A 461,373-nucleotide genomic window follows, 5' to 3' on the forward strand; every position below is an offset into this window, starting at 1 on the left:
TTTCGGTGCTTTCGGTGCTTTCGGTGCTTTCGGTGCTTTCGGTGCTTTCGGTGCTTTCGGTGCTTTCGGTGCTTTCGGTGCTTTCGGTACGGTCAACGCACTCACGCGCTCAGCGCAAACGGCACGTTCAGTACATTGCGCGCGGCCCGTACGTTCCTCGCTGTCGGCACGCTGAGAGCAGCCAGCAGCCGGCCCGTTCAACGCACCTCGGTCACGCCCTTCCCTTTATTCACAATCGTCAGCGCCGACGCGATCATCGAACTCATGTCCGCGAGATTGCCCGGCACGATCAGCGTGGTGCCCTGCTTCGCCAGATTGCCGAACGCGTTCACGTATTGTTCGGCCACCTTGAGGTTCACCGCTTCCATCCCGCCGTTCGATTGAATCGCCGCGGCGATCTTCTGAATCGCCTGCGAGTTGGCCTCGGCCACGGCCAGAATCGCCGACGCCTGACCTTGCGCCTGATTGATCGCCGCCTGCCGCTCGCCTTCGGACTTCTGGATCGCCGCCTCACGGCCGCCGGACGCGATGTTGATCTGCTCCTGCTTGCGCCCTTCCGAAGCGGCGATCAGCGCGCGCTTTTCGCGCTCGGCGGTGATCTGCGCCTGCATCGCGTGGAGAATTTCCTTGGGCGGCGTCAGGTCCTTGATCTCATAGCGCAGCACCTTCACACCCCAGTTCGTCGCGGCTTGATCGAGCGACGACACGATGCTGTGGTTGATGAAGTCGCGCTCCTCAAAGGTCTTGTCGAGTTCGAGCTTGCCGATCACCGAGCGCAGCGTGGTCTGCGACAACTGCGTGATCGCGAACACGAAGTTGCTCGACCCGTATGACGCCTTCATGGGATCAGTGACCTGAAAGTACAGCACGCCGTCCACCTGCAACTGCGTGTTGTCGCGCGTGATACAGACCTGGCTCGGCACTTCGAGCGGAATTTCCTTGAGGATGTGCTTATAAGCGATCCGGTCGACGAACGGAAACGCGAAGCTCAAACCCGGTGTGAGCGTACGGTGATAGCGACCGAGCCGCTCCAGCACCCACGCATGCTGCTGCGGCACGATCTTGATGATCTGCGCCGCCAGTACGATCACGATGATCAGAAGCACCGCCCCGACGATGGTCGAATCCATTACTGCCCTCCGGTCCGTAGTTCGAATAGTTGTGTGTGATGCGCGTGTGACGCGATGGTGCTCAGGCCGTGGTGGCCCGAGTGTTTGAATGACGCGCCGCCACCACGACGAGGCAGCTGCCGCGCAACTCCGTGATTTCGTAGAGCGGCGCGTCTTCCGGCTCGCCCGCGGCCAGTTCCACGTCCCATGCCGCGCCGCGATAATCGGCGCGCGCCCGCCGCTCGTGCCACGCCGGCACGGCGAGCGTTTGACCGATGTCCAGATTGACGTCCGGGTTGCGCGACGCCTCCTTGCGCGTTCTGCGGCCGAACCGCGAACGCCTGAGCAGCAGCACCGCGGCCAGCGCCACCACGGCCGCGACGGCGAACTGCACGTCGGCTGCGGCGCCCGCGAGATGCGCGAGCGCGGCCGCGACACAGCCCAATGCGATCATCAGCAGATAGAAAGTGCCGCTGAGCAACTCCAGCACGACCAGCACACCCGCCCCGATCCACCAGAACAATCCACCTGGCGCCACGTCGACCTCCACAAAGCAAAACACCCCGGATCTACCGGGGTGTTTATAGCACGAAGCAAGCGCGTTTAACGGGCGATACAGCACGGTTTCACGTGCATTCGACGCGCGCTTGACCTACCGCATCGCACGTTATGCATGCCGCTTAGGAAGCGGCATGCCATTCGCCTTATTGCTTCGCCGATTTCGCCAGTTGCTGCCACGTCTCGACGATCGTGTCAGGGTTCAGCGAGATCGACTTGATGCCTTCATCGGTCAGCCATTGCGCGAAGTCCGGATGATCCGACGGGCCCTGGCCGCAAATGCCGACGTACTTATCCAGTCGCAGACACGTGTCGATCGCGCGTTTCAACAGGAACTTGACCGCCGGATCGCGTTCGTCGAAATCCACCGCCAGCAGTTCCATGCCGGAGTCGCGGTCGAGGCCGAGCGTGAGCTGCGTCAGGTCGTTCGAGCCGATCGAAAAACCGTCGAAGAATTGCAGGAATTCTTCAGCGAGAATCGCGTTCGACGGCACTTCGCACATCATGATCAGGCGCAGACCGTTCTCGCCGCGCTTCAGGCCGTACTTGGCCAGCAGCCCGACCACGCGTTCCGCCTGCTTCAGCGTACGCACGAACGGCACCATGATCTCGACGTTGTCGAGGCCCATCTCTTCGCGCACCTTCTTCAGCGCGATGCATTCCATCTGGAACGCTTCGGCGAAATCGTCGGCGATGTAGCGCGACGCGCCACGGAAGCCCAGCATCGGGTTTTCTTCGTCCGGCTCGTAACGCGAACCGCCGATCAGCTTCTTGTACTCGTTCGACTTGAAGTCCGATAGACGCACGATCACGGGCTTCGGATAGAACGCCGCCGCGATCGTGGCGATACCTTCGGTCAGCTTGTCGACGTAGAACGCGCGCGGCGAGGCGTGCCCGCGAGCGACGCTTTCCACGGCCTTCTTCAGGTCCTGATCGATGTTCGGGTACTCGAGAATCGCCTTCGGGTGAACGCCGATGTTGTTGTTGATGATGAACTCGAGCCGCGCCAGACCCACGCCTGCGTTCGGCAGTTGCGAGAAGTCGAAGGCCAGTTGCGGATTGCCCACGTTCATCATGATCTTCACCGGAATCGGCGGCAGTTCGCCGCGCTGCACTTCGGTGATTTCGGTTTCGAGCAGGCCGTCGTAGATCCTGCCTTCGTCGCCTTCCGCGCACGATACCGTGACCAGCGCGCCTTCCTTCAACACGTCGGTCGCGTCGCCGCAGCCGACCACCGCCGGCACGCCCAGCTCACGCGCGATAATCGCCGCGTGGCAGGTACGCCCGCCGCGATTCGTGACGATTGCCGACGCGCGCTTCATGACCGGTTCCCAGTTCGGGTCGGTCATGTCGGCGACCAGCACGTCGCCCGGCTGCACACGGTCCATTTCCGACGGATCGTGAATCACGCGCACCGGACCCGCGCCGATCTTCTGACCGATTGCGCGGCCGGTAGCCAGCACGTTCGATTGACCCTTCAGCTTGAAGCGTTGCTCGGCCTTGCCTGCCGCCTGGCTCTTCACCGTTTCCGGGCGCGCCTGCAGAATGAAGATCTTGCCGTCGCGGCCGTCTTTGCCCCACTCGATGTCCATCGGACGCTCGTAGTGCTTTTCGATGATGACGGCGTATTTGGCCAGTTCGATCACGTCTTCGTCCGTGATCGAGAAGCGGTTGCGCTGCTCGTGCGCCACGTCGACGGTCTTCACGCGGCCTTCTTCGCCCGCCTTGGTGAATTCCATCTTGATCAGCTTCGAGCCGATCGAACGGCGGATGATCGGGTACTTGCCTTGCGCGAGCGTGGTCTTGTAGACGTAGAACTCGTCCGGATTCACCGCGCCTTGCACCACGGTTTCGCCGAGACCGTAGCTCGACGTGATGAAGACAGCGTCCTTGAAGCCCGATTCGGTGTCCAGCGTGAACATCACGCCGGCCGCGCCGACGTCCGAGCGCACCATGCGCTGCACACCCGCCGACAACGCGACTTCAGCGTGAGTGAAGCCCTTGTGGACGCGATAGGAAATAGCGCGGTCGTTGTACAGCGACGCGAACACGTGCTTCATACGATCGAGCACGTCTTCGACGCCGACCACGTTGAGGTAGCTTTCCTGCTGACCCGCGAACGATGCGTCAGGCAAGTCTTCTGCCGTGGCCGACGACCGCACGGCGAACGACAGCTCTTCAGGCGAGCTGTTTTGCAGGGTGTCGAAGCCCGCGCGGATATCCGCCTCAAGTTGCGGCTGGAACGGCGCGTCGACGATCCATTGACGGATCTCCTTGCCCGCTTCGGCGAGCGACTTCACGTCGTCGACGTCGAGCGTTTCGAGACGTTTGGCAATGCGTTCGGTCAGGTTGTTGTGATGCAGGAAGTCGCGGAAAGCCAGCGCCGTGGTGGCGAAACCGGTCGGCACGCGCACGCCGGCTTCGGCGAGTTGACTGATCATCTCGCCAAGCGACGCGTTCTTGCCACCGACGATTTCCACGTCGGTCATCCGCAACTGCTCAAACGGAACTACATACGCCTTATCCTTTGCGACGGTAACTGCGTTAGTCATACAAGCCCCTAAGTGTGAAAGAAATTCACGGCTGTGCAAGTGGGCTCGAACGCGAGACGCCCATTGGGAGCGTGACCTCGCGTCTTGCACAACCTGTTGGAGAAGCAATCGCTGCAAATTGCCCGATGCGCGACGAAGAAGGCGAATGGACGAATTTACCGATCGATCCACCACGTTCCCGGCAACTTAACGACTAAAATACCGGCCAAAAGCGAGGCGTTGAACGACCGTTCGCGGTAAGTTAGACGCCAATCGCCTGCAATTGCTTATCCAACAGGTTGCCGCTATTCTACCGTGCCGACTCTCGAAATGTGACAGTCGGACGAGAATTGCGCCTCGAATCGCGCCCCGGACCGGCCAACGGGCTTTTGCGAGGCCCCTCCGCCATCCGGGTGCGGTTGCGGTGCCCACGGCGCGCTGCATGAACGCCGCTGCGGTTTCCGGTTAGCCACCGGGCAGCGCCGTCCAAACAGCGATGTTTCATTCGAGCGCTTTTTTTCGCTCACGTTCCCCAGCCCCACTGATGCCGCCCACCGTATTCATCGTCTCCGACGGTACCGGGATCACTGCCGAAACCTTCGCGCATTCGATCCTCTCCCAGTTCGACCAGAAATTCCGCCTGGTTCGCGTGCCTTTCGTCGACTCGACGGAAAAGGCCTACGCCACGCTTGAAAAGATCAACGAAGCGATCGTGCAGGACGGCCGCCGTCCGATCGTTTTCACGACGCTGGTGGACAGCGCGTCGAATCAGATCGTCAAAGGCTCGAATGCGCTCGTGCTGGACATGTTTCAGACCTTCGTCGAGCCGCTCGAGCAGGAACTGGAACTGAAGTCGAGCCACGCGATGGGCCGCGGCCACCAGAACGCGGACACCGAGGAGTACAAGAACCGGATCGAGGCGATCAATTTTTCGCTCGCTCACGACGACGGCCAATCGAACCGCAATCTGGCCGACGCCGACGTGATTCTGGTCGGCGTGTCGCGCAGCGGCAAGACGCCGACGAGCCTCTATCTGGCCATGCAGTACGGGGTGAAAGCGGCCAACTATCCGCTGATTCCGGAAGATTTCGAACGCGGCAAATTGCCCACGCCGTTGCTGGCGCATCGGCAGAAGATGTTCGGTTTGTCGATCGATCCGCAGCGGCTTTCGGAGATTCGCAACGAACGCCGGCCCGGCAGCAAGTACGCCGCGCCGGAAAATTGCCGTTATGAGATCAACGAAGCCGAAGCGATGATGCGGCGTGAAGGGATCAAGTGGTTGTCGTCGACGCACAAGTCGATCGAAGAGATCGCGACGACGATTCTGCAGGAAATCAAGCTGGACAGGCCTTCGTATTGAGCCTGTGCGCATGGGTCGCGCGGGCCCGGCGGTCTTGAACACGGGCACGCGCGAGAACATGCGTGGTGTCGAGGCGCGGCGTAAGCGCGATCCAAGCCCGGCAACCTGAAACAACAGACTCGCGCGCAAACGAACGCCTGAGCGCGCACGCCTCCTGCGTCAACTACGGCCGCGCTGCTGCCGGCACTGCTCGAATACGCACACGGCCGCCGCGGCCGCCACATTCAGCGATTCCATGCCGCCCGGTTGGGGAATCGTCACCCGCAACGAGACTGCGTCGCGCCAGATCTGCGAGACGCCCGCCCCTTCGTTGCCGAACACCCACGCAAGCGGGCCGCTCAGGTCGCAATCGTAGATCGCCTCGGCGCCGTGCGAATCCGTGATCACAATCGGCACCGCGAGGCGCTCGATCAGCGCCTGTGCTTCCACGTCCTCGTGAATCTGCAGCAGGAAGTGCGCGCCCATGCCCGAACGCAGGACTTTCGACGACCACGCGTACGCCGTACCCGGCGCGCAGAACACCTGCTGAATGCCGGCAGCCGCCGCGCTGCGCAGAATCGAACCGACATTGCCCGCGTCCTGTACGCCGTCGAGCACGAGGCAGGTTTGCGCGACCGTGTCGGGCAGCGGCGTATCGAGCTTTTCAACCAGCAGCAGAATGCCGACGCCGTGCACGACATTCGACAACTGCCCGAACAACGCATCCGGCAGCGTCACGACACGATGATCTTCGATGCGCGAAACGATCGCCTGCGCTTCGTCGTGGCGCAGCGCGCCGTCGGTGACGATGCACATTTCCGGTTGCCCGGCGACGTCGAGATAGGCGCTCGCGAGGTGAAACCCTTCGAGCAGCGCGTGGCCGCTCTTGCGCTGTTGGTGCGTCGAGCCGGCCAATGCCTTCAGGCGCTTGTAGAGCGGATTGTCCCGCGAGGTGATGGCTTTCACAGGCAGCGAAGAAGGCAGTGAGAATGAGGAAAGGGTTGGTCACACGCGGCGCTCATGAGGCGCCCGTGTGAAGCTCAGGCGGCGCTGCCGCGTTCGCCGAAGGCGTCGTCGTCGAACATTACTTCGGACACGACGATCACTTCACCGGCCGGCAGCGGCACGCCCGTGCCCAGGCGCAGATGCGCCTCACGCACCGGCGCGAACGAACGCCGATGATGCTCGCAAGGTCCATGCTCGCGCAACGCCTTGAGATGCTGCGGCGTGCCGTAACCGGCATGCGCGTTGAACCCGTAGACGGGATGCGTCTGATGCAATTCGAGCAGCATCCGGTCGCGCGTGACCTTGGCGAGAATCGACGCCGCCGAAATGCTTTTGACGAGCGCGTCGCCGCCGATCACTGCTTCGCTGCGCACGCTCAGCGTCGGACAGCGATTGCCGTCGATCTTGACGAGCGTCGGCACGACGGACAGGCCTTCGACGGCACGCTTCATAGCCAGCATGGTGGCGTGCAGGATATTCAGAGAATCGATTTCTTCGACGGTTGCCGAAGCGATGCAGTAAGCGAGCGCCCGGTCGACGATCTTGTCGTACAGTTCGTCGCGCTTTTTCGCGGTCAACACTTTGGAATCGTCGAGGCCGCGAATCATCGGCCTGGACGGGTCGAAAATCACCGCCGCGGCCACGACCGGGCCGGCCAACGGGCCGCGCCCTGCTTCGTCGACGCCGCAGACGATGTCATCCGGCGTCTCGAAGTTCAGGCCGACCTGTTGCGCCGACGCTCCTGCGACGGTTTTACGGCGCGGCGCGCGTGACACGGTCACGGCCGCCCCTTCCGCTTTTCGATGACGCTCGCCACGACTTCCGCCGCACGCTGCGCGGTGTTCTGCTTCAGCACGTGATGCATCTCCGTGAAGATTTCCGTCAGCGTGCGCCGGTTGGTCTCGTCGCGCAACTGTTTCAGCGTGGCTTCGGCCAGCGCCTGCGGCGTGGCGAAGTGTTGCAGGATCTCCGGCACCACGAAGCGCCCCGCCAGGATGTTCGGCAGCCCGACATACGGCAGATAGCCCTGGCGGCGCATGATCTGGCCAGTCAGCCAGGGCACCTTGTACGAGATCACCATCGGTTTTTTCAGCAGCGCGGCTTCGAGCGTCACGGTGCCGCTCTTCACGAGGATCGCGTCGGCCGCGGTCATGGCGAGTTGCGCCTGGCCCTCGGTAATCGTCAGCGCGAGGCCGGGGTGCGAATCGACCAGCGGCCGCAGCATCTCGCGCAACGCCGGCGTGGCCGCCGGCATCACGAAGCGCAGATTCGGCTCCTGGTGCTGCATCATTTCCATCGCGGCGAAGAACGTCGGGCCGATCAGATCGATCTCCGAGCGCCGGCTGCCCGGCAGCACCGCGATGATCGGACCGTCTTCCGCGAGACCCAGTGTTCGGCGTGCGCCCAGCGTGTCCGGCACGAGCGGAATTTCGTCAGCGAGCGGATGGCCCACGTACGCCGCCGCGACGCCCGCTTTTTCCAGCAGCGCCGTTTCGAACGGGAACACGCACAGCATGTGGTCGACCGCCTTGGCGATCTTCTTGATGCGGCCGCCGCGCCACGCCCAGATGGACGGACACACGAAGTGAACGGTTGGAATCCCGGCCTCGCGCAACGGATGCTCGAGCCCGAAATTGAAATCGGGCGCATCCACGCCGACGAACACCGACGGCGGTTCAGCCAGCAACTGCCGCTTCAGTTCGTTGCGAATGCCGAGAATGCCGGGAATATGCTTCAGCGCCTCGACGTAGCCGCGCACCGAAAGCTTTTCCATCGGAAAGTGGGCGTCGAAGCCCGTGGCGATCATGCGTGGGCCGCCGATCCCGTAGTACTGGGTGCCGGCGGGCAGGCGGCTCGTGAGGCCGTCGAGCAGCGAGGCCGCCAGCAGGTCGCCGGACGGCTCGCCGGCCACCATCGCGACACGCAATGGACTGGGTTGCAATGCCATCGCTTAGCGGATGATGCCGCGTTGCGACGCTTCGACAAACGCGAGCAGCGTCTGCACCGGCGCATCGCCGTCGCCGCCCGCGGTCGCGAGTTCGCGCAACTGCACCTTCGCTTCTTCAAGCGACAGGCCGTTCTTGTACAGCACGCGATACGCCGCGCGCAACGCCGAGATCGCGTCCGGCGAGAAACCGCGGCGGCGCAGGCCTTCGACGTTGATGCCGTGCGGCTCGGCCTTGTTACCGGCGGCGATCACGAACGGCGGAATATCCTGCACCAGCGCCGAAGCGCCGCCCAGCATGGAATGCGCGCCGATGCGCACGAACTGATGCACGCCCGACATGCCGCCGACGATCGCATGGTCGCCGATCGTGACGTGACCGGCCATCTGCGCGTTGCTCGACAGAATGACGTTGCTGCCGACGTGGCAATCGTGCCCGATGTGCACATACGCCATGATCCAGTTGTCGTCGCCGAGCGTGGTGACGCCCGCGTCCTGCATCGTGCCGGTGTGGATCGTGGTGAATTCGCGGATCGTGTTGCGGTTGCCGATCACGAGCCGGGTCGGCTCGTCCTTGTACTTCATGTCCTGCGGACGGCCGCCGACCGATGCGTAGTGGCCGATCCGGTTGTCTTCGCCGAGCGTGGTGTGACCTTCGATCACGCTGTGCGAACCGACCGTGGTCCGTGCGCCGATCGTCACATGCGCGCCGATCACGGCATATGGACCGACTTCGACGGATTCGTCGAGTTGTGCGCCCGGTTCGACGATCGCAGTGGGATGAATCCTGCTCATGCGTCCTCGCTTCTGATTCTGTTGCGTTGTCTGGATGGGCATCTGGCGGGAGGTCAGCGCGCGCGTAATGTCGCCGACCGCCCGGACGCTGGCTTAAGCGCCTCGCGCTCAAGTGCGTTTAAGCGTCCTTGTCCGTGTGCCGCACCGCGCACATCAGGTCGGCTTCCGCCGCGACCACGCCATCCACTTCGGCGCGCGCCTTGAACTTCCAGATGCCGCGCATGTGACGCTCGAACGTGCAGTTCAGGATCAACTGATCGCCCGGTTCCACCACGCGCTTGAAGCGCGCGTTGTCGATGCCGACGAACAGGTACAGCGTGTTCGACGGGTCGCTCGGCTCTTCCGAAAACGTCAGCAGGGCCGCCGTTTGCGCGAGTGCTTCGAGAATCAGCACGCCCGGCATCACCGGACGCGTCGGGAAGTGACCCTGGAAATACGGTTCGTTGATCGACACGTTCTTCAACGCTTTGATGCACTTGTGCGGCTCGAGTTCGAGCACCCGGTCGACTAGCAGGATCGGGTAACGATGTGGCAGCAGCGTGAGAATCTTATGAATGTCGAGATTGATTTTTTCGGTGCTCATGGTGTTTCTGCTCACGCATTGACTGCGCGGTGATGACTGCGGATGCTGGTGCAGGTGGATTGGTAAAGCATGCTGCCGGCGCTCGCCGTGACCCGGCGGCCGCGCCACCCGGTCACGGCAACCGACTTTGCTTCCTGATGCTTGCCCGCCATTTTACGCGGTGCCGGCGGGTTGCCCGGCGAAATGCTGAGTCTGCTGAGTCAATTGCCCTGCGAGCTACTCTGATGTTCAGCTTTTGCTGCCCGCGGGATTGCTTGCCGCGCCGTCCTGCTTCTCAGCCGCGGCGTTTTCAAGCGCCTTGATACGATCGCGGAGTTTGTCGATATTGCGCAGCAACGCCGCGCTCTTGTTCCAGTCTGCATGGTTCACGGCCGGGAAGGCACTGGTGTACATACCAGGCTTGAGCAGCGACTTCGAGACGCCCGACTTCGCGGTGACGATCACATAGTCGGCCAGCGTGACGTGCCCGGCGATCCCGACCGCGCCGCCGATCATGCAATGGCGGCCAATGGTCGTGCTGCCGGCGATGCCCGCGCAGCCAGCAATCACCGTATAAGCGCCGACCTTGCAGTTGTGGCCGATCTGCACCAGGTTGTCGATCTTCACGCACTCTTCGATGATCGTGTCCGCCATGGCGCCACGGTCGATGGTGGTGTTCGCGCCGATTTCGACGTCTGCCGCGATCGACACACCGCCGACCTGCGGAATCTTCACCCAGCTGCCGGTACGCGCCTCACCTTCGCCGACAAAATCCGGCGCGAAGCCGAAACCGTCCGAGCCGATCACCGCGCCCGCGTGCACGATCACGCGCTCGGCGAGCTTGCAACCGTGGTACACCGCGACATTGGGATAAAGATGCGAGCCCGCGCCAATGCGCGTGCCACGGCCGATCACGACATTGGCGTCGAGCCGCACGTTCTCGCCGATCACCGCGCCCGCTTCCACCGTGACGTGCGGGCCGATCACCGCGCTCGCGGCGATCTGCGCGGACGGGTCGATGGTCGCGCTCGGATGCACGCCGGGCGCCGCCTTGGGCGTAGCGAGATCGATGAAGGTTTGCGCGACGCGTGCGAAGAAAGCGTACGGATTCGGCGTGACGATGAAGTTACGATTCTCGCGGGAAGCGAGCTTGGCGAGGTCGTCGGCGTTGATCAACACCGCGCCCGCACGGGTCGTTTCGACCTGCGACAGGTACTTCGGATTGGCGAGGAACGCCAGCTGGTCCGGGCCTGCCTGGTCGAGCGGCGCGAGACTGCCGACGCGCTGCGAACCGTCTCCGACTACTTCACCGCCGAACCGCTGGACGATGTCCTCGAGCGTAAATGCCATGCCTATCCTGTCTCCTGTGTCGATGGTGACTGCGCTCAGTCCACCGCGCCTGATTGACTATCGGGCCCTTCGGCCCGGCACCCGCATTCAGTTACCCGATGCCGCCAAAGCCTTGAGCACCTGATCGGTAATATCGATGCGCGGGCTCACGTACACCGCTTCCTGGACGATCAGGTCGTAGTGCTGCGCCTCGGCGATCTGCTTGATCACCTTGTTGGCGCGATCGAGCACCGCCGCCAGTTCTTCATTGCGGCGCTGATTCAGATCCTCGCGAAACTCGCGTTGCTTGCGCTGGAAGTCCGTGTCCAGTTGTGACAGATCGCGCTGCTTCTGCGCGCGGTCGGCGGGCGACATGGACGCGCCGTTTTTGTCGAGCGAATCGGACATCGACTTCAGCTTCTGCGCCATGTCGGCAAGGTCCTTGTCACGCTTGGCGAACTCGGCCTCGAGCTTGACCTGCGCGGCCTTCGCGGCAGCGGATTCGCGCAGGATGCGGTCGGAGTTCACCGCCGCGATCCTCGCCTCCTGCCCATGCGCGACCCCGACACCCAAGGTCATTGCCAGCGCCAGTGCGCACGCCACACGTTTCGAAAACATACCGGTTAGCAAAGTCATCCTCTCGATACTGTAGTTTGGCCGGGCCGGCCGCCGGGCGCCTTCCGCCGCCCGATCAGAATGCCGTCCCAATCTGGAACTGGAATTTCTGATACTGGTCGCCAGTGTGCTTCGTGAGCGGGAAGCCCAGGCTGAGCTTGAGCGGGCCGATCGGCGAGATCCACGCCAGACCGACACCATAGCCGTAACGCAGGCCGTTGGCGCCGATACTGTTGCCTTCCGTGCCCCACACGTTACCGGCGTCGAGGAACGTGAAGACACGCAACGTGCGGTCGTAGCCCGTGCCCGGCAGCGGGAACGTCAATTCGACGTTACCCACCAGCAGCTTCGAGCCGCCGATCGGGTCGTTCGTCTTGGCGTCGCGCGGACCCAGCGAGCTCGGCTCGTAGCCCCGCACCGAACCGATACCGCCCGCATAGTAGTTCTTGAAAATCGGATAAGGCTTGCCGCCGAGACCGTTACCGTAACCGCCCTGGAAGTTGAAGCCCAGCACGAACCCACGCGCAAACGAGTAATAGTACTGCGCGTTGATGTCGGCCTTGTAGTACTGCGTACCGCCGATCGGCGTACCGTATTCGGCGTTCGCCTGGGTGAAGTAGCCACGGCTCGGCACCAGCGCGCTGTCACGCGCGTCGCGCGACCAGCCCACCGTGATCGGCACGTTGTTCGACACGCGGCCGAATTCATTCACGTAGTCGATGTAGCTCTGCGGCGTGTTCGCGTCGACATCCAGCTGGTTCTGCTCGAGGCCGGCACCGAAGTACACCGTATCGACTTCCGAGAACGGAATACCGAATTTCAGATCGCCCCCGATCGTGACGATCTTGAAGCTCGAATCCGTCGAGTAGTACAGCGGCTGGTACGTGCGGTAGTAGACGTCGGTAATACGCTTGATACCGTCGACCGTGAAGTACGGGTCGACCTGCGTGACCGTCAACGTACGGTACGTCTTGGCGGTATTCACGTTCACCGAGAGACTCGTGCCCGAACCGAACACGTTGTCTTGCGACACGCCGGCCGAGAGCACCACCTTGTCGGTCGACGAGAAGCCCGCACCCAGCGTGATCGCGCCGGTCGGTTTTTCGGCCACCTTGACGTCCACATCGACCTGGTCCGGCGTGCCTTCCACGGGCACCGTGGTCACGTCGACATCAGTGAAGTAGCCGAGACGGTTGATCCGGTCTTTCGACAGCGCGAGGCGGTTCGAATCGAACCACGAGCTTTCGAGCTGGCGCATTTCGCGGCGCACCACTTCGTCACGCGTACGCGTATTGCCGACCACGTTGATACGGCGCACGTAGACGCGGCGGCTCGGGTCCACCTGCAGCGTCAGGTCGACCTTATGGTTGGCCTGATCGATCTGCGGCTGCGCGTTGACCGTGGCGAACGCATAGCCGTATTCGCCCAGCTTGTCGACGATAGCCTTGGTGGTGGCCTGCAGCTTTTCAGCCGAGAAGCGGTCGCCCGGTTTGATCTTGATGAGCTTGGCCAGCTCCGGCTCGCGGTCGAGCAGATTGCCCGCCAGCTTGATATTCGAAATCGTGTACGGCTCGCCTTCGTGCAGCGTGACCGTCAGATACATGTCCTTCTTGTCCGGCGTGATCGACACCTGGGTCGACTCGATATTGAACTCGAGGTAGCCGCGATTCAGGTAATACGAGCGAACGTTTTCGAGGTCGCCGGTGAGCTTGTCTTTCGCGTACAGGTCGTTCTTCGTGTACCACGAGAACCAGTTCGGCGTGGACAGCTGCATTTCGTCGCGCAGCGTGCCCGTGCTGAACGCCTTGTTGCCGATGAAGTTGATCTGGCGGATCTTCGCGCTCGGACCTTCGGCCACCGAGAACAGCACCGAGACGCGATTGCGGTCGATCGGCGTGATCGTGGTGGTGACTTCAGCGGCGTAGTAGCCGCGCGTAAGGTACTGACGCTTCAGTTCCTGCTCGGCCTTGTCGACCAGCGCCTTGTCGTAATAACGGCCTTGCGACAAACCCACGGCGCGCAGCGCCTTGGTCAGGTTTTCCTTGTCGAACTCATGAATGCCGGCAAAGTCGATCGTGCCGATGGCCGGACGTTCCAGCACCTGCACGATGACGACGTTGCCTTCGGTCGCGATCTTGACGTCGTTGAAGAAGCCCGTGGCATACAGGGCGCGAATGGCCTCCGATGCCTTGTCGTCGCTGAAGGTGTCGCCTTGCTTGATGGGCAGATAGGCGAACACGGTACCAGGTTCGACGCGTTGCAATCCCTCGATCCGGATGTCTTGCACCACGAAGGGCGTCGTTGCGTGAGCAACCAGCCCATGCGCGGCGAATGCCGCGGCTATAACCGTCTTTGGAACAAAGCGATGAGGTTTAAACAACGTGCTTCCCCAGTGTGTATAGCTGCATCAGGTCGGGCGGTCGCCATCGTGAACGCCGCCGAACACTTTAAAAATGGATTAAACGAGCCAGATCGTTGAACAGCGCGATCGCCGACAATGCGACGATGCAGGCGAGACCCGCCCTCTGAAAAACGAGTTGCCAGCGATCGGAGACAACTTTACCGGTCACAGCTTCAACCAAATAATATAACAGATGACCCCCGTCCAATACCGGAATTGGTAACAGGTTCAGTACACCAAGGCTAATACTGACAAGGGCCAGGAACGACAGGAATGCAGAAGGACCTAGACGTGCGCTCTTTCCTGCGTAATCCGCGATCGTCACCGGACCAGAAAGATTTTTCAGCGACGCCTCGCCTACGATCATCCTGCCGAACATGCGCACCGAGTAAACCGCAAGATCCCACGTGCGGCGCGCACCCAACTGGAGGCTTTCAATCGGTCCGTAATGCACGTCGATCGACGGCACCTGCGTGGCCAGTTCCGCGCCGATGCGGCCGATCTGCTGCCCGGTCGTGTCATCGCGCTGGGCCTGCGGCACGATGTTCACGTCTTCGAGCTTGCCCGCCGCCTTACCGCCGCGCTCGACCTGCAGCGTCACCGCTTTGCCGGCGTGCGATTTTACATAAGCGATGAAGGCCGTGGCGTTATCGGTAGGAATACCGTCGACGGCACGCAGACGATCGCCCGCGGCGAGACCCGCTTTTTGCGCCGCGCTACCCGGCTGCACACCCGCGACCGTCAGCTTGCCACCACCCGGTTCGAAACCGAGATGCGACATGAAGTCGTCGTCGACATCTTTTTCGGTAAGGCCGCGCAGATCGAGCTGAAAATCCGAAGTGCCGTGCGCGTCTTTCGCGCTCAGCACGACGCGCTTGTGATCGAATGCCGCACCCAGCAATTTCCAGCGCAGGTCCGACCACGAGCGCACCGGTTCGGATTCGCCGGCGTTCTCGGCACGCACGGCAACGATCGTTTCACCGCCGTCGAAACCGGCAACAGCCGCGGGCGTATTCGGAGCCGGCGCCGCGATCACCGCCGCCGGCTCCGTCACGCCGGTGGCGAAGACGAGTGCGAACAGCACGATGGCCAGCAGGAAGTTCGCGACCGGACCGGCCGCGACAATCGCAAAACGGCGCCACACGGACTGCCGGTTGAACGCATGCGGCAATGCTTCGGCGGGAATCGGCTCAGCGCCCGTTTCGCGCTCGTCGAGCATCTTCACGTAACCGCCGAGCGGCAGCGCGGCAATGGTCCATTCGGTGCCCGTCTTCGGACTTACCCACTGGAACAGCGGCTTGCCGAAGCCGATCGAAAAGCGCAGCACCTTGACGCCGCACAGGCGTGCCACGCTGTAATGCCCATATTCGTGGACGACCACGAGTACGCCAATCGCGACCGCGAAGGCGAGCAGTTCGATCAGCAGGTTCATGAGCGCCTCACTGGACGGCGCGTTCCGTGCGACGGGCGCCGTCGGGCAGACGCGCGATGAATTCGGCAGCGGCGCGGCGCGCGGCGGTATCGGCTTCGATCACGTCTTCGAGCGCGTGTGCGCTGCGGTTCGGCAATGCGTTGAGCACCGAGTCGACCACCTGGGCGATCGCCATGAAACCGATCTGGCGCGCGAGGAACGCTTCAACCGCGATTTCGTTCGCGGCGTTCAGTGCCGCGCTTGCCAGGCCGCCTTCGGCCAGCGCCTTCACTGCCAGTGCAAGACACGGAAAGCGAGTGTAATCCGGCTTTTCGAACGAGAGCGAGGCGACCTGCAGCAGATCGAGTTGCGCCACGCCCGAATCGATGCGATCCGGAAACGCCAGCGCATGCGCGATCGGCGTGCGCATGTCGGGATTGCCGAGCTGGGCGAGCACCGAGCCGTCGGCGTAGGACACCATCGAGTGAATCACGCTTTGCGGGTGAATCAGCACCTCGATGCGCTCGCCCGGCAGACCGAACAGCCAGTGCGCCTCGATCACTTCGAGGCCCTTGTTCATCATGGTGGCCGAGTCGACCGAAATCTTGCGGCCCATGACCCAGTTCGGATGCTTACAGGCTTCGTCCGGCGTGACGTCGACGAGCGTGGCCGGTTCGCGCGTGCGGAACGGGCCGCCCGACGCGGTCAGAATGATCTTGGAGACGCCGCCGTGCAGCGCGGCTTCGCGCGGCAGGCATTGGAAAATTGCGTTGTGTTCGCTGTCGACCGGCAGCAGCACGGCGCCGTTGTCGCGCACCGCATCCATGAAGATCGCGCCGGACATGACCAGCGCTTCCTTGTTGGCAAGCAGGATGCGCTTGCCGGCGCGCGCGGCGGCAAGACTCGGCGCAAGGCCGGCCGCGCCGACGATCGCCGCTACCACCGTATCGCAGCCGTCGCTCTTCGACACATCGACAAGCGCCTGCGGTCCGTACGTGACCTCGGTCTTGCAACCCGCCTCGCGCAGTTTCGCCGCGACGCTCGCGGCCGTATCGGCGTCGCCGACCACCGCGACTTCAGGCCGAAAGCGCAGGCATTGCTCGACGAGCTTGTCGCCGTTGCGATGCGCGGTGAGCGCATAAACCGAAAAACGCTCGGGATGACGCGCGACGACGTCGAGCGTGCTGTCTCCAATCGAGCCCGTGGAACCGAGCAATGTCAGACGTTTTTGCATATCTCTTTCTCTAGCCGAGCAGCAGCATGGCAAGCGGCAGCACCGGCAACAAGGCATCGATGCGGTCGAGCACGCCGCCGTGCCCCGGCAACAGGCCGCTTGAATCTTTCACACCGGCCTGGCGTTTCATCATCGATTCGAACAGGTCGCCCACCACGCTGAATGCCACCAGCAAGGTCAGCGCGAGCAGCGTGCGCACGGCGCCCCAATGCGCCAGCAGCGCAGAATACAGGGTCGGCTCGAACGCATGCAAATAGACCGCCGCCGCCGCGACGATCATCACCACCAGCCAGCCGCCGATCGCGCCCTCCCAAGTCTTACCCGGACTGATGGCAGGCGCCAGCTTGTGTTTTCCGAACGCTTTTCCGGAGAAGTATGCGCCGATATCGGCCAGCCATACCAATAGCAGCAGCGACAGCACGAACGGCACGCCCTGCATGCGCGCGGCGACGAGAGCATGCCAGCACGCGACGAATACCACAATGCCGGCAAGAAACAGGAAGGGACGCCAGGCGCCCTGCGCGAGCGTGGGTTTGCGCAGCAGCACGAACGGGCCGGCGATCACCCAGAAAATGGCAGCCGCTTCAAAGAGCGGTCTGGCTGGTTCGATGCCGGTACCGAGACGCGTGCTGGCCACCAGCGCCACCGCGGCGATCAGCGCGTAAATCACGGGGCCCGCGCCGCCCAGCTTGAGCAGGCGCGCCCACTCCCACGCGGCGAACACGACGACAAAAGCGATCAGCGCGCCGAACGCGCCCACCGGCGCGAACAACGTGACCGGCAGGAACACTGCCAGCAGGATGATCGCCGTGATGACACGGGTTTTTAGCATGGAAGCGAATCGACGTTTTGCGATTGCGGCTCGAGTTGAGCACTGGTGCGGCCGAAGCGGCGTTCGCGCTCCGCGTACGAAGCGATGGCGTGGCCGAGCGCGTCGGCGTCGAAATCCGGCCAGAACGTGTCGGTGAAGTAGAACTCGGTGTAGGCGAGCTGCCACAGCAGGAAGTTGCTGACGCGGCGCTCGCCGCCGGTGCGGATGAAGAGGTCCGGCTCCGGCGCATAAGCCATGGAGAGGTGTTCGGCGAACGAGTCTTCGGTCACCTCGACCGCCTTGCCCGCCAGCGCCGACTGCTCGGCGAGCTTGCGGGTGGCCTGCATGATGTCCCAGCGGCCGCCGTAGTTCGCGGCGATGGTGAGCGTGAGACGGGTGTTGCGCGCGGTCTTGGTCTCCGCGCGCTTGATCAGATCACGGATGCGCGTATCGAAGCGGGCCAGGTCGCCCACCACGCGCAAGCGGATGCCGTTCGCATGCAGCTTGCCGATCTCGCGCTCCAGCGCGGTCACGAACAGGCGCATCAGGAACGAGACTTCCTCGTTCGGACGGCGCCAGTTTTCCGAGCTGAAGGCGAACAGCGTCAGATATTCGACACCCTGACGGGCGCACGCCTCGACGGCCGCACGCACCGCGTCGACGCCGCGCGTATGGCCCGCCACGCGCGGCAAGCGCCGCTGGGTGGCCCAACGGCCGTTGCCGTCCATGATGATCGCGATATGTCGCGGCACCGCGGCGACATCAGGCACGCGCACGGTTGAGCTGGTATAGGTCATGGCCGTCGGGACAGTGACTGCAAATAAAAGAAGTGGGGAACGTGAGCAGCTGAGCCGGCCGGCCTCAGACCGTCATGATCTCGGCTTCTTTCGTCACGACGAGCTTGTCGATTTCGGCGACGAACTTGTCCGTCAGCTTCTGAACGTCGTCACCCGCGCGACGCTCGTCGTCTTCCGAAATTTCCTTGTCTTTCACGAGCTTCTTCAGCTGCTCGTTGGCGTCGCGGCGCAGGTTACGCACTGCCACCTTGGCCGTTTCCGCTTCGCTCTTGACCACTTTGGTCAGTTCGCGGCGGCGTTCTTCGGTCAGCGCGGGCATCGGCACGCGGATCACGTCGCCTTGCGTGGCCGGGTTCAAACCCAGGTCCGATTCGCGGATCGCCTTTTCGACGACCTGCACCATCTTCTTTTCCCACGGCTGCACGCCGATCGTGCGTGCGTCGATCAGCGTCAGATTCGCGACTTGCGAAATCGGCACCGGCGAACCGTAGTAATCGCACTGGATGTGATCGAGCAGGCCCGTGTGCGCACGGCCCGTGCGGATCTTCGACAGGTCGTTCTTGAACGCGTCGATGGAGCGCTGCATCTTTTGTTCAGCGCCCTTCCTGATATCAGCCACAGACATTTTTAAACCTCCGAACCTTCAAAACGGTGCGAGCCGGCCAGCGCGCGCAAGATGCGGCGGCCCGGGCTCGCGCTAAAGCCCACGTTATGTGAACGAGAGTTTACACGTGGACGAGGGTACCCTCGTCGTCGCCTTGTACGATGCGCTTGAGCGCGCCCGGTTTGACGATCGAAAACACCCGGATCGGCAGCTTCTGGTCGCGGCACAGCGCGAATGCCGTGGCGTCCATCACCTGCAGATTGCGGCCGATCGCCTCGTCGAAGCTGATCGTGGTGTAACGCGTCGCGCTCGGGTCTTTCTTCGGGTCGGCGGAATAAACGCCGTCTACCTTGGTTGCTTTCAGCACGACTTCCGCGCCGATTTCCGAGCCGCGCAAGGCGGCGGCCGTGTCGGTCGTGAAGAACGGGTTGCCGGTGCCGGCCGCGAAAATCACGACTTTGCCTTCTTCAAGCTGGCGAATCGCGCGGGGCCGGATGTACGGTTCGACCACCTGGTCCATGCGCAGCGCCGATTGCACGCGCGCCTCGATGCCGGCGTGGCGCATGGCATCCTGCAGCGCCAGCGCGTTCATCATGGTGGCCAGCATGCCCATGTAGTCGGCCGTGGCGCGATCCATACCCGCTGCGCCGCCCGCCACGCCGCGGAAAATATTGCCGCCGCCGATCACTACGGCCAACTGCGTTCCGAGACGGACCACTTCGGCCACGTCCGCCACCATTCGTTCGATGGTCGCGCGATTGATGCCAAAGGCATCGTCGCCCATCAGAGCTTCACCGGAGAGTTTGAGCAGGACGCGTTTATAGGCAGTGGGCATAGGGGTATCCAGATCGCGCAGAACAGGGCAACAACAAGGGACTAATGTAGGGGTGAAATGCTGATTCGGGCAAGCGTCGCCAAATTGACGAACCCTGGGGTCCGCCAGCGGCGGCTGCGCCACGAGGGTCAACCCGCGTGCAGCCTTGCGGCGCTGCCGACCGCGGCAAAGTGTTGCTCCGCCGCGGGTCCAACGATACAACAGTGATGCTTAGGTAAAACTTATTGTTGCTTTGCAGCAGCGACTTGAGCGGCCACTTCAGCTGCGAAGTCGTCCTGCTTCTTCTCGATGCCTTCGCCGACCACGAACAGCGCGAACTTCTGCACGCTCGAGTTGCCGGCCTTCAGCATCTGTTCGATCGTCTGCTTGTCGTTCTTAACAAACGTCTGGTTCAACAGCGACACTTCCTTCAGGTACTTCTGCACGCTGCCGTCGACCATCTTGGCGACGATTTCAGCCGGCTTGCCCGATTCGGCGGCCTTCTGTTCAGCAATGCTGCGTTCCTTGGCGATCAGATCCGCCGGCACGTCGTCCGACGACAGCGACACCGGCTTCATCGCGGCGATGTGCATTGCCACGTCCTTGCCGACCTGCTCGTCCGCGCCGGTGTACTCGACCAGCACGCCGATGCGCGTGCCGTGCAGGTACGCTGCCAGCTTGTTCGAGGTTTCAAAACGCACGAAACGGCGGATCGACAGGTTTTCACCGATTTTGCCGACCAGCGCCAGACGCACTGCGTCGACCGTCGAGCCGTCCAGCGGCAGGGCCGCCAGAGCGGTGACGTCAGCCGGGTTTTGCGTGGCGACCAGTTCAGCGACCTTCTTCGAGAAACCCAGGAAGTCGTCGTTCTTCGAAACGAAGTCGGTTTCGCAGTTCAGTTCGACCAGCGAACCCGCATTGCCGCCAATGAACGAGGCGACCACGCCTTCAGCCGTCACGCGCGACGCTGCCTTGCTGGCCTTGTTGCCCAGCTTCACGCGCAGCAGCTCTTCAGCGCGCGCCATGTCGCCGTCGGCTTCCGTCAGCGCCTTCTTGCATTCCATCATCGGCGCGTCGGTCTTTGCGCGCAGTTCTGCAACCATGCTTGCGGTAATTGCCGCCATCATTTGCTCCTTGAGTTCCGTCTGTCACACGCCGCCCGGACTTCGATGCCGGCGGCAAGAATTCGTTTCAGCATTCCGCGTATTTTTTACGGAGAACGCCTTGAGCGCTGGTTCGGACACTGCCGGCAGCGCTCCACTACAATGTCGCGGCTTAAAAAAAGGGGGCCTGTAGAAAGCCCCCTTTTTTGCCGGACACGGGGCAGCTTTACGCTTCCGAGTTGACCTCGACGAACTCGTCGCCGTCGCCACCACGTGCAGCTTGCACCACTTCGTTGACCGCGTTCGCACGGCCTTCGACGATCGCGTCAGCCACGCCAGCCGTGTACAGAGCGACAGCCTTCGAGGCGTCGTCGTTACCCGGGATCACGTAGTCGATGCCTTCCGGCGAGTGGTTCGTATCGACCACGGCGATGACCGGAATGCCGAGCTTGTTCGCTTCGGTCACGGCAATCTTGTGGTAGCCGACGTCGACCACGAAAATCGCGTCCGGAATGCCGCCCATGTCTTTCACGCCGCCGATCGACTTGACCAGCTTGGCCATTTCACGTTCGAACAGGAGCGCTTCTTTCTTGCTCATGCGTTCGGTTTCGCCTGCTTCCAGCGCTGCTTCCATGTCCTTCAGGCGCTTGATCGAGACCTTCAGCGTCTTGAAGTTGGTCAGCATGCCGCCGAGCCAGCGCGCGTTGACGAACGGCATGCCAGCGCGTTGTGCCTCTTCAGCGATCGTGTCGCGCGATTGACGCTTCGTGCCGACGAACAGGATGGTGCCGCGATTGGCTGCCAGTTGACGCGCGTACTTCAGCGCGTCGTTGTACATCGGCAGCGTCTTTTCGAGGTTGATAATGTGAATCTTGTTGCGATGACCGAAAATGAAGGGGGCCATCTTCGGGTTCCAGAAGCGCGTTTGGTGACCGAAGTGGACACCGGCTTCCAGCATTTGACGCATGGTAACTGCCATGAAAATCTCCGCGAGGGTTGGGTCTTAAGCCGGCTGCCGTATCGGCCGCGCTGCCATCTCTCTGGCTGAACGCGGCGGACACCCTGGGTGCGCCGGCTTGCGAGTCTGCTGCGTGGTGCTGCCTTTTATTGCCTTTTTATGCTTCTGCTTCCGCTTCTGCATAACCTCTTAGCGCAAGCAACCGGCGCTATGAGAAGCCATTCCTGCCGCTTTTTTGCCCGCATGGACAAATAATGCAAGACAGAGATCGACTTAGCCAAAGATTATAGCACGCGACTATTGCACGACTCAACCTGCCCGGTAGCCCTGTTTGTGGCCGGCGGGTTGCACCCGCGAGAACGCCGGCCGCCTTGCACAAGCCCGCATCGGACTCTGTGAAAGCCGCCGGCCCGGTCGCAAAAGCCTGCGGCGGCGGAAATATGGTGCGATAATCTCGCAATAAATCGCATTTCAGGCCCGACTCATGGCTATTACGCTCAAAAACGAACACGATATCGCGCAGATGCGCGTCGCCTGCAAACTGGCAAGCGAAGTGCTCGACTACATTACTCCGTTCGTCACCGCCGGCATCACGACCGGCGAACTCGATCGTCTGTGTCACGAATATATGCTGAAGGAACAGGGCACGGTTCCGGCGCCGCTGAACTATCAGCCGCCCGGTTACCCGCCCTACCCGAAGGCCACCTGCATTTCCGTCAACGACGTGATCTGCCACGGCATCCCTGGCGACAAGACGCTGAAGAACGGCGACGCGCTCAATATCGACGTCACCGTCATCAAGGAAGGCTATTTCGGCGACACCAGCCGCATGTTCATCGTCGGCGAAGGCTCGATCATGGCCAAACGCCTCGTGCAGACCACCTTCGAATGCATGTGGCTGGGCATCGACCAGGTGCGCCCGGGCGCCCATCTCGGCGATATCGGCTACGCGATCCAGAAACACGCGGAAGGCCAGGGCTACAGCGTGGTGCGCGAATACTGCGGCCACGGCATCGGCACGGTATTCCACGAAGACCCGCAGATCCTGCACTACGGCCGTCCCGGCACCGGGCTCGAACTGCAAACCGGCATGATCTTCACGATCGAACCGATGATCAACGCCGGCCGCCGCGACATTCGCACCATGCCGGACCAGTGGACCGTCAAGACCAAAGACCGCAGCCTGTCGGCGCAGTGGGAACATACCGTCCTCGTCACCGAAACCGGCTACGACGTGCTGACCGTATCCGCCGGCACGCCCGCGCGCCCGCCGATCGTCGCGGCGACAGCCTGACCGACTTCCCACCTCTGCGCCTCCCTGCCAATGAGTAGTGTTCCAGCCGTCGCCCAATCCCCTGCCACGTCGCTCAAGGCGGAGTACAAAGTGGCCAAAGCCCAACTGCTGGAACGCTTCAGGACGGCCACCAACGTCGACGCGTTGATGGCCTCGTTGGCGCGCGCCACCGACGACTCCCTGCGCGCGGCCTGGAACACCTGCGAACTGCCGGCCGAGCTGGCGCTAGTGGCCGTGGGCGGTTACGGGCGCGGCGAACTGGCGCCGCATTCCGACATCGACATTCTGGTCCTGCTGCCCGACGCGCCGATCGAGCATCTCGAAGCGCGCATCGAACGCTTTATCAGCCTCGCCTGGGATTTGGGGCTGGAGCTCGGCAGCAGCGTGCGCAGCGTGTCGCAATGTCTCGAAGAAGCCGCCAACGACGTCACGGTGCGCACCTCGCTGCTCGAGGCACGGCGCATTACCGGCAGCGCCGGGCTGTTCGACGACTTTGCGAAGCGTTACCGCGAAGCGCTCGACCCGAAAGCCTTCTTCCAGGCCAAAGTCCTGGAAATGCGCCAGCGCCACGCGAAGTTCCAGGACACGCCCTACTCGCTCGAACCCAATATCAAGGAAAGCCCCGGCGGCCTGCGCGATCTGCAGTTGATCCTGTGGATCACCCAGGCGGCCGGTTTCGGCAGCAGCTGGCGTGAACTCGAAGCACGCGGCCTGATCACCGAGCGCGAGGCGCGCGAGCTGCGCCGCAACGAGAGTTTCCTGAAAGCGTTGCGAGCCCGGCTGCATGTGATCGCCGGGCGTCGTCAGGACATCATGGTGTTCGACCTGCAAACGGCGGTGGCCGAGAGCTTCGGCTACAAGCCGACCGCGACCAAGCGCGCGAGCGAACAGCTCATGCGCCGCTATTACTGGTCCGCCAAGGCGGTCACGCAGCTCGCCACCATCCTGATCCAGAACATCGAAGCGCAACTCTTCCCCAGCACGAGCGGCATCACGCGCGTGCTGTCGGACCGCTTCGTCGAAAAACAGGGCATGCTGGAAATCGCCAGCGACGACGTGTTCCAGCGCGAGCCGAACGCGATCCTCGAGGCCTTCCTGCTGTACGAACAGACGCCGGGCGTGAAGGGCCTGTCGGCGCGCACGCTGCGCGCGATCTACAACGCCCGCGACGTGATGGACCAGCACTGGCGGCGCGATCCGGAAAACGGGCGTCTCTTCATGGCCATCCTGAAGCAGCCGGCCGGCATCACCCACGCGCTGCGTCTGATGAACCAGACCAGCGTGCTGGGGCGTTACCTGCTGAACTTCCGGCGCATCGTCGGACAGATGCAGCACGATCTGTATCACGTCTACACCGTCGACCAGCACATTCTGATGGTGCTGCGCAATCTGCGCCGCTTCGCGGTGGCCGAACACGCGCACGAATATCCGTTCTGCAGCCAGTTGATCGCCAACTTCGACCGGCCGTGGGTGCTGTACGTCGCGGCGCTGTTTCACGACATCGCCAAAGGCCGCGGCGGCGACCATTCCACGCTCGGCATGGCCGACGCACGGCGCTTCTGCCGCAATCACGGCATCGAGGGCGAGGACGGCGAACTGGTCGTGTGGCTGGTTCAGCAACATCTGACCATGAGCCAGGTCGCGCAAAAGCAGGACACGAGCGACCCGGAAGTCATCAAACGTTTCGCCGAACTGGTCGGCACCGAGCGGCGCCTCACTGCGCTCTATCTGCTGACAGTGGCCGACATTCGCGGCACCAGCCCGAAAGTCTGGAACACGTGGAAAGGCAAGCTGCTGGAAGACCTGTACCGCGCCACGCTCGCCGTGCTCGGCGGCGCGCGGCCGGATGCGCATTCGGAGCTGAAGTCGCGTCAGGAAGAAGCGCTCGCGCTGCTGCGTCTCGAAACCGTGCCGGAAGGCGCGCAGAAGGCGTTGTGGGACAAGCTCGACATCGGCTATTTCCTGCGTCACGACGCGGCGGATATCGCGTGGCAAACACGTGTGCTGTACCGCCACGTAGAAACGCCGACGCCGATCGTGCGGGCCCGTCCGTCGCCGATCGGCGAGGCGCTTCAGGTGCTGGTGTACGTCAAGGACCAGCCCGATCTGTTCGCCGGCATTTGCGCGTATTTCGACCGCAATGGCCTGTCGGTGCTCGATGCGCGGGTCAGCACGACCCGTCACGGGTACGCGCTCGATAATTTCCTCGTCGCGCATACCGAAGAAGACGTGCATTATCGCGATATTGCGAATCTGGTCGAACAGGAACTGACCGCCCGCCTCACCGGTGACGGCACCCTGCTTCCGGGACCGTCGAAAGGCCGTTTGTCGCGGCTGTCGCGGACCTTCCCTGTCACGCCGCGCGTTGATCTTCGGGCCGACGAGCGCGGCCAATATTACATCCTGTCCGTGTCGGCGAACGACCGGCCAGGCCTTCTTTATTCGATCGCGCGCGTGCTGGCCGAGCATCGGGTCGGCGTCGCTTCGGCGCGGATCAATACGCTCGGCGAACGCGTCGAAGACGTTTTTCTGCTTGATGGACGCGGCCTCTCTGACAGCCGCCTGCAAATTCAGGTCGAGACCGAACTGCTGCGCGCGATCGCAGTGTGAGATTTCATGCGAGTCAAATTAACAGCCAAGCACCCGCGGCCGGCTTCGTCCGAACGCGCCCCTGTCCGTACCGGCAGCACGTCGGCGCGTAAGCCGACACGCCCGGCCGGACCCAGGCCGGCGACGCCGGCTCCTGGCGGGGCGCGGGGTGAACGCGCCGGCGCGGCCGGCGGCGGTAAGCGGCCGGCGGGTGCTGGCAAGCCGGCCGGTGCCGGCGCGCGTCCTGCGCGTCCGGCCAGGGCTGAAGGGTCGTTTTCGCGCGAGCGGGACGCTGGTGGCGCGGCGTCGGATCGACCGCCGCGTCGCGAGGGCACGGGTGGCGCGCCGCGCCGGTTTGAAGGCGGCGGCGATCGTGCTCCGCGTCGGGATGATGGTGAGCGTGCGCCGCGCCGGTTTGAGGGCGGCGGCGATCGTAGCGAACGCGCGCCGCGCAGGGCTGACGGTGAACGGGCTCCACGCCGGTTTGAAGGCGGCGGCGACCGCGCACCGCGTCGGGACGATGCGGAACGCGCGCCGCGCCGATTTGAAGGTGGCGCGGACCGTAGCGAACGTGCGCCGCGCCGGGCCGATGGCGAGCGCGGCCAAGGCGCTCCGCGCCGGTTTGAAGGTGGTGGCGAGCGGACTGGTAGCGCACCGCGTCGGTTTGAAGGTGCTGGCGACCGTGCCGGTAGCGCTCCGCGCCGTTTTGAAGGTGCAGGCGATCGCGGTGAGCGGGCTCCACGCCGTTTTGAAGGCGCAAGCGATCGGGCCGAACGCGCTCCGCGTCGCTTTGAAGGCAATTCAGATCGCGGCGAGCGCGCGCCGCGCCGTTTCGAAGGCGCTGCCGACCGCAATGACCGGGCGCCGCGTCGTGAAACCGGCGACCGAACCGAACGCTCGCCGCGTCGCTTCGAAGGCAGCACGGATCGCAGCGATCGCGCGCCGCGCAGCTTCGACGATCGCGCCCCGCGCCGCGACGACGGCGAACGCCGTCCGTTCAGTGGAGCGCGTCCGGGCGCAGGCCGTCCGTCGGAAGGCGCTCCGCGTGGCGAGCGTCCGGAACGCCGTGAACGCGACGCGTCCGACCGTCCGCGTTTCAGCAGCGACCGTGGCGCGCCGCAAGACCGCCGCGGCGGCGAGCGTGGGCCGCGCAACGATAGCGCGCCGCGCCGTTTCGAAGGCGAGCGCGGTTCATCCGAACGTGGCGAACGCAGCTTCGCCAAGCCCGTCAAAGCCGGCTTCAGCGACCGCGCAGACCGCCCGGCACGCGCTCCACGCGACGAGCGTGGCGAACGCGCCCCGGCCAAACGCGAATTCGGCGACCGTCCGGCGCGCAGTGCTGAGCGCAATGAACGCACCGAGCGTGGCGAGCGCCCGGCCCGCAGCTTTGACAAGACGCTGCCGGCCGCCGGCCGCCGTTTCGGCGACGACCGTCCCGCGCGCGCCGACAAGCCGCGTGGCGCGGCCCGAGCCGGGCGCGACAGCGAAATCGACGCCGCTCCGCGCACCCCGCGTCGCGATTACGAAGACGCGCCAGGCATGCTGCGCCTGTCCAAACTGATGTCCGAACTCGGTATGTGCTCACGCCGCGAAGCCGACGAGTGGATCGAAAAAGGCTGGGTGCTAGTGGACGGCGAGCGCATCGACACCCTCGGCACCAAGGTCCGTCCGGACCAGCGTATCGAAATCGACCCCGCCGCCGAGGCCGCGCAATCGAGCCAGGTGACGGTGCTGATCCATAAGCCGGTGGGACTGGTCTCAGGTCAGGCGGAAGACGGCTATCAGCCGGCCATCACGCTGGTCACGCCGGAGAATCGCTGGGAAGGCGATCACTCGGACATCCGCTTCTCCGTCGCGCATTTGCGCCAGCTTGCGCCGGCCGGCCGCCTGGACATCGATTCGACGGGCCTGCTGGTGCTGACGCAAGACGGCCGGATCGCCAAGCAACTGATCGGCGGTCATTCCGAGATCGACAAGGAGTATCTGGTGCGCGTGGCATTCGGCGAGCACACCACCGACGTCGAAAGCCACTTCCCGCCGGAAAGTCTCGAGCTGCTGTGCCACGGACTGTCGCTCGACGACGTACCGCTGAAGCCCGCGCAAGTGAACTGGCAGAACGGCGAGCAATTGCGTTTCGTGCTGCGCGAAGGCAAGAAGCGCCAGATTCGCCGCATGTGCGAACTGGTCGGCCTCGAAGTGATCGGCCTGAAGCGCGTGCGCATGGGCCGTGTGATGCTCGGCGCGCTGCCGCCAGGCCAATGGCGTTATCTGTCGCCGGACGAGTCGTTCTGAAGCCGCAGGACTGACTGACGCATCAACAAAAAACCCACGCAATCAATCGCGTGGGTTTTTTTATCCCTGCGCTGCGCCAGGCCTAAGACGCCAGCGCCGCAGTGCCCCAGGCAGCACAAGCCACTTCAATCGTCGCTATTCGGATCCATATCCGGAAACAGCACTTCCGTGAAGCCGAACTTCGCGAAGTCGTTGATCCGCATCGGATACAGCTTGCCGATCAGGTGATCGCACTCGTGCTGGACGACACGCGCGTGAAAGCCCTCGGCGACACGGTCGATCGGCTTGCCGTACTGATCGAAGCCGTGATACTTGATCATCGAAAAGCGGCTCACCGCGCCGCGCAGGCCCGGCACCGACAGGCAGCCCTCCCAGCCCTCCTCCATATCCAGCGAGACCGGCGTGATGGTCGGGTTGATCAGTACCGTTTCCGGCACCGGCGGCGCGTCCGGATAGCGCTCGTTGTGCCCGAAGCCGAAGATCACCACCTGCAGATTCACGCCGATCTGCGGCGCGGCAAGGCCCGCGCCATTGGCGTCGTGCATGGTCTCGAACATGTCTTTGACGAGCTCATGCAGCTCGGGCGTGTCGAAGTGATCGACCGGATCGGCAATGCGCAAAAGGCGCGGATCGCCCATCTTGAGAATTTCGCGGATCATAACTGCCCCTCCAGGAGCTTACGCATACCATCTTCGTCGAGTACGGGAACGCCGAGTTCCTCAGCCTTCGCCAACTTGCTGCCCGCGTCGGCGCCCGCCACCACATAGTCCGTTTTCTTCGATACGGAGCCGGCCACTTTCGCGCCGGCCGCTTCCAGCATTTCCTTCGCCTCTTCGCGGGCAAGGCTCGGCAAGGTGCCGGTCAGTACGACCGTCTTGCCGGCCAGCACGCCTTGCGGCGCCTTCGGCGCGGGCGGGCCTTCGGGCCACGTGACCTTGCCCGGCGCGCGCAACTGCTCGATCACCGTGCGGTTGTGTTCCTCGGCGAAGAACTGATGGATTGATTCCGCAACCACCGGCCCTACGTCGTTGACCTCCAGCAAGGCTTCGACCGAGGCGTCCATGATCGGGTCGAGCGAGCCGAAGTGCCTGGCGAGATCTTTCGCCGTGGATTCGCCCACATGCCGGATGCCGAGCGCGTAGATGAAGCGCGCCAACGTGGTGTGCTTGGCCTTTTCGAGCGAGTCGAGCAGATTTTGCGCGGACTTTTCGGCAAAGCGGTCGAGTTCGGCGAGCGTCGCAAACCCGACGTTGAACAGATCGGCTGGCGTGCGCACGAGGTTCTGCTCGACCAGTTGGTCGATGATCTTTTCGCCGAGCCCGTCGATATCCAGCGCGCGCCGCTGCGCGAAATGCCAGAGCGCCTGCTTGCGCTGCGCGGGACAGAACAGGCCGCCGGTACAGCGCGCGATCGCCTCGTCCGGCAGGCGCTCGATATTCGAGCCACACACCGGGCACTGCGTGGGCATCACGAATTCGCGAGCGTCGGCAGGACGACGGTCGAGCAGCGCGCTCACCACTTCGGGAATCACGTCGCCGGCGCGCCGCACGATCACGGTGTCGCCGATGCGGATATCCTTGCGGCGCACTTCGTCTTCGTTGTGCAGCGTGGCATTCGTAACCGTCGCGCCGCCGACGAACACCGGCTCCAGCCGCGCTACCGGCGTGATCGCGCCAGTCCGGCCGACCTGCACGTCGATTGCGACGAGTTTCGTCAGCGCTTCCTGCGCGGGGAATTTGTGCGCCAGCGCAAAGCGCGGCGCGCGCGACACGAAGCCGAGCGCATTCTGCTCATCGCGCCGGTTGACCTTGTAGACCACACCGTCGATGTCGTACGGCAGCTTCTCGCGTTTCTCGCCGACGCCGTGGAAAAAGCCCAGCAAGCCCTCGGCGCCCTGCACCACTGCCCGCTCGCTATTCACCGGCAAGCCGAGTTCCTTGTACCAGTCGAGCAGTTCGCTATGCGTGGCTGGCATCTCCATGCCTTCGAGCACGCCAATGCCATACGCAAAAAACGACAGCGGCCGCTGCGCGGTGATCTTCGAATCGAGCTGCCGCAAACTGCCCGCCGCGGCGTTGCGCGGGTTGGCGAATTCCTTCTGTTCCGCGGCCCGCTGGCGCTCGTTCAGGCGCTCGAAATCGCGCTTGAACATCAGCACTTCGCCGCGCACGTCGAGCACGTGCGGCACGCGTTTTCCCTTGAGCTTGAGCGGAATGGAGCGAATCGTGCGGACGTTTTCGGTGACGTTCTCGCCGGTCGTGCCGTCGCCGCGCGTGGAGGCTTGCACGAACGCGCCGTCGACGTAACGCAGCGAGATGGCGAGGCCGTCGAATTTCAGCTCGGCCGCGTAGTCGACCGGCACCGGCGGCTCGCTCGCGTTCTTGCCGAGCGCGTCGCCGACGCGCTTGTCGAACGCGACGATGTCTTCGTCGGCGAAACCGTTGTTCAGCGACAGCATGGGCTGGTCGTGCACGACCGGCTCGAAGCCGCTCGCCGCCTCGCCGCCCACGCGCTGGGTGGGCGAATCCGGCACGATCAGGTCCGGATGCTCCGTCTCGATGCGCTCCAGCTCCTTGAACAGCTTGTCGTATTCCGCGTCGGGCAGGTCCGGCTGGTCGAGCACGTAGTACGCGTAGTTGGCGCGTTCGAGTTCCGCGCGCAGCCACGCGGCACGCTCAGCCGGGGCGTTGGTTGCGGGATGTGAGGCGGAGGTTCGGGCCATGCTGTCGGAAGGTTCTTCAATGAAGTTCAGACATTGGATTATCGCAGGAAGCGTGCCCCTTTACATCGGCCGAATGGCCAGTTTTGGCGCGTTGCGCGCCGGCTCGAAATACGCACGTGAAGCCGCGGCCTGAAACGACGACGGCCGCACATCGTGCGGCCGTCGGAGACAACGATAAAACGTAAAAAATTTACTGACTGAACAACCGCCGCGTGGCCGGCGAGCCTGCCGGAATGCCCGCCTGTTCGAGCTTCGCGTAGAGCGTCATCAACTGTTTCTCGATGGCGAGCAGCGCGGTTTCCGGCAGCGGACGGCGGCCGTCGTCGACCACCCGCCCGCCGATGCGCTCGGCCAACGATTTCGCGTAGTCGCACATCAAACGGAACGGCAGAATGTCTTCATCGGCCACCGGCACGTCGAGCACCAGCGTGATCATCTGGCCGCCCTTGTAGGTGAGATCGTCGCGCAAAAAATTGGTGTCGCCGAATTGCAGCATGAACACCGGGCTTTGCTTCGAGTCGAGCTTGACGAAACGCGTGCCGTCGCGCGAGAGCAGCAGGCCGTCTTGCGACGCGACCGCCTGCACGTAGTTGGCCGACCACGGCGCGCCGTCGGAGAGCACGTTGATCGACAACTGCGCGTCGCACTGCGCGGCAAAGCCGTCGAGCTCGCGCGCCATCGCGACCGTTTCGAGCATGTCGGGAAATTCCGGCGCGGCATCCAGCGCGTCGGCGAACTGCTGCACGCCGGTCACAAACTCGGAAAACTCCAGTTCGTTAAGAGCGCCACTGCGATTGGCCAGTTGCGCGGCCGCGCGCAGTTCTTCGTAACGCGCGCCGTTTTGCAGCAGCTCCCACGCGCCGCCTTCGAGCTTGCCCTCGATATGCACCGGCTTGCTGCCCGCGCGGCGCAAACGCTGCGCGAGCGGAATCACCTTGTCGCCCGCGACCGGACCGTTCAAACGGACCAGCACGATACAGTCGATGCGGCGATCGACGATAGCCGGCGGCGCCGACGAGATCGTCGTAGCAGCGGGCAGAATCGGCTCGACCGGCTCGCCGGACTGGCGGGCTTGCGCGGTCTCGGCGCTCGCGTCGCGTTCGGCTTCGGCCACGCCCTCGGCTTCCGGATAGCCGTTCGGCGTAGTCGTCTCGGCCTGAATATCGGCCGCCGTGTCGAGCGGCGCCGTGCCGGCCGCCTGGCCGCCGAACGTCGGCTCGACGCGCGCCGCCGTGGTTTGCTCCGCGGCTTCGGCGCCCACCACCGGCTCGCGCCGCGTGGTCGGCCGGGCCGGTTCGATGAACGGGCTCTGTTCCTCCTGATCGTCCCGCGCGAGATTTTCGGCGGTGTCGGCCGGCATCGGCCGCGGCATCTTGCGGCGCACCTTCGCGCTCTGCCACGCGTTGTACACGACCACGCCCCCGACCACCACGGCACCCGCGCCGATCAAACCGAGTGTCAACTCGTCCATGCATGCTCCATCAGCAATTCTTTTATCTGCGCGGCTCTGCGCCCGCTCCACGTGTCGCGCGACCACCGGCCGCTGCGCTGAACGCGGACACCCGCGAGGCTCAATTCAAATCAAACTCAAACGATATTCTGGGCGAAACCAGCGGCCGATTCCATGTCGACGGCAACGATCCGCGACACGCCCTGCTCCTGCATGGTCACGCCGATCAACTGCTGCGCCATTTCCATCGCGATCTTGTTGTGCGAAATGAACAGGAACTGGGTTTTGTCCGACATTGCCCGCACGAGGTTCGCGAAACGTTCCGTGTTGGCGTCGTCGAGCGGCGCGTCCACTTCGTCCAGCAGACAGAACGGCGCGGGATTCAACTGGAACATCGCGAACACCAGCGCGGTCGCCGTCAGCGCTTTTTCGCCGCCCGAGAGCAGGTGAATCGTCGAATTCTTCTTGCCCGGCGGCTGCGCCATCACCTGCACGCCGGCGTCGAGAATTTCGTCGCCGGTCATGATCAGCTTCGCCTGGCCGCCGCCGAACAGACGCGGGAACAGTTCGCCGAAATGATGGTTCACCTGGTCGAAGGTGCCTTGCAGGAGCGTGCGCGTTTCGGCGTCGATCTTGCGGATGGCGTCTTCGAGCGTTTCGATCGCGCTGTTCAGGTCGGTGGATTGCGCGTCGAGGAACGACTTGCGCTCGGTCGCCGCCTTCAGTTCGTCGAGCGCGGCCATGTTGACCGGACCGAGCGCGGTGATGGCGTTGTTGATGCGCGTGACTTCGCCTTGCAGGTACGACGGCTTCATGTCCGGCGTGAGCTTGGCCTGCAATTGCGCCTCGTCCACACCGGCCGCGGCGAGTTGCTCGATGAACTGCTCGCCGTTCAGGCGCGCCGCCTGTTCCTTCAATTGCAATTCGTTGATGCGGTCGCGCAGCGGCTGCAGCGCGCGCTCGGCGGTCAGACGTGTTTCGTCGGCGGCACGCAGCTTGGCGGTGAGATCGTCCAGTTCGAGGCGCGCGGCGTGCAGCGCTTCTTCTTTGACCGCGCGAATGTCGAGCGCGTCCTGCAAGCCGGTGTGCGCGGTCTGCTCGTTGATGGCTTCCAGCTCGGCGCGCGCATCTTCCAGCGACGCCGCGACACGCTCGCTCTGCTCGTGCGCGACCTGGATGCTGCGCTTCAGTTCGTCGATGCGGTTCGCCATGTTGCGCGCGGCGAAGCGCGCGTCGGTGGCGGCGCGGTCGAGATCGCGCGCCTGGCCGCGAGCGGCGGTGAGTTGTTCGTCGAGCGCCTCGAAGGCCAGTTGATGATCTTCGAAACGCGCCTGCAATTCGGCGAGTTCGCCATCGTGACGCTCGAAGTTTGCTTCCGACTCCGCGCGCATGGCGCGCTGCTCTTCGATCTGCGCGGTGATCTCGCCGAGTTCCTCGCGAATCTGCGTGCTGCGCTGGGTGTAACGCTCGTGCGCCTGGGTGAGCTTGAGCACGTCCATTTGCAGGGCGTGCACGCGCTGCGTGGCGCGCTCGGCCTGTTGACGCACATCGGTCAACACCTGGGCGGCTTGCGTGTGCGCGGCTTCGGCGCGGATCGCGGCGGCCTTCGCTTCGTCGGCGAGCAAGGCTTGCGCGCGAACCTGGCGCGCCAGATTTTCGATTTCCTGCTGACGGGCCAGCATGCCGGCCTGCTCGGAATCGGCGGCATACAGTTGCACGCCGACGCGCGTCACCACGTGCCCCGCCTTGACGACGAACGAGCCGCCTTCCGGCAACTGCGAGCGCATGGCGAGCGCCTGCTGCAGATCGTCGGCGACGAATGCGAGGCCGAGCCAGTCGTTCAGCACCGCGCGGATGCCCGCGTCGTCGATTCGTACCAGCGACAGCAGCGGCCGCAATGCGGGCGGCGTGGCGGCAGGCTGACCGGCGACAGGCGGCGCATAGAAGGCGAGCTTGGCGGGCGGCGCGTCGGTGGCGAAGGCCCTGACCCAGTCGAGGTTCGACACTTCCAGCGCGGCGAGCCGCTCGCGCAGCACGGCCTCGAGCGCGGCTTCCCAACCGGCTTCGACGTGCAGTTTCTTCCACAAACGCGGCAGGCTGCCCAACTCGTGCTTTTCGAGCCACGGCTGGATCTTGCCTTCGGTCTGGACGTTTTCCTGCAACTGCTTGAGCGCGGCCAGGCGCGCGTCGAGCTGATGAATCTGGGCGCTTTCCGCCTGCACGCGTTCTTGCGCGGTGCGGCGTTCGCCGTCCAGACGCGGCAGGGTTTCCTGCGCGTCCGACAGACGCGTTTGCGCGTCGTGCAGGATTTCCTCGTGCTCGGCGAGCTGCATGCGCAGGTCTTCGAGCTGCGCTTCGTCGGGGGCGTCCAGACCGCCCGCTTCCGACTTCAGGCGCTCATGACGCGCCTGCAGTTGCTGCAATTGCTGGTCGGCATTGCGCTGATGCGCGGCTTCGAGCTTGAGCGCCTGCTCGGTCTGCGCGATACCACCGCGCTCCGCGTTCAACTCCGTTTGCGCATCGCGCCAGCGCGCTTCGAGCGCGGGCATCGCGTCGTGCTTGGCGGCGGCTTCCTCTTCGGCGATTGCGGCTTTTTCTTCAGCGACGGCCAGTTGTTCTTCAGCGTCTTCGAGATCGTCCTGCGCTTTTTGCGCTTGCGACTGCCACTGCTCACGCTGCGCGTTCAGCGCGGCGATCTGCGCCTGCACGCGATTGCGCGATTCGACGATGAACTTGATCTCGGCCTCGAGCCGGCTGACTTCTGAATTCGCCTCGTAGAGCGCGCCTTGCGCGCCTTGCATTGCGTCGCTGGCGGAGTAATGCGCGACGCGCAGCGTTTCGAGTTGCGCTTCGACTTCGCGCAGCTTGGCGGTGTGCGCTTCGAGATCGATCTGGGCCTGTTCGATCGCGCGCTGCTGACGTTCCTGCTCGCTGCCGGCTTCGTTCTTGCGCAACAGCCACAGCAGGCGCTGCTTCTCTTCGCCGTCGGTCTGCAGTTCCTTGTAACGCGTGGCGACCACGGCCTGCGCTTCCAGTTTCTCCAGATTCGAACTGAGTTCCCGAACGATATCTTCGACCCGCGTCAGATTTTCCCGCGTGTCGTGCAGACGGTTCTCGGTTTCGCGGCGGCGTTCCTTGTACTTCGACACGCCCGCGGCTTCTTCGAGAAACACGCGCAGCTCTTCCGGCTTCGCCTCGATCAGGCGCGCGATCATGCCCTGCCCGATGATCGCGTACGCACGCGGCCCGAGGCCGGTGCCGAGGAAGATGTCCTGAATGTCGCGGCGGCGCGCCGGCAGATTGTTGATGTAGTAGCTCGAGGTGCCGTCGCGCGTGAGCACGCGCTTCACGGCGATTTCGGCATACTGCCCCCACTGGCCGGCGGCACGGCCGTCTGCGTTGTCGAACACCAGTTCGACGCTGGCGCGGCTGCCGGGCTTGCGCGCGGTCGAGCCATTGAAGATCACGTCCTGCATCGACTCGCCGCGCAGCTCGGAGGCGCGCGATTCGCCGAGCACCCAGCGCACGGCGTCGATGATGTTGGACTTGCCGCACCCGTTCGGTCCCACCACGCCGACTAACTGGCCAGGAACCTGGAAATGCGTGGGATCGACGAATGACTTGAAGCCAGCGAGTTTGATCGAGGTCAGACGCACGGCGATTTCGCTGTTTGAAAAGGGAGAAAAATAGGTGGCTCGTGAAGGCCGCGCCAGCCGTTCGCCGACAGAGCGACACGGCCCGCGAACCCTCGCGCCTCGGGCGCCGGCTTCATGCGTTGAAGCATGCGCCGGCTAATGAGGGGCAATCATACCATCGCGCGTGGGTGGTTTTTGCCGTCCTTACGGTCGTCGAGTCCGGCATCGCGCCCGTCAGCCAGACCGGCCTCCTGAATGGCCGGATCGGGCGGCATGGCCTTGGTCCGATGCACCCAGCTGGACAGCGCCGAAGCCAGCACGATGCACACGCCGCCCGCCCATTCGCGCGGACCTGGCGTCTCGCCGGCGAACAGCCACGCGGACAGCGCCGTGACCACGATCTCGAACAGCATGATGATCGACGCGCGATTGGCCGGCACGCGCGACAGCCCGTACTGCACCAGCATATTGTTCGACGCCAGCAGAAAGCCGAGACCGAGCACCAGCCAGACGGCCGTGCCGAGATGCGCGCCGGTGGGCGGCGCGGGCATCGCCTCGAACAACGAGGCACAGGCACCGAACAGCGCCGCGCCGCCGAAGATCGTCGCGGTGCGCATTTCCGGCTTCATGTCCGGCAGCACGCGGCTCGTCTTGAGAATCAACACGTTGCTCATGGCGAAGCCCATGCCGCCCGCGAGGCCCGCCCATTCGGCGAGATTGCCGGGCACCGGAATGCCCAGTTGCGGCGACCACAGCATGGTCATCGCGCCGGCCAGTGAGAGCGCGGCGAGTCCCGCGCCCGCCCAGGTCAGCCGCTCATGCAGGATGAAATGCGCGAAAAGCGCGGTCCATGCGGGGGTGAGATAGAACAGCAGCAGTACGCGCATCACCTGGCCGTGAATCGAGCCCCACACGAAGCCGAGATTGGTGATGCCCGCCGCCAACGCAAGAGCGGGCAGCAGCCAGTGCCAGCGCACGGTCTTGAGCGCGCGATAGCGCACCAGCAGCACGAACAGGCAGCCGGCGCCGCTCGTCAGCGCGCTCGCCGCCGTGCCGGTCACACCGAGCGCGTTCAGCATGCGCAAGGGATACCAGATCATCCCCCACACCGACGCGCCGAGCATGATCGCGAGCGTCGGCCAACCATTGCGAAGCCAGTTGGTCATGGTGCGGGGCTCCTTGCGGAGGTGTTCGGGCTGTAACTATCGCGGACCGCGATGCTTGTTGCGCGGGCGCTGATGAAGCTTGGGCCGAGAACTGCGGTGTTTTCGATAAAGGCGCAGGTGGCGTTCCTTCCCGGGACCGCGGCGCTCCTGCGCCTGTTGTGTCCGGATGTCTCCAAGACTGCTGCGTACATTGCTGCTCCTGCTTCTTCTTGCGCGAACCGTCGGCGGCTCGCGCCGTTCCCGCTGCAGCGCATTGCCTGCGCCGCCTGGCGGGTTGCGCCGTTGCTCGACGGCGCGATGTCCTTCATCTGCTCAACTCTTCACTTGCTCTTCACCGCGCAGCCGTGGATCGCCTGCGCGACGCCGCCGTGCCATACGTGCTCGCAAACCGCCACTCCACCGTATGCCCGCCATGCCAGGCTCGCCACGCTATAATCATCCGCTCGCCGTTGCTGCCGGCCGTTCAGCGTGTTTTGTGCGTTTTACCGCCGCCGGCGCGTGCCCCGCTTTTCGCTGCATCCTTGTCCGCATCCGTCTCTCGCCCATCTTCGATCAGGCTCGATCCGCCCCAGTGAATCCGCTCCTCGACTCCCTTCAGCCCTACCCGTTCGAAAAGCTGCGCGCACTTTTCGCGGACGTCACGCCGAACGCCGGCCTCGCGCATATCAGCTTCGGCATTGGCGAGCCGAAACATCCCACGCCTGCCTTGATCCGCGACGCCGTGGTGGCCTCGCTCGGCGGGTTGTCGTCGTATCCGGCCACGATCGGATCGCCGGCGCTGCGCGAGTCGATCGCGAAGTGGGTCACGCGGCGCTACAACCTGCCGCCGGTCGACCCGGCCACCCAGGTGCTGCCGGTGTCGGGTTCGCGCGAGGCGTTGTTCGCCCTCGCCCAGACCGTGCTCGATCCGAAAAAGAATGCTGACGGCGAGCCTGCGATCGTACTCTGTCCGAACCCGTTCTACCAAATCTACGAAGGCGCCGCGATCCTGGCCGGCGCGCAGCCGTACTTCGTGAATAGCGACCCGGCGCGCAACTTCGCCTGTGACTACTCGGCGGTGCCGGCCGACATCTGGGCGCGCACGCAACTGCTCTATGTCTGCTCGCCCGGCAATCCGACCGGCGCGGTGCTCACGCTCGACGACTGGCGCGAACTGTTCGCGCTGTCGGACCGCTACGGCTTCGTGATCGCCTCGGACGAGTGCTACTCCGAAATCTATTTCGACGAAGCCAACCCGCCGCTCGGCGGCCTGGAAGCGGCGCACCAGCTCGGTCGCGGTTTCGAGCGGCTCGTCATGCTGTCGAGCCTGTCCAAGCGTTCGAACGTGCCGGGCATGCGCTCGGGCTTCGTCGCGGGCGACGCGGCGATCCTCAAGGACTTCCTGCTATACCGGACATACCACGGCGCGGCCTTGTCGACGGTGTTCCAGGCTGCCAGCATCGTGGCCTGGAACGACGAGACGCACGTGCGCGAGAACCGCGCGAAGTACGTGCAGAAGTTTTCCACCGTCACGCCGATGCTCGCCGAGGTGCTCGACGTGCGCCTGCCTGACGCCGCGTTCTACCTGTGGGCGGACGTCTCGCGCACGGGCCTCACGGACACCGAGTTCGCCCAGCGCCTCTACGCCGACTATAATGTGACGGTTCTGCCGGGCTCGTTCCTCGCGCGCACTGCGCACGGCGTGAACCCCGGCCGCAATTTCGTGCGCATGGCGCTCGTCGCCGACGTCGACGAATGCACGCAGGGCGCGCAGCGAATCGTCGATTTTTGCCGCGCGCTGGCGGGTTGAGTTTTCGTTGAGCGTAACCCCGCGCACCGCATCCCTTCTTCAGACTTCAACTCTTCGATAAAGCACGCATATGTCGCAACAACTTCAGCAGATCATTGACACCGCCTGGGAAAACCGCACCGAACTGTCGCCGAAGGCCGCTCCGGCCGACGTGCGCGAAGCCGTCGCCCACGCCATCGAGCAACTGGACAAGGGCCTGCTCCGCGTCGCCGAAAAGAAAGACGGCGACTGGGTCGTCAATCAGTGGCTGAAGAAAGCCGTGCTGCTGTCGTTCCGCCTGGAAGACAACGCACCGATGCCGGCCGGCGGTTACTCGCAGTTCTACGACAAGGTGCCGTCGAAGTTCGCCAACTACACCGCTGAAGACTTCGCCGCCGGCGGCTTCCGCGTGGTGCCGCCCGCCATCGCGCGCCGCGGCTCGTTCATCGCGAAGAACGTCGTGCTGATGCCGTCGTACACCAACATCGGTGCGTATGTCGACGAAGGCTCGATGGTCGATACGTGGGCCACCGTCGGTTCGTGCGCACAGATCGGCAAGAACGTGCACCTGTCGGGTGGCGTCGGTATCGGCGGCGTGCTGGAGCCGCTGCAGGCGAACCCGGTCATCATCGAAGACAACTGCTTCATCGGCGCGCGTTCGGAAGTGGTGGAAGGCGTGATCGTCGAAGAAAACTCGGTGATCTCGATGGGCGTGTACCTCGGCCAGAGCACCAAGATTTACGACCGCGAAACTGGTGAAGTGACGTACGGCCGCATTCCGGCGGGCTCGGTGGTGGTGGCGGGCAACCTGCCGTCGAAAGACGGCTCGCATAGCCTCTACTGCGCCGTGATCGTCAAGAAGGTCGACGCCAAGACGCGCGCGAAGGTCGGCCTGAACGAGCTGCTGCGAGGCGACTGATGGCGCGCGGCACCAAAACCGTCGTCTACGGCATCCCGAATTGCGACACCGTGAAGAAGGCCCGCGTGTGGCTGGAAGAGCACGGCGTCGAGTTCGAGTTCCACGACTTCAAGAAACACGGCGTGACCGAACCGCTCGTGCAGGACTGGCTCAAAGACGTGAAGCTCGACGCCTTGCTGAACCGGCGCGGCACCACGTGGCGCGCGCTGTCCGACGACATGAAAGCGGCCGCGGACACGCAGTCGGGCGCGATCGCGTTGATGATTCACAAGCCGTCGGTGATCAAGCGGCCGGTGCTGGTGGTCAACGGGCGTGTCAAGTCGCTCGGTTTTTCCGCGGACGAGTACACGGCGCTGTTCGCCTGAGAGCGGTATTGCTTTTCTGAGCGCAGGGCCGTTTGCCTGGTTCAGAGCGCGACTCGCCCGGTTTGGCGTGCAGCGCTGGATACCTGGGCTGGCGGCGAGTTCGGCGCGAGTCTCAGCGCATGCGCCGAACGCCTCGCGCCATGTAGTAAAAACGCGGCCCGGCCGCGTGACTCAAAAAGCTGTTGCCGGCTGCGGTGTCCAACCGCCAGCCGGCATTTTTTCATTTCAAAGTGGCTGTATCGAATCCATGTCCGGCACCCTCGCCCTTACCGAACAACTGATCGCGCGCGCGTCCGTCACGCCCGACGACCAGCATTGCCAGCGCCTCCTGATCGAGCGCCTGTCCGCGCTCGGCTTCGAGCACGAGACCATCGAATCGAACGGCGTGACCAACCTGTGGGCCGTCAAACGCGGCGTCGACGGCACCGCGGGCAAGCTGCTCGCATTCGCCGGCCACACTGACGTAGTGCCGACCGGCCCGCTCGAACAGTGGCAATCGGCGCCGTTCGAGCCGACCCATCGCGACGGCAAGCTGTACGGCCGCGGCGCGGCGGACATGAAAGCGTCGATCGCGGGTTTCGTGGTGGCGAGCGAGGAGTTCGTCGCCGCGCACCCGGCGCACCGCGGCACGCTCGCCTTCCTGATCACGAGCGATGAGGAAGGCCCCGCCACCGACGGCACCGTCAAGGTCGTCGAAGCCTTGCAGGCGCGCGGCGAGCGCATGGACTACTGCATCGTCGGCGAGCCGACTTCGAGCGCGCAGTTCGGCGACATGGTGAAGAACGGCCGGCGCGGTTCGATGTCGGGCAAGCTGATCGTCAAGGGCGTGCAAGGCCATATCGCCTATCCGCATCTGGCGAAGAATCCGGTGCACCTGCTCGCGCCCGCGCTGGCCGAACTGGTGGCCGAACGCTGGGACGACGGCAACGAATATTTCCCGCCCACCACGTGGCAGGTGTCGAACATTCACAGCGGCACCGGCGCGACCAACGTGATTCCGGGCCATGCTGACGTGATGTTCAACTTCCGCTTCTCGACGGCGAGCACGGTGGAAGGTCTGCAAGCCCGCGTGCATGCGATCCTCGACAAGCACGATCTCGACTACGATCTGCAATGGACCGTGAGCGGCCTGCCGTTCCTCACGCCGCGCGGCGATCTGTCCAACGCGCTTGCCAAGGCGATCAAGGACGAAACCGGCGTCGCCACGGAACTGTCGACCACCGGCGGCACCTCGGACGGCCGCTTCATCGCGCGCATCTGCAAGCAGGTGATCGAGTTCGGCCCGCTGAACGCCAGCATCCACAAGATCGACGAACATATCGAAGTCGCACACATTGAGCCGCTGAAGAACGTGTATCGCCGCGTGCTCGAACAACTGATCGCCTGAACCAAGGACTATTGCGATGACGCTCCCGTTTTCCACCGTTCGCGACCTGCTGCGTTTTGCTGTGTCGCGCTTCAACCAGGCCGAACTGTCGTTCGGCCACGGCTCGGCCAATGCCTACGACGAAGCCGTCTATCTGGTCCTGCACACGCTGCATCTGCCGCTGGATCTGCTGGACCCGTTTCTCGACGCGCGGCTGACCGCGGCTGAAATCGACGCCGTGCTGAACGTGATCGAGCGCCGCGCCACCGAACGCGTGCCGGCCGCCTACATCACGCAGGAAGCCTGGATGCATGGCTTCCGCTTCCACGTGGACGAGCGCGTGATCGTGCCGCGTTCGTTCATCGGCGAACTGCTGCAGGACGGTTTGCAGCCCTACGTGGAAGATCCCGAGCAGGTGAGCGCCGTGCTGGAGTTGTGCACGGGTTCCGGCTGCCTGGCGATTCTCGCCGCGCACGCGTTCCCGAACGCGGATATCGACGCCGTGGATCTGTCGGCGCCGGCGCTGGAAGTCGCCGCGCGCAACGTCACGGACTACAAGCTCGACGACCGCGTCGCCCTGTTCGAAGGCGATCTGTACGCGCCGCTCGCGGAGCGCCGCTACGACGTGATCATCAGCAACCCGCCGTACGTGAACGCGGCGTCGATGCAGGATCTGCCGGCCGAATACAAGCATGAGCCGGACATGGCGCTGGCGGGCGGCGTCGACGGCATGGACATCGTGCGCCGGATCATCGCCGACGCGCGCAACTGGCTGACCGACGAAGGCGTGCTGGTCGTCGAAATCGGCAACGAGCGGCAACACGTGGAAGCGGCATTCGGCGGGCTCGATCTCGTCTGGCTCTCGACCAGTGCCGGCGACGACAACGTGTTCCTGATCCAGGCGGCTGATTTGCCGGTTTGAGGTTATAGCGCTTCTCCGGGATGCGGTGCGCGCAGCAGGATTGTTATGCCGTGTACACCGCGCCTGAGCGAGGCCGCTTTGCCAGGCGTTCTTAATCGCGCCCATCGCGCAATGTCGCGCTTCCGAGCGAAGCATCTCCGACGAGCGCTCCCTTCGAGCCGAAATCTCGACCAGGCTCCCCAGGGCCCAACTCACGCGCTTGCGGCGAGGCAAACGCAAAAATGTTTTGCGCACATCGCCCACACCGCATTCAGGCACTCGCCCTCAAAGCCTGACCGCAGCTCGACCATTCCACCCCCAACGCACACACGTTCGGTAAGATGAGCGCGGTCAGCTGCCCGGCGCTCATCGAGCCGGCCCAAGCAGCGCTTCGCCAACCCAACGCCTGCCTATGCAATTCGACCTGCTTCACATCGGCACGCTGGTCGCCCTCTGCCATATTCTCGGCGTGGCCGCGGCATGTCACGCGATTCTCAACACGCGCACTTCGCAAGGCGCGATTGCGTGGGCCGTGTCGCTGGTCGCGATGCCTTATCTGACGCTGGTGCCGTATCTGTTCCTCGGCCGCAGCAAGTTTGCCGGCTACGCGGACGCACGACGCGTCGAAAACGAACTGCTGCGCACGCGCGCGCATCCGCCGGAATGGGACACGCGTGCTTCGTCGGCGGGACTGCCGACGCTGGAACTCGGCGGCCGGCTCGTGCATTCGCTCACGCGCCTCGGCGGCATGCCGTTTCTGCCCGGCAACTCGGTGCGCACGCTGGTGAACGGCGCGGCGACCTTCGAGGCCATTTTCGACGCGATCGAACACGCGCGCCGCTACGTCATCGTGCAGTTCTTCATCGTGCGCGACGATGCGCTCGGCGAGATGCTCAAAGACGCGCTGATCGCGAAAGCGCAACAAGGCGTGCGCGTCTACTTTCTGTACGACAGCATCGGCAGCTTCGATCTGCCGCATCGCTACGTGGCCGCTCTGCGCGCGGGCGGCGTGGAGACGCATCCGTTCGCCACCAATCGCCGCTTCGTCAACCGTCTGCAACTGAACTTCCGCAATCACCGCAAGATCGTCTCGGTGGATGGCGAACGCGCCTTTGTCGGCGGGCACAACGTGGGCGTGGAATATCTCGGCGGCAAGCCGCCGCTCTCGCCGTGGCGCGATACCCATATCGAGGTCCGCGGGCCGGCGGTCGCCAGCATCCAGTTCGTGTTCACGGAAGACTGGCACTGGGCCACGCAGCAGTTGCCCGAGTTCGACATGCCGCCCGCGCCGGCCGCCGAGTCCACGGCGGGACACAACATGCACTGTCTGGTCGTGCCGAGCGGTCCGGCGGACAAGCAGGAGACCTGCTCGCTCTTTTTCGTCGAAGCGATCAATGCGGCGCGCGAACGCGTCTGGATCACCTCGCCCTACCTGATCCCCGACGAGGCGGTGTTCTCGGCCCTGCGGCTCGCGGCGCTGCGCGGCGTGGACGTGCGCATTCTGATTCCGAGCCGGCGCGATCACCTCGTGGTGTTCGCCGCCTCGAAACTGTATGCGTACGACTCGCTACGCGCGGGAATCCGGATCTTCCGCTACCAGCCGGGCTTTCTGCACCAGAAAGTCGTGCTGATCGACAGCGCGGCCGCGGCGATCGGCAGCGCGAATCTCGACAACCGCTCGTTCCGGCTGAACTTCGAGATCATGGTGCTGACCGTGGACCGCGGCTTCGCCAAAGAGGTCGAAACGATGCTGCTGGCCGACTTCGCCGAATCGCGCGAAATCGACCGCAATGAATACCGCAAGGCCACCGCCTTGAAACGCGTGCTCATGCATGTGGCGCGTCTCTTCTCGCCGATCCTGTAGCGGCCGCCGCCTTACAGCAGTTTTTCGATGTCCTCGGTGATCGCCTCGGGCTTCGTGAGCGGCGCATAGCGCTTCACCACGTTGCCATCGCGGCCGATCAGGAACTTGGTGAAGTTCCACTTGATCGCTTCCAGCCCCAACAGACCGGGCGCCTCTTCCGTCAGATAGCGGAACAGCGGATGCGCGTTCGCACCGTTCACGTCGACCTTGTCGAACATCGGGAACGTCACGCCGTAGTTCTTTTCGCAGAAGCTGCCGATCTGCGCGGCGTCGCCCGGCTCCTGCTTGCCGAACTGGTTGCACGGAAACCCGAGCACCGCGAGCCCGCGTGCCGCATAGGTGTCGAACAGCTTCTGCAAGCCCGCGTATTGCGGCGTGAACCCGCATTCGCTCGCCGTGTTGACGATCAGCAGAACCTTGCCCTCGTACTGCGCGAGGCTGACTTCCTCGCCGCCCAACGTGCGTGCCGAAAACGAATAAATCGATGTCATGTGCTCCCCCCGTGAAAGCCGTCAGTCTATGCCAAAAGCCTCGGCGGTACAGTCGGCCGAATGGCCGATCCCGGTTGAGCGCCCGGTGTCGGGCCCGGCAGTCTAAAATAGCGGTTTTCTCCAGCCGGCCTCTTCGTGATCCGCTTTAACCAGTTCAGCCTCGCGCGCGGCACCAAGCCGCTCTTCGACAACACCACGTTCACCCTCAACCCCGGCGAGAAAGCCGGTCTGGTGGGGGCGAACGGCGCGGGCAAGTCGACGCTGTTCGCCGTGCTGCTCGGCGAGTTGCACGCGGACGGCGGCGATTTTTCGATCCCGCCGAACTGGCAGATCGCCCACGTCGCGCAGGAAACGCCCGCCGCGGACAAGACCGCCCTCGCCTACACGCTGGACGGCGACGCCGCCTTGCGCGCGATCGAAGCGGCGATTGCCGCCGCCTCCGCCGCGCATGACGGCGCGGCCGAAGGCGAAGCGCACGCCGCGTTCGCCGACGCCGACGGCTACACCGCGCCCGCGCGCGCCGAAGCTCTGCTGCTCGGCCTCGGCTTCACGCTCGACCAGACCCGCGAGCCGGTCAGCAGTTTCTCCGGCGGCTGGCGCATGCGGCTGAATCTGGCGCAGGCGCTGATGTGCCGCTCCGATCTGCTGCTGCTCGACGAACCGACCAACCACCTGGATCTCGACGCGATCGTCTGGCTGGAAGACTGGCTGGCTCGTTATCCCGGCACGCTGATCGTGATCTCGCACGACCGCGAATTTCTCGATTCGGTCTGCAATGTCACGCTGCATCTGGAGCAGCAGCAGATCAAGCGCTATGGCGGCAACTACTCGCAATTCGAAGTGCTGCGCGCGCAGCAGATCGCGCTGCAACAAAGCGCGTACGAGAAACAGCAGCGCACGGTCGAGCATTTGCAGAGCTACATCAACCGCTTCAAGGCGCAGGCCACCAAGGCGCGCCAGGCGCAGAGCCGCGTCAAGGCGTTGGAAAAGATGGAACTGATCGCGCCGGCGCATGCGTCCTCGCCTTTCACGTTCGAATTCCGCACGCCCGATTCCGCGCCGAATCCGATGATGGTGATGGAAGACGTGCGCTGCGGTTATCGCAGCGAGGGCGAACCCGGCGTCGAAATTCCGATCGTCGATCACGTCATGCTGTCGATCCAGAACGGTCAGCGCATCGGGCTGCTCGGTGCGAACGGCCAGGGCAAGTCCACGCTGATCAAGACGCTGGCCGGCACGCTCGAGGCGCTCGGCGGCCATGTGCGCGAAGGCAAGGGGCTGCGTATCGGCTACTTCGCGCAGCATCAGCTCGAAACGCTGCGTCCGGACGACACCCCGTTGCAGCACCTCGCGCGTCTCGCACCGGACACGCGCGAGCAGGAATTACGCGACTTCCTCGGCAGCTTCAATTTTTCCGGCGAGATGGCGACCTCGAAGATCGCGCCTTTCTCCGGCGGCGAAAAGGCCCGCCTCGCACTCGCGCTGATCATCTGGCAAAAGCCGAACCTGCTGCTGCTCGACGAACCGACCAACCACCTGGATCTCGAAACGCGTCACGCGCTGACCATGGCGCTCGCGCAGTTCGAAGGCACGCTGATTCTGGTGTCGCACGACCGGCATCTGCTGCGCGCCACCACCGATCAATTCATGCTGGTCGCGAAACATCGGCTGCAGGAATTCGATGGCGACCTCGACGACTACCGCGACTGGCTGCTCCAGCACGCGGCTGAGCAACGCGCGGCGCTCAAGGCGGGCGCGGCGTCGAGCAGCCCGAATGGCGGTGACAGCGCGGACAACGGCGTGAACCGCAAGGAACAGCGGCGCCTCGAGGCGGAGACGCGTCAGAAGCTCGCGCATCTGAAAAAACCGCTGCAAAGCCGGATAACGAAGATCGAAAAGGAAATGGACGCGCTCAACGCGGAGAAGGCGACGCTCGATGCGTTCGTCGTCGATCCGGCGAGTTACGAGCCCGAGCAGAAAAGCAAACTGACGGAAGCGATCCGCCGTCAGGCAGATGTGAACGCGCGCCTCGAAGCGCTCGAAGCCGAATGGCTCGAGACTCACGAGGAACTCGAACAAATCGGCTAGCGGCACGCTGTTGCAGGTCCGCGCCGGCATCGACGGGAGCTTGGCTTTGTCATCCGCGACATCATCCGTCTCAACGCCTGGGGCGTCGGCGACGGCTTCGGGCAAGTCGTCTGCTACCTCATCGGCGACGGCTTCGGCCGGGTCTCCGGCTGCGTCTTCGGCTGCCGCTTCCGCCGTATCTTCGGCTGCCGCTCCGGCCGCATCTCCGGCTGCCGCTTCGGCTGCATCTTCGGGTACCCACTCGGCCGCATCTTCAGCTACTTCACGGGCAGCATCCTCGGCTACTTCACGTGCAGCGAGTTCGGCCGCTTCGCCGGCCGCCTCCGCGCCTCCCGCGCTCCAGGGCTTGCGCGTGCTCGACCTCACGCGCCTGCTGCCGGGCCCGGTCGCCGCCTTGCGGCTCGCCGAACTAGGCGCCGACGTGCTGAAGATCGAAGCGCCCGGCGCGGGCGACCCCACCCGCACGATGATGCAATCGTCGAGCGATCGCGTGGCCGGACGGCCCGGCGCGTTTTACCGGCTAGTGAATCGCGGCAAGCGCGAAACGCGCCTCGACCTCAAGTCCAAGGCGGGACGCAACGTGCTGTGCGCGCTCGCCGCCGAAGCGGACGTGCTGATCGAGAGTTTCCGGCCCGGTGTGATGGAGCGGCTGGGCCTCGGCTACGAAACGCTGCGCGCGCTCAATCCCCGGCTGGTTTACTGCGCAATCAGCGGATACGGCGCGAGCGGGCCGTTTGTCGACCACGCCGGACACGATCTGAACTACATCGGCTACGCGGGCGTGCTCGATCAACTGGCGGGCCGTGACGGCGCGCCGATCCTGCCCAATTTCCAGATTGCCGACCTGCTCGGCGGCGCCCTGAGCGCAGTCACGCAGATTCTCGCGGCGCTATGGCATGTGTCGCGCGGCGGCGAAGGCCGTTTCGTCGATGTCTCCATGACGCATGTCACCTACGCGCACAACGTGGTGGCTCAGGTCTCGCTCGCCAATGATGGCGCGGCGCCTGGCGTGGGCGCCGGTCTGCTGAATGGCGGCGTGCCCTGCTACAACCTGTACCGCACGCTCGATAACCGCTGGCTCGCGGTCGGCGCGCTCGAACTGAAGTTCTGGGAGACGCTCTGCATGGCGCTCGACCGGCCCGAGTGGGCCACCCGCCACTGGAGTCTCGGCCAGGCGATCGGCGGCCCGGACGCCGCCGCGCTCACGCAAGAACTCGCCGATGTGATCGGCAAGCGTCCGCTGGAAGAATGGGTTTTGCTGCTGGAGTCGCTCGACTGCTGTGTCTCGCCGGTGCTGACGGCGGCGGAAGCCGCCCGGCATCCGCTGTTCGATCCGCAGGCTTGCGAGACGGCGAGCGCCGACGGTGCAGACGAGGAAGACTGATTGATCAGGTAGCGTGCGGGTGAATTAGCTCGGAGGGCCACAGCCCAAGCTGGTCGGCAAACGGCGCTTGAGACAAAGCGCGTTGCTCCCGTTAGCTTGATCAGCCGCACTAGCCGAATTGGCGGCGTCGCCTCGTCCACGGTTTGCGGCATTCGCCTCGAGCGGCATGACCGGCAGTTGGGCACAAAAACCGATCACCAACCGCCGCTCCCACAAATTCGCGCCACGTAAGCCCTCAGCGCCGCGCCACCGTCTGCCGCGGCAACGTCTGACGCGGCGTCTTTTCGTCGTCGTACAGCACATGCTTGCGGCCTTCCACATGACGGTTGATCGTCGCGCGGACTTCGGCGGCCGTGGCGTCTTCCGCCACCACCCGCCGGGAAATCTGCCCTGCCGTGTCGATCCATTCGACAATGCGGCAAGCGCCGCCCCATGGCTGGCGAATAGGCGCGGAGACGCGGCAACCGCGCACCTGTATCGGCCGCTCGGCTACGGTTTCATATGGCTGTTTCAAGGCGCGATCCTTTTTCGGGCATCAGAAGGGATGCATACCCTTGCAGCTTAGGAAAAAGGAATGTCGGGTAGGTTACAGCCAATATGGAGATATTTACCGGCCATTACGGAACGTCGGGCGCCTTAGGACGCCCGAACCCCGCCTATTCAAGCGTGCGGACCCGGTCGATGGCCTGTTCGATCCGTTCGACCGCAACGACCTGTAAGCCTTCGATCGGCTGTTTCGGCGCATTGGCCTTGGGAATCACCGCAACCGAAAAGCCCAGCTTGGCGGCTTCCTTCAGGCGCTCCTGACCGCGCGGCGACGGCCGGATCTCGCCGGCGAGGCCCACTTCCCCGAACACCACCAGCCCCTTGGGCAGCGGCTTGTTGCGCATGGACGAATGAATCGCCAGCAGCACGGCCAGGTCGGCGGCGGGCTCGGTGATCTTCACCCCGCCCACGGCGTTCAGGAACACGTCCTGATCGAAACACGCGATGCCGGCATGCCGGTGCAGCACCGCCAGCAGCATCGCGAGCCGGTTCTGCTCCAGACCAACGGCCAGGCGCCGCGGATTCGGCGCGTTGGCTGAGTCCACGAGGGCCTGCACTTCGACCAGCAGCGGCCGCGTGCCCTCCTGCGTCACCAGCACGCACGAGCCCGGCACCGACTGCTCGTGCTGCGACAGAAACAGCGCCGACGGATTGGCCACGCCGCGCAAGCCGCGCTCGGTCATGGCGAACACGCCGAGCTCGTTGACCGCGCCGAAGCGGTTCTTGATCGCGCGCACCAGACGATACGAGGAATGCGTGTCGCCCTCGAAGTACAACACCGTGTCGACGATGTGTTCGAGCACGCGCGGCCCGGCCAGCGCGCCCTCTTTGGTCACGTGGCCGACCATGATGATGGTGGTGCCCGACTGCTTGGCAATGCGCGTGAGCTGCGCCGCGCACTCGCGCACCTGGGCTACCGAGCCCGGCGCGGAAGTCAGCGCGTCGGAATAGACCGTCTGGATCGAGTCGATGACCGCGACATCGGGCCGCTGCTCGGCAATCGTCGCCTGGATTTTTTCGAGCTGGATTTCGGCGAGCAATTGCAGTTCGCTTGCCTTCGAGTCCGGCTCCAGCAACGAAAGCCGTTGCGCGCGCAACGCAATTTGCGCGGCCGATTCTTCGCCGCTGATATAGAGCGCGCGTTTGTCGGCGGCGATTTCCGCGAGCGATTGCAGCAACAGCGTCGATTTGCCGATGCCCGGATCGCCGCCGATCAGCACCACGCCGCCCGGCACCAGACCGCCGCCGAGCACGCGATCGAACTCGCTCACGCCGGTGGAAAAGCGCGGCACGTCGGAGGCTTCGATATCGGCGAGACGGCGCACCGGCGCGCTCTTCGCGAGCGACTGGAAGCGGTGCGTGGACGGCGCTTCCGCCACCGACTCGACCAGCGTGTTCCACGCATTGCACGAGGGGCACTGCCCGGCCCATTTCGGCGATTGCCCGCCGCATTCACTGCAGATGTACAACGTTTTGGGTTTTGCCACGCGTTATTGCCTGTGTTGCTGTTCTTTGGATTGATACGCTTGCTGCGAGGCGAGGCGCGCGCCCGGGTCGCGTTACCTTATTCCGCCCGCACCGGCACGCGCGGCGCCACCGCGCACATCAGCTCATAGCCGATGGTGCCGCACGCCTGCGCGACGTCGTCGATCGGTAGCGAGGTGCCCCACAGTTCGACGCGCGAGCCGACATTGGCGGTCGGCACCGGCGTCAGGTCGACGGTGAGCATGTCCATCGAGACGCGCCCGACGACCCGCGTGCGCACACCGTCGACGATCACCGGCGTGCCTTCCGGCGCGACGCGCGGATAGCCGTCCGCATAGCCGCACGCCACCACGCCGATGCGCATCGAGCCGCGAGCCTTGAACGACGACCCATAGCCGACCGTATGGCCTTCGCTGAGCGTCTGCACGGCGATCAGTTCCGAGGCGAGCGTCATGGCGGGCTGCAGGCCGGTGCCTTCGATCGCCGCCGTGACGCCGGACGGCGACGCGCCGTACATGATGATGCCCGGGCGCACCCAGTCGAAGTGCGTGGCCGGATGCCACAACGTAGCCGCCGAATTGGCGAGGCTGCGCGCGCCGGCAATGGCTTGCGCGCCGCGCTCGAACGCCTGCACCTGGTAGTCCACGCCGCGATCGCCGTCCGCGTCCGAGAAATGGGTCATCAACGTGATCTGGCCGACGCCTTGGGCAGCGCGCGCCCGTTCCCACGCGGCGCGGAACTTCTCCGGCGTGTAACCGAGGCGATTCATGCCGGTGTTCATCTTCAACTGGATATTGACCGGTTTGGACAGGCGCGCCATTTCGAGCATGCGCAATTGTTCGTCCGAATGCAGCGCGGTGGTCAGGCTGTAGCGGTCGATCACGTCGATATCGGTCGGCCGGAAGAAGCCTTCAAGCAAAAGAATCGGGCCGGCCCAGCCCAATTCACGCAACTTCACGGCTTCTTCGAGGTCCAGCAACCCAAAGCCGTCGGTTGCGCGCAGGCCCGGAAAAACGCGCGCAAGGCCGTGCCCGTAGGCGTTGGCCTTGACGACGGCCCAGATTTTGGATTTCGGCGCGTAGCGCCGGGCAACGGCGAGATTATTGGCGAGAGCGGAGGTATGAATCGTGGCTGAGAGCGGGCGCGGCATGGGATATTTTCGTAAAGACGCTTGCGAATCAGCGGCTTACAGGGCGTTTTCAGCGCTCCGTAGCCCGCTGGGCGGTGCGATCAAGGATTCTGCTAGTCCGAATCCATCTATTTTCATGATATAAAGCCGTGCGCACAACCCATTTCGACGAACGGCATAAGCCCGGACGCTCAACCAGCGGCCGGGGCGGACAGACCGCAGCGAGGACAGCATCGCATCAGATGAAAAAAGGTTTTTACACCATCATGGCCGCGCAGTTTTTTTCGTCGCTGGCCGACAATGCGCTTCTGATCGCTGCTATCGCACTGCTGAAAGATCTTCACGCCCCGAACTGGATGACGCCGCTGCTCAAGTTGTTCTTTGTGCTGTCGTACGTCGTTCTCGCCGCCTTCGTGGGCGCCTTCGCCGACTCCCGTCCGAAAGGACGCGTGATGTTCATCACCAACACCATCAAGGTGCTCGGTTGCATCACGATGCTGGTGGGCGCGCATCCGCTGCTCGCGTATGGGATCGTCGGCTTCGGCGCGGCGGCCTACTCGCCCGCCAAATACGGCATTCTCACCGAGCTGCTGCCGCCTGACCGGCTGGTCGCGGCGAACGGCTGGATCGAAGGCACAACCGTGGGCTCGATCATTCTCGGCACCGTGCTCGGCGGGGCGCTCATCAGCCCGCACATTGCCGCGCCGATCTTGCGGCACCACATTCCCTCGGTCAACACGCCCGCCGAAGCCGCGATGCTGGTCATCATGGCCATCTACGTGATCGCCGCGCTGTTCAATCTGCGCATTCCCGACACGGGCGCTCGCTATCCGAAACAGGAACGCGGCCCGATCAAACTCGTCACCGATTTCGCCGACTGTTTCCTCGTGCTGTGGCGCGACAAGCTCGGCCAGATTTCGCTTGCCGTCACCACGCTGTTCTGGGGCGCCGGCGCGACGCTGCAGTTCATCGTGCTGAAGTGGGCCGAGGTGTCGCTGAACATGTCGCTCTCGGAAGCGGCCATTCTGCAGGCGGTGGTGGCCGTGGGCGTGGCGGCCGGCGCGATTTTCGCGGCCTCGCGGGTGCCGTTGAAGAAGTCGCTGTCGGTGTTGCCGGTCGGCATCATGATGGGCATCGCCGTGATGCTGATGGCGTTCTACACGCGCGATCTGTTCCCTGCCCATTGGGGTCTCTATTTCGGCCGCGTGCATGTGCCGGGCTATCTGATCGTCGCGTACATTTTCCTGATGATCGTCGGCGGGCTGTCGGGCTTTTTCGTCGTGCCGATGAACGCGCTGCTGCAGCATCGCGGGCACGTGCTGCTGTCGGCCGGTCACTCGATCGCCGTGCAGAACTTCAACGAAAACCTCTCCGTGCTCGTCATGCTGTGCCTCTACGCCGTGCTGGTGTGGCTCGACGTGCCGGTCACGGCGGTGATCGTGCTGTTCGGCACCTTCGTCTGCGTGATGATGTGGTTCGTGATGCGGCGCCACCAGGCCAACCAGCGCGCGTTCGACTCGGTCGCGCTGATCGGCGAAGTCAAGCACTGATCCGGCGGGCCGCCCGCTCGCGTCGCGGCCCGCGCCTTCCTCCTTCCTCGCTTTGCCATGACTCAACCGATTCCCAATGTGCTGACGATCGCCGGTTCCGATTCCGGCGGCGGCGCCGGCATTCAGGCCGACCTCAAGGCTTTCTCGGCGCTCGGCGCGTACGGCGCGAGCGTGATCACCGCGCTCACCGCGCAGAACACGCGCGGCGTCACCGCGATTCACGCGCCAGACCCCGGCTTCATTACCGCGCAACTCGACGCGGTGTTCGACGACATCCGCATCGACGCCGTGAAGATCGGCATGCTGGCGAACGCGCCGATCGCGCGCGCGGTCGCCGACGCGTTGCGCCGGCACAAGCCGAAGCACATCGTGCTCGACACGGTGATGATTTCGAAGAGCAACCACGCGCTGCTGCTGCCGGACGCAGTCGCGGCGGTGCGCGACGAATTGCTGCCGCTCGCCGATCTGCTGACGCCCAATCTGCCGGAGGCGGCCGCGCTGCTCGGCGTGGAGGCCGCGACCGACGAAGCCGGCATGGTCGAGCAAGGCGAAGCGCTGCGCGCGCTCGGCGCACGCGCGGTGCTGATGAAGGGCGGCCATTTGAGCGCGACGGATAGTCCGGACTGGCTGGTGCAGGACAGCGGCACGCTGCGTTTAGGCGGCCCGCGGGTACCGGTGAAGAATACGCATGGGACGGGCTGCACGCTGTCGTCGGCGATTGCGGCGCTGATTCCGCAGCGTGGCGACCTGGCGAGCGCCGTCGCCGATGCGAAGCTGTATTTGACCGGCGCGCTGCAGGCGAGCGATCGGCTCGACGTCGGCGGCGGCGTGGGGCCGGTGCATCATTTCTATCGGTGGTGGTGAGGGCGGCTGGGCGTCGCAGTGGTCGGGCTGCGTTCGCTAGGTCGAAGGGGCTTGGCCGATGGATGCGCGGCGCTTGTGCGTTGTTGGAGACCCGCAGCGTTGCCCGGCCCTACTGCGTGCTTTTATCGATGTTGGAGACGGATCTTGTGCGTCGCGGCCGACAGGCTGCTTTCGTAGAGCCTGCACCCGATCTTTCGCCGGCTTTTCGCTAGTCCTTCCGGCTTCTTTGCTGATCGCCCGCCGCTACTGCCGCGCGTAGCTTTGCGCCAACTCCGGCCATTCGTCCGGCACGATAAAGCCGCGCGAGCGTTCTATCAGATTGCCTGCACTGTCCTCGCTGAACGCGGCGACCATCGACGGTCCGTGCTGATGCGACGTTTGCCCGGCGAGCGTTTCTGCATCGACGAACGCCAGACCCGCGGCCTGCACTTCAAGAGACGTATGGCGTCGCGGCGCTAACCACTCCAGTCGCGGCAAGGTGCGCCATTTCTCCGCATGCGCCGCCGCGAACGCCGGCCAATCACTGCGCGTCACCCACCAGCCGCGACCATGCGCCGGGTCGAGCTCGACCGGATCGGGCGGCGTTTCGCCATGCCGGTAAAACAGCCAGCCTTTGATGAACATCTGCGGCGTCCACGGACCCGCGTAGCCGACGGACGCAAACTCCTCACGCGCGCTCAACGGCAACTGATGATTCAGCACATGCGCGAGCTTGAGGTCGAAGCGGTCTTTCAGATTCGGGCCGACGTAATCGGATAATCGAGCGGATAACTGCGCACGCCCTTCGCCGGCATGCAGATAGCACTTCACGGCCAGCTCCCAATGCAGCCGCGCGCCCTGCCGCGTCCGCACCAGAAAATCGCATTCGCCGAGCGTGACGCCCGCACGCCGTAACGGCACGCCCGCCGCCACCAGCCGCGCCGCCGGGCCATGTTGCAGGAACCAGCCGAGCAGCCGTTCGGCATAGCGGCCGAGGCGTGTGATGCGCGTCGCCGCGAGTTCCTGATGCAAGGGTTCGGGCGCTGCGTCCAGCGCGCGCAGCCAGTCGAGGGTCGCCTGCGCTTCCTGCAGCGTGTCAAAGGGATTCGCCAGCGCGCCGACCGGTGGTTGCGGGCGCAACAGATCGGCGCTCAGCAGCAGCCACGCCAGATCGCGCACGGCAGCGTCGTGCAAGGTGTCGAGCAGCGCAGCGCGGCTCGCGGCGGCATGGAGTATGCCGGGCGCCGCGGCGGAACCGGCCGCTGGATCCTCGCCGGCCGTCACTTCGACGCGTTCGACGGCGCACCGCCCGCCGCCCGCCACGTGTCGCGGGCGAGGCACAGGTCGGCCCAGGCCTTCGCCTTATCGGGCAGGCTGCGCAACAGATACGCCGGGTGATAGGTGACGATCACGGGCACGCCTTCGTATTCGTGCACGCGGCCGCGCAGCGACGAAATGCTCGCCTCGGTCTTCAGCAGACTCTGCGCCGCGAAGCGGCCGAGCGCAACGATCAGCTTCGGCTTGACCAGCGCGACCTGACGTTGCAGATACGGCTCGCAACGCGCGACTTCATCCGGTTCGGGATTGCGGTTGCCGGGCGGCCGGCACTTGATCACGTTGGCGATATAGACGTTGGTGTCGCGCGCGAGCGTCAGCGAACGCAGCATGTTGTCGAGCAGCTTGCCGGCCTGGCCGACGAACGGCTCGCCCAGACGATCCTCGTTCTCACCCGGCGCTTCGCCGATCAGCATCCAGTCGGCGCCGCGATCGCCGACGCCGAATACCGTGTTCGTGCGCTTCTCGCACAGACGGCAAAGCTGGCAGGCGGCGACGCGCTCGCTCAGCGCGTCCCAGTCGAGCGTATGGATTGCCGGCGCCGCGGGGGCTTCTTGGCGTGCGTCCGCGGGGGCTTGGGTCGGCAGATCGTCGAACCAGGCGAAATCGTCGTCGGGTGGCGCGTCGAATGTCGGCGGCTCGGGGCTGCGGGGTTGCTGGGGTCGCGTTGACTGCGGTGTCTGCGGCTGGCTTGCCTCGACCGAGGCTTGCGTCTGGCCTCGCGTTGGGCCTTGCGTCGGTGGTTGCGCTGGGCCTTGCGCCGGAACATGCGTTGGGCCTTGTGAAGACTGCCTTTGACCTTCAGCTTGTTCGCCGCTCTGCATGGAACGCGGCGACTCGCCTGAGCGCGTTTCAGCCGCCGGCTGGCGATCAGCGAACCGATCGCGAGCGCCGGCTGCGGGCGATGCCTGATCCAGACGTCCAGACGAGCCGCGTTCTCCCTGCGCCGGCGCGGCGTTGGCTTGTTGAACGCTGGCCGCGCGCATCTCGGGCTGCGAGGTTTCCTGCACGCGAGCAACCGGCGGCATCCCTGATGCCACGCCACGCGCCTCATCACGAAGCGCACCCGCACCCTGCCTGATCACGGCTGCGGCTTGCGCTTGCGGTTGTTCGGCAACCGGCTCCGGCGCCGCCGCCATCCCGCGACGTACCCACAGCGGTGTGAGTCCGAACTCTTCCAGAACCGATTCATGCAGCGCCATCTGCGCCCTCCGTGGCAAACGAGAAACGCATCACGATGGCGTCCTCCCGGCTGCGATGCCGCGCCGGATAATAGTTTTTGCGCCGGCCGATCGAAGCAAAGCCGAAGCGCTCATAAAGCCGGATCGCCCGATGATTCGACGGCCGCACTTCCAGCAACAGCCCCTCGAGTTTTTCAGCGCGGGTAATGCGGACGGCTTCGCGCAGCAGCGCGAGCCCGGCGCCGGCGCCTTGCGCCGCGGGCGTCACGCACAGATTGAGCAGATGCATTTCGTCGACGACCGGCATCAGCACGCAATAGCCGATCAGCGTGCCCGTGACATGGCGCAGACAGACGCCGAAGTAGCCGTTGCGCAGCGAATCGCCGAAATTGCCCCGGCTCCATGGAAACTCATACGCGATTTTTTCGATGGCGGCGACTTCGTCCAGATCGCCTTCAGTCATCGGCGACATGTAGCGGTCCGCGAGCAACACGCCACTCATTGCCGGCCCTCGCCTTGCGCTGCGTCGTTAGCGAGTCGGGCAGCCTGCTCGGCCCTGGCGGCTTTCTCGGCTTTTTCGGCGACCCGCTCGGCGGTGGTCTGGGCGACCTTGTCGCGCACATATTCCGGCGCGGCCTGGTCGGCCGGCACCGTGCGGCCCGCGCGTAGCGCGCGCAATGCGGCGTGGGCAAGCGGCACGGCGTGCGGCAGCGCTTCGCTGTCGACGCTGCGCGCTGCGGCAACCGCGGGCAGCCGCGCGCCGAACGCCGCGGCGGCATTGCCTGCCAGCGTGAACGGGACGTCGGGCAGAACGAGCCGATCCGGCGTATCGAGCGAAGCCGCCTGCAGCGTGCGCCATTCACCTTGCGCGTCGCCCCAGGCGTAGTCGGCCCAATAGATTTCGTCCATGCGGGCGTCGAGCGCGGCGAGCACGCGCGTCGCCGACGGATCACGCAGACGGGCGCTCTCGGCACAGGCAAGCAGCGTGCTGACCGGCACGACCGGCAGATTGAGGCCGAACGCGAGGCCTTGGGCAACACCGGTCGCGGTACGCAACCCGGTGAACGAGCCCGGGCCGGAACCGAAGGCGATGGCGTCGCAGTCCGCCAGTGTCAGGCCGGCTTCGTCGAAAAGTTCGCGGATGGCGGGGAGCAGGCGCGTGCTCGAAACCGCGCCGGTTTGCTCGTGGCGCGCCCACAGACGCGGTTCGGCGCGTGCCTCTTCAGGTGTCGCGCCGGCCGCATTGCCGGCGGCGGACAGAAGCGCTACCGAGCAGAATTCGGTCGAGGTATCGAGGGCGAGGAGCACAGTTTGAGTCATGGACCGTATTGTAATCGGCACGGCGCGCGCAAATGTGGTTTGCGCATGCGCCAGGGTGGTTTGGCATGCGCCAGGGTGGTTTGCCTCGCGCCGGGGTGCGTTTGGTCGCGTGGAGTGGATTGCCCCGCCAAGCTGGGTTTTGGTCGCGCGAAAGTGGTTCGCCTCCCGCCAGGATGGTTTCGAGTCGCGCGTGGCCGTGCGGCTCGCAGCCGAGACCACCCGTCTTGCGCCGGATCGCCGTCCGGCGTTTGGAATAAGCCCTCGGCCCCCGCGGCGGCATCCAGTTGTTATGATCGTCAGCCGAGTTCAATCCCGATCCCGCCTGGCGGGCAAAACGACAATGACCGACATCGACACCCAGTTCACCCAAGCCCATGAAGACGTCCAGCAACTGCCGGAGCGTCCGGGCAATCTCACGCTGCTGCGCCTCTACGCGCTCTACAAGCAGGCCACTCGCGGCGACGTTCAGGGCGACAAACCCGGCTTCACCGACATCGTCGGCAAATACAAGTACGACGCCTGGGCCGCCCTCAAAGGCACCGCGCAAGACGCCGCGAAGCAGCAATACGTTGAACTGGTCGAATCGCTCAAGAGCGGCGCGTCGGCCTGACTCGTTCCCGATCGGCCGCGCGACTGAAGGCGGCCACTCCCGCCTCGCACCAGGCTACGGCGAATCGGCCTGAACCACGCCGGCAGGGCGATTGCGAGCCTGTGCAGCCGTCCATCGAGCCGCCAAAACAGCACCCGGCACAATCTTTTCCGCCAGGAAAACTCCTAATAGTGGCGCAGTGCAACAAAAGGCTATACAATGCTGCCTGCGCTTCACTGCTTTGCCCGGCTTTCCTCTAGCGGCCTTTGCGGCGCAGCGCCTCGTAGCGTTTAGCTCCAATCCAGTTTAGAACCTGTCCCCTCCTGCCTAGCCCCCTACGGGCGATCATGTCCCAGGCTGGCGGCACGCCGTGTTGGCATGTCGCATCCGATACAGCTTCTAACGAAAAGCTCGCCTTCATTGTCGCGAGCTGCCCCCGTTTTTCGATTTGCTCGCTGCTTCTTTGCTCGCTGAATCCGACGACTTGGGTATGCCGATTGGCGCCGACGTTTTAATTCCCTGTGTACCAAGGATTCTCATGACTTCGAGCAATACCCCCAGCAGCCCGTTGAACGCCATCGCCGATCAAGCCCTCGGTCTCGCCGACGCACCCGCACAAGCCGCAGCCGTTGCTGCCGCTCCGGAAGCCGTCGCCGCAGAAGCCGCAGCGCCGACCGGCCCGTCGTTCGCGTCGCTCGGTCTCTCCGCGGATGTCGTCTCCGCGCTGACCGCCGCTGGTTATCAAAACCCGACTCCGGTTCAGCAACGCGCAATTCCGGCTGGCATCGCCGGCCGCGATCTGATGGTTTCGAGCCCGACCGGTTCGGGCAAGACTGCCGCCTTCATGCTGCCCGCCATCGAGCGTTTCTCGCAACTGCAAAAAGCACAAGCCAGCCAGCCGCGCGAACCGCGTCCGGCTGACGGCGCCCGCACGCGTCGTCCGCAACCGGTTGCCCGTCCGACCATGCTGGTTCTGACGCCGACCCGCGAACTCGCCATGCAGGTCACCACCGCCGCTGCCACGTACGGCAAGCACCTCAAGCGTCTGCGCACCGTCAGCATTCTGGGCGGCGTCGCCTACGGTCAACAACTGATGCTGCTGGCCAAGAACCCGGAAATCCTGGTTGCCACGCCGGGCCGTTTGATCGACCACCTGGAACGCGGCCGTATCGATCTGTCGCAACTGCAGATCCTCGTGCTCGACGAAGCCGACCGCATGCTCGACATGGGCTTCATCGAAGACATCGAAACGATCGTCGCCGCTACGCCGGCTTCGCGTCAAACCATGCTGTTCTCGGCCACGCTCGACGGCAAGATCACCTCGCTGACGGGCCGCCTGCTGAAGGATCCGGAACGCATTGAGATCGTTCAGCGTCTGGAACAGCGCACCAACATCGCGCAAACCGTCCATTACGTGGATGACCGCGATCACAAGGACCGTCTGCTCGACCATCTGCTGCGCGACGAAGGCCTCGACCAGGCGATCGTCTTCACCGCAACCAAGATGGACGCAGACCAACTGGCAGGCCGTCTGGCCGACGCCGGTTTCGAATCGGCCGCCCTGCACGGCGATCTGCCGCAAGGCGCGCGTAACCGCACGATCAAGGCCCTGCGCGAGCGCCGTGTGCGCGTGCTGGTGGCCACGGACGTCGCCGCTCGCGGCATCGACATTCCTGGCATCACGCACGTGTTCAACTACGACCTGCCGAAGTTCGCCGAAGACTACGTGCACCGCATCGGCCGTACCGGCCGTGCTGGCCGCTCGGGTATCGCGGTGAGCCTCGTGCATCACGCCGAACAAGGCGCGCTGAAGCGCATCGAGCGTTTTGTGCGCACCCCGCTGCCGGTCAATGTCGTCGAAGGCTTCGAGCCGCGCAAATCGGCTCCGTCGGGTAACGGCCGTCCTGGCTTTGGCGGCCGCGGCCGTCCGGGCGGTGGCAACGGCGGTGGCCGTCGCTTCGGTAGCGGTGCGGGCAAGCCGGCCGGTAACGGCGGCGGTGCGCGCAGCGGTAGCGGCAATGGCAGCAGCTGGGCCGGCAAGTCGGCTGGCGGCGGTTCGCGTGAAGGCGGCTTCGGCGGCGGTTCGCGTGAAGGCTACGGCGGCTCGCGCGACGGCGGCTACGGCGCACGCCGCAGCGACGGCCCGCGTACGGCGCGTCGCGGCAGCTAAGTACGAAGACGGGCGCACTCTGCTTCAGGACCTTCGGTCCGTTGCGGCGCCGGTGCAGTACTGTCAGCAGTCAGCTTGAAAAGACCTGGGCGGCCTCGCGCCGTTCGTCAGTCGAAAAAACCGGTGCTCAGGCGCCGGTTTTTTTTCGTCCTTCGCTCGGCGCGCCCCAAATTTCACGATGTGGAAAATTTTTTTGCGTCGTAAAAAATCGTGCTGCACGGCACAAGACGGTCCATTGCAACATGGAAAAAGTCGTTTCTTAATGTGAAACAACCAATGTAATCGATTGATTTTAAAAGTAAATAAATATCCAAAAAGGCCGTTCCGGCCGCTGTTGCGCGACCATTGATTTGCCTAGACTCTTATACAAGACTTCACGAAACGAAACGCCTCAACCGGCTGACCGCTTCGACGAAGAAAAGAGTCACCCATCCATACAGGCAACCAAGGAGCACACCATGTCCCGTCAAGAACAAGTCAAGCAACTCCAACAGCAATGGGAAACCGATCCGCGCTGGAAAGGCGTGAAGCGCACTTACACGGCGGAAGACGTGATCCGTCTGCGCGGTTCGGTGCAAGTCGAGCACACGCTCGCCAAGCGCGGTGCGGAAAAGCTCTGGGAAAGCGTGAACAACGAGCCGTTCGTCAACTCGCTCGGCGCGCTGACCGGCAATCAGGCCATGCAGCAGGTCAAGGCCGGCCTCAAGGCGATCTATCTGTCGGGCTGGCAGGTGGCGGGCGACGCGAACGTCGCCGGTGAAATGTACCCGGACCAGTCGCTGTATCCGGCGAACTCGGTGCCGCTCGTCGTTAAGCGCATCAACAACACGCTGACGCGCGCCGACCAGATCCAGTGGTCGGAAGGCAAGAACCCGGGCGACGAAGGCTACGTGGACTACTTCCAGCCGATCGTGGCGGATGCGGAAGCCGGCTTCGGCGGCGTGCTGAACGCGTTCGAACTGATGAAGGCGATGATCGAAGCGGGCGCCGCGGGCGTGCACTTCGAAGATCAACTGGCTTCGGTGAAGAAGTGCGGTCACATGGGCGGCAAGGTGCTCGTGCCGACGCGTGAAAACATCGCCAAACTGACGGCCGCGCGTCTGGCCGCCGACGTCTCCGGCACGCCGACCGTACTGCTGGCGCGCACCGACGCGGAAGCCGCCGACCTGATCACGTCGGACATCGACGAAAACGATAAGCCGTTCCTGACGGGCGAGCGCACGGTGGAAGGTTTCTACCGCACCAAGCCGGGTCTCGAACAGGCGATCTCGCGTGGCCTCGCCTACGCGCCGTACGCCGACATGATCTGGTGCGAAACCGGCAAGCCGGACCTCGAGTTCGCGAAGAGATTCGCCGACGCGATCCACAAGGAGTACCCGGATCAGCTGCTGTCGTACAACTGTTCGCCGTCGTTCAACTGGAAGAAGAACCTGGACGACGCGACGATCGCCAAGTTCCAGCGCGAACTCGGCGCGATGGGCTACAAGTTCCAGTTCATCACGCTGGCCGGCTTCCACGCGCTGAACTACTCGATGTTCAACCTCGCGCACGGCTATGCCCGCAATCAGATGACGGCCTTCGTCGAAATGCAGCAGGCCGAATTCGCTGCCGCCGAAAAGGGTTTCACCGCGGTCAAGCATCAACGCGAAGTCGGCACCGGCTACTTCGACGCCGTGACGCAAACGGTCGAACGCGATGCATCGACGACCGCGCTGCACGGCTCGACGGAAGACGAACAGTTCTTCGACAAGAAGGTCGCGTAAGCAACCGCGCGGTCTGATCGCTGGAACAAGGCAGATAGACGAAAAGCGGCTCCGTCAGAGAGCCGCCGTCACAGGGAGGAGCAAGGCTGTCGGGGCGCGAATCGAACCGCACCCGACTGCCGAAGTCTCGCAGCGGAACTTGGGAGAGCTCGCAGCAGCAGTGGAGAGAAAGCCAGCACAACGGATTGTGCGGCGAACACAGCGCGCGCCGGCCTCACCGCCGGCGCGTTTTTTTCGCCCGCGATTTCAGCGATACACGATCACCGGAATCTTCGTATGCGTGAGCACCCGCTGCGTTTCGCTGCCGATCAGCAGGCTGCCCAGACCGCGGCGGCCATGCGACGCCATGAAGATCACGTCACAGCCGCCCTGCTCCGCCGCTTCGATGATGCCGAGATACGGCGCCGGGTGCACGCTGGTCCGGCTGTCGACCGTGACGCCGACGCGGCGCGCCGCCATCTCTACCTCGCGCAGATGCATGCGCGCTTCGCGCTCGCTGCGCTGCAGGAATTCCGAGGGCGGTTCGACCACGACGTCGGAGAACGGCGAGTACGGGTATTGCGGCAGACACGCGTAGGCGGTGACGTGAGCGTTGACGGCTTGCGCGAGGTCGATGGCGCCGTCGATCGCCTTGCGTGACAGGTCGGAACCGTCGGTCGGAACCAGGATGTGCCTGAACATGATGCCCTCCGTCACCGGCTGCACGCAGCGCGGCCTCAGCGTCCAACGAGGCCCGGCTGACAAGCCGCTTCAATCGATTGTAGGTCGCGGAATTGAGCGTATGAATCTGTTGAGGGTCTGTCCGCATATCGGAAACCCCTTGTTCGCGGCGCTGCCATTGGCTGCGCGCCCAGGCTCCGCATTCAACCCCAGTAGTCAGGGTGCCCATACGTATGCTTGAGAAAATCCAGAAACAATCGCACGCGAAGCGGCAAATGACGGCGTTGCGGAAATACCGCGTGAATGCCGATGGGCGGCGCAGCGAATTCGTCGAGCACGCTGACGAGCCGCCCGGCCGCGATGTCCGTGCCGACTTCCCACCACGAGCGCCACGCGAGTCCGTAGCCTTCGAGACACCATTCGTGCAGCACCGCGCCGTCCGAGCATTCCATCGTGCCGGACACCTTGATCGACACAACCTTGTCGCCCTGCTGGAACATCCAGCCGCGCTGCTGGTTGGCGCTCGCGCCGAGCGCGAGACAGTTGTGATGCGCGAGATCGGCGAGGCTGTGCGGCGCGCCGCGCCGGCTCAGATACGACGGCGACGCCACGCAGACACGGCGGTTCTCGCCGAGCTTGAGCGACACCAGCGACGAATCCGGCAACTCGCCGAGACGCACCGCGCAGTCGAAACCCTCGTTGACCAGATCGACGAGGCGGTCGGACAGGTCGAGCGTGATCGACACGTCCGGATGCGCGACCGTGAAGGCCGGCACCAGTGGCGCGACGTGCCGCCGCCCGAAACCTGCGGGCGCGGACAGCCGCAAATGGCCGCTCGCCTTGACGCCGCCCGCCGACACGCTGGCTTCGGCGTTCTGCATCTCGTGAATGATGCGCTGGCAGTCTTCGAGAAAAGCCGAGCCCTCGAAAGTCAGCGTGATCTTGCGCGTGGTGCGCACCAGCAATTTGACGCCGAGGCGCTCTTCGAGCGCGTCGATGCGGCGGCCGATGATGGCGGGCGCGACGCCTTCGGCCGAAGCCGCGGCAGACAGGCTGCCTTTGGCCGCGACGGTCACGAAAGTCTCGATCTGCTTGAAACGGTCCATGAGCGATGGAAGCCGCGCATAGGCGGGAAAGTGGTCGGTGCGCGTCAGATTAGGTGGATGAAAGTAAAAGATCAAGTGATGTTTAGCCTCTTTTTTAGCGCCTGACATCACTAATACAATCCGTCCTGACCTCTGACAGGAGTGCACGGCAATGTCGGCCACAACGACACTCTCCCCTAAAGCAGTGATTTTCGACGCCTACGGCACGCTTTTCGACGTGCATTCGGTGATCGCTGCCGCGGAGCAGATGTTCCTCGGCCACGGCGACGCGCTCTCGCAGCTGTGGCGGCAAAAACAGATCGAATATACGCAGCTGCGCACGCTCGCCGATTCCGCTCATGCACCCGGCGTGCATTACCGGCCGTTCTGGGACATCACGCTCGACGCGTTGCGCTTCGCCGCAAAAAAACTTCAGCTCACGCTGGGCCGCACGGCCGAGAAGCGTCTGATGGACGAATACGCGTGCCTGTCCGCTTTCCCCGATGCCGTGCCCGCGCTGCGCCAGTTGCGCGAAGCTTTCCCTGACTCAGCAGCGCGCGCGGGTGGCGAATCCGCCCCGCGTCCACGCCTCGCGATTCTCTCGAACGGCAATCCGCAAATGCTCGACATCGCCGTGAAGAGCGCCGGCATGACGCGCCTGTTCGACCGCGTTCTTTCCGTCGACGCCGTGCGTGCCTACAAACCCTCGCCCGCCGCTTACGCGCTCGGCACACAAGCCTTCGACGCGCTGCCGCGCGAGATCGTCTTCGTGTCGTCGAACGGTTGGGACGTGGCGGGCGCGACGTGGTTCGGCTTCACCACTTTCTGGCTCAACCGGCAAAACGCCCCAGCCGAAGAACTGGGTGTCATGCCGCATGGCGCAGGCGGAGGCATGACCGATCTGCTCGCTTTTCTGAAGAACCCCGCGTCGTCCGGCCGCAACAGCGGCGCCGGCGGCAGCCGCACGCGCCACAGCCCTGGCGCATGACGGTTACTACTGGCTAACGCGACGCACATCAACCGCACTTCAACATTTGCATCTTTGCAATCTGACCGACCAAGGAGAAAACATGGCAAGCCCGCAGTCCTCGCATTCATCGTTGCAGTTGCCGCAGGGCATGGAAATCACGGCTGAAATCAAGCCGGGCTATGACGCGATTCTCACGCGCGAAGCGCTCGAACTCGTCGCCGCGCTGCATCGCACGTTCGAGCCGCGTCGCCAGCAGTTGTTGCAGGCGCGTGCGGAACGCACGAAGCGCCTCGACGCAGGCGAGCGCCCCGACTTCCTCGCCGAGACGAAGAGCGTGCGTGAAGGCGACTGGAAAATCGCGCCGCTGCCGCAGGATCTGCAATGCCGCCGCGTGGAAATCACCGGTCCGGTCGAGCGCAAGATGATCATCAACGCGCTGAATTCGGGCGCGGACTCGTACATGACCGACTTCGAGGATTCGAATGCGCCGAGCTGGGATAACCAGATCACCGGCCATATCAATCTGAAGGACGCGGTGCGCCGCACGATTTCGCTGGAACAGAACGGCAAGTCGTACACGCTGAACGACAAGGTCGCCACGCTGATCGTGCGTCCGCGCGGCTGGCATCTGGACGAGAAGCACGTGAAGGTGGACGGCAAGCGCGTGTCGGGCGGCATCTTCGACTTCGCGCTCTTCATGGTGCACAACGCGAAGGAACTGGTCGCGCGCGGCTCGGGCCCGTACTTCTATCTGCCGAAGATGGAAAGCCATCTCGAAGCGCGTCTGTGGAACGACATCTTCGTCGCCGCGCAGGAAGCCGTCGGTGTGCCGCGCGGCACGATTCGCGCAACGGTGCTGATCGAAACGATCCTCGCCGCCTTCGAAATGGACGAGATCCTGTACGAGCTGCGCGAACATAGCTCAGGCCTGAACGCCGGCCGCTGGGACTACATCTTCTCGGCGATCAAGAAGTTCAAGGCCGACCGTGACTTCTGCCTCGCCGATCGCTCGCAGATCACGATGACGGCGCCGTTCATGCGCGCCTACGCGCTGCTGTTGCTGAAGACTTGCCATCGCCGCAATGCGCCGGCGATCGGCGGCATGAGCGCGCTGATTCCGATCAAGAACGATCCGGCGGCGAACGAAAAGGCGATGGGCGGCGTGCGCTCGGACAAGGCGCGCGATGCCGGCGACGGGTACGACGGCGGCTGGGTCGCGCATCCCGGCCTCGTGCCGATCGCGATGGAAGAGTTCGTCAGGGTGCTCGGCGACAAGCCGAACCAGATCGGCAAGCAACGCGACGACGTGCTCGTCACCGCCACCGACCTGACGGACTTCCGTCCGGAAGCGCCGATCACCGAAGGCGGTCTGCGCAACAACATCAACGTCGGCATTCACTACCTGGGTGCGTGGCTCGCGGGCAATGGCTGTGTGCCGATTCACAATCTGATGGAAGACGCGGCCACCGCGGAAATCTCGCGCTCGCAGGTGTGGCAGTGGATTCGCTCGCCGAAGGGCAAGCTCGACGACGGCCGCAAGGTGACGGCGGAACTGGTGCGCGAGTTGTCGGCGCAGGAACTCGAGAAGGTGAAGCAGGCCGTGGGCGGCGACATCAAGCCGTATGAGCGCGCCGCGCAGATCTTCGAAGAGATGTCGACGTCGGAGCAGTTCACCGACTTCCTCACGCTGCCGCTGTACGAAGAAATTTGAGGCTGGCGTCAGGCCTCGTGGATGCATCGGATGCACTCCGCTGCATTGATATGGACGACGCAGTAACAAGCCCGCTTAGCGCGTGTTTAGCCCGCGGCGTGAAGCGGCTTGAGTCGCAAGGCTGACCGACCGGACGGCCCGACAGGTGTATGCCTGCCGGGCCGTTTTTTATGGGCCGGTCACGCGGTTTGGTCAACGCGTGCTGCGGTACTCGATCCAGTCGCCCGATTTGATTTCGGGCAAGCCCTTCACCACATTCGGCGCAACCGGATAAAAGCGGCAGTTCACGACGTTGCCGTCGACTTTCACCATCACTTCGCGCGCGAGGAAACGGTCCTCGACGCCCGGATAAACCGCCTCGATTTCGTCGAGCACGGCGACCAGTTCGTCGTCGATCTCGTACACGTCGCCGATCACGTCGACGCCGGCTTCGTCGACCACGAGGCCCGGATACGAGCCGAAGTCGAACAGGTGGCCACGGACCGTAGCCGTGCCGAGCAGATTGGGGGCGGCGATCTCGTTGCGCGCCGCGGCGTGGCGGATGTCGTTCACTTCACCGGCGCGCAATGTGCCGTATACAAAGACGGTCTGCATCGTCGTTTGCTCTCCTTGAATCAGGGTTGGGTGGGGTCTGTTTCTGGGTCTGTTCGAGTTCGAGTCGCGGCTGCGATTCAGTTCAATTGAGTTCCGCGCTTGCCACGAGCACGCCGTCGATATCCGCGTAGATCCATTCGCCGGGACGCACCAGCGCGCCGGGCAATTGCACCGCCACGTCGCGCTCGCCGGTGCCGAGCTTCTGGCCGCGCCGCGGTGAGGTGGTCAAAGCCGCAATGCCGACGTTCACCTCGTTGAGTTCCAGCGCATCGCGCACGCAGCCGTTCAGGACGATGCCCGCCCAGCCGCTCTGTTCTGCGATCTGCGCGAGATTGCCGCCGACCAGCGCGCAACGCAGGCTGCCGCCGCCATCGATCACCAGCACACGGCCCGCGCCCTTCTCCTCGAGCGTGGCCCGCACGAGCGCGTTGTCTTCGAACACCTTTAGCGTCACCGCTTCACCGCTGAAACACTCGGCGCGGCTGAACAGGTGGAAGACCGGCTCGAGCACGCGCAACGTGCCGAGCGCCAGTTGATCCTCGTGCGCGTCGCACAAGTCGGCTGTGGCAAAGCTCATGGGGTTCTCCTCGGGTCCGGTAGTCGGGACATTATGCAACGCCCTGTGCCTTGCAACACCTACAATGAGAAGCCCGCGGCGGTTTGCCCGCCCGCGCGTGTTTTTGCCTTGCGGCGCTTTCGGCGTACTTATGGAAGCCCGCGTTCCGTTATCGTGATCGTTTTCAGCATGACTTCGTCCGCCGACTCAAACCTGTCGAGCCTCGTGCGCTTCGCCGATATTCCGCCCGAGTTCCAGCCGAACGAAACGCATCCGATCCGTGTGCGTTCGCGGCAGATGCCCTCGGGCTGGCACATCGCGCGTCACACGCATGCGTGGGCGCAGGTGGCTTATGCGTCGCGTGGCGTCCTGCGGGTCGCGACCACCGGTACCACGTGGATGGTGCCGCCCTCGCGGGCGATCTGGGTGCCGCCCCACGTGACGCACGAAGTGGTCGCCGTCGAAGACGCGTTCCTGCGCACGCTTTACATCACCGAAAGCACCGTGCCGGCCGGCCTCGATACGCCACGCGTGGTCGAAGTCTCGGATCTGCTGCGCGAAGTGATTGCCGCGCTCGACACGCCCGGCATCTCGGCTACGCGCGAACAGTTGCTGGGCGCCCTCGCACTCGATGAACTGACTCGCTCGGAGCCGCTGCCGCTCTCGGTGCCGATGCCTAACGAAAAGCGTCTGCGCGCGCTGTGCGAAGCAGTGATCGCGGACCCGACGCATGGCGAGTCGCTCGAACAATGGGCGTCCAGCGTGGGCGCTAGCACGCGCACCATTGCGCGGCTGTTTCGTCAGGAGCTGGGGGTGAGTTTTTCGCAGTGGCGCCAGCAGGCGATTCTGGCGCGCGCGATTCCGCTATTGAGCCAGGGGCGGCCGCTTTCGCACGTCGCGCTGGAACTGGGCTATCAGAGTCAAAGTGCGTTTTCCGCGATGTTCCGCCGTGCCTTCGGCGAAAGTCCGCGCGCGTTTATCGAGCGTGGCTCGGAACATCGGGCGGCGCAAAGCGAGCACGGCGATACGGAACTGGACGACGAGACTGCGCGGGATCGCGCGGATGCGCAGAGCGATGCTGGGCGTTGAGTGAGCGTGTCAAACCGCGGCGTCGAACGCGCGCTTCAGACGCGGCGCGCCCAGTTCGGCGCCGCAAACATTGTGGGGAATCACTAACGTCTTAGGGTCCCGCAGGTCATACTCGACACTTCAAACCAGCGTTCGGACAATTGAGCCACAGACCTCGCGTATCAAACGCCACCTCAAACCCGTCGCGCCAAATGGCGAATCGCACCAAGTTGCGCGAGACGCGGCCCGGCCAGCTTGTAGCCTTTGCGCTGATAGAGGCGAGCCGCAGGGTTGTCGACGAACACCCGCAATTGCAACTCGCGCAGGCCGCGCTCGCGCGCCCATTGATGCGAGACATCGAGCAGATACGTGCCGGCACCGAGCCGACGATGGCCTTCGGCAATCTGCACGTCGCGGATGTGCAGTGAATCGCCCTCTTGCGTGATGCGCAACACGCCGATCGGCGTGCCGTCCATTTCGAGAATGAAATTTTCCGACTCGCGCCAGCTGCCGAGAAACAGATCGCCACGCCAGACGAGATGATGGCGGCGGTAATAACCGCCCATGTTGTTGCGAGTCAGCGCCTCGGCGAACTCGAAATCGTCCATGCTTGCTTTGCGCAGATGAAACGGTAACGGAGCTTCGGTGGGATCGAACATGGCGGGGCGACAAGGGAGAGTCGGGTCAACGGTAAAACAGGCCGCGCGCGCTGGCAATGGCTGTTTGTCCCGAGCATACCCAGGCGCGCTGGACAGTGGAATAAAAAAAGCCCACTTCTTTCGAAGTGGGCTTTTTCAAATCTGGCGGAGCGGACGGGACTCGAACCCGCGACCCCCGGCGTGACAGGCCGGTATTCTAACCAACTGAACTACCGCTCCAGATTTCTTGCGCCGCGGCGAATGAGACTGGCTCATTCACCACTGCGTTACCGCTGCACCGTTCAAACTTCCAACCGAACGACGCCGATGTGCTGGCGTCCCCTAGGGGATTCGAACCCCTGTACTCACCGTGAAAGGGTGATGTCCTAGGCCTCTAGACGAAGGGGACAACGTACTGCTTACACCTTTAATGAAAAAGCCCGTTCAAGTTCGTATGAACGGGCTTTGTCTGGCGGAGCGGACGGGACTCGAACCCGCGACCCCCGGCGTGACAGGCCGGTATTCTAACCAACTGAACTACCGCTCCAGTTTGCCTATCAATGACTTGCGAGCGTTGGTTTTCTCTCTGCAAGCTGCGCTGCTTACTACTCGAATTAATCGAACACTAAAGCGACGCTGATGTTTGGCGTCCCCTAGGGGATTCGAACCCCTGTACTCACCGTGAAAGGGTGATGTCCTAGGCCTCTAGACGAAGGGGACATAATCTTTTCAGATTTGTCTTTATCTTGCTGCTAACTCACGCTAACTTCTGTTTCGCCAGCAGCAAAGACCAATATTCTAACTACGTTACCGCTGTTTGTGAAGTCTTTTTTGCTACAAGCTCCAGACTTCGAAACAACTTCACTCTGCTCTGATGGTGGAGGTAAGCGGGATCGAACCGCTGACCTCTTGCATGCCATGCAAGCGCTCTCCCAGCTGAGCTATACCCCCCTTGCAGAACAGAAACGAGATTCTAGAGGCCAATTTGCGCTTTGTAAATACCCTTTGAGCAATTGCATGCGACTTTTTTCAGAAGCCGCATGCAATCCCGCTCAAGGCAGGCGCGAACGCGCTCAGACCAGCGCTTTTTCGATACGGCCCACGACGACATCACGCCCGAACAGCATCAGCACGCTGTCGATCGACGGCGTATGGGTGGTGCCCGCCACCAGCAGACGCACCGGCATGGCCAGTTGCGGCATCTTGAGCTTGTGCGCGCCGAGCGTCGCCTTCAAAGCGGCGGCGATCGCTTCCTTGGTCCACTCCACGGTCTTGAGCGCGGCGGCCAGATCGGCGAGCGCCGGACGCACCACGTCGGTCACGTGTTGCGCGAGGGACTCTGCATCCGGCGCGGGTGTGCGGTAGAACATCGCGGCGTTCTCGGCGATTTCCTTCACCGTCGACGCGCGGTCCTTCAGCAAGCCCACCACCGCCACCAGATCGGCGCCTTGGGCGAGTGCGGCTTCGTCGATGCCCAGTTCGGTGAAGAACGGCTTGGCCAACTCCGCGAGACGTGCGTTATCCGCTTCTTTGATGTAGTGCGCGTTCAGCCAAGCCAGCTTGTCGTGGTCGTACTGGGCCGGGGACTTGCCCAGATGCTCCAGATCGAACCATTCCACAAACTGCTCGCGCGAGAAGATTTCCGCATCGCCATGCGACCAGCCGAGGCGCGCCAGATAGTTGACCACCGCCTCAGGCAAAAAACCGGCGTCGCGATAACCCACCACGCTCATCGCGCCGTGGCGCTTGCTCATCTTCTCGCCCTGCTCGTTCAGCACGGTCGGCAAGTGCGCGTAGACCGGCGGCTCGCCGCCGAGCGCGCGCAGAATGTTGATCTGCCGCGGCGTGTTGTTGACATGGTCGTCGCCGCGAATCACGTGCGTGATGCGCATGTCCAGATCGTCCACCACCACGCAGAAGTTGTAGGTCGGCGTGCCGTCCGGACGCGCGATCACGAGGTCGTCGAGCTCTTCGTTCGAGATCTCGATGCGGCCCTTCACGGCGTCGTCCCACGCCACCACACCGGTCAGCGGGTTACGGAAGCGCAGCACCGGTTGCACGCCCGCCGGCGGCTCAGGCAGCACCTTGCCCGGCTCCGGACGCCACGTACCGTCATAGCGCGGCTTTTCGCCCGCCTCACGTTGACGCTCGCGCAGCGCGTCGAGTTCTTCCGTCGACATGTAGCACGGGTACACCAGCCCCGCGTCCTGCATCTGTTTGAGCACTTCGCCGTAACGGTCCATGCGCTGCATCTGGTAGAACGGGCCTTCGTCGAAATCGAGGCCGAGCCACGCCATGCCTTCGAGAATGGCGTCGACGGATTCGCTGGTGGAGCGCTCCACGTCGGTGTCCTCGATCCGCAGCACGAAGGTCCCTTTCATCTTGCGCGCGAACGCCCACGGATAAAGCGCGGAGCGAATGTTGCCGAGGTGGATGAAGCCGGTGGGACTCGGTGCGAAACGGGTACGAACGGAGGTGGTCATTAGCGGTTACTCGGAAGACAGGCGCCGGCGCTCGAGGGAGACATCGCCCGCAAAGCGCGGCAGCGGAGCGCGCCCATTCGGCAAAACAGCGCCGTGCATGGGCACGAAGGAAATAAATGCGAGAGGCGAATTATACCTTCGAGAAGCGTCTTACCTGCCCTCGTCCGAACGGCCAGGTGCGGCGTGCATCCAGTGCCGGACAGCGTCCGAGGGCTTCCTCTGCAACGTTTCATTACCGCGCCGCCGCGCGCGCGGAGCTTTGCTTTATGATGTGCGCGCGCTGCGGCCGGAGATGGATCCACAGCGCATGGAATCGCCGCCGGCGATGCCGTCCGTCTGACTATCCGCCTGATCGCGGCCACCGGCGACGCCGACTGCGTTGCTCGCGCCGTTGCTGGAGAACTCGTTGAAGCCCTCATCGCCTCGCCTCGCCCGCCGTAACTTTTCACTGGCCGCCGCCTCGGCGGTGCTGGCCGCCTGCACCACGACCGGCGGCAAAACCGACACTACGCCCGTCGCCGCCACGCCCGTTACGCCCACGACGACGCCGCCGCTCGACAAGCCGCAGCGGCCGTTGCGCGTCGCGCTGGCGCTCGGCGGCGGCGCCGCGCGAGGCTTCGCGCACATCGGCGTAATCAAGGGACTCGAGGCGCGCAATATCCAGATCGATCTGGTGGCCGGCACCAGTGCCGGCTCGGTGGTGGGCGCGCTGTACGCGTCGGGCATGAACGGCTTTGCGCTGAACAAGCTCGCCCTGACCATGGACGAAGCGTCGATCAGCGACTGGGCCATGCCTTTTCGCACGCGCGGATTTCTGCAAGGCGTCGCGCTGCAGAACTACCTGAACACGACGCTCAACAACCGCCCGATCGAGAAGATGGCCAAGCCGCTGGGCGTTGTCGCCACCGACCTGAAGTCCGGCCAGCCGATCCTGTTCCAGCGCGGCAACACCGGTATCGCGGTGCGCGCGTCGTGCAGCGTGCCGTCGATTTTCGAGCCGGTGAAGATCGGCGGCCACGAGTATGTGGACGGCGGGCTGGTGAGCCCGGTGCCGGCGTCGTTCGCGCGCAAGATGGGCGCGGATTTCGTGATCGCCGTGGATATCTCGCAGCGCCCGGAAAGCGGCCTGACGGCCAGTTCGTTCGACGTGCTGATGCAGACCTTCACGATCATGGGCCAAACGATCAAGGCCTATGAACTCGACAAATACGCGGACGTCGTGATCCGCCCGAATCTGGCCGCCATGAGCGGCAGTGATTTCTCGCAACGCAACGCGGCGATTCTGGCCGGCGAGGAAGCCGTGGCGAAGATGATGCCGGAATTGCAACGCAAGCTGGCGGCGGCGAGCCGGGCCACAGCCTGAACCAATCTGCGCGGCCTCTGAGGCGGCCTCGTCCGCCGCTCAAGCGCAAAAAAGCCTGCTTCGCTCGAAGCAGGCTTTTTTATGCCGGGAACCGCCGACGCAATCGCTTACTGATTGCCGCCGATTGCCGCGTTCACGCGCTTGCGCAGATCCTGGCCGTCCTGATACGACGCCTCGATCCGACGCGCGCCTGTGAAGCGCTTTTCCCAGTAACCGTCGTCCATGTCGTCGACACGGATCGTGCTGCCCGTGGAGGGCGAGTGCACGAACTTGTTGTCGCCGATATAGATGCCGACGTGCGAGAACGTGCGGCGCATGGTGTTGAAGAACACCAGATCGCCCGGCTTCAGGTCGCTCACGCGCACCTTTTCGCCGACGCGGCTCATTTCTTCGGCGCGGCGCGGCAGCGCCATACCGAGCGTGTCCTGGAACACGTAGCGTACAAAGCCGCTACAGTCGAGCCCCGAATCCGGAGTGTTGCCACCCCAGCGGTAGCGCACGCCGATCATGTTCAGCGCGCCGACGACCACGTCGCCTGCCTTGCCGGCCATGCCGGAGAGGAACGATTTGGCGCCGCTGTCGCTAGCTGGAGCGGTTGCTTGCGTAGTGGGAGCGGACAAAGAATTCGACCCGTTGAGGGTCGAATATGAGGCATTCTGATTGAAACTGCTTACTTCGTCGGCGAACGCGCCGGGAGCTGCTGCCATCAAGACGCCAATGAACATCCCGGCGACGACGCGCGTGCAAGCCTGGGTTAGGTTTCTGTGCTGCATTGGTCGGTATTTTTTGCCTAAAAATCAGGGGTCTACGGAAAAAGTTTGGTCGATACTAGCCAGTAAGTATTCACATGTCAAAAGAAATAGAAAAATACAATCGAGACACGCACCCAATTGGTGAAAAAGCGGTAAATCAATGGTCTAGCGCTGCTTTCAGCAGCTTTCGAGTGTAGGGGTGGGCGGGTGTCGCAAAAATCTTCTCAACCTCGCCGCTTTCGACGATCGAACCGTTTTGCATGACCGCGACACGATGCGCCATTGCCCCGATTACCGCCAGGTCGTGGCTAATAAAAACGAAGCCAAGGTTGTACTTCTGTTGCAACCCGGCGAGTAGTTTCAGCACCTGCTGTTGAATGGAAACATCGAGCGCGCTGGTCGGTTCGTCGAGGATCAGGATGCGTGGTTCGAGCACCAGCGCGCGCGCAATCGCGATCCGCTGGCGCTGCCCGCCGGAGAACTCGTGCGGATAGCGTTGCAGCACCGTGCGGTCGAGGCCGACTTCGCGCAACACCGAGATCACCTTGTCGCGGCGCGCTTGCGGCGTCATGGCCGGCCGGTGCAGCGCAAGCCCTTCGCCGACGATCCGCTCGATCGTCTGGCGCGGCGAAAGCGAACTGAACGGATCCTGGAAGACCACCTGCATGTTCGAGCGTAAGGCGGTCTGTTCGGCGCCGCGATAACTGCCGAGCGCCCTGCCCTGAAACTCGATCTCACCGTGCACGGTGCGTTGCAGGCCGAGCAAGGCCATCGCCAGCGTCGACTTGCCCGAACCCGATTCGCCGACGATCCCGAGCGTCTCGCCTTGGCGCACGGACACGTTCGCGTCCGCGACGGCGCGAAACCGCCCCGAGCGGAACCAGCCGCTGAAGCCCGGCAGCTTCGTTTTGAAATCGACCGAGATTTCGCGCGCTTCGAGCAGCACCGGCGAAATCGGCAGCACCGGCACCACCGTGCGTTCAGGCCGGCTCGCCAGCAGACGTTGCGTGTACGGATGCTGCGGCGACTCGAACACCTGCTCGACTGGCCCGCTCTCCACCAGAACGCCCTTCTCCATCACCGCGATGCGGTGCGCGAAGTGGCGCACCAGGTTCAGGTCGTGGGTGATCAGCAGCACGGCCATGCCGCGTTTTTCCGCTTCGTCGCGTTGCAGTTCCAGCAGCAGCTCGACGATCTGCGCGCGGATCGTCACGTCGAGCGCCGTGGTCGGCTCGTCGGCGAGCAGGAGACGCGGACGGCACGCCAGCGCCATGGCGATCATCGCGCGCTGGCGCTGGCCGCCTGAGAGCTGATGCGGATAACTGTTCACGCGCTTGCCCGGCTCGGCGATACCCGTGCGTCCCAGCAGCGCCACGGCGCGCTTGCGTGCCTCGTTTGCGCTCACGCCGTCGTGCACGACGATGGTTTCCGCGATCTGGTCACCGACCGTGTAGAGCGGATTGAGCGCGGTCATCGGCTCCTGAAAGATCATCGCGATGTCCGAGCCACGCATACCGCGCATCTCGCGCTCGGTTTTGCCGAGCAGGTCCTCACCGTCGAAACGGATCGAGCCGCTCACCTGCGCGTCGCTCAACAGCCGCAGGATCGACAGCGCGGTCACGCTCTTGCCCGAACCCGATTCGCCGACCAGCGCCACGCGTTCACCGCGCTGGATCGCGAGCGTGACGTCGCTCACCGCGACGGTGTCGCCGAAACGCACGTGCAGATGGTCCAGTTCGAGCAGCGGCGGTGGCGTGGTCCGTGACGCCGTGTTTCGCAAGTTCGCGCTCATTGATTGCCTCCGGCGCGCATCGCATCGGAGATGCGGGTATCGAGCGCATTGCGCAGCGCGTCGCCCATGAACGTCAGCAGCAACAGCATCGCCACCAGCACGCCGAAGGTGGACAGCGAAATCCACCAGGCGTCGAGATTCGCCTTGCCTTGCGCGAGCAGTTCGCCGAGGCTCGGCGTAGGCGACGGCACGCCCAGGCCGAGAAAGTCGAGGCTCGTCAGCGCGAGAATGGCGCCGCTCATGCGAAACGGCAGAAACGTGATCACCGGCGTCAGGCTATTCGGCAGCACATGCCGCCACATGATCTGCCAGTTCGACAGGCCCATCGCGCGCGCCGCGCGCACATAGTCCTGGTGGCGATTGCGCAGGAATTCGGCGCGCACGTAGTCGGACAGACCGATCCAGCCGAACAGCGAAAGCAACACGATCAGCAGAATGAAGCCCGGCTCGAAGATCGACGAAAAGATGATCAGCAGGTAAAGCTCCGGCATGGCGCTCCAGATTTCAATCAGACGCTGCCCGATGATATCGGTACGCCCTCCGAAATAACCTTGCACGGCGCCGGCCGCGATGCCCAGTATCGTGCCGATCAGCGTCAGCACCAGTCCGAATTCCACCGACACCCGGAAGCCGTAGAGCAGACGCGCGAACAGGTCGCGGCCGCGGTCGTCGGTGCCGAGCCAGTTGTCGCGCGACGGCGGCGCCGGGTTCGGCGCCTTCGAAAAGTAATTCAGCGTGTCGTAGTAGTAGCGATTCGGCGGATACAGCGCGAAGTTACCCGGCGCGTCGAAACGATGCTTGATATACGGATCGAGATAATCGGCCGGTGTCGGAAAGTCACCGCCGAAAGTGGTCTCGGCGTAGGTCTTGAACATCGGAAAATACAGGTTGCCTTCGTAGCGAACCACCAACGGTTTGTCGTTCGACCACAGCGGACCAGCCAGACTCGCCGCGAACGCCACGACGAACACGATCAGGCTCCAGTAGCCCAACCGCTGCTGCCGAAAACGCTGCCACACACGACGCGCCGGCGAGGGCGAGACGAACGCGCGCGCCGGTTCGGTGCGCGGCGACGCATCGGCGGAAAGACGGGCTCGATTCATCAGCGCTCCAGTTGTTCGAATTGGATGCGGGGATCGACCCACACATAGCAAAGATCGGAGATCAGCTTGGTCGCGAGTCCGATCAGCGTGAACAGATACAGCGTGCCGAGCACGACCGGATAGTCGCGCCGCACCACCGATTCGTACGACAACAGCCCGAGGCCGTCGAGCGAAAACAGCGTTTCGATCAGCAGACTGCCGGTAAAGAACGCGCCGATAAACGCGGCCGGAAAACCGACGATCAGCGGCAACAGCGCATTGCGGAACACGTGCTTCCACAGCACGCGCTTTTCAGACAACCCTTTGGCGCGCGCGGTGAGCACGTATTGTTTGCGGATCTCGTCGAGGAAAGCGTTTTTCGTCAGCATGGTGACGACCGCGAAACTGCCTACCACCGAAGCCGTGATCGGCAACGCGATATGCCACAGATAGTCGAGAATCTTGCCGGCCACACTCAATTGCGCCCAGTTGTCCGAAGTGAGATTGCGCAGCGGAAACAGTTGCAGAAACGTGCCGCCGCCGAACAGCACGAGCAGCAACACGCCCAGCACGAAGCCCGGAATCGCGTAGCCGACCAGCACGACGAGGCTCGTCGCGACATCGAAGCGCGAGCCGTTGCGCACCGCCTTCGCAATGCCGAGGGGCACCGATATCAGATACGTCAGAAAGAACGTCCATAAGCCGATGCTGATCGACACCGGCAGCTTGGAGACGATCAGCGACCACACGCTTTGATGGCGGAAATAACTCTGGCCGAGATCGAACGTCGAGAAGCGCTTGAGCATCAGCACGTAGCGTTCGAGCGGCGGTTTGTCGAATCCGTAGAGCGCTTTGAGTTGCGCGATCTGCTGCGCGTCGACGCCGCTATGCGCGCGCAGACCGAACGGCGCGCCGTTTTCCGCGCCTTTGCGCAACTCGTGCTGCATCTGCTCGACCGGGCCGCCGGGAACGAACTGGATCACGACGAAGGTCAGCGTCAGCACGCCGAGCAAGGTCGGGATCATCAGCAGCAGGCGTTTGAGGATGTAGCTCCACATGGCGGCGTTTCCGGTGCGAAGGCGGTGAATGAATGACGCGTTAGCGCGCTTATGGTTGCGCTGACGGCTGCGGTGGCGATGGTGGCTGCGCGAACCACCACATCGACGTAATCCAGCCTTCCGCTGAATAGTACAGGGGCAGCGTTTTGGGCCACGCAAGACCGCGCTTGAACGCCACCCGATGCGTTGCGCTGTACCAATGCGGCACGACATAGTAGCCATGCATCAGCACACGGTCGAGCGCATGCGTGGCGTCGACGAGCTGCTCGCGTGTTTGCGCATGCACGAGCGCATTCAGGATCGCATCCACGACAGGCGACTTCAGCCCGATCATGTTATCGGAACCCTGCGTAGCGGCCGCCTTGCTGCCGAATCGTTCGATCTGCTCGGAGCCGGGCACCTGCACGTCCGGCATGCGGATCGTGGTGGTGTCGAAATCGAAGGCATCCAGACGCTTCTGATAGACCGCGAAATCCGACACGCGAAATGTGGCCTCGATGCCCAGCTTCTGCAGATTGCGGATGAAGGTCGCGACGATCGGCTCCATCTGCGCGGATGAGCCGGAATCGTCGAGAATCTCGAAGCGGAACGGCTCGCCCTTGGCGTTGCGCAATGTGCCGTCGCGATAGGTCCAGCCGGCCTGCTGCAACAGCGCGCGCGCCTCCAGCAGATTGACGCGCAGCGAACCGGGCGGATCAGTGTCCGGCTGCTTCGGCGGCGGACCGAACACGGCCGGGTCGAGCTTCGCGCGCCACGGTTCGAGCAACGCCAATTCGCCCGGAGAAGGCAGACCCTTCGCCTGCAGATCGGTGTTGGCGAAAAAACTGTCGATACGCGTGTACTGATTGAAGAACAACTGGCGATTGAGCCATTGAAAGTCGAGCGCGAGATCGAGTGCCTTGCGCACGCGCACGTCCTGAAACAAGGGCCGCCGCGTATTCAGCATGAAGCCCTGCATACCGGTGCCGTTATGTTGCGGAAACACCTGCTTGATCAGCTCGCCGCTGTCGAATTTCTTGCCGACGTCACGCCGCACCCAATTGCGCGCGACGTACTCGACTAGCGCGTCGTACTCGCCCGCCTTGAACGCTTCCAGCCGCGCCGTGCTATCCGAATACAGCTTGTAGACGACGCGATCGAAGTTATTCATGCCGACGCGCACCGGCAGCGCCGCGCCCCAGTAATTCGGGTCGCGCCGATAGGTGATGGTGCGGCCGTTGTCGTATTGCTCGATCAGATAAGGCCCGCTGCCGATCGGTTTTTCGAACGCGAGCTGGTCGAATGGAATGCGGCTGCCGTCCGGCTTCATCCCCCACTTGCGCGAGAACACCGGTATGCCGCCCGCGAGAAGAGGCAACTCGCGATTGCGCTGGTGAAACTCGAAGCGGATCGTATGCGGATCGACCACGACCGCACGCGTGATTTCGCCGAAGATCGATGCGAATTGCGGCGCGGCCTGCGGGCTTTTAAGCGTGTCGAGCGAGAACTTGACGTCGTCGGCGGTGACCGGGTCGCCGTTCGAAAACCGCGCGCGCGGATTGATGTGGAACGTCACCGAGAGGCCATCCGTCGCGATGTTGATGTCGTCGGCGAGCAGCCCGTAGGCGGACGCCACTTCGTCGCTGCTGCCGACGGTGAGGCTTTCGAACATCAGGTCGACACCTGGCGCTGTATTGCCGCGCAGCGTGAACGGATTGAATTTGTCGAAGCTGGTCAGGCGGCTCGGATTGGCGAGCACCAGCGTGCCGCCCTTCGGCGCATCGGGGTTGACGTAGTCGAAGTGCTTGAAATCCGCTGGATATTTCGGCTCGCCGTATTGCGCGATCGCATAGACCGCGTGCGCCCGCGGCGCCACGAGAAGACCTGCCACGGCCAGCACACCGCAAATCACCGCGAAGCAAGCGGAGCGCCATGCACGCGGCGCAATCGCGAGGCCGGCACGCGAGGGTCTATGAATCACGCTGCACCAGAGTGCACGAGGCGTTGGAACCCGTCGCGAGCCAGTTGTCATAGGGGCCTTGTTGGTCAGTGGGCAAGTGCAGTATGAGAGAATTCTACCCAATAAACCCGCGCGATCCGCACGTACGTTGCGCACAACGTCGACGGGCGCGGCGCGCCGATCCGATCAGGAGATTCCATGGGCTTCCTCGCTGGCAAACGCATCCTGCTGACCGGCTTGCTGTCGAACCGTTCGATTGCCTATGGCATCGCGCAAGCGTGCAAGCGCGAAGGCGCCGAACTGGCGTTCACCTATGTCGGCGAGCGCTTCAAGGACCGCATCACCGAGTTCGCCGGCGAGTTCGGCAGCGACCTGGTGTTCCCCTGCGACGTCGCCGACGACGCACAGATCGAGGCCCTCTTCGTCTCGCTCAGGCAACGCTGGGACGGACTCGACGGCCTCGTCCATTCGATCGGCTTTGCGCCGCGCGAAGCGATTGCCGGCGACTTCCTCGACGGCATGACGCGCGAAAATTTCCGCATCGCGCATGACATCTCCGCGTACAGCTTTCCGGCGCTCGCCAAGGCCGCGCAGTCCATGTTCACGCCGGACGCGTCGTTGCTCACGCTCAGCTATCTCGGTGCCGAGCGCGCGGTCCCGAATTACAACACCATGGGTCTTGCCAAGGCTTCGCTCGAAGCCAGCGTGCGTTATCTGGCGGTCTCGCTCGGCGCGAAAGGCGTGCGCGTCAACGGTATTTCGGCGGGTCCGATCAAGACGCTGGCCGCGAGCGGTATCAAGGGCTTCGGCAAGATTCTCGAGTTCGTCGAACAGAATGCGCCGCTCAAGCGCAACGTGACGATCGAACAGGTTGGCAATACGGCGGCGTTTCTGCTGTCGGATCTGGCGGCCGGTGTGACGGCGGAAATCGTGCACGTCGATAGTGGCCTCAACGCGGTGGTGGGCGGCATGGCTGCCGTGGCGGAGTGACCGACGAATCTCGTGCGTGAACGGTGGCGCTTTTGTGCGCGCCGCTGTGTTTTGCGGGCTCGTTGTAGAAGCCCAACGAAAAACCGCCCTCTCGGGCGGTTTTCTTTGACCTCGCGATTCGATCAACCGCGGCCTGGGCGCTTAGTGCCAGCCGCGATGATTGTCGTAATGGTCGCGGCCGTAGTTGTAATGGCCCGGGGGATGATGACGGTACCAGTCATCGCGCGCCCAATAGCGGCGGCCATCCCAGTAGCGGTCGCCGTGCCAGCCGATCACGATCGCCGGGCCACCGTAGTACACGGGCGCCGGTTGATAGACGACCGGCGGCGGAGGCGGCGGAGGCGGTGCGTAGACCGGTGCCGGCGCTACATAAACCGGCGCCGGGATGCCGATGTTGACACCCACGTTAAGGCCGCCGGCCATTGCAGCACCCGACGCGCCCAGCGCGAAAACCCCGATCAAAAGTGGAACAAGACGAGCGGACTTCATCGATCACCCTTTGGAAGAATGTGTTGTTGGCGGAAATATAGCGCAAGGCGTCGCACCGCGTATTTCAACTTTGTAATAACTGATGCATAACATCGCGCGCAGGGCCGTCGGGTTACGTCTCGTTACATTGGACACGGATTTGGTGAAAAGGCAGTGGGGTTGTAATCAGAGCACGGTGCGAGGCGAGACGGCTCTTACTTGCAGCGCGTTCATGTAGCGAAGTTCGGCATGCGGCGCATATGCGCGGCCAGGCGCCTCGGTATTTGCGCACATTAACGTTGTACGGTGTCGTCGACAACGTGTTCACCTTTGTCAGCAATCAACGCGGTCACGCCATCTTCCACATGAGCCACGGTAACCTGCAGGCGAGCAAGTTCGGCCTGCTCGATTCGGAAGACATCGGCGGCGGTTACGATGGCGATTTTCCGGCTCGAGAGCAGCTTGAAATCGCTGACGGGCGCACAGAGCAATGCGGGCTTTCTATGCACCCGGCAGGCATACATCGGGTTCAGTAACGACCGGTACGGGACGTTCACGCTCCGGTGGCAATACACGCCCTACTTCCAGTTGGTCGGCGCGCTCGGGGCGACCGACGTGCACCCACGCGATGTCGACTCGCCCGACACCACATTGCGCTTTAATAATTCGGTAACCTATCTATCGCCAAACGTCGCCGGCGTGCGATTTAGCGCAGTGACGGTGGTCGGGGATTTGCAGGATACGACGCCGTCTTGGGGGCCTTCCCAGTTGGTCGGGATGATGGGGTTAAGGCACGCGTTTTAAGAGTGATCTGGAGGGGGCATTAATCAATGACGGACCCGCGCACGGAATGGCCTGCGTGAGCACGCCGAAGCACTTCGAGGGATGCAGAAGCGAGTCGTGCTAACCTCGCTGGACAAGCACTGTGCTTCAGTGCTGGCTCTCGTACGGAGACCTGGACGATGGACTGCGCCGCCCTGCCGATCCTTGACTGTCACCAACACTTCTACGACACCCGACGCTTCCATTACCCCGTGTTCGCGACGCGCAGCGAAGGCTTCGAAGCGCTTGTCGGCGACTACGGCGCGCTTCCCCGCATCTATTTGCCCGACGACTACGCGCGCGACACGAGCGCGTTGAATGTCGTGGGCACAGTCTGGGCGGAATTCATTTCGACCGACCCGGTGGACGAAGCATGCTGGGCGCAGGAGCTTGCAAACGCAACAGGACGCCCGGACGGCATTATCGCTCTGGTCGATTTTTCGAGTCCTGATCTGCCGGCCACGCTAGAAGCGTATGCGTCAGCGCAACGGATCCGTTGCGTTCGCCAACACCTGGGCTGGCATCCGGCGAACCCGCTGCTTCGCTATGCGCCAAGGCCGGACCTCATGTCCGGCCTGGCATGGCGACATGGACTCGCGTCGCTGCGGGGGCGTGGCCTGATTTGCGAACTGGAAATGTTCGCACCGCAACTGCCCGAACTTGCATCGCTGGCGACTGCGTTTCCGGACATTCAGTTCGTGCTGCCCGTCATGGGTTGGCCACTCGATCTGACCAGCGAAGGCCAGGCAGCATGGAAACGCGAAATGACCGCGGTGGGCGCGTGTCCCAATGTGGCGGTGAAAATATTCGGGCTGGAGTGCATCTTCGGCATTCATTGGACGGTCGCTCAGGTCCGGTCCTGGATACTGGAAACCATTGAAATTTTTGGCCCCGATCGATGCATGTTTGCCAGTCATATGCCGATCAGCAAGCTAGCCTGCAGCTTCGAGAAACTGTATTACGCGTACTTCGAGGTGATCGCGAAGTTCAGTGTTTCGGAGCAGCGAAGACTCCTGCATGACACGGCTGCGGCGATTTACAAGCTGAGCTAAATGTCGGCGGCGGGGGACCGGACCGCGCATGCCGTCGCGAACGAGGTTAAAGCGACTCGTCGTCGTATCGGCCCACTCAAACTGCAACGCCCCAAAAACAAAACCCCGCAGAGCCTAGACTCTGCGGGGTTCTCTCTACCACTTCTGGCGGAGACGGAGGGATTCGAACCCTCGATCCAGGTTTTGGCCCAGATGCTCCCTTAGCAGGGGAGTGCCTTCGACCTCTCGGCCACGTCTCCCAAACTTTCGGTCGCGCAGGGAGTCAGCGCGACGAAGCCAAGATAATAGCGGGCCGAACCGCGAAGGTCAATGTCTGGCGGACAGTTTTTGTGCCAGTTTCGTCATTGGCGACGCAATTTATTCACCTCGGCCACCTTGGCCGCACAAAACAAACGGGGCGCTCTTGTACGCCCCGTTTATTCAAAACCACTTATGCCTGATCCAGTTCGAACGCTTTATGCAGCGCGCGCACGGCGAGCTCCATGTACTTCTCGTCGATCAGCACCGAGATCTTGATTTCGGAGGTCGAGATCATCTGAATGTTGATGCCCTCTTCCGACAGCGTGCGGAACATCGTGCTCGCGATACCCACGTGCGAACGCATGCCGACGCCCACCACCGAGACCTTCGACACCTTCGGATCGCCCAGCACCTGCTCGGCCTGCACGTGGCCCTTCACCTGGGTCGTGAGGATGTCCATGGCGCGCTGATAGTCGCCGCGGCCGACCGTGAACGTGAAGGCCGTCTTACCTTCCACGCTCTGGTTCTGGATGATCATGTCGACGTCGATATTCGCGTCCGCCACCGGGCCGAGAATCTGATACGCGATGCCCGGCTTGTCGGGCACACCCATCACGGCAATGCGAGCTTCGTCGCGCTGAAACGCGATGCCCGAGATGACTGCTTTTTCCATGGTCTCGTCTTCTTCAAAAGTAATCAGGGTGCCCGACTTCATTTCAGCGTCGAGCGGCATCAGCGGATCGGTCAGGCTCGACAACACGCGTGTCTTCACCTGATATTTGCCGGCGAATTCCACCGAGCGGATCTGCAGCACCTTCGAACCCAGGCTTGCCATTTCCAGCATTTCTTCGAACGTCACGCGGTCGAGCCGGCGCGCTTCTTCCACCACGCGCGGGTCAGTCGTGTAGACCCCGTCGACGTCCGTGTAAATCAGGCACTCATCGGCTTTCAACGCGGCCGCGACCGCAACCGCCGACGTATCCGAACCGCCGCGGCCGAGCGTGGTGATGTGGCCGTCAGGGTCGATGCCCTGGAAGCCGGTGATCACCACCACCTTGCCCGCTTCGAGATCGCGCAGCACGCGCTCGCCGTCGATTTCGCTGATGCGTGCTTTCGTGAACGCGCTATCCGTTTTGACCGGCACTTGCCAGCCGGCGTAGCTGACCGCGTCGACGCCGGCTTCCTGCAGCGCGATGGCGAGCAGCCCCGAGCTGACCTGCTCGCCCGTGGCGGCGATCATGTCGAGTTCGCGCGGGCTCGGCTGACCCGTAATTTCTTTCGCGAGACCGAGCAAGCGGTTGGTTTCGCCGGACATCGCCGACGGCACGACGACCATCTTGTGGCCAGCCTTGTGCCATTTCGCGACGCGCTTGGCGACGTTCTTGATGCGCTCGACTGAGCCCATCGAGGTGCCGCCGTATTTGTGTACGATGAGTGCCATTGTCGTTCTGAACTGGAGGAGAAACCGCGCTGGCGCGCTGGAGACGACCGCACAAAAGCACAGGGAGCGCAACGTCTTGTGAACGACGGCAGAGTGTGTGGCGGCGTAAATGCAGCACGCGTGCAGCACGCGCGGATTTGCCCGGGAATGATCGCTGATGGCTTACCGGAAACGACGGATCACGATCGAAAACCGACTAATTCAACAAAAGCGAAGGCGAAATCGGGTCGGGCAAACAAGTTAACGTACCCGATCGAGCGCAAAAAGACAAGCTGGAAAGGCCATCGGATTGCGCTGAATACGCGCTGCAAAGGACTGTTTCATGTGGGATTTGCGCCCTATTTCCGATTTTATGGCCCGGACAACCGAGGTGTCCGACCGGCCGGTCAGGCGATCAGCAGATCCTCACGCCAGACGATCCTGACGCGCGGTTCGGCCTCGTCGATCTTCTCCGGCAGCACGGCGCGATTGACCCCTAGCCCGGGTACGAATAGCAGATCGCCGCCGATATAAAGCAGCGGCACGTCGCGCTTCCACGCGGGAATGGCGCGCTCCTGGAAGAGGTTTTTCAACGTGCGGCTCGGTGCGCGAGGCGCGTCGCTCGTGCGCATGCGTTCGCCGCCGCTGCGCGAACGCGCGCTCAACACGGCACGTTGCAGAACGCTCACCGGAATCGTTGCGTCGGCCTCGCCAACCGCGGCGTCGGCGTGGGCAAATACGAACGTGCCGCGCCATTGTGGCAAGCGCCAGATCGACTCGCCTTGCCACGCAAGTTCGCTGACTGCGCGCGCGGCGAGCGCGGTTTCATCGGCGGGATCGCTGCTGTCTCCCGCTTCCCAATAGACCAGGCCGCGATAGCTTCGCAACGCCTGGCCTGCGTGATCGATACGCAGACCATGGCCCTCTCCCGCCGCGCCAATCTCACGCAACTGACGCAGTGCATCGCCGAGACGCGCGCTCGATGCGGCGACGAGGCCCAACGTACGCATCCAGTAACGCAGGAGATTGAGCGCGCGGTCGTCGTCGAATGCTAGCAATGCGTCGTGCGATAGAGCGCGTCCTTCGTCGCGTGACGCTTCTTCCATATCCATGCGAGCCAGCGCGTCGAGCAAACGCTGCGCCGACGCCGCGTGCGCCGCCGTGCGCGCGAGCGCGTCGCGAAAACCGGGAAAGTGGACGGTCAGCGCCGGCGTCACTTCGTGGCGTAACGCATTGCGAGCGTAACGTGTATCGGCGTTCGACTCATCGTCGATCCAGCGTAACGCACGCTCGCTAGCATATTGCTCGAGCTGCGCGCGCAGCAGATGAAGCAAAGGCCTCACGCGTGTTGCCGACGCCCCCGCCGGCAAATACTCCGGCGCCATCGCGGCAAGACCGGCGAGACCGGCGCCGCGCAGCAATTGCAACAACACAGTCTCAGCCTGATCGTCCGCATGTTGCGCGAGCCACAGCGTGGCGACACCGCGCGATGCGCACATCTCGTCCAGCGCGCGATAACGCGCATCGCGCGCAGCTGCTTCGACGCTCACGCCCGCGTCGCGCGACACCTCGACGCGCTCTGCCGCGAACTCGACGCGACGCTCCTGTGCAAACGCTTCGCAGTGCGCGAGCCACGTATCGGCATGAGCACTCAACCCATGATGCACATGCAGCGCGACACAACGCGACGCGCCCGCAACATGCACCGCGGCATCGAGCAGCACACTCGAATCCACGCCGCCACTGAACGCAATCGCAATACGCGCGTTAGCTGGAATCGCAGACAAAGAAAAGCCGACCGCCTCGAGTACGAGGCGGTCGGCTGGCGTTTCGGCGGTGGAAGTCACGTCGTTAGCGCGTCGAGCGCTGAAGGACGAAAGAGAACGCGCGCGGGCTTACGCACCCGGCGTCGTTTCCTTGAACTTGCCGTACGACATGAGCCGTTCGAAACGGCGTTGGCGCAGATCGTTGATGCTCATGCCCTGGAACTGGCGCAGCGAATCGGCAAGCGCCCGGCGCAGCATGGCGGCCATGCCCTTCGGATCGCGATGCGCGCCGCCGAGCGGCTCGTTGACGATCTTGTCGATCAAACCCAGCGCCTTCAGACGATGCGCGGTCAAGCCGAGCGCTTCCGCGGCTTCCGGCGCTTTCGCGGCGCTCTTCCAGAGAATCGACGCGCAGCCTTCCGGCGAGATCACCGAATAGGTCGAGAATTGCAGCATCAGCACGCTGTCGCCGACCGCAATCGCCAACGCGCCGCCCGATCCGCCCTCGCCGATGATCGTCGCGATCAGCGGCGTCTTCAGTTCGGCCATCACGTAAAGATTGCGGCCGATCGCTTCCGACTGGCCGCGCTCTTCCGCGCCGATGCCCGGATACGCGCCCGGCGTGTCGATGAACGTGAAAATCGGCAAGCCGAATTTTTCAGCGAGACGCATCAGACGTTCGGCCTTGCGATAGCCTTCCGGACGCGGCATGCCAAAGTTGCGCAGCGCGCGTTCCTTGGTATCGCGGCCCTTCTGATGGCCGATCACCATGCACGCCTGACCGTTGAAACGCGCGAGGCCGCCGACGATCGACAGGTCGTCCGCATAGTTGCGGTCGCCATGCAGTTCGTGGAAATCGGTGAACAGCTCGTTCACGTAGTCGAACGTGTACGGGCGCTGCGGATGACGGGCGATTTGCGAAACCTGCCACGGCGTGAGGTTCGCGTACAGATCTTTGGTGAGCTGTTGACTCTTCTTGGACAGCCGCTCGATCTCTTCCGAAATATCGACGGCCGAATCGTCCTGCACGAAGCGCAATTCTTCGATCTTCGCTTCGAGTTCAGCGATCGGCTGTTCGAAATCCAGAAACGTGGTCTTCATTGTTTGTAATCCTTGGACTTACCGGCAGCGCGTATTCTAACCGCGCGCGCCGATGTCAAAACCATCTCGCAACTATCAATTCTTAACATTGATAGCTTTTGAAACGATCCCGTTTCTTTTTTTCAGTAGTCGACCGGCAACGGGTCAAGACTACGCCACATATACCAGGTGGCGACGGTGCGCCACGGCTCCCAGTTGGCGGCGACTTCACGCGCTTCGCTGCGCGTGACCGGTTCGCCACTGAAATAGTTGACGCTGATTGCACGAATCAGGCCCAGGTCGTCGAGCGGCAGGACGTCGGGGCGCGACAGGTTGAAGATCAGGAACATCTCCGCCGTCCAGCGGCCGATGCCGCGAATCTGCGTGAGTTCGGCGATCACCGCCTCATCTTCCATCGACGTCCATTTGCCGACGTGCAGCGCGCCCGACACGAAATGCTGCGCGAGATCGAGCACGTATTCGGCTTTGCGCTTGGACAGTCCGCACGTGGTCAGCTTTTCCAGACCGAGCTTGATGAATTGCTGCGGCACGAGCTTGGGACAAGCGGCTTCGACTTTCGCCCACGCAGCCTGCGCGGACGCGACCGAAATCTGCTGCCCGACCACCGAACGCGCAAGCGTGACGAACGGATCGCCGCGACTCAGCAGATGCACCGGGCCGAACTTCGGAATCAGTTTCTTCAGAATGCGATCGCGCTTGACGAGGTCGGCACACGCCTTGTCCCAATAGGCCGGACGTGTGACTTCAGGCGTGAGGCCGGCGATCTGCACCGGCACCGCGACCTCACTCGCGCTCGCCGCTTCGCCGCCCGCGCTCGCGGACGCGCGCGTCTTGCGCACGACTTCGCCTTCGCGTCCGTCGACGGTGATGCGGGCGAGTTCCTGGACGTCGCCGGCCAATTCTGCCGGCAAGGCGCCATTGCTCTTCGCACGCGGCGCCTTCGCGCGCTTCGCGACAGGCGCATGCGCCGACGCGCCGTTGAGCGCGCGCTTCACGGCCGTTTTTTTCGATGTGCCCGCTGCGGTCTTGGCCGCCACCCCGGCGACTTTCGACGATGCTTTACTTACCACGCCGCTGCCTGTGCGAGCCGACGTGCGTGTCGACTTTGCCGCGGCTGCCGCGTTTGTTTGAGACGCGGCCCGTTTAGCCGGCGTCTTCGTGGCCGTTGCCATCCTGCCTCCTGCCTGGCGAGTCGATCAAAGGGTAAGTCGAGGTGCGCTCACACGCGCCGCCACTCGGTCAACCCGCCGGGTTTGTCTTCAAGTGCAACGCCGGCCTCGAGCAATTCGGCTCGGATCCGGTCTGCTGCCGCATAGTCCTTCGCCTGCTTGGCGGCCACGCGCGCCGCGATCTTCGCTTCAATCGCGGCGGGCTCGAGCGCGCCCTCGGCTGCAGCCCCCGCTGCCTGCTGCAGGTATGCACGCGGCTCGCGGCCGAGCAGTCCGATCACCGCGCCCAACGAGCGCAATTGACGGGCCAGCGCGGGGTCGCGCGTGCGGTTCACTTCTGTTGCCAACTCGAACAACACCGACACTGCAACCGGCGTGTTGAAGTCGTCGTTCATTGCTGCCTGGAAACGCTGCGCATGCGCTTCGTTCCAGTCGAGTTCGGCGGCGTCCGGCGTGACGTCTTTCAGCGCGGTGTACAAACGCGCGAGGGCGTTGCGGGCGTCGTCGATATGCACGTCGCTATAGTTCAACGGCGAGCGGTAATGCGCGCGTGCGATAAAGAAACGCACGACCTCGGCATCGTACTGCGCCAATACTTCGCGGATCGTAAAGAAGTTGTTCAACGACTTCGACATCTTCTCATTGTCGATCTGTACGTAGCCGTTGTGCATCCAGAAATTGACGAAGGTTTGACCGGTAGCGGCTTCACTTTGCGCTATTTCGTTTTCGTGGTGCGGAAACTGCAGGTCCTGTCCGCCGCCGTGAATGTCGAAATGTTCGCCGAGCAATGTGCAGCCCATTGCCGAGCATTCGATATGCCAGCCAGGACGGCCGCGCCCATACTTCGAATCCCAGCCTGTATCCGCCGGCTCTTCCGGCTTGGCCTGCTTCCACAACACGAAGTCGAGCGGATCCTGCTTCGCGTCGTTCGCCGCGACGCGTTCGCCCGCGCGCAGATCTTCGAGCGACTTGCCCGACAGCTTGCCGTAGTTCGCGAACTTGCGCACCGCATAGTTCACGTCGCCGTCGCTCGCCTGATAGGCGTAGCCGTTCGCTTCGAGCTGCTCGATCATGCCGAGCATCTGCGGAATGAAATCCGTGGCGCGCGGTTCGATGTCGGGCCGCTGGATGCCGAGCGCGTCCGCGTCTTCGTGCAACGCGTTGATGAAGCGATCGGTCAGCGCCTTGATGGTCTCGCCGTTCTCCACTGCGCGCCGGATGATCTTGTCGTCGATATCCGTGATATTGCGCACGTAGGTCACGTCGTAGCCGAGCGTGCGCAACCAGCGCTGCACGATGTCGAATACGACCATGACCCGCGCATGACCGACGTGACAATAGTCGTACACGGTCATCCCGCAGACGTACATCCGCACAACGCCTTCTTGCAGCGGCACGAAAGTTTGCTTGTCACGCGCGAGCGTGTTGTAGATGCGCAGTGATTCCATAGAGAACGGTGCGTGGGCCGAAAGAAATCCGCAATGTGTTTCATGCGCGCCGCGCCCCGCCAGTCAAGAACCGGACGGCGGACGCGTCGCATACAGCAAAACCGGTGCACCTGGTGCGGCGGTCAGGCTGCGATCAAGGCGGAGACGACCACGAGTGGCGAAAAGACAGTTTGCGGTTCGACGGAACGCGCAGACCTTTTGTTAGAATGGGTCGGAGTATAACATCCAGACCTGAGCCTATGAAACCTTCAAGCGGCCGCGCGCACAGCGCTGCGACCCTCGCCGCGACGGCCTTCGGTAGCGCCACGCGCGCCCTCACCTTGCGCGTCACCGTGGCGCTCGCACTTGCTGCCGTGCCGGCCGCGGCCGCCTTTGCGCAGAAAACCGCCACGCTGCCGCAGGGCCCCGCCGTGCGCGACAACACGCCGGAAATCGACGCGTCGATCGCGCAGAAAAACTGGGCGGCCTCGCTGACCCAGCTCGACGCGCGCATCGCCTCGAATCCGCGCGACGCGCAAGCGAAGTTCAAGCGCGGCACGGTGCTCGCCCACCTGAATCGCGACGACGAAGCCATCGCCGCGTTCACCGAGCTCACGCAGACGTACCCCGAGTTGCCCGAGCCCTATAACAACCTCGCCGCGCTTTATGCGAAGCATGGTCAATATGCCGAAGCGCGCGCCGCGCTCGAAACGGCGACCAAGGTCAACCCGGGCTACGGCCTCGCATACGAGAATCTCGGCGACCTGTATCTGCGTATGGCGAACGAGGCCTATCGCCGCGCGCAGAGCCTCGGCAAGGTGAGCCCCACCACCACGCAGCGTCTCGCGGACATTCAGAAAGTCATCTCGCCGGTCAGGACCGCGGCGCAGGCTAAACAGGCCGCCAGCCCGGAAGACGACTACACCGCCCGCGCCACCTCGAACATGACGCAAACGCCGAGCTTCCAGTACGGCGGCGCGAATGGCTCGCTTGCCATGCCGCCCTACATGGCGCCGTCGAAGTAAAGCCATTACGTTTCGCGCAATACGTTTTTTCCAACCCTGAGGATCTTCATGAAATGGTTGATGTTGGCGCTCGGCAGCGCCGCCCTGATCGCAAACGCGCCCGCATTTGCCCAGTCCGGTTCGCAAGCCGCGCATCCGTCCGTCCTGTTCAAGACATCGGAAGGCGACATCCGCGTCGAGTTGTATCCTGAGAAGGCGCCCAAGACGGTCGCCAACTTCCTCGACTATGTGAAGTCCGGCCAGTACAGCGGCACGATTTTCCATCGCGTGATTCGCGGCTTCATGATTCAGGGCGGCGGCTACACGCAAAGCTTCGCGGAGAAGCCGACGCGCGCGCCGATTCCGCTCGAAAGCCATAACGGTCTGAAGAACATGACGGGCACGCTCGCCATGGCGCGCACCAGCGACCCGAATTCGGCCACCGCGCAATTCTTCATCAACACGGTGGACAATGCCGGCCTCGACTATCCGAATCCGGACGGCAACGGCTATGCGGTGTTCGGCAAGGTCACGGGCGGCATGGACGTCGTGAAGAAGATCGAAGGCACGCCCACCACCTCGCGCGGCCCGATGAGCGACGTGCCGCAAAAGCCGGTCGTGATCGAGTCGGCCACGCTCGTCGGCAAGTAATAGCAGCAACAGGACGCGCGCCATTGTCAGGCGCGCGCACGAGAAAAGCGTCAGCGCTCAATCCACGCCCCGGCGCGGCTGAAAGTCAAATCATGACGACTCGCCGCGCCTTTTACCCACCCTGTTCATCAAAGGATTCCATCATGGTTGAACTGCATACGAACCACGGCGTCATCAAACTCGAACTGGACGCTGAAAAGGCGCCGAAGTCGGTTGAGAACTTCCTCAACTACGTGAAGGCCGGCCACTACGACAACACGGTGTTCCACCGCGTGATCGACGGCTTCATGATCCAGGGCGGCGGCTTCGAACCCGGCATGAAGCAGAAGCCGACGGCCGAGCCGATCACGAATGAAGCGAACAACGGTCTGAAGAACGTCAACGGTTCGGTCGCCATGGCGCGCACGAACGACCCGCATTCGGCTACGGCCCAGTTCTTCATCAACGTGAACGACAACGACTTCCTGAACCACTCGTCGCCGACGCCGCAAGGCTGGGGCTACGCCGTGTTCGGCAAGGTGGTCGAAGGCCTCGACATCGTCGAGAAGATCAAGAAGGTCAAGACGGGTTCGAAGGGCTTCCATCAGGACGTGCCGGCGGACGACGTGGTGATCGAAAAGGCTGTGATCGTCGACTAAGTGTCGTAGCGAGCATCGATTCGTTCGAACTGATATCAGGCACCTTCAATGCTGCAAGAAACGCCGCTGCGAAGCGTCGCCGCGGGCGTGCCTGGCGAGGGCAAACGCCCGCACGCCGCACGCCCGTTTTTTTTCCTCTCCGATATTCATCTGAGCGAGGCGATCCCGCATACGGTCGCCGCGTTCGAGCATTTCATCCGCTTCACGGCTGAGCAGGCCGATTCGGTGTTCATACTCGGCGATCTGTTCGAGTACTGGATCGGCGACGATATGCTCGTCGAGCCGTTCGTCGCGCGCATGGCGGCGCTGCTGCATACGTTGTCGGAGCGCGGCATCGCGCTCTATATCATGCACGGCAACCGCGATTTTCTGCTGGGCAAGCGCTTCATGAAAGCGGCCGGCGCGATCTGGCTGCCCGATCCGTTCGTGATCACCGCATTCGGCACGCGGCTCGTGCTCGCGCACGGCGATGCGTTGTGCACCGCCGATCGTGGCTATCAAACGTTCCGACGTTTTGCGCGCAACCGTTTTGCGCAGATGCTGTTTCTCGCGTGGCCGTTTCGCTGGCGCCAGAAGCTCGCCGAGAACATGCGCTCGAAAAGCGAGCAAGGCCGCGCGCGGCCGGTTTCGCCGAAGTACGACGTAACGGCGGCAGCCGTGGCCGCGTTATTCAAGTCGTCGAAAACGGCGACTCTCATTCACGGGCACACGCACCGGCCGGCGCGGCATCGCGAGCCGGGCGGCACGCGCTGGGTTCTGCCGGATTGGGATCTGGATCACGGCGAGCGCCGTGGTGGGTATTTGCGTATCGACGCTGAAGGGATTCGGGCGTTGCCGTTGGGTTGACGGTGGCGGCGTTGATTGCGCCTGTGTCGACGTCTCAGGTACCGACGTTGCTTCGGCATGTGTTCTACGCCGCGCTTGCCAGCGTTGTGGCCGCTCTCCACGCCACGTGTCGCGTTGCCGTTCGCGCTCGCCGCGCGCGCCAGCCTCGATGCGGCGCGCGCGCATAACTTCACCGCTCCGCCGCCACCGCGTCCACTTTCCCTGCAATCGCGGCCGACAACCGCCGCAGGTCGAGCAACGCCGCATCCGCCCCTTGCAGTCCCTCGAGACTCGTACCCAGCCGCTCCAGCGCATCGACGATTTCGTCGATGCGCTTTGCTTGCGTGGCGGCGTGATCGATCAGCCCATGAATCGCCAGCGACACCGGATCGTCCGCGTTCGGCGTGATGCCGTATGCGCAGAAGCCGCTGCTCGCAGCGGAGCGTTTCCCGTCGCGCGCGGCGCCATTGGAACCGGCGTTGGCCGCCGCTTCCGGAGCCACCGCGGCGGCCGCCGGCACGATGATCCGCGCCGGATTGCCCACTGCCGTGCCACGCGCCGGCACGGGCTTGGTCACCACCGCGTTCGACCCGATCTTCGCGTCCGCGCCGATCGTGAAGCCGCCGAGCACCTTCGCGCCCGCGCCGACGATCACGCCGCGCTCGAGCGTCGGATGCCGCTTCGCGCCGCGCGTGAGCGACGTGCCGCCGAGCGTGACGCCCTGATAGATAGTGCAGTCGTCGCCGATCTGCGCGGTCTCGCCGATCACCACGCCCATGCCGTGATCGATGAACACGCGCCGCCCGAGCGTCGCGCCCGGATGGATTTCGATGCCGGTCATGAAGCGCGCCATCTGCGAGACGAAACGCGCGAGCCAGCGGCGTTTGGCTCGCCAGCACGCATGCGCGAGCCGGTGCAGCACGAGCGCGTGCAGGCCGGGATAACACGTGAGGACCTCCCAGGCGCTGCGGGCGGCGGGGTCGCGCTCGCGGATCGTGGCGATGTCTTCGCGAAGTCTCGTGAACATGGCAGCAACTGTGTTGTGGAGAAAGAGTTGCACGCGCAACCTGGCGCGCACGACGGCGTGGCTCGCCGCATAGCACGGCGGCAGCTTTGCTTAGAACGTTTTGGGGATTGTAGGGGGATTGCGGAAAAGCTGCCGGAAGTCCACGCTGCCGGCGGGGTCGTCGCCGGCTAAGGGGGAAGCATTCACTTCCATTCACTTCGGTATGACACGCAGCCTTCAGGACGCGTCGTCCTTGGGCTTGCTCTTCAACAGAATGTGTTTGGCGATGCCGCGCACGATATTCACTTCCTCGCGCTCAAGACCCGAGCGCGCAAAGAGACGCCGCAGGCGCGACATCAGCTTCTTCGGATTGGCCGGATCGAGAAATTCGAGCGCGACCAGCGCGCTTTCCAGATGCGTGAACATGCTTTCGATTTCGTCGCTCGCGGCGCGTGCACCGACGTGCTCGCCCTCCCCCGTTGCCGCCTGAGGCGCGGCTTGCGCCCCGTCCTTTGCGGTGTCGCTCGACAGATACATCGTGCGCAGTTCATACGCCAACACCTGCACGGCCTGCGCGAGATTGAGCGAGCTATAGGCCGGATTGGCGGGAATATGCGCGAGCGCGCTGCATCGCTCGACGTCCTCGTTCGACAAACCCGTGCGCTCGTTGCCGAACACCAGCGCGATCTCGCCATGCACCGCCTGTTCACGCGCAATGCCGGCCGCGGCACGCGGCGTCCATTGCGGCGGCCCGTATTCGCGCAGCCGCGCGGTCAGCGCGATCGACCAGTGCACGCCGCTCAGGGCATCGGCGAGGGTCGGCACGACGTGCGCGGACGCCAGCACGTCGTCGGCACCGCTTGCCATCGCGATGGCTTCCGGATCTGTTTGCACGTGCGGCACGCGCGGCGACACCAGCACGAGCCGCGAGAAACCCATGGTTTTCAGCGCGCGCGCCGCGGCGCCGACGTTGCCCGGATGACTCGGTTCGACCAGCACGAAACGCGTCGAGGTGAAGCCGCCGCGCAGTTCGGCTACGGCAGGATCGGAGGAATGGTGGGTGTGGTCCACGATGGAATTCTGCAAGCTAAAAACGCGTATGGTAGCGCCAACGCCGCAGGCGGTCCGAAATGAACGCAGAGATGAGCGCAGATGCGCATGCAGATGCGTACGGCAATGCGCTTGCGAATGCCGGGCCGCGCCGCGTAAAACTTCGGCAGGTTGGCCGCCGGCCCCGCAAACGCTGCCGCGGCGTCCGGACTCAGGTAAAATGCCGAAATTCGCCTTCTGCTTTGCCGTCTGGCACCGCGTGAACGCCTCGTTCTTATCCAATTCGTCTCCGTCGGCGGAATGCGCACCGGTTTTTACCGGGCGAGCGTTCCGTGCTGTTTCCGCGCCTCTCAGAGGGCGCCCAATTAGCGCAGGTTAGCGCTCATTTACCGGCCAGCAGCCGTGCTGCCCCGGCACAAGGATCCAGTCTCATGCATCCCATGCTCAATATCGCTGTGAAAGCCGCGCGCCGCGCGTCACAGATCATCACCCGCGCGTCGCTCGATCTCGATCTCGTCCAGGTCAGCAAGAAACAGCACAACGATTTCGTCACGGAGGTCGACAAAGCGTCTGAAGCGGCGATCATCGACACGCTCAAGACCGCCTACCCCGATCACGCCATCCTCGCCGAAGAATCCGGCAAGTCGGATAACGAATCCGAATACCAGTGGATCATCGATCCGCTCGACGGCACCACCAATTTCATCCACGGTTTTCCGTACTACTGCATCTCCATCGCGCTGGCTCATAAGGGCATCGTGACGCAAGCCGTGGTCTACGACCCGACCCGCAACGATCTGTTCACCGCCTCACGTGGCCGTGGCGCGTTCCTCAACGATCGACGCATCCGCGTGGCCAAGCGCGACCGTCTGGCCGATGGCCTGATCGGCACCGGCTTCCCGTTCCGCGAAAAGGACGGCCTCGAAGCGTACGGCCGCCAGTTCGCTGAAATGACCGAAGCGTGCGCCGGTCTGCGCCGTCCGGGCGCAGCCGCGCTCGATCTGGCGAACGTCGCCGCCGGCCGCATGGACGGCTTCTTCGAGCAAGGCCTGAATGCGTGGGACGTCGCCGCGGGCAGCCTGCTGATCACGGAAGCCGGTGGTCTGGTCGGCAACTACACGGGCGATTCGGACTTCCTGCACGTCGGCGAAATCGTCGCGGGCAACGCGAAGGTCTACGCGCAGATGATCCCGATCCTGTCGCGCTACAGCCGCACGCGTCAGCAAGCGGCGTAAGTCCTACCAGGGCGGCGCTGACAAGCGGAACATGAGAAAGCGGCTTCGGCCGCTTTTTCGTTGGCGCGCCTGCATGTAGCGGGCGTTCGTGCTACAAAGCGGGATGCCGCGCCGGCGCGCCTGATTGCCGGCTGCGTTTCGCGCGTTTTTCGCTGCGCCCTGCTTTGCGCCTGACTTCTCGCGCAGCTTCCAATCCGCTTCATGAAAAAAGGCTTCTACACAATCATCGCGGCGCAGTTTGTTTCGTCGCTGGCGGACAATGCACTGTTGATCGCGGCCATCGCGCTGCTCTCCGTGATTCGCTCGGCCGCCTGGGTCACACCGCTGCTGCAGATTTTCTTCACCGTCTCGTACGTGCTGCTCGCGCCGTTCGTCGGCGCTTTTGCCGACTCGATGCAAAAGCGGCACGTCATGTTCATCTCCAACGCGTTGAAGGCGAGCGGCTGCCTGATGATGATCGCGGGCGTTCATCCGATGATTGCCTACGGTGTGGTCGGCTTCGGCGCGGCCGCGTATTCGCCGGCCAAGTACGGCATCCTCACTGAACTGCTGCCCGCGGAAAAACTCGTCAAGGCGAACGCGTGGCTCGAATCGGCCACCGTGCTGTCGACTATCGTCGGCACGATGGTGGGCGGCGCGTTGATCAGCACCTTCGCCGACAAATTCGTCGCGCACGCGCATCTGCCGCTGATCCGCTCCTCCGCCGATCTCGCCATGTTCGCGACGATGGTGACCTATGCGATCGCCGCAGCGATCAACATCTTCATTCCCGACACCGGCGCGCGTTATGAAAATCGCCTGAGCGAACCGAAGAAACTGGTCGGCGATTTCTATCATTGCTTCAACGTGCTGTGGGCCGACAAACTCGCGCAGATCGCGCTGTGGGTGACGACGCTGATGTGGGGCGGCGCGGTCACTCTGCAGTTGCTGGTGCTCAAATGGGCCAACGTGAATCTCGGGCTGTCGCTCTCGAAGGCGGCGGTCATGCAAGGCGTCACGGGTCTCGGCATTGCGGTCGGCGCCTCCGCGGCGGCCGCGTTGATTCCACTGCGCAAATCGCTGCGCGTGCTGCCGGTCGGCATTCTGACCGGTGCGGTGGCGATCGCCATGGCGTTCTACAACAAGGATCTGTTCCCGCCGGGTTCAGGCATTCGCATTGGCACGTACGTCATGCCGTTTTACATTCTGCTCGCCTATCCGCTGATGATTCTGCTCGGCGCGCTGTCGGGCTTTTTCATCGTGCCGATGAACGCGATTCTTCAGCATCGCGGCGCGACGCTGCTGTCCGCGGGGCATTCGATCGCGGTGCAGAATTTCAACCAGAATCTCGCGGTGCTGCTGATGCTCGGCGTCTACGCGCTGCTGCTTACGGCGAAGATGCCGGCGCAGTGGATCATCGTAGTGTTCGGCACGTTCATCACCTTCATGATGTGGCTTGCCAGGCGGCGTAGCGCGGTGAATGAACGCACGGTGGATATGCGGGCCATGGTGGAAAAATGAAGCCTTCATGCGGGTAAAGCGGGCACGGCGCGGGGCGCGTCGGCTTCTCGCCGCGGCGTAGGCTGCAATGCGGATTCGCAGCGCAGATTGGCCGTCCGGCCAGGGTCCGCTCGCCGCGCCGGCAGGTTAAACTCACGCCCTGAACAGCTAACGCAAGAAGATACCGAGGATGGGCATTCAAACCGCAGCGGCCAACGAGGTCGCACAGCACACGCCGATGATGCAGCAGTACCTCCTCCCCGCCAGATAAGCCTTTGCGCCACGGCTTACGCCATAACCCGCGCTCGTCAATTTCCCGTCGGACCGCTCGCGACCCGAAGCAGTCCTTTCGCGAGGCAAGTTGCCTGTCCGTTCTAATGCGGACATCGGACGCTCAACTATCACGCAATCACGGTGAACTATTCGCTGCATCATCATTGGTCGGCAGTTTCGTGGGTCTTTCGTTGTGGCACGCGTGTTCACGCTGCCGTCTCCCTCCTGGTGGACCGCTGTGGTATCAGCGCGATACAAGCCACGATGAAAGTGAGCAGGATGCCGGAGGCATAAAAACGGCTAACGTGCAGTCCGCCCTGCGCGACCGGCTTATCGAGGAAGTCCCCCAACGTCGCGCCGAGTGGTCTGGTCAAAATAAACGCTGCCCAGAAGAGCGCCGTGCGCGACACACGAGTCCAGAAATATAGAGCCGCTACGACAATCAGGCCGGCTCCAAAGAGCATCGCGCCATATTCGTATCCAATCCCGAGACCGCCGCGATCATCACCCGCTACCCAGTCCCCGAGCGCCGTGCCGAGCGTCTGCGAGAACAGGATCGTGATCCAGTAAAACCATTCAGCCTTGGCTGTAACGATGCTCTCGACCGAGACCGTCCCCTCCGATCGATACCATAAGGCCAGACTGCCGATCAACAAGGCAACGACAATGGTGGTGCCTCCGGGATAGCCAACGCCCAGCGATCTATCGGCGAAGTCCGCCATGGTCGTGCCCAGCGTAGTTGTGGCGACAATCGTCGCCCAGTACAGGAAGCGATGGAAATCCCGTGCCCTCACCTGCGCGGATACAAGGCCAATGAACAACACGAGAAAGATCGCGGAGCCGACTAGGTAGCCGAGGTTCAGCGACATCGATACCCAATCGCCGCCGGTTTCACCCAGCGTCGTCGCGGCCACCTTGATCACCCAGAATCCGATCGTCACTTCGGGAACCTTGCTGACGGCCTGGCTGGCAAAGCTCACAGTGCTTCCTTTCATGTCACACTCCTTTGTTCATTGAGAGTTGGTTGAGCGTTACGCATAGAAGCTCTTGCGCCGCGCGCGAGCTCCGTCGGCGACGTACGCGACAAATCTGAACGAGCCAGGTTAACACTTGCTTAACCGTGCCGATCCAGTCGCCTGACGCACGGATGTTTCGTATAACTCCCGGACTGGGGCCACAGGAAAGTGTCCCGTCTGCCGTCCATTGCCGCCTCGTCGACGCAGCTTCGGCACGCGCACGCCTCTCTACCGATACCCGCGCACATCATGTCGAACGCAGGAGTGCTGGCTCGGATAAATCCAGACGGAAGCCGGATAAGCCTCGCCTAAGCTTGGACTCGTAACCTGATGATGCACGCCGCGAGATTCCGTGGCGCGGCGGTCCGGGTCCGCGCGCAAGAATCCGAGCGTGAAGGTCTGGAATATCAATTTCGACTCCGAAGGAAAATGCACCATGAAACGCCTCCTCTCCATCAGCATCCTTGCCATCGCCACTACGCTGCCTGTCGCGACCGTCGCGCAGACGACAAACGGTCCGCTCACGCGCGCTGAGGTGCGAGCGCAGACAGCCGAAGCCGAGCAAAACCACACCCTGCATCAGTCCAAGATTGGCTATCCGGATTCTCAGCAAAACTCAAGCCCATACCGAACAGCCAATGCGACCGGTTACGGCGCGCAAACTGGCGGATCGTCAGAATCACGGATGCCCGGTCACGTTCTGTCGTACGGCACGGACACCGGGCTGTTCACGCACCACTAGGCCATGCATACGTAGTCCGTCGACCCGCGTGTCGCGCCGTCCCGTAGCGCTTTTTCCTGCTCCAGAACTCGGCGGCGTGTATCGAAGCTCTGATCCGCCTGCACACACAGGACTGGATGATATTGACCGAACGCTTAACAATAGCTTAAGGAAACGTTAATTTCGGATGCGCGACAATGACGCATGGTGACAAAGCAAAGGGGGGGCAATGCGTCTGCTTTTGGTAGAGGACGATGAAATGATCGCGGAGACAGTGCTCGAATCGATGGGGCGCGAAGGGTATGCCATCGACTGGGCTCAAGACGGCCGGGCTGCCGAATTGTCGCTCGGCAATGGTGTGTATGACCTTGTCCTGCTGGACCTTGGCCTGCCCAAGAAAGACGGCATCGATCTGCTCAATAGCTACCGGAAACAAGGCGGCCAGGCACCCGTCATCATTCTGACGGCGCGCGACTCGGTGAACGACCGCATTCGCGGTCTCGACGCAGGCGCCGACGACTACCTGATCAAGCCCTTCGATCTCGATGAACTGGCAGCAAGAGCGCGGGCGTTGCTGCGACGGAGAACCGGCCAGAAACAGCCGATCTATTCGCATGGTGAACTGACACTTGATCCAGCCGCTCATGAAGTGAGAAAAAGCGGCGTACAGATGACGCTCGTGCCGCGGGAGTTCGCACTGCTGCAGGCGCTGATCGAAGAGCCTGCACGCGTCTTCACCAGATCCGAACTCGAAGACAAGTTGTATGGATGGGGTGAAGAAGTGGGCAGCAATACGATCGAAGTCCACGTGCACAGCCTGCGGCGCAAGATTGGGGCAGAACAGATCGTGACAGTGCGCGGCGTCGGCTATCGTCTGAAGAGGCGTTAATGACGTCGATCCGCCGCTGGCTGCTTGGCTGGCTGATCTGCGGCCTCGCCGCCGCCTCCGGTATTGCTGCATTCGGGATTTTTCATACGGCACGCGAAGAGGCAAATGAGCTGTTCGACTATGAACTGCGTACCGTAGCCTTGTCTTTGCCATTGAATCTCGAAACGGCGGAAACAGTCGATCGACAAGGCGCAGAGTTCGAAGGCATTTCGGACGACCGGATTCTGATCGAGATATGGGACAAGGAAGGAGCACTCGTCTATCACTCACGGCGCTCGCCAGTCCTCGCGCGCCTACCGGAGGGATTTCGCACCATCGAACGGGGCGAGGGTCATTGGCGCGTCTTCGGGTTGCAACAGGCGGATCGCTTCGTCCAGGTGGCGCAACCGGTCTCCGTGAGAGAAGCGCTGGCGCTGCACCTCGCGCTCCACACCTTGTGGCCGTTAGGCCTGCTGATGCCCGTGACCATCGTGCTGGTGCTGCTTGTCGTTGCGAGAGGCCTTGCACCGATCGGCGGATTGTCACGTTTGCTCGCAACGCGTTCGCTTGATTCGCTCGAACCATTGTGCATCGACGGTAGCGTACCTGTCGAAATCCGTCCGCTTGTCGACGCTCTGAACGACCTGCTGCAGCGTCTCAACGTCGCCTCACAGGCCCAGCGCACGTTCATTGCAGATGCCGCCCACGAGCTTCGTTCGCCGCTTGCAGCGCTGAAACTGCAGTTGCAGGCAGCGTCGAATAACGGCACCCTGAAGGACGATGGTCACACGATCGAGCGAATCAATACGCGGCTCAACCGTATCATCCGACTCGTGCAGCAACTACTGACCCTCGCACGCGAGGACGCTCAGCCTGCAAGCGAAAGCACATCTGTCAGCCTGCGGAGAATCGGCGAGCAGGCAGTCAGCGATTTCTCACTGCTCGCAGAAGATCGGCAAATCGATCTGGGCCTGGAGTTCCGGCATCCGGTGACTCAAAAGGATCCATGCAACGTTCTGGCCGATCCACATGGGGTGAGCGTGCTGTTGAATAATCTGATCGACAATGCTATCCGCTACACCCCGCAAGGAGGCAAGGTTGACGTTGTGCTCACAGTCACAGCAGACCGCATGGGCTTTGCCGTGGTGGACAACGGCCCCGGCATTCCGGAAAAAGACATGGAGCGGGTACTTGATCGCTTCTACCGTGGTGAGCACACCAAGGGCATGGGTAGCGGACTGGGGCTCGCAATTGCCGCCCGCATTTCGCAGCGACAACAACTGACCCTCGCGCTATCAAATAACGGTGGCGGATCAGGGCTGACAGTGTCAGTGAGCGGATTCGCCAGAGCAGGTCAGCGCAATCCCGTAAGCAACGGATAAGTGATGCCCGAGCGCAACTTCCGACGCACGGAGTGTGGTATGAACATGTGGGCACGGCAGCCTAGGACATATCGGTCGGCACAGGAGCTATATCCATGACGCGAGGCCGCCGGTCGCTCGGGCGCAATTAGGTAGCCCCGGTTACCAGATCGCGTCCGGTGTTGACAGAAGAGCAGCCAGACGAGTCAACCTCCCGAGAGTCGCTTCATGGCCGGGAACGGTAGATCGGCGAGCAAAACAGCTGCGCGCTGATACGCTCCTGCGGCCAAAGCAACTTTACATCTGACCCATGATTGCACCCGCAACAGCCACCAGATCGTCTACTTCCCATTCTCCCGTGATGCAGCAGTATCTCCTCCCAGCCAGATAAGCCTTTGCGCGACGGCCTACGCCATAACCATGGGTAAAAAACACTTACCTTAATCAATGCTCCCGAGGGTTTAATGGTCGTCAAAACAATCTTGAAGCGGGGTCTTGAAATACTAGTTGTAATCGCCGTAGTGAGCACCGGCGTGCACTACTGGGACACGTACCACCAAGGCCGTGCCGTGGATGCCTGCACGGCCGAGGTGACCGACTTCGAGCATCGGCATCCTCGCAAGGACGAGAACGGCAACGCGGAGACATACAACGACTACAACGCACGCATCCCTGCCGAAACGACTCAATGCATGGCAAGGAAGGGGTACGAACTCTATAACAACACGAGCTTCGATTGCGTCGGCCGCGTAGTGGCCGATTGCTATCAGCGGCCCTAGGTAGCGGGGCAATTGATTGCACAGGCCGAAATACGTAAGCGCAGCGACATAAAAGCATAGCCGGGGTACATCTGTCCGATTGGGCACTGCAGAGCGGGCGCCCGAATCCTGTGAATTGGTAGACTCTTGTTGGCCGAACGTTGCCGATCGTCGAGGGATGGCCCCAGCGTTGTCACCATCGACAGAACTCCACCGGAATTGGCCGCACGCAATGCGCGAAAGCGGCCGTCCGGGGCAACGTTCAACTTAATGGGCCATTACACGGTTCTTGGCTCATTCTCTTATCGCAAACTACTTGCCCTTCGGTAAAGGGCCGAGCAGCTCTTCGAAAACGTGCTCGCAGCTCTTCGTCACAACATGCAATCTTCCCTTATGCGCGTCCGAAAAGCGCTGCTTACCACGCTGTACCTTTGTGTCGATCTTCGGATATCGAGTGCACGCAATCAAAGCAGCAATTCTCTCTCCATCCTTCTTCTCTCTCTCGGCCAACTTGGCTGTCGCCATCACCTGTTCGATCGCATGGTCAACGTCAGAGCCTTTCAGCTCAACAACGATATGCCCTACGTTAGGCTTGGATAAAATCCAATCGGCGGCCGTGGCCTCTTTAACGAGGCAGCCATCCACTCTTATTTTTATATGTTTCACCTTTTCTTTATTGAGGAAGGTGGCGCTCCTTTCCCCTCCTCTATCATCCAACTTGATTTTGCTTACCTTGGTATCTTCTCGACAACAGCATTCAGCCATGACCCCTCTCAATATCTAAGAGACGATCGAATTCCTCGGCAATATCCCCCGAGACCTCATCCAAATATTCACCATCAATCAAGCCAGTATCATCAATAATATTGGTCAACACGCCGTCTATAATCGCGTAGGCATTAACAGTTCCCGGCCGAAGGGCGCATTTAATTTTTAGAATTTCATCTAATTTCCCAATCACCGTTGCACCAAATTTTTTCTCTATCGCACCAGCTTTAATCATATTATTGATTTTTGCAAGTACGTATGGACTATGCGTCGTCACAAGCAAATCTTGTGACTTTGTGCGAAGCCTGACCAGCGCGCAAAGCAACTGCACCAGATTATTTTGTGCATGAGGAAATAAATGTGCTTCCGGCTCCTCAATGTACATAATTCGTCTGTACAGTGGCGGCGCCACTCCAGCTCCGCGCGGAACGTTAGAAAATGGCGCGAGTGTTTGCAAGATCAGAACAAGCGGCAAAAGCTCTTGCTGACCGGATGACAACGCATTAAACGGAAGCAGACGCCCGTCGGCAGCCCTTAGATACTCTTTGCCGCCTTCCAAGACAACTTTTCCGCCCAGCATTTCCTGAAATACTCTTTCGGCGTAATTGTCGTGAACTGGTCTGCGATTTAGACGCGCTCTAGCAGACGCGTAACGCCGACCAAATTCAGCGGTGACAAAATCGATTAGCCCACTATGCTCAAATGCCAGCAATGCTTTTCCAGGCCCGGTAAAGAACGACCGCCCGGCTGGAATAAATATTTGATTTGAGACATAATTTTCTCCGAGCGATGCAGACAATGCCTTCGTAGCTGCGGCACCGAGTCGGCGCAACGAATTATACTCAGCAACAGTCGACCTTTCAGTATCAGAAACCTCAATTTCGCTGAATAGATTTGAAGCCTCATTAATGAAATTTTCAAAATCCGATGAAAATGTAACGGAGGCAGTATCAAGCAGCTCGCCACCACTTGATTTGCGTAAAAGTCGAATTTTAAAATCGCCGAGATAGAATTCTATAGAGAAGCGATCGCTCCCCCACGCAGAAACTGGAAACCATTCCTGAAAATTCTCAAGAACTTTTTTTCTCGCGACCTGACTGGAAAGACCTTCTTTCACAAGTTCGGCCGAATTGACGAAAAAATCTGTAAAAAAATACGTGAGCTTAAGAAGCACGCTCTTCCCACTCGATTGCGGCCCTATGATCGCGGTTAGCGGCGCGAGATCTAAAACCGCGCTTTTGAGGCAAGAGAAATTTTTTACGACGAGGCGGCGCATCGGTTCGACTTTAGAGGTTGGTCTGTCAGCAATTGTTACACAATTTCCAGCTATGGACTTGCCTCAGTACGAACAATTACTGCACCCGACTGCACATCGCTCGCAATCGTCGTCCATCTTTTGCGGCGAGTATGTAGTTGAATCCTTGCCGAGAGAGGCGAACTCGCTATCGATGGATCGGTGCGTTTACGGGACCCATCATAGGGATAACCCTCACTTTTTGAGGCGGACACGCGATCGAATGATCTGTCATTGGAATTGCTACTATCGCGCTATAAATTCTGATACATCGTGGGGGACAAAATAGTTGACGACAGAGACCATTAAACCGACGCTCGACAATCGCCGCTTTTTCCACAGCTTTCCGAGACCGAAGAAGAAGGACCATCCCTCGGCAACGCTGGATCGCGGCCTTCGCATTCTCAAACTGATGCGCGATACAGGACTCATCTTGGCTCCAGAGGTGGTCGACTGGGATCTGACCAGCTTAGGAGTGGCGGAAAAGGAGAAACTTCAATTTCTTCAACGACGGGCATGCTTCACAGAACTCTCATTTGACGAGCTTCCGCAACATGCAGAGACGTTTGGTCCGATTTCGCTGGCATTCGATATTACAAGGCTGCGTCTCTCCGGCGCTGTGCCAGTCAACTATGTGCCACAGGGCTCAGCGGACAATCCGGCGAGCGCATTGCCGACGCTTTTCGCTAGGGGCGTGTATCACACCCAATTAGTCTTGGGGAAATTGAGAGACATCCACCGGAACTGTTACCCCGAGCACGTGAAGAGCTTTGCACCAAACGGGATATCACCCGACGCCAAGTTTCATTTTCCGAAAACTTCGGATGGTAACGGTGGAGTTGAAGTGCCCATCAGCCACGTTAAGGCTTTGCTGGACAATGTCACTTTCGGGTCGATCCCATTCGACCATAGCGAGGCGGTTCTCGGCGCCCTGCTTAACCTCTACTATCCCACCGATAACGCCCGTCACGGCGAGACTTTAGCTTACTATCGCCAGCGCGAGTGGCGACTCTTCGGTGGTGGGTTTAACCTGAACGGGCGCCCAACAGCCTCACCACTGACCGGGCCACAGCGTACGGAACTCGAAGCGATTGACCCTCACTTCTGGCAGCGGACAGAGCGATATAGGGTCGGCTTGGAGGAGCACAGCGGAACACGCTCAGAACTGGCGCTCCGATACACTCCATCCGACCGCTTCGATTTCCTCGAACTTGTCGAGGCCATCTATGCCCCGCCGGGCGCGATTGACAAAATTAAAGAGGTCGTGGGAACCAAAGTCCCCATTCACCCTATTGGCCACGTTGGGGCCTGACTTATACCCTGCAGCGGTGTTTCCGCTGCACTTTCTCACGCAGAAACAAATTACCTTTGCTGCTGATCCGCTACCAGACACCAAAGTATCACTCGATCACTCGACGAAATACTGTGTGTTTACACAGTATTTCGTCGAGGTGCAATGTGAAACTTCCTCCTTTCCACCCCCTACACTCGCCGATCTGCGCAACTGGTGCCGAGATCATCGCGGCGAAGGCGATGTTGAGCGGTTGATTCTGGAAGAGCAATATCTGCGGCTTGTGCTGCTGCGTCTGCGCTGCGGAGCGGACGCCGCCGTACGGCTGGCGAAAGGGGTGGACCGCAGCCTCATTGCCCGCGAATCACCGATCATGGAACTTCGAATACGACTTGCCCTGGAGGTGCTGCGCATCGGCGAGATCGACGACACACCGAGGCACGACGCCGTGCCAAAAAACGTCCGAGAATACGCTCGCGATCCGGACGCGGTCAAGTTCGAGGCCGATGCACGGCGTCGGCGCGGACAACGGGAATAGACTGCCCGCCGCTCACGTTCGTCAAAGAACTGCGACAAGCGCAGATCTCGATCATTAATCAATGTTGGGTGGCAACCGATACTCGCTCGATCGTCGCCCGCCGGTGAACTAGCCTGCCCAGATACGCTGTCATTGGGCACTCTACAAACCAATATGTTGCAATGCCCGTAGCTACACATCCCGCAACGGCAAACGCAACATAAGACACAGCGTACACCGGGGCGGACGATGTAGTTCCCAATATCCCCCAAAGCGCTCTAGTCATTCCGAACGAGAAAAATTGCATCAAATAGATTGAGTAAGAGGCGTCACCGATTAATCCGAGCAGGCGACTTCTATAATGGCAAAGGGCGACGAGCGCTCCGATCACAATTGCAGCAGCAGGAACGCCCTTGTTGATACCCCGGTTCCCAGCGCCAGTCGTACAAAGCATCAAGGCGGCAACGAATATAATTATCCAAGCAACAGTGCGAGTTGGCAGCACATCTCGGCGATATGCAACAGCAATCCAGACGCCCATGACAAACTCAAGTAGGAGCGTGTTTGTAAATGTTAGCGCAATTGGATCTGCCGGACGAACGATGAATCCGCTGATGACCAGAGCGACAAAAACGAACGACACTAACGTCGCTCGTCTTAGCTGAGTAGCGGGTATAAACAGAGCGAAGACCGCATAAAAAAACACCTCATAACTTAGGGTCCAGCCAGGGACAACGATGGGCCAAACATTGCCGGGGTGGGCGAGCGAGAAATGAGGGATAAACAAAAGGCTCTTGACGCTCGTCGGAACATCGACAATCGTTGAACGCATCAGATGAGGCGCGAAGAGCGCCAAGCCCACAGTCAACAGTGTGACAACCCAATACATGGGGACAATTCTGACAATTCGTTTGAGAACAAATTCAACTCTCCCTCCTTTGCCGGTATCACCAAGCGATCCCATGATGAACCCACTAATAACAAAGAATATGTCGACCCCGACAGCTCCAACGCTTAGTGGAGGAAGCGTATCGCTGAATCCTGCGATCGTGGCCGGTGCGTGATATGCGGCCACAAGGAGCGCTGCGAGAGCCCGCAGATACTGAATCTGATCGATTTTTTTCATTTGCTCGCCGTCGCGCGTTGAGCTTGTGCCCTCGGCGACTAACAGAGAGGAGCACAAGCATGGGAATACATGATCTTTCCCAGCGGTAAGGACTGGTAAGACAGGGCTTAAAAAGACATCGTTTTGACCGAAATCAACCCGCGTCGCAGCCGTAACGAGTGGTGGCGTCGGACATGACATACCCGTACACGATGTCCGGAGAAGGCAGTGTCCGACGGCACCCTAGAACGTTGAGCGGGTACCCATACACGGCGTGTTTATACTCAAAACAGTCCAGTTGGCTCGGCAGCATCGTCCCAACTGAAAATGATCACCTCTTTCCGCGCTGCTTCCTTTCCGCCACCGCCAACGGTGTATTTAATGTCCACCGTCTCGGTGTGGAAATCTTGGAAAGCGTGCCGGATTTCAGGGTGGTCGTTCAGGCTGATGATTGCCTTTCCTTTCAGCGCCCGCAGACGCGCGGCCATGGCGATGTATTCCTCGTACGGGAATGGCACACCATAGCCCTCCGTCTGCCAATACGGCGGATCGAGATAAAACAACGTATGCGGCCGATCGTATCGATCAATGCACGTTTTCCAGTCCAAGTGCTCGACGAACGTATTAGAGAGGCGGAGATGCGCCGCAGACAGGCTTTCCTCGAGACGTAGGAGATTCAGGCCCGGTGGCGCAGTGGTTGCCGTGCCGAACGATTGCCCCTCCACCTTCGCACCAAAACAGTTGTGCTGCAGATAATAGAAACGGGCTGCGCGCTGGATATCGGTGAGGGTTTCCGGGACCGTGTCCTGCAGCCATTTGAAAACCTGTCGGCTCGTGAGCGCCCACTTGAACTGACGCACAAACTCCTCGAGGTGGTGCTGCACGACGCGATATAGATTGATCAGATCGCCGTTGATATCGTTGATGACTTCGACCGCTGCCGGTGGCCGGAGAAAGTACAGCGCCGCTCCGCCCGCGAATACTTCGACGTAGCACTCATGCTTCGGAAAGCGCGGGATCAGATGATCCGCAAGCCGGCGCTTTCCGCCGATCCAGGGAACGATAGGGTTTGCCATATTTGGAATTGCCTTTTCTTTTTGCGTTAGAATTCGGCCCGCCTACCGGTAGGTGTCAGGGCCTTGGCTAATTCACTGGTCTATTCAGTGGAAAGGTGGCCGGGGGAAATGCGCGAACATCATCCCGGTCGCCCTGTCTTTTCCCGTGCCGCGAAGCACGTCAAAGTCACTTTGGTCTGTCTGCATAGAGCGTATTTCCCGACGGGGATTTACGCGCGCAGTCTTTGAATCGCGTCGATTCATGGCGTTAAACACGCACCACGCCTATTACTGTCTCCGATGCAGTCGGTTTGATCCCCCGATGCTTCGGCCTATCTGCATCGATGGGCCATTTTTTTGTTGACCCATTCCGCCAATACGTGGCCCTGTCCCGCAGTTCGTCTTCCGAATAGCCTACTGGACCGTACACTCGCCCGGCCTCGGATCGTTTGAGGGAGCCTAGGTGGCGAACTCCATCCCTCAAAAGCCTTTAGCCTGCCAGTAGTCAACGGCAGGCTTCCTTTTCGTTGTAAGACGGCGACAAAAGCGGGGCGCGCTGCTGCATTGGTGCGGTGCGGAATTTTTCTTGTTTATAATTCCCACAGGACTTTTAACGCCAACCGCGCCGAAAGCTCCTTCCTAGTTCGAGGCAGCCGCACTTAGCGCGGCTGCCTTTTTTTTACTTCTTCGAACCCACACACGCAACCAGCAACGCCTCGAGCTGCCCCTCCCACTGTTTGCGCTGCAGGCGGTCCCGCCAGAGCCGGTCGACGGCCGAGCCGTTGGGCGGCGCCAGCAGATCAGTATCCACGAGGAAAGCAGGCGCAGTTGGCACCGCGTCAATGCACGAAACCGGCACCTGAACCTTCGCCTCGACAGTCTCTGTGTGGACAACTGGTGAAATCGGCGCCAACGGCGCCGAGCCGCAACCCGGAACGACTAGCAGCGCGCTACAGAGCGCCGCGCAAACGATCGAATGCCGCATCGCATGTCTCCGACTGGTTGGATGGATCCTGGATCCGTTGGGAAAGTGCGTCGATCTGACGCTGGTATGACTGCGCCTGCGTCACCGCCTTCGCCTGCGCCGCTGCGGCTGCCGCTCGAACGGCGAATGCTTCGGAGGCTGCCTGCGTGACCGAAGCCGAGCAGGCTTGCACGCCTGATGCAGCGGCGGCCACATCCGCCTGCGACGTCGCGAGCAGCGAGCGAAGCGTGCCGATCGACTGATCGTCCGCCTGCGCCTTCTGCTGTGCCGTCGCGAAGTCCGAGCGCGCGCTGCGCAACTCGAAAAGCTCCACCGTGCATGCGATCGCCAGCACCACAGCGATCAGGCCGACAACGACAAGCGCGATACGCCCGACAATATCCGTCATGGTTTTTCTCCCTGAATGCGGCGAAGGCCGGCATCGAGCGCCTGATCCAGCACGCGCTTTCCGCCCCAGCTCGCCAGTGTGATCACGAGTGCCGTGAGCGGCGCTGGCCACCCACGCCACTCGCAAAAAAAGAAAGCGGACAGGCCGGCCACGATCGATGCGGTAATCACGCTGCCGATTTCGATCAGCGCCGAACGCGCCGGCGGATCGCTCGAGGCGAACCGCTGGAACGTACTGGCCGTCCCGCCGATGAGTGCCAGCAGAATCGCCAGCAGGAGCGACGCCCCCTGAATACCCGCCAGGCCATCAGCGAGCACCGTCTCGGTCTGCCGCACCATCGCGTACGCTGCCGCTGCCCAAAGCAGCGCGCACGCTCCCCAACCCCATAGAATCAATCGGCGCACGTTATTCCCCGTTTTGCCTGCGTTTCGCGATAACCGAGCACCAGCCCGAACAGCGCCATGCCCACGTAAAAAAAGACCTGCGCCGCGTTGACGAAGTACGCACTTGCCGCGAACAGCGGCGTCACATAACAGGCCGCCGCTATCGCGTACAACCAGTGCCGGCGGGCCTGAGCCCAGCGGAATATGTATCTTTCCGGCAACCAGTCATTGACCGCGACGTCGGCGGCAACGACAAGGGCAAGCACAGCAGTCCCGGCCGTCACCGCGTAACCCCAGAAGCCATCGCGCGTGAGCATCACCGACGTGGCCGAGCACGGCGCAGTAAATGCGGACACAGCGATATAGACCGCCAGGTACGCATAGATGAATCTCGCAAGGGCATCGTTTTTCATGCGGCGGCCCTCGCGTGGTTTGCGCCAAGCTGGAACAGCACGCGCTCTGCTTCACGCCGCTTGACCAACCCGGCCAGCACCTTGCCGCCAGCCAGGTTCCAACGCGCGAATTCGGCGATTGCGCCGTCCGTATCGCCGGCATTGAGCTTGCGCAAAAGCGTCGACGTGTCGAAATTGCCGCTGCCGATGTTGAACACCAGGTCGACGAGCGCGTCGTATTCCTCCTGGTTCAAAGTAACTTTGACGTCGCGCTTCACCACGGCTTCGGCACCGCGCACGTCCGCGCGCAACCAGTCGACGGCCATGTCGCGCGTGATCACCTTGCCGGGCCTGACGTCCGGGCCGGTATGGCCCCAGCCGCCCGTCCACGGGGCACCGTTCAGCGAGCCGAGGTCGGGCGAAATCGCACCACCAGCGAGCACCCGCTGCCATAGCCCCTGCGCCTGCAGCGCTTTGGCGAGTGGCGACGCTGGATCCGGATACGCGAACAGCACAAGCGTCTCTGCGTTCTCCGTAAGCGACATGCCCTGGTCGGAGTATTTAAGGTTCTCGTTCAAGCGCTGCCCCCAATGAAAAAGGCCGCGCCGATGCGAGATCGGAGCGGCCATAAAAAAACCACCCGAAGGTGGTCGAAAAAAATCTGCTTTGTCGGTGGACTATCTGGCGAAACAGACGAGCCCGATCAATCCGCCCGTCAGCGTTGCAACGACATCCCAGACGGATACGTCGCCGCCAGTGAAATGATCCAGCACCTCCTTGAGTATTCCGGCGACGGCCACGAGGGCAATACCGACCTGCCAGTTGACGAGGTCCGCGACAGCGAAAATAAGCACACCCAGGATGACGTGCAGACACTTGTCCTGCGGAATGGCTTTCATGATTGCCGCTTCGATTGATCGCATGACTTCCCCTATCCCATGTACCAGACACCGTTGTATTGTGTGAAGGTGTACATCGTCTTGTCCGCAAGGGCCACGGCCGCACCGGTGGGCGTGTTGATACCCGAGCCATTGGCGATTGTGACCTGCGCATCACCGAGCACACGGATCGTGTCCCCTTCCGCGCCCCCCGTAAAATTGGTCACCGTCGTCGCCGTGGCATAGCCTGCGAATACCACGAGGCTCGTGCCTGTCACATCGACTATCGTTGTTTTATCGGCTGGGCGGATGGCCTGAGGCGGATTGACCACGCCTGAGCCGAGAAATCCCTGAGTCAGAAACAGTCCCGAGGCGTTGTAGAACCCACCGCAGTCAATGTAGCTGTTGCGGACGTTGGCGTTCGAATTACTGACGTAGTCCTCATAGCCATACTTTTGTGGGATCGTCGCGTCGTGACCATCCGATCTGCAGGAAGAGAATTTGCAGCCGCTCGATGTCGCGCTGGCATAGAAGCCAGAGTAAAGGCCAGAACCTGCCAAGCTATTGTTATAGGCCGTACAAACCGAGCCGATCACGTTGCCATCAATCCAGAATCCCACGCCACCGTTACTATCGCCGCGACACAACGCCATACGATGGCCAGCTCCGGACTGAGGGCCGATGTAAATCCCACGATCCGCTTGCTCCCCAACAGCATTGCTCAAGAAGCTGTTAGCGCCATAGACAGCAATCGCTGCCCGAAAAAGATTAGCGTCGGTCACAGTGGCGGCAGACTGCCCGGCCATCTCGACTCTATTGATAAAGTCATCCGTACCATGCGTCTCCAGAACCCCAACAACACCAGTGCGAGTCGGACTTAGGAGACAGTTGGTGGCCAGCAGATCTTCGAATACCACGCCCCAGCCGTTGCTATGAAGAAACGCCTGATCGGCGAAACCATTGGCGGAGCAGCACTTGATCGCTCCCCACCTTGTTCCCTGGAAGCGCACACCTCCGCCTGCATAGGCTGCACCTAGCCCCTGAAAGTTGATGCCTTTTACGCTCAGCACGCCCCGCTTCAGGGTGGCCGGTGTGTCGACCACGAAACCGGGCGCCGCCTGCGACAGCGTGACGCCGGCAATCGGGCCATCTACCTGAGCCAGATAACCGAAATGCTCCGCACCGCTAACCAGATGCACGCCATCCTTGAGCACGACATTGCAGAAATAGTTGCCGTTCGGGAAACGGATCACCCCGCCGCCGGCTGCGGCCAGTACATCGATCGCCGATTGAATTGCTGCCGTGTCGTCGGCGCTGCCATTACCCTTGGCACCAAAGCGCTTCGGGTTTGCATAACCGTCATTGAGATCATCCGCTACTGTTCGCGCAACGGAGCCGGCCAATGCACCTTTGAAGCCGACCAATGATGCACCGCTCGGTGCGGCAATCAGGCGATCGTCGGCAGCGTGCGCAACCATCGACACGCCTTTTTCCGGGTCGGCCAGGTCCCGATCGTCCACGGCGTGTGCGACCATCCTGACGCCTTTGTCAGGGCTGGCCAAATCCGCGTCCTGGGTGTACGGACTCATGTCGACCCATGCCATGGATGCCCCGTCCTCACCCACGCCCAGCATGCGACCCGCGTTGCCGGTCAGCAGCGGAATATTGACAGTCGCCGCGTCCGCATGCGCCGCTGCAGCTGCGGCCTCAGCGGCCTGACGATCTTGCGCCACGATCACCGCGTCATGAGCCGTAGCCTGCGCATGATCACTGGCCTGGCTTGCTGACTCCAGTGCCGAGGCCCGCGCATCGATCGCCGACTGGGCGGTATCAACCGTTTCCTGCAGCATCGGCAACAGGTACTCTGTATGCCCGCCGTCAAGCATGTCACGATCGGTACTGCCGTCGTCGGAATACTGATGTCCGGTCAGGGGGAAAGTTACTTTGCTCATCGAATTTCCTCGAGCTCGAAGGCGTTGGTATGGTTGTTGAGGAACGAAAGCTGCAGCGGATTGATCTGCCGCATGCGGGCGAGAAACGAGTGCCGCAGCAGATTGATCGCGTCATCGCTGTCCCACACAAACAGCAGCTCCTGGTCGATGCCTGCCGCCCGCTGTGTTTCGAACACCTGACCGTACGCTTCGTCGTCGGAGAGCCAGTCGAGTGAGAACTTCTGTACGCGCCGGCCGTTGCGCCGCTCGAAATACGGCGTTCCGTCCACCGCTCTATCCATCGTGGTATCGAACTCCCAGCCGAGCTGCGGGTTGTAGCTCGCGTTATTCACCGGCGACCACGCCTGCGAGACGAACACACGGCCGAATTCGAGATACCCATCCGGATTGCCCTCGTCAGAGAATTCGAATCGGACGTAGCGGCCGAAAACAGGTGTCCTGATCACGCAAAGTATCAACGCTGGATAGCTCTTGCGCTGATCCTCAGGCAGCCGCCCATCCCACCAGTTCGGATCTTCCCAGTCAAGCATCGACGGGCTGTAAAGTCGTGGCCATGCCTGCCGCCACACTGAGCCGTAAAGCGGTGAGCTGAGTGTCGAGTCAAACACGGACGTATTGAAATCCGGATCGCGCGACACCCGGATCCGATAGCGTCCGTTGAGCGTCAGGTTGTGGCGAACCATCGCGAACATCGACACCTTGCGCGAGACCTTGAGATCCACGTCGAATTGCGTATCAGCCATTTCCGCCGTCTTGCTGCGCGCCACACGTGACAGACGCGGGTCCTGCAGGTTCGTCAATGGCACTTGCCACGCACCGCCCGAAAGCACCCCGGCGTCCGTCTGGTTCGGAAACCCCAGCATGAGTTTTGCCATGCGCTTGTCCCTTGTTACCGTTCGTCAGCCCCACAGCACGAGCGCCGCAAGCCCGTGTGTGAAACCGGTATTGATGCCGATCACGCGAAAGAGCCGACCGTGCAGTCCAAAGCGCGGGGTATCGAGCGCCACGACGTCGCCCAGGTCCACTTCACCAAGCTCAGTCACGGGCACGTCGACGTCGAGCGTGAGACGCCGCACGCCGTACAAAGCAAGACGCCGCTGCGATTCCGCAACGGCGTCCGGTTCATTCGCGAGCCCTGTATCGAAGCTCAGTTCGTCCGCGTGTGGCCACGGCACCTTGATTGCCGGGTCTTCGCTGGTCGACGTGCGGTATTCCTGCGCGAGCCACGCTACCGTCCGCGCTGACGCCGCAGCAACGTCGGTCTGTGTGGTGTAGTTGCGCGCATAGTTCACAGCGACGCTCCACGCCGGCACACCCGCAGCACGGACGGTCAGCGCCATCTGCGTTTCCTGGCCCCACGTGACGACGGGCGTGCCCGCTGGCGCGTCGAGCCGTCCCATACGCAGGCGGCTTAAACGGTCGAATCCGTACCAAGCACCGATCGAACCCGCAATCGTGTCCATCAGTGTTTGCGGCGTCGCATCCGCGTCGGCCCACGTCCCGGTCACCGCGCCGTTCAATGCATCAAGCGCGGCGGCGTCCGTCATCACAATGTCCGCGTCGGGCACACCCGCATCACGCGCAATCGCGACGAGCAGATCCGCAGCACTTGTTTGCGCGCCCTGTGCGTCGCATGTCACCGTGCCAGCGGGCGCACTGCCGAGCCGAAAAATACCGGTCGCGCAGCGGAATTGCCCAGGCGATGGGGCCGTTGCCTGCATGTCGTCCGTGCTGGCATAGTCCGCACCTCGGGCGAGCGCGACGCCGTTGTCATACACTGCGGCCACGACACACGCTGCGTCGCTGACCTGATAGATCAGCTTCGACGTGTTCACGCACTTTGGCGATACGTTCAGCACCAACCCATAGACACGCGGCTTGAACTGATCTTTCAGATCATCCTTCGTGCCCTCGATACCGGATGGCAGCACGTTATTGCCAAGGTATCTGGGACGATTGGCGATCGTCAGATCCGCGAGCCTGTCCTCGATCACGACCGAGAGTCCAGTGTCCTGCACTGAAACGTCCGACAGCGTGCCGGTCATCACCACCGCCCACTGCGAGTACGGCACGCTGAGCTCGCCCATCCGGACGACGAAACGCCGCCCGGAGAAAGCGTAGTCGGTAACCAGATCATCAAGATGACCATCCTGATTCACCAGCAGCACATTGCCGACGGTCACTCTGGTCGCACCGAACGTTGCCGCCCCGTCGAACAGCAGCCGGTCAAGCGTGGGCGCCGTCTTGATAACGGGCTCGAAATAGATGTTCGGCGGCACATCGTCAGGCCGCGTCATGAAGCCGGCCTCCGAGAAATACCACGTATGCACCTGACCGGTCGGCAGGTGATACGCATCTGCCTCCATTGCGATGATCATTGCTGGCCTGGCCTCCTTTGCTGTTGCAGCACCGCAGTCTGCTGGTCCATTTTTTCCGACCCGTCACGCGCAATCGCGTCGGCCTGCTGGAGCTGTGCGGCAAGTAACTTTGCGATTGCTTCCGCCTGCTTCGCGTTCTGCTCCCGCAAAGCCTTCAACTCCTGTAGCAGTGGATCGTTGGCGCTCGACTGGTATCGCGTGAAATCGACCGCCTGCATTGCAGGCAATCGCGCATCGAGCGACCGTGCTTCATTGGCAGTAAGCACCCGTTCGCCCGCGTGCAGTTCGGCGATATAGCCGTCGAACGGCACACGGTACAGACCCGACGCATGCGAGCCGTTGACCGACGTCCATGCCTGCAGACTCGAGATCGCTTCGGCCACGGTTTGCACCGACGAATTCACGTCGACGATGCCCTTCACCATCTCTTTCAACTGATCGAGTTGGGCATCCGCCGACGAGCTCGCGTAGTCCATCGACTGCATAACTTCCGCAAGGTCAGATTGATACTGGCCTGAGCTCGCGTTGTACGCTTTCGACGCATTGAGGAAATCCTGCGCGGCCGACGTCAGGCCGGCCTGCGCGGTGGCGTCCCCGCCGATCGCCTTGCCGTACAGATCCTCGAAGCGCTGGCGGGTCTCTGCGTATTGCTGCTCCGGTGACGCAGTCGAAAGATCGCCCGTTGTGAGTGACTGGCGAAACTGGTCGACCTGATCCCTGAACGATTGCAACGCCTGCGACTGGGTGCTGTACGCAGAGGCCACCGCGGACTCATATGAACTGACGACATTGTCGAACGCAGGCGCCAGCGCAAGCAGCGAGACATAGGCCTGCTGTCCCGCTGCCGTCGACAGGTCGAGAGACTCGACAAGGTCACGGAACTGATCCCGCGTGTGAATACCGCTATAGCCGAGCGCGGCCAGCTGATCCGTCACGGACTTCGACGCGTCATCAGCCTGCTGGGCTGCCGACGTGAAATGCTGATAGAAGTACGTCGCGCTCGTGTTGAACGAGTCCACACCGCCGGCCAGACTCAGCACGGCGGTCTGTGCATCGACCGAGGCGTTCTTGAGATTGTTGAAGTCGTCGCCCATCTTCTGGATGGAATCGAACAGCGACTTCAACGAATTAAGCTCGCTCAGCAACGAGGTGATGTCATCGGCCGACAGCTTCGACGCGTCGACGCCCTGCAGTACAGCGGCATATGGCGTGTCCAGATTCGCCTTTTGCAGGGAGTCGATAACTGAGCGCTGCAATTGCAGGCTGAAGTCGTTCAGCACCGTCGTCGAATCCTTGACGCCATTCAGATCCTGACGGTTGACGTCCGTGTTCAGATCACCGAAGCCGGCCGCCACGAACGAATTGCCTTTCTGCGGGCTGATTTCATACGTCGCGGAATACTGCCCCAACCCGTCGATCGACCCGCCCAGTTGCGAGGCGAGCGATTTGATCGAGTCATACGTGTTTTTGATCGAGGCCTGAACATCCGTTGCAGCCGGATCTCCTCCAGACGGGCCGCGCACCTTGGTGATGTTGTCGTTACTGTCGATCGTATAGTCAGCGCCATAGCGGGTCTCACCGCCACCGATGAAAGAGCCGACCAGCGATCCCAGTACCATCCCGACAACGGCGCCGATCGGGCCGGCCAGTGAGCCCAGTGACGCACCGATTGCGGTGCCCGCCACGGCCGAAGACGCCCCGATTGCCAGACCGCCCATCGCACCAAGGGATCCACCAAGGTTGGAATACCCCTTGTTCCCGAACAGTGCGCCACCCGCCAGACCGCCCAGCAGGCCAGCGCCGCCGTACATCAGCCCGGCAGATGATCCAAGCGTGCCACCCAGGCCACTGCCCGCCTCGCCCGCCGTGAATCCATACGCATTGGAGCCAAGCGCGGATGCATAGCTGCCGGCGCTTGCTGCCACGTCTCCAGCGGTCCCACCACCCAACCCACCCAGCAGGACGCCGCCGCCCGACAATGCGCCCGTGCCCGCACCCGCGATCGCCGACGCACCGAGCGCCGTGGATGCCCCCCCGTATCCCTGAATCCACCCCATCACGGTGTTATAGCCGTTGGACAGGTTGTTGTACGTGCCGTACGGATTCGACAGCAGATTGTTTAGCGCACCGCTGCCGCCCGCTCCGTTGTTCTGCAGGATCGAGTTCTGCACCCCGCTGCCGCCGGCAATGCCGGCAATCTGCGCGATCACGCTGACGACGAAAGGTTTTGCAAACGACTTGTACAGCTCATCGACAACCGTCGTCTCAAAGGTGTTCTTCAGAGACTTCGTGAAGCTCGACCAGCCGTTCTTGCCGTCCGTGAGCATCTGCAGGAAACCGTTGTGGAAGTCGGTCCCGATACCGTCAATCGTGCTCTGCCAGCTCCTGACCAGATCGTCCTGCTGTTTCTTTGCCTGCGCAAGATCGTCGAGGGTCGCCTGATCGCCAGCGACACCATGCAACGCGGTCGAAAGTGACTTTGCTTTCGCGATCGCTTCATCCCAGGACTTCGTGTCCGCAAGATTGCCCTGCAACAAGGCAATAGCACGTCCCTGGTCGAGCGCGGCGACGGTGTCGTCAGCACGCGATGCCCTGAGATCATCGATCGCGGACTTCGTCATGCCGAAGGTGTCGATCTGGTCCCGCAGCGACTGCCCCTGCTGGTTCGCTGAGTCGATCTGCTTCTGCATTGCATCGAGCTGGGACTTGCCGTACTTGTCCCACACCTCGTCTTCCTGCGCGGCCGACTGCGCGACCTTCTGGAAGAAGTCCTCGACGGCCTTGCTACCGTCAGCAAGAGCCTTGCGTTCCTGGTTGGCGAGCTGCGCACGCTGCACGGCACTCAGGTTCCGGTTGTTCATGCCCTGCGCGATCAGGGTAGCTTCCCTGTTCGCGGCGTCGATATGATCGGATGCGGCCTGGGCGAGCAGATTGCGATCCAGCGTGTAGTAGTCGGTGACCGAAAGGGCACCGCCCTTGTACTGCGCGTCGAGCACCTTACGTGCACTGTCGACCGCCGACAGTTCCTGTGCAAGCGCATCTTTAACGGCCTGCACTTCGCCCGCGAGCTCGGCACGATCGACGAGCCCCGTGCCGCCTTTGCGGCCGGTCCTGTCCTTGTCCTTATCGTTGATCTTCTGTTCGTCGGCGAGCTGCTGCTCCGGACTCAGATTCAACGCGGCGGTTTTGTCGAGATAGTCGTTGACGGCCTTGACGCGCTTTTCGGCGGGCGTCGCAAACTGATCATTCCACGTTGCATACCAGCGCTTCGCGTCGATCAGCTGCTGCTGTTGCTCATTTTGCGACGCCCTGTCACGGGCCGCCTTCACCGCCGCATCGCGCGCGGCGATTGCCTTTTGCAGATCGGCTTCGTCGTCGGCATCCCACGTGCCGAGCGGATTGCGCGCCTCTTTGTTAGCCAGCATGCGCGCGACGACTTCAGCCGGCCCGGCGGTGGCGCCGAATGAACCGACGGCCTCGATCGCGCCGTTGATCATGCCTTTGATATCCCGCCAGCCGGCGAGAATGATGCCCTCGTTCCTTGCGATCTCGCCCGTGCGCTCGTCCATCGCCTTCGAGAACGCCTCGACGGCAATCTGCGCAGCGCCGGTCGCATCGCCCTGCTTTTCGAGCGCCGCAATCTGATCGTACGTCGACGCGGTCAGATAGTGATACTGGTCGTTCAATGCAACCGACGCCTTGACCGGGTCTTCCGCAAGCCTGGTGAAATCGTCCACCATCTGCTTGACCGAGATCGACGTGTGCGTCGCCGCATCCGCCGTCGTGCGGCCGAGGTCGGCGATTTCCTGCCCGGTGAGCCGCCCGGTTGCCGCCAGCGCCGTCACCGCCTGCGCAGCGGTGTCGAAGGTTGCTCCGCCGGCCGTCGCGGCCTGTGCCATGCCGCGCAGCTCCTCGGTCGTGACGCCGGCATATTCGCCGGTCATCACGAGCGCCTCGTTCATTGCGGCGTTCTGTTCAGACACCTTGTACATCGCAGCTCCGGCCACCAGGATCGGCGCCGCGATCGCCCCGACTGCGAGCCCTGCGCCAGATGTCGCGACCTCCATCAGGTCCATCCGCTCGGCGAGCACCATCAGCGATCCGCCGAAGTTGCTCCAGCTACCCGTGGCAGCTTCATGAGCGAGGACGATCACTTCCCTGCGTGCGCCCGCCGTTTTCAGACCGAAACCTTCTACGGCAGCGCCCGCAGCCTGCGCGCCGGCCGCGACCGAAGTCAGCGCCTGGCGACTGGTCGCAATATCCGCCATCACCCGCCTGAAATCTGCTGAGGCCAGTGCGCCCGAGCGAAACGACGCCTCGAGCTGCGCTTCCTGCTGGGCGAGTTGACGAAGACCGATGCTCGCCTGCTCCGCCTTGATGCCGTTTAGCGCTCGCTCGTAATCCGCCGCAGAAACTGCGCCCGACCTGAAGGCATCTTCGAGCAGCGCCTGATCAGATTCAAGCTTTCGCGTGGCAGCGCCGAGGGGATCGTACTTCGCCGTGAGTGCTGCGAGTGACTTCGAGCGCGCATCCTCATCCTTGCCGATGGCAGCAAGCGCCGCGTCGTATTCCTGCATCGACAGCCTGCCCGTCGCCATCGCGCGATCAAGGCGCGCATACTGATCGCCGATGGTCGCGAAGCTCGAGCCGCCTTGAGCAAGCGTTGACCTCAACGCCTGCATTTCGTCATTCATCGCGACCGTCGCACGCTGGGCGTCGATCATCGACTGGGTTTGCGCTGCAATATTGACGCGTACCTGGTCTGCCGTTGCGCCCACCGTACCGATACTGCCCGTAGCGCTCTGCGAAGCCGACGACAACTGGACCATCGCCTGCTGCGCCTCCAGCGAGCGTGCAACCATGTCCCCGATGCGCGCGGCGGCCTGCGCTTCAGCGTCAGCCAATAGCGTCGTGCTGCTGGCAAGTCCTGCGCCGGACGCACTCGCTGCCTGCATCGCAGCGGCCAGATCCTTCGCGCCAAACGAACCAGCCGATAGTGCCGCGCCAATCTGCGCCGCTGTCGTAACCGTGCGGTTCTGGCTTTCGGTCAGTTCGGCCAGATACTGCGTCGAATCGAGCGTCAGGGTGACGTTAATGGCTCCGGCCGAAGCTCCCATAGTGCATTTCCCCAGAAGCGCCCGCCGGCGCAATTACGTTCGTGACGCGCGGGCTGAAAAAACATCGAGCGCCGCACGCTCCATCACGCGCACCGCGTCAAACAGCTCGCGGTGTCGCTTTCTCTTGAAGCCAAACATGCGGAGGACTGACTCGACTGCGGAGTAGTCGAGTCCCTCATAAAAGACGCCGCCGCCACTCAACGATGAGACGACCAGTTTCTTCCACTGCGTGCCGAGTGACGTGAAGACCTCCACCGCGTCCCAGTTTTCCGGCAGGACTTCGAAGTCATCTTCACCGGGACGCGACCGTGCCACATCGACCACGTCAGCCGGTGCACCGAACGCCGCCATCGCATCAGCGACGTCAGCGTCGACGGCAAAGTCGTTTCGCCGCTCTCCTGCCCAATAGCGGGCGGCGTCCGTCAGTTTTTTTCCGGCAACGCCACGTTGGCCCGCACATATTCCTGCGACAGTTGCCGCACACGATGCGGATCGGCAATCAACGCTTCGAAATTCTCCGGGGAATATTCGATCGGGCCATCGCTGCCCAGCACCTCACCGCTCGGCCAGCCGACAATTACTTTCTTGAGCAGGTCGGCCTGGGATTCCTTGATCAGATCCTGAAACTCCGGCTCATCGACGCGACGCACAGTCAGCGTTATCGCGGACTCGACGACCTCGCCGCTTTCGGCGATTTCGCGCAGCTTGAATTTCCACTTGAATGTATTGCTGCGGGCGAGAACGATCGGCATGAAACTCTCCTTGGAAATGAAACGGGCCGCACTAATGCGGCCCGAGGTACTACGACAGAAACTGCGGAAAAGTAACTTTGCTCAGGTGAGTGCGATCGAGATTTCGTCGTTACCGAGCAGCGTGTTGAACGTAAGCGTCGCCGAGAGGCTGGCGATGCCGTTGTTGTCCGTGTAGGACGGCGACGTGAGTTGCACAGCCGGCGCCGCGATGGTCACAATGTTGCCGGGCGCCTTACCATGCTGCAGCGACAGGGGAAGGTTCTGCGCGCCCGCGATCGAACTCCAGTAATCCTTGTCGCTCACCCGCGCGAGCTCGAACACGACGTTGCCCGTCGGCTTGCGATCGGTGATCAACGCGCCAGCCGCGCCCGGCAGGCTGCGATAGGTGACCGTGTTGGCCAGATCGGCGGTGAACGCATTGAGTACGGCGGAATAGCCAGCCAACGTGAAAGCGGGCGTATTCTCGTTGTTGACCACCAGCGGATCCCTGAACTTCGAGAAGTCAGGCGTGGGCAGCGCCAGATCGGTGACCGGCACATAGTCGCCGGTAAATTTGAACTTGAACTTCGGCACCGCGTTCGACGTGAGGTCGAGCGACACCGTGCCGAATGCATTCGTGATCTTGTGCAGCAACCCATCGAGGAAGTAATAAATCGTCGCCGGTAACGGATCGTCGCTGATTGGATGGTAGGTCACGCTGGTGTCGGCAACGACTGTCGACGCGAATGAGCAGGCGAGCAGCAAAGGCTCCCATGCAGGCGCTTCCCCTGCGGTGCCGCTGCCGGCGATTTCGACGCTGAACGACAATTCGGCGTGCTTTTCCGACACAAGCTGCTGGTCGTTGCCGAGATAGCCCTTCACGTTGTTACGCTGCGCATATTGCGCAGCAATCGGTGTCGAGCTGACGTCGCTGACGAGCATTGCATCGTCGGCGCCGGTCGGAACACCTGGGATGCCGATCGCCGTCTGCAGCACGGCGAGAACCACTGTCTTGCGGGTACGCTTGGTCATGAGCCTGATTCCTGTGTGAATGTGAAAAGGCGACGCGCTGTCCGGCTCGCCTGACCTATCCAGTCAGGCTGTTCGACCGCGTTCGATACGTGTAGAGATAATGGACGGTACGAAGACAGGACTCGCCGTCGACGTTCGCGAAAATGGGCGGGTCCGTCTGCCCTTCGTCGCTGCCGATCAGCGCCGGTGCGTCGAAATCCATGATGATCGGATGGGCCAGCTCGAGCACGCTGTCGGCCGCCTGATCCGGCGTCGTGTCGCGCGTGATGACCGTACAGAGGATTTCGGTCTGTCGCGTTGCGAACCCGATTGCGGATCGGTCAGGTGGTGCATCGGCCCCCAGATGCAGGATCAGCGCGAGCGTGTGCTGCGCATCGAGCGCATCCACAATGGAACGGCCGACCTGCACGTTGAGCTGCTGCATGCCGGGGTCGGCCGTCATCAGATCGAGTAACGCACCGACGTACTGCTCGCGGAGTGTCGTCATAGGCGTTTGAGAGGTGCAAAACTGAACATGCCTGCCTCATCTTTCGGGCGACCCGCTCGCGTCACCTCGTAACGACGGCCAGCGATCTGGATCACCGCCTGTTTCGGCAGGACCGGGGCATCGGTCGTGCGGTATTCGATCCCGTAATCGACCGCCTGCGCCATGTTCTCCAGAATGTCGGAGCCAGGCTGCAGGAAGTCTGCCCAGAACGGTTGTGGCACGTCGGCGCCGCTGATGACCGTGACTTCGGCCAGCATGCCGGCGTCGACGGCCGCATCGAACAGCGCACCGAGATCGAAATCGCTCACAGCCAGAGCCGCACACTGGCTGTCGAGTCGGTTGCCGCCTTCGGTGCAGCGAAGTGGCCGATCGGGTCGTTGTTTTGCGCGGTGATCGTCGCGACATTGTTGGCCGAGTCCCAGTACGCCTTGTCGCCCACCACCGCCGCGCCGGTAGTCGCGCTGGGCAGCGCGTAGACGCCGCCGGTGTTGTATTCGCCCTCCGCGTTGGCAGCGTATGTACCGGAGGCGACTGCCGGCAGCTTGCCGTTGCCGAGCAGGACGAGCTGGCCCGAAGTGACCGCGGCGGCCAGCGTCGCGGTGATCGTGCGGCCCTTCTGGATAAAGTTGTTCATGGATCAGTTCTCTCTGAAGTAGACGGATGCAAAGTCGAAGGATGCAGACAGTGCCAGCGTCACGCCGGCACACTCGGCGTCTTACTGGCCCGGATTCCTGAAAAGACCGCGCCAGTCGATCGCCTTCGCCGCGAAGTCGAGCCGTGCCTTGACCTTCAGGCCGTCGACATCGAAATCGAGATCCTGCTCGGTGTACAGCCCCTGCTCGCCTTCTAGGTAGCAGTACTCGATCGTGTCGATTGCTGCGGGGTCTGCCGCGAGATACCAGGCCGTCGTACTGATCGCATCGAGGCGCGGCTCGACGACCGGCGTGAGCGTGCTGTAGAACGGGTTCTGCTGGTTCGCCTGATTCGGCACGTACTGGTTGCTGGTCATCTGGCCGGCGGTCGTTTCCAGCGTGGCCGGCACCAGCAGGAATTTCGGCGCACCGTTCAGCGGCGTGCCGTCACCCGGCGATTTCTGCAGGCGCATCGCGGTACGCCCTGCCGAAAGCGTATCGATCGCGATTGCGCCACCAGCACCGAGATTGCCGTGCTGCGCGTGGAACAGCGGCTTGCCGTCCGACATCACGGCGTTACCCGTCAGGGCGCCATACACCACGTCCGATTCCAGGTTTGCTGCGGAGCGGCCGAAGTAGGTCGGGACGCGCTGCAGCGCTGAGAGATCGTCGTTGATGATCATCTGACGCGTGAAGCTGATGATTTTCCCGTACGAGCCGAGCTGGATCACTTCGCCGCCGTCGATCAGCTTGCCGTATTTGTACTCGCCGGATTCGTTGACCTTTTCCAGCTTCAGCGCACCGTCGACCATCACGCGCGTGGCCGGGCGGAAATCGGTCAGCGTGCCCTGACGCGCCCAGCTCGTGAACGAACGCGGCGCAGCGCTGTAGGCGTCACGCAGCGTGCGGTTGATCACGTTGCCGAACACGATCGGCAGGTCGGAGGTCGTGTTATAGCCGGCACGGGTCAGCCCGAGCGCCATACCAGCGAGCTGGCGAAGCTCCATGCCACGGGTGTCGATGCCCACCGCTTCGAGCCCTTCACGGCACATCTCGCGCAGCGTCATGCCGCGATACTGTCGGGCCGCGTCATTGATCTCCTGACGCGGATTCACGCGATGCATCACTGCATCCGTCATTGCGGCACGGCGCACATCGGTCTCGTCGGTCACCGTGACAATGTTCGATGCGCCCCGCTGCGGATTCGCGTTCGAGCGCTCGGTCTGCAGGCGCAGGATTTCCGCGCGTGCAGCGTCGACGGTCACGCCGCGCTCGATGAAACCGTTCAGCAGCTCGTCCTGATTGTCGAGCACGCTCGCGCGAACCGCCGTGCGCAGATCGATCATGCGCTGACGTTCCGCCGCTGCACCTTCGTTGCGGGCGGCTTCGCTTTGGGCCGCAGCTGCAGCGTTTCGTGCCGCCTCCGAGGTATCCGGACCGGACGGATTGGCGGGGTTTTGAGGTTCGTTTTCACCGGGCATCACAGCTCCTTGGTTATGTTGCGAGGCGCGTGCCCCGTCAGAAGAACCCCCTGCGCTTCGATCGACGAACTCGCAGGGGAAAAAGCGTTGGTCAGGCGTGCCGCCTGCATTGCGCACGGTGGCGTTCGGATCGGCCGGGATGGAAACCAGCGAGATTTCGTACGGCTCCCAGTCGGTCGCGCGGTAAATCCACTGGTCGTTGCCTTCCTGGCCGGGCGCGATCATGTCGTACCGGTACGTCCGGTAGCCGAACGAGATGTTGCGGAGGATGCCGTCCTGCACGTCCTGAAAATACGGCTGTACGGCATCGCGCGATGAGAAGCGAAGCTGCGCCTGTCCCGTACTGCTCGCGCTGTCGAGCGACGCGCTGGACACGACACCGAGCACCGAATCAAGGCCGCCCCAGCGGTCGTGATCGTTCAGGACCGGCGCATTACCGGACTGCAGGCGATCCATCCGGACGGCCCCTGGATCAGTGCTCAGCTCTTCCATATAGGTGCGGTCGCGCATCCAGTCGTAGCGCTGCACCTGCGCGCCTGCCGTCCAGGTGACATCCACCGTGCGGTTTTGCGCATCGACAGTTCCAACCGGCTGCAGACGCGTTTGAAGCGGCATCGCCGACGGTGCACCGGCACCGCCGCGACGACCATTAACGGGTTCGGGCATGGTTCACTCCAATAGGAAACGCCCGCATGGGAGCGGGCGTTTCCGAAGTTTTCAAAGTTGCTTTGCGACGACTACTGCGGCAACTGTTGCGGCAACTACTGCGGCACCGCCGAGAGGATCTGCTCCAGCCGGTCGAGAACGTCGTGTGCCGATTTCGCGTCGAGTGCGCGGCCCGAAATGGGCACTTCGATGGCGAGCGGATCCGCATTGATTTCGGCATCGACTTCATCCGGGTCTTCACCGAGGTCACGAATGCTTTGATGCCTGCTCTTCAGACGGGCGTCGATCAGCGCGATGATGCCGTTCGCTTCGCGCAGGGGGTCGATAAATTCGATGCGCTGCGGCGACCATGACACGTCGGCCACCGGCTGTTTCGCCTTGCCGGCGAGATAGGCCGTCGAAACGAAGCGGCTGGCGACCGCTTCGCAGAACATCGGAATGAAGATGAGCCAAAGGTCCTGCTCGAGGAAACGCTTGAACTCCATTTTCCCCATGCGACCGCTGGTGAAATTGACCTGCGAATAATCGCCGGTTAATTGTTCATACGTGGTGTCCGTGCCGGCTGCGATCGCACGCAGATCGACGCGTACATTCCCCTCATAGTCGTTGCTCGTCGCAGGCGCGGAAAAATCAACGGTCTCGCCCGGCCGCAGATACTCGACCATGCCGGGCGAGAGCGACTCGACACGGCGGGAATCTCCCGGCGTCGACGCCGCCGGGCGCCCAACCTGAAAACCTTCATCGCTCGACGTGACGAACGCCGCAAAGCACGCCTCGATCTTTTTACGCACGAGCTCGGCGTCCTGATACTCGTCGAGGTCGCGGGCTTTCCAGATCGCAGAAGCAAGCCACGGGAACCCACGCACCGCGTTGGGCCGATCGATCGCATCGAACAGGTGGATGACCTCCGAAGCTGGCACAAAGCGGCTCAGCATGTTGCGGGGCATCTGCGCCACTTCTCCGGGATGCTGATCGAATAGCCAGTAACCTGTCCTCTGGCCGATCATATTGAACTGCACTCCGGCCACAATAAACCCGCCGTCGATGGCACCGACCTTCAGCGTGTCGAGAAAATCGATCTCAAGGATCTGCAACTGGAGCGGCACCTCCATGCCGTCCTGCGGCAGGCGCGTGCGAAACCTGAGCAACACCTCACCCGACTCCTTGAGTGCCTTGTATGCCTGCGCCTGCAGGCCGTAGAAGTCCAGCAGTCCGCCAGCATCACAAACCTTGACCCACCGCTTCCAGACCTTCTGAAGAGCCTTGTCGCCGAATTTGGCCTGCACGCCGGTCCCGATCGCATTGGCCACCAGGATCTTGAGCGCGCGGCGAATGTGCGGATTGTTGCGCACCAGATCGCGCGCACGATTGCGCAGGATGCCGAGCGCGGGCAGCACCTCTGCCGTCGAGCTGGCGCCCGAAGCACGCCACCCCGCCGAGCGCGGCCCGCCCTTGGCCCCGTCGAATCCGCGCGCGACGTGGATCGAGACCCGCGCGCGCATCCGTCTCGCAGCGAGCCCCGGCGCCACGTACTCAATGGCCCTGTCGATAAAGTTTGTCTTCATGTCAGAACCGTTGATAAATGGCGATGCTGGATCGAGGTACGCTGGGCGACTGCTGCTTTGCTAGCTCGGTTTTGATCACATCGCGCGCCTTTAACAGGTCGCCCATGGAACGATAGGTGATGCGCTTGCCGTTGTATTCGACCGATAGCGTGCCGGTCGCAATGGCTTTCTCGATCGCGTCGAGGTTCTGCTGGGTAAATGCCATATCTATCGCCTCAGCCAGTTGTCCCGGCGTGGAATCCATGAGTTCTGGGTCGCACCCGCGTCTGTCGCTGGCGTCGCCGGTTCGCTTGCCGTTTCGGCCACCGCCAGCTCCGCGTCCGGAACAACCTCAAGCACAGCGGTGTCTGCGTCAGCCTGTTGCGCCGTACCGGCCGGTTCCGGCGCCGGAACTTCATGAGCCGGAACAGACGCGAACAGATCCTGCACGCGAGGCTCGATCACCGCTTCGAGCGCGGCCCAATCGGCATCCTGATAAGCATTCAGGCGCAAACGTGGGTGATACGCGCACGCGAAGTTGTAGACCTTCAGGTCGAGCGCTTCATTGCGCTTCCGGAGCTTGTCCCAGCGGTCTTTCGACGGGTTGTACGCCTCTGCCGTGAGCTGCTCGAAGTACTCGTCGTCGAGATCAACCGAGAAGTGCATCCGCCGGTCGACGACCTCCCGCTCCTCGTCGCCGAGCAGCGCACCGAAGATGCGGCTCTTCGCGGTGTCGGTGCCGACCGGCCAGAGCTTCACGCCGTTCGGGTAGGTCTTGCCCTTGACCGTCACGTCCTGATCAGTCGGGCGGCCGATGATCGGCTTGTGTTTCTCTTTAGCGCCTTTAATGGCGAATACGCCACGGTGGCGCCGCAGCCGGCAATAGTCGTACACGTCCTGCGTGCGGCTGCCACCGGAGTCGACAGCGCACAGTTCGATGCGCATCGATACGCCAAACTGGTTGACGATCGGCGTGTCGAGATACCTGTCGAGCTGGTTCCATACGTCAGGCAACGCCGGATCGCCGCGAAAGACGACGTGATCGATCGTCCAGTTGCGCAGGCCACGCCCCCAGCCGGAGATCTCTCCTTCGAGGCGGTCGTTCTGCGTGTCGACCGCACAGGTCAGCAGCAGACAGCCGTAGGGAATCGAGCGCAGCCTGTACGGCTCGGCACGACGCTTGATCGTCTCCCACTTCATCTCCGCGCTCTTGTCTTCCCAACACTCGGCGAGCGCGTTGTTGACGAACGCAATCATCTTGTCGGTGTCGCTTTGCGCGGCCTCCCAATCGTCCATCAGATCGGACCACGGACGCCATCCGAGCGGCGCGTACAGCGCACTCAGGTGGAAGCTGGCCGTCTTGCCGTCACCGGGTGCCGTCGGCATCCAGTAGGCGCCCTCATAGCCTCGCGTTTTCCAGACGCTCTCAGGATTGCCGGCGCCGCAACCGGTCTGGCAGTAATACAGCACGATGCCCGGATCGTCCGGCGAGCGGCGCATGCCCTTGCGCCAGTCAAAGAACTGCGGGGATCCGCAGTCCGGACAGTGGATGAAATAGCGCCGCTGATCTCCAGTCTCGAACAGCTTCTCGATCTGCGAGCGCCGCTTGATGGTCGGCGTGCTGTTCGCGAAAATCTTCGCGCGACGGCCAAAGTTACTTGTGCGGTTTTTCGCGAGCTCGATCGGATTGCCCTGACCGTCGACGTTGAGCAAGTACTCGTCGATTTCCTCGAGCAGCACGTAGCGAACCGTCGTCGACTTCAGGCGGCCTGCTCTCGTCGCACTGACGAGGTTCATCAACCCACCGGGGAATTTCTTGCGCAGCTTTGTGTTTTCGCTGCCCTTCTTCATCGCGTCCCGCACGCGGCGGCGCAGATCCGGCGTCGACGAGCGCATCGGCTCGAAGCGGTCCATTTCCCACTTCTCGGCATCGTCGTATGTCGCGAACACTGCGAGGATGTTGCCGGCCGCCGTCGTGATGCAGCGACCAATGAAGTTTTCGCCCAGCGCCGAGCCGCCGAGCTGGTGCCCCTTCATGAGGCCGACCGTGATCACGCGGCTGTTATCGAAGGGCCGGTCATTGTCGTGCGCGTAACGCGTTACGGCGCTCGCCTGACCCGAGAGCGCATCCATGATGCCGACGAGGTACGGCGTGCGCTCATTTCGCCATTTACCGGGCTCCGGGCTGCTCTCCGGCAGGACGCGATGCTTCTCCGACCACTCGGCAATGCCGATCCGCCTGTCAGGCCGTATCGCCTCCGTGATCGTCTTCAGAAATGCTTCGGTCGCTCCCATCAGCGTCATCCGTATCGTTGTCGCTCAGGAGCGCCGTCACGTCCACAGACGCAAGCGCGCGAACGAGTTCCGCATCGAGCATTGATTCGACCCTGACCGGATCAGTCTCTGCAGCAAGCGCGTCTTTCAGGCGAACAGGAATGTTCATCACGTTATCGCGCACCGTCCGAAACGCGGTGAAGGCGAGGCGCTGCGCATCAGCGAGCGGCAGCGTCGTACCACGCTCACGCTCGAGGTCCATGCGCTCGCGCTCAAGCCGCGTCTGTTCTCTCGCTGCCCGCGCAGCGCGATAGGCGACCATCGAAGGGTCTTCCCTGCTCGCGGCAGCAGGAACGTCGTCGTCTTCATCCTCGTCGTCCGGATTAGCCGGAGGAGACGGCATTAAAAACGCGGCATTCACGGGAGATGGGCGCGACTGATCGGTGATCGAGCGCCGCGACTCGTCCGTGTTGCGACGCCAGGCCGCAACAGCCGCATCGGCATCGATCTTGCCGTCTGCATCGACAGCAATGCGCCCGGACTGGATCGCCTTCTGCACCGCGCGCAGCGTCACGCCGATGTGCCGGGCAAATGCCCTTTGCCCAAGCTTGGCCATGCGGCCTCCAGAAACAGAAAAGGGGCAGTCGGTGACTACCCGACTACCCCCACAATGACTACCTGACTACCAGAGTGACTACCCTGAAAAGTTGCTTTGACGACGCGTGTGATGGGGCTCGAATTACCCGCATAACCGCCCTTTGAGAAAGGACCCACGAGCCCATGGCCGACTCGCGACATGGGCACACCCCTCACCATCGCGCGGTCGCGAGCGCCATCATCAACGCCTGCTGCATCGCAGGCTCGAGCGTCGCGTCGACAGTCTGCTCTGCTACATCATAGAACGGGTAACGCTCTTCGTAATGCGGCGTCGCACTGAACGCGAACACCGGACGAATCGCGCTGCCATGCCCGAACGTGTAACGCGCCCAGATGCCGAGAGCGAATCGGCCACCGGCGGGCTTGCCAACGAAGTAGCGCACACCCTTTGCCGGATCGCGCGGCTTGCGCTTCTTCGAGCGTGCCGTTTCGTTCTGCGCGCTGTCACGTGACGCGCGGATCTGCGACGCCACCGACGAGTAGACGCCGGGCGGCACATTGCCGAACGCGTCGCGCACGTTAGCGTTCGTCGGCATCGCATAGTCGCCGTTCGGCAACGCGCCCGACAGCGCGAGCATCTGCTCGAATCGGGTGTAGCCGCGCGAACCTCCGAACACCTGAGGCTGCAGGTACGTCGCGGCCGGCGTGCCCTTATATGCGAACTGGCGGAAACCGATCTGCGCACTTGGTTGCGCCGAACTTGCGCGCTGCATGATCGACACCGAGTTCAACGTCCATGTCGTCGGTCGATCAAATACGTCACGCATCTCGCGTTGCTGCGCGAGGACGATGTTCTGCGCGACGATGTTGAGCGCACTGCGCGCGGCGTACACGAACTGTTTGCCCGCTTTCGCTTCAAGCGCTTGTAACAGCGGCAACGCTTTAACCTGCGCGGTCACATGATCCATACGAAGCCCAATGCAAAAAGCCCCGACGCTTTCGCGATCAGGGCTTGACGATTCTGTGTTTCGTGAAGGCGCACGCCTCCACATGACCTAACGGGCTCCAGTTTTTATTTTTTTGTCGCCGAGAGGGTTGCGCCACGAGTTGGCGGGCGCTCCATGTATCCAGTGACTCGGTAAAGGATGGCCGAAATATATTCGATCGAATCTTGATTTGCAAGATTTTCATACTCGCATCTGCCTGCGGACTGTGTCCGCCGCACTGCCATCCACCTTATCAAGCATCGAGAAGACCATGTGAAAGTATCGTTCCCATTGAGCTCGATAGAGTTCGATCGACACGCCGAGCGCTAGGGCACGTTCGGCGTCGTCGACCGCTAACCGTGCGGTACCGCCGCAGTGCGGACAGATCTGGCGACCATCGCGGCTGGGCTTCTGCTCGTTATGTATCGATCCGCGTCCGTTGCACGTGTCGCACCGCTGATATTCGCGAAAGACCATCGGCGCACGACCATTGTGGGCAAATGGAATGCGCTCCTCACTCACGACGACGGAGCGCTCGCCATGGCATGTTGGACATTCCGACTCAATGACTTTCGCAGACGGTGGCTTGCCAGAACGGCCGAACACTCCGCGACCTTCACAATGCGGACAGCGGTCAGCCACCCATTCCACGATTGCGCGTTCAGCGAAGCGCTCCACGATATCCGCATGAGAACGCTCGAACTCATGTCCCGACCGGCGAGCGCGGTTTTCTTTCCGATCGAGGCCGGTGAATTTTCCGCGTGAGAACTTTCCCGACCAGCGGACGCGATTGGCAAGTAACAGCGTGGCACGCCGCAGCCCTTTCCGCTTCACGTCCTGACCATACTTCATTCGCCACAACAGGCTTCCAAGTTCGGCGGCGAACGCAAGTGCACCCAAAGTTACTTTTGGATCGCCTGTCGGTTCGCCCAATTGACTGCGAACATTCATCGCCACGCCGGCTTGCTCTTTAAGGTCGATCATCGCCTGCTCCCTTATTGTCCCAATGTCCTAATGTCCCAAAGGAAAGGCTTGTGGGTGCGTGCGCGCCCGCGACATGCGCACCCTCACGTCGCGCATGTCGCGGGTGTGCGCACACACGCAAGGTGGCCGCTTGGGACGTTGGGACACGAGACGATCTGAAACCCCAAAAGGCAGCGCGCCAAAGCTGGCGCGAGCGCGCGCCGAGGATAGGCAGTCAGCGCGCCGGAAAAGGTGAGGATCAAAGCGGCGCGTCATCGTCGGCACCTTCGGTTATGAGTTCGGTGGCCGGCTGCGGGACTTCCTCTTCCTTCACATAAAACCATTCACGACGGCCTGTCGATTCTCGCTTGCGCACCCAGCCGAGTGACTTCAATGCCTTGCCGACCCGCCGCTGCTCAGGTGGCGTCCACTTGGACGTGTCGAGCTTCAGGATGTCGGCGAGAATTTCTTCCATCGTGACGCGACCGCGCAGCTCAAGATCACGCGCGATGCGATCCTCGTACACGTCACCTTCATAGCGCTCCGCCTGCTCACTTTCGAACAGCGGCTTCTCCGCTTCCGTCACGTGCCAGATGACGCCTTGCCGGTATAGATGTACCGCTTCAGCCCAGAGCTGGTCGCGGTCGCGGCGAAGGTCGTCAATCAGGATCGGGCCGCCGACACGAAGCGGCCAGTAACGGCGATTTCCCGATTCATCCTTGAGGTACGTATCAAAGTTGACTGAACCCGCGAACACACCCTGCCGGTGCACGTCCGTTGCACGCTTTCCATAGAAGTTGCGAAACCGGTCCGTCTCGGTGGCGAAGAAGCTTTTGGCGGCCGACGAATCGCTTTTGTTGAGCGAGTCGAGTTCCGCCAGTTCGATGATCCACTTGCCCGCCATGACGGCGTATGTATCCTTGTCACCGATGCGGATCGGCGAGTTGGTGTACCACTGCTTGCCCGCGATCACTTCCAGCGCCGTCGACTTGAACCAGCCCTGCCTGCCTTCGAGGATCAACACGTTGTCGGCCTTGCAGCCGGGACGCATCACACGCGCTACTGCAGCAATGAGCCACTTCGTACCGGCCAGCCGGACGTATTCGCTGTCCGCCACCCTCATATAGCGAGTCGGCCAGTTGCGCACGCGTTCGACGCCATCCCAGACAACGCCTTCGAGGTATTCCCGCACATCATGAAAGTGCGTCGCATCGGCGACCAGCAACACAGCGCTCATCACGATGTCTTGCCGCACCGAGATGCCATATTTCTGCGACAACCAGAGCACACAGCGAATGTCATCCATGTCGGACCACTCGCCGACCTCACCCTGCGCGAACGGTGGCCGCTTTCGCTTCATGACACGGCCGGCGAAATCATCCTGCGCAATGACGCCCTGCCATGCCTTGTGATTCGACAGGATCAGATGCACGTTGCCGAGCGTAGGCAGCAAATTGCCTTTTTCGGAACGCGCAAGATCGCGCTCCCAAGTGTGTGCGCCGCTTTCAACATCGTGATTGGGCGCGTCGTCTGTCGCAGCGCCAGCGGACATCGCGGGCCCCGCTCCCGCGATGGTCAGTACAGTACGCGTTCCATTCGGATGCTCGTCCGAAACGATGCCTTCGACCGCCATGCGTTCGATCAGCCGGGCCGCACGATTGAATTCGATGCTCAGGGCGCGCTGCACAAGCGAGATGGATGCACGAGCTGCGTCCCGCACGACCGCGACTGCGCGGTCATACAGAGGATCGGCAGCAAGATATTGGTCCTGCATCAGAGCCGTCAGAGGAACATCTTCTGCTGCTGGCGCCAACGCGACAAGTAGCGCCGACTGGATCTGCTGGCGCACGCTTTCGAGCCCTTCGGCGCAATGCAGATCATTGAAGTCTGTCAACTTGCGATCACCGCGATCGGCAAAGCGCGGAAACACCACGCTTGCGTGCCCGATGTCCGCGACCGCTTCGTACGCATACTTCAGTCCCGCATTCTCGAAGCGTCTGCGACGCTCCGGCATGACGTCATTCCAGATCGTCAGCTCGATGAACTCGACGCCGCCGTTGATCTGTTTGCGCTCGGCGCGCAGCATGTACCAGGTGTTCCTCGTCTCGACGCGGACTGCGTCGCCACCGGGCACCAGCTCTCCGCTGTAGCCGAAGTCTTCCAGAAGGCAGTCGCGCAGGCGCTGCTCAATCTTCCAGTCGTCGTCGGCGCACACCAGCACATGGAGATCGGGATGGCGTTCGCGCAGGTGACGCGCAGCCGAAAGAATGCCGCCAGCGTCGAAGCAGATCACCAGCGGAATTGCCTCGTCGGTAGCCATCCGGATCGAGCGAGCCGTAGCGTAGCCCTCTGCGATCGTGGCGACCTTGTCATCGTCGCCTATATCACCGAGCAGGTAAGCCGCGCCTTTCTTCTCCATTCCTTTGTTAAAGCGCTTCGCGCCATCCGGCGTGATTTTCTGCAGGCCGACAAGTCGGATGGTGTCGGCGTACTGGAACATCGGAACAAGCAATGTGCCCTCGGCGTCGAAGCGCACACCCTCAGGCGTGATCTGCTTCCTGTCGAGATAGGCGGACACGCCGTCGTCGTTTGCCTTGTGCCATTGATCGCGCGCGCGATTCGCGGCGAGCTTTGCCGCTTGCGCCTTCTTCTCTGCTTCCGCCCGTTCCGCCGCTTGCTGACGCTGGCGTGCCGCGTTGACGTCTTCCTGCGTCAGTGCCTCGCCATGCCACTGGAAAGGTTGCGCACCGTTGTCATTGCCCGACCAGCGCCCGAATGCGCCCGTGTAACCGAGAACCCTGCCAGAACGCTCGATCTGGTGCAGCGAGTACCAGAATTTCTTGCCCGCTCCGTACCGATGCGGTTTGCCGTCCGCGATCGGATGGCCGTCAGGCAGCGTGGGATGACCCTCCGCCGCGAGCTGCTGAACGATCTGCTCTAACGTTGACATTCGTTGATTCTCCTTTGGCGTTCACGTTGATGGGAAAACGCACGCCACACCGCACGACCGGCGACGTACGTCTGTGGGCCGGACGACAGGCGCCCGAACGAAGGGTTACAACGGCGAAGCAAGGAACTCGCACCGCTCAAAGTCACTTTGGCGTCCCCCTGATTACTTGCCGCGAAGGCGGCGCCATTCCGCCGACATGAGCTGATCGAAGCGCTCCAGATCGGCAGGCGAGAGCCCGCCCTCCAGTTGGCGCCTGAATTCATGTCGCTCGGATTTTGTCGGCAGCGCCGCGCAGATGGATGCGGCCCGCTGTACGAACACAGGAACAACCGCCGCGCGTAATGCTGCCTGGCGAATCAGCGCGAGGTTGGTCGGAAAGGTATTGATGAGTGATGCGAGGAATTGGGGCACCTGATGAGGATCCCGATCGGCGACCCACTGCAGGGCGGACATGCCGCACGCGAGCTGCTGGTTGACGTCGCATGACAATTCGACGCGCTCGCGGTGTGGGTTGCAGCATGACATTCCAGCGCAAAACCTCATGCTGAGCGACGTCCCATCCTGCTAACGGCCTGCACAGTGCGCAGCAGCCGATCGAGCAACCTCTGGTTCTCCCTTGCAGCCACGGCTATGGAGTCGGCTTCATGCTGGGTGATGTGACCATCCGAGATCGCATCGATCACCACACTCGAGACATCGCCAGATCGCTGGGCGGCTTGCGACGCCGCTCGCGCAATAGCCTCGACGGTGCCGTTCGAGTCCTGCTCTGTTGCCGGACTGGCGCTCAAGCCGAATCGCTCATTGAGTGCACAAAGTGCATCAAGGTATTGCGGCTGCCGCTTCTCTTCCATCCACTCGAGCAGCAACTCAAACATCTCCATGGACAGGCGGTTTTCGCCTTCGCCGCGCAGGCGCAGGCGCAGCGACTCAGTGCCAATGCTCTTGCCACGACGATTGGTCAGGAATGCCGCTGCGTCCGCGACTCCGCCTGGGGTACTGCGTACGGCCGTGTACAAGACATCGAGCCAATCAGTGCCGCTATATCTGCAGGTCATAGGCCCTCCGGTTTCTCTTTAGAAATGTGGTTTTCCATACTGTTTACCGATGAAAGGCTCTCGTACCATGCAGGCTTCCGCGCCTCTTCGCGACATGCCCGCAAGAAATGTCAGTAGGGCGCGTGAGAGCTTTCAGTCGTCGACGGATGCTCCGGCCGACCAGCGAAATAGTCGAACAGACTCTGTACGGTGGAGACGCGCGGATCTGCGTGGATGCGACAGGCAATCTTCGTTAGCGTCTGGTACGGCACACCGCTGCGCTCCGAGATTTCCGGCCAGGTGCCGCGTGTTTCGGCCAACTGTCGCAGGACGGCGTCGAGCATTTTTTCCTGAGCCATCTTTCATTCCTCAAACAATGAGATCGACGCGATCATATCCTCTTAGGGATATTTACTCAAGAGTAGCATCGCCATCAAATATCCCGCGAGGGGTATCCGCATTCGGCATGATTGGCCCTATGAAAAGGAAACCAATCAGGGAAGTGTTGGCGGCAAACGTGCGAGCTCACATGAGCCGGAACCCGGCCGTCGACACCCAGACAAAGCTGGCCAACAGAGCCGGCATTTCACAGAGTTCCGTCGCACGTGTTTTAGCGGGCAATGTAGATACGCAGATAGGCATCGTGGCAGCTTTGGCAATCGCGATTGGGGTTGAGCCAGGCCGTTTGCTGGATGATGCGGACGCGAGCCCAGAGCTGCAGATCGACAGAGAGCGGTTCGCGAAATTACCCGCAACCGAGCGGGCAAAAATCCAAAGCTACATCGACTTCGTTATGGCCCAGCCCGACCTGACAAGCAGCGAGACGCTTTCGATTTCTCAAAAGCTGACTCAATCCAAAGACCAGGAAGATCGCAATCGCCAAGCCGCTCAACGTCCAATTTCCAAAGACTCGTTGAGCATCAATGAAAACCACGACCAAGCCGTTCCGGGGAATCGAGGCCGCAAACGCGTCAGGTAAAGTTCTCCACTTTCCCGATTCCGCAATTTCACCTGACGCGCAAAACGTCGCCTCTCGCCAACGCGCTGTGCGCGACGTCCTAATGGGTCTCACGCGCACGAGCAATCCCGCTGCCCCCGTTGCCTATGCTCTCGCCATAGTCCTACCTGACGGGACCGTCGAATTCTCCACCCAAGGCATCGAAAGAGACTTCGCCATCCCATTGGCCGATTCTTTAGATCGACTATCGGCAATCCTGCGGAACCACGGCAGCTCGCCAAGCCGTGGGCGGCGGAATCAGCGAGGCATAGCGAAACTTGCCCCGCTCGTAGCCATCGCGTTTATGGCAGCAACATACCTGAATGATCTCGCCTGGCTGGACAGCCTCCTGATGATCGCCGGCCAATTGTCCGTCAACTGGCTGCTCCGCCGGGGAAGCCCAACCGGGTAAGCCCAATCCCCGAGCGGGTATTTTCAGAAAAAATTCAAAGGCAAAACGCCCAATCCGCAGCCCCTCCGGGCATGGATATCCCTTTGGGGATTGACATTAAATATCCTTACGGGGATACTTGGATCCGAAGCCCGCCATTCCGGCGCGTCTCATTGCGGAGATCACATGGATTCCCTACCCGATCAAGCCAGACGAGCTCGTCAAGCCTGGCTTTGCGAAATGCAGAACTGCCAGACACGATCGCAAAGTGACTTTGAGAACTCTGCCGTTTGGCGCGGCGTATTCGTCGCCGCATTCATCGTGATCGTGATCAATATCCCGGTTTCGCCACCGACGGCGCTGACACACGCTCCCGTCCGCGCCACGGTGTAGCCGCTCGATGACTCGGCGATTCCCCGTGACCAATGCCGACATCGCTCGGGAACACCGCCTCCGCCATCTGGCCGGCTCCGCCATCGACGCGATCACCAATCCCGCGCTTCGAATCTGCCTCGCCAATTGTGCCGAGCTCAGGAAAAAGCAAGCGCAGCCCAAACAACCAACGCTGGACGGCAAGCGTCTTGCCGCTGGCGATACGGACTAACGCCACATGCCAAGAGCAAAACTCAACGCTCCGCCGGAGCCCACACGGCGCGACACCATCGGTCTACGCTCGACATTCCACTACGATCCGATGGCACCGCGCCCCCCAACGCCGGTCATGGTCGGAAAGTATGTTGTCGCACGGAGACCGCTTGCTGACAGCGTGCACACGCTTTACATGATCCTCGACGGCACGGATGTCGTCGGAACATCGATCTCCTATCCGAACGAGGACGACTGCGCGACGGCGATCAAGAAAAATCTTCGCAAGCGGGCCGAATCAATTGCCGCAACGACGATTGCCAAGGCGAAAAAGCGCAAGCGGCGCGCACTGCGCGTGAAGGAGGCTGCATGACCTTCGCCCTCCTCGTCGCCATCACCACATGCTGTGCTGTGTGGTTTCTTACCGGCCATGCTCAGCAACGACACATCGGCTTTGTCCTCGGTCTGGTCGACGCAATTCTGTGGCTGTTCGCTGGTGTGTCAGCCGGCAAGCTCATCGTTGTCGCGATCGCGGGATTCTGTGCTTTGTGCTTCGCACGTCCGTTTCTGCTCGCATGGTCGGTGAGACTTTTCGGGAGGCGCCATGCGCAATGACCTCTCTCCAATCTGCAAAGCGTTGATCGCATTTTTAGCCGGCCAGCGTGAACCGCTGACGATCGACAATGTCGAGGCCGCATTGCCACATGCCGATCGACATGCGCTCCGTCTCGACCTACACATGCTGGTGCGAGGTACGGTCGTGCGCCAAGCCATCCGACGCTCGGACGAACGGCTCGTGTACTGGCTCGCCGGCCTGACTATCGCTCCGTTTGACGGCACGTTGTTTCACTATGCCCCGGATGCCACGTTTGCCGATGTTGGTGGAATCCAGTCCACGCTGGAGGCGAATCATGGCTAGGACCAGCCCGCTCGTTCTCGACGCAATGATCGTCACTGGCAACACGAAGGCCGCAGTTAAGGCCGCCGGCGGTGGATCTTCTGACCTGTGGACCGTACCGCCGAGCGAGATTCATTTTGACCCGCGCGACAACGTACGCCCGCTCGATCAGGACCGTGTCCGCCATCTCGCAGAACTCATCAAAGCAAACGGATACGATCGCAAACAGCCGATTGGCTGTTTCGTCCGCAAGGTCGGCGGCGAAGATCGAATCTTCGTCTACGCCGGCCAGCACCGCTTCCACGCCGCATTGCTCGCGATCGAGGAAGGTGCGCCAATCGACCGACTCCCCGTCGTCATCGACGAAGCCAAGTCGGTCAGTCGCGCCAACCTGATCTACGCCGGCATTAATACAAACGATGGCGAGAAACTGACGCCGCTGCAACTCGCCGAGAAGGTCATCGAACTGCAGGCGCTCGGTGAAGCAAACGCGACGATCTGCAAACGCCTCAACGTTACTGACCAGACGATCAGAGACGTCCTGCTACTCGCCAATGCGCCCGTCGCTCTGCACAAGCTGATTCGAGACAAGGTCGTCGCGTCGACACTGGCTATCGAGGAAGTGCGCGCACACGGTGGAGAGAAAGCGTTAGAGCGCTTGCAAACCGCTGCGTCGAAGGCAAAGGAATCGGGAAAGACCAAGGTGACTGCGAAGGTGCTGGCCGCAGCCGCACCGAAGCCCATTGCAAAGCAGATCTCCGAAGTGCACGCAAAGCAACTTTTGCAGGCGCTGCAGTCGGTCCTTCATGATCCGATATTCGGCAAGCTTTCGCCGGGGACTATTGCGGGTGTGCACGCGGCATTATCACCTCTCGCAGATCTGCTCGACGCGGTTTCAACGAAGCGGTCCCGGCACCCGATTCACCAGCCGAACGAACATGGTGTTTTCGTTGCACATGAGACTTTGAGTTGCCCTCCGCTGAAGCGCGGCGCCAAATCTCCAATTGAAATTCGTCTTGCTCAGCCCGAGGAAGGCAGCTGGATTTTTGCAACGTCCTACACAGTCGGCTCGTCCCACGCTTCCGGCGCGCTCAAGATGAGCGAAATCACCGCAATCTTTAAAACGCGCGGCCTGGCGATTCGCGGTGCCGTGCAGTCGCTCCGAAAACAACTCGATCAGCGGAATACTCGCAACGCCAAAGAGATGCCAGCGATTCATGCATGGCTAGAGAAACTGTGGATCGCGCCGGATCCCGACTGGACCGAAGAATTAGCTCGAGGGAGAGTTCAATGATGGTCCGCCCGGCCACTTTCACCCCACGCCCGCTGCCGCGTAAGCGGGAAGCAGCGGATAAACGCCACCGGCTTTCGCGCGCTGGCGCCGTCCGGTCACTTGCATCGAGCGACGACATCAACGGCAGCGGGCTCGCGCCCGCCGAAGCGATCCAGACGGACGAAGGCCAGTCGGATTCCCGACTGGCCACCCTCGAACGGATCACAGCCCTCCGTCTCGAGCTCCGCCAATTGGTTCAGCACATCGCACACGGTGCCGACATCGGCCTGCTCGACGTGATATGCGACGAGGTCGGCAGCTATAGCCGGCACAAAGCCGCGCAGGAAGCGCGCACATGGGCCGAACAGGCTCGTCTGTCTATCGAAACCGGTTTGATGCAGCTCGATCGCGCGCTGCATCCTTTGGTATGAGAACTGTTGTGACCAAACCAGACCAGATCACCGCACGCAAAGTCGACGTCGACGCGAGGCCCCTAAAAATGGCTAACACGAAAACCGCGCTTATCAAGCCGCTATATCTCGACCTGGAAACTGTTTGCACGATCGTGTCGCTCGCGCCGGCGACCGTTCAACTGCTGGTTCGTCAGGACCAGTTCCCAAAGCCAAGACTTTTGTCCGGCCGGCGCGTTGGGTGGCTGCTTCGCGAGATTGAAGAGTGGGCAGAGCAGCGACCGATTTCCGATCTGCTTCCACCGCCGAACACCGGCGCTCGTCGCAAAAAGTCGGTTACCGCATCGGTCAACGACCACCCGACAACTGCTCTAACCGCTCCGACACCCGCGTGAGCCATACGCGGCGTTCCGCATCATATGCGTGCCGGTTATACACGCCCTTGATACCCTCCTGCATGTGGCCGATCACAGCCTCACCCACTTCGTCGGGGCACCCCATCGACGCCAGCATCGTTCGTATAGTGCGGCGTAGATCGTGCGGCGCCCAGACGATTACAGGTAGACGCGGGCGCACCATCTCAGGCCTAGTTCTTGAGTAAGGCTGATGGTAGTGGACCGCCGTTTGCACAACCTTTTGCTCAATGTGAGCCGCCGCTCCGTTCGCCGGCGGGAATAAATGCCCCTTTCCATATACGCTCAGCCGGCGGCGCACCACCGTTTCCGCACGACCGATTAGTGGGACGCGTAAGTCGGTAGCACCTTCATGCCGCTCGTTCTTGGTCTTCTCTTTGGGTATCGTCCACCACCACCCATCGCTTTCCTCGGTTATCTCCCGACCCTCCATGGCCACGATCTCGGAGCCACGCGTGGCCGTCCATAGGTAAAGTGTCAACGCGTCGCAAACACTTCGACTGAAGTTCGGCAGCCACGGAATCAAGGCCGCCAGTTCGGCATCCGTCAACGTCCGCTTTTTGCCCACGCGCTTGCCGCCGATCGTCTTCCCCTTGCTTTTCAGCTTGCCGCGCATGATCAGCCGCCACCAGTTTGGCGCATCTTGCGACAGGCGGCCGGCGTCGTGCGCGTATTCCCACGCCGCTCCTAGCTCGGCGCGCAACTTCGCCGCCTGAACGGGAATGTGGGCGTGCGACTCGATAAGGTCGAATGCTTGCGCGCGGGTCATCGTTTCGGCGGCGACGTCGGCGAGCGGCCCGAGCATTGTGCGGAACATGCGCGCAATCTCATTCGCTCCTTTCGTCTTGCGATTGCGCTCGACATGCCCCACGAGGTAGTCGCGACAAAGGTTTCCCATCGTGTATTTCGACGTCTGCGTTACCATATCGCCGATCGAGGCTGTATCCGGTTGCCGCTTCTTAGCGACCGGCTCTTGCCCCTCATTGCGCGCCTCACGAAGCTTTTCCCAAGCGACCGTCGCAGCAGCTGGCGACATTGCCGGCCACTCCCCGATTTTGGTTTGCTTCATGCGCCCGTTGACGGGCGATTTATAGCGGTAGGTCCAGCTCTTTGTCGTCTTTGTCGCTACCAGGCGTAAGCCGGGACAATCGGCGACAGTGAGGTGTTGATCAGGCCCAAGTTGCTTTGCCGCGCGAGCATCAAAGTGCATGTGAGTCAGCGTAGGTTTTGCCGGAAACTCGCAAAGTGCCACCGGCGTAGGTCGAAAAGATTTTCTGACCCAAAACCTACGCTAATGGCTCAAGTTTTGCAATGTGCTATCGCACGTAGGCATGCTTAGACAAAAACATGCAAAAAGACCTCGCGCCTTGCTGGATATAGGATAGATGGACGAAACGAGCGCAAAACCTGACGTACAAGGCATCGACATTAGCAGTCACACGCCGATGATGCAGCAGTACCTGCGCATCAAAGCGGATCATCCGGGCACGCTGGTGTTCTACCGGATGGGCGACTTCTACGAACTCTTTTTCGAAGACGCGGAAAAAGCCGCGCGTCTGCTCGATCTGACGCTAACGCAGCGTGGCGCGTCGGCGGGTAATCCGATCAAGATGGCCGGCGTGCCGCATCACGCGGTCGAACAATATCTGGCCAAGCTCGTGAAGCTCGGCGAATCCGTCGCGATTTGCGAGCAGATCGGCGACCCGGCTACGTCGAAGGGCCCGGTCGAGCGCAAAGTGGTGCGCGTTGTCACGCCGGGCACGCTCACGGATGCCGCGCTCCTGTCCGACAAAAGCGATGTCTATCTGCTGGCCATGTGCGTTGCGCATAACCGGCGCGGCGTGGCGACCAGCGTCGGCCTTGCATGGCTGAATCTGGCGAGCGGCGCGTTGCGCCTCGCGGAGGTCGCGCCCGACCAGGTGGCGGCCGCGCTCGAACGCATTCGTCCCGCGGAAATTCTCGTTGCCGACACACCAGGCGACACGGCGAGCTGGACGCCGCCGGTCAATGCGGGCGCCCTCACCCGCGTGCCGGTCTGGCACTTCGACGTTACCTCGGGCACGCAACGCTTGTGCGATCAGCTGGAAGTGGCGGGACTCGACGGCTTCGGCGCGCATTCGCTGACCTGCGCGTGCGGCGCGGCCGGCGCGCTGCTGCTGTATGCCGCGGCCACACAAGGCCAGCAGTTGCGCCACGTGCGCAGTCTGAAGGTCGAATACGAATCCGAATATATCGGCCTCGACCCCGCCACGCGCCGCAACCTCGAACTCACGGAAACACTGCGTGGCACTGAATCGCCCACGCTGTGTTCGCTGCTCGACACCTGCTGCACGACCATGGGCAGCCGGCTGCTGCGTCACTGGCTGCATCATCCGCCGCGCGAATCGGCGGTGGCGCAGGCGCGTCAGCAGGCGATCGGCGCCTTGCTCGACGCGCCGCCGGGCGCGAGCGTCGATTCGTTGCGCGGCGCGCTGCGGCAGATCTCGGACATCGAGCGCATCACCGGGCGTCTCGCGCTGCTGTCCGCGCGGCCGCGCGATCTGTCGAGCCTGCGCGATACCTTCATTGCGTTGCCCGAGTTGCGCACGCAGCTCGCGGCCGTTGCGCCGAATGCGGATTCGCTGGCCCGCATCGACGCTTCCCTTGAACCGCCGCAAGCCTGCGTCGAACTGCTCAAGCGCGCGGTCGCGCAGGAACCGTCGGCCATGGTGCGCGACGGCGGCGTGATCGCGCGCGGCTACGATGCGGAACTGGACGAACTGCGCGATATTTCGGAGAACTGCGGGCAGTTCCTGATCGACCTCGAGACACGCGAGCGCGCACGCACGGGCATCGGCAATCTGCGCGTCGAATACAACAAGGTGCACGGGTTTTATATCGAAGTCACGCGCGGCCAGACCGACAAGGTGCCCGACGACTATCGCCGCCGCCAGACACTGAAGAATGCCGAACGCTACATCACGCCGGAACTGAAAACGTTCGAGGACAAAGCCCTGTCCGCGCAGGAACGCGCGCTCGCCCGCGAACGCTCGCTTTACGACGCGCTGCTGCAGGCGCTGCTGCCCTTCATCCCGGATTGTCAGCGGGTCGCCTCGGCGCTCGCCGAACTCGATCTGCTGGCGGCCTTCGGCGAGCGCGCCCGCGCGCTCGACTGGGTCGCGCCCACGTTCTCGGCAAACACCGGCATCGAAATCGAACAGGGCCGGCATCCGGTCGTGGAGGCGCAGGTCGAGCAGTTCATCGCCAACGACTGCTCGCTCACGCCCGAGCGCAAACTGCTACTGATCACCGGCCCGAACATGGGCGGTAAATCGACCTTCATGCGGCAGACCGCGTTGATCGCGCTGCTCGCGTACGTGGGCAGCTATGTGCCCGCGCGGCGCGCCGCCTTCGGACCGATCGACCGCATCTTCACGCGCATCGGCGCAGCGGACGACCTCGCCGGCGGCCGCTCGACCTTCATGGTCGAGATGACCGAAGCCGCCGCGATCCTGAACGACGCCACGCCGCAAAGTCTCGTGCTGATGGACGAGATCGGCCGCGGCACGTCCACGTTCGACGGGCTCGCGCTGGCTTGGGCCATCGCGCGGCATCTGCTCGCGCACAATGGCTGCCATACGCTGTTCGCCACGCACTACTTCGAGTTGACGCAGTTGCCGGCGGAGTTTCCGCAGGCCGCTAACGTGCACTTGTCGGCGGTCGAGCATGGGCACGGTATCGTGTTCCTGCACGCGGTCAGCGAAGGTCCGGCGAACCAGAGCTACGGCCTGCAGGTCGCGCAACTCGCCGGCGTGCCGAACGCGGTGATTCGCGCCGCGCGCAAGCATCTTGCGCATCTGGAGCAGCAATCGGCCGCGCAACCCGCGCCGCAACTCGATATGTTCGCCGCACCCATGCCGATGCTGCTCGAAGACGCGGACGACGAGCGCGATGTGAAGGAGGAGCCTGCGGTGCCGCCCGCCATGCAGGAGCTCGTCGAGCGTCTGCGCGGCATCGATCCGAACGATCTGCGGCCCCGCGAAGCACTCGATCTGCTGTACGAATTGCACGAACTGGCCGCCGCGCCGGATGCGGATCATTGACGCACACAGGCCCTCGCAGCGTCCGCGCAAACTCCGCGCGGCGCTGACCCTCGCCCTCACACTCACGGGCGGCGGCGTGCCGCTCGCTGGACTGTTCGCGGGGTTGTCAGGTTTCGCGCCGGCTGCTTACGCCGACACGTCGCGCTACACCTTCGCGGTCATCGCCAACACAATGCAGAGCGCCGCCGACGAAGCGCCCACGCAGCGGTTGATCGAAGCGATCAGCCGCGAGCGCGACATGTCGTTCATCGTGTACGACGGCAATCTGAAGGGCGCGAAAGAGGCTTGCCGCGACGCGCTTTACGAACGGCGCCACGCGCTGCTCGAAACATCGCGGCCCGCCCTCTTCTTCATTCCCGGCCAGCACGACTGGGCCGATTGCGGCACGGCCGAAGCCGGCGGCTTCGATCCGACCGAACGGCTCGACCAGTTGCGCCAAACGCTTTTTGCCGACGCCACCTCGATGGGCCAGAACCCGATCGCATTGACGCGTGAAAGTGAAGTCTCGCGCTTTCGTCCGTATCGCGAGAACGTGCGTTGGCAAGTGGGCGATACGGTGTTCGTCGGCCTGAACGCGCCGAGTCCGAACAATCACTATCTGACCGCGGGCGGACGCAACGGCGAGTTCGAAGACCGCGTGATAGCGAATGCATTCTGGCTCGAACATGCCGGTGAATATGCGAAACGCCGCGACGCGCGTGCGATCGTCGTGTTCATTCAAGGCGATCCGGACCCGGAGCGTTACGAACGGCCCGACCGTTTCGCATGGCTGCGCTTTGCACGCAACACACGCCGCGACGGTTTTCTGGAATTCAAACGCAGCCTCGTGAAGCTCGCGCAGATTTTCCGCGGACCGGTGCTCGTGATTCATTGCGACGACGAACGCGCAAGCGCCGGCTTCGTGATCGATCAGCCGCTACGCAATGACAAGGGGATGCTGGTGACGAATCTCACGCGAGTCGCACTCGCGCCGCATGATCGTCTCAACCAGTGGATTCAGGTGGACGCCGATCTCGGCAGGAAACCGCCGTTCCGCGTGAGTGTGCGCGATGTGCCGAAGCAAATGCCGATGCCCACCGCGCAACCCGTGCTGCCGCACGACGAACCGGCTGCTTCGATGCCGGCTGTGCCGGCGCTCGGACCCGCGTCGGAATTGCCGCCGCTGTTGCAGACGCCCGGAGAGTTGCAACTGGATCAGCAACCGCGCATACCGGCGGATCAGGGCGGCGGTGGCTACGGGCCGGCCACGTCGACGCCGCCCGCCCCGGTCACTCAACCGCGCATGCCGGGCGCTTCTTCAAGCGTACCCGGCATGCCTGCAAGCTCAGTGCAGCGTGGGCCCTGACTTGCCTTCTTCCTCGTCGTCCTCGTCTTCGTCGAGGACTTCGAGGCCGTCGGCGCCATGCGCGTGTTCGTGCTGGATTTCGTCTTCGGTAGCGGGACGCACGTCTTTCACCGTCAGCGCAAAACGCAACGCCATGCCTGCAAGCGGATGGTTGCCGTCGAGCACGACTTTGTCTTCGGCGACGTCGGTCACTACGTAGACGAGCGAGTCGAGGTCCTCGTCGCCTTCTTCCGGCGTGCCTTCGAATTGCATGCCGACTTCGAGCGGTTCCGGGAAGCGATTGCGCGGCTCGATCTTCACGAGATCAGGGTCGTACTCACCGAACGCGTCTTGCGGCTCGAGCTGGATCTGGGTCTCGAAGCCGGCCTCGTGGCCGTCGAGCTCTTCCTCGATCTTGGGGAACGTGCCATCATAGCCGCCGTGCAGATAGACCATCGGCTCGTCGCTTTCTTCAATCAGATTGCCCTGCGCATCCGACAGCTTGTAAGCGACCGACACGACGGTGTTCTTTGCGATTTTCATTCGATTCTCCAGAATACAACTCACATTATACGATGCCCAAGCGGCCCACTGACCACCCGGCCGACGCAGCTTCGGCACGGGATTCATCGCCGGCTTCAAAGCCGGCTGCTCCGGTTCTCCCGCCTTCGCCAGACACGCCGACACCGCTGCTCGGCAATCTGACGCCGTCGCAATTCATGCGCCGCTACTGGCAAAAAAAGCCGCTGCTGATTCGCCAGGCGATTCCGAACGTCGAGGCGCCGCTTTCACGCGACGAATTCTTCGAACTGACCGATCAGGACGAAGTCGAAGCTCGCCTGATCACGCATTTCCGCAATAAATGGCAGCTCGAACACGGGCCGTTCGCGCCTGACGAACTGCCTTCGGTGAAGCAGCGCGCATGGACGCTGCTCGTGCAAGGGGTCGATCTCCACGATGATCGCGCACGCGCGCTGCTCGACCGTTTCCGCTTCGTGCCGGACGCCCGTCTCGACGACCTGATGATTTCCTACGCGAGCGACGGCGGCGGCGTAGGGCCGCACTTCGATTCCTACGATGTGTTTCTTTTGCAAGTAAAAGGCAAGCGCCGTTGGCGCATTAGCGCGCAGAAAGATCTGACACTGCAAGCCGGCTTGCCTTTGAAAGTTTTACAGAATTTCCAGCCCGAAGAGGAGTGGCTGCTCGAACCGGGCGACATGCTTTACCTGCCGCCGCACATCGCGCACGACGGCATCGCCGAAGGCGAATGCATGACCTGTTCGATCGGTTTTCGCGCCCCTTCGGCAAGCGAATTGACTGGGCAATTCCTCTACCATCTGGCCGAGCGCGGCGAGTCGGCGGGTCAGCCGGGCGCGCTCTATCGCGATCCGCAGCAACCTGCCGTCGAGCGTCCGGCCGAACTCCCCGCGGCGTTGGTTGAAAGGGTTGGCGCAATCCTTGCTGGCATCAAATGGAATGAGCAGGATATTGCGTCGTTCCTTGGCACGTATCTCAGCGAACCTAAGCCGAGTGTCGTGTTTGATCCGCCGCAAAGGCCGCTTAATGAAGCCCGTTTCATCAGTCAGGCATCGAAGTCAGGTATTCGGCTGGACCGCAAGACTAATTTGTTGTACAACCGCCGTTTTTTCTTCGTAAATGGAGAGGAAACGTCATTCAATGGCGCAAAAAAGTGGTTGTTTGACCTCGCAAATCACCGCTGTATGAGTGCGAAACGCTTTGTAACACTCTCACACGATTCGTCGGTGACAGCACGGCTACACGAGTGGTATTGTGCGGGCTGGATACAAGTGGGCGAGCTTGCGTAACTCTGCCTGCCTGCTATACCGTACAGTGAAATTTTGTATGAGAAAGACAACGTATTGACCCCGGATTTATGGATTGTCAGTACGAAAGTGCATATAATTTCCGCCCAAGCCGTAGGGAAGATTCGAGCTCGTCAAAAGAGCTTCTCCACCAGCGGCCCAGGTCGGTGTTGGAGCACATTACCGGTTTTATTTTGCGCTGTTGCTTACCTTTAAACCATAAAAGGACGTGATCATGAAGAAATCCCTCCTCGTAGCATCCCTGTTGGCAGCTGTGGCACTGGCTGCATGCAACAAGAGCAACGACCAAGCCGCTGCCCCGGCTAGCGACGCAGCTGCTGCTTCGGCACCGGCTGCTGCTGCTTCGGATTCGGCTGCTGCTGCTTCGGGTGCTGCTGCTGCTGCGAGCGACGCTGCTGCTTCGGCTACGACCGCTGCTTCGGACGCAGGCGCTGCTGCTTCGGACGCTGCTGCTTCGGCTGCTGCTCCGGCTTCGGGCGCAAGCCAGTAAGCTGTCGCATAGGGTTCGCCTCTGGGCGAAAACTGCATCGGGAAATCATCGCGATTTTCCGGGCAGTAAAGCAAAACGCCACGGGTTCACATCCGTGGCGTTTTGTCATTTAAGCGCCGCTTTTTATAGCGGCATTCACTGATTCTAATCAGCCTGATCAGCCTCTTGCGCCGGCGTCGCGCTCTCTTCAAAAAACTCGCGCACCACCTCGATCTCACGCGTACGTTTGAACGGCGGCAGGCTCTGCCAGATACGGCGCCCATACGGTTTGTCCACGAGTCGTGTATCGCAGATCATCAGCACGCCACGATCGGTCTCAGCGCGAATCAGACGGCCCGCGCCCTGCTTCAGCGTGATGACGGCCTGCGGCAACTGATGCACGGCGAACGGGCTCAAGCCTTTCTTGGTGAGCGCTTCGAGTCGAGCTGACAACACCGGATCGTCGGGCGGCGCGAACGGCAGCTTGTCGATCACCACCAGCGACAAAGCGTCGCCGCGCACGTCCACGCCTTCCCAGAAGCTCTGGCTGCCCACCAGAATCGCGTTGCCATATGAGCGGAAGCGATCCAGCAATTCGGTGCGGCTCGCATCGCCCTGCACGAGCAGCGGATAGTCCCAGCCGCGCGCTTCGATCGTGTCGCGCAGTTTGGCCGAGATGCGGTCCACCGCGCGCAGCGTCGTGCACAACATGAAGACGCCGCCGCCCGATGCTTCGATCGCCGGCAACGCGGCGTCGAAGACGGCGTCGGTGAACATCGGCGAAGATGGCTGCGGCAAATTGCGCGGCACGTAGAGCAGCCCTTGGGTCGGATAGTCGAAGGGACTGGGCAGCGTCATCGAACGCTTCGCGTTCAGGCCCATCTGCGCGGCGTAGTGCGTGAAATCGCCGCGCACCGACAGCGTGGCCGACGTGAAGATCCACGCGCGCGGCACACCGGCGCGTTGTTTCGCGAAGATCGGCGCGACCGACAACGGCGTTTCGTGCAGCTGCACCGTATGCGAGAAGACTTCGATCCAGCGCACCTTTTCGTTCGGGTCGGCGCGCTCGGTTTTGCCGTCGGCAGAGGCGCCGTCAGCGGCTTCGCGTTCGGTCTGCGTGGGCGGCGTGGTCCAGCCGGCCAGCACGCCTTGCAACTCGCGTGCGCGGCGCAGACACGCGCCGATCGATTCGGCTCGCTCGGCCTGACCCGCCAGCGCGGACGCCAACGCATCAAGCTCGGTTTCGAGCGTTTCGAGCGCGGGGAACAACGGATGATCGTCGGGCAACTGGCCGATCGACAGGCGCACCGAGTCTTCCTTGAAGGCGAGCCGCACATCGCGCGCCGCGCGCTCCAGCGTCGCGCCGAGCTTGACCCAGTCGACCGTTTCGCGCGCATGGCCCAAGCCTTCGGCCACCGAATCGCGCGCGAGCTCGAGAAATTGCGTAGTCGAAAGCGTCTCGCCGAAAAACAGCGTGGCTGTCTCGGGCAATTGATGCGCTTCGTCGAAGATGATCGTGTTGGCGGTAGGCAGCAACTCGGCCATGCCCGTATCGCGCAGCATGATGTCGGCGAAAAACAGATGGTGGTTCACCACCACGATATCCGCCTGCTGCGCCTCACGGCGCGCCTGCATTACAAAGCAGTCCTTGTAATGCGGACATTCCTGGCCGAGACAGTTCTCGCGCGTGGACGTGACCATCGACCACACCGCAGCCGTTTCCGGCACGCTCGCCAGTTCGGCCTTGTCGCCGGTGCGCGTGATCTTGGCGAAGCGCACGATATCCTGCAGATACGAGGTTTCCTGGCGCGACGGCAGACGGCCGTTATCCGCGGTGCGCTGCAGATAGTAGTGGCACAGGTAATTCGCGCGCCCCTTGAGCATGGCGACCGACACCGGCACCGCGAGCGCATCGCGCACGGTCGGAATGTCGCGCTGAAAGAGCTGATCCTGCAAGTGCTTCGTGCCGGTGGAGACGATCACCTTGCCGCCCCACAACATGGCCGGCACCAGGTACGCGTAGGTCTTGCCGGTGCCGGTCCCGGCCTCGACGATCAGCGTGTTTTCGCTGCCGTCGAGGCCGCCCGATTCGGCGTTCTCAACGGCCTCGGCGACGGCATCGGCACCTGCCCCCTGCAGACGCCGCGCCGGGCGCTTGTGCGCCTCGAACATGGCGGGCTCGGGCATTGCGCGGCCCGACGCTTCCATGGCCGCGGCCACGGCGCGCGACATTTCGATCTGCGACGCGCGCGAGCGGTAGCCGTCGATCTGACGGGCCAGCAAACCGTCGGCGGCGAAGATCTCGTCGAGTTCGGCGACGCGGCGTGGATTCAGCGACGCGCTCAGTGCGGACGCGGCAGGACGCGGCGCCGGTGTGACGGCTCCAGATGCGTCGCCCGGCGTGGCACGGGATGAAGTTTCAAGCGGTGAATTCAAGGCAAGCGTTTCCTGCAAAGTCCGGCTCGCGCGGCGCGCGCCCGGCGCCTGCCAGGCCGCGAACTCAGGCGCGTGCGTCCGGTTCGAGCTGCAATTGCAGCAAGATGATGGTGTCCTTGACTTTGAGTTTGCGCTTTTTCAGGCGCTGCAACTCGAAGTCGTCGATGCCGGGCTCATCCGACATTCGGCCGATCAAACGATCGAGCCCACTATGCTCCGATTCCAGTTGCAGAATACGGTCGCGAAGTGTGTCCGCGTTGATGACGTGATGTTGATCGCGCATGCTCGCCTCCTCTCGTCGACGGCGCGGGCTGCGTGTGCGGCCCGATGCCTGAGGTTGCTGTCCGGCTTAAAACGCGTTACGGCGGCTACGGCCCTGCCATGCTCGCTCAGGGCCCCTTCAGCACGCTTACTGCTGTTGTTGCTGCTGCTTTTGCTGCTCTTCGAGTTGCTGCTGTTTCAATGCATCCTGACGCTTCTGCTCGGCTTTCTCGGCCGCCTGCTTCTGACGCGCCTCCACGTCGGCCTTGTGCTGCGCGGCGTCCGCCTGCTTCTTCTGGAAGCTCTGCTGCTTCTCCACGCGCTCCTGGGCCTTCTGCGCGCCTTGCGCACGCGCCTCGTCGAGCTTGCGCTGGAAGTCGCCCTGCTTCTGATCGTACGCCTGCTGGTTGGCCGCCGCCTGCGACGGGCTGATGCCGCGCTGCGCCTGATCCAGCGCGTGCTGACGCAGTTTGTCCTGATAGGCCTGCGCATTCGCGCTGCGCTGCGGCGCCTCGGCGGCGCGCTGCGCCTGATCGATCTGATGCTGTTTCTGCTTGTCTTCGTACGCCTGCGCGTTGCGTGCGTCGTCGGCGGCACGCTGCGGCGCGTTCGCTTCGTCCTGCGCGCGCTTGATCGCCGCCTGTTCGTCACGCACCCGAGCGCGCTGCGTGCGCTGTTCGCCGTCGAGCGCGAGTTGTTCCTTGCGAATGTCGGCCTGCACCGTACGCATGCTGTCGCGCGCCTTGTTAAGGCAAGAATTGACGAAGAACTTGCTATAGCAGTCGTGTTCCGCGACGCCGTAGCGGTAGTTGTTCTCCTCGGTGCGCTGATCGAGGACCTTTTGCCGTGCGTCGAAATCGCTATCCGACGCTACCGCGTTGCCGGCGCTGTCCGTGCTCTCGGCGCTCGTGGAGCCCTTGCCCGTGGTGGCCTGCGCGCCCGACGCGGCGGCCGGCGTCAAGGCGCCTGCGGGCCGCGCGGCGCTGCTGCTCGCAGGCGTCGCGGACTGCGCCACGGCCGGCGTGGACATCGACAGCGCGACGGCAAGTACACACGACGCGCACGACGCGAAAAACACGCCACATGAGAGGAACGCGGACCCGGACACGGAGCGCGGCGCCGATACGAGCGAAGAGAGCGAAGAACGTGGCGAACCCGGTGCCAGACCCGGCGACAAAAACGGCGGCAGTTGTGACAAGCGAGAGACCAAGCGGGAGCCCAGGCAGTTGAGGAACAAGGAGATCGGCAACGTCGTAGAGGGTCAGCGGAACATGCCCGAAATTCTATCACCCTGCGGTTGAGCCCTTTTGCATTTATGGCAAAATGCCCCGCTCCAGCAACCTGGTCGCAGCGTGCACGCCCGGCGTGCCCCGACGTGTCACACGTGGCCCTCACGTAGCGTCAGCGCGCGGCCCCCGAACTGAGTCCGCAGGAACACCAAGACCTTATGACGGAAACCGTAGCACTCAAGATCGTACAGCGCATCGCCGCCGAACTGTCCGTCCAGCCGCGCCAGGTCGCGGCCGCGGTGCAACTTCTCGACGAAGGAGCGACTGTTCCGTTCATCGCCCGCTACCGTAAGGAAGTGACCGACAATCTCGACGACACGCAACTGCGCAACCTCGAGGAACGCCTGTTGTATCTGCGCGAGCTGGAAGACCGGCGCGCCGCGATCATCGCCAGCATCGACGAACAGGGCAAGCTCACCGACGAGCTGCGCACCGCGATCGAAGGCGCCGACAGCAAGCAGGTGCTGGAAGACCTGTATCTCCCGTATAAGCCGAAGCGCCGCACGCGCGCGCAGATCGCCCGCGAAGCCGGTCTGCAGCCGCTGGCTGACGCGCTGCTGGCCAATCCCCTGCTCGACCCGCAAACCGAAGCCGCGGCCTACGTGGACGCCGAGAAAGGCGTCGCCGACGTGAAGGCCGCGCTCGACGGCGCGCGCGACATTCTCTCGGAACAGTTCGGCGAAACGGCCGATCTGCTCGGCAAGCTGCGCGACTACCTGTTCAACCAGGGCGTGGTGTCGTCGAAAGTGGTGGAAGGCAAGGAACACGCCGAAGAAGAGAAATTTCGCGACTACTACGACTACGCGGAAACGATCCGCACCGTGCCCTCGCATCGCGCGCTGGCGCTGTTCCGCGGCCGCAATGCGGGTGTGCTGATGGTCAAGCTGGGTCTGGGCGAAGAACTCGACGCGCAGGTGCCGCATCCGGGCGAAGCGTTGATTGCGCGCCACTTCGGCATCGCGAATCAGAACCGTCCGGCTGACAAGTGGCTCTCCGACGTGTGCCGCTGGTGCTGGCGCGTGAAGGTGCAGCCGCATATCGAAAACGAGTTGCTGACCAATCTGCGCGACGAAGCCGAGCACGAAGCGATTCGCGTGTTCGCGCGCAATCTGAAGGACTTGCTGCTGGCGGCGCCCGCCGGCCCGAAGGCCGTGATCGGCCTCGATCCGGGTATGCGCACCGGCGTGAAAGTCGCGGTGGTCGATCGGACCGGCAAGGTGCTCGCCACCGACGTGATCTATCCGCACGAGCCGCGCCGCGACTGGGACGGCTCGATCGCAAAACTCGCGCGCATTTGCGCGCAGACGCAGGCTGAATTGATCAGCATCGGCAACGGCACGGCGTCGCGTGAAACGGACAAGCTCGCGAGCGAACTGATCGCGCGTCATCCGGAATTCAAGTTGCAGAAGATCGTCGTGTCCGAAGCGGGCGCGTCGGTGTACTCGGCCTCCGAACTCGCGGCGAAGGAATTCCCCGACATGGACGTGTCGCTGCGCGGCGCGGTGTCGATTGCGCGGCGTCTGCAGGACCCGCTCGCCGAGTTGGTAAAGATCGAGCCGAAGGCAATCGGCGTCGGCCAGTATCAGCACGATGTGAATCAGCGCGAACTGGCGCGTTCGCTCGATGCGGTGGTCGAGGACTGCGTGAACGCGGTCGGCGTGGATGCGAATACGGCGTCTGTCGCCCTGCTCGCGCGTGTGTCGGGTCTGAATGCCACGTTGGCGCGCAATATCGTCGACTATCGCGATGCGAACGGTCCGTTCCCATCGCGCGAGCATTTGCGCAAGGTGCCGCGTCTGGGCGATAAGACGTTCGAGCAGGCCGCAGGATTCCTGCGCATCAACAACGGTGAGAATCCGCTCGACCGCTCGTCGGTTCACCCGGAAGCGTATCCGGTCGTCGAACGCATGCTCGCGAAAATCAGCAAGCACGTCGGCGACGTGCTGGGCAATCGCGACGCATTGCGCGGCCTCTCGCCCGCGGAATTCGTCGACGATCGTTTCGGCCTGCCGACCGTGCGTGACATTCTGCTCGAACTCGAAAAGCCGGGCCGCGATCCGCGTCCCGAGTTCAAGACCGCGACGTTCCGTGAAGGCGTCGAAAAGGTCAGCGATCTGACGCCGGGCATGGTGCTCGAAGGCGTCGTGACGAACGTGGCGGCATTCGGCGCGTTTATCGACATCGGCGTGCATCAGGACGGTCTGGTGCACGTGTCGGCCATGTCGACGAAGTTCATCAAGGACCCGCATGAAGTCGTCAAAGCCGGTCAGATCGTCAAGGTGAAGGTGCTGGAAGTGGACGTGAAACGCCAGCGCATCGCTCTGACGATGCGGATGGACGACGAGGTCGGTGTGGCGGCGGCACGCAGCGGTGGCGGCGCCCAGCAGGATCGCGGCGGCTCGGGTCGTTCGGGCGGCGGCGGACGCGGCGCGCAGCAACAGCGCTCGCGTGAGCCGGAAGCGGGCGGCGCGATGGCGGCTGCTTTCGCCAAGCTCAAGCAGAAGTGATTTTTTGCTGTACTAGAGGCGCGTGATTCGCTCGCGCGCTTATTGAGCTTGTCGAGCACCGCGCAATGCCGATCAGTCGATCGCTCGCTCCAGCGCCAAACAAAAAGCCCACGCATTGCGTGGGCTTTTTTTTCACACCTCGGGCGTGGGGCGCTCGAGCATCAGCGGCTGCGTTCAAATCTCGATCTTGGTCCCCAACTCCACCACCCGATTAGCCGGAATACTAAAGAAGTCCGTCGGCTTCGCGGCATTCTGATGCATCCATGCGAACACACGTTCGCGCCACACCGACATGCCTGGCAGTTGCGTCGGCACCACCGTTTCGCGCGCGAGGAAGAACGACGTGTCCATCATCTCGAAGGTCATGTCACGGGTGCGTCCAACTTCGAGCAGCACCGCCTTCACGTCCGGCGTTTCGTTGAAGCCGTAAGCCGCCTTGACGAGATACAGACCGCCGTCGATATCCTTGACCGTCACACGCTCCGAGTCGTTCACGTACGGAATATCGCGCGTCACGAAGGTCAGGAAGATGGTGCGCTCATGCAGCACCTTGTTGTGCTTCAGATTGTGCAGCAGACTCACCGGCACGAGCGAATCGCTGCCGGTCAGATAGATCGCCGTGCCCGACACACGATGCGGCGGATGCGCAAGCAACCCCTGCAAGAACGGCATAAGCGGAATACCGTCCGCGGCCGTGCGTTCCTTGACGATCATGCGGCCCTTGAACCAGGTCATCAGCAGGAAGAACAGCAGCGCGCCGATGCCGAGCGGCAACCACCCGCCTTCTTCCACCTTCAGCAGGTTCGCGCCGAAAAATCCTAGATCGACCGTCATGAACACGCCGATGATCAGCGCCACCAGCAGCTTGTTCCAGTTCCACACGTTCACCATCACGACGCAGGCGAGAATCGTGGTGATCACCATGGTGGCCGTCACCGCGATACCGTACGCGGCCGCGAGATTGTCCGAGCTCTTGAAGGCAATCACGATGCACAGAATGATGAACAGCAGCATCCAGTTCACCACCGGCACATAGATCTGGCCGATCGCCAGTTCCGACGTGTGCAGGATCTTCATACGCGGCACGTAGCCGAGCTGGATTGCCTGGCTCGTCAGCGAATAAGCGCCGGAAATCACGGCCTGCGAAGCGATCACGGTCGCTACCGTCGAGAGCACGACGAGCGGCAGCAAGGCCCAGTCCGGCGCGAGCAGGAAGAACGGATTTTCGATGGCCTTCGGATCGTGCATCAACAGCGCGCCCTGCCCAAAGTAGTTCAGCACCAGCGAAGGCATCACCAGGAAATACCACGCCATGCGGATCGGCTTTGCGCCGAAGTGGCCCATGTCGGCGTACAGCGCTTCGGCGCCGGTCAGCACCAGCACGACCGAACCGAGCACCACGTAGGCCTGCAGCACATGCGCGGCCATGAAGGTGTACGCGTAATACGGGTTCAGTGCGCGGATCACGTTCGGCGACTGCAGGATATGCCACAGGCCGAGCACCGCGAGCACCGCGAACCACACCACCATGATCGGACCGAACAGACGGCCGACCATCGCCGTGCCGTGCCGCTGAATCCAGAACAGCAGCACGAGGATCACCATGGTGAGCGGCAGCACCAGATGCGACAGATGCGGCGCGGCGATTTCCAGACCCTCGACTGCCGAGATCACCGAGATGGCCGGCGTGATCACCGCGTCGCCATAGAACATGCAGGCGCCGAAAATACCGAGCATCACCAGCACGCCGGCCATTTTCGACTTCTCGTCGAGCGAGCGCAGCGCCAGCGCCATCAGCGCGAGCACACCGCCCTCGCCGTTGTTGTCCGCGCGCATCACGAACAACACGTACTTGACGCCGACCACGATCACGATCGCCCAGAACAGAAGCGAGATCACACCCAGGATTGATTGATCGGTCAGCGGAATGCCGTGAGAGGGGCTGAAGGCTTCTTTCAGCGAGTACAACGGGCTCGTGCCGATATCGCCGAACACCACTCCGATCGCAGCGAGAGCGAGGGAAGGCAGAGGCTGTTTGTGCACGTGATTGTTATCTGTCATAAACGCGAGGAAATCCGTTCCCTGAGCGGAAAAACGACCGCCATTCTAAACTGCCAGCATGGCGCCGCCCGGCTTGTTGTGGATACACCACGTGATGGTCCGCGCAGTGTAGCACTGCGATATGGGCGCGTCTGCTGTGCGAGCCGCATTGCCGGCATCGGCGATGCGCGGTTTGCGAAGCGCGCGCGCACAGCCCGCACATAAAAAAACGGAGCCCAATGGGCTCCGTTTTGCGAGACTACGCAGGGTACGGCGCGACGAAGATCCAACACGTTCGGCGCCGAAGTGCGCATCACTTCTCCGACGACTCCTGCGCTTGCGCCGTGCCGCGCTTGATCCACGCGCCGAGGTTATGCGGACGCACCGTGTCCCACTCCTCGAACGGTTGATGGATCCACGGATTGGTGGGCAGATATTGCACGTGGTAATCGGGCTTCACCTTCGAGCAGCCCTTGTACCAGAGCACCGCCGAACGCACGGCAGTGATCGCCGGATAACGCTCTTTCAGATGCTGCTGAACACGCGCGAGCGTCACGCCCGAGTCGACAAGGTCGTCGACCAGCAACACGTTGCCGTGCAGCTCGCCACGCGTCATGGTGATGTATTGCGCGATGTCGAGATCGCCCTGCTCCGTGCCGGCAGCTTCGCGATACGAACTCGTGGCAAGAATCGCCAACGGCAGATCGTAAATGCGCGAGAGCTGATCGCCGACGCGCAAACCGCCACGCGCGAGGCACAGGATCTTGTCGAACTTCCAGCCCGACTCGTGGACCTGCAACGCCAACAGTTCGATCAGCCGGTGATACTCGTCCCAGCCGACCCAGAGGTTCTTGTCGTCGTTGCGCGGATCTTTCATCGCAATCATGGGTACACCTTGCACCATGGCTTAAACCTTGAACGGATGACGGAGCAGAATCGTTTCGTCGCGATCCGGACCGGTCGACACCATGTCGATCGGAATGCCCGCGACTTCCTGCACACGCGACAGATAAGCGCGCGCATTCGCGGGCAGCTTGTCCCATTCCTTGATGCCGACGGTGCTTTCCTTCCAGCCCGCGAAGGTCTCGTACACAGGCACGCAACGCGCGACTTCCGACGAGCCACGCGGCAGCAGGTCGACATTCTTGCCGTCGACCGTGTAGCCGACGCACAGCTTCACTTCGTCGAGACCGTCGAGCACGTCGAGCTTGGTCATGCACAGACCCGACACGCCGTTGATCTGGATCGAGCGGCGCAGCGCGGCGGCGTCGAGCCAGCCGGTGCGGCGCGGACGGCCGGTGACCGAACCGAATTCCTTGCCGACGGTAGCCAGTTCGAGGCCGATCGCTTCCTGACGGGCGGCGTTGTCCGCGTCGTACAGTTCGCTCGGGAACGGGCCCGAACCGACGCGCGTGCAGTATGCCTTGGTGATGCCGAGAATGTAGTTCAGCTTTTGCGGACCGACACCCGCGCCCGCCGTGGCAGCACCCGCCACGCAGTTGCTCGACGTGACGTACGGATACGTGCCGTGGTCGATGTCGAGCAGCGTGCCTTGCGCGCCTTCGAACAGCAGGTTGCTGCCGGCCGCGTTCGCGTCGTAGAGACGGCGCGACACGTCGGTGACCATGGGCTTCAGACGGTCGGCATAGCTGAGCATCGTGTCGAGCGTTTGCTGGAAGTCGACAGCGGCGACGCCCAGGTATTGCGTCAACACGAAGTTGTGATAGTCGAGATTTTCACGCAGACGTTCGGCGAAAGTTTCCGGCTCGAACAGGTCTTGTACGCGCAAACCGCGGCGCGCGACCTTGTCTTCGTAAGCCGGGCCGATGCCGCGACCGGTGGTGCCGATCTTGCCCGCGCCACGGCGCGCTTCGCGGCCCTGGTCGATGGCGATGTGATACGGCAGGATCAGGGTGGTGGCTTCAGAAATGAAGAGGCGATTCTGAACGTCGACTCCGGCGGCTTCGAGCTCGCCGATTTCCTTGAACAGTGCTTCCGGCGACAACACGACGCCATTGCCGATGTAGCACGCGACGCCGGGATGCATGATGCCCGACGGAATCAGACGCAAGATGGTTTTCTTGCCGCCGATGATAAGCGTGTGACCGGCATTGTGACCGCCCTGAAAGCGAACGACGCCTTGAGCGTGGTCCGTCAGCCAGTCGACGATCTTGCCCTTGCCTTCATCACCCCATTGGGTTCCCACGACGACGACGTTACGCCCGGGGTTCACATTCACTGCGCTGGCAGACATGTTGTTTCGTAAGCTGGTTAAAAACGTATTCTACCTATGTTCGCGGAACCTTCCGAATTTTTCCGTTTCCGCTCAACGGTATGCACGTTATGTTGGGTATTGTGAAAGTGGCGCGGCCGGTGGCCGCACCGCGGTTCAACGACACGTTCGATGCTGTCTGAGATGCCGTCTGAGACGCACTCAGGTCGGCCCTCGCACGGGTCTGCCGGAATGCGCTCAGGCGCGCGCTTCGACGACCCAATTGCCGTTGCGCTCGACCAACACGCGGTCGAATGCGAATTCGTCCAGATCGTGTTCGTGGCCGGGCAGCGCCTGTATCACGACTTCGCCGGCATCGCGCAACGCGGCGACGCTCACGCGCAGTGCTTCGTCGTGCTGCCACGGCGCGAGAATCGCGCTGCTGCGCGCTTCGACCGGCGAAATCCGCGCCACTTCGCGCAGATCGAGCGAAAAGCCGGTGGCCGCCCGCGCGCGGCCGTACGCCTGGCCCACGTGGTCGTAACGGCCGCCGCGCGCGACCGCGTTAGGCACGCCGTCCACATACGCCGAGAACATCACGCCGCTGTGGTAAGCATAGCCGCGCAGATCCGCGAGATCGATCATCACTTCGGCGCCGTCCACCTGGCTTGCGAGGAACGCGAGGTCGTCGAGCGCGCGGGCTATCGCCGGCGCGTTCGGCAAGCGTGCGCGGGCTTCGTCGAGCACCGAGGCGTCGCCGTACAGCGTGGGCAGCGCGCGCAAGGCGTCGCGGATCACCGGTGTCAGGTTCGCCGTCAATTCGACGAGACGCGGCACGTCCTTGCCCGCCAGCGCGTCGTACAGCGACTGCCCGAGTTCGGCCGCGGCCGGCTCGGCTTCGATCAGGGCCGCGAGCACACCCGCGTGGCACAGGTCGAGGCGCACTTTCGCGAGGCCGGCCAGACGCAGCGCGTCGAGCATCAGTTGCTGGATTTCCAGGTCCGCTTCGAGGCCCGCGTGACCGTAGATTTCCGCGCCGATCTGGATCTGCTCGCGCGTCGCATGCAGGCCGCGCGGACGCGTATGCGCGACGTTGCCCGCATAGCAAAGACGCGTCACGCCCTGGCGATTCAGCAGATGCGCGTCGATGCGCGCGACCTGCGGCGTGATGTCCGCGCGCAGACCGAGCGTGCGCCCGGACAGCTGATCGACCAGTTTGAAGGTCCGCAGATTCAGATCGTGTCCGCCGCCGGTCAGCAGCGACTCGATGTATTCGAGCAACGGCGGCATGACCATTTCGTAGCCGTACGAACGGAAACGGTCCAGCAAATGGCGCCGCAATTCTTCGATCTTGCGGGCTTCCGACGGCAGCACGTCGGCAATATTTTCGGGAAGTAACCAGGTCGACATCGATACAGTCCTACGACGTTGAACACGGCGGCTGGGTGCGCCGGTAAGTGAGAGTGAATGGCGGGCGGCGGCTCGATTTTGGCGGCCATCGCGGGCGTCCGGGTTGCTTGCAACCGCCGCATCCGGCTTTTGGCCACAGGGCGATGCACGGCGCGGCGTTCGGGGCACTGCGGACAATGACGGTGGGTCGCATCCGGCCGCAGCGATCACGCGTAATCGCGGGCGATCGCACGTGCCGCCAGACCGCGAGGCCGGCGGCAAACCAGGCCCCATCAAGTCACGATAAACAGCAGGATCAGCCCAAGCACCATCACGATCAGGCCGCCAATGCGAATCTGATGCGGCGGCCGTTCCGCTATTTTACGGAACGTGTCGCTCCAGGCGCTCGGAAAAACGAAGGGAAACATTCCCTCGATAATCAGCATCAACGCGATCGCGAGCAGTAACGAGCCGGCTATATCCATGCGAATTAAAGCGCCGCGATGCGGATGCCGCGGCGTTCCGGTTATCAGGGTTTGCGCGAGGCCGCGGGAGCGTCCGGGGCGGCGCCGCCGGTCGAGCTACGCATGAAGCGGAAGAACTCGTTGCTCGGATCGACCACGATCACGTCGCCCGGCTTGAAGGTGTTCTTGTACGCCTGCATGCTTTGATAGAACTGGTAGAACTGCGGGTCGCTGCCGTAAGCATCGGCGGCGATCTGCGCTGCCTTGGCATCGCCCTCGCCCTTGATGGTCTGCGCCTGACGATAACCGTCCGCGAGAATCGCCTGTTGCTGGCCGATCGCGTCCTGCCTGATCCTGTCGGCTTCGGCGGTGCCCTTCGCGCGTTCGTCGGCCGCGACCTGCTGGCGCGCGGCGATCATGCGCTTGTAGACGGAGTCCGCCATCGACGCGGGGAAATCGACGCGCGTCAACTGCACGTCGACCACCGACACGCCGAGCGATGCCGCCGCCTTGTCCATCGCGGCGCGCGCTTCGTCGGCGACGGCCTGTTGCCTCGCGAGCGCGTCGGCCAGCGTGACCTTCGCGAACGCATCGCCGAGCGCGCCGCGCGACAGCAACGCGAGCCGGTCCGGCAGGCTCTGCGCGTCGCCGCGGGTTTCGGCGAGCAGCTTGAGCGGATCGGTCACGCGATATTTGAGAACCGGGTTGGCCAGCAGATCGATTTTGTCGGACGTCACGTAGCGGTCTTCGTCCGGTGCGTCGAGCGACTGGATGCGGTTATCGACCAGCGTGACCGTTTGCAAGGGCGGCGGCAGTTTCACATGCAGACCGGGGCCGAGCAGGCTCGGCGCCTCGTCGCCATGCGAGGACAGCACGGCCATGTGGCGCTGATCGACGACGAACACCATCGACGAAGCGGCGAACAGCACGATGACGACAGCCACCACGAGCGCAATGATCTTGTTCATGAGGTGCGCTCCTTATTGAACGTCGTCTTCACGCATACGGCTGCGGAAGGAGTCGCGTGAACGCAGCGCGTCGCTGCCGGATGCGGCCTGGCTGGCCGGTGCCGCGGATGCGGCAGGCGCCGAGGCCGCAGCGCCGGTTGCGGAGGCAGACGGTGTAGACAAAGGCGACGCGGCACTGCTCGCCGCTTGCGGCACGGCAGCGGCCGTGGCGCCTGCCGCCGCACCTGAGGCGGCGGCAGCGTCGGCGACCCGCTGGCGAGTCTGCTCGACGAGCTTGTCGAGCGGCAGATACAGCACGTTGTTGCCGCTCTTACTGTCCACGTACACCTTGGTCGTATTCGAATAGATCTGCTGCATGGTGTCCAGGTATAAACGCTCGCGAACCACGGCGGGCGCTTTCGAGTACTGCGCGTAGACCTGCTTGAAGCGCTCGGCGTCGCCTTGCGCTTGCGCCACCGTCTTGTCGCTGTACGTTTTCGCTTCGTCGATCTGGCGAGCCACGTCGGCTTGCGCGCGCGGCAGAAGATCCGCGGCGTAGGCTTCGGCATCGCGCTTGGCGCGGTCGTTTTCCTGACGGACTTTGGCGGCGTCGTCGAAGGCGGCCTGCACCCGGTCGGGCACCTGCACGCCCTGGATCGTCACACCGGTCACGGCGAGGCCGGACTGATATTCATCCAGGGATTGCTGGATCGCCGCCATGAGTTGCTGGCGAATTGTTTCGCGATCCTGATAGAGGATGTCATTAGTGCTGCGCGCGCCGACGATGCTGCGCACCGCCGCCTGGGCAGCCTGCATCACGCCCTGATCGGGATCGACGCTGCGAAACAGATAATCGGTCGGCTTCTTCACCTGGTATTGCACGGCGAAGCGCACGTCGACGATGTCCGCGTCGTGCGTAAGCATCGACGCGTCTTTCACATTCGCGAGACGCACCACGTTGTTGCGGCCGACTTCCACCTGGCGGATCTGGCCGATATTGACGAGCTCATGCGCTTCGAACGGATACGGCAGACGCCAGTGCACGCCCTGTCCCGCCGTGTAGCGATACTTGCCGAACTGCATCACCACGCCGGCCTGGCCATCCTGCACGACGAACACGCCGCTGCCGAGATAAATGGCCAGCAGCACGCCGATCACGATGCCCACGCCGATACGCGCGCTACGACCGTTGTCGGGACGGCCGCCGCCCGCACCGCCGCCCTTGCGGCCGAACACCCGGCTCAAACGACGGTTGAAATCGCGCCACATCTCGTCGAGATCGGGCGGGCCTTCACCGTCTTTGCTCGGCGGACGCTTCGGCTCATTGGGACGCTGCCGGTCGCCATTGCCGTCTCCCCGGCCCCAGCGCGGATCGTTCAGTGACAGCATGGCGCGCATGCGCAGCCAGATACTCCGCTCGTTGTAATCGTTCACCTGTGTTCGTTCACCAGAGTAGACAGCGGGTCAGTGCAATTGGAACGGGTCAGTGCCCGAGTTCTGAGACCTTATGGTCGTCGCGTGGTGCTGCCGACCGGTCTTCTTCCGAGAGATCGACCAGCGTTTCGGGAAGAGGTTCGGCAGTAGCGATTTCAGCGATGGCAGCGCGCAGTGTGTCCAGCCCTTGCCCCGTGCGCGCGCTCAAAAAGACGCGCGAAATATTACCATACTCGTCCCTTTCAACCGCGTCCCCGCGGGCCGCCAACTCCGGCACCGCGTCGATCTTGTTGAAGACCAGCACCTGGCGGATCGTGTCTGCACCGATTGCGTGCAATACCTCGTTCACCTGATCGATCTGGTCCAGGCGCACCGCGCTCGACGCATCGACCACGTGCAGCAGCAGGTCGGCGTGAATGGTTTCCTCGAGCGTGGCGCGAAACGCCGCCACCAGTTGGTGAGGCAGTTCGCGGATGAAGCCGACCGTATCCGACACCACCACCTGCCCCGCTTCGTCGCCGAGATAGACGCGCCGCGAGGTGGTATCGAGCGTCGCGAACAACTGGTCGGCGGCGTACGCCTGAGCCTTGGTGAGCGCGTTGAAGAGCGTGGACTTGCCCGCGTTCGTGTAACCGACCAGCGACACCGACATGGTCTGATTGCGGCTGCGCGCGCGGCGCTGCGTGCCGTGCTGACGACGCAGTTTCTCGAGCCGCGTCTTGAGCGCCTTGATGCGCTCGCCGATCAAACGACGGTCGGTTTCGAGCTGCGTTTCGCCAGGGCCGCGCAAACCGATACCGCCTTTTTGCCGCTCCAGGTGGGTCCATGCGCGGATTAGCCGCGTCGACAGATACTGCAGTTGCGCGAGCTCCACCTGCAGCTTGCCTTCATGGCTGCGGGCGCGTTGCGCAAAAATGTCGAGGATCAGACTGGTGCGATCGATCACGCGCCGATTAAGCGCTTGCTCCAGATTGCGCTGCTGCGCAGGCGCCAGAGCGTGATTGAAAATGACGAGTTCGATGTCGTTCGCCTCACACGCAAGACGCAGTTCTTCGGCCTTGCCGCTGCCGACGAACATCTTGGCATCGGGACTGGACCGGCGCCCGGTGAGGGTGACTATGGGATTCGCGCCCGCGCTTTGCGCGAGCAGGCTGAGTTCTTCTAGACTGGCTTCGAAATCGATCTTACCGAAGTCGATGCCGACAAGCGCTGCATTGATCAAATTGGAGGGTATCAAAATGAGGCGGCCGGAAGTAATCGCCAACGGGCGACGTTACGCCGGCCGCGACGGGGGTTAGGACTGTTCAGAATCCGGGTGGAAATTCACCGGACGGGCTGGCACGACTGTCGAGATTGCGTGCTTGTAGACCATCTGGGTGACCGTATTCCGGAGCAACACGACGTACTGGTCGAACGATTCGATGTTCCCTTGAAGCTTGATGCCGTTGACCAGGTAGATCGACACCGGCACATGCTCTTTACGCAGTGCGTTCAAAAACGGGTCTTGTAACAATTGCCCTTTGTTGCTCATAGCAAACTCCGTATTTTTTTGCAGGTTGACTTAATTGACGAGGAAGAAAAAGAGATCCACCGTCAACCGCTACACTATAGCCGATTTTCATTTTTGCGCGGGAGGCCTGGCCAGGCGGCCAAAGCCAGCACACACGCGGGTTTCAGCCGGAAATTAGCCTTTATCCGCGTAAGGGTTCGTCGACGATCTGAACTCTATGCGCAATGGAGTCCCAGTCAGCTTGAAAGTTTCCCGGAAGCGGTTTTCCAGATAGCGTTTGTACGTTTCGGTGATCGCGTCGAGCGCATTGCCGTGAATCACGATGATCGGCGGATTCTGTCCGCCCTGGTGCGCGTAACGCAGTTTCGGGCGCACCGGACCGCGTCGGCGCGGTTGCTGGAATTCGACGGCATCGATCAGCGCGCGTGTGAGCTTCGGTGTCGGCAGCTTGGCCATGGCGGCTGCGTAGGCGTCGTCGACCGAACGCATCAACGGGCCGATTCCGGTTTTTTCCGCGGCGGAAATGAAATGGAATTTGGCGAAGTCGAGAAATTTTAGTTTGCGCTCGAGGTCCGCTTTGGTGCGGTCGCGCACATGCGGATCGAGACCGTCCCACTTGTTCACGCCCACCACCAGCGCACGGCCCTGCTCCACCACGAAGCCGGCAATGTGCGCGTCCTGCTCCGAAATGTCCTGGCGCGCGTCGAGCAGCAGGATCACGACGTTGGCGTCGGAGATCGACTGCAGCGTTTTCACCACCGAGAATTTCTCGATCGCTTCGAACACCTTGCCGCGGCGGCGCAAACCGGCCGTGTCGATCAGCGTGTACGGCTTGCCGCCGCGTTCGAAATCCACGTAGATCGAATCGCGCGTGGTGCCCGGCATGTCGAACGCGATCACGCGCTCTTCGCCCACCAACGCGTTGATCAAGGTCGACTTGCCGACATTCGGACGGCCGACGATCGCGATCTTCACGCCGCGCGTTTCTTTCTCTTCGTCGCTTTCTTCCGGCTGGCCGGCGTAGGCGACTTCGAGCGCCTCGTTGATCATTTCGGTGACGCCGTCGCCATGCGCCGCGGAAATCGCGCGCGGGTCGCCGAGGCCGAGTTCGTAGAAGTCGGCGGCGACGTTGCTGTACTTCATGCCCTCCGCCTTGTTGACGACCAGGAAGATCGGCCGACCGACCTTGCGCAGATAGTCGGCGATCGACTTGTCCTGCGGCGCGAGCCCATTGCGGCCGTCGACGATGAACACGACGATGTCCGATTCCTCGACCGCCTGGCGGGTTTGACGCGCCATCTCGTGCAGGATGCCGTCTTTCGCGACCGGTTCGAAACCGCCGGTGTCGACGACCAGATACGGCCGGTCGCCGGCGCGCCCCTCGCCGTAATGGCGATCGCGGGTGAGACCGGGGAGGTCGGCAACTAGCGCGTCACGCGTGCGCGTGAGACGGTTGAACAGCGTGGATTTCCCCACATTGGGGCGCCCAACCAGGGCAATAACGGGTTTCATCAGATGTTGTTCACGGTGAAACGCGGGATCGAAATCGACCGGCCGCGTAGCGACGCCATGCGGCCGCTACACGGCAGCGTTTGACGAAAATTATCACGAATTCGGCCAGCCCCGGATGTGCTGTCAATATGCACGTCCGGGCGGACGGGGGTTTGGCTGTATGGGCGACGCCAGCTGGCCGCCAGATTCAGTCTTTACTGCTCGACGGCTCGCACGCCGGTTCGAATACGATTCTCTGCGGTATTGGCGAAGATGCCGCCGAGGGTGGTGCCGCAAGCACTCACCGATGGCCACGTGGGCCGTACGCCATGTCTGATCCGACTCGCCGGACCAGCCAGTCCGGCGTAATTCTTCTACTTACTCTGCCCTGCAACTTCAACTCAAACTAGCACTTACGAAAACGCGTGCGGCCGGCAAAGCCGGCCTGCACGCCAGACGGCGATTGCCGCGCGCGATTAGCGCGGGCGGTAGCCGTACAGGTCGCCGTCGTGCGTGAGCACCACCAGCGTTTCGCCGGCGAGTACCGGCGCTGCCGTAATCGGGCTGCCGTCGGTCTTCACGCGCGCGACGAGCGTGCCGTCGTCGCGGGACAGGAAGTGCACGTAACCCTGATAGTCGCCCAGCACCGCGGCGTGACCCAGAATGAACGGCACGCTCAGGTCGCGGTTCTTCAGCTTGTCGTTCTTCCACAGCGGCGCGCCGCTGTTGGTGTCGAACGCCGACACCACCGACCAGTCGTCCGCGGCGACCACGGCGCGCTCATCCTGCGCCAGACCGCTCGTGCTCGAGAACGCCTTCTCCCACACGGCACGGCCCGAATTCGCGTCGAAACAGCCAATCTGGCCCTGGAACGTCACCGCGCAGGTTTCCGAACCGACCAGCGTGGGCGGACCGGTCACGTCGTTGATCCGCTCCACTTCCGTCACACCCTTTGGATAGGACACCGGCGTTTGCCAGTAGTTGTCGCCCGTCTGCACGTTGATCGCGGCAAACGCGCCGCCGGGGAAACCGGCCAGCACGGCTGCGTCGCCCGCGAACGTCATGCCCGACGACACGCGCAGATTGAGCGGCACAGCGCGATTGCGGTAGTTCCACTTCTGCTCGCCGGTTTGCGCGTTGAACGCGGTGATCTGGCCGTCGACCGTACGCACCACCACGAGGCCGTTGCCGACGAGCGGCGGCGAGATGATTTCGCCCGGCGCCTTGGCGGTCCAGAGTTGCTTGCCATCCGCGCCGAGCACGTAGACGTCGCCCTTCAGGCCGCCGACTGCTGTCAACGTGCCGTCGCTGCCGACGCCTGCCGAGAGGTCGTCGTGCAGCTTGACGCGCCAGACGTCCTGACCGGTCTGCGCGTCGATCTTCGCAACCGAACCGTTCGCGCCGGCCGCGTACACCGCATTGCCGACCGCGACCGGCGAGAACAGGTAACGCCCTGCCTTACCGACGCTTGCCTTCCAGGCCTGCTGCACGTCGAGCACGGGTTTGAACTCGGTGAGCGGCGTGGGCACGCGGCGCTCGTCTTTCGTGGATGAGCAAGCCGCCATGGTGAGCACGGTCATCGCACAGGCAACGGGCACAGCGTAACGTTTCAGCAGATTCATCGGTGGACGAAGCATTCAGGAAATTAGTTAAAAGAGACCGGTTGGTCGTTGCATGCGGCGCGGACTGTTGCGCTCATATGCGGCGATCAGCCGCCCAGCGCGTCCAGCTTGAACTGAATCAACTGGCGTGCGGAGCTATCGTTTTTCGACAGCGAGTCGAGCGCGAGCTTGTAGGCCGCGCGTGCGTCGTCACGCTTGCCTTGAGCGGCGAGCAGATCGCCGCGGCCGTTCGCCACGATGCCTTTGAACGCGTCGGACTGCGGTTCGGCGAGCAATGCGAGGCCCTGATCGTAAGCCTTGTCGTCGAGCAGCAGCGAAGCGAGACGCAGCTTGGCGATCTGCTTGAACTCGTCATCTTTCGCGTGATCGATGGTCCATTGCAGTTGCGCCTTCGCGGCGGCTTCGTCGCCCGCGGCGTAGAGCGCCTTGGCGGCGCCCAGCGCGGTCATCTGCGCATACGCGGTGCGGCTGAACTTGTCTTCCATGTCGGTGGCGACGCGCGTGATCTTCGCCTTGTCGCCCGACGCCACGGCTTGCTGCACCTGGTCATACAACACAGCAGCCTCAGCCGCCTGGCGCCGTTGCCAGAAATTCCAGCCGTTCCAGCCGGCCGCGGCCACCAGCGCCACCAGCACGATCCATGTGGTTGCATTGCCCCACTGCGTCCACCATGCCTTCAGACTTTCAATCGATTCTTGTTCGTCGTGGTAACTCATTGCCCGGCGATTTCCTCTTTCTTGCTACGTGTGCGTGTCGAACCCGATTGGCACCCAACCGGCTCGACGACATCGCGATCAGTCGTCGCCGTCTTCGGCGGTTGCAACCATCGCATTGATTAGAAATTCGGTCAAGTCTTCGGCCGGCACGTTTTGTTGCTCGTTTTTACCGCCGTTAGCATTTGTATCGCGCAGCGGTTTCACGCCGACCGTGCCGTTGGCAATCTCGTCTTCGCCGAGCACCACGGCAAAGGCCGCGCCGCTTGCGTCGGCACGCTTCATCTGGGATTTGAAGCTGGCCGATTGACCGTCGGCGCTGCAATGCAGGATCACGTCGAGGCCGGTGTCACGCAGACGCTCGGCGATGATGAAGGCCTGCTCGCGTGCAGCGTCGCCTTGATGGACCACGTACACGTCGCAACCTTCGTCTTCCGGCACGAGTTGTTCTTCCTTCAGCAATTCGAGGATCCGCTCAATGCCCATTGCCCAGCCGCATGCCGCCGTGGGCTTGCCGCCGAGCTGTTCGATCAGCGGATCGTAACGGCCGCCGGCCGCCACGGTGCCTTGCGCGCCCAGCTTGTCGGTCACCCATTCGAACACGGTCAGATTGTAGTAATCGAGGCCGCGCACGAGACGCGGATTGATCGTGAACGGGATGTTGTTCGCCTTCAGAATGCGCTGCAAACCCTCGAAGTGCGCGCGCGATTCCTCGCCGAGAAAATCGATCAGCTTGGGCGCGTTCTGCGCGACTTCCTGCATGGCCGGATTCTTCGTGTCCAGCACGCGCAACGGGTTCGTGTAGAGCCGGCGTTTCGCTTCCTCGTCGAGCACGTCCATGTGTTTTTCGAGGTGCGCGATCAACTCGACGCGATGCGCCGCGCGTTCTTCCGCGAGGCCCAGCGAGTTGATTTCGAGCTTGATGCCCATCAGCCCGAGGTCGTCCCACAGACGCTGGCACATCATGATGATTTCAGCGTCGGCGTCCGGACCGGCAAAGCCGAGCGCTTCCACGCCGACCTGATGAAACTGGCGATAACGGCCGCGCTGCGGACGCTCGTGACGGAACATCGGGCCGATGTACCACAGGCGTTTCGGACCGTCGTACAGCATGTTGTGTTCGATCGCCGCGCGCACCACCGCTGCCGTGTTTTCCGGGCGCATGGTCAGGTTTTCACCGTTCAACGCGTCGGTAAAGCTGTACATCTCTTTCTCGACGATGTCGGTCACTTCACCGATACCGCGCTTGAACAGCTGCGTATGCTCGACGATCGGCGTGCGAATATTCTGGTATCCGTACGAACGCAGCATCGACTTGACGGTCGTTTCGAAAAATTCCCACAGCCCGGCTTCCTGCGGAAGGATGTCGTTCATGCCCTTCACGCCGGAGAGCTTTTCGAGCTTTTTCTTCTGTTCAGTCATCTGTATTTCGAGAGCCGATATTTAGTTGGCTACCGTGGCGCGGCCATAGCTGCGCTCGACGTAGTCACTCACGATTTGCTGGAATTCTTGCGCGATGTTATCGCCGCGCAGCGTCTTGACCTTCTCGCCGTCGATGAACACCGGCGCGGCCGGGTTCTCGCCCGAGCCCGGCAGGCTGATGCCGATGTTGGCCTGCTTCGACTCGCCCGGACCGTTGACGATGCAGCCCATCACCGCGACGTGCATCTTCTCGACGCCAGGATATTGATCGCGCCACACCGGCATCTGCGTGCGCAGATAAGTCTGGATTTGCGACGCGAGTTCCTGGAACAACGTGCTGGTGGTACGGCCGCAACCCGGGCACGCGATCACCATCGGCGTGAACGAGCGCAGACCCATGGTCTGCAAAATTTCCTGGCCGACGATCACTTCGCCGGTGCGCGAGGCGCCCGGTTCCGGCGTGAGCGAAATGCGGATCGTGTCGCCGATGCCCTGCTGCAACAGCACCGACAACGCCGCGGTCGACGCAACGATGCCCTTCGAACCCATGCCCGCCTCGGTCAAGCCGAGATGCAGCGCGAAGTCGCAACGACGCGCGAGTTCACGGTACACGGCGATCAGATCCTGCACGCCGCTGACCTTGCACGACAGAATGATCTGATTGCGCGACAAACCGAGTTCGACCGCCCGCTCCGCCGAGCCGATCGCCGACTGGATTAGCGCTTCGTACATGACGCTTTGCGCTTCCCACGGCGTGGAACGCGCGGCGTTCTCGTCCATCATCTTCGCGAGCAGGTCCTGATCGAGACTGCCCCAGTTGACGCCGATGCGCACCGGTTTGTCGTACTTCGCCGCCGCTTCGATCATCTGCGCGAATTGCGTGTCGCGTTTCGCGCCGTGGCCGACGTTGCCCGGGTTGATGCGGTACTTCGACAACGATTCCGCGCATGCAGGATAGTCGCGCAGCAGCAGATGGCCGTTGTAGTGGAAGTCGCCCACGAGCGGCACCGACACGCCCATGCGGTCGAGCTGCTCGCGCACGGCCGGCACGGCTGCGGCCGCTTCCGGCGTGTTTACCGTGATACGCACCAGTTCCGAGCCGGCTTGCGCCAGTTCCTTGATCTGGATCGCGGTGCCGATGGCGTCCGCGGTGTCGGTGTTGGTCATCGACTGGATGCGCACGGGTGCGTCGCCGCCGATGGTAACGAGCTGGCCGCCCCACCGGACGTCGACCGCGTGCGACTTGCGCCGCGGTGCGTGGCCGCCGAACACCGGCTCGTTGGAAACGATCTTGCTACTGGATTGGGATTGAGCTTCGGATTGCATCGAAAAACCCATTTACGCCGCATGCGCCACACAAAAGACGTCGCGCCTGAATTGAAAAAGCGCCGCGGACCGGTTGGCCGCGGCGCATACCGTATCTGTCAAGGCAGCGCGAAACGCGCCACGTTGCCTTTGGCCGCCGCATATTTCGACGGATCGACCGGCTGGCCATCGAGCGTCAGCGAGTCGAGGCCGGCCCTGTTGCCGAGCGTGACCTTGAACGGCGCTTCGCCCGTTACTGCCTTGGTATCGCCTGCGTGCACGAGGCCGGAGAAGACTTCCTTGCCATCTTTGCCACGCACGCTGAACCAGCTGTCCTGTTTTACGCTCAACGCAACGATCGACTGACCTGCAGCCGGCGCAACCGTAGCCGCCGGTGCGCTCGCGCCCGGCGCCGTTGCCACTGCCGGTGCTTGCGAGCCCGTCTTGGGCGCGGCCGTCATTGCCGTGACTGCCGGCGCCGACGAAGGCGCCGCACCAGTGGCGAGCGGCGCGGGCATCGGCGTAGCCGACGCTGCATTCTCCGCTGCCGCCTGCGTGTCCGTCGCTGAAGCAGCCTCTTCCGCGGTCGCTTCCGAACCTGCCGATTGACCCTGTGCCACCGCGCCCGATGCGCCGGTCGCGCCGCCAGTGGCACCATTCGCGCTCGCTTTCAAGCGCGCCAGCCAGGCCGACGAATCGCCGCCATTGGTATGCCACATGCCGAGCGCGATCACCGCGACGATCACCGCCGCCACGCCCCACAACCACGAGCGGCTCTTTTGCCCGCTGCCACCCAGCGAGAGCGATACCTTGCCGCGCGGCAAATCTCTACCCGACGACGCCGGCATTGACAGATCCGGCGCAGGCACACCCTTTTCGCGGCGCAGTGCCGCCGTGAACAGCGTGGGATCCGCACCGAGCATTTTCGCGTAGCTGCGCACCACGCCGAGCGCGAAGGTCGTATCCGGCAAGTGACTGATGTCGCCCGATTCGAGTGCGCGCAACTTGATGACGGACACTTTCAAACGCGCCGACACGTCGTCGATCGTCCAACCTTTCGATTCACGCAACTGGGTCAAGCGCGCGCCAACCGCCGCCAACGAATCCATGCCCGGCTGCACAACAGGCTGCACCGCCGCCCGTGCGACCGGCGCCGGATGGCCTTCGTTCGTGTCTGTGTCCTGCGGCTGCGGGTGCTGCGGCTCACTCATCCCAAATCCTTTCGCGTCGATTCTTTTTCACTCGTGCAACCCGGACGGGTTCAAGCCTCACGTCCGAATCGCAGACCGTTTATAACAAAATGTGCGGCCTTGTGCGCCGCTTCCGATCGCTTCTGCAAACTTTCTTTTCAATCGACGCCGGCACACCAGGTTGTCGCGCGTTCGCGGAGCTTTCTCCGAACGCCGACGCCCTGCCGTCCCCGCGCGATTACACGGCGCGAACCTCGATCACCTTGGCTGCCTTCCCGGTGCGCTCAGCGAGGCGGGTGCGGTCTTTCACCGCGCCGGCCAGCTGACCGCAGGCAGCGTCGATATCATCGCCGCGTGTCTTACGCACCGTGGTGACGACGCCCGCGTCCATCAACACTTGTGCAAACCGCTTGATCTGTTCCGATTTCGAGCGGACGAGGCCCGATTCGGGGAACGGATTGAACGGAATCAGGTTGAACTTGCACGGCACGTCGCGCGTGACCGCCAGCAATTCGCGCGCTTGCGCTTCGCTGTCGTTCACGCCGTCGAGCATGCAATATTCAAATGTAATGAAGTCGCGCGGCGCGACCTTCAGATAGCGCTGGCAAGCCGCCATCAGTTCGCGCAGCGGATACTTCTTGTTCAGCGGCACCAGCATGTCGCGCAGCGGGTCGCTAGGCGCATGCAAGGAGACCGCGAGCGCCACGGGCAGATCGGCGCCGAGCCGGTCCATCATGGGCACGACGCCCGAAGTGGACAGCGTGACACGGCGGCGCGACAGGCCGTAGGCGTTGTCGTCGAGCATCAGGCGCATGGCCGGCACGACCGCGTCGTAATTGAGCAGCGGCTCGCCCATGCCCATCATCACGACGTTCGTGACGACCCGATCGCCTTTACCGTCGCCGCCTGTGGCGCGGCCACCGTCACCGCCGGCGCGCGACGCGCGCAGCGCAAACTCAGCCATGCGCAATTGGCCGATGATTTCGCCGGTGGTGAGATTGCGGGAGAAACCCTGTTTGCCGGTGGAACAGAAACGGCAGTTGACCGCGCACCCGGCCTGCGACGACACGCACAGCGTGCCACGCGTTTCTTCGGGAATGTAGACGGTTTCAACCGCGTTGCTGTTGCCGACGTCGATCAGCCACTTGCGTGTGCCGTCGGTAGAAATATTGTCGCTGACGATGCCCGGCATCGAGATCGTGGCGCGCCCCTTGAGCTTTTCGCGCAAGGACTTCGCGAGATCGGTCATGCCGTCGAAGTCGGCAGCGTTGTACTGGTGAATCCAGCGCTGCAATTGCTTGGCGCGAAACGGCTTCTCGCCCAGGCTGTCGCAGTAGGCGACAAGCCCTTGGGCGTCGAGGTCGAGAAGGTTGACGGTGGGACTGCTCGTCATATCGAATCCTGCCATTTCAGTGCGAGACTACGTTCATGCAACAAGCTGCATGAACGCAATGCCGTTCGCGCCCATTCCTGCTGCTTTTACCTTACTACTTTGCCGGGCGATTCGTGCGATAAAACCAGTCGGCTGCACGAACCGCGCAAGGCAAGTTCTGCTTAACGCGAGTAGACGTTCACTTGCGGGAAGAAGAACGCGATTTCGACTGCTGCGGTTTCAGCGGCGTCCGAACCGTGCACTGCGTTCGCGTCGATGCTGTCGGCGAAGTCGGCGCGGATCGTACCCTTTTCCGCCTTCTTCGGGTCCGTTGCACCCATCAGATCGCGGTGCTTCAGAATGGCGTTTTCGCCTTCCAGCGCTTGCACGACGACCGGGCCCGAGATCATGAAATCGACCAGGTCCTTGAAGAACGGACGTGCGGCGTGCACAGCGTAGAACTTCTCCGCGTCGGCGCGCGACAGGTGAACCATGCGCGAAGCCACGATCTTCAGACCAGCGTTTTCGAAACGGCTGTAGATCTGGCCGATCACGTTCTTGGCCACTGCGTCCGGCTTGATAATCGACAGGGTGCGTTCGATCGCCATAAAAACTCCAAAAAATTAAGAGGTTACAGATTCAAATGAATCCGCTATTGTAGCATGTTCCCGTGTATGATTGCGATTGAACCCTTACAGTGTTGAAAGACTCCAAGCAGGAGTTTCCGATTACTGGTAGCGTAGCCGTGTGGGTATTTTCAGGGCATTGAAACTCCCTGCCCGCGCGCCAATCTTAGGGATGAGAGCGCCGCGGCCGGCGGCAGGAAATCCCACCGGCGCTGCACGACTCGCTACAACCGCTTTAACCCGCATCACAACCATACGCAACACGCTTCTGAGGTAAGGAGAGACCATGAACGATCATCCGTATAGCTTTGGCCGCAATGGCGCGGTCAGCACGGTCGAAACGCGTAACCGCGTGCTACGGAACACCTACTGGCTGCTCGCGCTGTCCATGATTCCGACAGTGCTGGGCGCGTGGGTGGGCCTTACCACCGGCTTCTCGCTGTTCGCCGCCACGAGTCCCGCCATGAGCATGCTGGCGTTCTTCGCGATCGCCTTCGGCTTCATGTTCGCCATCCAGAAGACCAAAGACAGCGCGGCCGGCGTGTTCGTGCTACTCGGCTTCACGTTCTTCATGGGCCTGATGCTGTCGCGCATCCTGAGCTTCGTGCTCGGTTTTTCGAACGGCCCGTCGCTGATCATGCTCGCCTTCGGTGGCACTGGTGTGATCTTCGCGTCGATGGCAACCATCGCCACGGTCAGCAAGCGTGACTTTTCGGGTCTCGGCAAGTGGCTGTTCATGGGCGTGATCGTGCTGCTGCTCGCGTCGGTCGCGAACGTGTTCCTGCATCTGCCAGCGCTGATGCTCACGGTGTCGGTCATGGCCATCGTCATCTTCTCGGCCTACATGCTGTTCGACGTTCAGCGCGTCGTGAACGGCGGTGAAACGAATTACATCACCGCCACGCTCGCGATTTACCTGGATCTGTACAACGTGTTCGTCAATCTGCTGGCGCTGCTCGGCATCTTCGGCGGCAATCGCAACTAAGCCTGATTCGGGGCGCGGCGTTCGAAACGCGCCGCCCTGAAAGACAAAGCCCATAACGAGCGATCGTTATGGGCTTTTTTCATGAGTGAATCAAACACTCAGCCACGCAAACCCCTCATCCTGCGAAGCCACCACCACTTCCGTCGGCGCCGCGCCCAGCACACCGGCCATCGCCGCCTGCGCCAATTCAGGCAGATTGTTCTGCTGGCTCAGATGCGCGGCAACCAGATGGCGTAATCGCGAACGGTCGAGCGAAGCGAGAATTTCAGCCGCCGCGTCGTTGTTCAAATGCCCGTGATTGCCGCCGATGCGCGCCTTCAGCGACTGCGGATAGCGGCTGCCCGCCAGCATCCGCACGTCGTGATTGCATTCGAGCACCAGCGCGTCGCAACCGCTCAGCACCGAGCTGATATGCGGCGTGGACGTGCCGACATCCGTCAGCACGCCAAGCCGGCTCGCGCCGTTCGAGAGCACGTATTGCAGCGGCTCGCGGGCGTCGTGCGGAACGGTATAAGGAAGAATGCTGAGGTCGCCGACCGCGACCGCTTCGTCGCCCCACAGCACCTGCAGGTCGACGTCGGCCTCGTCGGCGCCCACCGCGCGGGCGGTGCCCCAGCTCATGTACAGCGGAATCGACCACTTGCGCGCCAGCGTCAACGCGCTGCCAATGTGGTCGCTATGCTCATGTGTAATCAGAATCGCGTCGAGACCTTCGACGCTCGCGCCGAGCCGCGTCAGACGCCGCTCGACTTCCTTGGCGGAAAAACCGCAGTCGAGCAGCACGCGCGTGGTGGTCGCGCCGCTTTGCGCTTCCACCAGCAACGCATTGCCTTCACTGCCGCTACCGAGACTGGCAAACCTCACGGTCCGCTTAATTCAGTTGCGCATGCAGCAGCGTCACGATGCGCTGCGCATCCGACGAATTGTCGACCTGCCCGTTCGCCGTCAGCACCGCCACCTGCGTTACCGTGTCGCCCTTCGAGCGAACGTTGACGAGGAATTCCTGGCTCGGCTTCTTCGACGAATTGCCGCTGTAGAACAGCTTGCCGAGCAGGCCTTCTTTTTTGAGCTCCTGCATCGAGTCCGCATAGCGCACGTAGTAGATGCCCTTCGCGCGATCGCGGTTGTCGACCGTGAAGTTGGTGCGGTCGAGCGCGAGGCCCACGCGCAGCCATGCGCGGTCGAACGACTCCGGCAGGTCGAGCGTGGATGCGCCCGCGCTCTGGTCGATCGTGGCCGGCGCGACAGCTGTACGCGCGTCGGTCAGCAGCTGCTTCGATTGCGCTTCGGTCAGGCCGAACTTCTGCATAAGCTTGGTGAGGAACAGCGCCTCGAGCGCCGGATCGCGCGGGCGCTCTTCCCAACGCGACGACGTCTTGTCCTGCCCCGTCAACACTTCTTCCATGGCGCTGTGCGTGATGGAGATGTCGGTCGTGTCGCCCGGCGCACGCGATACGAGCGTGCGGAAGCTGTCACGCGTGCCAGACGAATACGCGAAGTCGATGACCTTGCCGACCGTGCGGCGGAACCAGTCGTCCGGAATGTTGGCGCGGTTTTCAGCCCAGTCGGTCGTCATGATGCCGGTGGCCGGCGCGTCGGTCTTCAGCGCGAAGCCGTTTTCCTGCCAGAACTCCTGCAACTGCGGCCAGAGCTGATCCGGCGTGCGGCCGTCGACGACCAGCCAGCGGCGATCGCCGTCACGTTCGATATGCATGCCGAGCGGATCCTGCGCGTTCGGCTGGCCTTCGGTCGTATTGCCGGCGGCCGTCACCGCGCGCGTCTGCGCGCCGCCCAACGCCAGATTGGCCGGCGGCGCGACATAGCGCTCGTCGGTCTTGGTGGTGCTCAAATCGTTCGGAACGGCCAGCGGCGGCGCGCTGCCCGCGCCCTTGTAGTTGACGCGGTCGGAAGCAAACCAGTCGTTCAGCGTGTCACAGCCGGCGAGCGTCGTGAGGGCAAGCGCCAGCGCCGCCATGCGGGTTGCGTGGAGGGAAAGTGCGGAACGTTTCATGAGGTCCTTCGTGATGCTGGAACGCGGTGCCTTGGTTCTGTGTGCCGGGAACGTGGGCTGGATCGACGTCGGTTAAGGGAGTGCCGGTGGCAGGCTTTGGTTGGCGCTGTGGGTGCCGCGGACGCTGTCCGCCTACCCCAGCAGGCCCGCTTCGCGCAGCGCGCCGCGCACTACTTCGTGGTATTGCGCGTCGAGCGGCGTGAGCGGCAGGCGGATTCCGCCCTGCACACGACCCAGTTGCTGCAGTGCCCATTTGGCCGGAATCGGATTCGATTCGATGAACAGGTTCTTATGCAGCGACAGGAGTTTCAGATGAATTTCACGCGCGGTCTTCGCGTCTGCAGCCAGGGCGGCCTTGCAGAGCTCGCTCATGGCGCGCGGCGCGACGTTGGCGGTGACCGAAATATTGCCGTGGCCGCCGAGCAGCATCAGCGCGATCGCGGTGGGATCGTCGCCGCTGTAGATGCCGAAATGCGCGGGCGCGGACTTGATCAGATGCGCGGCGCGATCGATATTGCCGGTCGCTTCCTTCACACCGATGATGCCCGGCACCTGCGCACAACGCAGAATGGTTTCGTTGCTCATGTCAGCAACGGTGCGACCCGGCACGTTGTACAGAATCACCGGCAGATCGACGGTTTCCGCAATCTTCGCGAAGTGGCGGTAGATGCCTTCCTGCGTCGGCTTGTTGTAGTACGGCACGACCTGAAGCGTGGCGTCCGCGCCGACTTCTTTGGCCTGCTGGGTGAGTTCGATGGCTTCCGTCGTGGAGTTGCCGCCCGAGCCCGCGATCACCGGAATCCGGCCCGCTGTGTGCTCGACCGCGGTCTTGACCATCAGCACGTGTTCTTCGACCGACAGCGTGGCCGACTCGCCGCTCGTGCCGACCACGACGAGAGCGTTCGTGCCCTCCGCGATGTGCCAGTCGATCAGTTTGCGAAACGCCGGCAGATCGAGGCCGCCGTCTTCGAGCATCGGGGTGATGATGGCGGGAATGCTGCCGCGAATCTGAACACTGTCGTTGCTGCCGAGCTTGCTGCTTTGGTTGCCGTTAGTCATGAAACGCCATGAATTTGATCAGGTAAACCGCGATTGTAGCGGATTAGCCAGCCAACTCGTAACAAGGCGGAGATGCCGCCTGCGCGGGGTCGTCTGAGCGCTCCGCCTCCAGAATTGCGCAGATCCGCTGGACGTAGGCGGGGCGCGGCTGCGCGAGAAAACCGTCCTGAAAAGCGACCACCCGGAGCTGGCCGCGCACCCGGTCGAGAAGCTCGCCGGGCGCCAGCAGAAACGCCGGATTAGAGGGTTTGCCGATGCTTTCGTTTCCTTGCGCGAAGGTCTCGTAAACCAGTACGCCGCCGGGCGCGAGCGCGCGCAAAAGCTGCGGAAAGAGCGGGCGGTGCAGATAGTTCGTCACTACGACGGCGGCGAATTTTGCGTCGGCGGGCACCGGCCACGCGGTGCCTTCGAGGTCGGCTTGCAGCGCAGTGATTAGCGGCTCACCGCGCAGCACGTCGAGCGCCGCTGCGTCGCGGTCGATGGCGGTCACCGGATGCCCTAGCGATGCGAAGAAACGCGCATGCCGCCCTGCCCCGCACGCGACATCGAGCACAGCACCACCCTTGGTAACCAGATGAGCCCAATCGCGCACCCACGGCGACGGCTCGCCCAAGCCATGCACGGCGCAGGTAGCGGAAGTACTCATGAGATGGACGCCGCTCGTCAGTTGTACGAGAGCCCCATGGCTTCGCGTACGTCGCGCATCGTTTCCGTGGCGAACCTGCGGGCCTTGTCGCAACCGTCGGCAACGATCGCGCGCAACAGCGACGGATCGTCCATGTACTTCTGCGCGCGCTCAAGCATGGGCTGCTGCTCGCGCAGAATGCCTTCGATCACCGGCTGTTTGCACTCCAGGCAACCAATGCCCGCCGTGCGGCAGCCCTTCTGCACCCATTCGTGGGTGGCTTCGTCCGTGTAGACCTGATGGAGCTGCCACACCGGGCACTTGTCGGGGTCGCCGGGATCGGTGCGACGCACGCGGGCCGGATCGGTCGGCATGGTGCGGACTTTCTTCGTGATGGTCTCCGCGTCTTCACGCAGGCCGATCATGTTGCCGTATGACTTCGACATTTTCTGGCCGTCGAGACCCGGCATGCGCGACGCTTCGGTCAACATGACCTGCGGCTCGACCAGAATGATCTTGCGCGAACCTTCGAGGTAGCCGAACAGACGCTCGCGGTCGTTCATCGACAGGCTCTGCGACTCCTGCAACATCGCGCGCGCCTGTTCGAGCGCCTCGTCGTCGCCTTCCTGCTGGTAGGCGTTGCGCAACTCGTGATAGAGCTTGGCGCGCTTGCCGCCGAGCTTCTTCGCGGCGTCGTTGGCCTTCTCTTCGAAGCCCGGTTCGCGGCCGTACAGATAGTTGAAACGGCGCGCGATTTCGCGCGTCATTTCGACGTGCGGCACCTGGTCTTCGCCGACCGGCACGAGCGAGCCGCGATACAACAAAATGTCCGCCGCCATCAGCACCGGATAGCCGAGGAAGCCGTAAGTGGACAGATCCTTGTCCTTCAGTTTCTCCTGCTGCTCCTTGTAGGTCGGCACACGTTCGAGCCAGCCGAGCGGCGTGCTCATGCCGAGCAGCAGCGCCAGTTCGGCGTGCTCCGGCACCTTGCTCTGAATGAACAGCGTGGCCTGCGCCGGATCGATGCCGGAGGCCAGCCAGTCGATCAGCACGTCCCAGACGTTTTTCTCGATCACTTCGGGCGTTTCGTAGTGCGTGGTCAGCGCGTGCCAGTCGACCACACAAAAGAAACACGGATACTCGGACTGCAGTCGCACCCAGTTTTTCAGCACGCCGTGATAGTGGCCGAGGTGCAACGACCCGGTGGGCCGCATGCCGGAGAAGATACGGTCTGGGAACATGGTTATCTAAAAAAGCGAAACGAGGGGAGTCAGAATGGCGGTGATCGCGCTGTAGCCGATCGTGACCAACGGGTTCAGCCAGTATCGCGTGAGCGTGCCCGTCATGACCAGCGCCATCACGATGAAAAACCCGTACGGTTCGAGGCGCGACAGCGTGATGGACTGCCGCGGCGGCAACAGCGCCATCAGCACGCGGCCGCCGTCGAGCGGCGGCAGCGGAAACAGGTTGAGCACGCCGAGCACCAGATTCACGCCGACGCCCGCGCCCGCCATGCGCGTGAAGAACGGCTCGTCCACGTTCATGACCGCGAGCGCGACGCCGAACAGCCCCCAGATTATTGCCTGCACGAAGTTGCAGGCCGGACCCGCCGCGGCGACCCACAGGCTGCCCCAGCGCGGATTGCGCAGATTGCCGAAGGCGACCGGCACCGGCTTGGCGTACCCGAACATGAACGCGCCGCTAGTGGCGAAGTACAGCAGCAAGGGAATCGCGATCGTGCCGAGCGGATCGATATGCCGCATCGGATTGACGGAGACGCGGCCAAGCACGTAGGCGGTATTGTCGCCGAGCCAGCGCGCGACGTAGCCATGGGCGGCTTCGTGCAGCGTGATGGCGAAAATCACCGGCAGCGCGTACACCGCAATGGTTTGTATCAGGGAAGAATCCATAGCTCGTTATTGTAACAACGCGATTGCGTGCGTCTGTCCGCTTTCACTCATGCCGTCTCTTCAAGGCCGAACGGCGCGAGAGAACCGCGCCCCGGCCGCACCAGCACCGGTTGCGCGCCGGTCAGATCGATCACCGTGGACGGCTCGCACACGCACGGACCGCTGTCGATCACCAGATCCAGTTGCTTCTCGAGGCGCTCGCGGATTTCCTCCGGGTCGTTCAACGGCTGGGTTTCGCCCGGCATGATCAGCGTCGAACCGAGCAGCGGCTGGCCGAGTTCTTCGAGAATCGCCAGCGTGATCGCGTGGTCCGGCACGCGCAGGCCGATGGTCTTGCGCGACGGATGCGACAGGCGCCGCGGCACTTCCTTGGTGGCTTGCAGGACGAACACGTACGGGCCCGGCGTCACCGATTTGATCAGCCGGTACTGGCGGTTGTCGACCATCGCGAAATTGGCGAGTTCCGACAGGTCGCGCACCAGCAGCGACAGCAATTGCTTCTCGTCGAGTCCGCGAATGCGCCGCAGACGCTCCACCGCGTCCTTGTCGTCCAGATGGCAGGCGAGCGCGTAGCTCGAGTCCGTCGGCAACGCGACCACGCCGCCATCGTTGATGATCTGCACGGCCTGCTTGACGAGGCGCGGCTGCGGGTTATCAGGATGAAGCCGAAAGTATTGGGACATGGCGACTAACGTTGGCTCACGGAGGGAAAGCGAATAGACGGCAAAGCGAGTTGCGGCTGAAGTGCGGCCGGAAGATCAGACGAAAGCGCGCGCTGCGGCCGTCTGAATTTCGCAATCGACGTGCCGCGACGGCACGGCGCGGTCACAGCCAGCGTTCCCAGACGGGTTTCAGATCAGCGGGCAGCGGCGGCAGCGTGCCGAGATCGACGCGGCCTTCGCCGGGTGCGTGGAAGTCGGACCCGCGCGACGCCTCGAAACCGAAACGGCGCGCGACATCGGCGTATTCGCGGTACTGGTCTGGCGTGTGGCTGCCCGTCACCACCTCGATCGCCTTGCCGCCGAGATCGATGAATTCGGCGAAAAATGCGTCGAATTCGACGGGCGAATAAGCGTAGCGGCCCGGATGCGCAATGATCGCTTCGCCGCCGGCGGCCTGGATCCAGCCGACCGCGTCGGCCAGTTTGGCCCAGCGGTGCGCCACGTAGCCCGATTTGCCGTCGCCGAGAAAGCGGGTGAACACGTCCTGCGTGGAACTGGCGTAGCCGCTGTCCACCATGAAGCGCGCGAAATGCGTGCGCGAAATCATGTCCGGATTCGACACGTATTTGAGTGCGCCCTGATAGGCGTCGGGAATGCCGAGCGTGGCGAGTTGCTCGCCGATCGCCTCTGCCCGCGCCGCGCGCCCATTGCGCGTGCGCGCGAGGCCGTCGATCAGGACCGAACTGGTCGGATCGATACCCAGCCCGACGATGTGCACCGTGCGCGATGCCCACGTGACCGAAATCTCGACGCCGCTCAGATAGTCCATGCCGAGCGATTCGGCGGTGCTTCGCGCTTCGTGCTGGCCGCCCAGTTCATCGTGATCGGTAAGCGCCCACAGCGTCACGCCGCCCGCATGCGCGCGGCGCGCGACGTCGGCCGGCGCGAACTGGCCGTCGGAAACGGTGGAATGACAGTGGAGGTCGGCGTTCATCGTTGTCTAGAAAAGGTTCTACGCTCATTTTACTGCAACGCAGTAAGCGGACGCAGAGCTATCTCACAACGAACGCCCGGAAGCGCACGCGCCGGAAATCCTCGAACTTTCCGAAGGCGCTACGCGCAGAATCCCTCGATCAACGCGGCCACCTGCTCCGGCTGGTCGTGATGCACCATGTGCCCCGCTCCGTCGATGATCTTCTCGCGCCAGTCCGGGAACGCCTGAAAGCGCGCCTTGAATTCGTCGAGCGGAATTTCGCCGGCAATCTGCGCGAGCGTCGGCGAGTTGGCCGCCTCCACATGCAACACCTTTGCGCTTACCTTGCGCCAGGTCGCCATCACTTCGTCGAGACGGTACAGGGCCGGGCCGCGCAGCTTGTGCGCGGGATCGGCGAGCAGCATGAAGCGCCCCTCGCCGTCCGGCTTCGACCAATGCTGCGCGAGAAACTGCGCGCGCTGCGGGTCGAGCCTCGGATTGGTCTTGATCAGGCGCGCGGCGACGTCGTCGAGCGACGCGTAGCGCTTCAATTGCGGCGGATCGCGCAATTCGTCGAGCCAGTTGCGCAGACGTTTAGGCGCTTGCGCCGAGTGCGACGGCGCAAGCCCGAAGCCTTCCAGATCGACCACCCGCCGCACCCGCTCCGGCCGCACGCCCGCATACACACAGGCGATGTTCGCCCCCATGCTGTGGCCGACCAGATTCACTTCGCCAGTCGACGCGTAGTGGTCGAGCAAGGCGTCGAGATCGGCCAGATAGTCCTGAATCCAGTAGTTGCCGCCGCCGTGCTCCGCCACCGGCCAGTCCGACAGGCCGAAGCCGCGCATATCCGGCGCCAGCACCTGCCAGTCGCCGCCCAGCGCATCGACGACGAACTGGAACGACGCGGCCACGTCCATCCAGCCGTGCAGCATGAAGAGCATCGGCGCATCCGGATTGCCCCACCGCCGCACATGCAGACGGATGCCGCGCACGGCGACGAATTCAGACTGGGAAGTGTTCATGAACGGCACGTCCAAAAAAAGAATGGTCGTTCGATTATAACGAGATAGCCCGCCGATGCGCGGGGCCGGATGGCGAAGGAAGTCTCAGTCGCCGGCGGACGGCGGCGCCGCTTCCTGCGCGTCGAGGCCCGCCACGGCGGCCAGCGCGGCCAGTTCGGCTTCGTCGAAACCGGCGTCGCGGCGCGCCTCGAAATTGAACGGACCGCGTAATTTCGGTGCGTGATACTGGTCGGCGAGGCGCGTGTAAGTCTCGTGAGGGTCGAGGCCGCCGGCGTCGCACAGATGGCGGAACCAGCGGTTGCCGATCAGCACGTGGCCGATTTCGTCGCGCAGGATCACGTCGAGAATCGCCGCCGACGCCTGATCGCCCGCCTGCAGCAGACGCGCGCGGATCGGCGGCGAGGCGTCCAGGCCGCGCGCTTCGAGCGTGCGCGGCACCAGCGCCATGCGTGCCAGCACGTCGCCGCGCGTACGCTCGCACATGTCCCACAGGCCGTCGTGGGCCGGAAAATCGCCGTAGACGTGGCCGTACTCCGTGAGGCGCGCGGTCAGCAGGGAGAAATGGTAGGCCTCTTCGGCGGCGACCTTGAGCCAGTCTGTGTAGAACTCGGCGGGCATGCCGGCGAAGCGCCAGACCGCGTCGAGCGCGAGGTTGATGGCGTTGAATTCTATGTGCGCGAGTGCGTGCAGCAGAACCGCGCGACCTTGTGGCGCTTGCATGCTGCGTCGCTTCAAACCGCGCGGATCGACCAGGTCGGGGCGCGCGGGACGGCCCGGCAGGCCGGACGGTTCGGCGAGTTCGGCGTGAGCGGCGCATGCCATGCTGCCGTCGAGCACCGCGGCGTATAGCGCGCGGGCCGCGGCGGCCTTGGCGGCTGGATCGGCTTCGCGCAATGCGGCGAGCGCTGCGGCGCGCGCGCAAGGGGCTTGGCGCGCGGCATCAGCGGCCGGTGAGTCAGGCGAAACGGACGGTGCGGACGGTGCGGCGGACATCATGGCAAACGGATCGACGAGGAAACAGCAAAGAAAGCCAAAAACGGCATGGCTAGCGGAACGACAAAATTCGTTGCATACGACGCGTCAGCATGCGGATGTCCAGCGAAGTCCGCACCGCAATTGCGTGAATGGCAAACTGGGCAGCGAAGCGGCCATCCAGCCAAGTCCGTACCGCAATTGCGCGAACGGCGGCCGCAGCAGCAAAACGGCCGTCCAGACGCGGCCGCGCCGCCATTGCGTGAACGTCAACTCGAACAGCCGGGCGGCCAGGCAATTTGGACACGGCCGGCGCCGCATCGGCGGGGGCCTCGGCCCCAAGGTCCGAAGCGAGCGCCCTGTGGCCGGACCAAGCGTCCCAACCACACAACCGTTTACAATACCCGATTCGACCATCCAACGCGCCCGATGCGCCGGCGAGGCGGGACAGCCCGGCAAGGCAAGACGTTCCGGCCAGTTCGGCGCCCTGGCCTGCGCACGTAGCGACCGATCAAGAGGAGACACCGTGACCATTTACAAGCTTGGCGAAGCCGCCCCAACCATCCATGAAAGCGTCTTTGTCGCGGATTCGGCGAGCATCATCGGCAACGTGACGCTCGGGGAGAACGCCAGCGTCTGGTTCGGCGCGACGATTCGCGGCGACAACGAGCCGATCACCATCGGCGCCGCCAGCAACGTGCAGGAAAACGCCGTGCTGCACACCGACCCCGGTTTTCCGCTCACGATCGAGCCAAACGTGACGATAGGCCATCAGGTCATGCTGCACGGTTGCACGATCAAGGAAGGATCGCTGATCGGAATTCAGGCCGTGGTCTTGAATGGAGCGGTAATCGGCCGCAACTGTCTGGTCGGAGCGGGCGCCATCGTCACCGAAGGCAAGGTATTTCCCGACAATTCGCTGATTCTCGGCGCGCCCGCCAAGGTGGTGCGCGAACTGACCGAGACGGATATCGCCAACATGCAGCGCGGCGCGGCAGTCTATGCCGAGCGCCGCGAATATTACAAGGCGCAGCTCGTGCGCATCGGCTAACCAGCCGGAGCGCGCGGCGCGCACGGCGCGGCATCACGCTGCGTCATCTGACCGAGGAAAAGTTGTGAGCGACCAGTTGCAAAAATTCATGTTCAGCGCGGCGCCGGTGCGCGGCGAGATCGTTTCCTTGCGCAATACGTGGCAGGAAGTGCTGACGCGCCGCGACTATCCGGCGCCGGTGCGCACGGTTCTGGGCGAAATGATGGCGGCGTGCGCGCTGCTGTCGGCGAATCTCAAGTTCGACGGCACGCTCATCATGCAGATTTTCGGCGACGGCCCGGTCAAGATGCTGGTGGTGCAGTGCGGCTCCGATCTGTCGATGCGCGCAACCGCCAAGCTGTCCGGCGAAGCCGCCAACGTGGTCGGCGAGACGACCAGCATGGTCGACCTGCTCAACGCGAGCGGCCACGGCCGCTGCGTGATCACGCTCGACCCGGCCAGCAAGCAGCCCGGTCAGCAGCCGTATCAAAGTATCGTGCCGTTGTCGGGCGTGGACGGCCCCCTCAACTCGATGGCCGAAGTGCTCGAGCATTACATGCATCACTCGGAGCAACTCGACACGCGGCTGTGGCTCGCGGCGAACACCGAGCGCGCGGTCGGCATGCTGCTGCAAAAGTTGCCGGGCGACGGCGGGATCGTGCCCCATCCGGGCGATCTGGACGCGGATACGTGGGAGCGCGTCTGCACGCTCGGCGGCACGATGTCGCAAGACGAACTGCTGAAGGAAGAGCCGGAAACCATCTTCCGGCGCCTCTTCTGGCAGGAAAACGTCCAGCATTTCGAACCGGCCACGGCGCGCTTCGAGTGCACGTGTTCGCGCGAAAAAGTCGGCGGCATGCTGAAAATGCTGGGCCGCGAGGAAGTCGACGGCGTGCTCGAAGAGCGCGGCCATGTCGAGATTCATTGCGAGTTCTGCAACCAGCGTTACGAGTTCGATCCGGTCGACGTGGCGCAACTTTTCGTCGCCGAAGCGCTCTCACAAGGCGTGACGCCCGCGGCTGAACAGCGGCACTAAACGAGTCGCCATTCGGCGCGCTTTTCACGTGCGCGGAACGGCGGTTCGTCACACCTGTATCACGGCAGTAAAAATACCGCGCCGCCCGCTGCCTTTTCAGGGCCCGGGCGGCGCAGTATCTTTGATCATTGCGTTGAATCATTGGCGGTGCGCGCGGCGCATGATTTGCTTAGGCATCCGACCGATGGAGATCGAACATGAACCACCCTACTTCGTTGATTCCGTTGCTGCGCCGTGCGCGCACGGTCGCTGTGCTGGCTGTTTTGATCGGGAGTGGCGCGCTGGCGGGCTGCATGATGGATCCGCCGGGCCCGTCGCCGATTTATAGCCGGCTGCCCGCCGACCAGTCGGGTGTGGCCGCCACCGCCCAACCGCTGACGCCTGAAGAACGCCAGCGCTATGACGCGATCGACCGTCAGGTGATGGCCGAACAGAATCAGGCGATTGCGGCCGATAACGCGGCGCAGGCGTGGTCGCGCTACTACACGCCGCCTGTCACCGTATACGGTAGCTATTACGGCGGTGGTTGGGGACACGGCTGGGGTACGGGTGTCGGCGTCGGTTACGGGTCGTATTGGGGCTGGTGAGCGGCGGCAATCGCGACTCGGCGCGCCGCGGCGCGAGACCAAAGAAAAAGGCACGGTTCTCACCGTGCCTTTTTTGTCCTTCGTACCAAGTGAAGCTCTGCGCTACGGCAAAGCTCAGTGCGCAGGCTTCTTGTCTTTCGCAGCCGCTGCCTTACCACCATGCTTGCGATCCGGCTTCGCGCGCGACTCCGGATTCGGCACCACATGCAGCGGCGCCGCCGACATCTCACCCCGCGTCGAAGTGGTAACCGAAGGCGTGTTCGCCGACGGCAACGGCGCGTTCGGCGACACGAACTGCACGAACACTTCGCCGTCCTTCACCATGCCCATTTCATAACGCGCGCGCTCTTCGACAGCGGCCGTGCCGTTCTGCAAATCCTGCACTTCGCCTTGAATGCGTTCGTTGCGCAGTTTCGAATCGGCGTTCTTTTGCACCTGCTGCGCCAGTTGCTGCTGCAACTCGTGCACGCGCAACCAACCGCCGTGCCCCCACCAGAGCGGGTACTGGATCAGCGCCAGTAGAACGATCAGGACAGCAGTGACAAGCCGCATGAAGTAAGCACAATAAATACACGCCGCCCTGCGCTATACGCAGGGCGGCGGGGTCAATCAGAAACGAAGGATAACCGGCTCATCGGTCAGCGCTTGCAAACCAGCCATTAGCGCAGATTGTAGAACGCCGACTTGCCCGGGTAGCTGGCGATATCACCGAGGTCTTCTTCGATGCGCAGCAACTGGTTGTACTTCGAGATGCGGTCCGAGCGCGACAGCGAACCCGTCTTGATCTGACCGGCATTCAGGCCGACCGCGATATCCGCGATGGTCGAATCTTCGGTTTCGCCCGAACGGTGCGAGATCACTGCGGTGTAGCCCGCGCGCTTGGCCATTTCGATCGCCGCGAAGGTTTCCGTGAGCGTACCGATCTGGTTGATCTTGATCAGGATCGAGTTGGCGATGCCCTTCTCGATGCCTTCCTTCAGGATGCGCGTGTTGGTGACGAACAGGTCGTCGCCCACCAGTTGCACCTTCTTGCCGAGCTTGTCGGTCAGTGTCTTCCAGCCGGCCCAGTCGCTTTCGTGCATGCCGTCTTCGATCGACACGATCGGGAACTTGTCGGCCAGATTCGCGAGGTAGTCCGCGAATTCGGTCGACGACAGTTGCAGGCCTTCGCCGGCCAGTTGGTACTTGCCGTCGTGGTAGAACTCGCTGGCTGCGCAGTCGAGTGCGAGCAGCACGTCTTCACCGGCGCGGTAGCCGGCTTTCTCGATGGCTTGCAGGATGGTCGACAGGCACTCGTCGTTACTGCCGAAGTTCGGCGCGAAGCCGCCTTCGTCGCCGACGGCCGTGCTCATGCCGCGATCCGACAGGATCTTCTTCAGCGCGTGGAACACTTCGGCGCCGCAGCGCAGTGCTTCGCGGAAGGTCGGCTGGCTAACCGGCACGATCATGAATTCCTGGATGTCCAGGCTATTGTTGGCGTGCGCACCGCCGTTGACGATGTTCATCATCGGCACCGGCAGTTGCATCGCGCCCGAGCCGCCGAAGTAGCGGTACAGCGGCAGGCCGGCTTCTTCAGCGGCAGCCTTCGCGACGGCCATCGAGACAGCCAGCATCGCGTTCGCGCCGAGGCGCGACTTGTTGTCCGTGCCGTCGAGTTCCAGCAGGGTCTTGTCGAGGAAAGCCTGTTCGGAAGCGTCGAGGCCCATGATCGCTTCGGAGATTTCGGTGTTGATGTGCTCGACGGCCTTCAGCACGCCCTTACCGCCGTAACGGCCGGTTTCGCCGTCGCGCAATTCGATTGCTTCACGCGAACCCGTCGACGCGCCCGACGGCACCGCAGCGCGGCCCATCGTGCCCGACTCGAGCAGCACGTCGCATTCGACGGTGGGGTTGCCTCGCGAATCGAGAATCTCTCGACCGATGATATCTACGATAGCACTCATGGTTTCCTCAAGAAATGACGTTGAATTCTTTACTTTGACACCGCAGTGGACGCTACAGCCGGTCTCCCCGGCAGACAACTCTTGCACCACTGCGTTCGACGACCATTGGCTGCCTTCGCCGCGTGCCGACAACCGTGCCGATTATGCGCACCGATCGTGACACGCGATGAACGCCTGAATCAGTTGAAATCGCTTTCGAGAAACGGTGCGCGCTTGACGGCCTGATCGAGCGTAACCAGCGTCTCGAGCAGATCGGCCATGCGATGCAGCGGCACGGCGTTCGGACCGTCCGACTTGGCTTCAGCCGGATTCGGGTGAGTCTCCATGAAGAGACCCGCGACGCCCACGGCAACCGCGGCACGCGCCAGCACCGGCACGAATTCGCGCTGACCGCCCGAGCTCGTACCCTGTCCGCCCGGCAACTGCACCGAGTGGGTGGCGTCGAACACGATTGGCGCATTGGTTTCGCGCATGATCGCGAGCGAACGCATGTCCGACACGAGGTTGTTATAGCCGAACGACACGCCGCGCTCGCACGCCATGAAACGGTCTTCCGACAGACCCGCTTCACGCGCGGCATCGCGCGCCTTGTCGATCACGTTCTTCATGTCGCCCGGTGCGAGAAACTGGCCTTTCTTGATGTTGACCGGTTTGCCCGAACGCGCGCAAGCGTGAATGAAGTCCGTTTGGCGGCACAGGAAAGCCGGCGTTTGCAACACGTCGACCACCGAGGCGACCTGCTCGATCTCGTGCTCGGCGTGAACGTCGGTCAGCACCGGCAGACCGAGCTGACGCTTCACTTCCGACAGAATCCGCAAACCTTCGTCCATGCCCAGACCGCGAAACGACTTGCCGCTGCTGCGGTTGGCCTTGTCGTACGACGATTTGTAGATGAACGGAATGTTCAGCTTCGCGCAGATTTCCTTGAGCCGGCCGGCTGTGTCGATCGTCATCTGTTCGGATTCGACGACACAGGTGCCTGCGATCAGGAAAAACGGCTTGTCGAGCCCGATTTCGAAATCGCCCAGTTTCATGCTTTCTCCCCGACTGCGACCGGCGTGCTCGCCTCGTGATGCGCGAGCGCCGCTTCGACGAACGACTTGAACAGCGGATGCCCGTCGCGCGGCGTGGACGTGAATTCCGGGTGGAACTGCACGCCGACGAACCACGGGTGCATGCTGCGCGGCAATTCCATCATTTCCGGCAGATCTTCGCTCGGAGTACGGGCGCTGATGATAAGGCCGCCGGCTTCGAGTTGGGGCACGAAGCGGTTATTGACTTCATAACGGTGGCGGTGACGTTCGTTCACGTCCTTGCCATAAATCTCTTCGGCCATGGTGCCGGGCTTGATCGGGCAGCGTTGCGAACCGAGGCGCATCGTGCCGCCCAGATCCGACTCTTCCGTGCGCTTCTCGACGCGGCCTTCGCGGTCGTACCACTCGGTGATCAGCGCGACCACGCGGTTCGGCGTTTCCTGATCGAACTCGGTGCTGTTCGCGTCTTTCAGACCGACCACGTCGCGGGCGAATTCGATCACGGCGAGTTGCATGCCGAGGCAGATGCCGAGATACGGCACCTTCGCTTCGCGCGCATAGCGGATCGCGGCGATCTTGCCTTCGGTGCCGCGACGGCCGAAGCCGCCCGGCACGAGGACGGCGTCCAGATGCTTGAGGCTCTCGACGCCTTGCGTCTCGACTTCTTCCGAATCGATGTATTCGATGTTGACCTTGGTCGACGTATGCATCGACGCATGGCGCAGCGCTTCGATCAGCGACTTGTACGACTCGGTCAGATCGACATACTTGCCGACCATGCCGATCGTGACTTCGTGCTTCGGATGCTCCAGCTTCTCGACCAGATCTGACCACATGGACAGATCCGCGGCCTTCGGCGTGAGCTTGAGCTCTTCGCAAATGATTGCGTCCAGACCTTGATCGTGCAGCATTTGCGGAATCTTGTAGATGCTGTCCGCGTCCCACACGGAGATCACGGCGTCTTCCGGCACGTTCGAGAACATGGAGATCTTGGCGCGCTCGTCGTCCGGAATGCGGCGGTCGGCGCGGCACAGCAGCACGTGCGGCGAAATACCGATTTCACGCAGCTTCTGCACGCTGTGCTGCGTGGGCTTGGTCTTCAGTTCGCCGGCGGTGGCGACCCAGGGCACCAGCGTGAGGTGCACGAAGCACGCGCTGTTGCGGCCCATGCGCAGGCTCATCTGACGCGCGGCCTCGAGGAACGGCAGCGATTCGATGTCGCCCACGGTGCCGCCCACTTCGACGATGGCGACGTCCGGCTCACCGCACGTCGCGGAAGCCGCGCCGCGTTCGATGAACGCCTGGATTTCATTCGTGATGTGCGGGATGACCTGCACCGTCTTGCCGAGATAATCGCCGCGGCGTTCCTTGCGGATCACCGATTCGTAAATCTGGCCCGTGGTGAAGTTATTGGCCTTGCGCATCTTCGTGCTGATGAAGCGCTCATAGTGGCCGAGGTCGAGGTCGGTCTCCGCTCCGTCTTCCGTCACGAACACTTCGCCGTGTTGAAACGGACTCATCGTGCCGGGGTCGACATTGATGTAGGGATCGAGCTTGAGGAGGGTGACTTTAAGACCGCGCGATTCGAGGATCGCGGCGAGGGAAGCGGCGGCAATACCCTTGCCGAGGGAAGACACTACGCCGCCGGTGACGAAAACATATTTGGTCATCGCTGGATGCTCGCGGGAAAAACGGATTATACCGTAAAGCAGGGCCCCGACCCCAGCAAAATCCTGGCGGCATCCACACGTGCGCGCGCCGCGACGGCGGCCGTTGCCGCGCGTGGATCATGCACCGTTTCTGGCGGCGCGTGCCGGCGCGGCGCGCTATGGCCGGCGTCGCGGCGCATGGCTGATGCTGCTGCCGTCGCCGTCCGCGCTCACGTCCGCGCTGATGTCCGCGCTAATGTCCGCGCTAATGTCCGCGCTAATGTCCGCGCGTGCGTTCGCGTCAGCCGCGCTGCTCCAGTTCATGCAACATGCTTTGCACCGCGCGCGCGGTTTCGACGGGTTTTTCCATCGGGTAAAGGTGACTGCCCTCGATCCATTCCACATGGCCGCCGGTCACGCGGCGGGTGGCGTCGAGACCGGCCTGGCGGATTTCCTTCGAACGCGTGCCGGCGATGAAGCCCACCGGCACCGGCGCGCCCCGGGCGAGCCGCGAGCCGAGCGTGTGCGGCAAGGTCTTATAGATCTGATATTCGGTACGACGGTCGAAGGCCAGCGAGCGCGAGCCGTCGGGCGAAGTCTGCGGAATGCCGAAGTCGATGTAGTCGGACAGCATGCGCTCGTCCCAGCGCGCGAACGCCGGCTTCGAATGGAAATGGCGCCACGCTTCGTCGCGGCTCGCCCATTGCGTGCGACGCGTGCGGGTGGCGGCCGCGGGCGAGAGCCGCTCGTCGAGGCCGGTCCATTGCGACACGCGCAGCATGCTGCTGCGCCAGCCGGCGATCACCGGCGAATCGAGCATTACCACGCCCCTCACCCACTGCGGCTTTTTGAGCGCGGCCATCAGCGACAGATAGCCGCCGAGCGAATGTCCCACCAGCCACACCGGCTGCTCGTACGTTCTGCGGATGTCGTCGAGCAACTGTTCGACCAGATGCGGCCAGTCCTGCGTCACCGGAAAGCGCGCGTCGTGGCCGATCCGCTCGATGGAGCGCAGCTCGTAGTCGTCGGCGAGTTCGGCAAAGATCGTGCGATAGGTCGACGCCGGAAAGCCGTTCGCGTGCGAGAAGTGAATGATGTTTTTCAACTGCGGCTGTCTCCGTTCTGTTCTTGCGTGCGGGTCGTGGCACGCACCTGCCGTGCAGTCAACACGCCCGGCGCGCGTTTCTTCTATCTATGCGGCCGGCGATTCACCAATTGACCGGTCAGCGATCCATCCAGTAGCGGCGCTGCGTGTCGCGATAGCGCTCGAGCGTGACCGCGGCGCTGCTGCCCGCGGCGTGACTTGTCTCGCCGCCCGGGTTCACCTCGACGCGTACCGCACCGTCCGCATCGCTGCGCCCGAGCTCGATCCGCCGCGCCTTGTAGCGCTCGAACACACCCGCATTCGGATGATGAAAACGGTTGCGATAGCCTACCTGAAATAGCGCGATGAGCGGATCGATAGAGTCGAGGAACGGCTCGGTCGACGAAGTCTTGCTGCCGTGATGCGGCACGACCAGCACCTGCGCGCGCAACGCCCCGCGATCGCGCGCGAGCAGAACGCGTTCGACGGGCGCCTCGATGTCCGCCGTCAGCAAGGCCGTCATGCGCGGCGGTTCTGTTTCGGTACGTCTGATCGACGAGCTTGGGGCGGCGGGCACAGCGCTGACCCGCAGCACGCAGCAATGCGCATTCGGCTTGCCTTGCAGCGGACCGGCGTCCGGCCAGAGCATCGCGAACTCGACGCCGTCCCACCGCCAGCGCTGACCCGCCGCGCACGGCAGCGTGTCGGCGCCGCGTTGCCGCGCGTTCGACCACAGCGCATTCGACGGCGCCAATGCCGCCACCATTTGATGCACCTCGATCGCGTCCAGCACGGCGGGCGCACCGCCCGAATGATCGGAGTCGGCGTGGCTCACGATCAACGTATCGAGCGCCGTCACGCCACGCGCCTGTAAAAACGGCACGACCACCCGCTCGCCCGCGTGAGTCGACTCCGGCCCCGGTCCGGTATCGAACAGCAAAGTGTGATGCGCCGTTTCGACCAGCACCGAGGTGCCTTGACCGACGTCCAGCGCGGTCAACCGGAAACTGCCGTGCGGCGGTCCGGACGGCGCGGGTAACAACAACGGCAGCCAGGTCAGCGGCGCGGCCCAGCGCAGCGGCCAGCCGCGCGGCGCCAAACACCAGAGCACGCCGACTGCCGCCGCGGCCAGCGTCCACGCATCCGGTTGGGGCAGACGCCAGAGCGCCCAGGCGGGGCCGGATAGCGCTTGCAAGCCCACGGCCAGCAAGTCCAGCAAAGCGTGTGCGCCATGCCATGCGTAGGCGTCGAGTGGCGCGGGCAACGCGACGCCCGCAAGCACCGCCGGCGTGACCAGCAGGCTCACCCACGGAATCGCGAAAGCATTTGCGAGCGGGCCGATCAGCGGAATCTGCGCGAACCAGTAGACGGTCAACGGCGCGAGCGCGATCGTCACGGCGAACTGCACCTGCGCAGCGCTGCGCAACCTTGCCCCGGCATCGCGCATACGGCGGCGCAAGACGAAACCCAGCCTCGACAGCCGGGTCGCCGCCTCGCCGTCTTCGGCTGTTTCGTCGCGGTGCTGTTCGTGATCCTGCACATGCGGCCGCCCCGACATGGCGAACAGAATCGCCGCCACCGCGCAGAACGACAACCAGAATCCCGCCGACACGACCGCCCACGGATCGACCACCAGCACGAGCCCCAAGGCCCACGCAAGCATCGCCGAGCGCGGCACATTGCGCCCGCCGATAAACGCGAGCGCGACGACCCCTGCCATCCACAGCGCGCGCTGCGCCGGCACATTGAAGCCGGCCAACGCGGCATGCAGCGCGGCGAACAGCGCGCCGCCCGTCACCGCGACGACTTGTGCCGGCAGCCGCAACGGCCAGTTGCGGCCGATCCATCCCGAGCGCCGCCAGAACGCTCCCGCCAGCCAACCCGCGAGGCCCGCGACGAAACCGATATGCAGCCCCGAAATCGCCACCAGATGACTCGTGCCCGTGCCGCGCATCAGCAGCCAATCCGCGGCGCTGACTTCGTCCTGTGCGCCGATGGCGAGCGCCACGACGATTCCGCGATGCGGCGCGTCGGCGAGCACCGCGTCGATCCGTTCGCGCAGAGCGGCACGCCAGCGGTCCACCGTCACGCCGACCCCGCGCGCCCTGCCAGGCAATCGCACAGCATGAGCCGGCGCGCTCACATAACCTGTGGCGCGCACGTTGCGTGCGAGCAAAGTCGCTTCAGCATCGCGCACGCCGAAATTGGCATTGCCATGCGGACGTTTAAGCCGCGCGGCCAGCCGCCAGCGTGAGCCTGGCTCTAGCAAAGGCGGCGGCGCATCTTCGGCGATCCATGAGAGCTGGATCACGCGAGGGAAAGCGTCGATTGGCACTTCGGCTGATTCGACGTCGAATAGAAAACGCGCGCCGTTTTCATCGCGTGACGGCAAGCCTTTGATACTGCCGACGACCTCGATATCGCGCCCTTCCCACGCGTTCGGCAAGCTCACCGCAAGGCGCATGTCCGCGCGTATGGCTGCGTACCCGAAGCCCGCGCACATTGCCGCGCACCACACGGCGCTCCAGCCCACGAAGGAACGCACGCGACGGCTGAAGCGGATGCGATGTACGAGCGACGCGAGGGTCGTCGCACACGCGTGCTGCCGATCCCCGGGCGCCACCGTTAGCCTTGTCGAGGCCGCAGCTCGCGGCACGGTTGTTCCGACCTCAGCATCACTTTCCGCTATAGGCGCAGCTCCACCTGCATTGGTAGTTCCGGCCTCAGCCGAAACCGTAGCTGCGCGAGCCATCGCATGATCCGCACTGGCCGCCGCGCGGCTATCCTCGCCCAAACCCCACGCCGCCGCCACGACCGCAGCACAAGCGAGCATCACCAACCCGCACAACGCCGTCCAATCCGGTAACACCGCCTGCCGTTGCAGCCCGATCACGCCCAACGCAAATCCACACCACCATGCCCGCATCCGCCCTCCGCCTGCAATCGCCGGACGACGGAACACTCGACGCGCAGGCGTCAGCGAGCCCGCCGGGCGTGGGTATCGCCCGGCGCGAACCACTCAGACCATCGAGTTCAATTATGCAGAGGAAAGAGCCAGCCGCGGCAGCGCGGCGAGCGCGTTAGCCGTTGTGCCTAGGGCGGCTTCGTCGGCGGCCATGCCGCGCAGTTGCGCGAGGCCCGCGCCGATCGCGGGAATCTGCTCGGGCGTGTTGCGCTGCTTGTAGATCCACGACGGCGCGATATCCGGCGCGTCGGTTTCGACGACCAGCGCGTCGAACGGCAATTGCTCGGCGAGACGGCGAATTTGCCGCGCGCGCTCGAAAGTCAGATTGCCGCCGAAGCCGAGATGCATGCCCTGATCGATATACGCCTGAGCCTGCTGAAAACTGCCGTTGAACGCATGCGCGATGCCGCGATGAATCTGATGCCGCCGCAGTCCCTTGATCACCTGATCCTGCGATTTGCGCACATGGCAGATCACCGGCAGATCGAATTCGCGTGCGAGCTGCAACTGGCCGTTGTAGAAGAACTGCTGGCGCGCGTCGTCGAGACCTTCGACGAAATAATCGAGTCCGATCTCGCCGATGCCGACGAACAGCGGATCGTCGAGACTCGCCTCGATTTCCATGCGCAGCAGATCGAGATCGCTGTCTTGCGCGCCCGGCGTGAACAACGGATGAATACCGAGCGCATACGCGCCGCCGTCAACCCGCTGCGCCAAGTCACGCACCGCCGCGAAATTCTGCCGGCCGATCGCCGGAATCACGATTCGCCCCACACCCGCGCGGCGCGCTGCCGCCGCGACTTGCGCGCGGTCGGCGTCGAATTCCGATGCGTCGAGATGACAGTGCGTATCGATCCACATCACAGACCTCGTTGGCGGCGCGGCGTCTATGCCGAATGGCCGGCCGGTTAAACCGGCACCGGCGGCTCTTCGTGCAGCACGCCGTCGCGCAGCCGCACGATGCGGTCGCAACGTCCCGCGAGTTCGGGATCGTGGGTGACGATCACGAAGCTCGTGTCGAGCGTTTGCGACAGTTCGAGCATCAGGTTGAACACGGTGTCGGCGGTGCCGCCGTCGAGATTGCCGGTCGGTTCGTCGGCCAGCACGCAGGCGGGCTTCGTCACCAGCGCGCGCGCAATCGCGACGCGCTGACGCTCGCCGCCCGATAACTCGCCCGGACGATGCTTCGCGCGATGCCCCATGCCGACGCGCTCCAGCACCGCGAGCGCTTCGCGGCGCGACGCTTCGGTCGTCATGCGGCGGATCCGCAGCGGCATCGCGACGTTATCGAGCGCGGTGAACTCCGGCAGCAGATGGTGGAACTGATACACGAAACCCAGCGCGCGATTGCGCAGGTCGTTGCGTTCGCGCTCGGAGAGCTTGGTGAAGGGCTTACCCATCACCGAGACATGGCCGGCGCTCGGATCGTCGAGGCCGCCGAGCACGTGTAGCAGCGTGCTCTTGCCGGAGCCCGACGCGCCGACGATCGCCAGCTTCTCGCCGCGCCGCACGCTCAGCTCCGTGTTGTTGAGCACCGTCACGTTCAGACCGCCCTGCACGAACGACTTGGAAATGCCGGTTGCTTCCAGCACGTAGGGATGCGGCACGGTGTCGGAAGAAGCCATGGATAAGTTAGCGGAACGGTCATTCATAGCGTAGTGCCTCCGCCGGACGGACTTTGGCACCACGCCAGCTCGGGTACAACGTGGCCAGCGCGGACATCACGAAGGCGATGACGCCGATTCGCGCGACGTCGGCCGGCACCAGTTCGGACGGCAGTTCGCTGATGAAATACACCGACGGCGGCAGGAACTGCACGCCGAGCGTATGTTCGATCATCGGCACGAGCCACGGAATGCTCCACGCGATCAGGCAACCGAGCGCGACGCCGGTGGCCGTGCCGATAAAACCGATCGTCACGCCCTGCACCACGAAAATCTTCATGATCGAACCAGGCTGCGCGCCGAGCGTGCGCAGAATCGCGATGTCGGCCTGCTTGTTGGTCACCGTCATCACGAGCGACGACACCAGATTGAACGCCGCCACCGCGATGATCAGCGTGAGGATGATGAACATCATGCGTTTTTCGATCTGCACCGCGGAGAACCAGGTCTTGTTCTGCTGCGTCCAGTCGCGAATGTATAGATCGCCGGACAGGGTGCGGGCAAGCTGATGCGCGACTTCCGGCGCGCGCTGCATGTCGGTCAGGCGCAGTCGCACGCCGGTCGGCGCGGGCAGCCGGAACAGCGCCTGCGCGTCCTTGATGTTGATCAGCGCGAGCGTGCTGTCGTATTCGTAGTGACCCGACTCGAAGATGCCCACCACCGTGAACTGTTTTAGCCGCGGCAGCATGCCGGCCGGTGTGATGGTGCCTTCCGGCGCGACCAGCGTGATCTTGTCGTTGACCGTCACGCCGAGAGCGGTGGCGAGGTCGGCGCCCAGCACGATGCCGAAGTCGCCCGGCACCAGCGCATTCAGACTGCCGCCTTTCATCTCCTTACCGATATCGGACACCTGCGGCTCCAGCGAAGGCTCGACACCGCGCAGCGCCACCCCGCTCACCGCGTCCTGGCGCGTGAGCAGCGCCTGGGCTTCGACATACGGCGCCGCGCCGATCACTTCCTTGTTCTGGCGGGCTTCTTTGGCGGTCAGCTCCCAGTTGGGCATCGAGCCGGTCGGCGAAAAGATCTCGACGTGCGCGAGCACCGACAGCATGCGGTCGCGCACTTCTTTCTGAAAACCGTTCATCACGGACAACACGACGATCAGCGCCGCGACGCCGAGCGCGATGCCCGACATCGACACGAGCGCGATGAAAGAGATGAAGCCGTTACCGGTCGTGCGTTTGCCGGCGCGGGTGTAGCGCCAGCCAATCTGCCATTCGTAGGGAAATTTCAAGCGAATCCTTTTCTGCGTTCTTCGGCTTTGTGCCGCGCACGGAGGCGTGAAGCGCCTTTCGTGCGGCCCGAGCGTCGTGATTGTTGGTGTCGCCGCGACGCGGATGGTTCCGGTGCGGCGCGCCGTTGCATAGCAATGCGCGCGCCACCGCGGTCCGCGGCCGCCTGGAAGGTGGCTCCTGTCGTCGCCGCCATTGCCGCCATCACCAATCAAGCGCGAAGTTTGCCATACAATGCGGCCCGCTCGCGCAAAGGCAGCGTGGACCGGGACCTCGAACAGAAACGCTGGCCGCATGAGGCCGCGTCGGCTCGGCGGCGGCTCCTGAATCGGCGCCGCGTCACCGTGCGCCGGGTCCGGGCGCTGTGCGGGTTTCGTCTAACGGAGGTTGTAACGCTCGCGCAGCTCGTTGATGATGCCCGCGGCGGCGCTGTTGGCGATCCCGGCCACGTCGGCGTCCTTGCGGTCGCGGTGCAGATGACTGATGTCCCAGTTGCAGCCTGTTTCGTCGTCCACGGTCTCGTGGAAGCCGGTCGGGATCCAGCCGGCCGTGGCCGGATTCGCATCGAGCGCCTTGACGACCAGTGCTAGCAATTCCTGCTCGGTTTTGAGTTCACGCGACATGCCGGTCTCCTCGTCATGTGCGCGGTGCCGCCGCGCGCGGCTGTTGCTCCGGCGGCCGGCCGGCGGCGGACTTGAAGGTCCGCTGCCGCCGAGCTTCGTCGAGCGGGTGCTGATGGTCGGAATACTCGCACTCTTTGCCCTACAATGCGCAGCATCATGCTCGCCAACCGTCTCCATTTTCTCCTGCCCTTCGCGCTGCCCGCCGCAGCGGACGCCTCCACCGCCCTTCACGACATCCGCAGTCCGGCCCTCGACCGGCTGATCGCGCGCGCGTCGCTGGTGGAGCGCGTGGTCGGCGAAGACTTTCAGCGCACGCTGCCGCACGAGCGTTGGGTGGCGCGCCAGTTCGGCGCGCTGCCGAGCGGCGCGGCCGCCGCCGACGAAGCGCCGCTCGCGCCCTACATGCTGCGCGCCGACGGCGGCGAACCCGGCACCGCGACATGGGCCTGCGTGCAGCCGGTGCACGTGCGGATCGCGCACGATCATCTGGTGCTGATCGACCCGGCCTCGCTCGACTTGTCCGACGAAGAAGCCGGCGCGCTGCTCGCGGTCGCGCGGCCGTTGATCGAGGAGCTCGGCGTGCGTATCGAAGCGCCGCGGCCCGCGCGCTGGTATCTGTCGGGCGACGGCTTCGGCACGCTCGCAGGCGCGTCGCCGTTGCGCGCGAGCGGGCGCAACATCGAAATCTGGCTGCCGCACGAGGCGCATTCTGGCGAGCGCTCGCGCGCGTGGATGAAGCTGCAGAACGAAGTGCAGATGGCGTGGTTCGAGCACCCGGTCAACGAAGCGCGCGAGGCGCGCGGCCTGCCTGCCGTCAACTCGATCTGGTTCCACGCGCAGGGCGCGGTCCAGCCGGTACGCAGTCCGTTCGCACGCGTGTTCTCCGATGCAGCCGCAACGCGCGGTCTCGCGATGACCGCGGGCGTCGCGGCGGCTGCGCCACCGGCGTCGTTTACGGCACTGCGGGCGGCTGGCGCTGCGCGCGGCGCGTCCGAACTCAACGCCGACGCCAAAGCAAACACGAACACGAGCGGGCCCACGCTGGTCGAACTCGATCCGTTCTCCGCGCCCTACATCGAACAGGACTGGGCGCGCTGGAACGACGCCTTCGCCGCATTGCAAACTGACTGGTTCGAGCCTGCGCTCGCCGCGCTGCAATCCGGCGATCTCGCCGAACTCGGCCTGACCTTGTGCGGCGACACCGGCTCGGTGACGCTGTCGGTCACGCGCGGCGATCTGCGCAAATTCTGGCGGCGGCGCGTGCTCGCCTCGCTCTTCATCGAATGATCGATTGCATGACTCAACGAATGACCCACGGCCTCTCCGAATGACTCGAATCGTTACGCGCGCCTGTTCTCCCGTCGACGCCGAAATCCTCACCCGCCATGGCCTGCACCCGGTACTCGCACGCCTCTACGCGTCGCGCGGCGTGTGCATGCCCGACGAAATCGAAACCGGCCTCGCGCGGCTCGTACCGCCGGTCGCGCTCAAGGGCTGTGAAGACGCCGCCGCTCTGCTCGCCGACGCGATCCAGCAGAACCGCCGCATGCTGGTGGTCGCCGATTACGATTGCGACGGCGCCACCGCCTGCGCGGTCGCCGTGCGCGGCCTGCGCATGTTCGGCGGCCGCATCGAGTATCTGGTGCCAAACCGCTTCGAGTACGGCTACGGCCTGACGCCCGAGATCGTCGCGCTCGCCGCGCGCAACGCGTCCGGCAAACCGGATCTGCTGATCACGGTGGATAACGGCATCGCCAGCGTCGACGGCGTGGAAGCGGCCAACGCGCTCGGCATCGACGTGCTCGTCACCGACCATCACCTGCCCGGCGACGAACTGCCGGCCGCCCGCGCGATCGTCAATCCGAACCAGCCGGGCTGCACGTTCCCGAGCAAGTGCATCGCGGGCGTCGGCGTGATGTTTTACGTGCTGCTGGCACTGCGCGCGGAATTGCGTCGCCGTGGCGCCTTCAACGACGCGTTCCCCGAACCGCGCCTCGACGGCCTGCTCGATCTGGTCGCGCTCGGCACGGTCGCGGACGTCGTCAAGCTCGACGGCAATAACCGCGTGCTGGTCGCGCAAGGGTTGCAGCGCATCCGCAAGGGCAAGATGCAGCCGGGCATCGCCGCGTTGTTTCGCGCCGCCGCGCGCGACGCCCGCAGCGCATCGGGCTTCGACCTCGGCTTCGCGCTCGGGCCGCGCCTGAACGCGGCGGGCCGCCTGTCGGACATGTCGCTCGGAATCGAATGTTTGACCACGGACGACATCGGCCGCGCATGGGATCTCGCGCAGCAACTCGACACGATGAACCGCGAACGCCGCGAGATCGAAGCCGGCATGCAGCAGCAGGCGCTCGAAGACCTTTCCGCGATCAATCCTGACGGCGCGACCACTATCACGCTGTTCAATCCGAGCTGGCACCAAGGCGTGATCGGCATCGTGGCCGGGCGGTTGAAAGAGAAATTCCACCGGCCGTCGTTCACCTTCGCGCTCGCCGACGACAGCGGCCAGACCGTCAAAGGCTCGGGCCGCTCCATCTCGGGCTTCCATCTGCGCGACGCGCTCGATCTGATCTCGAAGCGCGAGCCGGGCCTGATCGTCAAATTCGGCGGCCACGCGATGGCCGCGGGCCTCACGCTCGCCGCCGCCGACGTGCCGCGTTTCACGGCAGCGTTCGAAGCGGTCGGCCGCGAATGGCTGTCCGAAGACGCGCTCTCGCGCACCGTGGAAACCGACGGCGAACTGGAAGACGCGTACTTCACGCCGCAATTCGTCGAAATGCTCGACGCCGCCGTGTGGGGCCAGGGCTTTCCGGCGCCGGTGTTTTCGGGCGAATTCGACATCGCCTCGCAGGCACTCGTGAAGGACAAGCACCTGAAACTGCAACTCGTGCGCGGACGCCAGCGCTTCAACGCAATCTGGTTCAATCACACCGACACCCTGCCCGCGCGCACCACCGTCGCCTATCGCCTCGCGAGCGATACGTGGAACGGCGTGTCGCGCGTGCAACTGATCGTCGAGCACGCGGCGAGCTAAGGCGGCCAGCTGAAAAGCCCAGCCGGACCGGGCGAGTTGTAATCGCAAGCCGAAGCGCGGACCTCACGCGACCAATGCAGCCGATGAGTCGACGCCGGCGCGTCAAACGCCCTGCCGGCCCTGCCGGCCCCGCCGCACCAAAAACCTCGAAAATCTCCGCAAAATCAACCGCAAACACGCGCCGGATCGCTCAACAGCCGCCGGCGCGGTGTGCCGATCGGCTATAATTTCCCCTTTTTACGAAGCTATAAAAGATCGACATGGAAGCGGAACGTCTCAACGCGATCGAAGCCTCACTGGCGGACCTGCGCACTCGCGCGGACTCGCTACGGGGGTATCTTTGACTACGACGACAAAGCACTGCGTCTAATCGAAGTCAACCGGGAACTCGAAGACCCGGACGTCTGGAACGACTCGAAGCACGCCCAGGCCCTCGGCCGGGAAAAGAAGCTGCTCGACGACACCGTCGGCAAACTTACGGCGCTCGACAATGACCTGCGCGACGCGCAGGACCTGTTCGACATGGCCCGCGAGGAAGACGACGAGGAAACGCTCCTCGCTTGCGAATCCGACGCGCAAGGCATTGAACAGCGTGTCGCCGACATGGAATTCCGCCGCATGTTCGCGAACCCGGCCGATCCGAATAACGCGTTCCTGGACATCCAGGCCGGCGCCGGCGGCACCGAGGCATGCGACTGGGCGTCCATGCTGCTGCGCCAGTATCTGCGCTACTGCGAGCGCAAGGGTTTCAAGACCGAAGTGCTGGAACAGACCGACGGCGACGTCGCGGGCATCAAGAACGCCACGATCAAGATCGAAGGCGAATACGCGTACGGCTTTCTGCGCACCGAAACGGGCGTGCACCGCCTCGTGCGCAAGTCGCCGTTCGACTCGTCGGGCGGCCGTCATACGTCGTTCTCGTCGGTGTTCGTGTACCCGGAAATCGACGACTCGATCGAAGTCGACATCAACCCGGCCGATCTGCGTATCGACACGTACCGCGCGTCCGGCGCGGGCGGTCAGCACATCAACAAGACCGACTCCGCGGTGCGTATCACGCACATGCCGTCGGGCATCGTCGTGCAGTGCCAGAACGACCGGTCGCAGCACCGCAACCGCGCCGAAGCCATGGCCATGCTGAAATCGCGCCTGTACGAAGCGGAAATCCGCAAGCGTCAGGAAGAGCAGGACAAGCTCGAAGCCGGCAAGACCGATGTGGGCTGGGGTCATCAGATCCGCTCGTACGTGCTGGACAACAGCCGTATCAAGGATCTGCGCACCAACGTCGAAATCAGCAATACCAAGAGCGTGCTCGACGGCGACCTCGATCCGTTCATCAGCGCCAGCCTGAAACAGGGCGTCTAAACGCAGCCGGCGCGGCTTGCAACGCCGCGCCGCAGTTTCGCCGTTTGTTCGTCGCTGCTCTTCGCTGTTGCCTCGCTGTTTTCTAACACCGCCTGAGGTTTTTACTGACTGGCCACCCGCATGCGAGCCACTCCCGTGCGGGCCACCGAATATCAGATCATCATGACCGAACCGACCCAGCCGAATGCGGCCCAGCCTAGTGTCGTCCCCGAAGTCGACGACAACAAGATCATGACCGAGCGCCGCGAAAAGCTGCGCGAGCTGCGTGAACAAGGCATCGCCTATCCGAACGATTTCCGCCCCACGCATCACGCCGAAGATCTGCAATCGCAGTTCGAGCACGCCGATAAAGAAGCGCTCGAAGCGAATCCGCTCGAAGTCGCGATTGCCGGCCGCATGATGCTCAAGCGCGTGATGGGCAAGGCGAGCTTCGCGACCGTGCGCGACGGTTCGGGTCAGATCCAGTTCTTCATCACGCCCGCCGACGTCGGCCAGGAAACGTACGACGCCTTCAAGAAGTGGGACATGGGCGACATCGTCGCGGCGCGCGGCGTGCTGTTCCGCACCAACAAGGGCGAACTCTCGGTGCGTTGCACGGAACTGCGTCTGCTGTCGAAGTCGCTGCGTCCGCTGCCGGACAAGTTCCACGGTCTCGCCGATCAGGAAATGAAGTATCGCCAGCGCTACGTCGATCTGATCGTCACGCCGGAAACGCGCAAGACCTTCGTTGCGCGCACCAAGGCGATCTCGTCGATCCGCAACTTCATGGCGAACGCTGACTTCATGGAAGTCGAAACGCCCATGCTGCACCCTATTCCGGGCGGCGCGGCGGCCAAGCCGTTCACCACGCACCACAACGCGCTGGATATGCAGATGTTCCTGCGTATCGCGCCGGAGCTGTATCTGAAGCGCCTGGTGGTGGGCGGCTTCGAGCGTGTGTTCGAGATCAACCGTAACTTCCGCAATGAGGGCGTGTCCGTGCGCCACAATCCGGAATTCACGATGATCGAGTTCTACGCCGCGTACACCGATTACAAGTGGCTGATGGACTTCACCGAGCAGTTGATCCGCCAGGCGGCGATCGATGCTTTGGGCACCGCCACGATCACGTACCAGGGCCGCGAACTCGATCTGGCGAAGCCGTTCCATCGCCTCACGATCACGCAAGCCATCCAGAAGTACGCACCGCAATATACGAACGAGCAGCTCGCCGACAGCGACTTTCTGCGCACCGAGCTGAAGAAGTTCGGCGTGGATGCATCGCAGCCGCAGTTCCTGAACGCGGGCGTCGGTTCGCTGCAACTGGCGTTGTTCGAAGAAACCGCCGAGTCGCAATTGTGGGAGCCGACGTACATCATCGACTACCCGATCGAGGTGTCGCCGCTGGCGCGCGCGTCGGACAAGGTCGAAGGCATCACCGAGCGTTTCGAGCTGTTCATCACGGGCCGTGAGATCGCCAACGGCTTCTCGGAGCTGAACGATCCGGAAGACCAGGCAGCGCGCTTCAAGAAGCAGGTCGACCAGAAAGAGGCCGGCGACGAAGAAGCGATGTTCTACGACGCGGACTACATTCGCGCGCTCGAATACGGCATGCCGCCGGCCGGCGGTTGCGGCATCGGTATCGACCGTCTGGTCATGATGCTGACCGACAGCCCGAGCATTCGCGACGTGATTCTGTTCCCGCATCTGCGCCGCGAAGACTGAACGTTGCGTGGTTCAAAGCATGTGCAAACGCCCGGCTCGATGCCGGGCGTTTTTTTGCTCCATCACGTGTGTGGCGCTCGCCTGACGGTTTGTAACCATCGGTAAAAGCTGCATGCTGCGCGAGGATTCGACCGCCCACGTTCATTGCGTGAGCTCTTGCCGGAAGCGGCGCCCAGCCGGGTTGCGCAGTTTTCATGCGCCGTCGGCGCTATGCTTGACCGGAAATCGTTACAAATTGAAACCCTCAGGGAATCGATTTATCCGACACTCGGTCTTACTAAAAGTCGACTCTGTTGAAGACGGAGGCCAAAAATGGACAATCCCAACACGCAACCCACCACTCAATCCACGCCGCCTGCGCCACAACGGCGGATTCATCCGCTGATCGCGACCGCGGCCGGTGCAGTGATCATCGCAAGTCTTGCCGCGACGGCGGCTGTCACCGGCCTGTTCACGAAGGCATCCAGCAACGGCGTGCAAAACGATCAGACGCAAGCAGCGCAAGTGTCGACACAAGCCACGTCGCCCGGCGTGGTCGATTCGGCGGCGCCTGCCAACCTGACGGCGCAACAGGCCGCGCAGCAACAGGCAGCCCAACAGCAAGCCGCGCAACAGCCGCAACCCGCACCCGCTCCGGCGCCCGTACCCACACAGCAGCAATACGCCCAGCAGCAACAGGCGCAGCCGGCACCTAACTACGCACAGCAACCGCCGCCGCAACCGGCGTACTGCACGAGTTGCGGCACGGTCGAAGCGATCTCGGCGGTGCGTCAGGAAGGTCATGGCACCGGTATCGGCGCGGTCGGCGGTGCAGTGGCCGGTGGCGTGGTCGGCAATCAGTTCGGCAGCGGCGGAGGCCGCACCGCGATGACCGTTCTCGGTGCGCTCGGCGGCGGCCTTGCCGGCAACTCGGTCGAAAAACATATCCGCAGCACCACGTCGTATTCGGTGCGGGTGCGGATGGAAAACGGCAAGACGCGTTACTTCACTTACCATGAAGCGCCGCCGTTCCAGCAAGGTCAGCGCGTTCGGGTTCAGAACGGCACGCTCGTGGCGAGCTAACCGCACACAGGTAGAGTTTCCGCCAGACGCAAAAAAGGCGATTCCAAATGGAATCGCCTTTTTCTTTGCCGCAACCGGAAGCGCAATCAAATCGCCGACCGATGCCGGAAAACTCAGTGACGCTCAGTAATCCGCGTCTTCAATCCATGCAGCCTGAATCGCCTCGAGGATCTTTTCGTTCGACCGGTTAGGATCGTCGTCGAATCCTTCCAGCTCGGTGACCCAACGGTGCAAGTCGGTGAAGCGCACCTGTTGCGGATCGATGTCCTGGTGCTTGTCAGTCAGGGCCATCGCGATGTCTTGCGTATCGGTCCACTTCATGGCTGCATCCTCCTGTTAGTGATTTTCCTTCGCGTGATTGATCGAGTAGCGAGGGATTTCGACAACCAGATCCTGCTCAGCCGGCACCATGGCCTGGCACGACAGACGCGAGGCCGGTTCGAGCCCCCACGCCTTGTCCAACAGATCGTCCTCGTCTTCCTCCGACGGCGTCAAGGCGGCGAAACCCTCACGCACGATCACGTGACAGGTCGTGCAGGCGCACGACTTCTCGCACGCGTGCTCGATTTCAATGCCGTGTTCGAGCAGGTTGTCGCAGATGCTCTTGCCGGGCACGGCATCGATCACCGCGCCTTCCGGGCACAGTTCGACGTGAGGCAGCACAACGATTTGAGGCATACATTTTCCGTTTGGGTCTGCGGCACGGCGGCCGCAAACAGGCTCCGTACCATTTTACTGGCGCCGCGCGGACTTTTTAAGTCCACGCGGCGCGATTCGGTTTTTTGCGGCGGACTTTCGCAATTCGAGGCCGCCTGCCGTTAGCGCAAGGCTCAGATCTCGTCGAGCTTGCGGCCGGCGAGCGCGCGGCGAATGCCCTTGTTCATGCGGCGGGCGGCGAATTCGTCGGTGCCTTCGGCGAGCGTTTTGGTGGCGGCTTCGATCACGTCGACGTCGTCGCTCTGCACGACGTTGCGCAATGCATCGAGGAGCGCGTCGAGCTCGGCGCGCTCGCTGTCGTCGAGCAGTTCGGCGTCGGCGGCGAGCGCGGCGTCGGTGGCTTCCACGAGACGGCGCGCTTCGACTTGCGCTTCGCGCAACGCACGCGCGCGCATGTCGACTTCAGCGGTCGAGAAACTGTCTTCGAGCATGCGGGCGATGTCGTCATCCGCGAGACCGTAGGACGGCTTCACGACCACCGACGCCTCCACCCCCGAGCCCTGCTCGCGCGCGAACACGGACAGCAGACCGTCCGCGTCCACCTGATACGTCACGCGGATGCGCGCCGCACCGGCGGCCATCGGCGGAATGCCGCGCAGCTCGAAACGCGCGAGCGAGCGGCAGTCGCTGACGAGCTCGCGCTCGCCCTGCACGACGTGGATCGCCATGGCCGTCTGGCCGTCCTTGAAGGTCGTGAAATCCTGCGCGCGCGCGACCGGAATCGTCGAATTGCGCGGGATGATCTTCTCGGTCAGACCGCCCATCGTCTCGACGCCGAGCGACAGCGGAATCACGTCGAGCAGGAGCCAGTCGTCGCCGTCCGCGCCGCGGTTGCCCGCGAGCAGATCGGCCTGGATCGCGGCGCCGAGCGCGACCACCTGATCCGGGTCGAGATTGATCAGCGGCGGCTGGCCGAAAAACGATTCGACCGCACGGCGAATCACCGGCATGCGCGTCGCGCCGCCGACCAGCACCACGCCCTTGATTTCCTTCGTCGTGACTTTGGCGTCGCGCAGCGCCTTTTTCGTCGGGCCGAGCGTGCGCTGCACCAGCGCTTGTGTGATGGCTTCGAAAGTGGCTTCGTCGATCGTCAGATCGAGCTTCGCGCCGTTCGAAAGCGTGGTCTGTAGCTTCGCACTCGGTGCGTCGGACAAGGCCTCCTTGGCCTCGCGCACGCTGTCCAGCAGCAGGCGCACATCTTCCGGCACGAGTGTCTGCGGCGCGATGCCGGCCTGCTCCAGAACATGGCGATACAGCGCGTGGTCGAAGTCGTCGCCGCCGAGCGCGGAGTCGCCGCCGGCCGCGAGCACTTCGAACACGCCCTTGGTGAGCTTGAGAATCGACAGGTCGAAGGTGCCGCCGCCGAGGTCGTACACCGCGTACAGACCCTCGGAACCGTTGTCGAGGCCGTAGGCAATCGCGGCCGCGGTCGGTTCGTTCAGGAGGCGCAGCACGTTCAGGCCGGCCAGACGCGCGGCGTCTTTGGTCGCCTGACGCTGGGCTTCGTCGAAGTAAGCCGGCACCGTGATCACAGCGCCGACCAGTTCGTCGCCGAGCGTGTCTTCGGCGCGCTGGCGCAGCGTCGCCAGAATTTCGGCCGAAACTTCGACCGGGCTCTTCACGCCGTCGATGGTACGGATCTGCACCATGCCGGGTGCGTCGATAAAATCGTACGGCGCGTTTTCAGCGCCCTCCACTTCCGCCTTGCCACGGCCCATGAAGCGCTTGACCGAAACGATCGTGTTGCGCGGATCGCTTGCCGCCTCAGCCTTGGCCGTGCGGCCGATACGCCGGCCGCCTTTTTCGAGGTAGCGCACCACCGAAGGCAGCAGCGCATGGCCGTCTTCGTCGGGGAGCACGTCGGGCACGCCGCTGCGCACGGCGGCGACGAGAGAATTGGTGGTGCCGAGATCGATACCGACCGCCAGACGCCGCTGGTGGGGCGCCGGCGCCATGCCGGGTTCGGAGATTTGCAGTAGGGCCATCTGGATCTTCTCGGGGCCGCTTCGCCCCGTCCTGAATTTTCGCGTTGCTGGATGTAATGCTACGGCTTTTCTGGCGGCCATTGCCGCACGCGCGGCGCGCTCGGGCTCGGGCTCGGGCTCGCTAGTTCTCGAGCCGCTCGATCTGCGTGCCGATTTCCGACGCCACCCGCTCGATGAACATCAACTGCCGCACGGCCTCGCCCGCGGCCTGATTCGCGCCGCTGTCGAGCAACGCGCCGAGCTTGTCGAAACGCATGCGCTCTTCGTCGCGCAATTCGGTGAGCAAGGCGTCGAGCGCGTCGACGTTCTTCGCTGCGGCCGCGTCCTCGATGCCTTCGCGCCATTCCATCTGCTGCATCAGGAACGCCGGCTCCATCGCCGTATTGTTCTCCGCGCCGACGTCGATGCCGCGCAGATGCAGCAGATAGGTGGCGCGCTTCAACGGATCGCGCAGCGTCTGATACGCCTCGTTGGTGCGCGTCGCCCATTGCATCGCAATGCGCTTCTGCGCGTCGCCGGCCGCTGCGAAGCGGTCCGGATGCACTTGCGCCTGGACCGTGCGGTAGGCGTGATCGAGCGCGGATGCGTCGAGCGCGAATTGCGCCGGCAGATCGAACAGGTCGAAGTGGCTGTCGTTCAGCGAGGCCATCGGATAGAAGAAGTCCGTTCAGGAAAGCGCACCGGAGTGCAGTCTAAAAACGCGGCTCGTCGAAGCAGAGCGTAGCGGCACAAGCGAATTCGCGGATCAAACTAAAAAGGCGGCACGCGCCGCCTTTGATCCGCTGCACGCGGAATGTCCCGAATTACACGCGGAACGATTCGCCGCAACCGCATTCGTCCTTCACGTTCGGGTTGTTGAACTTGAAGCCTTCGTTCAGCCCTTCACGTGCGAAGTCGAGTTCGGTGCCGTCGATATAAGCGAGGCTCTTCGGGTCGACAATGATCTTCACGCCGTTGCAATCGAAGACTTCGTCTTCGGGCGCGAGTTCGTCCACATACTCGAGCTTGTAAGCCAAGCCGGAGCAACCCGTGGTGCGCACGCCGACGCGCAGGCCGACGCCTTTACCGCGCCGGATCAGATACTTCTGGACGTGCTGTGCTGCCTTTTCGGTCAACGTAATTGCCATAGCGTTTCTCATTGCGCAGTGCGCGGCGGTCATGCCTCTACCTGCTTACGCGCTGCTACCCTGTCTGCATCAAATATCGCTCGTACCGGACGACGGCTCGCTTGAATCCACGCCGCCTTCCGTTTCGATTTACCTGAAACCGCGCCGCAACCGCCGCTCTGGTTAAGCGTGTTGCTTGTCGCCTTCGACCGAAGCGGTTTCACCGTGACGCTGCTTGTAGTCGGCGACCGCTGCCTTGATCGCGTCTTCCGCGAGGATCGAGCAGTGGATCTTCACCGGCGGCAGCGCCAGTTCTTCGGCGATCTGCGTGTTCTTGATCGACATAGCTTGATCGAGCGTCTTGCCCTTCACCCATTCGGTAACGAGCGAGCTCGACGCAATTGCCGAACCGCAGCCATACGTCTTGAACTTCGCATCTTCGATGATGCCGTCCGCGCCCACGCGGATCTGCAGCTTCATCACGTCGCCGCATGCCGGTGCGCCGACCATGCCGGTGCCGACTGCATCGTCGTCCTTCGCGAAGGAACCGACGTTGCGCGGGTTTTCGTAGTGGTCCAGAACCTTGTCGCTATAAGCCATGATGACACTCCTTGATTCGTTTCAACCTGCAATTCGTGCAGTACGCAATTCGATAAGTTCAACGTCGTCCAGACGGCGCGTCAGTGCGCTGCCCACTGGATGGTCGAAATATCGATCCCGTCCTTATGCATTTCCCACAGCGGCGACAAATCGCGCAGCTTCGAAATCTTGGTCTTCAGCAGGTTGATCACGTAATCGACATCCTGCTCGGTCGTGAAACGGCCCACCGTAAAGCGGATCGAGCTATGCGCCAGCTCGTCGTTACGGCCCAGCGCGCGCAACACATACGACGGTTCCAGCGAAGCCGACGTACAGGCCGAGCCCGACGACACCGCCACGTCCTTCACCGCCATGATCAGCGATTCGCCTTCGACGAAATTGAAGCTGATGTTCAGGTTGTGCGGCACACGCTTTTCCATGTCGCCGTTCACATACACTTCTTCCATTTCCGACAGGCCGCGCAGCAGACGGTCGCGCAGCATACGGATACGTTCGTTTTCCGTCGCCATTTCTTCACGCGCGATACGGAACGCTTCGCCCATGCCGACGATCTGGTGCGTAGCCAGCGTGCCCGAACGCATGCCGCGCTCGTGACCGCCGCCGTGCATCTGCGCTTCGATACGGATACGCGGCTTGCGACGCACGTACAGCGCGCCGATGCCCTTCGGGCCGTACGTCTTGTGCGCCGAGAACGACATCAGATCGACCTTCAGCTTTTGCAGATCGATCGCGATCTTGCCGGTGGCTTGCGCTGCGTCGACGTGGAAAATGATGCCCTTTTCACGAGTGATTTCACCGATCGCCTCGATGTCCTGAATCACGCCGATCTCGTTGTTCACCGACATGACCGACACCAGAATCGTGTCCGGACGCAGCGCGGCCTTGAACTTTTCGAGGTCGATCAGGCCGTCGTCCTTGACGTCCAGATACGTGACTTCGAAGCCTTCGCGTTCGAGTTCGCGGCAGGTGTCGAGCACGGCCTTGTGCTCGGTCTTCACCGTGATGATGTGCTTGCCCTTGCTCTTGTAGAAGTGCGCGGCACCCTTGATCGCGAGGTTGTCCGACTCCGTGGCACCCGAGGTCCAGATGATTTCGCGCGGATCGGCGTTCACCAGCGCGGCGACATTCTCACGCGCTTCTTCGACCGCGCGCTCCGCGTCCCAGCCGTACGAGTGGCTGCGCGATGCGGGGTTGCCGAACTGCTCGCGCAGATACGGAATCATCTTGTCCACCACGCGCGGATCGATCGGCGTCGTCGCGCTGTAGTCCATGTAGATGGGCAGATGGAGAGTGTCGTTGTTCATCAATTGCTCCGGGGACGTCATGTGCTCTGGCTTCTGGGTTTCTGATCAGGCTGCGGTGATTGCTAAATACCGCGCCTAGGAACCGGCCATGTTGAAAACTGAATTCGGCCCTTTCGGCGCCACGCGGACGGGTTCGACCGCCGGCGCTTCGTTGCGTCTGTCGCGTATCACGGCCGGCGCGCCTTCCCGCGAGCGCTGCTGATCGACCAGATCCTTCAGGGAGACCGAATCGAGGTACTCGACCATTTTCTGGTTCAGCGTAGACCACAGTTCATGCGTCATGCAGTGGCCGTCGTGCTGTTTGGTGCCCTCGCACGAGCCCTTGCCGCCGCATTGGGTGGCGTCGAGCGGCTCGTCGACCGCGATGATGATGTCGGCCACGGTCACGTCTTCAGCGCGGCGGGCCAGATTGTAGCCGCCGCCCGGTCCGCGCACGGACTCGACGATTTCATGACGACGCAGCTTGCCAAACAGCTGCTCGAGGTATGACAGGGAGATGTGTTGGCGCTGGCTGATACCCGCAAGCGTCACCGGGCCCTGCTCCTGGCGCAGTGCCAGGTCAATCATCGCCGTGACGGCGAAACGGCCTTTCGTGGTGAGTCTCATATGGTGTGGGAACCGCAATTCTCGACAAGTTTTGTCAAGTATAAATACATGAGCGATTTAGTCAAGTATCCCTACCGCGATTTGGGTCATTTGCTTAATTGCTGGATAAGCTCGGCACGCTTTCTCGCCGGACTCTATGCAAGCAATTGGGGACGCAGCGCAGCGATGAGGCCGCGGCAGGCAACTTCACACTGATCCAGCACTTGCTCGAAACCTTCCGCGCCGCCGAAATACGGATCGACGACTTCGCGGGCGCCACTCCAGCGAGCGTCCGTTTCGGAGACAAATTCCATCAGCAGACGGATCTTGTCGCGTTGCTGCGGCGGGCAGATCTGATGCAACGCGACGATGTTTTTGTCGTCCATGGCGATCAGCAGGTCGAAGCGGTCGAAATCCACCGCGGCGATCTGGCGGCCGCGCAAGTCGGCGAGTTCATAGCCGCGCCGGCCGGCTGCCTGTTGCGCGCGCTCGTCCGGCGGCTCGCCGATGTGCCAGTCACCCGTTCCGGCGGAGTCGATCACAATGTGTTCCGCGAGCTTCGCCTCGCCGACAAGATGACGCATCACACCTTCCGCGGTCGGTGAACGACAGATGTTCCCGAGGCAGACAAAGCAGATGGACACGGTTTTCATCGAGGGCTTTTTAGGTGCGTCAGGTGCGAAGTCTGACTGTCAATAAATGTTGCCGCGATTATACAAAGCTGGCCGGAATCTCGCCGGGAGCCGGCGCGCGGCTCGCGCGAGCCTTGGCGTTCCGCATGGCAGCCGATCGCGGCCGCGCTCAAAACCTTGTGTTTACGACGCTTCCGCGGCCGGCATCACCGTGGCGCCGCGCATCGGTTTGGCCGGCAACGTCGAGGCGTCGTCGATCATGCCGTACGAAACGGCACGCGCGAGTTCAGCCGTCAACTGGTCGGCGGCGAGCGGAGCTTGCGGGACGCGCGACGCGGCGTCGCCACAAATATGCAAATAAGCAGCCGCAGCGAGCGGCACAACGATGGCAAGGGGCCAGTACACCGATATTGTCTTTTTCATGATGTCGATTCTTCCGATTGGGGGCAGATGAGTTCGTTACCCACTATGCCCAGTCGAAATCTTATAGAAATTCACAATCGGGAAAAACCTACTGGCGCGAGATAGAGCGTTGCGCTGAGTGGAACAGTGAATTCACATTTCGCGGCGCATGACGTGGACGCGCGTCATGGCACAAAAAAGAAATCCTTACAAACACATACAAAGCTCTTGCGACGGATAGCGATAATAGCGGTCTTACAGAAACAAAACCTCGCATCGGTCGATCACATGAAACGCTTTGTTTTTGCACCACTCGCCTGCCTCGCTGTCGCTGCCCTGGTCGGCGGCTGTGCCGTCTATCCGGACGGCACGCCGATGTACAGCAACGGCTACGGCGGCAGTTATAGCGGCTACGACAGTTACGATGGCTACGCCACTGGTGTGCCGGTCGTGCCGCAGACCAACGTCTACATGGGCTATAGCAACTACTCGGGGCCTGGCTACTACAACGACGGGCCGGGCCGCTATTACGGCCCGGGCCCCGGCTACGGCGGCTACCCCGAACGGGGCCGGCCGAACAACGGCAATTATGGAAACAACGGCAACCACGGCGACAACGGCGGCTGGCACGGCCAGCCGAATGGCGGGCCGCGCGGCGGGCCGCCGCCGCAAGGTGCCGTGGGCGGCCCACGCGGGCCGAGCGGATCGAACGCGCCTCGACCGGGCGCTGTCAGCCCGCCGCCGCCCCCACCGCCGCCGCAGCAACAGCAGGCCGGCGGCGGCGGCGGTCGCGGCAACGGGAATAACGGCGCACCCGTGCGAGGGGTGCCGGGTCGCCAGTCGGGCCAGATGACGGATCACTGATCTGGACTAGCCGCATGGTGGTTGCGCGGTACGCACGTGCTGATGCGCAGGCGTACCGCGCTCTAATTTCTGAGGCCGCAACGTCCGGGTCGCATCGGCGATATCAAACAGACTGCCTTGCGGTTCGATGCAAGGCCAGACCACGCGATACCGGCATCACCGGCTCACGCTAAATGCCAAACGAATAGCAAAAGACGATAGCAGGGTCGGCGCACCAACGTCCGCTCAGCCAATATGACTGCGCTGCGCCGCGTACAACTCCCTGAACGTCCGACCGACCGGAGCGGGCATATCCCGCGTATTGGTCCAGCCCGCGCCTCCCAGCGGCAGCCTGGCGATCGACCGGCTTCTCCCGCCCATGCGTTCCAGCACACGCACAGCCAGTTTGGTGAAAAGCGCGTAAGCATCCGGATGCAGCGCCAGAAAACCCCAAACGGCAAGTCCGGCGCGCTCTTTCCACGGCCGCAAACGCCGCTCCACCTGCTTCTCGCGCAGCTTACGCAACAGATCGGATAGCGGAATCCCAACCGGGCAAACGCTATTGCACTCGCCGCACAAGGTTGCGGCCTGCGGCAGATCCAGCGCCTTGTCGATGCCGACATAGCTCGGCGTCAATACCGAACCCATCGGGCCGGGATAGACCCAGCCATATGCATGGCCGCCCACCTTCTGATACACCGGGCAATGGTTCATGCACGCGCCGCAGCGGATGCACCTCAGCATTTCCTGGAAGTCGCCGCCGATCAGCCCCGTGCGCCCGCCGTCGACGAGCACCACGTACATATGCTCGGGACCGTCCTGGTCACCCTCGCCGCGCGGCCCCGTCAACACGGAAAAATAGTTCGAGGTGGCCTGCCCGGTCGCCGAGCGCGGCAAGAGACGCATCGCCGTGGCCAGATCTTCGAGCGTGGGCAGCACTTTCTCGATGCCCGTCACCGCCACATGCACGCGTGGCATCACGGTGCACATGCCCTCGTTGCCCTCGTTCGTGACCAGCACGACCGAGCCCGTTTCCGCCACCACGAAATTGCCGCCGGTCACGCCCATGTCCGCGGTCATGAAATGCGGACGCAGCATCTCGCGCGCTTCGCGCGTCATGTCGGTGATTTCGGTCAGGCGTGGGCGATTGTGAGTCTTCGCAAACAGGTCGGCGATCTCGTCCTTATCTTTATGGACGACCGGCGCGATGATGTGGCTCGGCGGCTCGTTGTCGTTGATCTGCAGAATGTACTCGCCCAGATCGGTTTCGATGGATTGCACGCCCATCTGCCCGAGCACTTCATTCAGGCGCATTTCTTCGGTGACCATCGACTTGGTCTTGATCACCTTTTTAACCTCGTGCCGGCGTGCAATGTCGCCGACGAGCCGCGCGGCCTCCTGGGTCGTCTCCGCGAACAGCACCGTCACGCCGCGCCGGGCCGCTTCGCGCTCGAAGGTTTCCAGCCACACGTCGAGATTTTCCAGCGCGCGATTGCGGCGCTCTTTCAGTGCGGCGCGCGTGGCGGAAAAATCGATCGCGGTCATGGCCGTGGCGCGCGCCGACACGAACTTGGTCGACAGCTTGGTGAGATTCTGCTGCAGACGCTGGTCGGCGAGTTTCTGACCGGCACGTGCTTTGAATTGCATCGATTGGACTTGCATGGCGGCCTTATGCGTAGTCAGGCAAAGCGGGCGAACCGCGAGTTAGGGCGAGTCAAGCGCGCATTTCTGGATAAAGACGGCGGACGTGTAGCCGCCCGCGTTATACGTCGCCGGCCAGCACCTGCGCGATGTGCAGCACGCGCGTGGTGGCGTCGCCGGTCCGCCGCAAACGGCCCTCGATATTGAGCATGCAGCCGAGATCGCCAAGCACGACCGCGCCAGTGCCGCTTGCCCGGATATTCGCGCATTTTTCGTCGACGATCGCCGTGGAGATATCGCCGTACTTGACCGCGAAGGTGCCGCCGAAGCCGCAGCAATGCTCGCAGTCCTTCATCTCGTTCACCGTCACGCCGACCTGCGCCAGCAAGGCGCGCGGCTGCGTCTTCACGCCGAGCTCACGCAGCCCGGAGCAGGAATCGTGGTATGTGACCTGACCCGCGAACTCGCCCGGCTGCAACTGCACCTTGGCCACGTTCACGAGGAAATCGGTCAGCTCGAACACCTTGGCGCGCAGCCGGCCGAAGCGGTTCATCAGTTCGGGATCGTCGGCGAAAAGATCGCCGTAATGCGCGCGGATCATGCCGCCGCACGAACCGGACGGGACCACGACGTAATCGAACTGCTCGAACTCGCGCAAGGTCTTCTCGGCCAGATCGCGTGCGATACGCCGCTCCCCGGAGTTGTACGCCGGTTGCCCGCAACAGGTTTGCGCAGGCGGCACCATCACCTCGAATCCGGCGCCTTCGATCAGCTTGATGACCGAAAAACCGATCTCGGGACGCATCAGGTCGATCAGGCAGGTAACGAACAATCCGACTCGCATGAGCCCTCCTTCGGGAAAACGTCCCTGATTATCCGCTGTTTGCCGCACAATACCAACGGCCGGATGGCATAGGACGAAAGCGACTTAATTTGGAATAGACGTTCCAACCGCTTTCCATCTTTTCACAATACGGGATACAATCAATTTCCGCTGTTTGACGCGTCAACCGATTCCTCCCATGAGCGATACGAACCCGGATCCCAAAACTTCGATCCAGGTGATCGAACGCATGATGCGCTTGCTCGACGCACTCGCGGCGCACAGCGACCCGGTCAGCCTGAAAGAACTCGCCATCCGCACGGAGCTGCATCCGTCCACCGCGCACCGCATCCTGAACGACATGGTGATGTGCCGGCTGGTCGACCGGTCGGATCCCGGCACTTACCGTCTCGGCATGCGCCTGCTCGAACTGGGCAATCTGGTGAAGGCGCGCCTGTCGGTGCGTGACGCGGCGCTCACGCCGATGCGCGAACTGCATCGTCAGACGGGCCAGACCGTGAATCTGTCGGTGCGTCAGGGCGACGAGATCGTCTATATCGAGCGCGCTTATTCCGAGCGTTCCGGCATGCAGGTGGTGCGCGCCATCGGCGGACGGGCGCCGTTGCATCTGACCTCGGTAGGCAAGCTGTTCCTCGCCGCCGACGAATCCACCCGCGTGCGAGCCTACGCCACGCGCACCGGTTTGTCGGGCCACACGCAGAACAGCATCACCGACCTGACCAAACTGGAGCGTGAGTTGTCGCATGTGCGCCAGCAGGCGTGCGCGCGCGACAACGAAGAACTGGAACTCGGCGTGCGCTGCATCGCCGCCGGTATCTACGACGACACCGGCAAGCTGGTTGCCGGTCTGTCGCTGTCGGCGCCGGCGGATCGCTTGCAAGACTCCTGGATTGGCCAGCTTAGCCAGACCGCGCTGATGATCTCGGCATCGCTCGGCTATCGGCCGCAACCCGCGCAGGACCATTCGCATAGCCATCACGCGTAAGCCGGCACTTCGCATCCTCCGTTCAAAACAAAAAGCCTCGCAAAAAATGCGAGGCTTTTTGTTTTCATGCGGCCGGTCCGAAAACCGGCCACCGAGGTAAAGCTTCAGGTACCCGGGCCGCCGGCGTCCGCGCTGGTAATACGCGCCTGGTCGCCGCCGTTATCCAGCCACGTGCGCAGACGCGTGGCGTCCGCGAAGCGCGAATACTTACCCGACGAGTCGAGCAGCACCATGATCATCGGACGGCCATGAATGGTCGCCTGCATCACGAGGCACTCGCCCGCTTCGTTGATGAAGCCGGTCTTTTGCAGACCGATGTCCCACGTCGGATTGCGCACCAACGCATTGGTGCTGTTGTACGCCAGCGAACGCTTGCCGGTGTACACCTCGTAGCTGTGGTCGGTCGAGAACCTGCGGATCACCGGATATTGATACGCCGCGTTGACCATCTTCACGAGGTCGCGCGCGCTCGACACGTTCTGGCTCGTCAAACCCGTGGGGTTTTCAAAATGCGTGTCGGTCATGCCGAGCTGCTTGGCCTTCGCATTCATAGCCGCGAGGAACGCCGGACGGCCGCCCGGAAAATAACGCGACAGCGCCGCGGCCGCGCGATTTTCCGACGCCATCAGCGCGATGTGCAGCATGTCTTCACGCGAAAGCACCGATCCCACCGACAAACGCGAGCCGGTGTTCTTTTCGTAATCGCGGTCTTCGTCCGTGACTTCGATCTGGTCGGTCATCGGCTCCTTCGAGTCGAGCACCACCATCGCGGTCATCAGCTTGGTGATCGACGCGATCGGCACCACGGCGCGCGAGTTCTTGTCGAACAGCGATTCGCCCGAGTTCTGATCGATCACGTATGCGACGCTCGAGCGCAGCATGAGCGCGTCCGGCGTTTCGTGCAGACCGAAAGCCTGGCCGACGCTCGGCTGACGCGGCTCGTACGCGATACGGCGCACCACCGAATGGTGACGGCCGTTCGACGTATACGTTACGCGCTTGCGCTTGACGCCCGCGCGCGGTGCGTCGTCGTCAGCGGCTACGGTCTTTGCAGCCGCGCCCTTGGTCGCTTTCGAGGCCTTGCTCGACACCTTGGTGTCAGGCGCGGCAGCAGGTTTTTTGGCCGCTTTGGCGTGTTTGGAAGTTTTTGCAGGTGCAGCAGGCGTGGCGGCAAAAGCGCTCACGGGCGTAGCAAACGCCGCTGCGATGACCATGGAGGCGGCCACCGACAGAGCGGTGCTGCGGGCCGCGCCGTGGATCACTTTTAGCGACGAAAACATGTCGGTTTTCATGGGTGTTCGGTAGGGAGCGGCGAGTGGGTTCCGCAAGTGTAGTAAAACAACGAAAAATTAGCAATTTGAAGCACTTATGAGCGCTCTTTAAACCGGCTTGTAAGCTCCGATCGCAAAAACACGAATAAGTGCCGCGCATTGATCGAAAAAAACGATCGCCGACGCGTTACGCCTCGCCGCTGCCGCCATACGCCGGAATCGAGGTGATTCTTCCAGCATAACGGCAATTTCGAGACAACCTTGATCAGGGGAAATACGGTCAGAGCGCGGGCGGTCAAGACCGCCAGAGCAACAGCACGTGGCGAGAGTCGCGCAGCGAGCTTGTTAAATGCCTGCTGCAGACCGCCAACGCGCATTCGACCAGCATCAAGCATTAACGTTCCGTGACACTTTCCGGTTTACACCGAAACGGCCTTCGAAAGCTTTTTTAACAATGGCCGGAATTTAGTGTGCCCAGCGCTAGCGTGCGCTTGCCGGCCAAAATAACCTTACGATTTAGTAATAAATGCGGCATGATTGAGCACCAGCGCGGTGCGGCGGTTAAATTGACCTGCGTCACGCGGATGTCATGCCGATCGCATAACACTCTGTTTTATCAGTAGTTTCTTAATATTGTGCGACGCACAAAAAGCGCTTGACATTCTTTGCAGCCATCCTAAAATGGGAACCATTGCTGCGATGCACAATTCATCGCGGTCCGGCGGGACGCACCAATGTGTCTCACCATTCACCCAATGCGGTCCGCACAGACAGACCGCGATCCAGGAGCGTAAACCATGACTTTGCTGACCCCTGAGCAATTCGCCGCAGCCCAGAAAGCCAACTTTGAAACGTTGTTCGGCCTGACGACCAAAGCATTTGAAGGCGTCGAAAAGCTGGTTGAGCTGAACCTGCAGGTCGTGAAATCGACGCTCGCGGAAAGCCAGGAAAATGCCCAACGCGCGCTGTCGGTCAAGGACGCGCAGGAATTGCTGGCACTGCAAGCAAGCCTTGCACAGCCAGTGGCTGAAAAGGCGCTGTCGTACGGCCGTCACGTGTATGAAATCGTTTCGGCAACGCAAGGTGAATTCACCCGCGTCGCAGAAGCCCAATTCGAAGAGCAAAACCGCAAGGTGCAATCGCTGGTCGAAAACGTCGCGAAGAATGCACCGGCTGGTTCGGAAACGGCTGTCGCCGTCCTGAAGTCGGCTATCACGGCTGCCAACACCACGTACGACACGGTTCACAAGGCAACGAAGCAAGCTGTCGAAATCGCTGAAAGCAACTTCAATGCAGCTGCAACGGCCGCATCGAAGGCAGCTTCGCAAGCCGCTGCACAAGCATCGCGCTCGGCCAAGAAGGCTGTCTAAGCTTCCGTCGCAAGTATCACGCTTCAAGCATTACCCGGCGCCGGCACAGCTCAAGAGTTGTGCCGGCGCTATCGCAAGCAACAGCGTTGTGCCGTTGCCGCTCACACGGTATTAACTGGCCGAACGCTCCGATACGTTGAATAGCGTATCGTTTGCCCGGCGAAAGGCCGGGATTTTTTTGTCCCACGCTTTTTCGCCGTCGCCCGAGTCGTTCAGCATGTATTGAGGACGCCGTCGTCGCGCGGCAGTCGCCCCACTCCGCTGCCCAAAGAAAAACGGCGCGCCCCGCAAAGGGCGCGCCGTTTTTTTCTTCTTCGAGCCCGCCTGCACGAATGCAGACGGACCGAATCGCGTTACTTCTTTTTCTGCGGCGGCAGGTCGGTACAGACGCCTTCATACAACTCGGCGGCCATACCAATCGATTCACCGAGCGTCGGATGCGGGTGAATCGTCTTACCGATATCCGTTGCATCCGCACCCATCTCGACCGCGAGACAGACTTCGCTGATCAGGTCGCCCGCATTCAGACCGACGATCCCGCCGCCGATCACGCGATGCGTTTCCTCATCGAACAGAAGTTTGGTGAAGCCTTCGTCGCGGCCGTTGGCGATCGCGCGCCCTGACGCGGCCCACGGGAACACCGCCTTGCCGTACTTGATGCCCTCGGCCTTCAACTGGTCTTCCGTCTTGCCGGCCCACGCCACTTCCGGATCGGTGTACGCCACCGACGGAATCTGCAGCGCATCGAAGTACGCCTTTTCGCCGTGTGCGACTTCGGCGGCGACGTGAGCCTCATGCACCGCCTTATGCGCGAGCATCGGCTGACCGACGATATCGCCGATCGCGAAGATGTGCGGCACGTTAGTGCGCATCTGCTTGTCCACGTCGATGAAACCGCGATCCGTCACCGCGACGCCTGCCTTGTCCGCGCCGATCTTCTTGCCATTCGGCGAACGGCCGACGGCAACCAGCACGAGGTCATAGCGTTGCGCTTCGGCCGGAGCTTTCTCGCCTTCGAACGACACATAGATGCCGTCGTCCTTCGCTTCCGCCGCAGTGGTCTTCGTCTTCAGCATGACGTTAGCGAAACGCTTGCTGTTGTACTTCTCCCAGACCTTGACCAGATCGCGGTCCGCGCCGGCCATCAGACCGTCGAGCATTTCGACCACGTCGATCTGCGCGCCGAGCGTGGCGTACACCGTGGCCATTTCCAGCCCGATGATGCCGCCGCCGATCACCAGCATGCGTTGCGGAATCTGCCGCAGTTCGAGCGCGCCGGTCGAATCGACCACCCGCGGATCTTCCGGAATGAACGGCAGCTTCACGGCTTCCGAGCCCGCGGCGATGATCGCCTGCTTGAACTTGACGACCTTCTTGCCGCCTTCGACCTGCACTTCCATATGATGCGGATCGACGAACGAGCCCGTGCCCGTGACCACTTCGACCTTGCGCATCTTCGCCATGCCGGCGAGACCGCCGGTGAGCTTCTTGACGACGCCCGACTTGAAGTCGCGCAGCTTGTCGAGATCGATTTGCGGCTTGCCGAACGTGATGCCGTGCGAGCCGAGCGCTTCGGCCTCGTCGATCACGAGCGCGGTATGCAACAGCGCCTTCGACGGAATACAGCCAACGTTCAGACACACGCCGCCGAGCGTCGAGTAACGCTCGACCAGCACGGTCTTCATGCCCAGGTCCGCCGAACGGAACGCTGCTGAATAGCCACCGGGACCCGAACCGAGCACGAGCATGTCGCATTCGATATCCGCGTTGCCGGAGAAGCTGCCCGCCTGCGGAGCGGGCGCGGCGGCCTTGGCCGGAGCCGCCGCTTGCGCGGCTTGCGGTTTTGCTTCCGCTTGAGCGGGCGCCTTCTCGGGTTCCTTGGCCGGCGCCTTCGGCGCATCTTTCGCGGGCGCTGCATCCGCCGACGTTTCGACGAGCGCGATTACCGTGCCTTGCGAGACTTTATCGCCGGCTTTGACGCGAACTTCCTTGACCGTGCCGGCAGTATCGCTCGGCACTTCGATGGAGGCCTTATCGGACTCGAGCGTCATGAGAGCTTGTTCGTTCTCGATGACATCGCCCGCTTTGATATTGACTTCGATGACATCGACGTCTTTGAAGTCACCGATATCCGGCACTTTTACTTCGACGAGACTCATTAGTGTCCCCTTCTCGTATTGATCGTGATGAAGGAAGAACCCGAAAAAAGCAGCCTACAAGCTAGCAACGCGGCGAACAGAATCATCCTTTGCAGTCCGCCGAAGGACGCGCCTTTCTTTTGCCTACTTTTCTTTGGAAGACAAAGAAAAGTAGGTGCCGCCCCGCACAGGGGCGACGCTAATAGACCGACAAGAAATCAGGTTCTACAGAGAGACGCGGATAACAGAAACAGAAAAGAAACCCGCGCCCCACGCAACTACACGATCAAAGAATCACACGCCGGAAATCGGCAAGAAGCGCCCCAAGATACGCATTGAACCTGGCCGCCGCCGCACCATCAATCACCCGATGGTCATACGACAGGGACAGCGGCAAAGTCAGCCGAGGCACGAACTGCTTACCATCCCAAACCGGCTTCATCGCGCCACGCGACAGCCCAAGAATGGCGACTTCAGGCGCATTGATAATCGGCGTGAAGTTCGTGCCACCAATGCCACCCAAAGAAGAAATCGAGAAGCACCCACCTTGCATCTGATCCGGCTTGAGCTTGCCGTCACGCGCGAGCTTGGACAACTCGGCCATTTCCTTGGCGATATCGATCAAGCCCTTCTTGTCCGCATCGCGAATGACAGGCACGACCAGACCGTTCGGCGTATCCGCGGCAAATCCGATATGGAAATACTGCTTGAACACCAGGTTATCGCCGTCGAGGCTGGCATTGAACGTCGGGAACTGCTTCAAAGCCGAGACCACGGCCTTGATTACGAAAGCCAGCATGGTGATCTTCACACCCGACTTTTCGTATTCCTTGTTCAACTTCACGCGCAATGCTTCGAGCTCGGTGATATCCGCTTCGTCGTTATTGGTGACGTGCGGAATCATGACCCAGTTGCGATGCAGATTCGCGCCCGAAATCTTCTTGATGCGCGACAGCGGTTTCGGATCGACCGGACCGAACTTCGTGAAGTCGACCTTCGGCCACGGCAGCAGGTTCAACTCGCCGCCACCGCCCGCGGCAGCCGGTGCGGCCGCACCAGCCGGCGCAGCACGCTGACCAGTCATGACGCCCTTGATGAAGGCGGTCACGTCGGCTTGCGTGATACGGTTCTTCGGACCCGTGCCCTGCACCTGCGTTACATCGACACCCAGCTCACGCGCGAACTTGCGCACGGACGGCGACGCATGGCTCGCGTGCCGCGCGCCACCTTCGCCAGCCGGAATCACCGGCGCCTGAGCGAGCGCCGACGGAGCCGCCGGAGCCGGCGACGGAGCGGCCGGCGCATCCGACGGCTTCTCGACCGCCTGCTTCGGAGCCGGAGCGGGGGCCGCAGCCGCCGCGCCGCCTTCCGCTTCCACGATCACGATCACCGAGCCTTCCGACACGGTATCTCCGACCTTGACCTTCACTTCCTTGACGACGCCGGCAGCCGAACTCGGCACGTCCATGGTCGCCTTGTCGGACTCAAGCGTCACCAGCGACTGCTCTTTCTCGACGCGATCGCCGACCTTCACCGCGACTTCGATCACGGGAATGTCTTTGTAGTCGCCGATATCCGGCACTTTGACTTCCTGCAGACCGCCGCCGCTCGCAGCGGGCGCGGGCGCAGCCGCGGGAGCCGCAGCCGGTGCCGCCGACGGAGCCGGAGCAGCAGCAGGCGCCGGAGCGGGCGCAGCCGCGCCACCTTCCGCACTTTCCAGCACGACGATCAGCGAACCTTCCGACACGTTGTCGCCGACCTTGACCTTCACTTCCTTGACGACGCCGGCGGCCGAGCTCGGCACGTCCATGGTCGCCTTGTCGGATTCCAGCGTAACGAGCGATTGCTCTTTTTCGACGGTGTCACCCGCCTTCACCAGCACCTCGATCACAGGAATGTCCTTGTAATCGCCGATGTCCGGCACCTTGACTTCGATCGCTTGACTCATTGTTAGTGTCTCCTGGGCCGCGCACGCGGCCTGCCCCTGCAAATGCAGGAGCGGGCGCGCACGCCATGGCACACGGGGAAGGATGCCTTAGACGGTCATCGGGTTGGGTTTGGCGGGATCAAGGTTGTACTTCTTGAGCGCCTCGGCGACTACCTTGCGTTCGATCGTGCCTTCATCTGCGAGTGCATTCAACGCGGCAACCGTAACCCAGTAGCGGTCGACTTCGAAGAAGTGGCGCAGCTTTTCGCGCGTGTCCGAACGGCCGTAGCCATCCGTGCCCAGCACGACGAACTTCTGCGGCACGAACGCGCGGATCTGCTCGGTCAGCGCGCGCACGTAGTCGGTCGATGCGATGACCGGACCTTGTGCGTCCTTCAGCAGCTTCTCGACGTGCGAGAGCTTCTTTTCTTCGGTGGGGTGCAGCAGGTTCCAGCGCTGCACTTCGTGGCCTTCGCGCGCGAGTTCGGTGAAGCTCGGCACGCTCCACAGATCGGCGGCGACGCCCCAGTCGTTCTTCAGCAGGTCGGCGGCGGCGATCACTTCGTTGAAGATCGTGCCCGCGCCCATCAACTGCACGCGCGGCGCCTTCTTGTCCGCTTCGGCCTTACGGAACGCGTACATGCCCTTGATGATGTCGTCAGCCACCGAGTCGCCCTGCGGAATCGCCGGGTGCTCGTAGTTCTCGTTCATCACCGTGATGTAGTAGTACACGTCTTCCTGATCCGCGACCATGCGGCGCAGGCCGTCCCGCATGATGACCGCGAGTTCGTAACCGAAGGTCGGGTCGTAGCTGATGCAGTTCGGCACCGAAGCCGCCCACAGCAGCGAGTGGCCGTCTTCGTGCTGCAGACCTTCGCCGTTCAGCGTCGTGCGGCCGGCCGTACCACCCAGCAGGAAGCCGCGCGAACGCATGTCGCCAGCTGCCCATGCGAGGTCGCCGATACGCTGGAAGCCGAACATCGAGTAGAAGATGTAGAACGGGATCATGATCTCGCCGTGCGTCGAATACGACGTCGCGGCCGCGATCCAGTCACACATACCACCGGCTTCGTTGATGCCTTCCTGCAGGATCTGACCGGTTTCCGACTCACGGTAGAACATCAGCTGGTCGGAATCTTCCGGCACGTACTTCTGGCCTTCCTGATTCCAGATACCGATCTGACGGAACAGGCCTTCCATACCGAAGGTACGCGACTCGTCCGGCACGATCGGCACGATGCGCTTGCCGAGCGCCTTGTCTTTCAGCAGGATGTTCAGGATCCGCACGAACGCCATGGTCGTGGAGATCTCGCGGCCTTCGCCCGTGCCTTTGAGCAGCGGCTCGAATGCCGACAGTTCCGGCACCGGCAGCGATTCGGCCTTCTGGCGACGCGCCGGCAGATAGCCGCCGAGGTCCTGACGGCGAGCACGCATGTACTCGAGTTCCTTCGAACCTTCTTCGAACTTGAGGTACGGCACGTTGACGAGATCGTCGTCGGCGATCGGCAGGCGGAACTGGTCGCGGAATTTCTTCAGCTGATCCACGTGCAGCTTTTTCTGCTGGTGGGTGATGTTCATCGCCTGACCGGCTTCGCCCATGCCGTAGCCCTTGATCGTCTTCGCGAGAATGACGGTCGGCTGGCCCTGCGAATTCGACGCTTCCTGGAACGCTGCGTAGATCTTGTGCGGATCGTGGCCGCCGCGATTCAGGTTCCAGATTTCCTCGTCGGACCATTCGGCGACCAGCGCCTTCAGTTCCGGCGTATTGAAGAAGTGTTCGCGCACATACGCGCCCGACTCCGATTTGTACGTCTGATACTCGCCGTCGACCACGTCCATCATGCGGCGCATCAGCGCGCCGGACTTGTCGCGTTGGAACAGCGCATCCCAGCGGCTGCCCCAGATGACCTTGATGACGTTCCAGCCCGCGCCGCGGAATTCGCTTTCCAGTTCCTGGATGATCTTGCCGTTGCCGCGCACCGGACCGTCGAGTCGCTGCAGGTTGCAGTTGATCACGAACACGAGGTTGTCGAGGCGTTCGCGGCCCGCCATGCCGATCGCGCCGAGCGATTCCGGCTCGTCCGTTTCGCCGTCGCCGAGGAACGCCCAGACCTTGCGGCCGTCGGTCTTCGCAATGCCGCGCGCCTGCATGTACTTCATGAAGCGCGCCTGATAGATCGCCATGATCGGGCCGAGGCCCATCGAGACGGTCGGGAATTGCCAGAAGTCCGGCATCAGCCACGGGTGCGGGTACGACGAGATGCCCTCGCCGCCCACTTCCTGACGGAAGTTGTCGAGCTGGTTCTCGGTCAGGCGGCCCAGCAGGAACGCGCGCGAGTAGACGCCCGGCGACGAGTGGCCCTGCACGAACACGAGATCGCCGCCATGTGCGGCGGACGGCGCATGCCAGAAGTGGTTGTAGCCGACGTCGTACAGCGTGGCGGCGGAAGCGAACGAGGCGATGTGGCCGCCGACATTGGTGTCCTTGCCGGCGCGCAGCACCATCGCGATGGCGTTCCAGCGCGTGTACGAGCGAATGCGGTGTTCGATGTCCTGATCGCCGGGGATCTTCGCCTGACGCGAAACCGGGATCGTGTTGATGTACGGCGTGTTGGCCGAGAACGGCAGATGTTCGCCATGCACGCGGGCGAATTCGATCTGTTTCTCGATCAGGTAGTGAGCGCGATCTGGGCCCACAGCAGAAATCACGCCATCCAGCGCTTCAAGCCATTCGCCGGTTTCCTGGGGATCGTCGTCTTTTTCAGCAGCGACATATTTCATGACTTCGTCGGGTACAGCGGACATGCTCGTCTCCTGGATGTAGAGGAACGCTCTTTGAACAGACGACGCGGACGAAGCACGGCCGCGGCAGCTTCGGCCGATTGTAATAAGGGTCCCGACGTCAGTGCAACAAAATTTTCGAATTACGAGATCGAATCTCATAATGCGGAAAATTGTTGCGGCGCAACCTGATTTGACTGCCGATCGACGGATACGCTGGCTAGTTTGCGCCGATTAATGGTCCTTTCCGCGCTTTTTTGCGCCATTTGCTAGCTTCGCGCTGCGCTACAATGCCACGCATGTTGACCGAACGGCTTTTCGCACGCTCGGCGCGCACCGCCGGTTCGCCCGCGGATTCGACGCCGTCCTCCCGCTGGCACCATGGACCATGGTGGTCCAATTCCTATTTGCTCACGCCGCTTCTGTCGATCCTGGTGTTCCTGGTCGTCATGAGTCTGATTTTGTGGAGCCTGAACCGGCGCGAACAGCAACAGCAGGAAGACACGCTTTACCGTAATGTCGCGTGGGCGCAGCAGCAGATCCGCCTGTCCATGACCGGCGCGCAGGAACAGATCCAGGCGCTCGCGCGCGATCTGGTCGCCGGCCGCGCCGATCCGCATTCGTTCCAGGTGTCCACCACGGACATCATGCAGGGGCATCCCGAGATCCTCTACATGAACTGGTACACCAGCGCGCAGCAACCGCGCTGGCCCAATACCGCGTTGCCCGTGTTCGGCCAGCGTCTGGCCAAGCCGAACGACGCGCAGATGGACGAAGCCGTCAAAGCCGCCTTCACCGAGGCGCGCAACACGCGCCGCCAGGTGTATTCGCCGCTCATCTACGACGACCTCGGCAACGGCTACATCACGCTGCAAACGCCGGTGTTCCGCGACCGCGACTTCCTCGGCACGATCGCCGCCGTGTTCTCGGTGGAAGGGATCCTCAAGCACGACATTCCGCCTGAGCTGTCCGCAAAATACAAAATCTCGATCATCGACGTGAACAACCGCGAGTTGACCACCACGTCGACCCGCCCGCGCCTGCCGCGCGACATGTTCTACGACCTGCCGCTCGATCCGCCGGGCCAGGGCGTCTCGGTGCGCGTCTACGCGTTCCCGCAGATGACCAACTTCACCAACAACACGCTGGTGTGGCTGGTGGCGGGTCTGTCCTGTTTCGTGCTGTGGAGCCTGTGGAGCTTGTGGAAGCACACGCGGCAACGCTTCGAGGCGCAGCAGGCGCTGTACGCCGAAGCGTTCTTCCGCCGCGCGATGGAAAACTCGGTGCTGATCGGCATGCGCGTGCTCGACATGCATGGGCGCATCACCCACGTCAATCCGGCGTTTTGCCGCATGACCGGCTGGGACGAAAGCGATCTGGTCGGCAAGAACGCGCCGTTCGCCTACTGGCCGCGCGACGCCTACCCCGAAATGCAGCGCCAGCTCGACATGACGCTGCGCGGCAAGGCGCCCTCTTCCGGCTTCGAATTGCGGGTGCGCCGCAAGGACGGCTCGCTGTTCCACGCGCGGCTCTACGTGTCGCCGCTGATCGACAGCTCGGGCCGCCAGACCGGCTGGATGTCGTCGATGACCGACATCACCGAGCCGAAGCGCGCGCGCGAGGAACTCGCCGCCGCGCACGAGCGCTTCACCACGGTGCTCGAAAGTCTCGACGCCGCCGTCTCCGTGCTGGCCGCCGACGAAGCCGAACTCCTGTTCGCCAACCGCTATTACCGGCATCTGTTCGGCATTCGCCCGGACGGCCATCTGGAATTGGCGGGCGGCGGGTTCGATAGCGCACAGGCGTCGTCCGATTCGATCGATATGGTGGACACATACGCTGGCCTGCCCGCCGCCGCGTTGACCGAAAGCACCGCGGATGCGCAGGAAATTTACGTGCAGAGCATTCAGAAGTGGTTCGAAGTGCGCCGCCAGTACATTCAGTGGGTGGACGGCCACCTCGCGCAGATGCAGATCGCGACCGACATCACCACGCGCAAGCAGGCGCAGGAACTGTCGCGTCAGCAGGACGAGAAGCTGCAGTTCACCAGCCGCCTGATGACGATGGGCGAAATGGCTTCGTCGCTCGCGCACGAACTGAATCAACCGCTCGCCGCGATCAATAACTATTGCTCCGGAACTGTGGCGCTGGTTAAATCCGGTCGGACGACACCTGACAATCTGCTGCCCGTGCTCGAAAAAACCGCCCAGCAGGCGGTGCGCGCCGGCATGATCATCAAACGCATTCGCGAGTTCGTGAAGCGCAGCGAGCCGAAGCGCCAGGCCACGCGCGTCGCCGATATCGTCGCCGACGCCGTGGGCCTCGCCGAAATCGAGGCGAGGAAGCGCCGCATTCGCATCGTCACGGATCTGCGCTCGCGCCTGCCGGTGATCTACGTCGACCCGGTGCTGATTGAGCAGGTGCTGGTGAACCTGCTGAAGAACGCCGCCGAAGCGATGGCCGAGGCCCGTCCGAATGCGGTCGATCCGGTGATCCGGGTCGTCGTGCGACTGGAGAGCGGGTTTGTCTGCATCAGCGTCGTCGACCAGGGGCCGGGCGTCGACGAAGCAACAGCCGAGCGGCTGTTCGAACCGTTTTACAGCACCAAGTCCGATGGCATGGGCATGGGGCTGAACATTTGCCGTTCGATTATCGAATCGCACCGGGGCCGTCTGTGGGTGGTGAATAACGTCGAATCTGACGGCCACATCACAGGCGCCACGTTCCATTGCAGTCTGCCTATTGGAGAGCCCGATGGCCCGAGCAACGGCGGGACACAGGCGCCGACACCACAAACCGTTACGGGAGAGCTATGAATAGCCCAGTCACCACACAGGAAACTGTCTTTGTCGTCGACGACGACGAGGCCGTGCGAGATTCGCTGCGCTGGCTGCTGGAGGCGAACGGCTACCGCGTGCAATGCTTCTCCAGCGCCGAGCAGTTCATCGACGCATGGCAGCCGCATCAGCATCCGGGCCAGATCGCGTGCCTGATTCTGGATGTGCGGATGTCCGGCATGAGCGGACTCGAATTGCAGGAACGCCTGATCGCCGACAACGCATCGCTGCCGATCATCTTCGTGACAGGCCACGGCGACGTGCCGATGGCCGTGTCGACGATGAAAAAAGGCGCGATGGACTTCATCGAAAAGCCGTTCGACGAAGCCGAGTTGCGCAAGCTCGTCGAGCGCATGCTCGACAAGGCGCGCAGCGAAAGCACCAGCGTGCAGCAGCAGCGCGCCGCGGCGGAGCGTCTCGGCAAGCTGACCGCGCGTGAGCATCAGGTGCTGGAGCGCATCATCGCCGGACGCCTGAACAAGCAGATCGCCGACGACCTCGGCATCAGCATCAAGACGGTCGAAGCGCACCGCGCGAACATCATGGAAAAGCTCAACGTCAACACGGTCGCCGATCTGCTGCGACTGGCGCTGTCGAACAAGCCGCAACCGGCGCAATAAGCCGCAACCGGCGGCACGCGCCCCGAAGGAAGCGCCTTTGGGAGTGAAGTCGCCGGATTAGAAGTGACTGCGCATCAACGGCCGGACTATTGAAGAGTCCGGCCTGTCTCGCCCCTCTTTTTCCTCGTATTTTCCCTCGCTTTACCGCTCCTGCATCGCATGGCAATCACCACTAACCGCGTGATTTCGACGCAGTTCGCCCGCGCAAAATAATACGCATCGACAGCCCGATGCGGTGATCAACGCGGGAGCGACGCGTGCTGCGAAACGTCGCATCCGGCATCGCCTGGTGATGCGAAACAATGGGAACGATTCGAGCGTTTTCCGCGCCGTAGGGTCGTGTCAGTCGAGGCTTCCGACCACGTACCCGCCGCCGATCCGACCCGCCGTTTCCTCGTCATTTTCCCTAGCGGCCAAGCGACGCAGCTCGTGCCGCGCATCGACATCTCGTCGTATAAACCCCACCGGGAGGACGCGGCCGAACACTACTCCGGCCGCAACCGTTGAACAAAAAAAGGAAGCCATCCGATGATGCATCTATTCTCAAAGCGCAAGCTGCGCGCCCAGGTTCTGACACTTACGATAGCTCTCGCCACCACCGGCACACTGCTGCTGGCGCCGGTTCTGCTGATCAGCGCGATCCCCGCCCATGCCCAGGCGGTTTATCCCAGCGCGGACGACGCCGCCAACGCCTTCGTCGAAGCCCTCGCCCGCAACGACGAGGACGCGCTCAAGCGCGTGCTCGGCGGCGATTTTCATCGCGTCATTCCGACCGAAGGCATCGGCCAGGACGACATCTATCAGTTCCTCGGCGAATGGTCGAAAAACCATCAGATCGTCGAGGATCCGGTCAATGACAAAGGCCGCGCCACCGCGCATCTGACGGTCGGCGACAGCGGTTGGACCTTGCCGATTCCGCTCGTACAGTCCGGCAACGGCTGGCGTTTCGATTCACCGGCGGGACGCGATGAAATGCTGACACGCCGCATCGGCCGCAATGAACACGGCGCGATCCTGAGCTCGCTCGTCTATCTCGACGCGCAATACGACTATCGCAACCTGACCCGGCACTACGCGCAGCGCTTCGTCAGTACGCCGGGACAGCACGACGGCCTGTACTGGACGACGGCGCCCGGCGAAGCGAAAAGTCCGCTTAAACCGCGCGCCGGCACCATGCCCGACGGCACGCACCCTGAAGAGGCATATCACGGCTATCGCTTCCGCATCCTCACGGCCCAAGGGGCGCACGCGAAGGGCGGCGCCGGCAACTACGTCGAGAACGGCGTGCTGAGCAAAGGGTTCGGACTGATCGCATCGCCAGCCGAATATGGCAGGACCGGCGTGATGAGTTTCATCGTCAACCAGGACGGGCAGGTCTATCAGAAGAACCTCGGGCCGCGCACCACGCGCGCGGCTGCCGCCATCACGGCATTCGATCCGGGTTCGGGTTGGCAAGCGGTCGAGCCTTAGCCGTCGCGTTTGACAGCCGAGCCTCCGCCCGCCGCGCAAAGGGGCACGCGCCAGGCTCCCGGTGGCAGGCACGGCTCCGAAGACGCGTCTGGCAGCGCACTCGCGGCCGCCACCGCTCAAAGCGGGCAGCCATGCCCGCCATGTGAAGCACGCACGGCCCGCGTCCCCACTGCGGCCACGCAGTCTGGAATCCGTACGCGGCACGCCTGGCAGGGCCGGTATAATGTCGCACTTTGCAGCGCCGCTTAACCCCGATTCGCGCCGCGCGCTTTTCACGTGCCGACCCATTCCCGTTGAAAAGCGCCATCGCGCGCGGCACGCACAAGCGTCTGCGCCCCGCCCCGCTTTCCAAACTGCCCATCTCGACCCGACCATGACTGCCAAACTGATCGACGGCCTAGCCCTTTCCAAGACCCTGCGCGCCGACGTCGCCGCGCGCGCCGCCGCCCTCACCGCCCGCGGCCATCAGCCGGGCCTCGCGGTGGTACTGGTCGGCGACAATCCGGCCAGTGAAGTGTACGTGCGCAACAAAGTGAAGGCGTGCCACGACAACGGGCTCGGCTCGTCGTTCGACCGCTATCCGGCCGACCTGCCGGAAGCCGAACTGCTCGCGCGCATCGACGAACTGAACCGCGACCCGCGCATTCACGGCATTCTGGTGCAACTGCCGCTGCCGCCGCATATCGACAGCCACAAGGTGATCGAGGCGATCGCGCCGGAAAAGGACGTCGACGGCTTTCACGTCGCCAACGCCGGCGCGCTGATGACCGGCCAGCCGTTGTTCCGTCCGTGCACGCCGTACGGCGTCATGAAAATGCTCGCTGCGTACGAGATTCCGCTGCAAGGCGCGAACGCGGTGGTGATCGGCCGCTCGAACATCGTCGGCAAGCCGATGGCGTTGCTGCTGCTCGAAGCCGGCGCGACCGTCACGATCTGCCACAGCAAGACGCGCGATCTGGCCGCTCACACGCGCAACGCGGATGTCGTGGTCGCCGCCACCGGCTTGCGCAACATTCTCACGGCGGAGATGGTGAAGCCGGGCGCGGCGGTGATCGACGTCGGCATGAATCGCGACGAAGCCGGCAAGCTGTGCGGCGACGTGGATTTCGCGGGCGTCAAGGAAGTGGCCGGCTACATCACGCCGGTGCCGGGCGGCGTCGGCCCGATGACGATCACCATGCTGCTCGTCAACACGATCGAAGCCGCCGAGCGCGAAGCGGCGGCGAACGCGTAAAGCGGTAGGAGAAAAGCCGGTGGAGGGTCTTCGCCGGCTTCGGGACTTTATGGCCTTGGCGTCGTGCCAGGGTATCGACACCATCGGTGCTAACGCGCGCCACACTTCTTAGCGCTCGCATTGGTCGCCTGAACGCCGGCGAAGCAAACTCGCCGGCATCGGGATGCTTGCGGCCTCGGCATCGTGCCAAGGTATCCGCAGACATCGGCGCCGCACGCCCCCTCTCACGTCAGCGCATCTCAGCGCACAGCTTGATCTCCAGCAGGCAACCCTGCCGCAACCGGCGTCGACGACCGCGCCAGACGCCCGCGGCACCACTTCAGCACCGGCCGCTCCACGAAGTGCCACGACAGCGCCGCGCACAGCAGAATGACCGGCGCGGCGATCAACACCGCCGTCACATGGTTCAACTGCGGCGCGATGTTCGCGACGCATTGCTGCACCATGAAGCCGTACAGATAGATGCCGTACGAGTAATCGTGACGCGGCACGAAGCGCCGCAGGAGCGGCGTCGTGCCGATCCATAGCACGCCGTACACGAAGGCCAGATAGAACAACGGCTGCGCACCGGCCGTGTCGCGGAACACCAGAAACACCATCGTGAACGCCAGCGCCGTCAAACCGTTGATGTCGATCCGTTCGCGCCAGCCATACAGCAGCATGCCCAGCATGAAAAACGGCTCCGGCCAGAACGAATAGCCGTCCGGCGTTTCGCTGAAATCGCGCAAGCCGATCTGCCAATGCGCGTGATCCACGTGCAGCATGAAGAAGGCGCAGCCGAGCGCGGCCGCGAGCACGACGCCGCGCGAGCTTGAAAGCAAACCTACCAGACCGGTCAGGAGCACGAGCAGATAGCAGCGCACTTCGACCGGCAGCGTCCAGAGCGGTCCGCAGATGTCGATGGGATAGCGGTTGTGCTCGAACACGCCGGGCAGCGCCCAGCCGCGCGAGCGCACGATCGTCGCGAAGTTGTCGAGATTGGCCCAAGTCATGCCGGAGGCGAAATATTCGCGCAGCGGCAGCGTCGTAAACAGCGGACCAATGATGAACACCGTCACCAGCGACCCGGCCGCCACCGCCGGCCAGATCCGCGCGATGCGCAACACGGCGAAGCGCGGCACCGAGCGTTGCCGGTCGAAGCTGGCAGTCACCAGCATGCCGCTCAGCAGGAAGAAGGCGTAGACGCCCAGCGCGCCGAACCCGTCGAAACCCAGCGCGTTCTGGACCCAATCCGTTGTACCGTCGGGCGCCTGAAGCACGTACGAATGGCCATACACGACGGCAATGGCGGCGAGCAGCCGCACGAGATCGAAATTATTGCCCTTGTGCGCGAGAGCGTCCGAAAGCGGATTCATCGATACCTCTTTACAAAAAACGCCGCCGACCGATAGCGACGCTCCACATTGCCGCATAGCAGCAATCGAAACCGTGCGCTCTCGCACAGAGCGCAGCGGCGAATTTCGGCGCGCGCGATGCTCGACCGCGATGTCGCGTTCGCGCACCGGGCCGCGACATCTGATAATTTGTCTGCCGACGGATTGGAATCAACGCGCCCTGCCCCAATAATGTCTATATCGGCTGTTATGGGGCGTCATAGCGCGCGCCCCGAAGGCAGTCCCCTCGGGGGACGCCCGTCGATGCACCGATTACCCGTTCACCCGCGTCAGACAGGAAGCCTCATGTCCACTACCGCCTCGAATCACGACAATCCGCTCCTCGATTTCTCCGACCTGCCGCGCTTTGGCGAAATCCGCCCCGAACACGTCACGCCCGCCCTCGATGTGCTGCTCGCCGATGCGGCCGCCGCCGTCGAGCGCGCCGCCCAGCCGATCACGCCCGCGTCATGGGCCGACGTGGTCGAACCGGTCGAGCGCGCCACCGAACCGCTCTCGCGCGCCTGGAGCGTGGTCGGCCATCTGAACGCGGTTGCCGACACGCCCGAGCTGCGCGCCGTGTATGGCGAGAATCTGCCGCGCGTCACCGAGTTCTGGTCGAGCGTCGGGCAAAATCTCGCGCTGTATGAGAAGTACAAGGCGTTGAATGCCAGCGTCGACTTCGAATCGCTGACCGGCGAGCGCAAGAAGATCCTCGGCAATGCGCTGCGCGATTTCCGCCTGTCCGGCGCGGAATTGCCTGAAGACCAGAAGCCCCATTTCGCCGAATTGCAGGAACGCCAGGCGGCGCTTTCGAAAGCCTTTTCCGATCACGTGCTCGATGCGACCAACGCTTACGCGTATATCGTCGAAGCGGGCAACGAAGCACAATTGGCCGGCCTGCCGGAAGACGTGATTGAAGGCGCGAAGGAAGCGGCCGAACGCGAAGGCAAAACCGGCTACAAGTTCACACTGCACTTCCCGTCGTACTTCCCGGTGATGCAGTACTCGGAAAATCGTCCGATGCGCGAAGCAATGTATCGCGCCTATGTCACGCGCGCTTCCGAACTCGGCCCGCAATATGGCAACGGCAAGCCCGAGTGGGACAACACCGCGGTGCTCGCCGACCAGCTGAAACTGCGCGCCGAAGAAGCGCATATGCTCGGCTTCAACAACTTCGCCGAAGTCTCGCTCGCGCCGAAAATGGCCGAATCGCCCGCCCAGGTGATGAGCTTCCTCGAAGACCTTGCCACGCGTGCGCGTCCGCATGCCGAGCAGGACTGGAAGGAACTGCGCGAATTCGCTGCGAACGAACTCGGCATGACTGAGCTGCAACCGTGGGACATGACGTTTGCCGCTGAGCGTCTTCGTCAGAAGCGCTACTCGTTCTCCGAGAACGAAGTCAAACAGTACTTCCCGGAAGACGCCGTGTTCAAGGGTCTTTTCAAGGTCACGGAGACACTCTTCGGTGTGCGTATCCGTCGCGACGAAGCGGCCGTGTGGCATCCGGACGTGCGCTTTTTCCGCGTCGAGAATCAGGACGGCGGCCTCGTCGCGCAGTTCTACCTCGATCTGTATGCACGCGAAGGCAAACGCGGCGGCGCCTGGATGGACGATGCGCGCGGCCGTCACAAGCACACGCATGGCAGCGTGCAAACGCCGGTCGCGTATCTGACGTGCAACTTCTCGGCGCCGGTCGGCGGCAAGCCTGCCTGCTTCACGCATGACGAAGTCATCACGCTGTTCCACGAGTTCGGCCACGGTCTGCATCACATGCTGACACGCGTCGATGAGCTGGGCGTGTCGGGCATCAACGGCGTCGAGTGGGACGCGGTCGAACTGCCGTCGCAATTCATGGAGAACTTCTGCTGGGAGTGGGACGTGTTGAGCGACATGACCTCGCACGTCGAAACGGCGAAGCCGCTGCCGCGCGATCTGTTCGACAAGATGCTCGCCGCGAAGAATTTCCAGAGTGGTCTCGGCACGCTGCGTCAGATCGTGTTCTCGATGTTCGACATGCAACTGCATACCGGCTTCGACGCTTCGGGCACCAAGAACGCCACCGAACTCGCGAGCGAAATCAACGAGCGTTTCCATGTCGTGCCGCAGGCGCCGTTCTCGCGTTGGCCGAATACGTTCAGCCATATTTTCGCGGGCGGTTATGCGGCGGGCTACTACAGCTACAAGTGGGCTGAAGTGCTCTCCGCCGACGCCTACGCGGCATTCGAAGAAGCGGCGCAAACGGCGAGCGGCAGCGTGCTCGATCAGGCGACCGGCCTGCGTTATCGCAAGGAGATTCTGGAAGTGGGCGGCAGCCGCCCGGCGATGGAATCGTTCAAGGCGTTCCGCGGTCGCGAGCCGAATATCGATGCCTTGCTGCGCCACAACGGCATGTCGCCGGGCGCGGCGCATTGATCGGTTGATGCAAACCTCGGCGCTTTGCATGCGTCGATAAAAAACCGGTGACCTGTGTTATGCAGGCACCGGTTTTTTTATTCCGCGCAAGGCTCCGCGCCCTGCTGCTTTCAGCCGCGATGCAGCTTGAAATCCACTTGCGCAGGACGGCCTTCGAGCGACAGCGACGCGCGCGCAGCCGGCGCACGGCTCACCACCTTGCCGCGGCTCACCACCGCAAGACGCGCGGCACGCAAACGAATTGCTTCCACCGGATCGCGCGCGTCGAGCAGCACCAGATTGGCCGCGCAACCCGGCGCGATGCCGTAGCCTTCCAGACCGAGAATGCGCGCGGCGTTCACCGTCACCGCGTCGAAACAGGCGCGCATGCCGTCGACGCCCGTCATCTGCGCCACATGCAGGCCCATGTGCGCGACTTCGAGCATGTCGCCCGAACCGAGGCTATACCAGGGGTCCATCACGCAATCGTGGCCGAACGCGACGTTGATGCCGGCCGCCATCATCTCCGGTACTCGCGTCATGCCGCGGCGTTTCGGATACGTGTCGCTGCGTCCTTGCAGCGTGATGTTGATCAGCGGATTCGCGATCGCCGCGACGCCCGAATCGCGCATCAGCGGCAGCAGCTTGCTGACGTAATAGTTGTCCATGGAATGCATCGAGGTCAGATGCGAACCGGTGACGCGCCCATGCAAACCGAGCCGGTGCGTTTCGGCCGCGAGCGTCTCGATGTGCCGCGACATCGGATCGTCCGATTCATCGCAATGCATGTCGACGCGCAAGCCCTGCTCCGCTGCGTATTCGCACAACAGGCGCACGGACTGCGCGCCGTCGGCCATGGTGCGCTCGAAATGCGGAATGCCGCCGACCACGTCCACACCCATTGCGATCGAGCGCTTGAGGTTCTCGAACGCGCCCGGGCTGCGCAGCACGCCGTCTTGCGGAAAGGCCACCAGTTGCAGGTCGAGATACGGCGCGACGCGGCGTTTCACTTCCACCAGCGCCTCGACCGCGAGCAGGCGCGGATCGCACACATCCACGTGGCTGCGGATGGCCAGCAATCCGCGCGCGACGGCCCAGTCGCAATACTGCAGCGCGCGCTCGATCAGCGCCTCCTGCGTCAAATCCGGCTTCAGTTCGCCCCACAACGCGATGCCTTCGAGCAGCGTGCCCGACGCGTTCACACGCGGCAGACCGTACGAGAGCGTTGCGTCCATATGGAAATGCGGATCGACGAACGGCGGCGTGACGAGCGAGCCCGCGGCGTCGATTTCCTCGCGCGCGTTGGCGGCCAGATTCGGCTCGACCGCAACGATGCGGCCCGCTTCGATGCCGATGTCGACCGGCTCCTTGTGTTGCGGCGCGGCGCCTGGCGGCACCACCGCGCGGCGGATGATCAGATCCATCTATTGCTCCCTTTGACCCCGTCCTGATTGATTACGATTCTATCGGCGTCAGAAAGCGCGTGGCGGCGATTTTGTTCGACGTTTTTTTCATCCAGGCGTACCGGCGAGCGGCGCGCGATCCGTACCGGCAATGCATCGGGCCGCCCACCTATACTCGCCAGACAGACGGTCGATGCCGCGCCGTCATGCACTCACGGAGCAAGCACATGAAAACGATCGGCGTGATCGGCGGGATGAGTTGGGAATCGTCCACCGAGTATTACAAGCTGCTCAATCGCCATGCCAAAGCGCGCCTCGGCGGCCACCATAACGCGCGCAGCCTGATGCTCACCGTCGACTTCGCGCCGATCGAAGCGAACCAGCGCGCGGGCGACTGGACCGCGCTCGGCCAGCAGATGGCCGACGCCGCCCGCCAACTCGAACGCGGTGGCGCCGATCTGGTGATGCTGGCGACCAATACGATGCATCGCGTGTACGAATCGATCGAAGCGGCGATCGACGTGCCCTTCCTGCATATCGCCGATCCTACCGGCAGCGCGCTGCGGGCGGCAGGTATCGAGCGGGTGGGCTTGCTCGGCACGCGCTATACGATGGAGCAAACTTTCTACACGGGACGCCTGCGCGAGCGCTACGGCCTCGAGACACTCGTTCCCGACGAAGCCGAACGCGCGGACGTGCATCGCATCATTTACGACGAGCTATGCCACGGCAAAGTGAACGACGCTTCGCGCGCGGTGTATCAGCGTGTGATCGAAGCGCTCGCCGCGCGCGGCGCACAGGCGGTGATTCTCGGCTGCACTGAGATTACCTTGCTGATCAAGCCGGAAGATTCCGCGTTGCCTGTGTTCGATACGACTGCGTTGCATGCGCAAGCGGCAGTGGAATGGGCGATTGATTCGGAGTGAACGGCGGAGTGCGTGTGCAGTTGAATGGCAGGCACACGCGGATGCACGCCAGAATTTAAAAAGCCCGCGTGGCTTGCGCCAGCGGGCTTTCAACAATGCTTGGTTGCGGGGGTAGGATTTGAACCTACGACCTTCGGGTTATGAGCCCGACGAGCTGCCAGACTGCTCCACCCCGCGTCAGAGAAAACGGATTGTATAGAGATGTTCGCAAGACGTCAAACAATCGCGCGAATTATTTCACGCTCGTGAAATGACGCACACGCGACTCACAGATCCTGGACCGTCGCGCCTTCCACCTTGCCGTCGATGATATCCGCGCCGTACTGGCTCGCGCTGCGTTTGGCCACACCGAAATCGGAAAACGTGAGCGGCAGCACGAGACGAAACACGCGGCTCGCCTTCGAGCCGCTGATCGCGCCCGGACGGCAGACGCGCACCGCGACGTCGTAGCCTTCGGAGTGGCGCTTGTGGCCGTCGAACTTGTCGAACGCCCGCGAAAACACCAGCGGATGCACTTCGAAGTCCTTATAAAGGGCTGGGTAAAGCTCGGCCATGGTACCTCCCCGATGCGCAAAAGTGCGAGTGTGAGTGGTCCCACTATACGCCGCGGCATGAGCGGCTCGCGCTTTTATTTTCGATGCCGCGACGAGGCCATTTTCACCGCCTCCTCGTCCGCGCGATAAGATGCGGGACTATCGGAATCACGCAAGAAAAAGAGAATGTCATGAAAATCGCCACCTGGAACGTCAACTCCCTCAAAGTCCGCCAGCAGCATGTGATCGACTGGCTCGAAACCAGCGGCACCGACGTGCTGTGCCTTCAGGAACTGAAGCTGCCCGACGAAAAATTCCCGCGCGCCGAACTCGAAGAGAAAGGCTACCGCAGCTGGTTCGCCGGGCAGAAGACCTATAACGGCGTCGGCATTCTGGTGCGCGGCGGCCTGACGGTCGACGAAAGCAGCATCGTGCGGAACATTCCGGGCTTTGAAGATCCGCAGCAACGCGTGATTGCCGCGACTATCGAAGGCGTGCGCATTATCTCCGCGTATTTCCCCAACGGCCAGGCGCCGGGCACCGACAAGTTCGCGTACAAACTGCGCTGGCTTGCTGCGCTGCACGACTGGATCGCGAGCGAGATGGCGCTGCATCCGAAGCTCGCGCTGCTCGGCGACTACAACATCGCGCCGGACGATCGCGATGTGCACGATCCAAAAGCGTGGGAAGGCCAGAACCTGGTGTCGCCCGAAGAGCGCGCCGCGTTCGTGCGGCTCATCGAGCTCGGTCTGCTCGACGCGTTCCGCCAGTTCGAGCAGCCGGAGAAGATCTATTCGTGGTGGGATTACCGGATGATGGCCTTCCGCCGCAACGCGGGACTGCGCATCGACCACATCCTGCTGTCGAAGGCGCTGGCCGACGTGTGCTCGTCGTGCGACGTCGACAAGGTGCCGCGCAAATGGGATCAGCCGTCGGACCACGCGCCGGTGGTCGCGCAACTCGGCTGACCGTTCCAGACATCGTCAGGCCCGCGTGGAGACGTTCAACGTACGCCACAGAAACTCGAACACCATCGCATCGTGCTCGGCCTGCTCCAGTTCATCGGAGCCGCCGTGTCCGCCCTCCGTATTCTCCCGATACCAGACGTGCTGCGCGCCCAGCGCCTGCATGCGCGCGGCCATCTTGCGCGCGTGGCCGGGATGCACACGGTCGTCGGCCGTCGATGTGGTGAACAACACAGGCGGATACGCGACGTTCGCCGCCACGCGGTGATACGGCGAGTAAGCGGCCAGCATGCCCGCTTCATCGGGTTCGTCGGGGTCGCCATATTCGTCGATCCATGATGCGCCCGCGTGCAGCAGGTGATAGCGGCTCATGTCGAGCAGGGGCACCTCGCACACCACGGCGCCGAACAACTCGGGGCGCTGCACCATGCACGCCGCCACCAGCAGACCGCCGTTGCTGCCGCCCTGTATGCCGAGTTGCGGGGCGCTCGTCACGCCTGTCTCGATCAACGCTTCGGCCACCGCGATGAAATCGTCGAACGCGCGCTGGCGATGCTCGCCTTGCGCGGCCGTATGCCATCTCGTGCCGAACTCGCCGCCGCCGCGAATATGCGCGACCACGTACACACCGCCGCGCGCCAGCCAGCCGATGCCCTGCCCGGTGAGATAGCTCGGCAGCAACGGAATCGCAAAGCCGCCGTAACCGTTGAGCAGGCATGGCCGCGCGTGCTGTTGCGCATCACGCGGGCCGACGACGGTGTACGGCACGCGCGTGCCGTCCGCGGAAACTGCGTGGCCACGCGTGACGGCGAACTGCGTCGCGTCGAATTGCGTCGGCCAGCGGTCGAGCAACTCCCAATCGCCCAGATCGTCGCGCGCGAGGTCGGCGAGCCAGTACGCGGGCGGCTGCAGATAATCGTCGGTATCGACGAATACCTCGTCGTCGAGCGTCGGCTCGACGGGCGAGACATCGGCTTGCGCATCGTCGCGCGTTGGAAAGACGCGTTGCTGCCAATGCCACGCCTGGTTGTCGGCTTGCGACGGCGTCAATAGCAAGGTCTTGTTCTGCACATCTTCCAGATACGACACGATCAGGTGGTTGCGCGTATGCGTCCAGTCGCAGGCCGACGTTTGCGACGTGGGCGTGAATAACGGCCGTACGTCGCGCTCGCCGCGCAGGAACGCATCTTCGCGAATCGCCAGCAACGCGCCGCCCGGATAGTGCACGCCATTGCAATCCCAATCGAGCCGCGGCTCGAGCAACAGCCAGCCTTGCCATCCGCTCACCGCGACATGCGACGGCACCTCGTAGCGGCGCCATGCATCGGAGGCACCCTGGGCGCCATCGAGGTAATACGTGTGGGAATCGAAGAAATCGACGCTGCTCACCACTGTATGCCGCTGCTCGACCGGATCGTAGTGTGCTTCCACGCCGATATCGCCGAACGCGCCCTTGAACACCACGGGCGCGTCGGCGAGCGCCGTGCCGCGTGTCCAGCGCCGCACTTCGCGCGGATAGCCGGAGCGCGTCAAGCTCTTGCGACCGTTATCCCAGCCGACGTAAAGCGTGTCCCGATCGATCCACGACGCCGTGTGCTTGCCGGCCTTCGCGATCGCGAAACCGTCTTTGACGAAGCGTCGCGCGTCGATGTCGAACTCGCGCACCACGAGCGCGTCCGAGCCGCCCGGCGACAGCGTGACCAGCGCGCGGTCGCCATCGGGATAAAGAATGTCCAGCTCCACGCACACCCACGGCGTGCCTTCGGCGGCGCCGAGCGCGTCGAAGTCGAGCAGGTTCTGCCACTCCGGCTTGCCGCCACGCCATGCCGCCCACGTCGTACGCCGCCAGATGCCCTTGGGATTACGCTCGTCCTGCCACAGGTCGTAAGCCCAATCCTTCCAGCGATCGGGAATCACCGGACGTTCGCGCGGCAGATAGGCGTCGGCGAGCCGCTGCCTGAGCGAGGCGAATTCCGCGCTGCTGCACCACGCGGCGCGCGTGCGCGCGTTCTGCTGCTCGACCCACGCGAGCGCGTCAGGGTCGTCGAGCGCTTCGAGCGACAGGAAGGGATCGGGGGAAAGCGGCCAGGAGAAAGGAGCGGTGAGAGTGCGAGGTGCGGGCATCGTCGGCTGTCGAATGAAAACAGCGTTGATTATGCCTTGCGGGGGCACTCGACTCGTTTGACAAGCGAATCAGCGGGGCGGCTCACGCGCCGCCCCGCTCTACAATCAGACACTCAGGGCTCGAGATTGAGCTCCTGAATCTTGCGCGTAATCGTATTGCGGCCGATGCCGAGACGCTCCGCCGCTTCGACCTTGCGGCCACGCGTGAAGTCGAGCGCTTCGCGAATCACCGCGGCTTCGAAACGGCGTGCGAGTTCGTCCATGACGTCTGCGGCATTCTCGCGCAACATGCGCGCGACTTCGGTGCGCAAGCCGCCTTCCCAGGCGCTGACCGTGGTTGCGACCGGCATGCCGCCCGCCGCGGCCGGATGCGTTGCCGCACTCGTGCCGTTGACCGGCGCGCCGCCTGCGAGAGTCGCATCACCTACGCCGATCGCACCGCCGCCACCGCCGGCCAGATCGTTCACGCCGGCTTGCGCGGGTCCGAGATCAGGCGGCAAGTCCTTGATCTCGATGGTCTGCGCCGGCGCCATCACCGTGAGCCAGTTGGCGAGGTTCTCTAACTGACGCACATTGCCCGGAAACGGCAGCGACGCGAGATAAGCCAACGCCTCTTCGGACACGCGCTTCGGCTCCACGCCAAGATCGCGCGCGCTCTTTTGCAGAAAGTGTCGTGTGAGAAGCGGAATATCTTCGCTACGCTCGCGCAACGCCGGCAAGCGCAAGCGGATCACATTGAGGCGGTGATACAAGTCCTCGCGAAACAGACCCTGACGCACGCGCGATTCGAGATTCTGGTGCGTCGCCGCGATCACACGCACATTGGCGCGCAACGGATTGTGGCCGCCGACGCGATAGAACTGCCCATCCGACAACACGCGCAACAGACGCGTCTGCAGATCGAACGGCATATCGCCGATTTCATCGAGAAACAGCGTGCCGTTCTCGGCCTGTTCGAAACGGCCCTGGCGCATGGCCTGCGCGCCGGTGAAGGCACCGCGCTCGTGACCGAATAATTCGGATTCCAACAGATCCTTTGGAATCGCGGCGGTGTTCAGCGCGATGAAGGGACCGTTCGCGCGTGGGCTATGTCGGTGCAACGCACGCGCGACCAGTTCCTTCCCGGTGCCTGATTCGCCGGTAATGAGCACGGTTGCCGCAGAATGGGACAAGCGGCCGATCGCGCGGAACATATCCTGCATCGCTGGTGCCTGGCCGAGCATTTCCGGTGCTTCGGTGACGCGTTCGTCCCACGTCTGTTCGCCGCGCATGCTTTCGTCCACGGCACGGCGAATCAGTTCGACCGCCTTGTCGACGTCGAATGGCTTGGCGAGGTATTCGAATGCACCGCCCTGGAATGCGGCGACCGCGCTATCCAGATCCGAGAACGCCGTCATGATGATGACGGGCAAGCCCGGCACCTTGTCACGTACGGTTTGCAGCAACTCGAGGCCGGAGCCGCCGGGCATCCTGATGTCAGACACCAGCACCTGTGGGCTGTCGTGGTCGAGCGCGGCCGACGCTTCGCGCACGTTCGCGAAGCTGCGGGTCGCGAAGTTTTCGCGGGCCAGTGCCTTTTCGAGCACCCAGCGAATCGATTGATCGTCGTCTACTATCCAGATCGGCTTCATATGGGTCGGTCAGAAGTCTTGAGTACGTTTGAGTACGTATGGTGTTAGCAGTCGAGCGGCAGCAGAATCTGAAACTCGGTGTGGCCCGGGCGGCTTTCCACTTCGATCAAACCGTCATGCTGTTGCACGAAGGTCTGCGCGAGCGTCAGTCCAAGACCGCTGCCGTCCTCGCGCCCCGACACGAGCGGATAGAAAATGCGGTCACGGATCTCTTCGGGAATGCCTGGGCCGTTGTCAGTGATATGCAAGTCCAGTGCCAGCTTACATAAGCGTTTCGACACCGTAATCTTGCGGGCAACGCGGGTGCGCAATTCGATTCGCGCATCGCCTTGCGAAATACGTTCGCGCAGCGCTTCGGCCGCATTGCGCACGATGTTCAGGAGCGCCTGGATCAACTGCTCCTTGTCGCCGCGCAGGTCCGGCACGCTCACGTCGTAATCGCGTTCGATGGTGAGGCCGCGCGGAAACTCCGCGAGAATCACCTGGCGCACGCGCTCGCACACTTCGTGAATATTCACGTCGCCGACGATATGCGGATGACGGTGCGGCTCCAGCAGCCGATCGACCAGCGTTTGCAGCCGGTCCGATTCCTTGATGATGACCTGCGTGTATTCACGCAATTCATCGCGCTGACGCTCGCCGAGTTCGAACTCGAGCAGTTGCGCCGCGCCGCGAATCCCGCCGAGCGGATTCTTGATTTCGTGCGCGAGATTGCGGATCAGTTGCTTGTTGACCGCCGTGAGGTCGTTGATGCGCTCCTCGCGGTCGGTGCGTATATGGCGCTCGTTTTCGAAAAGTTCGAGCAGCACGTAGTCTTGCGCGCCTTCCAGGAAACCGACGATCGCATGCACATGCAGCGGCTCGTGGCCCGGACGCTCGAGCACGGCGTCCAGATGCGTCGCGTGAAAACGGTGGGCGGCGATCGCGGAAATGGTCGCGACCAGTTCGTCGGCATTCGAGAAGATGTCCGGCCACGCCATCTGCGTCAGTTGCCGGCGCGAGAGCTCCAGCATCGACTCCGCCGACGGATTCGCAAACGCAACGCGCAGCGTGCGCTTTTCGAGCACCAGCACGACCGTCGGCAACGCCTCGAAGCCCGGCAGCAAACCGGAGCTGACGAGTTGAGCGTCGTCCGAGAGCGCCTGCTCGTGCCCTTTCCTTGCCTTGATCAGATTCTTAAGAACCATCTTGCAGTCTGGCCGATAGGAGATGGTGATAAATCAGGTAGTCCGCCTGCTGTTTTGCTCAATACCTCAACAACGCCCATACGCCGCAAACGTTGTGCACGGCCTAACGAAAAAGGGACGGCGCCGCCGTCCCTTCGTGACCGATCGCGAGCGTCGGGCAAAGCGCTTCGCCGTGTGAAGGGCGAAGCGCCATGGCCGCTTACAGCGAGTAGTACATTTCGAATTCGATCGGGTGCACCGACTGACGATAGCGTTGCAGCTCGCCCGTCTTCAGTTCGATGTACGCGTCGAGCATCGAATCCGTGAACACGCCACCGCGCGTCAGGAATTCGCGGTCCGCGTCCAGCGCGTCCAGAGCCTGGTCGAGGCCGGCGCACACGGTCGGGATCTTTGCATCCTCTTCCGGCGGCAGGTCGTACAGGTTCTTGTCGGCGGCTTCGCCCGGGTGAATCTTGTTCTGTACGCCGTCCAGACCCGCCATCATCAGCGCGGAGAAGCACAGGTACGGATTCGCCATCGGATCCGGGAAACGCGTTTCGATACGGCGGCCCTTCGGGTTCGACACGTGCGGAATGCGGATCGATGCCGAACGGTTGCGAGCCGAGTAAGCCAGCTTGACCGGTGCTTCGAAGTGCGGCACGAGGCGCTTGTACGAGTTCGTCGACGGGTTCGTGATCGCGTTCAGCGCGCGAGCATGCTTGATGATGCCGCCGATGTAGAACAGCGCGAATTCCGACAGACCTGCGTAACCGTTGCCCGCGAACAGGTTCGTGCCGTCTTTCCAGATCGACTGGTGAACGTGCATGCCCGAACCGTTATCACCGACCACCGGCTTCGGCATGAACGTTGCCGTCTTGCCGTACGTGTGCGCGACGTTGTGGATGATGTACTTCATTTGCTGCAGCCAGTCGGCGCGTTGCACCAGCGTCGAGAACTTGGTGCCGATTTCGTTCTGGCCCTGGCCCGCGACTTCGTGGTGATGCACTTCGACCGGAATGCCGATCTGTTCGAGCAGCAGACACATTTCCGAACGGATGTCCTGGAACGTGTCGACCGGAGCGACCGGGAAGTAGCCGCCCTTGGTGCCCGGACGGTGGCCGGTGTTGCCGCCTTCGAATTCCTTCGCCGACGACCACGGTGCTTCTTCCGAACCGATCTTGATGAAGCAGCCCGATTGATCCGTGTTCCACTGGACCGAATCGAAAATGAAGAATTCGGGTTCCGGACCGAAGAATGCCGTGTCGCCGAGGCCCGTGCTCTTCAGGTAGGCTTCAGCGCGCTTTGCCAGCGAGCGCGGGTCGCGCTCGTAGCCCTTGCCGTCCGCCGGTTCGACGACGTCGCAGGTCAGCACGAGGGTGGATTCTTCGTAGAACGGGTCGATGAAAGCCGTGTTCGCATCCGGGACCAGCAACATGTCCGAGGCTTCGATGCCCTTCCAGCCGGCAATCGAAGAACCGTCAAACGCATGGCCGCTTTCGAACTTGTCTTCATCGAATGCCGACACCGGCACCGAAACGTGTTGCTCTTTGCCGCGCGTGTCGGTGAAACGAAAGTCGACAAACTTGACGTCTTCGTCTTTGACGAGTTGCACGACGTCGGCCACGGATTTACTCATAACCTATCTCCTGATTAACGAATTCGGCGGATTCAGCCGCCGCCCAATCTAGCTGACCCGTCCCGGCGCGTCCACCCTCAATCGTTGAGGATGAGCATAAAAGTCTGCCTGGACAAATCGATCGGGACCAATAAAGCAGCTTCTGTGCCATGTATGCGCCAACCCGGCGCAAAGCCAAAGTGCGCGCGCGTTTGCGGGGAATGGACGCACCGCGCGGCATGCAGCCCTCAAATCATCTGGCCAAACTCCGCACCAAACATGTGCATTCGCCAGATTGACAACGGCCAGCATCTTTATTTTGGTGCATTTCACGAAATTTGCACCAAATTTGCGCATTCGACGGATCTCGGCGCACGCCCGTTCTCTGCCGCTGGCGCCATGCGCGCGCCGCACGCCGCGCGCTAGAATGGTCATTTGGTCCGAAGGAGATTTGCGCTCATGAGCACGCTCGAACAGTTGTACGCCAGCGCGGACAAGCGCCGCACCGAGAATCAGTTGCCGTACGCGGGTGCGATATCGCCCGCCGAAGCGTTCGAACTGCTGCAACTCGATCCGCGCACGCGTCTCGTCGATGTGCGCACCCGCGCTGAACTCGATTGGGTCGGCCGGCCGGTGATTGGCGACGGTCAATACGCGCACGTGGAATGGACCCGCTATCCGGGCGCGGTGCCGAACCAGGAATTTCTCGCGCAGTTGAAACAGGTCGCCACACCCGATACGCCCGTGCTGTTCCTGTGCCGCAGTGCGGCGCGCTCGAAGCTCGCCGCGATCGCCGCCACGCAAGCCGGCTTCACCAAGGCGTATGACCTGCTGGAAGGCTTCGAAGGCGACAAGGACGGCCAGGGGCATCGGAAGACGGTGTCGGGTTGGTGCTTTCGTGGATTGCCGTGGATCGGCGCGTGAGTGCGGCGATTGCGTGACTGCTGCGCAGCGGCTGTGTGGCGCTTGCTCGCGCGCTAGCGTTCCGTGGCCTGCTTGCTTGATAAGTGCCCGCAAGCAGTTATGGCGGATTCTCCTCGGGAGCGGTTCTGCGCCAGCTTCCTGGGGCTCGCATGTGGGACCACAGCGTATCCTCGGCGCTCAATGTGACAGGCCGATGATCCGCGGAAGCCGCGCTCAGCATCGGCAACGCACGCAATGAAAAACGGGCGCCGCAGCGCCCGAACAAAGTCAAACCGAATCAAACGTATGTCGTGCGGATCAGCCGCGCGGCTTCGCCGCCGCAGCAGCCGCCTCGGGTTCGACGATATCGCCGCCCAGCAGATGCACACCTTCCCGCAGCTTGACGAACGCCGCGGCCACCGCTTCCGGCTCGCCTTTCACGCCCAGATCGATGTGATGCCGCGCGTACACGCCGCCGCGCTCCGCATCGCCCACGCTCGGCAGACTGAAGACCCGCACGCCCGGAAAATCGCGTTCGATTCTTTCCATCAGCGGCGTGACGCGTGACTCCGGCAACTCGAACACCAATAGCGACCTTTCCGCGTGCGGCATGGCGTGATGCAGATGCGCGTATTGCGTGTCCAGCACCCACTCGATCATCGGCCACGCCATCACCGGAAAGCCCGGCACGAAGTGATGATGATGGATCGAAAAGCCCGGAATCTTGTTGTAGCCGTTCGGAATGATCGACGCACCCTGCGGATACGTGCCCATATTCAGCCGATGCCGATTCTCCGGCGACTCCAGATCGAGCGGCGCGGGCGAGTTCGCCGGATACATGTCGCGGATGCGCTCCTGGATCAGCTTGGCGGCCTCCGGATGCAGTTCGAGCGGCACGCCGAGCGCGGCCGCCGCGCATTGACGCGTGTGGTCGTCTGGCGTGGCGCCGATGCCGCCCGTGGAGAACACGATGTCGCCGGAGGCGAACGTGCGCCGCAGCGTCGCGGTGATGCGCTCCGGATCGTCGCCGATGTACTCCGCCCAGCCGAGCGACAGCCCGCGCGCGCCCAGCAATTCGATGACCTTCGGCAGATGCTTGTCGATACGCCTGCCCGACAGAATTTCATCGCCGATGATGATGACGCCAAATGCCATTGCCGCCTCTTTTTCGCTTAGTCAGTAATGCATCAGTAGGGAACCGGCGCCGCGTGCCGCACGCCGCCGTGCTCTTCTGCGCGCATGCGCTGCAGCGCGCGCAGACAGTAGTAGCCGAACCATAGCGCCGAAAATATGAGGATGAACGCATAGATCCAGATCGTCACGGCCGTGACCACCGGGAACAGCACGATCAGCCAGACCGACGACGCCCACAACAACGTCGGCAGCGAACCCAGCAAGCCGCTCGCGATGCCGATCAGCAGCAGCGGCAAGCGGAAGCGCCGCACCAGCGCGCGCCGCTCGTCACGCGTGGCATGCAGCGCGAGCGCGTCGTAGCTCATCACACGATACGTCAGCCAGCCCCACAGGAGCGGCGGAATCAGCGCGAAGAACGGCGGCACGAGCCAGAGCGGCAGCGTGACGATCAGCAGCACCAGACACACCAGCGTGGTCCACAACGCCTGGCCCAGGCTACCGTACCACGTTCCGCCGCGACGCATTTCCAGGCTCGGGAATTGCCGCGCCGACAGGAAGCGGATCACCGCGGGCATCGACAGCGTGGCGATCAGCAACAGCACCGTGACGACGATGAGCGGAATCGCCATCGCGATCACGATAAACGGCGCGATCGCTGCATGCAGCGCCGAAAAACCGAGCCAGTCGAACAGATGATAAAGCGTGATCGTGAACGACCAGCCTTCGAGCCAGCTGCGGGTCGCACCGATCAGCGTCTGCCAGGAAAACCACAGGATCACGCCCCACCCGACCGTCGCCGCCAGAAACGGCATGAAGGTCAGCCAGAGCATGCGCGGGTGGAGCGCGCTTGCGAGCGCGCGTCCAAACGAGCGCAACAGATCATTCATGCGAGCCAGTGCCGGTGAACGAAACGATGGAATGGGGCGAACCGCGCGACGCACCCGCCGGGCAGCCCCGCGCTTGGTCGCAAACGTGAACAGGATAAACCACGTGACGCGCCGCCGGGGAAACCGGCGGCGTGGGAGGAAGCGCGCTCAAACGGCGGCGGCGTCGTTGCTTTCGGTGCGGCGCTTAGGCGAAAGACGCCCGGCGATGCGCACGAAGGCGAGCCAGTGCTGCGCCCAGAAGCCGTCGCCGTAGCGGCGGCCTTCGAGTTGATCGCTGATGCCGGTCGGCTCCATTTCGCGGCTCCAGGACACACTGCGAAACAGCATGTCCCACCACGGAAACAGCACGCCGAAGTTGCAACCGTATTTCAGCCCTTCGTGGCCGTAACCGATCGCATGGTGGCGGCGATGGAAAGTCGGGCTGACCAGCAGGCGCTCGCCCAGCCAGCCGAAGTACATGCGAATGTTCGCGTGCTGCACGCTCTGCGCGAGATTCGTGATGGCGACCAGCACGACGAATTGCGACGGCGGCACGCCGATCACCAGCGCGATCACCGCGAAGAACGAGGCTTGCAGCAGATCGTCGAGCAGATGGTTGCGGTCGTCGGACCACAGCGACATCTGCTGCTGGCTGTGATGGACCGCGTGCAGTTCCCACCACACGCCGATCCGGTGTTCCCAGCGGTGATACCAGTAGCCGGCGAAATCGAGCACCAGCAGATACATCACAAACGTGACGAGCGGTTGCGTGGTGACGCCGGGCCACAGATTGTCGAACTCGATATTCGAAATGTTATGCAGCCGCAGCCATGCCTGCACGGCGTCGAAGAACGGCTGCAGCGCGAAGAAAAAGAACAGGTTGAGAATGCCGAGCTTGGCGATCCACGTATAGATCACGTCGACGCGCACCGCCTTGCGGCTCTGCCATTTCTCCACCGGACGCAGCGCTTCGAGCGGACGCAGAACCGCGTACATGGCCAGCACTTCGATCACACCCACGATCACCCAATACAGGCTGTCGTAGGTGTCTTCGTCGTAATCCATCAGATTGAAGCGGAACAGCAGCGGCTGCACCACGTCGACGTACAACAACGTCTGCACGGCGGAGACGAAGTTGTCGAGGGAAGAAAAAATCAGATGGAACATGGTGCTGGTCTGGTTAATTCATCCGTGACGGTTCGCGTGGTGCGGCATGAGCCTTCGCATCAGGCGCCGTTCGGCGCCGTGACCGGCGCGCGATTGAAGAAATAGATGCCGTGTGGCGAACGGCCGACGGCAATCGTCTGGATCAGCTTACGCGTGTTCAGGTCGATAATACCGACGTGCTTCGCGAAGCGGAACGTAACCCACAGATAGCGTTTGTCGGCGGAAAGTTCCATGTCGTCCGGTCCAGGCATCAAACCTGTAATGTCGCCGACGTTGGTAAGCGTGTCCTCGTCGATGATGCTGATCGTGCTTGCCACGCGGTTCGACACCGCGACGTGCTTGCCGTCGGCAAGCGACCGGAAGTTGTGCGCGCCGTTGCCGGTGTGGATCGTCTTGACGATCTTCTGGTTGCGCCAATCCACCACCGCGACGTAATCCGAGCCGGTCATGCCGATCAGCAGATATTTCTCGCCCGGCGTCATCCACAGGCCCGCCGGCACCTTGCCGACCTTCATCTTCCACTTGACGGTTTGCGTGGCCAGGTCGATCGCGGCCAGTTCGCCCGACACCTGCAACGTGACGAAGACCGTCTTGCTGTCATTCGTGAACGCCATATGGCTCGGCATGACGGCGAGCGGCAGGCGCGACGCCAGCGTCATCTGGTTCTTCTGGCCGTCGTAATGATAGATGTCCAGACGGTCCAGACGCAGGCCAGTGGTGACCAGCCATTTGCGATCAGGCGAAAACCCGATCTGATAAGGGTCTTCGATATTTTCGACCCAGCGCTGCACCTGGCCGGATTTCGGATCCACGAACATCAGATTGTTCGACACCGAATTCGCGACGATCAACGACGAATTGTCCGGCGTGGCCATCAGGTGATGCGGTTCCTTACCCGTGGGCACCGTGCCGACAACCTGGCGGGTCGCCTCGTCGATCAGGCTCAGCGTGGCTTCGCCGGAATTGAGCACGATCACGTTGTTGGCGTGAGCCGCCGGAGAAAAAAAGCCTGTGGCGGCGACTAGCACCGCGCCCGCGGCGACCGTGGCAGTCAAGCCGGGAAGAAAAAATTTACGCATGAAAACTCACTTCGGAGAACAACCGTCATTGTAGAACGTTTGCCGGGGCCAGCGGTTGACGCAGGTCGGGGTATGGCCCAGAGAAATCAAGGGCGGGATGCTCTGGCTCGCGGTATGGCGAGCCAGAGCGAACACAGGACGTGACCGCGTCTTTCTGAACGCGCCGGTGACGGATTATCAAGCTTGAAACCACGAATCTCAATGAGAGCGGATAGGAACAAGAATCCGCTTAAATTAAATAAAAAATTACCAGAATTTATTTTGAAGATTCCTTATTTATTGTTTCTCACACATTAATCAATCAAGACACGCCGACACAAAGAGATTTTTCCGCAATCACTTCGGATATAACTGATCCCCTGCGCCGCCGCCAAACATCACAATCGTCTCGTCTCATCCCTATCCACTGATAGCTGGATGCACAGGCGCTACGCGGGTGTTGCGCAAATCAAGAAAGAACGAACGACTGAATCGGGCAATGCCAAAGTCTCGAGATTTTTTGTTGCGCGGTTTATCGGTACGATAAACCCTTATTCGAACACCCGCGCTCATGTGCCGTGCACTCTCGCACTACCGCGGAGTTTCTAAAACAATGAATAGCAATAACCCATTGGTTTGGTGTGAAGCGACAACAACGTCGCCGGCAGCGGCAGTATCGGCAAGATCGAAGACAAAGCGCAGAAAAGCCATCGCGCGTGCAGTGCTGATTCTGGCGGCACTGGCGGGGGGCGCGCCGGCGGCGCAGGCCGCCGTCTTCGTAGATACGAGCGTCAATTCCCCCGGTAACGATCTCGCTCCCTATGCGGCGGGCCCAGGCGCGATTGCGATCGGCATCGGTGCAATCGCAGGGGGCCCCTACGCAATCGCGACTGGCTTTCAGGCAGGTGCGCAGGGCAATATGTCGATTGCAACCGGCGTTCAGGCGGAGGCCTACGGCGACAAATCGGTTGCAATGGGCGTGCAGGCGACAACCGCACCTGCGGCGCTCTACGGAATCGCGATCGGCGATCAGGCTTTCGCCAGCGGAGTGGGGGCCACGGCGTTTGGCTCAGCCGCGCGGGCTAGCAACCTGAACTCGGTCGCTATCGGCTATGCGGCGTCAGCACGGTCGCGAACAGTGTCGCCCTCGGCGCGGGTTCACTCACGACCGTCGGCGCCCAGACCGGATACACCGCCTATGGCCTCGCCGCACCACAAACCTCGGCTGGCGAGGTCAACGTCGGCAACCGGTCCGTTACCGGCGTCGCCGCCGGCGCGGCCGACACCGATGCCGTCAACGTCAGCCAACTCAGAGGCGCCATCACCGCAGCTACTGCCAACGCTGTCACTTACGGCAGTAATGCGAACGGCACAGTCAACACGAACAGCATCGCGCTCGCGGGCCCCGCCTCCACGGACGGCGGCGTCACAGGCGGCACGACCATCACCAACGTGCGTCGAGGTGCCGTGTCCGCCGGCAGCACCGACGCCGTGAACGGCGCCCAGCTCTACGCTGTCACCGGCGACACCAGCACTGCCTACGTCAGTCAGAACGGCAGCGGCATCAGGTACGTCCGGACCAACGATGACACGCTGACGCCGGACGACGCTCACGCAACCGCCGCCGGCGCGTCGGCGGTCGGCTACAACGCTCAGGCAGACGGCGCCGACTCGGTCGCGCTCGGCCACGGCGCTCACTCGGAAATGGCCGGCACCGGCGCCGTTGCGATCGGCTACAACGCCGACGCAGCAGCAACCGGTGCCGTCGCTACCGGTTATCAGGCGAACGCATCGGCAGCGAATGCCGTCGCAGTCGGCTATGCAGCATCTGCGGGCAGCCTGAACGGCGTTGCCATCGGCAATGCGGCGCTGGCGAACGGCACGAACGCCGTGGCGCTCGGCGCGGGTGCTCGCGCCTGGCAAAATGGCACCGCGCTGGGACGCAACGCGACTGCTTATGGCGCGTACGCGTCCGCGCTCGGCAACAACTCGCTCGCTTACGCCGACGGCTCGACAGCGCTCGGCGCCAACGCGAAGGTCTCCGGCACGAACAGCGTGGCACTGGGCTACAACGCCAGTGTCACCGCTGCGAACAGTGTGGGGCTCGGGGCGAACTCGACCACCACCGCGAATCTCAGCCAGCCCGGCGAGGAATTCGGTACGAGCGGCGTGGTCCAGGCGACCGCGGCCCTCGGCGAGGTGTCCATTGGCTCGCCAGGCAACGAGCGCCGCCTGACTAACGTCGCAGCGGGCGCGGCGGCGACCGACGCAGTCAACCTGAGTCAATTGAGTGCGGTCGATGGCAAGGTCGGCGCGCTCTCGCAAAGCGGCACGCAGCACTACTTCAAGGCCGATGGCGCCGCCGACGGCACGGACGATGCCGTCGCAAGCGGCACGCATGCGGTCGCAACAGGGGTGCTCGCTGGCGCATCGGGCGACTACGGCACGGCGCTCGGCGCCAACTCCGCCGCGGCGGGAACAGGCGCTGCCGCGCTCGGCGCGTACGCTTCGGCTGCGTCGGCCGGCAGCATCGCCGTGGGTTACAACGCCGTTGCCGGCAATGTCGATTCAATTGCGATCGGCCACGACGCGGACGCATCCGCTGACGGTTCGATCGCCCTGGGCCAGGGTTCGGTCGCCAACCGTGCGAACACCGTCTCCGTCGGCTCCGCCGGCAACGAACGCCAGATCGCGAACGTCGCGGCCGGCACCCAGGCAACCGACGCCGTCAACCTGAGCCAATTGCAGGCAGCCAGCGCGACCGCCTCGCGCTACTTCAAGGCGAACGGTCTGAACGACGGCAACGACGACGCAGCGGCCACCGGCGACAACGCGGTCGCCGTCGGCAGTTCGGCGCTTGCGGCGGGACAAGCTGCATCGGCCGTCGGCACGAGTTCACTGGCGAGCGGCGATTTCAGCACGGCGGTCGGCGGGTTCGCCAACGCGCAGGGCAACGGCTCCACCGCGCTGGGCTATCAGGCAAGCGCCGCGGCCGACAACTCTGTAGCACTGGGTTACCAGGCCGGCGCAGCGGGCGCAAATTCCACCGCTCTCGGCTACCAGTCCAGCGCAGCGGCTGACAACTCCGTGGCGCTAGGCTACCTGGCTGGCGCAGCAGGCGCGAACTCCACCGCGCTCGGCTATCAGGCCCGCGCCGCCGCGGACAACTCTGTCGCCCTGGGCCAAGGTTCGATCGCCAACCGCGCGAGCACCGTCTCGGTCGGCTCCGTCGGCAACGAACGCCAGATCACGAACGTCGCGGCCGGCACTGCCGACACCGACGCCGTCAACGTCGCGCAGCTCAAAGCGGTGAGCGATCAAGGCGCCGCCAATGCCGCCAAGCTCGACGGCGCGGTGATGTACGACCAGAACGCCGACGGCAGCGTCAACAAAAACAGCGTGACGCTCGGCGGCGACGCCGCGAACGGCGGCACGGCGATCCACAACGTCGCGGCGGGGGTGGACGGCACCGATGCGGTCAATGTCGAGCAGTTGAACGCGGCCATTGCGGGCGCGGTCAACAACGTCGTGGTCAACTCGGGCAATCCGTTCTTCAGCGCGGAAGGCGATCGCGATACCCAGGGCGCCGTGTCGTCCGGTACGCAGTCCGTGGCCGCGGGCGCCAACGCTCAGGCCACCGGCACCAACGCGGTCGCCATCGGCGCCAACTCACTGGCGAGCGGCGCGAATGCCACCTCACTCGGCGCGAACTCCATCGCCAGCGGCGTCAACGCCACCGCGCTCGGCGCAGCAGCAAACGCCAGCGCCAGCAACTCCGTCGCGTTGGGGCAAGGCTCGATCGCGGACCGCGCAAACACCGTCTCCGTCGGCGCGGCAGGCCAGGAACGCCAGATCACCAATGTCGCAGCTGGCGTGCAAGGCACCGACGCGGTCAACGTCAACCAGTTGCAGCAAAGCGTGGGTGGAGCGGTCAGTCAGGCGAACAGCTATACCGACGACCAGATCCGCTCGGCCCGTCGCGACGGTTACGGCGGCACGGCATCCGCCATGGCAATGGCCGGCTTGCCGCAGGCAATTCTGCCGGGTCACGGCATGGTCGCGATGGCCGGCGGCACCTATGCAGGTCAGTCGGCGTTGGCCATCGGCGTATCGCAGATCTCGGAAACGGGAAAGTGGGTCTACAAGCTGCAAGGCACCACGGATTCGCGCGGCCAGTTCGGCGCGGCGATTGGCGCCGGTATGCACTGGTAACGGAACTAGATGGACAGGCGAGGCCAAAGCGAGTCACAGCAAAAGGCCGATCCATCGACTTTTCATGTACGACGAGCGCGGGCTCGACCCTAGCCCACGCCCGTTTTTGCGCGCGACGCCATTCCCACAAGGCATGGCGTCGCGCGCTCTTTTACCTCGCCGCGAAAGGCTGCCGGTCTATCACGCCGATCGGTAGCCGAAACCACTCACGCGAGGCGCCCCCTCCTCGCCCCGATCAGCGCTGCATCGACTCCCACACCTTATAAAGCCGCTTCACTGAAATCGGCATCGGCGTACGCAACTCCTGCGCAAACAGCGAGATCCGCAACTCTTCCAACAACCAGCGGAACTCTGACAAGCGCGGATCCAGCACGCCGCCGCGTTGCGCCACCGCCCGCTGATAGTTCTGCAGCAGCGGCTGGAATTCGGCGAACTGCCGCGCGTCGCGCGCGGGGTCCGCCTTCAGCTTGTCGATGCGCAGCGCGATCCCCTTCAGATAGCGCGGGAAATGCGCCAGTTGCGCGTACGGCGTGTCGACAACGAAGCGCTTGCCGATCAGTCCGTCGAGCTGGTTCTGCAAATCGGCATGCGCCGCCGTGAACGACCGCGCCTGCACCAGCTTCTTCGTCACGCTCGCGTATTCGCCCAGAATCTGCCCGACCAGCCGGGCAATTTCCTGAGCGAGCAAGGTCAGACGGCTGCGGCCTTCGTCGCGGCGCGTGTGGAAACTGACGTCGTCGTCGGGCAACGGGTCTTGCAGGCAGGCGCGGTCGAGTGCGGTGTCGATCAGCTGATCGCGCAACTCTTCCTGCGTGCCGCGCGGCATGAACTGCATCGCCATTTCGCGCAGACCCGGCAGATTCTTTTCCAGATACTTGATCGGCTCCTTCAACTGCAACGCGAACAGTCGACGCAATCCCGCGCGATGAATCCGCGCGGCTTCGTCGGGTGAATCGAACACTTCGACGTCGCAATGCGTGCCGCGGTCCACCAGCGCCGGATAACCGAACAACGTCTGCCCGCCGCGACGGATTTCCAGCAACTCGGGAAGCTTGCCGAAATTCCATGTCGTCAGCTTTTCATACAGCGCCGTGCCCTGCGCCCCGCCCTGCGGCGCGGTCTGCGGACCTGACGCGGCGGCCGCACCGCCCTTGCCCCGCGGCGCGCCCGCGCCGGCCGCGCCGGAGGTTTGCGACGGCGTCGCGACACCGCCGCCGCCCGCGTCCGCCAACGCCGCCCCAGCCGCGCTCGACGCGATCTTCTGAAAATGCTGCTGCGCCTGGCCGCCGAGTTCGGCGCGCAGTTGCGACATATTGCGGCCCATCGCGAGCTGGCGCCCATGCTCGTCGACGACCTTGAAGTTCATGAACAGATGCGGCGGCAAGGTCTCGAGCTTGAAGTCCGACTGCTTCATCGCGACTTGCGTCTGCTCGCGAACATCGGCGATCAGCGACTCGAGCAGGCCGCCCGCACCGAAGCGCGGACCGCTGTGCCGGTCGACGAAACCCGCCGCGTACTCGGGCAGCGGCACGCAATGCCGCCTCAACTTCTGCGGCAAGGACTTGAGCAGCAGTTGCGCCTTCTCTTTCAGCATGCCGGGCACGAGCCATTCGCAGCGTCGCGCGTCGACCTGATTCAGTGCATAGAGCGGCACGGCGAGCGTCACGCCGTCGCGCGGCGAACCCGGCTCGAAGTGATAGGTGAGCGCCATTTCGACGCCCGCCATCGTCATCCGTTTCGGGAACAGATCGGTGGTCACGCCGGCGGCTTCGTGCCGCATCAGGTCGTCACGCGACAGATAGAGCAGGCGCAGCTTGTCTTCCGGCTGGCCGCTCTTTTTCACCTCGTCGCGATACCAGCGCTCGAACGACGCGCCGGTGTAAATACCCTTCGGCAGCGCCTGGTCGTAGTAGGCGAAGATCAGTTCGTCGTCGACCAGCACGTCCTGGCGGCGCGACTTGTGTTCAAGCTGCTCGATATCGGCGAGCAGCTTGCGGTTGTGCGCGAAAAACGCGAGCTTCGTATCGAACTCGCCTTCCACCAGCGCGCCGCGAATGAACAGTTCGCGGGCACGCGCCGGATCCTGTTTGCCGAAGCTCACGCGCCGCCGGTGATAAATCGGCAGCCCGTACAACACCGCGCGCTCGAACGCCGAGACCTGCGCCGCGCGCTTCTCCCAATGCGGCTCGGAGAGCGACTTTTTCAACAGATGCGCGCCGATCTTCTCGATCCACTCCGGCTCGATCTTCGCGATGCAGCGCGCGTACAGCCGGCTCGTCTCGACGAGTTCTGCGGCCATCGCCCACTTACCGGCTTTCTTTACCAGCGCCGAGCCCGGCCACAAATAGAACTTGATCCCGCGCGCGCCGAGGTAATACGGTTCGTCGTCGGCTTTGAGGCCGATGTTGCCGAGCAGGCCCGTCAGCAACGCGAGATGGATCTGCTCGAAAGTCGCTTCCGCTTCGTTCAGACGCCAGCCGTGCTCGCGCACCACCGTCAACAGTTGCGAATGCACGTCGCGCCATTCGCGCAGGCGCAGTTGCGACAGGAAGTTCTTGCGGCATTCCTCGTGCAGTTGCTTGTTCGACTTCTTGTGCGCGATCGCTTCTTCGAACCAGTTCCAGATTTTCAGCCACTGCAAAAATTCGGAGCGCTCGTCGGCGAACCGGCGATGCGCCTGATCGGCCTGCTCCTGCGCTTCGATCGGGCGGTCGCGCGGATCCTGCACGGACAACGCGCTCGCGATGATCAGCACTTCCTTCAACGCCTGCTGGTCGCGCGCGGCCAGAATCATCCGGCCGACCCGCGGGTCGAGCGGCAGCCGCGCGAGTTCGCGGCCGAGCGGCGTGAGCTGGTTGTCGTCGTCGACGGCGCCGAGTTCGTTGAGCAGTTGATAGCCGTCGGCGATCGCGCGGCCCGGCGGCGGCTCGATGAACGGGAACGTCTCGATCGCCGTCAGATGCAGCGACTTCATCCGCAGAATCACCGACGCCAGCGACGAACGCAGAATCTCCGGATCGGTGAAGCGCACGCGGCCCTGATAGTCGCTTTCCTCGTAGAGGCGAATGCAGATGCCGTCGGCGACGCGACCGCAACGCCCGGCCCGCTGATTCGCGGCGGCCTGCGAAATCGACTCGACCTGCAACTGCTCGACCTTGTTGCGATACGAGTAGCGCTTCACGCGCGCGAGGCCGGTGTCGACCACGTAGCGAATGCCCGGCACCGTCAGCGAGGTTTCGGCGACATTGGTGGCCAGCACGATGCGGCGCGCGTTCGAGGTGCGGAACACGCGCTCCTGTTCGGCCGCGGAAAGCCGCGCGAACAGCGGCAGAATTTCAGTATGCGGCGGGTGATGCTTGCGCAGCGCCTCGGCGGCGTCGCGGATTTCGCGCTCGCCGGGCAGGAACACGAGCACGTCGCCCGGGCCTTCGCGGCAGAGTTCGTCGACGGCGTCGACGATCGCGTCCATCAGATCGCGATCGGTTTCGCGCTGGGTTTTCGGCCGGTCGCCGCCGCGTTGCGCAGCAGGCGCGTCGCCTTGCGCGGCCTTCACGGCGGGGCTGTCTTCCGCGACGGGCCGGTAGCGCACCTCGACCGGATAAAGCCGCCCGCTCACCTCGATCACCGGCGCGGGCTTTTCTTCGCTGCCGAAGTGGCGCGCGAAACGATCCGCGTCGATCGTCGCCGAGGTCACGATCAGCTTGAGATCGGGACGCTTGACGAGAATTTCCTTCAGATAGCCGAGCAGAAAGTCGATGTTCAGGCTGCGCTCGTGCGCCTCGTCGATGATCAGCGTGTCGTACGCTTTCAGCAGCGGATCGGTTTGCGTTTCGGCGAGCAGAATGCCGTCGGTCATCAGCTTGACGGACGCGCCCGGCGACAGATTGTCGGTGAAGCGCACCTTGTAGCCGACCACTTCGCCGAACGGCGTGCCGAGTTCTTCGGCGATGCGGCGGCCCGTCGCCGACGCGGCGATCCGGCGCGGCTGCGTGTGGCCGATGAGACCCGAGCCGCCCGCGCCGAGACCGCGCCCGAGTTCGAGGCAGATTTTCGGCAGCTGGGTGGTTTTACCGGAGCCGGTTTCGCCGCAGACGATCACGACCTGATTCCGGGCGATGGCTTTGGCGATTTCCTCGCGACGGCCGGAAACCGGCAGCGCTTCCGGGTAGGTAATCGGCGGAATCGGGTTGGGAACGACCACACGCGGCGCGCGAGGTGCACGGGACGGCTGCTGCTCGCGCCGGCTGGCGCCGCGCCCGGCGTCGCTCGCTGACGGCGATGTTTGCCCAGACGCGCCACCGGACTCGCGCCGCGACTCCGCGCCTTGTGCGGTTGAGCGGCGCGGCTGATCGCCACGAGCGCCCGCTTTCTGCTGATTCGCGCCCGGCACATTCGCGGGCTGAGCACGCCGCTCGCCGTTTCGCGGCGGCTGCTGCCCCTGCGGCGCGTGCTGTTTCTGTGCACGTCCGGAACTGTGGCCCGCGCCTCGGTCTTCGCCGCCGTGCGACGGCTTCACTTCACCAGCTTCGGCGTGCTTCGGCTTCGCGTCACTCTCCCGAACACGCGCCTCGCGGCCCGGATTATTTTTCTGCGCCGGCGCCTGCGCATTTTCCGCGGCGCGACGCGGCTCGCGCGCCGTGTGCGACGTGTTGCGGTTCGGGTCCTGCGCATCGCGGCGTAGCGCGCCGCCGCCGTTCTTTTCATCGGCGGCCGGCGCCGGATTCTCGTTCGCCGCAGCGGGACTTTTGGGTACATTCGACATGGGGGCGCATTATAATCCCCGGCATGAATTCCCAAACCGACCTCGTCCCCGCGCCCGCGAGCGCTCCGGCCCCCGCCGGCGCAACGGAAGATCTCGCCCAGCACGCGCAATTCGTCGACTGGATGCGCTCAGTCGCCCCTTACATCCATGCGTTCCGTAACAAGACGTTCGTCGTCGGGTTCGGCGGCGAGGTGGTGCATCAGGGGCTCCTGAACGCGCTGGTCTCCGACATCGCGCTGCTGCAGGCCATGGGCATCCAGATCGTGCTGGTGCACGGCTCGCGCCCGCAGGTCGAAGAGCAAATGAGCCTGCACGGCGTGGAGTCCGAGTTTTCGCACGGCATGCGCATTACCGATGCACGCGCGCTCGAATCCGCGAAAGAAGCGGCCGGCGAAGTGCGTCTGGATATCGAGGCGGCGATCAGCCAGGGCTTGCCGAATACGCCGATGGCGCACGCGCACATCAGCGTGGTGTCGGGCAACTTCGTGACGGCGCGGCCGGTGGGGATTCTCGACGGGGTCGATTTCGCTCACACCGGCGTGGTGCGCAAGATCGACGCCGATTCGATCCGCCATTCTCTCGCAAGCCGCAAGCTGGTGCTGCTCTCGCCGCTCGGCTTCTCGCCCACCGGCGAGGCCTTCAATCTGGCCATGGAAGACGTGGCGTCCGCCGCGGCGATCGCGCTGCGCGCCGACAAGATCGTGTTCCTGACCGAAACGCCGGGCCTGATGGAAGCCGGCGAAGAAGGCCCCGTCCTGGTGCGCGAACTGTCGCTCGACGACGCCTACAAACTGCACGAAAGCGGTGAAGTCACCGGCGACGCGGGCTTCTACCTGAAGCACTCGATTCGCGCCTGCCGCGGCGGCGTGGCGCGGGCGCACATCATCCCTTACGCGCTCGACGGCAGCCTGCTGCTCGAACTGTTCCTGCACGACGGCGTGGGCACGATGATCTCGTACGAGAACCTCGAAAGCCTGCGCGAAGCCACACCGGACGACGTCGGCGGCATTCTCGCGCTGATCGAGCCGCTCGAATCGGACGGCACGCTGGTGCGGCGCGGGCGTCACCAGATCGAACGCGACATCGACCATTTCTCGGTGATCGAACACGATGGCGTGCTGTTCGGCTGCGCGGCGCTGTATCCGTACACGCAGGAGCGCATCGGCGAAATGGCGTGCCTGACGGTCGCGCCCGAAGCGCAAGGCACCGGCGACGGCGAACGGCTGTTGAAGCGCATCGAGCAACGCGCGCGGGCGCGCGGCCTGACGCGCATTTTCGTGCTCACCACGCGTACCGAACACTGGTTTCTCAAGCGCGGCTTCGTCAAGGTCACGGTCGACGACCTGCCGGAAGACCGCCGCCGACTCTATAACTGGCAGCGCAAGTCGCTCGTGCTGATGAAACAGCTCTGAGCGGCCCTATATAGCGACTGTCCGCCCCCACACCGATTTTAGGAGAAGCACAGCATGACTCGTATGGTTCAATGCGCGAAGCTCGGCAAGGAAGCCGAAGGCCTCGATTTCCCGCCGCTGCCCGGCGAACTCGGCAAGCGGATCTACGAAGGCATCTCGAAGGAAGCCTGGCAGGCCTGGTTGAAACAGCAAACCATGCTGATCAACGAAAACCGCCTGAACATGGCTGATCCGCGCGCGCGCCAATATCTGATGAAACAGACCGAAAAGTTCTTCTTCGGCGAGGGTGCGGATACGGCGCAGGGTTATGTGCCGCCGTCGGCTGAGTAACGGCTTTCGCGCTTTTAAACTGCATGACCGAAATCCGCGCCGCGTGCGCGGATTTTTTTCGTCTGTACGCACTGCCGGATTCGCCCAATCGAGACTGCCAGATAAGTGCCCCAGCACCGCCTGCAAAACTCTCCAAACGGTACATTTCCATGCGGTTTTAAGCCCCTTTTCCAGACCGCCAGGCTCCGCTCGATCCCCCGCCCCGCAAGGGATTGAGCACCCTCGCCAAGCTCCAGGGCGGACAGCTGGTTTGCACGATCCTCTGTTATCGTGCTATCATGTGCCTCGTTCCAACAGCATTTCACCTTCATTCACGTTCTCTTCAGTCTGGCGCGCAGTGCGTGTGCCATCCCGAATTGAACAGTTTTTATACAAGAAGGCTCGTCGGTCGTTTCCCCGTTTCGCGTCACGCGTGAGCGGCGAGTAAAGCACCGGCCTTTTTCGTTTCAAGCCTTCCAGCGGCGCATGGGCCAGCTTTCAGCCACCCCAGCGTCCTCATGCACCTGCCCCCCTTCCACGGCCACGCAGGTGCAACGTCAGCACAATCTAGACGAGTGTTTTTCGCGACCTGTCTCGCGAGGCACGGGCGTGGTGTTTCCCATCGCGCCCAGCTCCATCGCCCTTTGCGGCGACGGAGAGGCTTTCGCCTTGCTCGCGAAACTGCACTTCCCAGCAACCGTGGCGGAACGTTCATGCGCATCATGAGTTTCGTCGCAGTCATTGGAGTTTTCACCTTGACCGCTTCCAGCAACGGCTTCTGGCGACACCACAAAGAAGAACAACGCCTCTCTCTCGACGACATCACTGTCGTCGACAAATCTCTCCTCAAGCGGGCCGTCGGCGCCATGGCGCTCGGCAACGCGATGGAATGGTTCGATTTCGGCGTGTACAGCTACATCGCCGTCACGCTCGGCAAAGTGTTCTTCCCGTCGGCCAGTCCGGCTGCGCAGTTGATCGCCACGTTCGGCACGTTCGCCGCGGCGTTCCTCGTGCGGCCGGTGGGCGGCATGGTGTTCGGGCCGCTCGGCGACCGCATCGGCCGGCAACGTGTGCTCGCCATGACCATGATCATGATGGCGCTCGGCACTTTCGCGATCGGTCTGATCCCCAGCTACACGACGATCGGCATTTTCGCGCCCGTGCTGCTGCTGGTTGCGCGTCTGGTGCAAGGCTTCTCGACCGGCGGCGAGTATGGCGGCGCGGCCACCTTCATCGCCGAATTCTCGACCGACAAGCGCCGCGGCTTCATGGGCAGCTTCCTCGAGTTCGGTACGCTGATCGGCTACGTGCTCGGCGCGGGCACCGTTGCCGTGCTGACCGCGACGCTCTCGAACGACGCGCTGCTCTCGTGGGGCTGGCGTGTGCCGTTCCTGATCGCCGGCCCGCTGGGTCTGGTGGGTCTGTACATCCGCATGAAGCTCGAAGAAACGCCTGCGTTCAAGAAGCAGGCCGAGCAACGCGAAGCCGAGGACAAAGCCGTGCCGAAGCAGTCGTTCGGCCAGTTGCTCGCGCAGCAATGGAAGCCGCTGCTGCTGTGCGTCGGCCTCGTGCTGATCTTCAACGTGACCGACTACATGGCGCTCTCGTATCTGCCGAGCTATCTGTCGGCCACGCTGCACTTCAACGAAACGCACGGCCTGTTCCTCGTGCTGCTCGTGATGGTGCTGATGATGCCGATGACGCTCGCCGCCGGCCGTCTGTCCGACACGATCGGCCGCAAGCCGGTGATGCTGTTCGGTTGCGTGGGTCTGTTCGCGCTGTCGATTCCCGCGCTGCTGCTGATCCGCATGGGCACGGTGGTGCCGGTGTTCGGCGGCCTGATGATTCTCGGCGTGCTGCTGTCGTGCTTCACCGGTGTGATGCCGTCGGCGCTGCCGGCGCTGTTCCCGACCAAGATCCGCTACGGCGCGCTGGCGATCGGCTTCAATATTTCGGTGTCGCTGTTCGGCGGGACGACGCCGCTCGTGACCGCATGGCTGGTGAACAGCACCGGCAATCTGATGATGCCCGCGTACTACCTGATGGGCGCGTCGCTGATCGGTATCGTCTCGGTGATGGCGCTGCGCGAGACCGCCCGCAAGCCGCTGCTCGGCTCGGGCCCGTGCGTGGCGACGCGTGCCGAAGCGCATGCAGTGTTGCGCGGTGAGCGTGAAGCCGAAGAGATGGACGAAGGTTATGCGGCAACCGCAACGGCGCGTGCCTGAGCGCGGGTTGTTTGATGGTTAGCGCGGCTTGTCCGCGAGTAGTCTGAGAACGGGCCGGCAATTTTTTGCCGGCCCGTTTTTTTATGGCACCAGCGAATCGAAGCTCGCGCTGGCGTGCGTACCTTCGACAATCAGGATCCCGGCTGAAATCGGCAGCTTGAAACGCCGTGGCCCCGCACTGCCTGGATTGACGAACAGTACGCCGTCGCGTTCGCTGATCATTGGCTTGTGCGAATGGCCGGTCACCACCACGTCGATGCCCTGGCTGCGCGGATCGGCGCCCACGTCGGCGATGTCGTGCACGACGAGAATCGTCACTTGCTGCACGGTCAGCGTGATGTGCGTCGGCAGCGACGCGGCCCAGGCGCCGGTGTCGTTGTTGCCGCGCACCGCCGTGACCGGCGCGATCTGTGCGAGTGCATCGAGCACGGCTTCGTTGCAGATGTCGCCTGCGTGAATGATCGCGTCGCAACCGGCCAGATATTGCAACGCCTCCGGGCGCACGAGGTTGTGCGTGTCCGAGATCAGGCCGATTCGTGTGCGTGTGGGTTGTCGAGTGCGCGAAGTCATGTTGGAAGTATCGGGCAAATGAGCGGACGGCGGGGGCGATCGTTTCGGTGAGCGGGCATCTGCGCTCTTCGCGGTCTGCAGCACCGCGGCCGATCGCTTGGACACCCGGCATCCACCCACTCACTCCACCGACTGCTGCTCCGCGAGTTCACGCGACACGGCCTGCACCGGCCGTTTCGCGCCGAGCATCCGCTTAGTAGCGCCCTGCACGATCACCGAAACCACCGAGGCGCACGCGAAGCTGATCCACACGCCGTACTGCGGCAGCATCGTCGCCGTCACGGCGAAGAACGCCGCGAACGAGGCGCGGCCGATCACCATGCCGCGCATCAGCAACGCGACGAAGTCCGCGCCGTGCGCGCGCTGCGCCGACACCGCGAGCACGATGCCGAGCAAGGGAAAAACCGACAGCAGCCCACTCCACGTCGCGCCCATCGATGCGGAAAGCGTGGTGACCGCGACCGTCAGCAACGCCCCGGCGAGCATGCGCACGGCAAGATCGCCGAGTCCGAATCGCGCCGCGGGCACGTGGCCGGTCACGCGCGGCAAGCCGCTTTGCGACACCGCCACGGCCACACAGGCCGCCGCCACCGCCCATGCAAGTCCGGCGGGAAGCTGCGTGAGCACAATTGCAACGCCGACCCAACCGGCCATTCCAACGATCAGCGCGAGCGGCCACGCAACCCGCCGGCAAGTCCACGCATACGCAAAATTGAACGCTTCCGAGGCAGCAATCGCCGCGATCGAAGCCGCCGACGCCTGCGCCGCGAACGACGGCCCGCGCTCCAGCGCGAGCAGCAACACGATCGGCCCGGCGACCACCGGCAGCCCCGCCAGCCACCCCGCCACCGACGGCCCCCAAACGCGTCCCGCCACGATCAGCGCGGCGAGAAACGCCGGCACGAGCAGCAGCTTGAGCGCGAGCAGCACGCTTACGATTCCAGCACGTGTTCGATGCGCCGGTCCGGCACCAGCCACCACGCGGCAGCGAGCGTATAAAGCGCGGCCGAAACCCAAGGCACGACAAACGCCAGCGCGATACCCGCCAGATAGATCACGACCGAAACCTTGCCCTTGAAGTCGCTGCCGACCGCCCTGGCGAGCGTCGAGTCCTTGCCGTGCTCGCGGATCAACACGCCCATCAGAATGAAATACGCGATCGACGACATGAACAGCACCACGCCGTACATCGCGGTCGGCCAGGAGGCCAGATGGTTTTCGCCGACCCAATGCGTGACGGCCGGCAGCAGCGACAGCCAGAACAGCAGATGGAGGTTGGCCCACAGCACCGCGCCGTTGACCTTCTGCACGGCATGGAACATGTGATGATGATTGTTCCAGTAGATGCCCACGTAGACGAAGCTCAGCACGTACGCGCAGAACACGGGGAGCACCGGCCGCAGCGCGGCGAGATCGAAGCCTTCCGGCACCTTCAATTCGAGCACCATGATCGTGATGATGATGGCGATCACGCCATCGCTGAAGGCTTCGACACGTCCCTTGCCCATCGGTTGGATTCCTGAGGATGAATGCGGTTGCGCGCACCGTTCGCCCGCGTACCGCAGACGACCCACGCCGTTGCCGATTATCCGCGATGGCCCGACGCTTTGTCGATGCGCCTGATCGATCGCCAGTTTGCCGCGTCAGGTCGAAGCGTCGTCCGGGTAATAGACGGCGAGCCACACGCTGGGCTCCTGCTCGCTCGTCCATGCCACGCGATGCCGGCAATGCGCGTCGATCAGCACGTGATCGCCGGCTTTCATCTGGTGAGGCTCGGCCTCGCCTTCGAATTCCAGCGCCGCCGCGCCGCTCAGCAGCACGACCCACTCGGCGCGCGGACTGTCGTACCAGAAGCCCGGCGGGCTGGCGTGACCCATCGAGACGATCCGCTCGATGCTCACGCCGCCCTGCTCGACCAGCGTGTCGACCTGCTCGTCCGCGTTAGCGGATGCGTCGTGGTCGAACAGATTGCCGCTTCGGATTGCGCGCTTCATCGTACCTGCTTGGCTCGTGTGCGCCGCTCACTTCATCGCCTTGAGTCCATCGAGCAAGGTCGGAATAAGTTCGCTGATGGTGGGGTGGATATGCATCGCGTACTGCAAGGTCGGATACGGCGCGCCTGCCGTCATGATGTCGATGAACGTGTGAATCGCCTCATCGCCTTCGATGCCGTGAATCGCCGCCCCGAGAATCCGCTTGCTCTCCTTGTCGACCATCACCTTCATGAAGCCGTCGGTCTCGCCGCGTTCGCGCGCGCGGCCCACGCGCGTCATCGGCATGGTGGCGATCAGCGCGTCGCGGCCCGACTTGCGCACCTCGGCTTCCGAGGCGCCGACGCGTGCGAGCGGCGGATCGACGAACACCGCATACGCCATGATCCGCGTATCGACGCTGCGTGAACCGCCGTCGAGCAGATTGGCCGCGACGATCTGATAGTCGTCGTAGGAGGTGTGAGTGAAGGCCCCGCGTCCGTTGACGTCGCCGATTGCCCAGACGCCCGGCACGTTGGTGCGCAACTGGCCATCGACGGGAATCGTGCCGTGCTTGTCTACCGTGATGCCGGCGGCAGCAAGGCCGAGGTCGTCGGTATTCGGTTCACGGCCGGTTGCGAACAGCAGGTGCGACGCTTCGAGCGCCGGAATGTTCTGCTCGAAACCGATGCACACCTCGTTCTCGCGATGCGGATGCGGCTCGACGCGCGAAGGCTGCACATTGAAGCGAAATTCCACGCCCTCGCGCGCGAGCACCTTCTGCACGGAATCGGCGAAATCCGCATCCTCACGCGTGAGCAGGCGTTCACCGCGCACCAGCACGGTCACCTGGCTGCCGAAGCGGCGAAAGATCTGCGCGAATTCGAGCGCGATATAACTCGCGCCGACGATCACCAGATGACTCGGCAATTCCGTCAGATCGAGCAGGTTGGAGTTGGTGTAGTAGCGGATCCGCTCGAGCCCGTCGAGCAGCGGCACGACTGCGCGCGTGCCGGTATTGATGAAGACTTCGTCGGCGCTGATCTCGTCGAGCAGATTGCCGTCCGGTCCGCTGATAGCGAGTGCGTGCGGTCCGGTGAAACGCGCGTGGCCTTTGAACACGGTCATGTTCTTCGTGCCGCGCAGCCATTTCTCGACGCCGTCGCGCGACTGCCCGATGATCTTGTCCTTGCGTGCCTTGACCGCGGCCAGATCGACGCTGATCGCGCCGCTCACCTGCACGCCGAGTTCCGCGCAATGACGCGCGACATGCGCCGCGCGGGCGCTCGCCACATAAGATTTGGTCGGCGTGCAGCCGACGTTCACACAGGTGCCGCCAAAGGCAGCCCGTTCAATGACCGCCGTTTTGCGGCCGCTTTGAGCCAGACGCACGGCCAGCGGTGAGCCGCCTTGTCCCGTACCGATCACAACTGCGTCGAAGTGCTGTGGCATGGCAACTCTCCCGAGGCTGGGGTGCTGGTCGTAGCATCTTACGCTTCGCCCCTGGAATCGCCATGTTGTGCTGCTCACTACTGCCGCGGATTGTTGCGGCTTGTTACGGCTTGTTGCGGCTTGTTGCGGCTTGTTGCGGATGACTGCTATTTTCCGTCCGTTGTGCTCAGGCGTGGCAATGCACGGCGCAGATCAGTGCGCGCGAACGTTGCAGCGCGGCCTGCGCGCCGCGTGACGCCATCACCCAGCCGACCTGGCCGAGATTGAAGTCCTGCGACACCATCACCTGCATGAGGGCGACCATCGGTAAGACCACCGACGGCCGGTAAAGCTGGTCTCTGATTAAATCTGGCATGACAACTCCCATCGCACGACGCCGCTTCGGCATCGCGCTCAATTTACCTTTCGATGGGAGGATTTTAAGGAGAGAGGCCTCGCGGATAAATACCGCGAACGCGAAGGCACTTGTCCGGCAAACCGAACAATCCCGTCGGGATGTCCGCGCCGCGCGCCGTGCAAGCCCGCATTCGCAAGCCCGGAAAGGGTCCGGGCTTGCGTGCGGAACCGCCGGCAGGTTCAGGAGGCGTCGGCCACGTTGAGCTGCGCGTCCCACAAACCGCGCGCATACGCACTGGCTCCGACCGGGCGGCTGTACAGATAGCCCTGCTGCTTGTCGCAATCGATCGCGCGCAGGAACGCCGCCTGTTCGGCGGTTTCCACCCCTTCGGCGGTGACGTTCATGCCGAGCGAGTGCGCCATCGCCACCACCGCCTGGGTAATCGCAATCGAATCGCGATGATCCGGCAAACCCGCGACGAACGAGCGGTCGATTTTCAGGTTATGCAGCGGGAAGCGCTTCAGATACGACAGCGACGAATAGCCGGTGCCGAAGTCGTCGACGGAAATGCGCACGCCCATGGCGTTCAGCGCGCTCAGCATCGGCAGGACGGTTTCGCTGTCGCTCATCAGCAGACGTTCAGTGATCTCCAGTTCCAGCGCGGTCGGCTCGAGCCCGGACTGCGCGAGACAGCGTTCGATCCGCTCCACCAGGCCGTCGTTGAACTGCCGCGGCGACAGGTTCACCGCGACGATCAGCTCCGGCGCCAGCGTGCGCCGCCACTGCGCCACCTGCTCGCAGGCCCGCGCCAGAACGAAGTCGCCGATCTCGACGATCAGCCCGGCATCTTCGGCCACGGGGATGAATTCCCCCGGCGACACATTGCCCAGCTCGCTGTTGTACCAGCGCAGCAGCGCCTCCGCGCCGATCGTGCGGCCGTCGCGGCTGTCGACGATCGGCTGGTACACGAGGCTCAGTTCGTTGCCGGCGAGCGCGCGCCGCAGCGATTGCTCGATCGTGAAGCGGCGCTGCAGATGCTGATTCAGCTCGGCGGTGAAGAACTGGAAGTTATTGCGGCCGCGCTGCTTGGCGTGATACATCGCCGAATCGGCGTTGCGCATGAGCGTGGCGACGTCCTGGCCGTCTTCCGGAAAACGGCTGATGCCGATCGACGCGCCCAGGTAGTACTCGTTGTCCGCCACCGCGAACGGCACCGCGATCATGTCGAGAATGCGGCGCGCGAGGCCGATCAGATGCCCGGTGTTTTCATACGCGCTGATCACGATCACGAATTCGTCGCCGCCCACGCGCGCGAGCGTGTCCTCGGGCGAGATGCACGCCGAGAGGCGCTCCGCCACGCTGCAGAGCAGGGAGTCGCCGGCCTCGTGGCCCGCCGTGTCGTTGACCTTCTTGAAGCCGTCCAGGTCGACGAACAACACGGCGACGCTCGCCAGCTCGCCCATGCCGGACGACATGTCCGGCGTGAACAGGTCGCGCATCCGCTCGGTGAGATAGGCGCGGTTGTAAAGGCCGGTGAGCGAATCGCGGGTGGCGAGGAACTTGAGTTGGCGCTGCGCCTCGCGCACGGGTCCGATGTCGGTGAACGAGATCAGCACCGAACTGGGTTCGCTCTCGCCCGGCTTGATGATCGGCACGACGTTCTCGGTGATCCAGACAATGTCGCCGCCGATCAGCTCCACGCCGATCGTGACGCCGAGCACCGGTTTGCCGGTGCTCAACACCTGTGCGGTCGGGCGGGCAGCGTCGACGACGAGCGAGCCGTCTTCGTGATACGCGCGCACCATCACCGTATGAATACTGCGGCCGACGATCTGCGGGGTCGCCCGCAAAATACGCTGCGCGCTCGGATTGCAGGCGAGCACGATGCCGTCACGCGACTGCACGACGATCCCTTCGATCAGATGATCGACCACCAGCCGGTGATGCTCCTCGCTGTGCGCGAGGCGCTGGACCATGGTGTCCTGATGCACGGCGAGACCGACGCTGTGGCCGATGTCGCGCAGCATCGCTTCTTCCTCGGCGCTCGGGCGGCGCGGCACGCGGTAGTAGACCGCGAAGGCGCCGAGCACCACGCCGGAATCGTTTTCAAAGGGCACCGACCAGCAGGCCCGCAGGCCGATCGGCAATGCGAGGTGCCGGAAGTCGGCCCACAGCGGATCGGTTTCGATATCCTCGACGACGACGAGGCGCCGCTCGTACATCGCGGTGCCGCACGAGCCGACCTGTGGACCGATCGCCGTGCCGTCGATCGCCGCGCTGAAATGCGCCGGCAGCGACGGTGCGCCACCCACCCTGGCGTGCACGCCGTCGGGATCGAGCAACAGGATTGAACAGGACGCGCCTTCGCCCAGCAGCGCTTCCGCGCGGCGGCATACTTCGTCAAGCAATTCCGGCAGCGGCGTGTTGCGGGTGATCAACCGCAACACCGTGCGCTCCGACGCCACCACTCCTTCGGCGAGATTCGATCCATAGCGGCCTTCAGGCGCTGCTTCCAGCTTGTTTTCTGATGTCGCTTCGCAAGTCATATGTGCGCCCCCTAACCCGACATCGGCAACTTAGTGTACGCGGCACACCGGGGTTTACGCGAGGCCGGTGAATTTAATTCGTCGCGGATGGGAGACGGCTTGGCGAATTGGGCCGGTCGATGCCTTGGGGAAACGGCGTAAAGGCCTTGCTGGAGCGGGTGATGGCGCATTGGGCGGGCGCTGCGCGGGCAGCGCTGCGGGTTCCGCCGCCTCTTGCTCTGGCGGAACCCGAATCACGCGGGGACGCTTTGCTGCGACTCGCAGAAGCGGGTGATGGCACCCTTGGCGCGCGCAGCGCCGGCAGGGTTCCGGGCTCTGCCGCCGCCTATTGCGAGGCAGAAACCGAATCACGCGGGGAAGCTTCGCGGCGACTTGCCGGGATCGCGCTCAGCCGTGTTGATCCGGCGGGCGGCCACCGCCACCGCCGCCACCGCCGTGCCCTCCGCCGCCGTTGCCGCCATGGCCACCGCCCTCTCCCCCACCGCCGTTGCCGCCGCCCGGCGGCCTGCCTCCGCCGCCTTGCGGAGGACCGCCTTGAGGGCGGCCACCCGCGTTACCTTGTGGACCACCGGGAGGGCGCCCACCTGCGTTACCCGATGGCTGGCCGCCCGGCGGACGCCCGCCCGCATTGCCCGGTGGCTGACCGCCCGGCGGACGCCCGCCAACATTCCCCGGCGGCGGCCCACCCGGCGGTCTTCCTCCGCCGTGCCCCGGTGGCGGCCCGCCCGGCGGCCTTCCTCCGCCATGCCCCGGTGGCGGCCCACCCGGCGGACGTCCCCCGCCGTAGCCCGGCGGCCGTCCCGCGCCCGGACGCGGTGGTGGCGGCGGCGGATGATGCGCCCAGCGCGATTGCTGGCCGTACCAAGGCCGGCCGCGATAATAGTTGCCCCAATACGAACCGATTGAGAACGTCACGATCGGCAGCCCGATTACCGTGCCGTAGTTCATCACCGGCACATTGGCGCCCTGATACGGATAGCTGAGCGAGCCTGCATACACCCAGCCGCGCAAATTAGGCGCGGCGACATCGCACCATTGATAGTTGCTGATGCATCCCATCACGCTCAGCGGCACCCCACCCGGCAATTGCGTCACGACCGGGTAATCCGGCGCCGGGCCCGCGCGCACGTTGACAGTGGTGTTGGTATAGGCCTGCGACTGCGCGCAAGCCACGGCGGGCAAGGCCAATACGCCGGCCGCCGCATACAGACATCGAACGAGGTGTTGTTTCATTCTTTCTCCCGTTTCAAGCGCCGCGTGTCCTGCCGGCCGGTCCTGCTGATGTAGTGAGTGCTCGTGGTCCCTGCGCGGCACGCCGCATCGCCATGTATCGCCTCGCGGTGCGTCCGCTTACAGGCGAGTTGCACGGCACGTGCCTGAAAGCGTTCAGTTAATCGCCCGCGTCGATTCCCGCCCTCCCCGCAAGGCAAGATTTGGTAATCACCCACCTGAAGTCACGCGTTTTTCGGGCGTCCGTGTTCCGGCATCTCGGCCGATCATCCATTGCATGAAAAAGCCATGCACTGCCGGGACCGCAATGACCATCATCCGCCCACTTCTAATCGCCGCGCTCATGCTCGCGCATCCAGTCGCCCATGCCACCAGCTTCGACTGCAACCGGGGACGCTCGCTGACCGAAAAGATGATTTGCAACGACCCCGCGCTCTCGAAGCTCGACGACACGCTGGGGCAACTGTACTGGAAAGCGCGTCGGCGGGTCAGCAACCGGCGCGCCTTTCTCACCGACAGCGACAGCAAGTGGGCGTGGCGTGAAGCGAACTGCCGCGATGCGGCGTGTCTGGGGACGTGGTACGCGACGCGTATCGAGGAACTGCAGACGCTGATCGAAGGGATGCAAACCGGAACGCCGCCGCCATCTTCCACGCCGGTTGAGCCCGACACGCGACGCAGGCCGCTCGTGGCCCCCGCTCAACCCACCGACGTGGCGATGCGTCAGTGCACGGCAACGAATCCTGGGATCGTGGTGAACGAGCAGTGTTCCAGCGTGCTCAAAGAGAGCAGCGGACAGTGGAAACATCAGCCGCGCAGCGGCGACTGGTTCTGCGGCGTCGCGATGCTGGCGCCGGCGGAAATGCAGGCCGACGCCGCGCAATGACCAAAGCATACTTTGCATGCCGGCTCAGCGAGGCCGGGCACACAAGCAGGCGTGCGACCTCGCGATTCTCCCTCGCGCAAACGCACCAGGCACGGCTAACGGCTGCTCCAGAATCCGCGCTGCACCGCCATCACCTCGGCTTCCACTTCGGGCACCGGCCCGATCACCTCGACCGGTTTCTGGCAATGATCGAACACATACCGGCAGTCCACGCTCATGGTCGGATTCTCGGCGTGATCGCCGGTCGCCTCCAGCAAGCGCTTCTCGGTCATGCCGAACACGACCCGGCCGATGTTGGCCCAATACATCGTCCCGGCACACATGCAGCAGGGCTCGACCGACGTGTACAGCGTGCAGCTCCACAAATACTCAGGCGTGAAGTTCAACGCCGCCACGCGCGCCAGCACCGACTCGGCGTGATTCACCGTGTCGACGTTGCCCTGCTCCATCAGCACCGTCTCCTGGTCGGGTCCGACCAGCACCGCGCCGAACGGATGATGCCCTAGCAGCGTCGCCCGCTCGGCCACCCGGCTCGAATGCCGCAGATGCCGCACGATCTGCTCGTGCGTAGGCGTCAAACCCTGCGGCGGATAGTTGGCGGCCGCTGCGGCGGCCTCCGTCGAAACCGTCAGACTCACGGGCGATCTCCTTGAATAATAGTTAGATTAGCGAAGCAAATTCTTACTTGGGCAGCGAGCCATCCACGCCCTGCACGAACCAGTTCAGACGCAGCAGTTCCGGATCGCTCAACGACTTGCCGGCGGCGACTTTCACCGCGCCGGACTGATCCATGATCGGACCGGCAAACGGATTGAACTTGCCGGAGATGATGTCATCGCGCTTCTGGCTCAAGGCCTTCTGCGCGGCCGGTGAAACGGCGTCGGTGTTGATGTCGGCGAGATCGATCGCTTTCTCTTTCAGCCCCCACCACACCGGCGAATTGTTCCATGTGCCCGCCATCACCTGATCGACCAGGTGCGTGTAGTACACGCCCCAGTTGCTCACGCAGGCGCCGAGTTGCGCGTTCGGCCCGAACTTCTTCATATCCGAGTCCCAGCCGAACGCATGCACCTTCTTCTGCTCGGCGGTCTGCATCGTCGCCGTCGAATCGGTGTTCTGGATCAGCACGTCGGCGCCCTGGCCGATCAGCGTTTCCGCGGCCTGCTTTTCGCGGCCCGGATCGAACCAGCTATTGATCCACACCACTTTCACGCGCGCATTCGGATTGACCGAGCGGGCGCCCATCGTGAACGCGTTGATGTTGCGCACCACCTCGGGCACCGGCACGGAGCCGACAAAGCCGAGCGTGTTCGACTTGGTCGTATAGCCTGCGACGAGACCGGCCAGGTAGGCGCTCTGATAGGTGCGCACGTCATAGGTAGCGAAGTTGGCCGCCTTCTTGTAGCCGGTGGCATGTTCGAACACGGCGTCGGGGAAGTCTTTGGCGACCTTCAGCTCGAAATCCTGAAAGCCGAAGCTCGAACCCACCACGATCTTGTTGCCCTTGGACGCCAGATCGCGGAACACGCGCTCCGAATCCGCCGACTCCGGCACGTTCTCGACGCGCGTCACCTTGATCTTGTCGCCGTATTTCGCCTCGAGCGCTTTCACGCCCTGTTCGTGCGCGTAGGTCCAGCCGGCGTCGCCCGGATTGCCGAGATAGACGAAGGCAATGCCGATCGGCTGCGTGGTGGCCGCCGACGCCCCCGCGACGCTAAATGCCAGCGTCGCGCCAAGCGCGGCAGCGAGGACGGTTCGGACGGTTTTGATGCGCAGTGAATGATGCAGCGCTCGCGCCAGCGTTGTTTTCATGGATTCTCCGAAGATGGTTGAAGGTGCCTGCCCCAGCGCTCGGGATAACCCGGGCAAGGCTCCAGCATAGGGGGCCATATTCGAAGGTCAATTTCAGCGGAAAAATTATTTCCCGTTATTCCGCCCATAACTAACCTCATATTTTGGTCCCGCCACAAAACATGTTCGACGCTTTCGAACGAGTGCGTCGGAGAAGTGGTACGGCAAGGGCGTCGCACAGGCGCAATATCAGTCTCACCAACCCGCAACACTCTTTCGGAGATTCAAAATGACTCGCTTCCAAGGTAAGTCGGTTCTCGTCACCGGCGGCAGCAGCGGCATCGGCTTCGCAGCCGCCAAGGCATTCGCCGATGAAGGCGCCCGTGTGGTCATCACCGGCCGCGACGCCGACGCCCTCGAAACGGCAAGAAAGGCGCTCGGCGCCGATGCCGTCGCGGTGCGCAACGACGCCGGTTCGGTGGCGTCGGCGCATGAACTGGCGGCTGCGATCAGCGCTGCCGGCATCCGCCTCGACGCGGTGTTCGTCAACGCCGGCACGGCGAAATTCGCGCCGTTCCCGGACGTCGACGAAGCCTTCTGGGACGCGATGTTCAACACCAACGTCAAGGGCGCCTACTTCCAGATTCAGGCGCTGCTGCCGTTGCTCAATCGCGGCGCCTCGATCGTGATCAACGGCTCGATCAATGCGCATATCGGCATGCCGGCGTCGTCCGTGTATGCGGCGAGCAAGGCCGCGGTGATTTCGCTGGCGAAGACGCTTTCGTCGGAACTGCTGCCGCAAGGCGTGCGCGTCAACGTGGTCAGTCCCGGACCGGTGCAAACGCCGCTGTACGGCAAGCTCGGCCTCGACGCCGCCGCGCTCGAAGCCACCGCCGCGCAGATTCTCGGCCAGGTGCCGGTGGGCCGCTTCGGCACGCCGGAAGAAATCGCCTCGACCGTGCTGCATCTGTCGGCGCCGGAGTCGGCGTTTATCGTCGGCACGGAAATCATCGCTGACGGCGGAATGAGTCAGCTTTAAAGCCACGCTCAGGCGAGCCGCGCTCGCGGCTCGTATCGTCTGCCTGCCTGAGCGCTCAGAGCTTCACCCTGCTATTCAAACCCGGGCCTCGCTTCATAGAGGCGCCCGGCGGAGCCCTTTTGTCCGAGACAAATCATGCGTCTTAAACTGACCTCCCTTCTGCTGGCCGCGGCGCTCTCGCTGACGGCCGCCGCACCGGCCGCACAAAGCGCCGAAACCCATGCAAACGCGAGCACCGAATCGCTCGCGCTCGCATCCACATCGCCGACGCTCGCCGCCGCCTCCGCCGCCGCCTCCGCCTCCGCCAGAATCCACGACGGCAAGATCGACGTGAACGGCGTGCGCTACCACTACCTTCTGGCGATGGGGCACGGCACGCCCATCGTGTTGCTGCACGGCTGGGGCTCGACTTCGTTCATGTGGCGCTTCGTGATGCCGCAACTGGTCGCGCGCGGCTACACCGTACTCGCACCGGATCTGCGCGGTCTCGGCGACACCGCCAAACCGGCCACCGGCTACGAGAAAGCCAACATCGCCGAAGACATTCACGCGCTGGTCGCGCAATTGAATCTCGGCCCGCAAGTGCATGTGATCGGCCACGACATGGGCGGCATGGTCGCTTATGCGTACGCCGCGCAACATCCGGACGAAGTGCGCTCGGTCGCGATTCTCGACGTGCCCTTGCCCGGCATCGAGCCGTGGGATCAGATCGTGCAGATGCCGCGCACGTGGCACTTCCGCTTCTACGCCGTGCAGGATTTGCCGGAAATGTTGATCGCGGGGCGCGAGCTGGAATACCTCAAGTGGTTCCACAATTCCGAGGCGGTCAACTCGCGCGCGTTCACGAACGACGTCGAGGAAACCTACGCGCGCGAATATGCGATGCCGGGTGCGTTGCGCGCGGGCTTCGAGTACTACCGCGCGTTTCCCGCCGACGCGAAACAGAACCGGCTCTTCGCGCAGCACAAGCTGACCATGCCGGTGCTCGGCATCGGTGGAGCGGGCAGTCTCGGGCCGATCGTCGGCGAAGAGTTGCGGCACGTTGCGCTCGACGTCCAGTCCGTGCAGATCGAAGGCGCCGGCCATTGGGTCGCCGAAGAGCAGCCACAGGCCGTTACCGACGCGCTGCTGAAATTCCTGCCGCCGGCCCGCTAACGCATCACGCTATTTAATGAAGCTTCGGCTGCGACTCCGCCTGATCCTCGTCGGGCGGGTTGCCGTCGCCGTCGCCATCGCCAAACAACTCGCCGCACAGACTTTGCCCCAGTTCGCTCAGGCGCGCCGTACCCGTGCCTTCCTCGTTGAACGTCGTGTCCACCAGCCCGCCGTCGGCGAGCGCCGTCAACTGACGCCGCAAGCCGCTCATCGGCACGCCCGCCTGCTTCGACAGCTTGGCGAGCGACCACGCGCCGCCCGGCGTTTCCCGATGCGCGCGCCACAATTGCGTCAAGATGGCGACCAGCACCGGATCGAGTTCGTCGTCTTCCATAGTCAGTGTCTCCTCCTTTTTTACGCCATCTGCGTGACCAGTTCGCCGAGCGTCTTCAAAGCCGCTTCGGTCTGCGCGGTCCACGGATAGCTGTAGTTGAGCCGGATGAAATGGCGGAAATCGTTGCGCGTCGAAAACATCATGCCTGGCCCGACCGTGATGCTGCGCGCGAGCGCCGCCTGGTAGAGCCGCATCGAATCGACGCGCTCGGGCAGTTCGACCCACAGCACGTAGCCGCCCTGCGGCGTCGACATGCGCGTGCCGACCGGAAAAAACCGCTGCACCATCGCCATCATGATGCTGGCCTGCTGCCGATAAACCTTGCGCACGTGCCGCAGATGCCGATCGTAGCCATCCTGCCGCAAATAATCGGCGACCGCGACTTGCGGCACCGACGGCGTGGTCAGCGTATTGAGAAACTTCAGCTTCTCCACCTGGGCGCGATAGCGTCCCGGCAGCGCCCAGCCGATGCGGTACGACGCGGTCAGACTCTTCGAAAACGACGCGCAGTGCAGCACCAAGCCTTTGGTGTCGAAACTCTTCAGTGTGGACGGCCGCGTCTCGCCGAAGTACAGCTCCTGATAGACGTCGTTCTCGATCACCGGTATCTCGTGCGCCGCCAGCAGTTCGACCAATTGCCGTTTGCGCGCATCGGGCATCTGGAAACCGAGCGGATTCTGGAAGTTGGGCATCACCATGCAGGCCGCGATCTTCTGTTCTTCGATCACCTGAGCAAGCGCCTCGATATCGATGCCGTGAACCGGATGCGTCGCCACCTCGATCGCGCGCATGCCGAGACGCTCGATGGCGTGCAGCATCGCGTAATAGGTCGGCGATTCGACGGCTACCGTGTCGCCGGGTTTGGCGACCGCCTGCAGGCTCAGGTTGATCGCTTCGGTCGCGCCGAGGGTGATGACGATTTCGTCGGGGTCCACCGGCAAGCCGTTCTCGGCATAGCGCCGGGCGATCTGCCGGATCAGCTCGGGGTTGCCCGGCGGCAGGTCGTCGATCAGATTCCAGCTCGCGTGACGTCGCGCGATCGCGTTCGCGTACTGGTTGATGCGCCGCCACGGGAACAGCGACGGATCGGGATACGGCGAGCCGAACGGCACGGCGTCGTGCGCGCGGATGCTGCGCAACGTCGACAGCACGAGGCGGCTCACGTCCACCGCCGCGGCCACCGGCGGTGTTTGCGGCGTTTGCGGCGTCAAAGGGCGGCCAGGCTGCGGCTCGTTGAGCGCCACGGCCCGCGCCGCGGCGTCGCGCACAAAATAGCCCGACTGCGGACGCGTTTCGACAATCCCCCGGCTTTCCAGCAACGCGTACGCGTGCAGCACGGTCTTAATACTCACGCCATGCTGCTGGCTCGCCTGCCGCACCGACGGAATGCGCTCACCCGCCGCGAACACGCCGCGGCGCACGGCTTCGGTCATTTCATCGGCGAGTTTTTCGTACAGTTTCAAGGACTTGAGTCGAGCAGAAGCGTGGACTGAAGCGCCAGTCTAAGGGAAAACCCACAAACTGTATCCCTTCCTTTTCCAATTTTCTGTATGCTGCGCCCTTTTTGGAACACAGTAGGCTTGCACCTATCGGCTCAACAGCCTCGTTCAAGCCCGATCCGGCGGCAACATCATGAAGAAACCCGAAGCTCGCATCGAACCCTATACGCACCCCGCCGCTGGCTGGGGCGCGCTCAAGTACGTCGCCATCAACCTGATCAAGGAAAAGGTGACGGGCGGCGACTACCGCATGCTGTTCAAGCAGAATCAGCCGAACGGCTTCGACTGCCCCGGCTGCGCGTGGCCGGATCGCGAGCACGCGTCCACCTTCGAGTTCTGCGAAAACGGCGTGAAAGCCGTGGCCGCCGAAGCGACCAGCAAGCGCGTGACGCCGGCGTTCTTCGAAAAGCATACGATCGCCGAACTGATGACGCAGTCGGACTTCGAACTCGAACAGCACGGCCGCCTGACCGACCCGCTCGTCTACGACGCCGTGCGCGACCGTTACGTGCCGATCGGCTGGGACGAAGCCTTCGACCTGATCGCCGATCGCCTGAAGCGGCTGGACGATCCCGACCGCGCCGCCTTCTACACCTCAGGCCGTGCGAGCAACGAAGCCGCCTTCCTGTATCAGTTGTTCGTGCGCATGTACGGCACCAACAACTTCCCCGACTGCTCGAACATGTGCCACGAGGCGACCAGCCGCGGCTTGCCGCATACGGTCGGCATCGGCAAAGGCACGGTCACGCTCGACGACTTCGAACACGCCGACACGCTGCTGATCTTCGGCCAGAATCCGGCCACCAACCATCCGCGGATGCTCGGCGAACTGCGCGAGTGCGCCAAGCGCGGCGCGACCATCGTGTCGATCAATCCGCTGAAGGAGCGCGGCTTGGAACGCTTTGCGAGCCCGCAGCACCCGGTGGAAATGCTGACGATGGGCAGCACGAAGATCAGCTCCGTGTTCATTCGCCCGAAGGTCGGCGGCGATTTCGCGCTGATCAAGGGCGTCGCCAAGCGCGTGATCGAGCTCGACGACGAAGCGCTGGCGTCGGGCCTGGAACGCGTTCTGGACGTCGCGTTCATCGCCGAACATACCGTCGGCTTCGACGCTTTCGCCGATGACTTGCGCGCCGAGAACTGGGACACGATCGTCGCCGAAGCCGGCGTGCCGTTCGAAGACGTGCTGCAACTCGCCGACATCTATGTGAAGGGGCGCGCCGTGATTTCGACGTGGGGCATGGGCCTCACGCAGCATAAGAACTCGGTGCCGACCGTGCAGATCCTGTCGAACCTGATGATGATGCGCGGCAATATCGGCCGGCGCGGCGCGGGCCTGTGCCCGGTGCGCGGACACTCGAACGTGCAAGGCGACCGCACGGTCGGCATCGAAGAACGGCCTACGCAGGCGTTTCTCGACAAACTCGGCGAAGTCTACGATTTCGAACCGCCGCGCGAGCACGGACTCGACGTCGTCAATACGATTCAGGCGATGCTCGACGGCAAGGTGAAAGTGTTCATCGGCCTCGGCGGCAATTTCTCGATCGCGACGCCCGACACGCCGCGCACGTGGGAAGCGATGCGCTCGTGCGACCTTACCGTGCACATCACGACCAAGCTGAACCGCAGCCATCTCGTGCATGGCCGCGACGCGCTGATTCTGCCCACGCTCGGCCGCACCGAAATCGACTTGCAGAACGGCGTGGCGCAAGGCGTGAGCGTCGAGGATTCGATGAGCATGGTGCATATCTCGTACGGCATGAACAAACCGGCGTCGGAGAATCTGCTGTCGGAAATCGCGATCGTCGCGCGTATGGCACATGCGACGCTTGGCAGCGCGAAAGTGGACTGGCTCGCGCAAGCCGCGGATTATTCGCTGATCCGCGACGGCATCGCGCAAGTGATCGAAGGCTTCACAGACTACAACGAGCGCTTGAAGAATCCTGGCGGCTTCCATCTCGGCGTGGCGTCGCGCGAGCGGATCTGGAAAACGCCGAGCGGCAAAGCGCAGTTTCTGGTGCATGCAATCGATATGGCGACGCCGATCCATCAAGCACGCAAAGAACACGGCGAGCGGCTGATGACGTTGATGACGACGCGCTCGCACGATCAGTACAACACGACGATCTACGGTCTCGACGACCGTTATCGCGGCGTGTACGGACAGCGCCGCGTGCTGTTCGCCAACAAGGACGATCTCGCGATGCTCGGTTTCGCGGCGGGTCAGCGCGTGGATATCACGAGCGTGTGGGCCGACGGCATCGAGCGTCACGCGGATGGTTTTCTGCTCGTGGAATACGACATTCCGCGCGGCTGTCTCGGCGCTTATTATCCGGAGACGAATCCGCTCGTGCCGCTGTCGTCGGTCGCCGATGGCGCGGGCACGCCGACGTCGAAGTCGATTCCGGTTCTGTTGAAGGCTTCCGAAGTCGAGGCGATCGCGGCTTGATCGTTAAACGGTTTTTTTCGCCAGCTCGCGCTGCGTCAGATAAAGACGCAGATCGAACTCGATCTGGTGGTAACCCGGTTGCATGAACTCGCACAGGCGGTAAAACGCCTTGTTGTGGTCGCTTTCCTTCAGATGAGCGAGTTCGTGCACCACGATCATTTTCAGAAATTCCGGCGCCGCCGCTTTGAACAGCGACGCGATGCGGATTTCTTTTTTCGCCTTCAGCTTACCGCCTTGCACGCGGGAAATACTCGTGTGCAGACCGAGTGCGTGACGCACGACGTCGAGTTTGCTGTCGTAGGTGACCTTGTCGATCTGGTCCGCGCTGCGCAGGTGTTCGCGTTTCAGGTCTGCGCAGTAGGCGTACAGCGCCCGGTCTGTTTGCACGTCGTGCGTGTTCGGATAGCGCGCGGCGAGGTATTGGCCGAGCTGGTTGTCGGCGATCAGCTTTTTGACTTTCTCTTGAAGCGTGAGCGAGTAGCCGGTCAGGTATTTCAGATGGGACATGGTTCTGCTCGGCACTCGCTCAAACGCCGCGGCGATTGTCTTCGCAATCGTCCCAATACCGAAGCGGATCGCGGTGATCCGGGTATTCCTTGTCCAGCCAGTCTGACAGAATCTTCCACTGCGGATGGTTCGGGCCGCTGCGCGTATCCCAGAACGATTCCTTCAGCACGCTGTTGTTACGGCCGCGGTCCCGCACGACGATCCGGCAATGGTCGTTCGATTCATGGAATTCGGCCTTCAGGTAGTAGCGCGGAAAGATCTGCAATGCGGCGCCCGCCACGATGCGGCCCTGCGCACGAACGACGCCCGCGGATTCGATCCGCAAAACACCATCCACGGATTTGTCCGCGCGCCATCCAACTGGCAGCCTGACGACGCATTCGCCTTTGCCCACCTTGATCCAGTCCATGCGCCAGCTGCGTGCGAGCGCATCGCGCATGGCCGCCGCGTCTGCATAACCGGGCGGCAGTTCGAACTGGCCCGGCAGGACGACCAGTTCATCCCCGCCCGGCGTGACGCTGGCGGGATTGTCGAATGGGTCGTTGTCGAAGGGATTCGACGGCCGGCTGGCCTTGGTGTTGCTGCTGTTCGGCAAATCCCCGAAGAGACTTTCGGCGGCACGGCGTGCACGCTTTGATTTTTCGTTGGCCATTGATTTTCTCGGGTGGGGTTGGGTTGGCCTGGTGGGAAACACTCGTTATGCGATTGACATGCAGATTGGATCAACCGAGCCGATGGCTTGAACCCAGGACGTCGAATCGGCGCACTGGGTTCAAGCCATGCAGAAGCCGCTATTGTAGTTTTTCCGGCGGACGATCGTCGACGGCTCTGAAGGCAGAGCGATCAAACGCGCGGGAGGTCGTCGATGCATTTTTCGACGTGGTCGCCAGGGACATCCGTGTCGATGCCATCGTGGCCGTCGGTGTGGGAGACGGACACGATCTTGGGCCCTAGAAACCGCGTGCCGCCGAGCGTAAAAAGGGACCAAACAGCATCTCCCCGACGGATCGCGGCGACGACTTCGGGTATTTCGACAATCGCCGTGGGGGACAGCCAGTCACGCGTCGACGGGTCGACGGGAGCCCAACGCACGTGGGTGATCCGGTCGCTTGCCGGGTTGATGCGAACGGCGTCTATAGCAAAGGTAGTCACGTCGACCTCCATCATCCTGATAAATGGATTCCAGCATTATGCGCCGCTTAATCCGCCGGCGATCAGGTTGACGTGGCCTTGCTGTCCGTCAGGGTTATCGGTGCTCCTCGCCAGTGTGGCCGGCCGTATCGGCATCGACGTGCGGCAAGCTTCGCGCCAGCCGCGGGATCAACTCCATGACCGGCAGCCGCAGCGTTTGCGCCAATTCGTCGATCGCGATCGACTGATCGCCGTCCCGCCCCAGCAGCGTGACGACGCTTCCGGTCCGCGCCTGCTCGATCTCCGTAATATCGATCACGGTATGCTGGAAAGAGCGGCGCCCAAGAATACGCGCCGTCTGTCCGTGCACCAGCACGCGGCCTAGCGGCGGCACATGATTCAGCCCGTCCCAGAAGCCGATCGGCACCGCGCCGATGCGCACACAGCGTTCGAGCCGGATCGGCTCCGCGTAACCGATCCCCAGCATGGATCCGGCCGGATGCTCCTGAACGTGAATGATGCGGCCGCGAACAGCCCGCAACATCGGCCGCAGCGGAGCGCGCGCCATCCAGTCGGCGTCGAGCGCACCGTATAGAAACCGCCCGGGGTCGACCGCCTGATACGCGAGATGCGGATGCGCGAGCATCACGCGCGAACTCGCCAGCATCGTCGTCACGTCATCGAATCCCGCCGCGCGCGCATCGGCCAGCGCGGCATCGAACACGCCGGCCTGCCGGCACGTCACGTCATCGCTCTCCGGCGAACTCAGATGCGTGTACACGCCTTTGAGCCGCACGGTCGATTGATCGCGCAGCGCCTCGAACGCGGCTTGCCATTGCGACGGCAGAAAGCCGAAGCGCCCGAAGCCCGGATCGATCTCGAGGAACGCATCGACGGCGACGCCGGCATCGATAAACGCGCGCAGACTCTCGTGACTCTGGATCGTCACCGTCAGTCCCAACGCGGCGACCTGCGCCGCATCCTCCGGCAAGGTCGCGGCGAACAGCAGAATCTCGCGATCGATGCCGGCGTGGCGAATCGCGATACCCTCTTCCGGACTGCCGACGCAAAAGCCGTCGACACCCGCTTGTGCCGCGAGGCGCGCTACGTTCGCGGCACCGAAGCCGAAGCCGTCGCCCTTGCAAACGAAGTAGATTTTCGTGGCGCGTCCCACCTGTTCACGCGCGACCGCCAGGTTCGCCGCGATGGCGCCATAGTCGAGCTCGGCCCAACTGGGACGCAGCAAGCGCACACGTTGCGTCTCGCGGTCGGGCTCGATGATTGAAGCGGACATATATAACGCCCCGTCGTGGTCAGAGTTTGCCGATAGCCGCGGCATCGGCGCCGGTCGCTTGCAGGAACAGCGCCTCCTGCTTCGCGACGCGCTCCTGCCCGGAAAGCGTCTGGAGCCGCTCACGCATCTCGGCCGTGCGCGGCGCGTCGATGTCGCGCGCCGCGCCTTCGAACACGACGCCATAAACTTCGCGCGCCATCTGCTCCGTGATGCGCTCGTCCAGCACGTCCTCGCGCACGGCTTGCGGCGAGCGCGTCAACGGATCGCCATGGCCTGCGCCGCCCGCCGCGATATGGCAGAAGCGGTCGCCCTTGAGAAGCGCGGTCACGGTGCTCGGCATGGTCGGCAGCAACGTGCTTCGACCGTCGCGGGTCAGCAGATTGAGCGACGGCGATCCGCTCAACCCGCCATGCGAACCCGACGGCCGATGCGCGCGCCGGTCCGAGCGCAGTCCGAGCAACGCGTGGTCGCTGCGCAATTCATAAGCGCGGCGCATGGCGAGGCCGCCGCGATGCCGGCCCGCGCCGCCCGAATCGGTGACGAAGCCGTACTCGGTGATCTTGAGCGGCAGACGTGCCTCGATCAGTTCGACCGGCTGGTTCGACAGATTGCCGAGCGGATTCGCAATGCCTTCGCAGCCGTCGTTGCGACCGCCGCCCCAACTGCCGAGCACGCCATCTGTAATCAGCCAGTTGCCGCCGCGCGCGCCATCCTCGCCATCCGGGCTGCGCCCGGAAATCGACACGACCGACGGGCCGCCCTCACCCAGCGCCGGAATCGTATCCGGCACGATCTGCGCGAACGCGCCTTGCAACACGTCGAACATCCGGTACGCGATAATCCCGCGCGCCGCACAGGCCGCCGGCTCCACCGGATTCACAATCGAGCCGCTTTCCGCGTAGACCTGAACGGGTCGCGAGAAACCTTCGCAGTTCGGCACATCGACGCCGATCGCGCAGCGCACCGCCGCATACGCGACCGATTGCGTAGTCGCGAACGGACCGTTGATCGCGCCCTGCACCTGCGCATCGGTGCCGGTCCAGTCGATGCGGATCGTGTCGTCCGCCACCGTCACCTTGACGCGAAACGCGATCGGCACGGGCGTATCGCCCAAGCCGTCGATGAAATCCTCGTAACGGTATTCACCATTCGGCATCGTGCCGATGGCCTGGCGCGTGAGGCGCTCCGCATAATCGTGCAGCGCCTCGACCAGCCGTCCGAAACCGTCCGCGCCGTATTTGTCGAGCAATTGCACGAGCCCGCGCTCGCCTGCTTTGCACGACGCCACCTGCGCGCGCAGATCGCCGCGCAACTGCCCCGGCATGCGCGAGTTCGTTTCAAGCAGCGTGACGAGCGCGTCGTTGACAGCGCCGGCATCGGACAGCTTCATCAACGGAATGCGCAAGCCCTCCTGATAGATTTCCGTCGCGCCGATCGCCATGCTGCCCGGCGCCATGCCGCCGATATCGGCGTGGTGGACGATCGTCGCCACATAGCCTTCGACGCGCGACTCGTAAAACACCGGCTGAATCAGATACACGTCCGGCAGATGCATGCCGCCCGACGTATACGGATCGTTCATGATGTAGATGTCGCCTGGCTTGCCGGCCGTGCCGAAGCGGCGCACCACGTTGTCCATCGCGGCCGGAAACGCGCCGAGGTGAATCGGCAAGGTCAGCCCCTGCGCGATCACGCGGCCAGCGCGGTCGAACACCGCGGTGGAGAAGTCCATCGAATCGCGCACGATCGGCGAATACGCCGTGCGCAGCACGACGAGCGCCATTTCGTCGGCGATCGAGCCGAGCGCGTTCTTGACGATTTCAAGCGTGATGGCGTCGGTGCCCGCCGAAGCGGCCTGCTGGGTAGTCATACGGGTTGCTCCAGAAACGTGATGACGATGTTTTCGTGGGCATCGACGCGCGCGCCCGCATTCGGCGGCACGACGCAGGTCGAGTCGTACTCTTCGACGATCAACGGGCCGCTCATCGGCGCGGCGCGCAGATCGTCGCGCGAGATCACCGGGGTGTCGATAAAGCCGTGGATCTTGCCGAAATACGCCCGGCGCCGTACCGGCGCGCGCGCACCCGATGAACGCGCCCGGCTGCCGCCGGCGCGTTGCGCGTCGTAGGCGCGGTCTTTCTGCGAGCGCAGCGAACCGACCGCGCGCAGATTGACGAGTTCGATCACCTCGTCCGCGGATGCGTGGCCGTAGGTGCGTTCGTGCTCCGCATGAAACGCGGCGGCGATCGGCGCAATATCGAGCGGTTGACCGGCACGCCATTCGATCGGCACAGTCAGCTCGTAGGCCTGACCCGTGTAGCGCAAATCCAGTGCGCACGTCACGGCGATATCGTCGAACGCGTTACCCTCGGCCGTCATATCCGCGGTGGCGCGCGCCACCAGGTCTTCGAGCGTGTTGGCCAATGCCACTGCGGCCGAATGATCGAGGCGGCAGAACATCGTTTGCATGAACTCGTGTTGTGTCGACGAGAACAACAAGCCGAGCGCGCTGAACACGCCGGGGCTCGGCGGCACGATGACCGTCTTCATGTCGAGCAATTCGGCGATTGCATGAACGATCACCGGCCCGTTGCCGCCGAAAGCGAACAACGCAAATTCGCGCGGGTCGCGGCCGCGATACGTCGACACGGCTTTCACCGCGCGCGTCATCGTGGAGGCGGCGATCGAGAAAACGCCATAGGCCGCTTCGTAAAGATCCGTGTGCGTGGGCTCGGCGATCTGCGTGCGCATGGCCTCGAGCGACTTCTGCTGGTTGATGCGCAACTCGCCGCCCGCAAGGAACGACGGATTCAGATAGCCGAGCGTCAGCACGGCGTCGGTGAGCGTCGGAATCGTGCCGCCCGCGTCGTAGCACACGGGCCCGGGCACCGAGCCCGCCGAATCCGGGCCGACCTTCACCAGCCCGCCCGCGTCGATACGCACCAGACTCCCGCCGCCCGCGCCGATCTCCGAGACGTCGATGAACGGCAACTTGACGGCGTGCCCGCCGCCCTTGACGAGCTTGCTGCTGACGTTGATGCCCGCACCGACCTCGTATTCGGTGGTGCGCGCCGGCTCGCCCTTTTCGATGATGGCCGCCTTCGCCGTGGTCCCGCCCATGTCCACCGTAATGCAATCGGCGTAACCCGACGCGGCGGCCACCGAGGCACCAGCGATCACACCGGCCGCCGGCCCGGACTCGATGATCGTGGCCGGCTTCTGCATGACCATGGCCGCGCTCATCACGCCGCCGTTCGAATGCATGATCTGCACCGGGCCCGTCATGCCGATGCCACGCAGCTTGTCGATCAGCGAATGCAGATAGCTGACCACCACCGGCCCGAGATACGCGTTGACCACTGTCGTGCTGGTGCGTTCGTATTCGCGGATCTCCGGCAGGATTTCGTGCGAGCACGTCAGATACACGGCGTCGCCCAGCACGCCGCGCAGCAGATCGCGAATGCGGATCTCGTGTTCCGGATTCGCGTACGCATGAATCAGACTGATCGCCACCGCTTCGATTTTCTCGCCGGCGATACGTTGCGCGATGTCCAGCACCTGCGCGTCGTCGAGCGGCGTGTCGATCGAACCGTCGGCGAGCAGCCGTTCGTTGACTTCGTAGCGATGCCGGCGTTTCGCGAGCGGCTCCGGCTTCTGATACGCGAGGTTGTAGAGCATCGGCACGCGCAGGCGGCCGATCTCGACCACGTCGCGAAAACCGCGCGTGGTGATCAGCGCCGTGCGCGCGCCTTTGCCTTCGAGCACGGTATTCGTGGCGATGGTGGTTGCATGAACCAGCTCGGTGATCTGGCGCGGTTGCGCGTCGAGCGAGGCGAGCAATGCCTGCAAGCCCGCGACGATCGCAATGCCATAGTCCTGGGGCGTGGACGAAACCTTCCTCGTATGAATCACGCCGTCATCGCCGATCACGACGATATCCGTGAAGGTCCCGCCGATATCGACACCGGCCCGGTAAAGTCTTTCAGTCATTACACACCTTGCTTGTTAGTCGATGCGGCGCAAACGCGTAGCCCGTTTGCGTCGGTCAATACAGCGCTGCTAGAGCTAGAACTTGTGCACGAGTCCGACACTGACCACGGCCTGGTTCTGTCCCGAGGACGGCAACATGGTCTGAATCTGCGAAGCCAGCATGCCGTTCGACGTCGCCGGCAACGGTCCGCCCGTGGGCCGCGGAAAGCCGCCGCCCGCCGCGCGCAGATAGATCACCTCGGTATAGATGGAGGTCCGTTTGGAGAGGAACTTGTCGACCAGCAGATTGACCTGATGCCAGTGCACCTGCGTGGGGCCGCCAGGACCGCCGGTGATGTTGTCGCTCGTGTACGTGTAGGCCATGCCGAAGAACAGCGTCGGATCGAGCGTGAAGCGCGCATTCGCTTCATAGTTGTTGAAGCGGTAGTTGATGCCGCTTGTCAGCGTCGTGCCCACGTTGTTGTAGATCGCGTTGCTGTACATCAGGCTCAGCTTGGCCGGTCCGATCACATACGACGCACCGATGCCCGCAATCTGCTCGCGTTTGGACGTGATCGGCGCATCGCAGCAGGTGATCGCGCCGTTCGTATTCACGTTCGCCGTGGTGTTCACGCCCGGTTGGTCATAGAGCGAATATGCCGCCGCAATCGAAAAAGCGCCCTGTGAATAGATGCCGCCCACCGACCACATGCGATTGTTCGCAAACGCGCCGGGCGCGTTGCTGAACGCGTACATCGCCGTGCCGGTGAAGCCCTTCAGACTCGGCGAGACGTATTTGATCGAGTTGTTGACGCGCAAATAGTCGTCGGTGTTGTCGTTGTCGTACGGATGCGAAAACATCACGCCGCCCCATGCACCGTTGGACGTCATCGTCTGCAAGGTGCCGACAATCGCGTCGTACTGGCGGCCGAACGTCAGCGTGCCGTAGTCCGGATTCGAGAAACCCACGAACGCCTGGCGCCCGAACATGCGGTTGTTCTGACCGAGCGCGCCGTTGGTCGGGTTAAAGCCGTTCTCCAGCGTGAAGATCGCCTTGGTGTTGCCGCCGAGGTCTTCCGCGCCGCGCAGCCCCCAGCGGCTGCCGTACTCGCCGTTGCCGGTCAGTTGCACCGCGCTATGGCCGCCCTGATTCGACGAGTAAGTGATGGCCTCGTTGATGATCCCGTACAGCGTGACCGAACTCTGCGCATGAACGAGACCGCTCCCGCCCAGCAGAGCCGCCATGATGAATAACTTTTCCTTCACCGCTCTTCTCCAAACAAGGAATCGCGACACCCCGGTCGGCTAGCGATCGATTGATGATAGCAAATGAATCGATTCACCAAAGGTTTGAAAAAATATCCCAAGGTGGGCCGGCTCACTGCTTGACCCGGATCTTCTTCTCTACTGCTCGGACCGCCTCTCCTGTGTCGACCAGAGTTAGCGCTTTAGCACTTACTCTGGTGCCAGCCCTGTGAGGTGCCCGCCGATGCCTTTCGGGATCGCCGCGAGCAACTCCATCGTGTAGCGCTCGCGTGGTTCGAACAGCACCTGATCCACGGCTCCCGCTTCCACGACACGCCCTTCCCGCATGACCACCACCCGCTGGCACAGCTCGCCGACCAGCGCCAGATCGTGGCTGATCACGACCAGCGAGACGCCGGCGCTCTGGTGAAGCTCGCGCAGCAGCCGGATGATCTCCGCCTGGATCGATACGTCGAGCGCGGACGTGGGTTCATCGGCAACCACCAGTTCGGGACGGCGCGCAAGCGCCCGCGCAATGCCCACGCGTTGGCGCTGACCGCCCGACAGCTGATGCGGATAGCGCGCCAGCACGAAGGCCGGCAGCCGCACCATGTCGAGCAATTGACGCACCGGCACGCCGTCGTTGCCGATCGCTTCGCCCAGCGTCGTGGCAATCGTCTTGCGCGGGTTCAGCGAATTCGTCGTGCTCTGGAACACCATCTGTACACGCTGACGAAACGTCGCGTTCTGCGCGCGCGTCATCGTATTCAACGCGTCGCCTCTGAAACAGATCGAGCCGGCGGTCGGCGCAGTGAGGCCGACCATCATGCGCGCGACAGTCGATTTGCCGCTGCCGCTTTCGCCGACGATAGCGAGCGCGTCGCCCTTCGCCACCTCGAGCGTCACGCCGGACACCGCATGAAAGCGGCGCCGGTTGAACATGCGCTCGAGCGGGGAACGCGCCAGCGCATAGGATTTGCCGACTTCCTGCAGCGCGAATATCGGCTGCGCGGCCAGGGCGGCGTTCGGCACGTTAGCGGACATTGCGCGGCTCCTCAGGTTGATGTCGCCCCACGGCACGAGTAACCGGCAAACGCGGAATACTCGCGATCAGATGCCGCGTGTAGTCGTGCGAAGGCCGCAGAAAGATATCCTCCACGGGGCCGGCTTCGACCACGTATCCCTGTTTCAGCACGACAGCGCGCGAACATAGTTCCGCCATCAGGTCGAGGTTGTGCGTGATGAACACGAGGCCGAGATCCATCTCGTCCACCAGCGTTCGCAGTAACTCGACGATCTGCGCCTGCACGGTCACGTCGAGCGCGGTGGTGGGCTCGTCCGCGAGCAGCAGCGCCGGCTCGCAGACAATCGCGGCGGCAATCATCGCGCGTTGCTTCATGCCGCCGCTCAGTTCGTGCGGATACGCGCGCTCCGTGGCGCGCGGGTCTTTGAAACCCACACGTGCGAGCACGGCATGCACTTCGTCGCGTATCGCGCGGCCACGCAGCGGACGGTGCGCGCGGATCACGTCGGCGAGTTGCGCGCCGATCGTGAAGGCGGGGTTGAGCGCCGTTGCCGGATCCTGAAAGATCATGGAGATGCGCCGTCCGCGCAATGCCCGCATGCGCGCCTCCGACGCATGGCTCAAGTCTTCGCCGTCGAGCACGATCCGCCCGCCGCTGATGCGCCCCGCGTTGCCGAGCAAGCCGAGCACCGCCAGCGAGGCTACGCTCTTGCCCGAACCCGATTCGCCGACGAGACCGACCGCCTCGCCGCGTCCCACCTGCAAATCGAGCCCATGCAAGACTTCAGTCTGCGTCTTGCCCGAACCGAAGGTGACGCGCAGCTTTTCAATCGACAGCAGCGCTTCGTTCATAGCGACGCCCCCGGTACATTGGCCGTCTGCGCATTGCGCCGCCGCGGGTCGAGAATCGTGCGCATCGAGTCGCCGAACAGATTGAAGGCGAGCACGCTGATGAACACCGCCGCGCCCGGAAATACCGAGACCCACCAGTTGTCGGTGAAAATCAGTGCGCGCGCGTCGGAGAGCATCGCACCCCAACTCGGTGTAGGCGGTTGCACGCCGAGCCCGATGAAGCTGAGCGACGCTTCCACGATGATCGTCACGCCGAGCAGCAGCGTCGCCTGGATCAGCACCGGCGAAATGATGTTGGGCAGAACGTCGGAGAACATGATGCGCGCCCCGCTCGCGCCTTGCAGAACCCGTGCGGCAACATACTCCGCTTGCGACTCGGCCTTCGCGAGACTATGGGTGAGCCGCGCGAGACCCGGCGCGTACAGCACGCCGATCAGCAGCACCAGTTTGGTTTCATTCGAAATGGCGAGCATGCCGATGTGCAGCGTGTCGGTGCCGGTAATGCCGACGAGCGCGATCGCCCAGATCAACAGCGGAATCGACGCGAGCACTTCCATCGCTTTCATCAGCATTTCGTCGAGCCACGAGCCGGCCTTGTAGCCCGCCACGAGGCCGATGCCCGTGCCGAGCACGAGGCCGATCGCGACCGCGCACAGTCCAATGGAGAGCGACGCGCGAGCGCCCCAGATCGTGCGGCTCAGAATGTCACGGCCCACCTGGTCGGTGCCGAGCCAGAACGCCGCGCTTGGCGCTTCCAGTCGATGTTCGACATAGAGCTGCAGCGGATCTTTCAAGGGCAGCCACGGCGCGCACACTGCGATCACGACGAGCAGCACGATCGTCACGATACCGATCGCACCGGCCGGTTCGTGCATCAGCGCGCGCAGCAACCGGCCGGCCGATGCGAGCCATGTACCGAGCGCATGCGGTTTGTGTTGCACGTTCGGGAGAGATGAATCAGCCATCATGTTCTATTCGCCTTCGGGTCGAGATAACCATGCAGTACGTCGGCGCAGGTGTTCGACGCGATGAAGATCGTCGTGATCACGAGCACGATGGCCTGCACCGTCGGATAGTCGCGCTGGAAAATCGCCGTGAGCAACGCGCGCGAGACGCCCGGCAAATTGAAAATCTGCTCCACGATCAGTGCCCAGCCGAACATGTAGCCGTAACTCATCGCGGCCGTGCTCACCAGCGACGGCAACGCGTTCTTCAACGCATAAAGGCGAATACGCGACGGCGGCAAACCGAGCGCTCTGGCGGTTCGCACATAGTCCTGCGAAAGCGCGTCGACCATGTTCGCCCGCACCAGACGGCTCAGCACGGAAATGTAGTACACGGACATCGTCAGTACGGGCAGCACTAGCGCGAGCAGATGCGACGCCATGCCGTCGGACCAGGGCGTGAGCCCGCCCACCGGAAACCACCCGGTCTTCAAAGCGACATAGCGGATCAACAGCAACCCCAGCCAGAACGACGGCACCGATAAGCCGACAATCGCCACGGCTCGCAGCAAATGGTCCGTGCCGCTGTTCTCCTTCAATGCAGCGACGGTGCCGAGCACGATCGAGACGACGATCGTGAACACGAACGACAGCGTGACGAGTTCGACGGTATTGGGCAACGTATCGGCGATTTGCGGGCCGATCGGGTTGCCGGTCGCGTACGACTTGCCGAAGTCGAGCGCGAGCGCACCGTTCAGCCACCTGCCGTATTGCGCGGCGACAGGCCGGTCCAGTCCGTATTGATGATTGAACACGGCAATCTGTTCGACGCTGGCGTCGCTGCCCAAGGTCAGACGCGCGGGCGACACGGGCGTCGCGCGGCACATCGCGAACAGCAGCGCGCTCACCACCAGCAGCACGAGCACGGAGGAAAACAGCCTCGAAACGGCTTTCATATCGACCTCATGCCTTCGCGAGATAAACGTTGTCGAGCTTCAACGAGAAGCCGGTGTTCACCTGGAATTCCTTCACTTTGCTGCGCCACAGGTTTTGCACTTCCAGCGCGCCGATCCAGACGGCCGGACAGTCATGCGCCAGCACCTGCTGAATTTTCGCGAGGATCGGCTTGAGCGCAGCCGGATCGTCGACCAGATAGCTGTCGTCGATCAGCTTCAGCAGTTCGGCGCTCTCGTAGCCGCTCGCTTTCCAGAGACTCTCGCCGGGTCTGAAGAGCGCGTTGAGCAGATAGGTCGGCTCCGGTGGCGCGATGAAACCGGTCAACGCCGCCGCGTGGTTGCCGACCAGCACCTGCGAGATCATCTGCCCGAAATCGAGCGGACGCAGATTGACGCGCACGCCCAGCGACGCCAGTTGCGCCTGAATGAAAAGCGCCGTCGACGATGTATCGATCAGATACGCAGGCTGCACGTACAGCAGATCGAACGATGCGCCGCTCGCATACTTCGAGCTTTTCAACGCCGCTCGCGCCTGCTCCAGATTGAACGCCAGGCTTGCGGCCGAGCCCGCGTCGTACCACGAGGATTCCGGCGCAAACGGCATGCTGCTCGCTTTGACCGCGCCGTAGCACAGATCGCGGCAGACCTTGACCCGGTCCAGCACGAGCGATACCGCACGGCGAAACGCCGGATCGTCGAACGGCGCCTTGTGGTTGTTCAGACACATCATCAGCGGGCTGGTCGGCGAGGGACGGCTGTCGCCCGCGAGGCCCGCCGACGTGCGGATCTGCGCGAACGTCTGGGCCGGCGGCGCACTGATGATCTGCGTCTGGTCCGACATCAGCGAGGCAAGCCGCGACGACTCTTCCGGGATGATGCGAAACACGATCTTGTCCCAACGCGGCTCGCCCTTGCCCCAGTAAGCCGGATTGCGCTTCAGTTCGACGAAGTCGTTCGCCTTCGACTGCACGAAAATGGCCGGCCCCGTGCCGACACCGATCGGCGTCTGCTTGAAGTAGTCGGCCGGATGCTGCTCGCGGCTGCCTACTGGAAAAATACCCATGTACTTCGACATGTAGTCGAGTAGCGGTCGGTAAGGACGCTTGAGGCGGATCACCGCCGTGTGCGCATCCGGTGCGCTCACCGATTCGATCACGGTCCAGAACGGCCGGCGGAACGCCTTGTTCGTGGGATTCAGCACGTAGTCGAAGCTGTATTTCACGTCGGCGGATGTGAACGGCTGACCGTTCTGAAAACTCACGCCGCGCTGCAGATCGAACATGTACGTCAGCTTGTCCGGCGAAATCGTCCATGCGCGCGCCAGTTGCGGCACCCGCTGACCGCGCGCGTCGATGCCGACCAGATTCTCGAAGATCAACTGGTTGATCGCCATCACGTCGTGATTCGGCTGGTTGATCGGATCGAGCGTTTGCGGATTGCTCGGAATGGCGACCGACAGCACGCCGGCCTCGGCGGCGAAGACGCGGCCTTCGAATGCGAACGGCAGGGAAAGCCCCGCGATGCCCGCGGCGCCCGCACGGAGAACTTGTCGTCGCCTGCTGCTGAAAGTCATGAAATCGTCTGCTTTTTCAATGCCGCCCGATTCTCTACAGTTTAGTGAATCGATTCACAGACGATAGTGAGATTGGCGCGGCGAGTCAACTTTTTAAAAATATCGGAAACCCTGGCTGGCGGGTTCAGGACGCTCTCTGGCGGGCCTAGGCGAGCAGCAACGAGGCATCGGCGAGTGACAGCACCGTCGTGCGCGAATCGAATGCCGTGGAAAAAAGATGATCGTGCACGACCTGATCCGGGTCGTAACAGCAATCCTTGACGGTGTATAAGCGGAAGTCCGCGTCGCTCGCATAGGCGACCGACGACAGCACGACACCCGTCGACGCGATGCCGACCATGATCAGCGTGTCGATACCTTGCGCGGAAAGCCGCGCCTGCAGATCGGTGCCGAAAAACACGCTCACACGATGCCCGATGATGAGCGGTTCGCTAGCGCGCTGGCCGAGTTCCGGCGCGATTTTGTCGTCGATAAAAAGGCCGAGTTGCTTGAGCCCTTGCCCGTTCTTGTTCAACGGGCTGACTTCCGGATAGCCTGGACTGAACTGGATCTTGGCGAAATAGACGCTGACGCCCTTGGCCCGCGCGGCATCGCACAACTTGCGCGTGTTGGCGAGCAGCGTAGGCGCGACGGATGGAAAGAGCCCCAGGATGTCGGTCTGATAATGCATCACCACAAGCGCCGTTTGCGCCGGGACGATCACGGGCAGCGGCGCACCCACGCTCTGCGCGGACGCGGCGCTGATTCCGCCGTCTCCGCAGCCGTCGAGACCGAGTCCCGTCGCCACCGCGCCGGCCAGTGCGCCTGCCGTTTTCATAAACCGCCGACGGCCTGCGCGGCCTTGTTCCTCGCTGTCGCCCTGCCCCGATCGTAACGCGTTTCTCCTGTCGCCCATTTCACACCCTTCAATCTTGGTGAATCGATTCATTTAACGCATATGCGCAATGTCGGCGGCGAAAAAACCGCTGTCAAGCAACTTTGCGATCGGACAAACCCTGGGAACGGAACCGGGCTAGCGCTTTTTGCGGCGTGCCGGGCTGCGCGGCGCGCCGCACGACTCGCGCACGATCATCCGCATGGGATGTTTGGAGCGACGGATGCCGGAGGGCGCGCTGCCGTCGATCAGCTGCAACATCATGTCCGCGGCTTCCCGGCCGACGTCGCGCGGGTTTTGCGTCACCACGGTCAAGGCCGGCGACGCGATTCCCGAATACTCGTGCTCGCCGATGGAAATCACCGACAGGTCGGCCGGGATGGACAGCCCGGTTTCGCGCACGACTTCGAGCACGATAGCCACGTCATTCAACGTGGCGATGATTGCGGAAGGCGGCTGCTGAGCGCTGAGCAGCACCCGGCAGACGTCCTTGTTGAAGGCGCTGGTACGCAGCACGAGCGCCGGATCGCGCGCGATGCCGGCGGCCTCGCAAGCGGCCTGATAGCCACGCACCATCTCGCGGCCCACCCAGGTGTTTTCGTGGCCGGCCACGAGCGCAATCGCGCGATGCCCGAGCGACGCGAGATAGCGCACAGCCTGACGGCAGCCGTCGGCGTGATCGGTCAGCACGGAATTGAATTCGCCCTGGGCATCGCGCTCCCACAGCACGACGGGCATGTTCAGGGTATGCAGGAAGTTGAAATACGAAGGCGTCTCGTCGTCGGAAATCGCGCCGATGAATCCGTCGATGCGGCGCTGCTTCAGGCTCGACAGAATGGCCCGTTCGCGCTCGAGATCGTAATGCGAATTGGCGATCAGAATCTCGAAACCCCTTGCCCGCAGGCGCTCTTCGGCGGCGCTCACCATCTGTGCGGCGGTGTGCTGAGTGATGTCGGAGATCAGGCAGCCAATCGCGCTCGAACTGCCTTTGCGCATGCTGCGCGCCACCACGTTCGGCACGAAATTCAACTCGGCCACCGCGGCGCGCACCGCCTCCTGAATGGCCGGCGCGACATTCTCGCGGCCGTTCAACACACGCGACACCGAGCCGACCGACACCTTCGCGAGACGCGCGACGTCCTGCACGGTGGGCGAGCCCTGCGGAGACTTGCGGCTGCGCAAGGCGGGCTTGACGGGTTTGCTGGCTCTCTCTTTGGGCATGTCGGAAGGCGAAAAGGTCGTCGATCGATTCTCGATGAATCGATGCATCGGGGCGATTATAGTGCGTCCGGGCTACGGCCAATGTCGGCGCGGCTTTACGGCCTGAGTGGGTCACCGTCTGTGCATGAGGAAAACGAATTCCGGGCTATGCGAAAAACAGATACACGTGGATCGCCAGCTTCGATTCGATCGGTGCGTTGTCATTCTCATCGGCCCGCTCACGCCCTGCTTTCAACTCCCGCATGCATGAATGAGGAACTGCTGGAACGCAACCGCCGGCGTATCCAGCGTCGCGCCTTTGCGCCACAACATGCCGGCATCCATCTGCGGAATCGCGTTGAGAATGGGCCGCGCGTCGATCCGCTTGCCTTCCAGCGACCACGGGCGAAACACCATGTCAGACAGAATCGTCACGCCGAAACCATGCGCGACCAGACCGCGCAGCGCTTCCATTGAACCGGTGCGAAAGGCGATGTTCGGCTCGACATCGTTCTGCTTCCAGTAACGCAGCGTCGACTGTTCGCCTTCGTCCACCGTAATCAAAATATATGGATAACTCGCGATATCCGCGAGTGAAGGCGCATTGAGTTGCGCGAGAGGATGAGTGGGCGCGGTCCACAACTGCCGGCGCGAGCGGATCAGCACATGGTGCCGGAAACGCCTGATATTTTCGACGTTGGAGAGCAGAACGATACCGAGATCGACGTCGCCGGCAAGTACGGCCTGTTCGATCGACTCGCGATCCAGGTCGTGCAGATCGATCTCGATGTCAGGATACGTCGCGCGAAAACGCGCCATCAACTCGGGCAGAAAATAGCCCAGCACCGTATACGACGCCGCGATGCGCACGGCCCCTTTCAGATCGTGCGAGCGGAACGGCGCCTTGTAAACCGCGTCGCGCACCGAATCGAGTATGTGTCTCGCGTGATTCAGAAAATCGTGCCCGTCCGGCGTCAGCGTGACGCCTTGAGGCAGGCGTTCGAAGAGCCGCGTACCCAGGGTTTCCTCCAATGCGAGCACCGCATTGGTAATCGCCGATTGCGACACATGCTCGGCCGTCGCCGCCATCGAAAACTGCCCGTTCTGGGCTGCCGCCACGAAGTAGCGCATCTGCCGCAAGGTAACGTCTTTTGACATGTGTTTTTCGAATAGCAGGATTCGGTATTCGTGATTTTACGTTGGAAATTCAGCTTCCTATACTCCGCCTCTAATAAAAGCCGCCGGAGACTTCCCCATGAACGCCCCGCTGACGCCCCCGCTACGTGACGCGCTTGCCTCCGTATCGCTCGACGACAAATACACCCTCGAAAAGGGCCGCGTCTATATGAGCGGTACTCAGGCGCTGGTGCGCTTGCCGATGCTGCAGAAGGCGCGTGACCGCCGCGCCGGCCTCAATACCGCGGGCTACGTGTCCGGCTATCGCGGCTCGCCGCTCGGCGCGCTCGATCAGGGTCTCTGGAAAGCGAAACAGCATCTGAAGGAACACGACGTCGTGTTTCAACCAGGGGTTAACGAGGATCTCGCCGCGACTGCCGTGTGGGGCACACAGCAACTCAATCTCTGGCCGGGCGCCAAGGTCGACGGCGTATTCGGCATGTGGTACGGCAAGGGGCCGGGGGTGGATCGCACCGGCGACGTCTTCAAGCACGCGAATGCGGCCGGCACCGATCCGAACGGCGGCGTGCTGGTGCTGGCGGGCGACGACCATGCGGCGAAGTCGTCGTCGGTCGCGCATCAGTCGGAGCATATGTTCGTGGCAAGCGGCATTCCGGTGCTGTATCCGGCGAGCGTGCAGGAGTATCTCGACTACGGTCTGCACGGCTGGGCCATGAGCCGCTACGCGGGTCTGTGGGTGGCGATGAAATGCGTCACGGACGTGGTCGAATCGAGCGCGTCGATCGACATCGATCCGGACCATTTGCAGATCGTCCTGCCGGAAGATTTCGACATGCCCGCAGGCGGCCTGAACATCCGCTGGCCCGACCCGCCGCTCGCGCAGGAGGCGCGTCTGCTGAACTACAAGTGGTACGCCGCGCTCGCCTATGTTCGCGCGAACAAGCTGAACCGCGTGGTGATCGACAGCCCCAACCCACGCCTGGGCATCATGACCGCGGGCAAAGCGTATCTCGACGTGCGGCAGGCGCTCGCCGACCTCTCGCTCGACGACGAAACCTGCGCCCGCATCGGCATCCGCGTGCTGAAAGTAGGTTGCGTGTGGCCGCTCGATGCGCAGAACGCACGCGACTTCGCAACTGGCCTGGACGAGATTCTGGTGGTGGAAGAAAAACGCCAGATTCTCGAATATGCGCTCAAAGAAGAACTGTATAACTGGCGCGACGATGTGCGTCCGAAGGTGTTCGGCAAGTTCGATCAGCGCGACGACGAAGGCGGTGAATGGTCCGTACCGCGTGGGCAGACGCTGCTGCCCGCGCACTACGAACTGTCGCCCGCGTTGATCGCGAAAGCGATCGCCCGGCGCCTGGCTAAAGCCGATCTGCCCGCCGATCTGCGGGCGCGGATCGAAGCACGCGTTGCGGTGATCGAGGCCAAGGAACGCGAGGCGGCCACGCCGCGTTCCGTGACTGAGCGGCAACCGTGGTTCTGTTCGGGCTGCCCGCACAATACCTCCACGCGTGTGCCCGAAGGCTCTCGCGCATTGGCCGGCATTGGCTGCCACTACATGTCGATGTGGATGGACCGCAACACGGAGACCTTCAGCCAGATGGGCGGCGAAGGCGTCGCGTGGACCGGCCAGATGCACTTCACGAATGAGCGTCACGTGTTCGTCAATCTGGGCGACGGCACCTATTTTCATTCGGGTCTGCTCGCGATCCGGGCTTCGATTGCGGCCGGCGCGAACGTCACCTACAAGGTGCTGTACAACGACGCAGTTGCGATGACCGGCGGCCAACCGGTGGACGGCGTGCTCACCGTTCCGCAGATCGCGTTTCAGGTCGTTGCGGAAGGCGCGAAGCACGTGTTGATCGTGACCGACGAGCCGGAGAAATACGACGCGAACATTCGCCTTCCAGAAGGCGTGAAGGTGTATCACCGCGACGAACTCGACCGATTGCAGCGCGAATTGCGCGAGATAGCGGGCACCTCGATTCTGATCTACGACCAGACCTGTGCGACCGAAAAACGCCGGCGCCGCAAACGCGGCACGTATCCCGATCCGGCGAAGCGCGCCTTTATCAACGATGCGGTGTGCGAAGGTTGCGGCGACTGCTCGGTGCAGTCGAACTGTCTGTCGGTCGAGCCGTTGCAAACGTCGCTCGGCACCAAGCGCAAGATCAACCAGTCGTCGTGCAATAAGGATTTTTCGTGCGTGAACGGCTTCTGCCCGAGTTTCGTCACGGCGGAAGGCGCACAGGTTAAGAAGCCCGCTAAACCGACATCCGCGGCCGCGTTGCCCGATTTCGCCGCGCTGCCTCGGCCCACGATCGCATCACTCGCGAAGCCGTACGGCGTGCTGGTGACTGGCGTCGGCGGAACCGGCGTCGTGACGATCGGCGGCTTGCTGGGCATGGCGGCTCACCTCGAAAACAAAGGCGTCACCGTGCTCGACATGGCCGGGCTCGCACAGAAAGGCGGCGCCGTGCTCAGTCATGTGCAGATCGCCGCGGCACCCGACCAGTTGCACGCCACCCGGATCGCGGCCGGTGAAGCGCGGCTGATTCTCGGCTGCGATGCGATCGTCTCCGCTTCCGCTGAAGTGCTGGCACGCACGCAACGCGGCATCACGAAAGCGGCGATCAACAGCGGCGCCACGCCGACCGCGCAGTTCGTGCGGGATCCCCACTGGAGTTTTCCGGCCGATCAAACGCAACAGGATCTGCGCGCGAGCATCGGCGACGACTGCGATTTCATCGACGCCAATCGTCTCGCGCTCGCGCTGTTGGGCGATACGCTCTATGCCAATCCGCTGTTGCTCGGCTTTGTCTGGCAACGCGGCTGGCTGCCGCTCGGCTACGACAGCCTCGATCGCGCGATCGAACTGAATGGCGTAGCCGTCGAAAAGAATCGGCTGGCGTTCGAATGGGGCCGCTATGTCGCGCAGCACGGCGAAGCCGCCGTGGACGCTTTTACGCCGCAGTCCGCGAAACAGCAGGCCATTGTCGTGCAGATGCCGGAATCGCTGGACCGCCTGATCGAGCGCAACGTCGAGCGGTTGAGTGCCTACCAGAACCGTCGTTATGCGGCGCGCTATGTCGAAACCGTAGAACGGCTGCGCGCGAAGGAAACGGCGCTCATGGGCGGAGCAAAACCGCGCCTCACTCCAGTGGTCGCACGCAATCTGGCGAAACTGATGACCTATAAGGACGAATACGAAGTGGCCCGTCTCTACGCGGACCCGGTTTACATGGACAAGCTGCGGGCCCAGTTCGAAGGCGAGCCGGGTCGCGATTACAAGCTCGCGTTTCATCTCGCGCCGCCATTGCTCGCCAGACGCGACGAGCACGGCCACCTGAAGAAGCAGCGATTCGGACAATGGACGCTCTCGCTGTTCCGCGTGCTCGAAAAATTCAGGTTCCTGCGCGGCACGACGTTCGACGTATTCGGCAAGACGGAAGAACGGCGCAATGAACGCGAGCTGATCGCGCAGTATTTCGCGCTGATCGACGAATTCTGCGCAACGCTCGACACCGCCCGATTCGATACAGCAATGAAGCTCGCCAATCTGCCCGACGAGATTCGCGGCTTCGGTCACGTCAAGGAGCGCAACGTGCTCGCCGCGGCAGCGAAGCGCGAACGCTGGCTTGCCGAATACCGGGCCGGTACGGCCGGCACGCCGCCTGTTTCGTCTTCCCAACTTTTCGAACAAGCGCTATGAAAACGACAATGCACGACCGTGACGGGGTGATCTGGCTGGATGGCGAACTGGTGCAGTGGCGCGATGCGCAACTCCACTTCCTGACCCATTCGCTCCACTATGGCATGGCGGTATTCGAAGGCGTCAGGGCATACGAGACCGCGGCGGGGCCGGCGATCTTCCGGCTCGACGACCACACGAAAAGACTCTTCAATTCCGCGAAGATCCTCGAAATGGCCATACCCTTCAGCTTCGAAACGATTCGCGAAGCGCAACTGGAAGTGGTATGCCGCAATCAGCTGACGGCGTGCTATCTGCGCCCGCTCGTCTGGCTCGGCAGCGAGCAGATGGGGCTCGGTGCGCGCGGCAACACCGTTCACGTCGGCATCGCCGCGTGGCCTTGGGGCAGCTATCTTGGCGAGGAAGGACTCGCGCGCGGCATTCGTGTCAAGACATCGTCGCTGTCGCGGCATCACGTGAATGTGTCGCTGGTTCGCGCCAAGGCGAGCGGCTACTACATCAACTCGATCCTGGCCAATCGCGAAGTCACCCGCCATGGTTACGACGAAGCGCTGCTGCTCGACACGGAAGGCTATGTGTCCGAGGGCGCGGGCGAAAACGTCTTCATCGTGCGCAACGGCGTGTTGTACACGCCGGACCTGGCCTCCTGCCTCGACGGCATCACACGCGCGTCGGTCATTGAAATCGCGCGGGACCAGGGTCTTCAGGTTGTCGAAAAACGCATTACGCGCGACGAAATGTACTGCGCCGACGAAGCGTTTTTCACCGGCACGGCAGCCGAGGTCACGCCTATTCGTGAACTGGATGATCGCGTGATTGGCAATGGCGAGCGTGGCCCGGTCACCGCGTCATTGCAGGAAACGTTTTTTGCGGCGGTTGCCGGTAAGTCGGAGCGGTACGCGCACTGGCTGACGGGAGTGCCCCGCCCTTTGCCGCTTGATGAGGCCGTCGCGCAGACGTCTGTGGGCCGGATCGGCTAGAAGAGGTAATGCGACGGAATCCGGTTGAGGGAAGAAAAACCCACATCCCGAAGATGGGCGGTCAAGCCGCAAAAACAGACGAATCCCTTACTGGGACAGGTGGTGCCGGGGATCGGACTCGAACCGACAAGCCGTGAGGCGGCGGATTTTAAGTCCGCTATGTTTACCAATTTCATCACCCCGGCGGGGGTCGAAACGCGTGTGGACGCGAATTCTACCATTGCCCGCCGGGCGTACCAAACCGGTGCAAAACCGTCCCGCCGACACCCGCCCGCCTCCAGTTCCCCAAGCCGTATCCGCAAATACCGGCGTCATCCTCAAGTCACAAACCTTCCCGATAATCCGCTCACGAAAACGTTTACACCCGAGCGGAAACCATGATCCCGACGATCAAAGATGTCGCTGCCCACGCCGGCTTCTCCATCGCCACCGTGTCGCGCGCGATCAACGCGCCGCACACCGTCAACCCGGTCACGCTCGACAAGGTGCGTCAGTCCATCGACGCCCTGAACTTCCGCCCGAGCCCGCTCGGCCGGCAATTGCGCGGCGAACGCACGCGCCTGATCGGCGTGATCCTGCCGACGCTCGCCAATCCCGTGTTCGCCGAGTGCCTGCAAGGCATCGACGAACTCGCCTCGGCGCAAGGCTACCGGCTCATGCTGATGACCACGCAGTACGACGCCGATCGCGAACGCCACGCCATCGAAACGCTGCGCGAACACCGCGTCGAAGGCCTGATCCTGACGGTCGCCGATGCCGACACGCACCCGCTGCTCGACGAACTCGACCGCGCGGGGCTGCTCTACGTGCTGATGCATAACGACACGGTGCGTCGTCCGTCGGTCTCGGTGGACAATCGTCTCGCCGCGTACGACGGCGTGCGCATGCTGATCGCGCACGGCCATCGCCGCATCCTCATGCTCGCCGGCACACTGGCCGCTTCCGATCGCGCCCGCCAGCGGCATCTCGGCTATTCGCAGGCAATGCAGCAGGCCGGCCTCACGCCGGCGCCCGCGCTCGAAGTCGATTTCAACGCCGAAGAACTGTCGCCCTCGGTGCTCGCTCATCTGACGAGCGGCCCGAACCGCCCTAGCGCCCTCTTCTGCAGTAACGATCTGCTGGCGATGGTGGTCATGCGCGGCCTGCGCCGCGCGCGTCTGCAGATTCCTCACGACATGTCGATTCTCGGCTTTGACGGCCTTGCAATGGGCGAACTGCTGTCGCCCGCGCTCGCCAGCATCTGCGCGCCGAATCGCGCAATCGGCTGCGCGGCCTGGCAGCGTTTGCTGGCGCGCGTCACCGGCACTTACGAAGCGTTGAGCGAAACCTCGCTCACGCTGACCTTGCCGCACAGCTTGCGCCACGGCGCCACCATCGCGGCGATTTCGAACCGCGACGACGCAACGCCTGCGCGTACATCGATGTCCGCCGAGCGGCCGTTCGCCTGAAGCGCCGCGCAGCGCGCGCTGACCAACTTTAGCGCGACATGCGTCCACACATGCCGACATGAAAACGTTTAACCCGCTGCCCTGCAAGACGACTTTGAGTCACCCACCCCAAAACCCGAACCACCCGCTCGCTTCTTCTCCTGGAGACCCGCAGTGATCCGCTCTGCCAAACATTTCGCTTCGCCCATCAAACCGCTCCGACCGCTCTGGCATCGCCTCGCGCGCTCCACGGCCGCCGCGCTGTCGGCCGGCATGGTGGTCGCCGCCGCGCTCGCCGCGATCGCACCGCGAGCCGCGCACGCCGATGAATCCGCGATCTGCTACAACTGCCCGCCCGAATGGGCCGACTGGGCGAGCCAGATCAAGGCGATCCAGCAAAAGACCGGCATTCGCGTGCCGTTCGACAACAAGAACTCCGGACAGTCGATCGCGCAACTGATGGCCGAGCAGAAGAGCCCGGTCGCCGACGTCGTGTATCTCGGCGTCTCGTCCGCTTTCCAGGCCAAGGACAAGGGCGTGATCCAGCCGTATAAGCCCGCGCATTGGGACGACATTCCCGCCAACCTGAAAGACCCGCAAGGCTACTGGTTCTCGATTCACTCGGGCACGCTGGGCTTTTTCGTCAACAAGGATGCACTCGAAGGCAAGCCGGTGCCGCGCTCGTGGGCCGATCTGCTCAAGCCCGAGTACAAAGGCATGATCGGCTACCTCGATCCGTCGAGCGCGTTCGTCGGCTATGCGGGCGCGGTCGCGGTGAACCAGGCGCTCGGCGGCACGCTCGATAACTTCGAGCCGGGCCTCGACTGGTTTCGCAAGCTCAAGGCCAACGCGCCGATCGTGCCGAAGCAGACCGCCTATGCACGCGTGATGTCCGGTGAAATTCCCATCCTGCTCGACTACGATTTCGACGCCTACCGCGCGAAGTACAAGGATCACGCGAACGTCGAATTCGTGATTCCGAAGGAAGGCACGATCTCGGTGCCGTACGTGATGAGCCTCGTGAAGGGCGCGCCGCATGAAGCGAACGGCAAGAAGGTGCTCGATTTCGTACTCTCCGACGAAGGCCAGAAACTGTGGGCCGACGCTTACCTGCGTCCGGTGCGCGCGAATGCGATGAGCCCGGAAACCGCCGCGAAATTCCTGCCGGCCAGCGACTATGCGCGCGCCAAACCGGTGGACTTCGGCAAGATGGCCGAAAAGCAGTCGAGCTTCGGCGAGCGTTATCTGCAGGTGATGCATTGAACGACATCACGTTCCCGCTGCGCTGGCGCATCGCGTTGATCGCGCCGGCGCTGGCGGTGTTCATCGCCTTCTGGCTGCTGCCGATGGGCGCGCTCGCGCAGCTGAGCGGCGACGGCCACGCGTTCGCCACCTATCGCGCGATGCTGGCGAATCCGCGCTACATGTCGAGCCTCGGCGCAACCGTGCTGTTGTCCGCGGCGGTCACGGCGGCGACACTGGTGCTTTCGGTGATCGCGGGCCTGCTTCTGGCGCGGCGCGAATTTCCGTTGAAACGCACGCTGCTCGCGTTGCTCACGTTTCCGCTGGCGTTTCCGGGCGTGGTGGTCGGCTTCATGGTCATCATGCTGGCGGGACGCCAGGGGCTGATCGGCGCGCTTTCGCTGAAACTCACGGGCGACCGCTGGGTGTTCGCCTATTCGATGAGCGGGCTCTTTCTCGGCTACCTGTATTTCTCGATTCCGCGCGTGATCGTCACCGTAATGGCTTCGGCGACCAAGCTCGACGCATCGCTCGAAGAAGCCGCGCGTTCGCTCGGCGCGTCGCCGTGGCGCATCACGCGCGACATCGTGTTGCCCGCGCTTTCGCCGGGCCTGATCGCGGCCGGCGCCGTGTGCTTCGCCACTGCGATGGGCGCGTTCGGCACCGCCTTCACGCTCGCCACCGACATCGACGTGCTGCCGATGACCATCTACACCGAGTTCACCCTCAACGCGAACATGGTGACGGCCGCGGGCCTCTCGATCGTGCTCGGCATCGTGACGTGGGCCGTGCTGGCGTTGGCGCGCAGCGTAAGCGGCTCGGCCGTGGCGGCAAGCGCATGAATGGCGTTTCCGAACCGGGCGCTTCCAAAGCGGAGAACCATAATTCAATGAGTTCAATCACTACTTCTCTACAACCACCCGCCAAACCGCGTTCACACATGCGCTGGCCGGACGCAAGAACGTGGCTCGCAACCGGCCAATGGCTCGTCACGCTGCTGCTGTGCGCGTTCCTGATCGTGCCGGTCGTCATGTCGATCATGGCGGGCCTCACGGTCAACTACTTCAAGGGCGTGTCGAGCGGACTCACGCTGCGCTGGCTCGGCGAAGTGTGGACGCAGTATCACGGCTCGGTGTTTCTCTCGCTCGAAGTGGCGGCGGCCACCTTGCTCGTCACGCTGCTGACCGGCGTGCCGGCGGGTTATGTGCTCGCCCGCAGCAAGACGCGGCTCTCGCGCATCATCGAAGAGTTTCTGGTGTTGCCGATCGCACTGCCCGGTCTCGCGTCCGCGCTCGCGCTGCTGGTGGTGTACGGCGGCTTCACGATGTTCCGCATGAGCGTGGCGTTCATCGTGGTCGGGCACGTGGTGTTCACGCTGCCCTTCATGGTGCGCGCGGTCGCGGCGGTGTGCGCAAGCAGCGATCTGCGCACGCTCGAAGAAGGCGCCGCGAGTCTCGGCGCGAGCTTCCTGCAGCGCTTCGTGACGATCGTGCTGCCCAATGCGCGGCCCGGCATCGTGGCCGGCGCGCTGGCAGTGCTGACGCTTTCGATCGGCGAATTCAACCTCACGTGGATGCTGCACACGCCCGATACCAAGACGCTGCCGGTCGGTCTCGCGGACACCTACGCGTCGTTGCGCATCGAGATCGGCAGCGCCTACACCATTCTGTTTTTCATCATGACGATGCCCCTGCTTGTCGCGATGCAATGGCTCGGCGTCGATGCGACCGGCCAGCGCAGCGCGGCGAAAAAGCGCGTCGCGCGCTCTTCTTCAAAGGCCATCCAGCCATGAAACTCGCTTCCGTTCCCATCACGCTGACGCAATGCGCGAAAACGTTTCGCGGCACACGCGTGCTCGAACCGCTCGACCTGCATATCGACGCCGGCGAAACACTGGTGCTGCTCGGCCCGTCCGGCTGCGGCAAGACCACGACCCTGCGCATGATCGCGGGTCTGGAAACACCAGATGCCGGCGGCCGCATCGCGTTCGGCGACGACGACGTCACCGCCCTGCCGATCGAAAAGCGCCAGGTCGGGATGGTATTCCAGAGCTATGCGCTGTTTCCGAATCTGACGGTGCGCGGCAACATCGGCTACGGTTTGAAAATCAAACGCGTGCCCGCCGAAACGGCGCGGCAACGCGTCGACGAGTTGCTCGGCATGATGCGTCTCACCGCACACGCCGATAAGCCTATCGATCAGCTTTCCGGCGGTCAGCGTCAGCGGGTGGCGCTCGCTCGCGCACTCGCCGTGCAGCCGCGCGTGCTGCTGCTCGACGAACCGTTGACCGCCCTCGACGCCCGCTTGCGCGACACCCTACGCAGCGAAATGAACACGCTGCTGCGCGAGTTGGGGATCACGACCGTCTACGTCACGCACGATCAGGCCGAAGCGATGGAACTGGGCGACCGCATCGTCGTGATGAGCGCGGGACGTATCGAGCAGATCGGCTCGCCGCGCGAGATCTATTACCGTCCCGCCAATCGCACGGTCGCGCAGTTCGTCGGCACGATCAACCGGCTTGCGGGCGAGCGGCGCGACGGCATGCTGAGTACCACGGGCGGTGCCGTGCCGCTGCCCGCGGGCTCCGCGCACGTGAACTCGGCGCACGAAATTTTCTTCCGCCCGGAAGACGCTTATCTGGCCGATCCGGCTCATGCGCAATTGCGTGGACATATCGAAAGCACCGCGTTTCTCGGCGAACGCACGCGTCTGACGGTCGGCGGCGCCGCGCCGGACGCGTTGCTGATCGACGTAGCCGGCCGCGTGGAATTGGCGCGCGGCACGCCGGTCGGCATTTCCATCGCGCAGGACGCGCTGATTGCGCTATCGTAATGAAGCCGCGCTGTTTTAATAGCGCGCTATAAAAAGGACATCCCCATGCTGCTGGCTCAAATTAGCGACCTGCATATCAAACGCCCCGGCGCGCTCGCTTATCGCCGCGTCGACACCGGCGCCTATCTCGCACGCTGCGTCGCCGCGCTCAATGCGCTCGAGCCGCGTCCGGACGCGGTGATCATGACCGGCGACCTCGTCGATCAGGGTGATCCGGAACAGTACGAACACCTGAAAACACTGCTCGCGCCGCTAGAGATTCCCTACTTCATGCTGGTCGGCAATCACGACGAACGCGCCGCGTTGCGCGCCGCGTTTCCCGATCGCAAGGAATTGCAAAACGGTGGCGAGTTCGTGCAATACGCGGTCGATGTCGGACCGCTGCGGGTCATCGCGCTCGATTCGATGGTGCCGGGACAAAGCGCCGGCAATCTGTGCGATGCGCGGCTCGCGTGGCTCGCCACGCAACTCGATGCGGCGCAGGGCAAACCGACGGTAGTCGCGTTGCATCATCCGCCGTTCGTGTGCGGCATCGGGCATATGGACGAACTGCGGCTCGACCCCGCCGCCGCCGACAAGCTCGCGGCGTTGATCGCGCGTTATCCGAACGTGGAGCGGGTGATCTGCGGGCATGTGCACCGGCCCATGTTCGTGCGTTTCGGCGGCACGATCGCCTCTGCAGTGCCGGCGCCCGCGCATCAGGTCGCGCTCGATCTGCGCGGGGATGCGCCGTCCGCGTTCATGATGGAACCGCCCGCGTATGCGCTGCATCGCTACGATCCGGCGACCGGCATCGTCACGCATCACGCGTATGTTGAGAAAGCCGATGGCCCGTATCCGTTTTACGAGCCCGAGGGCGATCTGATCGATTGACCCGTGCGTGTCAGGCGTCGATGAAAGTCTCGCGAACGCGCCGGGAAAACCTGAAATACGGAATCCCGAGCGCGGCTGCCACGACAGCCTGAATGAAGCCGTCGAATGGAATGGCGATGTCGATGCCGATCGCGTGCGTCATGTGATCGCCGAGCAGATACGCGCCGGTGCGCATCGCGACGATCGCCAGCAGCCAGGCCTGAACGTGCGCGGTAAAGCGCGGCGACTTGCGCCATGCAAGCAGCGCCAGCCAGCCCATGCCCGCGACGATGAACACGCCCGTGAGCACGTCGCAGCCCACCATCACGATCACGGTGCGATACCAGCCGTGTGTTTCGGGCCGCGCGAACACGGCCAGCAGTTCCCATTCGAGCATCAGCTTGAGTGGATCGCGCATCGCGATCGCGGTATGGAGCGCCCAGGCCGCGAGGCAAATCAGCACGATGAGCAGCGAGCCGCCTAGGTGTCGAGGTTCATGTTTCGTGATCGGGGTCATGGGGTCGTTCTGATAATCGTCGGTCGGATAATGCGCGGCGATTCTACGAACGAAAGCCGAACGACCATCTCATTTTGTTGGCAAGGCGTTGTGAGGCCGCTGTGCCAACGTGCCGCTTCGCCTCGTAGCTGTCAGCACGATCCGCCGTGCTCCGGTATGATCGGCACGCTTGAGGACCGCGCATGGGCCGGTCCGTCGACTGCACCCTCTCATGTCCACTTCCAACGCGTCCACTCCCGCTTCCGCCGACCGGTCGTTGCGCGGCCTGCTGTTTCTGCTCGCCACCATCGCCGGTGTCTCGGTGGCTAACATCTATTACAACCAGCCGCTGCTCGACGACTTCCGCCAATCGTTTCCGCACAGCGCGTCGTGGGTCGGCGCGGTGCCGGCCGTCACGCAACTCGGCTACGCGGTCGGCATGCTGCTGCTCGCGCCGCTCGGCGACCGTTTCGACCGGCGCCGTCTGATCCTGTTGCAGATCGCCGCCATTTGCGTCGCGCTGGTCGTGGCAGCCGCGGCGCCGACGCTGACCGTGCTGATCGTCGCGAGTCTGGCGATCGGCGTGCTCGCCACCATCGCGCAGCAGGCGGTGCCGTTCGCGGCGGAAATCGCGCCGCCGTCCGAACGCGGCCACGCGGTCGGCACGGTGATGAGCGGTCTGCTGCTGGGGATTCTGCTGGCGCGAACCGCGTCGGGCGTCATCGCCGAATATTTCGGCTGGCGCGCGGTCTTCGGCGCGTCCGTGGTCGCGTTGCTGGTGCTGGCGGTCGTCATCATGTTGCGTCTGCCCAAGAGCCAGCCGACTTCCACGCTGCCCTACGGCAAGCTGCTGGTCTCGATGTGGCATCTGATCGTCGAGCATCGCGAGTTGCGCGAAGCGTCGCTCACCGGCGCGGCCCTGTTCGCGGGATTCAGCATTTTCTGGTCGGTGCTGGCCCTGCTGCTGGCCGGCGCGCCGTTTCATCTCGGGCCGCAGGCGGCCGGGTTATTCGGTATCGTCGGCGCGGCAGGCGCGATGGCCGCGCCGCTCGCCGGCAAGTTTTCCGATCGACGCGGACCGCGCGCGATCATCACCCTGTCGATCGTATTGGTGGCGATTTCGTTCGTCGTATTCGGCGTATCGGCGAAGAGCATCGCGGGGCTCGTGGTCGGCGTGATCATCCTGGATATCGGCGTGCAGGCCGCGCAGATTTCCAATCAGTCGCGCATCTACGCGCTCAAGCCGGACGCGCGCAGCCGCGTGAATACGGTGTACATGGTGGCGTATTTCATCGGCGGAGCACTCGGCTCCGGTGTCGGCGCAGTGGTGTGGCCGGCGTTTGGGTGGATTGGTGTGAGCGTGGCCGGGATCGTGTTCGCGGGGCTTGCGGCGTGGAATCATCTGGCGCTTCCCGCACGCGCGGAGAGCTAGGCCGCTATTTGCACAGCGCGAAGCGCTTACTTGCTGCTTCGCGCGTACGCGTATTCGTGCAGCGCGTCGATCACGCGATCGAATTCGAACGACTTGTCGTAAAAGTGCCGCACGCCATATTGCTCGCAGCGCTCCCGGTACGCAGGCAACGCGTGATTCGTCAGCACCGCGGCGAACACCCTGTCGATCAATCCTTCACGCTGCAAGTAGGCGAGCACCGGCACGCCCGAACCCTGCTTCAACTGCAAATCGACGATCACCGCGTCGAAGGACTCGTCGCTCAGGAGAGCAATGGCCTGATCCGCGGAATCCGCGTATGCGGCGACCTTGAGCAGCCCGGACGCGTCGATCGTTTCCACGAGGCTTCTGCGGATCAGCGGCGAATCCTCGATCAGCAGCACGCGCAACGGCGCGTGACGGGCTGGGTCGGCAACAGGGTTCGATTCGCTGTTCATCGGAATATCTCGATCGTCCATTATTCGATCAAGCCGTTCTTGATCGCGTAATAAGTCAGATCGGCATTGTTCGCCAACCGCATTTTCTCCAGCACGCGAGCCCGGTAAGTGCTCACGGTTTTCACGGACAGATGCAGTTCCTCCGCGATGTCAGTAGGAATCTGCCCCGCCGCGAGCTTGCAGAAAATCTGGAACTCGCGCTCGGAGAGCGCTTCGTGCGGACGCCCTGCCGCCGGTTTGTCGAGGTTGTCGGCGAGCGTGTCGGCGACCGCCTCGGAGAGGTAACGATGCCCGCGCGCCACCGCGCGAATCGCCCGCACGATTTCCTCCGGCTCGCAGTCCTTGTTCAGATAACCGTTCGCGCCCGCGCGCAGCAGATTGATTGCGTACTGGCTCTCCGGGTAGCCCGACAGAATCAGCACACCCTGTTCTGGGCGCACCTGCTTGATCACGCGCAAGGTGTCGATGCCGTTCTTGTCCGGCATCGCGATGTCGAGCAGCACCACGTCGAAGGCCTGTTCGCGCACGAGGCTGATGGTCTGGTCGCCGGTGGCCGCTTCGGCCGCGACGCACATATCCGGCTCGTCAGCGACGAACTGTTTGAAGCCACCTCGGACGATCGCATGGTCGTCAGCTATCAGCACTCGAATCATCGGTTTGGGTGTCCGTGCAATGGAACAGTGGAATCGCTCCAAAGCAGACATTGTAATGATCTCCGGCATGGCTTCTGCCGGATTGGGAAAACCGGGCGGCGCATGCCGGCGCGGGGAACCTTGTGGCCCACCCGCGCCCGCTGCGCAGTCCGCCACGCTGCCTGAACCGGCTGAGCGGGCCGCGATGTAGAGCGCTGCCGCTCGCCGTCGTGCTACGTTTCTTTAATGCGCTGTTCGCTTCTGCGTTTTTTCGCGCCGCCGCGCGCGGCGCCAGCTGCTTTTTACTCGCGGCCTTCGAGCAGATCCGCCATGTCGTCGGCATGCTCTTCTTCGACAGCGAGAATTTCTTCGAACATACGACGCGTCGTCACGTCCTTGTCGCCCAGATAACGGATGATCTCGCGGTACGTGTCGATCGCGATACGCTCGGCGATCAGGTTCTCCTTGATCATGTCCGTGAGGTTCTCGCCTTCCTTGTATTCCGAGTGCGAGCGCGTCTTCAGACCGTCCGGCGCGAAATCCGGCTCGCCGCCCAGTTGCACGATCCGTTCGGCGATGCTGTCGGCGTGTTGCTGTTCCTCGGCAGCATGCTCGGCGAACTCTGCGGCCACGGCTTCGGAGTTGATGCCCTTGGCCATGAAATGATGCCGCTTATAACGCAGCACGCAGACGATTTCCGTAGCCAGTGCATCGTTACACAGCTTCAGCACGGTCTCGCGATCCGCGCCATAGGTTTGCGTGACCGGACCATCCGACATGTGCTTGCGCGCGTCTTCGCGAATCTTTTTCAGATCCATCACGAACGGATCGCTGGATTGAGTCGGCGCACCCTGAGCGGTTAATGACTTCGACATTGAATTTCTCCTTTGTCCGGTATTAGGGGGAACTGCGCATCACGCACGAATCGCGCCTGATGCGCCGGCACAAGGAACCATGGCCGCGAATGACCACCCGTCTACGTTCGGAAGACGCCGAGCAGCAGCGTGACCACGAATACGACGAGGAAAATGTAGAACAGGATCTTGGCAATTTCGGCCGCGCCCGCTGCAATGCCGGTAAAACCGAACACGGCGGCGATGATCGCAATCACGAAAAAGACAATGGCATAGTGAAGCATGACGACTCTCCTTCTTGTTGTATCTGCGTGGCATGGGCGCACAACACTGATTGGCGAACCGTTCTCGCACCTGGGAAAGCGGCTCGCGACTTCCTCATCGAGCAGCGCTAATCGACGATCTTTTTCGTCACCACGAAGCCCAGCACGAGGAACACCACGCACAGAATCACGAACACGACGAACAGGAACTTCGCGATCGCCGCCGCGCCCGCCGCGACACCGGTAAAGCCAAGAAGGCCGGCGATCACCGCGATGACGGCGAAGAACAACGCCCATTTCAGCATGATGGCTTCCTCCCGAAACATTGATTGAACGATCAGGTCCATCCTATCGATCGGCCACGCGCGGCGCATTCCGACGCACGCCGGTTTTCGTGTGAGAATCCGCTTACATTGGATTACGGCAGCGTTACGGCGCTCACGTTCGGCTCGCCAGGCCGGCGTGCGGCGCGGTAACGGCAGCGCGATGGCGGCACCGTCGCCGAACGCAGCGGACGTTACACTGATGCCCCATCAGAGGAGCCGAATGTGCCAAATGTGCAGAACATGCCGGACGCGGGTGATGCGGGCCACGCGGGTCATGCGGGTCCCACCGCGCCTCGCGCCGCCGCCCGGCTGAGCGACTGGATGCGCAGCCGCAGTTGGGCGATCGCCATGACGGTCGCGATCGTCATTACCGTGGGCGGCCTCGTGATACTCGAGACCGCGCGCCAGCGCATTGCCGCCGAATACGAAACCGCGCTCGAAGCGCGCGACGTCACCGTGCAGCTGAGCACGCTGGCGAGCCAGCTGTCGCGCCTGAGCGCCCAGCAAAGCGACTTTCTTCTGACGAAGCAGGACGCTACCGCGCACGAGTTCTGCGCGACCGCAGTGCGCATCCGCCAGAGCGAACAGCAGTTGAACCGCTTCTACCGTGGCGGCAAAGCCGACAGCGCCGAGCTCGCCAGCTTCACGCAGATTCTTGCGCTGATCGAAGCGCGGATCGGCGCGGGCGCGTCCGCGCTGCAACGCGCGGCGCCGCATCCGCTCGATCTGTCCGCTTGCGGCGGCGCGAGCGAGGCCAGTCCGGCCGATGCGTCGCTGGTGGACAGCACGCTCTCGCTGCTGCGCGATAACGAGGAACGCCGCGCGCAACACGCGCTCACCGCGAGCCGCGGCGATCAGCGCATCTCCACGCTGTGCGCAGCGGGTCTGTCGGCGCTGAACATCGTGCTGTTCATTCTGCTGTTTCGCAATCTCGGCATTCAGATCGATCGTCAGGCACGCGTGCAGCGGCAATTGATCACGCAACAGGAAAGTCTCGACCAGCTCGTCACCGAACGCACCCGGCAGCTCGAGGCGCTCGGCTGGCACTTGCAGGCGGTCAGCGAAAACGAGAAGACCCAGCTCGCGCGCGAATTGCACGACGAACTCGGCGCGATTCTGACGGCGAGCAAAATGGATGTGGCATGGGCCAACCGCAAGCTGAAGGACAGCGAGCCGGACATCGCCGAGAAACTCAAACGGGCGCTCGCCAATCTCGACCAGGGCATCGCGCTCAAGCGCCGCATCATCGAAGATATGCGGCCTACGGTGCTGGCCAACTTCGGGCTCGTCACCGCCTTGCGCACGCTCGCCGACGAAGCCGCGCAGCGCAACAACTGGACACTCGACCTGCATCTGCCCGCCGACGACATCAAGCTCGACGAGCAAACCGAAATCGCGCTGTTCCGCGTCGCGCAGGAGTCGCTTACCAACGCGGCCAAGTACGCGCGAGCCTCGAAGGTATCGATTGCCTTGCAGGTCGGCGACGGCCAGGTGGCGCTGCATATCGCCGATAACGGCGTCGGCATCATGCCGGCCGATCTGAACCGCACGCACACCCACGGCCTCCTGGGCATGCGCCAGCGGGTCGCCGCGCATGGCGGGCGCTTCGATATCCGGCGCGGCGTGCCGAACGGCACCGACATCCACGTGGAAATGCCGAGCGTCAGCACCGCGACGCCGTCAGTCGATCTGCCGCCGGCGACGCCTTCGCGAACGTCCGTCTAGCAAGGGCTTGCGCAGGGTTGCGGCGCACTTGTAGGAGTGCGCCGACGCAAACACCGGAGCACGCCTACACGAAAATCGCAGCCCAGCCGACAGCGCCGCCCCCGCCCTTTTTTTACCATGCAATCAGACCGGATCGACTGGCGTAAGCCCCGGTCGGACGACAGCTAGCTCAGCTGGCGCGTGCCGTACAACATGGGCACGTCAACCAATGCATTCTCGACAAGGAGAACTTTCATGAATCGACTGATCGCTTTGCTTCTCATTGCAGGGACAGCTGCGCTCGCCGGTTGCAACACCGTAGCGGGGGCTGGGCAGGATATTTCGAAGGGTGGCGACGCCATCTCGAACTCGGCTGAGAAGGCCAAGTAAGCAGCGTATAACGAAGCAGATGTCGGGCGCTTTACAGCGTCCTGCATGAAGGACAGGGAGAGCCCGCCGCGGGAAACCGCGGCGGGTTTTTTTCGCGCGGTCGTTTTTAATTGTCTTCGCGGGCTACGCACCAGACAAAACGGCGATCCACTCACGTGGATCGCCGCTCCGTCCTCCCCAGGACGCACCGTCTATTGCATCCGCTCAGCCGGCGCTTTCGTCAGCGCTTATTGGCCGTTGAGCGTGTTCGTCAACTCGACGCTCGGTGTCTGCGTGTTGCCGTTCTGCGCGACCAGCAAATGGATCTGACCCGGCACGAGCTGGCTCAGCGCGCCCGCGATCGGCACCGACGTCACCAGCCAGTCGGCATTGTTCGACAGCGTGAAGGCCGGCGACTGGAAGATCGGCGTCTTGCTGCCGGCCGTGGTCGCGATCAGCACGTAGGTGCCGCCCGACACATAGATCGAATCCTGACCGCTCGCCGGCACTGCGTTCTTGAACGCCACGCCGGCCATCGTCGGCGAGACGTTGGTGATGTCGGTCGCGGTGGACTGGACCAGATACAGGTCGAGGTTGGTCGCGTTCGCCGACGCGTTGAAGCCGCGCAGGCGCGCGCTATTCGAGAGCAGCCCCTTGTCGAACGGATCGTCGATCAGGCCGATGTCCGGCGCGGCCAGACCCGGCAAGGCGAGCACCGTGTATTCGTGGCCCTTCGCGACATCCGGGAAGCTGCCACTCGCGAGCGCGGTCGTCGTGCCGGTCGCGGAGTAAGCGACCGTGGTCGCGCCCGTGTTGATATTGGTGAGGTTCGTCACACCCTTATAGCTGATGTTGGTCTGCCCCGAGGGCGCGCTGCCGTTCACGAGAAAGTCGACGGCCGGGCCGCTGGGAATGGCATGGATGAAATGGATCTCCGGGTTGGTCAGCCCGAGTTCCTTGCCGACGTCGTCGGAGCCGCCACCGCATGCGCTCAGAACGGATGCAACGGCAGCCATCGCCACCATGGTTCGGATCAGTTTCATTATGTTCACCTGTATCGATTTGTCGGGCTCACAGCCCATTGATTTTGTGGACTCCCGCTTCGCACAACACACCGTCTGACACTTGTTCGTCGGTCATACGAACGGTCAGGCCAGCTCTGCGAAACGGAGTGCCCCTCCTATCCCTGCTGCCATCGCGCGATTCGGTCGATGGACGCTCGCTTTGAGCAATGCGCGTGCCGCGGCTTTCGATATGTCTGGTGGCGACTGAGGAATGTCTTACGGAGCAACGAGTTACGTGGATTAGAATTTTTCCTCGGAGGGCTGGCATGCCGCGCGGTGTATCGTTCGTGCGCGCCCAATACTTACCTGGTCCTCCGCATGTCTTACCAACACTTACTCGCCGAACTCGACCTCGGCTTCACCCGCCTGCGCAATCGCGTGGTGATGGGTTCGATGCACACCGGCATGGAAGACCGCTTCTGGAATTACCCGAAGCTCGCCGCGTATTTCCGCGAGCGCGCGAAGGGCGGCGTCGGCCTGATCGTCACGGGCGGCATCTCGCCGAATCGCGAGGGCTGGCTGTTGCCGTTCGGCGGCACGCTCAATTCCGTGCTCGATCTGCGCAATCATCGCAAGCTGACCGAGGCCGTGCATGCCGAAGGCGGCAAGATCGCGCTGCAGATCCTGCATGCGGGCCGCTATGGCTATCAACCGTTCGTGGTCTCCGCGTCGGCGATCAAATCGCCGATCTCGAAGTTCAAGCCGCGCGCGTTGAGCATCGCCGGTATTACGAAGACCGTGCGCGACTACGCGCGCTGCGCGCGCCTCGCTCAACGCGCGGGCTACGACGGCATCGAGATCATGGGCAGCGAGGGCTATCTGCTCAACCAGTTCCTGTGTCCGCGCACCAATCACCGCACCGACGCCTACGGCGGCAGCATCGAAAACCGCATGCGGCTCGCGCGCGAGATCGTCGAGCGGGTGCGCGCGGTGTGCGGCGAACGCTTTATCGTCGTGTACCGGATCTCGCTGATCGATCTGGTGGAAGGCGGCAATACGTGGGACGAAACCGTGCAGGTCGCCCAGGCGCTCGAAGCGTCCGGCGTGACGATGTTCAATACCGGCATCGGCTGGCACGAAGCGCGGGTACCGACCATCGTGACCTCGGTGCCGCGCGCGGCCTTCGCCGAACTGAGCGCGCGATTGAAGGCGGCCGTCAAGGTGCCGGTGATCGTGTCGAACCGCATCAATACACCGGAGCTCGCCGAAGCACTGCTCGCGCAAGGTGCCGGCGATCTGGTTTCCATGGCGCGGCCGCTATTGGCCGATCCTGAGTTCGTCGTCAAGACCGCCGAGGGACGCGCGCATGAAATCAACACCTGTATCGCCTGCAATCAGGCCTGTCTCGATCACACGTTCAAGAACCAGCGCGCCACGTGCCTCGTCAATCCCCGTGCGGGACGCGAAACCGAACTGATCTACCGGCCGGTCGCCGGCGCGCAGGCCGCGCGTTCGATCGCGGTGGTCGGCGCGGGTCCGGCGGGATTGTCGGCGGCGACCGTGGCTGCCGCGCGCGGGCATCGCGTGACGCTGTTCGATGCCAGCGCAACGATCGGCGGCCAGTTCAATCTGGCGATGCGCGTGCCGGGCAAGGAAGAGTTCAGCGAGACGATCCGCTATTTTCAGAGCCAGTTGCAGCGCCATCGCGTCGACGTGCGGCTCGAGACGCGCGTCGATCCCGCGCTGCTCGCCGCCGGCGCTTACGACGACGTGATCGTCGCCACCGGCATCGTGCCGCGGCGGCCGGCGATTGCCGGCATCGACGGGCCGAACGTGCTGTCTTATGTCGATGTGCTGCGCGGTGCGCCGGTCGGCCAGCGCGTCGCCGTGATCGGCGCGGGCGGCATCGGCTTCGACGTCAGCGAGTTTCTGCTGCATCGCGCGGGCGAGCCGCTGCCCGTGCCGCGCGATGCGTGGCTCGACGAATGGGGTGTCGATCTGGCCGTGCGGGAACGCGGCGGGCTGAAACCGCCTGCGCCGGCGCAGCCGCCGCGGCAGATCTGGCTATTGCAGCGCAAGGCCGGCAAGCTCGGCATGGGACTCGGCAAGACCTCCGGCTGGGTGCATCGCGCGACGCTGGCGAGAAACGGCGTGAAGATGCTCGGCGGCGTGTCATATCGGGAGATCAGCGCGCGCGGCTTGAAGATCGCGCGTGAGGGCGTCGAGGAGTGGCTGGAGGTCGACACGATCGTCGTGTGCGCGGGGCAGGAATCGCTGCGCGATCTGCATCCGCAAACGGCGGCGGACGCGAAGGCGGACCACGCCGATGGCCCGCGCTATCACGTGATCGGCGGTGCGAAGGTGGCAACCGAGCTGGATGCGAAACGCGCGATTCGCGAAGGCGCGGAAGTGGCGGCGGCGTTGTGAAGCAAGCCGGTCGTCGCCCGCTTCGCGGGAAATTCAGGCGATCTGCTTCTTCCGGTAATCGAACCAGAAAGACAGCCCCACGCTCGCCAGAATCACGATAGTCGCGACCACCGTGGAATGAGTGACCGGCTCGCCGAGCAGCAGCGCGCCGAGCGCGACGGCCACCACCGGATTCACATACATGCAACTGCTGGCGATGATCGGACTGGTGTGCCGGATCAGAAAACCGTAGGCGACATAAGCGGCCATCGTCCCGATCAGCATCAGGTAGATGAACGCCAGCACCGGCAGGAAATGCACTTCGAGCATCCGCTCGCCCGAGACCCACGCGACCAGCGTCGACATCGCGCCGCCCAGGCCGATTTGCAGCGACGTCGAGAGAAACAGGTCCGAGGGCAGCTTCAGACGCCCGGCCAGATGCGCGCCGCCCGCCCAGAAAAGCGCGCCGCACAGAATCGCCAGGCTGCCGCCCGCGGAGCCGGGCGCGCTGTCGCCGTGGCTGAGAATCGCAATGCCGACCAGACCGAGCCCGACCGCGAACCACTCACCCCGGCCGATCTTACGCCCCGCCGCCGCCGCGATCACGGTGGCGAACAGCGGCACGGTCGCGACCATGACCGCCGCGGTGCCGGTGCCGACGGTGCGCATCCCATAAGCGAGCATGCCGCTCGACAAACCGACCAGCATGGTGCCGACGAGTCCGGCATTGCGGATTTCGGCGGCGCTCGGCCAGACCGGATTGCGGCGCGCGGCGAATATGAACAGCCCTACGCCGGCGAACAGGTTGCGCAGCCCGGAGAGCAGCAGCGGCGGAAACGAACCCAGCGCGACGTGTACGGCGAGATACGTCGAACCCCACACGAGATAGACGACGGCGAGCGCGAGCACGATCTGCCCGTTGCGCGATTGCGGCAAACGGATCGGGAAACCACGCGAAAAACGATTCAGGAATTGCAGCGACATGCGTTCAACCCGCCCATGCCGCTCGAGGTGCTGCGCCCCCGCTGAAGACCCTGAGGCGGGATGGCGGACACCGCATCGGCGATGCGGTCTGACGGGCGAGGCTGGCGGACATGTCGGTGGAACGGAAGGACGATAGATGGCCAAGGGCCACAACGCCGCGGCGATCGGGAGCGATCGAGCCACGGCGAACACGCGCCGAACGTTCGGCGCGCATCGCATTATGCAGTAAGCGCCCACCGCGCCGCTTGAAAGAATCGTAACTTTTTGGCGTACTTGCAACAGAAAGCCGGGGACGTGCCCCGGCTTTCTATCGTGCGGGCCGCCGGCGCGTTCGCGCTATCCGGGCCGCATAGTCAGGACGGCTCAGTTGGCCATTGCGCCCGACGCTTCGTGCTTCATGCCCATCGCGTCGCCCTTTTTCATCTTGTCATGCTTCATCGTGTCCTTCTTCATGCCGCCCTTCGACATACTGTCCTTGGACATGGCGTCTTTCGACATGGTGTCCTTCGCCATCGAATCGTTGGACATGGCGCCGCTTGCCTGGGCGAACGCGGCGCCGCCGCTGGTCAGGAGAGCGACGGTCAGTGCTGCAAGTGCGAACTTTTTCATGGGATGACTCCTTGGTTGTGGATGAATCTGTACCGGCCAGCGTGCCAGCCGGCTTACTTCCGAAGCTTCTGCCGCCCGGGGTCGGGGCCCCCCCCGAACCCGCCCCCCCCCCCCCCCCCCCCGGGCCCCCCCCCCCCCCCCCCCCCCCCCCCCCCCCCCCCCCCCCCCCCCCCCCCCCCCCCCCCCCCCCCCGCCCCCCCCCAACCCCCCCCCCCCCCCCCCCCCACCCCCCCCCCCCCCAAAAAAAAAACCCCCGGGGGGGGGGCCGTGGTGGGGGCCCCCCCCCCCCGGCACGTTGGAGTCAACCAGGAGGTGATATTCATGCAGGTGCGGAGCGATTTCTTCATTGACGGATGCTGGCAGCCGCCGGCCGGACGCGACACGCTCGACGTGATCAGTCCACACACGGAAGCGGTAATCGGGCGCGCGCCCGACGGAACGCCCGCCGACATCGACGCGGCAGTCGCGGCCGCCCGCCGGGCGTTCGACCGTGGCCCATGGCCGACGCTCGCCGCGCCCGCACGGGCCGCATACCTGCGCCGCTTCGCGCAGGGCCTGCGCGAACGCAGCGCCGAACTGGCCGCGGCGGTGTCCCGCGAAGGCGGTTTTCCTATCGCGACGTCGGAGCTTAGTCATGTGCTGCCGGCCGTGGCGTTCGTCGACTACTACGCAGACCTGATCGAACGGTCGCCGTTCGAGAGCGGGCGCGACGCGCTGCATTTCGACACGCTCGTGCGGCGCCTGCCGATCGGCGTCGTCGGTGCGATCGTGCCGTGGAACATTCCGATTCTCGGCGCGCTGTCGAAACTCGCCCCCGCGTTGGCCGCGGGCTGCACCGTCGTGCTCAAGCCGTCGCCGGAAACGCCGCTCAGCAGTTTCCTGCTCGCCGAAATCGCGCAGGCGGCAGAGTTTCCGGCCGGTGTGTTCAATCTCGTGTCGACCGGTATCGCGGGCAGCATGCGCCTCGTCGCGCATCCCGACGTCGACAAGATCGCGTTCACCGGCAGCACCGCCGTCGGCAAGCTGATCGCGCGCAATTGCGCGGATACGTTGAAGCGCTGTTCGCTGGAACTGGGCGGCAACGCCGCGGCGATCGTGCTGGACGATGCGCCGCTCGAGCTCGTCGCGCAAGGGCTGCTGCTGGCCAGCCTGATCTTCAACAACGGCGAGGCCTGCATCGCGCAGCGCCGGATTCTCGTGCCGAAGGCACTGCAGCCGCGCTTCGTCGATGCGCTGCATGCCGTCGCGCAGTCCGTGCGGATCGGCGACCCGGAGGATCCGCAAACGCAGCTTGGCCCACTCGTCACGAAGACGCATGCCGAACGCGTGCGCGGCTACATCGGGATCGGCAAGGACGAAGGCGCCACGCTCGTCAGCGGCGGCCCCACCGTGTCCGGACTCTCGCGCGGCTGGTATGTCGCGCCGACGATATTCACGAACGTACATCAACGGATGCGTATTGCCAGCGAGGAAATCTTCGGGCCGGTCGTGAACGTGATCGCCTATGACGACGAGGGCGATGCGTTGCGTATCGCCGGCGATACCGAGTACGGGTTGTCCGGGTCGGTGTGGAGCGCGGACGTCGAGCGCGCGACGGCGCTCGGCAAGCAACTGCGGGTCGGCTCCGTGTACGTCAACGGCAGCATGGCACTCGACCCCAACGTGCCGTTCGGCGGCTTCAGGCAATCCGGACTCGGGCGCGAACTCGGGCCGGAAGGACTGGGTGAATACCTCGAGACGCAGGCGATCCTGCGCCCGAAGGCGCATTGAACGAATCAGGAGACAGCGATGAAAATTATGGCGGCAGTCGTCGAAGAAAAAGGCAGACCGTTCGTGTTGCAGGAACTGGAACTCGAAGCGCCGCGACCGGACGAGATCCTCGTGCGGATGGTTGCGGCGGGCATCTGCCATTCCGACCTGAGCGTGCGTGATCAGTACGTGCCCGTTCCGTTGCCGATCGTGCTCGGCCACGAGGGCGCGGGCATCGTCGCGGCGGTCGGCGAGGCCGTGACGAACCTGCAGGTCGGCGATCGCGTGCTGCTAAGCCGCCTCACCTGTGGCGTGTGTCCCGATTGCCGCGGCGGTCATTCGAACTACTGCGGATCGCAGGGTGTGCTCAACCTGTCCGGTGGGCGGCCGGACGGCAGCACGGGCCTGTCCCGGCGCGGCCAGCCGGTCGCCGGGCATTTCTTCGGGCAGTCGAGCTTTGCCACCAACGTGCTCGCGCATCACAACAACGCGACGAAGATCACGCCCGATCTCGACCTGACGCTCGCGCCCGCGTTCGCCTGCGGCGTGATGACCGGCGCAGGCGCCGTGCTCAATGGCCTGAAACCGGAAGCGGGCACCAGCATCGCGGTGTTCGGCTGCGGGCCGGTCGGACTGGCAGCGATCATGGCCGCGCGCACGGTCGGCTGCACGACCATCGTCGCGATCGACCGCACGCCATCGCGGCTCGACATCGCGCGCGAGCTGGGCGCGACGCACGGGATCGACGCAGCGGCGGGGCGGCCGGCGGAGGCCGTGCACGCGCTCGTGCCGGGGGGCGTGCACTACAGCATCGACGCGACGGGCGTGGCCGCGGTGGCGCGGGATGCGGTTGAAAGCCTGCGCGCCGGCGGCCAGTGCGGCCTGCTCGGCGTGTCAGCGCAGGGCGCGGAGCTGACGCTGAGCCAGCCGCAAGTAGCGCTGACGGGCGTCGGCATTCGCGGATTCCCAAGCGGCCTGGCCGAGCCCGACGTGCTGATTCCCCGGCTGATCGACCTGTACCTGCAAGGGCGCTTCCCCGTCGACCGGATGGTCACGCACTTCCCGTTCGAGGCGATCGAGACCGCGGTGCAGGAAGCCGCGAGCGGGCGGGTGCTCAAGCCGATCCTGCTGTTCGATTGACGGCGGTTTGCCGATTTCGCGGGTGACGCGGATCGGCACCCGGAACAGGGCAGCGGCGCGCAGCGCTAGTCGGCTAGTCGATCAGCCCGAACCGGCGTCCGACCGCCACCGCGCTGGTCCGGTTGTGCACGTTCAGCTTCGCGTTGATGTTGCGCAGGTGCGTGCAGACCGTGCTGTACGACACGAACAGCTTCTCGGCCATCGCATTGTTCGAATAGCCTTGCGCGAGCAGTTGCAGTACGCGCCGCTCCTTGCGCGTCAGCGGCTCGAGCGGCTCGAGCGGCGCGGCGGCGTGCGCGGGCGGCTCGCCTTCGGCAAGCGCCGCCAGTTGCGCCGCATACGGTTCGATACACGCGCGCAGATAATCCTCCAGCAGCGGATCGCGAGCGCGCGTCGCGCCGCTTGCCTGGCAGCGCATCGCGAGCCGGGCCGCCAGAGGCCCCTCGTCGACCATCATGCGCACGAGGCCTTCCGCGCACAGCGTGTCGAGCAGTGGCCAGGCAGCGGCAAGCGCGTCCGGCTCGCGGCCGGCCTGCAGAAGCGCGAGACATTCGAGTAACTGCAGCTTCATCGCGCGCCAGCGGCGCCCGGCCGACGCGGCATCCGCGCGCGCCTGCGCGAGGGCGCGCGCCGCATCGCCGGCATCGCCGAAATGCAAGGCCCAGCGCAGCCGCGCGATTGTCAGCGAGTCGACCTCGTGGGCGAGAAAACGCAGCGCTTCGATACGCGTCCAGACCGCGGTGGCGCCCGCCGCGAGATCGAGCTCCGAGCGCGACGCCTCGGCATTGCCCTGCAGCAGCAACAGCCTCGCGCGTTCGAGTTTCGCGCTCGCGACCACGCGCGGCAGGCGGCGATCGTATCCGAGCCGCTCCAGTTGCGCGAGCAGCCGGAACGCGAGATCGACGTCGCCGCGCTGAAATGCAATCCGGGCCTGCATGGAATAGCCGGCGATCGCGTGATCGGGCAAGCCGATATCGCGTGCCAGCGGCACATAGATGTTGAGCAGCGGCTCCGCGTCGGCGACGCGGCCGGCCTCATAGAGCGCGCGCGCGTACAGCAGACCGGCCCACGCATTTCCATCGGTAAAACCGGCGGTCTCATGGCCGCCGGCGGTGCCCGCCGCGAGATGGAAGCGGGCGGTCGCGAGCCGCAGATGGCCCTCCTGCAAATCGATCAGCCCCTCGGCCGCCTCGGTGTACATCCTGTTGAGCGCGCTTTGTGCGCCGCCGATGGTGCGCGCCGTATCGAGAAGGCGGCGAGCTTCGTCGCGATGCCCCATCGTCGTCGCGAGGGTGGCCATCACGTTGACGAGCGTCGCATTCGCGAACGGATGAACGGCCGATGCCGCAGTGAGGCAGCGCCGGCCCGCTTCGTAGGCTTCTTCGACGCGATCGAGCGTCGCGAGCAGCACGACGTGGCAGGCGTCGGCTTGCGCGCGGATCTCGGCGGACGGCGCCGTGCGCCAGTTCGCCTGCTCGGCCAGCGCCATGGCCTCGAGCGGGCTGCGGGTCAGGCATATCGTCCATGCGTGAACGATGCCGATGGTCGGGTGGCAGTCGATGCCGTCCTGCGGCAGCCGTGCGAACCACCGAGCCAGCAGCCGCAGCCGTCCTTGCGCGAGGAAATCCACGGCGTGCGGAAGCAGCAGCCCGAGCGCGCGTTCGACATCACCCGCGTCGATCGCGTGATCGATGGCGGACACCGGATGGCCGTGCTGTTCGTGCCAGCGCGAGGCCGCAAGATGCAGCAAGGGCACCCGGTCCGGATGCCGGCGCGCCAGTTGCGCGCGCAGGAAATCCAAGAACAGACTGTGAAAGCGGTAGGCCGGTTCCGCCGCCTCGACGCGATTCACGAACAGTCCCGCCTGGTCGAGAGTACGCAGCATGGTTGCACTGTCCACGCCGGGATTGAGCGCGTCGCACACCGGCGCGCTGAGCTGGCGCAGCACGCTGCACTGAAGCAAAAACGTCTGGACCGGTTCGGGCTGCCCCGCGAGCACGTCTTCGGCGAGATAGTCCGCGAGCGGGTCGTGCGAACCGGAGAAGCGTTCGATGAAGGCACTCCTCTCGTCACGTTTTTCGAGTGCGAGCGATGCGAGCCACAGCGCGGCGGCCCAGCCCTCGGTGCGGCGCTGCAGTCGATCGAGATCGCGGCCGCCGAGCGCGAGATTCGCGTGCCCGTTCAGCATCCGCTCGGTTTCCGCAAGCGAGAACCGCAAGCGGTCGGCGTCGATTTCGAGCAGTTGACCGCGCGCGCGCAAGCGGCCGAGCGACAGGTGCGGCTGGCTGCGGGAACCGATCACGACAAAGCCGTGGCGGGGCAGCCGATCGACAATTTCATGCAGCAGCGCGATCACGCCCGGATCGTGGATCGTCTCGAACTCGTCGATGAAAAGCGCGAAGGGCGACTGGCGCGCGGCGATGCGGTCGAAGACGGCCAGCGTGACATCCGCTGCGGATCGCGGATCGTCGCCGGCCAGACGCTCGGCGTCCATATGCCGCAGCGCCAGTTGCAGGTAATGCAGGAAACGCGACGGATCGTTGTCGCCGTGGTCGAGCGTCAGCCACGCCGTCTCGAAGCCGAGCCGCGCGAGTTGCGCGCGGCACTGGCTCATCGCCGTCGTCTTGCCGAATCCCGCGGGAGCACGCACGAGCACGAGTTTCGCGGCGTGCGGCACGCAAACGAGATCGCGGATCGCATCGCGCGGGATGTCGGTCGTATGACTGGCGGGGGGCGCGATCTTCGCCGCGGCACGGGCACCGAGACGCACAGCCGGATGCGCGGAGGAGGCGCTTGCGGCGCAATCGGCGGTCAATGAGTCGGGTGAGGGCGAGGCCGCGTTTGGCAAGATCGGTGCATTCCTGAAGGCATTTCAGCGGGGCGCCATGCCGACAGGAAGGTCGCGAGGTTCACCCGGAATGAAGCGGCGCGCTGCTGGCCGCCGGAGAAACCGCATCTTCGCACGCATCGCTTCGTGTCGTCATCCTCATCATCCAGAATCTCGCGCGGCTCGCGCAGCGTTGCTTCATCGCCGAATGGCAAATCAGCCACCCACGCCGCGATCGCGATAAGCCGTATGCCGCACTTTCCCCCGCCGCATCACACCGCGTCCGACTCCCGGAAAACCCTGCCCGACACATCGCGCCTGCGCATAACTGTACTTTCGGACGGGGAATTTCAGCGGCGCTTTGATGAGAATGAATTCCGGCGACAAGCGACCAACACGCGAGCGCACCGCGTTTCCCGGAAACACGCGCACGCGTGTTCTCGTTCCGGAGGAAACAAACCGGCCCCGCAGCAGCGGCGCAGTTCAGTCGTCGGACGGTCCAGATGCCGACAGACGCTACCCCGTCCGTTTTGATACGTCATGCGAATCAAATGCCAATCCGAAGTAGCAGGAGACAAAGATGTTCGAAAGAAGGGCAATTGCAAAGGCAGCGTCGACCTGCCTGACTGGCCTGCTGGTGAATACCTGCGTCCATGCGCAAGGCAGCGTAACGCTTTACGGCGTTCTGGACGGCGGCCTGGCGTACTTCAGCAAGACGGCCAATCCGGCCACCGGACAGAATGAACGCAAGCAGTTCTCGTTTCTCGACAGCGGCAAGGCGCCGAGCGCATTCGGGCTGACTGGCACCGAGGACCTGGGCGGCGGCCTGAAAGCCACGTTCAGGCTGGTAAGCGGCATCAGCACGGCCAACGGTGCTTTCGACAATTCGAACGGGTTCGCGTTTGGCGGTCAGGCATGGATCGCGCTCGACGGGCGCTTCGGCCAGGTCAAGGCGGGGGTGCAGTATTCGCCATTCGGCCTCGCGGTTTACGAGGGCGATCCGCGCCAGTTATCGCCGTTCGGCAGCGGCCTGGTGATCTATGGCGACTCGGTGCTCGGCACCGGCGTCTTCGTCTCGAATGCCGTGAGCTATACGACGCCCCAGCTGTTCGGCCTCAAGGGCAGCGTGATGTACGCGCTTGGCGGAAAGGCCGGCGACTTCCAGGCCGGCCGCCAATATTCGGCGAGCCTGAACTACCAGCATGACGACCTGGTGGTGGTGGCCGGGATATACAGCGCCAATGCCGGCAGCCCGGCGCAGACGCCGGTTCCGACCGATGTGGCGTTCTTCGGACGCACGCTGGGCGTCTCTTACAAATGGGGCAATCTCACGGCAAAGGCGTCGTTTACGAACTACAAGACCGCTGGCTGGTTCAACAACAATGTCTACGCCGCGGGCCTGGACTACCTCGTGACGCCGTCCTTCGATCTCGACGGCGGCGTCTGGTTCACCAGCGACCGCAACGATACGGCCAATCACTCGCTGTTGTTCGCAATGGGCGGGCAATACTTCCTGTCGAAGGCGACGACGCTGTATGCGCAGGTCGCCGTGGTGAACAACCAAGGAGCGATGAACACCGGCCTGTCCGTCCACAACGCGCCTTACGGCACCTCGGGGACGACGACCGGCGTCAACGTCGGCATACGTCACATGTTCTGAACAGGCTTTCGCGGTTGACGCGTTGCCGGTGACCTCTCGCCCGTTCACGCAAGCATTCGCCCTGATCCACGGCTTGCCCATCACTCATGTTTTTTCCTCAGATGCCAACGACTATGACTGACTCTCCTTCGCCCGATGTCCGCGGCGCCCCGGAACTGCAAGTGCAGCGCGCCGCTGCGGTCGTTACGCTGACCTTCAACCGCCCGAGCGCGCTCAACGCGCTGGACGTGCCGATGGCCCGGGCATTGCTCGCCGCCGCCAAAGATCTGGCGGCTGACCCATCCGTGCGTGCCGTCGTGTTGCGTGGCGCCGGCAAGGGGTTCGTGGCGGGCGGAGATCTGGCGACGCTGCGAGCCGACCCCGTGCAAGGAGCAATCGATCTGATCACGCCGATTCATGAGGCGGTGGCGATCCTGGCTGCCATGAATGCGCCTGTGATCGCCCAGGTGCATGGCGTGGCCGCGGGCGCAGGCCTGAGCCTGATGCTGCAGGCCGACTTCGTGCTCGCAGCGGAGGGCACGCGTTTCAACTCCGCCTTCATCAACCTGGGCGCGAGCTGCGATTCGGGTACCTCGTGGGTGCTGCCGCGCCTGGTGGGGCTGCGCCGCGCGCTCGAAATCGCCATGCTGGGCGAGACGTTCGGAGTCGCGGATGCCGAGCGGCTCGGGTTGATCAACCGCGTCGTGCCGGCGGATCGGCTTCAGGAGGAAACCGACGCGCTGGCGCTGCGCCTCGCATCCGGACCGACTCTCGCCTACGGCGCCATCCGGCGCTTGATGCGCGAGTCGTTCGACCGCAGCCTCCCCGCGCAACTCGACGCCGAAGCGGAGGCTTTCCGCGCATGCGCGGGCACGCAGGACTTCGGCGCCGGGTTGGAGGCGTTCCATTCCAGACAGGTTGCCCGGTTTGCGGGCCGCTGATCCATCCAGTTCATCTTCCGGAGATTTATATGACCCAGCGTGACATCTATGTCGTCGGTACCGCGCGCACCGCGATCGGCACCTTCGGCGGCGCGCTCAAGGACGTGCCCAACACGCAGCTCGCGACCACCGTCGTCAGGGCCGCGATCGAACGCAGCGGCGTGCCGCCCGATGCGATCGGCCACGTGGTGATGGGCAACGTGATTCCTACCGAACCGAGCGACGCGTACCTGAGCCGCGTGGCAGCCCTCGATGCGGGTTGCCCGATCGAAACGCCTGCCTTCAACGTAAACCGGCTGTGCGGCTCGGGCCTGCAGGCCATCGTGTCGGCTGCGCAGGCCATCGGTCAGGGGGATTGCGAGATCGCCGTAGGCGGCGGCTCGGAGTCGATGAGCCGCGGCCCGTACTTCGATTCCGCGGCGCGCTACGGCGCGCGCATGGGCAATGCCGAGCTGATCGACTATATGGTCGGCATCCTGCACGATCCGTGGGAAAAGTTGCATATGGGCATCACGGCCGAGAACGTCGCTGCGCGCTACGGGATTTCGCGCGACGCGCAGGATCGCCTGGCCGCCGAAAGCCAGCGTCGCGCGGCGCTCGCGATTGCGCAGGGGCGTTTCAAGGAGCAGATCGTCCCGGTCGAGATCAGGACGCGCAAGGGCGTGGTCCGGTTCGATACCGACGAACACGTGCGCGCCGACACCACGCTGGAGACGCTGGCCGGCATGAAGCCTGTCTTCAGGAAGGACGGACTCGTGACCGCCGGCAATGCGTCGGGCATCAACGACGGTGCCAGCGCCGTGGTGCTGGCGACGGCGGAGCGGGTCAAGGCACTGGGCCTGCGGCCGCTCGCGCGTCTGGTCGGCTATGCCCACGCGGGCGTCGAGCCCGCGTACATGGGTATCGGACCGATTCCAGCCACGCGCAAGGTGCTCGAACGCACCGGGCTCAGGACGCAGGACATGGACGTGATCGAAGCCAACGAAGCATTTGCCGCCCAGGCGTGTGCGGTCGTTCAGGAACTGGGCCTGGATCCGGCTAAGGTCAATCCGAACGGATCGGGCATTTCGCTCGGCCACCCCGTGGGCGCCACGGGCGCGATCATCACCACGAAGGCGATTGCCGAACTGCATCGGACGGGCGGCCGTTACGCGTTGGTGACGCTTTGCATCGGCGGCGGACAGGGGATCTCGGCCATCTTCGAGCGGACCTGAATACGTTCGACGGCGGACGATTGGACTGCGCCGTGCGGCGCAGCATTTCAACTTTATCGTGAAGGAACAGACGGTTGTTCATGTCGTCCTTGCTTTCCCGATTTGTTTAACTATAGTGTTAAATATTAATCGTCACGTTTACAAAAGGAGACAGTCATGAGCGAGCCGCTTCATCGTCCTTCGTTGGGATCCGCGGTGTACTACAAGGACCCGTTTGCCGCGCTCGACTGGCTCGAGCGGGCGTTCGGCTTCGAGCGCCAGTTGGTCATCACGGACAACGACGGCCAGTTGGGCCACTCGGAAATGCGTTTCGGCGACAGCTACGTGATGATCTGCCGCGAATGGTCGGAAAACGCGGCCAGCCCGGCGTCGATCGGCGGCAAGAACACGCAGTCGGTGCACGTGCAATTGCGTGACGGCATCGACGAACATTGCGCCCGCGCGCGTGCCGCGGGCGCGGTGGTGACGCGCGAACCGGAAGATCAGTTTTACGGCGACCGCGTCTACGCGGTCCGCGATCCGGAGGGGCATGTGTGGAGCTTCGGCCAGACGGTGCGCACCGTGTCGCGCGAGGAAGCCGAGCGCGTCAGCGGCCTGAAGATCGAAGGATGGGTGTAACGCATGGCCCTGCCTGCCAGCGCCTCGCTCGACCGCACATTGGCCGCGCTAGCCGATCCGAACCGGCGTCAGGTGGTCGATCTGCTCAGCCGTCAGCCGATGCGCGCCGGCGAACTCGCGCAAGCCACTGGCCTGTCGCCTCAAGCGATGAGCCGGCACTTGCGTGTGCTGCGTTCGAGCCAGCTGATCGAGGAATCGCATGACGGCGTCGACGCGCGCGTGCGGCTTTACGTGTTGCGCTCCACGCCGATGAGCGAATTGAAGGCGTGGCTCGAACAGACCGAGGCCATGTGGGCCGGGCAATTGCTGTCGTTCAAAGCGCATCTGGAGGCCCGGGGATGAGTTCGCGCGTGCAGGTGTCGTTGCGCGTGGCCGCCTCGCCGCAACGCGCGTTCGACGTTTTTACGCGCGAGATCGGCGCATGGTGGCGGCCCAATCAGCTGTTTCAGTTCACGCCGCAAAGCGCCGGTGTGTTGTCGTTCGAACCGGCTGAGCAAGCGGGCGGGCAGGGCCGCCTGATCGAGACGCAGGCGGACGGCAGCGTCTTCGAGATTGGCCGCGTCACGGCCTGGGAGCCGGGCGAGCGTCTTGCGTTCGGCTGGCGTCAGGCCAGTTTCAGCGACGCGCAGCACACGCATGTCGACGTGCGTTTCGAAGCGGTGGGCGATGAAACGCGGGTGACCGTCGAACATCGTGGCTGGGATACCGTGCCGCAGGACCATGTGGCGCGTCACCATTTCCCCGATCGCGTGTTTCTGCTGCGGCACGGCGAATGGTGGCAGGCGTTGCTCGCTTCGCTGCGAACCGCGGTTCAGGTGTCCGGACCGACCGGCTGAGGAGCGCCACGGCGTGCAGGCGAGAAACGCTTCAGCGCGTGGCGATCGCGGCGGCGACGCCCGCCATCATCGTCGCGCTCGCGTGCCGCGACGCTCAGCGCGAGGGCGAAAACGAGCAAGGCAGACAGCGTCATGACGATCTCCACGAACGTCAGTGCGCGCGCAAGCGCCGGTTGACGAAGCGCCACACCGCACTCATGAGCAGCGAACCGACACCGAGCGCGACGCCTAACAGCACGATCGAACTCATGTGGTCGCGCACCAGCGGCACGTTGCCGAACAGATAGCCGGCCGCCACCAGCGACACGATCCACAACGCCGCGCCCGCCGTGACGAACGACACGAAACGCGCGAACGTCATGCGCGAAACGCCCGCGACGAACGGCGCGAAGGTGCGCACCACGGCGATGAACGGCGACAGCAGAAAGGTCAGTCCGCCGCGCGCTTCGTAAAACGCGTGCGCCTTGCGCAACGCGTTCTTGTCGAGCCAGCGATAGTCGGCGGTATAGACTTTCTCGCCGATCGCCCGCCCGATCGCGTAGTCGACGATGCTGCCGGCCACCGTCGCGGCGAACAGCACAGGAATCACGAGCCAGACGTTCAGCGCGCCGGTGGCCGCGAGACCGCCGCAAATGAAAATCAGCGGATCGCCGGGCAGGAAGAACAGCGGCAGAAAACCGATCTCGACGAACACGACGAGAAACAGCATCGCGTAGACGGCGGTGCCGTATTGCACGATCAGGCCGCTCAGGTGCTGGTCGAAGTGCAGGGCGACCTGCAGCACATGCATCAGATCCATCTTGGGTCGAAGGGGAATTCGGATCTTCAGGAGTTTAGTCCCGCGGCGGGGCGCTGACTTGTCTATTTCTCGGCGGTGATGTCAATATCGAGGCGTGTCGTCGAGAATAACCATCAGCACGAGCCTGCCAGAACGCCCATGCAACACGCTACCGGTATGACCTTCCGATTTGCCGAACAACACGATGCCAACGCGATCCGCGCGCTCGAATTCGAGGCGGGACAGCGTTTTCTCAGCGTCGATATGGCGGGTATCGCGGATGCGCCGCCGATGGATCTGGAAATCGTCGAGCGCAAGATCGCGGCGCGGGAAATCATCGTGGCCGTGGCTGCCGATGCGACGTGCGCCGGTTTCGTGATGTTCGAACCGCAACCCACGCGTATCTACGTGCAGGAACTCGACGTGCTCACCTCGCACGCGGGGCAGCGTATCGGTGCGGCGCTGATCGAGCAGGTCGCGCACATTGCGCGCGCGCAACGGCTCACGCAACTGATTCTGTCGACGTTTCGCGAGGTGCCGTGGAACGCGCCGTATTATCGGCGGCTCGGGTTTCGCGATATCGATGAGGCCGAACTCGACGCGGCGTTGATCGCGCGGCGCGACGCGCATATCGCGCGCGGACTCGACGAATCCAGGCGAGTGTTCATGAGGCGAGATCTTGCGTGATGTGTGAAGTGTGATGCGTGCGCTCGGGTGTCGAGCTATAAAAAACGCGGCGAGTAGGACTCGAGCGTTATGTTCCAGTCCTACCCACCGCGCGTTTTTCGGCGCACTGCCATGCATTCGGCTGCTTTTCAATCAGCAGCTCAACCTCCGCCAACGCTCCGCATAGCTTCGCCTTTTCCCGCCTGTTGCAAGCCTTATTCCACGGTTTCCAGCGTCGGATAGTCGACGTAGCCGGTTTCACCGCGTGCGTAATACGTCGCCGGGTTCGGCTTGTTCAACGGCGCATTCGTGGCGAAGCGGCGCACCAGATCCGGATTTGCGATGAACAACTGACCCCACGCCACCGCATCCGCTTCGCCTGCGTCGAGCACTTGCTGCGCGGTTTCTTTGGTGAACTTTTCGTTCGCGATGTACACGCCGCCGAAGGCTTTCTTCAGTTGCGGGCCGAGACGGTCGTCGCCGAGCGCTTCACGTGCGGCGATGAACGCGATCTTGCGCTTGCCGAGTTCGCGGGCCACATAGCCGAACGTGCCGGCCGGATCGGAATCGCCCATGGCGTGCGCGTCGCGGCGCGGTGCGAGGTGCACGCCGACGCGGTTCGCGCCCCACACGTCGATACATGCGTCGGTGATTTCGAGCAGCAGACGCGCGCGGTTTTCGATCGGGCCGCCGTAAGCGTCGGTACGCTGGTTGGTGCTGTCCTGCAGGAACTGGTCGAGCAGATAGCCGTTGGCGCCGTGCACTTCGACGCCGTCGAAACCGGCTGCCTTGGCGTTTTCCGCGCCTTTGCGGAAGGCTTCGACCACGCCGGCGATTTCATCGAGCGCGAGCGCGCGCGGCGTCACATACGGACGCTCCGGACGCACCAGGCTCACGTTGCCGCGTGCGGCGATCGCGCTCGGCGCGACCGGCAGTTCGCCGTTCAGGAACAGCGGGTCCGAAATACGGCCCACATGCCACAGTTGCAGAAAGATCTTGCCGCCCGCGGCGTGCACGGCGCTCGTGACGAGTTTCCAGCCTTCGACCTGCTCCTGCGACCAGATGCCCGGCGTCTCGGCATAACCCACGCCTTGCGGCGTGACCGAAGTCGCTTCGCTGATGATCAGGCCCGCGCTCGCGCGTTCAGCGTAGTACTTCGCCATCAGCGCGTTCGGCACGCGGATTTCTTCGGCGCGCTGGCGCGTGAGCGGCGCCATGATGATGCGGTTCGACAGCGTGATGTCGCCAATTTGCAGCGGATCGAAAAGAGTCGGCATATGAGTTCACCTTTGGCCGAGGGCGCGCGGCCCGAGCCTGAAAAACTGTTTGAAGAAAGAAGCGTGGCAATGCGAATCACGGCGCCTAGAGCCTGGTGTTGATGTGCTCGAGGAACGCCTGGATAGCGGCTTCGTTGCGTTTGAAGAACACCCATTGACCCACCCGCTTCGACGTGACCAGCCCAGCGCGCTGCAAAGCCGCCAGGTGGGCCGACACGGAGGACTGCGACAAGCCGCACTGTCCCTCGATCTTGCCGGCGCATACGCCGTAATCGAGCGGCAGTTCCTGGTCGCCGAAATGCGCGTACGGCTCGCGCAGCCTGCTGAGAATCTCCCGGCGGACCGGATTGGCAAGCGCTTTGTGAATCGCGTCGATATCGAGCGTCATTGGGTAAGTTTCAGGGTCAACAAGAACAACTGGCAGGCGAGGGCGCCGGTCAGCGCCCTTGTGACTGCATCGCTACAACCCGAATCATATATCGTAATTTAACGATATGCTCGAAGTCACTACTGACAATGGGGGCGATAGGTGTGGGCGTACGGAATCGCGAGAATGTACTCTCTGAATCTGCTGATATACGTCGCAATTGAGTCGCAGATCAGCATAGTCCGCCAGGCCGGCGATTCCGTGTTTGGTCTACCAGACGTGTGCTAATTAAGCCACTGAGCTTCCAAGGTGGAACCGCCGCGAAGGTTAGCGCTTCAACAGGCATCCGCTAGCAAATTAAGGATTAACGACTGGGCGGCGCCCCTGCTCGGCGAACCTTTTCAATTCACAAACACGGTTCGTCCCCCTACGATACGCAATGTTGGCGATTTCCGACATAGTGGGACCGCGGCATCGGTCCGTCGAGGGGAACAAAGGCATGGAAGATTTTCAGGTGCTCGACCACATCACGGATGGGGTGATGTCGCTTGACCGCGAGTGGAAGTTTCGAAACATCAACCGCACCGCTGCGCGACTGCTGAAGCGCCGGCCGTCGGACCTGCTGGGTCACGAGATCTGGGCCGAGTACCCCGACATCATTGGGTCGAGCTACGAAACGGCCTATCGGCAGGCGGCCGAGACCGGTATGCCCAGCAGCGCGACCGACTTCTACGCGCCGCTCGGTACCTGGTTCGAAGTGCGGGCGTTTCCAGGCGAGGACGGCGTCACCGTGCTGGTTCGCGACGTCACCGAGGCGCGTGCGATCTCCGAACTCCTGTCGCGCCAGGCCACGCACGATGAACTGACCGGGCTCATCAACCGGCGCGAACTGCTGCTGCGCCTTAACCGTCTCGTCGACGAAGGCGTCGCAGATTCCGTCGATCTGCTCTTCATCGATCTCGACCGCTTCAAGGACATCAACGATTCGTTCGGTCACGCGGCGGGGGATGAAGTGCTGCGCGTCGTCGGCGAGCGTCTTTCGGACTTACTCACCGAACGCGCCCATGCATCGCGCATCGGCGGCGACGAATTCGTGATTTTCCTCGTCGACGCGCCCGAGGGCGAGGCCGCGCGTGTCGCGCGCGACGTCGTAGTACGCATGCGCGAACCTATCCAGACGCCTTCAGTGCGGGCGTCGGTGGGTGCGAGCATCGGCGTGGCGCGCTACCCCGTGTCGGCGTCGGACGCAGGCGAGTTGCTACGCAACGCGGACACCGCCATGTATCACGCGAAGCGCGCAGGCGGCTCGCGCGTGTGGTCGTTCGGTAAGGAGGATGCGCAGCGTCTTTCTCATCGCCTGCGGCTACGCGCGGATCTGGAAAGCGCGAGCGCCTCGCATCAGTTCGAACTGCACTACCAGCCGCAGCTGGATCTGGGCACGGGCCGTATCTACGGCGCCGAGGCGCTTTTGCGATGGAACCATCCCAAACTGGGCCTGCTCATGCCGGGCGACTTCCTCGACGTGCTGCTTGAATCGCCTGCCTATGAGGCGACGGGCGAATGGCTGATTCGTCGCGCGTTCCGCCAGGCGGCGCAATGGCAGGCACCGGACCACATGCCGTTGAAGATCGCCGTCAATCTCTCGGCCACGACGATCCAGAATTGCGATCTCGCCGCACTGGTTTCGGAGGCGGCCGAGGCGTCGGGCGTGAGCGCTTCCGTACTCGACATCGAAGTGACGGAGACTGCGGTCATGAGCGACTTTGTCGCGGCGTCGCGCTCGCTTTCGGCCGTGCGAAGGCTCGGCGTGACCGTCTCGCTCGACGACTTCGGCACCGGCTACTCGAGCCTCGCTTACCTCACACAACTGCCCGTCGATCGCATCAAGATCGACAAGTCGTTCGTGCAGGGACTCACCGTTGAGGAGACCTGTCACCAGTCCCGAGCGATGGTCGAAGCGATGGTGGCGCTCGCGCGCGCGCTGGGCATGGGAACGGTCGCGGAAGGCATTGAGACCGAAACGCAACTCGCGCTCGTTAGGGAACTCGGGTGTGATGCCGCGCAGGGATACTTCATCGGCCAGCCGATGTCGGCGGCGCGCATCGAACCTTTTGTAGACGCGTGGGCGCCGACTGCGCTTTCGTCGTCGCGGGACGCACGAAGCGGATCGCGCTAGCTTCGACGCGCGGTCGCCCGGTTCGCATTGCTTCTGTTTACGGCCGCCGAGCCGGCGTCTGCGTTCGCGCGTCTTCACGCGTGCGAAGGCCGGCAACCCGCTATCTAACGGCGATGCGCCGCAACTGAAGACGGCCCAATTGGCCCTCGGAAGGGGCTTTCGGCGCAGCAGGCGGGCGGCACCTCTACGGTTATCGGTATTCCATAATCGTATAGATGGAGCACTATTTTTCATTATTAAGGCATGTCAATCGTCGCTAGTATGCAGACTCCCAGGTGCGCGCCACGCGTAAACCCGCCAGGCGCACGGTCCAGACTCCGCCTCGCCGGGCTGGCTGATGCGTAAGGGCCGGACCGACCATTCATTGATGCGCTGCCTACGTCGAAGGCGAGACGAGCATGCGAAGAGGAGACTAGAACGTGAAAATGACCTTTCGCTGGTATGGCGACACGGACCCCGTGCCGCTCGCTTATATCCGCCAGATCCCCGGCATGGTCGGAGTCGTCTCGGCGGTCTACGACGTGCCCGTGGGCGACGTGTGGCCGATCGACAGGATCCTGTCGCTGAAAGAGAAGATCGAGGCTCACGGCCTGACACTAGAAGTGATCGAAAGCGTGCCGGTGCACGAGGACATCAAACTCGGCAAACCGACGCGCGACACGCTCATCGCCAATTACGGCCAGACGCTGCGTAATCTCGGCGCCTGCGGTGTGAAGGTGGTCTGCTACAACTTCATGCCGGTTTTCGACTGGACCCGCACCTCGCTGGAAATGCGCCTGCCCGACGGATCGACGACGCTCGCGTTCGACACGCAAGCGATCCGCGAGCTCGACGTCAGCGAGGGTATCCAGTTGCCCGGCTGGGACGCGAGCTATCGGCCCGAGCAATTGAAAGCCCTGCTGCGCGAGTACGAAGCGCTTGACGAAGCCGGTCTGTGGGCCAATCTCGACTACTTCCTGCGCGCGATCATTCCGGTGGCCAAAGAAGCCGGCATCAAGATGGCGATCCACCCCGACGATCCGCCGCGGCCGATTTTCGGACTGCCGCGCATCGTGAAGAATCGCGCGGACCTGCAGCGCGTGCTGGCTATCGTCGACGATCCCGCCAACGGCCTGACGCTGTGCTCGGGATCGCTGGGCGCGGACCTGCAGAACGATATTCCGGCACTGGTGCGCGAGTTCGGCGCACGTGGCCGGATTCATTTTGCCCACCTGCGTAACGTGCAAACCAATGCCGCGGGCGATTTTCATGAGACCTCGCATCGCTCGGCCGATGGCTCACTCGACATGGCCGAGATCGTCAAAGCCTATTTCGAAACCGGGTTTGACGGCTATGCGAGGCCGGACCATGGGCGAATGATCTGGGGCGAAACGGGCCGCGCCGGCTATGGGCTATTCGACCGCGCGCTCGGTGCGGTCTACCTGAACGGCATCTGGGAAGGTCTCGCCAAACATCCGGCCGATCATGCGGCTGAGTAATGCCGCGCTGGCTTCGCTCGCGGCGCGCGCTGCTGGCAAGGTCTTCGTTCCCGCCTACGATCGCGCGAGCCTTGCACCGGGCATTGTCCATCTGGGCCTCGGGGCGTTTCATCGTGCGCACCAGGCCGTCTACACCGAGCACACGTTGCGCGCCGGCGATCACCGGTGGGGTATCGTCGGCGTGTCGTTGCGGCGTGCGGATACGTCGGAGGCGCTCACTCCGCAAGATCATCTGTATGCCGTGGATGTGCGCGACGGCACGGCGGATTCGTTCCAGGTCATCGGTGCGCTGGTCGCTTCGCTGGTCGCGCCGCAGTCACCCGCCGCCGTGCTCGACGCGATGACGGATCCGCGCTGCCATATCGTCAGCCTGACGATCACCGAGAAGGGCTATTGCCGCAATCCGGCCAGCGGCGCATTGCAGTTCGATCATCCCGACATCGCCCATGATTTGCGCGAGGCCGCCGCGCCGCGAAGCGCGATCGGCTTCGTCGTGCGCGCGCTGGCGCTGCGGCGCGCGGCCGGTTTGAGCCCGTTCACCGTGCTGTCGTGCGACAACTTGCCGTCCAACGGCGACACGATGCGCGCGTTGACGCTGGCGTTCGCGCGCGAGACGGATCCTGTGCTGGCCGACTGGATCGAGCGGCAGGGCGCATTTCCCAACACCATGGTGGATCGGATCGTGCCACTGACCACCGACGCCGATCGCATGCGCGTCGCGAAGCAGCTCGGTGCCGACGATGCGTGGCCGGTGATGACCGAGCCGTTTTCGCAATGGGTGATCGAGGATCGCTTCGCGGGACCGCGGCCGGCGTGGGAGCGCGCAGGGGCGACGCTCGTGGATGACGCGCGTCCCTATGAGCAGGCCAAATTGCGGATGTTGAACGGCGCGCATTCGGCGCTCGCGTACCTCGGGTCGCTGATCGGCTATGACACCGTCGATCAGGCGATCGGCGCACCGCCGGTGCTGAACTTCGTCGAAAGCATGTTGCGCGACGAGGTGGAGCCGACGCTGTCGCGACCCGCTTTGGCCACCTATCGCGCTGAACTGTTCGCGCGTTTTCGCAACACCGCGCTCGATCATCGCTTGCAACAGATCGCGACCGACGGCTCGCAGAAACTGCCGCAGCGCTGGCTGGAAAGCGTGCGCGCCAACCTGAAAAGCGGCGCGCCGACCGAACGTCTCGCCTTTGCGCTGGCCGGCTGGATCGCGTACCTCGGCGGTCGGGACGAGACAGGGCGCATTTACGCGATCGCGGATCCTCTCGCCGACACACTGACCGAAGCGGTCCGCGCGACCTTGCACGCGGATGCCGTTGATGCGGTACGCACACTGTTCGAAATCGAGTCGATTTTTGGCTGTGACCTGCGCGCGCACTCGCGCTTCGTCGCGCAAATCGCACGCCATCTGGAGGCGATTCGTGCACAAGGCGTCGTCAAAGCGATGGACGCTTTTACCGCTTGAAGCCATGCATGTGGCCGCAGCAACCGCCGCGCTCTGCCGGCTAGTAGCCCTAAATAATTGGAGGAAGACATGAGCGACCTGCTCGTCAAACCGTCGAAGCATGCCGAAGACGGCCGGATCATCCATATCACGCCAGACAGCGCCGGCTGGAAATACGTCGGCTTCGATGTTTTCGATCTCATGCCCGGCGCGACAGTGACTCGGGAGACGGGCGATCGCGAAGTCGTGGTCGTGCTCGTCAAGGGGCACGCAATAGCCGGTTGCGAAGGACTCGCGAGCCGCGAGATCGGCGCACGGATGTCGCCGTTCGAAGGCGCGCCGTGGTCCATGTATGTGCCCCCGCATACGCGCTACACGATCGTGGCGACGGACGAGGTCGAACTCGGCATCTGCTCCGCGCCCGCGAAGGGCGGTCTGCCGCCGCGCTTCATTGCACCTGACGAGGTCAAGCAGGAAACCCGCGGCGCTGGCGCCAACCTGCGTCACGTGCGCCACATCCTGCCCGAAACCGAGCCGGCGGAGAGCTTGCTGGTGGTGGAATCGGTGACGCCCGCGGGCAACTGGTCGAGCTATCCGCCGCATCGTCACGATACCGACGATGGCGAGCAGCAGACCTATCTCGAGGAAACCTATTACCACCGCGTCTCGCCGCCGCAGGGCTTTGCGATTCAGCGCGTCTACACCGACGACCGCAGTCTCGACGAAACGCTCGCGGCGTACGACAAGCATGTCGTACTGGTGCCGCGCGGCTATCACCCGGTCGCCGCCGCGCACGGCTATAACCTCTACTACCTGAATGTGATGGCCGGTCCGCGTCGCACCTGGCACGTACACAACGAGCCGGCGCATGAGTGGTTGCTACAGTCCGGCGCAAGCGTCGCGGCGGACGGCGTGCGCTGAGTGCCGTCGCGGTAAGTCAGTCGCTGTCGGCGTCCGGGCCTTGGGTATCGAATCCGGCGGCCTCGCGCAGCGCTTGCAGCATCGCCCGCGCACCCGGTGAGAGCCGGTCGCCGCGTCGCGTGACGATGCCCGCCGGTCCGAGTTTCAGATCGAGTTCGAACGGCAGCGGTTCGAGCGCGCCGGCAATGCAATACGGACGCACCGGCTCGCGCGCAAGGGGCGCAATCATATCGCTCATTTGCAGCAGGCTCGTGATGACAGGCAGCGACGAGCTCTCGACCACATCCGTCGGCAACGCGAGATGCCGTTCGAGAAAAAGTTGCGTGAACTGATTGCGCATCACGTTGCCTTTCGGCGGCAGGATCCACGTTTGCGGCGCCAGCTCCTTCCAGCTCAGAGACTTGCGCTTGACGAGCGGATGGCCAACGCGTGCGAACAGCGCGTGCTGCGCTTCCGCGAGCGGGGCGTAGTGCAGTTCCGCCAGATCGTCCGGATTGCGGATTCGCGCGACGATCATATCCAGCTTGCCTTCCTGCAGACGCTGCACCAGCACCTCGCTGAATTCCATCTCGATGTTGACGCGAATCTGCGGAAAGCGCTTCTTGAGCGCCGCCACGGCTTGCGGCACGAGGTTGGTGGCCGCCGTGACCTCGGTGCCGATCATCGCTTGCCCGGTCAGGCCGGCTTTGAGCGCGGACACTTCGTCGTACGCATGCCGCAACTCCGCCAGCACGCTGCGCGCATGGCGGATCAGCACCTCGCCGTACCAGGTGGGCTCGACACCGCGCGGATGCCGTTCGAACAATGGCACACCCATCGTGTCTTCCAGTTCGCGCAGCAACTTGGTCGCGCCGGGTTGCGTCATGTGCGCGGCGTCCGCCGCGCGCAATACCGAGCGATGGATGTCGAGCTGAACGATTAGAGCCAATTGGCGTGTCTTAAGACGCGTGGGGTCGAAGCGGCTCGTCGCGATGGTCCCCGCGCCGTCCTCCGGATGAATTGCCGAAGTCACGATGTCGCCTCCATGTATTCCGTATCGATATAGATCTTGCGTTATTTTTCATTATAAAAGCATATCGATCGATTCTACTATGCAGCAGACGCCCTGCATTCCAGGGCGGCCGGTTTCCCATCATGGGCATCGAGAACGGGCTGCATCCAGCATCCGCGCATGCAGCCGCACAGGAGACGAAGAAGCAATGAACATCCGTACCGCAGACATCCCGCCGGAAGGCATCACGACCGACGAGTTCCTCGGCCGCGTCGCCAAGGTCCGCAGCGCACTCGACAAAGCGGGCCTGGTCGGCCTGCTGGCCTTCGGCGATTGCTGGCGTGGCGCGAACATCGGCTACTTCACCGAGTTCCGTCCGCTCGACGGCGTATCGGACATTGCCAACGCGATCCTGCTGCTGCCGGTGGACGGCGACCCCGTGCTGTTCGTGTCGGATCAATGCTTCGACTACGCGACGAGCGTGACCGCCTTCGAGGTGCGCAGCCTGCGAGAAGTCACGCAACAGGTGCAGGCATTTTCGGCGCGGCATCGCAGCGGCACGGTCGGCCTCGCCGGCGCCGCCTATATCCCCGCGGATTTGCTGCAGCGCCTGAACGCCGGTCTCGGCGAACTGAAGCTCGAACCGACGATGGTGCTGGCGGAAATCAAGGCGATCAAGAGTGACGCCGAAGTGGCGCTGATGCGCAAAGCCGCCGCCTTGACCGATTCGGCGATGGCCGCGATTCGCGACGCGCTCGCCGACGGCCGTCCCTACACCGAGCGTGAACTCGCGCTAATCGCCGACCGCGCGATGCTCGCGGGAGGAGCGGAGCGGACCGCGTTCGATTCGATGGTGCAATCCGGTCCGCGCTCGGCGTATAACCTGGCGCGTCCCACCGACCGTATCCTGCAACCGGGCGACCTGATCATGACCGACATCGGCGCGCGTTATCGTGGTTATGTCGCCGATGGCGGACGCGGTTTCACCTACGGTCCGGCGAATCCCGAGAAGATGGCGATCGTCGCGGCAGCGGCGCGCGCGGTCGAAGCGGGGCTGGCCGCCGCGCGTCCCGGCATGGCGGCCATGGAACTGAACGCGGTGATCCAGCAGGCGCTGGTGAAATCGAACTACGAGCAATACTCGAGCGAAGCGCGCGGCCATGGCACCGGTCACGGCACCGGCATGGATCCGGAAGAAGAGGCGCCGTGGATCGGGCCGGGCAACAAGACCGTGCTGCAGGAAAACATGGTCTTCACCCTGAAGGCGACGATCACGGTACCGAACGTCGGCGGTTTGCGCACGGAACGTATCGTGCGGTTGACCTCGGGCGGCGTCGAAACGCTCGACCAGTTCCCGATGGAACTGCACTGGTGAGCGCAGCGAATTTAACGTAACGTGCCGGCGAATCCGCGCCGCCGGCACGCAGCAGTTCAAGACATAGATTCCCAGAGAAGGGAGGAGACATGAATACATCGCCTGTTTCATCCGGCAACGCGCCGGTTATCAGCCGGTCGGCCGTCAACCGTGTGCTGGTCGCTTCGGTGGTCGGGACCGCCATCGAGTGGTACGACTTTTTTCTCTACGCCACCGCTTCGGCGCTGGTCTTCGCCAAGCTGTTCTTCCCCTCGTTCGATCCGGTGGTCGGCACCATCGCTGCGTTCGGCAGTTTTGCGGTCGGCTATCTCGCACGGCCTTTCGGCGCCGTGTTTTTCGGGCACTTTGGCGATCGTATCGGACGTAAGGCGACGCTCGTCGCGACGCTGACGATCATGGGCGTCAGCACCTTCGTGATCGGCCTGCTGCCGACTTACTCGTCGATCGGCGTCTGGGCGCCGATCCTGCTGGTGGCGATGCGCTTCATGCAAGGGCTCGGCGTCGGCGGCGAATGGGGCGGCGCGGTGCTGATGGTGGTCGAAACGGCGCCGGCCAGCAAGCGGGGCTTTTTCGGCGCGTTCCCGCAATTGGGCGTGCCGCTCGGGCTGATGCTCTCGACCGCAGTGTTCAAAGCCGTGTCGAGTATGCCGTCGGACGCGTTCTATTCATGGGGATGGCGCCTGCCGTTCCTGCTGAGCGTCGTGCTGATCGCGATCGGCCTGTTCATCCGCCTGCGCGTCATGGAGTCGCCGGTATTCGAACAGATCAAGGCTAGCAAGCAGGTCGTGAAGGCGCCGCTGGTCGAATTGCTGCGCCGGCATCCGAAAGACCTCGTGCTGACGATCGGCACGCGCTTCGCAGTCGACATCACCTTCAACGTGATCAACGTGTTCGTGCTGGTCTACGGAACGACGCGGCTCGGTTTGTCGCGGGGGCTGCTGCTGAACGCCATCATCGTGGGCTGCGCGTTTGCGCTGATCACGCTGCCGCTGTTCGGCAAACTGTCGGACGTGATCGGACGCCGGACTGTGTTCATGCTCGGCGCGGTGTTCGTCGCGATCTATGGATTCGCGTTCTTTCCATTGCTCGAGACGCGCAATCCGACCTTGATTTTCGTGGCGTACGTCTGCGGTATCGCGTTGAGCCAGGCGTCGGTGTACGGCGTGCAATCGACGTGGTTCGCGGAACTGTTCGGTACGCGGGTGCGCTATACGGGGGCGTCGCTGCCGTATCAGATCGCCGGCATTATCACGTCAGGGCCGACGCCGTTGATCGCCACCTATCTGTTCGCGACCTATGGCCAGACGCTGCCCATTTCGATCTATATCGCGGCAACGGGGTTGCTGAGCCTGGTGTGCGCGTTTTTCCTCGCGGAGACTTTCAGGCGGGATCTGTCGGCAGAGCCGGAAGATGAAGCGGCCGCGGCGCTGGGCGCGCGTGCGTCAGCGCACTCGCCGCGTCCTTTGACGCGCTGAGCGCAAATCGATCCGGTTGCGATGCCGTGTATCACCTGGCCGATTGCGGCGACGGAGCGGCGGCCGTCGAGTCGCAAACGAGGATGCGAATGGACGCCTCGTCGGCCAGGTCAGTCGCAGGGGCGCCGGTTTGGGACGGCGGCACGGCTCGACCCTGCGGCGTGCAGGTCCTGCGCTTGCTGCGCAGCGCTAAAAAGATTCCATGGTCGGTGAGCGGGAATCAGGCCGACGTTGACACTGCAAGAGGAATTCGCTATTGTCTGACAACCTGATGAAAACGAGATTCTGTTGATGCTTGAGCTTGAACGTCCCGATTCGCTTGTGCAACGTGTGGTAAGCGCACTTCGCGCGGAAATCGATGCTGGTCATTTTCCTGCCGAGTCGCGCCTGCCAACGGAGCAGCAACTGTCGGAACGGCTCAACGTGAGCCGCTCAGTCGTGCGCGAGGCAATCGCGCAGCTGAAATCGGACGGCGTCCTGGTTGCCCGGCGCGGCACAGGATCGTTCATTTCGCAAACGCCGTCGGGGACGGTTTTTCGGCTGCCGAGCGGCGGCAACCAGAAGCTCGATCTTGCGCAACTGTTCGAAATGCGTTTGTGGATCGAAACCCAGGCCGCGATGACCGCGGCGCGCCGACGTACCCCGGAAGATCTGAAGCGCATGAGCGACGCGATCCGCGAGATGGAAAAGAAACGCCTTGATTTCGACGCGGCTTCCGCGGCGGATGTCGCGTTTCACCGGGCCATCGCTGCAGCAACCAAGAACGAGTATTTCGTCGCGTTCCATGACTTCCTGCGCGGCCAACTGGTGGCGGTGCGTCGCGCGCAGTGGGCCAACACGGCGAGCCACGCGGGCGATTACGCGCGCCAGGAGCACGGCGAGCTATACGAGGCTATCGAGCGCGGCGACCATCGTGCCGCCGCCGAGTCCGCCGAGCGGCATCTGCGCGCCGCAGCCAAACGCCAGAAAATCGAGTTACCCCCTAGCGATTGACGGTAGCGGGCAGGCGGCGCGGACCTTGGCGGTCCGCGCTCACACCCGCGAGGCGATCTCTTTTTTTGACCACTTAGTCTGACAACCTGATAAGCGGACGAGACAGCGTTTAGCAAGCTGAACCGCGAGTAGAAGCGAACAAGAAAACATGATTTACGACTTTTGCATCATTGGTGGCGGCATTGTCGGTCTCGCGACGGCGATGGAGTTGCTGCAACGGGAGCCCACGGCTTCGCTGCTGCTGCTCGAGAAAGAGACCACGCTCGCGAAGCATCAGACCGGACACAACAGCGGCGTGATTCACGCGGGCATCTACTACCAGCCGGGCAGTCTGAAGGCGGAGTTGTGCAAGCGCGGCGCCGAGGCAACCAAGCAGTTTTGCGCGGAGCACGCAATTCCGTTCGACGTGTGCGGCAAGCTGCTGGTCGCGTCGAATCCGCTCGAACTATCGCGCATGGAAGCGCTTTACACGCGCTCGCAACAGAACGGTTTGCGCGTTGAGCGGCTCGACGCCGCCGAGTTGCAGCGTCGCGAGCCGAATATCGTCGGTATGGGCGGCTTGTTCCTCGATGCGACGGGGATCGTCGATTACCGTCAGGTATGCGAAGCGATGGCGCGCGTCATCAGGAAAGCGGGCGGCGAAATTCGCCTCGGCACGCAGGTCACGTCGATTGCCGAGTTGGACGATTACGTTGCCGTCGGCGCTTCGGACGAACAGCAATGGCGGGCAAAGAAGCTGGTGGTCTGCGGCGGCCTGCAATCGGACCGGCTAGCCCGGCTCGCGGGCGTGAAAATCGATCACCAGATCGTGCCGTTTCGCGGCGAGTACTACCGCCTCCCGGCCTCGAAGAATAACGTGGTGCGCCATCTGATCTATCCGATCCCCGACCCGGATCTGCCGTTTCTCGGCGTGCATCTGACGCGGATGATCGACGGCAGCGTGACAGTCGGACCGAATGCGGTGCTCGGGTTCGGCCGCGAAAACTATCCGAAGCTTTCCGTGAATCTGCGTGACGTCGCCGAATACGCCGCTTTTCCCGGTTTCTGGAAAACCATCTGGCGCAACCTGGGCTCCGGCATGGGCGAGATGAAGAACTCGCTGTTCAAGCGCGGTTATCTCGAGCAGTGCCGAAAATATTGCCCGTCGCTGACGGTCGACGATCTGTTGCCTTATGAAGCCGGCATTCGCGCGCAAGCCGTGATGCGCGACGGCACGCTGGTGCACGACTTCCTGTTCGCCGACACGCCGCGCATGGTGCACGTGTGCAACGCGCCTTCGCCGGCCGCGACCTCGGCCATGCCGATCGGCTCGATGATCGCCGATCGCATTCTGAAGGCCGCGTAACTGACTGGCGCCCATCGGCACGCCCATTGAACAACACCGTTTCCGCCGACGAGGCCAGTCATCGCCTCGTTGGATTTTCCGTTGTGTCCGCCGTGCATCGGCAAAGCGCAACTCTTCTCTGCATTGAAAAAAATGACTGGAGACCTCGCAGTGCATAAGTCCCTCGCAACCTCTTCGAAACCTCTCGCCGCACACGTGGCATTCGCATTCGCCGCGCTTGCCGCCGCGGGAGCGCCGGCAGCGGTTCACGCGCAAAGCAGCGTGACGCTATACGGCATCATTGACGAGGGCATCAACTACACGAGCAACGTACAAACGAGCCCGGGCCAGGGACACAGCCAGTACAGCCTGTCGAGTGGCATTCTGAGCGGCAGCCGTTGGGGTCTGCGCGGTAATGAAGATCTGGGCGGCGGTATGAAGGCGATCTTCGTGCTCGAAAGCGGTTTCGACGTGAACAGCGGCAAGATGGGCCAGGGTTCGCTGCTGTTCGGCCGCCAGGCGTATGTGGGGGTTTCGAGCCCGTACGGCACGGTCACGTTCGGCCGTCAGTACGATCCGGTGGTCGACTACATCCATCCGCTGATGCCGAGCGCGATGTTCTCGGGCAGCATCGGCGCGCATCCGGGCGACCTCGACAACCTCAACAACACCAATCGCGTGAACAACGCGGTCAAGTACCGCACGGCCAGCTATGGAGGCTTGACCGCGGAAGGCATGTATAGCTTCGGCGGCGTGCCGGGCAGCATGGCCGGCAACCAGATCTACTCGCTCGGCGCCGGTTACGCTCGCGGGCCGCTCACGGTCGGCGTCGGCTACCTGAATGCGCGCAATCCGAATGCCTCTTTCTTCGGTACGGCAGTCGGCGCGACGGCGGCCACCAACAACTTCGGCAGCTCGCCGGTGATCAATGGCTATGCCTCGGCGCAGAGCGAAGAGATCATCAGCGCCGGCGCCACCTACGTGATCGGCGCGGCGACCCTCGGCGGGATTTATTCGAACACGAAATTCAGGCATCTGAGCGGCGCGGTGTCGCCGCTCAATCCGGCCGGCGTGGGCGGCACCGCGAGCTTCAACAGCGCTGAAGTCAACTTGCAGTATCAGCTGACGCCGGCGCTCTCGTTCGGCGCGGCCTACAACTACACCGACGGCGGCGGGGCGAATCACGCGAAATATCAACAGGGCTCGCTGAGTGCCGACTACATCGTCTCCAAGCGCACCGATTTCTATCTGATCGGCGTTTTGCAGCACGCGTCGGGCACCGATTCGACCGGGCGCGCAGCGCGCGCCTCGCTTAATGGCCTGACGCCTGCATCGGGTAACCAGCAGGCGACAGTCCGTTTCGCGATTCGCCACAAGTTCTGACGCCCGGCCGGCCACCACTTCATCGAAACCAGGAGTAAATCTGTGACCTCAGCGACCGCAGCGACTATCCCGAGCCCGCTCACCGACGAGAACCGCGCCTGCCTGCGCAACGTCAGCACGGCGACCCTGACCACGGCGCTTTTCAAGCGCGGCCTTCACAACGTTTGCGTGCAAGGCGTGCTGCCGGTCAATCCGGCGGCCGCGCGCATGGTTGGCGAAGCCTATACGCTGCGCTACATTCCGGCCCGCGAGGACCTCGACCACATCGGCGTGTTCTCGGATCGCAGCCATCCGCAACGCCGCGGCGTCGAGGAGATTCCACCTGGTCACGTGATGGTGGTCGATTCGCGCAAGGACGCGCGCGCGGCCTCGGCGGGCGGCATTCTGATCACGCGGATGATGATGCGTGGCGTGGCCGGCGTCGTCACCGACGGCGGCTTTCGCGATACGCCGGATCTGCAGAAGCTCGACTTCCCATGCTATCAGGCGCGTCCGTCGGCGCCGACCAACCTGATTCATCACCATGCTATCGATCTGAACGTGCCGATCGCGTGCGGCGACGTGGCGGTGTATCCGGGCGACATTATCGTCGGCGATGCGGAAGCGGTCGTGGTGATTCCGGCGCATCTGGCCAACGAGATCGCTAAAGAAGCCGCGGCGATGACGGTATTCGAAGACTGGGTCGACGCCCAGGTGCGTGCTGGCCGCTCGACCTTCGGCCTGTACCCGCCGGACGAGGCGACGCGCGCCGACTTCGAAGCATGGAAAAAGAGCCCGTCTGCAAACGGGTCTGGACTATAAGCAGGGAAACGGTGACCTGTGCCGCGCAATGATGCAGTCGCGCGAGCGCAGGTGGCCGCTCTAACAAATGATTCTGTGCGGCGAGGCCGTACGAAACCACCCGCATCAGCATTTACGACGGACCGCGCAAAAGGCGGTCCGGCATGGAGACGACAGTGACCGATCGAAGCATTGAAGACCAACTTTTTACGCGCATAGCGTGGCGGCTCGTGCCGTTGCTGATTGCGATTTTCCTGGTCGCGTATATTGACCGCGCCAATATCGGCTTCGCCAAGCTGCAGATGCTGAGCAGCCTGAAGATGAGCGAGGCGTCGTACGGCTTTGCGTCGTCGCTGTTCTTCATCGGCTATCTGGTGTGCGAGGTACCGAGCAATCTGTTGATGCATCGCTTCGGCGCGCGCCGCTGGATCTCGCGGATCATGTTCACGTGGGGCGTCGCGACGCTGCTGCTCGCGTGGACGCCTTCGGCATTGGCCTTCCAGATCCTGCGCTTCCTGCTCGGCGCCGCGGAAGCCGGTCTTTATCCGGGGATCATCCTCTATCTCGGCATGTGGTTTCCTGAACGGCAGCGCACCGGCATCATCGGCTTGCTGACGCTCGGCAGCAGCATGGGTAACATGCTCGGCTCGCTGATCGGCGGCTTCTCGCTGGAACTGCATGGCGTGGCCGGCCTCGCAGGCTGGCAGTGGGTGTTCCTGACCACCGGCGCGCCTGCCGTGCTGCTCACCTTCGTCACGCTGTATTGCCTGCCAGATGGCCCGCAGTCTGCCAACTTTCTGACGGCCCGCGAGAAAGATGTCGTCGAAAGCCGGTTGCGCGCGGACCCGCCCGCCGCCCGCCTTGCCGGCGGCAGTGGCTGGTCAGTGGCCGCGCTCGTTACGGTGGCGCTCTTTAGCGTCGGGTACGGAACCATCTCTATCGCGATCTACGGCATCGCGTACTGGCTGCCGACCCTGGTCAAAGGCTTCGGCGTGACGAGCAGCGTCAACGGCATGCTCAACATGATTCCGTGGTTCATCACATCGCTGATGCTGCTGTGGTTGCCGCGTCGTCTGAAAACGCCGCGCCGCGTGCTGATCGCAGCGTTCTGTGCAGCACTGCTCGGCATTCTGTGTTTTATCGCCAGCGTGGGGCCGTTCAGCAACGCCGTGCGTTTCGCAGCGCTCTCGTTCGGCGCGCCGTGTCTGTATCTGATGATCCCGTGTTTCTGGGCATTGCCCCCGCGCTTGCTGCCGGCCTCGTTCATGAAGGGCGCGGGCGGCGCTGCGGCGCTCGCGGTGATTGCGGCGGGATCTAGCGTTGGCGGCTTCCTTGCACAAAACATCATGCCGTGGGTCGGCAAGGTAACGGGCAGCACCTCCGCGCCGATGCTCGTGCCCGCCGTTAGCCTGCTGCTGCTCGGCACCGGCGCGCTGGTGGTCTGGTTGCGGCTTGGTCTCGCGGGCCGCGGCGGACCGGAGGCCATGTCCACAGCGCAATAAGTTTTAACGCTCAACTTAACGCGACGCGTCGGCCATTTTTTTCAATTCAATTCTTTCGTTTAGCAGGTCAGTCATGGCAGACACTATGCCCCACGTCGGGGCCGCAATTGCACGGCAGCAAATCGAGGTCATTCTTGAAGCTTGGGGCATGTCGCCCGGGCAGGTCGCGGCTTCGGCCGACATCCTGATCGATTCCGATCTGAAGGGCATCGACTCGCACGGCATCTCGATGCTGATGTTCTACGACCAGTTGTATCGCGCCGGTCAGATCGACATGAAGGCGAGCGCGCGCATCGTGCGCGAGACCGCGACTACCGCGCTGATCGACGGCAATGCGGCGATGGGACACCCCACGTCGCGCATGGCGATGGAACTGGCTATAGAGAAAGCGCTGGCGTGCGATATGGGCGCGGTCTCCGTGTTCAACTCGCAGCATTTCGGCGCGGCGGGCTACTACGCGGAAATGGCGGCTGAACGCGGACTGATCGCGATGGTGTCGTGCTCGACCCGGCTTGCAACGGTGGTGCCGACTTTCGGGGCCGAGCCGATGCTCGGCACCAATCCGTTCGCCTTTGCCACGCCGGCCGGCCGTCATCCGCCGGTGATTCTCGATATGTCGACCAGCGTGGTCGCGTCGAACAAGGTCAAGGTGTACGCGTTGCAGGGCAAGCCGTTGCCACCGGGCTGGGCGCTCGACGCGAACGGCAATCCGCTGACCGATTCAGCCGAAGCTTACCGGCTGCTGTTCGAGCGCCTCGGTGGCGGCCTCGCGCCGTTGGGCGGCGACGGCAAGACACTCGGCGGTCACAAGGGCTACGGCCTCGGTTTGTTCGCGCAGATTCTCGGCAGTACGCTGGGCGGCGGTTCGTTCTCGCCCGTGCGCAACCGCACGCAAAAAAGCGCTGAGCCGGACAACATCGGCCATTTCTTCCTTGCCATGAATCCGGCGGCGTTCCGTCCCATCGAGGAATACCACGCTGACCTCGACGCGGTCATCGATGCGCTGCGCGAAAGCCAGCCCGCCGACCCGTCTCAGCCAGTATTGATCCCAGGGGATCCTGAGCGTCTCACGCGCGTCGCCCGCAGCGCGGAGGGCATTCCGATGCCCGATTCGTTGCGCGAGAAGATCCGCGAAGTCGCACAGTCCGCGGGCGCGCCTTTCCTGCTGACTGTTTGAGTTTGAGGCGCGGGCTGAATCTCGCGACCCTGACCATGGCGGCGTGCGCAGCGCGAAGACCTGCGAGCGCTGCCCACCACGCCAATTACAACGAGCACAACACCAAGTGACAGCACCCATTCTCGGCCACAACTACATCGGCGGCCAGCGCAGCGCGCGTGGCGATATTTCGTTGCACAGTCTCTCGGCATCGACCAGCGAAGCTTATCCGGTGGCTTTCTCTCAGGCGACCGACGCTGAAGTCGACGCAGCCGTCGAGGCCGCGGCGGCAGCATTCCCGCGTTATCGGGCGCTGCCCGCGAGCGCTCGTGCGGATTTCCTCGACGCAATCGCGGCGGAGATCGACGCATTCGGTGACGATTTCATCGCCGACGTGATGCGCGAAACCGCTTTGCCGAACGCGCGTATCGTCGGTGAACGGGCGCGTACCAGCAACCAGATGCGACTCTTCGCCAAGGTTTTGCGCCGGGGTGATTTCTACGGTGTGCGCATCGACCAGGCGTTGCCCGAGCGGCAACCGCTGCCGCGTCCCGATCTGCGGCAATACCGGATCGGCGTCGGCCCGGTCGCGGTGTTCGGCGCGAGCAATTTTCCGTTGGCGTTTTCCGTTGCCGGCGGCGATACCGCCTCCGCGCTGGCTGCCGGCTGTCCGGTCGTGGTCAAGGCGCACTCCGGCCATCTGGTGACGTCGGAGCGCATGGCGGACGCAATCGAGTGCGCGATTCGACGCACCGGCATGCCGGCAGGGACTTTCAACATGATCTATGGCGAGCGCGTCGGTGCGCGCCTCGTGCAGGCGCCTGGCATTCAGGCGGTTGGCTTCACCGGTTCGCTGAGCGGCGGCCGGGCGCTATGCGATCTTGCGGCAGCACGTGAACAACCCATTCCGGTGTTCGCGGAGATGTCGAGCGTGAATCCGGTGTTTGTGCTGGAGGGCGCGTTGCAAGAGCGCGGTGCGGCGCTTGCCAATGAACTCGCGGCCTCGGTCGCGACCGGTTGCGGCCAGCTGTGCACAAGCCCCGGCCTCGTGCTCGGCGTACGTTCGCCGCGCTTCGGCGCATTCATCAACAGCCTCGGCAAGGCGATCGAGCGGCAGGCGCCGCAGACTATGCTGAATCCCGGCATCTTCGCCAACTTCCGCGCAGGCCTCGAACGCGCGTCGAATCACGCAGGCATCACCTTGCACGCAGCCGCGCAAGGTGAAGCACAGCAAGCCGCCGCACAGCTGTTCGTCGCCGATGCCGCGTTGCTGTTCGATCCGCGCCGGCCGCTCGAAGAAGAAATCTTCGGACCGGCCACGGTCGTGGTCGAACTCGACAGCGCGGAACATCTGCTGCGCTTCGCGTCGGCGATGCGCGGCCAGTTGACGGCCACGCTGCTCGCGTCGCCCGGCGATTTGCTGTCGCACCGCAAGCTGATCGAACGGCTCGAGGAAAAGGCCGGGCGTCTGCTTGTGAACGGCTATCCGACCGGCGTCGAGGTGTCGAACGCGATCGTTCACGGCGGCCCCTGGCCTGCCACATCCGATGCGCGCGGCACCTCGGTCGGCACGCTCGCGATCGACCGTTTCCTGCGGCCGGTGTGCTACCAGAACTACCCGGACGAGTTGTTGCCCGACGCGCTGAAGAATGCCAATCCGCTCAAGCTGACGCGGCTCGTCGATGGAGAGATGACTCAGCGTTCTCTCGACTGTGCGGCCGCTCGCTAAGGACGTACGTGTGATGTCAAATCTGTCGATACGCACGCGTCTAGGCGCCGCGATACTTTTCCTGTGTGTGCTGCTCACGGCGATCGGCGCGCTCGGCGTAACGGGTATGGCGCGCAGCAACGACGCCAACCGCGAGACCTACACGAACCGGCTGGCCAGCACGCGGCTGATCGGCGATGCGGAACTCGCGATCAGCCGCGAACGCACCACCGTCGACCGGATCGCTTTCGATCCGGCCGCTCCGACGGTCGAGAAAGACATTGCCACTTACCGCATGCTCAAAGGGCAGGGTATGGATGCGTGGACGAAGTATCTGGCCTTGCCTGCCACGTCGGATGAAAACCGTCTTGCCGCCGCGGTCAGTGCCAGGCGAAGCCAGGTACAAAACCAGCTGGATGCTTTTGCGGATTCGGTCAAGGGCATGGATGACGCGGCAGTCAAAGTCGCGTTGAAGAAAATCGCGCTGGCCAATACGGACTATGTCACGGTGAGCGCAGATCTGAAGCAGTTTCAACGCGATCAGGCAAAGGCACAATACGATGACTCGGAAGCGAGTTTCCAACGCTTTCGTGCAATGACAATTGCCTCCATCGTATTTGGGCTGCTCGCCGGTGTCTTCACCTTCGTGTCGCTGCGCCGCGCGATCGGCCGTCCGCTCGCTGAGGCGCTCGGGCACTTCAACCGGATCGCGACGGGCGATCTGTCGCAGCGGATCGAAGTGCGATCGCACGATGAAATGGGCATGCTGCTGCACGGTCTTTCGCAAATGCGCGACGGCCTCGTTAGCACTGTCACAACCGTGCGTCAGGCTAGCGAGGCCATCGCCACGGCGGCCCAGCAGATCACCTCAGGCAATCTCCATCTGTCCGCCCGTACGGAACAGCAGGCGGCGTCGTTACAGGAAACCGCCGCCAGCATGGAAGAGCTGACCGGCACGGTGAGGCATAACGCCGAGAATGCACGTCAGGCGCAGGCTCTCGCTGCCAATGCGGCCAACATGGCCGATCACGGCAACTCCGTGGTGGGCGACGTGGTGACGACGATGAAAGAGATCGACCAAAGCTCGGGCCGTATCGGCGACATCATCGCGATTATCGACGCCATCGCGTTTCAGACCAATATTCTGGCGCTCAATGCAGCGGTCGAAGCTGCGCGCGCCGGAGAGCAGGGACGCGGTTTCGCGGTAGTGGCCACCGAGGTGCGCATGCTGGCGCAGCGCTCGTCGGCGGCCGCGAAAGAGATCAAGGAACTGATCGAGACATCGGGCGGAAAAGTACAGGCGGGCGGCACGCTGGTGACCGAGGCGGGCGGCCGCATGCAGGCGATCCTCGCCGGCGTGCGGCGCGTGGCGGACCTTATGGACGAGATATCGGCTGCATCGTCAGAGCAAAGCACGGGTATCGAGCAGGTATCTCGCGCCGTCGCGGAAATGGACTCGGTCACGCAGCACAACGCCGCGTTGGTCGAAGAGGCTGCGGCAGCGGCCCAGTCGCTCGAGGAACAGGCGCGAATGTTGAAAGAGACGGTGGCGGTGTTCAGGATTTAGGCCCGGGCTGGACTCAATTCCTGACGCTCAGTGCATAAGGGAATGCCCGCCGTCGAGTCAGAAGACGAGCAGCCATCGCACCCGATGCCCTGTTGCACATGCGGCTAGACGAACCGCTCGCGCTCGGCCCGGGATGGCGTCTCACGCTCGATGGGCGGCAGCCCGGCAATTTTTTCCGCGAGCATTCTTTCGTAGACGCCAAAATGCAGATCGACTTCCTCCTGCGTAACCACCGTCACGAAGATGCGGACCTGCCCGGGCAGCAACCCGAGCACGACAGCGATCGCCGCTTCGAGTTGCGGCACGCACAGCCGGTCGTCCGCGAAGGTCGTGCCGACCGAGAGCTCGTACGCTTTCTCTTCCCGCACTGCCACGTCCACGAGGCGGGCGCGGGCGCTCATATTGTTTTCGATGGCAAGGCGCATGACGTCTATTGCCGTGCGCATGCGCTCGGTCGGAAAACCCCTCGACGAGCGCAGACGCACGCGATGCCTGCCGAGCGTCAGCCAGTCTGAATCGAAGTCCATGAAAGTCCTCCAGCGGAACAGTTCTGCGCGGAGAGTAGGGTCCGGGATCGTATTTTCAAGAGCCAAAAAAATTTTCACGGCACCCTTGAAATCCTTGCGGCAAGGTCTATTTTTCATTTCGCTCAGGCAGTCGCGCGAACCGAGCATCGCGCGCTGCGTGTTTCGATTTGTTTGCCCGCAGTGGGGTAGACGGACTGGAGCGCGTAGGCCCGTCCGTCTCCTCCGCCGCATTTTTCCGAGGAAACGACCATGAGTGATCTCTACTTCACGACCGACCTGTTCAGCCAGTTCGATCGTCTGCATCAGCAGATGGCGGCGCTGTTCAGCGGCAACCCTTCGAGTATCCGGACCGATCGCCTGTCGGCCTTCCCGCAGGTCAACGTCGGCACGACCGATGACACCATCGAGATCGTCGCCTTCGCGCCCGGCATCGACCCGAAGCAACTGGAAGTATCCATCGACAAGGGTCTGCTTACCATTGCCGGCGAGCGGCCCTCAGCGGCGCGCGCAGACGGCGAGGCAACGCGTCATTACGCGCGGGAACGGTTCAGCGGGCAGTTCCGCCGGGTGATCGAGCTTCCCCAGCATGCTGATCCTGACCGGGTGGAGGCCCGTTATCTCAACGGCTGCCTGAGCATCAGTATCGGCAAGCGCGAGTCCTCGAAACCGCGTGCGATTACCGTCCAGTAACAGAGACAACGCAGAGGAGTTGATCATGAGCGATACCACCCAACTTACGCGCCCCGAGGCCAGGACGGCAAGCACCGCAGAGCCAGGCCGCGCGGAAAAACGTCTGACGTTGAATCCGGCCGTCGATGTCATCGAGGACGTACACGGCGTGACTTTGTGGGCGGATTTGCCGGGCGTGGAGAAAGATAATCTGGAGATCAGGGTGCAGGACGGCAATCTGCGTATCGAGGCATCCGCCAACGTGCCGACCCCGGCAGGGCTACGGCTACAGCACGCTGAAATTCGCGTGCCGGATTTTGCACGTTCATTCACTCTTGGGCCGGAGTTCGATACGTCGAAGATCGAAGCGAATCTCAAGGATGGTGTATTGAAGCTGGTCATTCCACGTCGCGAAGAGGCTCGGCCGCGACGCATTGAGGTTGCCGTAGGCTAGGCGTTCTGCAGGCCGCGGGGGGCGGGAATGTAACTCTATCGCACCGCCCCTGCGAGCCCTGAATGATGCAGCTTTATCAGGCGGCTGTCGCCTTCGCGTTAGCCGCCTTTTCTGCAAACTCGGAAAGCTTGAGGTCAGTTGCCTTTTCCTCTTCAAGGGTCGCCTGAAGCAGCTTGATTCCCTCGGTGAATCCAAGCTGCTTGCCGATCGCACACAGGCTGCCATAGGCCGCGATCTCGTAGTGCTCGACTTTCTGCGCTGCGGCTACCAGCCCCGCGTCCAGAACCGGGCCTTTTTCTATCTCGTCGATCAGCTCCGCTCCCTCCTCGATGAGTCCTTCCATAGCAACGCATTTCATTCTCTTAAGGCGGATGCCGCAGACGTCCACGACCTGATCGATGCGCTCGACCTGTCCCTGCGTTTCCTCCAGGTGCGTTTTGAACGCGTCGCTCAGCTTGGGATCTGACGCTGCCCGCGCCAGCTTGGCCAGTGCCTTGGTGAGTTGCTTTTCCGCGCTATAGATATCGGACAGCATGTGAACAAACAGATCGTCGACTGTCTTGCGTTGGACCATGATGGACTCCCTTCGGTTGTAGGAATCCCTGATTTCGCAACGGATGTGCCCGGGCAAGGCGGCCTCGATTGCCAGGCGCCGGCCCGCTCTTCGGGCACGACGCATGCGAAGCTGAAGGTCGCAGGCCTATTTCCGTTGCGTTCCTGTGCGCACGTTACGCCGGAGCGATCGCTCTGAGACCAGGGGACTGGGACATTCCGCGCATGCGTTCGTCATCGCCCTTGCCTGATTTCCAATGAGACAACCTGTCGGACGTCTTCCCTGCTGCGCGGGGAGGGTTGCTGACGGAATCCACATTACTTTTCGGAGAGATGCGATGTTTGTTCACAACAAGCGACTCCAATACACCGTCCGTGTAGCGGCACCAAATCCCGGCCTTGCGAATCTCCTGCTCGAACAGTTTGGCGGGCCGCAGGGCGAACTGGCCGCCGCGTGCAGATATTTCACGCAGGCAGTAAGCGAGGACGATCCGGGCCGGCGCGACATGTTGTTCGATATCGCGACCGAAGAACTCAGTCACCTTGAAATCATCGGCTCCATCGTCGCCATGCTTAACAAGGGCGCGAAGGGACAACTCGCAGAAGGCGTCGAGAAGGAAGCGGAACTCTATCGCTCACTGACGGGCGGCGGTAACGACTCGCATACGACCGCGCTGCTCTACGGTGGCGGCCCGGCGCTGACGAACTCGGCGGGCGTGCCATGGACCGCGGCGTATATCGACACCATCGGCGAGCCGACAGCGGATCTGCGATCGAACATTGCTGCGGAAGCCCGTGCAAAGATCGTCTACGAACGCCTGATCAATGTGACCGATGATCCGGGTATCAAGGAAGCGCTCGGCTTCCTGATGACGCGTGAGATTGCGCACCAGAAATCGTTTGAGAAAGCGCTGCATTCGATCCAGCCGAATTTTCCGCAAGGGAAATTGCCTGGCCTTCCTGAATTTACAAACGTTTATTACAACATGTCCGACGGCGGTGAGGACGCGCCGCGCGGTCCATGGAACGAAGGTCCGGGATGGGACTTTGTCGAGCAGCCGCAACCCGCGGTCGATGGTGGTGATGGCCTCGCCACCGTCCAGGTGTCACAGGACGATGTCGAGGTGCTGAGCGCGATGGCATCGCGGACAGCCTCTGCAACCCACATAGACCCGGTCACCGGCGCCGACCTTGGCGCGGGGCAGCAGGATGAGGCAGTCACGAAGTAAGGTAGTCCGCAGCGACTGGCGGATCGCCGGCGTCTTTTCGCCGGCGATCAACAGACCTCAAATCAGTCTGGATAACGCCATTCGAGTGCCCGGGACCGTGGCAAAACGCTGGCGTCTCGTCTGGAGGCAGACTCGCTACGGCTACGGACGGGTAGCGACGGGCGTCGCGTAGCGAGCCGATTTCATCGGAGGATCAGGCTCCGAGGTCTGACTTGCCCCGGGGATGATCGCTGCTGGCGTCGGGGCTGGTGTCCGGGTCAACCCCGTCGTGCTCCGGCACGTACGGACCTTCTTCGGGGTGGTCTTTTCCCTTTGGTACCAAGGTCTCGTCCATATTCCCGTGAGGACGCTGTTCGATAGTACCGTCGGGTTTCTGGGTGACGTCTCCGTCACCAAGTGCTTCCCGGCGTTGATCGGCACGCTCAACCGGGTCTGAAGGTTCGGACTTCATGGCTTTCTCCTTGTGTGTTCCTGCTACGCAGCAATGGCAGTGCCCGGCAAGCGGAGTTGTCCAGTTCGGCTGCATCAAGGAATGAAACCGGTTGCGACAGCCGCACACGAAGAGATCGATTCTTCTCAAGGTGCTTCGCGGCGGCGTATTGATCGTGCGGTTGAAGCGGCGCCGGCACGTCTGGCGCTCGAACATCGGCATGCGGACCGATGGGGATCCTTTGCAAAGAGCCGCCGCGAGTCTCGTGAACTCATGGCGTTTCTTTGACCATCGTCAGTGCGATCTATACGGCGACGGTTGATAGTCGATCATCGATCAGTAGTCCCACTGCACCGGCACGAAACGGAAGCTCTCACCGTTCTTTGCAATGTGACCAATAGACGGGAACGCGACATGCGCCGCGGCCAGCAGAGCGCCAGTTTCGGCGGCTTCGTTGAGCAGCGCGATACGCACATCCGCAGCCATCTCAGGCTCGTGCTCGAAGCCATTTTGCCATCGGGGATTGTCGAAGTTGACCTCGAAAATCGCGTCGCCTACGAACGTCAGCTTCTCGCCGTTCGATGCGATGTCCACGACGCAGTGCCCCGGCGTGTGTCCACCTGTCACGCGGGCCGACACGCCCGCTGCGACTTCCACGGTCTGATCGAAGCACACGATGTTTTCGCAATAGATTTCCGCGAATTTTGCAGCAGCCTTGCGGAGTGCGGGAGGAACCGTTTCCGGCATCACCGTCTTGCTGAAGTCCGGATTTTTCCAGAACTCCACTTCCGCGGCCGACACGTGAATGCGCACGTCCGGACGCAGCTTGGCCTTGACGCCATCGACGTTCAGCCCGCCGACGTGATCCATGTGCATATGCGTAATGACGATGTCGGTGATCGCAGCCAGGTCGATGCCAGCCGATTCCAGGCGCATCACCGACCGACCGGCGCGCGCGAAGTATTCGAAACCGTCGCCCACGCCCGAGTCGATCAGGATCAGGCGTTCGCCGCTGCGCACGAGCGCGACATTCAGCGCCCAGTCGAACATGTCACGTTGCAGGAAACGCCCATCGAACCATTCGTTGCGGTCCGCTTCGCTCACGTTGGTGGACATTGTGGAGGTCGGCAGCGGCAGGACGCCGTCGCTGATCAGCACCACATCCACCTCACCCACGCGCACGGCGTAGCGGGATGACGCGAGTTCGCCTGAACCTTCTTTGCCAAGCTTGGCGGTGACAGGGCGCACGTTACAGGTTGTTTCGCTCATGGCAATAGTCCTCTTGATCGGTGGGTAAGCAGCACTGGGCGGCGCGGTTACGAACACGAGCATGAATATCGCGTGCTTCGTGTTGCTCGCATTTCGACACGACCGTGAGACTGATTCTAGCCAGCGGGGGTGAACGCCAGTAGCGTCGCGAACGTGCTCAGCGTGTTGTCCGAACGGCAACAATCGACGACTTCGAGGAGAGTCTTGAATGTCAGCACGGCGCTCGAAACGGATATGCAGGCGCCGGAAGTGATGCAGCCAGCGGATGACCGGAAGCTGACGAGTCGTTTCACGATAGGCGTCAGCGCAAAGTGCGGATTGCGTTATTGATCTCGATGCGCTGCCTGTCTGCCGGTTCTCCGGCCGCTTTGGGGAGGCGCAGCGTCAACGCGCCGTTTTCGAATCTGGCCTCAGCCCGATCGAGATCGATACCCGCGGGCAGCGGGACGGCGCGTTGAAGCTGTCGGATCGCTATATCGCCGCCCGCTTCCTGCCCGACAAGGCCATCGACCTGCTCGACCAGGCTGCGGCTCGCGTGCGCATTTCGTCGAACTCGCGACCGCAGGCGCTGCAGGGAATCGAGGCCACTGTCCGTCGTCTGCGCCAGGCGCAGGACTCGGCGAGCGCGGCCAAACAGTTCGACAAGGCGAAGGAACTGCAGGAGAAAATCAAGGCCGGGCAAACGCGTCTGAATGAGTCGACCGAGGCCTGGAAGAAGGAACGTGGCACCAGTTCGCAGGAAGTCGGGGCGGAAGACATCGCGCAGATCGTGTCCTCGCTGACCGGCGTGCCGGTGTCCGAACTCACGGCCGAGGATCGCGAAAAGCTGCTGCGTCTGGAAGACCGTTTGAGGGAACGCGTTGTCGGCCAGGACGAAGCCGTAACGGCCGTATCGAAGGCCGTGCGACTTTCACGGGCGGGATTGACGGAAGCGGGCAAGCCGATCGCCAGCTTTCTCTTTCTCGGACCGACCGGCGTCGGCAAGACCGAACTCGCCAAGGCGCTCGCCGCCGCGGTTTTCGGCGACGAGAACGCGCTGGTGCGCATCGACATGAGCGAATACTCGGAACGCCACACGGTGGCCCGTCTCGTCGGCGCGCCTCCCGGCTATGTGGGCTACGAAGAAGGCGGCCAGTTGACCGAGCGCGTGCGGCGCCACCCATACAGTGTCGTGCTGCTCGACGAGATCGAAAAGGCCCATTCCGAAGTGCACAACATCCTGCTGCAACTATTCGACGAAGGACGTCTGACGGACGGCAAGGGACGGCTCGTGGATTTCACCAATACCGTGATCATCGCTACCAGCAACATCGGCTCGCAGATGATTCAGGACAACATGAAAGCCGATTCGAAACAGCTCGACTATCCCGCGCTGCGCGACCGGCTGATGGAAGTCCTGCGGCATCACTTCAAGCCGGAGTTCCTGAACCGTGTCGATGAAGTGGTTGTGTTCCATGCGCTCGGCAGGGACCAGATCCGCCGGATCGTCGACCTGCAGCTTCAGCGCGTGCAGCGCACGGCGGCAGCGCAGGGTATCGAGCTGTCGTTCGACGACGCGCTGCGCGATCATCTGGCGAGAGTTGGATACGATCCCGAGTTCGGCGCGCGGATGTTGAAGCGCAAGATCCGTCTGGAAGTGGAATCGGAACTCGCCGACTCGCTGTTGCGAGGGGATGTGCGCAGCGGCGATGCCGTCGAAATCCGCTGGGATGCCAGCGAAAACGCCGTACGCGTGAGGAAGCAGGCGGCGCAGGAATCGACCGAAGAAGAAGCCAGGAAAGCCGCCGAAGCCCCGGCCTGAGGCTCGGAAACGACGGCTACGGCCGGCGGAGTCGACACCGCCGGCCGTAACCGCTTACAGTGCCACTTCTCCCGCGATCATCTCGTCGCGATAGCACCATATCCACGCTTCGCCGGGTTCAATGGAACGCCTCATCGCGCGCCACGCCCACTTCTTTGGCCCACTCGGTCTGCGGCAGGCCGCCAATGCAAACGAAGAGCCAATTCGTCTTGACCGGTCGCGCTGCGCCGCTGCGCCGATCGGTCAGCGTGATTTCGCGCAGCACGTCGTCGCCGTGCAATGCGGTAACGGCCGTTCAGGTCAGCACCTCGATGTTCGACGCGGATGAAATACGGTCGATCAGGTACTGCGACAGTGTGCTTTTCAGCGACGTGTCGCGCACCACCATCGTGACGCGATTGCAGTACTGGGAAAAATGCATCGCGGCCTGCCCCGCCGAATTGCCGCCGCCCACGATGTACACGTCTTCGCCGCGGATCAGCGACGCCTCGCTCGCCCCCGCGCCGTAGTACACACCCGCGCCGCTGAAGCGCGCTTCGTCTGGCAATTCGAGCCGCCGGTACGCGACGCCTGTTGCGCACACCGACGTGCGTGCCGTGATCCGCGTACCGTCTTCCAGATAGACGATACCGTTGCCCGTCGAAAAATCCGCGCGCACGCCGGCACGGGCCAGCAGGATTTCCGCGCCGAAGCGGACTGCCTGATCGCGGGCTCGCTCGGCGAGCTCCGTTCCGCTGACGCCGTCCGGAAACCCCAGGTAGTTCTCGATCTTCGACGTGCTGCCGGCCTGTCCACCGACGGCCCAGCGCTCCACCAGCACCGTGCGCAATCCCTCGGAAGCACCGTAGACCGCGGCGCTCAGACCGGCCGGCCCGGCGCCATAGATCGCGAGATCGTATTCCGAACGTGACGGGCTGCGGAACCAGCCGAGCTTTTCGGTGATCTGCCGGACGGTCGGACATTCGAGTCGCGTGCCGTCGTGAAACTCGCATACCGGCAGGCGCGAGTCGCGACGGTGCTGCACGTGCGCGAGTTCCACCGCCTCTTCATCGCTGTTGAGTTCGATCCACTCGAAGGGAATGTCGCAACGATGCAGAAAATCGCGGATCGCATAGCCTTCCGCCGACCGCATGCGTCCATAGATCTTGACCATGTGTGCCTCGCCCATGTGTGTGTTCGGGGCATGTGTGTGGTCAACCGTCACGCACGTTCGCCTCAATCCGGCAAAACGAACTCAGTACGCATGTCCTCGATGACACGCCTGACCTGTCGAAGATAGTCGGTGCCGCTCTCACTGAGCGCGAGCATGTCCCAGTTGCGGCCGGAGGCGTCGGGCGGATGCCGTTCGGGCAGCGGCACGCGGACTCGCAGATGGTGGGGGGCGTCGGCGGCAAGCTGTTCGACGCGCCGTTGTGTTTCGTCGCGAATCTGTTCGGCCGTTTGAATGGACTTCGACATGGGCTTGCCCTCATAAGTGGCGAACGTAGTCACGGAGTCACGTCGCGTGAAAGTCTCGTACGGAGATCACGCACAGATGATTGCAGTCTAGTGCCTGTCCGACTAAAGAAAGGAGAATACGATGAGCATCCGTTGATCGGTGCTACGGCACGCAAGAACCTCCGCCTGGTGCGGAAAAATCGCGTGGTGCGGGCATTCCGTTGGGCTGTTGACGGGACGTATTCATCAATCAAGGTTAGGCTTCCGCCGACTGCGCTTCTTCCACGTTCCTGCCAGGACGTGTCGGATTTCTGCGATCGCGGCGAACACGTCGATGCGTGCCCGAAGAAGCGCACGGCTAAGCGCCGCGATGCAGACACCCATATATGCGGGAACCTGCTCGGGTGGCTTCGCGATGTACCGCATAGGCACGCCTTCCATCCCGCCGGCATCTGCGCATCAAACCATTACGGGTGGTTGTACATCGTGTCCCAGTCGGCCTTCGAAACGGCCGGGCGTTCCGCATCGGACGAGCCACTCCCGACGCCGCCGACGCCTGTTGCGCCGTTCTGCGCAGCGACCTTGGCCAGGGCGGCCCGGATGTCGTCCGGATAGATCGGCACCAGCAGCGGGCCGCCAGCCGGTCTGCTCAAGCTGAACGAGTTCAGCAAGCACTTGCGCACGGGTGAGAGGCTGGTTCGATTGAGCGAACCCGGCAAGCGGAGCAGCAAGGGCAACTGCCACAACAACAGCTTGAATCAGGGACTTCATGGTACTTACCTCCAGACTTTGTTTGGTCCTGCTACGAACAGCCCTGTTCGCGATCAGTGGCTACAGTCTAGGTAGGTAGAAGCTTGAGAATAAGGACCATGTCCGGAGGGGACTGTTGCAAGATTCGGTAACAGCGCCCAGTCATACCGCGCTGTGGGATACGCGGTTGATCATGTCGGCCTGACGCGCTTTCCGTCAGCTTGTACGAGTCCCCAGTTTGACACGACGTGTGTGATGAAATCCCGCGCTAAAGTTTTACGCTAACCGGTCGATAACGTCTACGGGAGCAAATTTCGTCGCGTTTCGAAAAGCGCCGCGATTTGCGGTAATCTGGGCCCGACTGGATGACTGACCAAATGGCTGAGACGGGTCAACTCGGTGAGGTGATGCCTCGCTTGGAGATAAAGTGAGCAATAAATTCGAAACGGTGCCGATAACAGAGCTTGTAGAGGCGGATGTTGAGTGGCTGGACGGGTTGCCATTCGGCGTTATAGGCTTTGCGCCGGATGCTATTGTCACGCTCTACAACGCCACCGAATCGGGGAATGCGGGATTGAGTCCGCAGCGAGTGTTAGGGAAACATTTCTTTGAAGAGGTAGCGCCGTGCATGAACAACTTCATGGTTGCGCAGCGCTTCGATGACGAGGACGTACTTGACGATATCGTTCCCTACGTCCTGACCTTGCGCATGCGCCCGACCCCGGTGCGGCTAAGGCTGCTAAAGGCGCGGGGCTGCGCGACCCGGTTCGTCCTGATTGAACGGAAGGCGACAAATTGAGCGCGCCGGACACAGACGCGAACGACCTCGAGTCCGAGTACGAGGCGTTACTCTCGTTCATGTATTTGTCCCCGGTCGGGATTGTCCGCAGCGACAAATCAGGCGCCGTTGACATGATGAATCCTCTTGCGGCCCAGCTGCTCATGCCTCTGGTAAAAACTGGGAGCATCGAGAACATATTCGACAGCCTGGCGTCGGTCGCCCCGGAGTTGCGTAACCTGGTAGCCAGTTTTGACGCTGAGCGCGGCCCTGTGTGTGAAAACCACCGGGTGTTTGTAACGCCAGCCGGGAACGGCGCGGTAGTTCTGGCATGTTCCATCATCAAGGTGGGCGCCAATCTGTTGATGACGGTTTTGACGGACATTTCCCGACAGGTCGCTGCCGAGCGTCGAGCGCGGCAGACGGAGTCATGGCTCGCTGGACTCTATACAAGTGTCAACGACTTTGCATTCTTTACGCTCGACGCCCAGGGCTGCGTCGAAAGCTGGAATTCATCGGTTGAACAGTTGACTGACTTCGGTGAGGCGGATGTCGTGGGCCGCACGCTCTCGCGTTTCTACGCTCGCGACGAGATTGTTCTGCACCGTTCCCCCGAGCACATCGCGCTAACGCGTGACGAGGGTTGGCATGTGGAGGAGTGCTGGTGCGAGACCCGCACCGGCCGACGCTACTGGGGGCAGGTGCTCGTCGCTGTACTGCGTGAGGAGGAGGGTGATATCACCGGGTATTCGGTGGTCCTGAGAGACGTCACGGAGCGCAAGGTAACCAGCGATAACCTAGAGCGTCTGCTTACGACCGACCATCTGACCGGCGTATCAAGCCGCGCGCACTTCTTCGAAAGTGCGGAAGTAGAAGTCGCTCGTGCCAAAAAACATAGTCGTCCATTGTCGGTCGTCATGCTGGACGCGGATCATTTCAAGCGTATAAACGATACGGCCGGGCATCAGGCCGGTGATGCCGTGTTGAAGCGGATTGCTGACGAAGCAAAGGGGCTGGTACGGGCGTCCGACACTGTCGCGAGGCTCGGTGGTGAGGAATTCATTCTGATGCTGCCGTCTACGGCGACCGGCGAGGCAATGGCGATCGCTGACCGACTGCGCGTTGCGGTCGAGCGGGCGCGAATCGACACAGCGGTTGGACAACTGAAAGCGACGATCAGTCTTGGCGTGGCAACGCTGAGCCAGGCAAACCCGACACTCCAAGGTTTGCTAGCCGCTGCTGACCGCGCGCTATATGACGCGAAAAGAGCCGGGCGGAACCGAGTCCGTGCTGAAGTTTTGGAGCCAGCGGACGCAGCCTGTACCGCCTGCGATGAAGGTAATGCGTCGCAAAATTGACAGCCGCCCGGCGACGGGACCAATGGACACAATTGCAATCAGCAAACCATGTACGCGTTAATTAGAAATGGATCCCTTCAAAATTCATAGCCACGACGACATGGCCGTACAATCTCAAAGATGTTCTGCGTGTAGGGATACAACGCCGTTGCCTGTTGAGATTGATTTCGCATTTCAGCCCATCGTCGACTTGAGCACCAGGGCCGTGTTCGCCTGTGAGGCGCTCGTGCGTGGTGCGAACGGGGAATCCGCGCATACGGTGCTGTCGCAAATCGATGACGCAAACAAATATCAGTTTGACCAACAGTGTCGGAAGGTTGCTATCGCTAGTGCAGCCGCGCTAGGTCTGGACACGTTCCTCTCCATAAATTTCATGCCTAACGCGGTGTACAAGCCAGAGGTATGCATAAGGAGCACCCTGGACGCTGCGCAGAAGCATGGCTTCCCGACTGAAAGAATCATCTTCGAGACGGTCGAGGGTGAGCATCTGGCCGACCGTACCCATCTGGTCGACATTTTCAAGGCATACAAGAAATTTGGATTCCTGACCGCGATTGATGATTTTGGCGCCGGTTATTCAGGACTTGCTCTACTGGTGGATTTCCAGCCTGACATCATCAAGCTCGACATGGGACTTCTTCGCGGCATCGACACGGATTCGGTGCGCCAGCGCATCGTGCGAGGCGTTCTTTCGATGTGTCACGACCTCGGCATCCGCGTGGTCGCAGAGGGCATCGAAACCAGAGGTGAGCGTGACTTCTTTGTTGCACATGATGTCAGCCTCATGCAAGGCTACTTCTTCGCGAAGCCCGGTTTCAAATCAATTCCGGAAATCGATAAGTCCGCGTATTTTCCGTAACCGCAAATACGGTCGTGCAGAAGCTTCAACCTATCCATTGCCCAGTGCGCGCAATGCATTTGGGTCGAGAACGCGGATACGGCGGCCCTCCCTGGCAATGAGACCTCGAAGTTCTAAAGACGAAAGCACCCGTGAAACTGTCTCACGGCTCACCTTTGCCATCGCAGCAATTGTCGCGTGACTTGGCGGTTCAGCCGACGCTGCATCCAAGTCAGCAGCCAGATCCAGTTCGTCAATGATTACCGCAGCTACGCGCGCAGCGGCGCGCGGGAATTCACGCCTGCTTTGGCAATGGACGAGACGTCCAACTAAAGACGCGAGAAGACCGTTCAGCGCGACTGACACTAGAGGCTCACAAAGTACTTGGCGAGCCAGCCTCCGGCCTATCATTGCTACCGTGCTCTCGCGATTGGCTATCACATTGACGTTACTTGGCCGGTTCGAAATGATTGGAACCGCTCCCGTAGATCCGCCAGCGGAAACAGTGCTGATGGGTGCTTCGTCGCCTTTCGCCGATAGCCGCGACACTCTCAGCTGCCCCGATAGAATGAGCAACAGCGGTGATTCGACCTCTCCTTGAAACGTCACATAGGCGCCGCTTTTGAAATTCACTACGCGCGCAGCGTTCGCAAGAAGCTCAATTGTTTTTCCGTCCGATGTAGCGAACAGCGTCTGTTGCGCCAGACTGGCCTTCAATTCTATTATCTTATTCATTTGCTTTTGGTAACTGCCGAAAGTTACCGAATTCAGGAGTTTGACACCGGGCATGTGTCATCCTCGTTCTCAGACCTGATCTTCCCCGACACCCACGGCTGGTCGATTGACTCGTCACACGCTTTCGCGGTTCGCAGTTTCGCGGTAAAAGATGACAAAAAATAGACACAGATCGATACGGAGAAACCGGATCAGCCACAGGCCGATTGACACATCCTATTTGCGTCGATCCAGTCTGCGAGGCTAGCGTTAGTTGATGTCTTCGGGTACCGCGGGAGGGAAACGCAGCTTCGCGCGGCGCAGAGGCGTCGTGAGCAGGCGAACGCTGCGGTGGTCAGTCAGACGATGCAGGTCGAGGCGAGGGCGGACCACTGGCCGACGTATGGCGGCCGTCCGTTTGATTCTGTTCGGCTTCGCTTGGATAGGGGCGTATTTCGTCATCCCGATCCTGCGCGGCTGGTGGCCGAACATCGTTCAGCCGAGCATCCCGCCAGAGGCATGGGTTGCGATCGGTGGCGTTCTCGGTGTGGCGAGCTTCTCCGGCGCAAGATGCAAAGTGATCCACGCGTACCCGGCGATAACCGGGGATAGGCTTCAGTCACCGAGCTTGCCGTGGGACTCAATGCCGACATCACCTTCGATGCCTGTCTCAGCGAGCCGTTCTACGTCCGAAGCGAGCACCGCCGCGCTCAGTTCGCGGATCATCTGGTGTGCCTGCTCCGGCGCCAGCCGGACGCCGTGTTCGCCAGCGGCGATAGAACCGTCCGATATCCGTTCGGCGGACAGACGCATCGCGACATGCTCGCTCGTCGAGGCCAACTGGCAGTCGTTGACCGGTACGGGCGAAGAAGCGTGGGCGTCTTCCGCCGCCGGTGTGAGGTTCGTTGCGTCTGACATGTTTATCCGGGAGCGATGACGGCGGCTATCCGGCGCCCTCGGCGCTCCGGGCCAAGTCGGCAGTTCGCTGCAGTTCGAGTTCCAGCAGCGCCAGATTCAGTCCGGAAATCAACTCCTGCGCCTGGTCTGGCGTCAACTGAACTTCGTGCCGGCTGACGTCGTTCGTGAGAGAGCCGGAAAGGGCCCGGCCAATCAAGCGAATGGCGGTCTGTTCGTTCGTTGATTCCGCGTGAACCTTCCAGCGCCCCGTAGGGATGAGTACCTGCGGCATCATGCGTTCTCCGGCATGCCAGGGACTGGTGCCTGTAGCGTCTGATTCATATTCGTTCGAGCGCCTCCTCGATGCGATTGAAGATGGCCCGCTGCTGCGGGTCGTCCACGGACAGACTCCTCTGAATGGTTTTCAGGGTGTCGATGAGAATCCAGTTCGTCTTCCATAGCGCCAGCAGATGCGCCTCGTAGTCAAGCGACTGGCTCCGGTTGAAGCTGTGCATATCGTGCATGAGGTGGAATGGTTATAGACGAAAGGGGTTGTTGCGGAAACTTTGCCTGGTTATTCAGGTTGGCCGGCAACTTCTCGTCCCGCAGCGCTTCGACGGTCCGTCAGTCTCGCCTGTCTCATTCGGCCTTGGCTTGGGGCTTGCGTGGCGAACGTGGCTTTTTCTCGGCGGCTCGCACCTCGGATGCTCCGCCCTTGACGGCAGACACCAGCGCGTTGCTGTAGGCATTGCGGGCGGTCTGCGCAATGGCCAGTTGCTGCTGCAGGCGGGCAATTTCGGTGTCGACGAGCTGGATGTTCTGGACCTGCGCGTGGGCTTCTGCCGACAGCTTGGCGGTGGTGTAGTTCGTGCCGTTCAGGGTGATGTATTCGGGTAGGGACATGGAATTACCTGGAAAGGATGCTTTCATTAAAGCGAAAAACCCCGCCTCCCTGTGGGAGACGGGGTTCGTCTAGCTTTTATCGACACCTTTCACTCACGTGAGAGGTGCATCTCCTTTGGGGGAGATTAGCCGATGAGGACTGCGTGAGCGCCTGCGGTCGTGGTCGACAGCGAGGTGACGCCGGTCACGCCGGTCAACTGAACAACGTGGTCGGCACCAGCGACGTACCCGCCCGTGTGGCCAGCCGTTTCTTCGACGACATACGTGTTGCCGTTGTACGTGAACGCAGCGACCTTGCCAGCATTCGCCACTCCGCCGTTTACCGCGTTGATTGCATCTTCGGTCGCTTGCACGAACTGAGCCAGCGTCGTGGTCGAAGCCGTCGCAGCCGAGCCGGAGAACGACACGATACCCTTCGACATCGTTGTGCTCAGACCAGTGACGCTGGACGCCGTAACAGCGGCTTGATCAGCGCTCACCGTCGCGCCACCGAACGCCAACTTGTCAGCAGCAGTGGTGCCCACGCCGAAGCCCTTGATCATCTCAATCTTGCCCGCGGTTACATCAGTGCCGCTTGCCGAGATGAGGGTGATCACGTCAGCCTTGGCAGCCGAGTTCGTCAGGTCAACCGAAGTTACGCCACCGTTGAAGGTGATCGTGTTCGCGCCGCTGCCGCCGACGAACGAGTTGTTGCCAGTGTTTGCAGCAAACGCCGCCGTCAGCGCGCCGGTGTAGTTAGCAGCGTTGAACGAGATGTTCTGACCGCCAATGCTGCTGATCGACAAATCAGCCGAGCCGGTCAGGTTGACCGTTGCATTCGTACCAACCAGCAAGCCGTAGCCGGCCGTTGCGCCCGTGCCGCCGGTCAAGGTGTCGACGCTTGTGCCGAGCGCCGTCAAGTTCACGGTTTCGAACGAACCGAGATCCACACCGTGACCGCCGTTACCAGCCACGCCGCCGGTGCCGGCTCCGCCACCGTTACCGCCGGTAAGGGTAATACCGGCCTTTGTTGCGGAACCGAGCGTCAAAGCAATCGTGTTGCTGCCGTTGTCGATCTGCGGAGCCACGAAGATTGCATCACCACCGTTGGCGCCGTTGATATTGCCGCTCGAAAAGCCTGCACCACCCACCCCACCGGTTTCGTTGGCGGCGATGGTGAACGTGTGGTTGTTCAGTTCACCGGTGAAGCTCACTGCTGCAACACTGGTCGCAGCCGCCGTTGCAGTTGCTGTGGCGCCTGCTGCACCGATGATCGCACCGGCCACCTTAAAGTCGGTGATCGACGTCAGGGCGTTAATCGCAACGCTGTCACCAGTTGCGGCTGTACCATCAAGTTCGAGTGTGTTGATATGCAGCGCGGCGTTGATGTTGGTGTCGAGGTTCGTCGTGCCCGTGCTGATCACTTGGTCGGTGATCCCCAGCGTGTTCGTGCCTGCGCCGCCATCGATCGTGTAGGTACCTGCAGCTGCCAGCGAGCCGAACTTCAGCACATCGTTACCTGCGCCACCCTTGACAGTAGCCGTCGATGTCAGCGTAGCGGTCGACAGATCGATGGTGACGTTGCCCGTGGAACCCGATGCGTCAAAGCTCTTGAACGCTGGGCTATTCAGACCGGCGATGGTCGATGTGCCCGTCAGGTTTGCGGTGACGGTAGTTGCAGACGAGTCAGAGATGCTGACATTGCCTGCGCCATTGATAACCAGTACGTTCGGTGCCACGTCTGCGCCCGCCGCAGCCGAGCCCGTCGTCAAAACGATGTTAGCAGCGGCTGTCGCGGTGGCGCCTTGTGCGCCCGACAGGTTCAACGTAACTGCATCGGTCTTCGCCAAGCCATTGTACTTGAACGTCGTGTTACCCACGTTCGAGCCCGTGACGTTAGCCATCGTGCCCTTCGACAAGTTGTCGAACGTAACTCCGGCAGCAGTCGAATTCGCGCTGGTAGCCGACTTCAAGCCTTGGAAGTTTGCGCCATTAACGGTGACGACGCTCGCGGCGGCATTGCTGTCCACGTTGCGGACAACGAGGTTGTCCACGCCCGAGACTTGAGCAGCCGCGAGAGTGAAAGGGAGGCCATTCGAGTTAGAGATCGTCAAGCTGACCGTGTCGCCGTTCGAGCCCTTGATTGTGTCGCCTGCATTGAACGAATTCTGTGCGTTCACAGAGTTCGACAGATCTACCACGCCGTTGACCACGGTGTTTGCACCAACCGTCAGCGTATCCACACCCGTAGTGAGCGTGAATGTCTGCGCGACCGTGCCCGTACCGATGTTCGCGATCGTCGTCGACAGAGCTGCGGTTGCCGTAGCTTGCGAAGTCGAGTCGACAACCGATGCCACTGCAGCGCGAGCGTTGTTCGCTGCTGCGTTGCCCGAGTAAGCGACTTGACCAGCAACCGACTGGCTCAGCGCTGCGGTGAACGAGTCAGCGTAGCCCAGCTTTGCAGTCAGTTCTGTTGCGTCCGTACCGGTTGCGCCGTTGTAGATGTTCAGAGCGACTGAAGCGAGCGTGAATTGACCGCTGACGATGCCTTTCACGTAGAAGTTCAGACCGGTCACGTCAGCAGCGCGACCGAACAGCGTTTGATAGATTGCGTTGACTTGCGCGGCCGTGCTCGAGCCGCCATAGAGAGCGGTCGACTCAGCCGAATTACCGAACGCGTTGATGATCGAATTCAGGTTGCCGTTCGCAGCGGTCAGCTGGTTAACCCAGTATTGCTGACCTGCCGGGTCAGCGGGGCGGCCGTAGTAGGCCAGATATGCTTGTTGTACTTGTTCGGCGTAGGACAATGCGGCCATTTGAACATTCCCATGAAAAAGTTTATCTAAATCACACGTGTGACGCGTCGGCAATTGCATGCTGTGGCAGGAGCCGACTTGCCTGCTACTGGCAATAAGTCCCTAGCCCACGGCACCGACAACGCATTCCGGATTCTCCATATCTCGCGCATGCAATGTGTGATGTGGCTCACAAACTCGCAAATACCCAATAAAAGTTGCGCACACAACGTATGAAATAGATCAGCGAACGATTCAGGTGAGGAAATGCAGTCTTCCGGACGGGCCGCGCGCCTGAAGAAATAGAGTTGGCAGGGGAAACAAGGCGGCAGAAAAACAGGAGCGCAACCAGTCTGACTTAGAGTAGATCCGCGCGGTGCTAGAGGGCTCTGACGGTCTAACCGCAGATCAAGCCGGCAAGGGGTGCTGCTATGGCCGCTTGTATCCGACAAGGGAGGCAAAAATAATGCATCGTGTCACGACAAGGTGTGACGGCTATCACAATTAGGGGGTCTTTGAAATTCTCTCCGCGGCAGCGTATTACTCGGGATCGGCGGGCGCCTTAACATGGGGCGGAAATAAAAAAAGCCCACGTGTGGTATACGTGGGCGCAAAACCTCGGTCCTGCTGAGAGTGCAGACAGGCGACCACTACGGTCAGTCGCCATTGAGGTAATCCGAGACCTCCCGGTTGACCAACCGGGGTGAACGTGGGCCGAAAGGCCCGCGTTCAGTGTTCATAGTAATTCAACGACCCTTTATTTCTTGTGATGGCTATCACAGATTGAAGAATTTGCTTGAGACGCAATCAAAAAGGCTCTCTCACCTGCGGCGAAGTTAACTGCCATGCGAAGCTGAAAAACGCGCCAATTACATGCATCCAGGAAACGTTCCGGGAACGCGATGTGGTCGTCGCAAAGCGATTTACGGGGAAAGCTGGAAGCCGACGAAGGCTGCGTGGCGCAAAGAGCGGCCGCTTAATAGATTCACCTGCGCGACTAGTTACCGACGAGGCCGTAGGCACCGAGGAGAAAGTGGCTAGGCAGTCCGGATGAGTCTTGCTCCCGAGCGTCTGGCTCAGAGGTCGGATCTGCCAGAACCTGTGAGCCGGCCCCAGGCGCCGGCTCCTCTAACAGCCGACTGGCGTTGGAGTGTTCCAGTGTACCGGTGAGTTCCCGGACCAGATCCACTATCCGCTCGCATTTCAACAGGTAATGTCGCGTGCTCGATGAACGGACGCCGTCACCTGACTGGCCAGCCACGGCGAACGACAGGCGCACATGGCCCGGCACTGAGGCCGGCTCAATGGTCCAGCCGACAATGCAGCATTGCGGACCACATCGCTTGCGTGTCGCTCTTTCCTTGGTGTTCGAATGAGATGCCATAGGTCTATTTCAATGAGTGTGCGCAGCAAGCTGACCAACTGCTTGGCTGATGCGCAAGAGGTCTCCTAATTTAGAGCAGACGACAAAGGAAGAGTGTGCGGGCAAGCACAATTTCAAGCGAAATGGCAGCGGCTGTCGGCTCAGTAATGCGGCAGTGCAAAGGTCCATGCCGAGGAGGGCGCTTGCATCCGACTTGGGTCCGTAGAAGACGTCGCCTGAGCAGATGAACCGATAGGCGGTCGCAAAACTGAGCCGGCAGGGTGTCGATGTCTAGTGTATGAGCGGCATTGACCTTGTAACATTCGCAATCTGGGCAGATGGAACGAACCACTGCGCGATTTCATACAGATCCTGTGGCATCAGTGTCCCTGCTGCACGTTTGAGTTGCAGTTCGGCCAGCAGGTACTGATAACGCGCGCGCGCCAGATCCCGCTTGGCCTGATATAGCTGCTGTGTCGCTGTCAGTACGTCTAGGTTCGTGCGCATGCCGGCCTGCACGCTTTTTTGCGTAGCCGTAATCTGCAGGGTGGCGGACTCTACTGCACTCTTGAGCGCATCGATGCGTGTCAGGCTGCTGACGCACAGGTTGTACTGCTTGCGTACGTCCAGTAACACCTTGTCGGTTTTGTCCTGCAACTCGAACTCCGCCCGCTCATAGTTAGCCTGAGCCTGTTGCGACGAGGCCTGCACAAGGCCGCCTGAATACAGCGGTATTGTCACTTCCACGCCGATCGCCTTGGTCAGGGAGCGCTGGCCGATGGTCTCCACTGTATTGGACTGGTTCTTGCCAATACTGGCGACCAGATCGACGCGCGGATAAAAGCCCGCCTTTACAATTTTCATCTGCTGCCCCGCGGCCTCCAGAGAGTGCCTTCCGGCGATCAGCTGGGCGTTGTTCTCAAGAGCAATATCCCGCCATTCGTCGAAGCTAACGGGCGACGGCAGCGTCGGCCGATAGTTATCCTTCAGACGGTCAAGACCGGCGATGTCGAGCGAAGCCGACAGGCCCGTCATTGCTTCGAGTGCATGTGCTGCATTGTCGACAGCGTCGCGTGCGTCGGCTACGTCTGCCTGTGCGAGTTCCGACTTCGACTTCGTCTCCAGGATGTCCGTGCGCGTGCCTTCGCCGTTCCGGAACATCGCCTGGTTGCCGGCAAACTGTTCATCAAACGCCTTTTTCTGAGCCGTTGCGAGTGATAGCTGCTCCTGAGCAAAGACGGTATCCGTATAGGCGCCCAGCACGCGTACGAGCAGTTCCTGCTTACGGTCATCGAAGGTCGCATCGCCAGCGAGAGCTGTTGCTTTGCCGTAACGATAACGCGCTATGCCTTCGAAGTTGATCAGGGATTGCCGCAGTGAAACACCCTCTGAATACGCCCCATAGACCTGGTGGACCGAAACGTCGCCCTGTGGCTGTCCAAAATACGTCGTACCGGTCACATCGCGGTACCTGGAGTAGTTCGCCGACACGTTCGGTAGCAGGTATGAGCGGCCAATCGCCACGTTGGCATCATCGGCCTCTTTCTGCTTTGCCGCTGCTGCGAACACCGGATCGTGAGCTAGCGCAGCGTCATAGACCTCTGCCAGACCGAGCGCGTGCGCTGTGCACGGTGCGATCAGCGCTGCACTGAATGATATTGCAAGCGCGATAGCATGCAGTTGGGGCGCCGTACGCATAGTCCGCCGCGAGCAGGTGGAGATCGACCTGCGTCCCGTCATGGTTATAAGCACACGTTGCACGTCAGTCCTCCGTCAACGCGGTGTGCGAGCGATCGATGAGCGGCTTGAGCAGATAGCTGAGCATGGAGCGCTGGCCGGCATTAACGAACATCTCAACAGGCATCCCAGGCCTCACGTTCAGATTCTGCAGCAGTTTCATGCCCTGCGGCGTAACCTTCGCGCGAACCCGGTAGTACGGTGCGCCCGTATGGTCATCCACCAGACGGTCCGCCGATACAAAGGTGAGGGCGCCCGGTATCTTCGGCGTACTGTTCTGGTTGAAGGCGGTAAACATCATGTCGACCGGCAAACCCTTGTGAACCTTGTCGATCAGGTTGACCTGCAACTGGCCTTCCACTTCGAGCGGTTCGCCGCTGGGCACCACCTCCATCAGCTTCGCGCCTGCTGCGACCGTGCCGCCGTTGGTGAACACGTTCACGCCCACGACCGTTCCGTCGACCGGGGAACGGACCTCGGTGTTGGCGAGTTCAAACTCGCTTTCAGCGAGACGGCTTTTCAGGGCCTCGGTGTCGCGCTGCACCTCGCTAAGCTGGGTGCGGACATCTTTCATGTAGTCTTCCTGCATCTGCGCGATGTGCAGGCGTGCTTCGGCCATCTGGCTTGCCAACTGTCCTGTGGTGCCCGCCTGTCTGGCGATGTCGCTATTGAGTGCGGCCTCCTGGCGTTCAAGGTCCTGAAGCTTGCTGCGCGGCACATACCCCTCGCCCGTGAGCTGCCGCACGCCGGCCAACTGGTCCTGCAGCGTCTTGCGCTCTGCCAGTTGCTGTACCTGGGAGTCGCTCTGGCCTGCCAGCTGGGCGCGATAGCCCGCAATGTTTTCCGCCAACGCGCCGACCGACGCTTTCAGTGCCAGCCGGCGTGTGATCAGCAGTTGCTGTTGCAGCCTGACATCATCTTCGGCCTCTTCGTCATGCGCTGCGACACGATCCATCAGCTCGGGCGGAAACGATATTTCTTTTGCGTTCGTCGCTTCCGCGATGAGGCGTGCCTTCGTTGCGAGCTCTGTCAGGTATTGCGAACGGACGGTGGCGGCCTGGGACTTCGTCTGAACGTCGTTCATCCTGACGAGTACCTGGCCTGCCTTCACTTCATCACCGTCCTGCACGAGAATCTCGCGGATGATGCCGCCCGTCGGATGCTGGATTGTCTTGCGGTTGCCGGTCACGACCACCGTACCCTGAACCGCAGTTCCCTTGCTGAGGGGAGCGAAGGACGCCCATAGCAGCGAACCCACGATGCCCACCAGGACGACTGTCCAGCCGAGTTTCACGTATCGCGATTCGTCGACATCAACCACGGGCGGCAATGCAGTGCCGAGCACCTCAACGGCGGGCACCGCCGCCTTCTTGCTTTGAAAATTGAACATGGAAACCCTGCAGGTCAGACGGTTGCCTCCGCCGTGTCAGCGGCGGACGGCTGGTGATGTTCGGGCTGGGTCGTCCCCGCGGCAGCAGGTTGTGCAGCTGCCGTGTGGGCAGCGGCTGTGTGTGCCGGAGCGTTCTGCAACGCGGCCAGGACGTGGGCCGTCGGGCCGTACATCCTGAGTTGCCCCTCCACCAGGAGCAGCAGCTTGGTGGTCGCCGCAATGATGCTCGTGCGGTGGGTGATCAGGACAACTGTCTTGCCCACGGCCTGCAAACGCTCGATCGCCTGCTTCAGTGCTGCCTCGCCCGTCTCGTCCAGATTCGAATTCGGTTCATCGAGTACGATGAATGACGGGTCGCCATATAACGCACGGGCCAGCCCGATACGCTGTTTCTGGCCGCCGGACAGTCCGGCTCCCCGGTCACCCACCAGCGTGTCATAGCCCTGTGGCAAACGCAGGATCATCTCGTGAACGCCCGCGAGCTTTGCCGCTTCGATGACCTTGTCAGATTCAATCTGGCCGAAGCGCGCAATGTTTTCGGCGATTGAGCCGCCAAACAGTTCGATGTCCTGCGGCAGGTAACCGATGTGCGGGCCCAACTGGTCCTTATCCCACTGGTAGATGTCGGCTCCGTCAAGTCGCACCGTTCCGACAGCTGCGGGCCATACGCCCACCATGAGCCGCGCGAGTGTGGACTTGCCGGAGGCGCTCGGCCCGATTACGCCCACGATGTCGCCCGCGTCGATGTTGAACGACAGGCCGTGTACCACAGGCAGACGTGAGCCCGGTGCCGCTGCGCTCACTGCGTCGAGCGTCAGGCGACCTGCCGGGGGCGGGAGACTCATGCCGATACGGCGCACCGGGTTGTTCTCAAGCAATTCGACGAGGCGGTCATATGCACTTCTTGCGCCACTCCACTGACGCCAGACGGAGATCACCAATTCCAGTGGGCCCAGGACCTTGCCCATCAGGATCGATCCGGCGATCATCATGCCCGGGGACACCTTGCCTTCAATCGCGAGCAGGGCGCCCAGTCCCAGGATCAGCGACTGCAGCGACAAGCGGACAAATTTGGTGACATTGCCGACCATCGCGGCTTTCTCGCTGGCTTCCGCCTGTCGGGCCAGAAACCCGGCGTTCAGTATCGACCAGCGCGACATCAGGTTGGGCAGCATGCCCATGGCTTCGATGATTTCGGCGTTTCGCAGGTTCGCGGTCGCGAGCGAACTCGAGCGGATCGACAGCGCGGTTGCTTCGGCCAGCGGACGGCGCGAGACCCGTTCGTTGGCAATAGCGAGCGCGATGAGAATGACGGACCCCACCAGCGAAAACACGCCAAGCCAGACGTTGAACAGGAAAATAACTGCCAGGTAGATGGGAAACCACGGCGCGTCAAAGAACGCGAACAGTGCGTTGCCCGTCACGAACTGCCGGATCGTGGTCAGATCGTTGAGCGACTGGCCGGCATTGACGCCCTGCTGCTTGAGGTTCGTCTCAAACGCCGCCGTGTACACGCGGCTGTTCAGATGCATGTCGAGTTTGCCGCCCACCCGTATCACGATGAAACTGCGTACGTACTCAAGCACGCTCGAGAACGCATACATGCCCAGCATCATCAGCGTGAGCATCGCGAGTGTGACGCCATTGCGGCTGGGCAGAACACGGTCGTAGACCTGCAGCATGTAGAGCGACGGCACGAGCATCAGCACGTTGATGAGCATGCTGAAGATTCCCACCGTGCGGAACACACGACGGTAACCCAGCAGCGCCTGAATGATTTCGTTCGACGGTACACGGATTTTTTTGGTCATTTGCTGTTGCCGCGCTGGCTGATCGCGACACCTCCCGACTGGTCTGCAATTCTGATCTGTTAGCTATTCGACACCGCAGCGTCGGCCTCTTGCGAAGGCGCTCATTCTGATCCATCGAGACCGGCAAAAATGTGACGGCTGTCACATCAATTCAGGAAAACAAGCCCGATACTTGCGCTGCTTCCAGAATCCCCTCTTTGCAGGCAGCAGATGCTCCAAAATCTTAATTCTGACGCGCAGCTCAATATCGCAATGGGAGGGCGTGCCTTGCTTACCCCTCTAACTGGCATTGGGCAATACGCGTCCCATCTCGCCCGCGAATTTGTTCAACGGGGCCATCAGGTGCGGCTTTTTTATGGAACGCACTGGTCTACATCGCGTGACAAGGATGCCGTCACATCCTCCGCCGGGGGGGCAGGGGCAAGGTCGTTGCGTACGGTGGCCGCGGGGAGCGCCAAGCGTTTTGCGCGCCGGTTCGTTCCCGGCATTTACCGTTTCATGCCGCATGTCGAACAGTACCGCTTTGATTCAGGAATCAGGCGGCAGCGTGTCCCGCAGGTCTATCACGATCCGAACTTCATTCCGTTCCGGTTTCGCGGCCCTACGGTTATCACTGCACATGACGTATCCTGGGTACGCTATCCCGAGTACCATCCGGCACATCGCCTCGCGCTCCTGCGTGCCAACTTTCCACGCGCTCTCGAGCAGTCCGACAGAATCATCGTGGTATCGGATTTTGTGCGCGATGAACTACAGGCCTGTTTTCCAGTCCCTGGCGATAAAATCAGGGTCGTGCATAACGGTGTCTCGACTCGGTTCCGGCCGCATTCTTCCGATGCGACCTCCGACGTGTTGGCACGGTATGGTCTCGTGCATGGCCACTACTTCGCTGCAGTGGGCACGCTCGAGCCGCGCAAGAACCTTCATACTGCGCTCACAGCACATGCGCGCCTGCCAGCCTCGGTGCGTTGCAGGTTCCCGCTTACTCTCATTGGCGTGGAGGGGTGGCTGACTGACTCCCTCCACCTCTCGCTGGAGCATGGCCTGCGCGAGGGTTCCGTACGCAGGCTGGGCTATGTATCCGACGATGACATCCCGGTCCTGACTGCGGGCGCACTCGCGATGGTATATCCGTCGATCTATGAGGGTTTTGGACTGCCGGTGGTGGAAGCAATGGCATCCGGCGTCCCGGTGCTGTGTTCGACGGCCCGCGCTTTGCAGGAAGTGGCGGGCAATGCAGCCATCATGCGCGACGCAGCCGATGTCGAGGGCTTTACTGAAGCCATGCGGGCTCTCATCGACGACCGCGCGTTGCGCGAACGGTTGATCTCGGCTGGAAGCGCTCGCGCGCGCAGCTTCAGCTGGCAGCGTACTGCCGACGAAACCCTTGCCGTCTATCGCCAGATCGTCGCCTGAGAACTTCAGGCGGGACAGGCGTATGCCCACTTTCAATCTGTTCATGCATACATTAAGAACCAGTCTTGCGCATGTGCTGCTCCTCGCGCGCCAGGATCTGATTGACCGGCACCGCGAAAACGCGCTCGGCGCCGCGTGGCTGCTGATCCAGCCTTTGACGTTTGTCGTGCTGTTCAGTACCGTGTTTTCCCGCTTCATGCGCACACGGATTGGCGCGGACGCGGACCCCTATCTCTATACGGTTTATCTGATCGGCGGACTTCTCACATGGAATCTCTTTGCTAACCTGCTGAACCGGCTGACGCCTGTCTACGGCTCAAAGGCGCACCTGATCCGTAAAATCAGCGTCGACCTATGGATCATGCCGCTTCATATCGTGCTCGCAGAGTGGGCTGTGTACGGCATTACCATGGGTTTTTTCGCCGTTTTCCTGATGATTATCGGTCACCCGATCGGTGTGCAATGGCTGGCACTCCCCGTCATCGCGCTATTGCTAAGCGCGTTCGCGTACGGGCTTGGCATCATCCTCGGTACCCTCGACGTTTTTATTCCTGACATCAAGAACGTCCTTAACATACTTCTGCAGTTCGGGTTCTGGCTGACACCGGTGGTCTATCTCGCCTCGATCCTGCCGCCTTGGGCCGCAAAGGCGATGCACCTGAGCCCGATCTTCTGGGCCATCGATGCCGTGCATGGCATCATCGTGTGGCATCAGTATCCGCCAGCAAAAGAGCTAATCGGACTCGCTCTGGCCGCGTGCATCAGTCTGCTCGCGAGCCGCCTGCTGCTGGACCGTCTGCAATCGGATTTGAGGGATACGCTGTGACGGGTCGTGTGCAGAGAGGTTCGCCGGTGCTGGAGGTCCAACGGCTATCGAAGCGCTTCAAAATCTACAACCGGACCGCTGACCGCCTTCTGGAGGGCCTTTTCGGAAAGGCGCGGCATCGCGTGCATGTTGCACTTGATGACATTTCGTTTTCGCTCGGTCAGGGCGAGGCGATTGGCGTGCTGGGGCAAAACGGTGCGGGCAAGTCCACGCTGCTCAAACTGGTGAGCGGTGTGCTGATGCCCGATGCTGGAACAATCGAACGCCGTGGACTCATCGCCGGCCTGCTGGAGTTGGGCACCGGTTTCGACGGCAGTCTGTCGGGTCGCGAAAACATTGCCGTGAACGCAAGACTGATTGGCATGACCAGCGCGGAGATCGAGGAACGATTCGACGCGATCGTTGCTTTTTCCGAGCTGGCCGGCTTCATTGACGCGCCGTTGCGGACCTATTCGTCCGGAATGATCATGCGGCTCGGGTTTGCAGTGGCCATTCACGCGGACCCCGTCTGCTTTATTGTCGACGAGGCACTGGCAGTGGGCGATGCACGCTTCCAGCAGAAATGTCTGAAGCGCATCCGCGAGTTTCGCGATAAGGGTGGCTCAATCCTATACGTGTCTCACGACATCAATTCGGTAAAGCTGCTCTGCGACCGGGCGATTCTGCTCTCGGAGGGCACCATCGCGTACGACGGGTTGCCTGACGAGGCCGCGCAGATCTACTACCGACTGATTGCCGGCATCGATGACGACGCGCCGCAGAAGGAGGAGTCCACGCCCGATTCGTACGGCGCGTTGCGCACGCGCATCCGGAACGTGGTGCTGTCAAACCGGCTTGGTCCCGCAATGCGCTTTGCATCGGGCGAAGAGATCACTATCGGACTCGAATGCGAGTCAAAACAGACTGCCACGCTATCCGTCGGGATTCTCATTCGCGACCGCTTTGGTCAGGACGTCTTCGGCACCAATACCGCCCTGCTGTGCGAGGCGGCACACTTTTCGGCAGGCGGCTGTGTAAATTGCCGCTTCTCGCTGCCGTTGAATTTCGCCCCTGGCAAATATACGGTGACCGTCGCACTGCATTCCGACGATACCCATATTCATGACTGCCAGCACTGGTGGGATGCCGCCGCGTCGTTCGAGATTGCCGGCTTCAGCAACGTGCCCTTTTCCGGACTGTGCTATGTGCCGGTCCATTTTGAGCAATCCCCGGTACGGGACATCGTAGAACCCACGTTACAAGAACCATGACCAAAGCGGTACTCCAAGATCTGATTGCGCGTGTCAAGGCCGAGGCGGCCGCTAATACCTCCACTGATGACGCAGGCACCACGCTCACCCCGGATCGTCCGGTCACCGCTTCCGAGCCGGTGACCGGTGCCGCCGACCTTGCAGGGCGGAATACCATCGAACACCTGCTCGTTGTGGACAACGCGGAGTTTGTGGACGGCGCGTACCGGCTCCTGCTAGCGCGTGAGACTGATGCAACGGGTCGCACCAATTATATGGAGCAGCTTGCGCGCGGAATTAGCCGGCTCGTCGTGCTGGCGAGGCTGCGCATGTCTGCGGAGGGGCGCCGCGTTGCAGTGCCGGTGTCGGGGTTAAGTGCCGTCATTGCCGTCGCGGCGGCAGACTGGCTGATGCGACGCGTGGGCCTGGGAGGGCTGGCCCGGCGTGCAGGGCGATATGCGGATGGACTCTATGCGCGCTATGTGCTGAGGCGTTCGCTGCCCGCATGGCGGGTTCGCTTTGAAAACACCGTCGGGGTCGTGCTGCGACACGGCCGGCAGGTCGAACAGCTATCGCGGCGCTTGCTCGATTTGCGCGATGAGCTCATACCGAGGCCCGCAGTGTCGCCAGAAACCATCGACACCTATTACCTTGCGTTCGAGGATGCCAATCGCGGCACCCGCGAAAGTGTGCTCGCAAAGCTCGCCATCTATCATGACTGGCTTGCGACGGACGTGCCACGAGCAGATGGCCTGACGCATGAGATCGTGGATATCGGCTGTGGTCGCGGTGAATGGCTGGCCTATGTCAGGCAGAACGGCCGCGACGCGTTTGGCATTGATGCGAACCGCGTGATGGTCGGTGCCTGCCTCGCACAGGGACTAAACGTGCGATGCACGGACGCACTGACCTTTCTGCGCAGCCTGCCCACAGGCTCGGTCGCCGCCGTTACCGGCTTTCATATCATCGAGCATCTGCCATTTGACTATCTGTTCGCGCTCGTGCAGGAGAGCTACCGGGTGCTGGTGGAGGGCGGCTCAGTCTTGTTCGAGACACCCAATCCGGAAAACGTGCTGGTAGGCAGCCACACCTTCTATCACGACTTCACGCACCGCAACCCTATAACACCAAGCGCGATCTCGTTCCTGCTGACGTATCACCGCTTTGAGGCAATTGACATCATTCGAAGTAGCCCTTACCCGGAAGAGGCGAAGGTGCCGGGCAACGATGCCCTTACCGAGCGCGTCAACGGGCATTTGTGCGGTCCGCAGGACTTCGCAGTACTGGGACGCAAGAGAGCACCAGAAGGGGGCGAAGCGTGAAGATTCTCGTGACGGCCAACCTTGTGCCGTTCGTGCACGGGGGCGCTTCCTACCACATCGCCGGTGTAGTGCGAGCGTTACAGCAGGCAGGGCATGATGTCGAGCTGTTACGCCTGCCGTTTCGGTTCTCGCCCGAACAGGACATTGTGCGGGCCATGGAACACGCAGCGTCACTTGATTTCGTGCGCCCCAACGGCGTGACGATCGATCAGGTCATCAGCTTGCAGTTCCCAAGCTATGGAGTGGTCCATCCCGATCACCGGGTATGGGTGATGCACCAGCACCGCGCTGTCTACGATCTGTACGACGCCGCGGAGGCCTCAGCGGAACTTACCCGGCTGCGCGCACAGGTGAGCGCGTTTGACAATGCGGCACTCTCACGTGCGAATCGCGTGTTCGCCAATTCCCGGCGCGTCGCTGCACGGCTGTCCGATTTCAACCGGATTACCGCGACGCCGCTCTATCATCCGCCGGCGCAGGCTGAGTCATTCCGGCGCGAAGCCGCTCTGCCTTACGTGTTCTTTCCCAGCCGTCTGGAAACGCTCAAGCGTCAGTCGTTACTGATCGAAGCGGCGCAACGCATGCGCTCGTCGCTGAAGATTGTGCTTGCTGGCGACGGTGGCCAGCGCGAAGCGCTTACCGCGTTAATCCAGCGCCACGGTGTCGGCGATCGCGTAGCGCTGATCGGCCATGTGACTGAAGCGGAAAAGCGCGCCTTTTACGCGCGCGCGCTGGCCGTTGCGTTTCCGGCTTTCGACGAAGACTACGGATACATCACGCTGGAAGCGATGCTGTCCTCAAAGCCTGTTATCACGTGTACCGACTCGGGCGGCCCGCTTGAGTTCGTTCGCCATAGTGAAACAGGCTGGGTGGAACGACCCGACGCTGACGCACTGGCCAGACGCCTGGACTGGCTCGCGGAGCATCCACGTGAAGCCGCCGAAGCGGGGCTTCGTGGCCGCGAAGCTTACCGGGCAGCGGATATCTCGTGGCATCACGTCGTCGATGCGCTTACCCAACCTCTTTGACCGGTTTTTTATGAGAATTGCCATTGTTGCGCCGAGCCCGGTGCCATTTGTGATCGGGGGCGCCGAGAACCTGTGGTGGGGGCTGCTCGAGGCGTTTAACGCGCGTCCGGGGATCCAGGCGGACCTGCTCAAAGTTCCGAGCCCTGAGCGAAGCATGGGCGAGTTGCTGGCCAGCTATCGCCACTTCTCTGAGCTCGACCTTGATCATTTCGACCTGGTCATCAGCACCAAGTATCCGGCATGGGCAATCCGGCACCGCAATCACGTCGTGTATCTTCAGCATACGCTGCGCGGACTCTACGACTGTTACCCGCCTGGCATGCCCACGCACTTCGACCAGGGCGACCTGCTCGCGCTCGGCATTCCGGCGCGGATCGTGAGCGCGCTCGCGAACTACCGCGCAGCCGATCTCGAGTTCAAGGATCTGCTCGATGCACTCGATGCCGCCTGGCAGCGCTCGCCGCAGGCATCGTGCTGGGCCTTTCCCGGGCCCGTGACACGCGCGGCTATCCGTCTGCTTGACGCAGTTGCGATGCGGCCGGACAAGATCGTGCACTACGCTGCGATCTCCCGGGTTGTCGCAGCGCGCGAGGGCTATTTCCCGCCCGGTGTGAAGGTTGCGGTCCATCACCATCCGACGGGTCTCAAAGGTCTTGCATCCGGGCCGCAGCAGACTCTTTTCAGCGCAAGCCGTCTTGACCAGGCGAAGCGGATCGATCTGCTCATCAAGGCGTATATGCAGAGCGGGGTAGACATGCCGTTCCGCATTGCTGGCAGCGGCCCCGATGAAGCACGGTTGCGTGAGGTGGCGGCCGGCCACAGCGGCATACATTTTCTCGGGCGCGTTCCTGATGCCGTGTTGGCGCAGGAGTACGCACGGGCCGTATGCGTGCCGTTCGTGCCACGTGACGAAGACTACGGCCTGATCACGCTGGAAGCGATGCTTTCGGCAAAACCGGTTCTGACCACAACGGATTCCGGCGGTCCGCTCGAACTGATCGAGCATGAGCGCTCGGGACTGATCGTCGAGCCGGATGTCGCCGCGCTGGCGGGCGCAATGCGACGCATCTGCACTGATTTGCCCCGGGCACTAAAAATGGGGCAGGTGGGCCGCGCGCGCGCGGCCCATCTCGACTGGGGCAGCCTGTGCGATGCGTTGCTCGCGGCCGGGCGGCAACCCGTAGCAGCCAACGATTCCGTTAATGCAGCGGGTGCCGTGAGGCAGGCGGCGCCCAGCGTCGTGACCCGGCAGGCAAAGCCCATTCTCGGCGTTATTAATACCTTCCCCATCGCGCCGGTAGTCAGTGGCGGCAAACTCCGCCTGCACGGGCTTTATTCGCGTGTTGCCGACCAGTTTCAGGTGCAGTTCGTCAATCTGGCGCCCTCACATCTAAGCGGCGTGCGCAGGCTTGCCACTGATTTCAGCGAGGAACTGGTGCCAAAGTCCCAGGCGTTCGCCGAGGCGGAGCAACAGCTGGAGGACACGCTGGGCGCTTCCGTCGAAGATCTGGCAGCGGCACTGCATCCGGACACTGCACCTCAGTGGCTCGACGCCATTGACGCGCTGGCACGGCGTGCGAACCTGATTGTGTGCTCCCATCCCTATTCCATGCCGGCGTTGCGTGCAGTTTCGTCGCGGGCTTTCGTATATGAGGCGCACAACGTCGAGGCCGATCTGAAGGTAGATATTTACGGCCCGCATCGATGGGCGATCGACCAGGTGTCGGAACTCGAACAGCGCGCCGTGCGGGAGGCGTCTCTCGTGACCGCCTGCTCGACTAAGGACCGCGAGCGCATGACTAGACTCTATGGCGTAGCAGACGACGCAAAGTTAGTTGTCGTGCCCAACGGGATCGATGTCGCCGCGACGCCTTTGCGTGCGGCCGCGCAAACACAGGACCGCCGCTCGGCGCTGCGCGTCGCGCACCCCCTCGCGCTCTTCATGGGCAGCGCTCACGGTCCGAATATCGATGCCGCCCGCCTCGTCGTGGAAGCTGCCGCGCAGCTGCCTTCGGTCCATTTCCTGCTGCTGGGTTCGGTCTGCAACGTCATGCAAGCATGGGAACGGCCCGCGAACGTTGGCCTTCTGGGTGTCGTGAGTGATGCTGAGAAGGCCACCTGGCTTGCGATTTGCGACCTGGGCCTGAACCCGGTCATTTCAGGATCAGGGACCAATCTGAAACTACTCGAATATGCAGCGGTCGGGCTGCCTGTGGTAAGTACGGAATTTGGTGCTCGCGGCCTGGGTTACTGTGCCGGACAGGACTATGTGTTGGCGGAAGCGCACGCTTTCGCACAAGGCATCAATGCGCTGCTGCAGCTGCCGCAGGCAGAACGCGATCGCATGGTGCGCAACGCGCGACGGCGCGTCGAAACGCACGGAGACTGGGCAGCGATTGCCGTAACCTACTCGCACGCGCTCATGCAGATTCTCGGATAAGCACCAGGAACAGGGCCAGTCGGACCGTCGTTACCCGTTCGGTCCGGGGCGCTGCTTCTTACAGCAGATAATGGCTGAGCGGCAGCAGCGCATCCGACTGGCCGATCACCGTGAGTTCCACCGTGGGTGCGTGACCCGCGGATTGCGCCGGCGTTGCGCGGGTGACCTCGTGCAACAGGCTGTCGACCGAGTCATACGAGTGATGCAGCGAACCTTGCCATTCCAGGCAGACAGACCTGTCTTCGGCGGCCGCTGGCGTTTGCGAAACACTGATCGAGCTTTTCATGGAATGGATGTGACGACGGAATCGACAATAGGGTTGTCGCTATTCTAGCGATTCACGCGGCGGTTGTCGCGTTAGTACTTCCAGGAAACACCAAGCGAGCCGTTGTACACGGTATATGCGAACAGTGAGATGGAACTGGAAACACGCTGAGCTGACATCTGCGCATAAACGGACCAGCCCGCCGTCACGGGGTAAGTGTAACGTAGCACTGCTACGCGGATTGTCTGCTGCTGGTTGAGACTGCCGAAGAACACGGGGTCGTAGGCGGTGGCGTCGTTCAACGTCCGTTGCTGCAGTATGGCTTCCAACTGACCATGGCGGTCCATGTCGTAGTCCAGTGACAGCCACGCCGAATAACCGCGCTGCATGCCACCCGGGCGACCGCCATGTGGCCTGTCCCAGGCAGGCCCGAAAAAGAACTGCATCGATGTGCGCTTACCCACGTGTACCTGGAAGGCGGCACGGACGGCGAGGTACATGGCATCGTAGAGCGAATTGCCAGGATAGGCGGAGTCCACGACCGTCAGGTCCAGCCCACCACGCATGAGCAAAGGGTGCCACGCCGCCGGCGGCAGCCAGAAGGCTCCGTGCCATGCCAGATCACGCTGATAGATGTGCGTGCCGAGCCACAGCACGTTCGTCGTGAACTGGTTATCCATCTCACCATGCATGAAGCGTGTTCTGTCAGTTACTCCAATGGTCACCGCGCGCTGGTCGAAATTGTGCAGACTGCGGTAATGGCGGTTGGAAAGTCCGCCTATCAGTTCCAGGCCGGGCACAGATGAAACGGGGAACTCGCCCTGAATGGCCGATTCGATGTACTGGTCCTTGTGAGGCAGGCTTTCGGGTGCCAGGGTCAGGGAGTTTAGTGGAGCGCCCGGTGCAAAGGTCACGATCGGATCAGAGGGGCCGAAGTTCGCATTTGATGTCACGCCGGCTCCCACGCTCACTGCGAGCTGCGGCCGCGATTCGACCGATGTGCAGGTGTTCGCCCTGTAGTAAAGGATGAGTTTCCCAATGGCGGGTGGCGCCTCATATTGTGCTTCGAGGCGGGCGAGCGCCCGGAGGGACAGGGCTCGTTCCCCTAACTCGCAGTACAGGATGGCAATATCGAGCAGGGCGCCGGCCTGGCGGGGATCGCGCTGCGCGAGTTCGTTAAGTAACGCGAGCGCGCGCATTCGATGCCCCTCGCTGATCGCAGCCTGCGCCTGGGACTGCAGGTCTTCGTTGATGATCTGCTCAAAAACGTTCTGCGGCGTTTGGGCTGCGGCATACAACGGAAGGATCAGCAGGACAGTCAGGTGTATTGCGCTCACTGCCAGCCTGAAGGCTGTGCTCCTCACGCGGCCCGACAGCAGCGCAGCACAGCGCTGCCTATTAAGCCGCATGAGGCTTCCCTTCGTTCAGCGTATAGAGCTGCTCAGCCGCATCGCGTCCGCGCAGTGTTGCCTGAGCGCATGCCTGCAGGCGATGACGTTTCGCCTGCCGTGCCGTTTCCTGTCCGATCAGCAAACTGGTTTCAAGAGTCCGGGCGTACTCCTGAAGTCGCGACGCTACGTTGACCGTATCGCCAATTGCGGTATAGGACTTGCGAAAGGTCGAGCCGATTTCACCAACCACAGCCGACCCACTATTGACCCCGATGCGCACGCGGATCGTCCTGCCCTCAAAAATGGGCAGTGCACTGCGGTTAAGCACTTCCAGTTCGCGCAGCATCGCCCGTGCGCAATCGAGTGCACGATCGGCATGATCGGGCTGAGCAAGGGGTGCCCCCCAGAACGCCATCAACGCGTCGCCCATGTACTTGTCCAGCGTGCCTTGCGACTTGTGTACACAATCCGTCAGCGTGCTCAGGATGACATCGGTCATCGCAACGAGCTCTTCAGGAGGCATCTGCTCGGCAAGGCGCGTGAAACCTTCAATATCGACAAAGAGGATTGAGATCTGCCGGCGCTCCGGTTTGAACGTGGCGAGCCCTCGCTGCTGGATAATTTCGCGCAGCACCGCTGGCGGCAGGTAACGACTGAAGCGACGTTCAAACGAGCGTATTGCCGCCTGCGAAAAGATCCATTCAACGGGCGCCTGAACAAACATGAACGCTGTGGCGGAAACCAGCGGCAACGCCGCCAGGCTCGCCGGCACCAAGCGCGTCGAAACGAGCAGCGCAAGCCATAACGACGTCGCCGCGACCAGTGCAACCAGCGCGATGCTCGCGCGTTGCGTGCGGAACAAGGCGGCAAATGCAACGATTGAACAGGCGGTCCACACCATCGGAAGCGATGCAGATGGCAGCGTGGCGCCTTTGCCTGATTCAAGATCCAGCATTTCGCCAAGCAGTTCCGCGTGGACGACGACCGCAGGCAACCAGGGATCGATGGGGGACGCGACGTGGTCTGTCAATCCAAGCGCCGACGAGCCGACCAGCACGTAACGTTTCGCGAGCAGCGCGGAGGGCGCCGTCTGGGCGAGCACATCGTAGGCCGATACCACGTCGAGTGACTGGACTGAATGTCTGAACTGCACGTGCATCAATCCATGCGAGTCCACGGGCAGGCTGCGGATCGGCACCCCAGGAGACTTGCCGTCGGCACGACAATGCATCAATTGCCACGCAAGCATGGGATAGGCAGCATTCGCATATTCGATAAGGGGGGCGATGGACCGTACAACGCCGTCCAGACTGGCGTGCGGGGTAACGTGTCCCACACAGACGTCGGCGGCGTCAAAGAAGTTGCCCACATAGCCTGAGGCCACCGGTGCGTGCGCCGTGTCCGTGCCCGCGGCAAGCGCGCCCCCCAGGTGACCCGCATGAGGGGCATTTGCGCTGCCGGGCAGGGCGAAAGCCTGAGCAAAAACTAGCGGAAACCTGTGCGCGACGGCGAGTAGCGCGTGATCGCCCTCGGGCGATCCGGCCTCAGGGAACATCACGTCGAGGCCGACAGCTCTCGCGTGATACTGCACGAACAGATTCTCCGCCAGCTGCGCGATGAGAGCACGCGGCCATGGCCACGGCCCGAGGACTTCCAGCGAGTGCTCGTCGATGTCGACGAGCGCGATGCGCGGATCCGGCTGGGCACTCAGCAATTGCACCTGCTGCCAGTCGTCAATCGCGTACCCGAGCCAGCGGTAAGGCTGGGGCAACCAGACGCCGCTCGCCAGCAGGTACGCGGTCAATGAAACCAGTCCGAATATCGTGAGGCGGATGCGGTCGAGCGTAATCAGGCCTGCTATCGGGACCACAGGGTGGCTCCAACTGCCGTACTTTTACCGTCGAGAGTCTGCAGGAACAGATAGCCGGCTTGCGTTGCATTCCTGCCTGCGAGCGCGCCCAGAACGGCGGCCTGCGAGCCATAGTCACTGCGCAGCTTACCGTCGGGGCCGACGCTACCCTGTGCCGACACCGCGTAGTTCATGCCGTTCGCACTGAGGCTCAGGCCCGTCTGGAAGGTACTGGCGCCGAAGTTGACTGACAGGAACGGATTGCTGATCTGCGCCTGCGTAGCTGCCCCGGTTGCCGTGTTCATCACGTAGGCGCTGGACGCCTGAAGTTCAAATGTAAAGGTGCCGAACGCGGGCATCACCATGTCCGCCTGCGGGGTACGTGTCATGGCGAATGGGGTAAGCAGTCCCAACTGGTCGCTGCCCTGCTGGAGCAGCGCAGCCAATGTCGTATCGCTCGGCGCCGACGCGAGCGGCGCAAAGCGCCCCCAGAAGATTTGTTGTGACTCGGGTGGTTGCGCCGGGGCCGGAACCGGCACAGGGGACGGTGCGACGGGCGGGGGTGCCGGTGTGGGTGCCGATGAGGCGGCAGGTGCTGTCAGTGGAAAATTCAGTTCTGTCGGCACAACGCCGGGATTGACCGGCTGCGTGGTTGCCGCCCGTGCGCTGTTTTCCTCATTCTTCAGTGTTGCGGCGACCTGCCCGGGTATCAGGCCCGGGAGTGCCGAGTCAACCACAACCGGGTGGGCGCTCCCACGGTAGACCTGCAGCACCGCGTTCGGCTGGCCGGCGAACAGTTGTGCTGCAGTCGGCCCTTCGCACGGGCCGATGCCCGTAGCTGCGCAACCTGCACCCAGCGGCGTCATCACAATGCCACCGCTGCGCACGTCGGCGCGTGTTACGTTGGCGTCGGTAAACACCGTGAAATCGGTGCCTCGCACGCCTAGCGCAGCGACAGGCGTATTCATGCGGTAGTGGTCCCGGGCCGCCTGGGCGCCGGCGCCAGATATTTCCCTCACCACGCCCTTATGCAGCGACACTTTGATCACTGTCTTTCTGGGTTCTGCGGGATCGTATTCGTACCGGTCAAACGTTAGCGACGAATCGGGACGTACGCTGATGAAGCCGTGATCGACCGTTGTAATGTACACATAGCCGTCAACTCCGGTCTCGACCGTATCACCCTGTGCAATGGCGGCGCCCCGGGAAAGAGGCACACAGTCTGCCTGACCGTGTCGCGCACACGCCTGGCCGATCACAACAACTGCATTGCCGAGCGTCACAGGCTCTGCGTTGGCACTCCCGTACAAGAACAAAGTTGCTCCCACAACGAATCGTAGTGCGGCGACTGGCCCCATCGTCATGCATTTTTGCATCTACTTTTTTTCCCCGATAACTGCAAGGCAGTGCGGTCCATTGTTCCTGCAATGATTAGCCATATTTTGGCTGGAAGATGTGACGGTCGTCACAGATATCCGCGCAAAGTGCGCCTATCTTCTCTGCGTGTCACAGCCGGGGAAAGCATTCGAGAGATGTCGACAGAACATGTAGCTACCAACACGGGCCCGCCGAAGGCTATCGATCTACTGAAGCAGCAGAAATTGCTACGTAACGTTGCAGATGAAGTCATTGAAGAGACGAGCCGCCATATCCGCTACCGCCGCTTCAGCAAACGGGAGTTCGTCGTCCATAAGGGCGATGCGGGTTCGTCCCTGCTGATGCTGATGTCTGGCCGCCTGCAGGTCATCGCGCTGTCGGAAGACGGCAGGGAGGTCGGTCTGAACTTCGTTGAGCCAGGCGACTACTTTGGCGAACTGTCCATTATCGATGGCGGACCCCGCTCCGCATCGATCGTCGCGACGGCCGAATCGGTTGTGGGGTTTCTGCCAAAAGCTGAAGCTCAAGCACTTTTTTTCCGGAATCCCGCGGTTGTCGAAGCCCTATTGCAACGGTTGTGCCGCACCATCCGCCAGGCCTCCAATTACCGGTCCATGCTGGGCCTCACCCGCGCGTACTCGAGAGTGTATTCGGTGCTTGAATCGTCGATGCGAAAGAGCGCCGGGGACCTGCTGACGATCGAGAACCTGCCAAACCAGCAGGCCATAGCGATCATGGCCAACGTGAGCCGGGAAACGGTGTCGCGAGCCATCCGCTCGCTTATCGACGGACAGGTAATCGAGCGTGACTATCGGCGCCTGATCGTCCGTAATGCGGCCTTGCTTACGAAGCTTGCAAGAGGGGAGGCCGAACTGCAGTTGCGTGCCAAAGCGATAAGCGAACGCGCCGGCGCCGAGCAGCCGCCCCTGCGCGGAAGCGCGGAGGCTGTTGTAGACAGCAGCAACCGGCTCAAAAAATTCAGGCGTCCGACAGGCGCCTTTAAGGCAGACTGATGCGCGTATTACACTTTTACCGGACCTATCTGCCGGACACGATTGGTGGGGCAGAGCAGTCGATCTACCATCTGTGCCGCGCTGGTGCGGACGTGGGGATCAGGAACACTTTGTTGACCTTGACGGCAGAGCGGGGAGGGGACCGCTTTCTGAGCATGCCAGGTCATGAAGTCGAGCGCGTCAGGAGCCGCTTCAAGGTCGCGTCGGTCGAACTGTCGTGGCGCGCGGTGCGGCGCTTTCGTGAGCTTAGCGAAGAGGCGGACATCCTGCATCTGCATTTTCCCTGGCCGATGGCAGACATCGCGTATCTCGCTGCGCGCACGCGCAAGCCGACGGTGGTCACCTATCACGCGGACATTCGGCGGCAACCGCGGCTGCTTGCCATGTATCGGCCGCTCATGCATCGCTTTCTCGGTAGCGTTGATCGCATTGTGGCGACGTCACCGCAATACGCCGCTACCAGTGAGGTGCTGAAGCTCTACCCGGAAAAAGTCGAAGTGGTGCCGCTGGGTCTCACATCGGCCTACTACCCCGTGCCCGATGATGCGCTGATGCGTAGCTGGAGTGAGCGCATCGGCGGTCCGTTCTTCCTGTTTGTCGGCGTCTTCCGTTATTACAAGGGACTGCCAGTCCTGATTGAGGCGATCCGGCAAACCGGTTATCCCCTCGTCCTGGTCGGCGACGGTCCCCTGACAGCCGGAATCCGTGCGCTGGTAGCGCAGTGCGGCGCAAACAGTGTCCATTTCGCCGGCCGCGTCTCTGAAGTCGACAAGGTGGCGCTCATCCGGCTCAGTCGTGCGTTAGTCATGCCATCGCCCAATCGTGCAGAGGCATTTGGCATATCGCTACTCGAAGCTGCAATGATGGGCAAGCCGATGATCACGTGCGAGATTGGCACGGGCACCAGCTTCGTGAACGCCCACGGAGAAACCGGACTGGTCGTTGCTCCGGATAATCCCGCTGAACTAGCGCAAGCGATGCACGAACTGTGGGGCGATTCACTGCTGCGCGAACGCATGGGACGGTGCGCGGCACTGCGCTTTGAAAACCTCTTTACCGCCCGTCGCACCGCGGCTGCATACCGTCTGATTTATCAGGCAGTGATTGACAAACGCAATTCAGACAGGCGCACAGTGATCCCCACGGAGCCACCGCATAACAGGCATATTGCGGCAGCCCCTTCGTCCGCACATCCCCATGCGGCACTGGAGAAACAATAATGGATATGACGCTCCCACGTTTCGGCGAGTCGCAACAGCGGTCGGTGGAAGATGACCTCGCTGCAGCGCCCAGCCACACACCGCTGATCCTCCCGGTAGTCCTGGCAGGTGGCTCCGGCACGCGGCTATGGCCGCTCTCCCGTGAGGGACACCCGAAGCAGATGATCGGTTTGCTCGGCGACGGTTCACTACTGGCTAACTCAGTGGCGCGGCTCGATTGCCTGGCAACCGATGCAGCCCATCAGGGACTGCTGGTCTGCGCAGAAGAACATCGCTTCCTTGCCACCGACGAGTTGAAGGCGAGTTCGCGAGACTGGCAGATGATAGTCGAACCGGTTAGCCGCAACACCGCGCCCGCACTCACGCTCGCCGCGCTTGCAGCCCGCTGTGGCAGTGACGATCCGGTGCTGGTCGTGACGCCTGCCGACCATGCGATTGCAGACGTGCCCGCGTTCGAACAGGCTGTCCGTGCGGCCGCGCGAATTGCCCAGACTGGCCAGATCGTGACGCTGGGCGTCGTGCCAGACCGTGCGGAATGCGGCTACGGTTATATTGAACTGGGTGATCCCATCAGCACCGAACCGGCAAGCGGCGCGCGCGCCCTTCAACGCTTCGTCGAAAAGCCCGATCAGGATGTGGCGGTGGCGTTCGTGGAAGGCAAGCGGCACTGGTGGAACAGCGGCATTTTCGTGATGCGTGCATCGGTGTGGTTGCGCGCAATCGACGCGTTGCGGCCCGACATTGCACAAGCGTGCGCGGCCGCGTTCCGGCACGGGAACGGCGATCTGAAGGCAATTCGGATAGGGCGGGATGCATTTGCGACCTGCCCGTCGGAGTCCATCGACTATGCGGTCATGGAGCGCCTCGAAGAAATCGGCCTCGCCGCCGCGGTCGTGCCGCTGAACGCGGGCTGGTCAGATGTGGGTTCCTGGGATGCGGTGTGGAGCGCCTTGCCCCAGGACGAATCGGGTAATGTCGTGCGGGGAGATGTTGTGCTCAAAGACTCCTCCGGCACCTACGTCCATTCGGAAGGCCGGCTCGTTGCCTGCATCGGTGCCAGGGACCTGATTGTTGTGGAGACAGCTGATGCGGTACTCGTTGCGGACAGGCATCATGCCCAGGAAGTCAAGGCGGTCGTCCGACACCTTAAGGATCGCGGCAGCAGTGAAGCGAAGCAACACCTCAAGGTTCACCGGCCATGGGGCCATTACGAATCGATCGAACACGGTCTGCGCTTCCAGGTCAAACGGATTATGGTCACGCCGGGCGCAGCTCTCTCTCTGCAGCTTCACTATCACCGTGCCGAGCACTGGATCGTGGTCAGCGGTACTGCGCGCGTGACCCGTGGCGACGAGACGTTTCTGCTCGCGGAAAACGAATCGACCTATGTACCACTGGGCATCAAACACCGGCTGGAAAACGTCGGACGGGTCCCGCTCGAGATGATCGAGGTTCAGTGTGGCAGCTATCTCGGCGAGGACGACATCATCCGTTTCGATGATCACTACGGTCGCGACGTAAGTGCAGCGAATACATCGGAAACTCGCGTTTCCACAGCCGCAGAAGGTTGATTCAGAATTAGGGGATCGCCGCCCGTCGTGGAGGCAACGCAGTGGTTTGTTCCGGGAGATCATCTCGCGGTTGTGCAGCGGGATGGCATCTGGTCCATCGGCACGGCCGAGGGATGCAGCAGGATCTCCGCGCCGAAGCGGAGTGATCGCGGGCCCGCTCGGCGAGCTCCGTTCCGCTGACGCCGTCCGGAAACCCCAGATAGTTCTCGATCTTCGACGTGCCGCCAGCTTGTTTACCGACGGCCCAGCGCTCCACCAGCACGTCGGCGGCAAGCTGTTCGACGCGCCGTTGTGTTTCGAACGTCGCGTGAAAGTCTCGTGCGGAGATCACGCACAGATGACTGAAGTCTAGTGCCTGTCCGGTTGAGGGTATAAGGAGATTAGGCTTGCGCTGACTACGCTTCTTTCACGTTCTTGCCAGGACATGTCGGATTTCTGCGGTTGTGTCGAAACTTGCGGCAGTCGTGCGCAACAACCGGAGCATGACTCGCCGGTCTGGAGCACCATGGTCTTGTAACGGATGTGTCCCTTCGCGCGGTAGTCCTTCCAGCGCGCAGACTTCCCCGCTTGTGACGGCAATCTGATACGTATGGTTTGATACTTAACTGCTACTCGTTTTCCAAACGCAGTCAGGTCATAGTACGCAACACAGATAACGGCGCGAAAGCAACGTCATGCGATTATTCCAACGCTGTACGGCACAAGTGCGCCGCCTGCGACCTGTATTCCGTGGGCATCCTGAAGTGGTAGTGGCTGTCACCGTTGCGTTGAGCGTGACTGGTTTCGTCGCGGCGAGCCTGATCGCATCTCGAGATGCCGTGGCGCTGGTTGTCACGCTATCAGCTTGCTCCGCGGTCGTGTTCGCTGGGTACCTGGTTCGCCCAAAAGCAGGATTGCGGCGCGCGGCGCGCACCGGCCTTCGCCGCGGGGAGTTCTATGTTGTCTATCAGCCCATTGTGGACACGCGCACGCGACATTGCGTCGGGATGGAAGCCTTGCTCCGGTGGGACCATCCAAAGTTCGGAGCTGGGGGCCCCGCGCAGTTCATCGGAGAACTCGAAGGCACGGGTCTGATCTGCGCGTTGACCCGTTTCGTACTGCGCGAGGCGGATAGCGCACTGACCCAACTGCCGTCCGCTCAGCACTGGCATATATCGGTGAATATCTGCGCCCGGCATCTGATGGAAGACCGCTTTGTCGAGGATATCAGTGAGTCCGCCGGTCCGATGCTGGAGCGCCTCGTTCTGGAACTCACCGAGCGCAGTTGCGTCGAGCGTACGCCGCGGGTTGTCAGGGCACTTAGCCATTTAAGGCAACGCGGGGTACGCCTGTCACTCGACGATTTCGGCACCGGCGTCAGCAATCTGGACTTACTCGCGGACTTTCGGTTCGATTACGTGAAAGTAGACCGGCGGTTTCTAGCCATGCGCGGCGAAGCGCGCATCCAGTTTCTCAAGTCGATAGCCGCATTAGTGCATGCACTTGGTGCGAAAGTTGTCGTGGAAGGCGTGGAGAGCGCTGCGGAACACGATGTGGTGCAGCGCTCGGGAATCGACCTCGCGCAGGGATACTGGTATGGAAAGCCGATGGCAATCGATCAGCTTCGTGCGTTTGCGTCCGAGAGGACGTTGATAAGCGCGTTACAGAATCTGACCGGAACGGAACATGTAGCGTGAAAGACGAAAGCATCATGGATGCGCAGCAGCAACAACGACAGCAACAACGATAACCGGCCAGCGCCACCATGCCACCAGAAACAGACTACGATCAGTACTTTGAGCGCGTGACCCGAGTCGCCGCGCGCGCGCTGAACTTACCAATATCCGCCGTGTGTCTCGACAGACTAGGCCAGCCAGAAGTCGTAGGCGCAAGCGGGTGCGAACGGGACGTCGTCTTCCATATTGAGTCGTACTATAACCGGACGCTCCAATGCGAGGAACCGTTCGTCGTCAGGGATGCGTTGTCCGATGCGGAGCTTGCGCGGGGGCCATTGGCAAGCAGCCAATTAGGGATCCGCTTTTTCGCGGGCATTGCGCTGCGTCTACCGTGCGGCAAACCGATCGGTATGCTATGCGTGATGCACTCGCTGCCGCGGCGCTTCACGCGCCAACAGCGTCAGATGCTGGTAGACCTGGGGCAGATGATCCAGCACGAAGTTGCCCTGCGCAAGCTGGACAGCTCCGATCGTTTGCAGGTACTTCAGGCGATCGACCGGCTTCAGGCCCAGCATGCGCTCTACGTCGAGACGTTCCATCGGACGCCGGTCGCTATCGCGCATATCGGAAGAGACTGGGAGTGGCGGCATCTGAATGATGCCTGCGTGAAATTCTTCGCGCACTCGCGCGCTCCGCTGACGAAAACGAACATACTCGATCTGCTGGATGCGAGCGACCGGACCAGGCTTGAACAGGTCGTGCAGGCACTCAGTCGTGACCGCGGGGTCGAGGTCCTGACGCTGGACGTAACGTTCCGCTTGCGCAACAAGCAATGTAAGCCGGCGCGAGTGCAGGTGGCACTTAAGCAGCCGGGGTCGACCCACGACGGAGGCTGGCTGTTTGTCATTCACGATACCCAGGCGGAGCAACGGGAAAAAGCCGCGCGCGATGCGCGGGAGGCTGCGTTGCATCAGGCAGCCCATGAGGCCTCGGAAGTTCTGCGCAGGTCGCATGAGCAGTTGACGACGGCCGAGCGGCAATTGGGAGCTACGCGCGTGGATTTGCGCGCCATCGCTGACAATCTGCCGGTGCTGGTCGCTTATGTCGACGGTGAGCGACGTTATCGGTTCGCCAACTCAACCTATCGCGAGTGGTTTGGGTTGGACCCGGAGGAGATCGTGGGGCGGCTCGCCCATGAAATTCTCGACGCTGGCTATTTTGCTGCCATCGAGCCGTACGTCCAACGCGCGCTCAATGGCGAAAGGGTCGAGTACGAGGTTGGAGCGACGCTTAACGGCAGTCAACGTGTGCTGCGTGGTGTGCTGGTGCCGCGTCGGGTCCACGATCAGGCGGTTGATGGGTACTACCTGCTGGTGCAGGACGTGACGGAGCGAACGGCATTGCTCGATCGCCTGCGGCATCAGGCGTTCCACGACGCGCTGACCGGCCTGCCGAACAGACGCTCGTTTCTCGAGAGGCTGGATGAGGCATGCGCGGCAGGCGGCGCCGGCCTGGCTGCCATCATGTTCATCGACCTGGACGGCTTCAAGGCCGTGAACGATACATTCGGGCACCAGTGCGGCGACGAAGTACTGATTGAAACAGCGCGCCGGATCAGCCGCTGCGTGCGTGGCGGGGATCTGGTTGCGCGGCATGCCGGAGATGAATTCACGGTGCTGCTGACCGGCCCTGAAATCGATCGTGCTGCACTGGAGAGAATTGCACGTGCAATCCTGCTGACATTGAGTCAGCCCATAACGTTCGGGGCGAAGGTCGTACGGCTATCGGCGAGTATCGGCATGCTACTGCGCGGCCAGGTAGAGTCATTGAGTGGGGAAGCCCTGTTACGCGCGGCGGATGCCGCGATGTATCGTGCGAAAGTCGCCGGCAAGGCACGCATCGTCGTGCATGAGCTTCACGATTCACCGGCCGGCGTGCCGGGTTGAGATCGACGCCCGTGTCATGCCGTCTGAACCGGACCAGCCAGCTTTGCGCCGCAACGCGATTCATCGGCGCACAGGGCGCCGAGTGTCGCGACCGCTTTATCGAACCGCGCCGACCATGGGTATCCATAGTTCAGACGCGCATGGTGTCGAAAAGCGCCATCCGCGGAGAAGATAGGTCCGGGCGCGATACTGATGCCACGGCTGAGCGCAGCCTGGAAGAGGTATATCGAGTCGACGTGATCCGGTAGCGCCACCCACGTGAAGTAACCGCCGTCAGCCCTCGTCGCCATCGTATTGGCCGGGAAGTACCGGGTAATCGCGTCGAGCATCTGCGATTGCTGCAGGGACAACTCGCGACGTAGTTTGTGCAGGAAGCGTTCATAGCCGCCGTGCTCCAGATAGTCCGCGATTGCGCGCTGCGCTGGCATGCTGGCCGATAGCGTGGTCATCCATTTCGCGTGTTCCAGCCTGCCCGCGAACCTGCCGGCAGCCGCCCAGCCGATACGATATCCGGGCGCAAGGCACTTCGCGAACGATCCACAATGGATGACAAGACCCTTCCGGTCGAAGAATTTGGCCGGACGCACCGGGTCCGGGCCAAAATGCAGCTCGTTGTAGACGTCATCTTCGATGAGCGGCACGTCGTGTCTGGCGAGCAGATCAACCAGTGCCTGCTTCCTGGAATCGTCCAGTGTCACCCCGGTCGGATTGTGGAACGAGGTCATGAACCAGCAGGCGCGAACCGGATGTTGCTGCAGTGCACGCGCGAGTGCATCCAGATCATGCCCCAGCACCGGGTCGACAGGAATCTCCACTACGTTCAGCCTCAGGCGCTCGATAGCCTGCAGTGCTGCATAAAACGTCGGCTTTTCGATCACGATCACATCACCTGGAGCGGCGAGCAACTGGGCGCTTAGGGTCAATGCTTCGAGTGCGCCGCTCGTAATGATTATCTCGTCGACAGGCACCGTCATCCCTGCCATCAGGTAACGCGACGAAATCTGCTGGCGCAATCCCTCGTGCCCTGGCGGCAATCCGCGAACCATGCTGGCGAGGTCCGTTGAACGATTGACCGTCGCGCATGACTTCCCGACGCGCGCCATCGGAAACAGCGAAGGGCTCAGGAACGCCGAACCAAGTGGAACAGTTTCGGCCTGCCTGGTCGTATTGAGGACTTCAAAGACAAGGTCGCTGATATTGACGGTCTTCGCGTCGGTGCCAGGCGAGGTCTCAGGCGTTGGCCGCGCCAATTCTATGGCAGTCGGCGACACGAAATAGCCAGAACGCGGGCGCGCTTTAATCAAGCCCCGACTTTCGAGCAGGTAGTAGGCGCGAAATACCGTCGCGGGGCTCACGCCCCAAGCCTTGCACGCCGCGCGCACCGAAGGGATGCGCGCGCCGGGTGGCAGATCACCGCGCTTGATGAGCCCACTGAGTTGGTCGGCCAGCCCCTCGTACCGTTTCAACTTGTACTCCTCAGGGATAACACCATTGCGGCCTCGGACCAGCCCCGGTAGCACACACACCCGATGTTAGAAGAATGCCCCTTTTTTAATCTGATACGGCCATTCTTTTGCAATCTGCTTCTATTGCGAACGCGCACACGCTGTCAAAGTGCGCCCCAGACAGCTTTCAGTCTTCCGATGTTTCGCCTGCGTGTAGCGGTCCAATCGATAGCGATTTCTAAGCCGAATTTTTAACGATAAATCAAATGGCATCTCGGTTCCCAGTTTCAACTGTCAGATGCAGCGCGTTCATCGCGTTCCGCCGGGCCTGGAGACGAGGTACGGCAATCATGCTCGTCACCTGCGCAGGCACCTCACTCGCTATTGCAGGTCCGGCCGACACGGGCTCGAGTCGCAGTCTTACGGTTGAAGGCAACGTCTGGCAACAATTGACGGACTTGCTTGCCGGACCACCGGCACCCCCGATTCGCTTCGGCTCAGCCTGCGCGTCCATTGCGCCGTTGCCCGTTATTCCTGCCGCCCTTGCCGGACCGGATGCCGGCCCGATGACTTTACTGACTGATACTTGCGACTCGCTCGACGACACGCGTGGCGAGGCGACCGGCAACGCTGCTGCGATGGCCAGTTCAGGGCCGAACGCGGTCAGGCTGCTCAGGGAAGTGAGATGGAATATCAGCGGCCACGCGGCGGCAGAACGAAACGGCCTTTTGGCCTCTGACGCAGTGGCCGGTACCTCGTCGTGGGTCGACCGCGCGGAACAGTCGCCGCAACCACCGGCGATGTCGCCTCCGGATTGCTCATTGGGTACGGGCTGTGAGAAAAAAGCAGTCTCACCTTCGATCGAAACCGACACACTCGTCTCGCCGCAGCCTTCGGCGAGCACTGCTACGCAGCGTACTTCAGTATGGACCATATTAGGATTTATATTGTGGCCAATTCTGTTGGCGGTCCTGGTCGTTCTTGTCGGTTGGGCCTTCAAAAGGTGGTTTCGCTACGATAAGTCCCTGCTGCGCGCAGCGCGTGCAGGGCTGCGTCGAGGCCGGTTCCATGTCGAGTATCAACCTGTCGTCGGCGTGCGGGGGGCCAAGTGTGTAGGCATCGATGCGTTACTGCGATGGGATAACGAGAAATATGGCGCACTGGGGCCGGCCCACTACATGACGTTCATTGAGAGCAGCAGCCTGATTGGGCCAATGACGCGATTCGTCCTGTCGCGTGCCGCAGAGGATCTGCGGGAAATCGGCGCTCCGAAATCGCTCTACCTGGGCGTAACCGCTCCCGCTTCTTACCTGGTAAGTTCCGCGTTCATTGCGGACATGGGTGACGTTGGCTCCCTCGGTCTTCCACCGCTCATATTGAAGATCGGGGCAGACAGCGCGAGGAAGTTCAAAAAACGTCTCATCCCGATGATGGCACAGGCGCGTGATAAAGGAATGCGTTTTGCCCTGTCGGGCTTGCGTTCCACCGATGTCGGATTTGAACTGCCGCCAGGCATGAGCTTTGAGATGGCGAAGATCGACAGGGATGTGCTGGGAATGGATCCCGGCGAGCGTTCCGGACATATCAACGCGTTGACAAGCATGGGCCATGAGATGGGCGCTGTGGTCGTGGTCGAAGGCATCGAGAACATCGCGCATCACAACGTTGCGCGGGCGAGTCGAGCCGAATTCGGTCAAGGTTTCTTTTACAGCCGTGCACTCGGCACCAGCCAGTTGAAGGCATTTCTCCAGACGGCAAACGCGCCGTCGTCAAAGTCGGGGGGAGCAGGAACCGTGCTTGGCTGGCGGGTCCGAAACTTCTGAATGAGGTATCCCGCCCGCAACCAGAATAACTCGAGTCGACTCCAAGTAATTAGCTCGACATAATATTAAAGTGCTAACTCCAACTAGCGGCAGAGTTCGAAAACCTGATTGCGAACGGTATGCGTGAGCCCGGCGTGCGGCTCCCGTCTGTGCGCCAGGCGATCAGTTCGTACCGCGTCATCCCTTCAACGGTTTTCCCAGGGTTGCTACACACTCGAACGACGCGGCCTGGTCGTAGCAAGACCTCGGTCGGGTTATTTCGTCGCAAGTCGGCCTGCGCTGACGAAACCACTACCCATCATTTCAAAGCGCGCTACTGCAGAAGCTCTACGCGTACGGATCGCACAACTCTGCGAAGAGCACCGCTCGACCCGAATTCGGGGCGAGCGCCGTTGACATGCCTGATCGACCGTTACCAGACGTCGACCAGCGGCGGCCCACCCCTCGGTCGTCAGGAATGACCTTTGCTTGAAGTCTCCGGATTGGCGTGTTTCATTCACAGGCGGGGCAGACAACACAGGCGCGCTGCCCGCACGCCTCGGTGGGCGGTGCGCGGCCGCCGTCATAAGCATCGCTTGCCAAACCCCGAAGCTCAACTGCACTGTGCAACAAATTTAGTTTATGACCGATCTCTGGCAGACGATGTTCGAAGGTGACGGCGAAGTTCGCGCGGTGCTGAGGCAACTTGACTGGGGCACATCGCCGCTCGGCAATCCTTCAGCCTGGCCGGCGCCGCTGACCACGGCAGTGAGCATGATGCTCAGTTCAGCGTTCCCGATGTTCGTCGCATGGGGACCCGACCTCGGCTTTCTTTACAACGACGCCTACGCAGTCATTATGGGTGAGAAGCACCCGGGCGCGCTGGGGGGCCGGTTTCAGCAGATATGGGCCGAGATCTGGCCAGACATCGCTCCCATCATCGACCGCGCTCTGTCGAACAGATCGGCGTATTTCGAGGACCTGCCGCTCACCGTGCTGCGCCGCGGCTATCCCGAGCAATGTTTCTTCACGTTCTCCTATTCGCCACTGCATAACAGCGACGGCCAGGTGGGCGGCATGTACTGCACGGTTATAGAAACTACCGACCGGGTAATGGAAGAGCGGCGCGCGGCGTTTGAGCTGAAGGTCTCTGACGCATTGCGCCCGCTGACCTCGCCTGAAGACGTCATCACCCGCGCGAGCGCGCTTCTTGGCGAGCAACTGAATCTGGCGCGGGTAATCTTCGGCGAATGCGACGCAATTCGAGGCACATTCCTTGTGCCGCGCGACTGGACCTCCCCGTCATTTCCAAGTCTCGCAGGAATGGAGTTTGTCCTGGATGATTTTGGCTTCGACATCACGACTCCAATGCGGGCAGGCAAGGTCGTCGTGTCCAGCGACAGCAGCACTGATCCCCGCACCGTGAACTTGAGCAATTTGTACGGAATGACCGGGATACGCTCGTTCCTCGCGGTGCCGCTGGTCAAGGCCGGCCAGCTGGTCGCTTTCCTCGGGCTGCACCGCTCCGACGTATACCACTGGACCGATGCCGATGTCCGCATGGCGCGCGACATGGCCGAGCGCACCTGGTCTGCGGTCGAAACCGCGCGAGCCCAAGCCGAACTGCGTGCCGAGCGGGACCGCAGCCGGTACATTTTTGACACCATCGGCGAGGGCTTCATGCTGATGGACCACGAGTGGAACGTCAGATACGTGAACGCGGAAGGGCTGCGAATCGCGCATCTGGAGAGCGCGCGGATCATCGGACGCAGCCACTGGGAAATCTGGCCAGAAGCGATCGACACTGACTGCGCGCGTATGTACCACCGGGTGATGGAAAGCGGCGAGGCGGGTACGTCCGAATACTGCCAGAGAAATCCGGGCGGCGATGATATCTGGGTCGAAGTGCGCGCCTACCCGGCGGGCGAAGGCGGTATTGCCTCGTTTTTCCGCGATATCACGCAGCGCAAGGTGGCCGATGAGAAGCTCAGAACGGCTGACCAGCGCAAGGACGAGTTTCTGGCCATGCTTGCGCACGAACTGCGCAATCCGCTGGCGCCGATTTCGGCCGCCGCGGAGTTGCTCAGGATCGGCAGGCTTGACGAGCAGCAGGTGCGCCATAGCAGCGCCATTATCGGGCGACAGGTCGCGCACATCACTGGGCTGGTGGACGACCTGCTGGATGTTTCTCGCGTCACACGTGGGCTTGTGACGTTGACGAAGGCTCCTGTCACGGTGCAGGCAGTCGTCGACGAAGCAATCGAGCAGGTCCGGCCGTTGATGCAACCTCGCCGGCAGCATCTTGCGGTACACCTGCCGATGGACGAGGTGACCGTCCTGGGCGACAAGGCGCGGCTGGTGCAGGTGGTAGCTAATCTGCTGAACAATGCCGCCAAGTTCACGCCTGATCAGCGTCACATCGAGATCCGCGCCGAGGTCGACGGCGAAGAGCTGGTAATGGCCGTGCGTGACGAGGGCATTGGTATGGATTCCGAGTTCAGCCCGCATGCGTTCGACCTGTTTGCACAGGCGCAGCGTTCTTCCGATCGCTCGCTTGGCGGCCTGGGGCTGGGGCTGGCGCTCGTCAAGCATCTGGTCGAGTTGCATGGCGGCGCAGCCTGCTGCTCCAGCGCTGGGCCCGGCAAAGGCAGTACGTTCGCATTCCGGCTGCCAGTGACGCACGCTCAGGCCGCGGTGCTCGAGCGACAGCCGGAAGCGCAATCACAGGTGGGCGACCGGCTCACGCTGCTGATCGTGGACGACAATGTTGATGCTGTTGAAGCGCTCGCTATGCTTCTGGAGTGCTGTGGACATGAAGTGATGGTCGAGCACGAATCGCGGCGCGGATTGGAGCGCGCGTTACGGGAGCGGCCTGATGCCTGCCTGCTTGACATCGGCTTGCCCGACATGGACGGCAACGAACTGGCGAGGCAACTGAGAAGCCATCCGGAAACGGCTGATGTCACTCTGATTGCAGTGACCGGCTATGGGCAGGAACAGGACCGCCAGCGCAGCATACGGGCCGGATTCGATCATCATCTGGTGAAGCCGATCGTCATGGAGCAGTTGGCCGGGCTGCTGGCAGGACTTAGGGCCAGTCCGGACTTCGACACAACAGGGCACGGATAGGCCGGTGTAGGAAGGGTGTTCATAAATCAGTTAGCGTTGACAACGACACCTTGTTTGGTAGGCCTACGCGACGATCCACTGCGCCTGCACGCATCGCACATACGCTCGTCGACTCCGGTGCGTTATTTCTGGGCAGCGAATGCGGCATTGATAAGCAGAAACTGTCGATGCTCACCTGCAGATCTGTTTGAATGCGGCTCTTTGCCGATCTCGCGTGGGCGTTGGGATCAGATTGCAAATCTGACGCGTATCCGTTGTATGCCACGTGCTGGAGACAACAGCAGGCCCGCGTTCGGACGCTATGGGCGGCTGCCGCTAGCAGGGCGAAGTCGCGGCATGAACGTTGCGCGCACATAGAAGGTTAGGCATCTACGTTGGCCGTGCGAATCAGCGCGAACCAAATCATCGAGTAATTACGCTCTGCGGCAGGGCGGCCGGTCTTCTCCACGAGCAGATTGTCTTCCGCCCGTGGCCGTCACAGGAGAAGTCATGGGTCGCGCATTCAATAAAGTCACTGGTTCCCCGAAAACTGCCGCGGCACTCGCAGTAGCGGCAACTGCCGCAGCCGCCAGTGCGCTGTGGGTTCAATATCGTGCGCGTAAAGCCGAGCGTGACAATCCGCCAATAGGGAAAATCGTCGAGGTCGACGGAATACCGCTTCATTATGTCGACAAAGGTGAAGGGCCTGCGGTCGTGCTACTGCATGGCAACGCGGTGCTACTTCAGGACTTCGTCGGCAGCGGCCTGCTCGATCGGTTAGCCGAGCGGCACAGAGTGATCGCGTTCGATCGGCCGGGCTTCGGTTACAGCGGCCGACCACGCGACCGTCTCTGGACCGCGCAAGCGCAGGCCGCTCTCATTCAGAATGCGCTGACGCTGCTGGGCGTCGAGCAACCCGTCGTTCTCGGACATTCGTGGGGCACGCTGGTCGCACTTGCCATGGCGGTCGGTGGCGCCGCTAGCGTGCGTGGGCTCGTGCTGGTGTCCGGCTATTACTATCCGACCGTGCGCGCTGACGTCGCCCTCGCCGCGCCGGCCGCGCTTCCCGTGCTCGGGGATGTCTTGCGTTACACAGTCTCGCCGCTGACCGCTCGCCTGTTGCTCAAGCGCAGCGTGGAAGCGATGTTCGCTCCGGCACCCATGCCAGCCGACTTCTTCGACGTTCTTCCGCGTGAAATGCTGCTGCGCCCCGTGCAGATCAGGGCCGAGGCCGAGGACGCCGCGTTCATGATCCCGGCTGCGGCGCAGTTAAGTGCTCATTATTCCGACCTGAAAATGCCGGTCAGTATTTTTGCGGGCGCGAAGGACAAGGTTGTCGACCCCGAATCGAATTCGACCCGGCTGCACCACGCGGTATCCCATAGCACACTCGTCGTTGCGCCCGAGGCGGGACATATGGTGCATTACGCGCTAGCCGGTGAGATTGTGGAGGCTGTCGATCTGATGACTGGCCGTGAGAATACGGAGTCCAATGCTGGCAATACCGCTATCAGCGATACGTCATCCGAAACTGAAATGATGGAGGATGCGCCGGCAACGACGTGACTCGCAGTCGACGCTCGTTGTCTGTAGCGAGCGTTAATGGAAGAGGGGGTGATACCCCTTGTGCTCGAGATGGAATCTTTTCAATGAGTGGTTCGATCGACTGTGTAATCGTAGGCGGAGGGCCGGCCGGCTTGACCGCGGCACTCTATCTTGCGCGCTATCGCCGAACGGCGAGAGTCTTTGACGCCGGCGAAAGTCGCGCGCGGCTTATTCCTGTTGCGCGCAATGTGCCGGGCTTTCCATCGGGAATCAATGGCGAGGCCTGGCTGGCGCACCTGCGCGAGCAACTCACGCAGTACGACGTGGCGCCAGAACATGCCCAGGTGGAGGCCATCGAGGCCGTCAGCGATGGTTTCCGGATCGACTATCGTCCGATGCGAGGCGGCGACGCGGAACCGGTGCGCGCGGTGCACGCCAGACGTGTTTTGCTCGCCGCGGGCATACGTGACGCACTGCCAACGGTGCCCAACGCCGATGATCTGACACGCGCCGGGCTGTTCCGGCTCTGTCCGATATGCGATGGTTACGAGACTGAAGGCAAGCGTATTGCAATGTTAGGACCAGCGAAGTGTGCGCTATTGCATGCGATTTTTATGCGGACATTTTCACGCGACGTGTCCGTGGTCGCCTCCGACCTCGACGCGTTATCGGGCATAGAAGTGGATTCGGCTGCCGCCAGCGGCGTCAGTTTGATCGCGCTATCGAAACTCGAAGCACCTCCGGGCGCTGACCAGGCTGTGCAAATCATCAGCCCTGGAGGGGCTATTCACGTTTTCGACTCGGTATATCCCGTCATGGGTTGCCATCCTCGCTCTGACGTATTGGGACTCGACGTGGAGCGCGACGAAGACGGAATGGTGAGAACTGAAAAGCACCAGCGTACTAGCATCGAACATCTCTACGCGGCTGGCGACATCGTCAATACCCTCAATCAGATCAGCGTCGCCTCAGGCGAAGCGGCCATTGCCGCGACGGCGATTCATAAGAGCCTTCCACACAACGCACGTTAGAGCGTTTTCGATCGCGCTGACCGGGGTATCACGCGTCAACTAGCATCGAAGTCCAGCGAGCCTGGCTTTCCATTCGCATGATCAATGCCCGTGCGCAGCCGGGTTAGTCATCAACGTCGGCGCGCGCAGCGTGTAAGTGACGAGTCAGCGGCGGGAGGCACACAGCTTGCGCCGTTCCATACATAGGTGGCAGCCGCCAGCCTGAAATACTGTCTTTGGGGGTAAGTGATGAAACATACAACCAGGTCGTTCGTCGCTTTGGCTCTTGCCATTGCATTGTCGTCTGCGGCAAGCGCGCAAGCTGCCGATAGCGCCGCGCGGATCGCATCGTCGGGCGCGGGCGCCGGTTCCGCGCAGGCCCCGAACCAGGAGGATTACGGTTCGCCGGGAGACTCGCGTACTGATGCAGGGTCGGGGGCCGGGGTTGGTTCCGGTTCTAACCGCTCCGCGAGCGCCAATTCCAGCAGCGGGAAGACCAACGGATTGAATATGGGTACAAACAGCGGCGCGAACAGCGACGTCAAAAGCGGACTTAGCCGTTCAAAACAAAACAGCCGTTAGGACTTCTCTTTCGACGCCAGGCGGAGGAACGGAAATGCAGGCTGAGCCTGCACAGAAGCTTCCGCCTCAATAGTTAAACGCGCTGCGGCACCGGGGCCAGCGCGCGGCTTTTCGACCGAGGTCTCAGAAGGATGAGTTCAGGCGAGGAGCGGTAGAAGCGCCGCACATTGGAGAGAGACTGCCTTCTCTTATGCACGTGCGGCGTTCCCGGCAGATCGGTTCAATCTACGGCCATCGCAACGACAGTTAGCTCCCGCCCGAAGCAGGGTTCGTCGCGGACGCTGGCGCGGCAACGCCGGACTTCTTGTGCATCATCTTCTTGTGCGTTGTCGTTCCCGATGTCGCCATGCTGTTTGTCCCGGACGCACCCGATACCGTGTCCGTTGAACCGTTTGCATTGGGCTTGCTCATGCCGGTTCCGCCTTGGCCCCCGGCTGCCCCTCCGCCCGTGCCCTGTGCATAGGCACCGCCAGAAATAGCTACAAATAAAGCCGAAATGAAAATGCCTTTTATAACTTTCATGAGAGTCTCCTCAAATATATAGCGATTGCTGAGTCGGAACGTGCGTCCGCTCCTCAGTCAGCGCAATTCCCGTGCCCTCCCATCGCCGGTAAGCGAGCGCCGGCTTGCGATCTCGACGGCTGACGTCGACGTGCGAGAGTCGGTCGGTCTCGACACGGGAATAGTTTTGCTTGAACGCTCGTGGTCGCCGATCATCGGGATACGCATCCGCTGAACGGCGACCAGCTGATCTCTAATGCCAGAAAAGCGCGATCAAAATAATGATTGGAATGGGTACTCCGAGCATGTAAAGAAGAATTGAGCGCATAACACCTCCTCCGGTAAATGTTTGAAGTTTCAATTAGAGTTGGCGTACACGGCCGCCATGGGTTGCCATCAGACTCGCTGTGAATGCACCCATCAGAAGCGAGATGAATAGCCATAAGGAAGCGCCGATCGCGACTTTGCGCGCTTTATCCGCGGCATCCTTGGCCGCAGCATCGAGGCCGTTGATCTTCTGAAGCAGGCGCGTGTAGGTGGTCACCACGCGAGCTTGTGCCGCTGACTGCGTTAGCCCCGTACGTTGCGCGACAAGCTGGCTCAAATAAGCGGTATCTTCCGGCGACAACTGATCGCCCGTTGCCGCACTGTTAAGGAATATCCGCGCCGTTTCCGCACGCGTGGCGTCGTTGCGGCCTTCCGCGGTGGCAGGCGCGGCAGGTGAAGCTACCGCGGGCATCCGGAACAGCGAATCGACGAAGTAGCCAAGCGGCCACGTGTTCGTCGCGAGCTCCGCATTGCCGCGTTGCATCGTTCCCATCGGAACCGGGCTGCCTGCTGCGGCTGCCGTCGCGGCGGCCTGCCCACCAACCCGCACGATGCCCGATACGCCCGATGTCAGTATGGCGGCAGTGAGGAGGGTTGCCACCGCCCAACTCAAGAAGCCATGCGCTGTGTCCCGGAAGTGAATTTCATCGGCGTCGACACCCAGCCAGCGGTTGCGCAGGCGCCCCGCAAGATAACCGCCTAGCCCGGACGTGAGAATCGACGTGACGCATACCCATATCACGGCGGCAAAGCCGAACGCCTTTGCATTCGAAGTCCCCGACGACCACGGGGATATGGACGTCAGCCCGAGGCCGGTGCCCAGCGTCAGCAGGATGAGCGCGAACGCGGTCGCGCCAGCGCCGCCGGCAAACACCGCTCCCCATGAGACGGCAGCTTCGTGTTGCCGGACTAACAGCGCAGGGTCTTTCGCTGCCAGCGCGTAGTCCGCGGGATCTCTTGTGTTGTTCATTTTAATAGCCTCCGTTGCCGTGTTGATCCGCCGTTGGTCGACGCAGACCCGTTTGCGTCAGCGCGATGCTGCGCGGGATGAATCGTCCGCGTAGCCAGCATGTTTTGTGCCGCCAGGCTCTCGCGGCAGAGAGCAGTCGTCGGGAACACTCGTTGCGCGCAAAGGTTCTCAGCCTGGTCCGCTACGCGAGAAACTGATTAATCCGCCGAAGCGACAGAAAACAACTGGGCATCGAGCGTGGGGCAGCGTGGCAGGCCGATGCTGCCCTCGCGTTAATCAATCAGGAGGCAATCATGAAAGCAACAAGTAGAGCGCTAGTTTGTTCGGCAATTCTGTTCGCGTTCGGCGGCACCGCGTTTGCGCAGGGCGCAGGGGGAGCCGGAGGCGGTGGAGCCGGTGGAGGCGGTGGCACTGCAGGACAAGGTGGCGCCGGCATGAGCACGCCTAACGCCGGCGGTACGACCGGCACGAGTTCCTCGTCGAAGGGCACGACGAATAAATCGCCCACTCGCATGCCGCAAAACGACCCGCACGCCAAGGGCGCATCGGACACGGCCGCGTCCGGCGCGCAATAACGCGAACTCTACGGGTTCGGGGACGAGTGCGCCGACGCGCGAGCACCACAGCAGGTTACGCGCCGTGCGCTTGCGAGCGCGGCGCTCAGGGTGAGTGCGAGAGAGCGCGCTCGTACCCGCAAAGCCGGACGCGGTCTTGCAATGCCAAATCGGTGACGGGATGCGCCACCGTGCCTGGCGTGCCGCGCAGAGCCGCCTTAATCTACTTGATCAGGACTGGCCCGCCTGGCGTTCGGTCGACGTGGTCATTTCGCCAGGGCGGCGCAGCATCTTGTCGACTTCGCCCGCATGCATCTCTTCGACATGAATCATCTGCCGGGCGAACTCCTCGAGTGCAACGGAGCGGTCCTCGACGAGCGCAAGCAGTTCGCGATAAAGCCCCAGCGCGAGGTTCTCGGCCTGCAGCGATTCGCGCAGGATCGACGCGATATCGAATGTGTGCGAGTCGAGGAGGGGGCCGATCGCAAGCGACGGATAGGCGCCCAGTGTGGTGATCCACTCACCGACCTGCTGTGCGTGCAACAGCGATTCGTCGGCCTGCTCACGCAGCCAGGACTGGATTGGAATGCGTCCGAATCCGAAAACAAGAAACGAGTAGTGCGTATATCGAACGACGCCGGCCAACTCGGATTCGAGAATCCGGTTCAGCACTGCAACGACGTCTTCCTTATCTATCTCTGCCATTGGTATCTCCTTTTATGTCATCGCAGCACACACGTCCGGCGATTCGCCGCCTTTGGTGCTCCACATCGTCTCGACGGATACTGATTAAATGTAGTCCCGCAAGACGATCTCGCAAAGCGTTAGTTCGCACGCACCCGTTTGCGTCGTCCGGCGGCGAGGGGACGTACTTTCCATGCAGAACCTCGCGAACCCGGAGTGCGGAGCCATAAACGTGGAGTGTGTGACATCACGCCGGCACCTGTCCCGGCGGACCGTCAAGAATACGGAGCTTGTCGGCGATGTCAGGAATATTGCGGCCGCCCGAGCGCGATTCGTTTTCTAGCCGATGCGCGGTTGCACGACAATGCGCCAGCGTGTCATGCAGCCGGGGTTCGGCCTGAAGGGCGGCCACCACCCGTTCCAGCTCAGCCGGGGACTCACTCAGAAGGGCGGGGACGACCTCTTCGGGCGGTATCAGAGAGCCGTTGCTTAGAAGCTGTGCGGTCCAGTCGCATCCGTACAGAAGCGCGCGTCGCTCGGCCCTTTGCGCTTCTTCCTGGTCGAGCGTGGCAAGGCTATGCCGGTTTTTGTGAAGGGAAGTGCGCCAGGTCGTGAGAATATCGGCGCGTAGTCTTGCAATGGCGTCGCCGAGCGGCGCATTCTGTCCACCCGCTGCGAGGCGGCGTTCATCGAGCCGGTCGACGTAGTCCCGATATCCATCGAGGAACGATTGCCAGTTCAGCGGCAGTTCGGTCGTTTGCGCGAACGAATGGCTGAGCTCACCAAGCTCGTTGCTGATTTCGTGAAGGGCCTGGCTGTCGGCAAGACGCGCTTCATAGACCTCATGCGCGGTCACCATCTGGCGGTGAAGAGGAAACAGGGGATTGCTGTGGCGTCGTTGCAGATGCCGCTCGGCAGCGCCGGGATGGGCGCCCCATTTCCAGTTCGATAGCGATTTCGCGTCGAATTCGACCTTGTCTATCATCGCCCGGAACACCGCCAGCGCCTCTTCGGTTGCATGACGAAAGCAGTCAGCGAGCTTGTAGTCGTTGCCTTGCAGACTGGCGCTCTCATTTGCTCCGGCATAAGGGGACTCGGGTGCGAGCCGGAGGAACCCTGTGGCGAGAAAGAATTCCATCGGCAATTCCACCGGCAGGCTCTCCAACTGGAACGTGCGCTCCCCGGAGGAAATGCCCTCGATAGAATGCGCAAGGCGATTTTCGAAGTCGAGGAGCGCATCGATCCTGTCGCCGGACGACGGTTGCGCTTCCTCGGCGAACAGGCAAAAGGACTCACGCACCATGCGTGCCGCGATGGTGCCGTGCTTCTCGGCAAAGAGCCAGAACCAGAGGGCGAGCTGATATCCCTGGACTCCGTTTCGCAATACCGGTTCGACTTCGGGCGTGAATGTGATGCCGGGTGCGGCCCACGCTGCGAACGGCGCTGCGTCGCTGCTCAGGTACATGCCCAGAAGCTGCTTTATCGACTGATTCGTATCGCTGGGCCAGCTTTGCGTCGCATCTTGCCGCTTCTCGGTTTTCCAGAGTCTCCAAACCATCCTGAACCTCGCAAAGGGATGTGGTGTACGCCTCGGCAACGATACTTGCACACTCGGCCGCCGATCACTGAACTTGTGCCGCCAAAAACAAGGCTTTTTCGGCCTGCTCCCGGGCGAAGGACAAGGCGGGGGAGAAACGGCGCAGCAAACATAGTCCGTTTTTTCTCGTTAATGCACCAGGACAATAGTTTCCATGCCCTATCTGGCGGCAATATCACGGCAGTGCGCTAACGCAGACCCGAAATTCGCGGAAGGCAACGGTGATCGAGCAGTAGCGGGAAGCCGTGCGCGCGGCTGCCACCGCATCGCGACGTCGCCGCGGAACTGGCGATCAGCGTGCAGACGGTCACGAAACGCTTATAAAGAGCTGGAGCGGCAAGGGCTGATCCGCTGCGAGGCGGGGCGCGGCAGGTCGACGCTCCCTCGGCCTGATGTGAAGCCGACGTGTGTCGCAGCCAGGCCGCCACGCCGCCGGACACGCTTCTGATCCTGTCTTGCACGGCTAACGCGGCATGCCGCGGCTTATCTCCATAGCGCTGACGGGCTAATATGGCGTGGATAACGTCAACTGCGAATTCCGCGATTCGAGATGATCGTCGCGCCGCTCGAGGCGCCGAAAGCGACGTCGACGAAGCCTGTCGCACATAGAGATGGTTGTGCGCGGCGGCCGTCGCGCAAACGGCGGCGAGAGACTCCGAATTGGCGCGGCATCGGTGCTGCGCGCGGTGCCGCGTTGCTGGCTAACATCATCAGTGGCGTCCAGACTCGATACATGTCTGGGCTGGATCATCCGATCGACATGGAGCGGGGCCGTGATTTGCCGCAAGCCGAGAGTTTACGCACTCGTATTCTGCGTTGCTGCCGCATTGTTGAACAGCGTCGCGGCATCGGCAGACGAAGTCAAGGTGATGATTTCGGGCGGGTTCGCGTCAGCCTATCGCGCGCTGGGTCGACAATTCGAGGAGGCGGCTGGCGATACGCTGGTCACCGTCTGGGGGCCTGTGGCGGGCACCGCCGCGAATGCCATCCCTGTGCGACTTGCGCGCGGCGAATGGGCAGACGTGCTGATCGTGGCCGGCTATGCGCTCGACGATCAGATCAACGCCGGCAAGGTCGTATCTGGGAGCAAGGTGGACTTCGCGCGCTCGGCAATCGGCATCGCGGCTCGCGAGGGGGCGCTGAAGCCGGATATCGGCTCGGTCGACGCATTGCGGCGCACGCTGCTCGCCGCGAAGTCGATCGTCTATCCGGACGACGCGAACGGAGTCTATATCGGCAGCGAACTATTCCGGCTTCTCGGTATCGAGGGACGGGTGGAGAGCAAAAGCCGCATGATCCCGGCCGAGCGGGTCGCCAGTGTCATCGCGAACGGCGAAGCGGAGCTCGGATTTCAGCAGGTCGTCGAACTGTTGCCGGTGGCCGGGGTGACTGTGATCGGCAGTTTGCCCGCGGAGGTACAAAGGTACACGGTGTTTTCCGGAGGCATCGCCACCAGCGCCAAAAATCCAGCGGGCGCAGCGGCCCTGATCCGTTTTCTGTCATCGCCGGCCGCAGCCCCCGCGATTGAGGGGACCGGGCTCGAACCGCTGACGCCGAAGACTACGAACTGAGCGAAGCTTCATCATTACCGGACTTCTGCTTTCGTCGAGCATTGTGGCCGCGATATACATGAAGATCGATGCCGCGGTGATCGCCGCATCGATCTCGCGAGCGGCGCGTTGCTTCAGGCTCGAACATGAGGTTCGTAGTTTGCGGCATCCGCTCTATGTGCGACCGCTGATCAACCGGAATCCGGAGCAAAGTAACCAGAATTACCGTATGGGCGTAGATATGCGCAGCGGCGCGTTCTAGCCGGTGGTGCTAGAAGCTTCGACGATGTTCTGCGCCTTCATTAGGGCCGTCAGTGCTTCATACGGGCGTGCTTTGAACGGGACGCCCGCATTAACCTGAGGAACGCTTGCAGAATCGGCGATGTATCTTCGCGCCGATAGAGGCAACTCAGTTCGATCTCCCGCAACTGCGATGATTTGAGCGGCCGGTACACCACTCCGGGCAAGCGCAGATTCACCGCTGACTCCGTCGTCACGCAAACCCCGAAACGGCTCGCAACCAGCGCGATGCATGTGACGACGTCCTCGACCTCCTGTTCGACACGCAGGCGCACACCCTCCGCGCGAAACGCGGCTGTCACCTCCTGCGCGAGTCCGTGCACCGGCGCGTTGGGATAGAGGATCATGCGCTCGTTATCGAGGTCTCGCAGCGTCACGGATTTCTTCTCGCACAGTGCATGCCCTTCGTACAGCGCAACGAGAAACGGTTCACGCTGTACCCAGTCGACCGCTATATCGCTTTCGTTCGGCACCAGCCGGTTGAAACCGATAGTGATGCGACGCTCACGAAGCGCCGCGATCTGCTCGGCCTTCGACATGTTGTGCAAGCCGATCTTTACCTCCGGACGTTCGGTATGGAAATCGGCAAGCAATCGCGGAATCACATTCAGGATGCCGGAACTGAAGATGCCGACGTCGAGCCGGCCCAGATAGCCTTGACCGGCGAGTTGGGTCTGCTCTTCGGCGCGGCGGGACAGCGCGAGAATGTTCGGCACTTCGTCGAGCAGGGCGCGCCCCGCTTCAGTCAGTTCCGCTCCTTTTGCTGTGCGGATGAAAAGCTGGGTGCCGAGTTCCTCTTCTAGGCCCCTGATATTCCGGGTAAGCGGTGGTTGCGCCATGTGCAGGCGCTCCGCCGCCCGGCCAAAGTTCAGCTCTTCCGCGAGGGCGAGGAAATAGCGCATCTGCTTCAGTTCCATGATCTATCTTTCCAGTCTGTACGCAACACCAAGGGGAGAATCCGCGGCTGCCTGTGTCATACCAAATCGGTATCAGAAGTTAAAAAATCGGTATTGGACGGTATGTTCTCATGGCGTGCATCATAGCTGCAACACATCGAGCCGCGCGTCGCCCGTGGAGTCCAATGCGACTGAACAGCCGGCGTAGCGCGCTCACGATTGGAGACACGCATGATCATCCGCAACCAGAAAGACGTCACTCAAGCGGTTCTCGCGGAACTCAGCCGCGCACCTGATCCGCGCTTTCGCGAAATCATGACCGCTGCGGTGCACCACCTGCACAACTTTGCACGCGACGCGAAACTTACCGAAGCTGAATTCCATCAGGCCTGTGGCTTCATTGCGAAGCTCGGGCAATTGTCGACCGCATCGCACAATGAAGTGGTGCTGGCGGCGGGCTCCATCGGCCTCTCATCGCTGGTTTGTTTGCTGAATAACGGTGATAACGGCCAGACCGAAACCACCGCGAACCTGATGGGGCCGTTCTGGCGCATGGATTCGCCCGCGACGCCGAAAGGCGGTTCGATTGTGCGTTCGCAGACGCCTGGCGTGCCGATTTTTGTCGATGCATGGGTGCACGATGCCGAAGGGAAGCCTGTGGAAGGCGCTGAAGTCGATGTGTGGCACACGTCGGCGGAAGGTTTCTACGAGAACCAGGACCCCGAGCAGGCCGACATGAATCTGCGCGGCAAACTGACGACGGATAGCGAAGGACATATCGCCTTTCGCAGCGTGAAGCCGGCGGGCTATCCGATTCCGCTATCGGGTCCAGTGGGTGAATTGCTGCGCGCGCAAGGGCGTCACAACATGCGTCCGGCACACATTCACTTCATGATCTACAAGCCGGGCTTCAAGACGCAGTTCTCGCAGGTCTATTCGAGCGACGATCCCAACCTCGACACCGACGTGCAGTTCGGCGTGACCCAGGCGCTTGTCGGGCAATACGTGTTGCACGAAAACGAAGCTGCGCCGTCGGGTGTTATTCAGGGACCGTGGTATTCGCTTGCGCATCACTTCAGGATCGAAGCAGGCGAGGCCAGACTGCCGAAGCCGCCGATTACCGGTAAGGCAGAAGGTCCGCGGCCGGTCTGGTCCGTGCTGGAGCGCAAGTCATGAGCGAAGCACAGCTCCAGCAGGCACTTCAGTTGGCGCGCGGACAGCTTGCCCCGGGCGGCGTGCTGCGCGCGGCCATCAATCTCGGCAATACGGTGCTCGCGCAACGCGGCGCAGACAATGGCGAACTCAGCGGCGAACTCAGCGGCGTTTCCGTCGACCTCGCGCGTGAACTCGCGGCAAGGCTCGGCGTCGAGGTGCAATTCGTCACGTTCGACGCAGCGGGCAAAGTCTTCGAAGCACTCGCCGGCAACGCGTGGGACGTCGCGTTTCTCGCGATCGATCCGACACGCGGCGAGCAGATCGCTTTCACCCCGCCGTATGTGTTGATAGAAGGCGCGTACATGGTGCGCGAAGCGTCGCCATTGCGACGGAGCGAACAGGTCGACCGCAGCGGCGTGCGCATCACGGTAGGTGCTGGCAGCGCGTACGACCTCTACCTGACGCGTACGCTCAAAGAGGCGCAAATCGAACGCTACGCCACCGCCGCCGAAGCGTTTGAAGTATTCGTGACTCAGGGCTTCGACGCAGCCGCGGGCGTTCGGCAAGTGGTGAGCCGTTATGCCTCGACGCATGAGGGCTTGCGCGTACTCGACGACAGCTTTATGACGATCCGCCAGGCGATGGGTGTGCCGAAGGGTCGCGCCGACGCGGCGTCCGCGCTCGCTGTTTTCATCGAAGACATGAAGGCGAACGGAAGCGTTGCCGATTCGCTCGCCCGTAGCGGGCAGACGGCGGCTGCGGTGGCTCCGCCCGCAGCACCGTAGTCCAACCCGGCGTCGCATCGCGCAGCATCACGCACACAGGAAAGCCATGCCCATCATTCACATTTCACTCGTCGAAGGACGTGACGATGCCGCGATCAAGGCGTGCGTCAAGGCCGTAGCCCGCACGGTGCACGAAACGCTGGGTGCGCCGCTCAACACCATCCGCGTGTACGCGACGGTCACGCCGGCTACGCATTGGGCCGTCGGCGATCAAACCAAGGACGAACTCGCCGCAGCCGCACAGGAGAAAGGACAATGACCCCTCAATGGATAGAACAGGCGGCGATCGCACTGGTCGAGGCCGAACGTAGCGGCAAGTACATCGCGCCGCTGCGCGAAACCTGCGAGCAACTGACGATCGAAGACGCCTATGCGATCCAGCGCGCCAACACGGACCGCCGTGTGGCCGAAGGACGGCGCATTGTCGGCTGCAAGATCGGGCTGACCTCGGCGGCCGTGCAGAAGCAACTCGGCGTCGATCAGCCGGACTTCGGCATGCTGTTCGACGACATGGGTTACGGCGACGGCGAACCCATTCCCAAATCGATTCTGACTCAACCGAAGATCGAAGCCGAAGTCGCCTTCGTGATCGGCCGCGATCTGCGCATGTCGAATCCCGGCCAGCTCGACGTGCTGAACGCCATCGATTACGCGCTGCCGGTGCTCGAGATTGTCGGCAGCCGGATTGCGAACTGGAATATCCGCATCACGGACACGATCGCGGACAACGCGTCGTCGTCGGCTTATGTACTCGGCAACAGCCCGCGCAAGTTGTCTGAATTCGACCTTCGATTGTGCGGCATGGTCATGGAGCGGCGCGGCGAGCCGGTGTCGGTCGGCGCGGGCGCGGCATGCCTGGGCAACCCGATTAATGCGGTTCTGTGGCTCGCGCGCAAGATGGCTGCGCTCGGCACGCCGCTTCTTGCCGGCGACCTGGTACTGTCCGGCGCGCTCGGACCGATGGTGGCCGTCACGCCCGGGGACATCTTCGAAACACGCATCAACGGATTGGGCTCGGTGCGCGCCGTGTTCGAAGCCGATTCCACGCAAACCGCGAGCGAGGCACGCTAATGAGCGCCATCACCGAATACGCGACGCTGCTCGACGATGCAGCGCGTAATGCAACCGAAGTCTCGCAGTTCGACCCTGAGGGACGCCTGTCGCTGGATCAGGCCTACGAGATTCAATCGGCGTCGATCAAACGTCGTGTCGAGCGGGGCGAGCGCCGCGTTGGCGTGAAGATGGGTTTCACCAGCCGCGCGAAGATGGTGCAGATGGGTCTCTCGGACGTGATCTGGGGCCGTCTCACCGCGGGCATGCAGATCGAAGAGGGCACGGCGATCGAGTTCTCGCGCTTCGTGCATCCGCGGGTCGAACCGGAAATCGCATTCGTGCTGAAGCATTCGCTCGAAGGCGACGTGACTGGACCGCAGGCGCTCGCCGCGGTCGAAGCGATTGCGCCGGCACTCGAAATCATCGACTCGCGCTACAAGGACTTCAAGTTCACGTTGCCCGAAGTGATCGCGGATAACGCATCTTCTAGCGGCTTCGTGATCGGCGCGTGGCGCGATCCGAAGATCGATTTCGCGAATCTGGGTCTCACGCTGAACATCGACGGCCGCGTCGTGCAGGTCGGCTCGACGGCGGCGCTGCTCGGTCATCCGCTGCGTTCGCTGGTCGCCGCCGCGCGTTTGTCGGCCCAGGCAGGCGAGCCGTTGCAGGCCGGCTGGATCGTGATGGCGGGTGGCGCGACGCCGGCCGAATGGATCAAGCCCGGCCAGTATGTATCGGTCGATATGGAACGGCTCGGTAGCGCGGGTTTTCACATCAAGGGGTAAGCCGATGCCGATCGCTCTGATCAAGATCCTCGAGGGCCGCAGCCCCGAGAAGAAACGGCGCCTGATCGAAAGCGTGTCGCAGGCAATGGCGGAAAGCCTCGACATGCCGATCGACGGCGTGCGCGTGCTGGTGGAAGAGGTGCCGCCCGATTGCTGGGGACGTGGCGGCAAGACTGTTGCTGACCGCGTCCTGGATGGCAGCGCGGCGCTTCCCAAAGCATGAAGCAATGATTCTGGAGTGGATATGACTGACAAGGTTAAGGTAGCGATCATCGGGCCTGGCAACATCGGCACCGATCTGATGATCAAGGTGATGCGCAACAGCAGGCACCTCGAAATGGGCGCGATGGTCGGGGTCGATCCAAAATCGGATGGCCTCGCGCGCGCCGAACGCATGGGCGTGGCAACGACCGCTGAAGGGATCGACGGCTTGCTGAAGCTCGACGTGTTCAAGGACATCGACATTGTGTTCGACGCCACCTCGGCAGGCGCGCACAAGCGTCACAACGATGTGCTTCAGCAGCACGGCGTGCAGGTAATCGACCTGACGCCTGCGGCGCTCGGCCCGTATGTGATTCCTGCGATCAACCTGGAAGCCGAAAACGCCAGCAACATGAACATGGTCACGTGTGGCGGCCAGGCGACGATTCCGATGGTCGCGGCGGTGTCTCGTGTGACGAAGGTGCATTACGCGGAAATCGTCGCATCGATCTCGAGCAAATCCGCCGGTCCGGGCACACGCGCCAACATCGACGAGTTCACCGAAACCACGCGCAGCGCGATTGAAATCCTTGGCGGCGCGACGCGCGGCAAGGCGATCATCGTGCTCAATCCGGCCGAGCCGCCGCTCATCATGCGCGACACGGTCTTCGTGTTGTCCGATCTGGTTGATACGAAGCTCATTGAAGACAGCATCGCGAAGATGGTGGCCGGCGTTCAGGCTTACGTGCCCGGCTACCGTCTCAAGCAGAAAGTGCAGTTCGACGTGATCTCATCGGAGCAGCCGCTCAACGTGCCTGGCATCGGTCCGAAGCATGGTCTGAAGACCTCGGTGTTCCTCGAAGTGGAAGGCGCCGCTCACTATCTGCCCTCGTATGCGGGCAATCTCGACATCATGACCTCGACCGCGCTCGCGTGCGGCGACATGATGGCGCGCCGCCGGGTGACTGCCGGCATCGCGCGTGGACACAAGGAGGCCGTGTAATGACAGCGCTCGACAAAAAACTCTATATCTCCGACGTCACGTTGCGCGACGGCAGTCATGCGATTCGTCACCAGTACAGCATCGCGAATGTGAAGGCGATTGCGTCGGCGCTGGACGAGGCGGGCGTCGACAGCATCGAAGTCGCGCACGGCGACGGTATTGAAGGATCGAGCTTCAATTACGGCTTTGGCGCGCATACGGATGTCGAGTGGATCGCGGCCGCGGCGGAAAGCGTCGAGACGACGAAGATCGCCACGTTGTTGATTCCCGGCATTGGCACCACGCACGATCTGCGCAATGCGTTCGACGCTGGCGCGCGCGTTGTGCGGGTCGCCACGCACTGCACCGAGGCGGACGTGTCGCGTCAGCATCTGGAATTCGCCCGTGATCTCGGCATGGACCCGGTCGGCTTCCTGATGATGAGCCATATGACCACGCCGCAGAAGCTCGCGGAACAAGCGAAGCTGATGGAGAGCTACGGCGCGACCTGCGTATATGTGGTGGATTCGGGCGGCGCACTCGGCATGAACGACATCCGCGATCGGTTCCGTGCGTTCAAGGATGTGCTGAAGCCGGAAACTCAGACCGGTATGCACGCGCATCACAACCTGAGTCTCGGCGTCGCTAATTCGCTGGTGGCGGTGGAAGAGGGTTGCGACCGCATCGATGCGAGCCTTGCGGGCATGGGCGCGGGTGCGGGGAACGCGCCTCTGGAAGTATTCATTGCCGCGGCGGAGCGTCAGGGTTGGAAGCACGGCTGCGATCTGTATCGCCTCATGGATGCCGCCGACGATCTGGTGCGTCCGTTGCAGGACCGCCCGGTACGCGTGGACCGCGAAACCCTCGCGCTCGGCTACGCGGGCGTATATTCGAGCTTCCTGCGTCACGCGGAAGTGGCGGCGAGCAAATACGGCCTCAAAACCGTCGACATTCTGGTCGAGCTCGGCCGGCGCAAGATGGTGGGCGGCCAGGAGGACATGATCGTCGACGTCGCGCTGGATCTGCTGAAACGGGTTGCCCACGAGCAGACGCATGCCGAGCCGACCATGAGCGAAGCGGGCTGATACAGGGGCGACGCGGTGACACGACTCTATTCTCTGGTACCGCTGACGGCTATCGAACTGACGCCGCCTGATCTGGTGGCGGCGGCGAGCCGGACCGGCTACGACGCGGTCAGTCTGCGCCTGAGCCCGTTTCGGGCCGGCGAAGCGCAGCATCCGATGTTCGACAACTCGCCGATGCTGCTCGAAACAGAAGCCCGTTTGCGCGATACGGGCCTTGAAGTGCTCGATATCGAAGTCATGCTTCTCACGCCTGAGCGCGACGTGCGCGACTTCAAGCGTGTGTTCGAGACGGCCAAGCGTCTCGGCGCGCGCAATGCGCTCACGCTGATCGATATTGCCGACCGTTCGCTAGCCGTCGGGAAATTCGCGCAACTGTGCGAACTGGCGGCGCCCTTCGGCATTTCGTGCGCGCTCGAATTTGCGGCGTGGCTCGGCGTCGGCAGCATTCAGGCTGCCAATGCAATTGTGAGCGAAGCGGCGCAGCCCAACGGTGCCATGCTGCTCGATCCGTTTCATCTGATACGCAGCGGCGGCGCGATTAGCGACATCGCGGCCATCGATCCCACCCGCATCCGGTATGCGCAGTTTTGCGACGCTAGCGCAACAGCGCCGGCGACCACGGCAGCTATTTCCGAAGAAGCGCGTTACGACCGTCTGTTGCCGGGCGAGGGCGGCTTGCCGCTGCACGAGTTCATCGCTGCCTTGCCAGCGGGCGTTTCATTCGGTCTGGAGGTGCCCAACCGAAAGCTCGCCGCAGCGCTCGAGCTTGACGACCGATTGCGGCGGACACTGGCAGCCGCGAAGCGTGTCGCCGGCGAGCTGAAGTAAGCAAACTCGCCATATCGCATCGGTATCGGCCTGATCGTGGCAAAAACCGGTTCGTTTTCTACGCGTTGGGTTATGTTGGCGTTGCGGCTTTGATCGGCACGCTTTCGTATATCTTCATCGTCGGCGATGTGCGGCGTGTCGAGATCGACGCCTGAATCCGGCACAATTGAAGGAGTCCAGCAATGATCAGCGGAAAGACCACCCTTATCGCCCACCTCGGCTATCCGACCGAGGCTTTTAAGGCGCCATTGATTTACAACCCGTGGTTCGACAAAAACGGTATCGATGCGGTCGTGATGCCGATGGGCGTGCTGCCGGACGACTACAAGGCGTTGCTGCCTCTGCTGTTCCGCATGACCAACATTCGTGGGGCGCTCGTCACCATGCCGCATAAGGTGACGACCGCTGGGCTCGTCGACGAAATGACGCCCACTGCGCGTATCGCGGGGGCGTGCAACGCGATCCTCAAGCGCGAAGACGGCACGCTTTTGGGCGACCAGTTCGATGGCGCAGGCTTCGTGCGCGGCGTGCTGCGAAAGGGCCGGGAGCTGAAGGGTGCGCGCGTGCTGGTGCTCGGCAGTGGCGGTGTGGGTTCGGCGATCGCGGCGTCGCTGGCCGGTGCGGGCGTCGGGGACATGGCGTTGTTCGATATGACGACGCCGTCGGTGGAAGCACTTGCCGGCCGGCTGCGCGAGCACTATCCGGCGCTCCGTGTGACCACTGGATCGAACGACCCGGCTGGTTTCGATCTGATCGTGAACGCGACGCCGCTCGGCATGAAAGACGGCGATCCGATTCCGTTCGATGTCGATCGCATTGCGCCCACGACCTTCGTTGGCGAAGTCGTGATGAAAGCCGAATACACGCCGTTGTTACGCGCGGCGAAAGATAAGGGCTGCGCGGTGCAAGTCGGCACCGACATGCTGTACGAAATGATTCCGGCCTATCTGGAGTTTTTCGGCTTCGGTACGGCCACGCCTGAAGAGTTACGCGCGGTTTCGAAGATCAAACAGTAGGCAATCAAGGTGACGTGCGTCAAAGGGTATGCGATCGCAATCGACGCGTCGGTTCAGGTGACGCAGACTCGATGATCCGGCGCGCCGCTCCGATACACGCGAACGAGGCCGCACGACTATAGGGGATACGGGTGGAGCGCCCGCGATACTTCAACCGTTCTTTCTTTCCCGCTGACAGTGTGGAAGCGGGTATTTTTTTCATGGTGCTCACGACCGCAGCTTTTGCGGGAAGTGACTCCATGACCAAGATCATCGGTTCGACAGTGCCGCTACTCGCACTGCTCTGGGTCCGATACGTCTTCCAGACCGTCGTGCTCGCGGTCTGGCTGGCGAAACGTGGAATGCGCGATTTTCGCGGCGCCCGGCCGTTCAGGCTGCAATTGCTGCGCGCTATCCTGTTGCTTCTCAATTCCGCGTCGACGTTTGCGGGGTTGCGCTACTTACCGCTTCCGGTGACGACGTCGCTCGCCATGATGGCGCCGCTGATCACCACGGTGCTGGCCGCCACACTGCTCAACGAGAGCGTGCCCGGAAGCAAATGGGCAATGGTCATTCTCGGCTTTATCGGCATGCTGATGGTCGTGCGGCCCGGCAGCGGCGAGTTCTCGTGGACGGTGTTCTTTCCAATCGCCGCGGCGACCACCTTCGCCTGCTTTCAGGTCGTGTCCAGCAAGTTGTCGAAGACCGGCGACGCGATGACTACCAACTTTCTGACCGCGCTGGTCGCAACCGTGACACTTTCCGCACTCTTATGGGCGGCGCAGGCCACTCTGCTTCCTCAGATCAGGAACGTCCGCTTTGGAAGCTGGTTGCTTGTCCTCATCATGGCGTCGCTCGCGACCCTCGGTCACATGTTGATGCTCCAGGCGCTTCGACGTGCGCCGCTGGCGGTGCTCACACCGTTTGGCTATGCGCAGCTGGCGTTCGCCACGCTGTTTAGTTGGGCTTTCTTTGGTCAGATACCGGACTTGTGGATGACGCTGGGTATGTTGGTGATTGCCCTCAGCGGGATCGGAACGGTGTTGTTGCACGCGCGCGCTCGCGGATCGTGATTCGGACCGGGGCGGTCAGTCGGTGCGTGATACGTGGTCGCGTTGCTAGACAATTCGGCGCTGTGCATCGTTTGATCAGCGAACGCCAGCACGCGTACCGCTGTAGCCCATGCCCGCAGGCCTACGTGCTTTTACATCACCGTCGAGCTTCGCTCGCAGCATTCAGATGACTCCTTCGGCACGAAAACCCCGTTAGACGCCTATGCGCCCCGTCTGCCCGAGGTGCGCGGTCCTCACGGCGCGAATTTGGACTAGACTTGGGGAACATCGCGTGCGGGCATGTCACCGGGCACACGATCGAGATTGCTCGCCATATAGGCGAGTTAAAACCTCTGAACTGGAGTGTCAGCCATGAGTGAACCATGCATTATCTCCGTTGCCATCACCGGTTCAGTTCCGCGCAAGAAGGACAATCCGGCTGTGCCGATCACGATCTCCGAACAGATTGAAAGCACGCACGAAGCATACGAAGCCGGAGCGTCGCTCGTTCATCTGCACGTGCGAGACGAGCAGGAAAACTCCAGCTCCGACCGGTCGAGTTTTGCCGCTCTCCAGGACGGCATCCGGAAGCACTGCCCCGACATCATTATTCAGTTTTCGACAGGCGGTCGCGGCCGTTCGTTCGAGCAACGCGGCGCGATGCTCGATTTGCGCCCGGATATGGCATCGCTCGCAACGGGATCCGTCAATTTCCCAACTACCGTCTATGAAAATCCGCCGGACTTCGTGCGTGCGCTTGCGAAAATGATGCTCGACTACGAGGTCAAACCGGAAATCGAAATCTTTGATCTTGCCATGTTGTATAGCACGGTGGACCTCGTTCAACAGGGACTGCTGAGCGCTCCCGTGCACGTTCAGTTCGTAATGGGCGTAAAAAACGCTTTGCCGGCGCGTCGCGAGATTCTCGAGTTCGAGGTGCAACAACTCAAGGCATTAATGCCGGATGCGACATGGACGGCCGCGGGTATCGGGCGGCATCAGTTGGAGGTCAATCACTGGACCCTCGAAATGGGCGGCCACTGCCGTACGGGTCTCGAAGACAATGTGCGCTGGGACAAGGACACACTGGCGAAGAGCAATGCGCAGCTGGTTGCCCGGGTGGTCGCGTTGTGCGGCGAATACGGGCGGCCGGTGGCGAGCGCCGCCAAAGCGCGAGAGATGCTGGCTATTCCGGCGAGATAGGGCCGCCGGCCACGAGGAGGGCGGCGCAAAACCGGGCGATTCCTCGACGGGTTACCGGCATGCTTTACGCTACAAAGCCGGTGAACATCGGCCGACATTTCTCTTTTCAACGAGCCTATGAAAGTCGCTGCGCCAATACGTGCCACTCGCGCATGGCATCACGTCACACGGACAGGCGGCGCAGCCGCAATGAATCCTTTACCTCGTTCTGCGGTCAACCCACGTAAGTCATTGATTACCTGGGTTGCTTCGTGCGATTGCCTGGTCTCTTTTGTCGCGACACAGCCTCTTATAAGGCTTGTCTTGCGGTCTGACGTTCAGCAACTGCGGGCAGGTCAGCTTCATACAGTTCTCCTCGACGGACAACTGCCATGAATTTCACCCGCAATTTACGCGCAAAACTCTCGGAGGCACGCTGATTACTCTGGATCAAATCGGATAGACCACCATAAACCGGATGGGCGGCCCTGGCGAACGCATAGAGTCTTAGCCACTCGCTGTAACCCTTCACCAAAAAGCCTCCGGAGCGATCGATGTATTGCTGCCGCGACGTTTCATAGACTTCCCGAAGCGCAAACCACGGCACATGCGGCAAGTCGTGATGCACCAGATGGTAGTTGTTGTTCAGAAACAGCAGACGCCAGAACCACGCGGCTTCGTTAATCACGCTGCGATGCTCATGCGCTTGCGCCTCGCGATGTTCCTGAAACGAACGGACCGAACTCAACGACAACGCTCCATAACCCGCGCCCACAATAAAGACCCACACCGGGATCCCGCACGCATGTTGCAGCCAGGCCGCGAGCGCGGCAACGGCGGCGAAGTGCGCAAGCCACAGCGGAACATCGCGCCAATCGCCGCTTTTGATCTTACGCAGCGCATCCACGCCCGTCGCGGCGATAGAGAACGCCGGCCCGACCAGCAGGCGCCCGATAAACGTATTACGGAAGGTCAGCAGCGCGCGAAGCGCCCAACCCGTGCGTCGCCATACGAGCGCGCTGACGAAGTAGCTTTCGGGGTCGCGCTCGGAATGCGTAAGATGCGGATCGTCGTGATGCTGAAGATGCGAATCGCGATAGATGCCATACGGAAACCACACGGCGAGCGGCGCGAAACCGAGCAGAGCGTTGACGAACGCCGAACGCGTAGGGTGACCGTGCAGCAACTCATGTTGCAACGACATGTACCACGTACCGAGCACGGCGAGCAGGAGCGTGGTGAACGGCAATCCGAGCTCGCGCGCATGCGTCGCCACGCCGTACCATCCCCCATAGATCGTTACGATCAACGCCCAGGTCGGCCATTGCGTGCGCCATGTCCAGCTCGTCGCCATGCGGGCGAGGGTGTTGCGTTGCGTGTCGTCGAGATAAATCGCCATGAACAGGATCGGTCGGAATGCAGGTTCAGACCGATCCTACGGACCCTCGCGCGTTGCCAGAACCAATTTGTTCAGCAATGCATCTGTGAAAACGTGAAAAGGCGGGCGGCCTCAAAGCGCCGGCGCGTCTTCCGGCCTTGCTGGTCGGGCGCTCAGGGCGCGTTCGCCACGCGGCAGGCGTGATCCTGGAGACCTTCGGCCGAGCCGCTGCCGTTGTCCGCGTCGATCCCGCTGTTGACGATCAGCCAGCCGTCCTTGTCAGCGGACGGCCCCGCGCCCGTCACGAGAATGGTTTGCCCGGCCATTGCCGCCGCGCCCTGGTTGTCTCGCGCGACGATGCGAAACGGGTTGTCGGCGCCCTCGAGCGAACTCACGCGCATGATGCGGTAGCGATTACCGTCGAGCGTCTCCCAGCGCCATTCATCCGGTGAATCTTTGGCGTGACGCGCGAGCGCTTCGCTGATATCCGCGCGCATGCAATCGATATGAATATGCAGCTGGTTTTGCGTGCGGCGATATTCCGAATTGATTTCGAGGCTCAGTTGATTGTCGGGCAGCGAGCGCTTGACCGATTTTTCGACGTAGGTGCGCGCGTCCCAGGCGTCGACCCAGTAATCCTGCGCATGCGGCGCAAGCACGAGCGGGCTTTCGATACCGGTGATGCGGTCGGTCGGAATCAACAGGTGCTGCGAGCGTCCGACGATATCCTTCAGGATGGCGTAGCGTTTGTTGAGGTCGACAAACGTGCATTGACCCGGCGTGCCGGTTGCCTGCTGGGACGGCACGCAACGCAGATCGACGATTTTCCACAGCGCATTCGAATCGACCGCGGCGAGGCGCGCGCATGCGCTGGCGGCCAGGGCGAGGGCCAACGCCGCGGCGATTCGCGCGCCGTGGCGCAAGAGGGCCCGCTGCGGGAGAGCGGGCGTTGGTGTTTTCATCGGCGTTCTGGTTGAGTTTATTCGAGGTTTTATAAAGGCGTTTCCGGTATCAAAGCACCGGCGCCGGCAACGCGCCAAGCAACTGCTCGAACGCAATGCCAATCGCAAGAAGACGTCGGTCCTCGCCGAGCGGGCCGTCCAGTTCGAGTCCGACCGGCAGGCCGCTCGCGGTCATGCCCGCGGGCAGCGAGAGCCCCGGAATGCCCGCGGTGCTGGCCGGATCGGTGTTGCGCAGGAAAGCGTCCATGGTGTCGATGGCCGCCGAACCGTCGATCGACACGACCGACGAACCGTTCACCTCGTCGATCGGCACAGCGGCTAAACGCGTGGTCGGAAACAGCAGCGCGTCGAGCCGCTCGTCGGCGAAGGTCGCGGCCATGTACTGCTGCAAGCGCGGCCGCCAATGATTCAGCGCGGCCTCGTAGCGGTCGCCGAGCACATCGGCGAGCACGCCGTCGTAGATCGCGCGCACGTCCGGGCTGGCAATGCGGGCCGCCATTTCGACAACGGTTTTAACGGGCGCGTCGTTGGCGACGAGCCAGCCGAGCACGTCGTCGCGTGGCTCATGGATCGCGATCGGGCCGCCCACCATGCCGTTCAGATCGTCCAGTTCGCTCATCGCCACCGGCACGAACACCACGCCCGCCGCTTCGAGTTGCTGCAACGCGGCCCGCGCGACGTCCTCCACCTGCCGCTCGAGTCCTTCCCAGAGCGGCGCGGGCAGGCCGATGCGCAAGCCGTTCAACGCGACGCCCGGCAATGCGCCGGCACCGGTGATCACGCCGTCGAGCAGCGCGATATCGGCGACGGTGCGCGCCATCGGCCCAACCGTGTCGCGCGTATGGCTGATCGGCACGACGGCGTCCGGGTCGTGATAGCGCCGTTCGGCGCCGCCGTTGCCGACCGACGGACGAAACCCCGCCGTGCCCGTCAACGCGGCCGGAATGCGGGTCGAGCCGCCGGTGTCGGTGCCTAGGCCAGCGGGTACGATGCGCGCGGCAATCGCCGCCGCGGTGCCGCCCGACGAACCGCCCGGAATCAGCGAGGGATCGTAGGGATTGCGCACCGGGCCCGCGTGCGTGGCGAGATTCGTACTCGTGATGCCGAACGCCAGTTCATGCATGTTCGCCTTGCCGAGCACGATCGCGCCGGCGTCGATGAGGCGCTGCACCGAGGGCGCATTCGTCTTCGCTATGAAGCCCTCGAGCGCCGGCGTGCCCGCCGAAGTCTGCATGCCCGCCGTGTTGATGTTGTCCTTCACGACGATGGCCAAACCCGCGAGCGGCAAGCGGGCTTTCTCGGCGGCGGGCAAGGCGTCGATGCGCCGCGCCGCGGCGAGTGCGCCGTCGAGGTCGAGCGTGGTGAGCGCATTGAGGCTCGAGAGCGCCGCCGCGCGCGCGAGCAGGGTGGCCACGTAGTCGGCGGCCTTCAGGCGGCCGGACTGGATCGCGGCGACGGCTTCGGTAGCGCTCAACGCGAGTTGTTCATCGACGGTCCATGTCATGGCCGGCGTCTCCTTGTCCTGATGGGGTGTCGCGGTGCGAGGGTTTCATGAAGCGCAGGGCGAAGCGCGCCAGCGTGGGCACGAGCTTCGGTCGTAGCAGCCTTGCATCGTAACCGCTCATGCGCCGCTCGTTTTCCGCAAGGCAGAGCGCGAACAGGTCGGGCGCGTTCATGGCCTCGCCGATCACACCGCTGCTCGCGGGCAGAAAATTCGAATCGTGCGCCATGCCTTTCGCGTCGATGCCTCGCGCGATCGCGAGGCGCTGCCAGACCAGCACCACCCAGATCGCGGCCACGCGCAGCGAATGCCATGGTCTGCGCCAGAGCGGCATGGTGCGCCGATACCAGGCGACCCAGTTGATAAAGAACAGAATGTGGCGCGCTTCTTCCTGAATCACCGGCTCGAAAGTCTCGACGAGCGCCTCGGGAAAAAAGCCCGACTGCTGCGCCGAGCGGAACAGCCCGAACGCAAAGAAACTGTCGATGCACTCGCTGTAGCCCGTGCGCATCCATTCCCATTCGGGGTCGCGCGGCGGCAGATAGTCGGGCTCGGGCGCGATCTCGATGCCGTAGGCGGCGATCAGCCGGGAGAGCACGTGCTTGTGACGCGCTTCTTCGTCGCCATCCATGGTGATGGCTTCACGCAGCAGGGGATCGCGCAATTGCGCGGCGTAGGTATGGACAGCGATCGACGCGCGCCCTTCGGTTTGCACCGCGATGTCCCAGATGGGCAACGAACACAGCCGCTCGAGTGCATCGGGCGGCAAGGGTGGCCAATCGAGCACGGCCGGCTTGTAAGGGTTGTGCGTTTCAAGCAGCATGCGGCAAAACATCTGCTTGTGCGCCTCGGAACCGATCTTCACGCGAGCGGGGTCGCGGAATGTCCAGTGGCGCAGGGTACGGTCTTCGGCAACATCTGTCAGTGTATCGGACATGGCAGGCGTACAGAGGGCGAACTCGATGTGTCGCCCATTCTGGCACAACCGTTCAAAATCCGATGCCAAGCGGCGCAAGCTCGCTCGCGCCGCTCCCAACTCACATGACGCGAATGACGCGATCGGCGGCTTTACTGGTGGTTATCGATCCACATGCGTCCCCAACGAAATGCGTAGGCCAGTGCGTGCTCTTCGTCGAAGAAATAATCGAGCGCGTCGAATGAATAATGCTGCTCGTGATTCGCGGAAGTTTTCTCGATGGTCAAATTGGCGGCGAACAGGCCGTTGGGGAGTTGTTGTGCGGCCGGTGCAACTTCGTAACCCTTGTAGCGAATATGTGCGTTCATGATTTTTTGGCAGTCGTTATGCCCCGCTTGCGTCGAAAAGGCCGGCACCTCGGACGCAACCCGTAGCGTCACGCGGCCGGTAAATCAGCGGGCAAGGTCAAGCCTAGGCCGCGCTGCGCAGCGGGTGAACCAATCTTTAGTCGTAAGCAAATCAGAAGGGATGTGTGCGGAAGCCCCGATCGGATCATATTCGCTGTGTTCAAACACACTATCCGGGGTTGCGGAATACGGGTCTGTTATGTGGCGCACGGTTCGCGCGAACGACCGCGCCGTGGGCCGCCCAGGCGGGTCCACGGCGTCGTGAGACGATCGGTGAAGAGGGGATTAAACCGCGTGCAGCAGGCGTGCGGGTTGTGCGTCCTTGAGCGCGTTGCCGAGCGGCGCGGCGTCCGGCACGCGGTGCGCGTTGAACGCCAGCGCGAATTGCGCGGCCTGCTGGCCGACGGTGGCGAGCTGATCGACGACCTTCGCGTCCGAACAGGTGTCGACGGTGTCGAAGCGTGTTTCCAGCGTATTGATGCCGGCGCCGAACGGCGTGGGCCAGCCGCGCAACGCGTGGACGATCGAGCGCAACGACGTCAGCACTGAGCCCGCGGCCTGCCAGCCATACGCCGTGACGATACAGCCGACCGCGCGGCCATCCAGATACGGGCGCTCGTCGGCGCGCAATTCCTCGAGCGTGTCGAGCGCGTTCTTGACGAGACCGGACACGCCGCCGTGATAGCCGGGCGTGGCGATGATCAGCGCGTCGGCATGGCGCACCGCCTCGATCAGTTCAAGCTGCTCGTCCGTGCGGTGGGACTGTTCCGGCGCGTAGTGGGGCAGGCTATGCAGGAAGGTGCCGCCGAACAGGCGGGTATTCGCTCCAGCGTCCTGCGCGCCGCGCAACGCGAAGCCGAGCGCGCGCTCGGTCGACGAAGCGGCGCGTGTCGTGCCGCCAATGCCGATGACGAGCGGCCGGCGATGATGATCGAAACTGGTCAACGAAATGCTCCTTCGGTAGCGGCTCACGGTGCGCCGGCACGGGGCTGCGCGCGGCGGACCGGGGCGAACCGGACTTTGAAGCGTTATCTTAATCAGCGCTGGGCGCCGCACGAAGCGACTTTTTGTTCTAACGATATAACCGCGCGGCGTTTGCCGGCGCGGCGGCGCGGCCGCCTTCAGCGTAGCGGAGCCTATGCCGCGTGCGCTGCAATGCACTTGAAGCCGCGCCGGATAAGCATATGGCGAAGCATTGTTTGGGGGCGCGATGACACGCGACTATGATCGAATCGTCTCCTCCATGACACCTCCTTGACATGGGACTCGGCCCCGCCACGCACATGGCGGGGCCTTTTTTTATCCGCTGACCGGGCGTCTTGTGGCCGGGCCACTTCACGATAAAGCCGTTTTCTGCATGTTACGATCGTCCGCAAAGCCAATCACGGCGAGGTCGAGCAAGCAATGGCAACTCTTTATGACACCCTCGGCGTGCCCACGCACGCCACCGACGAAGAAATCAAGCGGGCCTATCGCAAGGCCGCGATGAAGTGGCATCCCGACCGCAACAGCGGCGCCGAAGACGTCGCGCGCGCCACCTTCCAGGAAATCAAGGACGCGTACGCGATCCTCTCCGACGCCGCGCAGCGCAAGGTGTACGACGCCGTCTACGCCGAGCAGATGCGCAGCTGGGAAGCGCAGCACGCGCGCCGGCAGAAGGCGCAAGCCGAGCGCGAAGCGGCCGCGCGCGCCGCCGACGAAGCCGCGTACGCGGAGATGGTCTCGCTCGCCATGCGTTTCGCCGACGAAGGCCACAACCGCGATGTGCTGTTCGGCGTGCTGCTCGGGCGTCGATGCGAGGCGGGGCGAGCCGCGCAGATCGCGGACAGCGTGTCGGCGTTGCAGGCCGCGCGGCGTGAAACGGCCAAGGCCGAGGCGGAACCAGTCGCGGCGCAGGCGCCTGAGAGTGTCGATCGATCGGTCAGGACGGAAGCGACTTCGGCGAAAGATAATGCCGCCGCGCAGGGTTCGCCAGGGCACCGCGCGAATCAGGACAAGCGCGAAGAACCCGCCGGCGATATGCATCCGGCCGGCGCACTGAGCGGCCTCTGGTTCCAGTTTCTCAATGGCTTGCGGCTCTGACGCGTCACGCCGGTTGTCCGGCGATCCGCGCGAGTTCGGCGGTGAGTTCGGCGACGAGTTCGTCGATATAGGCATCGTTCAGGCCGCAGTCCGCGAGCGCGCTTTGCAGCTTGAACACGTACTCCGCATTCGTGCCGAACAGACCGCTCGCCACGGCCATCAATGGTGCGATCAGCGGCGCTCGCGCGTCGCCTTCGTATTGCGAATTCCCGTGATCCGCCACGAAGGCGATCGCGGATAGTTCGGTGCCGTCCTCGAGCGTGACCGGCGCCCACGTCGGACGATACGCACCCGTCACCATCTCGCGAATCCAGAGTATGCGCAGTTCTTCTTCGAGCGTCTCGCCGCACAGGCGCAACGCGACGCCTTGCGTGCTGCCGCCTTGCTCGAGCGAGAGCATGCGGCCCGGCTGCTGCGGCGTGCCGCGTCCGGCGATCATGCGGATGCAGAAGCTGCGATGCCAGCCGTGCAGGGTCGCGATGCGGCGGCTGTTGAAGTCCGAGATCGGATTCCACATCAGCGAGCCATAGGCGAAGACCCAGACATCGCCATTGCCCGGACGCTGCCCCAACGTGTGCGCAAGCGACGCGTCGATTTGCGCCTGCGTCCACAGCACGTCTTTGGGCAGCGATTCAAAACTTTCGAGGTAGGCGCCCGAGCTAATGGCGTTTCTGTTCAGCATCCCGTGATTTCCGTCGTGGGGTGGCGCTTGGCGATCGCCGTCGACATGGCGCGCGCATAAAAACTCAGCACCAGTATGCGGGCGGGACTGCCCGGAATAAATCCGTCTGGGGGAAATAGTGCATCGCCACCAGCAGCACAATCGGCTGGCGCACAAAGCGCCGTGTCCTTGCTGCGAGCTGCGCTGCAAGACCATCGAACCCGCAGCCGTGTGACGAATGACGCCCTGGCCGGTAGACCATACAGGTAGACCGATTTGATATAGAGAGCAGGCTTTAGCGTTCGAATTTGCACTTCTAGAATCAAGGACAACGTCCGCAGCATGGGTCGCCGGGGTCGCCCGAGCGCCGCCATAAGAGCGACGCCTGCTCATTGCCATGCGGTCCTGCTTCGTTTGACTTCCACGCAGTCAATCCAGAGAGGCACGACGGCCATGTTCACTTTCATCGTAGTAGTCGCGGTGGCGGCGTTTGTTCCCTACGTCGCGGCACCCGGCATTGCCAATGGCGTCAAGGCGATCAGCACGCCGCCCGCTGCCATGAGGCTCGATACATCGCCCGCCGCGGCATCGGACGGAAGCGACGCGGCCAACCGCATCGTGTCCGGCCGAAGCGGGAGCGACGCTTCGGTGTGACGCGCCCGATCCCGGCGCGACTCTATTGAAGGCTGAATGAAAGCATGACGCGTGCGCTGGTACACTTCGGCGCACGCGATTCGCGGTGCCCGTAAGTGAGCAAGCCCTGGTAAAAATTCTCGTGGCGCAACAAATTTGAACATCGTAGTGTCACGAGGGCGCAAGACTGAGCCGGCAGAATTGCACACAGAAACAAACAAAAAAACACGGGTACGGGGTAAGCGTGACCAGAAAATACAAGGTGCTGTTTCTCTGTCGCGAGAATTCAGCACGCAGCATCATTGCCGAAGCTTTATTGCGGGAACTGGCTGGACACCGGTTCGATGCGTTCAGCGCGGGACCGGAACCGGCCGCGCGGGTTCATCCATGCGCGGTCGCGCAATTGCGGCCAGGCATCTCGGACCTCGGGATTCTCAGTCCGAAAAGCTGGCTGGAATTCACCGGTGAATGGGCGCCGCGTATGGACTTGGTCGTCGCGCTGGACGAATCCGTCGACACCCGCCACGCGCCCGCGTTTCCCGGCGAGCCTGCGTCATGCACCTGGACCTTCACCGATCCGCTCGCCGACGACATCGCCGAGTCTGACCGCGCGCGCCTGTTCGAGAAGGTGTTCTGGCAAATCGTGCGGCAGATGAGCGCGTTTATCGAATTGCCGCAATATGCGACGCCGGCCGGCGCTGTGGCAAAGGCTGCGATTCCCGCATTGAATGCCTCGTCGCAGCGTGTCACGACATGCGACGCGTGAACGCATTGCGCGAGCGCTCGGGATGCAACGCGCCTTAGTGCTTGGTGTTTAGTGCTGCTCCGTCCGGATATAACGCGCGCACAGGCGGCCGGATGCAAATAAGCACAGCGGAACACAGCGAGGACAAAGCAGGCCAAGCGCACACGACAACGCATCACATCTGTGCATGGCACAGGTACATGTGTGCTTGCGGACGCGCCGAACGGCGGTTTCCACGGAGGAAGCGCGGGGTGATTTCTCTACGCTAGCGGCTGAATGATACGGTGGTCTATCGATTGTTCGAACGCGCGAGCGGACTTCCGGCGAACGGGTCGTTCTGCCAGTCCACGCGTTTTTTCGGCTGCGGGGCAGGCGCCGGCGCGGCCGACAATTCAAAGTGGTCGATGGATTGACCTGCGCTGATTGCCTGTTTGAGCCATTGAGGCATTTCGCCCTGGCCGTCCCAGCTATCTCCAGTAGCGCTACGGTAGCGTCCGGCCTTTTGCGCGGACGGCTCTGATGCCAGCACTGCCGCAAGGTCTTCTGGTTTGATGCCAAACTCTTCCATGCGATGGCGGAGATACGCAATCATGCTATCTCGCTTCCTTTCGTCCATAAGATATTCGTCCTTCTAAAACGTCCGGCGTTCTGTCAATTACAGATTGCAAGGGAGATCCGCGAAAGCATCGATCCATATAAATGGGGACGGCCCGCGGTGTGGTTATCGATTGAAGGAAACTCTAAAGGCAGCGTTTAGAAAACGTCGCTCCATATATCGCGGCGCAGCAATTAGCCGACACGGCGTCAATCAGATTCAAGGGTGTCGATCAGTGAATATTCAAGCGCTTCGCCGCGCGGCAAGGATGGCTGCGGGTGTCTCGCGCCAGGCCTCATGCCCACAAGGGAAAAAACGGTATTGACGATGCACTGATTGCGGCAGGCCGGTTTCATCTCCACGCTCCGTCTCTCGCCGGTACTTCGCGCGCGGGGCCGATTATTGACGTTATGTCAGCATCATAACGCACTGTGCGGCTAAAGCACGTACCGGTTTGGGTGATTTTGTACAAATCTCTTCTATCCAACTACTTCGGGTGCGGCAAACGGGCCGGGTGTTCCGCGATTGAATTCCTGAGTGGCCGAGCTATAAAGAAAACAGCGGAGCCAAAATCCGCGCTTCCAGCCTGCGGCGACTGATTCCGGTCAGCCGCGAGAGCGCGTCCGACATCGGTTGCAGGTCTGGCAAATCATTACTCGTTTAGTTCGATGACTCGCCGCAGCAGTTGGCATCGGCATCGACTCGTCCGTCAGCCCATTGGGCAACCTCGCTTTTTTCGCGGATCAATTCTTTGGAGGACGAGAACTGCTGCGCCGGATTCAAGGAGTCTGGACATGAAACTACGATTATGGATGGCGCTGGCCAGCGCCGTGTTCCTGCTGGCGCCGAAAACAGCGGGCGCGCTGGATATGGAAGGCCAGCAGGGCGCCGGCATGTCGGGCCGCGCGCTGATGCAACAGAACGCGAACGAATCGGCGCAAGCCACGACCGACATGTCGTTCAGTGAATCGGGACAGGGCATGCCCGGCGCCCAGCCGGTGCAGAACGTGTCCTACGGCGGCGTAGCCGCGGGGCAATCGCAGGCGGGAGGTCCGCAAAACCAGCCCTGCACGTCTTCCGCGCCGCAATGCAGAATCTATTTTGGCCAATGACCGGTCTGTCTTTGGGAATGCGGTGCGCATTTATGGGCACCGCTTCCCGTCAAGTGCCGTTATGCGAGAGCCATCGTGTTTAGCGGATGATCGGCGCGCTCGGTGAAACGGCCCACCATCGTGTCGAAACTATGCCCTTCCACGGCGGCGCCCTCAGTGAATCCACGCAATTCGTCCAGCAGTGCGCGCCACGACGCATGCCAGCGCGTTTCCTTGATGCAGGCCCCCAACGAGTCCGCGATGCGCAACACGCCGTTGTCCGGATAGAAGGTGACGGTGAGCGGCATGCCGTCGATCACGCAAGTGGCGGTGCAAGGGCGGGTAGTAAGCATGGGCGATGTCCTCTTTTATTGTGAGCGGATAAGCGCGTGTTAAAAACGCTGACGTGCGCTTCAGCAAACGTTGTGCCCAACTGACGCTTGCGCTTCGCGGCACCTGCCGCGACATTCCCGCGCCGGGAATGGAGCACGAAATCCGCACCAATAACCCCACGCCCGACTGCAATTTTTCGGAGTCGTCAGCGAGCGATTTAATACGATGTTATGGTGTGGTCTATTCGGGTTTTCACCCGCTGATTCTCCAGATCGCAATCGCATCACCTCCGGCAAGCAGGCCCATATGGCCTGCTTTTTCAATCGTGCCGGCCGATCTGCGAATGGATTAGCGCGGTGCGGCCGCTCCAATCTCACCCGTTGTTAATAGACTCGCAAACAATACTATGTTGATTGAAGACAATCTGCCCGCGAGCACGGCCTCGCTGGACGATGGCGCCTCGTCGTCCCTGCGTTCATGGCTGGCTGTCATGGCTGTCGCCATCGGCGCTTTCGCTTTCGTGACGACGGAGTTCTTGCCGGTCGGACTGCTGCCGCGCGTCGCCGCGGACCTGGGCGTGTTGCCCGGCACCGCCGGCCTGATGGTCACCGTGCCCGGCGTCATCGCGGCCATTTCCGCGCCGGGTCTGATGCTGGTGGCCGGGCGCATGGATCGCCGGCGAGTATTTCTTTTGCTCACGGCTTTGCTGCTGGCGTCGAATCTGATCTCCGCTTTCGCGCCGAATTTTCTCTGCATGCTGCTTGGCCGTGCATTGCTCGGCGCCGCGTTGGGCGGATTCTGGACGCTGGCCACGGCGGCTTCGGGGCGTCTCGTGAAACCGAAGGATTCGGCGCGGGCCATGGCCACGATTCTCACCGGCGTGACGTGCGCCACGGTGATCGGCGTGCCGCTCGGCACGTTCATCGCGAGCTTCGCATCATGGCGCGTGTCGTTCATGGCGACCGGCGTGCTGGTCGCGGTCGCGCTGGTCGCACAGTTCTTCTTCGTGCCGTCCTTGCCGTCCACCGCCGCGCTGCGTCTGCGCGATCTGGTGGCGCTGCTGCGCCGGCCGCATCCGCGCCGCAGCATGCTGATGGTGGCGCTCGTCTTCGGCGCGCATTTTTCCTCGTACACGTACGTCACGCCTTTCCTCCTGCACAACGCGAATCTCGACATGTCGACCATCACGTGGCTGCTGCTTGGATTCGGCATAATCGGGTTCTTCTCGAACTTTGCGGTTTCGTCGACGGTGACGCGCAACCTGAAAGTGTCGGTCGGCGCAATGGTTTCGCTGTTGATGTTCGCACTGGTCTTGCTGCCGCTATTGCAGCATTCGACAATCGGCGTGGTGGCGCTGGTGCTTGCATGGGGCATTTCCTTCGGCGCGTTGCCGCTGTGTTTCAGCATCTGGATTCAGCGCGCCACGCCGGATTCGCCCGAGGCCGGCTCGGCATTGTTCGTGAGCATCATTCAGGTGGCGATTGCGCTGGGGTCGCTGGTGGGCGGCGTGGTGGTCGACCATGTGGGGATTTCCGCCGACTTTCTGCTCGGTAGCGGCCTCGCATTGTTGGGGCTCGCCGCGCTGGCGAGCTTCGGCCGCAGCAAGCAGAAGGTCGCCGCCGAAGCAGTGGCTTGCCCCGCGTGCACGGAATAATTGCCGGGCACCGGTTTGGCCGTTCAGACCATGCTCGCGGCAATTCAACCGGAACGCAAAAGAGCGATGAATCGACTACGCAATCAAGCCATCAAACGTCGCTTGCGGTGCGCGCTGTTCGCAATGGTTATGCTCAGTTCCGCTACTGCATTTGCTGCCAGCTTCGACTGCGGCCGGGCGCGATTGCCGGATGAAAAGGCCATCTGCGCGTCACGGCAACTGAGCGAGATGGACGTCGAAATGGCCGTGCGCTACCAGATGCTGACGGGCCTGGTTGCGATGGGCGCGCGGGGCAATATGCAGGACGAGCAACAGGTGTGGCTGAAGTCCAGAAAAGCATGCGGCGGTCATCAGTCGTGTCTGCTCGACGCGTACCGGCGACGCATCGGAACGCTCAAGGACGAGTACGCGAACCTCGCGAGTCGCGGACCGTTCTGAGTGCGCTGGCTGTCTTCCAGAAACGGATGCGGGACAAAGAGCCGCGAAGGCAAGCCGAATTCGATCCATCAGTGAGCGGAGGAAGCGCCCGGCGCGCTCCTTCCGCACGCGACCGAACGTATCGCTCACGTCGCAGCCTCAACGCGTTACCATGAAAAGCTTCCGCTGCTTATCCCCCGATTCAGGTCCCGATGCGCTCAACTTTCACCAAATGGCTTTTTATCGTCTACCTCCTCGGTAGCGGCACGCTGTATTCGATCATCATCCTGCTTCTGTTTCCGTTTGTCGGACGTGCGGGCCGATACTGGCTCGCGAGGCAATGGTGTCGCGCACTGGTCTTCGTCATGCGTTGGCTACCCGGCGTTTCGTGTTCTATAGACGGGCTCGACAACCTTCCCGACGGTCCTGCGATCATCCTGTCCCGTCATGAATCGACATGGGAAACGCTGGCGTTTCTCGCTATCTTTCCGCGCCGCGTCAGTTTCGTGTTCAAGGAAGAGCTGCTGCGCATTCCGTTCTTCGGCTGGGTGTTGCGTGGCCTCGACATGGTCAGCCTGAACCGCGGCTCCGCTCGACAGGCTCACCAGGCGGTGACGAAAGAAAGCGCGGAGCGCCTCGCCAAGGGCGATGTCGTCGTCATTTTTCCGGAGGGCACCCGGGTCGCGCACGATGCACCGTTGCGGATGACGTCCGGCGGCGTCCGGCTGGCGTGCGCGACCGGCGTGCCGGCCGTTCCCGTGGTCCTGAACGCGGGCAAGGTCTGGCCGACGAAAGGCTGGCCGGATGGCCGCGGGCATATTCGCGTGGTGGTCGGGCCGCCGCTGTCTCCGCAGGACATGACTCAGCAGGAATTGAGTCACGCGGTCCACGAATGGATGAAAAACGAACTGCTGCGGCTTTGACATTTGTCGAGCCCACATGTGACGCGGCGGACCGTTTGCCAATGCCATAGCCTGGCGTACCGCTCGATTGAACTGGAACCCAATTGAGCATATGGTGATTGCTCCCTAGTCCAATCGGAGTTCGGTATGCGACGTCTTGCAATGACTGCGGCCGCATTGATGGCCGCTGGTTTCACCCTGTCCACGAGTGCCCAGGTTGTCGTCACCATCGGTCATTCGGCGCCGCTCACCGGTCCGCAGGCGCCGAACGGCAAGGACAACGAGAACGGCGCACGGCTCGCCATCGACGAGCTGAACAAGTCGGGCGTCACCGTCGCGGGTCAGAAGGTCACCTTCAAACTGGACTCGGAAGACGACCAGGCGGACCCGAAAATCGGCGTGCAAGTCGCGCAGAAACTGGTCGACAGCGGCGTGGTCGCCGTGGTCGGGCCGTATAACTCGGGCGTGGCGATTCCGGCATCGCGCGTCTACAACACCGGCAATGTGCCGATGCTGCCGGTCGCCTCGAACCCGGCGCTCACGAAGCAGGGCTTCAAGAACATCTTCCGGATCGGCGCGAGCGATGAGCAACTCGGCGGCACGATGGGCCAGTTCGCCGCGAAGACGTTGAAGGCCAAAACGGCCGCCGTCATCGACGACCGCACGGCGTACGGTCAGGGTGTCGCCGAGCAGTTCGTGAAGGTCGCCAAGGCGAACGGCATCCAGATTATCCAGCAGGAGTTCACCAACTCGTCGGCGACGGATTTCCTCAGCATTCTGACGACCATCAAGGCCAAAAACCCCGACGTGATTTTCTTCGGCGGCTATGCGGCGCAGGGCGCGCCGATGGCCAAACAGATGCGCCAGCGCGGACTCAGGGCGAAGCTGCTCGGCGGCGACGGCATCTGCTCGGCCGACATGGGCAAGGTGGCGGGCGAGGCAGCCTCGATCGTCTATTGCGCGCAGGGCGGCATTGCGCTGGAGAAAACCGCGGCCGGCCGCGAGTTCCTGCAGAAGTACAAGGCGGCCTACAACATCGACACGCAGGTCTACGCCGTCAGCTACTACGATGGCGTCAAGTTGCTGGCCGACGCCATGGTGAACGCGGGCACGACAACGGACAAGGCCAAGCTGACCGCGCAGCTCGCGAAGGAAAACTATAAGGGCGTCGCAGGCACTTATTCGTTCGACGAGTTCGGCGACCTGAAGGGCGCGCCGACTACGGTGTATGTCATCAAGAACGGCTTGCCGACGCCCTACGGCCAGTAAAGGCAACCGGCCCATCCACTTCTCGAAGCAGACATGAAAATTTCACGCACCATTCAGACCGTTGAAGTTCACACTGGCGGCGAGGCATTCCGCATTGTCACCAGCGGTTTGCCGCGTCTGCCTGGCGACACGATCGTCAAGCGGCGCGCATGGCTGAAGGAAAACGCCGACGATATCCGCCGGGCGTTGATGTTCGAACCGCGTGGGCATGCCGATATGTACGGCGGGTATCTGACGGAACCGGTCAGCCCCAATGCCGACTTCGGCATCATCTTCCTTCACAACGAAGGGTATAGCGACCATTGCGGCCACGGTGTCATCGCGCTGTCGACGGCGGCGGTCGAACTGGGTTGGGTTCAGCGTGAGATACCCGAAACGCGCATCGGCATCGACGCGCCGTGCGGGTTCATCGAAGCATTCGTAAAGTGGGATGGCGAGCACGCCGGCAATGTTCGCTTCGTCAACGTGCCGTCGTTTATCTGGAAGCAGGACGTGACCGTCGAGACGCCGTCGTTCGGTACGGTGACGGGCGATATCGCGTTCGGCGGCGCGTTCTACTTTTACACCGACGGCGAGCCGCATGATCTCGCGGTGCGGGAGTCGTCGGTGGAGGAACTCGTCCGCTTCGGCGCTGAGGTCAAGCAGGCGGCCAATAAGGCGTTTCCTGTCGAGCATCCCTACATTCCCGAGATCAACCACATCTACGGCACCATCATCGCGAATGCGCCGCGGCATGCGGGTTCGACGCAAGCCAACTGCTGCGTGTTCGCCGATCGTGAGGTGGACCGTTCACCGACCGGCTCCGGAACGGGCGGCCGGGTCGCGCAGCTTTATTTGCGTGGAAAACTCGGCAAGGACGACACGCTCGTGAACGAGTCCATTATCGGCACCGTGTTCAAAGGGCGTGTCCTGAGCGAAACGACGGTGGGTGATTTCAAGGCCGTCATTCCGGAAGTCGAAGGCAATGCTTTTGTCTGCGGCTTCGCGACCTGGATCATCGACGAGCGGGATCCGCTCGCCTACGGGTTTCTCGTTCGGTAGGCCAGACAAGCCACGACGCCTAGAACCGCTCGACCCACGGGCGGAGTTCGACTTCCCACGTCCACGCGCTGCGGTGCTGACGATGAATGTGCAGGTACTCTCTCGCAATCGCGTCGGGGTCCAGCCATTTGTCGTCGGCATCGCCGTCTTCCGGACCTCTCGCGCTGCTGGCGATGCCGCCGTCGATGACGAAATGCGCGACGTGAATATTCTTCGGCGCCAACTCGCGCGCCATGCATTGGGCCATGCCTCGCAGCGCGAATTTGCCCATGGCGAACGGGGTCGAGCCGGGCAGTCCCTTCACGCTGGCCGTTGCGCCGGTCAGCAGGACGGTGCCGTGGCCGCGCGCCAGCATCCGCACCGCTGCGGCCTGGGCGACGAGAAAGCCGCCGAGGGCGGTGATTTTAAAGGCGTCTTCGAGCTTCTGCGGCTCGATGGCTTCGAGTGGCGCGCGATAGCGGCCGCTCGCGTTGTAGACCACGAGATCGGGGGCGCCGAATGCTTTCTCCACGCGCTCGAAGAGGGCAGTGACCCGGTCCGGCTGACTGGCGTCGCAAGCCACGGGCAGGGCGCCTGTCTCGTTGACCAACTCCGTCAGCTTGCTGGTGTCGCGGGCGGCGAGCGCGACCTGCATGCCCTCCGCCGCGAACAGGCGCGCGAGCGAGGCGCTCAAGCCCTTGCCCGCGCCGACAATCAATGCAGTCTCAGTTCGACTCATGGTTCCTCCGGAATCAACAGGGAAGCGTCGCGGCGTGGGTGTGCCGCGTCATGCCTGCTGATTGTAGGCGTTCACCGTGAATTGCACTGCCGTCGATGGATGGCCGGACCGATGGCTCAATGAGCCGTTTCGATGACGCTCCAGATCCGTTCGTTAGGGTCGCCCGTGAATTGTCTGGCGATCACGGCCCGGCATTTGTCGCAGCGATAGTGCTCCAGCACGAGCGTGCCATTGCACTCCGCGACACCGATTAGCGTGAGGTTTTCCTGCCGTTGCACATCGACTGGCAAGCCGACGATATCGGAGCATCCATTGCAGACTTCCATGGCGCCTCCTGATGTTCGCATCCATCGTTCAAAAGAGCCCGCGTGAGACGGGCGAAGACTGATGCACCCGCAGCAGAGAACGCGGGCCAAACCAGTATCGGACGCGATGCAGCGGTTGTGCAAGTGCAAAAAAATAAACTAAACGGGGTTGGATAGGGCGTCTTCGATCCGGCACGTATGACAGGGCGAGTTGAAAACGAGCGCGTCGGCAAGCTCTGATGAGATAGTTGCCAGCCCTCTGCTGGGTCGCCTTGTCGATCCACTTTTGTTATCGCCCCCTCCGATACTCGAATTGTTAGCGCATCGCACGGCTCGTATATTGGCTGGACCGTCAGCACGAGCAGCATGGAAAGTACTGACACCACAACCAGCCGGCATACAACAACACAAGGCGAGCCGCTCAGGCCTGCCACAGGAGCACAGCGATGAATCGAATCGATCTGGAGGGGCGCGTCGTCGCCATTACCGGCGGCGCGCGCGGCATCGGCTACGCAGTGGCGCAACGGGCGCTGAACTCGGGCGCGTCGGTCGCGCTATGGGACGTGGACGCCGAACGCCTCGCGCGCAGCCAGCGTGAGCTCAGCGAACTGGGCAAAGTCACGGCGGTCTCCGTCGAACTCACGCAGGAAGCCGCCGTCGCGCAGGCCGTGGCGCAAACCGTCGCCGACCACGGTGCGATCGACGTGCTGATCAATTGCGCCGGCATCACCGGCGGCAACGGCACCACGTGGGAACTGGAACCCGACGTCTGGCGCCGCGTGATCGACGTCAACCTGATCGGCCCGTATCTCACCTGCCGAGCGGTCGTGCCGCAAATGCTCAAGCAGGGCTATGGCCGGATCGTCAATATCGCGTCGGTGGCCGGCAAGGAAGGCAACCCGAACGCCTCGCATTACAGTGCCTCCAAGGCAGGGCTCATCGGCCTGACCAAATCGCTCGGCAAGGAACTCGCGACGAAGAACATTCTCGTCAATGCCGTCACGCCCGCCGCGGCCAAAACCGAGATCTTCGACTCGATGTCGCAGCAGCATATCGACTACATGCTCTCGAAGATTCCGATGAACCGCTTTCTGATGCCCGAAGAAGCGGCGTCGCTGATTCTGTGGCTCTCGTCCGAGGACTGCGCGTTCAGCACGGGTTCGGTATTCGATCTGTCCGGCGGACGCGCAACGTACTGAGGCGCTGAGGCATCACGCGCGCCTGAACTCGGCAGCGGTACACAAGATAAGAAAACGCAGAGCCGCCGACCGCGCGCGCTCTGCGAAGGAGACGACATGGAAACGCAGGCGCCCGTTTCACTCGAGGCGATCAACAGCAAGGTCATGCGACGGCTGCTGCCGTTTCTGCTGCTGATGTACGTGCTGGCGTTTCTCGATCGCGCCAATATCGGTTTCGCACAGAAGGCCTTGCAGCACGATACCGGCCTGTCGAATGCGGCGTTTGCGTTCGGTGCGGGCGTGTTCTTCATCGGCTATGCATTATTCGAAGTCCCGAGCAATCTGCTGCTGCATCGGGTCGGCGCGCGTGCATGGATGTGCCGGATCATGGTGACATGGGGGCTCGTGTCGGCAGCGATGTGCCTCGCTCATACGCCCACGGCTTTCTATACGCTGCGGTTTCTGCTCGGCGTCGCCGAGGCGGGTTTCTTTCCCGGCGTGATCTATTACCTCACGCACTGGTTTCCGCAATCGGCCCGGGCGCGCGCCGTGGGCGTGTTTTATTTCGGTGCGCCGCTGGCGTTTATTTTCGGCAGCCCATTGTCGGGCTCGCTCCTCGAATTGCACGGTGCACTCGGCCTGACCGGCTGGCAATGGCTCTTTCTGGTGGAAGGCGCGCTGGCTTCGGTGGTGGGCGTGTGGGCCTTCTGGTACCTCGACAATCGTCCCGAAGACGCGCGTTGGCTCGAACCGCAAGAGCGCGCCAGCTTGCGCGCGGCGCTCGACGAGGACGCGCTGCTCGCATCCGCTCACGGCCCGCATCGCATTCTCGCCGCGCTGGTGGATCGCCGCGTGTTGTTGCTGTCGGCGATCTATCTGCTGATCCAGATGAGCGTGTACGGCGTGATCTTCTATTTGCCGCAACAGGTGGCGGCATTCCTCGGCACGACGGTCGGCTTGCGTGTGGGACTCGTCGCCGCGTTGCCGTGGCTGTGCGCGCTGGCCGTGACCTGGTATGTGCCGCGGCGCGCGGATCGCACGGGTGCGCATCGGCGTTGGGCGGTGGCATTGCTGATCGTCGCCGGACTCGGCATCGGCGTGTCGGGACTCGTGCATAGCCCGCTGTTCGGCCTGCTCGCGCTGTGCTGCGCGGCGAGCGGTTTCATCGCGGCGCAGCCGCTCTTCTGGACCTTCCCCACGCGCTATCTCACAGGCGCCGCCGCGGCGGGCGGCATTGCATTGATCAATTCGCTCGGCGGACTTGGCGGCTTCATTGCGCCGAGCCTGCGCACCGCGGCGGAACACGCGTTTGCGTCGAGCTCGGCGGGACTGGTCGTGCTGGGCGTGTCGAGTCTGCTCGCCGCGCTGCTGATCGGCACGCTCCTGCGCCGCGATCCGGCCCAGTCGCACACAACTTTCGAAACCTTACTGCATCGCGCCCGCTAGGCGCTCGCTCGACGCACTCATAACGGAGCCCCATTCATGGCCATGCCTACCATCCGGCACGTGCGTGCCTTCATCGTCCGCGGCGGCGGTGCGGATTATCACGACCAACCCGGCGGACACTGGATCGACGATCACATCTCCACGCCAATGGCGCGTTATCCGGAGTATCGCCAGAGCCGCCAGTCATTCGGTATCAACGTGCTCGGCACGCTCGTGGTGGAGATCGAAGCAAGCGACGGCACCGTCGGTTTCGCGGTGACCACGGGCGGCGAGATCGGCGCGTTCATCGTCGAGAAACATCTCGCGCGTTTTCTCGAAGGTCAACTCGTGACCGACATCGAGAAGATGTGGGATCAGATGTACTTTTCGACTTTGTACTACGGCCGCAAAGGCGTGGTGCTGAATACGATCTCGGGCGTCGATCTCGCGTTGTGGGATCTGCTCGCGAAAGTGCGCAAGGAGCCGGTGTACCAGCTATTGGGAGGTCCGGTGCGCGACGAACTCGTGTTCTATGCAACCGGCGCGCGGCCCGATCTTGCGAAGGAAATGGGTTTCATCGGCGGCAAGCTGCCGCTGCAGCATGGTCCGGCCGAAGGCGAGGCGGGCCTCAAACAGAATCTGGAAAAGCTCGCGGACATGCGCAGCCGCGTCGGCGACGACTTCTGGCTGATGTACGACTGCTGGATGAGCCTCGACGTGCCGTATGCAACGCGGCTTGCGCAGGCGGCGCACGAATACGGCCTGAAATGGATCGAAGAATGCCTGCCGCCCGATGACTACTGGGGTTACGCCGAACTGCGCCGCAACGTGCCACGCGGCATGATGGTGTCGACCGGCGAACACGAAGCGACACGCTGGGGCTTTCGCATGCTGCTGGAAATGCAATGCTGCGATCTGATTCAACCGGATGTCGGCTGGTGCGGCGGCATTACCGAATTGATCAAGATCTCCGCGCTCGCTGACGCACACAATGTGATGGTGGTGCCGCACGGTTCATCGGTGTATAGCTATCACTTCGTGGTCACGCGGCACAACTCGCCGTTCGCCGAATTTCTGATGATGGCGCCGAAGGCCGACGAAGTCGTGCCGATGTTCACGCCGTTGCTGCTCGACGAACCGGTGCCTATAAATGGACGCATGAAGGTGCCGGACACACCGGGTTTTGGCGTGCGGCTGAATCCGGAATGCGCGTTGGTGCGGCCGTATCCGCGGTGATCGCGGGTAACCCGTCGCAAGGTAGAAACATAAAAGGAGAATGACGTGCTGCTCAAGGACAAGGTCGTGATCGTCACCGGCGGCTCGCGTGGTATCGGGCGCGCGATAGCGGTTGCATGCGCAAGCGAAGGCGCGGACGTGGCGATCAACTACTGGGGCGATAACGACGCATCGTATGGACGCCGTTCCGCGGTCGCGGAAGTGGTCGCCGAAATCGAGGCGCTGGGGCGGCGCGTGATTGCGATCGAAGGCAACGTCGCCGCGCGCGAAACCGGTCAGCAGTTAGTGCGCCATACGGTCGAAGCTTTCGGCAAAGTCGACGTGCTCGCCAGCAACGCCGGCATCTGTCCGTTCCACGCGTTTCTCGACATGCCGCCGGAGGTGCTGGAGTCGACGGTGGCAGTCAATCTGAACGGCGCGTTTTACGTCACGCAAGCCGCCGCGCAACAGATGAAGTTGCAGGGCACGGGCGGCGCGATCGTGGCGACGAGTTCGATCAGCGCGCTAGTGGGCGGCGGCATGCAAACGCATTACACGCCGACCAAGGCCGGCGTGCATTCGCTGATGCAATCCTGCGCGGTGGCTTTGGGACCGTACGGCATTCGCTGCAACTCGGTGATGCCGGGCACCATCGCCACCGACCTGAACGCGGAAGACCTCGCTGACGAAGCGAAGAAAGCCTACTTCGAAAAGCGTATACCGCTCGGCAGCCTGGGCCGTCCGGAAGATGTCGCCGATTGCGTGACGTTCCTCGCTTCCGACCGCGCGCGTTATGTGACGGGCGCGGCGTTGCTGGTGGACGGTGGTCTCTTCGTCAACCTGCAGTAACGCGCCGATGCCGATTTCAGTTCACGGGAGCCGAAGACACGATCACGCGTTCGACAGCGGCCGCGGTGGTGTCATCGGGCTTGAGCTTGCGCGAGAAACCGCGCAACAGGTCGATGAAACGCAGCGCCGGTTCGGCGAGCGGTTCTTCCTTGCGCGTGAGAATGCCGAAACCGGAGAGAGACTTGCCGATTTCGAGCGGCAATGCGACGAGCAATTTGCCGCGCAAATGATCGCGCACCACCGACTCGGGCAGCATCGCCACCGCATCGTAATTCTCGAGCAATTGCAGCGTGGCGAAGATCGACGCGCATTCGGTCAGATTCACCGGCGTGGCCAAGCCCGCGCGCGCGAGTTCTTCTTCGAACAGCACGCGCGCCGGACTGGTGACGGGCTGCGCCACCCACGGCCAGTCGATCAGTTCACGCAAGCTGAGGCGCGAACGCTGCGCAAGCGGATGCACCGACCGCACCACCAGCAACAACGTCTCGCGCGCGAGCGGCTCAAAACTGAAATCGTTGTGTTGCAGGGGACTTGTCAGCCGCCCGAGCGCCAGGTCGACTTCGCGGCGATGCAGCAATTGCACGACCTGGTCGCTGGTTTCGCCGAGAATGCGCACGTTCAGCAGCGGGCTCTCGGTTTTCAGCGCGGCGACCGCCATGGCGAGCAGATCAGGAGCGGCGCCCATGATCGCGCCGACCGTCAGTTGGCCGTGACCGCCGCGCCGTTTCACGTCGAGGTCTTCGGCGAAACGGGTCAGTTCGGCGAGCGCGCGCCGCGCGTAAGCCAGCGTGACGACGCCGAGCGGCGTGGGCGTCATGCCGCGCGCGTTGCGCTCGAACAGCAGAAAGCCGAACGCTTCTTCGATATCGCCGAGCATGCGGCTCGCGCTCGGCTGGGCCACGTTGACGGCCTCGGCGGCCTGATGGAGATTGCGCGCGTCGTCGAGCGCGACGAGCAGCGCGAGGTGTTTGAACTTGAGCCGATTGACGAGTGCGACGGTGGCTGAGTGTTGGCTCATGGGGCAGGTGCGATTCGGTTTGTGGATCGCCCAATCCCAACTTCGGATTGAGATGCTATCGACGCAGGAATTATAGTCGCATCAGACGCTTCCACGTTTCGCTGGAAAAGCGCCCGGATACGACGGGAGACAGGCCGCAATGGAGACAATCGCTTTCCGGATGGTGCTCAACCCCGGCATGCGCGAGGAATACGAACGACGTCATGCGCAAATCTGGCCTGAACTGGTTGACGCGTTGCACAACGCCGGCGTGCGCGACTATCGGATTTTCTTCGATCCCGACTCGAATCATCTGTTCGCCATCCTCACGCGGAACAGCCATCACACCATGGACGAACTGCCGCAACTCGACGTGATGCGCAAATGGTGGGATTACATGGCCGACATCATGCACACGGCCCCGGATCACACGCCGGTGCAGCAGCCGCTCGAACCGGTGTTCCATTTGAACTCGCTGAGTTGAATCGAGCTGATCCGATCCGACTGGATCTCAAACCTAGAAACGATTTTCACCGGACGGAGGATGTCGCATGCAGGTGGTCGATTCGCATATGCACTTGTGGGATCTGAAAACGCATCGCTATCCGTGGCTGGAAAACCCGGGCGTGTCGTTCGTGGGTGATGCGCGCGATCTGAAACACGACTACCTGCTCGACGATCTGCTCGGCGAAGCGGGCGATATTGAAGTACTGAAACTGGTGCACGTCGAAGCGAATCACGATCCCGCCGATCCGGTGGAAGAAACGCGCTGGCTGCAGTCGATTGCCGATCGCAAGGAATCGCGTGGCATGCCGAACGCGATCGTCGCCGCGGTGGATCTGTCCGCGTCGAATGCGCCGGCCGTGCTCGAAGCGCATGCGTCGTTCGCCAATACGCGTGGCATACGGCAGATTCTGAACGTGCATGAAAACAAGCTGTTCGATTACGTCGGCCGTCATTTCATGCGCGAGCCGCAGTGGCGCGAGCATTTCTCGTTGCTGCGCCGTTATGACATGTCGTTCGATCTGCAACTGTACCCGTCACAGATGGAAGAGGCGGCAGCGCTGGCGCGTACGCATGGCGATACGCAGTTCGTGATCAATCACGCGGGCATGTTCGTCGACCGCAGCAGCGTGGCCGGCTATCGCGCATGGCGCGAAGGCATGCGCTTGCTCGCGGACTGCCCGAATGTCGCCGTAAAAATCAGCGGACTCGCGATGTTCGATCATCGGTGGACTGTTGAAAGCCTGCGGCCTTACGTGCTCGAAACGATCGATACGTTCGGCGTCGAGCGCGCGATGTTCGCGTCGAACTTTCCGGTCGACCGGCTGTTCGGCTCTTACGCGGATTTGTGGCATGCGTATGCGTCGATTGTCGAGGGCGCGAGCGTCGCCGAAAAAGAAGCCTTGTTTTGCCGCAACGCGGAACGTTGCTACCGGATTTAGAAAGAAGGAGACACGCAGTGCAGCAACCCACATCCGCTGTGCCGAGGCTCGAATTGCGGCATGCGAGTAAATCATTCGGGCGGGTTCGCGCGCTATCCGACGGCGATCTCGCGCTCTGGCCCGGCGAAGTGCATGCGTTGCTCGGCGAAAACGGCGCGGGCAAATCGACGCTCGTGAAGATTCTCGCGGGCGTGCATCAACCGGACACCGGCGAGCTGCTGGTGGACGGCGAGGCGCGCCGCTTCGCGACGCCCGCCGAGGCACGCGACGCCGGGCTCGCGGTCATCTATCAGGAACCGACGCTGTTCTTCGACCTGTCGATCGCGGAGAACATCTTCATGGGACGGCAGCCGGTGGACCGCATCGGCCGGATTCAGTACGACGCGATGCGCCGCGAAGTGGACGGCTTGCTGGCGTCGCTCGGTGTCGATCTGCGCGCCGATCAACTGGTGCGCGGTTTGTCGATTGCCGATCAGCAGGTGATTGAAATTGCCAAGGCGTTGTCGCTGAACGCGAACGTGCTGATCATGGACGAACCCACGGCGGCGTTGTCGCTGCCGGAAGTGGAGCGGCTCTTCACCATCGTGCGCAAACTGCGCGAGCGTGATGTGGCGATCCTTTTCATCACGCACCGTCTCGACGAAGTATTCGCGCTGACACAACGCGTCACGATCATGCGCGACGGCGCAAAAGTATTCGACGGTTTGACCGCCGATCTCAACACGGAAGCGATCGTTGCCAAAATGGTCGGCCGCGATCTGGAGACGTTCTATCCCAAGGCCGAACGGCCGCCTGGCGAAGTACGGCTGTCGGTGCGCGGCCTCACGCGCGTCGGTGTTTTCAAGGACATTTCCTTCGACGTCCGCGCAGGCGAAATCGTCGCGCTCGCCGGACTGGTCGGCGCGGGGCGCAGTGAAGTCGCGCGGGCGATCTTCGGCATCGATCCGCTCGATTCGGGCGAAATCTGGATCGCCGGCAAACGTCTCACCGCGGGGCGGCCTGCAGCCGCCGTGCGCGCCGGGCTCGCACTGGTGCCGGAAGATCGCCGGCAGCAAGGGCTCGCGCTGGAATTGAGCATTGCGCGCAATGCGTCGATGACGGTGCTCGGCCGGCTCGTCAAACACGGGCTCATCTCCACGCGCAGCGAGACGCAGCTCGCCAATCAATGGGGCACGCGCCTGCGTCTGAAGGCGGGCGATCCCAGCGCGCCGGTCGGTACATTGTCGGGCGGCAATCAGCAGAAGGTCGTGCTCGGCAAATGGCTGGCCACCGGACCGAAAGTATTGATCATCGACGAACCCACGCGCGGCATCGACGTCGGCGCCAAGGCCGAGGTGTATAGCGCGCTCGCTGAACTGGTGCGCGACGGCATGGCAGTGCTGATGATTTCGAGCGAATTGCCGGAAGTGCTCGGGATGGCAGACCGCGTGCTGGTGATGCACGAGGGGCGTATCAGCGCGGATATAGCGCGCGCCGACGCCGACGAAGAACGCATCATGGGCGCCGCGCTCGGCCAACCCATTCCACCGCTGGGGCACGCCGCATGATGCGCCATTCTTCCACTCATCCCGCGCCGGTACAGGCGCCGGTCCCGAAGCGCGCGGCGAGTTCGCCGGGCGGCTTCGCGGCGAGCATCGCGAAGAGCCGCGAGACGACGCTCTTCGTCGTGCTGGTTCTGTTGATCGTGGGCACGGGGCTCGCGAAGCCGCAGTTCCTGAATCTGCAGAATCTGCGCGACGTGCTGTTGAACGTGTCGATCATCAGCTTGCTGACGGCCGGCATGACCGTCGTGATCCTGATGCGCCACATCGATCTCTCCGTCGGCTCGACGGTCGGCATCAGCGCGTATGCGGTCGGCAGTCTGTATGTCGCGTTTCCGCATATGCCGGTGCTCGTCGCGTTGGCGGCGGGGCTCGCAATCGGTCTCGTGGCGGGCACCATCAACGCGCTGCTCGTTGCGGTGGGGCGCGTGCCATCGCTCGTCGCCACGCTGTCCACGCTGTACATTTTTCGCGGCGCGGACTACGCGTGGGTGCACGGCGGACAGATCAACGCAACCAGTTTGCCCGATGCGTTTTCCCGTCTAGCCACCGGCACCTTGCTCGGCATCCCGACGCTCGCGCTGATCGCGGTCGTCGTGCTGATCGGTCTCGCTGTCTATCTCAAGCAGTTTCGCGGCGGCCGCGAACACTACGCGATCGGCTCGAATCCGGAGGCGGCGCGTCTGGCCGGCGTGAACGTCGAACGTCGCGTGATGGCGGGTTTCCTGCTGTCCGGTGCGATTGCCGGCTTTGCCGGCGCATTGTGGCTGGCCCGCTTCGGCACCGTGGATGCGAGCACCGCGAAGGGCATCGAGTTGCAGGTGGTGGCCGCCGCCGTGGTAGGCAGCGTCGCGATCACGGGCGGTGTCGGTACGATACTCGGCGCGACGCTCGGCGCGCTCGTGCTCGGCGTGATCAGCATCGCGCTAGTGGTGCTGCACGTGTCGCCGTTCTGGGAGCAGGCTATCGAAGGCGCGCTGATCGTCGCCGCGATTACCGCGGATACCTTGCTGGCCCGCTCCGTCGCCAAACGCATGATGAGGAAACGCGATCATGGCTAAACCCGATTCCGCGCTGCTCACGCGCAAACGCGAAACGCCGCTGCAATGGGAAGTGCTGCTGGTGATCGTGCTGATTCTCTCGCTCGCACTCGGACGCTTGCTGTCGCCGGTGTTTCTGACCGGCGCGAATCTGAGCAACGTGCTAGCCGATTTGACTGAGATCGCGTTGATGGCGCTGCCGATGACGCTGATCATCGTCGCCGCAGAAATCGATCTGTCGGTGGCGTCGGTGCTCGGCGCATCCAGTGCGCTGATGGGCGTGCTGTGGCACATGGGCTTGCCGATGCCGCTCGTGATCGTGCTGGTGCTGGTGGCCGGCGCGTTGGCCGGCTTGCTGAACGGCCTCGTGATCGTCAAGCTCAATCTGCCTTCGCTCGCGGTCACGATCGGCACGCTGGCGCTGTTTCGCGGCCTCGCCTATGTATTGCTCGGCGATCAGGCGGTGGCGGATTTCCCGCCCGCTTATACCGCGTTCGGCATGGACACGCTGGGCGGGAGTTTTATTCCGTTGCCGTTTGTCATCGTGATCGTCGGCGCGATTGTGTTTACCGTGCTGCTGCAATCCACGGCGTTCGGCCGTAGTCTCTACGCGATCGGTGCGAATCCGACCGCCGCGGCATTCTCCGGTATCGAAGTAGCGAAGATCCGCTTGCGGCTATTCGTGCTGTCCGGCGCAATGAGCGCGCTGGCAGGCGTCGTCTATACGCTGCGCTTCACCAGCGCGCGCGGCGACAACGGCGAAGGTTTCGAATTGTCGGTGATCGCGGCGGTGCTGTTCGGCGGCGTGAGTATTTTCGGCGGACGCGGTTCGATGATCGGCGTGCTGCTGTCGCTTCTGATTATCGGCGTGCTGAAAAATGCGCTCACGCTCGACGACGTATCCAGCGAAACGCTCACCATCGTCACCGGCGTGCTGCTGCTTGCGTCGGTGCTGATACCGAATCTGGTGGCCCGCTGGCGCGCGGCGCGCGACCGGCGTTTCATCGCGAAGTCCGCTTCTTCCCTTTAACGTCCTTAGCAATGCCTGTGTCTGAAAAGAGAAAGTCCAACAACCGATAACCCGGACAACACCACGTCCAACAACAAGGCAGGAGACACTCTATGTTCAAACCTCTACGTCACACCGGCACCGCGGCGCTGTGCGTCGCGTTGCTCGCGATCAGTTGCGCCGCGTCCGCCGCGGACCTGAAAAGCGGGCTGAAAATCGCATTCGTGCCGAAGCAGATCAACAACCCCTACGAAGTGATCGCCGACGAGGGCGGCATGGCCGCAATCAAGGAGTTCAAGGGCGTGGGCAAAGCGGTGGGGCCGTCGGACGCGGGTGCTTCGTCGCAGGTTCAATACATCAACACGCTGATCACGCAGCGGCAGGACGCGATCGTGATCGCCGCCAACGACGCCAACGCGGTCGTGCCGTATCTGAAGAAAGCGATGTCGCAAGGCATCAAGGTCGTGACCTTCGATTCGGACACGGCGCCCGAGGGCCGTCAACTGTTCGTCAACCAGGCGAACGCGGAAGGCATCGGCCGGGGGCAGGTTCAACTGGTCGCGAAGCTGATGGGCGGCGAGGGCGAATTCGCGGTGCTGTCAGCCACGCCCAACGCGACGAATCAGAACACCTGGATCAAGTGGATGCAGGAGGAGCTGAAAAAGCCCGAGTATTCGAAGATCAAACTCGTGAAGATCGCTTACGGTAACGACGACGATCAGAAGTCGTTCACCGAAACTCAGGGCCTGTTGCAGGCGTATCCGAATCTGAAGGCGATCGTCGCGCCGACCACGGTGGGTATTGCGGCTGCCGCGCGTTATATCTCGACTTCGTCGAGCAAAGGCAAGGTGGCGGTGACCGGTCTCGGCACGCCGAACCAGATGCGCGCGTTCGTGAAAAATGGCACGGTGAAGGCATTCCAGTTGTGGGATCCGGGCCAACTCGGTTACCTGGCTGCGTATGCAGCGGCAGCGCTGTCGTCGGGCACGATCAGCGGCAAGGAAGGCGAGTCGTTCGACGCCGGCAAGCTCGGTAAACGCACCATTGGGCCGCAAGGCGAAATCATTCTCGGACCGCCGACCACGTTCGATTCGAGCAATATCGATAACTTTAATTTCTGAGCGGTCTGGCAAAGCAGGAAACGCGAGGCGCGTGGGCGATGCAACCGTCCATGCGCCTCGCGTTTTTTTCAGCGTGTCTTGATTCGAGAAAACCCTGCTTTGCAGGTAGGGGAATTCATCACGCGCCCGCTTCGCCTCCACCCGACCTGGCGAGCGAAAAACTTCAGAAGCGCTGCTGTATCCCCACCGTAACCCCCGCCTGCGTATCCGCCGCGCCGGTCAAATCGCGCGACACACTCACTGCGTTGCCATGCTTCGCCATCGCATAGCCACCCGCCAGGTACAGCGACGTGCGTTTCGACAGTGCGTACTGTGCGCGCAGCGAGAACAGCGTCGGATCGGCATCGCTCGCGTCCTTGATGTCCTGGTGATAGATCGCGGCGCTCAGCGTGAGCGCCGGCGTTATTTCGTATTGCCCGCCGATCCAGTACATCTCGCTACGTAGCGCCGGCGTGGCGGTACGGAACGCACGCCGGTAGTTTCGATAGCCGGCCATCGCCTTGACCTGGCCGAAGTCATAGCTCAGACCCGCATGCATGCCCTGAATGTAGTCAGTGGTGTCCGCCGGCGTGACGCTGTTGTTCGCGCCGTTCTGCCGGTCGAAAGTGGCGACCGCAGCGAACGGCCCGTTTTCGTAGCCGAGACCGAAATCATATTTGGCACTCGTCTTCATGCTGCCGGGCACATTGCCGAACCCGTACATCGCACCGAACTTGAAGCCGGAGAACGTGCCGTCGTAACGCACCGCGTTGGTCGAGCGCACGAATATGAGGTCTCGCCGGCCGCCCGTTGCCGTCGATGAAATGACCCACGAGTAGTTTGGCCCGTAACCCATCGGGTCGAACGGCAACACGTAGTCGAACGTGGTGGTGAAATTGCGGCCGAGCGTGACTTGCCCGAAGCGGTTTTTCAGACCGATGAGCGCGCGGCGGGCGAAGATCGCGCCAGGGCCATCGTCGAACTGACCGTTCGCGGCGTTGATGCCGCTCTCCAGTTGAAACAACGCCTTGAGTCCACCACCGAGATCCTCGACGCCGCGCAAACCCCAGCGCGAGTTGTTCCGGCCGCCCGACACGAAACGCACGGCGTCGCTGCCGGGGATGGCATGGTTCACATATTCGATGCCCGTGTCGACGATGCCGTAAATGGTCACGCTCGACTGCGCCTGTGCGCCGCCGGCGGCAATGCCGGCGAATCCAGCGCAGGTCACGCCGAAAGTCGCTTTCTTCATGCTTATGTTCATCACCCGTCTCCTGCGGTTAGTTCTTTTTGCTTCGGTCCGGTTGCGGCGCGCGCTCAACTCGCCTGTGCGAACGCCCAGCAGTCGTTGGCGGGGAACTCGATCCAGTGCCGGCCGGCCGCGCGCGGCACATGGCCGAAGGCGCGCAGACGCAACTCGCCGCAATGGAACAGGTATTCCCAGCGGTCGCCGAGATACATCGACGTGACGAGTTCGGCTTCGAGCCGGTTCGCGCCTGGACCGTCGGCGACCTGCACGCGTTCGAGGCGAATCACGGCATGCGCGTGCTGTCCGGCAGTCAGCGCTTCGCGCGCTTGCGCCTGCAGTTGCCAGCCGTCGCCGGCAAGCGTCACGCGCTCGCCGTCGACGGCCGCCACGCGTGCCTCGATGCGGTTGTTGCTGCCCATGAATTCGGCGGTGTAGAGCGAGCGGGGCGCGCCGTACAGTTCGGCTGGCGTGCCTTCCTGTTCGATGCGGCCGTTGCGCAGCAACAGGATGCGGTCGGACATCGCCATCGCTTCGGTCTGGTCGTGCGTCACGCACAACGCCGAAAGCCCCAGTGACACGATCAGCTCGCGCAACCACGCGCGCGCTTCTTCGCGCAGCTTGGCGTCGAGATTGGAGAGCGGCTCGTCGAGCAGAATCACCGGCGGGTTGTAGACGAGCGCCCGCGCAATCGCGACACGCTGTTGCTGGCCGCCGGAGAGCTGGTACGGATAGCGCGCGGCAAGATGGCCAAGACCGAGCTGGTCGAGCGCGGCCTGGACGCGCTTCTTCTGTTCAGCGGCGGTGACGCGCCGCAGCTTCAATCCATAGCCGACGTTCTCGGCCACCGTGCGATGCGGCCACAGTGCATACGACTGGAACACGAGCCCGAGCGAGCGCTGCTCGACCGGCAGATCGACA

404 protein-coding genes, 8 tRNA genes and 6 pseudogenes (1 of these 418 only partly in view) are annotated in these 461,373 nt (G+C 62.7%); 174 read left to right on the forward strand and 244 right to left on the reverse strand.

Annotated features, from left to right (window positions below; genetic code table 11):
* Nucleotides 1–197: 197 nt before the first annotated feature.
* The 3 genes from PQR54_RS04485 to ppsA form a co-directional block, all read right to left on the reverse strand.
* Nucleotides 198–1,130: an SPFH domain-containing protein gene (locus PQR54_RS04485; protein ID WP_408244258.1), complete on the reverse strand. Its 933-nt coding sequence runs from the start codon at nt 1,128–1,130 to the stop codon at nt 198–200.
* A gap of 61 nt (nt 1,131–1,191) precedes the next feature.
* Nucleotides 1,192–1,647 (reverse strand): NfeD family protein, encoded by a 456-nt coding sequence (locus PQR54_RS04490; RefSeq protein ID WP_408244259.1) that lies wholly within the window; start codon nt 1,645–1,647, stop codon nt 1,192–1,194.
* Between the two features lie 166 nt (nt 1,648–1,813).
* Entirely contained in the window at nt 1,814–4,219 is a 2,406-nt protein-coding gene (gene ppsA / locus PQR54_RS04495) for a phosphoenolpyruvate synthase (RefSeq protein WP_408244260.1), read from the reverse strand.
* 523 nt (nt 4,220–4,742) lie between these two features.
* Here ppsA and ppsR point away from each other — a divergent pair.
* On the forward strand, nt 4,743–5,558 hold the full coding sequence (ppsR, locus tag PQR54_RS04500; RefSeq protein WP_012433432.1) for a posphoenolpyruvate synthetase regulatory kinase/phosphorylase PpsR: 816 nt from the start codon (nt 4,743–4,745) through the stop codon (nt 5,556–5,558).
* A 159-nt stretch (nt 5,559–5,717) separates the two neighbouring features.
* Here ppsR and PQR54_RS04505 read toward each other — a convergent pair whose 3' ends face one another.
* The 16 genes from PQR54_RS04505 to rpsB form a co-directional block, all read right to left on the reverse strand.
* Nucleotides 5,718–6,503, reverse strand: coding sequence for a TrmH family RNA methyltransferase (locus tag PQR54_RS04505; RefSeq protein WP_408244261.1), 786 nt, complete (start codon nt 6,501–6,503; stop codon nt 5,718–5,720).
* 74 nt (nt 6,504–6,577) lie between these two features.
* Nucleotides 6,578–7,324, reverse strand: coding sequence for a ribonuclease HII (gene rnhB, locus PQR54_RS04510; RefSeq protein ID WP_408244262.1), 747 nt, complete (start codon nt 7,322–7,324; stop codon nt 6,578–6,580).
* Complete coding sequence (lpxB, locus tag PQR54_RS04515) at nt 7,321–8,490, reverse strand: lipid-A-disaccharide synthase (RefSeq protein ID WP_408244263.1); 1,170 nt, start codon at nt 8,488–8,490, stop codon at nt 7,321–7,323. The genes rnhB and lpxB overlap by 4 nt, the downstream gene beginning before the upstream one ends.
* Nucleotides 8,491–8,493: 3 nt before the next feature.
* Complete coding sequence (gene lpxA, locus PQR54_RS04520) at nt 8,494–9,282, reverse strand: acyl-ACP--UDP-N-acetylglucosamine O-acyltransferase (protein WP_012433436.1); 789 nt, start codon at nt 9,280–9,282, stop codon at nt 8,494–8,496.
* A gap of 118 nt (nt 9,283–9,400) precedes the next feature.
* A complete protein-coding gene (fabZ, locus tag PQR54_RS04525; protein WP_012433437.1) occupies nt 9,401–9,865 on the reverse strand; it encodes a 3-hydroxyacyl-ACP dehydratase FabZ in 465 nt (154 codons plus the stop codon).
* A gap of 228 nt (nt 9,866–10,093) precedes the next feature.
* On the reverse strand, nt 10,094–11,194 hold the full coding sequence (gene lpxD, locus PQR54_RS04530; RefSeq protein ID WP_408244264.1) for a UDP-3-O-(3-hydroxymyristoyl)glucosamine N-acyltransferase: 1,101 nt from the start codon (nt 11,192–11,194) through the stop codon (nt 10,094–10,096).
* A gap of 87 nt (nt 11,195–11,281) precedes the next feature.
* Nucleotides 11,282–11,803 (reverse strand): OmpH/Skp family outer membrane protein, encoded by a 522-nt coding sequence (locus PQR54_RS04535; RefSeq protein WP_181916899.1) that lies wholly within the window; start codon nt 11,801–11,803, stop codon nt 11,282–11,284.
* 61 nt (nt 11,804–11,864) lie between these two features.
* Complete coding sequence (bamA, locus tag PQR54_RS04540; protein WP_408244265.1) at nt 11,865–14,168, reverse strand: outer membrane protein assembly factor BamA; 2,304 nt, start codon at nt 14,166–14,168, stop codon at nt 11,865–11,867.
* A gap of 67 nt (nt 14,169–14,235) precedes the next feature.
* Nucleotides 14,236–15,621 (reverse strand): RIP metalloprotease RseP, encoded by a 1,386-nt coding sequence (gene rseP, locus PQR54_RS04545; protein WP_408244266.1) that lies wholly within the window; start codon nt 15,619–15,621, stop codon nt 14,236–14,238.
* Nucleotides 15,622–15,628: 7 nt separating this feature from the next.
* On the reverse strand, nt 15,629–16,834 hold the full coding sequence (locus PQR54_RS04550; protein WP_408244267.1) for a 1-deoxy-D-xylulose-5-phosphate reductoisomerase: 1,206 nt from the start codon (nt 16,832–16,834) through the stop codon (nt 15,629–15,631).
* 10 nt (nt 16,835–16,844) lie between these two features.
* Nucleotides 16,845–17,666, reverse strand: coding sequence for a phosphatidate cytidylyltransferase (locus PQR54_RS04555; RefSeq protein ID WP_408244268.1), 822 nt, complete (start codon nt 17,664–17,666; stop codon nt 16,845–16,847).
* The gene (gene uppS / locus PQR54_RS04560) at nt 17,660–18,442 is read right to left on the reverse strand and encodes a polyprenyl diphosphate synthase (RefSeq protein WP_106279635.1); all 783 of its coding nucleotides are present in this window, start codon (nt 18,440–18,442) and stop codon (nt 17,660–17,662) included. Before uppS ends, PQR54_RS04555 begins: the two co-directional genes overlap by 7 nt.
* A 64-nt stretch (nt 18,443–18,506) precedes the next feature.
* Entirely contained in the window at nt 18,507–19,067 is a 561-nt protein-coding gene (gene frr, locus PQR54_RS04565) for a ribosome recycling factor (protein ID WP_012433445.1), read from the reverse strand.
* 100 nt (nt 19,068–19,167) lie between these two features.
* Nucleotides 19,168–19,881, reverse strand: coding sequence for a UMP kinase (gene pyrH, locus PQR54_RS04570; protein WP_012433446.1), 714 nt, complete (start codon nt 19,879–19,881; stop codon nt 19,168–19,170).
* A gap of 221 nt (nt 19,882–20,102) precedes the next feature.
* A complete protein-coding gene (gene tsf, locus PQR54_RS04575; protein ID WP_408244991.1) occupies nt 20,103–20,984 on the reverse strand; it encodes a translation elongation factor Ts in 882 nt (293 codons plus the stop codon).
* A 205-nt stretch (nt 20,985–21,189) separates the two neighbouring features.
* On the reverse strand, nt 21,190–21,942 hold the full coding sequence (gene rpsB, locus PQR54_RS04580) for a 30S ribosomal protein S2 (protein WP_012433448.1): 753 nt from the start codon (nt 21,940–21,942) through the stop codon (nt 21,190–21,192).
* Nucleotides 21,943–22,405: 463 nt separating this feature from the next.
* On the opposite strand from rpsB, the gene map reads away from it, so the two are divergent.
* From map to PQR54_RS04595, 3 genes are read left to right on the forward strand one after another with little or no spacing between them, the layout of a single operon-like run.
* Nucleotides 22,406–23,215 (forward strand): type I methionyl aminopeptidase, encoded by an 810-nt coding sequence (map, locus tag PQR54_RS04585; protein ID WP_106313373.1) that lies wholly within the window; start codon nt 22,406–22,408, stop codon nt 23,213–23,215.
* A 30-nt stretch (nt 23,216–23,245) separates the two neighbouring features.
* Nucleotides 23,246–25,825, forward strand: coding sequence for a [protein-PII] uridylyltransferase (locus PQR54_RS04590; RefSeq protein WP_408244269.1), 2,580 nt, complete (start codon nt 23,246–23,248; stop codon nt 25,823–25,825).
* A 6-nt stretch (nt 25,826–25,831) separates the two neighbouring features.
* Nucleotides 25,832–28,096 carry a pseudouridine synthase gene (locus tag PQR54_RS04595; RefSeq protein WP_408244270.1) on the forward strand — a complete coding sequence of 755 codons (2,265 nt, stop codon included), beginning with the start codon at nt 25,832–25,834 and terminating at the stop codon, nt 28,094–28,096.
* A gap of 125 nt (nt 28,097–28,221) precedes the next feature.
* On the opposite strand, the gene def is transcribed toward PQR54_RS04595, so the two are convergent.
* From def to PQR54_RS04620, 5 genes are all read right to left on the reverse strand, one after another.
* The gene (gene def, locus PQR54_RS04600) at nt 28,222–28,755 is read right to left on the reverse strand and encodes a peptide deformylase (protein WP_012433453.1); all 534 of its coding nucleotides are present in this window, start codon (nt 28,753–28,755) and stop codon (nt 28,222–28,224) included.
* Nucleotides 28,752–30,818, reverse strand: coding sequence for an NAD-dependent DNA ligase LigA (gene ligA, locus PQR54_RS04605; RefSeq protein WP_408244271.1), 2,067 nt, complete (start codon nt 30,816–30,818; stop codon nt 28,752–28,754). Before ligA ends, def begins: the two co-directional genes overlap by 4 nt.
* Nucleotides 30,819–31,008: 190 nt before the next feature.
* Nucleotides 31,009–32,289, reverse strand: coding sequence for a cell division protein ZipA C-terminal FtsZ-binding domain-containing protein (locus PQR54_RS04610; RefSeq protein WP_408244272.1), 1,281 nt, complete (start codon nt 32,287–32,289; stop codon nt 31,009–31,011).
* A gap of 116 nt (nt 32,290–32,405) precedes the next feature.
* Nucleotides 32,406–35,924, reverse strand: a complete 3,519-nt coding sequence (gene smc / locus PQR54_RS04615) for a chromosome segregation protein SMC (RefSeq protein ID WP_408244273.1) — start codon at nt 35,922–35,924, stop codon at nt 32,406–32,408.
* Between the two features lie 149 nt (nt 35,925–36,073).
* Nucleotides 36,074–37,069 carry a DMT family transporter gene (locus PQR54_RS04620; protein WP_408244274.1) on the reverse strand — a complete coding sequence of 332 codons (996 nt, stop codon included), beginning with the start codon at nt 37,067–37,069 and terminating at the stop codon, nt 36,074–36,076.
* Nucleotides 37,070–37,120: 51 nt separating this feature from the next.
* Here PQR54_RS04620 and PQR54_RS04625 point away from each other — a divergent pair, with 51 nt between their 5' ends.
* The 7 genes from PQR54_RS04625 (at nt 37,121) to cls (ending at nt 44,252) form a co-directional block, all read left to right on the forward strand.
* Entirely contained in the window at nt 37,121–37,504 is a 384-nt protein-coding gene (locus PQR54_RS04625; protein ID WP_408244275.1) for a hypothetical protein, read from the forward strand.
* Nucleotides 37,505–37,640: 136 nt separating this feature from the next.
* On the forward strand, nt 37,641–38,858 hold the full coding sequence (gene dapC, locus PQR54_RS04630) for a succinyldiaminopimelate transaminase (RefSeq protein ID WP_408244276.1): 1,218 nt from the start codon (nt 37,641–37,643) through the stop codon (nt 38,856–38,858).
* Between the two features lie 70 nt (nt 38,859–38,928).
* Nucleotides 38,929–39,756, forward strand: a complete 828-nt coding sequence (dapD, locus tag PQR54_RS04635; protein WP_408244277.1) for a 2,3,4,5-tetrahydropyridine-2,6-dicarboxylate N-succinyltransferase — start codon at nt 38,929–38,931, stop codon at nt 39,754–39,756.
* A complete protein-coding gene (locus PQR54_RS04640; protein WP_012433461.1) occupies nt 39,756–40,121 on the forward strand; it encodes an ArsC family reductase in 366 nt (121 codons plus the stop codon). The genes dapD and PQR54_RS04640 overlap by 1 nt, the downstream gene beginning before the upstream one ends.
* 247 nt (nt 40,122–40,368) lie before the next feature.
* Entirely contained in the window at nt 40,369–41,508 is a 1,140-nt protein-coding gene (gene dapE / locus PQR54_RS04645) for a succinyl-diaminopimelate desuccinylase (protein ID WP_408244278.1), read from the forward strand.
* Between the two features lie 16 nt (nt 41,509–41,524).
* Nucleotides 41,525–42,409: a 50S ribosomal protein L3 N(5)-glutamine methyltransferase gene (gene prmB, locus PQR54_RS04650; protein ID WP_408244279.1), complete on the forward strand. Its 885-nt coding sequence runs from the start codon at nt 41,525–41,527 to the stop codon at nt 42,407–42,409.
* Between the two features lie 391 nt (nt 42,410–42,800).
* A complete protein-coding gene (gene cls, locus PQR54_RS04655) occupies nt 42,801–44,252 on the forward strand; it encodes a cardiolipin synthase (RefSeq protein WP_408244280.1) in 1,452 nt (483 codons plus the stop codon).
* Between the two features lie 11 nt (nt 44,253–44,263).
* Here the strand turns inward: cls and PQR54_RS04660 are convergent, their stop codons facing one another.
* Nucleotides 44,264–44,743 carry a glutathione peroxidase gene (locus tag PQR54_RS04660; protein ID WP_408244281.1) on the reverse strand — a complete coding sequence of 160 codons (480 nt, stop codon included), beginning with the start codon at nt 44,741–44,743 and terminating at the stop codon, nt 44,264–44,266.
* 135 nt (nt 44,744–44,878) lie between these two features.
* On the opposite strand from PQR54_RS04660, the gene PQR54_RS04665 reads away from it, so the two are divergent.
* Entirely contained in the window at nt 44,879–46,831 is a 1,953-nt protein-coding gene (locus PQR54_RS04665) for an ATP-binding cassette domain-containing protein (protein WP_408244282.1), read from the forward strand.
* A 346-nt stretch (nt 46,832–47,177) separates the two neighbouring features.
* Nucleotides 47,178–48,215, forward strand: coding sequence for a CaiB/BaiF CoA transferase family protein (locus tag PQR54_RS04670; protein ID WP_408244283.1), 1,038 nt, complete (start codon nt 47,178–47,180; stop codon nt 48,213–48,215).
* A 235-nt stretch (nt 48,216–48,450) separates the two neighbouring features.
* Here PQR54_RS04670 and PQR54_RS04675 read toward each other — a convergent pair whose 3' ends face one another.
* The 3 genes from PQR54_RS04675 to alr (PQR54_RS04685) all read right to left on the reverse strand — a co-directional run bounded on the left by PQR54_RS04675 (nt 48,451) and on the right by alr (PQR54_RS04685) (nt 51,396).
* Nucleotides 48,451–48,729 carry a DUF2866 domain-containing protein gene (locus tag PQR54_RS04675; RefSeq protein ID WP_408244284.1) on the reverse strand — a complete coding sequence of 93 codons (279 nt, stop codon included), beginning with the start codon at nt 48,727–48,729 and terminating at the stop codon, nt 48,451–48,453.
* Nucleotides 48,730–48,871: 142 nt separating this feature from the next.
* The gene (radA, locus tag PQR54_RS04680; RefSeq protein ID WP_408244285.1) at nt 48,872–50,248 is read right to left on the reverse strand and encodes a DNA repair protein RadA; all 1,377 of its coding nucleotides are present in this window, start codon (nt 50,246–50,248) and stop codon (nt 48,872–48,874) included.
* Nucleotides 50,249–50,325: 77 nt separating this feature from the next.
* Nucleotides 50,326–51,396, reverse strand: coding sequence for an alanine racemase (alr, locus tag PQR54_RS04685; protein WP_408244286.1), 1,071 nt, complete (start codon nt 51,394–51,396; stop codon nt 50,326–50,328).
* Between the two features lie 221 nt (nt 51,397–51,617).
* Between alr (PQR54_RS04685) and lplT (PQR54_RS04690) the strand changes: the two genes are divergently transcribed.
* Nucleotides 51,618–52,925 carry a lysophospholipid transporter LplT gene (gene lplT / locus PQR54_RS04690; protein ID WP_408244287.1) on the forward strand — a complete coding sequence of 436 codons (1,308 nt, stop codon included), beginning with the start codon at nt 51,618–51,620 and terminating at the stop codon, nt 52,923–52,925.
* A 57-nt stretch (nt 52,926–52,982) separates the two neighbouring features.
* Nucleotides 52,983–53,789: a bifunctional hydroxymethylpyrimidine kinase/phosphomethylpyrimidine kinase gene (thiD, locus tag PQR54_RS04695; protein ID WP_408244288.1), complete on the forward strand. Its 807-nt coding sequence runs from the start codon at nt 52,983–52,985 to the stop codon at nt 53,787–53,789.
* A 243-nt stretch (nt 53,790–54,032) separates the two neighbouring features.
* On the opposite strand, the gene PQR54_RS04700 is transcribed toward thiD, so the two are convergent.
* Genes PQR54_RS04700 through tsaB form a run of 4 tightly spaced genes read right to left on the reverse strand, consistent with a single transcriptional unit; the run spans nt 54,033 to nt 57,604 of the window.
* On the reverse strand, nt 54,033–55,052 hold the full coding sequence (locus PQR54_RS04700) for a DUF1853 family protein (RefSeq protein WP_408244289.1): 1,020 nt from the start codon (nt 55,050–55,052) through the stop codon (nt 54,033–54,035).
* On the reverse strand, nt 55,049–56,305 hold the full coding sequence (locus tag PQR54_RS04705; RefSeq protein ID WP_408244290.1) for a uracil-DNA glycosylase family protein: 1,257 nt from the start codon (nt 56,303–56,305) through the stop codon (nt 55,049–55,051). Before PQR54_RS04705 ends, PQR54_RS04700 begins: the two co-directional genes overlap by 4 nt.
* Nucleotides 56,292–56,786, reverse strand: coding sequence for a ribosomal protein S18-alanine N-acetyltransferase (gene rimI / locus PQR54_RS04710; protein ID WP_012433475.1), 495 nt, complete (start codon nt 56,784–56,786; stop codon nt 56,292–56,294). Before rimI ends, PQR54_RS04705 begins: the two co-directional genes overlap by 14 nt.
* Nucleotides 56,783–57,604, reverse strand: a complete 822-nt coding sequence (gene tsaB, locus PQR54_RS04715) for a tRNA (adenosine(37)-N6)-threonylcarbamoyltransferase complex dimerization subunit type 1 TsaB (RefSeq protein ID WP_408244291.1) — start codon at nt 57,602–57,604, stop codon at nt 56,783–56,785. Before tsaB ends, rimI begins: the two co-directional genes overlap by 4 nt.
* A 340-nt stretch (nt 57,605–57,944) precedes the next feature.
* Between tsaB and PQR54_RS04720 the strand changes: the two genes are divergently transcribed.
* From PQR54_RS04720 to aceA, 3 genes are all read left to right on the forward strand, one after another.
* Nucleotides 57,945–58,214: an acyl-CoA-binding protein gene (locus PQR54_RS04720; RefSeq protein ID WP_012433477.1), complete on the forward strand. Its 270-nt coding sequence runs from the start codon at nt 57,945–57,947 to the stop codon at nt 58,212–58,214.
* Between the two features lie 517 nt (nt 58,215–58,731).
* Entirely contained in the window at nt 58,732–60,363 is a 1,632-nt protein-coding gene (locus PQR54_RS04725; RefSeq protein WP_408244292.1) for a DEAD/DEAH box helicase, read from the forward strand.
* A 458-nt stretch (nt 60,364–60,821) separates the two neighbouring features.
* Nucleotides 60,822–62,126: an isocitrate lyase gene (gene aceA / locus PQR54_RS04730; protein WP_408244293.1), complete on the forward strand. Its 1,305-nt coding sequence runs from the start codon at nt 60,822–60,824 to the stop codon at nt 62,124–62,126.
* A 246-nt stretch (nt 62,127–62,372) separates the two neighbouring features.
* On the opposite strand, the gene PQR54_RS04735 is transcribed toward aceA, so the two are convergent.
* On the reverse strand, nt 62,373–62,807 hold the full coding sequence (locus tag PQR54_RS04735) for a universal stress protein (RefSeq protein WP_408244294.1): 435 nt from the start codon (nt 62,805–62,807) through the stop codon (nt 62,373–62,375).
* Between the two features lie 182 nt (nt 62,808–62,989).
* A complete protein-coding gene (locus PQR54_RS04740; protein WP_106279585.1) occupies nt 62,990–63,892 on the reverse strand; it encodes a LysR family transcriptional regulator in 903 nt (300 codons plus the stop codon).
* Nucleotides 63,893–64,043: 151 nt separating this feature from the next.
* On the opposite strand from PQR54_RS04740, the gene PQR54_RS04745 reads away from it, so the two are divergent.
* Both PQR54_RS04745 and aceB read left to right on the forward strand, forming a co-directional pair.
* Nucleotides 64,044–64,859 carry a haloacid dehalogenase type II gene (locus tag PQR54_RS04745; protein ID WP_408244295.1) on the forward strand — a complete coding sequence of 272 codons (816 nt, stop codon included), beginning with the start codon at nt 64,044–64,046 and terminating at the stop codon, nt 64,857–64,859.
* 82 nt (nt 64,860–64,941) lie between these two features.
* Nucleotides 64,942–66,552: a malate synthase A gene (gene aceB, locus PQR54_RS04750; protein WP_408244296.1), complete on the forward strand. Its 1,611-nt coding sequence runs from the start codon at nt 64,942–64,944 to the stop codon at nt 66,550–66,552.
* Nucleotides 66,553–66,744: 192 nt separating this feature from the next.
* On the opposite strand, the gene PQR54_RS04755 is transcribed toward aceB, so the two are convergent.
* Together PQR54_RS04755 and rraA are read right to left on the reverse strand one after the other, a co-directional pair.
* Nucleotides 66,745–67,146: a gamma-glutamylcyclotransferase family protein gene (locus PQR54_RS04755; RefSeq protein ID WP_012433484.1), complete on the reverse strand. Its 402-nt coding sequence runs from the start codon at nt 67,144–67,146 to the stop codon at nt 66,745–66,747.
* An 82-nt stretch (nt 67,147–67,228) separates the two neighbouring features.
* A complete protein-coding gene (rraA, locus tag PQR54_RS04760; RefSeq protein ID WP_408244297.1) occupies nt 67,229–67,723 on the reverse strand; it encodes a ribonuclease E activity regulator RraA in 495 nt (164 codons plus the stop codon).
* Between the two features lie 168 nt (nt 67,724–67,891).
* Here rraA and PQR54_RS04765 point away from each other — a divergent pair, with 168 nt between their 5' ends.
* A complete protein-coding gene (locus tag PQR54_RS04765; protein WP_408244298.1) occupies nt 67,892–68,791 on the forward strand; it encodes an AraC family transcriptional regulator in 900 nt (299 codons plus the stop codon).
* Nucleotides 68,792–68,964: 173 nt separating this feature from the next.
* Here PQR54_RS04765 and PQR54_RS04770 read toward each other — a convergent pair whose 3' ends face one another.
* The 7 genes from PQR54_RS04770 to gltX form a co-directional block, all read right to left on the reverse strand.
* Nucleotides 68,965–69,429, reverse strand: a complete 465-nt coding sequence (locus tag PQR54_RS04770) for a GNAT family N-acetyltransferase (RefSeq protein ID WP_012433487.1) — start codon at nt 69,427–69,429, stop codon at nt 68,965–68,967.
* A 142-nt stretch (nt 69,430–69,571) separates the two neighbouring features.
* Nucleotides 69,572–69,648 (reverse strand) — tRNA-Asp (locus PQR54_RS04775).
* A 93-nt stretch (nt 69,649–69,741) separates the two neighbouring features.
* Nucleotides 69,742–69,817, reverse strand: a tRNA-Glu gene (locus tag PQR54_RS04780).
* A 61-nt stretch (nt 69,818–69,878) separates the two neighbouring features.
* A tRNA-Asp gene (locus PQR54_RS04785) sits at nt 69,879–69,955 on the reverse strand.
* Between the two features lie 97 nt (nt 69,956–70,052).
* Nucleotides 70,053–70,128 (reverse strand) — tRNA-Glu (locus PQR54_RS04790).
* Between the two features lie 155 nt (nt 70,129–70,283).
* Nucleotides 70,284–70,359 (reverse strand) — tRNA-Ala (locus tag PQR54_RS04795).
* Nucleotides 70,360–70,481: 122 nt separating this feature from the next.
* Nucleotides 70,482–71,891, reverse strand: coding sequence for a glutamate--tRNA ligase (gene gltX, locus PQR54_RS04800; RefSeq protein ID WP_408244299.1), 1,410 nt, complete (start codon nt 71,889–71,891; stop codon nt 70,482–70,484).
* Between the two features lie 406 nt (nt 71,892–72,297).
* Here gltX and PQR54_RS04805 point away from each other — a divergent pair, with 406 nt between their 5' ends.
* Nucleotides 72,298–73,254, forward strand: a complete 957-nt coding sequence (locus PQR54_RS04805) for a patatin-like phospholipase family protein (protein ID WP_408244300.1) — start codon at nt 72,298–72,300, stop codon at nt 73,252–73,254.
* Nucleotides 73,255–73,361: 107 nt separating this feature from the next.
* Here PQR54_RS04805 and PQR54_RS04810 read toward each other — a convergent pair whose 3' ends face one another.
* The 5 genes from PQR54_RS04810 to PQR54_RS04830 all read right to left on the reverse strand — a co-directional run bounded on the left by PQR54_RS04810 (nt 73,362) and on the right by PQR54_RS04830 (nt 79,949).
* Entirely contained in the window at nt 73,362–74,027 is a 666-nt protein-coding gene (locus tag PQR54_RS04810; RefSeq protein WP_408244301.1) for a C40 family peptidase, read from the reverse strand.
* Nucleotides 74,028–74,163: 136 nt separating this feature from the next.
* Nucleotides 74,164–75,798: an ABC transporter ATP-binding protein gene (locus tag PQR54_RS04815; RefSeq protein WP_408244302.1), complete on the reverse strand. Its 1,635-nt coding sequence runs from the start codon at nt 75,796–75,798 to the stop codon at nt 74,164–74,166.
* A complete protein-coding gene (locus PQR54_RS04820; RefSeq protein WP_408244303.1) occupies nt 75,795–76,901 on the reverse strand; it encodes an ABC transporter permease in 1,107 nt (368 codons plus the stop codon). Before PQR54_RS04820 ends, PQR54_RS04815 begins: the two co-directional genes overlap by 4 nt.
* Entirely contained in the window at nt 76,901–77,938 is a 1,038-nt protein-coding gene (locus tag PQR54_RS04825; protein ID WP_408244304.1) for a microcin C ABC transporter permease YejB, read from the reverse strand. The genes PQR54_RS04820 and PQR54_RS04825 overlap by 1 nt, the downstream gene beginning before the upstream one ends.
* 49 nt (nt 77,939–77,987) lie before the next feature.
* Entirely contained in the window at nt 77,988–79,949 is a 1,962-nt protein-coding gene (locus PQR54_RS04830; protein WP_408244305.1) for an extracellular solute-binding protein, read from the reverse strand.
* A gap of 126 nt (nt 79,950–80,075) precedes the next feature.
* Between PQR54_RS04830 and fabI the strand changes: the two genes are divergently transcribed.
* Nucleotides 80,076–80,867, forward strand: coding sequence for an enoyl-ACP reductase FabI (gene fabI, locus PQR54_RS04835; protein ID WP_408244306.1), 792 nt, complete (start codon nt 80,076–80,078; stop codon nt 80,865–80,867).
* A 141-nt stretch (nt 80,868–81,008) separates the two neighbouring features.
* On the opposite strand, the gene PQR54_RS04840 is transcribed toward fabI, so the two are convergent.
* Nucleotides 81,009–81,356 carry a hypothetical protein gene (locus tag PQR54_RS04840; RefSeq protein ID WP_134455673.1) on the reverse strand — a complete coding sequence of 116 codons (348 nt, stop codon included), beginning with the start codon at nt 81,354–81,356 and terminating at the stop codon, nt 81,009–81,011.
* Nucleotides 81,357–81,625: 269 nt separating this feature from the next.
* On the opposite strand from PQR54_RS04840, the pseudogene PQR54_RS04845 reads away from it, so the two are divergent.
* Nucleotides 81,626–82,049, forward strand: a pseudogene (locus PQR54_RS04845) (porin); the annotation flags it as partial.
* Nucleotides 82,050–82,297: 248 nt separating this feature from the next.
* Nucleotides 82,298–83,209, forward strand: coding sequence for an amidohydrolase family protein (locus PQR54_RS04850; protein WP_408244307.1), 912 nt, complete (start codon nt 82,298–82,300; stop codon nt 83,207–83,209).
* A 145-nt stretch (nt 83,210–83,354) separates the two neighbouring features.
* On the opposite strand, the gene PQR54_RS04855 is transcribed toward PQR54_RS04850, so the two are convergent.
* The 6 genes from PQR54_RS04855 to cysS all read right to left on the reverse strand — a co-directional run bounded on the left by PQR54_RS04855 (nt 83,355) and on the right by cysS (nt 90,353).
* Nucleotides 83,355–83,448 (reverse strand) — tRNA-Ser (locus tag PQR54_RS04855).
* 191 nt (nt 83,449–83,639) lie between these two features.
* Complete coding sequence (locus tag PQR54_RS04860) at nt 83,640–84,890, reverse strand: aspartate kinase (RefSeq protein ID WP_408244308.1); 1,251 nt, start codon at nt 84,888–84,890, stop codon at nt 83,640–83,642.
* A gap of 386 nt (nt 84,891–85,276) precedes the next feature.
* Nucleotides 85,277–86,716: a tRNA lysidine(34) synthetase TilS gene (gene tilS / locus PQR54_RS04865; protein ID WP_408244309.1), complete on the reverse strand. Its 1,440-nt coding sequence runs from the start codon at nt 86,714–86,716 to the stop codon at nt 85,277–85,279.
* 48 nt (nt 86,717–86,764) lie between these two features.
* Nucleotides 86,765–87,736: an acetyl-CoA carboxylase carboxyltransferase subunit alpha gene (locus tag PQR54_RS04870; RefSeq protein WP_007181378.1), complete on the reverse strand. Its 972-nt coding sequence runs from the start codon at nt 87,734–87,736 to the stop codon at nt 86,765–86,767.
* Nucleotides 87,737–87,858: 122 nt separating this feature from the next.
* On the reverse strand, nt 87,859–88,908 hold the full coding sequence (locus PQR54_RS04875; protein WP_408244310.1) for an endonuclease III domain-containing protein: 1,050 nt from the start codon (nt 88,906–88,908) through the stop codon (nt 87,859–87,861).
* Nucleotides 88,909–88,955: 47 nt separating this feature from the next.
* Nucleotides 88,956–90,353 carry a cysteine--tRNA ligase gene (cysS, locus tag PQR54_RS04880; protein WP_408244311.1) on the reverse strand — a complete coding sequence of 466 codons (1,398 nt, stop codon included), beginning with the start codon at nt 90,351–90,353 and terminating at the stop codon, nt 88,956–88,958.
* Between the two features lie 239 nt (nt 90,354–90,592).
* Between cysS and PQR54_RS04885 the strand changes: the two genes are divergently transcribed.
* The 4 genes from PQR54_RS04885 to PQR54_RS04900 all read left to right on the forward strand — a co-directional run bounded on the left by PQR54_RS04885 (nt 90,593) and on the right by PQR54_RS04900 (nt 93,471).
* Nucleotides 90,593–91,357, forward strand: coding sequence for a tetratricopeptide repeat protein (locus PQR54_RS04885; protein WP_408244312.1), 765 nt, complete (start codon nt 90,593–90,595; stop codon nt 91,355–91,357).
* Between the two features lie 48 nt (nt 91,358–91,405).
* On the forward strand, nt 91,406–91,987 hold the full coding sequence (locus tag PQR54_RS04890; RefSeq protein WP_408244313.1) for a peptidylprolyl isomerase: 582 nt from the start codon (nt 91,406–91,408) through the stop codon (nt 91,985–91,987).
* 143 nt (nt 91,988–92,130) lie between these two features.
* A complete protein-coding gene (locus PQR54_RS04895; protein WP_074764298.1) occupies nt 92,131–92,625 on the forward strand; it encodes a peptidylprolyl isomerase in 495 nt (164 codons plus the stop codon).
* 48 nt (nt 92,626–92,673) lie between these two features.
* Nucleotides 92,674–93,471 carry a UDP-2,3-diacylglucosamine diphosphatase gene (locus PQR54_RS04900; protein WP_408244314.1) on the forward strand — a complete coding sequence of 266 codons (798 nt, stop codon included), beginning with the start codon at nt 92,674–92,676 and terminating at the stop codon, nt 93,469–93,471.
* Between the two features lie 169 nt (nt 93,472–93,640).
* On the opposite strand, the gene cysE is transcribed toward PQR54_RS04900, so the two are convergent.
* A complete protein-coding gene (cysE, locus tag PQR54_RS04905; RefSeq protein ID WP_408244315.1) occupies nt 93,641–94,477 on the reverse strand; it encodes a serine O-acetyltransferase in 837 nt (278 codons plus the stop codon).
* 216 nt (nt 94,478–94,693) lie between these two features.
* Complete coding sequence (locus tag PQR54_RS04910; protein WP_408244316.1) at nt 94,694–95,527, reverse strand: RNA methyltransferase; 834 nt, start codon at nt 95,525–95,527, stop codon at nt 94,694–94,696.
* A gap of 410 nt (nt 95,528–95,937) precedes the next feature.
* Between PQR54_RS04910 and PQR54_RS04915 the strand changes: the two genes are divergently transcribed.
* Nucleotides 95,938–96,741, forward strand: a complete 804-nt coding sequence (locus PQR54_RS04915) for an inositol monophosphatase family protein (protein ID WP_012433509.1) — start codon at nt 95,938–95,940, stop codon at nt 96,739–96,741.
* A 201-nt stretch (nt 96,742–96,942) separates the two neighbouring features.
* Nucleotides 96,943–98,241, forward strand: coding sequence for a lysophospholipid transporter LplT (lplT, locus tag PQR54_RS04920; protein WP_408244317.1), 1,299 nt, complete (start codon nt 96,943–96,945; stop codon nt 98,239–98,241).
* Nucleotides 98,242–98,699: 458 nt separating this feature from the next.
* Here the strand turns inward: lplT (PQR54_RS04920) and PQR54_RS04925 are convergent, their stop codons facing one another.
* Nucleotides 98,700–99,488, reverse strand: a complete 789-nt coding sequence (locus PQR54_RS04925) for a COG4705 family protein (protein ID WP_408244318.1) — start codon at nt 99,486–99,488, stop codon at nt 98,700–98,702.
* A 457-nt stretch (nt 99,489–99,945) separates the two neighbouring features.
* On the opposite strand from PQR54_RS04925, the gene PQR54_RS04930 reads away from it, so the two are divergent.
* The 4 genes from PQR54_RS04930 to PQR54_RS04945 all read left to right on the forward strand — a co-directional run bounded on the left by PQR54_RS04930 (nt 99,946) and on the right by PQR54_RS04945 (nt 103,238).
* Nucleotides 99,946–100,251, forward strand: coding sequence for a DUF4148 domain-containing protein (locus PQR54_RS04930; RefSeq protein ID WP_408244319.1), 306 nt, complete (start codon nt 99,946–99,948; stop codon nt 100,249–100,251).
* Nucleotides 100,252–100,459: 208 nt separating this feature from the next.
* Nucleotides 100,460–101,119, forward strand: coding sequence for a response regulator (locus PQR54_RS04935; protein WP_408244320.1), 660 nt, complete (start codon nt 100,460–100,462; stop codon nt 101,117–101,119).
* Nucleotides 101,119–102,480 (forward strand): ATP-binding protein, encoded by a 1,362-nt coding sequence (locus tag PQR54_RS04940; RefSeq protein ID WP_408244321.1) that lies wholly within the window; start codon nt 101,119–101,121, stop codon nt 102,478–102,480. The genes PQR54_RS04935 and PQR54_RS04940 overlap by 1 nt, the downstream gene beginning before the upstream one ends.
* A gap of 443 nt (nt 102,481–102,923) precedes the next feature.
* Nucleotides 102,924–103,238 (forward strand): hypothetical protein, encoded by a 315-nt coding sequence (locus PQR54_RS04945; protein WP_408244322.1) that lies wholly within the window; start codon nt 102,924–102,926, stop codon nt 103,236–103,238.
* A 291-nt stretch (nt 103,239–103,529) separates the two neighbouring features.
* Here PQR54_RS04945 and PQR54_RS04950 read toward each other — a convergent pair whose 3' ends face one another.
* Together PQR54_RS04950 and PQR54_RS04955 are read right to left on the reverse strand one after the other, a co-directional pair.
* A complete protein-coding gene (locus PQR54_RS04950) occupies nt 103,530–103,982 on the reverse strand; it encodes a hypothetical protein (protein ID WP_408244323.1) in 453 nt (150 codons plus the stop codon).
* A complete protein-coding gene (locus PQR54_RS04955; protein WP_408244324.1) occupies nt 103,975–105,261 on the reverse strand; it encodes an AAA family ATPase in 1,287 nt (428 codons plus the stop codon). Before PQR54_RS04955 ends, PQR54_RS04950 begins: the two co-directional genes overlap by 8 nt.
* A 307-nt stretch (nt 105,262–105,568) precedes the next feature.
* On the opposite strand from PQR54_RS04955, the gene PQR54_RS04960 reads away from it, so the two are divergent.
* Nucleotides 105,569–106,591, forward strand: coding sequence for a hypothetical protein (locus tag PQR54_RS04960; protein WP_408244325.1), 1,023 nt, complete (start codon nt 105,569–105,571; stop codon nt 106,589–106,591).
* Nucleotides 106,592–106,607: 16 nt separating this feature from the next.
* A complete protein-coding gene (locus PQR54_RS04965; RefSeq protein ID WP_408244326.1) occupies nt 106,608–107,108 on the forward strand; it encodes a hypothetical protein in 501 nt (166 codons plus the stop codon).
* Between the two features lie 58 nt (nt 107,109–107,166).
* Here PQR54_RS04965 and PQR54_RS04970 read toward each other — a convergent pair whose 3' ends face one another.
* From PQR54_RS04970 to PQR54_RS05110, 29 genes are all read right to left on the reverse strand, one after another.
* Entirely contained in the window at nt 107,167–108,213 is a 1,047-nt protein-coding gene (locus tag PQR54_RS04970) for an acyltransferase family protein (RefSeq protein ID WP_408244327.1), read from the reverse strand.
* A gap of 263 nt (nt 108,214–108,476) precedes the next feature.
* Nucleotides 108,477–109,268 (reverse strand): DNA adenine methylase, encoded by a 792-nt coding sequence (locus PQR54_RS04975; RefSeq protein WP_408244328.1) that lies wholly within the window; start codon nt 109,266–109,268, stop codon nt 108,477–108,479.
* Between the two features lie 658 nt (nt 109,269–109,926).
* Nucleotides 109,927–110,232: a hypothetical protein gene (locus PQR54_RS04980; RefSeq protein ID WP_408244329.1), complete on the reverse strand. Its 306-nt coding sequence runs from the start codon at nt 110,230–110,232 to the stop codon at nt 109,927–109,929.
* Complete coding sequence (locus PQR54_RS04985; RefSeq protein WP_408244330.1) at nt 110,198–110,620, reverse strand: hypothetical protein; 423 nt, start codon at nt 110,618–110,620, stop codon at nt 110,198–110,200. The genes PQR54_RS04980 and PQR54_RS04985 overlap by 35 nt, the downstream gene beginning before the upstream one ends.
* A complete protein-coding gene (locus tag PQR54_RS04990) occupies nt 110,617–110,958 on the reverse strand; it encodes a phage holin family protein (RefSeq protein ID WP_408244331.1) in 342 nt (113 codons plus the stop codon). Before PQR54_RS04990 ends, PQR54_RS04985 begins: the two co-directional genes overlap by 4 nt.
* Nucleotides 110,959–111,011: 53 nt before the next feature.
* Nucleotides 111,012–111,416 carry a hypothetical protein gene (locus tag PQR54_RS04995; protein WP_408244332.1) on the reverse strand — a complete coding sequence of 135 codons (405 nt, stop codon included), beginning with the start codon at nt 111,414–111,416 and terminating at the stop codon, nt 111,012–111,014.
* Nucleotides 111,413–111,973: a lysozyme gene (locus PQR54_RS05000; protein WP_408244333.1), complete on the reverse strand. Its 561-nt coding sequence runs from the start codon at nt 111,971–111,973 to the stop codon at nt 111,413–111,415. The genes PQR54_RS04995 and PQR54_RS05000 overlap by 4 nt, the downstream gene beginning before the upstream one ends.
* A gap of 99 nt (nt 111,974–112,072) precedes the next feature.
* Nucleotides 112,073–112,294, reverse strand: a complete 222-nt coding sequence (locus tag PQR54_RS05005; protein ID WP_408244334.1) for a hypothetical protein — start codon at nt 112,292–112,294, stop codon at nt 112,073–112,075.
* Nucleotides 112,295–112,326: 32 nt separating this feature from the next.
* Nucleotides 112,327–114,225 (reverse strand): glycosyl hydrolase family 28-related protein, encoded by a 1,899-nt coding sequence (locus PQR54_RS05010; RefSeq protein WP_408244335.1) that lies wholly within the window; start codon nt 114,223–114,225, stop codon nt 112,327–112,329.
* Nucleotides 114,222–115,100 carry a hypothetical protein gene (locus tag PQR54_RS05015; protein WP_408244336.1) on the reverse strand — a complete coding sequence of 293 codons (879 nt, stop codon included), beginning with the start codon at nt 115,098–115,100 and terminating at the stop codon, nt 114,222–114,224. Before PQR54_RS05015 ends, PQR54_RS05010 begins: the two co-directional genes overlap by 4 nt.
* A 24-nt stretch (nt 115,101–115,124) precedes the next feature.
* Nucleotides 115,125–116,603, reverse strand: coding sequence for a hypothetical protein (locus tag PQR54_RS05020; protein ID WP_408244337.1), 1,479 nt, complete (start codon nt 116,601–116,603; stop codon nt 115,125–115,127).
* Nucleotides 116,600–121,720: a phage tail length tape measure family protein gene (locus PQR54_RS05025; RefSeq protein WP_408244338.1), complete on the reverse strand. Its 5,121-nt coding sequence runs from the start codon at nt 121,718–121,720 to the stop codon at nt 116,600–116,602. Before PQR54_RS05025 ends, PQR54_RS05020 begins: the two co-directional genes overlap by 4 nt.
* 33 nt (nt 121,721–121,753) lie before the next feature.
* Nucleotides 121,754–122,071, reverse strand: coding sequence for a DUF1799 domain-containing protein (locus tag PQR54_RS05030; protein ID WP_408244339.1), 318 nt, complete (start codon nt 122,069–122,071; stop codon nt 121,754–121,756).
* 71 nt (nt 122,072–122,142) lie between these two features.
* A complete protein-coding gene (locus tag PQR54_RS05035; protein ID WP_408244340.1) occupies nt 122,143–122,472 on the reverse strand; it encodes a hypothetical protein in 330 nt (109 codons plus the stop codon).
* Nucleotides 122,473–122,553: 81 nt separating this feature from the next.
* Nucleotides 122,554–123,483, reverse strand: coding sequence for a hypothetical protein (locus PQR54_RS05040; RefSeq protein ID WP_408244341.1), 930 nt, complete (start codon nt 123,481–123,483; stop codon nt 122,554–122,556).
* 55 nt (nt 123,484–123,538) lie between these two features.
* Nucleotides 123,539–123,970, reverse strand: coding sequence for a hypothetical protein (locus PQR54_RS05045; RefSeq protein WP_408244342.1), 432 nt, complete (start codon nt 123,968–123,970; stop codon nt 123,539–123,541).
* Nucleotides 123,967–124,278, reverse strand: a complete 312-nt coding sequence (locus PQR54_RS05050; protein WP_408244343.1) for a hypothetical protein — start codon at nt 124,276–124,278, stop codon at nt 123,967–123,969. The genes PQR54_RS05045 and PQR54_RS05050 overlap by 4 nt, the downstream gene beginning before the upstream one ends.
* Nucleotides 124,275–124,604 carry a DUF2190 family protein gene (locus PQR54_RS05055; RefSeq protein WP_408244344.1) on the reverse strand — a complete coding sequence of 110 codons (330 nt, stop codon included), beginning with the start codon at nt 124,602–124,604 and terminating at the stop codon, nt 124,275–124,277. The genes PQR54_RS05050 and PQR54_RS05055 overlap by 4 nt, the downstream gene beginning before the upstream one ends.
* 81 nt (nt 124,605–124,685) lie before the next feature.
* Nucleotides 124,686–126,749 (reverse strand): prohead protease/major capsid protein fusion protein, encoded by a 2,064-nt coding sequence (locus PQR54_RS05060; RefSeq protein WP_408244345.1) that lies wholly within the window; start codon nt 126,747–126,749, stop codon nt 124,686–124,688.
* Between the two features lie 95 nt (nt 126,750–126,844).
* Nucleotides 126,845–128,314 (reverse strand): phage portal protein, encoded by a 1,470-nt coding sequence (locus PQR54_RS05065; RefSeq protein WP_408244346.1) that lies wholly within the window; start codon nt 128,312–128,314, stop codon nt 126,845–126,847.
* A gap of 1 nt (nt 128,315) precedes the next feature.
* Complete coding sequence (locus PQR54_RS05070; protein WP_408185469.1) at nt 128,316–128,519, reverse strand: phage head-tail joining protein; 204 nt, start codon at nt 128,517–128,519, stop codon at nt 128,316–128,318.
* A gap of 2 nt (nt 128,520–128,521) precedes the next feature.
* Entirely contained in the window at nt 128,522–130,588 is a 2,067-nt protein-coding gene (locus PQR54_RS05075; RefSeq protein ID WP_408244347.1) for a phage terminase large subunit family protein, read from the reverse strand.
* Nucleotides 130,536–131,183 (reverse strand): hypothetical protein, encoded by a 648-nt coding sequence (locus tag PQR54_RS05080; protein WP_408244348.1) that lies wholly within the window; start codon nt 131,181–131,183, stop codon nt 130,536–130,538. The genes PQR54_RS05075 and PQR54_RS05080 overlap by 53 nt, the downstream gene beginning before the upstream one ends.
* A gap of 193 nt (nt 131,184–131,376) precedes the next feature.
* Nucleotides 131,377–132,132: a hypothetical protein gene (locus PQR54_RS05085; protein ID WP_408244349.1), complete on the reverse strand. Its 756-nt coding sequence runs from the start codon at nt 132,130–132,132 to the stop codon at nt 131,377–131,379.
* A gap of 219 nt (nt 132,133–132,351) precedes the next feature.
* Nucleotides 132,352–133,134: a DnaJ-like cysteine-rich domain-containing protein gene (locus PQR54_RS05090; protein WP_408244350.1), complete on the reverse strand. Its 783-nt coding sequence runs from the start codon at nt 133,132–133,134 to the stop codon at nt 132,352–132,354.
* Nucleotides 133,135–133,372: 238 nt separating this feature from the next.
* On the reverse strand, nt 133,373–136,063 hold the full coding sequence (locus PQR54_RS05095; RefSeq protein ID WP_408244351.1) for a VapE domain-containing protein: 2,691 nt from the start codon (nt 136,061–136,063) through the stop codon (nt 133,373–133,375).
* Between the two features lie 162 nt (nt 136,064–136,225).
* Nucleotides 136,226–136,588 carry a hypothetical protein gene (locus PQR54_RS05100; RefSeq protein ID WP_408244352.1) on the reverse strand — a complete coding sequence of 121 codons (363 nt, stop codon included), beginning with the start codon at nt 136,586–136,588 and terminating at the stop codon, nt 136,226–136,228.
* A 14-nt stretch (nt 136,589–136,602) separates the two neighbouring features.
* Nucleotides 136,603–137,118, reverse strand: a complete 516-nt coding sequence (locus PQR54_RS05105) for a phage regulatory CII family protein (RefSeq protein WP_408244353.1) — start codon at nt 137,116–137,118, stop codon at nt 136,603–136,605.
* A gap of 110 nt (nt 137,119–137,228) precedes the next feature.
* A complete protein-coding gene (locus PQR54_RS05110) occupies nt 137,229–137,456 on the reverse strand; it encodes a hypothetical protein (protein ID WP_408244354.1) in 228 nt (75 codons plus the stop codon).
* A gap of 119 nt (nt 137,457–137,575) precedes the next feature.
* Between PQR54_RS05110 and PQR54_RS05115 the strand changes: the two genes are divergently transcribed.
* The 9 genes from PQR54_RS05115 (at nt 137,576) to PQR54_RS05155 (ending at nt 142,046) form a co-directional block, all read left to right on the forward strand.
* Nucleotides 137,576–138,076, forward strand: a complete 501-nt coding sequence (locus tag PQR54_RS05115) for a helix-turn-helix domain-containing protein (RefSeq protein ID WP_408244355.1) — start codon at nt 137,576–137,578, stop codon at nt 138,074–138,076.
* 595 nt (nt 138,077–138,671) lie between these two features.
* Nucleotides 138,672–138,878: a hypothetical protein gene (locus tag PQR54_RS05120; protein WP_408244356.1), complete on the forward strand. Its 207-nt coding sequence runs from the start codon at nt 138,672–138,674 to the stop codon at nt 138,876–138,878.
* 25 nt (nt 138,879–138,903) lie between these two features.
* On the forward strand, nt 138,904–139,089 hold the full coding sequence (locus PQR54_RS05125; RefSeq protein WP_408244357.1) for a hypothetical protein: 186 nt from the start codon (nt 138,904–138,906) through the stop codon (nt 139,087–139,089).
* A 6-nt stretch (nt 139,090–139,095) separates the two neighbouring features.
* Complete coding sequence (locus PQR54_RS05130) at nt 139,096–139,443, forward strand: beta-hexosaminidase (RefSeq protein WP_408244358.1); 348 nt, start codon at nt 139,096–139,098, stop codon at nt 139,441–139,443.
* Nucleotides 139,440–139,685 carry a hypothetical protein gene (locus PQR54_RS05135; protein WP_408244359.1) on the forward strand — a complete coding sequence of 82 codons (246 nt, stop codon included), beginning with the start codon at nt 139,440–139,442 and terminating at the stop codon, nt 139,683–139,685. Before PQR54_RS05130 ends, PQR54_RS05135 begins: the two co-directional genes overlap by 4 nt.
* Nucleotides 139,675–139,989 carry a hypothetical protein gene (locus PQR54_RS05140; protein WP_408244360.1) on the forward strand — a complete coding sequence of 105 codons (315 nt, stop codon included), beginning with the start codon at nt 139,675–139,677 and terminating at the stop codon, nt 139,987–139,989. The genes PQR54_RS05135 and PQR54_RS05140 overlap by 11 nt, the downstream gene beginning before the upstream one ends.
* Complete coding sequence (locus PQR54_RS05145; protein ID WP_408244361.1) at nt 139,982–141,262, forward strand: ParB/RepB/Spo0J family partition protein; 1,281 nt, start codon at nt 139,982–139,984, stop codon at nt 141,260–141,262. Before PQR54_RS05140 ends, PQR54_RS05145 begins: the two co-directional genes overlap by 8 nt.
* The gene (locus PQR54_RS05150; RefSeq protein ID WP_408244362.1) at nt 141,259–141,672 is read left to right on the forward strand and encodes a hypothetical protein; all 414 of its coding nucleotides are present in this window, start codon (nt 141,259–141,261) and stop codon (nt 141,670–141,672) included. Before PQR54_RS05145 ends, PQR54_RS05150 begins: the two co-directional genes overlap by 4 nt.
* Nucleotides 141,673–141,680: 8 nt before the next feature.
* Complete coding sequence (locus tag PQR54_RS05155; protein WP_408244363.1) at nt 141,681–142,046, forward strand: helix-turn-helix transcriptional regulator; 366 nt, start codon at nt 141,681–141,683, stop codon at nt 142,044–142,046.
* On the opposite strand, the gene PQR54_RS05160 is transcribed toward PQR54_RS05155, so the two are convergent.
* The gene (locus tag PQR54_RS05160; RefSeq protein WP_408244364.1) at nt 142,000–143,274 is read right to left on the reverse strand and encodes a tyrosine-type recombinase/integrase; all 1,275 of its coding nucleotides are present in this window, start codon (nt 143,272–143,274) and stop codon (nt 142,000–142,002) included. The two genes, PQR54_RS05155 and PQR54_RS05160, sit on opposite strands and share 47 nt — an antisense overlap.
* A 175-nt stretch (nt 143,275–143,449) precedes the next feature.
* On the opposite strand from PQR54_RS05160, the gene mutS reads away from it, so the two are divergent.
* Both mutS and PQR54_RS05170 read left to right on the forward strand, forming a co-directional pair.
* Nucleotides 143,450–146,146, forward strand: a complete 2,697-nt coding sequence (gene mutS, locus PQR54_RS05165) for a DNA mismatch repair protein MutS (protein WP_408244365.1) — start codon at nt 143,450–143,452, stop codon at nt 146,144–146,146.
* Nucleotides 146,133–147,491: a hypothetical protein gene (locus PQR54_RS05170; protein ID WP_408244366.1), complete on the forward strand. Its 1,359-nt coding sequence runs from the start codon at nt 146,133–146,135 to the stop codon at nt 147,489–147,491. The genes mutS and PQR54_RS05170 overlap by 14 nt, the downstream gene beginning before the upstream one ends.
* On the opposite strand, the gene PQR54_RS05175 is transcribed toward PQR54_RS05170, so the two are convergent.
* Nucleotides 147,471–148,013 carry an FKBP-type peptidyl-prolyl cis-trans isomerase gene (locus tag PQR54_RS05175; protein ID WP_012433513.1) on the reverse strand — a complete coding sequence of 181 codons (543 nt, stop codon included), beginning with the start codon at nt 148,011–148,013 and terminating at the stop codon, nt 147,471–147,473. The two genes, PQR54_RS05170 and PQR54_RS05175, sit on opposite strands and share 21 nt — an antisense overlap.
* 32 nt (nt 148,014–148,045) lie before the next feature.
* Between PQR54_RS05175 and PQR54_RS05180 the strand changes: the two genes are divergently transcribed.
* Together PQR54_RS05180 and PQR54_RS05185 are read left to right on the forward strand one after the other, a co-directional pair.
* On the forward strand, nt 148,046–149,296 hold the full coding sequence (locus PQR54_RS05180) for a JmjC domain-containing protein (protein ID WP_408244367.1): 1,251 nt from the start codon (nt 148,046–148,048) through the stop codon (nt 149,294–149,296).
* A 232-nt stretch (nt 149,297–149,528) separates the two neighbouring features.
* Nucleotides 149,529–149,804, forward strand: coding sequence for a hypothetical protein (locus PQR54_RS05185; RefSeq protein ID WP_083772052.1), 276 nt, complete (start codon nt 149,529–149,531; stop codon nt 149,802–149,804).
* Between the two features lie 144 nt (nt 149,805–149,948).
* Here PQR54_RS05185 and yoaA read toward each other — a convergent pair whose 3' ends face one another.
* The 3 genes from yoaA to PQR54_RS05200 all read right to left on the reverse strand — a co-directional run bounded on the left by yoaA (nt 149,949) and on the right by PQR54_RS05200 (nt 153,510).
* Nucleotides 149,949–152,219 carry a DNA repair helicase YoaA gene (yoaA, locus tag PQR54_RS05190; protein WP_408244368.1) on the reverse strand — a complete coding sequence of 757 codons (2,271 nt, stop codon included), beginning with the start codon at nt 152,217–152,219 and terminating at the stop codon, nt 149,949–149,951.
* Nucleotides 152,220–152,283: 64 nt separating this feature from the next.
* A complete protein-coding gene (locus PQR54_RS05195) occupies nt 152,284–152,502 on the reverse strand; it encodes a DUF465 domain-containing protein (RefSeq protein WP_408244369.1) in 219 nt (72 codons plus the stop codon).
* 126 nt (nt 152,503–152,628) lie between these two features.
* Complete coding sequence (locus tag PQR54_RS05200; protein ID WP_408244370.1) at nt 152,629–153,510, reverse strand: hypothetical protein; 882 nt, start codon at nt 153,508–153,510, stop codon at nt 152,629–152,631.
* A gap of 417 nt (nt 153,511–153,927) precedes the next feature.
* On the opposite strand from PQR54_RS05200, the gene PQR54_RS05205 reads away from it, so the two are divergent.
* Nucleotides 153,928–156,276: a Tex family protein gene (locus PQR54_RS05205; RefSeq protein WP_408244371.1), complete on the forward strand. Its 2,349-nt coding sequence runs from the start codon at nt 153,928–153,930 to the stop codon at nt 156,274–156,276.
* 174 nt (nt 156,277–156,450) lie between these two features.
* Here the strand turns inward: PQR54_RS05205 and PQR54_RS05210 are convergent, their stop codons facing one another.
* The 17 genes from PQR54_RS05210 to ndk form a co-directional block, all read right to left on the reverse strand.
* Nucleotides 156,451–158,337, reverse strand: a complete 1,887-nt coding sequence (locus tag PQR54_RS05210) for a potassium transporter Kup (protein WP_116117684.1) — start codon at nt 158,335–158,337, stop codon at nt 156,451–156,453.
* Between the two features lie 292 nt (nt 158,338–158,629).
* Nucleotides 158,630–159,220, reverse strand: coding sequence for a phosphoribosyltransferase (locus PQR54_RS05215; protein ID WP_408244372.1), 591 nt, complete (start codon nt 159,218–159,220; stop codon nt 158,630–158,632).
* 3 nt (nt 159,221–159,223) lie between these two features.
* Nucleotides 159,224–160,570, reverse strand: a complete 1,347-nt coding sequence (locus PQR54_RS05220) for an adenylosuccinate synthase (RefSeq protein WP_408244373.1) — start codon at nt 160,568–160,570, stop codon at nt 159,224–159,226.
* A 216-nt stretch (nt 160,571–160,786) separates the two neighbouring features.
* The gene (locus PQR54_RS05225; protein ID WP_408244374.1) at nt 160,787–161,938 is read right to left on the reverse strand and encodes an ATP phosphoribosyltransferase regulatory subunit; all 1,152 of its coding nucleotides are present in this window, start codon (nt 161,936–161,938) and stop codon (nt 160,787–160,789) included.
* 272 nt (nt 161,939–162,210) lie between these two features.
* Nucleotides 162,211–162,402: a DUF2065 domain-containing protein gene (locus PQR54_RS05230; RefSeq protein ID WP_408244375.1), complete on the reverse strand. Its 192-nt coding sequence runs from the start codon at nt 162,400–162,402 to the stop codon at nt 162,211–162,213.
* A 44-nt stretch (nt 162,403–162,446) separates the two neighbouring features.
* The gene (gene hflC, locus PQR54_RS05235; protein WP_408244376.1) at nt 162,447–163,349 is read right to left on the reverse strand and encodes a protease modulator HflC; all 903 of its coding nucleotides are present in this window, start codon (nt 163,347–163,349) and stop codon (nt 162,447–162,449) included.
* A gap of 12 nt (nt 163,350–163,361) precedes the next feature.
* A complete protein-coding gene (gene hflK, locus PQR54_RS05240) occupies nt 163,362–164,762 on the reverse strand; it encodes an FtsH protease activity modulator HflK (RefSeq protein ID WP_408244377.1) in 1,401 nt (466 codons plus the stop codon).
* A 49-nt stretch (nt 164,763–164,811) separates the two neighbouring features.
* Nucleotides 164,812–166,026 carry a GTPase HflX gene (gene hflX / locus PQR54_RS05245; protein WP_408244378.1) on the reverse strand — a complete coding sequence of 405 codons (1,215 nt, stop codon included), beginning with the start codon at nt 166,024–166,026 and terminating at the stop codon, nt 164,812–164,814.
* A gap of 30 nt (nt 166,027–166,056) precedes the next feature.
* On the reverse strand, nt 166,057–166,293 hold the full coding sequence (hfq, locus tag PQR54_RS05250) for an RNA chaperone Hfq (RefSeq protein ID WP_006051315.1): 237 nt from the start codon (nt 166,291–166,293) through the stop codon (nt 166,057–166,059).
* A gap of 153 nt (nt 166,294–166,446) precedes the next feature.
* A complete protein-coding gene (der, locus tag PQR54_RS05255; protein ID WP_408244379.1) occupies nt 166,447–167,784 on the reverse strand; it encodes a ribosome biogenesis GTPase Der in 1,338 nt (445 codons plus the stop codon).
* A gap of 455 nt (nt 167,785–168,239) precedes the next feature.
* Nucleotides 168,240–169,385 carry an outer membrane protein assembly factor BamB gene (gene bamB, locus PQR54_RS05260; protein WP_408244380.1) on the reverse strand — a complete coding sequence of 382 codons (1,146 nt, stop codon included), beginning with the start codon at nt 169,383–169,385 and terminating at the stop codon, nt 168,240–168,242.
* An 86-nt stretch (nt 169,386–169,471) separates the two neighbouring features.
* Complete coding sequence (locus tag PQR54_RS05265; protein WP_012433528.1) at nt 169,472–170,101, reverse strand: YfgM family protein; 630 nt, start codon at nt 170,099–170,101, stop codon at nt 169,472–169,474.
* A gap of 78 nt (nt 170,102–170,179) precedes the next feature.
* Entirely contained in the window at nt 170,180–171,520 is a 1,341-nt protein-coding gene (gene hisS / locus PQR54_RS05270; protein ID WP_408244381.1) for a histidine--tRNA ligase, read from the reverse strand.
* 21 nt (nt 171,521–171,541) lie between these two features.
* Nucleotides 171,542–172,858, reverse strand: coding sequence for a flavodoxin-dependent (E)-4-hydroxy-3-methylbut-2-enyl-diphosphate synthase (gene ispG, locus PQR54_RS05275; RefSeq protein WP_408244382.1), 1,317 nt, complete (start codon nt 172,856–172,858; stop codon nt 171,542–171,544).
* An 86-nt stretch (nt 172,859–172,944) separates the two neighbouring features.
* Nucleotides 172,945–174,036, reverse strand: a complete 1,092-nt coding sequence (locus PQR54_RS05280; protein ID WP_408244383.1) for a helix-turn-helix domain-containing protein — start codon at nt 174,034–174,036, stop codon at nt 172,945–172,947.
* 217 nt (nt 174,037–174,253) lie between these two features.
* Nucleotides 174,254–175,408 carry a dual-specificity RNA methyltransferase RlmN gene (rlmN, locus tag PQR54_RS05285; protein WP_408244384.1) on the reverse strand — a complete coding sequence of 385 codons (1,155 nt, stop codon included), beginning with the start codon at nt 175,406–175,408 and terminating at the stop codon, nt 174,254–174,256.
* 161 nt (nt 175,409–175,569) lie between these two features.
* A complete protein-coding gene (gene ndk / locus PQR54_RS05290; protein ID WP_012433533.1) occupies nt 175,570–175,995 on the reverse strand; it encodes a nucleoside-diphosphate kinase in 426 nt (141 codons plus the stop codon).
* A gap of 304 nt (nt 175,996–176,299) precedes the next feature.
* Here ndk and PQR54_RS05295 point away from each other — a divergent pair, with 304 nt between their 5' ends.
* Nucleotides 176,300–176,998 (forward strand): Bax inhibitor-1/YccA family protein, encoded by a 699-nt coding sequence (locus PQR54_RS05295; protein WP_012433534.1) that lies wholly within the window; start codon nt 176,300–176,302, stop codon nt 176,996–176,998.
* A gap of 90 nt (nt 176,999–177,088) precedes the next feature.
* Here the strand turns inward: PQR54_RS05295 and PQR54_RS05300 are convergent, their stop codons facing one another.
* From PQR54_RS05300 to PQR54_RS05345, 10 genes are all read right to left on the reverse strand, one after another.
* Nucleotides 177,089–177,862: an MBL fold metallo-hydrolase gene (locus tag PQR54_RS05300; protein WP_408244385.1), complete on the reverse strand. Its 774-nt coding sequence runs from the start codon at nt 177,860–177,862 to the stop codon at nt 177,089–177,091.
* 7 nt (nt 177,863–177,869) lie between these two features.
* Entirely contained in the window at nt 177,870–179,009 is a 1,140-nt protein-coding gene (gene bamC, locus PQR54_RS05305; protein ID WP_408244386.1) for an NlpB/DapX family lipoprotein, read from the reverse strand.
* A gap of 132 nt (nt 179,010–179,141) precedes the next feature.
* The gene (dapA, locus tag PQR54_RS05310) at nt 179,142–180,068 is read right to left on the reverse strand and encodes a 4-hydroxy-tetrahydrodipicolinate synthase (protein WP_408244387.1); all 927 of its coding nucleotides are present in this window, start codon (nt 180,066–180,068) and stop codon (nt 179,142–179,144) included.
* A gap of 43 nt (nt 180,069–180,111) precedes the next feature.
* Nucleotides 180,112–180,714, reverse strand: coding sequence for a class I SAM-dependent methyltransferase (locus PQR54_RS05315; protein ID WP_408244388.1), 603 nt, complete (start codon nt 180,712–180,714; stop codon nt 180,112–180,114).
* Between the two features lie 17 nt (nt 180,715–180,731).
* On the reverse strand, nt 180,732–181,934 hold the full coding sequence (locus tag PQR54_RS05320) for a tryptophan--tRNA ligase (RefSeq protein ID WP_408244389.1): 1,203 nt from the start codon (nt 181,932–181,934) through the stop codon (nt 180,732–180,734).
* A 6-nt stretch (nt 181,935–181,940) separates the two neighbouring features.
* Entirely contained in the window at nt 181,941–182,603 is a 663-nt protein-coding gene (locus PQR54_RS05325) for a site-2 protease family protein (protein WP_408244390.1), read from the reverse strand.
* Nucleotides 182,604–182,650: 47 nt separating this feature from the next.
* A complete protein-coding gene (locus PQR54_RS05330) occupies nt 182,651–183,286 on the reverse strand; it encodes an L-threonylcarbamoyladenylate synthase (protein ID WP_408244391.1) in 636 nt (211 codons plus the stop codon).
* Between the two features lie 142 nt (nt 183,287–183,428).
* Nucleotides 183,429–184,259, reverse strand: a complete 831-nt coding sequence (locus tag PQR54_RS05335; protein WP_408244392.1) for a 3',5'-nucleoside bisphosphate phosphatase — start codon at nt 184,257–184,259, stop codon at nt 183,429–183,431.
* A 119-nt stretch (nt 184,260–184,378) separates the two neighbouring features.
* Entirely contained in the window at nt 184,379–185,263 is an 885-nt protein-coding gene (locus tag PQR54_RS05340) for an alpha/beta fold hydrolase (protein WP_408244393.1), read from the reverse strand.
* Nucleotides 185,264–185,347: 84 nt separating this feature from the next.
* A complete protein-coding gene (locus tag PQR54_RS05345; protein ID WP_408244394.1) occupies nt 185,348–186,259 on the reverse strand; it encodes a ferritin-like domain-containing protein in 912 nt (303 codons plus the stop codon).
* Nucleotides 186,260–186,761: 502 nt separating this feature from the next.
* On the opposite strand from PQR54_RS05345, the gene PQR54_RS05350 reads away from it, so the two are divergent.
* The 3 genes from PQR54_RS05350 (at nt 186,762) to PQR54_RS05360 (ending at nt 188,888) form a co-directional block, all read left to right on the forward strand.
* Nucleotides 186,762–187,286 (forward strand): gamma carbonic anhydrase family protein, encoded by a 525-nt coding sequence (locus PQR54_RS05350; protein ID WP_408244992.1) that lies wholly within the window; start codon nt 186,762–186,764, stop codon nt 187,284–187,286.
* 64 nt (nt 187,287–187,350) lie between these two features.
* Entirely contained in the window at nt 187,351–188,301 is a 951-nt protein-coding gene (gene hslO / locus PQR54_RS05355; protein ID WP_408244395.1) for an Hsp33 family molecular chaperone HslO, read from the forward strand.
* Nucleotides 188,302–188,498: 197 nt separating this feature from the next.
* Nucleotides 188,499–188,888, forward strand: a complete 390-nt coding sequence (locus PQR54_RS05360; protein ID WP_408244396.1) for a hypothetical protein — start codon at nt 188,499–188,501, stop codon at nt 188,886–188,888.
* A 114-nt stretch (nt 188,889–189,002) separates the two neighbouring features.
* On the opposite strand, the gene ftsB is transcribed toward PQR54_RS05360, so the two are convergent.
* From ftsB to PQR54_RS05410, 10 genes are all read right to left on the reverse strand, one after another.
* Nucleotides 189,003–189,440, reverse strand: a complete 438-nt coding sequence (ftsB, locus tag PQR54_RS05365; protein WP_106313445.1) for a cell division protein FtsB — start codon at nt 189,438–189,440, stop codon at nt 189,003–189,005.
* 107 nt (nt 189,441–189,547) lie between these two features.
* Nucleotides 189,548–190,831, reverse strand: coding sequence for a phosphopyruvate hydratase (gene eno, locus PQR54_RS05370; protein WP_012433549.1), 1,284 nt, complete (start codon nt 190,829–190,831; stop codon nt 189,548–189,550).
* Between the two features lie 179 nt (nt 190,832–191,010).
* Complete coding sequence (gene kdsA, locus PQR54_RS05375; RefSeq protein WP_408244397.1) at nt 191,011–191,865, reverse strand: 3-deoxy-8-phosphooctulonate synthase; 855 nt, start codon at nt 191,863–191,865, stop codon at nt 191,011–191,013.
* Nucleotides 191,862–193,535 carry a CTP synthase gene (gene pyrG, locus PQR54_RS05380; RefSeq protein ID WP_408244398.1) on the reverse strand — a complete coding sequence of 558 codons (1,674 nt, stop codon included), beginning with the start codon at nt 193,533–193,535 and terminating at the stop codon, nt 191,862–191,864. Before pyrG ends, kdsA begins: the two co-directional genes overlap by 4 nt.
* A 280-nt stretch (nt 193,536–193,815) precedes the next feature.
* On the reverse strand, nt 193,816–194,619 hold the full coding sequence (locus tag PQR54_RS05385) for an alpha/beta fold hydrolase (protein ID WP_408244399.1): 804 nt from the start codon (nt 194,617–194,619) through the stop codon (nt 193,816–193,818).
* A 118-nt stretch (nt 194,620–194,737) separates the two neighbouring features.
* Entirely contained in the window at nt 194,738–197,524 is a 2,787-nt protein-coding gene (locus PQR54_RS05390; RefSeq protein WP_408244400.1) for a DNA internalization-related competence protein ComEC/Rec2, read from the reverse strand.
* A 111-nt stretch (nt 197,525–197,635) separates the two neighbouring features.
* Nucleotides 197,636–198,424 carry a TatD family hydrolase gene (locus PQR54_RS05395; protein ID WP_408244401.1) on the reverse strand — a complete coding sequence of 263 codons (789 nt, stop codon included), beginning with the start codon at nt 198,422–198,424 and terminating at the stop codon, nt 197,636–197,638.
* A 47-nt stretch (nt 198,425–198,471) separates the two neighbouring features.
* A complete protein-coding gene (gene lolD, locus PQR54_RS05400; RefSeq protein WP_408244402.1) occupies nt 198,472–199,215 on the reverse strand; it encodes a lipoprotein-releasing ABC transporter ATP-binding protein LolD in 744 nt (247 codons plus the stop codon).
* Nucleotides 199,208–200,461 (reverse strand): lipoprotein-releasing ABC transporter permease subunit, encoded by a 1,254-nt coding sequence (locus tag PQR54_RS05405; protein WP_408244403.1) that lies wholly within the window; start codon nt 200,459–200,461, stop codon nt 199,208–199,210. The genes lolD and PQR54_RS05405 overlap by 8 nt, the downstream gene beginning before the upstream one ends.
* A gap of 375 nt (nt 200,462–200,836) precedes the next feature.
* Nucleotides 200,837–201,259, reverse strand: a complete 423-nt coding sequence (locus PQR54_RS05410) for a hypothetical protein (RefSeq protein ID WP_408245021.1) — start codon at nt 201,257–201,259, stop codon at nt 200,837–200,839.
* Between PQR54_RS05410 and PQR54_RS05415 the strand changes: the two genes are divergently transcribed.
* From PQR54_RS05415 to PQR54_RS05435, 5 genes are all read left to right on the forward strand, one after another.
* Entirely contained in the window at nt 201,227–202,369 is a 1,143-nt protein-coding gene (locus tag PQR54_RS05415) for a regulator (protein WP_408244404.1), read from the forward strand. The two genes, PQR54_RS05410 and PQR54_RS05415, sit on opposite strands and share 33 nt — an antisense overlap.
* Before the next feature lie 40 nt (nt 202,370–202,409).
* Nucleotides 202,410–204,116 (forward strand): single-stranded-DNA-specific exonuclease RecJ, encoded by a 1,707-nt coding sequence (gene recJ, locus PQR54_RS05420; RefSeq protein WP_408244405.1) that lies wholly within the window; start codon nt 202,410–202,412, stop codon nt 204,114–204,116.
* A gap of 260 nt (nt 204,117–204,376) precedes the next feature.
* Nucleotides 204,377–205,481 (forward strand): peptide chain release factor 2 gene (prfB, locus tag PQR54_RS05425; RefSeq protein ID WP_408244406.1). Its coding sequence is split into 2 segments (ribosomal slippage): nt 204,377–204,457 and nt 204,459–205,481, totalling 1,104 coding nucleotides; the frame shifts between segments, so codons are not numbered across the junction.
* Nucleotides 205,482–205,643: 162 nt separating this feature from the next.
* The gene (gene lysS, locus PQR54_RS05430) at nt 205,644–207,185 is read left to right on the forward strand and encodes a lysine--tRNA ligase (protein ID WP_408244993.1); all 1,542 of its coding nucleotides are present in this window, start codon (nt 205,644–205,646) and stop codon (nt 207,183–207,185) included.
* 312 nt (nt 207,186–207,497) lie between these two features.
* Nucleotides 207,498–208,247: a glycine zipper 2TM domain-containing protein gene (locus PQR54_RS05435; RefSeq protein WP_408244407.1), complete on the forward strand. Its 750-nt coding sequence runs from the start codon at nt 207,498–207,500 to the stop codon at nt 208,245–208,247.
* A gap of 123 nt (nt 208,248–208,370) precedes the next feature.
* Here the strand turns inward: PQR54_RS05435 and iscX are convergent, their stop codons facing one another.
* From iscX to PQR54_RS05485, 10 genes are all read right to left on the reverse strand, one after another.
* On the reverse strand, nt 208,371–208,568 hold the full coding sequence (gene iscX, locus PQR54_RS05440; protein WP_007181290.1) for a Fe-S cluster assembly protein IscX: 198 nt from the start codon (nt 208,566–208,568) through the stop codon (nt 208,371–208,373).
* 15 nt (nt 208,569–208,583) lie between these two features.
* A complete protein-coding gene (gene fdx / locus PQR54_RS05445; protein WP_012433562.1) occupies nt 208,584–208,925 on the reverse strand; it encodes an ISC system 2Fe-2S type ferredoxin in 342 nt (113 codons plus the stop codon).
* A gap of 152 nt (nt 208,926–209,077) precedes the next feature.
* On the reverse strand, nt 209,078–210,949 hold the full coding sequence (gene hscA / locus PQR54_RS05450; protein ID WP_408244408.1) for a Fe-S protein assembly chaperone HscA: 1,872 nt from the start codon (nt 210,947–210,949) through the stop codon (nt 209,078–209,080).
* 121 nt (nt 210,950–211,070) lie between these two features.
* Nucleotides 211,071–211,598, reverse strand: a complete 528-nt coding sequence (gene hscB / locus PQR54_RS05455) for a Fe-S protein assembly co-chaperone HscB (RefSeq protein ID WP_408203710.1) — start codon at nt 211,596–211,598, stop codon at nt 211,071–211,073.
* 154 nt (nt 211,599–211,752) lie between these two features.
* Nucleotides 211,753–212,076, reverse strand: coding sequence for an iron-sulfur cluster assembly protein IscA (iscA, locus tag PQR54_RS05460; RefSeq protein WP_035546490.1), 324 nt, complete (start codon nt 212,074–212,076; stop codon nt 211,753–211,755).
* A gap of 162 nt (nt 212,077–212,238) precedes the next feature.
* The gene (gene iscU / locus PQR54_RS05465) at nt 212,239–212,655 is read right to left on the reverse strand and encodes a Fe-S cluster assembly scaffold IscU (protein WP_408244409.1); all 417 of its coding nucleotides are present in this window, start codon (nt 212,653–212,655) and stop codon (nt 212,239–212,241) included.
* An 80-nt stretch (nt 212,656–212,735) separates the two neighbouring features.
* A complete protein-coding gene (locus PQR54_RS05470) occupies nt 212,736–213,959 on the reverse strand; it encodes an IscS subfamily cysteine desulfurase (protein ID WP_408244410.1) in 1,224 nt (407 codons plus the stop codon).
* 75 nt (nt 213,960–214,034) lie between these two features.
* A complete protein-coding gene (iscR, locus tag PQR54_RS05475) occupies nt 214,035–214,565 on the reverse strand; it encodes a Fe-S cluster assembly transcriptional regulator IscR (protein ID WP_012433568.1) in 531 nt (176 codons plus the stop codon).
* A gap of 134 nt (nt 214,566–214,699) precedes the next feature.
* Nucleotides 214,700–215,197 (reverse strand): low molecular weight protein-tyrosine-phosphatase, encoded by a 498-nt coding sequence (locus PQR54_RS05480; protein ID WP_408244411.1) that lies wholly within the window; start codon nt 215,195–215,197, stop codon nt 214,700–214,702.
* 162 nt (nt 215,198–215,359) lie between these two features.
* Nucleotides 215,360–215,599 (reverse strand): hypothetical protein, encoded by a 240-nt coding sequence (locus tag PQR54_RS05485; RefSeq protein WP_408244412.1) that lies wholly within the window; start codon nt 215,597–215,599, stop codon nt 215,360–215,362.
* Nucleotides 215,600–215,866: 267 nt separating this feature from the next.
* Between PQR54_RS05485 and PQR54_RS05490 the strand changes: the two genes are divergently transcribed.
* Nucleotides 215,867–216,442 (forward strand): hypothetical protein, encoded by a 576-nt coding sequence (locus PQR54_RS05490; protein ID WP_408244413.1) that lies wholly within the window; start codon nt 215,867–215,869, stop codon nt 216,440–216,442.
* 225 nt (nt 216,443–216,667) lie between these two features.
* On the opposite strand, the gene PQR54_RS05495 is transcribed toward PQR54_RS05490, so the two are convergent.
* Both PQR54_RS05495 and PQR54_RS05500 read right to left on the reverse strand, forming a co-directional pair.
* A complete protein-coding gene (locus tag PQR54_RS05495; protein ID WP_408244414.1) occupies nt 216,668–218,083 on the reverse strand; it encodes a lactate utilization protein B in 1,416 nt (471 codons plus the stop codon).
* A 100-nt stretch (nt 218,084–218,183) separates the two neighbouring features.
* A complete protein-coding gene (locus PQR54_RS05500) occupies nt 218,184–218,906 on the reverse strand; it encodes a (Fe-S)-binding protein (protein WP_408244415.1) in 723 nt (240 codons plus the stop codon).
* A 178-nt stretch (nt 218,907–219,084) separates the two neighbouring features.
* Here PQR54_RS05500 and PQR54_RS05505 point away from each other — a divergent pair, with 178 nt between their 5' ends.
* Nucleotides 219,085–219,891, forward strand: coding sequence for an IclR family transcriptional regulator (locus PQR54_RS05505; RefSeq protein ID WP_012433574.1), 807 nt, complete (start codon nt 219,085–219,087; stop codon nt 219,889–219,891).
* A 104-nt stretch (nt 219,892–219,995) separates the two neighbouring features.
* Here the strand turns inward: PQR54_RS05505 and pbpG are convergent, their stop codons facing one another.
* Nucleotides 219,996–221,183 carry a D-alanyl-D-alanine endopeptidase gene (pbpG, locus tag PQR54_RS05510; protein WP_408244416.1) on the reverse strand — a complete coding sequence of 396 codons (1,188 nt, stop codon included), beginning with the start codon at nt 221,181–221,183 and terminating at the stop codon, nt 219,996–219,998.
* Between the two features lie 776 nt (nt 221,184–221,959).
* Here pbpG and PQR54_RS05515 point away from each other — a divergent pair.
* Nucleotides 221,960–222,532 carry a phasin family protein gene (locus tag PQR54_RS05515; RefSeq protein WP_012433576.1) on the forward strand — a complete coding sequence of 191 codons (573 nt, stop codon included), beginning with the start codon at nt 221,960–221,962 and terminating at the stop codon, nt 222,530–222,532.
* A 353-nt stretch (nt 222,533–222,885) separates the two neighbouring features.
* Here PQR54_RS05515 and lpdA read toward each other — a convergent pair whose 3' ends face one another.
* The 3 genes from lpdA to aceE all read right to left on the reverse strand — a co-directional run bounded on the left by lpdA (nt 222,886) and on the right by aceE (nt 229,402).
* Nucleotides 222,886–224,691, reverse strand: a complete 1,806-nt coding sequence (gene lpdA, locus PQR54_RS05520; RefSeq protein ID WP_408244417.1) for a dihydrolipoyl dehydrogenase — start codon at nt 224,689–224,691, stop codon at nt 222,886–222,888.
* Nucleotides 224,692–224,956: 265 nt separating this feature from the next.
* The gene (aceF, locus tag PQR54_RS05525; protein WP_408244418.1) at nt 224,957–226,618 is read right to left on the reverse strand and encodes a dihydrolipoyllysine-residue acetyltransferase; all 1,662 of its coding nucleotides are present in this window, start codon (nt 226,616–226,618) and stop codon (nt 224,957–224,959) included.
* An 87-nt stretch (nt 226,619–226,705) separates the two neighbouring features.
* Nucleotides 226,706–229,402, reverse strand: coding sequence for a pyruvate dehydrogenase (acetyl-transferring), homodimeric type (gene aceE / locus PQR54_RS05530; protein WP_408244419.1), 2,697 nt, complete (start codon nt 229,400–229,402; stop codon nt 226,706–226,708).
* 275 nt (nt 229,403–229,677) lie between these two features.
* On the opposite strand from aceE, the gene fixL reads away from it, so the two are divergent.
* The 4 genes from fixL to folD all read left to right on the forward strand — a co-directional run bounded on the left by fixL (nt 229,678) and on the right by folD (nt 235,539).
* A complete protein-coding gene (gene fixL / locus PQR54_RS05535) occupies nt 229,678–232,194 on the forward strand; it encodes an oxygen sensor histidine kinase FixL (RefSeq protein WP_408203690.1) in 2,517 nt (838 codons plus the stop codon).
* On the forward strand, nt 232,191–232,835 hold the full coding sequence (gene fixJ, locus PQR54_RS05540; protein WP_006051254.1) for an oxygen response regulator transcription factor FixJ: 645 nt from the start codon (nt 232,191–232,193) through the stop codon (nt 232,833–232,835). Before fixL ends, fixJ begins: the two co-directional genes overlap by 4 nt.
* A 528-nt stretch (nt 232,836–233,363) precedes the next feature.
* Nucleotides 233,364–234,305 (forward strand): DUF2950 domain-containing protein, encoded by a 942-nt coding sequence (locus PQR54_RS05545; protein ID WP_408244420.1) that lies wholly within the window; start codon nt 233,364–233,366, stop codon nt 234,303–234,305.
* 373 nt (nt 234,306–234,678) lie between these two features.
* Nucleotides 234,679–235,539: a bifunctional methylenetetrahydrofolate dehydrogenase/methenyltetrahydrofolate cyclohydrolase FolD gene (folD, locus tag PQR54_RS05550; RefSeq protein ID WP_106309215.1), complete on the forward strand. Its 861-nt coding sequence runs from the start codon at nt 234,679–234,681 to the stop codon at nt 235,537–235,539.
* A gap of 239 nt (nt 235,540–235,778) precedes the next feature.
* Here folD and PQR54_RS05555 read toward each other — a convergent pair whose 3' ends face one another.
* A complete protein-coding gene (locus PQR54_RS05555) occupies nt 235,779–236,894 on the reverse strand; it encodes an acyltransferase family protein (RefSeq protein ID WP_408244421.1) in 1,116 nt (371 codons plus the stop codon).
* A gap of 324 nt (nt 236,895–237,218) precedes the next feature.
* On the opposite strand from PQR54_RS05555, the gene PQR54_RS05560 reads away from it, so the two are divergent.
* Entirely contained in the window at nt 237,219–239,327 is a 2,109-nt protein-coding gene (locus tag PQR54_RS05560) for a M3 family metallopeptidase (protein ID WP_408244422.1), read from the forward strand.
* A gap of 110 nt (nt 239,328–239,437) precedes the next feature.
* On the opposite strand, the gene PQR54_RS05565 is transcribed toward PQR54_RS05560, so the two are convergent.
* A complete protein-coding gene (locus tag PQR54_RS05565; RefSeq protein ID WP_408244423.1) occupies nt 239,438–240,730 on the reverse strand; it encodes an amidohydrolase family protein in 1,293 nt (430 codons plus the stop codon).
* A 206-nt stretch (nt 240,731–240,936) separates the two neighbouring features.
* On the opposite strand from PQR54_RS05565, the gene PQR54_RS05570 reads away from it, so the two are divergent.
* Complete coding sequence (locus PQR54_RS05570; protein WP_408244424.1) at nt 240,937–241,635, forward strand: aspartate/glutamate racemase family protein; 699 nt, start codon at nt 240,937–240,939, stop codon at nt 241,633–241,635.
* A gap of 100 nt (nt 241,636–241,735) precedes the next feature.
* Here PQR54_RS05570 and PQR54_RS05575 read toward each other — a convergent pair.
* Nucleotides 241,736–241,812: transfer RNA gene (locus PQR54_RS05575), tRNA-Met, on the reverse strand.
* An 89-nt stretch (nt 241,813–241,901) separates the two neighbouring features.
* Complete coding sequence (locus PQR54_RS05580; protein ID WP_106279408.1) at nt 241,902–242,189, reverse strand: hypothetical protein; 288 nt, start codon at nt 242,187–242,189, stop codon at nt 241,902–241,904.
* A 170-nt stretch (nt 242,190–242,359) separates the two neighbouring features.
* On the opposite strand from PQR54_RS05580, the gene xth reads away from it, so the two are divergent.
* Nucleotides 242,360–243,136, forward strand: a complete 777-nt coding sequence (gene xth, locus PQR54_RS05585) for an exodeoxyribonuclease III (protein WP_408244425.1) — start codon at nt 242,360–242,362, stop codon at nt 243,134–243,136.
* Nucleotides 243,137–243,151: 15 nt separating this feature from the next.
* Here xth and PQR54_RS05590 read toward each other — a convergent pair whose 3' ends face one another.
* The 4 genes from PQR54_RS05590 to glnA form a co-directional block, all read right to left on the reverse strand.
* Complete coding sequence (locus PQR54_RS05590; RefSeq protein WP_408244426.1) at nt 243,152–245,257, reverse strand: prolyl oligopeptidase family serine peptidase; 2,106 nt, start codon at nt 245,255–245,257, stop codon at nt 243,152–243,154.
* A gap of 113 nt (nt 245,258–245,370) precedes the next feature.
* Nucleotides 245,371–246,888 (reverse strand): nitrogen regulation protein NR(I), encoded by a 1,518-nt coding sequence (gene ntrC, locus PQR54_RS05595; RefSeq protein ID WP_408244427.1) that lies wholly within the window; start codon nt 246,886–246,888, stop codon nt 245,371–245,373.
* Nucleotides 246,889–246,932: 44 nt separating this feature from the next.
* Nucleotides 246,933–248,075: a nitrogen regulation protein NR(II) gene (gene glnL, locus PQR54_RS05600; protein WP_408244428.1), complete on the reverse strand. Its 1,143-nt coding sequence runs from the start codon at nt 248,073–248,075 to the stop codon at nt 246,933–246,935.
* A gap of 199 nt (nt 248,076–248,274) precedes the next feature.
* Nucleotides 248,275–249,690 (reverse strand): type I glutamate--ammonia ligase, encoded by a 1,416-nt coding sequence (gene glnA, locus PQR54_RS05605; protein WP_073427532.1) that lies wholly within the window; start codon nt 249,688–249,690, stop codon nt 248,275–248,277.
* 438 nt (nt 249,691–250,128) lie between these two features.
* On the opposite strand from glnA, the gene PQR54_RS05610 reads away from it, so the two are divergent.
* On the forward strand, nt 250,129–250,593 hold the full coding sequence (locus PQR54_RS05610) for a rhodanese-like domain-containing protein (protein ID WP_012433603.1): 465 nt from the start codon (nt 250,129–250,131) through the stop codon (nt 250,591–250,593).
* A gap of 297 nt (nt 250,594–250,890) precedes the next feature.
* Here the strand turns inward: PQR54_RS05610 and PQR54_RS05615 are convergent, their stop codons facing one another.
* From PQR54_RS05615 to PQR54_RS05630, 4 genes are all read right to left on the reverse strand, one after another.
* Nucleotides 250,891–251,727, reverse strand: a complete 837-nt coding sequence (locus tag PQR54_RS05615) for a competence/damage-inducible protein A (RefSeq protein WP_408244429.1) — start codon at nt 251,725–251,727, stop codon at nt 250,891–250,893.
* A gap of 32 nt (nt 251,728–251,759) precedes the next feature.
* Entirely contained in the window at nt 251,760–252,593 is an 834-nt protein-coding gene (locus PQR54_RS05620) for an EI24 domain-containing protein (RefSeq protein ID WP_408244430.1), read from the reverse strand.
* A gap of 147 nt (nt 252,594–252,740) precedes the next feature.
* Nucleotides 252,741–253,739, reverse strand: a complete 999-nt coding sequence (locus tag PQR54_RS05625) for a sterol desaturase family protein (RefSeq protein ID WP_408244431.1) — start codon at nt 253,737–253,739, stop codon at nt 252,741–252,743.
* Nucleotides 253,740–253,798: 59 nt separating this feature from the next.
* Nucleotides 253,799–254,818, reverse strand: a complete 1,020-nt coding sequence (locus PQR54_RS05630; RefSeq protein WP_408244432.1) for a YVTN family beta-propeller repeat protein — start codon at nt 254,816–254,818, stop codon at nt 253,799–253,801.
* Between the two features lie 592 nt (nt 254,819–255,410).
* Between PQR54_RS05630 and PQR54_RS05635 the strand changes: the two are divergent.
* The 3 genes and pseudogenes from PQR54_RS05635 to PQR54_RS05640 all read left to right on the forward strand — a co-directional run.
* Nucleotides 255,411–255,902: pseudogene (locus PQR54_RS05635) on the forward strand (hypothetical protein); the annotation flags it as partial.
* A 161-nt stretch (nt 255,903–256,063) separates the two neighbouring features.
* Nucleotides 256,064–256,156: pseudogene (locus PQR54_RS38925) on the forward strand (hypothetical protein); the annotation flags it as partial.
* Nucleotides 256,157–256,249: 93 nt separating this feature from the next.
* Nucleotides 256,250–259,009 carry a YadA-like family protein gene (locus PQR54_RS05640; protein ID WP_459251828.1) on the forward strand — a complete coding sequence of 920 codons (2,760 nt, stop codon included), beginning with the start codon at nt 256,250–256,252 and terminating at the stop codon, nt 259,007–259,009.
* 235 nt (nt 259,010–259,244) lie between these two features.
* Here the strand turns inward: PQR54_RS05640 and hrpA are convergent, their stop codons facing one another.
* Nucleotides 259,245–263,771, reverse strand: coding sequence for an ATP-dependent RNA helicase HrpA (gene hrpA / locus PQR54_RS05645; protein WP_408244434.1), 4,527 nt, complete (start codon nt 263,769–263,771; stop codon nt 259,245–259,247).
* 23 nt (nt 263,772–263,794) lie between these two features.
* On the opposite strand from hrpA, the gene argA reads away from it, so the two are divergent.
* From argA to proP, 3 genes are all read left to right on the forward strand, one after another.
* Nucleotides 263,795–265,183 carry an amino-acid N-acetyltransferase gene (argA, locus tag PQR54_RS05650; RefSeq protein WP_012433610.1) on the forward strand — a complete coding sequence of 463 codons (1,389 nt, stop codon included), beginning with the start codon at nt 263,795–263,797 and terminating at the stop codon, nt 265,181–265,183.
* A gap of 54 nt (nt 265,184–265,237) precedes the next feature.
* Nucleotides 265,238–265,513, forward strand: coding sequence for an oxidative damage protection protein (locus PQR54_RS05655; protein ID WP_012433611.1), 276 nt, complete (start codon nt 265,238–265,240; stop codon nt 265,511–265,513).
* Nucleotides 265,514–266,214: 701 nt separating this feature from the next.
* Nucleotides 266,215–267,717 carry a glycine betaine/L-proline transporter ProP gene (gene proP, locus PQR54_RS05660; RefSeq protein WP_408244994.1) on the forward strand — a complete coding sequence of 501 codons (1,503 nt, stop codon included), beginning with the start codon at nt 266,215–266,217 and terminating at the stop codon, nt 267,715–267,717.
* A gap of 81 nt (nt 267,718–267,798) precedes the next feature.
* Here proP and PQR54_RS05665 read toward each other — a convergent pair whose 3' ends face one another.
* The 8 genes from PQR54_RS05665 to PQR54_RS05700 form a co-directional block, all read right to left on the reverse strand.
* Nucleotides 267,799–268,287, reverse strand: coding sequence for a metallophosphoesterase family protein (locus PQR54_RS05665; protein ID WP_408244435.1), 489 nt, complete (start codon nt 268,285–268,287; stop codon nt 267,799–267,801).
* Nucleotides 268,288–268,407: 120 nt separating this feature from the next.
* Nucleotides 268,408–269,214, reverse strand: coding sequence for a hypothetical protein (locus PQR54_RS05670; protein WP_408244995.1), 807 nt, complete (start codon nt 269,212–269,214; stop codon nt 268,408–268,410).
* Between the two features lie 5 nt (nt 269,215–269,219).
* A complete protein-coding gene (locus tag PQR54_RS05675) occupies nt 269,220–269,795 on the reverse strand; it encodes a TMEM175 family protein (RefSeq protein WP_408244436.1) in 576 nt (191 codons plus the stop codon).
* Between the two features lie 135 nt (nt 269,796–269,930).
* Complete coding sequence (locus tag PQR54_RS05680) at nt 269,931–270,281, reverse strand: cupin domain-containing protein (RefSeq protein WP_408244437.1); 351 nt, start codon at nt 270,279–270,281, stop codon at nt 269,931–269,933.
* Nucleotides 270,282–270,308: 27 nt separating this feature from the next.
* Nucleotides 270,309–271,709, reverse strand: coding sequence for an FAD-containing oxidoreductase (locus PQR54_RS05685; protein WP_408244438.1), 1,401 nt, complete (start codon nt 271,707–271,709; stop codon nt 270,309–270,311).
* A 166-nt stretch (nt 271,710–271,875) separates the two neighbouring features.
* A complete protein-coding gene (locus tag PQR54_RS05690; protein WP_408244439.1) occupies nt 271,876–272,064 on the reverse strand; it encodes a hypothetical protein in 189 nt (62 codons plus the stop codon).
* Between the two features lie 221 nt (nt 272,065–272,285).
* Entirely contained in the window at nt 272,286–274,592 is a 2,307-nt protein-coding gene (locus PQR54_RS05695; protein WP_408244440.1) for a putative bifunctional diguanylate cyclase/phosphodiesterase, read from the reverse strand.
* A 387-nt stretch (nt 274,593–274,979) separates the two neighbouring features.
* The gene (locus PQR54_RS05700; RefSeq protein WP_408244441.1) at nt 274,980–275,825 is read right to left on the reverse strand and encodes an SH3 domain-containing protein; all 846 of its coding nucleotides are present in this window, start codon (nt 275,823–275,825) and stop codon (nt 274,980–274,982) included.
* 304 nt (nt 275,826–276,129) lie between these two features.
* On the opposite strand from PQR54_RS05700, the gene PQR54_RS05705 reads away from it, so the two are divergent.
* Entirely contained in the window at nt 276,130–276,708 is a 579-nt protein-coding gene (locus PQR54_RS05705; protein WP_408244442.1) for a lysozyme inhibitor LprI family protein, read from the forward strand.
* Between the two features lie 95 nt (nt 276,709–276,803).
* On the opposite strand, the gene PQR54_RS05710 is transcribed toward PQR54_RS05705, so the two are convergent.
* Together PQR54_RS05710 and PQR54_RS05715 are read right to left on the reverse strand one after the other, a co-directional pair.
* Nucleotides 276,804–277,346 carry a nucleoside deaminase gene (locus PQR54_RS05710; RefSeq protein WP_012433622.1) on the reverse strand — a complete coding sequence of 181 codons (543 nt, stop codon included), beginning with the start codon at nt 277,344–277,346 and terminating at the stop codon, nt 276,804–276,806.
* Between the two features lie 43 nt (nt 277,347–277,389).
* Complete coding sequence (locus PQR54_RS05715; RefSeq protein WP_408244443.1) at nt 277,390–278,520, reverse strand: BMP family ABC transporter substrate-binding protein; 1,131 nt, start codon at nt 278,518–278,520, stop codon at nt 277,390–277,392.
* 268 nt (nt 278,521–278,788) lie between these two features.
* Here PQR54_RS05715 and PQR54_RS05720 point away from each other — a divergent pair, with 268 nt between their 5' ends.
* Both PQR54_RS05720 and PQR54_RS05725 read left to right on the forward strand, forming a co-directional pair.
* On the forward strand, nt 278,789–279,538 hold the full coding sequence (locus PQR54_RS05720; protein ID WP_408244444.1) for an SDR family oxidoreductase: 750 nt from the start codon (nt 278,789–278,791) through the stop codon (nt 279,536–279,538).
* A 135-nt stretch (nt 279,539–279,673) separates the two neighbouring features.
* Nucleotides 279,674–280,693, forward strand: a complete 1,020-nt coding sequence (locus PQR54_RS05725) for an alpha/beta fold hydrolase (RefSeq protein WP_408244445.1) — start codon at nt 279,674–279,676, stop codon at nt 280,691–280,693.
* A 13-nt stretch (nt 280,694–280,706) separates the two neighbouring features.
* Here PQR54_RS05725 and PQR54_RS05730 read toward each other — a convergent pair whose 3' ends face one another.
* Together PQR54_RS05730 and PQR54_RS05735 are read right to left on the reverse strand one after the other, a co-directional pair.
* Nucleotides 280,707–281,027: a helix-turn-helix domain-containing protein gene (locus PQR54_RS05730; protein WP_408244446.1), complete on the reverse strand. Its 321-nt coding sequence runs from the start codon at nt 281,025–281,027 to the stop codon at nt 280,707–280,709.
* Nucleotides 281,028–281,047: 20 nt separating this feature from the next.
* Nucleotides 281,048–282,490 (reverse strand): aminotransferase-like domain-containing protein, encoded by a 1,443-nt coding sequence (locus tag PQR54_RS05735; RefSeq protein ID WP_408244447.1) that lies wholly within the window; start codon nt 282,488–282,490, stop codon nt 281,048–281,050.
* 169 nt (nt 282,491–282,659) lie between these two features.
* Between PQR54_RS05735 and PQR54_RS05740 the strand changes: the two genes are divergently transcribed.
* Nucleotides 282,660–284,975 carry an FdhF/YdeP family oxidoreductase gene (locus PQR54_RS05740; RefSeq protein ID WP_408244448.1) on the forward strand — a complete coding sequence of 772 codons (2,316 nt, stop codon included), beginning with the start codon at nt 282,660–282,662 and terminating at the stop codon, nt 284,973–284,975.
* Nucleotides 284,976–284,978: 3 nt separating this feature from the next.
* On the opposite strand, the gene PQR54_RS05745 is transcribed toward PQR54_RS05740, so the two are convergent.
* The 15 genes from PQR54_RS05745 to PQR54_RS05815 form a co-directional block, all read right to left on the reverse strand.
* A complete protein-coding gene (locus PQR54_RS05745; protein WP_408244449.1) occupies nt 284,979–285,482 on the reverse strand; it encodes a M48 metallopeptidase family protein in 504 nt (167 codons plus the stop codon).
* A gap of 19 nt (nt 285,483–285,501) precedes the next feature.
* A complete protein-coding gene (locus tag PQR54_RS05750; protein ID WP_408244450.1) occupies nt 285,502–286,134 on the reverse strand; it encodes a hypothetical protein in 633 nt (210 codons plus the stop codon).
* 191 nt (nt 286,135–286,325) lie between these two features.
* Nucleotides 286,326–286,634 carry a hypothetical protein gene (locus PQR54_RS05755; protein WP_408244451.1) on the reverse strand — a complete coding sequence of 103 codons (309 nt, stop codon included), beginning with the start codon at nt 286,632–286,634 and terminating at the stop codon, nt 286,326–286,328.
* 94 nt (nt 286,635–286,728) lie between these two features.
* On the reverse strand, nt 286,729–287,907 hold the full coding sequence (alr, locus tag PQR54_RS05760; RefSeq protein ID WP_408244452.1) for an alanine racemase: 1,179 nt from the start codon (nt 287,905–287,907) through the stop codon (nt 286,729–286,731).
* Between the two features lie 19 nt (nt 287,908–287,926).
* Complete coding sequence (locus tag PQR54_RS05765) at nt 287,927–289,777, reverse strand: hydantoinase B/oxoprolinase family protein (RefSeq protein WP_408244453.1); 1,851 nt, start codon at nt 289,775–289,777, stop codon at nt 287,927–287,929.
* A complete protein-coding gene (locus tag PQR54_RS05770) occupies nt 289,774–291,897 on the reverse strand; it encodes a hydantoinase/oxoprolinase family protein (protein ID WP_408244454.1) in 2,124 nt (707 codons plus the stop codon). Before PQR54_RS05770 ends, PQR54_RS05765 begins: the two co-directional genes overlap by 4 nt.
* A gap of 75 nt (nt 291,898–291,972) precedes the next feature.
* A complete protein-coding gene (locus PQR54_RS05775; protein WP_408244455.1) occupies nt 291,973–293,142 on the reverse strand; it encodes a porin in 1,170 nt (389 codons plus the stop codon).
* A 189-nt stretch (nt 293,143–293,331) separates the two neighbouring features.
* Nucleotides 293,332–294,165, reverse strand: coding sequence for an ABC transporter ATP-binding protein (locus PQR54_RS05780; protein WP_408244456.1), 834 nt, complete (start codon nt 294,163–294,165; stop codon nt 293,332–293,334).
* Complete coding sequence (locus tag PQR54_RS05785; protein ID WP_408244457.1) at nt 294,155–294,997, reverse strand: ATP-binding cassette domain-containing protein; 843 nt, start codon at nt 294,995–294,997, stop codon at nt 294,155–294,157. Before PQR54_RS05785 ends, PQR54_RS05780 begins: the two co-directional genes overlap by 11 nt.
* Entirely contained in the window at nt 294,994–295,965 is a 972-nt protein-coding gene (locus tag PQR54_RS05790; RefSeq protein ID WP_408244458.1) for an ABC transporter permease, read from the reverse strand. The genes PQR54_RS05785 and PQR54_RS05790 overlap by 4 nt, the downstream gene beginning before the upstream one ends.
* Nucleotides 295,962–296,897 carry an ABC transporter permease gene (locus PQR54_RS05795; protein ID WP_408244459.1) on the reverse strand — a complete coding sequence of 312 codons (936 nt, stop codon included), beginning with the start codon at nt 296,895–296,897 and terminating at the stop codon, nt 295,962–295,964. Before PQR54_RS05795 ends, PQR54_RS05790 begins: the two co-directional genes overlap by 4 nt.
* Before the next feature lie 7 nt (nt 296,898–296,904).
* The gene (locus PQR54_RS05800; protein WP_408244460.1) at nt 296,905–298,470 is read right to left on the reverse strand and encodes an ABC transporter substrate-binding protein; all 1,566 of its coding nucleotides are present in this window, start codon (nt 298,468–298,470) and stop codon (nt 296,905–296,907) included.
* A gap of 145 nt (nt 298,471–298,615) precedes the next feature.
* Entirely contained in the window at nt 298,616–299,287 is a 672-nt protein-coding gene (locus PQR54_RS05805; RefSeq protein WP_408244461.1) for a cysteine hydrolase family protein, read from the reverse strand.
* Nucleotides 299,288–299,482: 195 nt separating this feature from the next.
* Nucleotides 299,483–300,565 carry a LacI family DNA-binding transcriptional regulator gene (locus PQR54_RS05810; RefSeq protein ID WP_408244462.1) on the reverse strand — a complete coding sequence of 361 codons (1,083 nt, stop codon included), beginning with the start codon at nt 300,563–300,565 and terminating at the stop codon, nt 299,483–299,485.
* A 231-nt stretch (nt 300,566–300,796) separates the two neighbouring features.
* Nucleotides 300,797–301,702: a LysR family transcriptional regulator gene (locus PQR54_RS05815; protein ID WP_408244463.1), complete on the reverse strand. Its 906-nt coding sequence runs from the start codon at nt 301,700–301,702 to the stop codon at nt 300,797–300,799.
* Between the two features lie 97 nt (nt 301,703–301,799).
* Between PQR54_RS05815 and PQR54_RS05820 the strand changes: the two genes are divergently transcribed.
* Together PQR54_RS05820 and PQR54_RS05825 are read left to right on the forward strand one after the other, a co-directional pair.
* Entirely contained in the window at nt 301,800–305,399 is a 3,600-nt protein-coding gene (locus tag PQR54_RS05820) for an indolepyruvate ferredoxin oxidoreductase family protein (RefSeq protein ID WP_408244464.1), read from the forward strand.
* Nucleotides 305,396–306,379: a branched-chain amino acid transaminase gene (locus PQR54_RS05825; protein ID WP_408244465.1), complete on the forward strand. Its 984-nt coding sequence runs from the start codon at nt 305,396–305,398 to the stop codon at nt 306,377–306,379. The genes PQR54_RS05820 and PQR54_RS05825 overlap by 4 nt, the downstream gene beginning before the upstream one ends.
* A gap of 100 nt (nt 306,380–306,479) precedes the next feature.
* Here the strand turns inward: PQR54_RS05825 and PQR54_RS05830 are convergent.
* Nucleotides 306,480–306,564 (reverse strand) — tRNA-Leu (locus PQR54_RS05830).
* A gap of 192 nt (nt 306,565–306,756) precedes the next feature.
* Between PQR54_RS05830 and PQR54_RS05835 the strand changes: the two genes are divergently transcribed.
* The 6 genes from PQR54_RS05835 to PQR54_RS05860 all read left to right on the forward strand — a co-directional run bounded on the left by PQR54_RS05835 (nt 306,757) and on the right by PQR54_RS05860 (nt 312,756).
* Complete coding sequence (locus PQR54_RS05835; protein WP_408244466.1) at nt 306,757–307,827, forward strand: LacI family DNA-binding transcriptional regulator; 1,071 nt, start codon at nt 306,757–306,759, stop codon at nt 307,825–307,827.
* 252 nt (nt 307,828–308,079) lie between these two features.
* Nucleotides 308,080–309,069 (forward strand): ABC transporter substrate-binding protein, encoded by a 990-nt coding sequence (locus PQR54_RS05840; RefSeq protein ID WP_408244996.1) that lies wholly within the window; start codon nt 308,080–308,082, stop codon nt 309,067–309,069.
* Nucleotides 309,066–309,890: an ABC transporter permease gene (locus PQR54_RS05845; RefSeq protein WP_408244467.1), complete on the forward strand. Its 825-nt coding sequence runs from the start codon at nt 309,066–309,068 to the stop codon at nt 309,888–309,890. The genes PQR54_RS05840 and PQR54_RS05845 overlap by 4 nt, the downstream gene beginning before the upstream one ends.
* Before the next feature lie 47 nt (nt 309,891–309,937).
* Complete coding sequence (locus PQR54_RS05850) at nt 309,938–310,840, forward strand: ABC transporter permease (RefSeq protein WP_408244468.1); 903 nt, start codon at nt 309,938–309,940, stop codon at nt 310,838–310,840.
* Nucleotides 310,837–311,883, forward strand: coding sequence for an ABC transporter ATP-binding protein (locus tag PQR54_RS05855; protein WP_408244469.1), 1,047 nt, complete (start codon nt 310,837–310,839; stop codon nt 311,881–311,883). The genes PQR54_RS05850 and PQR54_RS05855 overlap by 4 nt, the downstream gene beginning before the upstream one ends.
* A gap of 45 nt (nt 311,884–311,928) precedes the next feature.
* On the forward strand, nt 311,929–312,756 hold the full coding sequence (locus PQR54_RS05860; protein ID WP_408244470.1) for a phosphodiesterase: 828 nt from the start codon (nt 311,929–311,931) through the stop codon (nt 312,754–312,756).
* Between the two features lie 10 nt (nt 312,757–312,766).
* Here the strand turns inward: PQR54_RS05860 and PQR54_RS05865 are convergent, their stop codons facing one another.
* Nucleotides 312,767–313,252 (reverse strand): DUF2569 domain-containing protein, encoded by a 486-nt coding sequence (locus PQR54_RS05865; protein WP_408244471.1) that lies wholly within the window; start codon nt 313,250–313,252, stop codon nt 312,767–312,769.
* A 211-nt stretch (nt 313,253–313,463) separates the two neighbouring features.
* Here PQR54_RS05865 and PQR54_RS05870 point away from each other — a divergent pair, with 211 nt between their 5' ends.
* Nucleotides 313,464–314,663 (forward strand): MFS transporter, encoded by a 1,200-nt coding sequence (locus PQR54_RS05870; RefSeq protein WP_408244472.1) that lies wholly within the window; start codon nt 313,464–313,466, stop codon nt 314,661–314,663.
* 26 nt (nt 314,664–314,689) lie between these two features.
* Here the strand turns inward: PQR54_RS05870 and PQR54_RS05875 are convergent, their stop codons facing one another.
* The 5 genes from PQR54_RS05875 to PQR54_RS05895 all read right to left on the reverse strand — a co-directional run bounded on the left by PQR54_RS05875 (nt 314,690) and on the right by PQR54_RS05895 (nt 317,172).
* Nucleotides 314,690–315,118: a response regulator gene (locus PQR54_RS05875; protein ID WP_408244473.1), complete on the reverse strand. Its 429-nt coding sequence runs from the start codon at nt 315,116–315,118 to the stop codon at nt 314,690–314,692.
* A 20-nt stretch (nt 315,119–315,138) separates the two neighbouring features.
* On the reverse strand, nt 315,139–315,771 hold the full coding sequence (locus tag PQR54_RS05880) for a response regulator (protein WP_012433643.1): 633 nt from the start codon (nt 315,769–315,771) through the stop codon (nt 315,139–315,141).
* Nucleotides 315,772–316,052: 281 nt separating this feature from the next.
* Nucleotides 316,053–316,625 carry a ferritin-like domain-containing protein gene (locus PQR54_RS05885; protein ID WP_408244474.1) on the reverse strand — a complete coding sequence of 191 codons (573 nt, stop codon included), beginning with the start codon at nt 316,623–316,625 and terminating at the stop codon, nt 316,053–316,055.
* 101 nt (nt 316,626–316,726) lie between these two features.
* Nucleotides 316,727–316,888, reverse strand: a complete 162-nt coding sequence (locus PQR54_RS05890) for a DUF1328 domain-containing protein (protein ID WP_006052455.1) — start codon at nt 316,886–316,888, stop codon at nt 316,727–316,729.
* A gap of 107 nt (nt 316,889–316,995) precedes the next feature.
* Nucleotides 316,996–317,172 (reverse strand): DUF1328 domain-containing protein, encoded by a 177-nt coding sequence (locus PQR54_RS05895; RefSeq protein ID WP_012433645.1) that lies wholly within the window; start codon nt 317,170–317,172, stop codon nt 316,996–316,998.
* Nucleotides 317,173–317,433: 261 nt separating this feature from the next.
* On the opposite strand from PQR54_RS05895, the gene PQR54_RS05900 reads away from it, so the two are divergent.
* Nucleotides 317,434–318,918 (forward strand): sensor histidine kinase, encoded by a 1,485-nt coding sequence (locus PQR54_RS05900; protein ID WP_408244997.1) that lies wholly within the window; start codon nt 317,434–317,436, stop codon nt 318,916–318,918.
* A gap of 234 nt (nt 318,919–319,152) precedes the next feature.
* A complete protein-coding gene (locus tag PQR54_RS05905; RefSeq protein ID WP_408228397.1) occupies nt 319,153–319,287 on the forward strand; it encodes an entericidin A/B family lipoprotein in 135 nt (44 codons plus the stop codon).
* 227 nt (nt 319,288–319,514) lie between these two features.
* On the opposite strand, the gene PQR54_RS05910 is transcribed toward PQR54_RS05905, so the two are convergent.
* Entirely contained in the window at nt 319,515–320,309 is a 795-nt protein-coding gene (locus PQR54_RS05910; protein ID WP_408244475.1) for a DUF4397 domain-containing protein, read from the reverse strand.
* A gap of 339 nt (nt 320,310–320,648) precedes the next feature.
* On the opposite strand from PQR54_RS05910, the gene PQR54_RS05915 reads away from it, so the two are divergent.
* The gene (locus PQR54_RS05915) at nt 320,649–322,697 is read left to right on the forward strand and encodes an oxidoreductase (RefSeq protein WP_408244476.1); all 2,049 of its coding nucleotides are present in this window, start codon (nt 320,649–320,651) and stop codon (nt 322,695–322,697) included.
* 33 nt (nt 322,698–322,730) lie between these two features.
* Here the strand turns inward: PQR54_RS05915 and PQR54_RS05920 are convergent, their stop codons facing one another.
* Together PQR54_RS05920 and PQR54_RS05925 are read right to left on the reverse strand one after the other, a co-directional pair.
* Nucleotides 322,731–323,660 (reverse strand): EamA family transporter, encoded by a 930-nt coding sequence (locus PQR54_RS05920; RefSeq protein WP_408244477.1) that lies wholly within the window; start codon nt 323,658–323,660, stop codon nt 322,731–322,733.
* A gap of 363 nt (nt 323,661–324,023) precedes the next feature.
* Nucleotides 324,024–324,269 (reverse strand): pentapeptide MXKDX repeat protein, encoded by a 246-nt coding sequence (locus PQR54_RS05925; protein ID WP_408244478.1) that lies wholly within the window; start codon nt 324,267–324,269, stop codon nt 324,024–324,026.
* Between the two features lie 321 nt (nt 324,270–324,590).
* Between PQR54_RS05925 and PQR54_RS05930 the strand changes: the two genes are divergently transcribed.
* Both PQR54_RS05930 and PQR54_RS05935 read left to right on the forward strand, forming a co-directional pair.
* Nucleotides 324,591–326,039 carry an aldehyde dehydrogenase gene (locus PQR54_RS05930; RefSeq protein WP_408244479.1) on the forward strand — a complete coding sequence of 483 codons (1,449 nt, stop codon included), beginning with the start codon at nt 324,591–324,593 and terminating at the stop codon, nt 326,037–326,039.
* Between the two features lie 27 nt (nt 326,040–326,066).
* Nucleotides 326,067–327,158, forward strand: a complete 1,092-nt coding sequence (locus PQR54_RS05935; protein ID WP_408244480.1) for an NAD(P)-dependent alcohol dehydrogenase — start codon at nt 326,067–326,069, stop codon at nt 327,156–327,158.
* A gap of 73 nt (nt 327,159–327,231) precedes the next feature.
* Here the strand turns inward: PQR54_RS05935 and PQR54_RS05940 are convergent, their stop codons facing one another.
* Complete coding sequence (locus PQR54_RS05940) at nt 327,232–330,006, reverse strand: winged helix-turn-helix domain-containing protein (RefSeq protein ID WP_408244481.1); 2,775 nt, start codon at nt 330,004–330,006, stop codon at nt 327,232–327,234.
* 559 nt (nt 330,007–330,565) lie between these two features.
* On the opposite strand from PQR54_RS05940, the gene PQR54_RS05945 reads away from it, so the two are divergent.
* From PQR54_RS05945 to PQR54_RS05970, 6 genes are all read left to right on the forward strand, one after another.
* Entirely contained in the window at nt 330,566–331,645 is a 1,080-nt protein-coding gene (locus tag PQR54_RS05945; protein ID WP_408244482.1) for a porin, read from the forward strand.
* Between the two features lie 113 nt (nt 331,646–331,758).
* Entirely contained in the window at nt 331,759–332,565 is an 807-nt protein-coding gene (locus tag PQR54_RS05950; RefSeq protein WP_408244483.1) for an enoyl-CoA hydratase/isomerase family protein, read from the forward strand.
* Between the two features lie 29 nt (nt 332,566–332,594).
* Nucleotides 332,595–333,779, forward strand: coding sequence for an acetyl-CoA C-acyltransferase family protein (locus PQR54_RS05955; protein ID WP_408244484.1), 1,185 nt, complete (start codon nt 332,595–332,597; stop codon nt 333,777–333,779).
* Between the two features lie 156 nt (nt 333,780–333,935).
* Nucleotides 333,936–334,397 (forward strand): VOC family protein, encoded by a 462-nt coding sequence (locus PQR54_RS05960; protein ID WP_408244485.1) that lies wholly within the window; start codon nt 333,936–333,938, stop codon nt 334,395–334,397.
* A gap of 3 nt (nt 334,398–334,400) precedes the next feature.
* Nucleotides 334,401–334,739 (forward strand): ArsR/SmtB family transcription factor, encoded by a 339-nt coding sequence (locus PQR54_RS05965; protein WP_408244486.1) that lies wholly within the window; start codon nt 334,401–334,403, stop codon nt 334,737–334,739.
* Nucleotides 334,736–335,233, forward strand: a complete 498-nt coding sequence (locus PQR54_RS05970) for an SRPBCC family protein (protein ID WP_408244487.1) — start codon at nt 334,736–334,738, stop codon at nt 335,231–335,233. Before PQR54_RS05965 ends, PQR54_RS05970 begins: the two co-directional genes overlap by 4 nt.
* On the opposite strand, the gene PQR54_RS05975 is transcribed toward PQR54_RS05970, so the two are convergent.
* Complete coding sequence (locus PQR54_RS05975) at nt 335,209–335,367, reverse strand: hypothetical protein (protein WP_408244488.1); 159 nt, start codon at nt 335,365–335,367, stop codon at nt 335,209–335,211. The genes PQR54_RS05970 and PQR54_RS05975 overlap by 25 nt on opposite strands.
* A 17-nt stretch (nt 335,368–335,384) precedes the next feature.
* The gene (locus PQR54_RS05980; RefSeq protein WP_116121868.1) at nt 335,385–336,032 is read right to left on the reverse strand and encodes a VTT domain-containing protein; all 648 of its coding nucleotides are present in this window, start codon (nt 336,030–336,032) and stop codon (nt 335,385–335,387) included.
* Between the two features lie 138 nt (nt 336,033–336,170).
* Here PQR54_RS05980 and PQR54_RS05985 point away from each other — a divergent pair, with 138 nt between their 5' ends.
* A complete protein-coding gene (locus tag PQR54_RS05985) occupies nt 336,171–336,698 on the forward strand; it encodes a GNAT family N-acetyltransferase (RefSeq protein WP_408244489.1) in 528 nt (175 codons plus the stop codon).
* Between the two features lie 194 nt (nt 336,699–336,892).
* Here PQR54_RS05985 and PQR54_RS05990 read toward each other — a convergent pair whose 3' ends face one another.
* Both PQR54_RS05990 and PQR54_RS05995 read right to left on the reverse strand, forming a co-directional pair.
* A complete protein-coding gene (locus PQR54_RS05990; RefSeq protein WP_408244490.1) occupies nt 336,893–337,954 on the reverse strand; it encodes an alkene reductase in 1,062 nt (353 codons plus the stop codon).
* A gap of 85 nt (nt 337,955–338,039) precedes the next feature.
* Nucleotides 338,040–338,342 (reverse strand): ArsR/SmtB family transcription factor, encoded by a 303-nt coding sequence (locus PQR54_RS05995; RefSeq protein WP_408244491.1) that lies wholly within the window; start codon nt 338,340–338,342, stop codon nt 338,040–338,042.
* 478 nt (nt 338,343–338,820) lie between these two features.
* On the opposite strand from PQR54_RS05995, the gene PQR54_RS06000 reads away from it, so the two are divergent.
* The 4 genes from PQR54_RS06000 to iolB all read left to right on the forward strand — a co-directional run bounded on the left by PQR54_RS06000 (nt 338,821) and on the right by iolB (nt 344,340).
* Nucleotides 338,821–340,497, forward strand: a complete 1,677-nt coding sequence (locus tag PQR54_RS06000) for a putative bifunctional diguanylate cyclase/phosphodiesterase (RefSeq protein WP_408244492.1) — start codon at nt 338,821–338,823, stop codon at nt 340,495–340,497.
* A 425-nt stretch (nt 340,498–340,922) separates the two neighbouring features.
* A complete protein-coding gene (gene uxuA, locus PQR54_RS06005) occupies nt 340,923–341,975 on the forward strand; it encodes a mannonate dehydratase (protein WP_408244998.1) in 1,053 nt (350 codons plus the stop codon).
* Nucleotides 341,962–343,440 (forward strand): mannitol dehydrogenase family protein, encoded by a 1,479-nt coding sequence (locus PQR54_RS06010; RefSeq protein ID WP_408244493.1) that lies wholly within the window; start codon nt 341,962–341,964, stop codon nt 343,438–343,440. Before uxuA ends, PQR54_RS06010 begins: the two co-directional genes overlap by 14 nt.
* 69 nt (nt 343,441–343,509) lie before the next feature.
* Nucleotides 343,510–344,340 carry a 5-deoxy-glucuronate isomerase gene (iolB, locus tag PQR54_RS06015; protein ID WP_408244494.1) on the forward strand — a complete coding sequence of 277 codons (831 nt, stop codon included), beginning with the start codon at nt 343,510–343,512 and terminating at the stop codon, nt 344,338–344,340.
* Between the two features lie 16 nt (nt 344,341–344,356).
* On the opposite strand, the gene PQR54_RS06020 is transcribed toward iolB, so the two are convergent.
* Complete coding sequence (locus PQR54_RS06020; RefSeq protein WP_408244495.1) at nt 344,357–345,352, reverse strand: LysR substrate-binding domain-containing protein; 996 nt, start codon at nt 345,350–345,352, stop codon at nt 344,357–344,359.
* 187 nt (nt 345,353–345,539) lie between these two features.
* Here PQR54_RS06020 and PQR54_RS06025 point away from each other — a divergent pair, with 187 nt between their 5' ends.
* The 10 genes from PQR54_RS06025 (at nt 345,540) to PQR54_RS06070 (ending at nt 358,594) form a co-directional block, all read left to right on the forward strand.
* Nucleotides 345,540–346,706, forward strand: coding sequence for a M24 family metallopeptidase (locus PQR54_RS06025; RefSeq protein ID WP_106304467.1), 1,167 nt, complete (start codon nt 345,540–345,542; stop codon nt 346,704–346,706).
* A gap of 89 nt (nt 346,707–346,795) precedes the next feature.
* Nucleotides 346,796–348,181: an MFS transporter gene (locus tag PQR54_RS06030; RefSeq protein WP_408244496.1), complete on the forward strand. Its 1,386-nt coding sequence runs from the start codon at nt 346,796–346,798 to the stop codon at nt 348,179–348,181.
* Between the two features lie 291 nt (nt 348,182–348,472).
* Nucleotides 348,473–349,174 carry a FadR/GntR family transcriptional regulator gene (locus tag PQR54_RS06035; RefSeq protein ID WP_408244497.1) on the forward strand — a complete coding sequence of 234 codons (702 nt, stop codon included), beginning with the start codon at nt 348,473–348,475 and terminating at the stop codon, nt 349,172–349,174.
* A 148-nt stretch (nt 349,175–349,322) separates the two neighbouring features.
* Nucleotides 349,323–350,519, forward strand: a complete 1,197-nt coding sequence (gene lhgD, locus PQR54_RS06040; protein ID WP_408244498.1) for an L-2-hydroxyglutarate dehydrogenase — start codon at nt 349,323–349,325, stop codon at nt 350,517–350,519.
* Nucleotides 350,520–350,669: 150 nt separating this feature from the next.
* On the forward strand, nt 350,670–351,881 hold the full coding sequence (locus PQR54_RS06045; RefSeq protein ID WP_494478640.1) for a porin: 1,212 nt from the start codon (nt 350,670–350,672) through the stop codon (nt 351,879–351,881).
* A 42-nt stretch (nt 351,882–351,923) separates the two neighbouring features.
* Nucleotides 351,924–352,682, forward strand: a complete 759-nt coding sequence (locus tag PQR54_RS06050) for a ribonuclease activity regulator RraA (protein ID WP_408244499.1) — start codon at nt 351,924–351,926, stop codon at nt 352,680–352,682.
* A 143-nt stretch (nt 352,683–352,825) separates the two neighbouring features.
* Nucleotides 352,826–354,163, forward strand: coding sequence for an MFS transporter (locus PQR54_RS06055; RefSeq protein ID WP_408244500.1), 1,338 nt, complete (start codon nt 352,826–352,828; stop codon nt 354,161–354,163).
* A 73-nt stretch (nt 354,164–354,236) separates the two neighbouring features.
* Nucleotides 354,237–355,340 (forward strand): Ldh family oxidoreductase, encoded by a 1,104-nt coding sequence (locus tag PQR54_RS06060; protein WP_408244501.1) that lies wholly within the window; start codon nt 354,237–354,239, stop codon nt 355,338–355,340.
* A 106-nt stretch (nt 355,341–355,446) separates the two neighbouring features.
* Nucleotides 355,447–357,048, forward strand: coding sequence for an aldehyde dehydrogenase (NADP(+)) (locus tag PQR54_RS06065; RefSeq protein WP_408244502.1), 1,602 nt, complete (start codon nt 355,447–355,449; stop codon nt 357,046–357,048).
* Nucleotides 357,049–357,061: 13 nt separating this feature from the next.
* Nucleotides 357,062–358,594 carry a methyl-accepting chemotaxis protein gene (locus tag PQR54_RS06070; RefSeq protein ID WP_408244503.1) on the forward strand — a complete coding sequence of 511 codons (1,533 nt, stop codon included), beginning with the start codon at nt 357,062–357,064 and terminating at the stop codon, nt 358,592–358,594.
* Between the two features lie 104 nt (nt 358,595–358,698).
* Here PQR54_RS06070 and PQR54_RS06075 read toward each other — a convergent pair whose 3' ends face one another.
* Nucleotides 358,699–359,121: a hypothetical protein gene (locus tag PQR54_RS06075; RefSeq protein ID WP_408245000.1), complete on the reverse strand. Its 423-nt coding sequence runs from the start codon at nt 359,119–359,121 to the stop codon at nt 358,699–358,701.
* Between the two features lie 249 nt (nt 359,122–359,370).
* Between PQR54_RS06075 and PQR54_RS06080 the strand changes: the two genes are divergently transcribed.
* Together PQR54_RS06080 and PQR54_RS06085 are read left to right on the forward strand one after the other, a co-directional pair.
* Entirely contained in the window at nt 359,371–359,811 is a 441-nt protein-coding gene (locus PQR54_RS06080) for an Hsp20/alpha crystallin family protein (protein WP_408244504.1), read from the forward strand.
* 25 nt (nt 359,812–359,836) lie between these two features.
* On the forward strand, nt 359,837–360,244 hold the full coding sequence (locus tag PQR54_RS06085) for an Hsp20/alpha crystallin family protein (protein WP_408244505.1): 408 nt from the start codon (nt 359,837–359,839) through the stop codon (nt 360,242–360,244).
* 76 nt (nt 360,245–360,320) lie between these two features.
* Here PQR54_RS06085 and PQR54_RS06090 read toward each other — a convergent pair whose 3' ends face one another.
* The gene (locus tag PQR54_RS06090; RefSeq protein ID WP_408244506.1) at nt 360,321–360,818 is read right to left on the reverse strand and encodes a YciE/YciF ferroxidase family protein; all 498 of its coding nucleotides are present in this window, start codon (nt 360,816–360,818) and stop codon (nt 360,321–360,323) included.
* 316 nt (nt 360,819–361,134) lie between these two features.
* Between PQR54_RS06090 and PQR54_RS06095 the strand changes: the two genes are divergently transcribed.
* Nucleotides 361,135–362,025, forward strand: a complete 891-nt coding sequence (locus PQR54_RS06095) for a manganese catalase family protein (protein ID WP_408244507.1) — start codon at nt 361,135–361,137, stop codon at nt 362,023–362,025.
* A 193-nt stretch (nt 362,026–362,218) separates the two neighbouring features.
* Here PQR54_RS06095 and PQR54_RS06100 read toward each other — a convergent pair whose 3' ends face one another.
* A complete protein-coding gene (locus tag PQR54_RS06100; RefSeq protein ID WP_408244508.1) occupies nt 362,219–362,677 on the reverse strand; it encodes a hypothetical protein in 459 nt (152 codons plus the stop codon).
* A gap of 114 nt (nt 362,678–362,791) precedes the next feature.
* Nucleotides 362,792–363,724, reverse strand: coding sequence for an MBL fold metallo-hydrolase (locus PQR54_RS06105; protein WP_408245001.1), 933 nt, complete (start codon nt 363,722–363,724; stop codon nt 362,792–362,794).
* A gap of 451 nt (nt 363,725–364,175) precedes the next feature.
* Between PQR54_RS06105 and PQR54_RS06110 the strand changes: the two are divergent.
* Nucleotides 364,176–365,525 (forward strand): annotated as a pseudogene (locus tag PQR54_RS06110) (AAA family ATPase); the annotation flags it as partial.
* Nucleotides 365,526–365,643: 118 nt separating this feature from the next.
* On the opposite strand, the gene PQR54_RS06115 reads toward PQR54_RS06110, so the two are convergent.
* The 4 genes and pseudogenes from PQR54_RS06115 to PQR54_RS06130 all read right to left on the reverse strand — a co-directional run bounded on the left by PQR54_RS06115 (nt 365,644) and on the right by PQR54_RS06130 (nt 367,733).
* Nucleotides 365,644–365,790, reverse strand: a complete 147-nt coding sequence (locus PQR54_RS06115) for a hypothetical protein (protein WP_408244509.1) — start codon at nt 365,788–365,790, stop codon at nt 365,644–365,646.
* A 30-nt stretch (nt 365,791–365,820) separates the two neighbouring features.
* Nucleotides 365,821–366,678: an FAD-dependent oxidoreductase gene (locus PQR54_RS06120; RefSeq protein ID WP_408244510.1), complete on the reverse strand. Its 858-nt coding sequence runs from the start codon at nt 366,676–366,678 to the stop codon at nt 365,821–365,823.
* 62 nt (nt 366,679–366,740) lie between these two features.
* Complete coding sequence (locus PQR54_RS06125; RefSeq protein ID WP_408244511.1) at nt 366,741–366,983, reverse strand: hypothetical protein; 243 nt, start codon at nt 366,981–366,983, stop codon at nt 366,741–366,743.
* A 446-nt stretch (nt 366,984–367,429) separates the two neighbouring features.
* Nucleotides 367,430–367,733: pseudogene (locus PQR54_RS06130) on the reverse strand (DUF4148 domain-containing protein).
* Nucleotides 367,734–368,139: 406 nt separating this feature from the next.
* On the opposite strand from PQR54_RS06130, the gene PQR54_RS06135 reads away from it, so the two are divergent.
* The 3 genes from PQR54_RS06135 (at nt 368,140) to PQR54_RS06145 (ending at nt 370,707) form a co-directional block, all read left to right on the forward strand.
* A complete protein-coding gene (locus tag PQR54_RS06135; RefSeq protein WP_408244512.1) occupies nt 368,140–368,511 on the forward strand; it encodes a PAS domain-containing protein in 372 nt (123 codons plus the stop codon).
* Nucleotides 368,508–369,848 carry a sensor domain-containing diguanylate cyclase gene (locus PQR54_RS06140; RefSeq protein ID WP_408244513.1) on the forward strand — a complete coding sequence of 447 codons (1,341 nt, stop codon included), beginning with the start codon at nt 368,508–368,510 and terminating at the stop codon, nt 369,846–369,848. The genes PQR54_RS06135 and PQR54_RS06140 overlap by 4 nt, the downstream gene beginning before the upstream one ends.
* Before the next feature lie 67 nt (nt 369,849–369,915).
* Nucleotides 369,916–370,707, forward strand: a complete 792-nt coding sequence (locus PQR54_RS06145) for an EAL domain-containing protein (protein ID WP_408244514.1) — start codon at nt 369,916–369,918, stop codon at nt 370,705–370,707.
* A gap of 30 nt (nt 370,708–370,737) precedes the next feature.
* Here PQR54_RS06145 and PQR54_RS06150 read toward each other — a convergent pair whose 3' ends face one another.
* The 9 genes from PQR54_RS06150 to PQR54_RS06190 all read right to left on the reverse strand — a co-directional run bounded on the left by PQR54_RS06150 (nt 370,738) and on the right by PQR54_RS06190 (nt 382,275).
* The gene (locus tag PQR54_RS06150; protein WP_408244515.1) at nt 370,738–371,475 is read right to left on the reverse strand and encodes a Crp/Fnr family transcriptional regulator; all 738 of its coding nucleotides are present in this window, start codon (nt 371,473–371,475) and stop codon (nt 370,738–370,740) included.
* A 540-nt stretch (nt 371,476–372,015) separates the two neighbouring features.
* A complete protein-coding gene (locus tag PQR54_RS06155; RefSeq protein ID WP_408244516.1) occupies nt 372,016–372,318 on the reverse strand; it encodes a hypothetical protein in 303 nt (100 codons plus the stop codon).
* Nucleotides 372,319–372,343: 25 nt separating this feature from the next.
* A complete protein-coding gene (locus tag PQR54_RS06160) occupies nt 372,344–372,592 on the reverse strand; it encodes a hypothetical protein (RefSeq protein WP_408244517.1) in 249 nt (82 codons plus the stop codon).
* Between the two features lie 43 nt (nt 372,593–372,635).
* Complete coding sequence (locus PQR54_RS06165) at nt 372,636–372,821, reverse strand: hypothetical protein (RefSeq protein WP_408244518.1); 186 nt, start codon at nt 372,819–372,821, stop codon at nt 372,636–372,638.
* Nucleotides 372,822–372,936: 115 nt separating this feature from the next.
* A complete protein-coding gene (locus PQR54_RS06170; RefSeq protein WP_408244519.1) occupies nt 372,937–373,200 on the reverse strand; it encodes a hypothetical protein in 264 nt (87 codons plus the stop codon).
* Nucleotides 373,201–373,325: 125 nt separating this feature from the next.
* Nucleotides 373,326–375,995: a DUF4214 domain-containing protein gene (locus PQR54_RS06175; protein ID WP_408244520.1), complete on the reverse strand. Its 2,670-nt coding sequence runs from the start codon at nt 375,993–375,995 to the stop codon at nt 373,326–373,328.
* Nucleotides 375,996–377,628: 1,633 nt separating this feature from the next.
* On the reverse strand, nt 377,629–379,098 hold the full coding sequence (locus PQR54_RS06180; RefSeq protein WP_408244521.1) for a TolC family outer membrane protein: 1,470 nt from the start codon (nt 379,096–379,098) through the stop codon (nt 377,629–377,631).
* Between the two features lies 1 nt (nt 379,099).
* Nucleotides 379,100–380,464, reverse strand: a complete 1,365-nt coding sequence (locus PQR54_RS06185; protein WP_408244522.1) for an HlyD family type I secretion periplasmic adaptor subunit — start codon at nt 380,462–380,464, stop codon at nt 379,100–379,102.
* A gap of 14 nt (nt 380,465–380,478) precedes the next feature.
* On the reverse strand, nt 380,479–382,275 hold the full coding sequence (locus tag PQR54_RS06190) for a type I secretion system permease/ATPase (protein ID WP_408244523.1): 1,797 nt from the start codon (nt 382,273–382,275) through the stop codon (nt 380,479–380,481).
* Between the two features lie 210 nt (nt 382,276–382,485).
* Between PQR54_RS06190 and PQR54_RS06195 the strand changes: the two genes are divergently transcribed.
* From PQR54_RS06195 to PQR54_RS06220, 6 genes are read left to right on the forward strand one after another with little or no spacing between them, the layout of a single operon-like run.
* Complete coding sequence (locus PQR54_RS06195; RefSeq protein ID WP_408244524.1) at nt 382,486–383,691, forward strand: glycosyltransferase family 4 protein; 1,206 nt, start codon at nt 382,486–382,488, stop codon at nt 383,689–383,691.
* Between the two features lie 22 nt (nt 383,692–383,713).
* Complete coding sequence (locus PQR54_RS06200; RefSeq protein ID WP_408244525.1) at nt 383,714–384,517, forward strand: ABC transporter permease; 804 nt, start codon at nt 383,714–383,716, stop codon at nt 384,515–384,517.
* Nucleotides 384,518–384,543: 26 nt separating this feature from the next.
* Entirely contained in the window at nt 384,544–385,767 is a 1,224-nt protein-coding gene (locus PQR54_RS06205; protein WP_408244526.1) for an ABC transporter ATP-binding protein, read from the forward strand.
* Complete coding sequence (locus PQR54_RS06210) at nt 385,764–387,068, forward strand: methyltransferase domain-containing protein (protein ID WP_408244527.1); 1,305 nt, start codon at nt 385,764–385,766, stop codon at nt 387,066–387,068. The genes PQR54_RS06205 and PQR54_RS06210 overlap by 4 nt, the downstream gene beginning before the upstream one ends.
* Nucleotides 387,065–388,096 (forward strand): glycosyltransferase family 4 protein, encoded by a 1,032-nt coding sequence (locus PQR54_RS06215; protein ID WP_408244528.1) that lies wholly within the window; start codon nt 387,065–387,067, stop codon nt 388,094–388,096. Before PQR54_RS06210 ends, PQR54_RS06215 begins: the two co-directional genes overlap by 4 nt.
* Nucleotides 387,999–390,536, forward strand: coding sequence for a glycosyltransferase family 4 protein (locus PQR54_RS06220; RefSeq protein ID WP_408244529.1), 2,538 nt, complete (start codon nt 387,999–388,001; stop codon nt 390,534–390,536). The genes PQR54_RS06215 and PQR54_RS06220 overlap by 98 nt, the downstream gene beginning before the upstream one ends.
* A gap of 58 nt (nt 390,537–390,594) precedes the next feature.
* Here the strand turns inward: PQR54_RS06220 and PQR54_RS06225 are convergent, their stop codons facing one another.
* The 4 genes from PQR54_RS06225 to PQR54_RS06240 form a co-directional block, all read right to left on the reverse strand.
* The gene (locus tag PQR54_RS06225; RefSeq protein ID WP_408244530.1) at nt 390,595–390,822 is read right to left on the reverse strand and encodes a hypothetical protein; all 228 of its coding nucleotides are present in this window, start codon (nt 390,820–390,822) and stop codon (nt 390,595–390,597) included.
* A 71-nt stretch (nt 390,823–390,893) separates the two neighbouring features.
* Nucleotides 390,894–392,138, reverse strand: coding sequence for a tetratricopeptide repeat protein (locus tag PQR54_RS06230; RefSeq protein ID WP_408244531.1), 1,245 nt, complete (start codon nt 392,136–392,138; stop codon nt 390,894–390,896).
* Nucleotides 392,139–392,199: 61 nt separating this feature from the next.
* On the reverse strand, nt 392,200–394,062 hold the full coding sequence (locus PQR54_RS06235; protein WP_408244532.1) for a CHASE2 domain-containing protein: 1,863 nt from the start codon (nt 394,060–394,062) through the stop codon (nt 392,200–392,202).
* The gene (locus PQR54_RS06240) at nt 394,050–395,324 is read right to left on the reverse strand and encodes a FecR family protein (RefSeq protein WP_408244533.1); all 1,275 of its coding nucleotides are present in this window, start codon (nt 395,322–395,324) and stop codon (nt 394,050–394,052) included. The genes PQR54_RS06235 and PQR54_RS06240 overlap by 13 nt, the downstream gene beginning before the upstream one ends.
* Nucleotides 395,325–395,573: 249 nt before the next feature.
* On the opposite strand from PQR54_RS06240, the gene PQR54_RS06245 reads away from it, so the two are divergent.
* From PQR54_RS06245 to PQR54_RS06265, 5 genes are all read left to right on the forward strand, one after another.
* Nucleotides 395,574–396,431: a Crp/Fnr family transcriptional regulator gene (locus PQR54_RS06245; RefSeq protein ID WP_408244534.1), complete on the forward strand. Its 858-nt coding sequence runs from the start codon at nt 395,574–395,576 to the stop codon at nt 396,429–396,431.
* Nucleotides 396,431–397,651, forward strand: coding sequence for a glycosyltransferase (locus PQR54_RS06250; protein WP_408244535.1), 1,221 nt, complete (start codon nt 396,431–396,433; stop codon nt 397,649–397,651). The genes PQR54_RS06245 and PQR54_RS06250 overlap by 1 nt, the downstream gene beginning before the upstream one ends.
* Complete coding sequence (locus tag PQR54_RS06255; RefSeq protein ID WP_408244536.1) at nt 397,651–399,222, forward strand: mannose-1-phosphate guanylyltransferase/mannose-6-phosphate isomerase; 1,572 nt, start codon at nt 397,651–397,653, stop codon at nt 399,220–399,222. Before PQR54_RS06250 ends, PQR54_RS06255 begins: the two co-directional genes overlap by 1 nt.
* Nucleotides 399,223–399,971: 749 nt before the next feature.
* Nucleotides 399,972–400,898: an EAL domain-containing protein gene (locus PQR54_RS06260; RefSeq protein ID WP_408244537.1), complete on the forward strand. Its 927-nt coding sequence runs from the start codon at nt 399,972–399,974 to the stop codon at nt 400,896–400,898.
* 68 nt (nt 400,899–400,966) lie between these two features.
* The gene (locus PQR54_RS06265) at nt 400,967–402,823 is read left to right on the forward strand and encodes a diguanylate cyclase domain-containing protein (RefSeq protein ID WP_408244538.1); all 1,857 of its coding nucleotides are present in this window, start codon (nt 400,967–400,969) and stop codon (nt 402,821–402,823) included.
* Nucleotides 402,824–402,837: 14 nt separating this feature from the next.
* Here the strand turns inward: PQR54_RS06265 and PQR54_RS06270 are convergent, their stop codons facing one another.
* The gene (locus PQR54_RS06270) at nt 402,838–404,289 is read right to left on the reverse strand and encodes an aminotransferase-like domain-containing protein (protein ID WP_408244539.1); all 1,452 of its coding nucleotides are present in this window, start codon (nt 404,287–404,289) and stop codon (nt 402,838–402,840) included.
* A gap of 329 nt (nt 404,290–404,618) precedes the next feature.
* Here PQR54_RS06270 and PQR54_RS06275 point away from each other — a divergent pair, with 329 nt between their 5' ends.
* The 5 genes from PQR54_RS06275 to PQR54_RS06295 all read left to right on the forward strand — a co-directional run bounded on the left by PQR54_RS06275 (nt 404,619) and on the right by PQR54_RS06295 (nt 412,315).
* The gene (locus tag PQR54_RS06275; RefSeq protein ID WP_408244540.1) at nt 404,619–406,091 is read left to right on the forward strand and encodes an EAL domain-containing protein; all 1,473 of its coding nucleotides are present in this window, start codon (nt 404,619–404,621) and stop codon (nt 406,089–406,091) included.
* A 621-nt stretch (nt 406,092–406,712) separates the two neighbouring features.
* A complete protein-coding gene (locus PQR54_RS06280) occupies nt 406,713–409,199 on the forward strand; it encodes an ATP-binding protein (RefSeq protein WP_408244541.1) in 2,487 nt (828 codons plus the stop codon).
* A gap of 489 nt (nt 409,200–409,688) precedes the next feature.
* Entirely contained in the window at nt 409,689–410,744 is a 1,056-nt protein-coding gene (locus tag PQR54_RS06285; protein ID WP_408244542.1) for an alpha/beta fold hydrolase, read from the forward strand.
* An 83-nt stretch (nt 410,745–410,827) separates the two neighbouring features.
* Nucleotides 410,828–411,754, forward strand: coding sequence for an NAD(P)/FAD-dependent oxidoreductase (locus PQR54_RS06290; protein WP_408244543.1), 927 nt, complete (start codon nt 410,828–410,830; stop codon nt 411,752–411,754).
* Between the two features lie 228 nt (nt 411,755–411,982).
* The gene (locus PQR54_RS06295) at nt 411,983–412,315 is read left to right on the forward strand and encodes a hypothetical protein (RefSeq protein WP_408244544.1); all 333 of its coding nucleotides are present in this window, start codon (nt 411,983–411,985) and stop codon (nt 412,313–412,315) included.
* 246 nt (nt 412,316–412,561) lie between these two features.
* On the opposite strand, the gene PQR54_RS06300 is transcribed toward PQR54_RS06295, so the two are convergent.
* Nucleotides 412,562–412,837, reverse strand: a complete 276-nt coding sequence (locus tag PQR54_RS06300) for a hypothetical protein (RefSeq protein WP_408244545.1) — start codon at nt 412,835–412,837, stop codon at nt 412,562–412,564.
* 340 nt (nt 412,838–413,177) lie between these two features.
* Nucleotides 413,178–414,113, reverse strand: coding sequence for a hypothetical protein (locus PQR54_RS06305; protein WP_408244546.1), 936 nt, complete (start codon nt 414,111–414,113; stop codon nt 413,178–413,180).
* A 434-nt stretch (nt 414,114–414,547) separates the two neighbouring features.
* On the opposite strand from PQR54_RS06305, the gene PQR54_RS06310 reads away from it, so the two are divergent.
* A complete protein-coding gene (locus PQR54_RS06310) occupies nt 414,548–414,688 on the forward strand; it encodes a hypothetical protein (protein WP_408244547.1) in 141 nt (46 codons plus the stop codon).
* Nucleotides 414,689–414,898: 210 nt separating this feature from the next.
* On the opposite strand, the gene PQR54_RS06315 is transcribed toward PQR54_RS06310, so the two are convergent.
* Together PQR54_RS06315 and PQR54_RS06320 are read right to left on the reverse strand one after the other, a co-directional pair.
* The gene (locus PQR54_RS06315) at nt 414,899–415,372 is read right to left on the reverse strand and encodes a ferritin-like domain-containing protein (RefSeq protein WP_408244548.1); all 474 of its coding nucleotides are present in this window, start codon (nt 415,370–415,372) and stop codon (nt 414,899–414,901) included.
* Nucleotides 415,373–415,598: 226 nt separating this feature from the next.
* Nucleotides 415,599–416,816: a tryptophan leader peptide gene (locus tag PQR54_RS06320; protein WP_408244549.1), complete on the reverse strand. Its 1,218-nt coding sequence runs from the start codon at nt 416,814–416,816 to the stop codon at nt 415,599–415,601.
* A gap of 381 nt (nt 416,817–417,197) precedes the next feature.
* On the opposite strand from PQR54_RS06320, the pseudogene PQR54_RS06325 reads away from it, so the two are divergent.
* The 3 genes and pseudogenes from PQR54_RS06325 to PQR54_RS06335 form a co-directional block, all read left to right on the forward strand.
* A pseudogene (locus PQR54_RS06325) lies at nt 417,198–417,318 on the forward strand (GntR family transcriptional regulator); the annotation flags it as partial.
* Between the two features lie 460 nt (nt 417,319–417,778).
* Nucleotides 417,779–418,519 (forward strand): substrate-binding domain-containing protein, encoded by a 741-nt coding sequence (locus PQR54_RS06330; protein ID WP_408244550.1) that lies wholly within the window; start codon nt 417,779–417,781, stop codon nt 418,517–418,519.
* A 58-nt stretch (nt 418,520–418,577) separates the two neighbouring features.
* Entirely contained in the window at nt 418,578–418,760 is a 183-nt protein-coding gene (locus PQR54_RS06335) for a hypothetical protein (protein WP_408244551.1), read from the forward strand.
* 49 nt (nt 418,761–418,809) lie between these two features.
* Here the strand turns inward: PQR54_RS06335 and PQR54_RS06340 are convergent, their stop codons facing one another.
* The gene (locus tag PQR54_RS06340) at nt 418,810–419,715 is read right to left on the reverse strand and encodes a LysR family transcriptional regulator (RefSeq protein WP_408244552.1); all 906 of its coding nucleotides are present in this window, start codon (nt 419,713–419,715) and stop codon (nt 418,810–418,812) included.
* A gap of 210 nt (nt 419,716–419,925) precedes the next feature.
* On the opposite strand from PQR54_RS06340, the gene PQR54_RS06345 reads away from it, so the two are divergent.
* The 12 genes from PQR54_RS06345 to PQR54_RS06400 all read left to right on the forward strand — a co-directional run bounded on the left by PQR54_RS06345 (nt 419,926) and on the right by PQR54_RS06400 (nt 429,818).
* Nucleotides 419,926–420,870: a dioxygenase family protein gene (locus PQR54_RS06345; protein ID WP_408244553.1), complete on the forward strand. Its 945-nt coding sequence runs from the start codon at nt 419,926–419,928 to the stop codon at nt 420,868–420,870.
* Entirely contained in the window at nt 420,867–421,634 is a 768-nt protein-coding gene (locus PQR54_RS06350; RefSeq protein WP_408244554.1) for an ABC transporter substrate-binding protein, read from the forward strand. Before PQR54_RS06345 ends, PQR54_RS06350 begins: the two co-directional genes overlap by 4 nt.
* Nucleotides 421,635–421,680: 46 nt before the next feature.
* Nucleotides 421,681–421,893, forward strand: coding sequence for a tautomerase family protein (locus tag PQR54_RS06355; protein ID WP_408244555.1), 213 nt, complete (start codon nt 421,681–421,683; stop codon nt 421,891–421,893).
* Nucleotides 421,890–422,705, forward strand: a complete 816-nt coding sequence (locus tag PQR54_RS06360) for a 2-keto-4-pentenoate hydratase (RefSeq protein WP_408244556.1) — start codon at nt 421,890–421,892, stop codon at nt 422,703–422,705. The genes PQR54_RS06355 and PQR54_RS06360 overlap by 4 nt, the downstream gene beginning before the upstream one ends.
* Complete coding sequence (locus tag PQR54_RS06365; protein ID WP_408244557.1) at nt 422,705–423,472, forward strand: 2-keto-4-pentenoate hydratase; 768 nt, start codon at nt 422,705–422,707, stop codon at nt 423,470–423,472. The genes PQR54_RS06360 and PQR54_RS06365 overlap by 1 nt, the downstream gene beginning before the upstream one ends.
* A 4-nt stretch (nt 423,473–423,476) precedes the next feature.
* On the forward strand, nt 423,477–423,695 hold the full coding sequence (locus PQR54_RS06370; protein WP_408244558.1) for a 4-oxalocrotonate tautomerase family protein: 219 nt from the start codon (nt 423,477–423,479) through the stop codon (nt 423,693–423,695).
* Between the two features lie 21 nt (nt 423,696–423,716).
* Entirely contained in the window at nt 423,717–424,676 is a 960-nt protein-coding gene (locus PQR54_RS06375) for an acetaldehyde dehydrogenase (acetylating) (RefSeq protein WP_408244559.1), read from the forward strand.
* A complete protein-coding gene (dmpG, locus tag PQR54_RS06380) occupies nt 424,676–425,740 on the forward strand; it encodes a 4-hydroxy-2-oxovalerate aldolase (protein ID WP_408244560.1) in 1,065 nt (354 codons plus the stop codon). Before PQR54_RS06375 ends, dmpG begins: the two co-directional genes overlap by 1 nt.
* 15 nt (nt 425,741–425,755) lie before the next feature.
* Nucleotides 425,756–426,568, forward strand: coding sequence for a sugar phosphate isomerase/epimerase family protein (locus tag PQR54_RS06385; protein ID WP_408244561.1), 813 nt, complete (start codon nt 425,756–425,758; stop codon nt 426,566–426,568).
* Nucleotides 426,569–426,750: 182 nt separating this feature from the next.
* A complete protein-coding gene (locus PQR54_RS06390) occupies nt 426,751–427,584 on the forward strand; it encodes a shikimate dehydrogenase family protein (protein ID WP_408244562.1) in 834 nt (277 codons plus the stop codon).
* Between the two features lie 200 nt (nt 427,585–427,784).
* On the forward strand, nt 427,785–428,636 hold the full coding sequence (locus PQR54_RS06395) for a DMT family transporter (protein WP_408244563.1): 852 nt from the start codon (nt 427,785–427,787) through the stop codon (nt 428,634–428,636).
* Between the two features lie 351 nt (nt 428,637–428,987).
* Nucleotides 428,988–429,818 (forward strand): 3-oxoadipate:acetyl-CoA acetyltransferase, encoded by an 831-nt coding sequence (locus PQR54_RS06400; protein WP_408244564.1) that lies wholly within the window; start codon nt 428,988–428,990, stop codon nt 429,816–429,818.
* A 289-nt stretch (nt 429,819–430,107) separates the two neighbouring features.
* Here the strand turns inward: PQR54_RS06400 and PQR54_RS06405 are convergent, their stop codons facing one another.
* The 6 genes from PQR54_RS06405 to PQR54_RS06430 all read right to left on the reverse strand — a co-directional run bounded on the left by PQR54_RS06405 (nt 430,108) and on the right by PQR54_RS06430 (nt 435,906).
* Nucleotides 430,108–431,196, reverse strand: a complete 1,089-nt coding sequence (locus tag PQR54_RS06405) for a fatty acid desaturase (RefSeq protein WP_408244565.1) — start codon at nt 431,194–431,196, stop codon at nt 430,108–430,110.
* Between the two features lie 152 nt (nt 431,197–431,348).
* Complete coding sequence (locus PQR54_RS06410) at nt 431,349–432,137, reverse strand: CDP-diacylglycerol diphosphatase (RefSeq protein WP_408244566.1); 789 nt, start codon at nt 432,135–432,137, stop codon at nt 431,349–431,351.
* A gap of 49 nt (nt 432,138–432,186) precedes the next feature.
* Nucleotides 432,187–433,641, reverse strand: coding sequence for an indoleacetamide hydrolase (gene iaaH, locus PQR54_RS06415; RefSeq protein ID WP_408244567.1), 1,455 nt, complete (start codon nt 433,639–433,641; stop codon nt 432,187–432,189).
* A complete protein-coding gene (locus tag PQR54_RS06420) occupies nt 433,622–434,575 on the reverse strand; it encodes a ferritin-like domain-containing protein (protein ID WP_408244568.1) in 954 nt (317 codons plus the stop codon). Before PQR54_RS06420 ends, iaaH begins: the two co-directional genes overlap by 20 nt.
* Before the next feature lie 131 nt (nt 434,576–434,706).
* Nucleotides 434,707–434,922 (reverse strand): DUF6566 family protein, encoded by a 216-nt coding sequence (locus PQR54_RS06425; protein ID WP_106277508.1) that lies wholly within the window; start codon nt 434,920–434,922, stop codon nt 434,707–434,709.
* A gap of 324 nt (nt 434,923–435,246) precedes the next feature.
* Nucleotides 435,247–435,906 carry an NADPH-dependent FMN reductase gene (locus PQR54_RS06430; protein ID WP_408244569.1) on the reverse strand — a complete coding sequence of 220 codons (660 nt, stop codon included), beginning with the start codon at nt 435,904–435,906 and terminating at the stop codon, nt 435,247–435,249.
* A 459-nt stretch (nt 435,907–436,365) separates the two neighbouring features.
* Here PQR54_RS06430 and PQR54_RS06435 point away from each other — a divergent pair, with 459 nt between their 5' ends.
* Nucleotides 436,366–437,043, forward strand: a complete 678-nt coding sequence (locus PQR54_RS06435) for a J domain-containing protein (protein ID WP_408244570.1) — start codon at nt 436,366–436,368, stop codon at nt 437,041–437,043.
* Between the two features lie 4 nt (nt 437,044–437,047).
* Here the strand turns inward: PQR54_RS06435 and PQR54_RS06440 are convergent, their stop codons facing one another.
* Nucleotides 437,048–437,725: a gamma-glutamylcyclotransferase gene (locus PQR54_RS06440; protein WP_408244571.1), complete on the reverse strand. Its 678-nt coding sequence runs from the start codon at nt 437,723–437,725 to the stop codon at nt 437,048–437,050.
* A gap of 432 nt (nt 437,726–438,157) precedes the next feature.
* On the opposite strand from PQR54_RS06440, the gene PQR54_RS06445 reads away from it, so the two are divergent.
* Together PQR54_RS06445 and PQR54_RS06450 are read left to right on the forward strand one after the other, a co-directional pair.
* Complete coding sequence (locus PQR54_RS06445) at nt 438,158–438,358, forward strand: hypothetical protein (protein ID WP_408244572.1); 201 nt, start codon at nt 438,158–438,160, stop codon at nt 438,356–438,358.
* A gap of 223 nt (nt 438,359–438,581) precedes the next feature.
* Complete coding sequence (locus PQR54_RS06450) at nt 438,582–439,103, forward strand: arsenate reductase/protein-tyrosine-phosphatase family protein (RefSeq protein ID WP_408244573.1); 522 nt, start codon at nt 438,582–438,584, stop codon at nt 439,101–439,103.
* A gap of 268 nt (nt 439,104–439,371) precedes the next feature.
* On the opposite strand, the gene PQR54_RS06455 is transcribed toward PQR54_RS06450, so the two are convergent.
* Nucleotides 439,372–439,698 carry an H-NS histone family protein gene (locus tag PQR54_RS06455; RefSeq protein ID WP_408244574.1) on the reverse strand — a complete coding sequence of 109 codons (327 nt, stop codon included), beginning with the start codon at nt 439,696–439,698 and terminating at the stop codon, nt 439,372–439,374.
* A 773-nt stretch (nt 439,699–440,471) separates the two neighbouring features.
* On the opposite strand from PQR54_RS06455, the gene PQR54_RS06460 reads away from it, so the two are divergent.
* Nucleotides 440,472–440,789: a hypothetical protein gene (locus PQR54_RS06460; protein ID WP_408244575.1), complete on the forward strand. Its 318-nt coding sequence runs from the start codon at nt 440,472–440,474 to the stop codon at nt 440,787–440,789.
* A 59-nt stretch (nt 440,790–440,848) separates the two neighbouring features.
* Here PQR54_RS06460 and PQR54_RS06465 read toward each other — a convergent pair whose 3' ends face one another.
* Nucleotides 440,849–441,121, reverse strand: coding sequence for a hypothetical protein (locus PQR54_RS06465; protein WP_408244576.1), 273 nt, complete (start codon nt 441,119–441,121; stop codon nt 440,849–440,851).
* A 386-nt stretch (nt 441,122–441,507) separates the two neighbouring features.
* On the opposite strand from PQR54_RS06465, the gene PQR54_RS06470 reads away from it, so the two are divergent.
* The 5 genes from PQR54_RS06470 to lhpH all read left to right on the forward strand — a co-directional run bounded on the left by PQR54_RS06470 (nt 441,508) and on the right by lhpH (nt 446,384).
* Nucleotides 441,508–442,755 carry an MFS transporter gene (locus tag PQR54_RS06470; RefSeq protein WP_408244577.1) on the forward strand — a complete coding sequence of 416 codons (1,248 nt, stop codon included), beginning with the start codon at nt 441,508–441,510 and terminating at the stop codon, nt 442,753–442,755.
* On the forward strand, nt 442,756–443,193 hold the full coding sequence (locus PQR54_RS06475; RefSeq protein WP_408244578.1) for a lysozyme inhibitor LprI family protein: 438 nt from the start codon (nt 442,756–442,758) through the stop codon (nt 443,191–443,193).
* Nucleotides 443,194–443,384: 191 nt separating this feature from the next.
* Entirely contained in the window at nt 443,385–444,095 is a 711-nt protein-coding gene (locus PQR54_RS06480; RefSeq protein ID WP_408244579.1) for a lysophospholipid acyltransferase family protein, read from the forward strand.
* A gap of 126 nt (nt 444,096–444,221) precedes the next feature.
* On the forward strand, nt 444,222–445,343 hold the full coding sequence (locus tag PQR54_RS06485) for a branched-chain amino acid ABC transporter substrate-binding protein (protein WP_408244580.1): 1,122 nt from the start codon (nt 444,222–444,224) through the stop codon (nt 445,341–445,343).
* A gap of 33 nt (nt 445,344–445,376) precedes the next feature.
* A complete protein-coding gene (lhpH, locus tag PQR54_RS06490) occupies nt 445,377–446,384 on the forward strand; it encodes a trans-3-hydroxy-L-proline dehydratase (RefSeq protein ID WP_408244581.1) in 1,008 nt (335 codons plus the stop codon).
* A 19-nt stretch (nt 446,385–446,403) separates the two neighbouring features.
* Here the strand turns inward: lhpH and PQR54_RS06495 are convergent, their stop codons facing one another.
* The gene (locus PQR54_RS06495; RefSeq protein ID WP_408244582.1) at nt 446,404–447,102 is read right to left on the reverse strand and encodes an SDR family NAD(P)-dependent oxidoreductase; all 699 of its coding nucleotides are present in this window, start codon (nt 447,100–447,102) and stop codon (nt 446,404–446,406) included.
* A 116-nt stretch (nt 447,103–447,218) separates the two neighbouring features.
* Nucleotides 447,219–447,428, reverse strand: a complete 210-nt coding sequence (locus PQR54_RS06500; protein ID WP_408244583.1) for a hypothetical protein — start codon at nt 447,426–447,428, stop codon at nt 447,219–447,221.
* A 425-nt stretch (nt 447,429–447,853) separates the two neighbouring features.
* Here PQR54_RS06500 and PQR54_RS06505 point away from each other — a divergent pair, with 425 nt between their 5' ends.
* From PQR54_RS06505 to lra1, 4 genes are all read left to right on the forward strand, one after another.
* The gene (locus PQR54_RS06505; protein ID WP_106304300.1) at nt 447,854–448,606 is read left to right on the forward strand and encodes an SDR family NAD(P)-dependent oxidoreductase; all 753 of its coding nucleotides are present in this window, start codon (nt 447,854–447,856) and stop codon (nt 448,604–448,606) included.
* A 96-nt stretch (nt 448,607–448,702) separates the two neighbouring features.
* Nucleotides 448,703–450,031: an MFS transporter gene (locus PQR54_RS06510; protein ID WP_408244584.1), complete on the forward strand. Its 1,329-nt coding sequence runs from the start codon at nt 448,703–448,705 to the stop codon at nt 450,029–450,031.
* A gap of 36 nt (nt 450,032–450,067) precedes the next feature.
* Nucleotides 450,068–451,246, forward strand: a complete 1,179-nt coding sequence (gene rhmD / locus PQR54_RS06515; RefSeq protein WP_408244585.1) for an L-rhamnonate dehydratase — start codon at nt 450,068–450,070, stop codon at nt 451,244–451,246.
* Between the two features lie 45 nt (nt 451,247–451,291).
* Nucleotides 451,292–452,074: an L-rhamnose 1-dehydrogenase Lra1 gene (gene lra1, locus PQR54_RS06520; protein WP_408244586.1), complete on the forward strand. Its 783-nt coding sequence runs from the start codon at nt 451,292–451,294 to the stop codon at nt 452,072–452,074.
* A 16-nt stretch (nt 452,075–452,090) separates the two neighbouring features.
* Here lra1 and PQR54_RS06525 read toward each other — a convergent pair whose 3' ends face one another.
* Nucleotides 452,091–453,092 carry a LysR family transcriptional regulator gene (locus PQR54_RS06525; protein ID WP_408244587.1) on the reverse strand — a complete coding sequence of 334 codons (1,002 nt, stop codon included), beginning with the start codon at nt 453,090–453,092 and terminating at the stop codon, nt 452,091–452,093.
* 139 nt (nt 453,093–453,231) lie between these two features.
* Between PQR54_RS06525 and rhaM the strand changes: the two genes are divergently transcribed.
* From rhaM to rhaS, 6 genes are all read left to right on the forward strand, one after another.
* A complete protein-coding gene (rhaM, locus tag PQR54_RS06530) occupies nt 453,232–453,555 on the forward strand; it encodes an L-rhamnose mutarotase (RefSeq protein WP_134464039.1) in 324 nt (107 codons plus the stop codon).
* Between the two features lie 67 nt (nt 453,556–453,622).
* A complete protein-coding gene (locus PQR54_RS06535; RefSeq protein ID WP_408244588.1) occupies nt 453,623–454,516 on the forward strand; it encodes an amidohydrolase family protein in 894 nt (297 codons plus the stop codon).
* A 17-nt stretch (nt 454,517–454,533) separates the two neighbouring features.
* Entirely contained in the window at nt 454,534–456,063 is a 1,530-nt protein-coding gene (locus PQR54_RS06540) for a sugar ABC transporter ATP-binding protein (protein WP_408244589.1), read from the forward strand.
* Complete coding sequence (locus PQR54_RS06545) at nt 456,060–457,118, forward strand: ABC transporter permease (RefSeq protein ID WP_408244590.1); 1,059 nt, start codon at nt 456,060–456,062, stop codon at nt 457,116–457,118. The genes PQR54_RS06540 and PQR54_RS06545 overlap by 4 nt, the downstream gene beginning before the upstream one ends.
* On the forward strand, nt 457,111–458,127 hold the full coding sequence (locus PQR54_RS06550) for an ABC transporter permease (RefSeq protein WP_012427536.1): 1,017 nt from the start codon (nt 457,111–457,113) through the stop codon (nt 458,125–458,127). The genes PQR54_RS06545 and PQR54_RS06550 overlap by 8 nt, the downstream gene beginning before the upstream one ends.
* Nucleotides 458,128–458,219: 92 nt before the next feature.
* Nucleotides 458,220–459,227: a rhamnose ABC transporter substrate-binding protein gene (rhaS, locus tag PQR54_RS06555; protein WP_408244591.1), complete on the forward strand. Its 1,008-nt coding sequence runs from the start codon at nt 458,220–458,222 to the stop codon at nt 459,225–459,227.
* Between the two features lie 163 nt (nt 459,228–459,390).
* Here rhaS and PQR54_RS06560 read toward each other — a convergent pair whose 3' ends face one another.
* Nucleotides 459,391–460,470: a porin gene (locus PQR54_RS06560; protein WP_408244592.1), complete on the reverse strand. Its 1,080-nt coding sequence runs from the start codon at nt 460,468–460,470 to the stop codon at nt 459,391–459,393.
* 53 nt (nt 460,471–460,523) lie between these two features.
* On the reverse strand, nt 460,524–461,373 hold the 3' portion of the coding sequence (locus PQR54_RS06565; RefSeq protein WP_408244593.1) for an ABC transporter ATP-binding protein. Its footprint extends 218 nt past the window's final position; only the last 850 of its 1,068 coding nucleotides appear in the window; the start codon falls outside the window, past its right edge — the gene reads right to left on this strand; its stop codon occupies nt 460,524–460,526.

Origin of the sequence: Paraburkholderia phytofirmans (genome assembly GCF_046028095.1) — a bacterium.
Taxonomy (GTDB): Bacteria; Pseudomonadota; Gammaproteobacteria; order Burkholderiales; family Burkholderiaceae; genus Paraburkholderia; species Paraburkholderia phytofirmans_A.

Coding starts and splice junctions, on each gene's coding strand:
- PQR54_RS04720 (WP_012433477.1), top strand. CDS start 57,945: ATGACCGACATCGACACCCAGTTCACCCAAGCCCATGAAGACGTCCAG.
- glnA (WP_073427532.1), bottom strand. CDS start 249,690: ATGAGTAAATCCGTGGCCGACGTCGTGCAACTCGTCAAAGACGAAGAC.
- PQR54_RS06315 (WP_408244548.1), bottom strand. CDS start 415,372: ATGGCAGAGATAGATAAGGAAGACGTCGTTGCAGTGCTGAACCGGATT.
- PQR54_RS05815 (WP_408244463.1), bottom strand. CDS start 301,702: ATGTCAAAAGACGTTACCTTGCGGCAGATGCGCTACTTCGTGGCGGCA.
- PQR54_RS05030 (WP_408244339.1), bottom strand. CDS start 122,071: ATGGCGGCGTTCGGTGCACCGGCTGACGTGGTCGATGTGGCACGGTCG.
- rhaM (WP_134464039.1), top strand. CDS start 453,232: ATGGAGACAATCGCTTTCCGGATGGTGCTCAACCCCGGCATGCGCGAG.
- PQR54_RS05970 (WP_408244487.1), top strand. CDS start 334,736: ATGAGTTCGCGCGTGCAGGTGTCGTTGCGCGTGGCCGCCTCGCCGCAA.
- PQR54_RS05135 (WP_408244359.1), top strand. CDS start 139,440: ATGACCTTCGCCCTCCTCGTCGCCATCACCACATGCTGTGCTGTGTGG.
- PQR54_RS06185 (WP_408244522.1), bottom strand. CDS start 380,464: ATGTTCAATTTTCAAAGCAAGAAGGCGGCGGTGCCCGCCGTTGAGGTG.
- PQR54_RS06435 (WP_408244570.1), top strand. CDS start 436,366: ATGGCAACTCTTTATGACACCCTCGGCGTGCCCACGCACGCCACCGAC.
- PQR54_RS05005 (WP_408244334.1), bottom strand. CDS start 112,294: ATGAAAGCCATTCCGCAGGACAAGTGTCTGCACGTCATCCTGGGTGTG.
- PQR54_RS05620 (WP_408244430.1), bottom strand. CDS start 252,593: ATGAATGATCTGTTGCGCTCGTTTGGACGCGCGCTCGCAAGCGCGCTC.
- PQR54_RS06320 (WP_408244549.1), bottom strand. CDS start 416,816: ATGTACCTGAGCAGCGACGCAGCGCCGTTCGCAGCGTGGGCCGCACCC.
- PQR54_RS04925 (WP_408244318.1), bottom strand. CDS start 99,488: ATGAAAGGAAGCACTGTGAGCTTTGCCAGCCAGGCCGTCAGCAAGGTT.
- cysE (WP_408244315.1), bottom strand. CDS start 94,477: ATGTTCACGAGACTTCGCGAAGACATCGCCACGATCCGCGAGCGCGAC.
- PQR54_RS06560 (WP_408244592.1), bottom strand. CDS start 460,470: ATGAACATAAGCATGAAGAAAGCGACTTTCGGCGTGACCTGCGCTGGA.
- PQR54_RS06470 (WP_408244577.1), top strand. CDS start 441,508: ATGTTGATTGAAGACAATCTGCCCGCGAGCACGGCCTCGCTGGACGAT.
- PQR54_RS05010 (WP_408244335.1), bottom strand. CDS start 114,225: ATGAGCAAAGTAACTTTCCCCCTGACCGGACATCAGTATTCCGACGAC.
- PQR54_RS05320 (WP_408244389.1), bottom strand. CDS start 181,934: ATGTTCCCAGACCGTATCTTCTCCGGCATGCGGCCCACCGGGTCGTTG.
- PQR54_RS05340 (WP_408244393.1), bottom strand. CDS start 185,263: ATGAACACTTCCCAGTCTGAATTCGTCGCCGTGCGCGGCATCCGTCTG.
- PQR54_RS05120 (WP_408244356.1), top strand. CDS start 138,672: ATGGATTCCCTACCCGATCAAGCCAGACGAGCTCGTCAAGCCTGGCTT.
- PQR54_RS06160 (WP_408244517.1), bottom strand. CDS start 372,592: ATGATGCCGCAGGTACTCATCCCTACGGGGCGCTGGAAGGTTCACGCG.
- PQR54_RS05070 (WP_408185469.1), bottom strand. CDS start 128,519: ATGGCATTTACCCAGCAGAACCTCGACGCGATCGAGAAAGCCATTGCG.
- fabI (WP_408244306.1), top strand. CDS start 80,076: ATGGGCTTCCTCGCTGGCAAACGCATCCTGCTGACCGGCTTGCTGTCG.
- PQR54_RS05060 (WP_408244345.1), bottom strand. CDS start 126,749: ATGCCCGAACCCGTTAATGGTCGTCGCGGCGGTGCCGGTGCACCGTCG.
- PQR54_RS06165 (WP_408244518.1), bottom strand. CDS start 372,821: ATGCACGATATGCACAGCTTCAACCGGAGCCAGTCGCTTGACTACGAG.
- dapD (WP_408244277.1), top strand. CDS start 38,929: ATGTCGCAACAACTTCAGCAGATCATTGACACCGCCTGGGAAAACCGC.
- lhpH (WP_408244581.1), top strand. CDS start 445,377: ATGAAAATTTCACGCACCATTCAGACCGTTGAAGTTCACACTGGCGGC.
- PQR54_RS05570 (WP_408244424.1), top strand. CDS start 240,937: ATGAAAACGATCGGCGTGATCGGCGGGATGAGTTGGGAATCGTCCACC.
- PQR54_RS05905 (WP_408228397.1), top strand. CDS start 319,153: ATGAATCGACTGATCGCTTTGCTTCTCATTGCAGGGACAGCTGCGCTC.
- PQR54_RS06095 (WP_408244507.1), top strand. CDS start 361,135: ATGTTTGTTCACAACAAGCGACTCCAATACACCGTCCGTGTAGCGGCA.
- lpxA (WP_012433436.1), bottom strand. CDS start 9,282: ATGAGCAGGATTCATCCCACTGCGATCGTCGAACCGGGCGCACAACTC.
- PQR54_RS06340 (WP_408244552.1), bottom strand. CDS start 419,715: ATGGAACTGAAGCAGATGCGCTATTTCCTCGCCCTCGCGGAAGAGCTG.
- PQR54_RS05980 (WP_116121868.1), bottom strand. CDS start 336,032: ATGGATCTGATGCATGTGCTGCAGGTCGCCCTGCACTTCGACCAGCAC.
- PQR54_RS04755 (WP_012433484.1), bottom strand. CDS start 67,146: ATGCAGACCGTCTTTGTATACGGCACATTGCGCGCCGGTGAAGTGAAC.
- lpxD (WP_408244264.1), bottom strand. CDS start 11,194: ATGGCATTTACGCTCGAGGACATCGTCCAGCGGTTCGGCGGTGAAGTA.
- PQR54_RS05795 (WP_408244459.1), bottom strand. CDS start 296,897: ATGAAAGCCGTTTCGAGGCTGTTTTCCTCCGTGCTCGTGCTGCTGGTG.
- PQR54_RS05360 (WP_408244396.1), top strand. CDS start 188,499: ATGAACCACCCTACTTCGTTGATTCCGTTGCTGCGCCGTGCGCGCACG.
- PQR54_RS05800 (WP_408244460.1), bottom strand. CDS start 298,470: ATGACTTTCAGCAGCAGGCGACGACAAGTTCTCCGTGCGGGCGCCGCG.
- fabZ (WP_012433437.1), bottom strand. CDS start 9,865: ATGAGCACCGAAAAAATCAATCTCGACATTCATAAGATTCTCACGCTG.
- PQR54_RS05280 (WP_408244383.1), bottom strand. CDS start 174,036: ATGAGTGAGCCGCAGCACCCGCAGCCGCAGGACACAGACACGAACGAA.
- PQR54_RS04955 (WP_408244324.1), bottom strand. CDS start 105,261: ATGCGCCGCCTCGTCGTAAAAAATTTCTCTTGCCTCAAAAGCGCGGTT.
- PQR54_RS05560 (WP_408244422.1), top strand. CDS start 237,219: ATGTCCACTACCGCCTCGAATCACGACAATCCGCTCCTCGATTTCTCC.
- PQR54_RS05160 (WP_408244364.1), bottom strand. CDS start 143,274: ATGCACTTTGATGCTCGCGCGGCAAAGCAACTTGGGCCTGATCAACAC.
- PQR54_RS04660 (WP_408244281.1), bottom strand. CDS start 44,743: ATGACATCGATTTATTCGTTTTCGGCACGCACGTTGGGCGGCGAGGAA.
- proP (WP_408244994.1), top strand. CDS start 266,215: ATGAGTTTCGTCGCAGTCATTGGAGTTTTCACCTTGACCGCTTCCAGC.
- PQR54_RS04595 (WP_408244270.1), top strand. CDS start 25,832: ATGCGAGTCAAATTAACAGCCAAGCACCCGCGGCCGGCTTCGTCCGAA.
- PQR54_RS06405 (WP_408244565.1), bottom strand. CDS start 431,196: ATGGCGATTTATCTCGACGACACGCAACGCAACACCCTCGCCCGCATG.
- tsf (WP_408244991.1), bottom strand. CDS start 20,984: ATGGCGGCAATTACCGCAAGCATGGTTGCAGAACTGCGCGCAAAGACC.
- PQR54_RS06105 (WP_408245001.1), bottom strand. CDS start 363,724: ATGAGCGAAACAACCTGTAACGTGCGCCCTGTCACCGCCAAGCTTGGC.
- mutS (WP_408244365.1), top strand. CDS start 143,450: ATGGACGAAACGAGCGCAAAACCTGACGTACAAGGCATCGACATTAGC.
- PQR54_RS06080 (WP_408244504.1), top strand. CDS start 359,371: ATGAGTGATCTCTACTTCACGACCGACCTGTTCAGCCAGTTCGATCGT.
- PQR54_RS04555 (WP_408244268.1), bottom strand. CDS start 17,666: ATGCTAAAAACCCGTGTCATCACGGCGATCATCCTGCTGGCAGTGTTC.
- PQR54_RS04875 (WP_408244310.1), bottom strand. CDS start 88,908: ATGGCAACGGCCACGAAGACGCCGGCTAAACGGGCCGCGTCTCAAACA.
- tsaB (WP_408244291.1), bottom strand. CDS start 57,604: ATGACTCAAACTGTGCTCCTCGCCCTCGATACCTCGACCGAATTCTGC.
- hflC (WP_408244376.1), bottom strand. CDS start 163,349: ATGAACAAGATCATTGCGCTCGTGGTGGCTGTCGTCATCGTGCTGTTC.
- PQR54_RS06255 (WP_408244536.1), top strand. CDS start 397,651: ATGGATATGACGCTCCCACGTTTCGGCGAGTCGCAACAGCGGTCGGTG.
- PQR54_RS04740 (WP_106279585.1), bottom strand. CDS start 63,892: ATGGACCGTTTCAAGCAGATCGAGACTTTCGTGACCGTCGCGGCCAAA.
- PQR54_RS06125 (WP_408244511.1), bottom strand. CDS start 366,983: ATGTCGAAGTCCATTCAAACGGCCGAACAGATTCGCGACGAAACACAA.
- PQR54_RS05850 (WP_408244468.1), top strand. CDS start 309,938: ATGAGTTCAATCACTACTTCTCTACAACCACCCGCCAAACCGCGTTCA.
- PQR54_RS05480 (WP_408244411.1), bottom strand. CDS start 215,197: ATGAAAACCGTGTCCATCTGCTTTGTCTGCCTCGGGAACATCTGTCGT.
- PQR54_RS06145 (WP_408244514.1), top strand. CDS start 369,916: ATGGATCCCTTCAAAATTCATAGCCACGACGACATGGCCGTACAATCT.
- PQR54_RS06505 (WP_106304300.1), top strand. CDS start 447,854: ATGAATCGAATCGATCTGGAGGGGCGCGTCGTCGCCATTACCGGCGGC.
- iscU (WP_408244409.1), bottom strand. CDS start 212,655: ATGGCTTATAGCGACAAGGTTCTGGACCACTACGAAAACCCGCGCAAC.
- PQR54_RS06465 (WP_408244576.1), bottom strand. CDS start 441,121: ATGCTTACTACCCGCCCTTGCACCGCCACTTGCGTGATCGACGGCATG.
- PQR54_RS06460 (WP_408244575.1), top strand. CDS start 440,472: ATGAAACTACGATTATGGATGGCGCTGGCCAGCGCCGTGTTCCTGCTG.
- PQR54_RS05180 (WP_408244367.1), top strand. CDS start 148,046: ATGCCCAAGCGGCCCACTGACCACCCGGCCGACGCAGCTTCGGCACGG.
- PQR54_RS05315 (WP_408244388.1), bottom strand. CDS start 180,714: ATGAGTACTTCCGCTACCTGCGCCGTGCATGGCTTGGGCGAGCCGTCG.
- PQR54_RS04890 (WP_408244313.1), top strand. CDS start 91,406: ATGAAATGGTTGATGTTGGCGCTCGGCAGCGCCGCCCTGATCGCAAAC.
- PQR54_RS06365 (WP_408244557.1), top strand. CDS start 422,705: ATGAGCGCCATCACCGAATACGCGACGCTGCTCGACGATGCAGCGCGT.
- PQR54_RS05590 (WP_408244426.1), bottom strand. CDS start 245,257: ATGCCCGCACCTCGCACTCTCACCGCTCCTTTCTCCTGGCCGCTTTCC.
- PQR54_RS06400 (WP_408244564.1), top strand. CDS start 428,988: ATGAGTGAACCATGCATTATCTCCGTTGCCATCACCGGTTCAGTTCCG.
- uxuA (WP_408244998.1), top strand. CDS start 340,923: ATGACCTTTCGCTGGTATGGCGACACGGACCCCGTGCCGCTCGCTTAT.
- PQR54_RS05955 (WP_408244484.1), top strand. CDS start 332,595: ATGACCCAGCGTGACATCTATGTCGTCGGTACCGCGCGCACCGCGATC.
- PQR54_RS05390 (WP_408244400.1), bottom strand. CDS start 197,524: ATGCGGGCATGGTGGTGTGGATTTGCGTTGGGCGTGATCGGGCTGCAA.
- PQR54_RS05680 (WP_408244437.1), bottom strand. CDS start 270,281: ATGAAGCGCGCAATCCGAAGCGGCAATCTGTTCGACCACGACGCATCC.
- PQR54_RS05505 (WP_012433574.1), top strand. CDS start 219,085: ATGAGCGATACGAACCCGGATCCCAAAACTTCGATCCAGGTGATCGAA.
- PQR54_RS06335 (WP_408244551.1), top strand. CDS start 418,578: ATGAAGATCGATGCCGCGGTGATCGCCGCATCGATCTCGCGAGCGGCG.
- fixJ (WP_006051254.1), top strand. CDS start 232,191: ATGAATAGCCCAGTCACCACACAGGAAACTGTCTTTGTCGTCGACGAC.
- PQR54_RS06200 (WP_408244525.1), top strand. CDS start 383,714: ATGCCCACTTTCAATCTGTTCATGCATACATTAAGAACCAGTCTTGCG.
- PQR54_RS05745 (WP_408244449.1), bottom strand. CDS start 285,482: ATGTCCCATCTGAAATACCTGACCGGCTACTCGCTCACGCTTCAAGAG.
- PQR54_RS05020 (WP_408244337.1), bottom strand. CDS start 116,603: ATGATCATCGCAATGGAGGCAGATGCGTATCACCTGCCGACCGGTCAG.
- PQR54_RS05690 (WP_408244439.1), bottom strand. CDS start 272,064: ATGCCAGATTTAATCAGAGACCAGCTTTACCGGCCGTCGGTGGTCTTA.
- cysS (WP_408244311.1), bottom strand. CDS start 90,353: ATGGAATCACTGCGCATCTACAACACGCTCGCGCGTGACAAGCAAACT.
- PQR54_RS06350 (WP_408244554.1), top strand. CDS start 420,867: ATGAGCGAAGCACAGCTCCAGCAGGCACTTCAGTTGGCGCGCGGACAG.
- PQR54_RS06250 (WP_408244535.1), top strand. CDS start 396,431: ATGCGCGTATTACACTTTTACCGGACCTATCTGCCGGACACGATTGGT.
- PQR54_RS05415 (WP_408244404.1), top strand. CDS start 201,227: ATGCGCAGCATCATGCTCGCCAACCGTCTCCATTTTCTCCTGCCCTTC.
- lpdA (WP_408244417.1), bottom strand. CDS start 224,691: ATGAGTCTCGTCGAAGTAAAAGTGCCGGATATCGGTGACTTCAAAGAC.
- recJ (WP_408244405.1), top strand. CDS start 202,410: ATGACTCGAATCGTTACGCGCGCCTGTTCTCCCGTCGACGCCGAAATC.
- lysS (WP_408244993.1), top strand. CDS start 205,644: ATGACCGAACCGACCCAGCCGAATGCGGCCCAGCCTAGTGTCGTCCCC.
- lplT (WP_408244287.1), top strand. CDS start 51,618: ATGAAAAAAGGTTTTTACACCATCATGGCCGCGCAGTTTTTTTCGTCG.
- PQR54_RS05325 (WP_408244390.1), bottom strand. CDS start 182,603: ATGGATTCTTCCCTGATACAAACCATTGCGGTGTACGCGCTGCCGGTG.
- PQR54_RS06070 (WP_408244503.1), top strand. CDS start 357,062: ATGTCAAATCTGTCGATACGCACGCGTCTAGGCGCCGCGATACTTTTC.
- iscA (WP_035546490.1), bottom strand. CDS start 212,076: ATGGCAATTACGTTGACCGAAAAGGCAGCACAGCACGTCCAGAAGTAT.
- aceA (WP_408244293.1), top strand. CDS start 60,822: ATGTCCCGTCAAGAACAAGTCAAGCAACTCCAACAGCAATGGGAAACC.
- PQR54_RS05930 (WP_408244479.1), top strand. CDS start 324,591: ATGCAGGTGCGGAGCGATTTCTTCATTGACGGATGCTGGCAGCCGCCG.
- argA (WP_012433610.1), top strand. CDS start 263,795: ATGAATTCCCAAACCGACCTCGTCCCCGCGCCCGCGAGCGCTCCGGCC.
- PQR54_RS04990 (WP_408244331.1), bottom strand. CDS start 110,958: ATGGTGCGGCAGACCGAGACGGTGCTCGCTGATGGCCTGGCGGGTATT.
- hisS (WP_408244381.1), bottom strand. CDS start 171,520: ATGACTGAACAGAAGAAAAAGCTCGAAAAGCTCTCCGGCGTGAAGGGC.
- PQR54_RS06175 (WP_408244520.1), bottom strand. CDS start 375,995: ATGGCCGCATTGTCCTACGCCGAACAAGTACAACAAGCATATCTGGCC.
- PQR54_RS05545 (WP_408244420.1), top strand. CDS start 233,364: ATGATGCATCTATTCTCAAAGCGCAAGCTGCGCGCCCAGGTTCTGACA.
- iolB (WP_408244494.1), top strand. CDS start 343,510: ATGAGCGACCTGCTCGTCAAACCGTCGAAGCATGCCGAAGACGGCCGG.
- rraA (WP_408244297.1), bottom strand. CDS start 67,723: ATGAGCTTTGCCACAGCCGACTTGTGCGACGCGCACGAGGATCAACTG.
- aceE (WP_408244419.1), bottom strand. CDS start 229,402: ATGTCCGCTGTACCCGACGAAGTCATGAAATATGTCGCTGCTGAAAAA.
- PQR54_RS05115 (WP_408244355.1), top strand. CDS start 137,576: ATGAAAAGGAAACCAATCAGGGAAGTGTTGGCGGCAAACGTGCGAGCT.
- PQR54_RS05725 (WP_408244445.1), top strand. CDS start 279,674: ATGCGTCTTAAACTGACCTCCCTTCTGCTGGCCGCGGCGCTCTCGCTG.
- bamC (WP_408244386.1), bottom strand. CDS start 179,009: ATGAAACGTTCCGCACTTTCCCTCCACGCAACCCGCATGGCGGCGCTG.
- gltX (WP_408244299.1), bottom strand. CDS start 71,891: ATGACCACCTCCGTTCGTACCCGTTTCGCACCGAGTCCCACCGGCTTC.
- dapE (WP_408244278.1), top strand. CDS start 40,369: ATGTCCGGCACCCTCGCCCTTACCGAACAACTGATCGCGCGCGCGTCC.
- PQR54_RS05095 (WP_408244351.1), bottom strand. CDS start 136,063: ATGTCAACGTTAGAGCAGATCGTTCAGCAGCTCGCGGCGGAGGGTCAT.
- PQR54_RS06295 (WP_408244544.1), top strand. CDS start 411,983: ATGAAACATACAACCAGGTCGTTCGTCGCTTTGGCTCTTGCCATTGCA.
- PQR54_RS05205 (WP_408244371.1), top strand. CDS start 153,928: ATGACGGAAACCGTAGCACTCAAGATCGTACAGCGCATCGCCGCCGAA.
- PQR54_RS05890 (WP_006052455.1), bottom strand. CDS start 316,888: ATGCTTCACTATGCCATTGTCTTTTTCGTGATTGCGATCATCGCCGCC.
- PQR54_RS05730 (WP_408244446.1), bottom strand. CDS start 281,027: ATGGAAGACGACGAACTCGATCCGGTGCTGGTCGCCATCTTGACGCAA.
- PQR54_RS05230 (WP_408244375.1), bottom strand. CDS start 162,402: ATGGATATAGCCGGCTCGTTACTGCTCGCGATCGCGTTGATGCTGATT.
- PQR54_RS05790 (WP_408244458.1), bottom strand. CDS start 295,965: ATGATGGCTGATTCATCTCTCCCGAACGTGCAACACAAACCGCATGCG.
- PQR54_RS06410 (WP_408244566.1), bottom strand. CDS start 432,137: ATGAAAACACCAACGCCCGCTCTCCCGCAGCGGGCCCTCTTGCGCCAC.
- PQR54_RS05865 (WP_408244471.1), bottom strand. CDS start 313,252: ATGACCCCGATCACGAAACATGAACCTCGACACCTAGGCGGCTCGCTG.
- ppsR (WP_012433432.1), top strand. CDS start 4,743: ATGCCGCCCACCGTATTCATCGTCTCCGACGGTACCGGGATCACTGCC.
- PQR54_RS06525 (WP_408244587.1), bottom strand. CDS start 453,092: ATGAGCCAACACTCAGCCACCGTCGCACTCGTCAATCGGCTCAAGTTC.
- PQR54_RS06360 (WP_408244556.1), top strand. CDS start 421,890: ATGACCCCTCAATGGATAGAACAGGCGGCGATCGCACTGGTCGAGGCC.
- PQR54_RS06075 (WP_408245000.1), bottom strand. CDS start 359,121: ATGGACTTCGATTCAGACTGGCTGACGCTCGGCAGGCATCGCGTGCGT.
- PQR54_RS06055 (WP_408244500.1), top strand. CDS start 352,826: ATGGAGACGACAGTGACCGATCGAAGCATTGAAGACCAACTTTTTACG.
- PQR54_RS05960 (WP_408244485.1), top strand. CDS start 333,936: ATGAGCGAGCCGCTTCATCGTCCTTCGTTGGGATCCGCGGTGTACTAC.
- der (WP_408244379.1), bottom strand. CDS start 167,784: ATGAAACCCGTTATTGCCCTGGTTGGGCGCCCCAATGTGGGGAAATCC.
- PQR54_RS05820 (WP_408244464.1), top strand. CDS start 301,800: ATGAACGCCCCGCTGACGCCCCCGCTACGTGACGCGCTTGCCTCCGTA.
- PQR54_RS04930 (WP_408244319.1), top strand. CDS start 99,946: ATGAAACGCCTCCTCTCCATCAGCATCCTTGCCATCGCCACTACGCTG.
- PQR54_RS06170 (WP_408244519.1), bottom strand. CDS start 373,200: ATGTCCCTACCCGAATACATCACCCTGAACGGCACGAACTACACCACC.
- PQR54_RS05835 (WP_408244466.1), top strand. CDS start 306,757: ATGATCCCGACGATCAAAGATGTCGCTGCCCACGCCGGCTTCTCCATC.
- PQR54_RS05895 (WP_012433645.1), bottom strand. CDS start 317,172: ATGCTGAAATGGGCGTTGTTCTTCGCCGTCATCGCGGTGATCGCCGGC.
- PQR54_RS05565 (WP_408244423.1), bottom strand. CDS start 240,730: ATGGATCTGATCATCCGCCGCGCGGTGGTGCCGCCAGGCGCCGCGCCG.
- PQR54_RS05950 (WP_408244483.1), top strand. CDS start 331,759: ATGACTGACTCTCCTTCGCCCGATGTCCGCGGCGCCCCGGAACTGCAA.
- rimI (WP_012433475.1), bottom strand. CDS start 56,786: ATGAGTGGCGTGTTGCTCGCGGACCGCTACATGTCGCCGATGACTGAA.
- PQR54_RS06000 (WP_408244492.1), top strand. CDS start 338,821: ATGGAAGATTTTCAGGTGCTCGACCACATCACGGATGGGGTGATGTCG.
- PQR54_RS05110 (WP_408244354.1), bottom strand. CDS start 137,456: ATGGCTCAGGAAAAAATGCTCGACGCCGTCCTGCGACAGTTGGCCGAA.
- kdsA (WP_408244397.1), bottom strand. CDS start 191,865: ATGAAACTGGGCGATTTCGAAATCGGGCTCGACAAGCCGTTTTTCCTG.
- PQR54_RS04830 (WP_408244305.1), bottom strand. CDS start 79,949: ATGACAACTGGCTCGCGACGGGTTCCAACGCCTCGTGCACTCTGGTGC.
- alr (WP_408244452.1), bottom strand. CDS start 287,907: ATGTCCGCTTCAATCATCGAGCCCGACCGCGAGACGCAACGTGTGCGC.
- PQR54_RS04815 (WP_408244302.1), bottom strand. CDS start 75,798: ATGAGCGCGAACTTGCGAAACACGGCGTCACGGACCACGCCACCGCCG.
- pyrG (WP_408244398.1), bottom strand. CDS start 193,535: ATGACCAAATATGTTTTCGTCACCGGCGGCGTAGTGTCTTCCCTCGGC.
- PQR54_RS05090 (WP_408244350.1), bottom strand. CDS start 133,134: ATGATCGACCTTAAAGAGCAAGCCGGCGTGGCGATGAATGTTCGCAGT.
- PQR54_RS06120 (WP_408244510.1), bottom strand. CDS start 366,678: ATGGTCAAGATCTATGGACGCATGCGGTCGGCGGAAGGCTATGCGATC.
- PQR54_RS05780 (WP_408244456.1), bottom strand. CDS start 294,165: ATGTCCGCTAACGTGCCGAACGCCGCCCTGGCCGCGCAGCCGATATTC.
- PQR54_RS05085 (WP_408244349.1), bottom strand. CDS start 132,132: ATGGATCATGTGACCGCGCAGGTTAAAGCGTTGCCGCTGTTACAAGCG.
- PQR54_RS05490 (WP_408244413.1), top strand. CDS start 215,867: ATGAAACGCTTTGTTTTTGCACCACTCGCCTGCCTCGCTGTCGCTGCC.
- rseP (WP_408244266.1), bottom strand. CDS start 15,621: ATGAACCTGCTGATCGAACTGCTCGCCTTCGCGGTCGCGATTGGCGTA.
- PQR54_RS04705 (WP_408244290.1), bottom strand. CDS start 56,305: ATGGCGCTGCATGAATCGGTTCTGGAAGAGTTCGGACTCACACCGCTG.
- PQR54_RS06210 (WP_408244527.1), top strand. CDS start 385,764: ATGACCAAAGCGGTACTCCAAGATCTGATTGCGCGTGTCAAGGCCGAG.
- PQR54_RS04735 (WP_408244294.1), bottom strand. CDS start 62,807: ATGTTCAGGCACATCCTGGTTCCGACCGACGGTTCCGACCTGTCACGC.
- PQR54_RS05990 (WP_408244490.1), bottom strand. CDS start 337,954: ATGCCGACTCTTTTCGATCCGCTGCAAATTGGCGACATCACGCTGTCG.
- PQR54_RS05770 (WP_408244454.1), bottom strand. CDS start 291,897: ATGACTGAAAGACTTTACCGGGCCGGTGTCGATATCGGCGGGACCTTC.
- PQR54_RS05055 (WP_408244344.1), bottom strand. CDS start 124,604: ATGAACAACTTTATCCAGAAGGGCCGCACGATCACCGCGACGCTGGCC.
- PQR54_RS05045 (WP_408244342.1), bottom strand. CDS start 123,970: ATGACGACACTCCGCGAGCAGTACGTCGGTGCGTTACTCGATCTGATG.
- PQR54_RS05685 (WP_408244438.1), bottom strand. CDS start 271,709: ATGCCACAGCACTTCGACGCAGTTGTGATCGGTACGGGACAAGGCGGC.
- PQR54_RS04590 (WP_408244269.1), top strand. CDS start 23,246: ATGAGTAGTGTTCCAGCCGTCGCCCAATCCCCTGCCACGTCGCTCAAG.
- iaaH (WP_408244567.1), bottom strand. CDS start 433,641: ATGACATGGACCGTCGATGAACAACTCGCGTTGAGCGCTACCGAAGCC.
- PQR54_RS04745 (WP_408244295.1), top strand. CDS start 64,044: ATGTCGGCCACAACGACACTCTCCCCTAAAGCAGTGATTTTCGACGCC.
- PQR54_RS05555 (WP_408244421.1), bottom strand. CDS start 236,894: ATGAATCCGCTTTCGGACGCTCTCGCGCACAAGGGCAATAATTTCGAT.
- PQR54_RS04940 (WP_408244321.1), top strand. CDS start 101,119: ATGACGTCGATCCGCCGCTGGCTGCTTGGCTGGCTGATCTGCGGCCTC.
- PQR54_RS05410 (WP_408245021.1), bottom strand. CDS start 201,259: ATGGAGACGGTTGGCGAGCATGATGCTGCGCATTGTAGGGCAAAGAGT.
- PQR54_RS05435 (WP_408244407.1), top strand. CDS start 207,498: ATGGACAATCCCAACACGCAACCCACCACTCAATCCACGCCGCCTGCG.
- PQR54_RS06445 (WP_408244572.1), top strand. CDS start 438,158: ATGTTCACTTTCATCGTAGTAGTCGCGGTGGCGGCGTTTGTTCCCTAC.
- lhgD (WP_408244498.1), top strand. CDS start 349,323: ATGATTTACGACTTTTGCATCATTGGTGGCGGCATTGTCGGTCTCGCG.
- PQR54_RS05965 (WP_408244486.1), top strand. CDS start 334,401: ATGGCCCTGCCTGCCAGCGCCTCGCTCGACCGCACATTGGCCGCGCTA.
- ndk (WP_012433533.1), bottom strand. CDS start 175,995: ATGGCGATCGAACGCACCCTGTCGATTATCAAGCCGGACGCAGTGGCC.
- PQR54_RS05765 (WP_408244453.1), bottom strand. CDS start 289,777: ATGACTACCCAGCAGGCCGCTTCGGCGGGCACCGACGCCATCACGCTT.
- PQR54_RS04725 (WP_408244292.1), top strand. CDS start 58,732: ATGACTTCGAGCAATACCCCCAGCAGCCCGTTGAACGCCATCGCCGAT.
- PQR54_RS05630 (WP_408244432.1), bottom strand. CDS start 254,818: ATGCGTAAATTTTTTCTTCCCGGCTTGACTGCCACGGTCGCCGCGGGC.
- PQR54_RS05855 (WP_408244469.1), top strand. CDS start 310,837: ATGAAACTCGCTTCCGTTCCCATCACGCTGACGCAATGCGCGAAAACG.
- PQR54_RS05750 (WP_408244450.1), bottom strand. CDS start 286,134: ATGGCCAACGAAAAATCAAAGCGTGCACGCCGTGCCGCCGAAAGTCTC.
- pbpG (WP_408244416.1), bottom strand. CDS start 221,183: ATGAAAACCGACATGTTTTCGTCGCTAAAAGTGATCCACGGCGCGGCC.
- lpxB (WP_408244263.1), bottom strand. CDS start 8,490: ATGGCATTGCAACCCAGTCCATTGCGTGTCGCGATGGTGGCCGGCGAG.
- PQR54_RS05935 (WP_408244480.1), top strand. CDS start 326,067: ATGGCGGCAGTCGTCGAAGAAAAAGGCAGACCGTTCGTGTTGCAGGAA.
- PQR54_RS04850 (WP_408244307.1), top strand. CDS start 82,298: ATGGACTGCGCCGCCCTGCCGATCCTTGACTGTCACCAACACTTCTAC.
- PQR54_RS05740 (WP_408244448.1), top strand. CDS start 282,660: ATGAAGAAACCCGAAGCTCGCATCGAACCCTATACGCACCCCGCCGCT.
- PQR54_RS04820 (WP_408244303.1), bottom strand. CDS start 76,901: ATGAATCGAGCCCGTCTTTCCGCCGATGCGTCGCCGCGCACCGAACCG.
- PQR54_RS06060 (WP_408244501.1), top strand. CDS start 354,237: ATGGCAGACACTATGCCCCACGTCGGGGCCGCAATTGCACGGCAGCAA.
- prmB (WP_408244279.1), top strand. CDS start 41,525: ATGACGCTCCCGTTTTCCACCGTTCGCGACCTGCTGCGTTTTGCTGTG.
- PQR54_RS05330 (WP_408244391.1), bottom strand. CDS start 183,286: ATGTCCCAATACTTTCGGCTTCATCCTGATAACCCGCAGCCGCGCCTC.
- PQR54_RS05225 (WP_408244374.1), bottom strand. CDS start 161,938: ATGTCGACCTGGTTACTTCCCGAAAATATTGCCGACGTGCTGCCGTCG.
- PQR54_RS05655 (WP_012433611.1), top strand. CDS start 265,238: ATGACTCGTATGGTTCAATGCGCGAAGCTCGGCAAGGAAGCCGAAGGC.
- PQR54_RS06455 (WP_408244574.1), bottom strand. CDS start 439,698: ATGGACGAAAGGAAGCGAGATAGCATGATTGCGTATCTCCGCCATCGC.
- PQR54_RS05720 (WP_408244444.1), top strand. CDS start 278,789: ATGACTCGCTTCCAAGGTAAGTCGGTTCTCGTCACCGGCGGCAGCAGC.
- PQR54_RS04950 (WP_408244323.1), bottom strand. CDS start 103,982: ATGGCTGAATGCTGTTGTCGAGAAGATACCAAGGTAAGCAAAATCAAG.
- PQR54_RS04975 (WP_408244328.1), bottom strand. CDS start 109,268: ATGGCAAACCCTATCGTTCCCTGGATCGGCGGAAAGCGCCGGCTTGCG.
- PQR54_RS06280 (WP_408244541.1), top strand. CDS start 406,713: ATGACCGATCTCTGGCAGACGATGTTCGAAGGTGACGGCGAAGTTCGC.
- PQR54_RS04625 (WP_408244275.1), top strand. CDS start 37,121: ATGCTTGTTGCGCGGGCGCTGATGAAGCTTGGGCCGAGAACTGCGGTG.
- eno (WP_012433549.1), bottom strand. CDS start 190,831: ATGAGTGCTATCGTAGATATCATCGGTCGAGAGATTCTCGATTCGCGA.
- PQR54_RS05345 (WP_408244394.1), bottom strand. CDS start 186,259: ATGATGTCCGCCGCACCGTCCGCACCGTCCGTTTCGCCTGACTCACCG.
- rlmN (WP_408244384.1), bottom strand. CDS start 175,408: ATGACGAGCAGTCCCACCGTCAACCTTCTCGACCTCGACGCCCAAGGG.
- aceB (WP_408244296.1), top strand. CDS start 64,942: ATGGCAAGCCCGCAGTCCTCGCATTCATCGTTGCAGTTGCCGCAGGGC.
- PQR54_RS04825 (WP_408244304.1), bottom strand. CDS start 77,938: ATGTGGAGCTACATCCTCAAACGCCTGCTGCTGATGATCCCGACCTTG.
- PQR54_RS05210 (WP_116117684.1), bottom strand. CDS start 158,337: ATGACAGATAACAATCACGTGCACAAACAGCCTCTGCCTTCCCTCGCT.
- PQR54_RS05625 (WP_408244431.1), bottom strand. CDS start 253,739: ATGTTCCATCTGATTTTTTCTTCCCTCGACAACTTCGTCTCCGCCGTG.
- PQR54_RS05035 (WP_408244340.1), bottom strand. CDS start 122,472: ATGCCGATCGTTCTCGCCCGCAGCAATACATTCAAGTGGAAATTCAAG.
- PQR54_RS05900 (WP_408244997.1), top strand. CDS start 317,434: ATGCCGGACGCGGGTGATGCGGGCCACGCGGGTCATGCGGGTCCCACC.
- PQR54_RS05985 (WP_408244489.1), top strand. CDS start 336,171: ATGCAACACGCTACCGGTATGACCTTCCGATTTGCCGAACAACACGAT.
- PQR54_RS05075 (WP_408244347.1), bottom strand. CDS start 130,588: ATGGGAGCGACCGAAGCATTTCTGAAGACGATCACGGAGGCGATACGG.
- PQR54_RS05265 (WP_012433528.1), bottom strand. CDS start 170,101: ATGAGTTACCACGACGAACAAGAATCGATTGAAAGTCTGAAGGCATGG.
- PQR54_RS06440 (WP_408244571.1), bottom strand. CDS start 437,725: ATGCTGAACAGAAACGCCATTAGCTCGGGCGCCTACCTCGAAAGTTTT.
- xth (WP_408244425.1), top strand. CDS start 242,360: ATGAAAATCGCCACCTGGAACGTCAACTCCCTCAAAGTCCGCCAGCAG.
- PQR54_RS04860 (WP_408244308.1), bottom strand. CDS start 84,890: ATGGCACTCATCGTACACAAATACGGCGGCACCTCGATGGGCTCAGTC.
- PQR54_RS06155 (WP_408244516.1), bottom strand. CDS start 372,318: ATGTCAGACGCAACGAACCTCACACCGGCGGCGGAAGACGCCCACGCT.
- PQR54_RS05785 (WP_408244457.1), bottom strand. CDS start 294,997: ATGAACGAAGCGCTGCTGTCGATTGAAAAGCTGCGCGTCACCTTCGGT.
- PQR54_RS05805 (WP_408244461.1), bottom strand. CDS start 299,287: ATGAAAACGGCAGGCGCACTGGCCGGCGCGGTGGCGACGGGACTCGGT.
- PQR54_RS06290 (WP_408244543.1), top strand. CDS start 410,828: ATGAGTGGTTCGATCGACTGTGTAATCGTAGGCGGAGGGCCGGCCGGC.
- frr (WP_012433445.1), bottom strand. CDS start 19,067: ATGTCTGTGGCTGATATCAGGAAGGGCGCTGAACAAAAGATGCAGCGC.
- bamB (WP_408244380.1), bottom strand. CDS start 169,385: ATGAATCTGCTGAAACGTTACGCTGTGCCCGTTGCCTGTGCGATGACC.
- PQR54_RS06010 (WP_408244493.1), top strand. CDS start 341,962: ATGCGGCTGAGTAATGCCGCGCTGGCTTCGCTCGCGGCGCGCGCTGCT.
- PQR54_RS06030 (WP_408244496.1), top strand. CDS start 346,796: ATGAATACATCGCCTGTTTCATCCGGCAACGCGCCGGTTATCAGCCGG.
- lplT (WP_408244317.1), top strand. CDS start 96,943: ATGAAAAAAGGCTTCTACACAATCATCGCGGCGCAGTTTGTTTCGTCG.
- PQR54_RS04895 (WP_074764298.1), top strand. CDS start 92,131: ATGGTTGAACTGCATACGAACCACGGCGTCATCAAACTCGAACTGGAC.
- PQR54_RS06420 (WP_408244568.1), bottom strand. CDS start 434,575: ATGTCCGATACACTGACAGATGTTGCCGAAGACCGTACCCTGCGCCAC.
- PQR54_RS05715 (WP_408244443.1), bottom strand. CDS start 278,520: ATGAAAACAACGCTGGCGCGAGCGCTGCATCATTCACTGCGCATCAAA.
- PQR54_RS06300 (WP_408244545.1), bottom strand. CDS start 412,837: ATGAAAGTTATAAAAGGCATTTTCATTTCGGCTTTATTTGTAGCTATT.
- PQR54_RS05220 (WP_408244373.1), bottom strand. CDS start 160,570: ATGTCTGCCAGCGCAGTGAATGTGAACCCCGGGCGTAACGTCGTCGTC.
- PQR54_RS06535 (WP_408244588.1), top strand. CDS start 453,623: ATGCAGGTGGTCGATTCGCATATGCACTTGTGGGATCTGAAAACGCAT.
- PQR54_RS04550 (WP_408244267.1), bottom strand. CDS start 16,834: ATGCAAAAACGTCTGACATTGCTCGGTTCCACGGGCTCGATTGGAGAC.
- iscX (WP_007181290.1), bottom strand. CDS start 208,568: ATGAAGTGGACCGATACGCAAGACATCGCGATGGCCCTGACTGACAAG.
- PQR54_RS05100 (WP_408244352.1), bottom strand. CDS start 136,588: ATGTCATGCTGCAACCCACACCGCGAGCGCGTCGAATTGTCATGCGAC.
- PQR54_RS06025 (WP_106304467.1), top strand. CDS start 345,540: ATGAACATCCGTACCGCAGACATCCCGCCGGAAGGCATCACGACCGAC.
- alr (WP_408244286.1), bottom strand. CDS start 51,396: ATGCCGCGCCCGCTCTCAGCCACGATTCATACCTCCGCTCTCGCCAAT.
- PQR54_RS06425 (WP_106277508.1), bottom strand. CDS start 434,922: ATGAACGCACATATTCGCTACAAGGGTTACGAAGTTGCACCGGCCGCA.
- PQR54_RS05995 (WP_408244491.1), bottom strand. CDS start 338,342: ATGACGCTCGATATCGACGCGATTCACAAAGCGCTTGCCAATCCGGTC.
- PQR54_RS04885 (WP_408244312.1), top strand. CDS start 90,593: ATGAAACCTTCAAGCGGCCGCGCGCACAGCGCTGCGACCCTCGCCGCG.
- PQR54_RS06190 (WP_408244523.1), bottom strand. CDS start 382,275: ATGACCAAAAAAATCCGTGTACCGTCGAACGAAATCATTCAGGCGCTG.
- PQR54_RS04980 (WP_408244329.1), bottom strand. CDS start 110,232: ATGCGGCATTCGATCGTTTGCGCGGCGCTCTGTAGCGCGCTGCTAGTC.
- PQR54_RS06150 (WP_408244515.1), bottom strand. CDS start 371,475: ATGCCCGGTGTCAAACTCCTGAATTCGGTAACTTTCGGCAGTTACCAA.
- PQR54_RS04610 (WP_408244272.1), bottom strand. CDS start 32,289: ATGGACGAGTTGACACTCGGTTTGATCGGCGCGGGTGCCGTGGTGGTC.
- rpsB (WP_012433448.1), bottom strand. CDS start 21,942: ATGGCAGTTACCATGCGTCAAATGCTGGAAGCCGGTGTCCACTTCGGT.
- PQR54_RS05080 (WP_408244348.1), bottom strand. CDS start 131,183: ATGGCCAAGCTTGGGCAAAGGGCATTTGCCCGGCACATCGGCGTGACG.
- glnL (WP_408244428.1), bottom strand. CDS start 248,075: ATGGTTCTTAAGAATCTGATCAAGGCAAGGAAAGGGCACGAGCAGGCG.
- thiD (WP_408244288.1), top strand. CDS start 52,983: ATGACTCAACCGATTCCCAATGTGCTGACGATCGCCGGTTCCGATTCC.
- PQR54_RS06395 (WP_408244563.1), top strand. CDS start 427,785: ATGGTGCTCACGACCGCAGCTTTTGCGGGAAGTGACTCCATGACCAAG.
- ntrC (WP_408244427.1), bottom strand. CDS start 246,888: ATGAAGCCGATCTGGATAGTAGACGACGATCAATCGATTCGCTGGGTG.
- fixL (WP_408203690.1), top strand. CDS start 229,678: ATGTTGACCGAACGGCTTTTCGCACGCTCGGCGCGCACCGCCGGTTCG.
- PQR54_RS06390 (WP_408244562.1), top strand. CDS start 426,751: ATGATCAGCGGAAAGACCACCCTTATCGCCCACCTCGGCTATCCGACC.
- PQR54_RS06265 (WP_408244538.1), top strand. CDS start 400,967: ATGCCACCAGAAACAGACTACGATCAGTACTTTGAGCGCGTGACCCGA.
- PQR54_RS06510 (WP_408244584.1), top strand. CDS start 448,703: ATGGAAACGCAGGCGCCCGTTTCACTCGAGGCGATCAACAGCAAGGTC.
- ligA (WP_408244271.1), bottom strand. CDS start 30,818: ATGGCCCGAACCTCCGCCTCACATCCCGCAACCAACGCCCCGGCTGAG.
- ispG (WP_408244382.1), bottom strand. CDS start 172,858: ATGGGTTTTTCGATGCAATCCGAAGCTCAATCCCAATCCAGTAGCAAG.
- PQR54_RS05130 (WP_408244358.1), top strand. CDS start 139,096: ATGCCAAGAGCAAAACTCAACGCTCCGCCGGAGCCCACACGGCGCGAC.
- PQR54_RS04870 (WP_007181378.1), bottom strand. CDS start 87,736: ATGAAGACCACGTTTCTGGATTTCGAACAGCCGATCGCTGAACTCGAA.
- hscA (WP_408244408.1), bottom strand. CDS start 210,949: ATGGCCCTACTGCAAATCTCCGAACCCGGCATGGCGCCGGCGCCCCAC.
- PQR54_RS06480 (WP_408244579.1), top strand. CDS start 443,385: ATGCGCTCAACTTTCACCAAATGGCTTTTTATCGTCTACCTCCTCGGT.
- PQR54_RS05675 (WP_408244436.1), bottom strand. CDS start 269,795: ATGGGCAAGGGACGTGTCGAAGCCTTCAGCGATGGCGTGATCGCCATC.
- cls (WP_408244280.1), top strand. CDS start 42,801: ATGCAATTCGACCTGCTTCACATCGGCACGCTGGTCGCCCTCTGCCAT.
- map (WP_106313373.1), top strand. CDS start 22,406: ATGGCTATTACGCTCAAAAACGAACACGATATCGCGCAGATGCGCGTC.
- PQR54_RS05945 (WP_408244482.1), top strand. CDS start 330,566: ATGTTCGAAAGAAGGGCAATTGCAAAGGCAGCGTCGACCTGCCTGACT.
- PQR54_RS06305 (WP_408244546.1), bottom strand. CDS start 414,113: ATGAACAACACAAGAGATCCCGCGGACTACGCGCTGGCAGCGAAAGAC.
- PQR54_RS06100 (WP_408244508.1), bottom strand. CDS start 362,677: ATGCCGATGTTCGAGCGCCAGACGTGCCGGCGCCGCTTCAACCGCACG.
- hscB (WP_408203710.1), bottom strand. CDS start 211,598: ATGGCCTCGCTGAACGACAGCCACTTCGACCTGTTCGATCTGCCGGCG.
- ftsB (WP_106313445.1), bottom strand. CDS start 189,440: ATGCGGCTTGTCACTGCTGTCCTGATCGTTCTACTGGCGCTGATCCAG.
- PQR54_RS04620 (WP_408244274.1), bottom strand. CDS start 37,069: ATGACCAACTGGCTTCGCAATGGTTGGCCGACGCTCGCGATCATGCTC.
- fdx (WP_012433562.1), bottom strand. CDS start 208,925: ATGCCTCAAATCGTTGTGCTGCCTCACGTCGAACTGTGCCCGGAAGGC.
- PQR54_RS06275 (WP_408244540.1), top strand. CDS start 404,619: ATGCTCGTCACCTGCGCAGGCACCTCACTCGCTATTGCAGGTCCGGCC.
- PQR54_RS04900 (WP_408244314.1), top strand. CDS start 92,674: ATGCTGCAAGAAACGCCGCTGCGAAGCGTCGCCGCGGGCGTGCCTGGC.
- PQR54_RS04985 (WP_408244330.1), bottom strand. CDS start 110,620: ATGACGGATATTGTCGGGCGTATCGCGCTTGTCGTTGTCGGCCTGATC.
- PQR54_RS05295 (WP_012433534.1), top strand. CDS start 176,300: ATGAACGATCATCCGTATAGCTTTGGCCGCAATGGCGCGGTCAGCACG.
- PQR54_RS05200 (WP_408244370.1), bottom strand. CDS start 153,510: ATGTCCACGCCGGCCGTGGCGCAGTCCGCGACGCCTGCGAGCAGCAGC.
- PQR54_RS06500 (WP_408244583.1), bottom strand. CDS start 447,428: ATGGAAGTCTGCAATGGATGCTCCGATATCGTCGGCTTGCCAGTCGAT.
- PQR54_RS05825 (WP_408244465.1), top strand. CDS start 305,396: ATGAAAACGACAATGCACGACCGTGACGGGGTGATCTGGCTGGATGGC.
- PQR54_RS05875 (WP_408244473.1), bottom strand. CDS start 315,118: ATGAACAGCGAATCGAACCCTGTTGCCGACCCAGCCCGTCACGCGCCG.
- PQR54_RS05695 (WP_408244440.1), bottom strand. CDS start 274,592: ATGACTTGCGAAGCGACATCAGAAAACAAGCTGGAAGCAGCGCCTGAA.
- PQR54_RS05665 (WP_408244435.1), bottom strand. CDS start 268,287: ATGACTTCGCGCACTCGACAACCCACACGCACACGAATCGGCCTGATC.
- PQR54_RS06310 (WP_408244547.1), top strand. CDS start 414,548: ATGAGCACGCCTAACGCCGGCGGTACGACCGGCACGAGTTCCTCGTCG.
- PQR54_RS05500 (WP_408244415.1), bottom strand. CDS start 218,906: ATGCGAGTCGGATTGTTCGTTACCTGCCTGATCGACCTGATGCGTCCC.
- PQR54_RS06090 (WP_408244506.1), bottom strand. CDS start 360,818: ATGGTCCAACGCAAGACAGTCGACGATCTGTTTGTTCACATGCTGTCC.
- PQR54_RS05515 (WP_012433576.1), top strand. CDS start 221,960: ATGACTTTGCTGACCCCTGAGCAATTCGCCGCAGCCCAGAAAGCCAAC.
- PQR54_RS05195 (WP_408244369.1), bottom strand. CDS start 152,502: ATGCGCGATCAACATCACGTCATCAACGCGGACACACTTCGCGACCGT.
- ppsA (WP_408244260.1), bottom strand. CDS start 4,219: ATGACTAACGCAGTTACCGTCGCAAAGGATAAGGCGTATGTAGTTCCG.
- PQR54_RS06225 (WP_408244530.1), bottom strand. CDS start 390,822: ATGAAAAGCTCGATCAGTGTTTCGCAAACGCCAGCGGCCGCCGAAGAC.
- PQR54_RS04485 (WP_408244258.1), bottom strand. CDS start 1,130: ATGGATTCGACCATCGTCGGGGCGGTGCTTCTGATCATCGTGATCGTA.
- PQR54_RS05870 (WP_408244472.1), top strand. CDS start 313,464: ATGTCCACTTCCAACGCGTCCACTCCCGCTTCCGCCGACCGGTCGTTG.
- PQR54_RS06495 (WP_408244582.1), bottom strand. CDS start 447,102: ATGAGTCGAACTGAGACTGCATTGATTGTCGGCGCGGGCAAGGGCTTG.
- PQR54_RS05065 (WP_408244346.1), bottom strand. CDS start 128,314: ATGAAGACAAACTTTATCGACAGGGCCATTGAGTACGTGGCGCCGGGG.
- folD (WP_106309215.1), top strand. CDS start 234,679: ATGACTGCCAAACTGATCGACGGCCTAGCCCTTTCCAAGACCCTGCGC.
- hfq (WP_006051315.1), bottom strand. CDS start 166,293: ATGAGCAACAAAGGGCAATTGTTACAAGACCCGTTTTTGAACGCACTG.
- PQR54_RS06285 (WP_408244542.1), top strand. CDS start 409,689: ATGGGTCGCGCATTCAATAAAGTCACTGGTTCCCCGAAAACTGCCGCG.
- PQR54_RS04970 (WP_408244327.1), bottom strand. CDS start 108,213: ATGAAAAAAATCGATCAGATTCAGTATCTGCGGGCTCTCGCAGCGCTC.
- aceF (WP_408244418.1), bottom strand. CDS start 226,618: ATGAGTCAAGCGATCGAAGTCAAGGTGCCGGACATCGGCGATTACAAG.
- PQR54_RS06370 (WP_408244558.1), top strand. CDS start 423,477: ATGCCGATCGCTCTGATCAAGATCCTCGAGGGCCGCAGCCCCGAGAAG.
- lolD (WP_408244402.1), bottom strand. CDS start 199,215: ATGAATGACCGTTCCGCTAACTTATCCATGGCTTCTTCCGACACCGTG.
- PQR54_RS04840 (WP_134455673.1), bottom strand. CDS start 81,356: ATGAAGTCCGCTCGTCTTGTTCCACTTTTGATCGGGGTTTTCGCGCTG.
- PQR54_RS06035 (WP_408244497.1), top strand. CDS start 348,473: ATGCTTGAGCTTGAACGTCCCGATTCGCTTGTGCAACGTGTGGTAAGC.
- PQR54_RS04810 (WP_408244301.1), bottom strand. CDS start 74,027: ATGCAGCACAGAAACCTAACCCAGGCTTGCACGCGCGTCGTCGCCGGG.
- PQR54_RS05395 (WP_408244401.1), bottom strand. CDS start 198,424: ATGTGGATCGATACGCACTGTCATCTCGACGCATCGGAATTCGACGCC.
- PQR54_RS06355 (WP_408244555.1), top strand. CDS start 421,681: ATGCCCATCATTCACATTTCACTCGTCGAAGGACGTGACGATGCCGCG.
- PQR54_RS05105 (WP_408244353.1), bottom strand. CDS start 137,118: ATGACCTGCAGATATAGCGGCACTGATTGGCTCGATGTCTTGTACACG.
- PQR54_RS05810 (WP_408244462.1), bottom strand. CDS start 300,565: ATGCCCAAAGAGAGAGCCAGCAAACCCGTCAAGCCCGCCTTGCGCAGC.
- dmpG (WP_408244560.1), top strand. CDS start 424,676: ATGACAGCGCTCGACAAAAAACTCTATATCTCCGACGTCACGTTGCGC.
- PQR54_RS06545 (WP_408244590.1), top strand. CDS start 456,060: ATGATGCGCCATTCTTCCACTCATCCCGCGCCGGTACAGGCGCCGGTC.
- PQR54_RS05170 (WP_408244366.1), top strand. CDS start 146,133: ATGCGGATCATTGACGCACACAGGCCCTCGCAGCGTCCGCGCAAACTC.
- PQR54_RS05145 (WP_408244361.1), top strand. CDS start 139,982: ATGGCTAGGACCAGCCCGCTCGTTCTCGACGCAATGATCGTCACTGGC.
- PQR54_RS05150 (WP_408244362.1), top strand. CDS start 141,259: ATGATGGTCCGCCCGGCCACTTTCACCCCACGCCCGCTGCCGCGTAAG.
- PQR54_RS05920 (WP_408244477.1), bottom strand. CDS start 323,660: ATGTCGCTGCAATTCCTGAATCGTTTTTCGCGTGGTTTCCCGATCCGT.
- rhmD (WP_408244585.1), top strand. CDS start 450,068: ATGGCCATGCCTACCATCCGGCACGTGCGTGCCTTCATCGTCCGCGGC.
- PQR54_RS05860 (WP_408244470.1), top strand. CDS start 311,929: ATGCTGCTGGCTCAAATTAGCGACCTGCATATCAAACGCCCCGGCGCG.
- PQR54_RS06550 (WP_012427536.1), top strand. CDS start 457,111: ATGGCTAAACCCGATTCCGCGCTGCTCACGCGCAAACGCGAAACGCCG.
- PQR54_RS05700 (WP_408244441.1), bottom strand. CDS start 275,825: ATGAAACAACACCTCGTTCGATGTCTGTATGCGGCGGCCGGCGTATTG.
- PQR54_RS05885 (WP_408244474.1), bottom strand. CDS start 316,625: ATGTCGAAGTCATTAACCGCTCAGGGTGCGCCGACTCAATCCAGCGAT.
- PQR54_RS05840 (WP_408244996.1), top strand. CDS start 308,080: ATGGTGGTCGCCGCCGCGCTCGCCGCGATCGCACCGCGAGCCGCGCAC.
- PQR54_RS05215 (WP_408244372.1), bottom strand. CDS start 159,220: ATGGTGCAAGGTGTACCCATGATTGCGATGAAAGATCCGCGCAACGAC.
- PQR54_RS05140 (WP_408244360.1), top strand. CDS start 139,675: ATGCGCAATGACCTCTCTCCAATCTGCAAAGCGTTGATCGCATTTTTA.
- PQR54_RS06345 (WP_408244553.1), top strand. CDS start 419,926: ATGATCATCCGCAACCAGAAAGACGTCACTCAAGCGGTTCTCGCGGAA.
- PQR54_RS05015 (WP_408244336.1), bottom strand. CDS start 115,100: ATGGCAAAACTCATGCTGGGGTTTCCGAACCAGACGGACGCCGGGGTG.
- PQR54_RS06375 (WP_408244559.1), top strand. CDS start 423,717: ATGACTGACAAGGTTAAGGTAGCGATCATCGGGCCTGGCAACATCGGC.
- PQR54_RS05975 (WP_408244488.1), bottom strand. CDS start 335,367: ATGACGCTGTCTGCCTTGCTCGTTTTCGCCCTCGCGCTGAGCGTCGCG.
- uppS (WP_106279635.1), bottom strand. CDS start 18,442: ATGACCTATACCAGCTCAACCGTGCGCGTGCCTGATGTCGCCGCGGTG.
- PQR54_RS05335 (WP_408244392.1), bottom strand. CDS start 184,259: ATGAACGCCGACCTCCACTGTCATTCCACCGTTTCCGACGGCCAGTTC.
- PQR54_RS06195 (WP_408244524.1), top strand. CDS start 382,486: ATGCTCCAAAATCTTAATTCTGACGCGCAGCTCAATATCGCAATGGGA.
- PQR54_RS04935 (WP_408244320.1), top strand. CDS start 100,460: ATGCGTCTGCTTTTGGTAGAGGACGATGAAATGATCGCGGAGACAGTG.
- PQR54_RS05025 (WP_408244338.1), bottom strand. CDS start 121,720: ATGGGAGCTTCGGCCGGAGCCATTAACGTCACCCTGACGCTCGATTCG.
- PQR54_RS04770 (WP_012433487.1), bottom strand. CDS start 69,429: ATGTTCGATCCCACCGAAGCTCCGTTACCGTTTCATCTGCGCAAAGCA.
- PQR54_RS05925 (WP_408244478.1), bottom strand. CDS start 324,269: ATGAAAAAGTTCGCACTTGCAGCACTGACCGTCGCTCTCCTGACCAGC.
- PQR54_RS04945 (WP_408244322.1), top strand. CDS start 102,924: ATGGTCGTCAAAACAATCTTGAAGCGGGGTCTTGAAATACTAGTTGTA.
- PQR54_RS05910 (WP_408244475.1), bottom strand. CDS start 320,309: ATGAAACTGATCCGAACCATGGTGGCGATGGCTGCCGTTGCATCCGTT.
- PQR54_RS05495 (WP_408244414.1), bottom strand. CDS start 218,083: ATGCAAGTCCAATCGATGCAATTCAAAGCACGTGCCGGTCAGAAACTC.
- PQR54_RS05580 (WP_106279408.1), bottom strand. CDS start 242,189: ATGGCCGAGCTTTACCCAGCCCTTTATAAGGACTTCGAAGTGCATCCG.
- iscR (WP_012433568.1), bottom strand. CDS start 214,565: ATGAGACTCACCACGAAAGGCCGTTTCGCCGTCACGGCGATGATTGAC.
- PQR54_RS06485 (WP_408244580.1), top strand. CDS start 444,222: ATGCGACGTCTTGCAATGACTGCGGCCGCATTGATGGCCGCTGGTTTC.
- PQR54_RS05615 (WP_408244429.1), bottom strand. CDS start 251,727: ATGGCATTTGGCGTCATCATCATCGGCGATGAAATTCTGTCGGGCAGG.
- PQR54_RS05470 (WP_408244410.1), bottom strand. CDS start 213,959: ATGAACAACGACACTCTCCATCTGCCCATCTACATGGACTACAGCGCG.
- PQR54_RS05040 (WP_408244341.1), bottom strand. CDS start 123,483: ATGACCAAGCGTACCCGCAAGACAGTGGTTCTCGCCGTGCTGCAGACG.
- PQR54_RS05485 (WP_408244412.1), bottom strand. CDS start 215,599: ATGAAAAAGACAATATCGGTGTACTGGCCCCTTGCCATCGTTGTGCCG.
- PQR54_RS04915 (WP_012433509.1), top strand. CDS start 95,938: ATGCATCCCATGCTCAATATCGCTGTGAAAGCCGCGCGCCGCGCGTCA.
- pyrH (WP_012433446.1), bottom strand. CDS start 19,881: ATGCCCACTGCCTATAAACGCGTCCTGCTCAAACTCTCCGGTGAAGCT.
- PQR54_RS05915 (WP_408244476.1), top strand. CDS start 320,649: ATGTCTTACCAACACTTACTCGCCGAACTCGACCTCGGCTTCACCCGC.
- rhaS (WP_408244591.1), top strand. CDS start 458,220: ATGTTCAAACCTCTACGTCACACCGGCACCGCGGCGCTGTGCGTCGCG.
- PQR54_RS05705 (WP_408244442.1), top strand. CDS start 276,130: ATGACCATCATCCGCCCACTTCTAATCGCCGCGCTCATGCTCGCGCAT.
- dapA (WP_408244387.1), bottom strand. CDS start 180,068: ATGACTAACGGCAACCAAAGCAGCAAGCTCGGCAGCAACGACAGTGTT.
- PQR54_RS06085 (WP_408244505.1), top strand. CDS start 359,837: ATGAGCGATACCACCCAACTTACGCGCCCCGAGGCCAGGACGGCAAGC.
- PQR54_RS04640 (WP_012433461.1), top strand. CDS start 39,756: ATGGCGCGCGGCACCAAAACCGTCGTCTACGGCATCCCGAATTGCGAC.
- PQR54_RS05185 (WP_083772052.1), top strand. CDS start 149,529: ATGAAGAAATCCCTCCTCGTAGCATCCCTGTTGGCAGCTGTGGCACTG.
- def (WP_012433453.1), bottom strand. CDS start 28,755: ATGATCCGCGAAATTCTCAAGATGGGCGATCCGCGCCTTTTGCGCATT.
- PQR54_RS05880 (WP_012433643.1), bottom strand. CDS start 315,771: ATGATTCGAGTGCTGATAGCTGACGACCATGCGATCGTCCGAGGTGGC.
- PQR54_RS04765 (WP_408244298.1), top strand. CDS start 67,892: ATGACTTCGTCCGCCGACTCAAACCTGTCGAGCCTCGTGCGCTTCGCC.
- PQR54_RS05610 (WP_012433603.1), top strand. CDS start 250,129: ATGAGCACGCTCGAACAGTTGTACGCCAGCGCGGACAAGCGCCGCACC.
- hrpA (WP_408244434.1), bottom strand. CDS start 263,771: ATGTCGAATGTACCCAAAAGTCCCGCTGCGGCGAACGAGAATCCGGCG.
- PQR54_RS04995 (WP_408244332.1), bottom strand. CDS start 111,416: ATGAAAAACGATGCCCTTGCGAGATTCATCTATGCGTACCTGGCGGTC.
- PQR54_RS05175 (WP_012433513.1), bottom strand. CDS start 148,013: ATGAAAATCGCAAAGAACACCGTCGTGTCGGTCGCTTACAAGCTGTCG.
- PQR54_RS06245 (WP_408244534.1), top strand. CDS start 395,574: ATGTCGACAGAACATGTAGCTACCAACACGGGCCCGCCGAAGGCTATC.